We start from the raw sequence: 453632 nt of genomic DNA on the forward strand, positions 1-453632 counted from the left end.
CGACGTCGCCGTTCGCCACGGCGATCCCTACGAGGCCCAGCTCGCCGCATCGCGCTCGCTCGCGGCCGATCCTGATGTGCTGAAGCCGCTCGATATGTTCGCAGCGTCAGGCATTCCGACGCCGGTCGCGCTCAGCCGCGAGCTCCTGAATATCGTGCCAAAGCTGTCGCCGCCGGCGGAAGCGCCGACCAGCGGCACCGGCATTGTCGAACGGCTCCAGGCGGGCGCGTCGAAACTCGTCCGCATCGAGCGCACCGATGGCGTCGGCAACGACCGCGGCGCGATCGTGGCGCGGGTAACGGCCGCGGCGCTGCGCAACGATTTCGTGGAGGCGCGCCGCGAGCTGAAGATGCTGGCCGAGGCCGATCGGGCTCCGGCGCAGGCCTGGCTCGCCAAGTCCGATGCCCGCGATGCCGCGCTCGCAGCGTCCCGCAAATTCGCCGACGATGCCATGGCAGATCTCGCCAAGCCTGCTCAATAAGGTTCGCGCAACACCTTGCGCGTAATAGGATTGCCATGCTTCGCATCGCCCTCTTTCTCGTTCTGATCGCGTTGGCGGCGGCCGGCGCGGCCTGGGTCGCCGACCAGCCCGGCGATTTCGTCCTGACCTGGGGCGGTTTCCGCGTCTCAACGACGTTTCCCAGATTCGTGTTTTTGCTTGGAGTCTTTGCAGCGGCGGTCGTGCTCGTCTGGAGCATCCTGACGACGATCTGGCGCACGCCGGGGCGCCTGCGCCGTCGGCGTCACGAGAAGCGCCACGCGCGCGGCCGCCATGCCATTACCCACGGGCTGCTGGCGATCGGTCACGGTGACGCGGCGCTCGCCCGCCGCCACGCCGAGGCGGCGCGGCGGCATGCGCCGGACGATCCGCTCGCGCTTCTGCTGCACGCGCAGTCGGCCCAGCTCGAAGGCAATCGCGACGAGGCGCAGCGTGTGTTTCGTGCCATGGCCGAGCGCGACGATACGCGGCTGCTGGGCCTGCGCGGCCTCTTCATCGAAGCGCAGCGCGCCGACGATGCGGTCGGTGCGGTGATGATCGCGGAGGAAGCGATCAAGCTCTCGCCGTCCTCGACCTGGGCCTCGCATGCGGTGCTCGGCTTCCGCTGCGCGCGCGGCGACTGGAGCGGCGCGCTCGCGATCCTTGATTCCAACCTGTCCGCCGGACTGATCGACAAAGCCGCTTATCGCAGGCAGCGCGGCGTGCTGCTCACGGCACGTGCGCTGGAATTGGAGACCATGGACCGCGACGTCGCGCGCGAGAGCGTGATGGAGGCGGTCAAGCTCGCACCGACGCTGGTGCCGGCCGCGGTGCTCGCCGCCAAGTTCGAGAGCGAGGCGCATCAGGTGCGCCGCGCCATGAAGCTGGTGGAGGCGGCCTGGCTCGCCAATCCGCATCCCGATCTCGCCGACGCCTATGCGCATGTGAAGCTTGGCGATTCTGCGCGGCAACGCTTGCAGCGCGTCGAGACGCTCGCCGCCAAGACGCCTGCCGACAAGCCCGACCATATCGAGGGCCAGCTCGCGATCGCGCGCGCCGCGATCGACGCAGCCGAGTTCGCACGTGCGCGCGAGGCGCTCGCGCCTTACCTCAACGATCCGACCCAGCGCGTTGCGCTGTTGATGGCCGAGATCGAACGCTCCGAGCACGGTGACAGCGGCCGCGCCCGCGTCTGGACCTTACGCGCGGTGCGCGCCCGCCACGATCCGGCCTGGTCCGCGGACGGCTATGTCAGCGACCGCTGGCGGCCGGTCTCCCCGGTCACCGGTCGCCTCGACGCCTTCCAGTGGCAGACGCCGGTCGCCAGCCTGCCCTCCGACAAGGGTACGACGATCGAGTCCTCGGCCTTCGAGGAGGCCATGCTGGCGGCCCCGCCGCCGAAGCGGGTGACCGCTCCAAGCGAAAGCCTGATGGAACCGGCTCCGTCGTCGGCACCCGCCCCGGCCCCGGCCGCGCAGGACAATTCACCGCCCGAGTCAGCGCCCGAGGCCAAGACCTCTGAAAAGATACCTGAGGTGGCGCCCGAGCCCGAGCCGGTCAAGCCGCCGCCCGAGTCAGCCGAATCATCGCCGACGACGGCGACGCCATTGTTCCGGGCCCGGCCCGATCTCGGCAAGCCCGGCCCAATGCCGATTCCCGCTGTGATCCCGATCGTCCGTGCCCCCGATGACCCCGGAATCGACGACGAGGGTCCCAGCGACGAATTTACGGAACAAATCGGCACGCCCAAGGCCCAGGCCGGCGGCTGGCGCGGATTCTGGTCCCGCTGGGCATGAGTCGCATTTCGGTCCCGGCTTGTCCTTGCCAATTCCGGCCATGCCCGATATCAGGAGCGCGCGTATCGGGGTCGGCATTGCTTCGACCTCGTCAGGGTCCGCCGCAATAGCTCAGTTGGTAGAGCACGTCATTCGTAATGACGGGGTCGGGGGTTCGAGTCCCTCTTGCGGCACCAGCGCTTTTTCCGAGCAATTTTCACGTGATCACGGCGGTTCTGCTGCAGCGAACGCGTGCGGGCCCGCTTCTTGAGCGCGGTTAAGTCTCGGTGTGACCATCGTCACATAACTTCGCGACGGTCTCTCCTAGTGTCGCCCCACGCAAACACGGGGAGACGTCACATGCGCAAGATCATTCTGGTTACCGCCATGGTTCTGGTCTCGGCGTCGGCTCAGGCCGCCGGCTCGCGCAGCTTGACCCTGGCTTCGGCCGAGACTTCTGTGGCCGCGACCGCAAGCCCTGCAACGGCACCGCAAGAGACCCCGAAATACGTGGATCGGCCCGCCGCCGTCTCCACTACGCCTGCCGCCGCGTCGACGGCGACCGCGCCTGCAACGACATGCGCTTCCGGTAACGACGCCGCCAAGCCCGCACCGACAACTACCGCGAAGGCTGCCAGGCCCAGGCGCAGCCGCGTCTGGAGCGAGGGCCGCATCATCAGCGAGTTGCACCGCTACGGCATCTATTGGTAAGCGGTCGCTCGCCTTCCAAAAACGCAAATGGCCGGGGCGAACCCGGCCATGCGCAGTCAGGAGACGGATTGATCGGGTGCCTACTGCGAGACCGTCTGCACCACGCTCGAGATCGGACGCGCGCTGGACGTCGGCACCTTCAAATCCTTCAATAGCGCTTCGTCATATTCCGGCAGCGTCTGGAAGCTCGTCTTGGCCTTCATCTGCACGACCTTGTAGCCGCCGGCCTTCAGGCGCGCGAGCAGCGTCGGCAGCGCTTCGGCGGTGTGCTTCTGGAAGTCGTGCATCAGGATGATGCCCTTGCCGAGCTTGTCGAGCTTGGTCATCACGTTGCTGACGATCTTGTCCGGCGTGCTCTCCTTCCGGAAATCGAAGGAGTCGAGGTCGGTCGAGAACATCGCGACGTTGCGGGTGCCGAAATAGCTCACGATCGCCGGATTGTGCTGAAGCTGCGGGAAGCGGAAGAACGGCGCCGGGTTGGTGCCGAGCGCGAACCTCACTGCGCTAAAGCCCTTCTCGACCTCGTCCTTGGCCTGCTGTTCCGTCATCTTCTTGCTGTTGAGATTGACGTGCGACCAGGTGTGCGTGCCGACCGTGTGGCCCTGCGCCAGCACCTGGCGCAGGATCTCCGGATGATAGGTGGCGTGCTTGCCGACGGCGAAGAACAGGCCTTTGGTGCATTCGTCGGCGAGCGCCTTCAGCACGGCCGGCGTGTTGTTCGGCCAGGGACCGTCGTCGAAGGTCAGCACGACCTCCTTGTCGGTCAGGAAATCGAACTGCTTGAAGTGCTCGAAGCCGAAGCCGGGTCCGCCGGTGGTGTCGATCTCGACCACGCGGGCGACGCCAAGCGCGTTCGGATTGGTGCAGGTCGATTTCTGCTGAACCGGCATGGCCGGCGCAGGAGCGGGCGCTTGGGCAACGGCAAGTGTCGCCGGCTTGCCGGAGAGCGCCGCGGTGACCTCGACGTCGTCCTTGGCGGCCAGTTTCGCCGGTGCCGGCAACGGATCGGCAGCACGGGCGGCAATTGTCTTGGGCGCGGCCGGTTCGGCGCGCGAGGAATAAAAGAACCAACCTCCGGCGGCGATCACGACCGCCGCAACTACACTGGCCAGCATCAGGCCCAACGCATTACGCATCGCTACTCTTTCCAATTTCGCAACCAAACCAGCGGTTTCCTCCCCGCGCCGAGCCATTAATGCGAAGGAACAGTTAACGTGACACCAACGCGACGGCGGTTGCGGAGGAATTTCAGGTAGCTGCGCCAAAGTGACCGATGTCACTGTTAGAGGGGCTCTCGTGACCGTCATCACAGTGGAAACGACTTTGCTGGAGCATCATGGCTCCCGTTAACACCGCGCCGTCGATGGCGCCGCCAATGGGAGCCGCAAATGACCGCGTCCTTCTCCTCCAAGATCCGCGACGCCAGTCTGACGCTGGGCTTCGCCGCCTTCGTCGCGATCCTGTCCTCGGCCACCAGCTTCGCCTATACCGCCGAGGCGCGGCAGATGTGCACCGGCGACGCTTTCCGCCTGTGCTCGTCCGAAATCCCCAACATCCCGAAGATCACCGCGTGCATGATCAAGTACCGCGCCGATCTCAGCCCCGGCTGCCGCGCCGTGATGGACCTCGCCAAGGGCGCCTCGCGCAAGGTCGCCAACGCCCAGAACAACGTGCAGTAAGCGAAGCATGACCTGCGCAACGATCAGGCGGTCATCGCGCGTGGACCTCCCTTGCGAAGTGTCCCGGTGCAAGCCGTGGACCGCTCGTTGCCGCCTGCGGCCGATCAACAAAGCCGTTGCAGCGGTGGAACCGTCGCTTTAGCTTCGCCCGCCTATCGTCCGGGTATGGGGCAATTGCGAGATGACCAGATTTCTTATCATTATTCCATTGGCCCTGATCGCATCGAGCGTATCGGCGCAGCAGCAGCCGGGACACGATGCTTGCGCGCGCGATGTCTCGCGTCACTGCCGCGCCGTGATGAACAATGGCGATTCAGCCGTGCTCGCCTGCCTGAAACAGAACCGCACGCGCCTCAGCAAGGCCTGTGACAAGGTGCTGACCGACCACGGGCAGTAGTTGTTTCCTGTGATTCCGGGGCATCGCGCGCCGATGAGCCCGGAATCCATCGAGCCGCATATGCCTGGAGAGATGGATTCTCAGATGCGCAATTGCGCGTCATAGCTCGCGCCTGACGGCGCGCCCGGAATGACAGTGGAGCTACGTGCTGCTCCCCGCCGCGGTCGCGACCACCGGCAGCACCTCGGCACTCGCGCGGTCCGGCGTCTCTTCCTTCCAGCGCACCGAGCCGAACGGGCGCTCCAGCATGCGGCGGATCCGCACCGGCTCAGGGCCGATATGGAAATCGATTGCGCGCTGGTGCAGCGCGCGTTCGGACTGGGTCGATCGGTTGCGCTGGCGCAGATAGTCGAGCCAGGTCGGGCAGTGATAGCGCTCGGTCCACAATTCGGGATCGGCGATGTCGCGCGCGATCGACCAGCCATAGGCGCCGTTGCGTTGGCGACTGAGCTGCACGTCCTGCATCACGTTGTGGAAGGCGCGCGCGTTCTCCTGCGTGACGCGGTATTCGATCTCGACCACCAGCGGCCCGCTGCGCCCCGTGAGCGACAGCTTCACTTCCGGATCGGCCAGCACCTCGGCGTCCTCGTTGCGCGCGCCGACGCGCGGCATGGCCAGCCATAGTCCCAAGAGCGGCGAGATCAGCATCAGGCCGGCGGCCACCAGAAGCGCGATCTCGACGCCAGCATAGTCGGTGAGGTGCCCCCAGCCCCAGGCGCCAATCGCAATGCCACCCGAGATCGAGGCCTGGAACGCCGCGAGCGATCGTCCTGCGACCCAGCGCGGCGCCGAGAGCTGCACACCGATATTGAACAGCGCGACGGCGGCCATCCACACGGCTCCCGCGAGCACCAGCGCGGCCGCGGTCAGCACCGGTTCGGTGCTCGCGGCAAGCGCCGCCATCGCGAACGCCATCGAAATGGTGCAGGCGCGGATCGCCGCCTCGCCGCTCATGCGCTTGCGCAGTTCATGGATGTTGAGCGCCCCGACGACCGCGCCCATGCCGAAGGCGCCCAGCATGATGCCGTAGGTCTGGGCGCCGCCATGCAGGAGGTCGCGCGCGACCAGCGGCATCAGCGCCATCACCGCGCCGCCGATCAGGCCCATCACCAGGGTACGCAACAGCACGATCTTGATTGGCGGCGAATTGGTGATGTAGCGGAAGCCGGAGACCATGGCCCGGTTGAGCTTTTCTCGCGGCAGGCGCGAGGGTTCGGTGGTGCGCCGCCAGAGCAGCAGCACCACCAGCAGGGGCAAATAGAGGATGGCATTGCAGGCAAAGGCGGCGACCGCGCCGGCCGCGGCGACGATGACGCCGCCGATCGCGGGACCGAAGCTGCGCGCGATGTTGTAGCTGATGCCATTCAGCGCGACGGCTGATGGCAGCGCGTCGGGCGGCACCTGCTCGCTGACGGAGGATTGCCAGGCTGGACCGAACAGCGCATTGCCGCTTCCGACGATGAAGCAGAAGGCGAGCAACCATTCCGGGGTGATGAGCTTGAGCCCGGCCAGCACCGTGAGCGCGGTCGCACCGATCAGCGCGATTGACAGCGACACCAGGGTGACGATGCGGCGGTCGTACATGTCGGCGATGGCGCCGGCCGGCATCGAGATCAGCATGATCGGCAGCATCAGCGCGGTCTGCACCAGCGCCACCTTGTCGGCCGAGGCCGCCATCTGGGTCATGGCCCAGGCGGCGCCGACGCCCTGGATCAGAAGGCCGAGATTGGAGAGCAGGCTGGCGAGCCAGATGCGCCGGAATACGGTGTACCGCAGCGGTGCGGTGATGCCGTCGGCGGCAATTCTCTGACGTTTCGGCTGCTCGGTCATATCCCCTTCCATTTGAGCTGGCAGAAGTGGCCTCAGCGATTCCAGTCGGGTTCAGTGATGCCCGCGAAAGTCCTTCGCTGTCCAGTGTTTAGACGTCTATAAGCGGTGCAAAGGCTGAGTTCGCCGGGGAGGAACACGATGAAGCTATCGCGACGGACTATCGTGCAGGGCCTCGGCACCCTGCCCTTCGCGGCTGCGACCGTCCGGATCGATGCCGCGAACTCGCTGCGTCCATCACTGAGCTGAAGCGCCGCACGGGTGCGGCTCGCGTGGCGCTGGTCGGCAGCTCGCGCGGCGGCTATGCCACCCGCAACGTCATCGGAGCCGGCCGACGTCAAGCCGGGCGTGCCGACGGATTCGGCAGCAACCCTGCGCCTTCCGGTCGTAGAGGTCGGGCGTAACGTCGTGGCCCAGTTTGGCGAAGAACGAATAGTGGCACGGGCCCGGCCTGCTGCCGAGAACAGGATTGCGATTGCCGAGCTGACTTACTAGCTGTTTATCCACGCGATATATGCGGGGAGAGAGCCATGAACATCGCCAGCGTGCGTCGGCCCATCGTCCCTCCAGCCCCGCCGCGTGCGCCGGACGACATGTCGTTCCTTGGCAAGCTCGCGGTGATCCGGCGAAACATGATCGCGACCTGGGCGCAGCGTGCCTACGAGGAAGAGATCATCCCGGGTCGCTTTTTCTTCCGCAACAGCTTCATCCTGAACCGGCCGGACGTGATCCGGCATGTCCTGGTCAGCAACTACGAGAACTACACGCGCACGCCGGCGGGCATCCGCATGCTGCGTCCCGTGCTCGGTGATGGTCTTCTGATCGCGGAAGGTCATTCCTGGACGTTTCAGCGCCGCACGCTGGCGCCTGCGTTTACGCCTCGCGCCACCGCCAACCTCGTCCCGCATATGACTGCGGTGCTCGACGAGACCATCGCGAAGCTGGATGGGTGCGTGGGCGAAACCGTCGATCTGCGCGAGGTCATGCAGCGCATGACGCTCGAGATCGCCGGCCGCACGATGTTCTCGTTCGGCATGGACCGCCATGGTCCGACCTTGCGCAGCTTCATCATGGAATACGCCGAGCGTCTGGGACGGGCGTACTTCCTCGACATGGTGCTGCCCGTGTCCTGGCCGAGCCCGATGGATTTTGCCCGCGCCCGCTTCCGCAAGCGCTGGACCGAATTCGTTGCGATGCTGATCGCCGAACGGCGTGCGGCGGGGAAGAAGGACGGCGCGCCGCCGCGCGATCTGTTCGATCTCATGGACGAGGCGCGCGATCCCGAGACCGGCAAGGGCTTTTCCGACGCGCAGCTTGTCGATGAGGTCGCGACCATGATCCTGGCGGGTCACGAGACCACCGCGACCGCGCTGTTCTGGGCGCTCTATCTGCTCGCGCTCGATCCGGAGACGCAGGAGGACGTCGCCTCGGAAACCCGCGGCGAGCATCTCGACAGCATCGCCGACATCGACCGTCAGAAATTCACCCGCGCCGTGATCGAGGAGACCATGCGGCTCTATCCGCCGGCTTTCCTGATCGCGCGGGCGGCGCGGGACAAGGACGACGCGGCCGGCGTTGCGATCGGCAAGGGCGATATCATCATGATCGCACCGTGGCTGTTGCACCGGCACGAGAAGCTGTGGGATCAGCCGAACGCATTCGTCCCGAAGCGCTTCATGTCGACCGAGGCGCCCGATCGCTTCGCTTACTTGCCGTTTGGCGCGGGACCGCGCGTCTGCGTCGGCGCGCCCTTCGCCCAGGCGGAAGCCGTGCTGGCGCTGGCGAGGCTCATCGGCGCGTTCCGCGTCGAGCTCGTCGACGCCAATCCCGTCATTCCGCTCGGCGTCGTCACGACGCAGCCGGACCATTCACCCATGTTTCGCATCACGCGTCGGTGACAGGCGTTCGCCTGGCAGATGGCGTGATGCACCCTAGATAGAGCCCCGCCATGAGCGACATACAGGCCCAGTTATCCGTTCTGAAGCAGACCGCCGATCCCGCAGTCGTCGAGGCCATAGCGCGGCTGATCGCCGATGGTCATGATCGCGACCTCAACCGCATCAATGCGCTGGATTTTGCCGATCGTACCGGGCTCGATCAGGAGAAGGTCATTTCCGGATTCCTGCACGCCTCGCGGCTCGGCCTGTTCGACATGAGCTGGAACGTGCTGTGCCCCGGCTGCGGAGGAGTTTTGGGTGCGCATGCAACGCTGAAATCACTGAAGCACGACGACTACAACTGTGCGCTCTGTGCCGCCGGCTACGAAGCGTCCGTCGATGAGATGGTCGAGGTGGCTTTTACCGTCAGTCCCCGGGTCCGCCGCATCGGTGCTCACGATCCCGACACGTTGCCGATCTGGGAATATGTCCGGCAGATGTTTTGGAGTTCCGGAGTCGACATCAACGATGAATCTTTTTCGCGCCTGATCAACGACGTAACGCTCGAAGCACTCGAATTGCCGGCTGGCGAAAAGGCGATCCTCTCGCTGAACTTGCCCAGCCAGTTCATCATCGTCTTCGAGCCGGTCACCCATTCTGCCCACTTCCTGGACGTTCAGGGTGACCCGACGAGCGAACGTCAGCAGCTTTCGATCATATTCAACAAACTGGAGGCGCCCACGGGGACCACTGTGATGCGCCCCGGGCCGTTGCGCCTCACACTCGAGAATCAATCGGACAACCGGGTGTTGCCCTCGGTCTGGATTGCCGCCGACGCGTTGCATGAGATGATCGGCAAGCGCAAGCCGATCCTGACCGCCAAGCGGATGCTGTCCAATCAGACGTTCCGCGACGTCTTCAAGGCGGACAATCTCAATGTCGACCAGCGCTTGAAGATCACGTCGCTGACCTTCCTGTTCACCGACCTGAAGGGGTCGACGGCGCTGTACGAGCGGGTCGGCGATCTCAGTGCCTTTGACCTCGTGCGAGCGCACTTTCGTGCGCTGCTGGAGATCATTGCCGCCGAGAAGGGGGCAGTCGTGAAGACGATCGGCGATGCCGTCATGGCAACCTTCATCCGACCCGAGCACGCGATCACGGCGGGTCTGCGCATGCGTGCAGCCATGGATGAATTGAACAAACAACGCGGCGCCAACGATCTCGTTCTCAAGATCGGCATCCATGAGGGGCCGTGCCTTGCAGTGATGTTGAATGAGCGACAGGACTATTTCGGCCAGACCGTCAACATCGCCGCGCGCGTGCAGAGCCTGTCGACCGCGCAGGAGATCCACATCACCGGGCCGGTGCTGGATGCGCCGGCGGTTGCGGAAATCCTGGAGCAGCGCGCGATCAGGCCGATCCAGAAGCAGGCCGCGCTGCGCGGCATTGCCGACAAGATGGTGGTGTACGAGATACCGTGATGATGGCTGTTGTGAATGCCGCGATCTCGATCATGACGGGCGCGGCATCACGTCACCCCAACACGTCACCCCAACGTCGTCCTGGCTTTCGCCAGGACGACATCAGAGGAATCGGCTAGCCTCGCGTGCTGAAATGACAGCATTCAGATTGCAGAAACGTAATGCACGCGCGGAACTGACACACGTTGCGCCGATCGAGTTTCCCGCTCATATAATACTTGCAGAAGCCGCTTCCCGCGGCTTCGTCGATTTCGGTAGGACTCATGCTGGACGGCTTGCGCCAATTCATCGCTGAGATTGTTGCCCCTCATGCCCAGGACCGCGCCTTCGGCGACGGCGATTACCGGCTGGCGGCAACCGCGCTGCTGATCCACGTGATCTCGCTGGACGGTCAGCCGAGCGAGACCGAGCGGCGCAAGCTGCACGGCCTGATCGAAAGCCATTTCGGCCTGGATCGCGGCACCGCGGACCGCCTGATTGCGGACGCGACCCAGGTCGAAGGCGAGGCCGTCGACCTCTACCATTTCACCAGCGTCATCATGCGTTCGGTCGACGAAGAGGGACGCAAGCGCATCGTTCAGATGATGTGGGAGCTGGTCTACGCGGACGGCCAGGTGACCGAGTTCGAGGACAACGTCGTCTGGCGTGCATCCGACCTGCTCGGCATTTCTCAGCGCGACCGCATCGATCTGAAGCATGCCGTCGCCAACCGCCCCAGTGGTCAGGTCAAGCAGGGGGCCATCGGCGGCTGAGCCGGTTCGTCCCGCCGCTCGTCCGGGTGGTGATCATGACATGACGAAACTTTAATGTATCGGCGGTCGCCGCGGCCGACGAAAACCCATGGAAATCAGCGGGCTTTCCACTTTGCCCATCTTTCGCGCAACGCGCCATGCGGTGAGGCCGCTTGCATCGCGCACGCGGCCTATGCTCTCGTTTCGGCGTTGTCTTAGGATTTTCCTGCCTTCAAGAGCTTTCGATCGTGACCGACCGCGTGACGCTGATTACCGGTGCTTCGGCCGGCATAGGTACGGAGCTGGCGCGCGTGTTCGCCGCGAACGGACATCGCCTGGTGCTGACGGCACGCAGAGCCGATCGTCTGGAGGTGCTCGCGAACGAGCTCGCGGCCAAGGGTGGCAAGAAGCCGATCATTGTCGCCTGCGATCTGGAAGCGGCCGATGCAGGCGAGAAGATCGCGGCCGCCCTCGCGGTCGAAGATGTCGAAGTTGATCACCTCGTCAACAATGCCGGCTTCGGCGTGTTCGGCGATGCGATCGAGCGCGATCGCGCCGAACAGCTCGGCATCATCGACGTGAACATCCGTGCGCTGACGGATCTTTCGCTGCGCTTCGCCGACCAGCTCGTCAGAAACAAGGGCGGAATTCTCAATGTCGGCTCGGTCGCGGGCTTCCTGCCCGGCCCGGGCATGGCCGTGTACTACGCGTCCAAGGCCTATGTGATCTCCTTCACCGAAGCCTTGCGCTGCGAGCTCGGCAAGCGCGGCGTTCGTGTCACCGTGCTTTGCCCGGGTCCGGTGCCGACGGAGTTTCAGGCCCGCGCCGGCTTCGCTCCCGGCTTCGATTCCGCGATCCTCAACGTCTCCGCCGCCGATGTCGCGCTCGCCGCCTATCGCGGCCTGATGGCGAATAAGCGGGCGGTCCTGCCCGGTCTGGGCATCAAGATCGTGCCGTTCCTGCTGCGATTGTTCCCGCGCGGCTTCATCCTGGCCGCGGTCGGCCGGTTTCAGAGGCGCAAGCGCTAAGTCCGAACACGCGGTCCGTATTGGCCCGGAGCTTGCTTCATGAACCGCGTGTGCGCGAACTCACACGAAATTAACGATCGCTTAGTTATGCTGGCGGTCTGAATCGCTAGCACCCGCAGAGGCAATGTCGTTCCGGACGGACAGGCTTGGTGGCGCAGAGGTGGTGTCCTTCCGCAACAGAAGGGCGTCCGGCGCGGCCGCCTCCGATCGCGAGAGCCGGTTGCCAGTTCTGATCGTCCTGCACCAGGAGTCCTCGACCCCCGGCCGAGTCGGTAACGCGTTGCGCGCGCTTGGTCATCGCCTCGACATCCGCCGGCCTCGCTTTGGCGATCCCCTGCCCGCAACGCTCGACGCCCACGCCGGCGCGGTATTTTTCGGCGGGCCGATGAGCGCCAATGATTCCGACGACTACATTCGCCGCGAGATCGACTGGATCGAAATTCCATTGCGCGAACAGCGGCCGTTCCTCGGCATCTGCCTCGGCGCACAGATGCTCGCGATGCAGCTCGGCGCCCCCGTCGCGCCGCATCCAGACGCGCTGACGCAGATCGGTTACTATCCGATCCGCCCGACCGCAGCGGGACAGGCGCTCTGTCCGGACTGGCCGGCGCAGGTCTATCACTGGCATCGCGAGGGTTTTGAGCTGCCCGTTGGCGGCGAGCTGCTCGCCGAGGGTGACGATTTTCCGGTGCAGGCGTTCCGCACCGGCAATGCCTTCGGCGTCCAGTTTCATCCCGACGTGACCTACGCGATGATGCATTGCTGGACGACGCGCGGCTATGACGGTCTGAGCGCGCCGGGTGCGCGGCAGCGGCATCATCATTTCGCTGATCGCGCAGTCTACGACGTCGCGGAGCGCGCCTGGCTCGATCATTTCATCTCGGGCTGGCTGGCGCGCCGGCCGCTGCTTGCGCAAGCCGCCGAGTGATCGCGGCCAGCACCTTCGTCCTTAGCTCATCGCTGGATATGCTAGGCTCGCTCCCAATGAGCGCGTGCAAATGCGTGCCGATAAACAAAGGGAGAGCGCCTTGGCCTATGAACACATTCTCTATGAGGTGAGCGACAAGGTCGCGACCATCACGCTCAATCGCCCCGATCGCATGAATGCATGGACGCCGATCATGGAGCGCGACGTGCGTCACGCGATGGAATCGGCGGCCGGCGATGACAATGTTCGCGTCATCGTGCTGACCGGCGCAGGCCGGGCCTTCTGCGCCGGCGCCGATATGGACGCGCTGAAAGGGCTCGACCCCGATGACGTCAGGCGCGCATCGAACCTGCCGCCGTTCGACATGAACCGCCGCCCGGATTGGCAGACGCGCTATGGCTTCTATCCCTCGATCGGAAAGCCCATCATCGCCATGCTCAACGGCGCGACCGCCGGCATCGGACTCGTGCACGCGCTCTATTGCGACTTACGCTTTGCCGCCGACAACACCGTGTTCACCACCGCCTTCGCACGGCGCGGACTCATCGCCGAACATGGAATCTCCTGGATGCTGCCGCGCATCGTCGGTCATGCCAATGCGATGGATCTCTTGCTGTCGGCCCGGCGCGTTGGAAGCGACGAGGCGCTGCGGATCGGGCTGGTCAACCGGCTCTGCCCGCCCGAGAAGCTGCGCGAGGAGACCTATGCCTACGCCCGCGATCTTGCCGACTTCGTCTCGCCAAGCGCGATGGCCGTGATCAAGCGGCAGCTCTATGAGGTTCCATTCCAGACACTGGCCGAAGCCACCATCGAGGCCAACCGGGAGATGCTGATCGCGCTGAACGGCAGCGATTTCCGCGAGGGCGTGGCAAGCTTCATGGAGAAGCGGCCGCCGAGGTTCACGGGGAGGTAGGGGCTGAATTCGAATTACTGAGTCCGGCTTTGCCCTTTGGGCTACGCCGGACACCACGCTCCGCCCTTCGGGCCCTGGCGTGGCTGTGCCACGCGTAGCCCGAAGGGCGGAGCGTGGTGGAGCCAGGCGGGATCGAACCGCCGACCTCATCATTGCGAACGATGCGCTCTCCCAGCTGAGCTATGGCCCCATCGCTGGCCGCTCTGGTGAACGCGGCCGACAACCGGGCGCCATTTAAGTCCCCGCCAAGGTCAAGTCAAGGACGCGCGATTTAGCCCCTGCGGGCGCCGGGACTTCCCTTGTTTGGGTCGGGGGGAACCGGTATTTAGCAAAAGGCGTCAATCCCCACCGGAACCAGAGTTTTCACAGCCATGCGTGCCGTTCTCGACATCGTCATCATCGTGCTCGACCTCTACGTCTGGCTGCTGATCGCCGCCGCGATCCTGTCCTGGCTGATCGCCTTCAACGTCGTGAACACCCGCAATCAATTCGTCTCAGCCGTGGCGGAGTTCCTTTACCGCATTACCGAACCGGTGCTGGCGCCGATTCGCAACTTCATGCCCAACCTCGGCGGCATCGACATCTCGCCGATCATCTTGATTCTGATCATCATGTTCATAGAACGGGTGATCACGTACTACATCTACCCCAACGTACTCTAACGCGGCGCAGGCGGAGCCTTGGTAGCGGGCGAGCCCTGGCGCACCTCCGCCTCGGGCATCAGCATCGCCTTGCGGGTGACGCCGCGCGGCGGCCGCGACGATATCGACGGGATCGAGCAGCTCTCCGACGGCCGCAGCGTGCTCAAGGTGCGCGTGCGTGCCGTCGCCGATGGCGGCGAGGCCAATCGGGCGGTATTGGCGCTGCTGGCGAAATCGCTTCGCGTGCCCAAGGCCAGCGTGAAGCTGCTGTCCGGGCCGACGTCGCGCTTGAAGCAGATCGGGGTCGATGGCGATCCGGTGCAGCTTGGCGATACGCTGCGCCAGCTCGCCTCGGCTAAATCCAGGCAATCAGGGAACTGACATGACCGCCAAGATCATCGATGGAAAAGTCATTGCCGCGGAGCTTCGCGGCCGCGTCGCCGACGAGGTTGCCCGCGTCAAGCGCGAGCACAATCTGGTGCCGGGACTTGCGGTGGTCCTGGTCGGCAATGACCCCGCCAGCGAAGTCTATGTCCGCTCCAAGCACACCCAGACGCAAGCCGCCGGTATGGCCTCGTTCGAGCACAAGCTGCCGGCCGATGTCTCGCAGGCCGATCTGCTGGCGCTCGTCGCCAAACTCAATCGCGACCCCGCCGTGCACGGCATTCTGGTGCAGCTACCGCTGCCGAAGGGCCTCAACACCGAGGCCGTCATCAATGCCATCGACCCCGCCAAGGACGTCGATGGACTGCATCCGAACAATGCCGGCCGGCTTGCCGGCGGCTTCGAGGCGCTGTCGCCCTGCACGCCGCTCGGCTGCATCATCCTGACCAAGAGCGTGCACGCTTCGCTCGAGGGCCTGAACGCCATCGTCATCGGCCGTTCCAACCTGGTCGGCCGTCCGCTGGTGCAGTTGCTGCTGAATCAGAACGCCACGGTGACGATCGCGCATTCGCGCTCGCGCGACCTGCCCGGGCTCGTGAAACGCGCAGATCTCGTCTATGCCGCGGTGGGCCGCCCCGAAATGGTGCGCGGGGACTGGCTGAAGCCGGGTGCGACCGTGATCGACGTCGGCATCAACCGCCTCCCGAAGGATGACGGCAAGACCCGCCTCGTCGGTGATGTTGCCTATCAGGAAGCGCTCGCGGTTGCCGGCGCGATCACACCGGTGCCGGGCGGCGTCGGCCAGATGACGGTCGCCTGCCTTCTGGTGAACACGTTGCGCGCGGCCTGTGCGATCGCAGGCCTGCCGAAGCCGGCGGTTTGAAGCTGTCATTCCGGGGCGGTGCGAAGCACCGAACCCGGAATCCAAAAGTTACTGCACGAGATCCCGGGTTCGCACTTCGTGCGCCCCGGAATGACGGCTGGGCGTCACTTCTTCTTTTTTGCCCGATCCATGCCTTCGAGGATCAGCTTGTGGGCCTCATCCGGGCCACCCCAGCGCAGGATCTTCACCCACTTGCCCTTCTCGAGGTCCTTGTAGTGCTCGAAGAAGTGCTGGATCTGTTGCAGCGTGATGTCCGGTAGGTCGCTGTACGACTTCACCTTGTCGTAGCGTTGCGTCAGTTTTGACGACGGCACCGCCAGAATCTTCTCGTCGCCGCCGGCCTCGTCTTCCATGAACAGCACGCCGACCGGGCGCACGCTCATGACGGCGCCGGGGATGATGGCGCGGGTGTTGACGATCAGGACGTCGCAGGGGTCGCCGTCGTCGGACAGCGTGTGCGGGATGAAGCCATAGTTACCGGGGTAACGCATCGGCGTGTACAGGAAGCGGTCGACGACCAGCGTTCCGGCCTCCTTGTCCATCTCGTATTTGATCGGTTCACCGCCCACGGGCACTTCGATGATGACGTTGACTTCGTGTGGGGTGTTGGTCCCGATCGAGACCGCATCGATACGCATTCAAGGCTCCGTTATTGCCGAGGTGAAATCGCGCCCGGCAGCGATTTGGCACTGTCATACGCGGGCTTGGCCCGCCTATCCATCGAACTTTTGTGAAATTATGAATCCAGCGACTACCGGCTCAAAAGGCAGCGGTATCGACGGAGGGAAGCGCTGCCGGCTGGCGTTTCAGCAGCTCAATTGGTCCACGCGAAGGCAATCTTGTCGAGCGATTTCGGCCCGAAACGCTCCGAGGAACGCGCCACCATGCGGCCGCCCAGTGCCCGGTAGAACTCGGTTGCCGGATCATTATCCGAGAGCGCCCATACCACCATGCTCTTCAGCCCGCTCTGCATCAGGTCGCGGCGGGCGGCGGCGAACAGCCGCCGGCCGAAGCCGAGGCCCTGGAATTCCGGACGCAGATAGAGCTCGTAGATCTCGCCGTCGAAATGCAGGCTGCGGGCGCGGTTGCGCCCGTAATTGGCATAGCCCGCGATCCTGTCGCCGAACACCAGCACGCTGACGCGGCTACCTTTGCGAATCGCGCTGTCCCACCATTGCGGACCACGGCGGTTGATCAGCTTCTCCAGCTCGGCGCCGGGGATGATGCCCTGATAGGCCGAGCGCCAAGCCTCGTCGTGCGTGCACGCCACCGCAGTAGCGTCTGCAGCTTTGGCCGGCCGAACCTCGATCAGGGTTGTGCTCATGGATGCGATCAAATCAACTCGCCGCGCCGGCGGCAAGACCCATCGTTAATTATCGGTTAACCTGTGGACTTTCTGCATCAGTATTTTGCCCTTCTGCATCAGTATTTTGTCCTTGGTGTACCGAAAGAGAACAAAGCAACGCGTCGAACGGCAACGGCTTGTCATGCGTCGGTGCAAAACCACCTTGCAGCAGCGAGTGGACGGCTCAGGCAACGCAGAAAGTCCGCCCAGAATGATTCGTTCCTACTAGTCTGGCCACCGCCATCCCTCTCGCTTCCAGCGATTCCATGCGATTCTCTTTCGCGCTTGCCCTTTTGCCCGTGCTGGCTGCGCTCATTGCGCCGCCTTTGCGCGCGCAGGTCGTATTTGGCCCCGTGGGGGAGGAAGGCGAGCCGTTTCGCCGGCAGCAATGGCGCGTGCCGTCGCCGGACAGCGAGATTGCGGCGCATGCGCTGCTGTTTCGTCCGCATGGAGCCGGTCCCTATCGACTGGCCGTCATCGCCCATGCCTCGACGCAGAACGTGCTGCGTCGTGCGCAAATGCCGCAGCCGGAATACCGCGCGCTCGTCGCGTTCCTAACTGCGCGCGGCTTTGCCGTGCTGGTGCCGGAACGGCTCGGTCACGGCGCAACCGGCGGTCGCTATGTCGAGGATCAGGGCGGCTGTGATGAGGCGGATTATGCGCGCGCCGGCCGCGCCACCGCGGACGAGATATCGCTTGGGCTGGAATTCTTGCGAAAGCAGGATTTCGTCCGCAAGGATGGTGCGGTCGTGCTCGGCCATTCCGCCGGCGGCTGGGGCGCGCTCGCGCTCGCCAATGCCGATCCGAAGACCATTTCCGCGATCATCGTATTTGCGCCGGGACGCGGCGGTCATGCCAATGACGCCCCGGACAAGGTTTGCGCACCAAATACGCTGAAGCTTGCGGCGAGTGAATTCGGCAAGGTCGCCCGAGCGTCGGTCACCTGGTTCGTGGCGGCCAATGATACGTATTTCTCTCCGGTCTTCGCCAGGCAATTGGCAGATGCGTTTAGCCGCGGCGGTGGCAAAGTGGATTTTCAGGCGGTGCCCCCGGTCGGCAGTGAAGGCCACTGGATGATCGAGACGGAGGCGGGCGTCAAAGCTGCAGGCAAGGCACTTGAGCGCGCGCTGAACCTGCCAAGGCCAGTGGCGACCAAGAAGCCATGACACTGTATTTCCTGATCAAATATCTGCATGTGCTCGGCGCCATCGTCATCCTCGGCACCGGCGCCGGCATCGCCTTCTTCATGCTGATGGCGCATCGCACGCACGACGCGGAATTCATCGCGCGCACCGCCTCGGTGGTGGTGATCGCGGACGCCATCTTCACGTTTTCGGCGGTGATCATGCAGCCGGTCAGTGGCGGCCTCCTGATGGTGCTGTCGGCCACGTCGGTCGCGGAGCGCTGGCTGCTTGCCGCGATTGCGCTCTATGTCGTGGCAGGCCTGTTCTGGGTCCCCGTCGTGATCATGCAGATCGAGATGCGCGATCTCGCGCGCAAGGCATGCGAACAGCACGCCGCGCTTCCACAGCGCTACTTCGTGCTGTTCCGCCGCTGGTTCGCCTTCGGCTTTCCCGGCTTCGGTGCGACCATGCTGATCCTCTGGCTGATGGTCGCAAAGCCGTTTTGAGGGACACGATGAGTAAGGCCAACATTCTCCTGCTCGGCGCTTCCGGCCTGATCGGCCGCTTCGTCACCGACAATCTCCGCGCGCGCGGCTTTCGCGTGGTCGGTCTCGCACGAAGCCTGTCGCCGGCGCGGAAGATGAGCCCGCTGGACATCGAGCTGCCGATCCTCGCCCTCGAGGCGGCCGCGCTGACGCGTCTCTTGAAGGAGCATGCGGTCGATGTCGTCGTGAACTGCCTCGGTGTGCTCCAGGACGGACCCGGCGGCGACACACATGCCGTGCACCGCGATTTCGTCGCGCGCCTGCTGCAGGCGATCGGCGACAGTGACCGTGCGATCCGCCTCGTGCACATCTCGATTCCCGGCACGGCAGAGGCCGATCGCACCGCGTTCGCGACAACCAAGCGCGAGGCCGAGCGGCTGATTTCTGCCTCTAGCGTTGCCCATGCGATCCTGCGGCCCGGCTTTGTGGTTGCACCATCGGCTTATGGCGGCAGCGCGCTGCTGCGCGCACTCGCCGCCTTTCCCATTGACCTGCCCGACACGGAGATGGCGACGCCGTTCCAGCCTGTTGCGGTCGAGGATATCGCCGCCACCATCGCCTGGCTTGCCGCGCGCGACATCGGCGATGCATCGGTGAAAGCCGTGAGCTGGGACCTGATGCAACCCGAGCCGGTCACGATGGCCGGCGTCATCAAGCGTTTTCGTCTTGCGTTCGGCACGGCGGGCTGGCCGCATGTCGCGATGCCCTCGGTCCTGCTCGATCTCGGCGCCAGGCTCGGCGATCTCACGAGCCGGCTCGGTTGGACGCCGCCGATGCGGACGACCGCCATCGCCGAGCTGCGCCGCGGCGTCACCGGCGATTCATCGCCGTGGATCGCCGCGACCGGCATTGCGCCGAAGACCCTGACTGACGTGATCGGGCGGCATCCCGCCACCATCCAGGACAAATGGTTCGCGCGGCTGTTCCTGGCCAAGGCGCTGATCATCGCGAGCCTGGTCGCGTTCTGGATCGTTTCCGGCTTCATTGCGCTGTTTGTGTCCTATCGCGCTGCCGCCGGAATTTTGATCGCGCACAATTTTCCGCCGGCGCTGGTCGATCCGATCACGATCGGGACGAGCCTGATGGATATGAGTATCGGTCTGTTGATCGCCTTCCGGCGCACGTCGGCCCTTGGCCTCGTCGCCGGCCTCGTCGCCTCGCTCGGCTATATGGTGGGTGCAGCGATCCTCACGCCCGATCTCTGGATCGAACCGCTCGGCGCACTCGTGAAGACGGGCCCGGCCATCGTGCTGATGCTGGTCGCGCTCATGATGCTGGACAATCGATAGCGTTTTCGAGCGAAGTGACGACCGGTTCGCGTGAAGGAAACGCGTCAAGAAAGAGACTCTGATGCCCAAATGGCCCGACGACGACGTGATCCTGTTCGACGGCGTCTGCGTCTTCTGCTCGCGCTGGGTGCGCTTCGTCGCGCAGCGCGATACGGCGAAGCGTTTCCGCTTCACGCCTATCCAGTCGGACTACGGAACCAGGCTCGCGAAGACGTTCGGGATTGATCCCGAGGATCCCGACACCAATGCGGTCGTCCACGACGGCGAGGCGTTCTTAAAGTCGGACGCCGCGCTGACCGTGCTGTCGCATTTGCCGGGATGGGGCTGGGTGCGCGCACTATTCGCCGTGCCGAAGCCGCTGCGGGACCCCGTGTACAGCCTCATCGCGCGCAACCGCTATCGCATCTTCGGCAAGTACGATGCCTGCTTCGTGCCGGACGCGGACTTGCGGGCGCGGGTGATCGAGTAGCCGGTCATTGCGAGCGCAGCGAAGCAATCCAGACTGTCACCGCGGAAAGATTCTGGATTGCTTCGCTGCGCTCGCAATGACGGAGTCTGCTAATACGCCTTCACTATCGCCGCCAGCACTTCCCTCGCCGCGCGCTCCCCGCTGTCTCGTGCGCCATGCGCTGTCGAGAAGAAATTCGGCGATGTCGCCTCTCCCGCGAAGAACAGCCGGTCATCGACCGGCGCCGCCAGGACGGCGCGATCTCCCGCATGACCCGGCAGCGCGTGCGAATAGGAGCCGCGGGCGAAGGGATCGAGCGCCCAGCGAGACTCGCAGAGCGGTCTCAGCTTGCGCCTGATGTCGTTGCCGAGAAAGCCCGCGATCTCGTCGATGCTTTGCGTGGCGAACGCGCCGACACCGGCATCTTCCAGATCGCGCGCAAACCGGCCGCCGAAAAAGCCGTCGATGCAGGGCTGGCCGAACGGGCGTATGTGGTAGGTGCCCATTGCGGTGCGCATGGTCGCGCCGCGCAAGTTTCCCTCGATTGGGAAGGCTTCTGCATCCTCCAGCGCCAGCGTCACCTTGTCGTCGATGCCGAGCGGCAAGCCGCGTGCGGCGTCGACCTTGGCTGGCAGCGCCGGAGAAAAGCGGATCGCCTCCTCGGCAATCAGATTGGTCGGTACGGTGACGATGACTCTCCCGGCATCAAGCGTGCCGAGCGAGGTTTCGAGGCGGATGCGCTCGCCGGAATGGTCGATCAGCATGACGTTGCAGTTCAGCGCGACCGGGCAGGGCGCGCCATAGGCCGCGATCAGCGTCCCATATCCGGCGCGCACGCGCCAATTGAAATAGGTGTCCTCGTAGGCTTCCATGTCGAGGATCGAGACCTGATCGAGCTCGCACCCGTTCACATAGGTCGAGACCGCATCGATCATCGGATTCCAGCGATTGCCTGGCTCGAGATAACCGGCGGCAGGCGCATCCTCGCCCTTCTCAGCAACCTCGCAGATTCGTTCGTAGAACTCGTCAATCGCGCGCACAAAGTCCTTGCGCTCAGCCTCCGGAAACGCATCGCCGAAGGCGCGATCGCCCCAGGGCGGCAGGTCCGTGTTGATCTCGAAATCGAGTTGCCGGGCGATTGGGACGAAGGAATTCTTGTCCGCCGAATGCAGCCAGCCACAGCCGACGTCAAACGTCACCTCCGGCGATGCCTGCACGGTCCATGCGCGTCCGCCGATGCGGCCGCGCGCTTCGAGCACGATCAGCGACAGGCCGGAATCCTTCAGCGCCTGCGCTGCGCCGAGCCCGGCGGCGCCGGCGCCAATGATCGCGACGTCGACTGAGGAGGGGAGGGAACTCATGCGCTGGCTCTAGCACGTTCGCCGTGCGCGCTGAAGCCACCACAATGTGAGGCGTCATCACCCGCCTTGTGCGCAATTGCGCACTGGGGCGGGTGATCCAGTATTCCAGAGACGGTTGCGAGATGCGGAGAAGCCGCGGCGTACTGGATGCCCCGCTTTCGCGGGGCATGACGGCGAGTTACGCCACAGCTTCCTTCGCCTTCTCCGCGCGCTTGCGCTCGTTCGGATCGAGGTGCTTCTTGCGCAGGCGGATCGACTTCGGCGTGACCTCGACGAGCTCGTCGTCCTCGATATAGGCGAGCGCCTTTTCCAACGTCATCTTGATCGGCGGAGTCAGGCGCACCGCTTCGTCCTTGGACGTGGTGCGGATGTTGGTGAGCTGCTTGCCCTTGAGCACGTTGATCTCGAGATCGTTGTCGCGGGTGTGCTCGCCGACGATCATGCCGCGATAGACCTTCCAGCCCGGCTCGATCATCATCGGGCCGCGGTCTTCCAGCTTGAACATGGCATAGGCCACCGCCTCGCCCTGATCGTTGGAAATCAGCACACCGTTGCGACGGCCCTGGATCTCGCCCTTGTACGGCGCATAGCCATGGAACAGGCGGTTCATGATCGCGGTGCCGCGCGTGTCGGTGAGGAGTTCGCCCTGGTAGCCGATCAGGCCGCGGGTCGGAGCGTAGAACACCAGCCGCAGGCGGTTGCCGCCAGAGGGCTTCATCTCGATCAGCTCGGCCTTGCGCTCGCTCATCTTCTGCACGACGACGCCGGAATGCTCCTCGTCGACGTCGATCACGACTTCCTCGATCGGCTCCATGGTGGCGCCGGTGGCCTCGTCTTTCTGGTACACGACGCGCGGGCGCGACACCGAGAGCTCAAAGCCCTCGCGGCGCATGGTCTCGATCAGGATCGCGAGCTGCAATTCGCCGCGGCCCGACACTTCCATCGCGTCCTTATCGGCAGCTTCGACGACGCGCAACGCGACGTTGCCCTCGGCTTCGCGGAGCAGACGGTCGCGGATCATGCGGCTCGTCACCTTGTCGCCTTCGGTGCCGGCGAGCGGGGAATTGTTGACGATGAAAGACATCGACACGGTCGGCGGATCGATCGGCTGCGCCGGCAGCGGCACCTCGACGGTCGGATCGCAGAAGGTGTCGGCGACGGTGCCCTTGGTGAGGCCCGCGATGGCGACGATGTCGCCGGCTTCGGCCTCATCGAGCGGCGTGCGCTCGAGGCCGCGGAAAGCCAGGATCTTGGTGATGCGGCCCTGCTCGACCAGCTTGCCGTCGGCGTTCAGCACCTTGACCTGCTGGTTCGGCTTGAGCACGCCGGACGAGATGCGGCCGGTGATGATGCGGCCGAGATAGGGGTTGGCCTCCAGGATCGTGCCGATCATGCGGAACGGGCCCTCCTCGACCTTGGGCGGGGCGACATGGCGCAGGATCAGGTCGAACAGCGGCTCCATGCCCTTGTCCTTCGGACCCTCGGGGCTCTCGGCCATCCAGCCCTGCTTGGCCGACCCGTAGAGGATCGGGAAGTCGAGCTGCTCCTCGCTGGCATCGAGCGCCGCGAATAGGTCGAACACCTCGTTGATGACTTCGGTCGGGCGTGCGTCGGGGCGATCGACCTTGTTGATGACGACGATCGGCTTCAGCCCGACCTTGAGCGCCTTCGAGACCACGAATTTGGTCTGCGGCAGCGGGCCTTCAGCGGCGTCTACCAGCACCAGCGCGCCGTCCACCATGTTGAGGATACGCTCGACCTCGCCGCCGAAATCGGCGTGGCCAGGGGTGTCGACAATGTTGACGCGGGTATCCTTCCACTGCACCGAGGCCGCCTTGGCCAGAATGGTGATGCCACGCTCGCGCTCCAGATCGTTGGAATCCATGGCGCGCTCGGTCACTTTCTGGTTCTCGCGGAACGTGCCGGATTGCTGGAGGAGGCGGTCGACCAGGGTCGTCTTGCCGTGGTCGACGTGGGCGATAATGGCGACGTTGCGAAGGTTCATGAGTGAGCTTCTTTGCGGTCGAACAATGGGTTAAGCGCGATCTCGCCGGTCGAACCGGGACCTCTTTTCGAAACAACGCTGCAAGACAAGGAAACGGGCGCTTTCCGCCTAAAAAGGAAGCCCGGCCAGATCGACCGGGCACCCTACGCGTTTGCAGCGCAATATAGGCAAAAAACGTCAAAAAACAATGCGTTCTTTCGCGGTTGGTTGACTGAATTTTGTCCGGACATTCCCGGGCTTAGGGGGTGGTCGGGGGCTTTACCCGGCGTTCCGGCTTCAGGCCGGGCCGCGATCCGCCGCCTCGGCGGGATAGACGCCGCGACAGCACTTGGGTTGGCGCCTTGGGTTGGCGCCGGTTAGCGATGCGACGTCAGGCGGACGTTGGATCGAGCGTGGTCGACCACAGCGCAACGTCGGCGCGGTCGCGCAAGGTCACCGTCATCTGGCCCGAGCCGCCGTCGATCCTGACGTGACCGAAGAACTGCATGCCGGCGGATGGCGGCAGATTCTGATTGTCCTTTCCCGGCGCTTTGATGAAGCGCACATCCGGCCCGAACGTGTTGTCGAGCTGGTTCGGACCGAAGGTGCCGGCGTGCAACGGACCCGACACGAATTCCCAGAACGGCTCGAAATCCTGGAATTGCGCCTTGTTCGGATCGTAGTAGTGCGCGGCGGCATAGTGCACGTCCGCCGTCAGCCACACCGTGTTCCTGATCGGCGCCATCTTGATGAAGCGCAAGAGGTCGGCGATCTCGAGCTCGCGGCCGCGTGGCGGCCCGTCGCCTTGCGCGAAGGCTTCGGAGCCGCCCTTCGGCGTGTCTGATACGATCAGGCTGAGCGGCATGTCGGAAGCGATCACCTTCCAGGTTGCGCGCGAGTTCAAAAGACCGCGCTTGAGCCAGGCGATCTGGTCCGGGCCGAGGAAGTAGCTGGCCGGACCATAGCTCGTTTCGAGATTGGCTCCGTTCGCGCCGCGATAGCTGCGCTCGTCCAGCACGAACACGTCGAGATGCGGGCCGTAAGCGATCTGGCGATAGACCCGGCACGGCTCAACGATGCTCTCGCGCATCGGATACATCTCGTGGAAGGCCCGTGCGGCGCGGGCTGCAAGCAGCGAGATGTTGCGCTCCTTGTAGGCGGCCGGCAGCTCCTTCGACATCGACCAGTTGTTGGTCACCTCGTGATCGTCCCACTGCACGAAGATCGGCACCTCGGCATTGAAGGCGCGGACGTTGTCGTCGGTGAAATTGTATTTGTGCGCGGCGCGGTACTCGTCCAGTGTCTCCGCGACCTTGGCCTTCTCGGGGATCGCGACGTTCTTCCAGGTCTTGCCGTCGGCAAGCTTCACCTCGGAGACGATCGGGCCGTCGGCGTAGATGGTGTCGCCCGAATGCAGGAAGAAATCCGGACGGTGCTTGCGCATGGTCGAGAAGGTGAACATGCCGCCGTCATCGGGATTGATGCCCCAGCCCTGGCCGGCCACGTCGCCGCCCCAGACAAAGCTGACGTCGCGGCGGTCGGCGGGCGCAGTGCGGAAGCGACCGACGACCGGCTCGCCTTCGATCGCGGTGTGGGAGAGATCACGGAAGCGGACGCGATAGAAGATGTCCTGGCCCGCGGGAAGGTTTTCCAGAAGCATCTTTGCGGTGAAGTCACTTTCGGGCAGCGCCGCGATCGGCGGCAGCGCGCGGGAGTCCTTGAAGGATTCCGTCGTCGCCACCTCGACCAGCATCTGCGACGGGCGATCGGCGCGCGCCCAGACCACGCCGCCATCGACGGTGACGTCGCCGGACTGCACGCCATGAGTGATCGCCGGCCGGTCGGCCGCGCGCGACAGACGAGGCATCGCGATCGCGCCAAGTGCACCGGCGCTGGTGGACAGAAAACGGCGGCGGGAGAATTTGATTGTCATGGGATGGTCTCGAGATGGCTCGGGACGGCCGCAGAGGCGGCGCATCGACAGGAATTGCTATATTGGGACAATGTGACGCAGCAATAACGCGCGCAGCGTTCATGCGTTGCCGGCGGCCCGGAATTGCGCGCCGGCGCGCTGCAGGCTTTGCGGCAGGCTGAGCAGCAGCGCCTTGCGATCGGCGACGGCCGTATGGAATTGCTCGAGGGCGATGTTGAATGCCGTGAGCGCGCTTTCCTCGATCGCGCCATGGTCGAAACAACGCAGCGTATCGCGCAGGATGTCGTCGGCTTCGACCTGCATCTGGTCGAGCTCTTCGGTGGTCTCGCTCTTCCGCGCGGCGACAATCATGTCGAGCAGCCGCTCGCGCAGATGGCTGTTGCTGTCGCGCTCGTCCTTCTTCAGATAGCCGGCGAACCAGGCGCCGAGCGAGCCCATGGCGGAGAGTGCCATCAGGCTCCACCAGATGTAATCGCTGTACTTGTCGAGGAAGGTCTTTTCCTCGCCATCGACGAAAGCGGCGGCGCCTGGATGCACGGGAATCACGGCATCCTTGTCGGTGTCGGGCGTCTCGATCTTCGCGGCGAGCGGGAATTCCGCCACAAGCTGCTGGCGCACCGCGAAGAGCTGCCGGGTGAAGGCCGCGACGGTGGTCTCCGACAGGCCTTTGCGTGCCACGACGTGATGGGAAAAGCTGATCGTCTTGACCTCTTCGTCGGGACGGTCAGGCGAGCCGCCATAAGTCCCGGCAGGAATTTCAGCGGATTCATAGGCCGGGTGGTTCTGCGCGATCGCGTCGGCGGAATCGATGGCAAGGAAGGTCGGCGTGCCCCCCTCCTTGGTCGACGCCGCAATCGCGTCCGCCGTGACCTTGCTGTTGACCGGTCCGGCCGCGAGATAGACATCCGCCTTCTGGGCCCGGATCGCCTCGGCCGCCTCATTGGCGGGGAACTGCACGATCTCGACCTTGGCGGGATCGACGCTGTATTGCTGGAGGATCACCTTGAGCAAGTTGACGTTGGCCTGCGTGCGGCCGACGACGCCGACGCGATGGCCGGCAAGCTGCGCGATCTTGGTGATCTTGGCGCCCTTCTTCTTGCCCTTGCCCGCTACGGCCCACAGCACCACCACGTTCTTGCGCAGGGTCGCGACGGCTTGTGCGTTCTTCGGCACGTTGAGATCGCCGCGTACGATGGCGAGATCCACCTTGCCTGCGGCGAGCGCGTCGGCGCTCGCAGTCGCGCCTTCGGTCTGGATCGGGCGCAGCCGCACATAGCCCTTGCTCTGCGCGAACGCCTGCGTCAGCGTTTGTACGACCTTTAAATCATCGCTGTTGGCGGGACCGACCGCGATCCTCAGCATCACCGGCCGCATCGCGAAATAGTAGCCGCCCGCAAGTGCGCCAACGATCGCAAGCACCAGAGCCAAGGACACGAGCATCGTCTTCCGCGCCGCGGATCGCGGCGAAGATGGCGTGGGCGCTTCGGCAAGCTCGTGACCCCCGGTCATCGATCTCCCAAACAGGCGTTTCAGGCTCAGTTTCATCTTGGCCGGCAATTCAAGGCGGATAATTGTAGCAAATTTCCCGTCCGGCGCTGGTTACATCTCCGTCATGGTTAGCGGACGGACGAAGTCCCTATGAACCCGGGCGTCACCACGGTGTTAGGATAAAGTTCCCCTGAAGGACGGAGGCGATCATGACAGAGCGGCTGTCGGCAGATGTGCGCAAGCAGGCGTTGAGCGGGATACCCGGCTGGGCCGAGGTCGGGGGCCGCGAGGCGATCCAGAAGACGTTTGTCTTCAAGGATTTCAGCGAGGCCTTCGGCTTTATGACGCGCGCGGCGCTCGTCGCCGAGAAGATGGATCATCATCCTGAATGGCGCAACGTCTACAAGACGGTCGAGGTCGTGCTGTCGACCCACGACGCCGGCGGCGTCACGGCGCGCGACATTGATCTCGCCAAGGCGATGAACGCGATCGCCAAGCTTACACCTACCTGACGTCTTGCAGGGGGCGGTGGCATCCCCATCTTGTGATCAGCACCGGATGCGGCGATCCGCCGCGCCGGGCTGAACGGGGAGTTTGACCATGTCCGCCGAACAGAGTGTCGGCTTCGAGCCGGCCGATCGGCTCGCGGAAGATCGTGAAGGCGTGCGCCGCCGGTTCTGGCGCAAGCTGAAGCGTGTCGTCGCGCAGTTGCCGTTCGCGGAGGATCTGCTCGCCGCCTATTACTGCGCCTTCGACAGGCAGACGCCGCGCCACGTGCAGGCGTCGCTGCTCGGCGCGCTCGCCTATTTCATCCTGCCGTTCGACTTCGTCCCGGACGTGATGCCGATGCTCGGCTTCACCGATGACGCCGCCGTGCTCGCCACTGCGATCCGCCTGGTCGCCAGCCACATCACAAATGAGCATCGCGAAGCCGCCCACACCGCGCTGAAGCGCGGTGTGGCTGACGCAGAGGTGGAAGCCGAAGCTACGTCGTAGCGCGGCGCCACACGTTCCGCCGTCATTCCCCGCGAAAGCGGGGCATCCAGTACGCTGCAGCTTCTCCGTATACTCGCACTGTCTCTGGAATACTGGATCGCCCGCTCCAGTGCGCAATTGCGCACAAGGCGGGCGATGACAGTGAGTGTGTGGATGGCGCTCACCACGAGCGTCGTCATTGCGAGCCAACGGGTCCGCGCAAAGCGCGGCCCGATGACAGGCTCCGCGAAGCAATCCAGAGAATTTTTCGCGGCGGCAGCCTGGATTGCTTCGTCGCTTTCGCTCCTCGCAATGACGCCTTTTACTTCTTCTCCGGCCGCGCCTGCGCGCGGGCATTCTCTGCGTCCCAAGCCTGGAATTGCTTGAACAGCGTTTCCCTGTCGGCGTCGGACACTTTCGCTGCCGCGGGATTCTGCCTCAGGAACGCCTCGAAGCGCTGCCGCGTCACCGGCTCGATGCCGTGCCGGTCGAGCCATTGCTGCGCCACCGGCAACCTGTTCCAGCCGGCGAGCGGGGCTGCGAGCGAGACCTCCTTCCACTTGGGATGGAAGGGCGGGTTCTGCAGCGCCGGGAATTTGGTGAAGAACGCGTCCACGAACAGCGCCAGCTTGCGATAGCGCTCGGTGTTCGGCGCCCAGTTATAGGCCGCGAGCACCGCGGGCACCGCGATCGTGTCCACGGTTTCGCCGTCCTTGATCAGGTTCGGGTAGTCCTTGGACGTCAGCGTCGCCGGCAGATAGTCGCTCTGCAGCGGCTTTGAATAGTCCACGCTTGCGAGATGGAAGCGGCCGTCATTGCTGAAGGTCGAGACCGATTTGTACGGCTTGCCGCCGACCACGATGACGGCGTCGATCTGGCCGGCCTTCAGCTTCTCCATCGCGATCCGCTGCTCGACATAGACGAAATTCGCCTTGATTCCGAGCCGCTCGAACACGGTGAGGGCGGTGACGAAGGTGCCGCCATTGGGCAGGTCGACGCTCACCGTCTTGCCTTCGAGATCCTTCAGCGTCGCGATCGATTTCGGCGCGATCACCTGCATCTCTTCGTTGTAGAGCTTGGTCACATAGGTGAACTGCTTCTTGATGTCCTTGGCGAAGCCCTTGCGCTCGAGATAGTCGAGCGTGTCGGCGCGTACGATGCCGAGGTCGACGCCTTGCAGGAACAGGATGTCGGCAACGCTCTGCACCGAGCCACGGCCGACGATCGGCAGCACGCGGATCTTGTTGCCGTCGTCGAGCACCGAGGCGAGGTCGGCGCCGAACTGCACATAGGTGCCGCCGATCGTGCCGGTGATCAGCGTGACGGTGTTGGCGTTCAGCGCCTGCTTGGTCGAGGTCGACCCGAACTGGAAGATGGCCTTCAGGCTGTCCGAGACCTTGGCCGGATCATATTCGGTCTGCTCGGCGCGCGCCGCGAAGGCACAGACGGTCATGATGGCGGCTAGCGCCATTCTCGAAAAATAACGCATGATATCCTCTAAAGAGCTCTAGTTCTGAAGCTGGGTGAGGCGCTGCCGCGCCTCCGCCGATCCGAGGCCTGCGGCCTTCTCGTACCAGTCGCGCGCGGCCGTCGCGTCGCCGGCGATGGTCCGCGTATCGTTGGTGCCAAGCACGGCCGGGTCGTAGGTCTGCGCCAGCAGAAACGCCGCGGTCGCATCCTGAGCATTCGCCGCCCGTTCGAGCAGCAGGCGCGCGGAGACGATATCGCCGACCGTCAACAGGCTCTTCGCACGCGTCATCAGCCCGGCCAGCGTGTCGGCATCGAGTGTCTTGGCGGGGAGCGTCTTGGCAGGGAGTGTCTTGGCGGGCTGAGGAGGAGGCGCGGGCTGCGCCGCGACGGGCGCGGGCGCCTGGGACTGCAGCGCGTTCTGATAGGCGGTCGCGATCGCTTCGCGGCTCGGCGTTGACGGAGCGGGGAGATCCTGCGCGTCAGCGCTCGCCAGCTTGATGTCGCTCACGCGGGCCGGATCCTTGACGGCGGTCTGCTTTGCCGCCGGCAGATTGGCCGGAGTCTGGTCCGGCGCTGCAGCCACCGAGCCACCGGCATAGGCGGCAAGGAGGCCGCGAAGGTCGGACTGGAACACCGCGCCCAAAACTATCATGGCGGACGCCACCAGAACGGCGGCGAGGATGTGCGGGACGATCCTGCCTTTGGGTTGCAGCGCCAGCGGCGCGAATTCCCCCGGATCCGGTGCGCTGAGCGGATCGGACAGGAAAAGCGGAACCGGATCGTCCGGCGAAAGATCGGCTCGTGCGGCCCGCGCACGGATATAGGGCGCGGTCGGATATGATTGATCGGAGTCGAATTCGCTCGACTCGTTGGACTGACGGTACACCGTCGTCTCCATGGTGATGCTCCCCATTACTACGCAACGCAGGGGCATTCCCGGCTTCAGTCTTCTTGTTTTTGTCCAGAAGTGCCCCACAAACTGGAACCGGTAAATCGCCGTCTGAATCAGACCAAAAAACGACGACGGTTTGCGCGAATCGGGAGATATTTGGGTTTGATTTAGGCGGCGCGACGGAATGCACCGCAATTTTGACGGAATGGTTGACGGCGCTTAACCATGTGGTGGGCGGTTCCGCAGGAACCCTGGGTGTCCCCGCTGGCCACCACGCCATCCGCTGTCATGCCGTGGCTTGCCGCCTTCGCCGAACTTTCGGCGGCCGAGCACCCTTGCACATGTAGCGAGTGTATGTTGGCGGGCGACGTCGCCTGCATCCCTCAGGGATGCAGGATCACCTTGCCCATCGCCTGACGGCCGGCGAGCACCTTCAGCGCATCTGCGGTCTGCGCCAGCGGGAAGGTGCGGTCGACATGCGATGAAATCTTTCCTTCCGCCGTCCACTTCACGAGCTTCTCGAGATTGGCGCGGTTCTTCGCCGGGTTGAGCCGCGTCCAGGCGCCCCAGAACACGCCGCGGATGTCGCAGCCCTTCAAGAGCGCGAGGTTGAGCGGCATTTTCGGAATGTCGCCGGCGGCAAAGCCGATCACGAGGAAGCGGCCCTCCCACGCGATCGATCGCAACGCCTGCTCGGCATAGCTGCCACCCACGGGATCGAAGATGATGTCGACGCCCTTGCCGTCGGTGAGCTTGCGCAGGCCTTCCTTCAAATCTTCCTTGCCGTAGTTCAGCGTCAGCTCCGCGCCATGCGCCTTGGCAAAGGCGAGTTTCTCATCCGATGAGGCGCATGCGATCACCTTCAGGCCCATCAGCTTGCCGAGCTCGCATGCCGCAAGGCCGGTGCCGCCGGCCGCGCCAAGCACCGCGAGCGTTTCGCCCGGCTTCGGGCTCGCGCGGTCTTCCAGTGCATGCAGCGCCGTGCCGTAGATGATGATGATGCCCGCCGCGCGGTCGTAGTCGAGATTATCGGGGATCTTCACGATCGATGCGGCCGGCAGCGCGATCTTCTCGCGCGCGCCGTTGTGGCCACAGGACGCAACGACACGGTCGCCGACCTTCAGATCGGTGACGCCGGGACCGACGCTCTCGATCACGCCGGCGACTTCGGCGGCCGGCGAGAACGGGAAGGGGGGCTTGATCTGATACTTGCCCTGGATCATCAGGATGTCGAAGAAGTTCAGCGCCGCGGCCTTGATCGCGATCACCGCTTCGCCGGGACCTGCCACCGGATCCGGCACATCGGCCAAAACGAGATCGTCGGGTTGGCAATATTGCGTGCAGAGAATGGCTTTCATGGCGGCACCTCAGGCGTTTCGGGACGGAATTATAGTTTGCCCGTTTCTGCCGGATTTAGGCTCGGGCGACAATCCAGTTTCTGCACGCGAGGCTTTCGCCTAATTCCGTGGCGCGAACACTGGATTGCTTCGCTTCGCTCACAATGACGGTGCTACTTTCCACAGCAACAACGCGACTTGCTGATGGAGGATTCAAACGATGTTTGAAACAGGTCTGCTCAGAGACAAGCGCATCCTCGTCACCGGTGGCGGCTCGGGCCTCGGTGCCGCGATGGCGCGTCGCTTCCTCACCCTCGGTGCGGAGCTCGTGATTTGCGGCCGTAAGCTTGATCGGCTGGAGGCAACTGCAATGGAGATGCGCGCGCAGACCGGCGGCAAGGTCACGACTATCGCCTGCGACATCCGCGACGGCGCCGCCGTCGATGGCATGATGGACGCGATCTGGCGCGAGGCGCCGCTCGACATTCTCGTCAACAATGCGGCCGCGACCTTCATCGCGCAGAGCGAGCATCTGTCGTTCCGCGCCGCGGATGCGATCCTGGCGCCGACACTCCATGGCGCGATGTATTGCACGCTCGCGGCCGGCAGACGTTGGATCGAGGGCAAGCACAACGGCGTCGTGCTCTCGATCCTCTCGACCTCGACCATCACGGGCCGCGCCTTCACGGTGCCGTCCGCGATGGCGAAGTCGTCGGTGCTGGCGATGACCAAGAGCCTCGCGGTCGAATGGGGGCCAAAGGGCATCCGCACCGTCGCGATCGCGCCGGGGCCGTTCCCGACCGCCGGCGCGTCGGGGCAGCTCCGCCCGGAGGGGCGCGATGAGGGGTGGGCCTCGCGCAATCCGCTTGGCCGCACCGGCGAGCACAGCGAGCTTGCCGACCTCGCCAGCTTCCTGGTCTCGGATCGCGCGGGTTACATTAATGGCGAGATGGTGGTGATCGACGGCGGCGCGCATTTGCGGAGTTCCGGCGCCGAGGACCTGTTGCGCTGGACCGATTCTCAATGGGCCGAGCAGCGCGCCGCGCGCTCCCGCGACTAGCCGCGTCCCCGCTAACTGCCTTCCCAAATTGGACTTTCCCGGCTATCCCTGGCTGGGGACACGACTCACGCGGGCCATCTTCCAGTCACAATATTGAGGGAACCACTCGGGCCATGTGGCGGGTGCTTTTTTTAGCTTTGATGTTTGGCGTGGCGTGGGGAAACATCGATTCCGCGCGCGCGCAGACAGCGCAACCGGCGCCGAAGGCCGCGGCAAAACCGGCTGCTCCGGCAAAGACGCCTGCCAAGCCCGAGAGTAAATCGGGGGCTCCTCCCGCGGGGGTTGCCGGTGGTGCCGAGCCGACCCTGATCGGCCAGTTCGGGACCTGGGGCGCCTATTCGGCCACGCCCAACGGCAAGAAGGTCTGCTTTGCGCTGGCAAAGCCCTCATCGTCGAAGACCAACCCGCCGAATCGGCCGCGTGACCCGGCCTATGCCTTCGTCTCGACCCGGCCGGCGGAGAGGGTGAACAACGAAGTCTCGGTCATGATCGGCTACGCGCTGAAGCCAGGCTCGGAATCGACGGTCGAGGTCGGCGGCGCCTCTTACGCGATGTATACTCAGGGCGACGGCCTCTGGATCAAGAACGCGGCCGAGGAGGAGCGGATGGTCGAGGCCATGCGCCGCTCCGCCGATCTCGTGGTCAAGGGCGTCTCGGCCAAGGGCACGGAGACCACCGACACCTTCTCGCTCAAGGGCCTCGCCCAGGCGCTCGACAAGATCGCCCAGGATTGCAGGCGGTAGGGCTGCCGCCGGTAAGAGCGGTCGCAATCGGGAGTTCCGATTGCTATATTGGGGGCGTTCCACAATTTCGGTCGTCATGGCCGGCCTCGACCCGGCCGTCCACGCGTCACCGCGACTGAGGATAGACGTGGATGCCCGGGTCAAGCCCGGGCATGACGAGTTCAGATAGCAGCGATCTTAGGCCCATTGATGCAACCGACGACCGAGCCGCACAACGCAACACTGGTGGAGAAAACTCCGCTCGAAACCTATGTGCCGCCGGCCAAGCCGTCGCTCATCGGCCTGTCGCGCAGCGAGCTTGCCGACCGTCTTGGCGAGATCGGCGTAGCACCTGCCCAGCGCAAGATGCGCGTGCAGCAATTGTGGCACTGGATCTATTTCCGCGGTGCCGAGAATTTCGACGAGATGACGTCGATCTCGAAGACCATCCGCACCGAGCTCTCGCAGCGCTTCACAGTCGACCGGCCCGAAGTCGTGGCCGAGCAGATCTCGAATGACGGCACGCGCAAATGGCTGTTGCGGCTGCCGAGCGGCGACAATGTCGAGAAGGCGCATGAAGTCGAGTGCGTCTACATTCCGGAGACTGATCGCGGCACGCTGTGTGTCTCCTCCCAGGTCGGCTGCACGCTGAACTGCGCCTTCTGTCACACCGGCACGCAGCGCCTGGTGCGCAACCTCACCGCCGGCGAGATCGTCGGCCAGGTGATGGTGGCGCGTGATCGCTTGAATGATTGGGCCGATCGCGAGAACGGCAGCCGCCTCGTCACCAACATCGTGATGATGGGCATGGGCGAGCCGCTCTACAATTTCGACGCGGTGCGCGACGCGCTGCTCATCGTTGGCGACAATGAGGGGATCGGCATTTCCCGCCGGCGCATCACGCTGTCGACCTCGGGTGTGGTGCCGAACATCGTCCGCGCCGGCGACGAGATCGGCGTCATGCTCGCCATCTCGCTGCACGCGGTGCGTGACGAATTGCGCAACGAGCTCGTGCCGCTCAACCGCAAATATCCGATCGCCGAGTTGTTGCAGGCCTGCCGCGACTATCCGGGTGCCTCGAACGCGCGCCGCATCACGTTCGAATATGTGATGCTCAAGGGCGTCAACGATTCACTCGACGATGCGAAGCTGCTGGTGAAGCTGCTCAAGGGCATTCCCGCCAAGATCAACCTGATTCCGTTCAATCCCTGGCCCGGCACGGCCTATGAATGTTCGGACTGGGATCAGATCGAAAAATTCTCCGAGTACATCTTCAACGCTGGCTACTCCTCGCCGGTGCGCACGCCGCGCGGCCGCGACATCCTTGCGGCCTGCGGCCAGCTCAAGTCGGAGACCGAAAAGCTCTCGGCCCGCGAACGCCAGGCGCTGCGCGCCATGGCGATGACGGATTGACAATGCCCACGCTATCGCATCCTCGTCATTGCGAGCGAAGCGAAGCAATCCAGAGTCTTTCCGCGGAGGCAGTCCGGATTGCTTCGCTTCGTTCGCAATGACGATATCGGTGAATTTTCTCGTATGCCGCTAATCGGCCGCCTCGTCGTGATCTTCATCGGTTTTCTCGCCTCATGCCTGGTGGGTGGCATGATCGTGGTTGGGGCGCTGCTGTTTCCGGAATTCTCCGATCTCGGCGCCGGCCCGGTCGATGAAAGCACGATCGACATCCTGCTCGGGTTTGGTTTCATCTTCGTCTCGGGCTTCGCACTGGTGCCGGCAATGGTGATCGTGGCGATCACCGAGGCGCTCTACATCCGCAGCGTGCTGGCTTATGCCGTCGGCGGTGGCCTCGTTGGGCTGGCCTGCTATCTCGGCCTCGTGCCGTTCCATCCCGAAACGATGCAGTTCGAAGGCATCGTCCGGCGCCATCTGGAGATCATGACCGGCGCGGGCATTGTTGCGGGCGTCGTCTACTGGCTGATCGCCGGCCGCAACGCCGGCGCCTGGCGTCATCCGTCACCCCCGCGCAAGCCGCCCCCGCCGCTGCCGTCGCGTTCGCGGCCGGATGGGTCGTGACTGCTTGCGGCTGTTCCGGAATGACGCGCCGCATCTTCGCCGGGACGACAACGTCGAGGCATCGCGCTATGACAAAATCGGCGCTGCTTGTGTCGCTAGCCGCGACCGACTCCGGGGTTTCCATCTCCTGCTCCCTCCGCTAAACCGCGCGCCATGAACCGGACCGGACTTTTCATCGCCCTGACGCTGTGGCTCGTGATCGGCGTCGTCTTCGGCCTCTATCCCGAACTCGATCTCAAGCTCGCATCGCTGTTCTTCGATCCCGGCACAAAAAGCTTTCCGCTCAAGCTGAACGGCTGGGCCGCCTTTGCGCGCGATGCCGCGATGTGGGTTGCCTGGGCGTTCGCGCTGCCCTCGCTTGTCGCGCTCGTGGTCAAGCTGATCCGTCCCGACCGGCCGTTGATGGTCTCCGGGCGCGCGATGATCTTCCTGCTCGCGACGCTGACGCTGTCGGCCGGCATTCTCACCAATCTCACTTTCAAGACCTATTGGGGCCGGCCTCGCCCGGTCGTCGTGACCGAGTTCGCCGGAGACCAGCAGTTCGTGCCATGGTGGGATCCGCGCGGCGGCTGTGCGCGCAACTGCTCGTTCTTCTCCGGCGAGGGCGCGACCGCGTTCTGGACACTGGCGCCGGCCGCTCTCGCCCCGCCGGCATGGCGGCCGCTCGCCTATGCCGGGGCGGTGGTCTTCGGCGCCGTGACCAGCGGGCTCCGCATGGCCTTCGGCGGCCACTTCTTCACCGACGTCGCGATTGCCGGCCTCGTCACCTTCGTCGTGATCTGGTTTGCCTACGCCCTGATTTACCGCTGGCCGCGGACGCGGCTGTCGGACGAGGCCGTCGATGCCGCGCTGACCCGGCTGGCCTGGCCCGCCTACCGGCTTCGCCAGCGCCTGTTCGGCGGCAAAACCGGTCCCGCGCCGTCGCTCTGAGCCATTAAACGCGTGCCCCCGCGCGCGAAATTTGATATTCGCGCGGTCAAACCCCTCAGCGACATCAGCCCCTTTAAGACCGATTGGAAGCCCCATGACCACGATCCTGAAAAGCCTGCCCAAGGGAGAAAAAGTCGGCATCGCTTTCTCGGGCGGTCTCGACACCAGCGCGGCGCTGCTCTGGATGAAGCAGAAGGGCGCGCGCGTGTTCGCCTATACCGCCAATCTCGGCCAGCCCGACGAGGCCGACTACAACGAGATCCCGCGCAAGGCGATGGATTTCGGCGCCGAGAAGGCGCGGCTGGTCGATTGCCGCACCCAACTCGTCCATGAAGGCATTGCCGCGATCCAATCCGGCGCCTTCCACATCTCGACCGGCGGCATCACCTACTTCAACACCACGCCGCTCGGGCGCGCCGTGACGGGCACGATGCTGGTCGCCGCCATGAAGGAGGACGGCGTCAACATCTGGGGCGACGGCTCGACCTTCAAGGGCAACGACATCGAGCGCTTCTACCGCTACGGTCTGCTGACCAACCCGAATTTGCGCATCTACAAGCCCTGGCTCGACCAGCAGTTCATCGATGAACTCGGCGGCCGCGCCGAAATGTCGGCGTTCATGACCGCCCAGGGCTTCGCCTACAAGATGAGTGCCGAGAAGGCGTATTCGACCGACAGCAATCTGCTCGGCGCCACGCATGAGGCGAAGGATCTTGAAAGCCTCGACAGCGGCATCAAGATCGTCAACCCGATCATGGGCGTGCCGTTCTGGCGCGATGATTGTGCGGTCAAGGCCGAGAAGGTCGTCGTGCGCTTCGAAGAGGGCCAGCCGGTTGCGCTGAACGGCCAGACCTTTACCGATCCCGTCTCGCTGCTCCTCGAAGCCAACGCCATCGGTGGCCGCCATGGCCTCGGCATGAGCGATCAGATCGAGAATCGCATCATCGAGGCCAAGAGCCGCGGCATCTATGAGGCGCCGGGCATGGCGCTCCTGCACATCGCCTATGAGCGCCTCGTCACCGGCATCCATAACGAGGACACCATCGAGCAGTACCGCATCAGCGGCCTGCGCCTCGGCCGCCTGCTCTATCAGGGCCGCTGGTTCGATTCGCAGGCGCTGATGCTGCGCGAGACCGCGCAGCGCTGGGTTGCGCGCGCCGTCACCGGCGAGGTTACGCTCGAGCTGCGCCGCGGCAACGATTATTCGCTTCTGAACACGGAAAGTCCGAACCTCACCTATGCCCCGGAGCGGCTCAGCATGGAGAAGGTGGAAGACGCGGCGTTCACGCCGGCCGATCGCATCGGCCAGCTCACGATGCGCAATCTCGACATCGCGGACACGCGGACCAAGCTGAAGCTCTACACGGACACCGGCCTCTTGTCGGGCAGCGAGGACTCGGAGATCTTCAGGCTCGAGAGCGACAAGGGGTAATCGGCGGGAATTCGCAGGGACCCAATCGTCACCTGGATATAAGGCCTGCTACTTCTCAATATGGGCTGCTTACCTTAGGAGAGCGCGCTCTAGGCATACAGCAATGCGCACACCCCCTGTTGTCCTCAACAGGCATGCGACTAAGGTTGTAGTGTCCGAGACCTCTCGTATATGTTGTGGTCGCTGAGGTTGACGATGAGAGTTCTCTATGCCGGATATCGGGCGATTGATTTGTGGCGAGCCTCGATTAGAAGCGCACTCTTCCCGCTCCCTCGACCACCCCGAACCAAAACTGGTCCATGCGCACTCAGCTTCCTAATGATCACGTCGTCATGCGGCGAAAAGCTGTGATACTTAGAAAACGCTTCCGGCGGACACTCTTCCGCAGCAAGAATTAGTCCTGAGTCGTAGTCGTCGATGCTCTGAGCAGTCATGCTAGGGTGTTCCGGAAGGAGAGATATGCTTCTAGAGCGCGTTGCGGTTCGAGGGAGGCGTAGGCGGTGGGGATAAAATGAGACACCAAACCTAGATGGGCAACGAGGAGACAACTAATGCAGCGCATGAATTCTCAAGCAGAACGCGGGCAAAGAACGGTCCCAGTGCTGTAGCCTCGTCCGAGGCCACCTCGCCTAGAATTCTTATTGCCCTACTAGCAAACGACTCTACCGATTGCGACAATTGCTGAAGCGCTATCTTGGCGCGCCCCTCGACAATAGGCTCGCTAATCTGCTCGGTCGCGCTGTAGTCGGTAATCTTCGAGGGCTAATCTTGGCGTGCAATCGATTTGATGGCCAAGACAAAGTCGGAATTCCGGAAGTGAACAAATGCCTGTTGGACATGGCAACAGCGCACTATTGGCCGCTAATGGAAGAAGTAGCTCCGAAGCTTGGGGTTTATGAGCCGCTCGTGGAGCCAGCACGCGAGGTGATGGAAATTATCGTTGAGCACACTTCGAGATCGGTACGGGACGGTCGTCCCGTTGCGCCAGACCGGGCTCTAATTCACCGACAAATTGTTGGGCAATACACTAAGATCTTTGAGATACTTGAATATCTGGGCTTTCTCTCCAGGCGCGAGGCTTCCCGTGCTCTGAAATCTGGGGGACGGGGGCCGGTCTTTGCAATCAACCTTTGCAATCTGCTGGATAGCGTTCCTTCGAAACGTCTGACCTTCGAAATGATAGACCAGTGGATCGGAGCGCTGCCAGAGCCGGCCGAATTCCATGTTTCGGGCCAAGCATTCCATAGCGTGCAGCTTCCGCCGTTGCCGGTAGAGCACGGCCTCGCGATTTTAGATAAGTCAGTTACCGTGCTAGGAAAGTCAGCGGCTTATCCTTACGGATTTACTGACAACCTAATCGAACGCTTGACGGCGGCTGGCATTGCGACGGTCGGTCAGCTTGCGACAACAGATGATCAAACGCTCGATCAAATCGACTATATCGGCGACGTGACAATCAAGCGCATTCGCGAAGTAGTTTATCAAGCGATCTGGATGTAAGTCCCGTTTCATTCTGGCAGATGACCTTGACGAACAAAAATGGCCGGGATCGCTCCCGGCCATTTGCATTTGTGCGGTCCGCCTCAGCGCGGCGGCGCGGTGCCGGGCGGGGGCGGCGGCAGCGAGGCCTGGCCGCCGTTGAGCAGCGGCGTGATGCGGCGGATGGTGACGCGCCGGTTGATCCGGCTCGGTCCGTCCGTTTGCTCCTTCAGATACTGCTTGCCGTAGCCCTGCGACGTCAGGTTTTCCGCCGGCACATTGAACTGCTGGGTCAGCAATTCGGCCGCGGCCTGCGCACGGCGGTCCGACAATGACAGATTGTCGACGTCGTTGCCGACCGCGTCGGTGTGGCCCTCGATCAGGAACACCTCGCGCGGGTTGCGCTGGATCGCCCGGTTGAGACCGTCGGCGATCACTTGCAGCCGCGCAGCCTGGTCTGGTGGGATGGTCCACGATCCCGTCTCGAAATTGATCGTGTTGACGTCGATGCTCGGCATCTGCATGCGGACATTGGGGCTGTAGCGGATCTCGTCGAGCGAGTAGCGCCGTTCGATCCGTTGTACCGGCGGCGCCTCCATGGTCTCGTAGATCACGTCCGGCGACGCATCCGCGGAGTCGACAATGTAGCGGTCGTAGGGAATATTGATGACCGGCGGCGGCACGTCGACATAGAAGCCGCCGACTGCCCGCGGGTCGCGGTAGCTGTTGTCGATGATGACGATCTCGCGCCCGCCGGGGTCCCTGCGGATTCGCCGCAGCAACTGACCGTCAGCACCGACCACGGTGATCACCTCGCTGCCATCGGGACGGACCACGACGGTGCGGGTTTCACCGCCGACGGTGTCGGTGCGGATGTCGCGGGCCCCATAACGGAAGCGATAGAGATCGTTGCCGCGGACGTACTCCTGCCCGCTCGGGTCGCGGATGATAATCCGGTCCGGCTCGGTGTAGACGGTGCGGCCGCCTTCGACGACCTCGCGTCGCTGGTTGTGGAGGTCGGCGATGGTCGCGCCGATCACGGCTCCAGCCACTACGCCTGCACCGACAGCCAGCGGCGTCAGGTCACGCTGTGGCGGACGCGGCGGTGGCGGCAGCGGGGCTGCGACCGTAGGCGCGGCCCGGAAGGCCGGCGCAACCGTCGGCGGAGCGTATTGCGCCCTGTTGGGCGGTGGCGCAGCGGCTGGCGTGCCAGGGACGACAGTCGGCGCCGCGGCGCCGGCGGGAGGCGTGGGCCGGGCCGGGGCACCCGCCTGCGGCGGTGCAGCCGGAGTTCCAGCAGCGGGCGCGCCCGCGGGCGGCGTCCCGCCCTGACGTCCCGGCGCCGGCGTCACGGCGCCGCCGGGGGCCGGCGTTGCCGTCGGGGCTGGGGTTGCGCCGGGTGCGGGCGTTGGTGCCGGACCCGTACGTCCGGCCGGCGGCGTGGTCGTCGCGCCGCCAGGAGCGGGTGTAGCGGTTGGTACGGGCGTCGGGCTCGGCGTGGCCCGAGTCGTTGGCGCCGCGGGAGCAGGCGTCGCCGTCGGCGCCGGCGAGGCACCGGGAGCCGGCGATGGCGTTCCCGCGGCCGGTGGAGGTGCCCCGGGGCGTCCGGGCGGCGGTGCACCGGGGCGTCCAGCCGGCGGCGCGCCAGGCGTGCTGCCCGGAGCCGGCGTCGCCGTTGGCGCAGGTGCAGGTGTGGTTGTCGGGGCAGGCGCGGCCGGGCGCGCACCCGGCGCTGCGGGTGCAGGAGACGGCGTGGCTGTGGGCGCCGGCGCGGGACGTGTCTGAGGAGCCGCTGCGGGCGGCGTCGGAGCGGGACGCGCTGCGGGCGGTGCCGGAGGTGGCGGTGTCGGCGTCGGGCGAGCCGCGGGCGGCGCTGGCGGAGGTGGGGTCGGTGCGTGCTGCTGCGGAGCCGCAGCCGGCGGCGGCGACGGCTGCTTCGGGGCGGCAGGCGGTGCCGGCGGCTGAGGAGGAGGCGCCTGATGCGTCGCGGGCGGCGGCGGAGGTGGCGTCGGGCGTGACGGCGCGGCCGCGGGCGGTGGCGTGGGAGCGTGCGGCGGCGCAGCCGCAGGCGGCGGTGCGCTCGGACGCGTAGGAGCTGCTGGCGGTTGAGGCGGTGCGGTGGGGCGCGCAGCGGGCGGCGGTCCTTTCGGCTGCTCCTTCTCCTTCGGCGGCTGCTTCGGTTTTCCGTCAGGGCCCGTCTCTTGCGTCTGGGCTTGTGCAACCACGAGCGGCGGTGCGCTTTGCGCATGCGATGCGGAGCTTGCGAATTGCATCGCGGTCAGAGCCGTCGTGGCAAGCAGCACGAAGCGAAGATTGGTCATGTCGAGAAATTCCCCGGAAGGTTCTTTGACGAAGTTAGGTGATGAACAGCTACGCGTTGGGCCGCATTGTGGCGGGCGAAGATGTGGCGGCCCGATTTATTTCTACATGCAAATCATGTCACACGATCGACGTTCATTGCGCATTCAGACGCAGGTTGCAATCGCCTCATATGTGGTGGTCGCCTCATGTGTGGTCCCGCAGCTAACTTGCATCCGTCGCAGGATTCGGCGTGTGCGGTCCGTTCGGTCCGCGCGGTGGAATCTCTTCGGGAATGCGCGGCGGCAATTCATCCGGCCGCGGTGGTGCGTCGGGCTCGTGCACGGGCGGCACAATGTCGGGCTGCGGGTTGCCCGGCGGAATCCCCGGCGGCGGCTCCGACGGAGTGCCTGGTGTCGCTGGCGGAATCTCAGGCGGTTCGATTGGCATCGGTACATCGAATTCAGTTGTCCAGAGAACGACAACGATGATGCCGCGCCGATGTTCCTTCTCGCGTGGTGTGGGAACTCGTCTATTCCGGAGCGTGGCAGACAGCCTCAATGTTGTGGCCGTCGGGATCGCGCACGAAGGCGCCGTAGTAGTTCGGATGATAATGTGCGCGAATGCCGGGCGCTCCGTTGTCGCGGCCGCCTGCCGCCAGTGCCGCCTTGTAGAAGGCATCGACCGCGGCGCGGTCCTTGGCCAGGATCGCGACGTGCACCGGCTTGTTCAACGCGCCTTCGCCGCCGATCCAGAAATCCGGCTTACCGTCGGCGCCGAAACCTGCGGCCGGATCGTGGCCGGTCTGCTCCTGCGTCACTTCCATGATCAGGGTGTAGCCGAGCGGTGCCAGCGCCTTGACATAGAACGCCTTGGCGCGCTCGTAGTCGGAGACCGGGAAGCCCATGTGATCGATCATCGCAAGCTCCGTTGTTCGTCGGCGTCAGCGTGAGAGGAACGTGTTGCTCCGTGTCTTGCGCGTGATTGCAAAGCCGCGCGCGACCATCTCTGCAATACAATCCTCGCGCCATTCGTTTTGTGACAGATGTTCGATAACGACGGCGCGAGGCCACAATGAGGGCGGGGCATCCCTGAAGAAGCCGATCAGCACGCGGTCCTCAAAACCCTCGACGTCGATCTTCAGCGCATCGACCTTTGTCACGCCGGCCTCGTCGAGAATTCGTGTCAGGCGCAACGACGGGACCTTGATCGCATCGGCGCTGGCTGCCCCGGTCACGACATGGCTGGCGCCGAGATTGCCGCCGTCGGTCTCGATCATCAGCTCGCCGTCGCTGTCGCCGGCGGCGGCCTGCACCAGGCGTACCTGTGTTGCTCTCGATGCGGCGCAATTGAACGAGAGCCGTGCAAAGGTCGTTGGGTGCGGCTCGATCGCAACCACCTTGCCCTCAGGGCCAACCTGGCGCGCCATCACCAGCGCGAAGGTGCCGACATTGGCCCCGACGTCGACGAACACGCCGCCAGTCGGCGTGTGTTGGCGCAGAAAATCGAGCTCATCGAGATTGTAGTCGGGATTGAACAGCGCACCGCGCTCGGTCGCGCTGCCTTGGTGATAGAAGCGGAACGAGGCGCCCTGATAGCTGACGTCGACAGGACCGCCGCGCATCAGATTGACCAGCCGCGACAACCACGGACGGAATGCGCCGCGCTTCAGCCCTGACTGCTGGGCGAGGCGAATGATCGCGGCCTGCGCCGCATTCGGCGCAAACGCGCCGAATGGCGCGGGCGAAGGGTCGTTGTCGGGCGTCACGCAGGCGATCCTCGTTGCAAGCGGCGCATGCATAGCCGGTTTTGCCGCCGGCTCCAACGTCGGGCTACATGCGCGGCGTCAATTCATTCGGCGGCGCCGTCGCGCACCCGGCGCAGTCGCGCGGCCCGATGCAGCGCGCGCGACAGTTCCTCAATCGAATAGGGCTTTTGCACAAGGTCGAAGCCGGCGACCCCGTCCTGGGACAGCGCCTGGCTGTAGCCGGTGGTCAGCACGACCGGCACGCCGATGCCGCGATCATGGATCGCCTGGGCGAGATCGAGCCCGGTCATGCTGGGCATCACAACATCCGTGAACACGACATCGAAGCGATCGGCATCCACGACCAGCTCCGAGAGCGCGTCGGCGGCGTTGTCGACCAGCGTGATGCTGTAGCCGAGCTCGGTGAGGCCGTCGGCGGCAAAATTGCCAAGCTCGATGTTGTCCTCGACCACCAGCACCGAGATGCCGCTGCCGGTCTCCGCCGGCGCGGTGTTCGGCGCCTGTCGTTGCGGCAGCACCTCGGGCGGCACGCGCGGCAAATAGAGCGAGAAGGTGCTGCCCTGGCCGACTTCGCTCTCCACCGTGACTTCACCGCCGGATTGCCTCGCGAAGCCGAACACCTGCGACAGGCCGAGACCGGTGCCGTGGCCGACCTGCTTGGTGGTGAAGAACGGCTCGAAGATGCGTCCGATCTGGCCTGCGGGAATGCCGACGCCGGTGTCGCTGACCGCGATGCTGACAAAGCTTTGGCTGCCGGCGTGATGCGCCAGCGTGTTCGGAATGGTTGTCGCCGTCTGCACGGTAAAGGCGATCCGGCCCTTGCCCTGCATGGCATCGCGCGCATTGGTCGCCATGTTGATCAGCGCCGTCTCGAACTGGCCGGCATCGGCATTGACGAGGCAAGGCTCCGCCGGCAGCCGCATCGTGATCTCGATCGCCGGTCCGAGCAGCGTGGCGAGCATGTCGTGCAGCGACTGCATCCGCGCGCCGATGTCGAACACCTCGGGCTTCAGGGTCTGGCGCCGTGCGAACGCCAGTAGCTGCGAGGTCAGCTTGGCAGCGCGCGCGACCGCCTCCGCGATCGCGGTGATGTAGCGTTGGCGCCGTTCCTCCGTCAGTTGCGGCCTGTTCAACAGATCGACGGAGGCGCGGATCACGGTGAGGAGGTTGTTGAAGTCGTGCGCGACGCCGCCGGTGAGCTGTCCCAGCGCCTCCAGGCGCTGGCTGTGCTTGAGCGCCTCCTCAGCCTCCCGCCGCCGCGCCGCTTCGGCCTGCAGATGTTGGGTGCGCCGGAACGCCAGCGCGAGCAGCAGAAAAAGGAGTGCGGTTGCGGGAACGCCGAACACCAGATGCTGGCCCATGGTGGCAAACCAGCGCGCGCGGATCGCCGACGTCTCGAGTCCGGCGCTGACATAGATCGGATATTCCGCGACGTGCCGGTAGCCGATGCGGCGCTCGATTCCGTCCGAGGGCCAGGCGATGGTGATGAGGCCGTGCTCGGGGCTTGCTGCGATCTTCTGGCCGACCGGTCCGGCCGGGTCGAGCCGGACGTCGCGATCGAGCCGCGGGAAATGCGCCAGCACCACGCCGTCGGTGCGGCCCATCGCGAAGAAGCTGCCGGGATCGGAGCCGATCCGGGCGTAGAAACTCTCGAAATATTCCGGCAGGACGGACGCCTGGATCACGCCGATGAAGCGGCCGTCATCGGAATCGCGGCGGCGGCTCATCCCGAAGAAGCGCGCCCCCTGATAGGGCGCGCGCGGCGTTAGGGGCGTGCCGATGAAAGTGCCGATGTTCTGGTCGGCATGGGCATAGAAGTAATCGCGGTCGGCGAATGTGAGCTCGGGCGGCGGCGAGGCGAGGCTGTTGACCAGCGATCGTCCGTCCGCGTCGAAAATCCATGCCGATTTGAGCTGCGGCAGCAAATCCGTTAGCCGCTTCAGGCGCCGGTGTAGCGCCGGCTCGCGCGAGCGGATGACGTCGTCGGGAATGCCGCGCACCACCTCATTGAGCTCGGCGAGGCTGCGGTCGATGGTCTCGAACACCTTGAGCGCGTGCTCATGCGCGACATCGAGCGTGCGCTCGATCTCGCGGTCGGCGGTGTCCCTGGTCGAGGCGTAGGAGATCGCGGAAGCGATCACGAACAGCGCAATCGGCAGCGCCAGGGATGCCACCATCATCCACTGCAACAGCCTCAGCGAGTTGCGTTGCGCGCCCTGCACGGTCGCTCCGGTCCCTGACGGGTGAGCTTACTTGAATTTCCCGTGAGGAAGGAAGTGACTTGTGAATGGAACCTTTGGTTGTACTCCAAGGAGTCGCCCGCGGCGCGGGTCGCGGCAAATTCTATTCAAGTTGGCGGCGATCGCGGCATGCCCCGGCCGTCCCGGCGGGGCATCGAAGGATGGCTAGATCTGCCGTTCGACCATCTTGAGCTTCAGCTCGGCGATGGCTTCCGCCGGGTTGAGGCCCTTCGGGCAGGCTTTGGCGCAGTTCATGATGGTGTGGCAGCGGTAGAGCCGGAACGGGTCCTCGAGATCATCGAGCCGTTCGCCGGTCGCCTCGTCACGGGAATCGGAGACCCAGCGGTTAGCCTGGAGCAGCGCGGCGGGACCGAGATAGCGTTCGCTATTCCACCAGTAGCTGGGGCACGAGGTCGAGCAGCAGGCGCAGAGGATGCACTCGTAGAGGCCGTCGAGCTTCTCGCGGTCCTCGTGGCTCTGGCGCCATTCCTTCTGTGGCGTCGGCGAGGTCGTCTTCAGCCACGGCTCGATGGAGGCGTACTGCGCATAGAAATTGGTGAGGTCGGGGACGAGGTCCTTGACCACGGGCTGGTGCGGGAGCGGATTGATCTTCACCGCGCCGTCCTTCACGTCGTGCATCGACCGGGTGCAGGCGAGCGTGTTCTGGCCGTCGATGTTCATGGCGCAGGAGCCGCAGACGCCTTCGCGGCAGGAGCGGCGGAAGGTCAGCGACGGGTCGATGTGGTTCTTGATCCAGATCAGTCCGTCCAGCACCATCGGGCCGCAGTCGTTGGTGTCGACGTAATAGGTGTCGATGCTCGGATTCTTGCCGTCGTCCGGATTCCAGCGATAGACGCGGAATTCGCGCAGCTCCGTCGCGCCTGCGGGCTTCGGCCAGGTCTTGCCGCCGGTGATCTTCGAGTTCTTCGGAAGTGCGAATTCAACCATTTTCGATAAGGCCTTCGCTGTTCGATCAATACACGCGCGCCTTCGGCGCGATGTACTGCACGTCGTTGGTCATGGTGTAGTTGTGTACCGGACGGTACTCGATCTTGACCTTGCCGGCGTCGTCCAGCCAGGCCAGCGTGTGCTTCATCCAGTTCTTGTCGTCGCGTTCGGCGAAGTCTTCGCGGGCATGCGCGCCGCGGCTCTCGGTGCGGTTGGCGGCCGAGTTCATCGTCACCACCGCCTGCGAGATCAGATTGTCGAACTCGAGCGTCTCGACGAGGTCGGAATTCCACACCAGCGAGCGGTCGGAGACAGCAATGTCGGTGATGCCGCTGTGGACCTTCTGGATCAGGTTCTGGCCTTCGCTCAGCACTTCGCCGGTGCGGAACACGGCGCAGTTGTTCTGCATCACGTGCTGCATGCCCTCGCGCAGCTTCGCGGTCGGCGTGCCGCCGGAGGCATAGCGGTAATGGTCGAGGCGGCCGAGCGCCATCTCGGCCGAGTTCGCCGGCAGCTCAGGTTGCTTGGCGTTGGCCGTGAGCTTCTCGGCCAGGCGCAGCGCGGCGGCGCGGCCGAACACGACGAGGTCGATCAGCGAGTTGGAGCCGAGGCGATTGGCTCCGTGCACGGAGACGCAAGCGGCCTCGCCGATGGCCATCAGGCCCGGAATCACCGCGTTATCGTCGCCGTCCTTCTTGGTCAGCACCTCGCCGTGATAGTTCGTCGGAATGCCGCCCATGTTGTAGTGCACGGTCGGCACGATCGGGATCGGCTCGCGCGTCACGTCGACATTGGCGAAGATCTTCGCGGATTCGGAGATGCCCGGCAGCCGCTCGGCCAGCACTGCGGGATCGAGGTGGTCGAGATGCAGGAAGATGTGATCCTTCTTCTTGCCGACGCCGCGGCCTTCGCGGATCTCGATGGTCATTGCGCGCGAGACGACGTCGCGCGAGGCGAGGTCCTTGGCGGACGGCGCGTAGCGCTCCATGAAGCGCTCGCCCTCGGAGTTGACGAGATAGCCGCCTTCGCCGCGCGCCCCTTCGGTGACCAGACACCCCGAGCCGTAGATGCCGGTCGGATGGAACTGCACGAACTCCATGTCCTGGAGCGGCAGCCCTGCGCGCAGCACCATGCCGCCGCCATCACCCGTGCAAGTATGGGCCGAGGTGCAGGAGGCGTAGGCGCGGCCGTAGCCGCCGGTCGCGAGAATCGTGGTCTGGGCGCGGAAGCGGTGCAGCGTGCCGTCGTCGAGTTTGAGCGCGATCACGCCGCGGCAGGCACCCTGGTCGTCCATGATCAGGTCGATGGCGAAGAACTCGATGAAGAACTCGGCCGCATGGCGCAGCGACTGGCCGTACATCGTGTGCAGCATGGCGTGGCCGGTGCGGTCGGCGGCCGCGCAGGTGCGCTGCGCCTGGCCCTTGCCGTAATCCATGGTCATGCCGCCGAACGGACGCTGATAGATCTTGCCGTCCTCGGTGCGCGAGAACGGCACGCCCCAATGCTCGAGCTCGTAAACCGCCTCGGGCGCGTTGCGCACCATGTATTCGATCGCGTCCTGGTCCCCTAACCAGTCCGACCCCTTCACGGTGTCGTACATGTGCCAGCGCCAGTCGTCCTTGTGCATGTTGCCGAGCGAGGCCGAGATGCCGCCCTGCGCCGCGACCGTGTGCGAGCGCGTCGGGAACACCTTGGTGATGCAAGCCGTGCGCAGGCCCGCCTCGCTGCAGCCGACCACGGCACGCAGGCCGGCGCCGCCGGCGCCGACCACGACGACGTCATAGGTGTGGTCTTCGATCGGGTAGGCTTTTCCGTTGGTGGCGGGAGCGCCGTTGCCCTTGCCATTCGTCGCTGCGGCCATGGGTTACACTCCGGATGAAAGTTTCAGGATCGCGTAGATCGAGGCGAGCGCCACCGCGATCGAGAAGAAATTGTTGAGCATGATCGAAACGAGCTTCAGCTTCTCGTTATGGACGTAGTCCTCGATCACGACCTGCATCCCGATCTTCATGTGCCAGGCGCTGGCGATGATGAAGAGCAGCATGATCACCGCGATCGGCAGCGAGCCGAGGATCTGCGCCGCGCCGGCCTGGTTGCGGCCGAGCAGCATCATGACGACCACTAGCACCGGTATCATCAGCAGTGTCATCGCAACGCCGGTGATGCGCTGGTGCCAGAAATCCGACGTGCCCGAATGCGCGGCGCCGAGATTGCGGACGCGGCCGAGCGGGGTGCGCATGCTGCGCTTCGGCGTATCGGTCGCGCTCATCGTCCACCTCCGATCGCGTATGCGATGATCCAGATCAGCACGGTCAGTGCGATGCCGCCGATCAGCGCGCCCCAGGTCAGCGCTTCCCGCTCGTTGGCCTTGAAGCCGTAGCCGAGGTCCCACACGAAGTGCCGGATACCGCTAAGCATATGGTGCATCAGCGCCCAGGTGTAGCCGAACACGATCAGCCGTCCGATGATGCTGCCGGTAAAGGCCTGCACATTGGCATAGGCGGCAGGTCCCGAGGCTGCCGCGATCAGCCACCAGGCCAGCAGCAGGGTTCCCACATAAAGGGCGATGCCGGTGGCGCGGTGGATGATGGACAGCGCCATCGTCAGCGTCCAGCGGTAGGTTTGCATGTGCGGCGAGAGCGGTCGTTCGATCCGTGCGGTCATGGGCGGCTTTGATGTTTTATGGCGGCCCAGCAAGGGCGCGCGGGGATCGCGAAAGGTCGGCCCTATTTACGGAGTCGAATCTATCGACGCAATCACCAAATCGCCATAAACCGAACCTGGGTTCAGCACTACAGCGACGAGAAACAAGGCCGATCAGAGGCTTGGTATACCAGACGGTGTCCAGTCACTCGAAGAACGGAATCATGAATCAGTTTTTCTTTGGACGCCTCAATTGGCATTGAAAACACTATTGGAACGCCTCTAATCGACTGCGGTTGGCGACTGCTTTCTCAAGACGCCGGGTGTGGATTTCAGCTCGCCCGCTCGTTCACTTGCCCGGCCCGAGTCATTTTGATCGTCCTCTTTCTGGCAACGGATATGCACATTCCGCAATCCACCCAGCCGCAACGCTCAGCCGGCGCTCGGGTTGCTCGGTGATCACGTCCGGAATGACCACGGCGAAAGCACTAGAGCTCCACCAAACTGAACGGATGGTTCTTGCGCCAGCGTTCGGCCAGGAAGTCCACGAAAGCCCGAATCTTCGCAGATCCCCGCAGGGACGGCCCATAGAGCGCGTGGAGCGGCGCAGGGGCCGGCTCGTGATCCCCGAGGATGCGGCACAGTCGCCCCTCGGCCAGCTCTGCGTCCACCTGCCATGACGGCACGCGGACGATGCCCGCGCCATTCCGCGCGGCCGTGACCAGCGCGTCGAGACTGTTGACCCACAGCCGGCCGGATACGCGCACCCTGGATGCGCTCTTCCCGTCGCGACCAAAACGCCAGATGGCAACGCCCGGCGTGTCGGAAAACACGAGGCAGTCATGCTGGATGAGGTCCGAGGGCGCTTGCGGCGTGCCGCGCCGCGCCAAATAGTCGGGCGACGCGCAGTGGATCATTTGCACCTCGGCCAGCTTGCGCGTGACGAGCTGCGAATCCGGCAGGCGTCCGACCCGGAGCGCGAGATGGACATCTTCTTCCACGAGCTCGACGCGCCGATCGACCAGCAACAGCTCGACCGAGAGCGATGGATAGCGGCGTAGGAAATCGCCAAGCAGCGGCGAAATCAGCAGGCGTCCCATCAAGGTCGGGGCGCTGACGCGCAGGCGTCCCGAGGGCTCCCGTCGCGTGCCCGCCAGCGCTTCCTCGATCTCCCTGACGTCGCCGAGAATCGATCGGGCGCGTTCGTAGAGGATGCGTCCCTCTTCCGTGAGCACCATCTGCCGCGTCGTTCGTACCAATAGGCGCGTGCCGAAATGCTGTTCCAGCGCGGTGATCTGCCGGCTCACCGATGTCAGCGAACTCGGCAGCGACCTCGCGGCGGCGGACAAGCTGCCGGCGTCCACCACCTGAACGAAGGTCGCCATGGCCTCGAGCTGGTCCACCTTTATCCTTCCGCATTTCGCAAGCTAGCCCACCCAGCTTCGCGCATAGTCGCGCCATGTGAAAGGGTCTATGCAGGGCCACGACCGGAACCAAGTTTGGAAGCTCTGATGGCGGGACTTGATATTGCGGAGATCGGCGAGCTGGCGCTCCTGCTCATCGCGGTTGGCGCGCTCTGTGGCTTTCTTGCCGGCGTGTTCGGCATCGGCGGCGGCGCCATCCTGGTGCCGGTGTTCTACGAATGCTTCAGCATCGCCGGCGTGCCGCTGGAGGTGCGGATGCCGCTCTGCGTCGGCACCTCGCTTGCGGTGATCATCCCGACCTCGATCCGATCGTTCCAGGCGCACTACAAACGCGGTGCGGTCGACATGAGCATCCTGCGCGTGTGGTGGCTGCCGATCGTGATCGGCGTCGTCGCCGGCAGCGTGGTTGCGCGCTACGCGCCGGAACGCTTGTTCAAGATCGTGTTCGTTGCCGTCGCCTATTCCGCGGCCGCCCGCCTCATCCTCGCGCGCGAGAGCTGGAAGCTCGGCGATGACCTGCCGAAGGGGCCCTTGATGCGCGCCTACGGCTTCTGTGTCGGCATTCTCTCGACGCTGATGGGCATCGGCGGCGGCCTGTTCTCGAATCTGCTGATGACCTTCTATGGCCGCCCGATCCATCAGGCAGTGGCGACGTCATCGGCGCTCGCGGTGCTGATCTCGATCCCCGGCGCGCTCGGCTACATCTATGCCGGCTGGCCGGCGGCTGCGCGCTATCCGGCGGTCGCCGCGCTGCAATTCCCGGTCGCGCTCGGCTACGTCTCGCTGATCGGTGCCGTGGTGGTGATGCCGATGAGCCTTGTGACCGCACCGCTCGGCGTGAGGGCCGCGCATGCGATGTCGAAGCGCGCGCTCGAAGTCGCGTTCGGCTGTTATCTCTTCATTGTCGGAAGCAGGTTTGTGATGAGTCTCGTCGGCGGGCAATAATCGGCGAATTAATCTTTCAATCGCACTTCGCTGTGTCGCCACATACGAAGGTCGCCAATCCCTTCGATCCGATCGGTGTCGGCAAGTACCTTCAATCGTGCCGCGATCATTTCGTAACTGATCGACAATTCCAGTTCTTTACAGCGGTCCATCACAAGACCCACCATCATGGCGGTCTTTCGCCAAGTCGGCTTCATGGCCGAGAAAATGATCTCGTCGAACCGTTCCTCGGTGACGGATGCCGGGAGGCGTACATCATCCCATGTGAGCTCGCTGCTAGTTGTGGCCGGCTCCCAGTCAGGCTTTGGGGGCTCCAGATCCGGATACTGCTCGTAAATTGGCCGGAGTAATTCGTCCTCCAAAGCGCCGACGACGCCGTAGAGGCGGTCTTCCAGCTCGATCCGCTCGGTTTTGCCAAGCCCCGCGATGGCCATTCGGGCCCGATCCAATGCCGCGCAGGCATCAAGGAGATAATGGTTGATCCGGACAGCCTGCTCGAGTTTCATGCGTCCCCAGCCCCGGAGCTACTAAGCCCCTCACTTCTTGGCGTAGATATCCTTGTACGTATCCCGCAAAATATTCTTCTGCACCTTGCCCATGGTGTTGCGCGGCAGCTCGTCGACGACGAAGACGCGCTTGGGCATCTTGAACTTTGCCAGACGGCCGTCGAGCGCCTTCAGAACCGAGGCCTCGCTCACGTCTGCGCCCTTGTTGCAGACCAAGACGGCGGTCACGCCCTCGCCGAAATCCGCATGCGGCACGCCGATCACGGCGGACTCGATCACGCCGGGCATGGCGTCGATCTCGGTCTCGATCTCCTTCGGGTAGACATTGAAGCCGCCGGAGATCACGAGATCCTTACCGCGGCCGAGAATGTGGACGTAACCCTTATCGTCGATCTTGCCGAGATCGCCGGTGATGAAGAAGCCGTCGGGCCGGAATTCGGATTTAGTCTTCTCCGGCATGCGCCAATAGCCCTTGAACACGTTCGGGCCCTTCACCTCGATCATGCCGATCTCGTCGCGCGGCAGCTCCTTGCCGGTCTCGGGCTCGGTCACGCGCACGGCGACGCCGGGGAGGGGAAAGCCGACCGCGCCGGGCACACGCTCGCCGTCATAGGGATTCGACGTGTTCATGTTGGTCTCGGTCATGCCGTAGCGCTCGAGCACCGCATGGCCCGTGCGTGCCGACCATTCGCGATGGGTCTCGGCGAGCAGCGGCGCCGAGCCGGAGATGAACAGCCGCATGTGCCTGGTCGTCTCCCGCGACAGCGCGGGATTTTGCAGCAGGCGCGTATAGAAGGTCGGCACGCCCATCAGCACCGTGGCGCGCGCCATCAGCTTGATGATGAGGTCGGGGTCGAGCTTCGGCAGGAAGATCATCGACGCCCGCGCGAACAGCGTCACGTTGGTCGCCACGAACAGACCGTGGGTGTGATAGATCGGCAGCGCGTGGATCAGCGCGTCCTTGTCGGTGAAGCGCCAGTAGTCGACGAGGCTCAACGAGTTCGATGCGAGATTGTCGTGCGTGAGCATCGCGCCCTTGGAGCGGCCGGTGGTGCCGGACGTGTAGAGGATGGCGGCGAGGTCGTCGCTTGCGCGCGGCACTGTGGTGAACTCGCTACTGGCCTTGTCGGCGGCCTCGGTCAGCGAGCCATTGCCGTCCGGCCCCAGCGTGTCGACCTTGGCCTTCACCTTGGCGGCAACCGGGGCGAGGCCCTCGGCCTTGGAGGGATCGCAAACCACCAGCGCGGGCTCGGCATCGCCGATGAAATAGTCGAGCTCGTTCAGCGTGTAGGCGGTATTGAGCGGCAGGTAGACCGCGCCGGCTCGCACGGTTGCGAGATACAGCACGATGTTGGTGACGGATTTCTCGACCTGGACCGCGACGCGGTCACCGGGTTTCACGCCGCGCGCGACCAGCACGTTTGCCATTTGTCCAGCGCGTGCGATCAGATCGCCATAGCTGATACGGGTCCCATCACGCGTCTCGATCGCGAGGCGCTTGGGATCATCGAGGCCGTCGAACAGGCGGGAAAACAGGTTGGCGTTGGCTGCTTCGTTCATGCAAGATTTCCTCGACCGCAAGGCTTGTAAAACAAGGCCGGTCAAAACCGAGGGCTGGATTAGCAAAAACCGCCCCAATGAAGCAACGGAGACAGTTTGCATGACCAAAAACGGGAAACGCGTGGCCTGGGTCACCGGTGGCGGCAGCGGGATCGGGGAGGCCGGCGCGAAGGCGCTCGCGGCCGACGGCTGGACGGTGGTGGTCTCGGGCCGGCGCAAAGATGCCCTGGATGCCGTGGTTGCGAAGATCAGCAAGGCTGGCGGCACGGCCGAGGCTTTGGCGCTGGACGTGTCGGTCGCAGCCGATGCCCAGAAGGCGGCCGATCAAATCGTCGCAAAGCACGGCCGCATCGACCTTCTCGTGAACAATGCCGGCATCAACGTTCCCAAGCGGAGCTGGAAGGACATGGAACTGGAGGGCTGGGACAAGCTCGTCCAGGTCAATCTCAACGGCGTGCTGTATTGCATGCGCGCGGTGCTGCCGACGATGCGCAAGCAGCAGGACGGCTCGATCATCAACGTCTCGTCCTGGGCCGGCCGCCACGTCTCGAAGATGCCGGGCCCGGCCTACACCACCACCAAGCATGCAGTGCTGGCGCTGACCCATTCCTTCAACATGGACGAATGCGTCAACGGCCTGCGCGCCTGCTGCCTTATGCCGGGCGAGGTCGCTACCCCAATCCTGAAGCTGCGGCCCGTGGTGCCGAGCGAGGAGGAGCAGGGGAGGATGCTGCAATCCGAAGATCTCGGGCGCACCATCGCCTTCATCGCATCGATGCCGCCGCGCGTCTGCATCAACGAGGTGCTGATCAGCCCGACGCATAATCGCGGGTTCATCCAGACGCCGATGAGCAGGGATTAGCAGAACACGTTGTCCTGTAGGGTGGGCAAAGCGAAGCGTGCCCACAACGCGCGCCTCAATCGCGAATACATGGTGGGCACGGCGCTGTCGCGCCTTTGCCCACCCTACGACATCGAGGCGTGCAGCGCGCTACATCCTCCCTCGTCGTCCTGGCTTTCGCCAGGACGACAAATGAGCGCGTAGCGCGACCGCGCCACCACACGAAATCCCTCCTGCAAAGTTTCACGCATCACAATAAATTATTCCCCGAAACCGCTGCGCAAACCCTCCCGTAGTTCGGACCAACGACGGGCTGCCTCACCTCAAACGTCGCAGTCCGTCGTTGCCCAACTCATCCGCCGGCGACTGCCGGTCACAATCCAATCGGGAGACTCTCCATGTCGAAGCGCATTGCCTATCTCGCCGCCGCCGCCTTCAGCGCACTGGCCATCACGGCGACCGTCGTCGCACCCGTCCGCGCCGAGGAGAAGACCGTCATGGTCGGCGGCGCGGCGATGTTCCCCTCCAAGAACATCATCCAGAATGCGGTCAACTCGAAGGACCACACCACGCTGGTGGCGGCGGTGAAGGCGGCTGGTCTCGTGCAGACGCTGGAAGGCAAGGGCCCGTTCACGGTGTTCGCACCGACCAACACCGCCTTCGGCAAGCTGCCGGCCGGCACCGTCGATAGCCTGGTCAAGCCTGAGAACAAGGCGACTCTGACCAAGATCCTCACCTACCATGTCGTGCCCGGCAAGCTCGAGGCCTCCGCTCTCACCGACGGCAAGAAGCTGAAGACCGCCGAAGGCGAGGAGCTCACCGTCAAGAAGATGGACGGCAAGACCTGGATCGTCGATGCCAAGGGCGGTACCTCTATGGTGACGATCTCCAACGTCAACCAGTCGAACGGCGTCATCCATGTGGTCGACACCGTGCTGATGCCCGCGACGTAACACCGCGCAAGCCTGTTTCATCCCCGAAAAGACAGGGTGTGACGAATCGGCGAGCCGGGGCACCGGCTCGCTTTATTGTGACGACGATACCTCGCTTGCATCGATTCGATAGCAAGCGGGGCGTAACGAAAGCGCAAGACCGGCGTATATTTACCCACACACGACGCCCAGGACGGAACCATCATGTCGAGCCTCACCGTAACCGAAGCGCAGGCCAGGGCCACCCCGGCCAAAGTGATCCAGCCGGCCTGGGTCCGGGTCATGCACTGGATCAATGCTCTTGCCGTGATCCTGATGATCATGTCGGGCTGGCAGATCTACAACGCCTCGCCGCTGTTCAACTTCAGCTTCTCCCGCGACATCACGCTCGGCGGCTGGCTCGGTGGCGCGCTGCTCTGGCATTTCGCGGCGATGTGGCTGCTGATAGTCAACGGGCTCGCCTATCTCGTCACCGGTCTTGCCACCGGCCGCTTCCGGAAAAAATTGCTGCCGATCACGCCGGCGGGTGTGATCCATGACGTCAAGGCGGCGCTGACCTTCAAGCTCAGCCATGACGATCTCACCGTTTACAATTACGTGCAGCGCCTGCTCTATGCCGGCATCATCGTGGTCGGCATCCTCATCGTGCTGTCGGGCCTGTCGATCTGGAAGCCGGTGCAGCTCTACTATCTGGTGATGCTGTTCGGCGACTATCCGACCGCGCGCTACGTCCATTTCTTCTGCATGGCCGCGATCTGCGCCTTTCTCGTGATCCACGTTGCGCTGGCGCTGCTCGTGCCGAAGAGCCTGCGCGCCATGATCATCGGTCGATGAGAGGGAGCACAATCATGGCCAAGCGTTCATTCCTGATCCCCGGCGTCGACAAGCGGCTGCTGATCAAGGACTCCATCAAGGCGATGCCGGACTTCACCCGCCGCCGCTTCATCGCGGGCGGCGCCAGCCTCGGCGCGCTGACGCTGCTCACCGGCTGCGACGTCATCGACTCCTCCTCGGCCGAGACCATGCTGGCGAAGGTGTCGAAATTCAACGACGCCGTGCAGGCCTGGATGTTCAATCCCGACGCGCTGGCGCCGACCTTCCCCGAGAGCGCGATCACCAAACCTTTCCCCTTCAACGGCTATTATGATCTCGACGATGCGCCCGAGATCGACGCCGACGACTGGAAGCTCGAGGTGCGCGGCCTCGTCGACAACAAGAAGTCGTGGACGCTTCCTGATCTCTACAAGCTGCCGCAGGTCACGCAGATCACGCGTCACATCTGCGTGGAGGGCTGGAGCGCGATCGGAAGCTGGACCGGTACGCCCTTGCGTGACTTCCTCAAGCTGGTCGGCGCCGACACCCGCGCCAAATATGTCTGGTTCCAGTGCGCCGACAAGGACGGCTACAACTCGCCGCTCGACATGCGCAGCGCGCTGCATCCGCAGACGCAGATGACGTTCAAGTTCGCGAACGACATTTTGCCGCGCGCCTACGGCTTCCCGATGAAAATCCGCGTGCCGACAAAACTCGGCTTCAAGAACCCGAAATACGTCGTCTCGATGGAAGTCACCAACGACTACAAGGGCGGCTATTGGGAAGACCAGGGGTACAATTCGTTCAGCGGGAGTTAGCCTCCACATTTGTATGGTGGGTAAAGCGACTTGTCCGCCGTAGCTCGAAGAGCGAGAGCGGAAGCGTAACCCACCGCTTCGCCCTCCCGCGCGTCAAGAGACTGGTGGGTTACGCTGGCGCTAACCCGCCCTACGGCGCCGGGTGCTTCGGCCCCACCTTCCGCTGACACAGCGCCGCCAGAGCGCCGAGCGCGAGCAGCGCCGCAGACACGTTCAGCGCATAGGAGAGGCTGCCCAGCGCATCCGTGATCGCGCCGACCACGATTGGCCCCAGCGTCTGGCCGACGCCGAACGAGATCGTCATTGCCGCGATCGCGGTCGGCCAGGCCTCATGCGGATAGTTGAAGCGCACGAAGGCGGTGGTCGAGCCGACGACCGCGAAGAAGGCGACGCCGAACACGACCGCGGAGATCGTCAGCCACATCGTCGAATGTCCGAGAATCGGCAGGGCGGCGCCGAGCGCGTTGGTGCCGAGGATGATGGCGGTGGCAAGTCCGCCGCGATCGAGCGCAAGCACGCCGCGCCAGATCCACGGTGTCGCAAACGCGCTGACGCCAATCAGGCCCCAGAACGCGGCCTGTGCAGCGGCGCCGCCGCCGGCATCGCGCACATAGGCGATCATGAAGGTCATGTAGGCGATGTAGCCCGCGCCGAACAGGAAATAGCCGGCGAGATAGATCAGCACGGGAGGGATCGCGAAGGAGGCGTGGGTGCCTTCCGTGAAACGCGCGCGGCTCTCGATGCGGATCAGGAACAGCGGGATCGTCATCGCGGCGGAGAGCAGCGCCAGCGTCCACCACACGATCCACCACGAGCCCGGCCCGAAATACTGCAAGGCAAACGGCGCAATCAGCCCGGAGGCGAGGATGCCCACGCCAGGGCCGGCATAGAACAGGCTGAGCAGGAAATTCGCCCGCTGCGGATGGGCCTGCGCGATGATGGCGGCCAGCGCGCCGCCGGCGACGAAGCCGGCCGCGGCGCCCAGGCCCAGCACGAGTCGCGCAAGGCTCAGCGCGACGAAATTGCCGGTCAGCGCGCACACCGCGAGGGCGGCGACGCAGGCCACCGTTCCGCCGCGGATCGCGACCGACCAGCCGACCCGCCCGATCAGCCGGGAGGCCATCAGCGCGCCCGCAAGGTAGCCGACGGCGTTGATGGTGTTCATGAAGCCGGCCGCCGAGTAGGACCAGTTCAGGCTGTCCCGCATGTCCGGCAGCACCAGGGCATAGGCAAAACGGCCGATGCCGAGCCCGACCGTCGCCGCCAGCGACAGTGTCAGGATCAGCCGCGCGGGATGCGCGTCGGATTGGGGGCGGTCTGGGGCGTGCAAGGGGTACTCCGGGCGCGGGGAGTGTGGCAGGCGAGGGGTGGCTTGCACAGGTGCGCCCCGGCAATGGTGTCTTGCCAAGCGCGCAATGCCGCTCTAGCACTCCGGCCGAAATTCACGAGGCGCCGTCATGCCCGGCCTTGTGCCGGGCATCCACGCCTTCTGCGCCACCCAGGCGAGACGTGGATGGCCGGGACAAGCCCGGCCATGACGAAATGGAGGAAAAAACGTCATGGCGACCCACAAATTGCTGCTGCTCCCCGGCGACGGCATCGGCCCGGAAGTGATGGGCGAGGTGAAGCGGCTGATCGACTGGCTCAATTCGGCAGGCATTGCCAAATTCGAGACCGAGAGCGGGCTCGTCGGCGGCGCCGCCTATGACGCCCACAAGGTATCGATCTCGGAAGGCGACATGGCCAAGGCCAGGGATGCCGATGCCGTAATTTTCGGCGCGGTCGGCGGCCCCAAGTGGGATGCCGTGCCTTACGAGGTGCGCCCGGAAGCCGGCCTGTTGCGCCTCCGCAAGGATCTCGGCCTGTTCGCCAACCTCCGTCCCGCCGTGTGCTACCCGGCGCTGGCCGATGCCTCGAGCCTGAAGCGCGAGGCGGTCGAAGGCCTCGATATCGTCATCGTGCGCGAGCTCACCGGCGGCGTCTATTTCGGCGAGCCCAAGACCATCACCGATCTCGGCAACGGCCAGAAGCGCGCCATCGATACCCAGGTCTACGACACCTATGAGATCGAGCGCATCGCCCGCGTCGCCTTCGACCTTGCCAAGAAGCGCCGCAACAAGGTGACGTCGATGGAAAAGCGCAACGTCATGAAGTCGGGCGTGCTCTGGAACGAGGTGGTGACGCAGGTCCACAAGCGCGAATATGCAGACGTCACGCTCGAGCATCAGCTCGCCGATTCCGGCGGCATGATGCTGGTGAAGTGGCCGAAGCAGTTCGACGTCATCGTCACCGACAACCTGTTCGGCGACATGCTCTCCGACATCGCGGCGATGCTGACGGGCTCGCTCGGCATGTTGCCGTCGGCCTCGCTCGGCGAGGTCGACGTGAAGAGCAAGAAGCGCAAGGCGCTGTACGAGCCGGTGCACGGCTCGGCGCCCGACATCGCCGGCAGGGGCCTCGCCAATCCGATCGCGATGATCTCGTCCTTCGGCATGGCGCTGCGCTATTCCTTCGACATGGGCGCGCTCGCCGACAAGGTCGACCAGGCGATCGCCGCCGTGCTCGCGAGCGGCCTGCGCACCGCCGACATCAAGTCGGAAGGCACCACCGCCGCCTCGACCACGCAGATGGGCGAAGCGATCCTGAAGGAATTGCAGAAGCTGCACGCGTAAGCGGCAAGCGGCGCATCTGAGGGTGGATTAGCCCTGCGGCTGCGCGAAGCGCAATCCGTTCGGCGTAACCCACCACTTCTATCTCCGCGGAAGCCAAAGAGGTGAGTTACGCTGCGCTAGCCCACCCTACGGGATCTCCAAAATAAATGGCCGGGCTCTCGCCCGGCCTTTTCGATTCGGTCCGCTATATGCGCTTCAGTAAAGCGGGAAATTCCGCGGATAGCCGCCGACGTCGGACGGTGTAGACAGCGGCTGGCGATCGATCGGACGGTTGTTGTTCTCGCGCGCGAAAGTCGGGTACCCGTACGGCGACGGGAACGCATAGTCCATGAACTTGCGGTCGCCCGGATTGACCTCGGTGCCGCCATCGAGCCAGGAGCGCTTGCTCACATAGAGGCGGGTGCGCGGGCCCTGCTGATAGACCGCGTTGGGACCGCTCGCGCCGTCATAGCGCTGCTTCCTGGTCTCGGCCGAGGCCGGCGTCGTGAGCCCTGCGGCAATCACGGCGCCCGCCGCAAGCCAGATCGCCAATTTGTTCGCGGCAGAGAATTTCGAGCTCATCACGTCCCCTTCAGGCGGCAAGCCGCCAATCAATTTCACCCCATACTAGCCCGACAGGGGCGGCCACAACTAGGTCTATTGGGTCACACCAGAACGGAATAATCGTACGCGCAGTCAAAAGTTGCATGAAAGCCAGCGACTTGACCTTGATGCCGGTCAAAGCGTCCCGCGCAACTGCGCCTGCTCGGCTCCCAGCAGCCAATCCGGCGATCCGGTTGGGCCGCACGGACGGCGCCTGAGCTCGGCATGGGCGAACAATTCCGCCAGCTTCGGCTCATTGCCCGCGGTCAAAAGCGTCAGCCGGTTCAGCGTGCAGGCGATCGCCGCGCGCTGCGCGGGCGGGGTGTCGCCCTGGCAAGAGAACCCGGAGATATGGAGCGCCGGGTCGACGCTGCGCTTGAGAAAGCCCAGGCACGACCGGGTCTCCCTCGCCGTCCCGCCGGAGCGGAACAGCGCGACCGGTCCGAATTTCGTGTCGATCAGTCCGGCTTGCTCGAGCGGCACTGTTGCGCCCATCACGCTGGCCAGGATGGCGGAGGCCGGCTGGCCTGCGTCGAATTCGCCGCCGGGCCGGTAGATGTCGAGCTCGGCGACGATCCCATCGGCCTCGCCGGTCCAGCGCATGACGTCCCTGCGGCCGCCGCCGGGGTGTCGGAGAATGATGTAAGAGGCTGATTTTTCAGATGAATCAAGTCGGCTGAGAGCGAATGCCGGATGCGAGCGGTCGGCGACGCTCCAGCCCGGCTTCAGCGCGGGCTCATCGTTGCTCAGGTCCGGGAGCTGGCCGAGAGCCGCAACGCCGAGGATGGCAAGGAGCGCCAGCGCCCCCACATAGGCGAACAGGTGCGCCAGCGTGCCGACGACCTCGTCGGCAAAGCCGGCGAGCGCCAGAAGGATGCTGGTCCTGGTGGGAGTAGCGGCCGGGCCGACCGGGAACGCCTGCATTCACTGCCTTCAGATACGGTCGAACGTTGTCTTGAGGCCGGTTCTCGCATAGAAGCGCTGCTCTTCCTGCTTGCGCGTGATCTCGCAGGAGGGCCTTTTTCATCGGAGAGTGAACGATGGGTTACAAAGTCGCAGTCGTCGGAGCGACCGGCAACGTCGGACGGGAAATGCTCAACATTTTGGATGAGCGTAAATTCCCCGCGGACGAGGTCGTGGCGCTGGCGTCGCGCCGCAGCGTCGGCGTCGAAGTCTCCTATGGCGACCGCACCTTGAAGGTCAAAGCGCTCGAGCATTACGACTTCTCCGACATCGACATCTGCCTGATGTCGGCGGGCGGTTCGGTGTCGAAGGAATGGTCGCCGAAGATCGGTGCCGCCGGTGCGGTCGTGATCGACAATTCCTCGGCCTGGCGCATGGATCCGGACGTGCCGCTGATCGTGCCGGAAGTGAATGCGGACGCGACCAAGGACTTCTCGAAGAAGAACATCATCGCCAACCCGAACTGCTCGACGGCGCAGCTCGTCGTCGCGCTGAAGCCGCTGCACGACAAGGCGACGATCAAGCGCGTCGTCGTCTCGACCTATCAGTCGGTGTCGGGCGCCGGCAAGGATGCGATGGACGAGTTGTTCTCGCAGACCAAGGCCGTCTACACCAATGACGAGCTGATCGCGAAGAAATTCCCCAAACGCATCGCCTTCAATGTCATCCCCCACATCGACGTCTTCATGGAGGACGGCTACACCAAGGAAGAGTGGAAGATGATGGCGGAGACCAAGAAGATTCTTGATCCCAAGATCAAGCTCTCCGCGACCTGCGTGCGCGTGCCGGTGTTCGTCGGCCACTCCGAGGCCGTCAACATCGAGTTCGAGAACCCGATCACCGCGGATGAAGCGCGCGAGATCCTGCGCAAGGCGCCCGGCTGTCTCGTCATCGACAAGCAGGAGCCCGGCGGCTACGCCACGCCCTATGAGGCGGCTGGCGAAGACGCGACCTATATCAGCCGCATCCGCGAGGACGCGACCGTGGAGAACGGCCTCGTGCTGTGGTGCGTGTCGGACAATTTGCGCAAGGGCGCCGCGCTGAACGCCATCCAGATCGCCGAGGTCCTGATCAACCGCAAGCTGATCAGCGCCAAGAAGAAAGCGGCGTAGTTAGCGAATAGGGAGTGGCGAATAGCGAATGGATATCCTCTATTCGCTACTCGCCATTCGCTATTCGCTTTCTCGCACGCTGCGAAATTCCTTCGCCACCTTGTCCAGCACGAATAGCGATCCCTCGGCGACGCCGAAATAGGCGCCATGGAGCTGAGTGTGGCCGCTCTCCACGGCCTTGCGCACGAACGGGAAGGTCATGAGGTTTTCGAGGCTGCGGAATACTGCGGCCTTCTCGATGCGCTCGACGAATTGTGCCATCGTCTCGTGCTCGCGCTGCTCGACGACCTCGCCGGGCTTGATGAACATCTGCATCCAGCGCCCGATGAAATCGCCGGGGGTGAGCGGCTCGATCTTGTCGACGAAGGCGCGGATGCCGCCGCATTGCGCATGCCCGAGCACCACGATGTGTTTGACGCGCAGTACGGTGACCGCATATTCCAGCGCAGCCGAGACGCCGTGCGCGCCTTCATCGGGCTGATACACCGGCACCAGATTGGCGATGTTGCGGACGACGAACAGCTCGCCCGGGCCGACGTCGAAGATCACCTCAGGTGAGACGCGGGAATCGCAGCAGCCGATCACCATCACTTCCGGCGACTGCCCTTTCACTGACAGCTCGCGGTAGCGGTTCTGCTCGGCCGGCAGCCGTTGGGTGGCGAACGCCCTGTAGCCGTCCAGCAAGTGCTGAGGGAACGTGCTCATGACCCATGCCTAATCATATGCCGAAGGGGCGAACAAGCCTTTCGAATAGGCAGGCCAGATGCTATCGGCTTCGGTAACAGCCCGCTCGAGGAAACCGGAAGGAACGCTTGCATGACCCGCCCGCGCCGCAGCCATCTGTTCATGCCCGGTTCCAACCCCCGCGCCCTTGAAAAGGCGCGCAACCTGTCCGCCGACGGGCTGATCCTCGACCTCGAGGATTCCGTCGCCCCCGACGCCAAGGCGGTGGCGCGCGACCAGATCGCCGCCGCGATCGCGGCCAAGGGGTTCGGCAGGCGCGAGATTTTGATCCGGACCAACGGCCTCGACACACCCTGGTGGGCCGATGACATCGCGATGGCGGCCAAGGCGTCGCCGGACGGCATCCTGGTTCCAAAGGTCTCCAGCGTCGAGGACCTCGACACGATCGGCCGCCGGCTGGCCGAGTTCGGCGCCGCGCCGACGGTCAGGGTCTGGGCCATGATCGAGACCGCGCGCGCGGTGCTGCACGCCGAGGAGCTGTCTGCAGCCGGGCGCGATCCGAAGACGCGGCTGTCGGGCTTCGTGTTCGGGCCCAACGACATCTCGCGGGAGACGCGGATCCGGATGCTGCCGGGCCGCGCCGCGATGATCCCGATGATCACCCACTGCATCCTCGCGACGCGCGCCCATGGCCTCGAAATCCTCGACGGCCCCTATAGCGACATCAACAATTCCGATGGTTTCGCGACGGAATGCGCGCAAGGCCGCGATCTCGGCTTCGACGGCAAGACGCTGATCCATCCGTCGCAGATCGATGCCTGCAACGCGATCTTCACGCCGCCTGAAGAAGAAGTTGCGCGTGCCCGCAAGATCATTGCGGCGTTCGAATTGCCGGAGAATGTGTCACGCGGCGCGATCCGGCTCGATGGCCAGATGGTGGAACGCCTGCACGCCGACATGGCGCGGCGCACGATCGAGATCGCTGACGCGATCGCTGCGATGGGTAAGGGTTAAGGCGCGTACTGCATCGGCTAGTCGCGATACCGGCAGAACTCGTCCCCGTTTTCGTATTCGATACAGGTCTTCACGCGAGGACGAGGCCGGACTTCATAGTAACGGCCCTCGCTCCGGTCCACAGAGCCATATCTGCGGCCGCGATCCATGTCATCATCGTCTTGCCGCCAGTTTCGGCCGGTGGTCCGATGATCTTCATCCTGGTCCATCATGCGCCCCTGGCGCTGACGCATGCGGTCCATGTCCATACGGTCCTCACCACGCTGCCGCGCCGTCCAATCTCGATTGATCCGTGTGTCTTCGGCGTTGCGGCGGTCCCGGTCGCGAGATTGGTCTGACTGTTGCGGTGTACGTTCCGGCTGAGTTGGAGTGTCTTGGGCCTGCGACTGGCCCGACTGTTGCGCGGGGCGCTCGGGGCCGGCTTGGCTCGTGGATTGGTTCGTGTCTGACGTTGTCTGCTGAGCAGACGCGGTGACGGGAATGATCCCAGACATCAGGAACAGGATGGCTGCCAGGTCTGAACGACGCATGAGTTCACCTCGCGAGTTTGCTTTGTAACCGGATGGCTCAGCGTTCGTTCTTAATAATCTTCGCCTCATAATCTTCGCCTTCCGCGATACGCCGCAACGAGCCCGATTGAACGGTTGCGGGGGGCGTTTCGGCAAACGCCGATGCACGCGCGAGTGTACCATTCAACGGCGATGCTTAACCTAGGTGAAGTATCAGGATCGATAGCGGTGCTGTGTCAGGAACCTCAATGAGGAGAAATGCTTAAGGAAGAGGGGTCCTAACCATCTAGCGGGTCGTCTATGATCAGAAGCCCTGACAGGTCGCTGGACCGCTTCACCTGTTCGCGTGCGGCGGTGATGGTGGTCGAGGACGATTATTTCATCCGGGCAATGATTGCCGACGAGCTGCGCAGCTCTGGCTTCCAGGTTGTTGAATGTAGCACCGCCGATGAGGCCATGGACGTCCTGAATGCCGGCGCCGATGTCTCCATCGTCTTTAGCGACATTCGCATGCCGGGATCTATGGATGGGGCGACGCTTGCGTTGGTCCTGAGCGAGCGGTTTCCTGCTCTGACTGTCGTTCTCACCTCGAGTGAGCCGCCCAACGGTTTCGTTGCCAATCAGTTTGTTCCGAAGCCCTACGATCCCGTGCGGGTTATCCAGCTAATTGACGGGCTGTTAGGAACGTCGAGACTCCCCCACCGTTGAGGCTGATGGAACAAGCACCGCGACATGGGCAGCGGGGGACGGTTCTTCTGGCCGAGCATGACGTTCTGGTGCGCATGCCCATCGCGCAGTATCTGCGCGACTGCGGATACAAAGTTCTGGAAGCCGTAACCACCGAGGAAGCTATCGAAGCTCTTGAGGATCGTCGCTTCGACGTCGGCGCCGTCATCAGCAGTATCCAACTTGCCGGCGATGGGTTCGGCATTGCGACGTGGGTGAAGCAGCACAGCCCGCACACGACGATGCTGCTGACCGGCACCCCCAAGCGAGCTGTAGACGCGGCAGCCGAGCTGTGCAGCGATGATGCTTTGCCAACCCGGCTCGCTCCGCAACTGCTGCTGCAGCGCATTCTGCAGATGCTCGCAACGCGTAGGCCGCCCGCGCAGGAAGGGCGAACGGCGATGTTGTGACCGCGCCGCATCAATGCGGTGCGAGGTCTGCGCGATCGAGCGATTCCAGCGTCGAGGCGTTGCCGCAATAGCCGTGATAGTTCTCGGCGGCGGTGCCGCTATCAAGATCGCGGTCGCACTGCGCCTTGTGGCCGCAGAGCGCGCACACGCGTTCCATGTCACGCAGCAGCAACGGCTGGGCGCGCCCGAGACGCTCCGCGCTGATGCCGAGCTGCTCCAGCATCTTCGGCAGCTCGTCGGCGGCGTGCCGGCCATGACGGACCAGCTCCTCCAGATCGTCGGGCGAAATCCTGAGATCACCCGCGATCCGGTTGAAGTCGGAGCGGTCGAGCTGCCGCATCTCGTTCAGCTCGCGGTGATGCTTCAGCCAGCCGGCAAAGGACTCGATGAGATCCTGGACGATGGGATAAGGCCTGCTTGCGGTGCTCATGCAACGCTCCATTCGAGTCGTGGAATTCGCGCCGAATAGAGCAGAGCTGCAGGAAAGTGCGTTGCGCTGGATCAAATAGGACTCTCGTATCCCGGACGCGGGTGCGGCGCGCTTGGCGATGCGGAGCATCGTCCAAAGTGCCGCTCCGCAGAGCGGGGACCCATCGTCCCGCAATTATTGGGCGCCGGCTCAGCAGCGCATCACTCACGTGCTGCGCTGCGTCGGGGCACGAGATGGGAGCTAGCGAAACCGCTCCGCCGCCCACGCATACAGGCTGCCCGGAATCGGTGGCTGGCCGCCGCGGCCTTTTGGCGAGACGTGCAGGCCGATGATCTCGGGGTTGGTGACGAGGCCGAGATAGCTCATTGGTTCGAAGAACAGCTTTGGCTCGGCATGCACGGCGTAGAACGACTGCTTCGGCAGCGCGCAGTTCAACTCGCCGGTGCGGCGGGCGAGTGCGGTCAGCGCCGCCGGCCCAAAGATCGCGACGCGGATGTCGGAGAGGCGGTTCGAGCCGCCGCGCAGGCGACGCATCGCAAACGTGATGCGATGGCGCAGCGACAGCCAGTCCGGCGTCAGCTCCTCCTGCTCCATCAGCTCTTCGAAGGCGCGGACGATGCCATGCTCTGCCGGCAGGTAGATCACGGAGTTGCCGAGCTGGCGCGGCCGCTCCCAAGCGAAGTAAGGCTTTGCCGGATTGATCTCGACCGGTTTCAAGAGCAGCACGTCGGCGTCGAGCCAGAGGCCGAGGCCCTTGGCCATCAGCTTCATCCGAAAGAAGTCGCTGAACTGCAGCGTGGTCCAGTCGCGCCAGCTTCCATCCGGCTGCGGCGGCCGCAGCCTCTCGGAGAAGGCATGCGGCAGGATCGCCTCGGCATCGGCGTTGCCGACGCCCGCGGGCAGGCCGGGAATGGTGTCGAAACTGTAGACCGTGACCTTGTGACCGGCCGCGAGCTGCGAGCGCAGACAGGTCTGGCGTAGCGCATCCATCGGACCATGCCAGAAGGTGACGATTTCGGGCAGCATGAGGCGAAGCTATACGGGATAACGAGGGCAAAGAAAAAGCCCCGGCGCTGACAGCACCGGGGCTCGAACCGAAATGCCGATCTCAGGCCCAGGCGCGCTCGCGCTTGAGCTTGTCCTCGTAGGTGTCGATCGAGGCCTTCTTCTCCATCGTCAGGCCGATGTCGTCGAGGCCGTTGATCAGGCAGTGCTTGCGGAACGGGTCGATCTCGAACTTGACCTTGCCGCCGTCGGGACCGCGGATCTCCTGGTTCGGCAGGTCGATCGTCAGCGTCGCATTGGCGCCGCGCTCAGCGTCGTCGAACAGCTTGTCGAGGTCTTCTTGGCTGACGCGGATCGGCAGAATGCCGTTCTTGAAGCAGTTGTTGTAGAAGATGTCGCCGAACGAGGTCGAGATCACGCAGCGGATGCCGAAGTCGAGCAGTGCCCAGGGCGCATGTTCGCGGCTCGAGCCGCAGCCGAAATTGTCGCCGGCGACCAGCACCTTGGCATTGCGATAGGCCGGCTGGTTGAGCACGAAATCCGGATTCTCGCTGCCATCGTCCTTGTAGCGCTGCTCGGAGAAAAGCCCCTTGCCAAGGCCGGTGCGCTTGATGGTCTTCAGATACTGCTTCGGAATGATCATGTCGGTGTCGACATTGATGATCTTCAGCGGCGCCGCGACGCCTTCCAGCGTGGTGAACTTGTCCATGGTTGCGCTTCCCGGGGTGGGTCAGGGGAAAAGCTATTTATCGCGATCGGGGCGGAAATCCTAGGCCGAATTCGGCAGATCTAGTCTGCTTGGGCCTCAATCGCCGCCATATCGTCATCCGAGAGGCCGAAATGGTGGCCGATTTCGTGGATCAGCACGTGGCGGACGATATGGCCGATCGTCTCGTCGTGCTCGGCCCAGTAATCCAGGATGGGGCGGCGGTAGAGCCAGACCATGTTGGGCAGCCGCGCCACGTCGCCAAAACTCTGCTGCGGCAGGCCGACGCCCTGAAACAGGCCGAGCAGGTCGAACTCGCTCTCGCAGTCCATCTCATCGAGGACCTCGTCGGTCGGGAAGTCGTCGACCCGGATGATCACGCCTTCGCAGAGCTTGCGAAAGTGCGCCGGCAGGTGCTTGAAAATGTCGTGCGCCACCACCTCCATCTCGGCCAGCGAGGGCGCTTTCAGATCCGTCCACATGCGCTTCTCTTAGCGCGGGTTCCTTCGTGATGCATCCGGCTTTATAGGACTGGACGAAGAGTTGACGCCGTTCGCGAAAACGGAGAGCGTACGGCGCATCAAGGGGTTGTTTCAGGCGGGTGGTACGATGCGGGCGGGAACAGCGGTACTGGTTCTACTTTGCATGGGGTTGTTTTCGCAATTTTGCACCGGCGCGGAAGCCCAGACCGCCGGTCCCGAACTCCGGTTGGCCCAGGCGGCGCCGCCAGACGCTCCGCCGCCGCGCAGGCGGCCGCCGACCCGGCTGCGCGTGCAGCCTTACTACTACTATGGCGATGAGAATCGGGTCTATCCGCGCTACAATCCCGGTCCCGACGCGGTCCGCGAGTGCAACGCGACCTATGTCCAGGAGTATCGGCCGAGCGGCACCGTGATTGTGCCGCGTATGAGCTGCTACTGGCGCCGCGGCTGACGCGTTTAACGCCCGCGTAGCGCCGCCGATCAGTCCGGCAAAGCCGGACCTGTTTTTCCTTGCAGGCAGCCTGATGAAGCCCGCATGCTGAGGGCGGAGGTCGTCATGGCGAAATGGATTGCACTGGCCGTCGCTCTTGGGCTGGCCGCAGGCTTGCCAAGCCTCGCCGCTGCTCAGGCCGTGGCGAAGCCGGACGCCTCAGCGGGGGTCGCGTTCTTCGGTCCACGGTCGCACGCGCGACACCATGACGTTGCGCGGCGCTACGTGCCCTACGAACCCCACTACTACGCGCGACCCGTTTATTATCGGCCTTATCCTTACGCCGTGCCCTATCCTTTCGTGTTCGGCTTCGGGCCGTGGTGGTGATGTCGCCGCGCTAGCCGGCGGGCGCAAACCTTCGTGCGTCCCGGAATGACACGAGCAACGTCAGGACCGGTCGGCTACAGCCAATCCTTCAGCTTCCACGACGCCGGCTTCCAGCGCGTCAGGGTCTCGAGCTTCCATTGCCGGAACATCGCCGGCGGCCAGCGGCTGAGGCGCGAGGTCTCCTCGACCTCGGGCTTGGCGACGATGCGCAGCGGCGCGGCGCGCCGCCGATGCTGGCGGGTCGCCTCGCTGATCAGATCGACATATTCAGGCTTGTTGGCCATAGCGCGCGTCCTCGCGAAACCGTCGCGAGGACGAGAATGTCGGCATGCCGATTAACGGCGGCTTGCCACGATCACTCAAATTGCAGGGAGCGGCTCACCGCCAGTCCCTGACGTCGACGAAGTGACCCGCGATCGCCGCGGCTGCCGCCATCGCCGGCGACACCAGGTGCGTGCGGCCCTTGAAGCCTTGGCGCCCCTCGAAGTTGCGGTTCGAGGTCGAGGCGCAGCGCTCTTCAGGCTTCAGCTTGTCGGGGTTCATCGCAAGGCACATCGAGCAGCCCGGCTCGCGCCATTCGAAGCCAGCCTTGATGAAGACCTTGTCCAGACCCTCGGCTTCCGCCTGCTCCTTCACGATGCCGGAGCCCGGCACGACCATGGCGTTGACATGGGCCGAGACCTGCTTGCCTTCCGCGATCTTGGCGGCGGCGCGCAAGTCTTCGATGCGGCCGTTGGTGCAGGAGCCGATGAAGACGCGATCGAGCTTGATGTCGGTGATCTTGGTGCCTGCGGTGAGGCCCATATATTTCAGCGCGCGGTGCTTGGAGATGCGCTTGGCTTCATCCTCGATCTTGTCGGGATCGGGCACGAAGCCGGTCACCGAGATGACGTCCTCAGGGCTTGTGCCCCAGGTCACGATCGGCGGCAGTTTTGCTGCGTCGAGCCGGATCTCATGGTCGAAATGCGCGCCCGCGTCGGAGCGCAGCTTCTCCCAGTAGCGCATCGCTTCGTCCCAGGCCGCGCCCTTCGGCGCCTTGGGACGGTCGCGCAGGAAGTCGTAGGCCTTCTGGTCAGGCGCGACGAGGCCGGCGCGGGCGCCGCCTTCGATCGACATGTTGCAGACCGTCATACGGCCTTCCATCGACAGCGCGCGGATCGCATCGCCGGCATACTCCAGCACGTAGCCGGTGCCGCCCGCGGTGCCGATCTCGCCGATGATGGCCAGGATGATATCCTTGCCCGTCACGCCCTCCGGCAATTTGCCGTCGACGGTGACGCGCATGTTCTTCGCCTTCTTCTGGATCAGCGTCTGCGTCGCCAGCACGTGCTCGACCTCGGAGGTGCCGATGCCGTGCGCGAGCGCGCCGAACGCACCATGCGTCGAGGTGTGGCTGTCACCACAGACGATGGTGGTGCCGGGCAGCGTAAAGCCCTGCTCCGGGCCGATGACGTGGACGATGCCCTGACGCTTGTCGAACTCGTTGTAATATTCGATGCCGAATTCCTTGGCGTTCTCCGCCAGCGCCTTGATCTGCTCGATGCTCTCGGGGTCGGGGTTCGGCTTGGTGCGGTCGGTGGTCGGAACGTTGTGATCGACGACGGCGAGCGTCTTCTCGGGTGCGTGCACCTTGCGGCCCGTGGCGCGCAGGCCTTCGAACGCCTGCGGCGAGGTCACCTCGTGCACCAGGTGACGGTCGATGTAGAGCAGGCAGGTGCCGTCGTCGGCTTCGTGCACCAGATGGTCGTTCCAGATCTTGTCGTACAGTGTGGTCGGCTTGGACATGAGCGTCAGCTCCGGGAATATTGTGTAGCGGATATGCGCGGTCGCGCGGGGCAGCAAATCGTCAGCGCAGCCTTTACGCTGCGCGCTTAAGCTCTGACGTTGCCGAGGTCGCGAAGCGTCCGAAGAACCGGCCGGGCAGCCGCGAGCGATCATCGATGACGATGCGCCGGATGGGTGCGAGGCAGGTCGGATCTGGAAACATTCTAGAAGCTATATAGCATGCAGAGGTAAAAGCGCGAGAGTTTCAAGTTCGTCATTGCGAGCGCAGCGAAGCAATCCAGAAATGCACCCGCGGAGACAGCCTGGATTGCTTCGCTGCGCTCGCAATGACGACTGAGCGCAACAAAAAAGCGCGGGGTTCTTGCCCCGCGCTCTTCGTAAACATGCCTGTCTCCGAGTTTTACTCGCCGACGGCAGCCGCGCGGTCCTGCTTCTCGACGATACGCGCCGACTTGCCGCGGAGATTGCGGAGATAATAGAGCTTGGCGCGACGCACTTTGCCGCGACGCACGACCTTGATTGAGTCGATCATCGGGGAGAGCAGCGGGAACACGCGCTCAACGCCCTCGCCATAGGAGATCTTGCGTACGGTGAAGCTCTCGTTGAGGCCACCGCCGGAACGGCCGATGCAGACGCCCTCGTAGGCCTGCACGCGGGTGCGGTCGCCTTCGACGACCTTCACATTGACGATCACGGTGTCGCCGGGGGCGAATTCCGGAATGTCCTTGCCGGCGGAGAGCTTGTCGAATTGCTCTTTTTCGAGCTGCTTGATCAGGTTCATGGGTAAATCTCCATCGGCGCGCCCAGCCTTGAGAAACGGGGGCTGCGCGAAATTCGTCTATCCAGCCATTGCGGATTTGGCCGCTCCTATAAGGCAAGCCAAAGCGTTTGTCACCCGTCTGTCTTGTTTTTTGGCGTTTTTTGGCGTCCGGGCCGATTCGGCGCCTTGGCCCACAAATCCGGCCGCCGGGCCGCCGTCAGCGCCTCGGATTCCGCGCGCCGCCAGGCCGCGACCTTGGCATGGTCGCCGGAGGTCAGGATTTGAGGGATCGGAACCCCCTCGAAGAGCTGCGGACGGGTATATTGGGGGTACTCCAGCAGTCCATCGGAAAAGCTCTCATCGGTTCCGGAGGCCTCCTTGCCCATGACCCCCGGCAGGAGCCTGACGCAGGCGTCAATGAGCGCCAAAGCTGCGATTTCGCCGCCCGAGAGCACGTAATCGCCGATCGAGACCTCCTCGAGGCCCCTTCTGTCGATCACCCGTTGGTCGACGCCCTCGAACCGCCCGCAGACGATCAGCAGGCCGGGGCCTTGGGCCAGCTCAATGACGCGGGCCTGGGTCAACGGCCGACCCCTTGGGCTCATGAGCAACCGGGGCCGCTCCGGGCCTATCTCCGCGGCATCGATGGCGGCCGCCAGAATGTCGGCGCGCAGCACCATGCCCGGCCCGCCGCCGGCCGGGGTGTCGTCGACACTGCGGTGACGGTCGGTGGCGGAGGCCCGGATGTCGCGCGCCTCGAGCTCCCAGAGACCTGATGCCAGCGCTCGCCCGGCCAGGCTCACGCCAAGTGGCCCCGGAAACATGTCCGGAAACAGCGTCAGCACGGTCGTGCGCCAGGGTGAGGAGGTCGCCATGGCCGCTCGTTAGGGCATTGCGGCCGAGAGGTCGAGACCCCGTACAACCGCAGGCCCGTCAAAGCCGCCTGCGCCGCTCGCCTCAGGCGCCCGAACGATGCCCCTTGGGCTCGTCGGACAGATGCGATGCCAGCGCAAGTGCCAGCGGACATATCGCAAGTGCCGTTGCGGCGGTCGCCGCGGTCGCCGGCGCCGGGCCGACGGCGTCGCCCAGCAGGCCGTAGAGCACCGGCGCGATGGCACCCGATCCGATCGTGCCCGTGTAGAACAGCGCGAAGGCGCGCTCGGTGCGATGCGGCGGTGTGAGCTCGGGGACCGTCCCGTAGAGCACGGAGGATGTGCCGTTGAGCATCACGCCGAGCAGCGGCAGCAGGATGATGGCGGGCACGAGGGGCAACACAAGCACGGCCACGATCAGCGCCGCCGTTCCGCCTTCGGTGAGAAGCACGGTACGCAACGTGCCGACGCGTTCGCCGAGCCAGCCGCACGTGAATTTGCCGGCCGCGCCGCCGATGAAGACAAGCGCGAGAGCGAGACCGTTCGTCGGCAGGGATGCGCCCTTATCGCGCAGCAGGAAGGGAAGGAACGTGAGAAAGCCCATCCTGACCGCGCTGTCCAATATTCCGATCGCGAGCAGCCAATGGAAGCCGCCGCGGCCGGCGTGAGCCGCCCGCGATGGGCCGGCCGTCTTGCGTGTGGTCCCGGTCCCGACCGACGGCATCAGCAACGCGATGCCAGCGGCGACGAGCAGGCCTGCCATAGCCAGCAACAACAGCGCGTGCCGCCACGACATCACCACAAGCAACAGCGCGGTGAGTGCCGGGATCGCCGCTTTGCCGACATCGCCGCTAAAATTGTAGATGCCGAGCGGACCTCGCGCCGCCTTGCCGTAGGCGCGCGACACTGCAGCCGAGGCAAGCGGATGCTGAGTGCTCGAACCGGCTCCGGACACCAGGAGTGCCGCACCCAGCCCGATGACGCCGCCGGACAGCCCGGCGAAGACATAGCCGAGCGCCGCCAGCGCCGTGCCGAGAGCCAGAATGGTCCTCCCGTCGACCCGTTCGGCGATGCGGCCGGCGGGGATTTGGAGCCCAGCCATCGCGCCGGAATAGAGCCCGCGCATCACCGCCAGCAGCCCGTAGCTCAACGCGAACTCAGTCTGCCAGACCGGCAGCAGCACGTAGATCAGGTCGGTGTAGCCGTCGTGGATGGCGTGGTTGATGCCCGTCGCCGCGAGCGTGCGGGCGGCGCGGTTGCGTCCAGGCACTTCTGCTGCCAGGTCAGCCATGGGCATTTCCTGCGGGCGAAGACGATCGAGACAGAAAATCTGAGAAACGAAGTTTCGACATGCGGATCCGCGGATAGGGAAAGAGAAGCAATCCAAATGGCTTGCTTTCAATATGGACCGCTTTCAGCGCTCGTCACAAATCAGTAATAATCGGATCATGAGTTAGAAAATCTGGTGCATGCTCATGTTCGTCCCACGTCGCAGCCTGCCGCCCATGAACGCGGTCCGTGCCTTCGAGGCCGCCGCCCGGCTCGGCAGCTTCAAGGAAGCCGCCGTCGAGCTCAGTGTGACCCATGGTGCGGTCAGCCAGCAGGTTCGTCTCCTGGAGGAATGGCTGGGCGCGCCGGCGCTGTTCCGGCGATCGGTGCGGCGGGTGGTGCTCACGCCGGCCGGCGCGGCGCTCTTGTCCGAGTTCGGTCCCGCGCTCGATCGCATTTCGGCGGCCGTGCAGCAGCATCGCAAGCGGCGCGGTGAGCCGCCGGCGGCCGTGCTGCGCGTCAATGCGCTGGCGACGTTCAGCCTGCGTTGGCTGCTTCCGCGCATGAGCCGGTTTCGTGCCGAGCATCCCGATATCGAGGTCCGCCTGACCACGTCAAACGATCCGCTGGATGCGTTGCCCGAGTCGTTCGATGTGGTGATCCGCGGTGGTCCGGACAGTTTTCACGGCTTTGCATCGCGCTTCCTGCTGTCCGAACGCAGGTTGCCGGTGTGCAGTCCGTCACTGCTCGAGCAGCTTCCGCTGGCGGATGTCCCTGATCTCGCGCGCCACACCCTGCTGCACGTCTCGTCGATGCCGCGATTATGGCGCGACTGGTTGACCGATGCAGGCCAGCCGTCGCTCGAGCCCGCGGCGTCGCTGACGTTTGATCATTTCTATCTGACGATCCAGGCTGCGCTCGACGGCCTCGGGGTTGCCATGGGACCGACGGCGCTGATTGCCGACGATCTCGCGGCCGGGCGTCTGGTGACGCCGTTTCCCAGGATCAGCCTGCCGGCGCGCAGCTACTTTGCGTATTTCCCCGAAGGGCGCGACGACGATCCGCATCGCGCCGTGTTCTGCGACTGGCTCGAGCAGCAGGGGCGCCGCACGGGCTGAGGGCCGTTAGCGCTCCTCGCCCTCGATCTCCTGCGGCAGCGCGATCACGACGCGGCCGCCTGCAAGGTCGACCTCGGGCACCACCGCATTGGAAAACGGCAGCAGCAGCGTCGCGCCTTTGGGCGGCGCAATCTCGATGATGTCGCCGGCACCGAAATTATGGATCGCGACGACGCGGCCGAGCGCGTCGCCCGTCGTGGTGACGGCGGCGAGCCCGATCAGGTCGGTGTGGTAATATTCGTCTTCATCGGTCGCGGGCAGTTTTTCGCGCGCGACGTAGAGCTCGATGCCGTTGAGCCGCTCGGCCTCATCGCGGGTCGTGACGCCCTTGAACGTCGCGACCAGATGATCCTTGGCCTCGCGGGCCTGCGCCACCTCGAACTGGCGCTTGCCGTCCTTGGTGACAAGCGGACCATAGCGCCGCACGGCAAAGGGATCCTCGGTGAAGGTCCACAATTTGACCGCGCCGCGCACACCATGCGCGGCGCCGATCCGCGCGACGCAGACCAGCGCCGGCATGGGCTAGCCTTACGCCTTCGCGGCGGCTTCGGCCTGCGCCTTGCGCTCCTTGCGCGGCACGGCCTTCTGCGGGTTGTTACGCGCCTCGCGCTTCTTGACGCCGGCGGCGTCGAGGAAACGCATCACGCGGTCCGACGGCTGCGCGCCCTTGGCGAGCCAGGACTTCACCTTGTCCATGTCGAGCTTGAGGCGGGTCTCGTTGTCCTTCGGCAGCAGCGGGTTGAAATAGCCGAGACGCTCGATGAAACGGCCATCGCGCGGGAAGCGCGAGTCGGCGACGACGACGTGATAGACCGGGCGCTTCTTGGTGCCTGCGCGCGCGAGGCGGATAACGACGGACATGTTGGTCTCCTGAGTAGCTGTTAATTCAAAGTTCGGTACGTCATTGCGAGGAGCGAAGCGACGAAGCAATCCAGAGCGTTTCCGCGGAAGCGTTTCTGGATTGCTGCGCTTCGCTCGCAATGACGAGGCGAGAGAGTGACGTCACTTCTTCTTCCCCAGTCCGGGGAAGCCGCCGAGTCCGGGAAGGGTCGGCTTGTTGCTGAGGCCCGTGAGCCCCGGCACATTCGGTAGGCCCTGGCGCAGGCCCGCGGGCAAATCCTTCGGCAGGTTGGGCAAGCCCTGTCCACCGCCCGCGCCTTGCATCTTCTCCTGCAGCGCCTTCATCTCTTCAGGCGAGGGCATCTTCATGCCGCCGCCAAACCCCATCGCCTGCGCGATGCCGGCGAGCGGGCCGCGCTTGCCCGATCCCATGGCCTTCATCACGTCGGCCATGTTCCGGTGCATCTTGAGCAGCTTATTGACGTGCTCGACGCTCTGGCCGCTTCCGGCGGCGATGCGCTTCTTGCGGCTCGCCTTGAGAAGGTCGGGGTGCCGGCGCTCCTCGCGCGTCATGGAGTCGATGATTGCGACCTGGCGCTTCAAAATCCTGTCGTCGATGCCGGCGGCCGCGATCTGGTTCTTCATCTTGGAGATGCCGGGCATCATGCCCATCAGCCCGCTGATGCCGCCCATATTGGCCATCTGCAAAAGCTGCTCGCGCATGTCGTTGAGGTCGAACTGGCCCTTGCGCATCCGCTCGGCGGTGCGCGCGGCCTTCTCGGCGTCGATATTGGCGGCAGCCCGCTCGACCAGCGATACCACGTCGCCCATGCCGAGGATGCGCCCCGCAATACGGTCGGGATGGAAATCTTCCAGCGCATCGGTCTTTTCACCGGTGCCGATCAGCTTGATCGGCTTGCCGGTGACCGCGCGCATCGACAGCGCGGCGCCGCCGCGGCCGTCGCCGTCGACGCGAGTCAGCACGATGCCGGTCAGCCCGACGCGCTGATCGAACGAGCGGGCGAGATTCACGGCGTCCTGGCCGGTAAGGGAGTCCGCCACTAGCAGCACTTCATGCGGATCGGCGGCGGCTTTGATTGCCGCGGCCTCCGCCATCATCTCTTCGTCGAGCGTGGTGCGGCCGGCGGTGTCGAGCAGCACGATGTCGTAGCCGCCGAGCTTGCCCGCCTCGAGCGCGCGCTTGGCGATCTGCGGCGGCTGCTGTCCCGCGACGATCGGCAGCGTCGGAATGTCGAGATCGCGGCCGAGCACGGCGAGCTGCTCCATCGCCGCCGGGCGGTAGACGTCGAGCGAGGCCATCAGCACCTTGCGCTTGTCGCGCTGGACGAGGCGGCGGGCGAGCTTTGCGGTGGTGGTGGTTTTGCCGGAGCCCTGGAGGCCAACCATCATGATCGGCACCGGCGGCACCGAATTCACGTCGATGGTCTGGCCTTCCGCGCCGAGCGTGTTGATAAGCTCGTCATGGACGATCTTGACCACCATCTGGCCGGGCGTCACCGACTTCACGACGGTGGCGCCGATTGCCTGCTCGCGCACGCGTTCGGTGAAGCTGCGCACCACTTCGAGCGCGACGTCGGCTTCCAGCAGCGCGCGGCGCACCTCGCGCATCGCGGCGTCGACGTCCTTTTCGGTCAGCGCACCGCGCCCCGTCAGACGATCGAGGATGCCGCCAAGCCTTTCCGACAGATTGTCGAACAATGCCGTTGTCCCTTGTCCTGCTCGCGCAGGGTTGCCTCGTTCACCGCTGTCATGCCCCGGCTTGACCGGGGCATCCAGTACGCCGCGGCTTCTCGGTTCAAGCCGAGCTGCCTCCGGAATACTGGATCACCCGCATTCGCGGGTGATGACCCTCAATGTGCCTTGGCGCATTGCCCCAAGACGTTATTCCAAACACCTTTGCGCCCGAGGGCGCACAGCGCTGTCGGGCGTTGACCTCTGGCCTCCAGGACCAGTCGGCGGGTCGAAAAGAAAGCCTTTCCGAGAAAGTGCGCGGGGTTAAACGCCGCTCACGCCCAAAAGTCAAGGAAAGTTAGGGCGCCAAAGCGCATTTGGTAGGGTAACGCTCTGAAAATATAGTTCTTTTGGTGGCGGGTTCCAATTCCCGGAGCTCCGCCCATATAGCCGGTGATGACCTATCTCCGTTATCATCGCTAAAGCCCGCCCGTGCCGATCACCCGCCGCCGCCTGTTTGGACTGCTCGCCGGGGCCGGCGCACTGGTCGGCATTCCATCCCTTTGGATGTCTCGCATGAAAACCTATGACGGACCCGTCTCCGACCATTTCAATGGTCTGCATTTCTTTGATCCCGACGGCGTGCCGCCAAAGTCGCTTGCGGAGGTTTTCCGCTGGCAGTTCGGCGGCGGGCGCCAGCGCGCGACGTGGCCGGACTGGGCGCCGAGCCCCTACGCCGACACGCCGCCCGCGCGCGTCGACGGCGACAGGGTGCGGCTCTCCTTCGTCGGCCATGCGAGCTGGCTGATCCAGACCGGCGGCCTCAACATCCTCATCGATCCCGTCTGGTCGATGCGGGTCTCGCCGGTCGGCTTCGCCGGACCGAAGCGGCACAACGATCCCGGCATCGCCTTTGACAAGTTGCCGAAGATCGATGTCGTGCTGGTCTCGCACGGGCACTACGATCATCTCGACATCGCGACGCTGTCGCGGCTCGCCAAGAACTTTGCCCCGCGCGTGGTCACGCCGCTCGGCAATGACGTGACGATGCGCGGCGCCGATCCCACGATCAAGGTGGAAGGCTTCGACTGGCACGATCGCGTCGAGCTCGGCGGCGGCCTGACCGCGACGCTGGTGCCGACCCGGCACTGGTCGGCGCGCGGCATGTTCGACCGCAACAAGGCGCTGTGGGCGAGTTTTGTGCTGGAGACGCCAGCCGGCAAGATCTACGTTGTCTGTGATTCCGGTTACGGCGAGGGCCAGCACTTTCGTCGCGTCGCCGAGGCGCACGGGCCGTTACGTCTGGCGATCCTTCCCATCGGCGCCTATGAGCCGCGCTGGTTCATGCGCGACCAGCACATGAATCCGGAAGACGCGGTGAAAGCACTGCTGGACTGCGGCGCGCAAGCCGCGCTCGGCCATCATCACGGGACGTTCCAGCTCACCGACGAAGCGATCGACGCGCCGGCCAAGGCTTTGGTCGAGGCGCTCGATGCAGCGAAGATTCCGCAGGAGCGGTTCGTGGCGATGAAGCCGGGGCAGGTGGTGGAGATTTAACTCTCCACGTAAAGACTCGTCGTCCCGGACAAGCGCGCCTCAAGCGCGCGCAGATCCGGGACCCATAACCACAGGATTCTGTTTGGCGAAGTCTCGGGGTTATCTGCTTCGCGCCACAACCACTTCCTGTGGTTATGGGTCCCGGCCCCCGTGCGCAATTGCGCACTCGGCCGGGACGACACTGATATTGTTGCGGCAGTGTGCCTCTTGCGAGCGCTTTACTGCCCCGGCTTGATCGCCCAGCTCACATTCACCGTCACCGTCAGCGTTTCCTCGCCGGGCGCAACGGCGGCCGGCGCGGCGGCCATCGGCGCAGTGGCCATCCGGCCCTTGAACAGCGGCACCGGGCCGCCGCCTTCGGAGACGCTGAGCGGCGCGCCTAACGTGACGCCGGCGGCCTTGGCGTAGATCTCGGCCTTGCGGCGGGCATCGGCCACAGCCTGTTCGCGGGCACCGTCGAGCAGCTTCGAGGCCTGGGTCACCTCGAAGGAGATGTTGCCGATGTCATTGGCGCCGGCGCTGACCAGCGTGTCGATGATGCCAGCGACTTTCGTCACGTCGCGAATCTTGACGGTGACGCGATTGCTGGCGCGGAAGCCGACCACGGGCGAGGCGCCGCTGGATCGGTTCGGCGCATATTGCGGCTGCAGCGACAGCCGCGAGGTCCGATAGTCCTTCTCGTCAATGCCGGCGCCCTTCAGCGCCAGCAGCACCTTGCCCATCGCGGCGTTGTTGGCGTCGGCGGCCTCCTTCGCCGTCTTGGCGTCATTGGCGACGCCCGCGTCGAGCTGCGCGAGGTCAGGGGCCGCGGACACCGAGGCTTCGCCGCTGACCGAGATCACGGACGGGAAATCGTCGGCGCAGGCCGGCACGCTCAGTAGCGTGGTGGCGAGGACGGCGGCTAGAACGGATGTCAGCGCGGCGGGCTTTTTCATCGGTCTCACTTCAGTGGTACGTAGACATTGATCACGAGCTTGTCCTCCGCCGTCTTGAGGGGATCGGTGAGGTACTCCTCGATGAAGGTGTCCTTGGCTTCCAGCTTCTTGTCGTCGAGGTGATTGGTGATCGCCTCATAGGTGTTGTCCATGTTGTCGTAGGAACCGCGATGGACGAATTTCAGCGCCTTGCCCTCCGGCGATTTGCCGACGCTCATGTCCTTAGGCAGGTTCTTCGGATCCTGATCGACCGGGATCTCGGCGAGGAAGGTGAAGCCGGTGTCGTCGGTGGAGGTATAGACGATCATCGAATTGCCCGCCGGCTTGATGCCCTGCTTGTCGAGCAGCGCGGTCAGCGCCTTGAAGGCATCGATCAGGGTGTCGAAGGCCGAATCCCAATTGGCAGTGCCCTTGACCATCACGACCTTCTTCGCCTCGAGCGTGGTCTCTTGGCCGAAGGGGTCGGCGGTCTGCACCGGGGCCGGGGCGGCCGCGGCGGGCGGCGCCGTCGGGCTGGGCGCGGGTGAAGCGCCGGCGGCTGGCGACGACGGTGTTGCCATGGGTGCGGGCGAGGCGCTTACGGCCGGGGAGGGCGAAGCCGATGGCGCCGGTGACGGGCTCGCCGATGCGGCCGGTGCCGGGCTCGGGGTTTGTGCCAAGGAATCGGTCGAGGCGGCGGACAGGCCAAACGACATGGCCGCTGCCGGGATCAGCGCGGCTAGAGCGAGACGACAAAAGCGATTCATTTCATTCTCCCCAAGATCCGGCCAGCCAAGGCCTGACCCGCCAAGACCTTGCCCACCAAGGCCTTAACCCGGCTGTGCGCCATGCCGCGCGCCCCGGTTCGCGCGAAGGCCGCCGTTCTAACACGCGAGCGCCGAATTCGTCCCATGACAGATGCGTCATGGCAGATGCGCCTTGGCCATCCGCAGCAAATCACTGGCCAAGCCGCCAAGGATCGCCATATAAGGCGGGCGAAATTCGGGAATTTTCATGAGCGCGCTGGCCAACCACGCATTTGCCAAGATGAATGGCATCGGCAATGAGATCGTCGTTGTCGACATGCGCGATGCTGCGTCGGCGGTCACGCCGGATGATGCCCGCGCGGTGGCCTCGGGCAACGGCGGCGTGCCGTACGACCAGCTCATGGTGCTCCAGAAGCCGCGGCTCGATGGCACCGAAGCCTTTATCCGTATCTACAACAACGACGGCTCGGAAGCCGGCGCCTGCGGCAACGGCATGCGCTGCGTGGTGCGCCGGATTTTCGAGAAGACCGGGCAGACTACGGCGACGTTCGAGACCCGCGCCGGGCTGCTCAATTGCTGGCAGGGCCCGGCGCCCGATCTCTATACCGTCGACATGGGCGCGCCCAAGTTCGGCTGGCAGGACATTCCGCTCGCGGAAGAGTTTCGCGATACCCGCTACATCGAATTGCAGATCGGGCCGATCGATAACCCAATCCTGCATTCGCCGTCAGTGGTGAGCATGGGCAATCCGCACGCGATCTTCTGGGTCGACGACGTCGATGCCTATGATCTCGGGCGTTTTGGTCCGCTGCTGGAAAATCACCCGATCTTCCCCGAGCGCGCCAACATCACGCTCGCCCATATCGTCGATCGCGACCACATCACGATCCGCACCTGGGAGCGCGGCGCCGGCCTGACCAAGGCCTGCGGATCGGCGGCCTGTGCGACGGCGGTCGCCGCGGCACGGCTGAAGCGCACCGACCGCAGCGTCGAGATCACGCTGCCGGGCGGCAAGCTCGGCATCGAATGGCGCGAGCGCGACGACCACGTGCTGATGACGGGCACCGCGACCTTCGAATATGAGGGCACTTTCGATCCGGCGCTGTTCGCGCCGGTGACGTGATGGCCGTCGACGTCGTCACCTTCGGCTGCCGCCTCAATGCATTTGAGGCCGAGGTGATCCGCCGCGAGGCGGAAGGCGCGGGTCTTTCCGATACCATCGTCATCAATAGCTGCGCCGTGACCAACGAGGCGGTGGCGCAGGCGCGCCAGTCGATCCGCAAATTGAAGCGCGAGCGGCCACAAGCGCGGATTGTCGTCACCGGCTGCGCAGCGCAGACGCAGGTTGCGATGTTCGCCGACATGGCGGAGGTCGATCGCGTCGTCGGCAATGACGACAAGATGCGCGCGTCGGCCTGGCGCGAGACGCGCGATGCTTTCGACATCGGCGCCAGTGAAAAGATCGCCGTCAGCGACATCATGACGGTCAAGGAGATGGCGCCGCATCTCATCGACGGCTTTGCCGCCGGCCTGCCGCGCGTATTCGTGCAGGTGCAGAACGGCTGCGATCATCGCTGCACCTTCTGCATCATTCCCTATGGCCGCGGCAATTCGCGTTCGGTGCCGATGGGCGCCGTGGTCGAGCAGGTGCGGGCGCTGGTCACGCGCGGCCGCGCCGAGATCGTGCTGACCGGCGTCGATCTGACCAGCTATGGCGCCGACCTGCCGGGCGCGCCGAAGCTCGGCATGCTGACCAAGCAGATTTTGCGGCACGTGCCGGAGCTGAAACGGCTGCGGATCTCCTCGATCGACTCGATCGAGGCCGATGCCGATCTGCTCGATGCCATCGCCGATGACACGCGCCTCATGCCGCATCTGCATCTGTCGCTGCAATCCGGCGACGACATGATTTTGAAGCGCATGAAGCGGCGGCATTCGCGCGAACAGGCGATCAGGTTCTGCGAGCAGGTGCGCCGACTGCGGCCGGACATCGCGTTCGGCGCCGACATCATCGCAGGCTTTCCGACCGAGACGGAAGAGATGTTCTCGCGCTCGCTCGACCTCGTCGAAGAATGCGGTCTCACCTTCCTGCACGTCTTCCCCTATTCGCCGCGCCCCGGCACGCCCGCCGCGCGCATGCCGCAGGTCGCAGGCGCCGAGATCAAGGATCGCGCGCGGCGGCTGCGTGCCGCCGGCGAAGCGGCGCTGCGGCAGCGGCTGCAAGCCGAGCTCGGCGCGACGCGCGACGTGCTGATCGAGAGCGAGGGGCAGGGCCGCACGGAGCACTATCTGCCGGTGGCGGTTGCGGGTCAGCGGGTGGGCAGCGTCGTGCCGCTCAGGATCGCCGGCAGCGATGGCGAGCGGCTGACTATATAATCCGCTGTCGTCGCCCGGCTTGACCGGGCGATCCAGTACGCCGCGGCTTCTCCGCATCTCGTCACTGTCTCTGGAATACTGGATCACCCGCTTTCGCGGGTGATGACACCGTCAATTTGGTGACCGCCTGCCCCCCAACGTCGTCCTGGCGAAAGCCAGGACCGATACCGCGGAATCTATCCGTCACGTATGGCGGGAGTCCCGAACGACGAGTCTTCGCCAAACTACTCCCTGGGGTAATAGGTCCTGGCTTTCGCCAGGACGACGCCGTGAATTCGGCGATAGCGTGCGCGCCTTGCACACCCCTAAAACGCCCTTACCTGCCAGAACCGCAGCGTCCGGCGCGCGTTCTCCGGCGTCATGCGGGCGAAATGGCCCTGCGCTCTTGTGAGATCCGCCGGCTTCATCGCGCCGGTGGCGTAGCGGCTTTCGAGCACGGCGGCGGTGGTTTCCCAACTGAGTTGTGCTGCGCGGCACGGCACGAGCAGGCCGTCGTCGCGCAGGCTCTGCATCAGCGGGCGGATGACCTCGACGGTAGACTCGGCCAGCGCCGCCAGGGCCGCCACGGTCTCCTCATAGCGCCGCTGCGTGGCGAAGCCGAGCAGCGTCCCTTCGCTGAGCCGGCCGGTCGCCTTGAGGTTTGCGATGGCGCGCTTGGCACCTTCGAAGTCGCGGATGCCCGACATCTCGCGCTCGACGCCCAAGGTCACGGCTGCGATCGCGCTCTGGATCTCCTCGAACAGATGCGGCGGCGCGCGCGACAACAGCCGCGTGCGAACCGCATCGCTCGCCGAGCGCAGCAATTGGCGCCGCAGTTCCGAGGGCAGGTCGACGCGGACGCCGACGCTCACGGCCAGTTCCGGATCGGCCTCTGCCTGTCCGACGATGACGGAAAATCCGGCTCCCGAGACGCGCGCGCCGGGATTGGCGGCGAGCCTGCGACTCACGCTCGGATAGCGGCGCGCCAGCAGCGCGTCGGTGACGATCTCCTTCAGCCACCAGCGGCCGGCGACCGCGAGCAGATGCGGCTCGCCCTTGGTCGACGCGATCTTCACCAGCTCGGCATCGTCGAGACGTGCGGATTCCTGGAGCACGGGACCCGCGATGCGGATCTCGTCATTGCTGGCGAGGCGGCGGATGACGGATGGCGGTGCCTGCGCGATCGGCGCAAGCTGCGTGCTGATTTCGGCGAGCGCGATGCGCGCTGCCACATCGGCGATCGCGCGCAGCTCGATGGTGCCGATCAGGCGCTCGAGCACGTCGTCGAACAGCGCGATCTGTTCGTCGCTGAAACTGCCGGCGCAGGACAGGAACAGGTCGGTGACGCGCCGGGCAGTTTCCAGGCCCTTTTCCGCCGAGCCAAACCGAATTGCGGATTCGACCTCGTTGATGATCGATAGCTGGGCCTTGGGCATCACGCGCTGCTCGTCCTGAGCGGAATTACGGAAGCTTGTTCTGAGCAACCGCTATCATTAGCGGCGAGCGCTGAACGTTTCGTAAACCATGCGCCTGGGCGCAGCTATTCGCCATTCCATCCGCAGACGCGGAGCCGCTCGTGCATATGGGCGGGCGCCGGCGCCTCCACGCGGACCGGCTCCTTGTTCCGCGAGATCGGCACCACGATCTCGCGGGAATGCAGATGCAGGCGCGGCTCGCCGAAGCGCGGACCGTTGCCGTAAATGTTATCGCCGACGATCGGCCAGCCGCTCGCGGCCGAATGCACGCGCAATTGATGGGTGCGGCCGGTGACGGGTTCCATGGCGAGCCAGGTTAGGCCTGCGCCCCGGCCGATCACCTTCCAGGTCGTGACCGCTTTCTGTCCCTCGGGATCCGGCTTCTGCCACCAGCCACGCTCGGCATTGAGGCGGCCGAGCGGCATGTCGATGATGCCTTCGTCCTCGGCGGGGCCGCCCTCGACCACGGTCCAGTAGGTCTTGCCGATCTTGCCGTGCTTGAACAGCAATCCCAGCGAGGCCGTCGCCTTGCGATGGCGCCCGAGCACGAGACAACCGGAAGTGTCCTTGTCCAGCCGGTGGGCCAGCACCGGCGGCCGCGGCAGGCCGAAACGAAGCGCATCGAACGAGGCTTCCAGGTTCGCCCCGCCCTTGGGGCCGCGATGCACCGGCAGGCCCGCCGGCTTGTCGATGACCAGCATCAACCCGTCACGGTGCAGCACGCGCGCCAGGATTTCGTCGGCAGTCAATTCGGGAACATCGAGCAAGGATAAGGACTTTCGGTCAAGACTTTCGTTTGGGAGCCGGAACGGCTAACACGCCACCATGAACGATACCACCGATACCCCCAAGCTGAGCTGGTGGCGCCGCCTTTCCAACGGGCTGAAGCGCACCTCGTCCTCGCTCGGAACCGCGGTCGCCGATCTCGTCACCAAGCGCAAGCTCGACCGCGCCATGCTCGACGACATCGAGGACGTGCTGCTGCGTGCCGACCTCGGCACCGAGGTCGCGGTCCGGATCGCGGACGCCGTGGGCACCGGGCGCTATGACAAGGCGATCTCGGCAGACGAGGTGAAGGACGTCGTTGCCACCGAAGTCGAGAAGGTGTTGTCGCCGGTGGCGAAGGCGCTCGAGATCGATGCGGGCAAAAATCCCTTCGTCATTCTCGTCGTCGGCGTCAACGGCTCCGGCAAGACCACGACCATCGGCAAGCTCTCGGCGAAATTCGCCTCCGAAGGCCGCAAGGTGATGCTGGCCGCCGGCGACACGTTTCGTGCCGCCGCGATCGAGCAGCTCAAGGTTTGGGGCGAACGGACCAAGACGCCGGTCATCGCCGGCGCGCAAGGCTCGGATTCGGCGAGCCTCGCCTTCAACGCACTGACGGCGGCGAAGGAGCAGGGCATCGATGTGCTCCTGATCGATACCGCGGGACGGTTGCAGAACAAGTCCGAGCTGATGAACGAGCTCGAAAAGGTCGTGCGCGTGATCCGGAAAGTCGATGCCACTGCGCCGCACGCGGTGCTGCTGGTGCTGGACGCCACCGTCGGCCAGAATGCGCTGTCGCAGGTCGAGGCGTTCCATCGCACCGCCGGCGTCACCGGCCTCGTGATGACGAAACTCGACGGCACCGCGCGCGGCGGCATCCTGGTCGCGCTGGCCGAGAAATTCAAGCTGCCGGTGCATTTCATCGGCGTCGGCGAAGGCGTCGACGATCTCGCGCCATTCACCGCGCGCGATTTCGCCCGCGCCATTGCCGGAATCGAGTCATAGGTTTTCTCTCGTCATGCCCCGCGCAGGCGGGGCATCCAGTACGCCGCGCCGCTGAAGATGAGGCGCTAGGGATTACTGGATCCCCCGCCCCAGTGCGCAATTGCGCACAAGGCGGGGGATGACAGCAACAAAGGGCAAGTAATGGACAAGACCCAGCCGCATCCGCTGTTCAAGCTTGCGACCGAGCTCGGTCCGCTGCTCGTCTTCTTCTTCGTGAACGCGAAGTTCAACCTTTTCGCAGCGACCGGTGCCTTCATGATCGCGATCGTGGCGGCGATGATCGCGTCCTATGTCGTGACGCGCCATATACCGATCATGGCGATCGTGACCGGCGTCATCGTGCTGGTGTTCGGCACGCTGACTCTGGTGTTGCACGACGAGACCTTCATCAAGGTCAAGCCGACGATCATCTATGGCCTGTTCGCCGCGATCCTCGGCGGCGGCCTTCTGTTCGGCCGCTCCTTCATCGCCATCATGTTCGACCAGATGTTCAACCTGACCCCGCAGGGCTGGCGCATCCTCACCTTGCGCTGGGCGCTGTTCTTCGCCGGCCTGGCGGTTCTGAACGAGATCATCTGGCGCACGCAGAGCACGGATTTCTGGGTGAACTTCAAGGTGTTCGGCGTGACGCCGCTGACCATGATCTTCGCCATCGCCCAGATGCCGCTGACCAAGCGCTATCACCTCGCGCCGGTGTCGCTGGAAGCGAGCGAGGCCGAGGCGGGGGATGTGAGGAAGGGCTGACGTCTTTCTCAGTTCGTCATTGCGAGCGAAGCGAAGCAATCCAGAATGTCTCCGCGGAGGGATGCTGGATTGCTTCGTCGCTTCGCTCCTCGCAATGACGGTCTTGGCTAGCTTCCCGCCTTCAACGCCTTCTCGAGCTCCGGCAGCAGCACCGTCCGAAGATTCTCCGGCGTGATCGGGCCGACCAGCTTGTAGGCGATGGTGCCTTCACGCCCGACGACGAACGTCTCGGGCACGCCATAGACACCCCACTCGATCGCGGCGCGGCCGTTGGCATCTAGGCCGACGCGGCCGAACGGGTTGCCGTAGCGGCCGAGGAAGCGGCGCGCATTGTCGGGAGCGTCCTTGTAGTTGATGCCGACGAGCTGGAAGCGCTTGTCTTTGGCGAGCTCGGTCAGGAGCGGCGCCTCGTCGTGGCACGGCACGCACCAGGAGGCCCAGACGTTGACGAGACTGACCTTGCCCTTGAACGTCGCCGGGTCGAGTCCCGGCACCTGCGCGGCATTGTCCTGCAATCCGTCGAGCGGCGGCAGCGTGGTTTGCGGCGCCGGACGTCCGATCAGCGCGGATGGTATCCGCGAGGGATCGCCGCTGCCGAGCCGGAACCAGAACAGCAGCGCCAGGGCGAGGAAGACGAGCAGCGGCAGCACCATCAGGAAGGTACGGCGCGGCCGCGCGGTGGAGGTCGATGGCTCGCTCATGGCCTGTCCGTTGCGCTGCGCCCCGAGCGACGGGTGATGCCGCTGCGATCGAGCTCGCGCAGGCGCTGGGTCTGGTTGCGATGGTCGATGATCACCCAGCCGATCAGCATCGCGACCACGATGGCGGCTGCGGCATAGGATATCACGATGAAGGACGCGTAGGGGCCGAGCGACATCGTCATGCAGCCTTCTGGCTTGCCTGCATCATCTGCAGCGAGCGCACGCGCCGGCGCAAAATCTCGTTGCGCATCGCCGCCAGATGCAGCGTGACGAACAGCAGCGTGAAGGCGACCGCCATCACCAGCAGCGGAATGAGGAACGCGCGATCGAGCGTCGAGCCGCCCATGCGCATCACGGACGCGGGCTGATGCAGCGTATTCCACCAGTCGACCGAGAACTTGATGATGGGAAGGTTGATCGCGCCGACCAGCGTCAGCACGGCGGCGGCGCGCGCCGCGCGCGAGGGATCCTCGACCGCGCGCCACAGCGCCATCAGGCCGAGATACATCAGGAACAGGATCAGCACCGAGGTCAGCCGCGCGTCCCATTCCCAATAGGTGCCCCACATCGGCCGGCCCCACAGCGATCCGGTGACGAGCGCGAGGAAGGTGAAGGCGGCGCCGATGGGAGCTGCCGCTTTCGCGGCGACGTCGGCGAGCGGATGCCGCCACACCAGCGTGCCGAGCGAGGCCACGCTCATGACGCCCCACACGAACATCGACAGCCAGGCATTGGGCACGTGGATGAACATGATCTTCACGGTCGCGCCCTGCTGATAGTCGTCGGGCGCGAAGGCGGATTGATAGAGACCGAGCGTGAGCAGGACGACGGTTGCAGCCGCAAGCCATGGCAGCACGCGCGCTGTCAGCGCGAGGAACCGCGTCGGATTGGCGAGGTCGATCAGCGTCATGATGTCCTGATAATCACAGGTGGCCGCTCAGGCAATGAGCACGAAAGGGGGCAGCGAAAGTTGATCGGGGTCAAGATCAGTCGAGCCCAATCAATCGAGGCCATGTCTGAGGCTCGCGGCCGCGGCGAAGGGGCCGACCACGAGACTGACCAGCGACAGCGCGCAGAGGATCGAGAACGGCGCGCCGAACGACAGCGGCCCGGTGATGGCGGCTTGCGAGGCCGCGACCCCGAAGATCAGCACCGGGATCGAGAGCGGCAGCACCAGCACCGCCATGAGCAGCCCGCCGCGATGCAGCGTCACCGCCAGTGCGGCGCCGATCATGCCGGTGAAGGTCAGTGCCGGCGTGCCGGCGAGTAATGTCAGCGCCACTGCGCCGGTCGCGACCATGTCGAGGTTGAGCAGCAGCCCGAGCACGGGGGTTGCGACAATCAGCGGCAGGCCCGCCGCCAGCCAGTGCGCCAGTGCCTTGGTGGCGCAGGCGAGTTCCAGCGGCGTCCGGCTCATCGTGATCAGGTCCAGCGAGCCGTCCTCATGGTCGGCCATGAACAGCCGGTCCAGGGTGAGCAGGCTTGCCAGCAGCGCGCCGAGCCAGAGGATCGCCGGCCCGAGCCGCGACAACAGCGCCAGATCCGGCCCCACCGCGAACGGCATCAGCACCACGACGGTCAGGAAGAACAGCACGCCGATCAGCGCCCCGCCGCCGACGCGCAGTGCGATCCGGATGTCCCGGCGAATGAGGGCGGAGAGGGCGGTCATGGGGTGGCTCGTCCCGCGAAATAGCGCTGTGTCGCCGCCTCGAGCCCCACGCACACTGCGCTCCCTCCCCCCTTGCGGGGGAGGGCGGGGGAGGGGGGTAGCCCCGGGCAGGATGCTTCCGGTGTGGAGACCGCCAGCAACAGCGCGCCCACGTCCCGAGCTCTTACGCCGAGAGATTGTACCGTGCGGCACCCCCCTCCCTGACCCTCCCCCGCAAGGGGGGAGGGGGCGGTGAGAGCGGAGTCCCGCCGCCAGGAATGCCGCGGCAAGGAGCGTCGAGTGAACGCAAGTTGCACGCCCGAGAAAAGCTGAGGGTGGCTCGATCTCACGCCGCGTCTCCGATCCGCAGCTCCCGCGCGGCGATCCCGAGCGGGGCGTGGGTCGCCGCGATGATCAGGCCGCCGCAGGCGAGGTGGTCGCGCATCAGACCGCCGAACATGTCCTGGCCGGACGCATCCAGCGCCGTGGTCGGTTCGTCGAGCAGCCAGACCGGGCGGCGGACCGTGAGCAGCCGGGCCAGTGAGAGCCGGCGGCGCTGGCCGGCCGACAGGAACGCCGCAGGCAGATGGGTGGCGTGGTCGAGGCCGACGGTCGTGAGGCTGCGCGCGACGTCGAGCCGCTCTCCACCGAGGAAATCAGCCCAGAATGCCAGGTTTTCGTTGACGCTCAGCGCCGGCTTCAGGGCATCGCGATGACCGAGATAATGGCACTGCTCGGGGAGCGTCAGCTCGGCATCGCCGCCTTCCAGCGCGATCGTGCCGCCGGCCGGAACAAGCAGGCCCGCGATCAACCGCAGCAGCGATGTCTTGCCCGATCCGTTGCGGCCCACCACCGCCACCGCCTCGCCGGAAGCCGCCTCCAAATCGAGTCCGGCAAACACTTCGCGGCCGCCGCGCACGCATGTCAGTCCGCGTCCGGAGAGCCGCATCTCGCCGCTTGTCGAAGCCCTCAACGGAGCCCCCAGAACGGCCCGAGAGAAAACCCTAAGAAAATCTTGGGGTAGCACATCAGAATTTTTGGCTCGCGAATTGCTGCGGTACGATTGTGGCTGTGGCGGCGCGGTTAGAAAGCTTCTATAAGCCCGGAACTACTTGATGCAGCAACTCAACCTGCCCCTGCAAGCGACCCAGCCGGATTCGCTGACGGTGTTAAAATACCCTGATCGGGTATAACTAACAATTGGGATTTCCTACATGACCTCGCTCGACAGCTTCAAATGCAAAAAGACCCTCAAGGTCGGCGCCAAGACCTATGTGTATTACAGCCTGCCCACGGCCGAGAAGAATGGTCTGAAGGGAATTTCGAAACTTCCCTATTCGATGAAGGTCCTGCTCGAGAACCTGCTGCGCAACGAGGATGGCCGCTCGGTCAAGAAGGAGGACATCGTCGCGGTGTCCAAGTGGCTGCGCAAGAAGTCGCTGGAGCATGAGATTGCCTTCCGCCCGGCGCGCGTGCTGATGCAGGACTTCACCGGCGTGCCCGCTGTGGTCGACCTCGCCGCGATGCGCAACGCGATGCAGAAGCTCGGCGGCGATGCCGAGAAGATCAATCCGCTGGTGCCGGTGGATCTCGTCATCGACCATTCCGTCATCGTGAACTTCTTCGGCGACAACAAGGCCTTCGCCAAGAACGTGGTCGAGGAATACAAGCAGAACCAGGAGCGCTACGAGTTCCTGAAGTGGGGTCAGAAGGCGTTCTCGAACTTCTCCGTCGTGCCGCCCGGCACCGGCATCTGCCACCAGGTCAATCTCGAATACCTCGCCCAGACCGTCTGGACCAGGAAGGAGAAGATGACGGTCGGCAAGAAGACCGGCACCTTCGAGGTCGCCTATCCGGACTCGCTTGTCGGCACCGATTCCCACACCACCATGGTCAACGGTCTCGCCGTGCTCGGCTGGGGCGTCGGCGGCATCGAGGCGGAAGCCTGCATGCTCGGCCAGCCGCTGTCGATGCTGCTGCCGAACGTGGTCGGCTTCAAGCTGAAGGGCGCGCTGAAGGAAGGCGTCACCGCGACCGACCTCGTGCTGACCGTGACGCAGATGCTGCGCAAGCTCGGTGTGGTCGGCAAGTTCGTCGAGTTCTTCGGCCCCGGCCTCGACCATCTCTCGGTCGCCGACAAGGCGACCATCGCCAACATGGCTCCCGAATACGGCGCGACCTGCGGCTTCTTCCCGGTCGACGCCGCGGCGATCGATTACCTCAAGACCTCCGGCCGTGCCTCCGCGCGCGTCGCGCTGGTGCAAGCCTATGCCAAGGCGCAAGGGCTGTTCCGCACCGCCAAGTCGGCCGACCCGGTCTTCACGGAGACGCTGACCCTCGACCTCGGCGACGTTGTGCCGTCGATGGCCGGCCCGAAGCGTCCCGAAGGCCGCATTGCGCTGCCCTCCGTCTCCGAAGGCTTTTCGCTGGCGCTCAGCAATGAGTACAAGAAGGCCGAGGAGCCCGCGAAGCGCTTTGCCGTCGAAGGCAAGAATTTCGACATCGGCCATGGCGACGTCGTGATCGCTGCGATCACGTCCTGCACCAACACCTCCAACCCGAGCGTGCTGATCGGCGCTGGCCTGCTGGCGCGCAACGCGGCCAAGAAGGGCCTGAAGGCGAAGCCCTGGGTGAAGACCTCGCTTGCGCCGGGCAGCCAGGTCGTCGCCGAATATCTCGCCAATTCCGGGCTGCAGGCCGATCTCGACAAGGTCGGCTTCAACCTGGTCGGCTTCGGCTGCACCACCTGCATCGGCAATTCCGGTCCGCTGCCGGAAGAGATCTCGAAGTCGATCAACGACAACGGTATCGTTGCGGCCGCCGTGCTCTCGGGCAACCGCAACTTCGAAGGCCGCGTCTCGCCGGACGTGCAGGCGAACTATCTCGCCTCGCCCCCGCTCGTCGTCGCCCATGCGCTCGCGGGCAGCGTGACCAAGAACCTCGCCACCGAGCCGCTCGGCGAGGGCAAGGACGGCAAGCCGGTCTACCTCAAGGACATCTGGCCGACGACGAAGGAGATCAACGCCTTCATGAAGAAGTTCGTGACCGCGTCGATCTTCAAGAAGAAATATGCGGACGTGTTCAAAGGCGACACCAACTGGCGCAAGATCAAGACGGTCGAGAGCGAGACCTATCGCTGGAATATGAGTTCGACCTACGTGCAAAACCCGCCCTACTTCGAAGGCATGAAGAAGGAGCCGGATCCGGTCACCGATATCGTCGAGGCGCGCATCCTCGCGATGTTCGGCGACAAGATCACCACCGACCACATCTCGCCGGCCGGCTCGATCAAGCTCACCTCGCCCGCTGGCAAGTATCTCAGCGAGCACCAGGTGCGTCCGGCCGACTTCAACCAGTACGGCACGCGCCGCGGCAACCATGAAGTGATGATGCGCGGCACCTTCGCCAACATCCGCATCAAGAACTTCATGCTCAAGGGCGCCGACGGCAACATTCCGGAAGGCGGTCTCACCAAGCACTGGCCCGACGGCGAGCAGATGTCGATCTACGACGCCGCGATGAAGTACCAGCAGGAGAGCGTTCCGCTGGTCGTGTTCGCCGGTGCCGAATACGGCAACGGCTCCTCGCGCGACTGGGCCGCGAAGGGCACGCGCCTGCTCGGCGTGCGCGCCGTGATCTGCCAGAGCTTCGAGCGCATCCACCGCTCCAACCTGGTGGGCATGGGCGTGCTGCCGCTGACCTTCGAGGAAGGTACCTCCTGGCAGTCACTCGGTCTGAAGGGCGACGAGAAGGTCACGCTGCGCGGCCTCGTCGGCGACCTCAAGCCGCGCCAGAAGCTGACCGCGGAAATCGTCTCCGGCGACGGCTCGCTCCAGCGCGTCTCGCTGCTCTGTCGGATCGATACGCTGGACGAGCTGGACTACTATCGCAACGGCGGCATCCTGCACTATGTGCTGCGCAAACTCGCGGCGTAAACGCGGATTTGTGAACGGTGGCTCACTGCGAAGTGAGTAGAAGGTTAAACGAAGGCGGCCTATCAAAAGGCCGCCTTCGCGCGTTGCGGCACGCTTCAGATGGGCCCGCCCGGCGGAAATTTCCGCCTTGGTCGGATGAATGTGCCGCGCCCCGTAAGACTACGGTGACCATCAAGCGATATGATCTTTCCCCCACGAGCTAGGATGTGCGACGTTCGACATGACTGACATGATGGCGAGTAATCTGATTTCGCGCTGGTCCGGTGCATTCTGGTCGGGAGCGCTCAGCGTCTGTGCCATCATCGCCATCGTTCGTCCCGCCCACGCCGATCCCCGCGCCGTGGTCGAGCTCTTCACCTCGCAGGGCTGCTCCTCCTGTCCACCCGCCGACAAGATCATTGGCGAGCTGTCCAAGGATCCCTCGATCATCGCGCTCAGCATGCCGATCGACTATTGGGATTATCTCGGCTGGAAGGACACGCTGGCGGACTCGCGCTTCTCTGCGCGGCAACGCGCTTATTCGCGCATGCGCGGCGACCGCGAGGTCTATACGCCGCAAGTCGTGGTCAATGGCTCAACGCATGTCATCGGCAGCGATCGCGCCGGCATCGAAAGCGCGATCGGCAACACCATCAAGAATGAATCGGTGATGAGCGTGCCGGTGACGATGTCGCTCGCCGGCAAGCAGATCAGCGTGTCGGTGGCCGCGAGCCGGGAGCCGGCGGTCTCGCACGGCGAGGTCTGGATCTGCTCGATCGCGAAATCGGTGCCGATCTCGATCGGCCGCGGCGAAAACCGGGGACAGCAGATCACCTATCACAACGTCGTACGCAACGTGCTCAAGGTCGGCGATTGGAACGGCCGTCCGGAAAGCTGGACGGTGCCACTGGAGAATCTAACGCGCGAGGGCGTCGACGGCGCGGTGGTGTACGTCCAGGACGGCAGCCGCGAGAAGCCCGGCCCGATGCTGGGCGCGGCGTACACGTCGCTGCACTGAAGCTGCGCTCGAATTCCCCTCGCACCAGATCGATCTAACCGCTCATGGTGAGGAGCGCGCTCTGGCGCGTCTCGAACCATGCAGGCCCGGCTGCTGCATCTCGTCGAGACGCCTGCTACGCAGGCTCCTCAGGATGAGGTCAGAGTACGAAGGATGAGGGGAGAAGCATCAGGTCGGAAGATACACCCGACCTAAACAAAAAAGGACCAACTCGCGTTGGCCCTCCTTGTCGCGCGTACAGACCCGATCCTGACGACCCCGGGGGGCTGGGGGCTGAGGAATCCGGAACCGAAAGGACCGGGCCAACGCACATCAACCTTTTCGCAGTGCAGGGCGGCAGTCGCTAGGCGGAAAAGAGGCGAGACTATGATTTCCTGCTAACGATCCCGTGACGGTTTGCCGCTGAAAAGTTCCACCGCTGCGTGTGCTGATTCGCTCACGATCTGACGGGTTTGGCCGTCTGCCCCTTGCGGTGAGGGGCGGTTGGCGCAATCATGCAATTGTCATGATCCGCGGGGTCCTGCGATGGTTTCGCGGAGGCGGGCATGCTGTGCGACAGGAGGCGCTCCATGAGTCTGATGTCGGAGGATGTCGATCCGAGCGAGCAGCGCGCAGTGGCGCGTGTCGCCGCTGCGAACTCCCAGGGGAGCCGGGTGACGTTCAACCGGCTTGAACTGCATCGCATCCTCAATCTCTACGGCCGCATGGTCGCCGACGGCGAGTGGCGCGACTATGCCATCGACTTTCTCAAAGACCGCGCTGTGTTCTCGGTCTACCGCCGCGCCTCCGAAGTGCCGATCTATCGCATCGAGAAAGATCCGCGGCTGGCGCGCAAGCAGGGCATGTACAGCGTGATCTCGGCGACAGGCCTGATCCTGCGCCGTGGCCACGAACTCGAGCGCGTGCTGCTGGTGATCGATCGCAAGCTGGCGGTGGTCTGACAATCTCGCCTCGTCATGCCGGGCTCGCGACTTCGTCGGGCCCCGGAATGACGCGGCGTTGGATGTTCGTCTTACTTCCCCGGGACCGTGCTTGCGCCCTCGCCGAGGTCGCGCTGCATCATCACGGTGTCCAGCCAGCGGCCGAATTTCAGCCCGACGTTCGGATGCGTGCCGATCATCTTGAAGCCGCATCTGGTGTGGACGCCGATCGAGCCGGCATTGGCGGAATCGCCGATGACGGCGATCATCTGGCGGAAGCCACGCGCCTCGCATTCGGTGATCAGCCGCTCCAGCAGCAGCAGGCCGATGCCGCGGCGGTGGAAGGACGGATCGAGATAGATCGAGTTCTCGACCGTGAAGCGGTAAGCCGGCCGCGGCCGGTAGGCGCCGGCATAGGCATAGCCCGCCACGCGCCCGTCGAGCATGGCGACGAAGTACGGATAGCCCCCGTCGGTCAGCGCGCGATAGCGCCGCGTCATCTCGGCAAGGTCGGGCGGTTCCAGCTCGAACGTCGCGGTGCCCTCGCGGACGGCCTGCTGGTAGATGGCGGTGATGGCGGGAAGGTCGGCCTCGGTCGTAGGCCTGATCTCAGGTGCGGACATGCGGAGAGATTAGAGCCACCCTGCAGCCGCTGGAAGGGGGCAGCGGCCTCTCCCGGCGTCATTGCGAGCGCAGCGGAGCAATCCAGAAATGCATCCGCGGCATGACTCCGGATTGCGTCGTCGCGGAGCCTGTCATCCGGCCCGCCGAAGGCGGGACTGGGTGGCTCCTCACAATGACGGCGCTTGTGGGGAGAGCCGGGCCAAACAAAAACCCCGGCCTTGCGGCCGGGGTTGGTGTCGTTCGCTCGGGCCTGTCGCTCAGTCGCGCTGGCCGAGGAGCTGCAGCAGCAGCGTGAACAGGTTGATGAAGTTCAAGTATAGCGACAGCGCACCGGTGATCGCCGCACGCTCTGCGATGTCACCGCCGGCCGACGCATAGCCGTAGATGTAGTCGTTCTTCAGCCGCTGCGTATCCCAGGCGGTCAGGCCCGCGAACACCAGCACGCCCACCACGGATACGATGAACTGCAGCGCCGAGCTGGCGAGGAACAGGTTCACCAGGCTCGCGATGATGATGCCGATCAGGCCCATGAACAGGAACGAGCCCATTCCGCTCATGTCACGCTTGGTGGTGTAGCCATAGAGGCTCAGCGCGCCGAAGGTGGCCGCGGTGATGAAGAACACCCGCACGATCGAGGTGTGCGTGAACACCAGGAAGATCGAGGACAGCGAGATGCCCATCAGCGCCGAGAACACCCAGAACAGGATCTGGGCGGTCGATGGAGCAAGACGGTTGATGCCGGCCGAAATCACGAACACCATGGCAAGGGGCGCCAGCATGAACAGCCATTTCAGCGGGCTCACGAACATCGCATAGCCGAACGGCGTCAGGAACAGCTTACCGACACGGACGGCTTCCGGGGTCGGAACGTCCGTCACGGCGGCCATGTAGACACCGAGCGCAGCCAGGCCGGTGATGGCCAGGCCAATGCTCATGTAGTTGTAGATGCGCAGCATGTAGGCGCGCAGACCGGCGTCGACCGTCGCGGCGTCAACACGCCCGGCGGCCCTGCCGAAAGGAGAAGCGTAGTTACGGTCTAGGTCCGACATGGTCGAATTCCCGTTGGTTGTCCGGTCCGGCACGAGGGTTTCCATGCCGCCGGTTCGTCAAATTCTATCTCGGATACCGATGCCTGCCGACATTAAATTTGGCTAACAATCGGGGCTCCGAACCCGTTGGATATGTGGGAAACTAACACATTCGCTGCAACCGTCCACGCGCGGCTGAATGTCGCCCTCGGCGCGCAATCCCGACGAGCGGACGTGGTTAATCGCGGGATTCGCGCGATTTGGCGACCGCGCAGCCGCCCGCTACATTTTGTCACAAATTCCGCAACACCGTGGCGGGCTTTTTGTTCAACGCCAACAGCGTGCCGGCAAGCCCAAGTCCGACGGTAACAATGAGGGCGGCCGCGACCACAGCGGCGGCGCTGCCGGCCTGCCAGACGAAGCTCAGCGTCATCAGCCGCGTCACGATCATCCAGGCTGCGATGCTGCCGGCGATCACGCCGAACACTGCGGTGGCGAGCCCGATCAGCAGGTATTCGAGTGCATAGGCGCCGAGCAGTCGCAGCCGCGTCGCACCCAGCGTCTTCAGGATCACCGCATCGTAGACGCGGTGGCGGTGGCCGGCGGCGAGCGCCCCGCCCAGGACCAGGATCGCCGAGATCAGGGTCACGGCGCTGGCGCCGCGGATCGCCAGCGCGAGATTGGTCACGACCGAGCCGACCGTCTCCATCACCTCGCGCACGCGCACGCTCGTCACCATCGGATAGGCATCCGCAACCTGCTTGATGATCTTGCCGTCGCCGGTCGCGTCGCCTCCGGTTTCCGTCAGCGTTGCGATATGGGTATGCGGCGCGCCCTTGAAGGCGTTCGGCGAGAACACGAGAACGAAATTGATGCCGAGCCCCTGCCAGTCGATGTTGCGCAGATTGCTGATTCTGGCCGGGATGTCGCGGCCGAGCACGTTGACCACGACCTCATCGCCGATCTTCAAGGACAGCCCGTCGGCGATCTTCTTCTCCATCGAGACCAGCGGCGGTCCGGAATAGCCGGCGCCCCACCACTCGCCCTCGACCACCTTGGATCCCTTCGGCAGCTCGCCGGTATAGGTCAGGCCGCGGTCGCTTTGCAGCACCCATTCGGAATCGGTCGTGGGCTTCAGGTCCTCGGCGCGGACACCGCGCGCGGCGACGATGCGCCCGCGCAGCATCGGCACGTCCTCGATCCTCGCACCCGGCACGATCTGGTGGAGATAGTCGTCGAATTGCGCAGCCTGCGTGCTCGGGATGTCGATGAAGTAGAACGATGGCGCACGGTCAGGCAAAGCCGCCAGGAACTGCCGGCGCAGATTGCCGTCGATCTGGGTGATGGTGACGAGCACGGCGAGCCCGAGTCCCAGCGACAGCACCACGGAGGGCGTCAGCGCGCCCGGCCGGTGGATGTTGGCGATCGCAAGCCGCAGCATCGGCAGCCGCGTGCGCGGCAATCGCCGCGCGATCGCCATCAAGAGGGCGGCGATGCCGCGGAGCAGCGCGAACACGACAACGGAGGAGAGCACGAACACCGCGGCGATGCGCTTGTCGAAGGACAGGCCGATCACGACTGCGACGAGCAGGGCGATCACCGCGCTCATGAAGGCGAGATAGCGCCAGCGCGGCCGGTGCCATTCGGCGCTGATGGTGTCGCGGAACAGTGCCGCGACCGGCACGTCATGCACACGGCCGAGCGGCCACAGGCCGAAGGCGAGCGCGGTCAGGAGGCCATAGACGAACGACAGCGCCAGCTCGTCGGCATGCACGGACGGCACTACCGGCAGCGGCAGCAGCTTGCCGAACAGGCCGACGATGGCGAAGGGCATCGCAGCGCCCAGCGCAAGCCCGATCACCGAGCCGATCCCGGCGAGCAGGATCACCTGCACGAGATAGATGCCGAACACGTCGCGCCCCGTCGCGCCGATGGCCTTGAAGGCGGCGATCACCTCGAGCCTGCGGTCGATATGGCTCTTCACGGCATTGGCAACGCCGACGCCGCCGACCAGCAGCGCGGCAAGGCCCACCAGGGTGAGGAACTGCGTGAACCGGTTGATGTTGCGCTCGAGCTGCGGCGAGGCATTCGAGCGGCTGCGGATCTCCCAACCGGCTTGCGGCGCTGCGTTGCGCGCCTCGTCTATGAAGGCCTCGGTGGCGCGCTCGCTGTTGGCATTGTCAGGCAGCTTCACCCGATAGACCCAGCGCACCAGGCTGCCGGGCTGGATCAGGCCGGTGGCGCGCAAGGCCGCCTCGCTGATCAGGAAGCGCGGGCCGAAGCCGATGCCGCCGGCGAGCTTGTCGGGCTCGGCCTCGACCGTGCTGCGGATCTGGAAGGTCGATGCCCCAATGGTGACGCGGTCGCCGGTCTTCAGGGAGAGCCGCGCCAGCAGCGTCGGATCTGCGGCCGCGCCAAACGCGCCGTCGCGCTCCGCGAGCAGATCGGGCAGCGCCATTTGCGGCGCCAGCGTCAACTGGCCGAGCATAGGATAGGTGTCGTCGACCGCCTTCATCTCGACCAGCGCGAGCTTGCCGTCAGCCGAGCGCGCCATGCCGCGCAGGGTGGCCGCGATGGAGACGGTGCCGCGCGAGCGCAGGAAGGCGACCTCGTCTAGCTTGGCCTCGCGCTGAAACAGCACGAAGGAGGCGTCGCCGCCGAGCAGCGTGCGGCCCTCGCGGGCAAGACCGTCGCTGAGGCTTGCCGAAACCGAGCCGACGCCGGCGATCGCCATCACGCCGAGGGCGATGCAGGCAATAAAGACGTAGAAGCCGCGCAGGCCCCCGCGCAATTCGCGCAGCGCGTAGCGCAGCGACAGCGCGGCGCCGCTGCCCCGCGCAAACGATTCGGCTGTAGCGCTCATGCTTGCGAATGCTGCGTATCGATGCGCCCGGAGCGCAAACGGATCACGCGATCGCAGCGATGCGCGAGCGAGGAATCGTGCGTGACCAGCACCAGCGTCATGCCGCGCTCGGCATGCTTGGTGAAGAGCAGATCGACGATCTGCTTTCCGGTCGCCTCGTCGAGATTGCCGGTCGGCTCGTCGGCAACGAGGATCGCGGGATCGGGCGCCAGCGCCCGGGCGAGCGCGACGCGCTGCTGCTCGCCGCCCGAGAGCTGCGTCGGATAGTGATGCAGGCGGTCGCCGAGCCCGACCGATTGCAGCTCTTGTGCCGCGCGTGTCGCAGCATCCGGATTTCCGGCGAGCTCGAGCGGCACGGCGACGTTCTCCAGTGCGGTCATTGTCGGGATCAGGTGAAAGGATTGGAAGACGATGCCGACCTGGCGACCGCGGAAGCGGGCGAGCGCGTCTTCATCGAGGGCATTGAAAGGCGTGCCATTGACCACCACCTCTCCACTATCAGGTCGCTCCAACCCCGCCATCACCATCAGCAGCGTGGATTTGCCCGAGCCTGACGGGCCGATCAGGCCGATCGTCTCGCCCGAGGCGACTCGCAGGCTGATGTCCTTGAGGATGTGAACGCGTGCCGCGCCCGTACCCAATGAGAGATTGACGTTGGAGATGGCGATGGTGTCCGGCACGGTGCCGGTGAGCGAAGAGGATTCGATGCGACTGTCCATGGTCCGGTCATATGGCAACTCCGCGGGCGCGGTCGAGAGGCGTTACGGATTGTTCATGCACATAGCCGTGTTGATGTTCGCTTTGATGACGGCGGCGGCTCCGGCAGTGGCCGAGGGGCAGTCCGCGGCGAAGCCGATCAGGCTCGTCGTGCTCGGCGATTCCTTGAGTGCGGGGCTTGGCCTTCCAGGTCAGGAAGCGTTCCCGGCAAGGCTCCAAAAAGCCTTGCAAGACAAAGGCGTAGCCGTCGATATGACGAATGCCGGGGTGTCCGGCGATACCTCGTCGGGAGGGCGCGACCGGCTCGACTGGTCGGTGCCCGATGGAACCGAGGGCGTGATCGTCGAGCTCGGGGCAAACGACGCGCTGCGCGGCATAGACCCGGACCTGACACGGGCGGCGCTGAGCGATATCGTTGCGCGGTTGAAGGCGCGCAAGATCGCGGTGATGCTCTGCGGCATGCTGGCGCCGCCGAATTACGGCGCCGATTATGCCGCGCGCTTCAATTCGATTTATCCGGATCTGGCGAAAAAATTCGACGTGCCGCTCTATCCGTTCTTTCTCGACGGCGTCGCGGCCGACGCCAAGCTCAACCAGGCCGACGGCATTCATCCGACGGCGGCCGGCGTCGACATCATCGTCAACAACATCATGCCCACCATGGAGGCATTCCTTGGCACGATAAGCGAGCAACGCCGTTGAAAAGAAGGCAGCGTCAACCCTAATTCCCAGGGTTTTCCCGGGGTGGCGCGCAGCAAGCTTCGCAGAGTCACATAACTGCGATAGGAATCAGGTTACCGGTGATTCGTCGCCGGCTCTAATTCGGATATGGTCCTGCTCAGGGGCCGTACCCAAGCATCGGGAGATGAACGATGCCGCGTTTGTTCACGGGTCTGGAAATCCCGGCCGAGGTCGGCCAAACGCTTTCCAACTTGCGGGGTGGCCTTCCCGGCGCACGCTGGATCGATCCCGAAAATTATCACGTCACCTTGCGCTTCATCGGCGACATCGACGGCGCCTCCGCAAACGAGATCGCCTCGATGCTGTTTCGCGTCAACCGCAAGCCATTCGAGGTGAAGGTGCAGGGACTGACGAGCTTCGGCGGCCGCAAGCCGCGCGCGGTCGTCGCGGCCATCGAGCCGAGCAGGCCGTTAATCGAGCTGCAGGCCGAGCTCGAGCGGATGATGCAGCGGATCGGCCTCGATCCCGAGGGCCGCAAATTCATCCCGCATGTCACGCTGGCGCGGCTGCACGACGCCTCGAATCAGGATGTCGCCGACTATCTCTCGGTGCGCGGCTACTTCCCGAGCAAGGTCTTCACCGCCGAACGCTTCGTGCTGTTCTCCTCGCGCGCTTCGACCGGCGGCGGCCCGTATGTGGTCGAGGATTCCTACGACCTTTGCGCATAGGTCACTTCCCTCTCCCCGCAAGAACGGGGAGAGGAGAAAAAGCGCATACCTCTCGCACCAATTCTCGGCTTGCAATTTGCCGCCGTCTCTGGCCGTAAGGGGCCATGCTCTCCACCACAAATTCATCGTTCCACGCGGAATACCAGGCCGAGATCGCTTCCGGCGAGATCGAACCTGATGCGGCGCAGGCCGAGGTCGCCGAGGCCTATGCGGCACTCGACGCGCGGCTTGCGAACTACAAGCCGCCGCGCAAGCAGGGCCTGCTCGGCCGTCTCTTCAAAAACGGCGACAAGGACGAGGCGCCGCGCGGTCTCTACGTCCATGGCGAGGTCGGTCGCGGCAAGACCATGCTGATGGATCTGTTCTTCCAGCACGCCTCGGTCGAGCACAAGCGGCGCGCGCATTTCCACGAGTTCATGGCCGACGTGCATGAGCGCATCTACGACTATCGCCAGAGTATCGCGCGCGGCGAGATCGCGGATGCCGATGTCATCGCGCTGACGGCGAATGCGATCTTCGAGGAGAGCTGGCTGCTCTGCTTCGACGAATTCCACGTCACCGACATCGCGGATGCGATGATCCTCGGCCGCCTGTTCGCAAAGCTGTTCGAGCTCGGCACGGTCGTTGTCGCGACCTCCAACGTCGCGCCGGACGATCTCTACAAGGGTGGCTTGAACCGCGCGCTGTTCCTGCCGTTCATCGCGCAGATCACCGATCACATGGACGTGCTGCGGCTGGATGCGCGCACCGATTTCCGGCTGGAGAAGCTCCAGGGCGTGCCGATGTGGTTGACGCCGGCGGACGCCGACGCCGACGCGGCGCTGGATCGCGCCTGGATCAAATTGACCGGCGGCGCCAAATGCAAGTCGCACGATATTTCGATCAAAGGCCGCACCCTGCACGTGCCGTGCTCGGCGCACGGCGTGGCGCGGTTCTCGTTCGCGGATCTCTGCGAGAAGCCGCTCGGCGCGTCCGACTACCTAAGGCTCGCGCACGACTATCACACCATCCTGGTCGACCATATTCCAGTGATGGACTTTGCCCACCGCAACGCCGCCAAGCGTTTCATCACGCTGATCGATACGCTCTATGACAATGCCGTGAAGCTGATGGCCTCGGCCGAAGCCAATCCGGTGTCGCTCTATCTCGCAAGCGAAGGCAACGAGGCCAACGAGTTCAAGCGGACCTCATCGCGCCTGATCGAAATGAGTTCGGAATCCTATCTGGCGCTGCCTCACGGCCGCAAGGATTCCGCCGCCAGCGGCTCCACCAAGGGGCTGGTGGAGACTTAAGTCCTATCTCACCATCCACCGCCGTCATTCCGGGGCGCGACCAACGGGTCCGCGCGAAGCGCGGCCCGATGACAGGCTCCGAGCCCGAAATCCATAACCACTGTCGGGAGTATGGATTCCGGTCTCGTCGCTCGCGGCGCCCCCGGAATGACGGGTGCTGGCCGGAATCTCGGCAAGCCCGACAATTGAGCATCCGGCGACTTGAACGGGGGAGGCGAAAGGGATAACCACCCGTCTCAGTTTTCCCCCTCCTTCGGATGTCTAAAGGACAGGTTCACATGGCGCGCGACAAGATTGCTTTGATTGGCTCCGGTCAGATCGGCGGAACGTTGGCTCATCTCATCGGCCTGAAAGAGCTGGGCGACGTGGTGATGTTCGACATTGCCGAGGGCGTGCCGCAGGGCAAGGCGCTCGACATCGCACAGTCCTCGCCGGTCGACGGCTTCGACGCGCACTACACTGGCGCCAACTCCTACGAGGCGCTCGACAACGCCAAGGTCTGCATCGTCACCGCCGGCGTGCCGCGCAAGCCCGGCATGAGCCGCGACGACCTGCTCTCCATCAACCTCAAGGTCATGGAGCAGGTCGGCGCCGGCATCAAGAAGTACGCCCCCGACGCTTTCGTCATCTGCATCACCAACCCGCTCGACGCGATGGTGTGGGCGCTGCAGAAGGCCGCAGGCCTGCCGCACAAGAAGGTCGTCGGCATGGCCGGCGTGCTGGATTCGGCACGCTTCCGCTACTTCCTGGCGGATGAGTTCAACGTCTCGGTCGAGGACGTCACCGCCTTCGTGCTCGGCGGCCATGGTGACACCATGGTGCCGCTGGTGCGCTACTCCACCGTCGCCGGCATTCCGCTGCCCGACCTCGTCAAGATGGGCTGGACCTCGCAGACGCGCCTCGACGAGATCGTCGACCGCACGCGCAACGGCGGCGCTGAGATCGTCAACCTGCTCAAGACCGGCTCGGCCTTCTATGCGCCGGCGGCCTCGGCGATCGCGATGGCCGAAAGCTACCTGAAGGACAAGAAGCGCGTGCTGCCTTGCGCCGCCTACCTCAACGGCGAATACGGCGTGAAGGACATGTATGTCGGCGTGCCCGTCGTCATCGGCTCCAAGGGCGTCGAGCGCGTCGTCGAGATCGAGCTCGGCGGCAAGGACCGCGAGGCCTTCGACAAGTCGGTCGGCGCGGTGCAGGGTCTTGTCGACGCCTGCAAGAAGATCGCGCCCGATCTTCTCGGCCGCTAAACGCGACAATCCCCGCCGAAGATCGAAAAGCCGGTCTTCGGCGGTTTCATTTTCCGGGCCCCGGCGGCAGCCGCCGGCGGGTTCCGGATCCGGTAGTCCAGAGATCTCGAACGGATTGAAGAATCCGGGTTGCAGTTCCTGTGGTATATGGTATGCCAGCCACAAGACTGAGGTGGGCCCATGGGGTCACCGCCCGCGGGTTCAGGGAGCGACGATATGAATATTCATGAGTACCAGGCCAAAGCGCTGCTGAACGAGTTCGGCGTGCCGATCTCCAAGGGCGTACCGGTCCTGAAGGCCGCCGACGCGGAAGGCGCGGCCAAGACCCTGCCGGGCCCGGTCTGGGTGGTGAAGAGCCAGATCCACGCCGGCGGCCGCGGCAAGGGCAAGTTCAAGGAAGCCTCCGCCGGCGACAAGGGCGGCGTCCGCATCGCCAAGTCGACCGCCGAGGTCGCCGAGTTCGCCAAGCAGATGCTGGGCGCGACGCTCGTGACCGTGCAGACCGGCCCCGCCGGCAAGCAGGTCAACCGCCTCTACATCGAGGACGGCTCGGACATCGACAAGGAATTCTACCTCTCGATCCTGGTCGACCGTGAGACCTCGCGCGTTTCGTTCGTGGTGTCGACCGAGGGTGGCGTCAACATCGAGGACGTCGCGCACAATACGCCCGAGAAGATCGTCACCTTCTCGGTCGATCCGGCGACCGGCATCATGGGCCATCATGGCCGCACCGTTGCAAAGGCGCTGAAGCTGTCCGGCGATCTCGCCAAGCAGGCCGAGAAGCTCACCGCGCAGCTCTACGCGGCCTTCGTCGCCAAGGACATGTCGATGCTGGAGATCAACCCGCTGGTCGTGACCAAGCAGGGCCAGCTCCGCGTGCTCGACGCCAAGGTGTCGTTCGACGACAACGCGCTGTTCCGTCATCCCGAGGTGCTCGCGCTGCGCGACGAGACCGAGGAGGACGCCAAGGAAATCGAGGCCTCCAAATACGACCTCAACTACGTCGCGCTCGACGGCAACATCGGCTGCATGGTCAACGGCGCCGGCCTCGCCATGGCGACCATGGACATCATCAAGCTCTACGGCATGGCGCCGGCGAACTTCCTCGACGTCGGCGGCAGCGCCAGCAAGGAGAAGGTCGCGGCCGCCTTCAAGATCATCACCGCCGATCCGAACGTGAAGGGCATTCTGGTCAACATTTTCGGTGGTATCATGAAGTGCGACGTGATCGCCGAGGGCGTCACGGCCGCCGTGCGCGAGGTCGGCCTCAGCGTGCCGCTGGTGGTTCGTCTCGAAGGCACGAACGTCGAACTGGGCAAGAAGATCATCCGTGAATCCGGCCTGAACGTGGTGCCGGCCGACAATCTCGACGACGCCGCGCAGAAGATCGTGAAGGCCGTCAAGGGAGGCTAAGGCCATGACCCAAGACCATCTCGCCGCATCATCCCCGTTGCCGGAGCACGCACGCCTTGCCGCGTTCGCCGGCGAATGGAATGGCGAGGAGATGGTCTACCCGTCGCGCTGGACTGCCGGCGGGCCGGCTACCTCGCGCACCGTGGCGCGCATGGATCTCAACGGCTTCTATCTGATCCAGGACGGCGTCCAGATGCGCGACGGCAAGGAGATCTTCGCCACCCACGGCATCTTCACATACGACCGCGACGACCGGACCTACAAATTGTTCTGGTACGACTCGCTTGGCTACACGCCGCCCTCGCCCGCCTCCGGCGGGTGGGTCGGCAAGACCCTGACGCTGGTGCGCGGCTCGCTGCGCGGCAATGCGCGCCACGTCTACGAGATCATCGACGACAATTCCTACGCATTGAAGATCCAGTTCTCGCCGGACGCGGAAGGTTGGGCCGACGTGCTCACCGGCGTCTATCGTCGCATCCACTGACCTCTCACTGTTAGTTTCGCGAAAGCAGACCTCATGTCCATCCTGATCGACAAGAACACCAAGGTCATCTGCCAGGGCTTCACCGGCAAGAACGGCACCTTCCATTCCGAAGCTGCGCTCGCCTATGGCACCAAGATGGTCGGCGGCACCTCGCCTGGCAAAGGCGGCTCGACGCATCTGGGTCTGCCGGTGTTCGACACCGTGCGCGAGGCACGTGAGAAGACGGGCGCGGATGCGTCCGTGATCTACGTGCCGCCGCCGGGCGCAGCCGACGCGATCTGCGAAGCCATCGATGCCGAGATCCCCTTGATCGTATGCATCACCGAAGGCATTCCGGTCGTCGACATGGTGCGCGTGAAGCGCTCGCTCGCCGGTTCCAAGTCGCGCCTGATCGGGCCCAACTGCCCGGGTGTCATGACCGCCGGCGAGTGCAAGATCGGCATCATGCCGGCCAACATCTTCAAGACCGGCAGCGTCGGCATCGTCTCGCGCTCCGGCACGCTGACCTATGAGGCGGTGTTCCAGACCTCGCAGGAAGGCCTCGGCCAGACCACCGCAGTCGGCATCGGCGGCGACCCGGTCAAGGGCACCGAGTTCATCGACGTGCTGGAGATGCTGCTCGCCGACCCCAAGACCGAATCGATCATCATGATCGGCGAGATTGGCGGTTCCGCCGAGGAGGACGCCGCTCAGTTCATCAAGGACGAGGCTAAGCGCGGTCGCAAGAAGCCGATGGTCGGCTTCATTGCTGGTGTCACCGCACCTCCCGGCCGCCGTATGGGCCACGCCGGCGCGATCATCTCCGGCGGCAAGGGCGACGCCAATTCCAAGACCGAAGCAATGAAATCGGCCGGAATCACGGTCTCTCCGTCCCCCGCCCGCCTCGGTCATACGCTTGCCGAAAAGTTGAAAAGCTAATTCAGTTCTTCGTACTTTTCCGGGCGAAGTTTCGTAGCAAATAGGATAAACGGTGCCTGTCGCGTCGAGCCCCTGCCGGGGAGCTCGGCGCCAGCGCCGTTTGTTATGCGCGAACCGAAATCGCCAGGAACTCAAGTATGTCTCGCCAGGACGCGAACGCAGCCTTTGCCCTGTCATCATTTTTGCAGGGCACCAACGCCAGCTACATCGACGAAATCTACGCCCGCTACGAGAAGGACCCATCCTCGGTCGACGCCGAGTGGCAAGAGTTCTTCAAGAGCCTGAAGGACCAGCCCGACGACGTCCGCAAGAACGCCGAAGGCCCGTCCTGGGAGCGCGCCAACTGGCCGCTGACGCCGCAGGACGACCTCACTTCCGCGCTGGACGGCAACTGGGTGGAAGTCGAGAAGGCGGTCGGCGGCAAGATCGCCGCCAAGGCGCAGGCCAAGGGCGCGGACATCTCTTCAGCCGACGTGCTTCAGGCGACGCGCGACTCCGTCCGCGCCTTGATGCTGATCCGCGCCTATCGCATGCGCGGCCACTTCCACGCCAAGCTCGATCCGCTGGGCATCGAGGCGCCGCGCAACCGCGAAGAGCTCGACCCGCGCACCTACGGCTTCAGCGAAGCCGACTTCGACCGCAAGATCTTCCTCGATCACGTGCTCGGCCTCGAGTACGGCAGCTTGCGCGAGATCGTCGCGATCTGCGAGCGCACCTACTGCCAGACGCTCGGCGTCGAGTTCATGCATATCAGCAATGCCGCGCAGAAGGCCTGGATCCAGGAGCGCATCGAGGGGCCGGACAAGGAGATCTCGTTCACCCGCGAGGGTCGTCGCGCCATCCTGATGAAGCTGATCGAAACCGAAGGCTTCGAGAAATTCTGCGACACCAAGTTCACCGGCACCAAGCGTTTCGGCCTGGACGGCGGTGAGTCGCTGATCCCCGCGCTCGAGCAGATCATCAAGCGCGGCGGCAATCTCGGCGTGAAGGAGATCGTGCTGGGCATGCCGCATCGCGGCCGCCTCAACGTGCTCACCCAGGTGATGGCCAAGCCGCACCGCGCCCTGTTCCACGAGTTCAAGGGTGGTTCGGCCAACCCCGAAGACGTCGAAGGCTCCGGCGACGTCAAATATCACCTCGGTGCGTCCTCGGACCGCGAATTCGACGGCAACCGCATCCATCTGTCGCTGACTGCGAACCCCTCGCACCTCGAGATCGTCGACCCCGTCGTACTCGGCAAGGTCCGCGCCAAGCAGGACCAGCACGGCGATCCGCCGGACATGCGCATCTCGGTGATGCCGCTTCTGATGCACGGCGACGCGGCGTTCGCGGGCCAGGGCGTGGTCGCGGAGTGCTTCGGCCTGTCGGATCTGAAGGGCTACCGCACCGGCGGCTCCGTGCACTTCATCGTCAACAACCAGATCGGCTTCACCACCTATCCGCGTTACTCGCGCTCCTCGCCCTATCCGTCGGATGTGGCGAAGATGATCGACGCGCCGATCTTCCACGTGAACGGCGACGATCCGGAAGCCGTCGTGTTCGCAGCCAAGGTCGCGACCGAGTTCCGGCAGAAGTTCCACAAGCCCGTCGTCATCGACATGTTCTGTTACCGCAGGCATGGTCACAACGAGGGTGACGAGCCGGCCTTCACCCAGCCGGTAATGTACAAGAGGATCGCAGCGCATCCCTCGACGCTCGAGCTCTACGCCCGCCGCCTTATCAGCGAAGGCGTGATCACCGAGGGCGAGGTCGACAAGGCCAAGGCCGACTGGCGCGCGCGGCTCGATGCCGAGTTCGAGGCCGGCACCAGCTACAAGCCGAACAAGGCCGACTGGCTCGACGGCAAGTGGGCGGGCTTCAAGATCGCCGACCAGGAAGAGGATGCGCGTCGCGGCGTCACCGGCGTTGATCTGTCCGTCCTGAAGGACATCGGCCGCAAGATCACCAAGGTTCCCGACGGCTTCCGCGTTCACCGCACCATCCAGCGCTTTCTCGAGAACCGCTCGAAGGCGATCGACGGAGGCAACGGCATCGACTGGGCGACCGGCGAGGCCCTGGCCTTCTGCTCGCTGCTGCTGGAAAACCACCACGTGCGCTTGTCCGGACAGGACTCCGAGCGCGGCACTTTCTCGCAGCGCCATTCGGTCCTGATCGACCAGGAGGACGAGAGCCGCTACACGCCGTTCAACCATCTCGGCACTGACCAGGGCCATTACGAGGTCATCAACTCGCTGCTCTCGGAAGAGGCGGTGCTCGGCTTCGAATACGGCTATTCGCTGGCCGAGCCGAATACGCTGACGCTGTGGGAAGCGCAGTTCGGCGACTTCGCCAATGGCGCGCAGGTTGTGTTCGACCAGTTCATCTCCTCCGGCGAACGCAAATGGCTGCGCATGTCCGGCCTCGTCTGCATGCTGCCGCACGGCTATGAGGGCCAGGGCCCCGAGCACTCCTCGGCGCGTCTCGAGCGTTACTTGCAAATGTGCGCCGAAGACAACATGCAGGTGGTCTATCCGACGACGCCGGCGAACTACTTCCACGTGCTGCGGCGCCAGCTCCATCGCGAGATCCGCAAGCCCCTGATCCTGATGACGCCGAAGTCGCTGCTGCGTCACAAGCGTGCGACCTCGCGGCTCGAGGAACTCGCGAAGGGAACGAGCTTCCACCGCATCCTTTATGATGACGCCCAGATGCTGCCGAACGAGGCGATCAAGCTCGTTCCGGACGAGAAGATCCGCCGCATCGTGCTCTGCTCCGGCAAGGTCTATTACGACCTCTACGAGGAGCGCGAGAAGCGTGGCATCGACGACATCTACCTGATGCGCGTCGAGCAGCTTTACCCGGTGCCGCTGAAGGCGCTGGTGGTCGAGCTGTCGCGTTTCAAGAAGGCGGAAGTGATCTGGTGCCAGGAGGAGCCGCGCAACATGGGTGCGTGGCACTTCATCGAGCCTTATCTGGAATGGGTGCTGAACCAGGTGAACGGGGTGAGCCGGCGTCCGCGCTATGTCGGCCGCGCCGCCTCCGCCGCGACCGCCACTGGCCTGATGTCGAAGCATCAGGCGCAGTTGAAGGCGTTCCTGGATGAAGCATTGAGCTGAGCTTTTTCGAACTGAGTCATGCCCCGCGCAAGCGGGGCATCCAGTACGCCGTGGCGTCCGTCGTCGATGCGAACGTCCGGTTTGCTGGATCGCCCGCTTTTCGCGGGTGATGACATCTCAAATTCACGACCGCATTGGCGATCTCCTTAAGGAAAAGACCATGACTGAAATTCGTGTGCCGACGCTCGGCGAATCCGTCACCGAGGCCACCATCGGCCGCTGGTTCAAGAAGGCCGGCGATCCCGTCGCCGTCGACGAGCCCTTGGTGGAGCTCGAGACCGACAAGGTCACCATCGAAGTCCCCGCGCCGTCCGCCGGCACGCTGAGCGAGATCATCGCCGCTGATGGCGCTACCGTTGCGGTCGGCGCGCTGCTCGGACAAATCACCGACGGTGCCGGCGCCGCGAAGCCGGCAGCCGCGCCCGCCAAGCCCGCGGCTGCTGCGGCGGCCGCCGCGGCGGCGCCTGCTGCTGCGCCGGCCCCAAGCGCGCCCAAGGCGCCGCCGGCCGATGCCCCACTCGCGCCGTCCGTGCGCAAGCTCTCTGCCGAGACCGGTATCGACGCCTCGACCGTTCCGGGCTCCGGCAAGGACGGCCGCGTTACCAAGGGCGACATGCTTGCCGCAATCGAGCGTGCAGCTTCCGCGCCGACCCCGGTCAACCAGCCGGCCGCCGCCGTCCAGGTGCGCGCACCGTCGCCGGCCGATGACGCCGCCCGCGAAGAGCGCGTCAAGATGACCCGGCTGCGCCAGACCATCGCGCGCCGCCTGAAGGACGTGCAGAACACGGCCGCCATGCTCACGACCTTCAACGAGGTCGACATGACCAACGTCATGGCGCTGCGTGCACACTACAAGGACGCGTTCGAGAAGAAGCACGGTGCCAAGCTCGGCTTCATGGGCTTCTTCACCAAGGCCGTCGTGCAGGCCCTGAAGGACATTCCGGCCGTCAACGCCGAGATCGACGGAAGCGACCTGATCTACAAGAACTACTACCACATCGGCGTCGCCGTCGGCACCGACAAGGGTCTCGTCGTGCCCGTGGTGCGCGACTGCGACCACAAGTCGATCTCCGACATCGAGAAGAGCATCGCCGATTACGGCCGCCGCGCCCGCGACGGCCAGCTCAAGATCGACGAGATGCAGGGCGGCACCTTCACCATCACCAATGGTGGCATCTACGGTTCGCTGATGTCGACGCCGATCCTGAACGCACCGCAATCCGGCATCCTCGGCATGCACAAGATTCAGGAGCGGCCGATGGTCGTCGGCGGCAAGATCGAGGTCCGCCCGATGATGTATCTGGCGCTGTCCTACGATCACCGCGTGATCGACGGCAAGGAAGCCGTCACCTTCCTGGTTCGCGTCAAGGAGAGCCTGGAAGATCCGGCACGCCTGGTACTGGACCTCTGATTCCTGATGCCTTGAATGCGCCGTCGCCTGCGCAGGCGACGGCGTATGTGCAAAGATGGAGGCGAATGTGACGGATAAGGTTGCGATCATCACCGGCGGTAGCCGCGGCATCGGGCGGGCGACTGCGATCGCTGCGGCGGCGCGCGGCTTTCGCGTCGTCGTTGGCTATGCCAGCAATAAGCAGGCCGCGGACGAGGTCGTGGCCCGGATCGAGGCCAGCAACGGCAAGGCGATCGCGGTGAAATGCGATGTCGCCGAGGAAAGCGATATTCTCGCGCTGTTCAAGGCCGCCGATCAGTTCGGCACGTTGGGCGCCCTCGTCAACAATGGCGGTATTGTCGGCAAGAGTGGCGTGCGTGTCGACGAAATGTCGGCCGAGCGCATCCAACGTGTGATGGCGGTGAACGTCACCGGCTCGATCCTCTGCGCGCGCGAGGCGGTGAAGCGGATGTCGACCAAGCATGGTGGCAAGGGCGGCGTGATCGTCAACCTGTCGTCGGTCGCTGCCAAGCTCGGCTCGCCCAACACCTATGTCGACTATGCCGCCTCCAAGGGCGCGATCGATTCCTTCACCATCGGCCTCGGCTATGAGGTCGCCGGCGAAGGCATCCGCGTCGCGGGCATCCGCCCCGGTCTGATCGACACCGACATCCACGCCTCAGGCGGCGAGCCCGACCGCGCCCATCGTCTGGCCCATATGGTGCCGATGAAGCGCGTCGGCACCGCCGAGGAAATCGCCAACGCCATCGTCTGGCTGATGTCGGACGATGCCTCCTACGTCACCTCAGCCATTCTCGACGTGTCCGGCGGACGCTGACACGTCTTCTCACGCTTAACTTACGGGACTTCCTCTCATGGCTACCTACGATCTCGTCGTCATCGGCACCGGACCGGGCGGTTATGTCTGCGCGGTGCGCGCAAGCCAGCTCGGCATGAAAGTCGCCGTGGTGGAAAAGAACCCCACCCTCGGCGGCACCTGCCTCAATGTCGGCTGCATGCCCTCCAAGGCGCTGCTGCACGCCTCCGAGATGTTTGAGGAAGCCGGGCATTCCTTTGCCAAGATGGGCGTGTCGGTCCCGGCGCCGAAGCTCGACCTGCCGTCGATGATGAACTTCAAGCAGCAGGGCATCGACGGCAACGTCAAGGGCGTCGAATTCCTGATGAAGAAAAACAAGATCGACGTCTTGAAGGGCACCGGCAAGATCCTCGGCACCGGCAAGGTGGAAGTATCCGCCGACGGCAAGTCGCAGGTGATCGAGACCAAGAACATCGTCATCGCCACCGGGTCCGACATCGCGCGGCTGAAGGGCATCGAGATCGACGAGAAGCGCATCGTGTCGTCGACCGGCGCGCTGTCGCTGGAGAAGGTGCCGGGTAGGCTGCTGGTCATCGGCGCCGGCGTGATCGGGCTTGAGCTCGGCTCGGTGTGGCGCAGACTCGGGTCCGAAGTCATGGTCGTCGAATTCCTCGATCGCATCCTGCCCGGCATGGACGGCGAGGTCGCGAAGCAGTTTCAGCGCATGCTGGAGAAGCAGGGATTTGCATTCAAGCTCGGTTCGAAGGTCACCGGCGTCGAAGCGAACGGCAAGGCGCTGCTTGCGAAGATCGAGCCCGCTGCAGGCGGCGCGGCCGAGACCATCGAGGCCGATGTCGTTCTCGTCTGCATTGGCCGCGTGCCCTACACGGATGGGCTGGGCCTGAAGGAGGCCGGCGTCGCGCTCGACAATCGTGGCCGCGTGCAGATCGACCCGCATTTCGCCACCAGCCTCAAGGGCGTCTACGCCATCGGCGACGTTGTCGCCGGTCCGATGCTCGCGCACAAGGCCGAGGATGAAGGCGTTGCTGTCGCGGAGATACTCGCGGGCCAGGCCGGCCACGTGAACTACGACGTTATCCCGGGCGTCGTGTATACCACGCCGGAAGTGTCCGCCGTCGGCAAGACCGAGGAGGAGCTGAAGCAGGCGGGCGTCGCTTATACCGTCGGGAAGTTTCCCTTTACCGCCAACGGCCGCTCCAAGGTCAACCAGACCACGGACGGCTTTGTGAAGATTCTCGCAGATGCGAGGACCGATCGTGTGCTCGGCGTGCACATTGTCGGCCGCGAAGCCGGCGAAATGATCCATGAAGCGGCCGTTCTCATGGAGTTCGGCGGTAGCGCGGAAGATCTTGCCCGCACCTGCCATGCACATCCGACCCGGTCGGAAGCCATCAAGGAAGCCGCGCTTGCGGTCGGCAAGCGGGCCATCCATATGTAGGCAACGCCCCGAGCTGAATCGGGCGGGACAACACATGCTGCGCCGCCTCCTTCAACCGGTCTGGGTCCTGCTGGCGATCATCTTCCTGATCGAAGCCTGGCTATGGGACCATCTCGAGCCGATTGTTGCGCGGGTTGTCGCAGCCATCCCGCTCGCCCGGTTCAAGCAATGGCTGACGGAGCGCGTTGATGCGCTGTCGCCGGCCATGACGCTGATCGTGTTCGCCGTGCCGATCATTCCGCTGTTTCCGCTCAAGCTGGTCGGGCTGTGGCTGCTCACGCACGAATATTGGTTCAGTGCTGCCTTCACCATCCTGTTCGCGAAGATGCTCGGCGTCGGTGTCACGGCCTTCGTCTTCGATGTGACGCGCGACAAGCTTCTGGAGATGCCGTGGTTCGAGCGGCTCTATGAGCTCGTCTTGAAACTGCGCGCCAAGGCCGCCGAGCTCGTCAATCCGATCAAGCAGCGCATCAAGGACGTCATCACCGGCAACGGCGAAGGCTGGTCCTCCCGCACGCTCCGCCTGATCCAGCGTTTCCGCAAGAGCGTTCACGAAGCGCGCTGAGCGCAGCGACGATCAACATCGCGGTCATTGCCCGCCTTGTGCGCAATTGCGCACTGGGGCGGGCAATCCAGTATTCCAGAGGCAGCGAGGATTGAATCGAGAAGCCGCGGCGTACTGGATGCCCCGCCTTCGCGGGGCATGACATCGTCGATGTGACGGCTTTACGCGCCGCCTCAACCCATCAATGCAAATGCAACAGATGCGGCCACCACAGGCCGAGCCCGGTCATGACGAGGCCGGCGAGCGTCAGAATGCCGCTGACATAGGCGAGCGCGAGCATGCCGGTGATGATGGTGGCCGAGGCCAGCACGATGCCGATCTGGAAAGCGGCGGACGCAAGCTCGAAGTGGTGGTATTTCGCCGTGGCCTCGTCGCGCTCATGCTCGGCGTGCTTGGCCTTCTCGGCGAGCTGTTCGGTGCCTTCGCCGGTCTCGGGCTCGGAGCGGTAGCGCGCCGCAGTCTTCTGCCAGTCGTCGATCTGCTTCTGGATCGCGGCCTTGATGCCGTCGTCGGTCGCAGATCCCAGCGCGAGCTTGCCCTGCTCGGCCGCGGTCTGCACGACGGTGCGTCGAATGCTCTTGGCCTGGAAGAAGGCCCAGAGGTTGGCCGCTTCGACGTTCTTGCTGATCGCTTCGGTCTGCGCACCCTTGCCGAGCGTCTCCGAGATCGCCAGGAACAGCGCCAGCACGGCAATCAGCAGAGCGATCTTCCGGTTCTCGCCGGACGCGTGTTCGGCGTGCTCGGCATGCTCCATGCTTTCATGTGCGCTCATATTTCCCTCCTGGTGTCGCCCGCTACGATTGACCGAACAGCGAGAACCGCGCAAGGGGCAAGCGCGTTATGACAGCCTCGTGTCAGCTTTCATCGCCGCGGATGCGCGCTGGCATAGACTTCGAGCAGACGCTCGGAATCGATGCCGGTATAGACCTGCGTGGTCGAGAGCGAGGAATGGCCGAGCAATTCCTGGATTGCGCGCAGGTCACCGCCGCGTGACAGAAGATGCGTGGCGAAGGAATGTCTGAGTGCGTGCGGCGTCGCGCTGTCAGGCAGACCGAGCGCGCCGCGCAGCCGCTCCATCGCGAGCTGGATGATGCGTGGGCTCAGCGGGCCGCCGCGCGCGCCGACGAAGATCGGGCCTTCGGGGGGCAGCGGATGCGGGCACATCGCGACGTATTCGTCGATCAGCGCCAGCACGTTTTGTAGCACCGGCACCATGCGTGTCTTGTTGCCCTTGCCGGTGACGACCAGCACGTCGCCTTCGCCGGGCCGCGGTACCTCGCGGCGCTTCAGGCCCAGCGCCTCGGAGATGCGCAGGCCGGAGCCGTAGAGCAGCGCCATCACCGCGGCGTCGCGGACCAGGATCCAGGTCTCGCGCTCCTCGCCGGCGCGCTCGTCGGCATCCGCGAGGCGTTTTGCCGACGCCATCGGCAGCGGCTTGGGCAGGCTTTTCGCCACCTTCGGCGCACGGATCGCCGATAGTGCTCCGACCTTGCCCTTGCCTTCGCGCTCGAGGAAGCGGCCAAAGGAGCGCAGGCCCGCCAGCGCCCGCATCAGCGATCGGCCGGACACATCGTCAGCGCGGCGCATCGCCATAAAGGCGCGCACGTCGGTTGCCTCTAACGCGGCAAAGCGTGCCAGCGTCACGCGTTCGCCCCAATGGGTGCAGAGGAAATCCAGGCACTGACGCAAGTCGCGGGCATAGGCCTCCAGCGTCTTCGGCGATAGCCGCCGCTCGGCGCCGAGATGCGACAGCCAGCGGGTCATCTCCCGTGTGACCGTCGCATCGGCGCTCGGCAGCTCGATCTGTGGTGCGGCGGCTTTGCTCATGGCTCTGGACGTGATGATTCCGCACAGTATATCGCATCACACCCGTTTATCGTTCGCTAAGGACGCCCGGCGGCGCTAGCCTGACGATCCAGAGTTCCGATTCTCCACCCAAGATCTCCGTCCAAGATCTCCATTCAAGACCATTCATGGATCATTCGCCGCGCAACAGCACCGCCTCAGCCAGCGCGACCCGCATGGTCGACGTGCTGGTGCCAGTTGCGCTCGACCAGACCTATTCCTACCGCGTGCCGCGCGGCATGGAGCTGAAGGCGGGCGATCTCGTCGGCGTGCCGCTCGGCCCGCGCGAGGTGCTTGCGGTGGTCTGGGCGGAAAATGCCAATCCCGATCCGCGCCTGCACAACCGCCTGAAGGACGTCAGCGAGAAGCTCGATCTGCCGCCGCTCAGGAGCGAGTTGCGTTCGGTGGTCGACTGGGTCGCCAACTACACGCTGAGCCCGCGCGGCATGGTGCTGCGCATGTGCCTGCGCATGGGCGAGAACCTCGGACCTGAGCGCGTGCGTGCCGGCGTGCGCCTGATCGGCGACCCGCCGAAGCGGCTGACGCCGGCGCGGCGACGGGTGATCGAGGTGCTGTCGGACGGGCTGCTGCACGGCAAGTCCGAGGCCGCCAAGGAGGCGGGCGTCTCGGCCGGCGTGATCGACGGTCTGGTCGATGAAGGCACATTGGTGGTCGAGCCAATGCCGCCGCCTCCGCCGCCGCCTGCACCCGATCCGGCCTATGGCCGGCCGGATTTTTCGCCGCTGCAGCGTGCCGCAGTGGATGCGATGCGCGCACTCGCCGCGAACGGCACGTTTCATGTCGCGCTCATCGACGGCGTTACCGGCTCCGGCAAGACCGAGGTCTATTTCGAGGCGGTTGCGGAGACCATCCGGCGCGGCAAGCAATCGCTGATCTTGATGCCGGAGATCGCGCTGACCGGCCAGTTCCTCGATCGTTTTGCGCAGCGTTTTGGCGTGCGCCCGCTGGAATGGCATTCCGAGCTCACCCCCCGCACCCGCGCGCGCAACTGGGCGGCGATCTCCGAAGGAAGTGCGCCGGTGGTGGTCGGCGCGCGCTCGGCGCTGTTTCTCCCTTACGCCAATCTCGGGCTGATCGTGGTCGATGAAGAGCACGACCAGGCCTACAAGCAGGATGACGGCGTGCACTATCACGCTCGCGACATGGCGGTGGTACGGGCGCATATCGCAAAGATTCCGATCGTGCTGGCCTCCGCGACACCCTCGGTCGAGTCCGAGGTCAACGCCCGCAAGAATCGCTATCAGCGCGTCGCGCTGCCCTCGCGCTTCGGCGGCCAGCACATGCCGCACATCGAGGCGATCGATCTACGCCGCGAGCCGCCCGCGCGCGGCCGCTTCATCTCGCCGCGGCTCGCCGGCGAGATCAGGACCGCGATCGAGCGGCGCGAGCAGGCGCTTCTGTTCCTCAATCGCCGCGGTTATGCGCCGCTGACCCTGTGCCGCACCTGCGGCCACCGCTTCGCCTGCACCATCTGCGACGCCTGGCTGGTCGATCATCGCTTCCGCCAGCGGCTCGTCTGTCATCACTGCGGCTTCTCGATGCCGCGCCCGCATATCTGTCCGAACTGTTCGGCGGAAGAATCGCTGGTCGCAGTTGGGCCCGGCGTCGAGCGCTTGCAGGAGGAGGCGGCCGCGCTGTTCCCGGAGGCGCGCACCATGGTGCTGTCGAGCGATCTCATCACCTCGATCGAGACGATGCGATCCGAACTTGCCGAGATCGCGGAGGGGCGTGTCGACATCATCATCGGGACGCAGCTCGTCGCCAAGGGTCATAATTTCCCGCGGCTCAATCTGGTCGGCGTGGTCGATGCGGATCTGGGCCTCAGCAATGGCGATCCGCGCGCGGCGGAGCGCACCTGGCAATTGCTCAACCAGGTGATCGGCCGCGCCGGGCGCGAGCAGGGCCGCGGCGTCGGCTATCTCCAGACCCACCAGCCCGACCATCCCGTGATGAAGGCGCTGATCGCCTGCGACCGCGAGGCCTTCTACGATAGCGAGATCGAGCTGCGCGAGCGCACGCTCTATCCGCCGTTCGGACGGCTCGCGAGCCTGATCATTTCCGCAGGCGATCGCCCGAGCGCCGAAGGCTTTGGGCGCAGGCTGGTTGCGCTCGCGCCGCGCGACGAGCGCGTGCAGGTCTTGGGGCCTGCGGAAGCCCCGCTCGCCGTGATCAAGGGCCGCTACCGCTTCCGCATCCTGGTGAAGTCGGCGCGCGGTTTCGACCTGTCCGACTATTTGCGCAACTGGCTCGCCGTCAGCCCGAAGCCGAAGGGCAATTTGAAGCTCGAGGTCGACGTCGATCCGCAGAGCTTTTTGTAGAGACAGGCCCTATCCCCGTCATTGCGAGCGAAGCGAAGCAATCCAGAATCTTTCCGCGGTGACAGTCTGGATAGCCTCGTCGCTGCGTTCCTCGCAATGACGGGCGCAATAAAAAGCCCGCCGTCCCCCAAGGCGGCGGGCTTGTTCACGAGCGCATCAAGCGGCTCACGTCCTTGCGAACGGTGACGAGTGTTGCGCTTGTGATGAGAGGCGCTGGTCGTGCGCCTTTAGGAGACGACTTCAGCGGTGACGCGGCCGACGCCGGCACCCGTGAGGCCGATGGCGCGGGCGGCGCCCGTGGAGAGGTCGAGGACACGGCCGCGAATGAACGGGCCGCGGTCATTGATGGTGACGATGACGCTGCGGCCGCCATGGGTCACGCGCAGCTTGGTGCCGAACGGCAGCGAACGGTGCGCCGCGGTCATGGCGTTCTGGTTGAAGCGCTGGCCCGAGGCGGTCCGGCTGCCGGACTCGTTGCCGTAGAACGAAGCCATGCCGGCGAAGCTGTGCCCCGTGCCGGACGTCGGGTTCATCGACGCGTTGGCATTGCGCCACTCCGAATTGGTCTCGGCCTGAGCGTCGTGGCGATGATGGTGGTGGTAGCGGTGATGCCTGGATTTGGCGGATGCCTCGGTGGCAGTTCCACCGATGAGGAGAGTTGCGGCGACGAAAGCAATCGCCGTGTTCGGCCGGGTTACGTACCCCAGCGTCTTCAATGACAGCATTTAGTGATCCCTGCGCTAGTATTGCCACATATGTGGCCAGTGGAGCCCCCGTCACTCTGTGAGCGGTTTGGCGTTTCGTTTCGCAATGCGGCGTGAATTGGGCAGTAGTTCCGCTATACGTGCGATTGAAACATCTTGTTACTCGAACCGATATTCGAGGAATGTTCCGTAATCTTCGGCTTTAACGATTAATTAACCTCATCAATACTTACAAATACTGTAAAACGAAGTCATTGCTCCCGACGTTTAGAATTGGATAAGTATTCGGCGAGTGAAGCGAGGAACCGTAGATTCACGGCTCTGCGAGCCGTGTTCATGGCGGCTATGCGCTGAGGGCAGGAACGAAACGGGCTGTGGCTGCGCCAGGGCCGTCATCGATTCCGTGCTGTGGCAGGTCGGGGTCGCGGCATCGTGACGTGCGACGAACTGGCGAAGGAAGGCAGTGCCTTTAATTTGGCGTCATGTTGCACCTGCGCGCCTGCCATGCTAGCAAAGCCGCGATTTTACCGAACCCGGCACTTCCTGTGCCGGTCGAAAATCGAAGTCCCGCTTGAATTCCAAGGGCTTGGATCGCTAGGCGCCGCTTCGTGGCGACGGTTTTTCCCTTGCGAATTTGACAGCTAAAAGAGCGCGTCTGTGGCTGCAGAAGATACGTCCGTTTCAGGTGTGTCCGGCCGTTATGCAACGGCATTGTTTGAACTGGCTCGCGACCAGAACGTGGTCGATGAGGTCAAGGCCGATCTCGACAGGTTTGAGGCCTTGCTGAATGAGAGTGCTGATCTGAAGCGCCTCGTCCGCAGCCCGGTCTTCGCCGCCGAGGCCCAGTCCAAGGCGCTGTCGGCCGTGCTGGACAAGGCCGGGATCGCAGGCATTTCCGCCAATTTCCTCAAGGTGCTGACCGCCAACCGCCGCCTGTTCGCGGTGGCCGACGTCATTCGTGCCTATCGCGGCCTCGTCGCCAAGTTCAAAGGCGAGACGACGGCCGACGTCACCGTGGCGGAAGCTCTCTCGGACAAGAATCTCGACGCCCTCAAGGTTGCCCTGAAGTCGGTGACCGGCAAGGACGTCGCGCTGAACGTGAAAGTCGATCCATCGATCATCGGCGGCCTCGTGGTCAAGCTGGGCAGCCGCATGGTTGATGGTTCACTTCGCACCAAACTCAATTCGATCAAGCACGCGATGAAAGAGGCAGGCTGATGGACATCCGCGCCGCGGAAATTTCCGCGATCCTCAAGGACCAGATCAAAAATTTCGGCCAGGAAGCTGAAGTCTCCGAAGTCGGGCAGGTGCTGTCCGTTGGTGACGGTATCGCCCGCGTCTACGGTCTGGACAACGTCCAGGCCGGTGAAATGGTCGAGTTCGAGAACGGCACCCGCGGCATGGCGCTGAACCTCGAAACCGACAACGTCGGCGTCGTTATTTTCGGTGCCGACCGCGAGATCAAGGAAGGCCAGACCGTCAAGCGCACCCGCGCCATCGTGGACGCGCCGGTCGGCAAGGGCCTGCTCGGCCGCGTCGTCGACGCGCTCGGCAATCCGATCGACGGCAAGGGGCCGATCCAGGCCGACAAGCGTATGCGCGTCGACGTCAAGGCGCCCGGCATCATTCCGCGCAAGTCGGTGAGTGAGCCGATGGCGACCGGCCTCAAGGCGATCGACGCCTTGATCCCGATCGGCCGTGGCCAGCGCGAGCTGATCATCGGCGACCGTCAGACCGGCAAGACCGCGATCGCGCTCGACACTATCCTGAATCAGAAGCCGCTCAACGCGCAGCCCGACGAGAACATCAAGCTGTATTGCGTCTACGTCGCGATCGGCCAGAAGCGTTCGACCGTCGCCCAGTTCGTGAAGGTGCTGGAAGAGCAGGGCGCGCTGGAATACTCGATCGTCGTCGCTGCGACCGCTTCGGATCCGGCGCCGATGCAGTACATCGCCCCGTTCACCGGCTGCACCATGGGCGAGTACTTCCGCGACAACGGCATGCACGCGGTCATCATCTATGACGACTTGTCCAAGCAGGCCGTCGCCTACCGCCAGATGTCGCTGTTGCTGCGCCGTCCGCCGGGGCGCGAAGCCTATCCGGGCGACGTGTTCTATCTGCACTCCCGCCTGCTCGAGCGCGCCGCGAAGCTCAACAAGGACCAGGGTTCGGGCTCGCTGACGGCGCTGCCGGTCATCGAAACCCAGGCCAACGACGTGTCGGCCTACATCCCGACCAACGTCATCTCGATCACCGACGGCCAGATCTTCCTGGAGACCGATCTGTTCTTCCAGGGCATCCGTCCCGCCGTGAACGTCGGTCTGTCGGTGTCGCGCGTCGGCTCCTCGGCGCAGACCAAGGCCACCAAGAAGGTCGCCGGCAAGATCAAGGGCGAGCTCGCGCAGTACCGCGAAATGGCGGCCTTCGCGCAGTTCGGCTCCGACCTCGACGCCTCGACCCAGCGCCTGCTCAACCGCGGCTCGCGCCTGACCGAGCTTCTGAAGCAGCCGCAGTTCGCGCCGCTGAAGATGGAAGAGCAGGTCTGCGTGATCTGGGCCGGCACCAACGGCTATCTCGATCCGCTTCCGCTCAACAAGATCAAGGCGTTCGAGGACGGTCTGCTGTCGCTCCTGCGCGGCAAGAACGTCGATATCCTCAACGCGATCCGCGACAGCCGCGATCTGTCCGACGACACCGCTGCCAAGCTGAAGTCGGCGGTCGAGGGCTTCGCCAAGACCTTCGCTTAACAGGGCCGTCATGGCCGGGCGAAAGCGCGAAGCGCGTCTTCGCACTTGATGTCCCGGCCATCCACGCAGCACTGCGTGGAAGACGAGACGTGGATGCCCGGCACAAGGCCGGGCATGACGAATGGATAGGGTTGCGGTCGGGTCAAAAGACCAGATCGCCGGGGTGAACGAAGAATGGCGTCACTTAAAGACATGCGGGTCCGCATCGCCTCCACCAAGGCGACGCAAAAGATCACCAAGGCGATGCAGATGGTCGCGGCCTCGAAACTGCGCCGCGCGCAGAGCGCCGCCGAAGCTGCTCGTCCCTATGCCGACAAGATGAGCGCGGTGATCGGCAATATTGCGAGCGCGGCCGTGGGTTCGCCCGGCGCGCCGGCGCTTCTGGCCGGCACCGGCAGGGATCAGGTGCATCTGCTGCTGGTCTGCACCGGCGAGCGCGGCCTGTCCGGCGCCTTCAACTCCTCGATCGTTCGTCTGGCGCGCGAGCGCGCGCTGGCGCTGATGAACGAGGGCAAGGAGGTCAAATTCTTCTGCGTCGGCCGCAAGGGCTATGAGCAGCTCCGCCGCCAGTTCGAAAAGCAGATCGTCGAGCACATCGATCTGCGCAGCGTCCGCCAGCTCGGCTTCGTCAACGCCGAGGACATCGCCAAGAAGGTACTGGCCCGATTCGATGCCGGCGAGTTCGACGTCTGCACGCTGTTCTATTCGCGCTTCCGCTCGGTGATCGCGCAGATCCCGACCGCCCAGCAGATCATTCCGCTGGTCGTCGAGGAGGGCGCTGTCGCCAGCACGACGTCTTACGAATACGAGCCGGAGGAGGACGAGATCCTCACCCGCCTCTTGCCGCGCAACCTCGCGGTCCAGATCTTCCGCGCGCTGCTGGAGAACAATGCCTCGTTCTACGGTGCGCAGATGAGCGCGATGGACAACGCGACGCGCAACGCCGGTGAAATGATCCGCAAGCAGACGCTGGTCTACAACCGCACGCGTCAGGCCCAGATCACCAAGGAACTCATCGAAATCATCTCCGGCGCAGAAGCAGTCTGACCGGAAGCGAAATTCGGATCGAAGGAGACAGTAAATGGCTACAGCAGCCAACCAGATCGGTCGCGTTACCCAGGTCATGGGCGCCGTCGTCGACGTGCAGTTCGAAGGCCACCTGCCGGCCATTCTCAACTCGCTGGAGACCAAGAACGGCAACAACCGCCTGGTGCTGGAAGTCGCGCAGCACCTCGGCGAGTCGACCGTCCGCACGATCGCGATGGATGCCACCGAAGGTCTGGTGCGCGGCCAGGAAGTTACCGACACCGGCAAGCCGATCTCGGTTCCCGTGGGTGACGGCACGCTGGGCCGCATCATGAACGTCATCGGCGAGCCGATCGACGAAGCCGGTCCGATCAAGTCCGAAGGCCTGCGCGCCATCCACCAGGAAGCGCCGACCTATACCGACCAGTCGACCGAAGCCGAGATTCTCGTCACCGGCATCAAGGTCGTCGATCTTCTTGCTCCGTACGCGAAGGGTGGCAAGATCGGCCTGTTCGGCGGCGCCGGCGTCGGCAAGACCGTGCTGATCCAGGAGCTGATCAACAACGTCGCGAAGGCGCACGGTGGTTACTCCGTGTTCGCCGGCGTCGGCGAGCGTACCCGCGAGGGCAACGACCTCTATCACGAGTTCATCGAGTCCAAGGTCAACGCCGATCCGCACAATCCGGATCCGAGCGTGAAGTCGAAGTGCGCGCTGGTGTTCGGCCAGATGAACGAGCCGCCGGGCGCCCGCGCCCGCGTCGGCCTCACGGGTCTCACCGTCGCCGAGCACTTCCGCGACCAGGGCCAGGACGTGCTGTTCTTCGTCGACAACATCTTCCGCTTCACCCAGGCGGGCTCGGAAGTGTCGGCGCTGCTCGGCCGCATTCCTTCGGCGGTGGGTTACCAGCCGACGCTCGCCACCGACATGGGCGCGCTGCAGGAGCGCATCACCACCACCAACAAGGGCTCGATCACCTCGGTGCAGGCCATCTACGTGCCGGCCGACGACTTGACCGACCCGGCGCCCGCGACCTCGTTCGCGCACTTGGACGCCACCACCGTGCTGTCGCGCGCGATCTCGGAAAAGGGCATCTACCCCGCGGTGGACCCGCTCGACTCGACCTCGCGCATGCTCTCGCCGCTCGTCGTCGGTGAGGAGCACTACCAGACCGCCCGCATGGTTCAGCAGGTGCTCCAGCGCTACAAGTCGCTCCAGGACATCATCGCCATTCTCGGCATGGACGAGCTTTCGGAAGAGGACAAGCTGACGGTGGCCCGCGCCCGCAAGATCGAGCGCTTCCTGTCGCAGCCGTTCCACGTCGCCGAAATCTTCACCGGCTCGCCCGGCAAGTTCGTCGAGCTCGCGGACACCATCAAGGGCTTCCGCGGCCTCTGCGAAGGCAAGTATGACCATCTGCCGGAAGCTGCCTTCTACATGGTCGGCACCATCGAAGAGGCGGTCGAGAAGGGCAAGAAGCTGGCTGCGGAAGCGGCCTAAGGGCGAATGGCGAGCAGGGAGTAGCGAGTAGTCTCGCTGCTCCAGCTCCATTCGCTATTCGCTACTCACCATTCGCAGGTTTCTTATGGCCACCTTCCACTTCGATCTCGTCTCTCCGGAAAAGCTCGCATTCTCGGGCGAGGTCGATCAGGTCGACATCCCCGGCGTCGAGGGTGACTTTGGCGTGCTGGCGGGTCATGCGCCGGTCGTGGCTGCGATCCGTCCAGGCATTCTCACCGTGACCACCGGCGGCAAGCACGAGAAGATCATCGTGCTCGGCGGTCTCGCCGAAATCTCCGAGAACCGCCTGACCGTGCTCGCCGACGTCGCGACCTCGCTGGCCGAGCTCGACCGCGCCCAGTTCGCCGAGACCATCTCGGAGATGGAAGAGGGCCTGAAGGAGAAGGAGGGCTCCGAACTGGACCAGGCGATCGAACGCCTCGACCACTTCAAGAGCATCCAGCACGAGCTCAACACGACGGCTATGCACTAAGCCCCGGGGCACCGCGCTCCGGGGCCGAACAAGAGATTTCTGAACAGAATCAGCGCTCGTCACTACCGTGGCGGGCGCTGAAACTTTGTTGCACCCTGCCGGCCGGGCCTCGGCCTGAAGGCCGCCGACGAGCAGACCGCCGTCAATGCGGCACTGGCTGACTGCGCCAAGCGCGCCAGCGATTGCCACGTCATCGCGATCGGCCCCTTCATGATGGGGCCGACGAACTATCGGCTAGCGTTGTGACTCCGACCGTCCATTCCGTCATTCCGGGGCCCGAGCGGAGCGAGGGAGCCGGAATCCATCGGGCCGTAGAGTACGTGGATGAATGGATTTCTCTGATGCGCAATTGCGCATCATAGCTCGCGACTTCGTCGCGCCCCGGAATGACATCGAGTCAATCAGAAGTCCCCGCAAGCGGGGGAGGTGAAGTGGCACCGGCGGACTCGCCGGTCTTATCTTGCGAACGCTGCGAACTGCTCCGCGACCGCGCGATACACCTCGCGCCGGAACGGCACGACGAGATCGGCGACGCGATCCAGAGCCTCCCAGCGCCACGCGTCGAACTCGGCGGGCTGGCCGTTGCGCGGCGTCAGCGGATCGATCTCCTCCTCGCGTCCGGTGAAGCGCAACGCGAACCATTTCTGGCGCTGGCCACGGAATTTCGCCAGCCGGTGGGTGTGAGGCCCGTCATAGGGCGGGAATTCGTAGGTGAACCAATCGGTCTCGCCGAGATAGTCGGCGCTGGTAACGCTGGTCTCTTCCCAGAGCTCGCGCAGCGCCGCGTCGCGCAGGTTCTCGCCTTCGTCGACGCCGCCCTGCGGCATCTGCCAGTCAAGGCCGGGCAAGATGATCTCGGGGCCATCGCCCTTGAACCGATGGCCGATCAGCACGCGGCCATCGGCGTTGAAGAGGGCGATCCCGACGTTGGGACGGTAGGGCTTTTGATTGGTCACTTGCAGATCCCTTGTCGTCATTCCGGGGCGCGCGGAGCGCGAGCTCGGAATCCATAACCACAGGCGGTCGTTGGTTGAAACCTCGTGGTCGATACCTGCCGCACGACTTCGCCCTGGGGTTATGGATCCCCGTGCCAGTGCGCAATTGCGCACAAGGCGGGGATGACAAGCGAGAGCGCGGCGACCGGTAAGCCGATCACTCATCCGCCAGCGCGGAAAATTCCTTCACCACGCGCTCGTAGACCGGGCGCTTGAACGGGATGATCAGCCCGGGAAGGTTCTTCATCGGCTCCCAGCGCCAGGTCACGAACTCCGCCTTGTGGCCGCCACCGCCGGGATGTTCGACGTTGATCTCGCTGTCCTTGCCGGTGAAGCGCACCGCGTACCATTTCTGGCGCTGGCCGCGGTAGCGTCCCTTCCAGGCGCGGCCGGCGACCGTGCGCGGAATATCGTAGATCAGCCAGTCCGGAACCTCGCCGAGCCGCTCCACCGAGCGCACGCTGGTCTCCTCATAGAGCTCGCGCTTGGCGGCTTCCCAGGTGTCCTCGCCGGGATCGACGCCGCCTTGCGGCATCTGCCAGACATGTCCCTCGTCGACATGCTCGATGCCGCCTGCGCGGCGGCCGATGAAAACCAGCCCATTCTTGTTGATCAACATCACACCGACGCAGGTTCGGTAGGGCAGATCCTCGTAACGTGCCATTCCGCCAAACCTCTCGCATTCTGCCGGCAGGCATGCCGGACCGCCAAGACCCGCGCCGAACCAATTGATTGATTTAGCTGGATTTTGATTTCAGCATCGCGGTTGTCAATGGCACCAAAAGGATACCCCGGTCGCCCAGCGTCTTGATCCAGGCGCCGATCCGCTCGATCGAGACCGGAAGCGCCGAGGCGGTGCCGACGGCGATGCCGCGCTCGCGCGCGACCGATTCGAGCTTGTTCAGGGCGCGGTCGATCTCGGTCGGGGTCGGCACCGCGTCGAGGGCGATATCGCCCTTGCCGAACGGCATCGACTGGCCGGCTGCAGCCTGGGGCGCGATGCTGCGCGGCGAGGAGCCGTCGTCGAAGAACCCGAGCCCGCGCTTGGCCGCCTCGCGGATGATCGGCTGCATCGCCGCGTCCGTCGCGACGAATCGCGCGCCCATGAAATTGGTGATGCCGGCATAGCCCTGCATCCGGCTCAGATGCCAATACAGGCGGTCGAGATTCTGGTCCTGGCTAAGCGAAGTCAGCAGGGTCTGCGGCCCCGGGTCATTGTCGGGAAAGTCGTAGGGCTCCATCGGGATCTGCAGGAATATCTCGTGGCGCTGCGCGCGCGCGCGTTCGGCGAGCTTGCCGGGATCTGAACCATAGGGCGTGAAAGCCAACGTCACCGCCGACGGCAGCTTCATGATCGCATCGGTGGTCTTGGCCGCGCCGACGCCGAGGCCACCGATCACGATCGCGACCACCGGCATCTTGGCGGCCTTGGCGCGGTCGGCATCCGCCGCATAGACGTTGAACGGTTTCACTCCGTCAGCAACGACCGGAATCATGCCGTAGCGCGATTTCTCCAAGAGCTTCTGGTCGATCCCGGCCATGACGGGCGGCGGGGCGGACGCCGCGCCCTTGTCGCCCGCGTCGTCGCCACCGCCGATCACCACGTCGTGGCGTGTGCCGGTGGAGCCGTCGATCATGGTGACGGTCTTCTGCTCGCCCGGGGCCTGCTTCGGTGCCTCCTTGGTCTCGTGCTTGCTCTCGTGTTTGTTTTCTTGGCTAGCGGTGGCCGGCGCAGGCTTGTCGTCGCTGGCTTTCGGATCGCGGATCGCGATCCGCGTCATCGGCTCGCCGCCGAGCGGATCCTTGTTGAAGATGGCGAAGCCGGCAAAGGTCACCAGGAACAGGCCGAGCAGGACGGCCAAGGCCTGCATGAAGGTGAACGGCAGCCGCAGCCGGCGTTTCCGGCGCGGCGTATCCTGTCCGAGCGGGGCGCTCAGATCATCGGCCGTCTCAGTCATGCGCGATCCCGAATCACTCAAGCCGACGATACCACGCCGCGGTCAAGCGGCGGCAGGCCGGGATTGGCCGGGGGACGCGGTGAGGAAGTCCAAGCAAAAAGGGCAGCTCCAGGAGCCGCCCTTTTCGACAGTTATCGTGGTTGCCTTAGTTTGCCGGCTCAGTTCGCCGCTTTGGGCTTGTCGGCCGCGGCCTTGTCGCCGCCCGGAGCCGGCGCCGCCGAAGCGCTGTTCTTGATGCCGTGCAGGAGGTCGTCGGCCATCTTCAGCGCCTTGTCATCCTTGGCGTCCGGCGGGACGTAGGACTGCGAGCCGGTCTTCTCGTCGCCGTCGTTCTTCAGGTGCCCGCGCAGCGAGGCCTCGCCCTTGGTGTCGGTGCGCGACTTCAGCTCATCCGGCACGTCCTGCAGCACCTCGATGTCGGGCACGATGCCCTTGGCCTGGATCGACTTGCCCGACGGCGTGTAGTAGCGCGCCGTGGTCAGCCGCAGCGCGCCGTTGCCCGAGCCGAGCGGGATGATGGTCTGCACCGAGCCCTTGCCGAAGGAGCGCGTGCCTACGATGGTCGCGCGCTTGTGGTCCTGCAGCGCACCGGCGACGATTTCCGAGGCCGAGGCCGAGCCGCCGTTGATCAGCACGATCACCGGCTTGCCCTTGGTCAGGTCGCCCGCATGGGCGGTACGGCGCTGGGTCTCCTCGGCATTGCGGCCGCGGGTCGACACGATCTCGCCCTTCTCCAGGAAGGAGTCGGAGACGGTGACGGCTTCTTCCAAAAGGCCGCCCGGATTGTTGCGCAGGTCGATGATGAAGCCCTTCAGCTTGTCGCCGATCTGGTTGGAGAGGTTCGCAACCTCCTTCTTCAGACCTTCGGTGGTCTGCTCGTTGAAGGTGGTGATGCGGATATAGGCGATGTCGTCGGCCTCGACGCGCGCACGCACCGAGCGGACGCGAATGTTGTCGCGCACCAGCGTGACGTCGATCGGATTGTCCTGGCCCTTGCGGATGATCTTGAGCTTGATCTTGGTGTTGACGGGACCGCGCATCTTCTCGACCGCCTGGTTCAGGGTCAGTCCCTGTACCGCCTCGTCGTCGAGATTGGTGATGATGTCGTTGGCCATGATGCCGGCGCGCGAAGCCGGGGTGTCGTCGATCGGCGAGACCACCTTGATCAGGCCGTCCTCCATGGTGACCTCGATGCCGAGGCCGCCAAACTCGCCACGGGTCTGCACCTGCATGTCGCGGAAGCTCTTGGCGTCCATGTAGCTCGAATGCGGATCGAGGCCGGTGAGCATGCCGCTGATGGCGGACTCGATCAGCTTGGTGTCGTCGGGCTTCTCGACATAGTCGGAGCGCACGCGCTCGAAGACGTCACCGAACAAATTGAGCTGGCGATAGGTGTCCGCGGTTGCGGCCCGTGCGCTCGAGCCCATGAACACCGCGCGCGGCTGGGTCACGAACAGCGTCAGCGCCGCACCGGTGGCCGCGCTGAGAAGAATTACTGAAGTCTTGCGCATCATCCGCGAACCTTCTCGCCTTCATTTGCGGCCCACCATGGGCCTGGATCGATTGGAGTGCCGTCTTTGCGGAACTCGACATACAGCACAGGTTGACTCGCGTTAGTGGCGAGAATGGAGGCGACTTGGGATGTCGACCCCATGGTCGCGACCGGCTCCCCCGTGAGCACAAACTGTCCGATGTTGACCGAAATGCGCTCCATCCCGGCGATCAGGACATGATACCCGCCCCCGGCATTGAGGATCAAGAGTTGTCCATAGCTGCGGAAGGGGCCGGCATAGACCACCCAGCCGTCACACGGCGTCGTGACCTGGGAGCCGGGCCGGGTCGCCAACGAAATGCCCTTTTGCACGCCGCCGACACCGTCGGAACCGCCAAAGTCCCTGATCTTGTTACCGTTAACCGGTAAAGGCAGCAGGCCTTTGGCCGAAGCGAAGGCGATTGCCGGGCTCGTCCGGGAACGGTCCTTGAAAGCGGCCGGACCGGACTTGGCGCTGGCGGCCGCCGCGGCCTGCTTTGCGGCCTCAGCCGCCTTGGCGGCGCTTTGCAGGTCCTGCTCCATCTTGGCGATGAGGCCCTGGAGATCACCCACCTGCCTGGACAGTGCGATGGCGCGCGTCTTTTCGGCGTCGAAGTCCTTTTCCCGCGACGCCTGCTGGCGCTGCCGTTCGTCGACCAGGGCCGTGAGCCGGGTCTGGTCGTTGCGGATCTTGTCGCGGTCGACGGCGAGCTGATCGCGCTCGGTGGCGATGGCCTTGCGCAGATTGACGAGCTCGCCGAGTTCGCCTGCGAGTCTTTCGGCGCGGCCGCGCAATTCCGGCACCACCGCTCCGAGCAGCATGGCGGTGCGCAGTGATTGCAGCGCATCTTCGGGGCGGACCAAGAGCGCAGGCGGCGTGCGCCGGCCGGCGCGTTGCAGTGCGGCCAATACCTCGACGATGTCGGCGCGGCGCGAATCGAGCGAGGCGCGCATCTCCTGCTCGCGGCCGTTCAGGTTTTGCAACCGTGCCTCGGCCTCGTCGATCTTGGTCTCGATCGTGCGCACATTGGCGGCGGTATCGATCAACTGCTGATTGAGCTGCGTGCGATCCTGGCCAAGGGCGGTGATCTCGGCCTTGAGCTTGGCCTGAGCCTCCTCGGCACTTTTCTGCTGCGCGCGGGCGGCTTCCAGCTCCTGCTCGCGCTGCTTGATCGTGTCTGACGAGAGGGCCGCGGCCTGCGGTGCCGGCGTCGCCGTCTGGGCTTGCGCGAGGCTTGCGCCGGCGAAGCTCGCGATCAGCAACACAGTGAGGCTCGGCGCGCGCTGCATCAGTCTAGGAATCGTTTCGTCCGGGCGCGGATCACGCGCGGTGATAGGGATGGCCGGCCAGGATGGTTGCGGCCCGATAAAGCTGTTCCAGAATCATGATGCGGACCATTTGATGCGGCCAGGTCGCCGAGCCGAATGCGATCGCGAGCTTGGCCTTACGGCGCAATTCGGGCGAAAGTCCGTCCGCCCCTCCGATCACGAAGACAGTATGAGCGGCGCCCTCGTCGCGCCAGCGCCCGAGATTCCGCGCGAATACGGTGGACTCGAGATTTTGGCCGCGCTCGTCCAGCGCCACCAGGATCGACTTGTCCGGAATGTGCGCTGCGATCGCCGCGGCCTCTTCCGCCATTCGCGTCGCCGCATCGCGCGCGCGGCTTTCGGAAATTTCGTGGACGGTGAGCTCGCGAAAACCGAGCTTGCGGCCGACCTCGTCGAACCGCTCGAAATAGCGGTCCGCAAGTTCCCGCTCGGGGCCCTGCTTCAACCGGCCCACCGCAATGACAGCAACACGCATGACGTCTTCTAGCAGCCGCGTTTTCAGACCGCGCGCGCACCACGCGCGCGCACGACGCTAGCATGCGCGTCAGCCGATTCGAAATCGGCTCTTTAAGCCTCTAGATCGCCTTCGCCGCCCCAGGGCCCTGCGTGTACAATCTCTCGAGATTGTAGAACTCACGGACCTCGGGTCTGAACACGTGCACGATCACATCGCCGGAATCGATCAGCACCCAGTCGCAATTGGGCAAGCCCTCGACATGGATGTTCCTGATGCCGTTTTCCTTGAGGCCCTTCGTGACGTTGTCCGCGATCGCGCCAACGTGCCGGTTGACCCGGCCGGTGGTGACGATCATGTAGTCGGAGTACGTCGATTTGCCGCGAAGGTCGATGGTGACCGTCTCTTCCGCCTTCATATCCTCGAGGCGGGAGAGGATCAGGCTCAGCGTCTTGTCGGCGTCGGGTTGCGCCTTCAAGGCCGCAGCTTTGGTCGATGTTTTACGCGTCGGTTTCGCTACCTTGGGTAAAACAGACTTGGACAATACAGACGTGGCCAGGGACCATTCCTTTCACTGTATCGCGAACGCCGAATCCGACGCTCACCGGTTACACTACATCATGTGGGGTTAAGGGTTTCAATATGCCAGAGAGCCCTACCTGCACACTCCGTTCCAACTGTGTCTCACTTCGTACCTTTCCAGCTTCCGTCCGGGTTCCGCAGGCCGGTTGAGGACAGGCTCAGTTTCAACCCAGTGAGGAAGACCCAGGCCGGCGCCGGCCGATCTGCGAGCAATGCGGCCTCTGCCTCGGGCACGCGATAGCGCGCAAGCGCCTGGGCGGCGGGCGAAGCGAGGGCGCGAAAGCTCTGCGGCGGGCGATCGATGACTGCCATCGGCACCTGGGCGGCGATGCGCCGCCAGTCCTGCCAACGATGGAATTGAGCGAGATTGTCGGCGCCCATGATCCAGACGAAGCGCAAGCCGCTGAGGCGGCGGCGCAAGGTGTTGATCGTGTCGATAGTGTAGCGCGTACGGATGACGGTTTCGAGACAGCTCACCTCGATCCGCGGATCGCTCGCGACATCGCGTGCCGCCTGCATGCGCGCGCCGAGCTCATGCAGCGTGCCGTTCTCCTTGAGCGGATTGCCGGGCGTCACCAGCCACCACACGCGATCGAGCTGCAGGCGCTTGATCGCGAATTGGCTGATGGCGCGATGGGCCTGATGCGGCGGATTGAACGAGCCGCCGAGCAGGCCGATGCGCATGCCCTGCGTGTGGGGCGGGATCGCTTGCGCCAGGAAACGCGGCACGACGAATTTGTTGCTCAATGCCCGCGCCTCGCGACGTTACGGCCGCGTCTGCCCGGTGCCGTGGACCCGATATTTGAAGCTCGTCAACTGCTCGGCGCCGACCGGGCCGCGGGCGTGAAAGCGGCCGGTGGCGATGCCGATCTCTGCGCCGAAGCCGAACTCGCCGCCATCGGCAAACTGTGTCGAGGCGTTGTGCAGCACGATCGCGGAGTCGACCTCGCTCAAAAATTTCGTCGCGGCCGCCTCATCCTGGCCCACGATCGCATCGGTGTGATGCGAGCCGTGGTTCTGGATGTGCGCGATCGCGCCGTCGACGCCGTCGACCACTTTCGCTGCAATGATCGCGTCGAGATATTCGGTGTCCCAATCATCCTCGCTCGCAGGTTTTACGCGCGCGTCGATCTTTTGCACGGTATCGTCGCCGCGCACTTCGCAGCCGGCGTCGATCAGCATCTCCACCAGCGGCTTCAGGCTCTTTGCGGCGCCCGCGCGGTCGACCAGCAGCGTCTCGGCCGCGCCGCAGACGCCGGTGCGCCGCATCTTGGCGTTGAGCACGATCGACTTCGCCATGGCGAGATCGGCGCTGACGTCGATGTAGACGTGATTGACGCCTTCGAGATGCGCGAACACCGGCACGCGCGCTTCCGCTTCGACGCGCGCGACGAGGCTCTTTCCCCCGCGCGGCACGATCACGTCGATCGCACCGTTCAGTCCGGACAGCATCATGCCGACCGCCGCGCGGTCACGCGTCGGCACCAGCGTGATCGCGGCTTCCGGCAGACCCGCTTCGCGCAGGCCCTGCACCATGCATTCATGGATCGCGCGGCAGGAGCGGAAGCTGTCGGAACCGCCACGCAGGATCACAGCATTGCCCGACTTCAGGCACAGCACGCCGGCATCAGCGGCGACATTGGGCCGGCTCTCGAAGATCACACCGACGACGCCGAGCGGCACGCGCACACGCTCGATGGTCATGCCGTTCGGCCGCCGCCAGCTTTCGGTGACGACGCCGACCGGATCGGCGATGTCGCGCACGATGGCGATGCCGTCGGCCATGCCGTCGACGCGCGACTGCGTCAGCGTCAGGCGGTCGATGAAAGAGGAGGTCATATTGCCGGACGCGCGGGCCTCCGCGACGTCCTCGGCATTGGCGGCGAGAATGGCCGCCGCGTTGTTGCGGACCGCCCGTTCCATGGCTTCCAGCGCCCGGTTCTTCTGCTCCGGCGGCGCCAACGCCAGCACGCGCGCGGCCGCACGGGCTTTGGCGGCGAGATCGGACATCAGCGCCTGGAGATCGGCGTTGCCGTCGAGGGCTTTGAGGGGAGCGGCCATGGCGGTTCAACCTTCTGCTAAGGGCGTGTCCTAGCACGGAAATCCCGCGGCTGCGAAGCGCGAGGAGGGTATGGCTGGGCTCCGATTGGTGGGCCTGGGCTCGGCCAATGGCCCAGTTCTCGTCATGGCCGGGCATGACCCGGCCATCCATGCCTTCCTTGCGACGTCATGCCAGGGCGATGCGAAGCATCGAACCCGGAATCTCGAGCTTCCCCGAAGCGCAATTGCGCTCGGAGGTCTGGTCCTTCGGACCATCCCGGAATGACGGAGCTGCGGGCCTACCCGCCCACCACCAGGTCATCGCGGTGGATCATCTCCGAGCGGCCGCTGATGCCGAGGATCGTCATCACGTCCGGGGACGAGCGCCCCTTGATCCGTTCGGCATCTTCGGCGTCGTAGGCGATCAGGCCGCGGCCGACTTCGCTGGCGTCGGGGCCGCGCACGATCACCGCGTCGCCGCGGGCGAACTGGCCCTCGACCTTGATCACGCCGGCCGGCAGCAGGCTGGCGCCGGCGCGCAGCGCCGCGACCGCGCCGGCGTCGATGGTCAGCGTGCCCTTCGGCTCCAGCGAGCCCGCGATCCAGCGCTTGCGCGAGGTGATGGGGTTGGCTGGGGTCAGGAACCAGGTGCAGCGGCCGCCATCGGCGATCGCCTGCAACGGATGCTCGATCTTGCCCGAGGCGATCAGCATGTGCGTGCCGCCTGTGGTCGCGATCTTGGCCGCCTCGACCTTGGTCCGCATGCCACCGCGCGACAATTCCGATTCGGCGTCACCGGCCACCGCCTCGATCTCCGAGGAGATGCTCTCAACCACGGGGATGAGCTTTGCGTTCGAATTGTTCTTCGGCGGGGCATCGTAAAGCCCATCGATGTCGGAGAGCAGCACGAGCAGGTCCGCGCTTGCCATGGTGGCGACGCGCGCGGCGAGGCGGTCATTGTCGCCATAGCGGATCTCGTTGGTGGCGACCGTATCGTTCTCGTTGATCACGGGGATGGCGCGCCACTCCAGGAGCTTACCGATGGTGGAGCGTGCATTGAGATAGCGACGGCGCTCCTCGGTATCCTGCAGTGTCACCAGAATCTGGCCGGCACCGATGCCGTGCGCGCCGAGCACCTCGGACCAGATGCGGGCGAGCGCAATCTGGCCAACGGCGGCTGCCGCCTGGCTCTCCTCAAGCTTCAGCGGGCCGCGCGGCAGTTTCAGCCGGCTGCGGCCGAGCGCGATCGAGCCGGATGAGACGACGAGGACGTCGCGGCCCTCGTGGTGCAGCTTGGCCATGTCGTCGGCGAGCGCGGCCAGCCAGGTTGCGCGTACCTCGCCCCTGTCGGAATCGACCAGCAGCGCGGAGCCGACCTTGACGACGATGCGGCGGAATTGACTGAGTTGCGGGCTGGCCATGGCGCGTGCGACGAATAGCTCGGGAATGATAACGGCGGACCAAAAAGCCGGCGCCGATGAGGCCTGCTTTTGCAGCAGGACGATGGCCGGCGCAAGGCGGCCGGCACGGTCAACGGCACCATTGTCGGCCTTGCCGGGCGCCGGGCAGGCTCTAATGCCGCCAACCACAACGAGCCAAAAGGGGGAAACGAATGGATCGCCGCAAGTTCATGGCCGGATGTCTCGGACTGCCGCTGCTGGCGCAGGCGGGGGCCACGCAAGCCCAGGCCGGGCTGACCAAGATCATCTTCCCGTTCGCGGCAGGCGCGGGCGGCGACACGCTGTGCCGGCTGGTTGCGCAGGAAATGGCCCCAGTGCTGCAACGGACCATCGTGGTCGAGAACCGCACCGGCGGCGACGGCCTGATCGGCATCAAGGCGGTGAAGGGCGCGAGCGCCGACGGCAGCATGGTGCTGGTGACCACCGGCCCCACCATGTACCTGCTGCCGATGGTGGAGACGACGCCGAGCTTCGACACGGCGAGGGATTTCATGCCGGTGTCGCTGCTGGCCCGGTTCGAATTCGCGCTCGTGATCGGCCCGGCCATCGCCGCCAAGGATTTTGGGGAATTCGTCGCCTGGCTGAAGGCGCATCCCGACAAAGCGACATTTGGCGTGCCGAGCAACGGCACGATCCCGCATTTCATGGGCTCGAAGCTCGAGAAGGACCTCGGCATTCCCCTGAGCCGTGTGCCCTATCGCGGCAGCGCGCCGATTCTCAACGATCTCATCGGCGGCCATATGCCGTTCGGCATCACGACGCTGGCCGATGCCTTGCCGCAGCACCGCGCCAAGGGCGTGACGATCCTCGCTGTGTCGAGTGCGGCGCGGTCGCCGTTCGCGCCTGATGTCCCGACGCTGAAGGAGAGCGGCATCGATCTCGTCGCGGACGCCTGGTACGGCATGTGGCTTCCCGCTGGCAGCCCGCCGGAGTTCGCAAGCAAGCTCAGCGCAGCCGCGGGTGCCGCACTTGCCAAGCCCGAGGTGAAGGAGAGGCTCACTGCGATCGGTCTGATTCCGGTTGGCAGCACGGCGGACGGGTTGGCTCAAGAGCTCGCCGCGAATACCGCGTTCTGGCAACCGATCGTGAAGGCGACGGGATACAAGATCGAGAATTGAGGCGCTGCTCTTTCCCTCTCCCCGTTCTTACGGGGAGAGGGTCGGGGTGAGGGGCTGCTTCCGCAAACACAGTGAGAGTTGGATTCGCGGGGGCTCCCCCTCACCCGGATCGCATCTTTCGATGCGATCCGGCCTCTCCCCGCAAGCGGGGAGAGGCGAGGAAAGACTCACATCTTCGCGCGCTGCTCGATTCCGTCGCGGATCGCGGCGAGCTCTTTCTCGTCCCAGATGCCGATCAGAATGCCGCCCTTCACCTGGAGCTGGTTGTCGGCGTAGGCCGCGATCTTCTCGCGGGGGGTGGTGATGTGATCGTTGGGATGCAGCGCCCAGTCGAACAGCTCCGCCTGGAGCCGCGCGATGATGCCGGCGCATTCGCCATCGTCGCCGCGATCGACGAATTCCTGCGGGTCGGTTTCGAGGTCATACAGCATCGGGCGGAAGCCGGAGGCGTGGATGTATTTCCAGCGGCCGTCGAAGACCATGAACAGGCGGCAACGCTCGATCGGCTGGTTCAATTTCAGCCGCACATCCTGCATGGCATAGTCGTATTCGGAGAATGCCACCTTGCGCCAGTCTGACGGCCTCTCGCCGCGCAGCAGCGGCAGCAGCGAGCGCCCTTCCAGGATATGCGCCGGCACCTTGCCGCCGAAATAATCGACGAAGGTCGGTGCAAGGTCGATGGCCTCGACCAGCGCATCGCTGCGTGTGCCGCGCGTGGCGTCTGCCTCCTTCGACGGATCGATGATGATCAGCGGAATCTTCGCCGACTGTTCATGGAACAGGTCCTTCTCGCCCATCCAGTGATCGCCAAGATAATCGCCATGATCGGAGGTGAACACGATCATGGTCGTGTCCAGCAGGCCGTGCTCCTCCAGAAACTTCATCAGCACGCCCATCTGGTCGTCGATCTGGGTGATCATGCCCATATAGGTCGGGATCACCTTCTCGCGGGCGTCGTCGCGCGCCATGTTGCGGGAGTAGCGCATGTCCATGTAGGCGCCGAACACCGGATGCGGGTTCTGCCGCTCGCGTTCGGAGCGGATCACCGGAATCATGTCCGCCGTCGAATACATGCTGGCATAGGGTTCGGGCGCGATATAGGGCCAGTGCGGCTTGATGTAGGACAGATGCAGGCACCACGGCCGTCCGTCGGTCTCGGCCTCGCTGATGAAATCCATCGCGCGCCGCGTCATATAGGGCGTCTCGGAATGTTCCTCCGGCACGCGCGCGGCCTTGTCGGCGTGCACCAGCAGCCAGCCATTCTGCAAGGCGCCGTCATCACCCGCGCCGGAATTGGCCCAGTGCTCCCAGGGATTCGTCGCCTCAAATCCCTGCCGGCGCAGATATTCGTCGTATTTCGGTCTCGGGCGTCCCGTGGGGTGCAGGCCGTCGTCGCGCTCATAGGGCTCGAAGCCGCATTCGGCGACATGGACGCCGATGATCGACTCCGGGGGGATGCCGAGCATCTTCATGCCTTCGAGGTCGGGCGCCATGTGGGTCTTGCCGACCAGCACGTTGCGCACGCCGATCCTGTTGAGGTGGTCGCCGAGGGTGGGCTCACCGACGCGCAGCGGCCAGCCGTTCCAGTGCGAGCCGTGCGAGCGCATGTAGCGTCCGGTGTAGAACGACATCCGCGACGGGCCGCAGATCGGCGACTGCACATAGGCATTGGTGAAGAGCACGCCGCGCTTGGCCATGGCGTCGATGTTGGGCGTCTTCAGCGAGGGATGGCCGGTGCAGCCGAGATAGTCGTAGCGAAGCTGGTCGCACATGATCCAGAGAACGTTTTTCGCGCGCGCCATGCTTCGCCCCTGCTTTTCTTGATTGTTTGATGCTGCGCTATCGCGCCAGCGAAGACAAGCGGGCCGGACTCAACGCTCGACGTCGACCGACCACGGCTCCGCTTCGGCCGCGCTCTTGGCCTTGCTCGACACCGGGCTCTCGCCGATCACGTCGGCAAGTGCGCGCAGCGCTTCCTTGACACCCTGGCCGGTGGCGCCGGAGAGCAGCAGCGGCGTCTTCTTGGCGGCACGCTTCAAGCGGTCCTTCTGCTTCTTCAATTCGTCCGGCTCGACCGCGTCGATCTTGTTCAGCGCGACGATCTCGATCTTGTCGGTGAGCTGCCCGCCATAGGCCTCCAGCTCGGTTCGCACCGTCTTATAGGCCTTGCCGGCATGTTCGCAGGTCGCATCGACGAGATGCAGCAGAACGCGGCAGCGCTCGACATGGCCGAGGAAGCGGTCGCCGAGGCCGGCCCCTTCATGCGCACCCTCGATCAGACCGGGAATGTCCGCCAGCACGAATTCGCGGCCGTCGGCATTCACGACGCCGAGCTGCGGATGCAGCGTGGTGAAGGGATAGTCGGCGATCTTTGGTTTTGCCGCGCTGACCTTCGAGAGGAAGGTCGACTTGCCGGCATTGGGCAGGCCGACGAGGCCGGCGTCCGCAATCAGTTTCAGCCGTAGCCAGATCCAGCGCTCCTCGCCCACCTGGCCGGGGTTGGCGTTACGCGGGGCGCGGTTGGTCGACGATTTGAAATGCGCATTGCCGAAGCCGCCATTGCCGCCTTCGGCGAGCACGAATTTTTCGCCGACCTTTGTGAAGTCGTGGATCAGCGTCTCGCGGTCTTCGTCGAACACCTGTGTGCCCACCGGGACCTTCAGCACGATCGACTTGCCGTTGGCGCCGTGGCGGTCCGAGCCCATGCCGTTCTCGCCCTTCTGGGCCTTGAAATGCTGCTGGTAGCGGTAGTCGATCAGCGTGTTCAGCCCGTCGGCGACCTCGATGACGACATTGCCGCCGCGGCCGCCATTGCCGCCGGAGGGACCGCCGAATTCGATGAACTTTTCGCGGCGGAACGCCACGCAGCCGTTCCCGCCGTCACCGGAGCGGATATAGACCTTCGCTTCGTCGAGGAATTTCATGGATCATAGGTAGGCCAGCCGGACACGCCCGGCAACCCGAACTTGCCCGTGAATCGGCCGAAATTCCGCGATTTTCGTCCCGTGCTTAACCCGCCGGCCGGCGGCGGATCAGGAATTTCTGCGTGCCCTCCAGCACCAGCTCCTTGTGCTGGTTGAACACGGTGCTCGTCAGCGTCACCACACCGGTCGTGCGTCGCGGCACGAGTTCGGTGACCTCGAGCGCGGGATAGATGGTGTCGTCGGCGAACACGGGCTTGAGGAACCGGCTCGACTGCTCGAGGAAGCCGACGAGGGACTCCTCGACCATGAACGGAAACAGCCCCGCCCCTGGCGCGGTGTGGATCAGCGTCTGAAAGCCATGCGCGAGCAGATGCGGCATGCCGCGGGCGCGGCAATATTCGACATCGTAATGCACCGGGTGGGTGTCGCCGCTCGCGGTCTGGAACGCCGCAAACACCGCTGATGTCTGGGTGCGGCTCGGCAGCACGAAGCGCTCGCCAACCACGAAATCCTCAAACCAGCGTTGTGTGGGGATCATGCGGTGCTGGGTCGGGTCGAACTCGCTCATGTCTGGCGCTCTTTCGTCGGTGGACCACCCATCGCTACCGCGATGCGAAGGGTGCGACAATCCGTTCAATTCGTTCGCCGCGGGCTTGTCCCGTGCGCCTGCGCCATTAAAACAACCGCAAGCGAGTCCATTCGCCGCTTCCTGACGCGTCCTCCGCGTCATTGCGAGGAGCCCTTGCGACGAAGCAATCCAGTCTGTGTCCGCAGAGACAGACTGGATTGCTCCGCTTCGCGCGCAATGACGGCTTTCCACGAACGACAGCAATGCCCCTCTTCAAGAATCTCTCCGCCTACGACGACCGCTCCGCGCGCTTGGCCGGCATCGCGCTGATGCTGCTGTCGATCTTCCTGTTCTCGTTCGGCGACGCCATTGGCAAGTTCATCGTGGCGACCTATTCGGTGGGGCAGCTTCTGTTGCTGCGCGCCTGTGCGGCGCTCTTGGTGCTGTCGCCGCTGATCTGGCGGCAGCGTCATGATTTCCTGCGCCTGGAGCGGCCGTGGCTACAGCTCTTTCGCGTCACGCTGTCGACGCTGGAGGTGGCGGCGTTCTTCCTTGCCACCGTTTACCTGCCGCTCGCCGACGTCATCACCTATTATCTCGCAGGTCCCATCTTCGTCACAGCGATGTCGGCGCTCTTCCTGGGCGAGAAAGTCGGCTGGCGGCGCTGGACGGCGATCCTGGTCGGCTTCTGCGGCGTCTTGATCGCGCTGCGCCCCTCAGCGCAAACGATCAGCCTGCCGGCGCTGATCGCGCTCGGCGGCAGTCTGTCGTTCGCGACGTTGATGCTGATCACGCGCAGCCTGCGCAAGACGCCCGACATCGTGATGGCGTCCTCGCAATTTGTCGGCACGTTCCTGTTGGGCGCGGCGCTGTCCGCATTTCACTGGGTGCCGCCGACCAGGGGCAGCCTCGTCATCTTCGCGCTGGCGGGGTGTGTCTCGGTAACGGCGCTGTTCTGCGTCAACCGTTCGCTCAAGCTGGCGCCGGCCAGCGTCGTCGTGCCCTATCAATATTCGATGATCGTCTGGGCCGTGATCTTCGGCTTCGCCGTGTTCGGCGACGTGCCGCAGGTCGCCACCATCATCGGCGCCGCCATCATCATCGGCGCCGGCCTCTACATTTATTTGCGCGAGCGCGATTTGGGGCGGCAGGACGAGCAGGTGAATCCGCCGGTGTAAGGCCGCGCCAAATAATTCGGTCATCGTCCCGGGCAAGCGCAGCGCAGATCCGGGACCCATACCCACAGGGAGAAGTTTGGCGAAGACTCGGAGTGGGAGTCTTCGCGCCACAAGCAGTCGTGGTTGGGTCCCGGCCTTCGCCGGGACGACGCTAGTAAATGTGGCGGCGATTCTGCCTGCCTCATCCGTGATTGTCGCGTGGCCTGCGCCCTTACCTCACCCTTCTCGCGCTGCTCCAGCTCTTCAGCGAAGACCACACGCCGCGCGAGAGGCGGAAGCAGTCGACCGGCGTGGAGGAGCCCAGCGCCAGGAAGCGGTGCAGCTCGACGCCGCTCCACTGGAAGCCGCACTTCTCCAGCACGTTGCGCGAGGCCGGATTGGTGACGCGCGCGCCGGCATAGAGGTGGTCGTCATCGAACTCTTCGAAGAAGAAGTCGATCGCGCCGCGCGCCGCCTCGGTGGCAAAGCCCCGGCCCCAGTGCTCGACGCCGAGCCAGTAGCCGAGCTCGGCATTGTCTGATGTCGAGCAATCGATGCCGACCATGCCGACCGGCGTGGTGTCGTGCTCGATCAGGAACACGGTCTCGCTGCCGAGCTCGGCGGTGGCGCGGACGAACTCGACGGCATCGTCAGCCGAATAGGGATGCGGCAGGCGGCGGGTGTTCTCCGCGATGCGGCGGTCGTTGGCGAGCTGGGCAATGGTCCGGACGTCGGCGAGCGTCGGGCGGCGCAGCGTCAGCCGCTCGGTGGCGACGACGCTCGGTCTCGCCTCGCGCAAGGTCACGCTCGAAAAATCCTGCAACATCTTCGGCTCCGTCAAAGTCACTAAGTCAAAAGATAAGGGGAGGCCGGTTTCCCGCCTCCCCTGGAGCCTATTTGTGGACTCCGCCGGTTTGGTCAGGACCCGGCGGACTCCAATTTGATCCGCCGTCTATTCAGCCGCCTCTGCGATCGGAAGCACCGATACGAATGTGCGGCCGTTGGCTTTGGCCTGGAACGCAACACGACCTTCCACCTTGGCGAACAGAGTGTGGTCCGTGCCCATGCCGACATTAAGGCCGGGATGCCAGGTGGTGCCGCGCTGACGTGCGATGATGTTGCCGGGAATCACATGCTCCCCGCCGAACACCTTGATGCCAAGGCGCTTGCCCTTTGAATCGCGTCCGTTGCGCGATGAACCGCCTGCTTTTTTGTGAGCCATGGCTCGTCTCCGAAATCCTACGTATCTCTAGATCAATTCCTTGACGGAATCATTTCACAATTTCTCACGCATCAATTCGTGAATTGGCGTGATCACGATTGGTTATTCGGCGGCTTCCTTCGCCACCTTTTCCTTCTTCGGACGCGGGCCCTTGGTGGGCTTGGCGTTGTCCGTCAGGATCTCGGTGACGCGCAGCACCGTGATCTCGTCGCGGTAGCCGCGCTTGCGGCGCGAGTTCTTGCGGCGGCGCTTCTTGAACGCGATGACCTTCGGGCCACGCTTGTGGTCGAGCACCTCGGCCGCAACGGATGCACCGGCAACCGTCGGGACGCCCAGGACCGGCGTGTCGCCGCCGACCACCAGAACTTCATTCAACTGCACGATCGTGCCGACTTCACCGGCGATCTTGCCAACTTCCAAGACATCATCCGGAACGACACGGTACTGCTTGCCGCCGGTTTTGATGACTGCGAACATCGTTTTCTTCCTTCGTGTTCAATCCCGGCCTCGAGACGCGCATGCGTCCGGGTCGGCTTTTTGTCAGTCGCTATGGGTTTACGATTTTTGCGCGGTGGGGTTATCCCATTGAAAAAACCACGCAAAAGCAAGCGGCGCGAGAACTCCCGCGCCGGATGGCCGGACTTATAGCGGCTTAAGGACGCGAGTCAAGGAAAACCGGGCCGAAAACGGCCCGAATCTGAGGGATTTGGCCGTCTTTCACGGCTCCGGACCTGGCCAGGGATAATCGGCCTTCGCTGCAACCAACGGGTTCCCCCACCGTTGTCCCCGGTATTTCGAGCGGGCAAGGGCTCCCATGGCAACAGACGAGTTGGTCAAGACGACGGGCATCGCCAACCACGGCGCAAGCCGCTTGCCGTCGGTGGATGTCGACAGCTTCAACATCGAGATGAAGGACGAGGACGGCTTTCTCGGCGACCGCGCCAGCAAGGGCGCATTCCGCGAGATCCTCGACCGCTGGCGCAAGCCGCTGCGCAAGACCGGGGAGGACCCGTTCGGCAAGGAGCCGTCGGAGAACATCAGCAAGAAGACGCTGGATGAGATGCTGGTTGGGGACGACACCGAGGCGTCGGCCGTGGTGCACAGCGCGATCGAGGAATTTGCCCAGGAGCTCGCCCATGTCACGCGCCGGTTCCTCAAGTCGAAGGCATGGGCCAAGACGGAGCGGATCGTGGTCGGCGGCGGCTTTCGCGATTCCAGGCTCGGCGAACTCGCGATCGCGCGCACCGAGATCATCCTGATCTCCGAGGGCTTCAAGATCGACATGCGGCCGATCCGGCACCATCCGGACGAGGCCGGCCTGCTCGGCGCGCTGCATCTGGCGCCGTCCTGGATTTTCGAGGGTTACGACGCCATTCTCGCCGTCGATATCGGCGGCACCAATATCCGCTGCGGCGTGGTGGAAACCTCCTGGAAGAAGGCGAAGGACCTGTCGAAAGCTTCGGTCTGGAAGTCCGAGCTGTGGCGTCATGCCGACGATGAGGCCACCCGCGAAGGCACGGTGAAGGGGCTGACGAAGATGCTGAAGGGATTGATCGAAGAGGCCGACAGCGAGAGGCTGAAGCTTGCGCCGTTTATCGGCATCGCCTGTCCCGGTGTGATCAACGAGGACGGTTCCATCGAGAAGGGCGCGCAGAACCTGCCGGGCAACTGGCAGAGCAGCAAATTCAACCTGCCGGCGAGTCTGATCGAAGGCATTCCGCAGATCGGCGAGCACGACACCGCGATCCTGATGCACAATGACGGCGTGGTTCAGGGCCTTTCGGAAGTGCCGTTTATGCAGGATGTCGATCGCTGGGGCGTGCTCACCATCGGCACCGGACTTGGCAACGCGCGCTTCACCAACCGCCGCAAGGACGGCGGCAACGGCAAAGACCGGGACTCTACGGAGAACGGCAAGAAAAAGGGCAAAAACGACAACAAGAACGACAAGGAGTAACCTTGACTGGTTAGGTTAAGGGACGGATTGCGTTGCGAGGCAGCGGCCGCACGCTAGGGTCGAATCGTCGCTTCACCTGGCCGGCGAAGCCGCCCTTCCCGGCTAGCATTTCAATGAGCGGCACGGGACCGCCAGTGTTTACCGCGTCTGGCGGTCCCACCCGTTTTGGGGTCAGCGCCAGCCTATCCGCTGAAAGAATGCCGCGATCTCCGCCGCCGCGCGGTCCGGATTCTCGCGATGCGGGAAATGTCCGACGTCCGGAAACATCGCAAGGTCGAGATCGCCAAAGGTCTCGCCCAGCCGATCGGCCCAGGCATAGGGAAACAGTGGATCGTGCTCGGCCCAGCGGACGCAGGTCGGCACGGTGATCGGCGGCAGCGGCAGCGCCTCGCCCTTCATCATCTTGATTCGGGCTGCATGCGCGGCACGATAATGCGCAAAGCCACCGGCGAGATTGCCCTCCTTGAAGAAGTTGTCGGCGAAGGCGTCGAGGACGTCATCAAAGGCCTCCTTGCGGTGGGCCCAATCTTTGAGGAAGTGGCTGATGTAGAGACGGCAGGTCTCGCGGTTCGCGCCGACGAGCCGCGGCGCGATCTCCATCTGGTGGAAGGACTGGTACCAGATGTGGTTGAGCCGGTCAGGCGCTGCCATGCGCGGTCCGATGCCGGGGTAGACGAAATCGAAGAAGAACAGCCCGCTGAGCCGCTGCGGCGCCTGCCGCCCCAAGGGCTGCATCACGGCGCCGCCGACGTCATGACCGACGACGCCGAATCGGGTGATGCCGAGCCCATCCATCAGCGCTAGCATGTCGGTCGCGTGGCCATCCGGACCATACGGGCCATCCGGCTTGTCGCTGTCGCCGAAGCCGCGCAGATCCGGCGCAATCAGCATGAAGCGGTCTGCCAACCGCGTCATCACCGGCTCCCAGGTCAGCCAGAATTCCGGCCAACCATGCAGCAAAAGCAGTGGTTTGCCCCGGCCGGTGTGAACCAGGTGAAAGTTAGCGCCATTGGCCGTGATCGCGAGATGCTCCATGGCAGTTCCCCTGGGGATGACGGAGAGGGTGAGACGAGCGGCGGATTTTCGCCTTTCGCGCCTTGTCTGTCCCGCCATCCTCGCCTATTACACGCCCCGACCACGGGGGTTCCTGCCCCTCATCGGCACCCAAAGGAGAGGTGGCAGAGTGGTTGAATGCACCGCACTCGAAATGCGGCATAGGTGCAAGCCTATCGGGGGTTCGAATCCCTCCCTCTCCGCCATAAATCGCCCCGTGGACGGAGCCTCGGATATTCAGAGCCGAGAGTAGCCGCTGGACCGGCAAGCATCCGAAAGCAAAGCGCGCTGTTTCGGCCAGGACAGGTCCGATCGAGTCTTCGCGAGTGGTGATCTTCATCATAGATCGCAAAGGCCTCGTGCCGTTGCCACAAGTTGATCACGCAACAGTACCATCGCCTGTTGAACAGCAGCGGCCCCACAGAGACAGAACAGGCAGCGAAAGAAAATAACGGCGGATCCCCGAATCTAAAATCTGTCGGTAAGGGGAACGTCCGCCGCGGCGAGCGGTTGGGAGGACAGTGAGCGGTCGATGCGGAAACAAGCCAAACTAAAAAGAATGGCAAGTGAAAGCAAAGATCAGTTCACAAGCCCCGTCGGGTTACTTCGGTAACCGGCGGGGTCGTTGTTTCAAGGGGCAGTCTGCGAGGGGCAGTCTGCAGGGGCAATCTGAATGGGTGGCCGCGCGAGACCGCGATTGAGATTCCTGCCGAGGATGGGGAGGCAGGCGGTTGTCGCGCCTGGTCGAACGGGGACCTGAACGATTGGGAGATGCCCATGAGCGGAGCGAACCAAAAGCCTCCGATTTCCCAGCGGGATCCGGCGGAGGGATCTCGCGAAGTGATTGATCGCGAATTGGCGCGGCAAAAGACCGACGCAAACCAACAAAACGAAAATCGCAGCAATTCAGGCAAGACGACTGAACCAGGTCACCTTCCGCCGCAAAGGATCGAGAAAGAACAGCCGAAGAAAACAGGCCGGAGCAAGTCGGGCACGGCAAGAACCCAATGATCGGAAACACCTTGTTGAGGAAGCCGGGAACAACGAGAGTTCAGGACATCAGCCTGTACTGGATGATGTAGACCGCCGCTCCGGCGAAATATCCGAGCAGCGCGAGGCCGCTGATCTTTCGCAGATACCAGCCGAACCGGATCTTCTCTATTCCCATCGCCGCCACTCCGGCGGCCGAGCCGATGATCAGGATCGAGCCCCCGGTGCCGGCGCAGTAGGCGATGAACTCCCAGAGGAAGCTGTCGGCGGGAAACCGCGCCAGATCGTACATGCCCATCGCGGCGGCAACGAGCGGAACGTTGTCGACGATGGCGCTGAGAAGTCCAAGCAGGAGAACGATCACGTCCTGCCGGCCGACTGTCTCGTCCAACCAGCCCGCAAGAGCGGCTAGAATCTTCGAGTGCTCCAGCGTCGCGACGGCGAACAGGATCCCGACGAAGAATACGATGGAGCTCATGTCGATCTGCGTGAGCGCATGGGCGACGGTGACTCGATGTTTCGCATCCGGATCCTTCCGCTTGTGAACGAACTCGCCCACCAGCCAAAGCAGTCCCAGGCCGAACAGGATGCCCATGAACGGCGGCAGGTGCGTCACTTGCTTGAACGCCGGAACCAGCACCAGAACACCCAATCCCAAGCCGAACATCAGCTTGCGCTCGAACGCGGGGGTCTCCGAAGCGCCGAAGCCGCCGGCGGGGGCGAAGGGACGCCCCGCGAGCCAGCCTCCGGCGACGAGCAGCGGAACGATCAGGTTGACGAGCGAGGGCAGGAGCAGCGCCTGCACAATCCCGACGGCCGTGACCTGGCCGCCGATCCACAGCATCGTCGTGGTGACGTCTCCCATCGGCGACCAGGCGCCGCCGGCGTTCGCCGCGATCACGATCATGGACGCGAACAGCAGCCGATCCGATTCGGCGTCGATGATCTTCCGGATGAGCGAGACCATGACGATTGTCGTCGTGAGATTGTCGAGGATGGCGCTCAGGACGAACGTGACAGGGCAGATCAGCCATAGCAGCGCGGTCAGGCTGCGTGTCCGGATCCGCGAGGTGACGATCTCGAAGCCGTCGTGCGCGTCGATGACCTCGACGATCGTCATCGCGCCCATCAGGAAGAACACGATCTGCGCCGTCACGGCCACGGTTTCGTTCAGCTCATGGCCGACGCGTTCGTGATCTCCGGTCGAAACCGCGTAGATCGTCCACAGCAGACCGGCGCCAAGCAGCGCGGAAGCGGACTTGCTGACGCCGATCGGATGCTCGAAAGCAATGGCGGCGTATGCGAGGGCGAAAATGACGACGAGTGCGACGAGCAAGACAGATCCTCTTATTGTGCCGCCCCTCTATGCTTCATCGGAGCTCGTGCGGCCATGCGGCCAGTTGCAGCGGCCAAATAGTCGTCCAATAGTTAGCTCAGCTCATCAGGGAAGTTGACCTTCGACGGGAAGCGCCCGCCGCTACTCCTTCATCGCTTCGCCGGTAAACTCCCTCAGGCGGGCTTTCGCCAACGCGAGTCCCTTTTTCCCGAGCGGGGTGGCCCGGTAGAGCTTTCGGGCGGTGCGGCCAGCGCGCTGCTTGCGGGACTTCAGATATCCCCGCTGCTCCATCGCGTTCAGCAACGGGTACAGCGTGCCGGGACTGAGGCGGTACCCGTGCCCCGCGAGCTCATCGATGATCCACTGGCCATAGATCTCGTGTTCCGCAGCATGATGCAGAATGTGCAGTCGTATGAAGCCGCTCAGCAGATCCTTGAACCTCATGGTCCTCCTTTATCGGATTTCGTAATTGGAACGGCCCCGGCGGGCAGCCGTTAACGCCGCAGCTCTCCGGAGCGATCCAATGCGCCCGGGCGGCGCCGGACATGACAGCAGACAGGAGACCGTGCATGGCGAGCACCGCAGTCCGGGATCCCCGGCATCGGCCGGAAGGCGCAAGACGATGATCAATCCAGGTCGGCGCGGCCTTGTACTGCTCGGCGCATCGATGCACACCGTCATCGCGATGTATCGGCCCCACGCGGCGCGCGAGGATGCCGAGCTGTTCCCGAAGCTCAGGGATGTCGTGTCGTCGAACCAATACGATGCCATGGCGAAGGAGTTCGAGAGGAAGGAGCACGAACTGTTCGGGCAGGGCGACTTCGAGAAGATGGTGGCCCGCGTCGCTCGACTGGAGCAAGAGATGGGAATCCACGAGCTCGACCAGTTCACGCCCCGATGACCAGGCCCCGCGCCCCGTCAGGCTTCTCGTCGCCGGCCTTCGTTTTCGTGCTGACGACGGGTGTCGTCAATCTCTTCGGCGACATCACCTACGAAGGGGGCGCGAGCATCAACGGTCCGTTCATGGCCTCGCTGGGCGCAAGCGCCGCCATCGTCAGCATCACGGCGGGTCTCGGAGAGTTTCTCGGCTATGCGCTGCGCCTGCCGGCCGGATATGCCGCAGATCGAACCGGCAGATATTGGCTGATCACCTTCGTCGGCTATGTCATCAACCTGTTCGCCGTCCCAGCGATGGCGCTCGCCGGAAGCTGGCAGTTCGCGGCGGCTCTCGTCCTGGCCGAGCGCATCGGGCGCGCGCTGCGCAAGCCCACCGTCGAAGCGATGCTCTCCTACACCACCAACGAACTGGGAAAGGGATGGGTGTACGCGCTCAACACCGCGCTGGACGAGATCGGCGCGACTCTTGGCCCTCTCCTGATCGCGCTGGTATTGCTTTTGACGGGAGATTACCGGACCGGATACGCGCTCCTGCTGATTTCGGCGATGGCCGCGCTCATCGCGCTGGTGGTCGCGCGCGTGAACTTTCCGCTTCCATCCCGTCTCGAGCAGGGGCGCACGGCGCCTGCCGAAGATCTGACGCCGGCATACTGGCTCTATATGCTGGCCGGCGCCCTGTTTGCCGCCGGACTGATGAGCTTCGAGCTGATCTCCTATCATCTGTCCAAGTCGAAAGTCGCCTCGGAGCAGTGGATCCCGTTGATGCTCGCGATCTCGACAGGATTCGGCGTCCTTGCGAGCCTCGCCTTCGGGAAACTCTACGATCGCTTCGGTCTGCCCATCGTCATCACGGCGGTCTCCATCTCGGCAGCGTTCGCGCCATTCGTGTTTCTGGGGGGCTTTTACCTGGTGCTGTTCGGCATGCTGCTCTGGGGCATCGGCTACGCCACCCAGGATACCCTGCTCAAGGCGATCGTCGCCGAAGTTCTCCCGGAGGGGAAACGCAATTTCGCATTCGGGCTTTATTACGCCGGCTACGGCGTCGGCTGGCTCGTCGGCAGCGCTGCAACGGGAGTCCTCTACGAGCGCTACCGCATCACGATGATCGTGTTCTCGATCGCTGCCCAGCTCGCCTCCGTGCCGATATTCGTTTGGGCGAGGCGTCGGCAGGAAATTTCGCGGTAAGGATTGCGCGGGCCAATCCGAAAAGACAGCGGCGCGCCCGGAGGAACGGCGCATCGACCTGCTGGTTGGGTTCGCAAGAGTAAAGAATCCAAGGAGGTCATCATGGGTTCCTCCGCCGTCCCCGCATTCGAAAGCACGTTTCAGACCACCCATGTCTGGTTGAAGGAAATCGAGCAAGATGCCGGTTTCGATGCCCAACTTTCATGGCATGTGCTTGGAGTGATCCTGCGGGCCATCCGCGATCGCCTGCCGCTCGGCCTTGCCGCGCACTTGGGGTCCCAATTGCCGCTCCTCGTTCGCGGCATCTACTATGACCAGTTTCGCCCATCGGAACTGCCAGGGCATGCCCGCACACTCGATGAGTTCCTGAAGACGATGGAGCCCGAAATGCGGTTCACCAAGACAGTCGACTCGAAGGACGCGCTGCGCGCCGTCTTTCACGTTCTGTCGCGGCATCTGACTTCTGGCCAGGCGGCCAACGTGAGAGAAGCGCTGCCTGAAGAGGTGCGTGCGCTTTGGGATGATCCGGCGCCCGCCGGACGTGCCTAGTCGTCGTCGACAACGCCGCCTCGTCCGTCTCCCAGTCGGGACGAGACAGGTTCCTCCGATTGGCCGGGGCCGGATCAGGAGCAATCGTGTGTAGCGGGCATGCCGAAGAGGAACGAAGTCCGGCTCGCGCGTTGTTACGATATGGTTCGTGAAGGCCCAGCAGAGCCGCCTCCTCCGCCCAAAGAGCCCTATCCGGCGGAAAAGGCGCGAGGCGGAGAGATCATTCTTCGCACGCCAGCGAGACGCGCAATCTTCTTGGCCGGGTTGATTGGCGCCCTTGTGCTCGGGGTATTGATCCTCATTCTGGCGCGTTAGGTGCATCGCGGGTACCGGCGAAGGGGCGTCCCGCATAGATCTCTTGCGAATTATACATCCCCTTACATAGGTTAGTGTTGCTGTCGGAAATCCAGAAAATCGTCGCGCCAACCCGAGAAAAATAGCAACCGCGGTCGGTGATGTTGGTTGGGCCGCAAACAGGCCTCGAACCGATTTATGGGCCCCGATGATGGATGCGACCACGACATCGTGGAACGACGTGAACGAGAATCTCGGTGACCGCGGCTACTTTGTCGCGCCACTCGATGACCTCGTCACATGGGCTCGATCCGGGTCGCTGATGTGGATGACGTTCGGGCTGGCCTGTTGTGCCATCGAGCAGATGCAGGTTTCCATGCCTCGCTACGACGTCGAGCGCTTTGGATGCGCCCCTCGCGCGTCGCCAAGGCAGTCGGACTGCATGATCGTCTCGGGAACGCTCTGCAACAAGATGGCGCCTGCGCTTCGCAAGGTTTACGACCAAATGCCGGAGCCGCGATACGTCATTTCAATGGGCTCCTGCGCCAATGGCGGCGGCTACTACCACTATTCGTACTCTGTCGTGCGCGGATGCGACCGCATCGTTCCCGTCGACGTGTACGTGCCCGGCTGCCCTCCGACCGCAGAAGCTCTGCTTTACGGGATCATGCTGCTTCAGAAGAAGATCAGACGAACGGGCACGATAGTGCGATAGACCCCGCGGCCGTGTTGCGTGGCTCCAAATTTGGAGATCGTTTGCGCAGAGCCAGACGAGCCGTGGCTTTGATGGAGAGAGCCGAATGCCAAGATGTGAAACCTGCGGCAATGACTACGACAAAGCCTTTCAAGTCGTCATGAAGGGCGACAGCCACGTCTACGACAGCTTTGAATGCGCGATCCAGGCGCTGGCACCCCGATGCAAGACGTGTGGAACGCGTGTGCTTGGTCACGGGCTTGAGGCCGGCGGCAACATCTACTGCTGCAATCACTGCGCCGGCAGAGATGGTGTCACCGGGCTCACCGATCGCTCGTAGACCTTGGCCCGAGACCTTGGCCTAAGAACTTGGCCAGACCCCGGCCCAAGGCCTAACGCGCCTCGCGTTGCCGGGAGGTCGTCTTCAACGCCCGTCGCATCACATCCCACATCCGCGGGTCGTTCGATTGCGCCACGTTGAACCGCAGGAAGCTCGCTGCCGTCTGCGACACGCTGAAGACATTGCCCGGCGCAAGCACGACATCCTCCTGCAGCGCCGCGCGGGCAATTTGCGTCGCGTCCTGGCCGTCGGCGAGGCGGCACCAGAGGAAGAAGCCGCCGCGCGGTGTCAGCCAGGGCTCGATGCCCAAGGCCTGAAGTTTTCGCGCCACGTCACGCCTTGCACGTGCGAGCTTCTGCCTGAGCTCGTCCATGTGCTTGCGGTAGCCGCCGCCGGCCAAGACTCTTGCGATGATTTCGGTTGCGACCGGACTGGGGCCGCCGAAGCTGGTCGCGACCTGGAGGTCGACGAGATGCTCGATCCAGTCGGCGCGCGCGGCGATGTAGCCGCACCGCACCGAGGCGGAGAGCGTCTTGGAGAAACTGCCGATGCGGATCACGCGGCTGAGCCCGTCGAGCGCAGCGAGGCGCGGCGATCGCTCCGGCTCGAAATCGCCAAAAATGTCGTCCTCGATGATGGTCAGGTCGTGCGCTGCGGCTGCGGTCAGCAGCCGGTGCGCGGTCGGAAGCGAGAGCGTCGCGCCGGTTGGGTTGTGCAGCGCTGAATTGGTGATGTAGAGGCGCGGCCGCTCGGCGGCGAGGATGTCCTCGAAGCGCGCGACGTCCGGGCCCGACGGCGTGTAGGGCACGCCGACGATCTTGACCTGGTGCGCCCTGAGCAGCGCGCGAAAATTGAAGTAGCAGGGATCGTCGACCAGCACAGTGTCACCGGGCCGCAACAGGATGCGGCAGACGAGATCGGTTGCTTGCGTGCCCGAGCCCGTGAGCATGAGCTGGTCGACCGATGCCGCGATCGCGTCGTCGGCAAGGCGCGTGATCAGGAGCCGGCGCAGCGCCAGCGCGCCGTGCGTGCTGCCGTAATCGGTCAACAAGCCATCATCGGCGCGCGCGAGCGCGCGGACGGCGCGGCGCAAGGCGGTTTCCGGCATCCAGTCCGGCGGCAGCCAGCCGCAGCCCGGCTTCAGCGCGGCGGCATCGGCATCGAGCGATTGCCGCGAGACCCAGAACGGATCGACGGCCCGGTCGCGGCGCGGCTCGACCTCGCTCAGCGCCAGCGGCGGCATGACGGTCGGCGATACATAGAAGCCCGAACCGCGGCGGGCGCGGATCTGGCCCTCGGCCGCGAGGCGCTCATAGGCTTCGACCACGGTGGAGGGCGAGACGCGCATGCTCGCAGCAAGACTGCGGATCGAGGGCAGGCGGTCCCCGGCGGCAAGGGCGCGGCCTGCGATCTTGGCGCGGATCGCGTCCATCACCTCGGCGGTGCGCGTTCCGCGCCGGCCGCTCTTTCGCGTCGCGGCATCCAAAGTGTATGACCTTCCATATCGATACAGTTTTGCGGGATTGTACTGGATTGTCGCTGGCCTCGCCACCGGGGGCCGCCGAGAATGGCCTCCAGGAAATGCGAGGCGACATGCAATCTGCGGGCGGCGGCGGCTGGGGCAACGGACTTTTGGGCGTCATCATCTTCAGCGGTTCGCTGCCGGCGACGCGCGTCGCGGTCGGCGGCTTCTCCGCGCTGTTCCTGACCTCGGCGCGCGCGGTCATCGCCGCGCTGTTGGGTGCGGCTCTGCTAGGCCTGCTCAATCAGGCTCGGCCGCAGCGCAAGGATCTCGCCTCGCTTGTGGTCGTTTCGATCGGGGTTGTGGTCGGCTTCCCGCTGCTGACGGCGCTCGCGCTCCAGCACATCACCTCGGCGCATTCGATCGTGTTCATCGGCCTGTTGCCGCTGTCGACCGCAATCTTCGGCGTGCTGCGCGGCGGCGAGCGGCCGCAACCGCTGTTCTGGCTGTTCGCGATTCTCGGCAGCGTCACGGTCGCGGGCTTTGCCTTGTCGAATGACGGCTCGGCGTCGCTCAGCGGCGATCTTCTGATGGTGGCCGCGATCGTGCTGTGCGGGCTCGGCTATGCTGAAGGCGCCGCGCTGTCGCGCCGGCTTGGCGGCTGGCAGGTGATCTCCTGGGCGTTGCTGCTGGCGCTGCCGCTGATGGTGCCGGTCGCGATTCTGACCTGGCCGTCGACATGGACGGGCATCGGCGCGCCCGCCTGGATCGGGCTCACTTACGTCTCCGTCTTCAGCATGTTCGTCGGCTTCGTGTTCTGGTATCGCGGGCTCGCGATCGGCGGCATCGCGCGTATCGGTCAGCTTCAGCAGGTTCAGCCGTTCCTCGGCCTCGTGCTCGCCGGCGTGCTCCTGAACGAGCCCATCGCATGGAGCATGATCGCCGCGACCGCGCTCGTGGTCGTCTGCGTGGCCTGCGCGCGGCGATATGCGTGAGGCAGGCGCCTCTGTCTCTCCCCATCACTGAGGCAGGCGCCTCAGTCTCTCCCCATCACCACACGCGTCAGCGCGCTCCTTGCGAACTTCTTCAGGGGCATCGGCTTGCCGAACAGAAAGCCCTGCACCAGGTCGAAGCCGAGCTCGTTGGCGGCCATGAGGTCGGCACGGCTCTCGATCCCCTCGGCCACGGTGCGAGCGCCGTAACCCTTGGCGAGTTCGACGATGTCACGGCACACCGTCCGCTTCAGGCGGTCATTGCCGCAGCCGGTGACGAACTGCCGGTCGGCCTTCAGCTTGACGAAGGGGATCCTGTCCAGGCCCATCAGCGCCGGCCAATTGGCGCCGAGGTTGTCGATCGACAGGCCGATGTTGTGAAGACCGACCTCGCGCGCGACCTCGACCAGGACATCGAGATCGCGGATAGCCTCGTCGCTGTCGATCTCGACGGTCAGCCCGCCGAAGGCGGGATGGTTCGGCACGCGGCGGCAGAGATCGCGTACGGCTTGCGGCTCGGTCAGATACGAGGCGGGCAGGTTGATCGACAGATCGACCGTGCTCTGCTGCTCCATGAGATAGTACCAGTCCTGCATGGCGCGCTCGATCACGAACTCCGAGAGCTCGCGGAAATGCGGATCGTGTGGTTCGGGGATGAAATAGGCCGGCGGCACCACGCCCCAGGTCGGATGCCGCATCCGTACCAGCGCCTCGGCGCCGCAGCGGACCAGCGATCGCGCCTCGATCCTGGGCTGGTACCAGAGCTCGAGCCAGCCCGCATGCAGTGCTTCGCCGACATACACGGCCGGGCTCGGCGCCGGTTCCTCCGGCAGCAGCATCGCGATGCGTTCGCGCAGCGTTTCGGCGCCGAAGGGCGTCGTCAGCGACGGCAGCATCGCAAGGCCATATTCCTCGCCGACCTGCTGCACCGCCTTCAGGATGATCGACTCGCGAGCGCCGACGGCCAGCACCTTGCCGCCAAATGCCTCGCGCACCAGCGTCTCCAGAAACTTGCCCGGCTCGATGCCGTCGGCGGCAACGCCGAACAGGATCAGGTCCGGCAATTCGTTTGCGAGCACGACTTGCAGCTCGTCCGCGCTGGCGCATTCGCTGGTGATAAAGCCGAGGTCCTCGAGCACCTCGCTCAGGAAGGCGCGCAGATGGCGCTTGCCATCGGCCACGCAAGCCCGCGGCGTCACTTTCCGTCGTCCGAAGGTTACAGGCCTTCGCCCGGCGACTTCAACAAGCCCGTCGTCCATCTCACACCACTCCCGTTCCGTGACACTGTGTTAACGGCGCGGGCGGTTTCAAATATGGAGAGCTTCAGCATGATCACTGAATTATCCGGGTAACGTTAAAGCCGCCATCATGTGTAAAATTGTACGCATTTTCGCGGAGAAGATTTTACGATTGGAGGCGCGCTGAGCCGAACGGTGCGACAATTCAACGACAATTTTGTCGACCTGTCGCGCGCGCACGGAAGCACCCGGTGTCCTGCAATCGGACGCCGTCGACTGCGGCTCGCCCAAATCAATAACGGCGGTATCAGTTGCCGGTGGCTTTCTCGTGCTGAGCCATGCCGACCGCCTTGTAGTCATATGTCGGATAGAACTCGGTGCGATAAGGCCCCCATGCGCTGTCCTCGATGATGCGATTGACCTCGCGCAGCCTCGATGCCGGCAAACGTAGCGTGATCACCTGGCCGATGCCCATCATCACGTACCAGCTCACGACCTCCACGCCCGCCGGCGGGAAGGATTTGTAGTAGCCTTGCTTCTCGAGCTGCGCGTTCAGCTCGTTCAGCGGGCGCGACTGGTCGTGTTTGAAGAAGACGGTGAGCAGGACGGCGTTGTCGGCCGTCGGCGCCACGTTGCCTTGCGGCGGCGTCGTCTGCGCGATGGTCGTTGAATTCAGCGTCAGCGCGCCGGCCAGCAATGCGGCCGCCGTCAAGAGTCGTCTGCTCAGTCCCATCTGAGAACTCCTTCGTTTAAGTGATCCGTCACCCCCGCGCATTGGCGAAGCCAATGTCGCTGGAGGTACGAGCCGCGGTGCGCACCGCGAAGCGAGCCTCGAAGGGCGACGGCCCGGCTGCCGCAGGGCCGTTCATCCGTCGAGGCTCGCTATGCCCGCACCTCAGGATTGACGTGGCTGATGTCGTGCTTGTTCACATCCTCGCCGCAGCGTCAGCCTGTTCTGTATTCGCCCGAAATGTTCTTGCCGGTGTAGTCTGTCATCGCGGCCGTCGCGATCACGGAGATCACTGCGCAGAGCGCGATGTAGACCGCGATCGCTGTTGCCGACTGGAAGGCGCCGAACAACCATGCGGCGATCAGGGGCGCCGGGCCGCCGGCGATCACGGAAGCGAGCTGGTAGCCGAGCGAGGCGCCGCTGTAGCGCAGCCGTCCGGTGAAGCTTTCCGCGATCAGGGCGGCTTGCGGGCCATACATCATGTCATGCGGGATCAGCGACAGGAAGATGGCGAAGAAGATCACCGGATGCGAACCGGTATCGAGCATGCGGAAGTAGATGAAGCCGAACACGCCGGTCACGACCGCGCCGATGAGGTACATGTTCTTGCGTCCGATCCGGTCGGACAGGTGGCCGAACACGGGGATCGAGACGAAGGACAGCACGGAGGCCGCGAGCACTGCGGTGAGCAGGAAATCGCGCGAGACGTGCAGTGTGCCGATGCCGTAGGAGAAGACGAACGCGGTGAAGATGTAGAACGGCGCCTGCTCGGCCATGCGGGCAAAGGCAGAGAGCAGAATCTCCTTCGGATGCTCCTTGATCACCTGGAGCATCGGCGTGCGCTCGACTCTTTGCTCGGCGACCAGCCTCGAGAACACCGGTGTTTCGAAGATGCCGAGCCGGATGTAGAGGCCGACGCCCACGAGAATGAGGCTCAGCGCAAACGGGATACGCCAGCCCCAGGACAGGAACTGCTCGCCGGACATCTGGCTGAAGGCGAGCACGGCGAGATTTGCCAGGAACAGCCCGCAGGGCACGCCGAATTGCGGCCATGAGGCGATCAGTCCGCGCGAATGATCGTTGCGGGCCCATTCCATCGACATCAGCACCGAGCCGCCCCATTCGCCGCCGACGCCGACACCTTGAATGAAGCGCAGTATGGTCAGGATCACGGCGCCCCAGATCCCGATGCTCTCATAGGTCGGGACCAGCGCCACCGCGAAGGTCGCGATGCCCATCAGGAGCAGGGTGGCGATCAGCGTCGATTTGCGGCCGATGCGGTCGCCATAGTGACCGAAGATCGCAGCGCCCACGGGGCGCGCGACAAAGCCGACGGCATAGATCGCAAAGGCCTCAAGCGTTCCAACCCACGGATCGGAATGCGGAAAGAACAGTTTTGCGAAGACGAGCCCGGTGACGGTCGAATAGAGGAAGAAGTCGTACCATTCGATGGCCGTGCCGATGGTGGAGGCGATCACGGCGCGGCGCAATTGAATTTGGTGCTCGCTGTCTGACAGTGAGACCGGGTCGACATGGGACAGGGACATGGCGGGAGCCTTTCCTGGAGCGGCGCCCCCTACTGTGCATGGGGTTGTTTTGATGAAAAAACTTCCGACCCGGCACGACGGTTCCATGACGGTTGCCCCCACCTGCCTTAGGCACGGCCGGTCGCGGCAAATGTGAAGCACCTCACACGCGCATTGCTGCACCTGCGCTATAGATTTCGGTAGCCGGTGGTGGGCTGTCGAAGGATCGCAGCAATGACGACGCGGCGAATGATTGCGTGGTGGTTCTGGTTCGTGCTGTCAGGGCGATTTACCGATCGCTTCCTCAGTCTGCCGCGCGCCCCGCAGTAGCGCGTTGAACCGTCAGGTCTGACCGATCAATTTGCGGAAAGCCGCCGCACCGTCTTGCACCACGTCACGTCCCTTCCAGGCCAGATAGGTCAGCTTGCCGCTGAGCGAATCGTGGCTGCGCAGGCGGCGCGAACCGAGGATGTGGCCGACATTGGCGGGGAAGCGGCTCACCTCGGCGGACACCAGCGTCGCGATCGCATCCATCAACTGCTGCAGGCGGATACCCCACTCCGACGGCTCGATCCCGTCGATGCGGACCTTGAGCGCGTATTCGAGATCGTAGATCTGCGCGAGCAGGTCGCGGGCGACCAGCACGCGATTGTGCCTGAGTGCGATCCGCAGCGCGAGGCGCTTGTCGTCGAGCCGGTCGAGCACCATGGGAACCACGCAGGCATAGGGCGTGGCGGCGACATCGGTGACGCTCTTGCTCGCGGCGGCCTTGGTGGCGAGGCGTACCAGCTCCCATGACGTCTTCAGGCGCCGGGCCACCAGCGCCAGTGCAAAGGGCAGCGCTTCGGTGTGCGATTTCCCGAAGGCGTCGAGCTGCGCGGTGATCCTGGCGACCTGGCCATCGTCGAATTTCGAGATAGTTTGGGGCAGCTTCTCGTTGAATTTCGGCAGCGCGGCGCCGGCGCGCAGCACTTGCAGCATCTTTCTCACGTCGTCGAAGGCGGTGCGCGAGGCCGTGTATTGTGCGAGCTTGCTCCGTGCGAGTTCGGTGCCCTCCGCGGAGGCGAGGGTGTTCTCGAGGACCTTGACGACCTTGGTCTGGAAGGTGGCCGCGATCTTCAGCACCTCCTTCGGATTGTTGGCAGCAACCTGGTCGTTGATCGCCTTGGTATAATCGCGTGCCATGGTCGGCAGCAGGTCGCGGCAGATCCACTCCCAGATCGGGGTCAGCGTGTTGCGCGAGATTCGTCCCGCATTGGTGTGCTCGGGCGCGCCGTCCATGAGGAACAGTTCGAGCGGCGCGAAGAAATAGCGCGAGGGATTGGTGGCGCGTGCCTGGTTCGATCCCTTGCGGAACTCGGCGCGTAGCCGGGCCTGGATGTCGGCCGAGCCCGGCATGTCGATGCCGCACAGCTCCAACCGCTCAAGCTCGCTGAGCAGACACTCCCGCGACAGCGGCGTCAGCCTCTGCAAGAACTCCCACAGCCGATTAATCTCGTTCATGGCACGCAATCTTCCGCAGCGTTTCCTGCAGGCCGTGTGGCCCCCATGCGTGGAGGCATTCGCGCGCTCTCAACCGTGGCTAAGAGAAGCAAGTTGCCGTTAATTAATCCGTAAAGTCCGGGGTTGAGCGTGGGCCCGGCTGGATCGGCCGTTAAGGATACCCGCCCGATTGCCTAGCAATTGGGCAAATCCATCAACCATTGCATAGCCGGGGTCGGCGTCTCGCAAGCACAAATTGTGCCCGCGCCGGTGTTTCAGCACAAAGCTGCCAAAATTACCGTAGTCTTACGGAGCAAAAAGTTAACCACAGACCGCCCCCGGTTCCGCTAAACGATTCGTATGGGGCACGAGGATGATACGGCTGCCGATTCGCGGCCGTCGGGATGGTACGAAAGCGGCGCTTCTCCGCATGAAGAGCTCGATCTCGTCCGGCTGAACGCCGCCCGCGCCAAGGCCGCCGACGAGATGGCTGCCGCGATCGCCCGCGAACTCAACGGTCCCCTGACCGCACTCCTGCTCTACATGGGCGAGATCAAGCATCACAGCGATCAGCTCTCGCCGGCCTCCGGCGACCGTGCGTATTTGCAGCGGGTGGTGGAGAATGCGCTGACGCAGACCGAGCGCGTTTGCAGCCTGGTCAAGCAGCTAGCCGGTCCACTGAAGAATGCACTGCCCGTGCCGGCTGCGCCCGAGGATGTCGAGTCGAAGGCGAGCCGGTCGTCGCAGGCGTCCCGCAGCATTGCTGGACCCGCGTTCTCCGGCGTGTCGGGCCAGAAGCGTCTGACCAAGCGCGAGCGCGAGGTGCTGCGGCTGATCAGCGAAGGCTATTCGAACAAGCAGGGTGCGTTGCGGATGCAGATCAGCCCGCGCACGTTCGAGAGCCATCGGGCCGAGGCCATGCGCAAGCTCGGCGCGCGCAACACGGCGGATCTCGTCCGCGCCGCGCTGCTGCATTCGATCGATTGAGGCGGTTGTCTGCGCCGCCGGGCGCCGCGGCGGAAGGTCAGCCCGATGGCGCTCAGAAATAATCTTCGGCGAAAGGGCGCCCGCGCAGGCTGGGCCGCTGCGGCTTGGCCTCTTCCTTCGGCGCACTCGGGATGATGGTGATGATCCACCGCGGGGGCACGCTGGACTCCTGCTCCAGCACCGAACGCACGAAACCGGTCACCGTCGACCCGCCCGTTTTCACGGTCGCCGTCCGGCCGTTGAACTGCGCGATGCGGAAGCGACGGACCTCCTTCTGGTCCGCAGTCTCGTAGGTGAACATGGAAACCCTCCTGGTTTCCGCGACTATCGCCATCTATGATTAGCCAGGTATGAAAATCCCAAACCGTAGAAGTACGGCGGGTTTGCACGCTGGGTGGCTAGCCAGGCTGCTCCTGCGCCAGCGCGGCGGCGTAGGCTAGATCCATTTGCGCGATGAGATCGCCGAACCCATCGTCGCTGAGCGCCGCCGCGCTACGCTCCAGCGCCAGTGCCAGCGCCGCGAGGCGGAGATAGCCGAATGACCTCGCCGTGCTCTTCAGCGAATGCGCTTCGCGCTCGATCCTGGCACGGTGCGCAGCGGGCGCGAGCGTGCGGAACAGTTTTAGCCGCGCGGAAGTATCGCTCCAGAACACGGCGCGCACTTCGCGGGCGCCGTCCTCGCCGATCTCGCGCACGAGCGCATCGAACGCGGTCGGCTCGCGCAGAGGCTCGGTGTCGAGGTCGTGCGACGTGGTCGCGAATGTGGCTTCAAGCACGGTTTTGTCTGTTCCGGTCGCGGTTGGATGCGCGGCCCACAACGGGCGCGGCGCTTCCTGCTGTCTACGACACGGGAATTTCAGTTCCGGTAGCAACACAGTTGGTGTTTGCAGGCCATTGTTAGCCGCCAGTTTACCAAAGGCCGCTGGTGCCGATCATCTGCCCAGCAGTCTGTCGTACTGAGCCTTCACCGTGCCGTAGCACTCGCACGCCGTCTGGCGTAGCCCCTCCAGATTGAGGATCTGGATGTGTCCGCGGCTGTATTGGATGAAATTTGCGTGCTGCAAGCTGTTGGCGACAAGCGATACACTGTTGCGCCGCGCACCGATCATCTGCGCCAGCGCCTCCTGCGTCAGCAGCAGCCGGTGGTCTCCCGACAGATCGTGGGTGTGTAGCAGGCATCGCGACAGCCGCGCTTCGACGGGGTGAGCGGCGTTGCAGCCCGCGGTCTGCTGCACCTGGGCATAGACCGCCAGTCCATGGCGGGTCAGCAGCGACCGCAGGGTGCTGCTCTGGTCGGCCGCGGCGCGCAACCTGTCGAGATCCATCGTGGATGCGACGCCAGGCAGCAGGACTATCGCGGTGTTCAGCGCGTATGGCTCACCCATCGTCGACAGCGTTCCGAGCAGGCTGTCGCGCCCGATCATGGCGACCTGGACATGCTCTCCCTTGGCGAGCTTCACGACCAGCGAAATGACGCCGCGGTGAGGAAAGTAGGCGCGCCTGAGGACTTCGCCGGTCTCGACCAGAACGGCGTCGTGCGGCAGATCGACCGTGCGCAGGTGGGCACGGATCAATTCATAGTCGTCTGCCGACAGCGCGGAAAGGAAACCGTTGGATGGGCGCCCCATCGTTTCCAAAAGCTGCCTCCGTTTCTTCCGCCGAAGAATCCGTGACGCGAAGTCCCCGCCTTATTCCGCTGCACGTGCAAGTTCCACCATGGTCCGGCCGGGATATATTGGCAATTGGTACAAAGTGTCCGTGTATGCACAGGCTGTCGATTGATACGGCGTCGTTGCGCGTCCGCATGAGACCGGATGGTGTGTCATGCTCTTCGCTGCCCTGGTCCGTGATGCTCCCTTGGCCACGAAATGGCAATCGCAGGGTGTCATGTCCAGCGAGAGGTGGATATGCCGCAACGCAAAGCCAGCCTCATCTAGGACAGTTTCTCTCACCATTCGAATCCCTGACAAAACAGCCCACCGGCGGGGCAATCGGGTGCCGCAAGCCATTCGTCATATGGTTGCATGAATTAATAGATAACAACAAGGGTTGTGTACCTCATATGCCCGCTAAACGGCAGACAGCTTGTCGCATGTTCGGCGGGAAAAGCGTGGCGCCCCAATTGGCTTTCGCGCGTCGCTAGTTCCTGTGCGCATGCGCAGGAAAAAGCTGCAATGGCGCTTCATGCCAGCGAAACACAGCAAGCTCGCTACTCCGTGTGATGTCAGTCTTTGAACGATGCTCGAGATCCGCGCCGCCCGTTGCTTGCGCAAGCTCTTCGCGCCGGAAGCGTTGCTCACTGTCATCAACGAGTGCCTGATGCAATGTGACATCGGGGGCTCCATTGCGAGCACGCCTGCGTTAATGCGTCATTGCCGGTCGTGCGCTCGCGGTAAGCATTGGTTTACTGCCCCGGGCAGATAGCGCGGCGCCTCTTCGCCTGGAGCGTCTCTCGAATGCAACGCCGATTGCGCGCGATTTGAGTCAACTCGTGCGAGCAGCGCACATCGTCATTCACGACCGCTGCTTTCGCGCGCGCAGCATACAGTTGTTAGCGGCGCCTTTACCGAACCCGTCACCTCCGCAAAAGTCTGCCGCTGGCGGCTCGACAACGTCGCGCCGCGCAGGGGAAGGCAGGACTTGTATTCAATATCCGTATTAGCACGGAGGATGAAATTAACGGGACCGTGAAATGGGATGTCTAACGATCCAGGAGAGGGCTTCCGCCGATCCTTAAGCGCGGCTCGAGCATCGTCAGCGATACCCTCCGCTTGGAAGGTGCCGGTCTCGAAACGCCTAGCGGCGGACGGGATCAAGGGCCGACAAGCCGGCCACGAAAGTCCAGGTTAGTAAGGCGTACCTCATGGATGATCTGTTGCGGGAGTTTTTGACGGAGACCAGCGAGAGCCTGGACACCGTCGACAATCAATTGGTGAAGTTCGAGCAGGAGCCGAACAACGCCAAGATCCTGGATAACATCTTCCGCCTGGTCCACACCATCAAGGGGACGTGCGGATTTTTGGGACTGCCGCGGCTGGAAGCGCTGGCGCATGCCGGCGAGACCCTGATGGGCAAGTTCCGCGACGGCATGCCGGTGACGGGCCAAGCGGTGACGGTGATCCTGTCCTCGATCGACCGCATCAAGGAGATTTTGGCCGGGCTCGAGGCCACCGAGGCCGAGCCCGAGGGCAATGACCGCGACCTGATCGAGAAGCTGGAGGCGATGGTCGCGCAGGGCATGGCGGCGATGGCGGCGGGGAGTGCGCCCGTCACTGAGGCGCCGCCGCTGGCGCCGGACGCCCCGGCCGCCGCCGCGCCGGCGATGACCACCGGCGCGCTGGTCGCGCAGACGCTGGAGCGTCCGCTGCGCCCGGGCGAGGTGTCGCTGGACGAGCTCGAGCGCGCCTTCCGCGAGACCGCGATCGAAGTGCCGATGCCGGTCGCCAAGGCCGACGTCAAGGCCGACGTCAAGGCCGACGTTAAGGCCGACGTTAAGGCCGAGCCGGCGCCGGCCAACGCGACCGCCAAGGAGGTTGCCAAACCCGCCGCCAAGGCCGCGCCCAAGAGGTCGATGGCCGACGAGACCGCCGCCGAGGGCGACCGCGTCGCCAACCAGTCGATCCGCGTCAACGTGGACACGCTGGAGCATTTGATGACCATGGTCTCCGAGCTGGTGCTGACCCGCAACCAGCTCCTGGAGATCTCCCGCCGCAACGAGGACACCGAGTTCAAGGTGCCGTTGCAGCGGCTGTCCAACGTCACCGCCGAGCTGCAGGAGGGCGTCATGAAGACGCGGATGCAGCCGATCGGCAATGCCTGGCAGAAGCTGCCGCGCATCGTGCGCGATCTGTCGAGCGAGCTCGGCAAGCAGATCGAGCTCGAGATGCACGGCGCCGACACCGAGCTCGACCGCCAGGTGCTCGACCTGATCAAGGATCCGCTCACCCACATGGTGCGCAACTCCGCCGATCATGGCCTGGAGACCCCGGCCGAGCGCCTCGCGGCCGGCAAGGGCGAGCAGGGCACCATCCGCCTGTCGGCCTATCACGAGGGCGGCCACATCATCATCTGCATCGCCGACAACGGCAGAGGCCTCAACACCGAGAAGATCAAGGCCAAGGCGCTCGCTAGCGGTCTCGTCACCGAGGCCGAGCTCGAGAAGATGAGCGAAGCCCAGATCCACAAGTTCATCTTCGCGCCGGGCTTCTCCACCGCGGCCGCCATCACCTCGGTGTCGGGGCGCGGCGTCGGCATGGACGTGGTGCGCACCAATATCGACCAGATCGGCGGCACCATCGACATCAAGTCGGTCGCCGGCGAGGGCTCCTCGGTCACCATCAAGATCCCGCTGACCCTGGCGATCGTCTCGGCGCTGATCGTCGAGGCCGCCGGCGACCGCTTCGCCATCCCGCAACTGTCCGTGGTCGAGCTGGTGCGGGCCCGCGCCAACTCCGAGCACCGCATCGAGCGCATCAAGGACACCGCGGTCTTGCGCCTGCGCAACAAGCTGCTGCCGCTGATCCACCTCAAGAAGCTCCTGAAGATCGACGACGGCGCCGCTAGCGATCCCGAGAACGGCTTCATCGTGGTGACCCAGGTCGGCAGCCAGACCTTCGGCATCGTCGTCGACGGCGTGTTCCACACCGAGGAGATCGTGGTCAAGCCGATGTCGACCAAGCTGCGCCACATCGACATGTTCTCCGGCAACACCATTCTGGGCGATGGCGCCGTCATCATGATCATCGACCCCAACGGCATCGCCAAGGCGCTCGGCGCCGCCGGCGCCTCGGCCCACGACATGGCCGATGACGCCGCCGCCCATCACATCGGCACTGGCGAGCAGACCACCTCGCTGCTGGTGTTCCGCGCCGGCACCAGCCAGCCCAAGGCGGTGCCGCTCGGCCTCGTCACCCGCCTCGAGGAGCTGCCCGCCGACAAGATCGAGTTCAGTAACGGCCGCTACATGGTGCAGTACCGCGAGCAGCTCATGCCGCTGGTCGCGATGGAGGGCGTCAGCATCGCTTCGCAGGGCGCGCAGCCGATCCTGGTGTTCGCCGACGACGGCCGCTCGATGGGCCTCGTCGTCGACGAGATCATCGACATCGTCGAGGAACGGCTCAACATCGAGGTCGGCGGCACCGGCAGCGGCATTTTGGGCTCGGCCGTGATCAAGGGCCAGGCCACCGAGGTGATCGATGTCGGCCACTTCCTGCCGATGGCGTTCGCCGACTGGTTCACCCGCAAGGAGATGAAGCCGTCGATGGCCTCGCAGTCGGTGCTCTTGGTCGACGACTCAGCGTTCTTCCGCAACATGCTGGCCCCGGTGCTGAAAGCCGCCGGCTACCGGGTCCGCACCGCGGCCGGCGCGCAGGAGGCCCTCGCGACGCTGCGCGCGGGCCAGAGCTTCGACGTGGTGCTGACCGACATCGAGATGCCCGACATGAACGGGTTCGAGTTCGCCGAGGCGCTGCGCACCGACCACAATCTCGCCGCGATGCCGATCATCGGCCTGTCGGCGCTGGTCTCGCCGGCGGCGATCGAGCGCGGCCGCCAGGCCGGCTTCCACGACTATGTCGCCAAGTTCGACCGCCCCGGCCTGATCGCGGCGCTGAAGGAACAGACCGCCACCGCCGCCGGCGCCGCCGAGCTGAGCCGGGCGGCGGCGTAAAGCGGCAAGGAGATAGGCAAGATGAGCAGCAAGACCCAGTCCAGCGAAGGCGCCATGGTCGAGTACGTCACCGCGATGATCGGCGGCCAGCTCTTCGGCCTGCCGATCTCCCGCGTCCAGGACGTGTTCATGCCCGAACGCGTCACCCGCGTGCCGCTGGCCTCGCGCGAGATCGCCGGCGTGCTCAATCTGCGCGGCCGCATCGTCACCGTGATCGACATGCGCGCCCGGCTCGGGCTGCCCAAGGCCGACGACGGCAAGGTGCCGATGGCGGTCGGCGTCGACCTGCGCGGCGAATCCTATGGCCTCCTGATCGACCAGATCGGCGAGGTGCTGCGCCTGCTCGAGGACAGCAAAGAGGACAACCCCGTCAACCTCGACCCCCGCATGGCCAAGCTCGCCGGCGGCGTCCATCGCCTCGACGGACAGCTCATGGTCGTCCTCGACGTCGATCGCGTCCTCGAACTCGAAACCAAAGTGCAGATGGCTGCGTGAACCCCCAACACACATCGAAGCCGGAGAACCAAAATGAAGACATGTTTGGTCGTCGATGATTCCAGCGTCGTGCGCAAGATCGCGCGCCGGATCCTGGAAGGTCTGCAATTCGAAGTCACCGAGGCCGAGGACGGCGCGAAGGCGCTCGAGATCTGCAAGCAGAAGCTGCCCGATGCGGTGCTGCTCGACTGGAACATGCCGGTGATGGATGGCTTCGAGTTCATGGGCCACATGCGCCGCCTGCCCGGCGGCGACCAGCCCAAGGTGGTGTTCTGCACCACCGAGAACAACGTGGCCCACATCGCCCAGGCGCTCAGCGGCGGCGCCAATGAGTACATCATGAAGCCGTTCGACAAAGACATCATCGCCGACAAGTTCGCCGAAGTCGGCTTGATCCCGGTCGGACAAGCCTTTGCCTGAATATCTCCGGACCGAGTGTTCCCAGTAAAGCTTGCGAGAGGCTATCCGTGACCCCGACCGAGTATGAGTATCTGCGTAAGTTCCTGAGGGATCATTCCGGTCTCGACCTGTCCGCAGACAAGCAATATCTGATCGAAAGCCGCCTGCTGCCGCTCGCCCGCAAGGCCGGGCTCTCGGGCATCACCGAGCTCGTGCAGAAGCTGCAGGGCCTGGGATCGAGTGCGCTCGCGACCAGCGTGGTCGAAGCCATGACCACCAACGAGACCTTCTTCTTCCGCGACAAGGTGCCGTTCGACCATTTCCGCGACACCATCATGCCGGAAGTCCTCAAGGCGCGCGCCGGCCGCCGCAGCCTGCGCATCTGGTGCGCCGCCGGCTCGACCGGGCAGGAGCCCTATTCGCTGGCAATGTGCCTGAAGGAGATGGGCGCCGTGCTCACCGGCTGGCGCGTCGAGATCATTGCGACCGACCTGTCGCAGGAGGTGCTGGAGAAGGCCAAGGCCGGCATCTACAGCCAGTTCGAAGTGCAGCGCGGCCTGCCGATCCAGATGCTGGTCAAACATTTCAAGCAGATCGGCGAGACCTGGCAGATCAATCCCGAGCTGCGTGCGATGATCCAGCACCGGCAGCTCAACCTGCTGCACGATTTCGCGCAGCTCGGCACGTTCGACGTCATCTTCTGCCGCAACGTGCTGATCTATTTCGATCAGGACACCAAGATCAACATCTTCAACCGCCTCGCCCGCCAGATCGAAGCCGACGGCTTCCTGGTGCTGGGGGCCGCGGAAACCGTGGTCGGACTGACCGATGCCTTCAGGCCCATTGCGGAGCGCCGCGGTCTCTACAAGCCCAATGACGGCCGTGTGGCGGCCGGCAGGCCGGCGCTCGCCGGCGCAGCACCGCGCATGGCGGCGATAGCAGGATTGTAAGCATGGCCGAGGATGGAAAAGGTGCGGAGCGCGTCACGTTCAGTCGCGGCTATGATGTCTGCATCATGGCCATCGACGGCACTTGGCGCCGCGACTGCAAGCTCAACGCGATTTCCGACACCGACGCCATCCTCACGGTGGAAGGCTCGATCCAGGGGTTGAACCTGAAGGAGTTCTTCCTGCTGCTGTCGTCCACGGGGCTCGCCTATCGTCGCTGCGAGCTGGTGCGTGTTAACGGCGCCGAAATGGACATCCAGTTCCTGCGCGGCAAGAACAGGAAGAAGCGCGGCGCGGGCGGCGGCCACGATGCCGCGGCTTGATCCCGCGCGCGTCTCGTGTCTCCTTCCGGATCGTTGCTTCACATTTGCTAAAACATCCGAGTGAATTCTCTGCAGCGGCTTTACGCGGCCTAAGCGCGAGCCGTGTATCAGTTGCCGGTCTCAAATCGCAGGGTACGGAAATGCCAAGAAGCTCTCTCTCCCCCATCCCGTCGAATCTGCCCGATGTCGCCGAGCGGCGCGCGCTTCAGCTCCTGGTCGTCGACGACGATGCCACGCAGCGCAGCCTGATCACGGTCGCCGCTAAGCAGGCCGGCCATGAGGTCACGGTGGCGCCGTCGGTCGCGGAAGCGATCCAGAAACTCCGGTCCGCGCGCTTCGACTGCGTGACGCTCGATCTCGTGCTGGAGGATGGCGACGGCATCGATGTGCTGCGCGAGATGGCGGAGGCGAAGTTCTCAGGCTCGGTGATCGTCGTCAGCGGAATGGACGGCAAGCGTCGCAGCGCCGCCCGCAGCTTTGCCCGCTCCGTCGGAATCGAGCTGCAGAGCCTGCCGAAGCCGCTGGATCTGGCCGCGCTGCGCATCAGCCTCGCCAATCTCGGCAAGACCGCGATGGGGCTGCCGGCGATCCACACCTGGGGCGGCGTGGCCACTGACGCGATCGTGTCGCGCCACCGCGCCTGATACGCGGAACTTACTCTGCGGTCAGATGCGGCAGGTCCGTCGCGCTGACCGCGATCTCCGCCGGGCCGCCGGATTCCGACAGGCATTGCAGCGCTTCGCTGAGCTCCGCCCGGCAAGCATTGAGGGCCGCGCTCGCCGTGGCATAGCGCGGAGTGATGTCGTCCAGCACGAAAACGTCAGTGGAACCCGCCGCGTCGCGATTGTCGTCGTGAGACATCGCTGCGTCGATCAGGCGCATGCTGATCTCGATCCGCGCGATCAGAGAGCGAAGGTCCGCAGCGATCAACTGATAGCTGTCGGATGCGAGCATCGTGACGAGAGGCGTGCTAGCAGAATTTAGCATGGATATTCTCCATCCTCTGCAAATAGGCCCCTTGCCGCTACTTGTGCGTTAAGTCCATGTCCCGTACAAATACGGGTGAGCGGCGAATCCGCGCCGGACGCCATAAAACGGTGGCGCGGACGCGAGTCCTTTAATGCCAAATGGACGTGGCACATGGCCGAACAAACCTCTCGTGGCGAGATCTTCGTGGTCGACGACGACCCTGCCGTTCGCGACACCCTTTCGATGGTGCTGAAGGCGGCGGGCTATGAGGTGATCTGTTTTGCAGATGGCGCAGCATTGCTTTCCGTCGCGCGAAGCCGAACACCGGCTGCGATCCTGCTCGACGTGCACATTCCCGGAAAGTCCGGCCTCGATATCCTCAGGGAGCTGCATGGCGAGGATTATCCGGCGCCGATCTTCATGATCTCCGGTCAGGGCGACATCGCGATGGCCGTGAGCGCGATCAAGAACGGCGCGCTCGATTTCATCGAGAAGCCGTTTCGCGGCAGCGAGATCGTGAGCCGGCTGGAAGAGGCGATCGGCGCCTATGCACGGCGGCAGGCGCAGAACGCGTCGCCGAAATTCGGCTCGTTGCATTTCCCCGGACGCGAGCCGCTGACCCGCCGTGAACGCGAAGTGCTCGAGCAATTCGCCTCCGGTGCCTCCAACAAGGAAGCGGGCCGTACGCTCGGGATCAGCCCGCGGACCATCGAGGACCACCGCGCCAACATCATGAAGAAGCTCGGTGCCCGCAATGCCGCCGATCTGATCCGTATCGTGATGACCGCGGCCCAGCGCGCATCGTAGGTTCAATCGACGTCACCGCAGTATCCATGTTCGTCATTCCGGGGCGCGACGAAGTCGCGAACCCGGAATCCATTCATCCACGTACTCTGCGGCCGATGGATTCCGCGCTTCCTCGCTCCGCTCGGACCCCGAATGACGCATTGGACTGTCGGAGGCACAAATTAGAATTATCCCTCCAGCGCCTTGCGCAGGATTCGTGCGAGATCCGATTTGCGATAGGGCTTTGCCAGCAGCAGCACGCCTGAATCCAGCCGCCCGTGATGGATGATCGCGTTCTCGGTATAGCCCGACGTGTAGACCACCTTGAGGCCGGGCCGCGTCTTCTGCAATTCGTCGGCGAGCTGCCGCCCGTTCATCCTGCCCGGCATGATCACGTCGGTGAAGAGCAGGTCGAACGGCTTGCCGGCCGCGACGATCGCGAGCGCCTCCGCAGCGTTGGCCGCCTGCAGGGTGACGTAGCCGAGCGAATGGAGCTGCGTCAGCACGTAGTCGCGCACCAGCCGGTCGTCCTCGACCACGAGGATGGTCTCGCGCCCGCCCTCGATGGTCGCCGGCGTCACACCTTCGCCGACCGCCGTGGCGGTCTTGCCGGGCGGCAAGTACATCTTGATCGTGGTGCCGTGGCCCTCCTCGCTGTAAATCTTGATGTGGCCCGCGGACTGCTTGACGAAGCCGTAGACCATGGAGAGCCCGAGGCCGGTGCCCTTGCCGAGTCCCTTCGAGGTGAAGAAGGGATCGAAGACCCTCGCCAGCATGTTGGCGGGGATGCCGGTGCCGGTATCGCTGACCGCTATCAGCACGTAGTGGCCGGGCCGGACGTCGTTGACGCTGGCATAGACCTCATCGAGATAGGCGCCGCCCGTCTCGAGGATCAGCTTGCCGCCGCTTGGCATGGCGTCGCGGGCGTTGAGCGCGAGGTTGAGCAGCGCGGTGGTGAGCTGGTTGGGATCGACGATGGCCACGCAGCTCTCGTCCTCGAACACGGACTCGATCTGGATCTGCTCGCCCAGCGTCGGCCGCAACAGCTTCGCGGTGTCGATGACCAGCGCATTGACGTCGATCTCGCGCGGCTGCAACGGTTGTTTGCGCGCGAAGGCGAGCAGATGCTGGGTCAGCTCGGCGCCGCGGGCGGCGGCCTCGTCGATCATCCTGGTGATGGCCGCGAGCTGCGGCTCCTTCTCCACCGCCCCCGCCAGGATCTCGATCGTTCCGGTGATGACGGTGAGGATGTTGTTGAAGTCGTGCGCCACGCCGCCGGTGAGCTGGCCGACCGCCTCCATCTTCTCCGCATGGCGGATGCGCTCCTCGGCCGCGATCTTGTCGGTGAGGTCGCGGTAGAAGATGTTAAAGAGCAGACCCTCGCGGCGCTTCAGCGCCGTGACGCTCAGCTCGGCCTTGAACTCCCTGCCGTCGCGGCGCCGGCACACGAGCTCCCGGCGGCGGTTGAGCGTCTTGCCGTCGCCGGATTCCAGGAAGCGCTTCAGCCCGGCCCGGATCCTGTCGCGATCGCCCTCGGCGACGATCAGGTCGATCGTGCTCTTGCCGATCACCTCGTCGCGGCGCCAGCCGAAGAGCTGCTCGGCCTGCGAGTTCCAGTTCAGGATGTTGCTGGCCTCGTCGGTCTGGACGAAGGCGTCGAGCGCGGTCTCGACGATGTTGCGGGCGAGGCGTTCACTTTCGCGCAGGGATTCCTGCGCGAGCCGCGCCTCGGTCATGTCGCGCCCGACGAAGAAGAAGCGCCTCGCCTGTTCGGACCAGTTGCCGAGCCACGATAGCCAGACCTCGTGCCCGTCCTTGTGGAGGCAGCGGGTGTCGCCGAGTCTGGGGTGTTCGCCGCGCCGGAGTGCGCGCATCTCCTCGCGGGCTTGCTCCAGATGGTCGGGATGAATGAAGTCGACGCCGGTGCGACCGATCATCTCCTCGGGCCGATAGCCAAGGATGGCCTCGCTGCTCGGGCTGATCTGCGCCACCTCACCTTGCGAATTCATGATCATGATCAGGTCCTGCGAGGCATCGAAGATCTGCCGCCGTTCCTCGAGCTGCTGCTGGAGCGCCCGCTCGGTCCGCCGTGCCTCGGTGAGGCTGCGCGCGGAGCCGGAGGCTCCGATGATCTCGCCATCGGGCCCCCTGATCGGCGAAAGGCCGAGCGAGATCTCGACCGGCGTGCCGTCCTTGCGCAGGCGCACCGTCTCGAAGCGTTCGATCGGCTCGCCTCGCGCGATCCGCCGTAAAATGTCCTTGCCCTGCTCGCGGCGCTCGGGCGGCACGATGATCGAGGTGGATTTGCCGATCGCCTCGTCCGCCGAGTAGCCATAGAGGTGCTCGGCGGCAGGATTCCAGCCGGTGATGATGGCATCAAGCGATTGCATCACGATCGCATCGTCGGATGATTCGACAGCGGCGCTGAACAAGCGCTCGCGCGCTGCATGATGGCTCCGCGCGGCCTCGGTGCGGCGATGCTCTTGAACCTCGCGTTCGAGAGCGGCTGTTTTCGCCCGCGTCTCTTCCACCATCTGGGCAAAGGCCCGTGCCAGCACGCCCGTCTCGCCGCTGGCGTCGACGGGAATGTCCGCCGGCCGTCCGCTGCCGATCGCCTCCACCGCCGCGGTCAGGCGCCCGATCGGGCGAGTCAATGAACGCGCCAGGAACACGGCGAGCAAGGCCGCGGCGAGGACGGCAAGCACGCCGACCAGTGAGGACGTTTTTTGAATGGCCGCCGGCACGCGATCGAACACGGACGGAGGAACTGTCTGGATGATTGCGATCCATTCCTTGCCCGCAAGCAGCGTCGGCGCGATCGCGGCGCCGCTCGGCCGGCCTGACCCGTCGGTCATGAGCTGGGTGGATCCTTCCAGCGTGCCGGCCAGGGTTGCAAAATATGGAAAGTCATTGCGCCAGTCGGTGGGGTGGCCGCGCAATGAGCCGAATTCTCGTGCGCGATCGGGATGGACGAGATAGTCGCCGCGCAGATTCACGACGTAAATCTCTTCCCCCGAGCCCGCAGTCGCGCGGACTCGGTCGAGTGCCGGACGCATGTCGATATTGGCGATGATGATACCGAACGGCTTGCCGTCCGCCGTGAATAATGGCGTCGCGACCCGCAGATTCGGAATGTGAGAGGTCGTGGTGCCCCCCTGGCGGGTGGCGAGATCGATCGGCGAAACATAGATTTCGCCCGGCGCCAGTCGAATCGTTTCCTGAAAGTAGGTTCGCTCGCTCTTGCGCTGCAGTTCGTTGCTGGGGACGATTCGTGCCGCCCCGTTCGGGCCGGAGTGATCGACGCGGACCAGCTCGCGCTGATCGTCGTCGAGACCGATGATTCGAAACTGCCCATAGCTGGGTTTGGCCTCGATCTCGGCCGCGAGCCGCGCCGCGATGCGCTCGCGCCAGGTTTGCTCCGAAACGCCGTCAAGCGGGTCAATGCCTCCGCCGATGTGAGCGCGGATCAGGCCGTTGATGGCTGCGGCGGAGCGATAGCCGAGGAGATCGCCGCGAGCTCCCGCAACGTAGGATTCAAGATTGGTCGCCAACAGGCGCGACTGGACCTCGACGCGCTCCAGAACCCGTGGAATGACGGCTTGCGTAAGGTTGTGATAGCCGAGCCAGCCGACTGCGGCCACGGTCACTGCCACCAGCAGGATCATCGCGATGGCGAGCCGCGTTGCGAGCGTCATGGGGTCATTCGCACCGCTTGCCGAATGGCCGCGCCCGTTCTGACCTGGAACAGAACGAAGATCTTTGTCATCGGCAGCCGGTGCTGACATCGGAAGCCTCCAGCCGGACCGCCGTCAGGCAGCCTGTCCTTTCCAAGATGAGCCGGGTCGCGATCTGCACGGCCGGATCGTCATCCACGATCAGGAGGTTGGCCAAATTCCAGTCCTCCGAGCCCGATAGGAGGTCCAACTCGATGGTTGGAGTCGACGCATCAAGTGCGAAATTGTTGCGCGGATTCTGCCCGGCCCGCAAGCGCTTCGGCGGCCTTCCGCCCCGCGCGGCCCGATATTGCGTCGCAGCCTTGGTGTATACCTGCCTGCGTGCATACGGGCAGCCCGCTGCCGGCCGGCGCCCTAATCGCTGAGATATTCGGGATGGCGGGCGCGGATCTTGTCCAACTCGCTCAGCGTTCCCGACAGATGGGTGCGCAGATGCTGCTGTGCGGCGTCTGCATCGCCGGCCTCGATGGCCCGTGTGATCAGCTTGTGATGGCGCAGGATGTTCTGGGCCTTGCCGGGCGAGGGCAGATGCAGCCGACGCAGCCGATCGATATGTCCGCTGCGGCTGCGCACCAGGGTCCAGAGCTCCTGCTTGCCGGCGGCGGCATAGAGCTGGGCGTGGAAATCGTTGTCGGCGGCCATGAAGCTTTCGAAGTCGCCAGCCTTGGCGAATTGCTGCTGGAGCGCGATCGCGTGATCGAGGCGGATGATGAGGGATGAGTCGCGACTTGCCGCGAGCAGCCGCACGATCTCGAGCTCGAGGGCCTGACGCAGGAAATGTGCCTGCTGGGCGCGGCCGACATCGACGCGGCTGACGACGGTCGCGTGTTGCGGGAACACGTCGACCAGCCCTTCCTCCTCGAGGCGCATCAAGGCATCGCGAACCGGCGTCGAGCTGACGCCGAACTGTGCGGCCAGCTCAGCACGCGAGAGGGGTGAGCCCGGCGGCAGCTCAAGGGCGAGGATCGCATTGCGCAGCCGCTCGAACACCTGCGGCGCGGCCTGGCGGGCGCGGTCGAGCCGGGGACCGGGGCGGGAAGCCGCGCGGGGCGCGGTAGGGGACACTTCCATGACTGCTGTTCCGGCGCGCTTGCCTTTGCACTAATACATTAGTGCATCAGCGGGGTCAACGTACCTCACCGCTCTCCGGAGGAAACGATCAACAATGATGACGCAATTGAAGTCCGGCCTTGCCGCCGTCGCCCTGATCGCCGCGACTGTACTGTCGGCGACCACGGCAGAGGCGCAGCAGAAATCCGAGATCTCGCTGTCGCGACAGCCCGGCATCTTCTACATGCCGAGCCACATCATGGAGAAGCAGAAGCTCATCGAGGAGCACGCAGCCAGCCTCGGTGTGCCCGGTGTCACCACCAAATGGGTCACCTTCTCTGGCGGCGGCGCCCAGACCGATGCGCTGCTCGCGGGCGGCGTCGACATCCTCAACACCGGCACCGGCAATCTGCTCTTGCTGTGGGATCGCACGCGCGGCGGCGTCAAGGGTATCGTCGCGACCTCGGCGCAGCCGATGACACTGATCAGCCGCGATCCCAATATCAAGTCGATCAAGGATTTTGGCCCCGCTGACAAGATCGCGGTGCCGACCGTCAAGGTCTCCACGCAGGCCATCGTGCTGCAGATCGCCGCCGCAGAAATGTTCGGCGCCGACCAGTGGTCGAAGCTCGATGCCAACACCGTGCAGCTCGGTCATCCCGATGCCTATGCGGCGCTGTCCAATCCCAAGCACGAGGTGCGCAACCACTTCTCGATTCCGCCGTTCACCTTCCTCGAGCTGAAGAATGTGCCGGGAGCGCATGTCGTGCTGAACTCGCCGGACGTGATGGGCGGCCCGCTCAGCCAGGCGCAGTTTTTCACCTCGACGAAATTCGCCGACGCCAATCCCAAGATCATCCAGGCGGTGCGTGATGCGACCAAGGAAGCGCAGGACCTGATCCGCAGCGACACGAAGCAGGCCGTCGAGATCTACAAGGAGATCACCGGCGACAAGACCTCGGTCGAGGAGCTGCTCGACCTCCTGAAGCAGCCCGGCATGATGGAGTGGAACCTCGAGCCGCAGGGCACGATGAAGTTCGCCGCGCATTTGTATCGGACCGGCACGCTGAAGACGCAGCCCAAGGCATGGACGGACTACTACCTCCCCGTCGCGCACGACCTGAAGGGCAACTGATGGCGTTGCTCGATGTCAGCGGGGTGACGCTGCGCTACAAGACCGCGAGCGCTGTCGTCACCGCCACCGAAAAGGTCTCCTTCACCGTCGACAAGTCCGACCGCTTCGTGCTGCTCGGGCCCTCCGGTTGCGGCAAGTCGACGCTGCTGAAGGCGGCCGGCGCTATATGGTGCCGAGTGAAGGCCGGATGACGATCAACGATCGGCAGATCCACGGTCCCGGCGCCGACCGCATGATGATCTTCCAGGAATTCGACCAGCTCCTGCCCTGGAAGACCGTGCTCGCCAACGTGATGTTTCCCCTGCTCACCGCGCGGCGGCTGTCGCGCAAGGAGGCCGAGCAGCGAGCGCGGGCCTATATCGAGAAGGTCGGCCTCACCCGCGTGGTCGATGCCTATCCGCACACGCTCTCCGGCGGCATGAAGCAGCGCGTCGCGATCGCGCGCGGCATGGCGATGGAGCCCGACATTCTCCTGATGGACGAGCCGTTCGCGGCGCTCGACGCGCTGACGCGCCGCACCTGCCAGGACGAGCTGCTCCAGCTCTGGGGCGAGACCAAATTCACCGTGCTGTTCGTCACCCATTCGATCGCGGAGGCGATTCGGATCGGCAACCGTATTCTCTTGCTGTCGCCGCATCCGGGCCGCGTCAAGGCCGAGGTGGTCGATGTCGACCGGGTCTCGAATGACGATGGCGGCGCCGGACGGCTGGAGAAGGAGATTCATGATCTCCTGTTCTCGTCCGACGCGACGGCGCATTGAGGGAGCCTGTCATGGGCGAAGCGAGAATTTTGTTGCGAGCCGCGCCGACGGCTGCTGTCGCCAGCGCGGGCGAAGTCGAGCGCAAGTTGAGCGTCGTTGAGTTGTTGTGGAACGACGGTTTCGTCCGCAAGACCGTCATCATCCTGTTCCTGGCGGCGGCCTGGGAAGCTTATGGCGTCTATCTCGACAATCCGCTGCTGTTCCCGACGCTGCATGAGACGTTTGTCACCTTGTTCGAGCGCGTCAAGGACGGCACCATTCCCCTGCGCGCCTGGACCTCGCTGAAGGTGCTGTTCATGGGCTATTCCGCGGGCATCGCGCTTGCGGCGATCTTCACCGTGCTCGCGATCTCCACCCGTATCGGGACCGATTTCCTCGAAACCATCACGGCGATGTTCAACCCGCTGCCCGCGATCGCGCTATTGCCGTTGGCCCTGATCTGGTTCGGGCTCGGCAATGCCAGCCTTGTCTTCGTTCTGATCCATTCGGTGCTGTGGCCGGTCGCGCTCAATACCCACTCCGGCTTCAAGAGCGTGTCCAACACGCTGCGCATGGTCGGACGCAATTACGGTCTCCGCGGCCTGCCCTATGTCGCCAAGATCCTGATCCCGGCCGCCTTCGGCTCGATCCTCACCGGCCTGAAGATCGGCTGGGCGTTCGCCTGGCGCACCCTGATCGCGGCCGAGCTGGTGTTCGGCGTCTCGTCAGGGCAGGGCGGGCTCGGCTGGTTCATCTTCGAAAACCGCAACCTGCTCGACATACCTGCGGTCTTCGCAGGACTGTTGACCGTGATTATCATCGGGCTCTTTGTCGAGAACCTGATCTTCCGCGCGATCGAGCGGAATACCGTGCAGAAATGGGGCACCCAATCATGACCAATAAGAAAACGCCCGACCAACTCCGCAGCGCACGCTGGTTCGCACCTGACGACTTACGCTCCTTCGGCCACCGCTCCCGCGCCATGCAGATGGGCTACGCACCGGAGGAGTGGAAGGACCGTCCGATCATCGCGATCCTCAACACCTGGTCCGACGCGCAGCCCTGCCATATGCACTTCAAGTCGCGCGTCGACGACGTCAAGCGCGGCATCCTGATGGCCGGCGGGCTGCCGCTGGAGCTGCCGGCGCTGTCGCTGTCGGAATCGCTGCTCAAGCCGACCACCATGCTCTACCGCAACCTGCTGGCGATGGACGCGGAGGAGCTGTTGCGCAGTCACCCCGTCGACGGCGTGGTGCTGATGGGCGGCTGCGACAAGACCACGCCGGCGCTGCTGTTAGGCGCCACTTCGATGAACATTCCGGCGATCTACCTGCCGGCGGGCCCGATGCTGCGCGGCAACTGGAAGGGCAAGACGCTGGGCTCGGGCTCAGACGGCTGGAAGTACTGGGACGAGCGGCGGGCCGGAAAAATCTCCGACAAGGACTGGGTCGATATCGAAGCCGGCATCGCCCGCAGCTACGGCACCTGCATGACCATGGGCACGGCCTCGACCATGACGGCGATTGCGGAGGCGATCGGCATGACGCTGCCCGGCGCCTCCTCGATTCCCGCAGCCGATGCCAACCATATCCGCATGGCCAGCGAATGCGGCCGCCGCATCGTCGAGATGGTGTGGGAGGATCTGACGCCGAAGACGATCCAGACCCGCAAGGCGTTCGAGAATGCGATCGCGGTGGCGATGGCGATGGGCTGCTCGACCAATGCGATCATCCATTTGATCGCGCAGGCCCGCCGTGCCGGCCAGGACATCGGGCTCGACGATTTCGAGAAGGCGAGCCGCGAGGTGCCCGTGATCGCCAATGTCCGGCCCAGCGGCAATGCCTATCTGATGGAGGACTTCTTCTATGCCGGCGGCCTGCCGGCGCTGATGAGCCGGATCAAGCCGCATCTGCATCTCGACAGCATCACCGTCACGGGAAAGACGCTTGGCGAGAACATCGACGGCGCCGAGGTGCACAATGAGGATGTCATCCGCAGCGTCGACAATCCCATCTACAAGGAGGGCGCGCTCGCCGTGCTCAAGGGCAATCTCGCGCCCGACGGCTGCGTGATCAAGCCGAGCGCCTGCGCGCCGCGCTTCCTCAAGCACACGGGACCGGCGCTGGTGTTCGACGACTATCCGTCGATGAAGAAGGCGGTCGACGATCCCAACCTCGACGTCACCGAAGACCACATCCTCATCCTGCGCAATGCGGGGCCGCAGGGCGGCCCGGGCATGCCGGAATGGGGCATGCTGCCGATCCCGACGAAGCTGGTGAAGCAGGGCGTGCGCGACATGGTGCGCATTTCGGACGCGCGCATGAGCGGCACCAGCTACGGCGCCTGCATCTTGCATGTCGCGCCCGAATCTTATGTCGGTGGGCCGCTGGCGTTGGTGCAGAACGGCGACCGCATCACGCTCGATGTTGCTGCCCGCACCATCAATCTCGATGTTCCCGAGGCCGAGCTTGCCAAGCGCCGCGCCGCCTGGAAGCAGCCCGAGCGCCGCTTCGAGCGCGGCTATGGCTGGATGTTCTCAAAGCACATCATGCAGGCCAACGACGGCTGCGACTTCGACTTCCTGGAAACCGGATTCGGCGCGCCGATCGGCGAGCCGTCGATTTATTAAACACTCTGTCATTCCGGGGCGCCGCGAAAGCGGCGAGCCCGGAATCCATAACCACGATCGTGAGTATGGATTCTCAGGTGCGCAATTTCGCACCATAGCTCGCGCCAAGTGGAGCGCCCCGGAACGACGAAGAAGAGAGAGTACACTATGACAAAACTCAGCGACGCCACCCGCGACAAGCTCAAGACCGTCTCGACCGCCACCGTCGCCACCGCGCTGTTCAAGCGCGGCCTGCGCATCCAGATGATCCAGGATGTGCACCCCTTGAGTCCGGACCAGCCGACCATGGTCGGCGAAGCCTTCACGCTGCGCTACATGCCGGCGCGCGAGGACCTCAACACCATCGACGTGTTCCGCGACCGATCCCATCCGCAGCGCAAGGCGGTCGAGGATTGCCCGCCCGGCGCGGTGCTGGTGATGGACAGCCGCAAGGACGCGCGCGCGGCCTCCGCCGGCGCAATCCTGGTGACGCGGTTGATGAAGCGCGGCGTCGCTGGCGTCGTCACCGATGGCGGTTTTCGCGATTCCGCCGAGATTGCAAAGCTCGGTTTCCCCGCCTTCCATCACCGCCCCTCAGCGCCGACCAATCTGACGCTGCACCAGGCGATCGAGATCAACGTCCCGATCGGCTGCGGCGATGCCCCGGTGTTTCCCGGCGACGTCATTCTCGGCGATGCCGACGGCGTCATCGTCATCCCCGCCCATCTCGCCGACGAGATCGCCAACGAGACGTTTGAGATGACCGCGTTCGAGGATTTCGTCGCCGAGGAAGTCGGCAATGGCCGCGGTATCTTCGGCCTCTATCCGGCCACCGACCCGCAGACGATGACTGATTTCGCGGCGTGGCGGAAGAAGAACGGCCGCTAGGGTTGTCCGCGCCGGCATCATTCCGCATCGACAAGCGGGCCGGCCAGCCAAGTGCCGGTCCAAGCCAACCAGGGAGGAACTCAAATGAATCTAACACGACGCGATCTCTTGGCCGGTGCTGGGGCGGCAGCGGCTTCCACACTGCTTGCCCGCGCCGCCGGCGCGCAGTCTTTCCCGTTCACGCCGAACCAGCGCTATCCGGATCCCGCCGTCCAGATCCTCGATCCAAGCTTCGCAAAATATCGGCTGTATTCGAGCACGCTGGAGCAGGTCGCGACCGGCATGCGCTGGGCCGAAGGGCCGGCCTATTTCCCGGAGGGCGGCTATCTCCTGTTCTCCGACATCCCCAACAACCGGATCATGAAGTTCGACGAGAAGACCGGACAGACCAGCGTGTTCCGCAGCAACGCCAACTACGCCAATGGCAATGCGCGTGACCGCCAGGGGCGTCTCGTCACCTGCGAGCACTCCGTCACCCGCCGCATCACCCGCACCGAGAAGGACGGCAAGATCACGGTGCTGGCCGACAAGTTCGAGGGCAAGCGACTGAATGCGCCGAACGATATCGTTGTGAAGTCCGACGACAGCATCTGGTTCACCGATCCCACCTTCGGCATCAATGGCGAGTGGGAAGGCAAGAAGGAAAAGCCGGAGCAGGCCACCACCAACGTCTACCGCATCGCCAAGGACGGCAAGCTCAGCGCGGTGCTCACCGATCTCGTCAATCCGAACGGTCTCGCCTTCTCGCCGGACGAGAAGAAGCTCTATATCGTCGAATGGAAGGGTACGCCCAACCGCAGCATCTGGAGCTACAGCGTCGGCGACGATGGTAGCCTCAGCGGCAAGACCAAGCTGATCGACGCCGCCGACCAGGGCTCGCTCGACGGCTTCCGTGTCGATCGCGACGGCAATCTGTGGTGCGGCTGGGGCTCGAACGGCGCGCTGCAAGCCGAACCGAGCGATGTCGGCGGTCGCAGGGTGTTTCAGCTCAAGGGCAAGCCCGAAGATCTCGACGGCGTGATGGTGTTCAACCCCGAAGGCAAGCCGCTCGCCTTCATCAAGCTGCCCGAGCGTTGCGCCAACCTCTGCTTCGGCGGTCCGAAGAACAACCGCCTCTATATGGCAAGCTGCCATTCCGTCTATGCGCTCTATGTGGAAGCGCATGGGGCGGTGTGAGCTTTGCTATTGCGCGGTAGCTGGCGCCTCAATCACGATGTCGTCCCGGGGCGCGCAAAGCGCGAGCCCGGGACCCACGACCACAGGATTGGGTTGGCGAAGACTGGAGTTAGCAGCTCGCGCCGCAACCACTCCCTGGGGCTATGGGTCCCCGCCTTCGCGGGGACGACGAGATGAGTGCGTGGGAACGTCGGAGCCTCACATCACCGCCTCATCCGCCATCCCCGCCGCCCACAGCGCAAACGCATAGACGATCGCGACTTCGTCGAGGCGATCGAAACGGCCGGAGGCGCCGCCGTGGCCGGCGCCCATGTTGGTGCGCAGCAGGACCGGGCCGCCGCCGCTCATGGTGGCGCGCAGCCGGGCGATCCATTTGGCGGGCTCCCAGTAGGTGACGCGCGGATCCGTCAGCCCACCCATCGCCAGGATTGCCGGATAGTCTTTGGCCGAGACGTTGTCGTAAGGCGAGTAGGACAGGATGGTGCGAAAATCCTTTTCGCTCTCGATCGGGTTGCCCCATTCCGGCCATTCCGGCGGCGTCAGCGGAAGTGAGTCGTCGAGCATGGTGTTGAGCACGTCGACGAACGGTACTTCCGCGACGATACCGGCGAACAGCTCGCCGGCGCGGTTGGCGACCGCGCCCATCAGCATGCCGCCGGCCGAGCCGCCGTGGCCGACGATGCGCTTGGCGCTGGTGTATTTCGCATCGATCAGCGCGCGTGCGCTCGCAGCGAAATCGTCGAACGAGTTGGTCTTCTTTCCGCGCTTGCCGTCGAGATACCAGCCCCAGCCCTTGTCTGCGCCGCCGCGGATGTGAGCGATGGCGTAAACGAAGCCGCGATCGACAAGCGACAGGCGGTTGGCGCTGAAGGAGGCCGGCATCGCCATGCCGTAGGAGCCGTAGCCATAGAGCAAGAGCGGCGCCGCACCGTCGAGCTTCAGTCCGCGCCGATGCAGGATCGAGACTGGCACCTCGGCGCCGTCATGTGCCTTCGCCATGATGCGGGTGGTGACGTAGTCGGCGGCGTTGTGGCCGGACGGGATTTCCTGACGCTTGCGCAAGACGCGCGTGCGCTTGGCCATGTCGTAGTCATACACCTCCGACGGCGTCGTCATCGACGAATAGGAGAAACGCAAATTCGTCGTCTCGAATTCGTAGGAGCCCGTCGTGTCGAGCGAATACGCCGCCTCGTCGAAGGCGATCGCGTGCTCTTCGCTTGTCGCGAGGTCGCGGATGATGATCGCCGGCAGCGCGTTGGCGCGCTCCAGGCGCACCAGATGACCGGCATAGAGATCGATGTCGATGATGTAGATGCCGGGACGATAGGGAATCAAATCGCGCCAGTTCGCCCGCTCGGGCGAGGCCAGCGGCGCGGTGACGATCTTGAAGTCGATGGCATCATCCGCGTTGGTAAGGATGAAGAGCTCTTCGCCGCGGTCGGCGAGCGAATATTGCACCCCTTCTTGGCGCGCCGCGACCAGGCGTGGCGGCGCCTCGGGATTTGCGAGATCGATCAGCCGCTGCTCCGAGGTCTCGTGATCGCCGCCGGCAATCACACAGAAGCGGCCGCTGGTGCTCTCATGCAGATGGGTGAACCAGCCGGAATCCTGTTCCTCATAGACGAGGGTGTCGTCGGCCTGCTTGGTGCCGAGTCGGTGCCGCCACACCTGCATCGGGCGGTGATTGTCGTCGAGCTTCACATAGAAGAAGCTGTTGGCATCCTTGCTCCAGACGATGCCGCCGTCGGTCTCTTCGACAACGTCGTCAAAATCTCTACCTGTCGCCCAGTCGCGCACGCGGATCGAAAAATATTCGGAGCCCTTGGTATCGGCGCTCCAGGCCTGCAGCTTGTGATCCGGCGAATGCCGGCTGCCGCCGAACTTGAAGTATTTGTGGTCCTTGGCGAGGGCGTCACCGTCGAGCACGATATGGCTGTCGCCGCCGTCGCGCGGCATGCGGCCGAACAATTCATGCTGCCCGCCCTCGCGGAATTTGCGGAAATAGGCGAAGGAGCCGTCCGGCGAGGGGACGCTGGAATCGTCCTCTTTGATCCGGGAGCGCATCTCGCGCACCAGTGTCTTCTGCAGCGGTGCGGTGTGGCCGAGCAGGCTCTCGGTATAGCCGTTCTCATCAACGAGATATTTGCGGATGTCGCCATCCAGCACCGCAGGGTCGCGCAGCACCTCCTGCCAGTTCGCGTCCTTCAGCCAGGCGTAGTCGTCGGCGACGGTAATGCCATGCCGGGTGAAGGAGTGCGGTCGGCGCGGGGCTGTGGGTGCGGTCTGGGGCTTACTGGCGGTTCTGCTGGTGGTCTTGGGCAAATCGATCCTCGTTGCGAGTCCTTGGCGGATCTCGCACCTATATCAGATCGGAGAAGGGGGATTTAAAGAACCCAGCACTCCAATGTCGTCCCGGACAGCGCGTAGCGCTGTCCGGTAGCGGAGCGTAGATCCGGGACCCATAACCACAGGGCATAGTTTGGCGAAGACTCGGGGTTACCAGTTCGCGCCACAACCACTCCCTGTGGTTATGGGTCCCGGCCTTCGCCGGGACGACGGCGGAGTTTGTGGTTGCGCTTGCGCCTCCGTCTCCTCTTACGCCTCCACCTGCGCGCCGAGATACGCGACCGCCGCTTCGAGCCCGCCCCTGCCGTGCGGGATCTTCAGCGCGTTGAGGGCGATCTCGATCACGCCGAGCGTGCCGAGCAGCATCGGGGCATTGACATGGCCCATATGGGCGATGCGGAAGGCCTGGCCGGAGAGGTCGCCGATGCCGGTGCCGAGCACCACGCCGCATTTGTCCTTGCAATAGCGCTGCAGCAGCACCGGATCATGGCCGCCACCCATGGTCACCGTGGTCACGGTGTTGGACCGCTCGCTGGCTTCGGTGACGTTGAAGCCGAGCACCTGGCCTTCCGACCATGAGGCGACCGCACGGCGCGCGGCTTCGCCGAGCAGGCTGTGCCTGCGGAAGGCGTGCTCGAGCCCTTCCTCGTGGAGCAGGTCGATCGCCTGGCGCAGCGCGAACAACAGATGCACCGGCGCGGTGCCGGCATATTTGCGGTAGTGCTCGGTGCCCTCGCGCTCGCTCCAGCTCCAATAGGGCGTGCTCATATTGGCCTTCTTGTGCGCCTCCAGCGCGCGGTCGTTGGCGGCGACGAAGCCGAGGCCGGGCGGCGTCATCAAGCCCTTCTGCGAGCCGGACATCGCGACGTCGATGCCCCATTTGTCCATCTCGAACGGCATGCAGCCGAGCGAGGCGACGGTGTCGACCATGTACAGCGCCGGGTGACCGCTCGCCTTGATTGCCTTGCCGATCGCCTCGATGTCGTTTTGCACGCCGGAAGCCGTATCGACCTGGACGACGACGACCGCCTTGATCGTGTGCTCCTTGTCGCGCCGCAGGCGCTCCTCGACCTCGTGCGGTCGGACCGCGCGGCGCCAATCGCCCTTGAGCACCTCGACCTCGGCGCCCATCAGCGCAGCGGCATTGCCCCAGCCGACCGCGAAGCGGCCGCTTTCCAGCACCAGCACCTTGTCGCCGCGCGACAGCACGTTGCTGAGCGCCGCTTCCCAGGCGCCATGGCCGTTGGAGATGTAGATGTAGGACTTGCCCTTGGTTGCAAACAGCTTCGAGATGTCGCTGATCAGGCTCTCGGTCAGGTCCGTCATCTGCTTGGAGTAGATGTCGATCGCCGGACGGTGCATCGCCCGCAGCACCTCGTCGGGCATGGAAGTGGGCCCGGGGATGGCCAGAAATTCCCGGCCCGCGCGAACGGTCATTGTCGTTTGTCCTTGTTGCTTGAGAACAGGCTGATGGGTTGCTTACCCACGCTTTTACGCGCCGAAGGGAGTGAGGAAAAGCACGTAAAACGCAGGTCTGAAGTGGGTTATCTCCGCGTCTCGCGGCAGCCGGCGGCTTCCGCCTCCTCGACCGAGCAGAACCAGCGGGTGCCCTTGCTGATCTTCATCTTGATCTGCGTGTACCAGCGGCTGGTCGGGGTATGATAGATGCATTCGCCGGCGGTGTTGACGTTGCCCTTGATGGTGCAGTCGGGCGAGGGGGCCACGGGGCCGGATGCCGAGGCGAGCAGGATCGCGTGCGCGCCCTCGGGCGGCTTGGTGGCGCCCAAGATGGTGGTCTTCTTGTTGCGCACGCGCCAGTCCCAGGGCGCGATGAAGGCGCCCTGCCACATGCCGGCCTTGACCTCGCGCGCCGCCGCCTCGTCGGCATCATAGTCATGGGACATGCGGGGGTAGGCCAGCGCCCAGCCGCCGCGCACCAGCCATTTCTGAATGTCCTCGCCGCCGACCTCGCAGCGTGCCACCGTGCGGCCGCGCCGGTCGATCGATCTGGCATGGCAGACCCAGCTCTTGCCGTCGGTGAATTTGGCGAGCTCGTCGCGCGCCGCGACCCCACAGGTCCAGCGTTCGCCCTTGGTGTTGAGGCAGAGCTGGTCGACCGAGGGCGCATCGATGCCGCCGAGCCGGATCCGCGTGTTTCCGATCACGACAAAATCGCCGGCGCGGACTTTTGCGGTTCCGGTGATGTCGGCGGCCTGCGCCAGCGACGGGATGACGATCAGGGACAACGCAACCAGGAATTTTCGCAACATGCCGGCCCGCAAATTAAGGAAAATCTCGATAAGCCGCGCGATTGTGATCGGCTTTTGACTGCCCGGCCAGCGCCTGCCTGACAGATAGGCTTTCAACTTCCTGTCATCCCGGGGGCGAATAGCGAGTAGGGAATGGCGAATAGAGCATGGGCCGCCCCATTCGCTACTCGCCATTCACCATTCGCCGCCGTGCCACCGCCAGCCCCATCAGTACGAACGCCGAGGTCACCTCGGGGCCGCCGACCAGAATCCGCGTCGGCGTCTTCATCTTGTTCCATTCATAGGCGCGGAATGGACCGCGGCGGCCGCCTTCACCGATCTGGGCGATGATGACGTTCAGCGCCGGCGCAAAGGCGCGCGGGTCGGCGCCGAGATGGCCGAGCGCGATCAGCGCCAGCGCTGCGTCGAACACGTTCATCTCGGCAGCCATCAGCTCGCCCTGGACGTAGGAGAGCACGCGGGCGCGGATGAAATCGAAATCGCCGCCGGGATCGATCGCGGCCTGCGCCGCCAGCGGCAGCGACAGGAAGGCCGCATAGCAGCGGCCGAAATAGGCGCTGTAGAGCTCGGGCAGATAGTAAATGTGCGAGCGCGGATTGGCGAAGGCGCCGCTGGCAGCCAGCCGCTTCTGAAATCCGAGGATGCGATGCACGGTGGCAAGCCGCGCTGGTGTCTCCAGGATTTTCCAGCGCGCAAGGTTGCGAAAACTCACCTCGAGAATATCGAGATTGAGCGTCGGATCGAGATCGTTGCCGTAGGGCCGCTCGCCCGCGAGATTGTCGATCCAGGTCGCGACGCCGCCCTCATAGTCGATATTGTCGTTGAGCGGGACAGTGACGCGCTGCTCGTTGACGCCCGCGCGCACCTGGTAGCCGGCATAGAAATCCAAAAGCGGCTGGTCGAGGATCGGATCCGAACAGCCCGCTTGCGTCGCCGCGGAGATCGAGCAGGCCGTGGTGTCGCAGTCCGGCACGTAGATGCCGAAGCCGAGATCCTGCTTGATTTGCGCGAAGAAGCGGGAAAAGCGCGGATGCGGCGCCGGCGCCAGCGCGGTGATGACGTCGAAGCGCGCGCCGTCGGTGCCGCGCACCTCCTCGCGGCTGATGTTGATGCAGAAATCGACCATGTCGGCGATCGCGCGTTGCGCGCTCGCCTTGTCCTCCGGCGAGGCCAGGCCTGTCTCGACATAGCTCAGTAGCGCTTCGATGAAGAACGCGTCGTAATAGGCCGAGCGGTGGCGGATCTGCACCGGCTCCCACATCGGCTCGGCAATCCCGGTCCAGGGCGGATTGATGACCGCGCGCGCCTGCGAGCGCGCGATGAAGACGCGGGCGAGATTGAACAGCAGCGACGAATTCTTGTAGCCGCGGGAATTCAGGCCGGTCACTGCCATGATCAGTTCGCGCCCGCGGAAGTCGGGATCGCCGATCAAGTTGAAGGCGGCATAGGTCGGCAGGAATCCGTTCTGGCGGAACGAGCGCAACAGATGCTGCGCGCAGTCGCGGATCGCGCCGTCGATCTGTGATTGCTGTGGCATGGTGCCGGCGAACGGCACCGGCGGCGGCTTGGGGTGATCGAGCGCGATGCTGTCGAGGAGATCGGCGACGGGCTGGCCGACCGCCGCCCAATCGGGTTCGGCGTCGTCGCGGGCGCGGACCAGCGCTTCGCGGAGCCGGGTGAGGCGGGCCTGGTCGCATAGCTCGGGCAGCCCGGCACGGCGGAGCAGGATCCGCAGTGCGGGATTGCCGAGCGCGGTCTTGTAGAATTTTGCCAGATGCGGATCGCCGCTGGCCGGATCCGCCAGCACGGGATCGCAGACGTCATAAAGCGAGGGGCCGTCCTTCGGCGCCGTCAGCGCCCGGCAGGCGGCGCCGGCGAAATAATGAAAGCTCATGAAATTCCTGGTCGCGGGGCCTTGCCGGGGCTTTCGGCGCGCACGGTCCCAGTCGCGCGCCACCCCCCTGCAAGTCTTTGAAAAAGCTACCCGGATTCGCGGGAAAAACAAATGTGACGGAGGTCACGTAAAAACTTGGCAAGGCAATCGCATGACCGAGCCCCGGGAGGGGGCCGCAGGGTGAAAAAATCCGCCAAGCCGCCTTTGAGAATTAACTAATATCTTCAGTAGCTTAGATCAAATTTTGGGCAATCTATTGCCGGGGAGGCGATATCCGGTTAAGGGTTTGTTTGGTGCGGCGCCGCAAATTGCGCGCAATTCGGGGACACATCCCCGGCCAATCCCTCAAACCTAAAGACGCCATCGCGCTACTCAACCAGTGTGCGCGCGCTTGGACGGTCTTTGGCACTGACAGGAATGAACCGAGATGAATGTAAGGCAGCTCGACATTTCCCGACGGACGATTGCGGTTGTCGCGGCCCTCATCGGCACCGTGTCGCTCGCGATCGGCGCCCACGCTGCCCTCAACATGCGTTCCCTCGACGCCGCCAAGGCCGCAGTCTCGACCGAGCAGGTCACGGGCTCGCTCGGCCAGACCTCGCGCCTGGCCCTCATCATCGGCAATGGTCACTATCCCGACGCCAATGCGCCGCTGACGCAGTCGATCAACGACGCGCGCGCGCTGTCGTCGGCGCTGCGCAAGAACGGCTTTGACGTCGACATGGTGGAGGACGCCAGCAAGGACGACATGGTCCGCGCGGTCAATCGCCTGAAATCCAGGATCACGCGCGACAGCGTCGTCATGCTGTTCTTCGGCGGCTATGGCGTGCAGGCCGGCCGCGAGAGCTACATGCTGCCGGTCGATGCCGTGATCTGGAAGGAGAGCGACGTTCGCCGCAATGGTGTCTCCATCGACGGCGTGCTCGAGATGATGAAGGAGCAGGGCGCCAAGGCCAAGCTCGTCGTCGTCGACGCCTCCCGCCGCAACCCCTATGAGCGCCGCTTCCGCTCCTACTCGCATGGTCTTGCGCCGATCAGCGCGCCCGACAATGCGCTGATCCTCTCCTCCGCCTCGCCCGGCAAGGTCGCCGACGACGGCAAGGGCGAGCACAGCGTGCTGGTCAGCGAGCTCCTCAACAATCTCAACACGAAGGCCGGCGCCGAAGCAGTCTTCAACAAGACCCGCGTCGCCATCTCCCGCGCGTCCGAAGGCGACCAGGTTCCGACCGTCTCCTCCTCGCTGCTCGAAGATATCCAGCTCAACGAAGCAGGCGGCTAGTTTCTCTCTCAGCAGATTGCAGGGTGGGCAAAGGCGCCGTGCCCACAATCGCTCCTGCATCTAGGCCGTCATTGCTTCGCTGCGCTCGCAATGACGAATGTGGCCGCCTATTCCGTTTCTTTTCCTACTTCGCTGCTTCCGCGCTCGCCATCACGGGCCGCACGGGATCGCCTTCGCGCAAGAGCGCGCCGGCGCGGGCGACGACGATGTCGCCTTCGTTGAGGCCATCGCGGACCTCGATATTGCCGCCCGACATCAATCCGATCTCGACGCGCTTGGTCTCGACGCGGTTGCGCCGGATCACCTGCACCACGGTGCCGGCGGAGGAGTACTGCACGGCGGTCAGCGGCACCGCGATGTTGCAGCTCTGCCCGGTCTTGATCAGCGCCCGCCCGCTGGCGTTGAGCAGGAGCCGGCGCGGTGACGAGATCCCGATATACACCATGCCCTGCTGGATGTTCGGCTCGACGGTCGGCCCGATGCGGCGCACCTTGCCGTCGATATCGCCGGCGCCGGCGATGCGCACCGTGGCCGGCTGATTGACCGCGAGCTTCCTGACATCGCTGGTCGGCACCAGGGCGACGAGATCGTATTCGCTGCGCGCCACGATCGTGAACAGCGCCTCGCCTTTGGCCGAGGCGAGCGCGCCGATCTGCGCCGTCGATGTCGCGATCACCCCGGCGACCGGCGCGGTGACCTGAATCGTGCCGCCTTCAGGCGGCGCGAGACGCGCCATCACCTGGCCGGCCGTGATGGTGTCGCCGGCTTCCGCCAACACCTCCGTCACCTTCAACCCGGGACGTTCGGGCCGCACCGAGGTCTCCTCGCGCGCGACGATCGTGCCGGTGGCCTCGACGATGTCGGAGAAGCACGACTTGGCCACCTTCAGCACCGTGACGGCCGGCCCCTTGGGCGCATCGTCATCGGCGGCAGGCGCCGCCTGCGTGGACAGCGCCAACAGTCCGGCAAGGGCAACGAGTTGTCTGGAAAAGGAACGCGCAGGCAATGGACGCATAGATCATTCCGGTTGGGCGTTTGAGGCCCCATCGATAGCAGAAGCGCGCACGTCCGGCCATGGGCCGGCCCCCGACAATGCCGCGGCGACACAGGCAGCGCGGTGCCGCCCGTTGGATTAGTCGCCGGAATGAAGACGAGGTTCGCTGCTTCTTACCCTCCCCTGGAGGGTAACACCCGTTCCTCACGGCAGGCTCAAAAACTCCACCCAGTTCGGCTTCTTGCCGGTGGGATAGGACTTCAGCTTGCTCAGCGCGCCGCTGCTCTGGTCGATGGCATAGACCGTCATGCTGTCGGACAGTTCGCCGACGGCGGCGAGATAGTGGCCCGTGGGATCGATGTTGAAGCCCCGGGGCTGTTTCTCGGTCGGCACGCTGCCGATCGTGGTCAGCTTGCCGCTGGCCGGGTCGACCCTGTAGGCCGCGAGCGTATTTGTGGTGCGCTCGGAGGCGTAGAGGAAGCGGCCGTCGGGAGTGATGTGGATGTCGGCGGCCCAAGGTTTTTTATCAGATGCTTTGCCGGTAAAACCTTCGGGCAGTGCGGTGGTGCGCTGGATCTCGGTCCATGCGCCGCTCTTCGTCTCGTAAGCGAACGCCGCGACGTCGCCGTTCAGCTCGTGGACGAGATAGACGAACTTGCCGCTCGGATGAAACACGAAGTGCCGCGGTCCCGATTTTTCCGGCACCTTGATCGCCGGCGGATCGCTCGGCGCGAGCACGCCGGTCGTGGCGTCGAACGCGAAGCTCAGCACCTGGTCGGATCCGAGATTGGTCGCGAACACGAACCGGTTGTCGGGCGAGGGCAGGAAAGCATGCGCGTTCGGCCCGGTCGGGATCACCTGCTTGGACTCGCCGGCGACGCCGTTCGCAAGCAGCGGATTCAGCGCGACCTTGTTGCCTCCATAGGAGGCGCTGAACAGGAACTTGCCGCTCCGGTCGATTGCGATGTTGGCCATGCTGTCGGCGAGCGGTCCGTTACCGATGTGGCTGAGTTGGCCGGTCTTCGGATCGATCGCGAAGCTCACCGCCTGGAAAGGCTGCGAGCGCACGCCGGCGATCAGCACGCGATGGTCGGGCGTGATCGCGAGCGGCGTCGAGGACCCGGGCTTTTCGACGCCTTTGAAGGCGGCCGTTTGCACCGGCGTCATCTCGCCATTCTCGGCCACTTTGAACACGCTGATGTCATTGCTGTCGGCGTTGCCGACATAGGCGAAGGTTTCTGCCATGCTGGCGCCGGCTCCGGAAACGAGGATGAGGAAAGCGACGAGGATCGCGATTGCAGCGCGTGGCGGTGCGGATGCGATGCGGCGGGCAGGTCTGAATGTCGGTCTGAACATGGGCTCCTCCTGATCGAGCGTGCCGGATGCGGCGCTATCGTTTTGCGGCGAGGATAGCGGGCGCGACGCGGCCGCACCAAATTCCAATTGGAATTGATCGATGCTGAAATCGTATCGGTTGCAGTCGCAGACCGGTGGGCGCGTGATCGCTACCGCACCGCCGCTGCAAGACTATGCGAGGGCAAATGCGGGCCTGCGGTATGTTCGGGGGGCCCGAGCACGGCCCACACGGCGACCGCGACCAGCACCGAGGTCAGGATGGTCCAGGTGACGAGTTGCTTGCGCATCAGGTCAAAATCCGTCCGCCGAAGATGTGATGTGCGACAGGCGCGCGAACGATCGTGCACTGCAAACGGCGACGCTCCTATGAAATCGTTCACAAACCAAGGTGCCCAGGCAAATTGCGTACCAATGCCGCGCGACGAGGGTGTCGTGGCAAAGCGCCACAGCGGTCAAACCGGTCGCGCTGCGCCGCCGACCAACGAAAAGTAGCGCCGCGCTGCGCCTGCACGTCGTCGTGCCGAGCGTCGCGCGGGGAACGGCGGCAGCGCTCTGCCGTTACCCGATCCTGCGGGCCGAGGACATCGAAACGGAGGCTGGGAGATGTTTTGGATCTATTGGGACACCGCCTGGTCGCTGATCATCAGCGGCATCATGTTCGCCACCATCGTCAGCCATCCCGACGCCGAATTCGCCGAAGTGCGTGCGGCGAGACGGCAGATGTGAACACCGTGTGCCGAGGCTCAAGAAATTTGGCAGGTATTTCAAGCCTGCGTTGAAAGATCTGCGTCGCCGCCCAAACTCCGTCATTGCGAGCGCAGCGAAGCACTCCACCTCCTGGATTGCTTCGCTGCGCTCGCAATGACGACGCGGGCGATCTACGTCATGCTGCCCGGCATGAAGCAGCGGATCAGCGCGCGGCCGTTCACGTAGTAGGGCCAGACGATGGTTCGGCCGACACGGTTCGGCTCGGTGATCACGGTGTCGTCGGGCACCTGGATCCACTCACCTTGCAGCCGGACCCGGTAATGTCCGTCTTGCGTGTCCCAGTCGACGTCGTCGAGCGCGGTCCCGTCAGCGTCGGCGCAGCACGGGCCGCCGCCTTTGCTGTGCAGGCTCTCGAACCAGCCCTTGAGGGGAGAATTCGCGTAACGGCCGTCGTCGCGGGCCTCCGCGGTCGCGCCGATCAAGGCTGCAACCGCAATGAGAGGGATCATCCGAAAGGTCGTGATCGCCATGTCACCTCGCTCGCTATGCGCACACGCACAACTCCGCAGACGAAAGCCGTCTGCGATGCGCGTGATGCGCTCTGGCTGACGCCCGCCGGCCGATGTTCCGGCCGTCTCAGCGGAGCGATAACCGCAAGGCCCGGCGTTTGATCCTATTTTCGCAAAGCGATAAGCGGAGCACCGCCCTGACTGCGGCGGAGGAACCGGTCTCAGGCAGCCGCCGCCTGCTCCGAAAGCAATTGCTTCAGCTTTGAGGCCGGCACTGCCGGGCTGAACAGCCAGCACCGTCGCTCGCGCAATGTTGGCAAATGACTCCGTTGCGGACTTCGAGCCGAAGTACCACGTGCCCCGCCTGGCGTGGGGATCGCTGGCATGCCAATGTAGTGTCGTGCCGAACCTGCAGGAGTTCAACATGCGAACGAATATAGTGGGAGCACTTTGCGCCGTCGCGGTAATCGCGAGCGCAAACGCTGCTGTAAAGGAACAGCCGGTCACGTATACGGACGGCGAGACCACGATGAAAGGCTTCGTCGTCTACGATGACGCGATCCAAGCGAAACGGCCTGGGATCGTGATGGTGCATGAATGGTGGGGCATCACCGATCACATTCATAACGAGGCGCGAAAATTCGCGCAGCAGGGTTACGCTGCATTCATTGCGGATATGTACGGCGACGGCAAGACCGCCGACAACCCAAAGGACGCCGGCGCGCTCTCGGGATCAGTGACGAAGAACCCGAAGGTGATGGAGCAGCGCTTCAACGCCGCGTGGCAGCAACTCGCCAAGCAGCCCTCAGTCAATCCCCAACGGATCGGCGCCGTTGGTTACTGCTTCGGCGGCGCGGTGGTGCTGAACATGGCGCGCGCCGGCGCTGATCTCGCCGCCATCGCGGGCTTTCACGCATCACTTGGTCTCAACACCCCCGCACCGGCGCCGGGAGCCGTCAAAGCGAAAATCCTTATTCTGAACGGCGCGGACGATCCGTTCGCGAAGCGTGAGCAGTATGATGCGCTCAAGAAAGATTTCGACGCAGCGAAGGCCGATTATCGGATCATCGAGTATCCCGGTGCTGTGCACGCGTTCACGAACCCCGAAGCCACCGAACTCGGCAAGAAGTTCAACTTGCCGCTCAGATACGACGCCAAAGCTGATCAGGAAGCGAAGGCCGAAGCAGCCAAGTTCTTTGCCGCAAGCCTTCAAAAATAAGCAAGAAAGGTCCCACATCGTGACTCTTTCTCTCTGTGGCTGGTTTAGCCGCGGGATAAACAGGGCTGCAATGTCGCGCTAGCACTTTGTGGCGGACGAGATGGCGGAACGTGAGTCCGCTCTTGACCCAAAAGCTGACCCTGCATTGAGGTCGAGCCAATGTCGGCTTGTGACCCCAACTGAGACATTGCTGCTGATCGCGGCCGTCGCCACTCGGTCCTGGCTCTGAGTTGTCAAATATGGTTTGGTAGCCAACCGCACATTGCATGGAGCTGGCTATGACAGTTCATCGTGCTTTGTTGATGCTCTTCATCGCAGTTGCGTGTTGGTTCTTGGTGGCGATGCTTGGGGGACAGCTCGCCGCTCAGCACAGTCCGGAGGGCGTCCGCTGCAAACCTATTGCCGAGCGTACGGGCGAGCTTGGCTGCTGGATCATCATAGACAAACCGCTCGGACAGCTGGGAAAGTCCGAGATGTTTTGGCACCTCTATTCTTATCCGACGCGTTCAGACGCAGAACGCGCGAAAGGAGCAGGTGGAGAAGTGATCGAGTCCTTCGGCAAAGTCTGGTTGCTCAGCATCGAAGAAAAGGGCTGGCGAGCTGCCGGCGGTGATCGCATTGCCGAAATCGGCCCACTTCCGATAAATGCGAGGGAGGCGTACTCGGCGCAGTACATGGAGGCTATCTTTACGCCCGGTATGACCGCTCCTGCCCATATCCATTCGGGACCGGAGGCCTGGTACACGTTGAGCGGCGAAACGTGTTTGGAGACTCCGCTTGGGAAGCAGATCGGGCGCGCAGGGGGCGACTATGTGATCGTACCAGGCGGACCGCCAATGCACCTTACCGCGACGGGCACCGAGACGCGTCGCGCATTGGTATTGATTCTCCATCAAACGTCCATGCCGCCCACCACCCTTGTGCACGATTGGACGCCGACGGGACTTTGCAAGCAGTAAAGCCCTTTCGGAGTGTCCTGCGTGCGTGCAAGAGGGCTTATCAGTTGCGGTGATCGTCATTCGCGAAGAAAAGTGACTTCCGGTGTTGGCGGCCCTTAGCCGAACTGGGGCTGAGGCATCTGCAAAGTCGGCTATGAGAGGCAGAGCGGACGTGGGGCCGGAGACGCTTCGACGGCCGCTGACCCGGAGCAGGCCTTTTCACGCAGCCCGCCGACCGCCGGCTTTTGACCCCAGCCGGCCTTAGACTATTTTTTCGGAGTCGCGAACCGTTTCTCATTTTCCAAGCCTCTAAGTCTCTAGGGTCGTCAGAAACGACGCTACAAAGGCGCGAGGTTGCTATGCTGTACAAGAAGAACGTGGCTGGATGGGAAAGTTGGGTCCGGCTCTTGGCTGGGGCAATTATGATTGCTTGTGGGCTACTAGGTCTTAAAGGTATGCCCGTTGGATACCTGATCGCCGGTGTCGGGGTCCTGACCGCGCTTACAGGCGTTTTCGGATACTGCCCGGCGTGCGCAGTAGCAGGTCGAAAGCTGCGCGCCGAACCATGAGCACACCTTTTTCATCGCCGAGCATGATGGAAGCGGCAATAGGCGGGGACGCTGACGCCATCCTGACGCTGCTCAAAATGTCGCAGCCCGACATACGCCGGTACGCGCGAAGAACCTGCCGCACGACAAGCGATGTGGAAGACGCGGTTCAGGAAACGTTATGGATCGTGTACAGTCGCATTGGTCGTCTCCAACGTGCCGGAGCCTTTTCCCTCTGGCTCTTTCGGATAGTTCATCGAACCTGCTTAAGATTGGCAAAGCAGCATTTAGGCCTTCCTGATGACGTCTCTTCCTTGGAAAATGACCTGCAGCTTTCGAAGAGGCCAGAATCAGAACTTCGCATCGATATAGCTGCCGCGATCCAGTCGCTGCCGAGCCACTACCGGCAGGTGCTCATTTTTCGGGATGTGGACGAAATGACGATTAGCGAAATAGCGCAATCGCTGGAGCTAACCCGAGAAACTGTGAAGGCTCGACTGCATCGCGGTCGAGCGCTCGTGCGTGAATATATGATGCGCTGAGGAGTAAGAATGTTCGCCAGCAGTTCACTCACCGAGCACCTTATCCGAGGTCTTGTTGGTATTGGAGCTCTCTCGACGGCAGTGTGGGTCGGGACAGACGCAGGTTGGCCTGCAGTACTAGGTTCCGTCACTCTGGGGCTAGTATCATTGATATCTTTTCGAGGATGCCCGGTCTGCTGGTCTATAGGCTTGTTTTCGATGGCACGCCGGTCGTTGACCTCGCTGTAATCGGGTTCACTTCTGCTTTTGGCCCGACGCGGCTGTTCAGCACTGCAAGGACTAACGTCCGCTGTCCGGGGGCACAGCGGACCTATCGCGGACGGTGCCCCACTGCTGGGTGTGACCCAGAGGAGACATTTGCGGTCCGAGTGCCAGCTCTGCGTGCGGGCCCTTGCGACTCACCCGCTGGCCGTCGCCATGTTCCACTAGGCCTGCATCGGGCCTTGATCCGGCGCATTTTGCTGCGTCGTGGCGCGAATGCTGTTCGGCGGTGCCCACCAGGGCCACTGGGTGATGTCCGGCCTCCGCAACGGTCTGCCCTGCTTCAAGACCCGCCGCTAGCGCCCGCTACCCTAGGCGCCTAAACTGTCCTCTATCCATCCGGAGCTAAGCATGGCCACGGAGCGCCTAGAGCGACGGCTCACAGCCATCCTCGCCGCCGATGTCGCGGGCTACTCCAGGCTGACCAGCATGGACGAGGAGGGCACGCACCTTCAGCTGAAGGAACATCTGCGTGTCCTCGTCGATCCCAAGATCAGCGAATACCGTGGACACGTTGTCAAGAACACCGGCGACGGAATGTTGGCTGAGTTCAGCAGCGTCGTCGACGCCGTCCGTTGCGCCATCGACGTTCAGCGCGGCATGGCGCAACGCAATGCCAGCCTACCTCAGGAAAGGAGAATCGAGTTCCGCATTGGTATCAATGTTGGGGATGTCATCATCGATGGCGGTGACATTTTCGGTGATGGAGTGAACGTAGCGGTCCGTCTGGAAGGGATAGCGGAGCCGGGCGGCATCTGCGTTTCGGCCCGTGTTCAGGAGTACGTGCGGGGCCAATTCGAGATTCCCTTCGAGGACGTAGGCGAGCAGCGGCTCAAGAACATTGCTAGGCCAGTGCGTGCGTATGCGGTCAGGATTGGTACGCGGGCGTCGCTTGCCCCAAAGAGCGGCATGCCCGCCGTACCGAGCGCGCCACGTCTTTCTATGGTCGTATTGCCGTTTGCCAATCTCAGCAGCGATCCAGGGCAAGATTATTTCGTAGATGGCATCACCGAGGACCTTACCACAGAGCTATCGCGGCTAGCCGGCTCCTTCGTGATCGCACACAGCACCGCCTTTGCCTTCAAGGGCAAGTCGGTGGACGTAAAGCGCGTCGCGCGCGAACTCGGTGTTCGCTACGTGGTTGAAGGCAACGTCCGAAGGGCGGGTCAGCGCGTACGGGTTGGTATCCAGCTGATCAACGCCGAAACCGGTGCTCATCTGTGGGCTGATCGGTTCGATCGGGAAATCTCGGAGCTGTTCGAGCTACAGGATGCAATCACCATCGAGCTCGCGCACGCGCTCGACGTGCAGCTTATCGAAGCCGAGAGCCGTCGCAGCGAGCGTTCGACAGACCCAGATGCAGGCGACCTGGTAATGCGCGCTCGCGCGCGCCTCTACCATGGCGTGTCTCGCGCGAGCCTTGTCGCGGCTATTCAGTATTACAGAGAGGCGTTGCAACTTGCCCCCGACGACGTTTCGGCTTTGGCAGAGTTGGCGGATGTTCTCGCAAGCAACATCGCGAGCTTGTGGAGTGAAGCGCCCCACGAAGAGTTTCGTGAGGCTAAGGCCTTAGCTGTGCGGGCTCTGGAACTTGATCCGTCTGACGCGTACTGCCACCATGTCGTGGGCGTCGTGCTTTCTCTAAGTGGGCGTTTCCAGGAAGCCATAGACGAATTCGAAGCAGCGATCCGGCTCAATCCGAATTTGCACTTTGCGCACTCTGGCCTTGGTTTTGCGAAGACTCTCTCGGGTCTCGGTGAGGAGGCGCTGCAGCATTTCGCTCACTTCATCCGTCTCAGTCCGCGCGACCCGTTTTTGTTCAGAGGATACTACGGCATTGGCTTGGTTCAGTTTCTACTCGGTGACGATGTCCGAGCGATTGAAATGCTGCACAAGGCAACTGGCTTGAGCCCTCACTACTCGCTGGCTCACCTCTGTCTCGCGGCCGCTCACGGCATCCAGGGGCGCGTCGATGAGGCGAGCGCCGCACTTGCCAACTATCTGCGGACCAGCCCGTCCGCCAGGACGATCTCCGCAATACAATTGCTTCGACCATCGAAGAATCCGTCTTACCTTGCCCAGTGCGAAAGACTGTACGAAGGGCTGCGTAAGGCGGGGATGCCGGAGAGGTGAGCGCGTCCCTTGGGGAACAGCTGTTGAATCGTGCGGAAGCGTGCAAAATAATCACACAGGGTTTGCACGACGCAGGAGACGCCCGCTTATGGCCCGAAGCGGCCGGTGGGAGAGGGGCAGAGCATGTCCGCTCTGCCCGCCTAGTTCGGACGTCGACTTGCTCTGCTATTGCAAGCGCGTCGTCCACTTCAATGCCGAGGTAGCGCACGGTGCTCTCGATCTTGGTGTGCCCCAACAGAAGCTGAACGGCCCGCAGGTTGCCGGTACGGCGGTAGATCAAAGTAGCCTTGGTTCGTCGCAGCGAGTGCGTACCGAACATATGCGGGTCTAGTCCTATTCCCGCGAGCCAACCAGATAGTAGCCGGGCGTATTGCCGCGTGGTCAGCCCTCGATCCAGGTCCCCGGACTCCGCGGCGGCGGAAATGACCCATTGCCGACTTGGCTTGTGCGCCCATCAAGCCGGTCGCTGGCCCGAGCCAATTTTGAATGCGATAGGTAGGTTCAGCCCGTCGGCTGATCTGTAGACGCTGGCGCAACGTTCGAACGCGGTTCGGATCAGGTCTTGAGTCGCCTGATCTTGCTGCCTAATGACAGCGCCGGTCAGAACGAGACTGCCTAACCCGCCTCGCCAAAGGGTCTCCGTATCGGGAACGAAGTAGGTTGCAGTGTGTTCTGTGACCTTCACCTCCGTGAGGCCAGCTCCGTTTAGCAACCGGAGGAATTCGCCCGAGTTGGAATAGCGAAACACATCGTGGCCCTGTGGCACGTCCAGTGGGGCCGATACGCCAATCTCGGCAATGGCGTCACGGAAGATGCCTTGAATACGTTGGCGCGATGGTTCATCCCACCACGAAAATGCAATACGTCCGCCGGGCGATAAAGTTCGAACGCACTCTGCGACAGCAAGTTCTGGCCGGGGAAAATGTCCAAGACCGAAAGCGCAGACGACTGCGTCGAACGTATGATCAGGAAATGGGAGATGTTCTACGTCAGCCTCACGATATTCGATCGTGGGGTACAGCCGCTGCGCCAGTTCTATCATGCGCGGCGACAAATCAACGCCGACCGAGCGCGCGCCGCGATTTGCGGCTTCGGCTGTAAGGACACCCGGCCCGCTCGCGACATCCAGCAGACGCATGCCGGAGTGCAACCGCACGTCGTCGAAAAGAGGGGCGGTAGCTAGAGCGGTCACCGCCGCAAAAAATTCGTGATAGCTCTTTGCCAAAGCATCATGACCTTGGCGTTCGAAGGCCCGCAGTCGTTCCGCCTCGCTGCTCGACAGTTCTGCTGGAGACACAATCATTCCCCCCTAGACGCAAGACCGCTCAACAATAACAGCTCTCGGGGAACGGCAACATCCTAGATGTCCGGATGTGGCCCTTCTCCGAAGCATCGGCTCGCCCCGTCAAGGTCCAGATACTGGAGTACAGCGGACTCGATTTGCTCACGTTGAGTTCTTCGCATTCTGACCCATTTCGGACCTTGGCTGCTTTCGGGCTGCGACTCACGCGTCAGCTCGGGAGATCATTCTTCCGGCAGTCCTACCGGTCGGAGAATGTCGCAATAACGCGTTCGGTCGGCCGCGTAAATTAATGGGGACGCTCGCTCCACCCATGCTACTGAGTATTCGGGCTGGAGGTCCCGCGCCTTCGCCACGGCTTCTCGCGCCTCCTCCAGATGCCCCAGCATCGCGGCCGAGAGCGCCAGCCCGCGCCAAGAGCCCGTGACTTCGGGGTTCTGGCGCACCGCGCGGCGTCCCCAATCGAGGCCTGCCGCGTAGTCCCCGGCCATGAAGTGTGCGAAAGCTCGGATGCTGGCGAAGGCCGCAAAGTTCGGATCGTGTGGGCTGAGGCGCATCGCCCTTTCAAGGGAGCCGACAGCCTCAGCTCCCTTTGCACCGTAAGCCAGCACCAGCCCAAGAAAGGCGTGGCCCAACGCGAAGTTCGGATTCAAGTCGAGTGCCGCGCGCAGCTCCTCGACGGCTTCCTCGTGCTCGCGCCGGAGCATATGAGAGAACCCAAATGCGAGGCGTGCCCAAGGGTCGTTGCGGTCGATCGCCACTGCAGCGCGGGCCCGCTCAGTAGCCGGTGCCAGTACAGCAGCGAGCCCGCCCCCAAAAGCCTGCGCGTTCCAGAGGCTGAGCCATGCGTGAAGACCAAGCGCGCGTGCATAGGATGGGTCGAGCCGCAGCGCCGCCGATAAAAAATCGAGCGCCGTTTCATTGTCGCTCCGAGTCCATCGCCACATGAACGGCAGCGCGCGAATGACGCAGTCCCAAGCATCGAAGTGGCTTGGCGGCGTCTGTTGTAGGCGCGCGCTCTCGGCAGCGTAGAGCTGCGGCTCAACCGCAGTGACGATGCTTGCGGTGACCTCGTCCTGGAGAGCAAAGAGGTCTGGCAGTGCTCGTTCGTAGCGCTCTACCCAAATTTCGCGTCCGGTCCCCGCGTCGGCGAGCTGGACCCCGATCCGCACGCGTTCGCCGGCCCTTCGGACGCTGCCCTCAAGGACGTAGCGCACGCCAAGCTCGCGACCAATCTGCGTCACGCCGACTGTCCTGCCCTTGTAGGTGAACGCCGAACCCCGAGCAATGACGAAGAAGCCGCGCAGCCGCGCCAGTGCGGTTGTGATCTCCTCGGCAATTCCATCTGCAAAATACTCTTGGCTCGGATCCCCGCTCAGGTTTTGGAATGGCAGAACAGCAATTGATGGCTTGTCGGGGAGCGCCAGCGTAGGCAGTGGCTTGGCTTCCACGCCTTCCAACCGAACGCGGTACACACGCACCGGCCAAGCGATATTCTTTAGTCGATGCTCGCCTGTATCCTCGAATGCAAGGTCCAATTTGCTCCGCGCATCCTCCTGCACTCGAGCCGACACACAGATGCCGCCCGGGAGCGCGAGCGTCTCCAGCCGTGCGGCGATGTTCACGCCATCGCCATAGATGTCATTTTCTTCAATAATAACGTCGCCCACGTTGATGCCGACGCGAAACTCAATCCGCTTATCTTGAGGCACTTCGGAATTGCGCGCGGCCATACCGCGCTGAACTTCGACAGCACAACGCAACGCATCCACGACACTGCTGAACTGCGCCAGCATGCCATCGCCGGTGTTTTTAACAACCCGTCCGCGGTGTTCGACGATTTTGGGCTCGACGAGCGTGCGAAGATGGTCCTTCAACTGGACGTGTGTGGCCTCCTCGTCGACGCCCATGAGCCGGCTGTAGCCGGCGACATCAGCTGCGAGAATGGCGGAGAGCCGTCGCTCCAAGCGCTCGCCAGCCAAAGCACACCTCCGGGTACGCGTAGGCAGTTTACTCCTCCGGTTGCGGTCGCCAAGGGGGACTGACGGATTTGGACGCCCGCCGCATGCCGGTACCGCGAGGGCGGCCCTTTCCGCGACGGATTAATGACCATCCGCGGCAGCACCGCTATATGTCCGCTTCTGGGCCCAGACCAGACGAGCTGAAGGGACAGGCCGAAGTCTGCTTCCTAACACAGGATGCGGACACAGCTTATCGAGGCTTCGGGACGAGTACGCGCGCTAAGCCGCCGCAGCCTGCGCCGACAGTAACTGCTTCAATTTCGCTGCAGGCACCGCCGGGCTGAACAGCCAGCCCTGCATCTGGCTGCACCCGAGCTGTCGCAGCACTTCGCGCTGCGCCTCGGTCTCGACGCCTTCGGCCGTCGTCGCCATGTGCCGGGCCGCGGCCATGTGCACCACCGCCTGGACGATCGGGGAGGAATCCTCAGGCTCGCCGATGTCGCTGATGAAGCTGCGGTCGATCTTGATCTTGTCGAAGGGGAAGCGGTGCAGGTAGCTCAGTGACGAATAGCCGGTGCCGAAATCGTCGAGGGCAATGCGCACGCCGAGCTCGCGGAGCTGCTGCAGGATCGTCAGCGCCTCCTCGTCGTCGCGGATGAGAACGGTTTCGGTGATCTCGAGCTCGAGCCGTCCCGGCGCGAGGCCCGACTCCCCGATCGCGGCTGCGACCTTCAGTGCGAGCGTCTTGGATCGGAACTGCACCGGCGAGACGTTGACCGCGACGTGGATCTGGCCGGGCCAGGCGGCGGCTTCGGTGCAGGCCTGCTTCAGCACCCATTCGCCGATCTCGCCGATCAAGCCGGTGTCCTCGGCGACTGGAATGAACTCCGCCGGAGAGACCATGCCGCGCTCCGGATGGCGCCAGCGCAGCAGCGCTTCGCAGCCCGTCACCACATCGGCGGCGAGATCGACCAGCGGCTGGTAGTGCACCTCGAACTCGCCGCGCGCGAGCGCCTGCCTCAAGTCGAGCTCGAGCTGCCGCCGCTGCCTCGCCTTGGCATCGTATTCCGGCACGAAGAAGCGGAACGTGCGGCGGCCTTCGGTTTTCGCCGCATACATCGCGAGGTCGGCGCGCTTGAGCAGGTCGTCGAGATTGTCGCCGTGGTCGGGCGCGATCGCGATCCCGATGCTGGCGTCGGTCGGAATCTCCTGGCCTTTGCAGTCCACGGGCGTGCGCAGCGACTTCAGGATCTGCTCCGCCAGCGCGGTCAGCTCGGCCTGATCGTTGGTGCCGGCCTTGATAATGGCGAATTCGTCGCCCCCCAGCCGTGCGACGAGGTCGTTGCCGCTGACGCAGGCGCGCAGGCGGTTCGCGACCTGACGCAACAGCTCGTCGCCGACCTCGTGGCCGAGCGAGTCGTTGACGCCCTTGAATTCGTCGACGTCGATGTAGAGGATCGCGAACGGCTTGCCCGCGGCAAGCTCCGCCACGCGGCGCTCCAGATGCCCGCGCATCAGCACGCGGTTCGGCAGGTCGGTCAGCGCGTCGTAATGCGCCATATGCGCGATGCGCTCGTCGGCGCGGATGCGCTCGGTGACGTCGTCATGGGTCGCGAGCCAGCCGCCGGCGGCGCCGGGCTGATTCTTGATCTCGATCAGGCGGCCGTCGGCGGTTTCCACGATGGCGCTCTGGGTGCGCTCGACGTGATTCAAAATGCCGTCGCAATAGGAATCGACGTCGCCGTGGAACGAGCCGGTGTCGTAGCGATGCTGGATCACGTCGCGGAAATAAGCGCCCGGCTTCACGACGTCGGCCGACAGCCGGTACATCTCGATGTAACGCCGGTTGCAGACGATGAGCCGCTCGTCCTGATCGAACATCAGCAGGCCCTGCGTCATGGTGTTCATCGCGGTATCGAGCCGCTGCTTCTCCACCGATAGCCTGTTCGTCATCTGGCGGAAGATCAGGTACAGCGTGAGCACGAGAAGCCCGACGGACAGCACCGCGACGGTGACGAAGAATTTGGTCTGCGTGCGCCAGGTGGCGAGCGTGGCGTCCAGCGACTTGGTCGCGACCACGACCAGCGGCTCGCCGGTCAATAGACGCGAAGCGACGATGCGGTCCTTGCCGTCGATCGGGCTTGCGAGCTGCGTCGTGACGAAGGTGCGCTCGAATACGGCCATCTGCTCGGGCGGACCCTTGCGGTAGTTCTGCCCGATCATTGCATCGACATGCGGAATGCGCGCGAAGAGCTGGCCGTTCTGGTGGTGCATCGCGATCGAGGATTCCTCGCCGAGCCCGGTCGACGCGAAGAACGATTCGAGCTGCTCCGGCGTGATCGCACGCGAGACCAGGCCGAGGAATTCGTCGTGCGGGCCGGACACGCGCCGCGCGAATACGATCGCCGGCCCGTTGCCGAACCGTCCCGGCACCACCTCGACCTCCTCCTGCGAAGCGGGGTCATTCTTGAGTCGATTGAAATAGCCGCGATCGGCGATCGAGATCTCGGCGACCGGCCAGCGCTTCGACGAGTTGATCAGCACGCCGCTCGAATCGAACACGTTGGCGCCGGCGACGTCGGTCCAGCCGCTGGCCTTGCTGCGCAGCACCTCGTGTACGGCGAGCGTGCCCATCTCGCTGCGGAACACGTCCGCGGAATCGATGCCATGGCTTTCGAGTTCGGCGATGATGCTCTTCTGGAGCACCGCGAAATCCTCGAACTCGCGGTCGAAATGCCGGGCGAGCAGCCGCACCGCACTCTCGAGGTTGTCGCGGCCGCTTTCGATCGCGTTCTGGCGGAAGCGGTCGACGGTGAGCGCGGTCCCGATCGCGGTCGCCGCCATCAGCACGAAGCCACCGACGATCAGCCATGTCAGCGGCGCCCCGCGCCAACGGCGGAACACCGCGCGCATGCGCGCGGTCCATCGGATTGATGTGCCCATGCAGCCCTCCCCTGGGATGCAAGATGCAGCAAAACCGACAAGACCCCGTTACCAGTGACGGTTAGGAAAATATGAATCGGAGCGGAATCAGAGGGTTGGTTTCGCTGTCCGGCGGAACGCCAGTCCGTAGAGTGGATTACGCTTCGCCACCCCACCCTCGCGTCCTACTTTGCATGGGGTTGTTTTCGAGATTTTTTGGTGAGAGCGGGGTCGGCGCGGGGAGAGGCATTGCGAATCGCTGCTGAAGCGGAAGCCGGCCGGATAGTCCTGCTCCGGCTTCAACTCCGTCATCTGCTCGCCGCCCAGACCTGCCACTTGATGTCGTCGTCCGGCGTCCCCTTCTTGTACTCCTCGAGCTTGGTCGCTCCGTCGGGCGAGGTGAAGGCGAGCTCGGCGTCGTCGGTGAGGGTAAAGCCCGGCGGCGGGCCGGACGCGGAGAGCGCCGGCGGAACGGTGAGGCTCACGGCAAAAGCAAAGGCGATCGCTCGTCGGCGCGCAGGATGGCAAAGTGCGTTCACGGAAAAAATTCCTCAAATGAATGTGGCGGTGAGCTCGCTGGTTTCACATCGCCGGCACGCTCCCGGTTCACGCGCTACCCGGCGGTATCGAGGCGAAAAATCTTGCTGGCGCGCTCAAATCGGCGCAGGTTTATGCCTGTGGCTGATTTGCGACCAAGGCTGGGTTGTGTCGATGATAACGGCGTCAAAAGCGTTCATTGCGTTCTGCGTTCTGGCGGTGCTCGGAACCGCGCTCGTGATCGGTCCGGCCGAGCTGCGTCGCCTGTTGCCGGGCACCAGCGCCGCCAAGCCGGAAGCGAGGGCCGAGGTCGAGGTGGTCCTGCCCAAAGCCGAAGCGAAGCCGGAAACCAAGCCCGAGGCTAAACCCGAGCCGAAGCTTGCCGACGCCGCGCCATCCGCGCCCGCGCCCGCCGCGTCCAAGCCCCCCGGCGCCCTGGCTGAGACCCAGACCCAGGCAACGGCCGCGCTCACCGATCTCGCACCGGTCAAGGCACCGCCGGCCGCGGCCGAGGCCGGCCCTCGCTTCGACGTCGCGCGCATCGACGATCACGGCGAGGCGGCAGTGATCGCAGGCCAGGCCGCGCCGGGCGCAAAGGTCGAGCTGCTGCGCGATGGCCAGCCGCTCGACACCGTGGTTGCCGATGCTTCCGGCCAGTTCGTCATGACCCCGCCGCAGCTTCCCGCCGGTTCCTATGAGCTGACCCTGCGCGCCAAAGCGCCCGACGGCACCGTCACACAATCGGGCCGCAGCGTGCCGGTGACGATCGCCGAAGCCGCGCCGCCGCCGGCGCGCCTGGCATCCGCGCGTCCCGACGCAGCACCTGCCGGCAGGCCTGAGACCAAGCCGGATCAGAAGCAGGACATCGTTGCCGCCTTGCCCTCCGTCGCGCCGCGACTTGGCTCGACGCCGGATCGGCCGGTGGTCCACCAGAGAATGATGGGCGCGGTAAAGCCCAGGGTCATGGCCAGGGCCACGGCCGCGGACATCGTGGCCGGCGCGCCCTCGGAGCCCGGCACAAGCCGGGTGATCTCCCGTGGCGACAGCCTGTGGGCCATCAGTCGACTCGCTTACGGCGACGGCTCCCGCTACGCGCTGATCTTCAACGCCAACCGCGCCAAGATCCACAACCCCAATTTGATCTATCCCGGCCAGACTTTTGTCTTGCCGCAAAAGATGAAGTGACGTCAGCGCGTCTTGCGGCCGCGTTCTGCCGCGGAGCTGCGACGCATCTCCTCTCCCTCGCGCGTGCCATGATGCCACCGCCTTGGTTTGACAAAGCGACCGGACGCTCAACGTGCGCGTTGCGACGCTTTGACTCCCGCGCAGCCGGAACCTTTGGTTCCCCAGCGCGTCATTACGGGGCGATGCAGTGCGTGCTTGGCGCGGGAGGAGGGCCAAGTGGTCATGTCGAGATCACGCATGGGACTGGCGATGGCCGGCGCGACCCTGGTGATTCTGGCAGTGCTGCTGCCGAACACGGCGGAGGCACAGTTTGGTCTGCGCGGCGGACCGCTGGGCGTCGCTCGCTTCGCCGTCGGCCACGTGCTCGGCTTGTCGCGCCTGCGCCATGCCCGCATGGCGGTTCGGAGCGGCCGCGACCGTACCGCGGCGCTGAGGTCGCATGACCCGCGCGGCGCTGAGCCTGGCCAACCCGCCAACCCCTACGCCTTGCGGGCTGCGCTCACCGCGCAAGCGGCGCTGTCGGGCTGGCATGGCGGCCGCCGTCCGCAAGGCTGGTGGCGCCATCCCGACGGCAGCTACGGCTGGGCCGGCCCGGTGTTCTGGCCGTTCGCGCATGACGATATCACCACTGCGATCATCTTCGGCGACCAGACCAGCCTCTCGCTTTATGGCTATGGCGACATCTACGCCGCGATCTTCGCGCCTTATGCATCGGCCGAGCTCGTCGCATACACCGAGCCCCAGGGACGTCGTGCGCGCAAAGTCCCGACGGCGCAAAATATCTGCGATGCCAGCGACACCGGCGGTCTTCCGCTCGACCGCATCGTTGCCGCCGTGCAGCCGAACGAAGCGCAGCGCGCGGCGCTCGACGCGCTCGCGACCGCCTGGACCGCGGCGCGCGATACCATCCGCGCCGCCTGCCCGGTGCAGGCGCCCGCGAATGCGGCCGAGCGCCTCGGCCTGATGCAGACCCGCCTCGAGGCGATGATCAAGGCGACGGACGGCGCCGCGCCGGCGCTTGAAAAATTCTACGGTCTGCTCGGCGACGAGCAGAAGGCAAGGTTCAACGTGCTCGGCAAGGACAGCCGTGCTGCGGGCCGCGGCAAGGACATGCCGGCGGCTTGCCAGGCCGGCGCTGAGCCGCAATATGACGAGCAGGCGCAGCGCCAGTACGAGCAGCTCGTGAAGCAGCAATGGCCCGCGGAGGACATCGCCTCCACCTTGCGTCTCGATGACAACGGTCGCGCCCGGCTCGACGTACTCCAGGACACCGCGCTGCGGACCATGCAGACGTTGAGCGCATGCCCGCCGCCGGCCGCGCTCACGCCTCAAGCCCGCCTTATGGCGGTGAAGGCGCGCCTCGAAGCTATGCTGCAGGCGGTCAAAGGCGTGAGCGACGCGCTCGACGATTTCGAGGCGGATCTCAGCGACGAGCAGAAGGCGCAGTTCGAGGCGATGGGGCCGAAGCGCGGGGCGTAAGCGTTTTCGCTGTGCCGACTCTCGCTGCCTCTTGCGCGCTCAACTGTCATCGCCCGCGACCCGGCTACGCCAAGGCTTCGCCGGGGCTGCGGTCCAGGGGCGCCGAAGCTTTAGCGTAGGCGTCAAGCGGGCGATCCAGTGTTCCAGAGGCAGTGGTTATTCATCGAGAGGCCGCGGCGTACTGGATGCCCCGGTCAAGCCGGGGCATGACAGCGGAGGTATCTGGCGCGCGCCTGTGATCACATCCTCCGCCGCGCCGCGGACGCGTCCACCACGTTCTTGACTTCCTCGCGCCAGGACAAAATCTCCATCGCGAGCACGGGGTGGTTAAAACCCTTGAGCTGGAGATCCTCGAGCGCGCGCGCTTCGACCCAAGGTTCGACCATGCCGTAGACGCGGCGGCTCACTACGATCTGGCCGGCCTTGGCTTCGTCGCAGAGGCGCGAGGCGAGGTTGGTGACGCTGCCGATCGCGGCGTATTCCAGGCGCTGCTCGAAGCCGATCTGGCCGAGCGTGGCGTAGCCCATCGCGATGCCCAGGCCGAAGCCGAGCGAGTGGCCGCGGTTCTTCCACTTCTCGGTCAGGGCGCCGATCGCATCGCGCATCTCGACGGCCATCTTCACTGCGCGCTTGGTGTGGTCGGCGAATTGAATCGGAGCGTTGAACAGGATCATCACGCCGTCACCGGCAAAGCGATCGAGGGTGCCCTCGTAACGGAAGATCAGCTCGCCGAGCGCGGCGTGATACTCGCGCAGCACGTTCATCGCTTCTTCCGGCTCGGTTGCCTCGGTGAAGGAGGTGAAGCCGCGCAGATCGCAGAACACCACGGTCACCTCGCGGCGATGGCTGTCGAGCAACGCGTCGTGACCGTCTGAGGAGGCGATGAGCTGGGCGACCTGCGGGGCGAGGAAGCGTTCGAGGCGCTTGATGCGGCCGATCTCGCCGAGCTGCTTCTCGACGCGTTCCTCGAGCGAGCGGTTCCAGTTGCGAAGCTGCTCGGTCTGCTCCTGAAGCTTCGCCGCCTGCTGCTGCACGGTTTCGTGCGCAGCCGCAAGCTCGCGGCCCTTGTGATCGACTTCGGTGAACAGGCGCGCATTGCGCATCGCCAGCACGGCCTGGTTGGCAAAGGTCCGCATCAGGCCGGTAAGGCTGCCGGCGAACTCGCCGCGCGCGCGGCGCAGCACCACCAGCGAGCCGAGGATGCCCTGCTGGTCGATCAGCGGCGCCACCAGCACGGAATGGAAGCCGGCATTGATCGCGACGTCGCGCAGCGGCTGCTCGGCGGCGTGGTCGAGATCGGCCAGCGCGATCGGCTCGCCGCTTGCCGCGGCATCGCTCAGGATGTTCGCGCCTTCGTCGATGGTGACATGCGCGCCCTCGGCGGACTTGTCGATGCCGTCGGCCTCGATGAGGTCAAACTGCCGCTTGCTGGCATCATAGCCGTAGATCAGCACCGCATCGGCATGGGTAATCTCGAGTGCGCGCGCTGCGATGGTCGGCAGCACGGCATTGAGATCGAGCGAAGAGGCGACCGCGCGGCCGACCTCTTCCAGCACCTTAAGCTCGTTGATCGACCGCGCGAGGTCGCGCGTGCGCTCGTCGACCTTGGTCTCCAAGCCCGAATAGGTCTCCTGGAGCTGGCCGGCCATGCGGTTGAACTGGCCGGCAAGCTCCTCCAGCTCGTCGGAGGTGTGCACGTCGATGCGGTGGCTGAAATCGCCCTCGCCGAGCCGGTGCGCGCCGGCTCGCAGCGCGGCAATCGGGATGATCATGCGGCGCGCGAGCAGCGTGCCGGCGAGGATCGCGACCATCAGGCCCATGCCGATCAGGAGCGCGACGCGCACGAGCTGGTCGCGAATTGGCGTCAGCGCCTGCGCAGTCGGCTGCTCGAACAGCACGCTCCAGCCGAGCTTCGGTACGGCGCTTGCGGCGGTCAGCACGGCATGGCCGTTGAAGTCGGTGCCGGACGTATCGGGCTCGCGGCCGGGCGCGATCGCAGCCGCCACATGCGGCAGCTTCGACAGATCCTTGCCGACCTCGGGTCCCCTGGACGACGTCGCCAGCACGCGGCCGCGCGGATCGACCACATAGGCAAAGGCGGCCTTGCCGACCTGCGCGTCGGTGACGAAATCGGAGAGGAAGCCGAGATCGATCTCGGCGACCGTGACGCCGGCGTTGAAACCGGAATGCGCCACAGAGATCGACATGAACGGTGTCCGGCCATCGAAATGGGCCGGTGAATAACTTACGCCACGGGCAACCGTGTCGATGAAGCGCATGTCGCGTGAGAGATCGACATTGCCGCCGGTCGTGGTCGACTGGCGCGAGACGCGCAGCACCTCGCGGCCCTCGCCATTGAGCTGGAAGAGCTGGCTGACGACCGAGACTTGGTGCAGGAGCTGGGCGTAGTCGGCTCTGCGCTTGTCGATGGTGTCCTGGCTCGCGCGGGTGACCCAGCTAATCTGGCGCTCGAGCTCGGAGATCGACTGTTCGATCCGCCGCGACGCCGCTTGCGCCTTGTCCTCCAGCCCGTCGGTCAGCGACGTCTTGGTGGCGCGGTAGGAGATCCAGGTCTCCATCGCGCCGTTGACGGCGAGCACGAACACGACGAGGCCGACGAGGGAGACGACGTATTTCGCGAACAGGCCCTCGCGGAGAAACCCGACCTTGTCTTTCGCCCCTGCCATCCGGATCCTCACGCGCCGCGACCGACGCCGGCGCTATGGGCCGTAGAGGCCCTTTCGGCCTTCTACCACAGTTTGGGCCATGGGGGCCGGTGAGCACGCGTCGTGGTTACCCGCGGTGGACACCATGATCGCCGTCAGGGCGGTGGATTGTTGCAGCAAGTGAGGCGCGCTCTCTCGGGGGAAGCCGCGGAAGGGGCAGCATTGAAGGATGGCTGAAGGTCTCCGCGCCGGCCCCGCCAGTCACCGATTAAAGAGTTGCCGCAGCACGTCGTTCATTGGCTGACTGTCCTGCTGCGCGGCCGGCGGGTCCTCGTGGGCCGGCGGTGTGGGCGATGCCTGCGGCGCCGGCGTATTCGGGCTTGCCGGCAGGCCGCGGCTGGTCCGGCCGGTGCCGGTCCCGCTGGAGAGCCCCTGCTGGATCAGATTGCCGATCGCCTCGCCGAGCGGTCCTCCCAGCAGATTGTTCTGCCCCGGCTGTTGCGCCGGGGGATTGGGGTTGCCGGCCGAGTTGCCGCCGTTGGGCGCGGCGCCGCCGAGACCGAGGCTATCCAGGATGTTGCCGAGCCCGGCGCCGTCAGGGCCGAACAGGCCTTTGCCCATCTCACGCAGCTTAGCATAGGCGGCGTCGGGATTGTCGAGCACGCCGGCCATGTCCGGATAGATCCGCGGCTGCGACCACGAGCCCTGGATCATCACGGGGATGCCGAAGCCGACCGGCTCGGAGGTGCGGCCCTGGCCTTCGGTCGTCATCACCAGCTTCGGCTCGACGCGAAAGCCCATCATCTTGGTGTCGAGTGCGATGGTGCCGGCGCCGGTCACGCGCACCAGCGGTCCGATCAGGTTGAGATCGGTCGTCACCGCCTGGCCCTTGTCGACGCGGAACGAGGCGGAGAGCTGCGACAGGTCCGTGCTCAATTCCTGGCTGTCCTGCCAGCCGGACAGCGTGCCCGTCGTCAGCGAGCGGATCATCTGCGCGACGTTGATGCCGCGGATGGCGCCGTCCTGGAAGTTGGCGAACGCCGTGCCCTGCATGTTCGCCATCAGCGCGCGCTGGCTGGTGCCGGCGCTGCGCAGGGCGAGCTTGGCCTGCAGCTTGCCGTCGAGCCGATCGAAATCGGCAAGTCCCTTCAGCAGCGGCAGGGCGCGCACGCCGACGAGGTCGGAATGCATGGCAAAGCTCGGTGCGCCGCTGGTCGCATCCAGGATCACCTCACCCGAGATATGGCCGTCATAAGCGCCGAGATTGGCGGTGCCGGCTTTCAGCACGCCGCCCGCAAGCTTTGCGTCGAGCGCGAGCGGCGCGAGGCGCGCCTCGCCGATATTGGCCTCATTGGCCGAAATCCTGATCTGCGCATCGACATAGTTGAGCCCGGAGACGTCGATCGGCGCATCGCTCCAGGGCTGGCCGGCTGCGCCCTCGGGCGATTTCGACAGCGGTATGGAAAGCCGCTGGAAGTCGAGATCGACCTTCACCAAAGGCTTGCTCGCAATGTCGACCGAGGCCCAGCCGTTGAAGGCGCCGTCCCCGAGCGCGCCGCTCAGCCCGTTGATCATCACGATCGGCCCATTGAGCCGCATGTCGGCGTGGCCCTTCAGTTGCGAGGTCAGCACTTCGGGCATGTCGATGGCGAAATCCACCGGGATGGTCTGCCGCTCGATCGGCGCCGCCGGCGCGGTCGCCTTGATGTCGAACTTGATCGGGCGATTGCCGGCGCGCGCGGTGCCGGTGAAATCGACCTTGCGGTCGCGGCCGGCGATGGCATCGGCGTTGATGGCGCTGATGCGTCCCTCGACCCGGTCGCGGACACGCGAGAACGCAACTTCGCCATCGGTGATCTTGATGCGGTCGATGGCCGCGCCATCCATGTCCACCGCAACGGCGGCCGGCGTCGACGGCGGATTGGTATTCGGCAGGCGCTCGCGCAGCAGCGGCTGGTAGAGCACCGGATGGGTGATGATGAGCTCACTGATCTTCGGCCGGCCCGACCACACGCTGGACAGCGTCATGTCGGCTTGCACGCTGTCGACCGTCAGGCGCGTGATGCCGCTGCGGTCCTTCGGATCCTGAAGCGTGAGGTCGTTCAGCGTCACGTTCAGCGTGGGCCACAGGCTGACCTTGGTCGTGCCGTCGATCGACAGGCGATAACCTGTCGCGCTCTCGACGCGCGATGCAATCGTCGATGTCAGGAAGCCCGGGGGGATCCCGACCACGAGGAGAAGCGCGATCACGATGATGACGGCGGCAACCGCCGCCCCGGCGAATTTCACTGCTCTCATGTCGACTTTCCAACGATGGACAAGCGGCACCGAACCCGGTCGGTCGCCCGTCTGCGCGGGAGTTTATCCCGGGACGGGAAGCCGCTCCAAGCGGCCAAAAATAGTCAGGAGGTGCTGCAAAGTTATGTGACTTATGACACACTTATCCGGTGCGGCTTTGACGCGATTCTGATGTTGATGGTTCCAAGGGGTTTGCCAACGGATTGCCAAAGGAATTGATAGGCGAATTGATAAGGGAATTTTGAGATGAGCAAGCAGGCCGAATTTGCGGTCATTCTGAAGATGAACCCGATGTTCGCGGATCTCGGGGCCGACGAACTCCAGAGACTGTCCAACCTCTGCCACACTCAGCTCCTGGCGAACGGCGAGGTCCTGTTCCAGAAGGGCGATCCTGGCGATGCGCTGTTCGGCGTGCGCCGCGGGCAGATCCGCATCGAGACCGGCGCCGCCGACGGCAGCCGGCTTACGCTGAATTTCATGGGCCCCGGCGATCTGTTCGGCGAGGTCGCGGTGCTGGACGGCCAGAATCGCACGGCGGACGCGACGGCCGGCGAAGCCAGTGAGCTGTTCGTGCTGCGGCGCGAGGATTTTCTCGCCTTCCTCGAGCGCGAGCCGAAGGTCGCGATCAAGCTCATCGCGTTGCTCTGCCAGCGCATCCGCTGGCAGAGCGAGCGCATGGAGGAATCCATGCTGCAGCCGCTGCCGGTGCGGCTCGCGCGGCGGCTCTGCGCGCTCGCCGCCGATTTCGGCTCCGAGGTGCACATCTCGCAGGAGCAGCTCGGCATCTTCGTCGGCGCCGCACGCGAAAGCGTCAACCGCCAGCTTCAGGCCTGGCGCAAGGACGCGATCCTCGATCTCCAGCGTGGCCGCATTCTCCTGAAGAACATGACGAGGCTGACGTCGATCGCGCGGAATGAGTAGCCAGAGCGAGCCTGGTCCTCCATCTACTCCGCCGGATGCGCGACCTTCTTCGACGCGTGCGCTGCTTCCGCCGGCGCGGCGCCGGGGGGCGAAGCCGCGTGTTGATCCGCGGTCTCGGCATCCTCGCTGTGCACGATCAGCCGCTTGCCGAAGCGCCAGAACAGGACGCCGATGTCGTCCATCACCATGAACATCGCCGGCACGAACACCAGCGACAGGATGGTGGAGAACAAGAGGCCGCCGATCACCGCGAGCGCCATCGGCGAGCGGAATTCGCCGCCGGCGCCGACCGCGAGCGCGCTCGGCGTCATGCCGGCGACCATCGCGATCGTGGTCATCACGATCGGGCGGGCGCGCTTCATGCCGGCGTCGATCATCGCGTCTTCGCGCGTCTTGCCGGCGTGGATCGCCTCGATCGCGAACTCTACCAGCATGATCGCGTTCTTGGTCACGATGCCCATCAGCATCAGGATGCCGATCCAGACCGGCGTGGTGAGCTGCTTGCCGGTGACGAGCAGCGCGGCGATCGCGCCGCCGATCGACAGCGGCAGCGAGAACAGGATGGTTATCGGTTGCAGGAAGGTGCCGAACAGCAGCACCAGCACCGCATAGACCATCATCAGGCCCGCGGTGATCGCGGTGGCAAAGCCGTCGGACAGTTCGTTCAGGCTCTCGGCGTCGCCGGACGGTGAGACCTTCACGCCCTTCGGCAGGCTCTTCATCACCGGCAGCTCGTAGATCTTCTTGGTGGCATCGCCCAGCGCCGCAGAGCCGACGAGATCGGCGGCGACGGTCGCCTGGCGTTCACGGTCGTAGCGGTTGATGCTGGTCGGGCCTTGGTCGAGCTTGACGTCGGCGATGACCGAGAGCGGCACGCCGCCCTTTTCGCCGTGCTCGCCGAGCGGCACGCGGAGCTGTTCGAGCGTCTTGAGATTGCCGCGCGCGGCGTCCTCGAGCTGCACGCGGATCGGCACCAGGCGGTCGCCGACGTCGAACTTGGCGAGCGCGGGGCCGACGTCGCCGATGGTCGCGACGCGGATCGTCTGCGACAGGCTTTCGGTCGAGACGCCGAGGCGCGCGGCGAGGTCGGCGCGCGGCTCGATGCGCAGCTCCGGCCGCTCCAGCGCGGTCTCCGAGATCACGTTGGAGATGGTCGGAATCCGCTTTATCTGCGTCGCGAGCTCGCTTGCGACGTTGTTGACGATGTTGGCGTCGACGCCGGTCACGACCAGCGAGATTGCGCGCAGGCCGTTCTCGTCCAGGAACCAGAAGCGGATGTCGGGGATGTTCTCGAGCTCCTGGCTGATCGAGAATTCGAGCTCGCGCTGGGTGATGTCGCGTTCGGTCTTGGGCGTATAGTTGATGATCAGGGCGGCGCGGCGCACCTCCTGCGTCCCCGGCGGGACACGGCCGCCGTCGACGAAGATGCTCTTCACCTCCGGACGCTTGCGCAGGCGCGCGACGATGTCTTCGGTGACCTTCTCGGTGTAGGCGAGCTGGGTGCCGGGCGGCAATTCGATCGCGAGCAGCGAGCGCGCACTGTCCTGCGCGGGCAGGAAGCCCTGCGGCAGCAGCGTGATGCTCCAGATCGATGCGGCGAAGATGGCAAAGCCGATCACCACGGTGATGAAATAGTGCTTCACCGACCAGGCCACGATCTTGTGGTAGGTGCGCAGCACGCGGCCCGGCGGCGGCTCCGCGTGATTGTGGTGCTTGAGGAAGTAGGCCGCCAGCATCGGCGTGACGAAGCGCGCCGCCAGCAGCGAGAAGAACACCTGCACCGAGACGGTGATGCCGAATTGCTTGAAGAACTGGCCGGCGATGCCCGACATGAAGCTCGCCGGCGCGAAGATCGCGATGATGGTGAGCGAGATCGCGATCACCGCGAGGCCGATTTCATCAGCGGCTTCGAGTGCTGCACGATAAGGCGATTTGCCCATGTTCATGTGCCGCACGATGTTCTCGATCTCGACGATGGCATCGTCGACCAGAATACCCGTCGACAGCGTGATGGCGAGGAAGCTGACGAGGTTAAGCGAGAAACCGAGGATGTCCATCGCCCAGAACGCCGGGAAGATCGACAGCGGCAGCGAGATCGCGGCGATGATGGTGGCGCGCAGGTCGCGCAGGAACAACAGCACGATGATGACGGCGAGGATCGCGCCTTCGAACAGGGTCGAGATCGCCGCCTCGTAATTGCCCTTGGTGTATTCGACCGAGGTGTCGATCAGCTTGAGGTCGACGTCCGGATAGGCGGCCTTGAGCACGTCGATGCGCTTCTGCACGGCGGCGGCGACCACGACGTCGCTGGCGCCCTTGGAGCGCTTGATGCCGAGTGCCACGACCGGCTCGCCGTTGAAGCGGGCGAAGGTGCGGCGGTCGGCGATGGTGTCGGTGACGGTACCGAGATCGTCGAGCCGGACCTCGCCGCCGCCGAACAGCGGGATCATGGTGCCGGTGAGATCGCCCAGCGTCTTGGCGCCGGCAAGCGTGCGGATCGCCTGGTCATTCTTGCCGATCTCGGCCCGGCCGCCGGCGACGTCGACATTGGTGCCGCGCAAGCTCTGGCTGACATTGACGGCAGTCAGCCCCATCGCCTGCAGGCGGTCGGGATCGAGCGAGACCAGGATCTCGCGCTCGACACCGCCGATGCGCTCGACCTGGGCGACGCCGCGCACGCCCTGCAGCGCGCGCTTGACCACGTCGTCGACGAAATAGGAAAGCTGCTCCGGCGTCTTGCCGGGCGAGATCGCGGCGTAGGTGACGATCGGCAGGCCGATCACGTCGACGCGCTGGATCAGCGGCTCGGTGACGTTCTGCGGCAGGTTGGAGCGCACGCGCGTGACGGCGTCCTTGACGTCGTTGAGCGCGCGGTCGGTGTTGGTCTCGAGCGCGAACTGGATCGTGGTGACCGACAGGCCGTCGGTGATCGACGAGGTGATGTGCCGCACACCCTCGACGCCGGAGACCGCGTCTTCAACCGTCTTGGTGACCTGGGACTCAAGCTCGGCGGGCGCCGCGCCAAACTGCGATACCGCGACCGAGATCACGGGAATATCGGCCGAGGGCAGCCGCGTCACCGCAAGCTTGGTGAAGGAGACCCAGCCGAGGATCAGGAGGATGATCGAAAAGACGACCGACGGCAGCGGATTGCGGATCGACCATGCCGAAATATTGAGAGCCATCAGCGTACTCGCGATCGATCGATTTCATCGGCGAAGACAGTCTTGATCTGGTCGCCGTCATGCAGCGAAGAGCCGGCGTCGGCCACGACGATTTCGCCGACGTCGAGCCCTTCCAGGATTTCCGTCGAGCTGTCGGACGTCAGTCCGACCCGCACCTTGCGCGTCTCGACCGTATTGCCTTTGACCACCTGGACGGTGAGATGGTCAATGGCGGTCTTGGGAACCGCAACGCCGCAGCTTCGCTTGGCGTCGATCGAGGCGCGGGCGAACATGCCGACCTTCAGCGACGGATTGTTGGTGACGCTGATGCGGACGCGCCCGAGCTGGGTGGCGCGGTCGATTTCGGGCGACACCAGCCGGACCCGTCCGATCAGATCGGGCGCGTCGTCGCGGCTGATCCGCACGGTGGCGCCGGGGCTGAGCTTGGGCATGTGCACGGCCGGAACCTGCGCGTCGAGCTCGATCTCGCCGTTGACGGCGATGCGGAACATCGGACCCGCCTGCGGCGAGGCCGGCGCACCGACGATGGTGCGGACTTCGGTGACGAGACCCGGCGCCGGCGCCTTCAACGAGATCGGGCCTTGCTGACCTGGCCGTGCCGGCTGGCCCGGAATCTGCGGCGGCGCCGTCAGGCGCGCCAGCTCCTGGTTGTCGGTGACAACGGCGCCTTCCGTGACGAAGACATCGGTGACCCTGGATCCCTCCTGGTCGGCCACGACCACGGCTTCGCGTCGCGGCACGAAGAAGCCGGTCACCCGCACCAGATCGGAGAAGCAGGCGTTGGTCGCCTTCGTCACGACGACGAGCGCCTGGTTCGGCGTTTCCTTCACTTCGGGACGATGCCGATGCTCGAACAAGTAATAGCCGACGCCGAGCGCAATGATGAGCGCCACGGTTGCGGCAGGCTTGAGATATTCGGTGGCCTTCATCGCCGGATCATCCTGGCCTGGCTCACGGCCGTCCGCACGAGGCCTGCTGAGAGCGTTTCCCTGAAACAAAGCGGCGTCCCGCAAGGCTGCGGGACGCGCTCCGAAGGCGAGACTTTACACCACATCACGACGGATCACTTCGAGAATTGCGTCGTGGTCACTTCGATGCGGTGGTCTTGTTTTCCATGTTGACGACCTGCACGCGGCGGTTCACCTCCGCCATCGGCTGGCTCGGATCCTTCAGCTTGCTCTTGCCGTAGCCGACGGTGACGAGGTCGGCCGCGGGGATGCTGTACTTTTCCATGAGATAGCGCTTGATCGAATCCGCGCGGCGCTCCGACAGGTCCTGATTGTAGGCTTCGCCGCCGGCGGCGTCGGTGTGGCCGGCGACCACGAAGGTCGAGCCCTTCAGGTCCGGGCTGGTCAGCGCACGGCCGAGCGCCTGGACCGAGGACAGCGACTTGGCGCTGATATTGGCCGAGTTGTAGTCGAAGGTGATCTCGAGATCGATGTTCGGCTTGTCCTTGGCCACCGAGGCGATCTCCTCGCGCTCGGTGACCGAGAGCGAACGCGTAGCGCGTCCGCGGACGGACTGGAGCAGCTTGGTCTCCGCTGCGCTCGGCGCGGGATCGGCCTGCGGGCCGATCGAAAGGCCGCGGGTGAGGGGCTTCTTCGGCGGCGGCGCCAGGGCGCGAACGATCTCATCCTCGCTGACATTCTTGCTGTTGCCGTCATCGCCCGCGCGCACGGGTGATGGCGCCAGCGACAGGGCGGTGCCAATCGCGAAGATGGAAAGGATCGCGGTAAGTCCCTTTGCAGCCAATCTCATTGCCTGTCCCTCCTGCGCAGCCAGCGCGCGCGGTTCTAAAAAATTTGTGCAATAAGCCCCCAGAAGGCCGCTTGCGGCATCGTCAAATTAGTCGCCGGCGGGGCCGCAGGGTTCGAGGCGCGCCCCGCCTCAGCTCAAAAAAATATCAACGCACTCCGTAACTTGCGAATTCCTGAACGATGTTCGGGTCCATCGCCTTGGCATTGGCGATGTCCAGTGTACCCTCCTGCGCCGAGCCGTTGCGCTGCTTGGCGAGGCCCCGTCCATAGAGCGAGGAGGTCAGGCGCGGGTTGATCTTCAGCGCCGCGTCGAAATCGGCGATGGCATTCTTCACCGCGCCGGATTTCAGGTTGACGAGGCCCCGGCTGTCCAGCGCATCGACGAAATTCGGCCGCAGCCGCAGCGCCTCGTTGCAATCTTTCAGCGCGCCCTGGAGATCGCCGACTACGGTGCGGGTCCAGCAGCGGTTGTTCAGCGCCTCGACGTCCTTCGGATTGATCCGCAGCGTGCCGTCAAAATCCTTGATGGCGAGGTCGTAGGCGCCCTTGCTGGCATAGACTTGGCCGCGCCGGTACAGCGCGTTCACGTCATCGGGGTTGGCGGCGATCTTCGCTGTGAGGCCCTTGATCGTGGGATCGTCAGCCAGCAGGGCCTGACTCGGGCCGCTGTCGGTGCTGGTGCTCGGCGTGGCGACGGGATCGGCCGGCTTCACCGGCGGTGGCGGCGGCGGCAAGGCGGCCTCGACCTGCGGCTTCGCAGATGGGGCCGGGGCCGGCGCGACAGTCGCTTCCGCCGGCGGCTTTGGCGGAGGAGGCGGTGACGGCGGGGCGGGCGGCGCAGGCGGCGGATTGTTGGCGACCACGGCGGGTGGTGGAGCGGGAGGCGGCGGCGTTGTCGCCGCCGTCGGGCGCGATCCGCCGGCGCCTGGAATGAACGAGAAGTCCTCGGCCAATGAGGACGAGATCCAGGGCACCTGCTCGCCGCGCGAGGCGCGCGTGACGCCCATCTTGGTGCGGTTCAGCGTCTCCTCCGCCATCAGGTCGGGGACGCGGATTTCCTTGAGCAACTCCTGGACGAACAGGCTGTGGTCGCCGCCGGCGTCCGAGACCACCGAGGCCAGCGCCGCCGAATACATGACCAGCGTGCCGTTCGGCGCGATGACCGGCGTTAGCCCTGCCGAGAAGCTGCGGAACCGGCGCTCGAACGGATTGCGCCTGGAGGCATCGATCAGCGCGATCTTGACGCCGGCGCCACGGGTGTTGAGTTCGCCGAGGATGGTTTCGATGCTGAAGCCGTCGCGGCGCACGTCCGACTCGGTCCAGATCTGCGCATCGATCGGGATCATGTAGCTCTGGCGCGCCGACTGGATGCCGAAACCGCTGAAGAAGACCAGCGCCACCGCACCCGGCTTGATCTTGCCGTAGAGCTTGTCGAAGGCGCGGCGCATGGCATCGCCGGTCAGGTTCTCGCCGATCTCGACGGAAAAGCCGTCCCGTTTGAGTTCGTCGGCAACATCGCGTGCGTCGTTGATCGGTTCCTTCAGCGGGCTGTCCGCGTCCGGATATTTGGCGTTGCCGATGACCAGCGCAAAACGGTCACCGGCCGCCAGCGATGGCGCGGTCGGAAGCAGCGAGACGAGCAACGGCAGAAGAAAAAGGAAGCGAATTTTCATAATCAGCGCGGTCCAGCCAAAAGGGCGCCGTTCCCAGCTTGCGCCGCGGCGACCTTAACTTACGCTATTTGCATTATCAAACCGGGGGGAGGGGGCGTCAACCGCTTGGAGATTCGGCATTATCGCGACAATTGACCGCGATGCCGCTGCAAGTTGCGAAGGGAATAGATCGGCCGTCACGGCTTCGCTCGACGAAAGTTCGATTCAGGGCCCAAGCCTCTTGGGGGGCGATCCATGTTAGGCCGGCCATGGCGACGAAAGTGTGATTGGTCTCACATGATGGCGCGCGATGCGCCATAGTCCGGCAGCGTTTGACGTTTGCGACGGAGAATGGCTTGGTGCGCGGGATCGTCCCGAAAGGCTCCTTCAGAAAAAAGCAAAACCATGGGAAACGTCTACGAAATCTACGCCCTCCGCTATGCGACGATGTCGCCGCGCACCCCGCACATGAATTTCCTCGCGCCGGATCCGCACGATAGCGCGGCGCAGGACCTCGATTACTTCGTCTGGCTGATCCGCGGCGGCGGCCGCGATATTTTGGTCGATACCGGCTTCAATGCCGAGGAAGCGAGCTTGCGGGCGCGAAAACTGACACTCAATCCGGTCGATGCGCTTGAGCGTTTTGGCGTCTCCGCGTCAAGCATTCGCGACATCATCGTGACGCATCTGCATTACGACCACGCCGGCAATCTTGACCGCTTCCCGAATGCGCGCTTCCACCTCCAGGAGCGCGAGATGGCTTACGCGACGGGACGCTGCATGTGCAACGGACTATTGCGACATCCGTTCTCGGTCGAGCACGTCACGCTGATGGTGCGCCATGTCTATGGCGAGCGCGTCACCTTCTATTCTGGCGATGGCGAGATCGCGCCCGGCGTCACCGTGCACCGCGTCGGCGGCCATTCCGATGGCCTGCAGGTGGTGAAGGTCGAGACCGCGCGCGGACCGGTGGTGCTGGCGTCCGATGCTACGCATTACTACGCCAATCTCCAGCGCAGGAGCCCGTTCCCGATCGTCTACAATGTCGGTGACATGGCACAGGGCTGGGAGACGATCGAGCGTCTCGCCGGCCATCCCGACCGCTACATCCCCGGCCACGATCCGATCGTGACGGAGATTTATCCGCGCGCCAGCGACAAGGTCGACGTCTGGGCACTGCATCTGCCGCCGTCGACGTCGTTTGCGAAGTGACGGGCTAGCCGTCATTCCGGGCGCGCTGAAAGCGCGAACCCGGAATGACGGAGGAGGCTAATACGCCTCCTTGGCGTCCGCTTCTTCGCTGGTCTGGATCAGATCGAGGCTCTGCTCGAGCTTGCCGAGCAGCACTGATAATTGCTTGCGCTCTTGCCCCGAGAGGCAGGAGAGTATCTCGTCTTCCCGCCGCAAGAGTTGCGGGAACAGCTCCTCGTAGAGCGCGCGGCCCTTCTTCGTGAGCTGCAGGCGGAATTCGCGGCGATCGGCTGCGTTCTCGACCCGCTCGATCAGCTCGTCATGCAGGAGCGTGGTCACCGCGCGGCTGATGGTCGATTTGTGCGTGCGGGTGCATTGCGAGATGTACTGCGCGCTGCAGGCATCGTTGCGGAAGCCGAGCGTCGCCAGCACCCGCCAGGCCGGAATGTCGAGACCGTGGCGCTCCTGATATTCGACTGCGAGCGCGGCGCTCACTTCGGCAGCTAACCGGTTCAGGCGGAACGGCACGAACTTGAACAGGTCGAGCCGCGCCTTTGCCTTCGGCAATGTGTCGTCCGCTTCGCGTGTCTTCAGCGCGGTGTCTGTCGTCCTCGCCAAAATGCGCTCCGAATTCCAGTTGACGGCCGGCCGGCTCCGGTCCAAAATAGTTGCACGTGAGACTATCTAGCAGATCGGTCCTCTCCTGACCAGAGCCGAGGTTAGCGCATGGCGCAGGCAAAGACCCAGTTCGGCTACCGCCGCCATCCCGATCAGGACCGCCCCGGCCCGAACCCGGCCGAGCATGCGGTGGTCGTGGTCGGCGCCGGCCCGGTCGGACTGTCGCTGGCGATCGACCTCGCCCAGCGCGGCCAGCCTGTCGTCCTCCTGGATGATGCCGACCGCATCGGCGAGGGCTCGCGCGCGATCTGCTTCTCCAAGCGCTCGCTGGAATATTGGGACCGGCTCGGCGTCGGCGACCGCATGGTCGACAAGGGCGTGGTGTGGAGCGTCGGCCGCATCTTCCACGGCGAGTCCCAGCTCTACCAGTTCAACCTGCTGCCTGAGGACGGCCACAAGCGGCCGGCCTTCATCAACCTCCAGCAATATTACGCCGAGGCCTACCTGGTCGATCGCATCAATGATCTGCCGGGGATCGACCTGCGCTGGCGCAACAAGGTGACGGCGCTGGAGCAGCGCAACGACTCTGTGGTGCTGACCATCGAGACGCCCGAGGGCGCCTATCGCCTGCAGGCCCAATACGTCATCGCCTGCGATGGGGCGCGCTCCTCGATGCGACAGATGGTCGGTGCGGAATTCGCCGGCCAGGTGTTCGAGGATCAGTTCCTGATCGCCGACGTCAAGATGACCGCCGAATTCCCGACCGAGCGCTGGTTCTGGTTCGATCCGCCGTTCCATGCCGGGCGCTCGGCGCTGTTGCACCGCCAGCCCGACGACGTCTGGCGCATCGATCTCCAGCTCAGCCGCGATGCCGATCCTGTGTTCGAGAAGAAGCCGGAGAACGTGCGGCCGCGCATCGCGCGCATGCTCGGCCACGACAAGTTCGCGTTCGAATGGATCTCGCTCTACAAATTCCAGTGCCGCCGCATGGACCGCTTTCTCCATGGCCGCGTGGTCTTCGCCGGCGATTCGGCGCATCAGGTCTCGCCCTTTGGCGCACGCGGCGCCAACTCAGGTCTCGAGGACGCCGAAAATCTCTCCTGGAAGCTCGATCGCGTGCTGCGCGGGCGCTCGCCCGCGAGCCTGCTGGAGAGCTACCACGTCGAGCGCAGTCTCGCCGCCGACGAGAACATTCGCGAATCCACGCGCTCCACCGATTTCATGGCGCCGAATACGCCTCAAGAAGCGCGGCTGCGCCAGGCAGTGCTGTCGCTCGCCAAGGAGACCGAGTTCGGCAAGCGCATGGTCAATGGTGGCCGGCTGTCGGTGCCCTGCAGCTATGACTCGCCGCTGTCCTCGCCCGATGCCGATGCGTGGCGTGGCGGCCCGAAGCCCGGCTGTTCCATGCTGGATGCGCCGGTCGAAGTGCGCGCGGGCGAACAGACCTATCTCACGGAGGTGTTCCGCAAGGGAGGAACGGACTTCGCCCTGCTGTCGTTCAGCAATGGCGCAGCAATCGGGGCGCCCGGCGGCGTCAAGGACATCCGGATTGGCGGCGAGGGCGGTCTGGCCGATTCCGCCGGTCTCGCCGCGAAGCGCTACGACGCCGAACCTGGTACGGCCTATCTGCTCCGGCCCGACGGCTATGTCGCCGCGCGCTTCCGCCATCCGACAGGAGCCGCGATCGCGGCGGCGCTGTCGCGCGCCGAAGGTTTGAACTGAGGTCTCGCATGCCGCTTTCCACCAGCTCGAATTTCGCGCGGCCCGATGACGCCTTCCGCGCCATCGTCGAGGCACATCGCGGGCTCTCGGACGGACAGAGCGCGGATTTCGATGCGGCGTTGGTGCTGATCCTCGCCAACCATATCGGCGACATCGATGTACTGCGCGAGGCGATCGTGCTCGCCAAGCGGCGCATGATCGACGGCCAGCAGCAACAACAGCAACAACAATGACCCTGTGAATCAAGGATAAACTGATGGCGAAGAACTTCGCATCCACCGGCGACCTCTCCGAGAAGAAGATCACCTTCTCCGAGATCGGCACCGATCTCTATGCTTTCACCGCCGAGGGCGACCCAAACACGGCCGTCATCGTCGGCGACGACGGCTGCCTGGTGTTCGACGCGCAGGCGACGCCTGCGATGGCGAACAAGGTGATCGAGCGCGTCCGCGCCGTCACCGACAAGCCGATCAAGTATGTCGTGCTGTCGCACTATCACGCCGTGCGCGTGCTGGGCGCCTCTGCCTACAAGGCGCAAGGCATCGTCGCCTCGCAGGAGACCTATCGGCTGATCGAGGAGCGCGGCAAGCAGGATTGGGACTCCGAATACGGCCGCTTCCCGCGCCTGTTCCAGGACGCCGCGAGCATTCCCGGCCTGACCTGGCCGACGCTGACCTTCGAAGGCGAGATGTCGATTTATCTCGGCAAGCGCGAGGTGCGGCTGATGCAGCTCGGCGCGGGCCATACCTCGGGCGACATCGTCGCCTGGGTGCCGGATGCAGAAGTCATGTTCTCCGGCGATCTCATCGAATATCACTCGGCCTGCTATTGCGGCGATGCGCATTTGCGCGAATGGCCGCTGACGCTGAACGAAATCCGCAACTTCAATCCGAAGGCGATTGCGCCGGGCCGTGGCGATGCACTCAAGGGCACCACCACCGCGCGCGAGGCCATCGCGATGACGCGCGACTTCGTCTCGACGCTCTATGGCGCAGCCGAAATCTCCGTCGCCAAGGGCCGCACGCTGAAGGAGACGATGGCGGCGACCCGCGAGGTGATGGACCCGAAATTCTCGAGCTTTGCCATCTACGAGCACTGCCTGCCGTTCAACGTGTCGCGCGCCTTCGACGAGGCGTCGGGGATCGACGACCCCGTGATCTGGACCGACAAGCGCGACCAGGAGATGTGGGCCGCCCTGCAAGGAGGAGGATAGTCATGAACATCAACACCTCGCCGGATCAGATCGTTCGCAGCACGGGCCAGGTCACGCCGGGCTACATGTCCGGCTTCGGCAACAGCTTTGAGACCGAGGCGCTGCCAGGCGCGCTGCCGATGGGCCGCAACTCGCCGCAGCGTTGCGCCTACGGGCTCTATGCCGAGCAGCTTTCGGGCTCGCCGTTCACAGCGCCGCGCGGCACCAATGAGCGCTCCTGGCTCTATCGCATCCGTCCCTCGGTGAAGCATTCGGGCCGCTTCGAGAAGGTCGATGCCGGCCTGTGGCGCTCGGCGCCGTGCCATGAATACGATCTGCCGATCGCGCAGCTTCGCTGGGATCCGGCGCCGATCCCGAAGGAAGAGATCACCTTCCTTCAGGGCGTGCAGACCATGACGACGGCCGGCGACGTCAACACGCAAGGAGGCATGGCCGCGCACGTCTATCTCATCACCAAGTCGATGGTGGACCAGCACTTCTACAATGCCGATGGCGAGATGCTGTTCGTGCTACAGCAGGGCAATTTGCGCTTCGTCACCGAGTTCGGCCGCATCGACGCCGAGCCCGGCGAGATCGTGGTGATCCCGCGCGGCGTAAAATTCCGCGTGGAGATTTTGAATGGGCCGGCGCGCGGCTATCTCTGCGAAAACTATGGCGGCGCCTTCACGCTGCCGGAGCGCGGCCCGATCGGCGCCAATTGCCTTGCCAATGCGCGCGACTTCCTGACGCCGGTCGCAAGCTACGAGGACAAGGACACGCCGACCGAGCTCTTCGTGAAATGGGGCGGCTCGCTGTTCAAGACCACGCTGCCGCATTCGCCGATCGACGTCGTCGCCTGGCACGGCAATTACGCGCCGTACAAATACGATTTGCGCACCTTCTCGCCGGTCGGCGCGATCGCGTTCGATCATCCTGATCCGTCGATCTTCACGGTGCTGACCTCGCCGTCGGAGACGGCGGGCACTGCGAATATCGACTTCGTCATCTTCCCCGAGCGCTGGTTGGTCGCCGACAACACCTTCCGTCCGCCCTGGTACCACATGAACATCATGAGTGAGTTCATGGGCCTGATCTACGGCGTCTACGACGCCAAGCCGCAAGGTTTTGTCCCCGGCGGCATAAGCTTGCACAATTGCATGCTGCCGCACGGTCCCGATCGTGAGGCCTTCGACCACGCCAGCAACAGCGAATTGAAGCCGGTGAAGCTGACGGGCACCATGGCCTTCATGTTCGAGACCCGCTACCCGCAGCGCGTTACCGCGCACGCCGCGCAATCGTCGACGTTGCAGGACGATTACGCGGAGTGCTGGAAGGGACTTGAGAAGCGGTTCGATCCGAGCCGACGGTAGTGTTCCACCCTCTCCCCTTGTGGGAGAGGGTGGCTCGCCGCGTAGCGGCGAGACGGGTGAGGGGTCTGTCTCCGCGAGTGAACCTCTCTCATTCGGGCACGCGGATAGAGCCCCTCATCCGGCGCCGTAGCCGATGCAAAGCATCGGCGTTCTAAGGACGGCGGCCGAAGGCCGCCTACGCCACCTTCTCCCACAAGGGGAGAAGGAAGAAAGGACCAAGCCAAAAGTGACAACGCACCCCAACGATCCCAGCCTCCGCTCCTTCATCGACGTCGATCCCGCCTCCGACTTCCCGATCCAGAACCTGCCCTATGGCGTGTTCTCGACCGCGGCCTCTCCGTCGCCGCGCGTTGGTGTAGCGATCGGCAACTACGTGCTCGACCTCTGGGCGCTCGAGCAGGATTGCCGGCTCGATGTCGGCCCGCTCGGCGTGTTCTCCGCGCCCTCGCTCAATCCGTTCATGGCGCTCGGGCCAAAGGTCTGGGCCAAGACGCGGGCGCGGATCAGCGAGCTGCTGCGTCATGATCACCCCGAGCTGCGCGACAACGAGGACCTGCGCAAACAAGCGCTGGTGCCGATGCGCGATGTGCGGCTGCATTTGCCGTTCACCGTCTCCGGCTACACCGACTTCTATTCGTCGAAAGAGCACGCCACCAATGTCGGTGTGATGTTCCGCGGCAAGGACAACGCGCTGCAGCCGAACTGGCTCTACATGCCGATTGGCTACAACGGCCGCGCCTCCACCGTCGTGGTGTCCGGTACGCAAGTGAAGCGCCCGCGCGGGCAGTTGAAGCCGCCGACCGCCGAGGTGCCGAGCTTTGCGCCCTGCAAGCGGCTCGATTTCGAGCTGGAGATGGGCGTCGTGGTCGGCCAGCCCTCGCCGATCGGCGGCATGCTGACCGAGAGCCAGGCCGAGGAAATGATCTTCGGCTTCGTGCTGCTCAACGACTGGAGCGCGCGCGACATCCAGCACTGGGAATACGTGCCGCTCGGGCCGTTCCTGGCCAAGGCATTCGCGACCTCGATCAGCCCGTGGGTGGTGACGCGCGAGGCGCTGGAGCCATTCCGGCTCAACGGACCCGAGCAGAGCCCGGCGCCGCTGGATTATCTTAGGCAAGCTCGGCCGCAGAACTATGACCTCGAGCTCGACGTCTTCTTGCGCGCCGCCGGCGCGAACGCGCCCGCCAGCATCAGCCGCACCAATTTCAAATACATGTACTGGTCCTCGGTGCAGCAATTGATGCACCACGCCTCCAGCGGCTGCGCCATGAATGTCGGCGATCTCTTGGGGGCCGGCACGATCTCCGGTCCGGAGAAGAACCAGCGCGGCAGCCTTTTGGAGATTGGCTGGAACGGCACCGAACCGGTGGAATTGCCCGGCGGCGTCAAGCGCTCGTTCCTGGAAGACGGCGACAGCCTCGTCATGCGTGGCTGGTGCCAGGGTAACGGCTATCGCGTCGGGTTCGGCGAGGTCGAAGGGACGATCTTGCCGGCGGAGTGAGCTCAGTCGTTGCCACATCCTCCGTCATTGCGAGCGCAGCGAAGCAATCCAGAGTCTTTCCGCGGAGGGATTCTGGATTGCTTCGTCGCAAGAGCTCCTCGCAATGACGATATGGCGAAAGCCTACCGCTTCTCCGGCGGCACGTCGCGTATCCTGGCGCAGTGCGCCGCGACGTCATCCGGGCTGTACTTCAAATGCACCCGCTTGTCCGACGGCGCGTGCTTGGCCACGCACACGCCGGGCCGCCATTCCCGTGTCGGGCGGATCGGGCGCGGGGCAAAGCCGCCGCCGCAGTTCGGGCAGACATTGGACAGCTTTGTCTCGACGCAGTCCGCGCAGAACGTGCATTCATAGGAGCAGATCCGGGCGTCCGTCGCACTCGGCGGCAGGTCGCGGTCGCAATATTCGCAGTTCGGTCGAAGTTGCAGCGCCATCTCGTAACCTCGCTCTGAGGGGGCGCATCATTGCAGATCGCGGGCGCAGCGCGAATGTCGCATTTCCCTCGATTTCAGCCTGTGACCTGTTTCAGCGGCAGCCGCGTGCTCTCCTTGAGCCGGTCCAGGACGATGGAGGAGCGCACATGCGCCACGCTCTGGTGCGGCATCAGCACGTCGTTGACGAGATTGGAGAGTCCCTTGAGGTCGCGCAGCACCGCCTTGAGCACGTAGTCGGCGTCGCCGGTCAGCGAATAGGCCTCCTGGATCTCGTCGATGCGGCCAACGAGTGCGCGAAAGCGCTTGGAATTGTCGGGTGAGTGGGTGGCTAACGTCACCTGGATGAAGGCGATCACGCCGAAGCCGAGCGCCTCGCTGGAGAGGTCGGCGTGATAACCGGCGATCACCTTCTCCTCCTCCAGTCGCATCCGCCGCCGCGAGCATTGCGAGGCCGAAAGCCCCGCGAGCTCGGCGAGCTCCTGGTTGGTGAGACGGCCGTCATCCTGGAGCGCGCCCAGGATCCTGAGGTCGAATGCGTCAACAGAAATCATGCGATCTTTGCCAAATTCATGCACAAACCGTGCATGCTTTACCCAAATCCCATCCCGTTTGCACGCTCATTGTGTGCCAGATGAAGGATAGTTCTCGCCAGCAGCAATTTGGGAGAACCACCATGGGTCCGTTTCCGCACGATGCACCGCCGGCCACGATCAGCGCCGACAATCCGATGGGCACCGACGGGTTCGAGTTCGTCGAATATGCGCACCCCAATCCGCAAGAGCTGCACACCCTATTCAAGTTGATGGGCTTTGCCGTCGTCGCTCGTCACAAGGCCAAGAAGATCACGGTCTATCGTCAGGGCGACATCAACTATCTCGTCAACGAAGAGCCCGGCACCCACGGTTTCGACTTCGTCGCTGCGCACGGCCCCTGTGCACCGTCGATGGCGTTCCGCGTCGTCGATGCGCAAAAGGCCTATGACCGGGCGATTGCGCTCGGCGCGGAGCCGGCCGACGCCACGTCTGCGCAGAAGACGCTCGATGTGCCCGCGATCAAGGGGATCGGCGGCAGCCTGCTCTATTTCGTCGATTCCTATGGCGCCAAGGGCTCGGCCTATGATGCCGAGTTCGAATGGCTGGGCGCGCGCGATCCACGACCCCATGGTGCCGGTCTGTTCTATCTCGACCATCTCACCCATAACGTCCATCGCGGGCGCATGGACGTCTGGGCGGGCTTCTATGAAAAGCTCTTCAACTTCCGCCAGATCCGCTTCTTCGACATCGAGGGGCGCGCCTCCGGCCTGTTCTCGCGTGCGCTGACCAGCCCCGACGGCAAGATCCGGATTCCGATCAACGAGGACGCCGGCGATTCCGGACAGATCGAGGAATATCTGAAGACCTATCGCGGCGAGGGCATTCAGCACATTGCCTGCGGCTGCCGCGACATCCACGCCACCATCGAAGGCCTGCGCGAAGCCGGCCTGCCGTTCATGCCGTCGCCGCCCGACACCTATTTCGAGCGGATCGACAGCCGCCTGCCCAAGCACGGTGAGGACGTCGCACGGCTTAAGACCAACGGCATCCTGATCGACGGCGAGGGCGTGGTCGACGGCGGCCAGACCAAGGTGCTGCTGCAGATCTTCTCGGCCAACGCGATCGGCCCGATTTTCTTCGAATTCATCCAGCGCAAGGGCGATGATGGTTTTGGCGAGGGCAATTTCAAGGCCCTGTTCGAATCGATCGAGGAGGATCAGATACGGCGCGGGGTGTTGAAGGTGGACAACGCGGCGTAAGCTGCGCGCCTCGCACTTGGGCACACGGTTGGGTCAAAGCAGATGTCGTCCTGGCGAAAAGCCAGGACGACGTCGGAGGGTGAGGCGATAGCGGAGATCTACCGCCGCTAACGCCCCGTCTTCCACGCCTTCGTCACCGCACCGATCTCCGCGGCCTCGGGCTCGCGGATCGCGGACGGCGTGCGTGAGAAGCGCGGCGCGGGGGCGGGCTGTTTCACGCCGTGGCGCTCGACGAAGACGTTGCGCGCGACCATGTGCGGATGCTGGGTCGCTTCCGACATGGTCAGCACCGGCGCAAAGCAGATGTCGGTGCCTTCCATGATCTTGCACCAGTCCTCGCGCGTCTTGCTCTTGAAGACCGCCTTCAGCTTCTCCTTCAGCGCCGGCCACGCCTTGCGGTCCATCTGCGCGTCGAAATCGGCGTCGGTCAGGCCGGCATGCTGGCGCAAGAGCGCATAGAACTGCGGTTCGATCGAACCGATCGAGATGAAATGGCCGCAGGCGCATTCGTAGACGCCGTAGAAATGCGCGCCGCCGTCGAGGAAATTCTGGTTGCGGCCCTCGGCCCAGCGGCCCATCGCGGTCATGTCGAAGAAGAACGACATCAGCGACGCCCCGCCGTCGCACATCGCGGTATCGACCACCTGGCCCTTGCCGGACTTCTGCGCTTCCAGCAGCGCGGCGAGCACGCCGACGACGAGATAGAGCGCACCGCCGCCGAAATCGCCGACCAGGTTGAGCGGCGGCACCGGAGCCTCTTTGGTGCCGATCGCGGCGAGCGCGCCGGTGATCGAGATGTAGTTGATGTCATGACCGGCGGCGCAGGCAAGCGGGCCGTCCTGGCCCCACCCGGTCATGCGGCCGTAGACGAGCTTTGGATTGCGCGCGTGCACGATTTCGGGGCCGAGCCCGAGCCGCTCCATCACGCCGGGACGAAAGCCCTCGACCAGTGCGTCGGCGTTGGCGAGCAGATCGAGCACCTCTGCGATCGCCGCCTTGTCCTTGAGGTCGAGCTCGATCACCTTGCGGCCGCGGCCTGCCACCGACTTCATGCTCTTCTTCGCGCCGACACGGTCGACCGTGACGACGTCTGCACCCATGTCGGCCAGCATCATGCACGCGAACGGACCGGGGCCGATGCCGGCGAATTCGACGATGCGGAAGCCCGAAAGCGGGCCGGAGGCGCGGACGGAGGGAGCGGGAGCTGGTTTGTCGAGCACGTTCTTGTTTCCTCGGATCACAAGGGATGCGCGAGTTGCGGCAACCGCTTGAGACGTTCCTCTGTGGACGAGTTAATTGGCTGATTAACTTTTCCCGCCTTACACCGGACGAGGCAAGCGCTTTTCATGCATGGGCGCATAATAAAAGCGGCGCGCATTGCTGCACGCCGCGAAGGATTTGTGTTCAGTAGCTATCAGCCGGCAGCCGCCACCGCGCGCTGCGCCATCACCTTGATCAGGTTGGCGCGGTAATCCGACGAGCCGTGAATGTCAGAGAGCAGTCCGCTCGCCGAAATGCTGACGCTGTCGATCGCGGATGGCGACCAGTTCGCTTTCAGCGCGGCTTCGATGGCGGGAACCCGCATCACCCCGCTCTGCGAGGCACCGGTGGCAGCGACGCGGATCTCGCCCGATTTCGTTTGTACGACGAACACGGCGGTCAGCGCGAAGCGCGAGGCCGGATGCGGCATCTTGGCGTAGCCCGCCTTCTGCGGAACGGGGAACGACACGGCGGTGACGATCTCGCCGTCCTCGAGGGCGGTCGTGAACAGGCCCTTGAAGAAATCATCTGCCGCGATCGACCGCTTGTTGGTCTTGATCGTCGCGCCGAGCGCCAATGTCGCGGCCGGATAATCCGCGGCGGGATCGTTGTTGGCGAGCGAGCCGCCGATCGTGCCGCGATAGCGCACGGCGGGATCGCCGATCAGCGAGGCGAGATAGGCGAGCGCGGGGATCGCCTTCTTCGCGGCGTCGCTGGTCGCCACGTCATAGTGCGGCGTGGCCGCCTTGATGGTCAGCGTGTCGCCGGAAGCCTCGACGCCGATCAGCTCCTTGATCTTGCCAAGGTCGATCACATCGGAGGGCCCGGCGAGCCGCTGCTTCATCACCGGCAGCAGGGTCTGGCCGCCGGCGAGAAACTTCGAATCGCTGCCCTTGGCGAACAGGCTGGCCGCTTCGTCGACCGAGGAGGCGCGATGATAAGTGGTCTGGTACATCTTCGTTGCTCCTCTTAAGCCGCGTGGATCGTGCGCCACACCCGGTCAGGGGTTGCGGGCATTTCCAGATTGTTCTTGCCGATCGCATCCGTGATCGCGTTGATCACGGCCGCAGAGGCGCCGATCGCGCCGGCCTCACCGCAGCCCTTGATACCGAGCGGGTTGCCCGGGCAGAGCGTCGTGGTGTGGGAGAGCTTGAACGAGGGCAGGTCGTCGGCGCGCGGCATGGAGTAATCCATGAACGAGGCCGTCACCGGCTGGCCGCTGGCATCGTAGATCGCATGCTCGAGCAGCGCTTGCCCGATGCCTTGTGCGAGACCCCCATGGACCTGGCCTTCGACGATCATCGGGTTGATCAGCCGGCCGAAGTCGTCGGCCGCGACGAAGTTGACGAAGGAAGTCTTGCCGGTACCGGGATCGACTTCGAGCTCGCAGATATAGGCGCCGGCCGGGAAGGTGAAGTTGGTCGGGTCGTAGAAGGCGGTCTCCTTCAGGCCCGGCTCCATCCCGTCAGGCAGGTTGTGCGCGGTGTAGGCCGCGAGCGCGACCATCGGGAAGGCGATCGCCTTGTCGGTGCCGGTCACCTTGAACTCGCCGTTCTCGATGACGATGTCGGCTTCGGACGCTTCGAGCGCATGCGCGGCGATCTTCCTGGCCTTGGACTCGACCTTCTCCATCGCCTTCAGGATCGCGGTGAGACCGACGGCTGCGGAGCGCGAGCCGTAGGTGCCCATGCCGAACTGCACCTTGTCGGTGTCGCCATGGACGATCGAGACCTGGCTGATGGGAACGCCGAGGCGATCGGCGACGAGCTGGCAGAAAGTGGTCTCGTGGCCCTGGCCGTGGCTGTGCGAGCCGGTGAGGATCTCGATGGTGCCGACCGGATTGACACGCACCTCGGCCGATTCCCATAAGCCCACGCCGGCGCCCAGGCTGCCGACCGCCTTCGACGGCGCGATGCCGCAGGCCTCGATGTAGCAGGACACGCCGATGCCGCGCAGTTTGCCTTGCGCCTTCGCCTGCGCCTTGCGGGCCGGGAAGCCGGCGTAGTCGATCGCCTTCATCGCGGCGTCGAGCGAGGCGTTAAAGTCGCCGGTGTCATAGGCCATGATCACCGGCGTCTGGTGTGGGAATTGGGTGATGAAGTTCGTCCTGCGCAACGCGGCCGGATCGACGTTGAGCTGCCGCGCCGCCGTCTCCATCATCCGCTCGAGCAGATAGCTCGCCTCGGGCCGGCCCGCGCCGCGATAGGCGTCGACCGGCGTGGTGTTGGTGTAGACACCGATCACCTCGGCATGAATCGCCGGGATGTTGTACTGGCCCGACAACAACGTCGCATAGAGATAGGTCGGCACTGACGATGAGAACAGCGACATATAGGCGCCGAAATTGGCGTAGGTCTTCACCTTCAACCCGGTGATCTTGTTGTTGGCGTCGAACGCCATCTCGGCATGGGTGACATGGTCGCGGCCGTGCGCGTCGGTGAGGAAGGCCTCGGTGCGGTCGCCGGTCCATTTCACCGGACGGCCAACCTTCTTCGACGCCCACAGCGCCACCATTTCCTCCGGATAGATGAAGATCTTCGAGCCGAAGCCGCCGCCGACGTCGGGTGCGATCACGCGCAGCTTGTGCTCGGGGGCGATGTTGTAGAACGCCGACAGCACAAGGCGGGCGACGTGGGGATTCTGCGACGTCGTATAGAGCGTGAAATGCTCCTCTGCCGCATCATAATCGGCGATCGCCGCGCGCGGCTCCATCGCATTGGGCGCGAGGCGGTTGTTGGTGAGGTCGAGCTTCACCACATTGGCGGCCTTCGCGAAGGCGGTGTCCACCGCGCCCTCGTCGCCGAGCACCCAGTCATAGACCTGGTTGCCGGGGGCTTCGGGATGAAGCTGCGGCGCGCCGGCCTTGATCGCGGCGGTCACGTCGGCGACCGCCGGCAGCTCTTCATAGTCCACGACCACGGCCTCGGCGGCGTCGCGCGCGAGATTCTTGCTCTCGGCGATCACCACTGCCACGGCCTGACCGACGAAGCGCACCGTCTCCGGTGCCATCGCCGGCCATGCGCCCATCTTCATCGGGCTGCCATCCTTGGAGGTGATGGCCCAGCCGCAGATGAGGTTGCCGACCTTGTCGTCGACGATCTGCTTGCCGGTGAGCACTGCGACCACGCCCGGCATCTTCAGCGCGGCGGAGGAATCGATCCCCTTCACCTTGGCGTGCGCATGTGGGCTGCGGATGAAATGGGCAAAGGTCATGCCCGTCAGTTTGATGTCGTCGACGTACCGGCCCTTGCCGGTGATGAAACGCTTGTCTTCCTTGCGCACGACGCTTGCGCCGATGCCTTCAACACCCATGTCCTGTCCTCCCGACCGGAAATTGTTGTCCGCCCTTTTCATCGAAAGTGGCGGTGGTTTTTTCGTTTCGAGGCGGGCCGCCCTACTCGGCGGCCTGCGCAACCTTCATGCGGCCGGCCGCGTCCAGCACGGCTTTGACGATGTTGTGGTAGCCGGTGCAGCGGCAGATGTTGCCTTCAAGCTCGTGGCGGACGGTGGCTTCGTCGAGCTGGCCACCATAGCGCTGCACGATGTCGATTGCCGACATGATCATGCCCGGCGTGCAGTAGCCGCACTGCAGGCCGTGATTGTCGCGGAACGCGGCCTGCATCGGATGCAGCTCGTCGCCCTTGGCGATGCCCTCGATCGTGGTGACGTGGGCGCCGTCGGCTTGGCCCGCCAGCATGGTGCAGGATTTCACCGCCCGGCCGTCCACGTGCACGACGCAGGCACCGCACTGGCTGGTGTCGCAGCCGACATGGGTTCCGGTGAGATTGAGGTGATCGCGCAGGAGATGGACCAGCAGCGTGCGGTCCTCGACGTCGACAGCAACAGCCTTGCCGTTCACCGTCAGTTTGACTGTAGACACGTGAAGTCCTCCCGGAATGATTTTGATTGTTTCTAATTAGAGACAGCGACCCGGAACTTTGCAACTAGGATTTTGGTCGCCCGCGTCATGGAAAGGTCACCGATCAAGAAGACGGCGCAATGATTTGCGCTGCCCGTGCCGGCACTCCTAACGAGTGGGTCGGCGAGCTTGGGATGCCAGCGGTCACCGCATCCGTCGTCCGTTGGCCGACAAAGCCGAACGCCGCTCTAGTGTGCCAAATTTACCGCCCTTTATCGATTCTGCCCTAGTTTTACGCATCCGGTCAGGGGGCGGGGCGCCCCCGGATCGCGGCTGAATAGAAAATGGGGGTTGGAATGTCCGGGCGTATCGCGTCGCCGTCTAAGCGCACAATATTTCCGACCCTCAGGTTCCGCGCCAAAATCATCCTCGGCTTCGCCGCGGTACTGGTGATTTCCGCCGGCAGCATGGCCTTCTCTTATTTCGGCTTCGAGCGGGTGTCGTCCGGGGTCGGCTCCTACCGCACCAGCGTCACGGAGGCCGATCTCGCCCGCAATATCGATCGCGAGCTGCTCGCCTATCGTTCGGCGGTCCGCTATTTCGTCGTCACCGGCAAGGAAGACGACGCCAAGGCGGCGCTGGAGGCTGAAGCGAGCCTGAAGGGCGCCATCGACCGGGCGCTCAAGGGCGCCAAGAACGCGGCCCGGCAGGAGAGCCTCAACAAGCTCGCCAAGGAGTTCTCGAATTTCTCCGCAACTTTCGCCAAGGTCCTCCAGGCCAAGCGCGACAGCGCGCTCCTGGTGCAGAACCAGCTCACGCGCAACGCCAACCTCCTGAAGTACAAGCTCGACGACATCGGCAACAACGCCTCCGACGCCGAAGCGCAATCGATCGAGTTCGGGACCAAGCAGGTCAACGCCCAGTTCCAGACCGCCAGCGCGGCTGCGACCAACTTCGTGCTGACGTCCGACCAGGCGATCGCCACCAGCGCGCTGGCGCGGCTGAAATTCGTCGAGAATTCGCTGGGCGCGGTCTATTCCATGGACGACAAGATCGTCGCCGGCCTGAAGGACGCCAAGGCGTTGCTCGGCGCCTATCGCGAAGCGCTGGACAAGCTGATCGCGAACGCCAAGATGGTCGATGAGCTCGTCACCGAGATGAGCGGCTCCGCGGGTGCGATCCTGCAGGGCGCCACCGCCATGAAGGCGGACCTTGTCGCCGAGCAGCAGCGCCTGGATTCGGAGTCGGAAGCCACCATTGGGCAGACCGAGCATTTGATCCTGATGCTGGCCATTGGCGGCACCCTGCTCGGTGCGGTTCTCGCCTTCCTGCTCGGCACCGGCATTTCGCGTCCGATGATCGCGATGTGCAAGGCGATGCGGGAATTGGCGTCCGGCAATTTCGACGTCGTGCTGCCCGGCCTCGGCCGCAAGGACGAGATCGGCGAGATGGCCGGCGCGGTCGAGGAGTTCAAGATGCAGGCCGTGGCCAAGGCCGAGCGCGATGCCGCGGCCGGCGAAGCCCAGAACAGGGAGCAGGCGGCCGCCCGCCGGTCCGAGCTGATCCGCTTCGCCGATGATTTCGAGAGCGCAGTCGGCGCCATCGTCTCCAACGTCTCGGCCTCCGCCGTGCAGCTCGAATCGGCCGCCTCGACGCTGACCCGCACCGCCGAGACCACGCAGGCCTTGTCGAGCCAGGTCGCCGGTGTCTCCGAGCAGGCCTCGAGCAACATGCAGTCGGTCGCGACCGCGACCGAAGAGCTATCGGCCTCGGTCGAGGAGATCGGCCGCCAGGTCCGCGACTCCAGCCGCATCGCGGAAGCCGCGGTGGTGCAGGCCAAGGAGACCGACGGCCGCATCGGCAAGCTGTCGCATGCCGCACAGCAGATCGGCGAGGTGGTCAAGCTGATCACCGCAATCGCCGAGCAGACCAATCTTCTGGCGCTCAACGCCACCATCGAGGCGGCGCGCGCCGGCGAGGCCGGCCGCGGCTTTGCCGTGGTTGCGAGCGAAGTGAAGTCGCTGGCAAGCCAGACCGCGAAGGCCACCGACGAGATCTCCTCGCACATCGCAGGGATGCAGGGCGCGACCGCCGAATCGGTTGCCGCCATCAAGGAGATCGGCGCGACCATCGGCCAGATCTCGACGATCGCGACCTCCATCGCCAGCGCGGTGGAGCAGCAGGGCGCCGCGACGCAGGAGATTGCCCGCAGCGTCCAGAACGTGGCGCAAGGCACCCAGGCCGCCGCCACCGACATCGGCCAGGTCAACCGCGGCGCCGCCGAGACCGGCTCGGCTTCGGAAGAGGTGCTGAACTCGGCCAAGTCTCTCTCCACCGAGAGCACCCGCCTGCGCGCCGAGCTCGACCGCTTCATGGGGAATATCAGGGCGGCTTAGCGCTCGGACCGCGCGAAGTACTCCGCCATCGTCCTGGCGAAAGCCAGGACCGCCGCGCGAGCGCTTGCGCTCGTCGCGATTACCCCAGGAAGTAGTTGCGGCGCGAGCAGGTAACCCCGAGTCTTCGCCAAACTGCTCCCTATGGTTATGGGTCCTGGATCAGCGCTACGCTTGTCCAGGACGACTTGAGGATCCTGATCGGTCGCCGCGTCACCTAACCGCAAGTTGCGGTGCCGCAAATTTACCGCGGCTTATCCTTTGCTCCGTAACGTGCTGTCGAGTCGGCAAGCGGGCTGCTTGCCGGCTGCGCCTGGTTTTCCGCGAATGGAATGGGGTGGGGGAATGTCGGTCAAGTCAAAGTCGAGCACATCGAAGCTGCCAACGCTGCGCTTTCGCGCAAAGATCATCCTCGGGTTCGTGGCGGTGCTCGCCATCCTCGCCGTCAGCATGGCCTTCGCCTATTTCGGCTTCGAGCGGATCGCCGGCGCCGTGACCTCCTACCGTACCAGTGTATCGGAAGCCAACCTCGCACAGACCGTCGATCGCGAGCTGATCGCCTATCAGGGGCTGGCGCGGGCCTATACGCTGACCGGCGCAGCCGATGACGAGACCGCGGCAAAGGCGGCCGAAGACAATCTGAAGGCAGCGATCGCAAGGTCGATGGCGGCGACGACGACCGCCGCACGCCGCGAGCAGGTCGGCAAAGTCGAGGCCGAGTTCCAGCGCTTCACCAAGGTATTCGGCGAGATCATCACGCTGACGCGCGAGAACGGCAAGATCGCGGCGGATGAGCTCAACAGCGTCGGCAACAAGATCCGCTTCAAGTTCGACGATCTCGCCGATACCGCGGCGCTGGCGGGCCTGGGCTCGGTTCAGACCACGGCCAAGGACGTCACCTCGCAATATCTCGCCGTTTCCACCTCAGTCAGCGCCTTCGTCGCCAAGCCGGAGCCGAAGACGTCCGACGGCGTGACCGCGCGCATCAAGTTCCTGGAGACCCTGCTGGTCTCGATCTATGCCAACGATCAGAAGATCACCGACCGGGTCACCGAGATCGGCAACCTCCTGAAGCAATACCGCACCTCGTTCGCCAAGCTGTCGGAGAACGTGAAGGTCATCGTCAAGCTCAACGGCGAAATGACCAAGACCGCGGCATCCATCCTCAAGGCGTCGGGCGAATTGCGGGCGGACGTGACGGCGGACCAGCAGCGCATCGAAGCAAGCGCCAATGCGACCATCGGCGAGACCGAGCGGTTGATGTTGATGATGGCGCTGGGCGGATTGGCCATCGGCATCGTGCTGGCCTTGATGCTCGGCAACGGCATCTCGCGTCCGATGATCGCGATGTGCAAGGCGATGCGGGAATTGGCGTCCGGCAATTTCGACGTCGTGCTGCCGGGCCTCGGCCGCAAGGACGAGATCGGCGAGATGGCCGGCGCGGTCGAGGAGTTCAAGATGCAGGCCGTGGCCAAGGCCGAGCGCGATGCCGCGGCCGGCGAAGCCCAGAACAGGGAGCAGGCGGCCGCCCGCCGGTCCGAGCTGATCCGCTTCGCCGATGATTTCGAGAGCGCAGTCGGCGCCATCGTCTCCAACGTCTCGGCCTCCGCCGTGCAGCTCGAATCGGCCGCCTCGACGCTGACCCGCACCGCCGAGACCACGCAGGCCTTGTCGAGCCAGGTCGCCGGTGTCTCCGAGCAGGCCTCGAGCAACATGCAGTCGGTCGCGACCGCGACCGAAGAGCTATCGGCCTCGGTCGAGGAGATCGGCCGCCAGGTCCGCGACTCCAGCCGCATCGCGGAAGCCGCGGTGGTGCAGGCCAAGGAGACCGACGGCCGCATCGGCAAGCTGTCGCATGCCGCACAGCAGATCGGCGAGGTGGTCAAGCTGATCACCGCAATCGCCGAGCAGACCAATCTTCTGGCGCTCAACGCCACCATCGAGGCGGCGCGCGCCGGCGAGGCCGGCCGCGGCTTTGCCGTGGTTGCGAGCGAAGTGAAGTCGCTGGCAAGCCAGACCGCGAAGGCCACCGACGAGATCTCCTCGCACATCGCAGGGATGCAGGGCGCGACCGCCGAGTCGGTTGCCGCCATCAAGGAGATCGGCGCGACCATCGGTCAGATCTCGACGATCGCGACCTCCATCGCCAGCGCGGTGGAGCAGCAGGGCGCCGCGACGCAGGAGATTGCCCGCAGTGTCCAGAACGTGGCGCAAGGCACCCAGGCCGCCGCCACCGATATCGGCCAGGTCAACCGCGGCGCCGCCGAGACCGGCTCGGCTTCGGAGGAGGTGCTGAACTCGGCCAAGTCTCTCTCCACCGAGAGCACCCGCCTGCGCGCCGAACTCGACCGCTTCATGGGGAATATCCGGGCGGCGTAAGCGCTCGAACCGCGCCACTTGCTCCAATGTCGTGCCGGCCTGCGCCGGGACGACGGCGGAGTTAGATGCGCCGTCCGAGCCTCACTCCCTCCCGAACGCGCGCTTCAACTCCATCTTGGCGCGCTCCAGTCGCGTGCGCTGCGTCTTTGGCAGGGTCTTGCCGGCGCGGTTGATATAGAAGGTCAGCATCGACACCGCCGAGCGATAGGCGCCGGACTTGCGGCGCGAGCTGTGTTCGGCGGAACGCTTCAGTGACGCCGCGATCTTCTTCGGACTCGAGAGCTTGAACACGCCGCGCTTGAGATCGAGCGCGTCGCTTTCCTTCGTCACGCGCTGCGACCAGCGTTTTGGCGCGGCGCGCCTAGCCGTTTTGCGCGCGGTTGTGCCGCGCCTTGCGCTGCTCGTTTTCTTTCGGCGCACCGTCTTGCGCGCACCGCTTTTTCGCGAATGTGTCGTCTTTCTGACCTGAGCCATGCGTCAACTCCTTGCGGCTCCATCGGAAACGGACGGCCTTAGGCAGTGTTCCATGGGAACCTGCCCTTGCTGAAGACGTTGTCGCCGGTGGCAGGCGGAATGCCGCACCCCCATGATCGGACCGACCCCGTCCACAATCTCGTGCCGCGGGGCGGACCGCATCGGTCAGACGCAACAACACAATGGAATTGCAGCAGAGCCCAGCGCTGAATCTTGGTCCTGCGGCCTCGGTAGCAACCGCGTCCGATCGCATCGTCGAGACCAGCATACCTTCACGGCTCGACGCGCTGCCGTGGAGTGGTTTTCACACGCGCGTCGTGCTGGCGCTCGGCATCACCTGGATCCTCGACGGCCTCGAGGTGACGCTGGCAGGCGCGCTCTCCGGCGCGTTAAAGCAGAGCCCGACGCTGCTTTTCTCCAACCTCGATCTCGGCATCGCCAATTCCGCCTATCTCGCCGGCGCCGTTCTCGGCGCGCTCGGCTTCGGCTGGCTCACCGACCGCATCGGCCGCAAGAAACTGTTTTTCATCACGCTCGCGGTTTATCTCTCGGCAACCGCCGCAACCGCGGCCTCCTGGGACATCGCAAGCTACGCGCTGTTCCGCTTCCTCACCGGCGCCGGTATCGGTGGCGAATACACTGCGATCAACTCGACGATCCAGGAGCTGGTGCCGGCGCGCTATCGCGGCTGGACCGATCTCGTCATCAACGGCAGCTTCTGGATCGGCGCGGCGATGGGCGCGGTGGCGGCCATCGTGCTGCTCGATCCCGCTTTCATCGGTCCCGATCTCGGCTGGCGCTTCGCTTATCTGATCGGCGCGACCATCGGCCTTGTCGTGCTGTTGATGCGAATGTGGATCCCGGAGAGCCCGCGCTGGCTGATGATCCACGGCCGTCCCGACCAGGCCCATGCGATCGTCGACGAGATCGAAGGCTCGGTGGTCGGACATCGGCAGGATGACCGCGAAGATTTCGTCAAGGTTCGCCTGCGGATGCGCGACCACACGCCGATCGGTGAGGTCGTACACACGCTGTTTTCGGCGTATCGCCAGCGCGCGCTGGTCGGCCTCGTGCTGATGAGCGCGCAGGCCTTCTTCTACAACGCGATCTTCTTCACCTTCGCGCTGGTGTTGACCGACTTCTACGGCATCAGTGCCGATCATGTCGGCTGGTACATCCTGCCTTTCGCCGCGGGCAATTTCCTCGGCCCACTCCTACTTGGCCGCCTCTTCGATACGCTCGGCCGTCGCACCATGATCATGTTCACCTATGGCGTGTCCGGCCTGCTGCTCGCGCTGTCGGGTTATCTGTTCTCGATCGGCGCGCTCAGTGCGCAGGGCCAGACCATCGCCTGGATGGTGATCTTCTTCTTTGCCTCGCCGGCAGCGAGCGCGGCCTATCTCACCGTCAGCGAGACGTTTCCTCTCGAAGTCCGCGCGCTGGCGATTGCGGTGTTCTACGCGGTCGGCACCGGCATCGGCGGCGTGATCGGGCCGGCGCTGTTCGGCGCGTTGATCGACACCGGCTCGCGCACCAGCGTGTTCGCCGGCTATCTCTTGGGGGCGGTGCTGATGATCGCGGCCGCGATCGTGGCGTGGCGCTATGCCGTCTCCGCGGAGCGCAAATCGCTCGAACATATCGCGCGGCCGCTCGCCTTTATGGAGTAGACTATGAAATCAGACCTTGCGGAAATACCGTTGAGCGACGAACCAACCATACGCGATGACCGGGAAGTGCCGGAAACGGTGCCGGTGCCCCACGCGCTCGTGCCGCATCTCGGCGAGACCGCGATCCTGCTCGACATCGACGGCACGCTGCTCGACCTGATGCCGACGCCGCGCGAGGTCTGGGTACCGCCGGGCCTGTCCGATACGCTCAATCGCCTGGTGGAGCGCACGTCGGGCGCCTTGGCGCTGGTCAGCGGTCGCTCGCTCAACGACATCGACCTGATCTTCGCGCCCGATATCTATCGCGCTGTCGCCGGTCACGGCGCGGAAATGCGCCTGTCCGTGGACAGTGAAGCGGACGACGTGCACGCGCCGCCGCTGGACAAGGAATTGAAGCGCCGGCTGGCTGCGATCGCCAAGCTCAGCCCGGGCATTCTGCTCGAGGACAAGGGCTATTCGCTGGCACTGCACTACCGCCTCGCGCCGCATGCGGAGAAGGCGATCTATGAAGCGGTGTCGCTGATCCGCGCCGACCTGCCCAATGCGCCGATCGAGGTGCTGCCCGGCAAGTTCGTCTGCGAAATCAAGCATTCCGGCTTCACCAAGGCGAGCGGCGTGCGCGAGCTGATGAAGCACGAGCCTTTCAAGGGCCGCCGTCCGATCTTCATCGGGGACGACGTTACCGACGAAACCGTGTTCGCCATCATGCCCGACATGGATGGGCTCGCTTTCTCGGTGGGCCGCCGCGCCATCGGCGTGAGTGGTCACTTCGATGCACCGAGCGACGTGCGTGAGTTCCTCGCGCGTTTGCTCGATGATGCACGAGCCTGATCCGGCCCCGAAGCGCCGCGTCGCGGCGACAAACGCGGAACGCATTTGTGCGGAGATCGTGCTCAAACAACACCTGAGGCGACGTCGACGGTTCGTCGGGCGCTTTAGGTGAAAGCAAGGCAGCGCCACCGCAGAGCCACAATACCTCTCGCGGAGCGCTATGGCGCACGAAATTCATGCTGCGCAACACGACCGCAAAAACTGTCTTTGCAGGCAAATTTCCAGGTTCCGCCGGTAAAAACGGTTCCGTCGCCCGCGCCCGATTTTGGTTTCAATTCGTTGAAACGATGTTCCGGAACCATATTGATGAACATCAGTTAAACGAGGCGGAATGAACAGGAGGGGACGACCTGTGAATCTTGTCGTCGTTTCGAACCGCGTCGCGCGCGGCAAACCTAATGAACCCATGACGGGCGGTCTTGCGGCTGCCTTGCTTCCGGTGGTGGAGCATTCAGGCGCGATCTGGGTGGGTTCCTCGGGTCGCGTGCGCGACGGCCATCAGAAGGAACCGTTCGCCGAGATCGAGGCACTCGGCACGGGTGCCCTGGCGACGCTGGATCTGCCGGCGGCGCATTACGGCGGCTATTACGAAGGTTTCGCCAATTCGGCGCTGTGGCCGGCGCTGCACTCGCGCAGCGACCTGATCCGCGTCTCTCAAGGCGACTATCTCAGCTATCGCGAAGTCAACGCGTTCATGGCGCGCGCACTGCTGCGCTTCCGGAAAACGCGGACCGCGTTCTGGGTGCAGGACTATCATTTCCTCGCGCTCGGCGCGGAACTGCGCGAGCTCGGCGTCGACGATCCGATCGGCTTCTTCCTGCATACCCCGTGGCCGGTGGCCGCGGTAATGCAGGGCGTGCCGAATCATCGTGAGCTGATTACGGCAATGCTGGCCTATGATCTCCTCGGCTTCCAGACCGAGGTGGATCGCCAGAATTTCCTCGGCTATGTCGCCGGCGAGCTGGGCCTCACCGTCGAGGATGGAATCGCGCTCTCGCAGCATGGACGCACGCGCTGCGAGGTGTTCCCGATCGGCATCGATGCGGAGAAGTTCGCGCAGTATGCCGCAAAATCGGTCTCGCATCCTGACGTATCGCGATTGCGCCGCAGCCTCAACGGCGAGCGGCTCGCCATCGGCGTCGACCGGCTCGACTATTCCAAGGGCCTCGTCAACCGCATCAGCGCGTTTGACCGGCTCTGGAGCGAGCAGCCGCAACTCTTGCGCAGCATCTCGTTGCTGCAGATCGCCAATCCCTCGCGCGGCGGCATCGAAGCCTATGGCAATCTCCAGAACGAGGTCGCGCGCCTCGTCACCGACGTCAACGGCCGTCACGGCGAGGTCGACTGGACCCCGATCCGCTACTTGAACAAAGGCTTCAGTCAGGCCGTGCTCGCTGGCCTCTATCGCACCGCGCAGGTCGGTGTGGTGACACCGCTGCATGACGGCATGAACCTGGTTGCCAAGGAGTATGTTGCCGCCCAGAACCCGGCGGATCCCGGCGTGCTGGTGCTGTCGAAATTCGCCGGCGCCGCCAACGAGCTCGACACGGCGCTGCTGGTCAATCCGCATGACATCGACGGCATGGCGCGCGCGATCGCGATCGCGGCCGCGATGCCGCTCACCGAGCGCAAGATGCGCTGGGACGCGATGATGAAGAAGCTGCGCGGCCACACCATCCAGCAATGGTCCGCCGACTTCGTCGCCGAGCTCGAGAAGAGCCGCACCCAGAAAGCGGCCGTCGCGCCGCTCGCCGCCCAACCGCCGCAAGCGCTGCGCTGGCTGAAGTCGGCGATTTCGGGCGTGAGGTTGATCTAGCTCCCAGAACGGCGTGCTCTTACCCTCTCGTCTTGCGGGAGAGGGGGCCTCGCGAAGCGAGGCGGGTCTCCGGGCGTGAATCTCGCGCATCGCATGTGCTGAACTACCCCCTCATCCGATGCGCTGCGCGCGCCAACTTCTCCCACAAGGGAGAAGGGAAGAGAGTGTCTCAATAACAATACGACACGCCATCCAGGATTGCGCAGTTGTGCTTGTTCGGCGCGTTGGGATCGTCCAGCGGCACCGCGCCCTTGCCCTGGCCGACGAACACGCCGGGCCCGACATGCACTGAAGACTTGTTGCCGATGATGACGCTCTGATGCGGCGTCGAGCTCGAGCGCGTGCCGTCCGGCCAGATGATGGCATCGCCCGCAAGCACCCCGCGCCGGCCGTCGTCGCAGCTCACATCGACCCCCTGCCGTGTGCAGATCTGCGCCAGGGCAGGCGCGGCGAAGGTGACGGCAAAGGCTGAGAGCAGGCCCAGCGTGGCGATGGTTTTGCAGATGGTCATGGCGTCCCGAGGTGTGGTTGGCGGTCTGTCCGTGAATCGTCGTGCCAAACCCACCGCTGGTTCATGCGACGGACGACATAAAGTCGCCTCGCGGCGGCTGATATTCTTTTGAAATTACAATGGCTTACGGAAAATTCACCCGATTTTCCTGCAGTCCCTTGCAAAATCATCGCTGCCCCTTCAAGAGAGGGCGCTCCGGAGAGATGGCCGAGTGGCTTAAGGCGCACGCTTGGAAAGCGTGTGTGCGGGAAACCGTACCGTGGGTTCGAATCCCACTCTCTCCGCCAGCGCGTCATCGAATCCTCCGGCCGAATCGCTGGAGAATCATCATTGAGGTGTTTTCACACAGTCTGGACCCAAACGGGACATTGGAAGTGCCGGGGCTCCGCATTCTGGATGGGACAGAATCTTTGCCATCTCGACAGAAATGTTGCGCGGGATCGGCGCTCTCAGCGATTGGGGCGTATCCGGCCCTTTTCGTTGCCGTGAAAACTCCGAGAGACTAATTGCCTCCGCCCACCTGCCTCATTGGTCTTGGTAGGATGTGTGATTGGGAGGATTGTATGCATATAATCGGCCAGCGTTTCGCAAAAGGCGACGGCGTAAGAAGGAAGCCGGCGGCGCCTGTCCCATTGAATTGCAACTCTTTCTCGAATTGGCTTGCGGCCATGCGTTACGCGGACAATTCGCAAAGCGTATCGGTCCGTTCGCTGAAGGGAGGGGATAATCGCCACACCCTGCCCAACCTCCGCCATAGCGAGCAGCGTGTGCGGTGCACGACTCTCGAGCACAATATTGGGCTCGACGTCCGCGAGGCGGCACGCTGCGTCGAACAGCCTTCGGATGGAATAGCCGGGATCCAGTAGCAGCAACGGATAAGAGGCAAGGCGGGTGATGTCTATGAAACCTGCATGGCCTAGCTCTAGGGATGTCGCGCAAGCCGCCAAGGCCTCAGCTGGTGGCAGGACGCGGCTCTCGAAGCGGGGACCCCCTTGTTCAAGTCTGATGCCCACATGAACTTCCCCGCGTTCAAGCATCGCTGTCTGTTCAGCACCGAGTGCTTCAATCAGCTCTACATTTACGTTGGGAAAGCGCTCAGCGTATTGAGGAAGGAATCTCGCCAGCACACTCTCGATCGTGTGCGGTGGCGCGGCGATTTTCAGCACTCCCCTGTCTCCGCGCCGAAGGACCTCCGCGTGTTCGCGGATAGCTTCGAGATCGGTCATTACGCGGCGGCAATCCGCGAGAAGCTGCTTACCTTCTGCAGTTAATACGAGGCCCCGCCCGACACGGTCAAACAGCCTGAGCCCCAACTCCCGCTGAAGATCACCGATTTGTCGCGAAAGCGCGGGCTGTCCAATTCGCAGGCGCACTGCGGCTTTCGATACAGTGCCCAGTTCAGCGACTGCAACAAAGGTTGTTAGGCGCCTCAGATCCATGGTCCAAATTTATGCCTCGCCGGCATGGAATACGAGCACAATTATGCATTGGACGTGGATCCACTCTGGCGGCATGTTTGCCAACAAGCTTGGAATATCGCCTCCGGCATTTCCGGCGAGCGATGCGACCACGAAGATCCGAGCATAAAAGCGGGCTTCTGCTGCACGCCTCTATGAGCGCCTGAGTAGGGAGGATCAGCATGGAGAACAGTAAGAATAGCAGGAATTTCACCACCGAGGGGCGCAAGCCGATTCGACCCTATCTATCCCGTCGGACGGTCCTCGGTCTCGCCGGGGCATTCGGGGTCGCAACGCCGATCGCGATGGTCGGTGGGGCTCGTGCATTGACGGCAGTGAAGAGCGCATCTCTTCCTGATGAACTTCCTCTTTGCCGCACGGCTATGCCAGGGGAAAGGTTATCGGGACCGCAGCGAGCGCTCACACTTGCATGGAATGCGACGTCGATTTGCACGGCGGCGGCCCCTGTCGCAAAGGAACGGGGCATCTTCGCAAAACATAATCTCGACGTTGATTTCATCAATTTCGGTGGTTCGACCGAACAACTCCTCGAAGCGATCGCGACGGGCAAAGCGGATGCGGGCATTGGGATGGCTCTACGTTGGCTCAAGCCGCTAGAGCAGGGATTCGATGTTCGTATCACAGCCGGCGTGCACGGCGGCTGCATTCGGCTGCTCGGGTCCAAGGCTGCCAACATCACGAGCCTGGAATCGCTGCGCGGCAAGACTATTGCCATCAGTGACCAGGCAAGCCCGGCGAAGAACTTCTGCTCCATTGCGTTCGCCAAGATGGGGATTGATCCGGTCAGGGACGTCGACTGGCGCCAATATCCGGCCGATCTGCTTGCGCTTGCCGTTGAGAAGGGCGAGGCTCAGGCACTCACTGACAATGACCCGCGCACCTATCTTTGGCTCAAGGGTGGCAAGCTCAACGAGGTCATGACCAATCTCTCTGGGGAATTTGCCGATCGCATCTGCTGCGTGCTCGCTATCCGAGGAAGTCTGATCCGTAGCGAACCGGCCGCGGCAGGTGCATTGACACGATCAGTACTCGAGGCTGGCGACATGGTCGCTGACCGTCCCGCCGACGCCGCCGCGGCGTACTCGGCCTATGGGGGCAACGGCTCGCTGGACGATCTCGGCGCCATGCTCGCGAGCCACACTCATCACAATCATCCGATCGGGACGGAACTCAAGCGGCAGATCGTATTGTACGCGAGCGAGCTTAAAGAGGTGAACGTGTTCAAGCGAAGCATGGATCCGACGAAGTTCGCAGAACGGGTCTACGTCGACGTCCTAAGCTGAGCGGGCAACAGCCGTGGCGATCAATTCCACCATGGATCAAGTGAGCCGCCCCACAAGGATGGCTCTCGCCCAGCGCCAGAGTTCGATGCGGCGGGCATGGATCCTTGGAATGGCAGCGGCGGCATGGCTCGGAGTCGCCATGCTCACGGGCGTCTGGTCCGACCAGCCGGGAACGGATTGGAGTTACACGGGTGACCTTGCCGCTGCATTTGGTGCGCTCGGCGCTGTGCTCGCATTCGCCACCCTTGCCGGCCCTTGGCTTGGCTGCTTGCCGCGCATGCAGCGCCTCGCACCGTGGATGCTTGCTCTCGCACTGCTTCTCTGTGCTTGGGAGACGGTTACGGCGAAGCTTGGCCTCCTTCCGATGCCATTCTTCCCGCCACCTCAAGCTCTGTTGGAAGTCATAGTTGATGATCGCGTCCGCCTCGTCGAAGGTGTTCTCGCCTCGTTGCGCCTGTTGGCAGGGGGCTATTTTCTTGGCGCCGTGCTCGGTTTCGTCGTCGGCGTGGCCATTGGCTGGTCGAGCGCCGTCGGCTATTGGATCCACCCGGTCTTGCGGCTCGTCGGCCCGCTGCCTGCGACGGCCTGGCTACCGCTTGCGTTCTTTGTCTTCCCATCAAGCCACAGTGCGAGCACGTTTCTGATTGCGCTGGCGACTGGATTTCCGGTTACCGTCCTAACCTGGTCGGGGGTCGCAGGCGTGAGCAAGGCCCATTACGATACCGCACGCACGCTCGGCGCAAACCAAAGCTTCCTCATTCTCAAGGTGACCATTCCGGCGGCGATGCCACACGTATTCGTCGGCCTGTTCATGGGCCTCGGAAACTCATTCGCCGTCCTCGTTATTGCTGAGATGCTGGGCGTCAAGGCAGGTCTTGGTTGGTACCTTCAATGGGCGCAGGGGTGGGCTGCTTATGCCAACATGTACGCCGCACTGCTGATCATGGCGCTCATCTTCTCCAGCTTGATCACCCTGCTTTTCCGCCTGCGTGATCGGCTTCTGGCATGGCAGAAGGGGTTGGTGCGATGGTAGCCCACATGGCAGAGTCGGAACCTGCGCTTCAGGCCGGTATCCCATCGCAGCGGGGAGCCGCGCTCTCGATTCACGAGGTAAGCCATTGTTTCGAGTTGGAGGGACGTCCGCTGCCGGTACTCGAAAGTATCAGCTTGCGTCTCGAGCCTGGAGAGTTCGTCGCAATCCTGGGTCCGAGTGGCTGCGGCAAGTCGACTTTGTTGCGACTGGTTGCAGGGCTCGACTTCCCCACGATCGGCACACTATCCATGGACGGCCAGGCGATTGACGGGCCTGATGCATCCCGCATCATCGTTTTTCAGGACCCAACGCTCTATCCATGGCGCACAGTTTGGAGCAACGTTGCCCTTGGGCTGGAAGCGCGCGGGCTGCTTCGAAGCCATCGCGAACGCGTCGATGACGCGTTGCGACTGGTCGGCCTTGCTTGTTTTCCCACGGCTTATCCACGCCAGCTTTCCGGCGGAATGGCGCAGCGCGCGGCTCTGGCGCGGGCACTGGTCAACGACCCAAAGCTTCTCATTCTCGATGAGCCGCTGGGCCAACTCGATTCCTTGACGCGCATCACCATGCAGGAAGAGCTCGTGCGACTCTGGCAGCGGGCGGGCTTCACTGCGCTTCTGGTCACCCACGACGTGGAAGAGGCCATATTCCTTGCTACTCGGGTCATCGTGCTGAGTGACCGTCCCGCACGTATCAGGGCCGAAGTCGTGAATGCGCGGCCTTATCCGCGTCATCGCGGCGATCCGCATCTGGCAGAGCTTCGGCGTGAAATCATCGGCCATCTGGGGCTTGCCGAGACCTGGTGAGGGCTAAGGGAGCGTCGCTTTGACCGATCTACTCACGCGCATTGAAGATCAGCCGCCCGAGGTGCTGGATGTCATCGCCAGATCGATGAGCATCCGCGCAGCCGAGCCGGCCATGCAATCGATATGCGCACGCTATATGAGGGCAATCGGTGTCCCGGACGCCCACGTGCTCGAGGTCGGCTGCGGCAACGGTGCTGTCACGCAGCTCATCATGCAACACCTGCGCCCAACACGGCTCTTGGGTATCGATCCATCCTCGTTATTCATCAAGATGGCGAACGAAACATTCAACGGTGAGCCACGCGCGTCGTTCGAGCGCGGCGATGCCGCATCTACCGGGCAGCCGGACGCCAGTTTCGATATTGTCATTGCACATACCGTCTATTCCCATTTACTCGACCCCAAAGGTGCATTAGCCGAAGCCTGGCGGGTACTTAAGCCGGGTGGTCAGCTCGTTGTTTTTGACGGCGACTTCGCGACGCTTGGCGTCGCACTGTTCGATGGCGACCCGTTGCAATCGGCAGTGGCCGCGGTGCTGCGCAATATGGTACACGCACCTTACATTATGCGGCGGCTCCCTGTTCTCGCGGCCGCGGCGGGTTTCTGCGTGCAATCGCTGGATCCCCACGGTTACGTGCAGACGACGCACCCCGACTACCTGCTCACTTTGCTCTCGCGTGGAACCAGCGCGGCCGGCCGGGCTGGCGAGATTGGGCAAGCACTGGTGGATGGCTACGACCGGGAAGCGCAGCGGCGCGTTGCCACCGGCACCTTTTACGGATCCATGCTCTTCCTAAGCCTCACCGCGCGCAAGATTGACGATGCGCCATGACCGCTTGTGGCGGCACTTAGCCGACATCTCGAAGCCCCCGCCGTTGCGACGGCAATTGCCTTTCGCTAGTCGCTTGATGGCACTGTTGTCGACCACGGGCCATTTGGTAGGACAGGTTTTTGTCGAAGGCGAATCCCATTTTCCGGCGGTAGCTCAAACGGTGGGTTCGGGTCGAAGAAGGTCGAAAATACTTGATCTTTCAATGAGGATTGACTGACACTCTCTCCGCCAGGGGCGCGATTTCGTGCGTCAAACAACGGGAAATTGGTTTCTCTCGTCCTCGGCGTTCACGATTGCAATTGATGAACACGGTCATCCGGCCCAACCAGTGTTGCTCGGGACTGGATCTGAAGACCTTCAACTTCGCGCTCAAGCTTTGCGACACGATCTTCCAGCCTGAAATTGTAGTCGCCGCGCGGATCGTCCATGCTGAGGGCCTCGGCCCATTCATTCATGCTCTGCCAAAAGCGCTTGAACATCGTTGCGCACTCCTGCGTTTGATCATTGCGGTCATTCTGTCGTCAGTATCACGCGAGCCAGTTCCGACGGATTCTCGACGGCTGAAAAGTGACCGGTATTTTTCAGCGTCACGATTTGCGCGCCAGGGATCTGCGACCGTGTGCGTTCGCGCTCACTGGGCCGAGACCAATCGCTGTCGCCATAAATGAGCGTCACGGGGGCCGCGATCTGCCGATAGTAGTCGCGGGCTTTGCTCCAGGATCGCCAACCTGCCAGCACCTTGCGGGCGGCCCGCTTGTATCCCGAACGGTGGGCGACTTCGTCGAACTCGGCGAGCAGATCGGCCGGCAGTTTGCGGGGGTCGTGATATCCGCCGCCCATGATCTTGCCGAGGATGATCTTGTTTTCGAGCGACGCATTTACCGCGCCGAGAAGCGGGATCTGCAAACTTCCGATGATGAAATTCGCGAGCCAGTTGCCGCGCCTGATGCCGTCGCCGTAGCGGGTCTCGTAATCGTAGGGGTTGATCGCGTAGACCCGCTTCACCCGCTGCGGAAGCGATGCCGCCACCGTGAGCGCCAATGCGCCGCCGATCGACTCGCCGACAATTGTCACCGCCGAGAGATCCAGTTCCTCGATGAAGCGAATGACGGCCCGTCTGAAATAGGGTTCGTCGAAGCTCGCGCTCGGATCGATCGGTGAGTGTCCGTGGCCCGGCAGGTCAATGGCGTACACCGTGTGCGATCCGGCGAGGAGCGGCGCGAGACTGCGGAAATATTCGAGCTGCGTCCGGATGGTATGGATCAGCAGCAGCGGAGGCCCGCTGCCGATCTTTTGAAACCGGACACTCAGCGTGTCCGATATCTTGAGCAGATTTGGTTTGTCGCCAGTCACGCTGAGCATTCGATCTCTCCGTGCTTTGAGGGCGCTTTCAAGCGGGAGCGGCGTTGCGAACCTGTTCGGCCGCCGCATCCAGGATCGCCTGAGCCAGAGCGGGATCGTTGACGACGCGCGATAGCGTCACCGCGCCGACCATCGTCGAAAGAATGGCCATGGCCTTGCTGCTGGACGCCTCGCCGCCGGCGGGATCGAGGAAGCGGCCGAGCACGTCGAGATGCGCCTTGATTCCCCCCTCGAATGCCGCTTTCACATCCGGGCCCTGTCTCGCGGCATCCGCGCCGAGCGCCACGATCGGGCAGCCGTCCATCTTTTCTTCGCGATGGTCGCCACTGAGGTAGAACCCGATCACCGCGCCAAGCGGATCATCAGGCTTCTGCTCGGCCGCGTCCGACCACCGGCGGGAAGCACTCTCCAAGGCACGCTTGGACGCCTCTACCGCCAAATCCTCTTTTGACTCGAACTGCTTGTAGAAGGCGCCCTGGGTTAGCCCGGCGCCCTCCATCAGATCCTTGAGGCCGATGCCATCAAAGCCGCGCTCCCTGAAGAGGCGACTTGCCACATTGATCACGGTTTGCCGGTTCTCCGCGGCTTGAATGCGACTCACGCGCATCGTGGACCTCCATTTTGGATTTCGGTTGAAATCTATATCTCAAATAGAGTGCGAACGCAATCTATCAAGCGGCGCAGGACTGAATCTGGCGCCCCTCGGCCAAAGGGCCGGCTTTATGGAGATCACATTCCCGTCAGCACTCCAATTTAGATTGTGATCGACCTCTACATTAGCTATAGAGGTCGAACGAAATCTAAGTGGTCTGGGAGATGGCAATGAGAAAGAGCAGACTTTTGGTCGTGGCAGGCGTCCTGATCGCGGCGTCGGGAGCCGCTGTCTTCGCCACTCTTGCTATTCCCGCCCAAGAAGCTTCCGCCGCACGCGATCCGAGGCAGGAACCGCCGATGGTCAGCCTGGTGACGGCCGCGCGGGTGAGCGGATCCGAACGCGGTTTCACGGGCACCATAGGCGCGAGGGTGGAAAGCAACCTTGGCTTTCGCGTCGCCGGTAAGATCGTCGAACGACTTGTGAATGTCGGTGAGCAGGTCAAAGCCGGGCAGCCGCTGATGCGGATCGACGAAACCGATCTGCGTCTTGCGCTTACGGCGAAGCGCAACGCCGTCGCCGCAGCGCGCGCAACCGTCGTTCAGACGGATGCGGATGAGCGGCGATACGCCAACCTCGTCAATGATGGATGGACCTCCCGGCAGCGCTACGAGCAGGCGAAGGCCGCATCGGATACAGCCAAAGCGCAGCTCGCCGCCGCCGAAGCCGAAGCGGGGGTCGCCGAGAACCAGGCAACTTACTCCGTCCTGGTGGCGGATGCGGACGGCACCGTCATGCAAACGCTTGGCGAGCCCGGACAAGTCGTCTCCGCCGGCCAGATGGTCGTTCGGCTTGCGCAGTCCGGCCCTCGCGAAGCCGTGGTTGCGCTTCCCGAAACGATGCGACCGGCGATCGGCTCGCTCGCCGAGGCCAGCCTGTATGCGAGGCCAGCCTGTATGGAAGCGATGGACGCCGCTTTACGGCGCATCTTCGCCAGTTGTCGGATTCCGCCGATGCCCAGACCCGCACCTACGAGGCCCGCTATGTGCTCGACGGCGAGGCTGCCGCGGCACCGCTCGGCGCAACGGTCACGATTCGGCTTGCAAGCCAGGAGACGCAACCGGAAGTCCAGGTGCCGCTGGGAGCCGTGCTCGATGACGGCAGAAAGACCGGCGTTTGGGTTTTCGACAGCGCCACCTCGACCGTGCACTTCCGGCCGATCAAGCTGGTGCGCGTGACCAGCGAAACCGCCGTGATCTCCGGGCTGAGCTCGGGTGATTCCGTTGCTTCGCTCGGCGCTCATCTCCTGCAGGAAGGCGCACGCGTCAGGACCGCCTCTCAAGATAGGAGCAACTGATGAGCTTCAATCTTTCCGCGATCGCCGTTCGCGAACGGGCCGTCACGCTATTCTTCATCCTCCTGCTGGCGGCTGCAGGCGCCTACGCTTTCTTCATGCTCGGACGCGCCGAGGACCCCTCCTTCACCATCAAGACCCTGACGGTCACGACGGTATGGCCGGGCGCGACGGCGCGCGAGATGCAGGACCAGGTCGCCGAACCGTTGGAGAAGCGGCTTCAGGAACTGACCTGGTACGACCGGGTGGAGACGACCACACGGCCAGGCTATGCGTACATGACGGTTACGCTGAAGGACAGCACACCGCCATCGAGCGTGCAGGAGGAGTTCTACCAGGCCCGCAAGAAGCTCGGCGATGAAGCCCGCAAGTTGCCGTCCGGCGTGCTTGGACCCTTCGTCAACGACGAATATTCGGACGTGAGCTTCGCCCTTTACGCCCTCAAGGCGAAGGGCATGCCGTTGCGTGAGCTCGCCAGGAAGGCCGAGGTGATCCGCCAAGATCTCCTGCATGTGCCCGGCGTCAAGAAGATCAACATCCTCGGCGAACGTCCCGAGCAGATCTTCGTCGATTTTTCCTATACCAAACTGGCAACCCTCGGCGTATCGGCACAGGATATTATTGCCGCTTTGCAGCGGCAGAATACGGTCACACCCGCCGGTTCGATCGACACCAGGGGCCCGCAGGTCTTCATCCGGATCGACGGCGCTTATGACAGTGTCCAAACCATCGCTGACACGCCGATCGTTGCTGCCGGCCGGATGCTGAAGCTCTCCGACATCGCCGATGTCCGCCGTGGTTACGAGGATCCTCCCACCTACCTCATCCGACACCAGGGTGAGCCCGCCATCCTGCTCGGGGTCGTTATGCAGGAGGGCTGGAATGGTCTCGCACTCGGCAAGGCGCTGGAAGAGAAGTCCGCAGCTATCGCACAGACGCTGCCACTCGGCATGACGCTCGACAAGGTGACCGATCAGGCCGTCAATATCACCTCGGCAGTTGACGAATTCATGCTGAAGTTTGCGATGGCGCTCGGCGTGGTGTTGCTGGTGAGCCTACTCAGCCTCGGCTGGCGCGTCGGTATCGTCGTGGCCGCAGCGGTTCCTCTGACGCTTGCCGTCGTGTTCCTGATCATGCTGGAAACCGGCCGGTTCTTCGACCGCATCACGCTCGGCGCCCTCATCCTGGCGCTTGGTCTTCTCGTCGATGACGCCATCATCGCCATCGAGGTGATGGTGGTGAAAATGGAAGAGGGCATGGACCGCATGCTGGCGGCGGCCTATGCGTGGAGCCACACTGCGGCGCCGATGCTGTCCGGAACACTCGTGACGATCGCCGGCTTCCTGCCGGTGGGGTTCGCGCGCTCGACGGCCGGCGAATACGCCGGCAACATCTTCTGGGTCGTAGGGTTCGCCCTCATCGTCTCCTGGATCGTCGCGGTGGTCTTCACGCCGTACCTCGGCGTCAGGATGCTGCCCGCGATCAAGGCAGTCCAAGGCGGTCACCACGCGATCTACGACACACCCAACTATCGGCGCTTGCGCGGGCTCATCACTTTCGCGGTGCGCCACAAGTTCGTGACCTGCGCCATCGTCGCCGTCGCTTTCGCGCTTTCCGGTGTCGGCATGGGTGCCGTCAAACAGCAGTTCTTCCCGACCTCCGATCGTCCCGAAGTGCTGGTCGAGGTTCGCCTGCCGGAAGGCACCAGCATTGAGACGACGACAGCCACAGTCGAGAAGCTCGAACGCTGGCTGCACGACCAGCCCGAGGCCAAGATCGTCACCAGCTATATCGGTCAGGGCGCTCCCCGTTTCTTCTTCGCGATGGCGCCGGAGCTGCCCGATCCGGCCTTCGCCAAGATCGTCGTGCTGACACCGGACGCGGAAGCGCGCGAGGCTTTGAAGCACCGGCTCCGACAGGCGGTGTCGGAGGGGCTTGCACCTGAGGCCAATGTGCGAGTTACTCAGCTTGTGTTCGGACCCTATACGCCGTTCCCGGTCGAGTTTCGGGTCATGGGGCCTGATCCCGCGCAATTGTACGCCATCTCTGAAAAAGCCCTCGACGTTATGCGTGGCGTGCACGATGTGCGCCAAGCGAATCGCGATTGGGGCAATCGTACGCCTGTGCTCCGCTTTATCCCGGATCAGGATCGACTGAACCTCATCGGCCTCTCGCCTGCGGAAATGAGCCAGCAGCTCCAGCTTCTCCTCACCGGCATCGCCGTCACGCAGGTCCGCGAGGACATCCGCAACGTTCCGATCATGATGCGCAGTGGAGGCGGCGAGCGGTTGGACCCGACGCGTCTGGCGGACTTCTCGCTCATCAGCCGGACCGGCCGACAGATTCCGCTCGACCAGATCGGCCATTCGGAAATCCGTCTGGAAGAGCCGATCCTGAAACGCCGCGATCGCACGCCGGTCATCACGATTCGCTCGGACATCAACGAGGCGACCCAGCCTCCAGAGGTCTCCAAGCAGATCAAGACGGCCCTCCAGCCGCTGATCGCATCTCTACCGGCGGGCTATCGCATCGAGATGGGTGGCTCGATCGAGGAGGCCACCAAGGCCAATGACGCCTTGGCGACTGTCTTTCCCGCGATGATCGCCGCCACCCTGATCGTCATCATGCTTCAGGTGCGATCCTTCTCGATGATGGCCCTCGTCGTGCTGACCGCACCGCTTGGTCTCGTCGGCGTCGTGCCGGTGCTGCTCGCCTTCAACCAGCCCTTCGGTTTCAACGCCATTCTGGGTCTGATCGGACTGGCCGGCATCCTGATGCGCAATACGCTGATCCTGACCGAACAGATCAAGGAAAACCTCGCTGCCGGACTTGACGACTATCACGCCGTGATCGAGGCCACGGTGCAACGCACGCGGCCCGTGATCCTGACCGCACTTGCCGCCGTGCTGGCCTTCATTCCCCTCACGCACTCCGTGTTCTGGGGATCGATGGCCTACACGCTGATTGGCGGCACGGCGGTCGGCACGGTGCTGATTCTGCTGTTCCTGCCTGCGCTCTATGCTGCGTGGTTCCGGATCAAGCCGACGGCAGATCAGGTCCACCAGAATTCGACAGAGCAACCGGAATTACGGCCAGCATTGGCTGCCGAGTAGAGCTCGCTGAATTCGATGAACCGTCCGGTCCGAACGGAAAAGGTTTCCGACGAGGCGCGCGCGAGAATCCTGGAAGCGGCGGAGGAACAGTTTCGCCGCGTCGGTCACCACAGAACTTCGGTGGCCGACATCGCCGCAGGACTCGGCATGAGCCCGGCGAATATCTATCGGTTCTTTCCCTCCAGGGATGCAATCAACGAGGCCATCTGCGGGCGTGTTGTGAACGAGGTTGCTGACATCGCGTATGCGATCGTACGCACGAACGCGCCGGCCAAGGCGAAACTCGACCAAGTCCTGACCGCTGTTCACCACCGCGCCAAGATGATGCTGGTCGAGGCAAGGCCCATGCACGAGTTGATCGTCGCCGCCACGCAGCAGAACTGGCCGATCATCAAGGCGCATAGCGAACGGATGGTGACGATCTTAGAGGCGATCTTTACGGGAGGGCATCGAAGCCGGCGAGTTCAAGGTCGAAGATGCCGCGGAAGCCGCGCGAGCGGTCAAGTGCGCGTTCATCCCGTTCTTCCATCCGATTCTGATCGAGTACTGCGTTCAACACGGCGAAGACAACGAAGCAGGCCTGCGCAGCCATATTCGCTTCATCCTCAGAGCTCTCGGCAAGTCAGGCTAAAGCATGTCCGAGGTCAACAAGATCCTCAGGGCAGGAAGAACGGCATGAATGGCATTCCGCCGCCCCCCTTGTTGTCCGCGCTGGCCTCGGCCTTGGGCTTTGCGGGTCTTGCCGGAGCCTCCTCCCTATCCCTACTCCTGCGCTCGAGCCTGGCGGATGGGGCCTGACGTGCCTTGCGCCTCTCGCATTCGTCGTTGTCATTGACGAAGTAGCCGGCGGCACACGTGATCTTGACGCAGCGATCGCCGTCACGTTTGAGGCCGGATCCGCAAATCAACGGACAAACTCGCGCGGCTTTGAGCTTGATCGCGTCAAGCGCATCGGCGCTCGCGGCCTTGGCATCGAACTTGGTGCCGGCGTTCTGGTTGAACAGCTCAAGCGAGCGCCGGGACGCAGCGTCCCATTCCCCGTTGGCCGATCCTGTGAAGCAGCCAACCCGGCGCAACTCGGTCTGTAGCGATTTTGCAAGCTCGGGCGGCGCCGCTGGCGGCGCGGGCGCTTGCGGACTGGGCAGCGCGGCCACCTTGGCATCCGCATTTGTGTTCGGCTCTCCCGGCCGGTTTGACGCGGAGGGAGCAACCGGTGCGGTGTTCTTTGCGACAGCGGCGGCAATCTCGGCCGCGACACGCCTCTGTTCGGCCTGAGCCGCCTGTTGTTGCGCGGCCTCCTTGGCTGCCTCGGCGGCGGCCCGAGCTTCCTGCGCTGCTTTCAGCTCCGAGGCCGCCTTGGCGAGCTGCGTCTGCTGAGCGCCCTGGTTGACGAGCCGTGCCTGCTCTTGCTCGGCCTGACGCGCTTTTTCGTCTGCCGCCGCACGCTTCTCCTCCGCGTCAATCTTGGCGAGCTGAAGCTTTGCCAGATTTGCGTAGTAGCTGTCCGGATACTGGGCGATGAAGAAGTTCAATGCATCCTTGTTGCCGACCTGCAGCGCAAGCTCGTAGTCGTGCCGCATTTCCGACCGCGGCGTCGCCGCTGAGGCGGCTTCCTTGGCAGTTTCCTTGGCAGCTTCCTTGGCTGGTTCCTTGGCCGGCACCAGCGGCACATCGTCACCGCCAAGCGTGCCGTAAACGTACGGCTCCTGCCGATTGCCGGTTGCTTTCATGACGTCGTCGCGGACGAAACCGAATACCCTGCGCAAATCCAGGCCGGGTGTTCCGATATATTTGACCAGTGCGGCAGCGTAGGGACTGTTCTTGCTGTTGCCGTCCGACGCCGTCGAGCCGGCCTTGGCGGCGAAGGCCACCAGCGTATTCGCTGTCGCCGGCTCAATGCGGGCGAGGCCCCGGCTGATTGCCCGTGAGCCAACCGTTCGCTTCATCTTCTCGGAGAAAGGATTGTTGCGGCAAGCGTCGAGGATCACAAGCCGCAATTGCCTTGCCGGTTCAACGGCCAGCAGGACCCGATCGAGCGAAAACGCCTCGTCGTAGACATCTGTATCGCGCTCTAGCGTGGCATCGATCGGGATCAGGTAGTTCGTGCCCTCGATCTCGATGCCATGACCCGCGTAATAGACGACGGCTACATCCGCGTCGCGCGCCTGGTCGGCAAAATCGCGCAGCGCACGTCGCATCTCGGCCGCCTGAATGTCCAGACGGGTTTGCACAACGTCAAAACCCGCGTTCTTCAGTGTCGCCTCGACAATGACGGCGTCGTTGATCGGGTTTGAAAGCGGCGCCGCGTTCTTATACGCGGAATTGCCTATGACGAGGGCGACACGATTTGCAGCCCATGCCGGCTGACAGAGCAGCAGCATGGCGAGGAAAAAGGAAATTCGGCGCAGTTTCACAAAGCCGTGTGCAGCCATGGCAGTGCTACTGTTGAAATAGTGCCTCTAAATATACGTGCCGCCACGACAGAAACGGTTCAATGACAGCTTGATGATCCGCAGGATCCGGGGGAAATGGAACCGGGTCGGCAGGATGCGTGACCCCCGGGGATGGCGGGCCGATTGACCTCCTCGGAGGCATGGCGTCTAGTGACACCGATTTTGAGCGGCGAGGTCAGTGCTGTGACTGACGTGAAGCTCGGCCAGGTGAACTCCGCAACAGCCGGGAATGGGATCGCCAGTTGCGGCGTCAATCCCTGGCTGGACTGGACCGCGAGAGCAGCAATATTCATCACCTACGGCGGGTCCGCGCTTCTCGGTGCCGCAGGCATTCCTCACCTGCTTCCGCTGGACAGCGTCGCCAAGCTGCTGATGGTCGCGGCCGGCATTGCAAACGTCCTTTTTCTCGGCCTGGTTACAGTGACGGCCATGATCCGGCTGGTCCCGATCATGAAGTCGAAGGGCATTGAGACGCGCATCTCAGCCTTGCTGGGTACTTTCCTGAGTATCGCGCTCGCTTTTCTTCCGAAGGCAGAGCTCGGCCCAATCTGGTCGATCCTGTCCACAGCGTTGATCATGGTGGCGACGTCGCTGTCTATTGTGGTGCTTCGCTGGTTGGGCAAGTCCTTCAGCATTCTGCCGGAGGCAAGGCGCCTGGTGACGGAGGGACCTTACCGAATCGTCAGGCATCCCCTCTACCTCTGTGAGCTAACTGCTCTGGCCGGCGTGACACTCCAAGTGCTTTCACCGCTTGCTGTGCTCATCGCCGTTGCTGTCGTGACGATTCAATGCCGGCGAATGATCAACGAAGAGCGGATTCTTCGGTTGGCTTTTCCTGAATATGACGCCTACGCCGCAAGGACGCCTTTTCTGATCCCGGTCAGATTGATCCCTACAGGGATTGAGCGATTGGCTCGTCAGGCCGGGCGGAAGCGGTTGACCAAGGCCGTCGATCCGCAAGCCTGACGCCGCGCTTCAGCCTCATCCAAGCAATTTCCACCGCCCGTCTCCCGCGCGCTTCAGTGTGGGATCATCCACGCGCACATGCTCGGCCAAAAAATCGATGAACGCGCGCACGCGCGCGGGCAGCGGCGCGGTATGGCCGACATAGACGGCGTGGATGTCTTCGCGGTCGCCGGGGTTGTAGTTCTGCAGCACCGGCACGAGCCGGCCGGCTTCGATGTCCGGGCCGATGTGGAACAGGGCGAGGCGGGCAAGGCCGACGCCGCCGAGCGTGAGGCGGCGGGCGGCTTCGCCGTCGCTGGCGCGCGCGGCCGGCGGCGGCACGGCTTCCTCGGTGCGGTCGCCGCGCTTGAACGGCCAGCCGCGGATCGAGCGCGGAAAGGTCCAGCCGATGCCGCGATGTTCGGCGAGATCCGCCGGTGTCTTCGGCGTGCCGAAGCGCGCGAGATAGTTCGGCGCGCCGACGACGACCATGCGGCTGGTGCCGAGCTTGCGCGCGACCAGGCGCGAGGCCCGTAACGGTCCGACGCGGATGGCGACGTCGGCGCGCTCCTGCATCAGATCGATCAGCGTGTCGGTCAGCACGAGGTCCAACGTGACGTCCGGATGCTGTTCGAGGAAGCGCGGGATCAGCGGCATCACATGCAGCATGCCGAACGGAATATTGCTGTTGACCGTGAGCCGGCCGCGCGGCGCCGCGCCCGAGGCTGCCTCGCGCTCGGCCTCCTCCATCTCGCCGAGGATGTTTACGGCGCGCTGATAGAAGGCCTGGCCTTCTTCCGTCAGCGTGAGCTTCCGCGTGGTGCGGTTGATCAGCCGCGTGCCGAGCCGCGCCTCCAGCCTTGAGATCAGCTTGCTGACGCCGGACGGCGTCAGGCGCAGTTTTCGCGCGGCCTGGGTGAATCCGCCCAAGTCGACGACGCGAACGAAAACCTCCATCTCGGCGGAGCGGTTGGTGTCGAAGCGGGCCATGTTGAATTCACGTCATAAATGATTGGATTGCGGACATCCTAATGTTTTTGCTGCGCTGCGGCTATCTGCGTGTGTCGTCCCTCTCATTGGAAGTCACGCATGCCTCCCGCCGTCCTCGCGCTCACCGCCGGTGCCTTCGGCATCGGCACCACCGAGTTCATCATCATGGGCCTGTTGCTCCAGGTCGCCGCCGACATGCACGTCTCCGTGCCGGTCGCGGGCTTGCTCATCTCCGGCTATGCGCTCGGCGTGTTCGTCGGCGCGCCGGTCCTGACGCTGGCAACGCGGCGGATGCCGCGGAAAACCGTGCTGCTGGCGCTGATGGCGATCTTCACGCTCGGCAATGCGGCCTGCGCGCTGGCGCCGAACTATGCGCTGCTGATGGCCGCGCGGGTGCTGACCTCGCTCGCCCACGGCACCTTTTTCGGCGTCGGCTCGGTGGTGGCAACCAGCCTCGTTGCCGAGGACAAGCGCGCCTCCGCGATATCAACCATGTTCATCGGCCTGACGGTCGCAACCCTGCTCGGCGTGCCCTTCGGCGCCTGGTTCGGCCTGATGCTCGGCTGGCGCGCGGCGTTCTGGGCGGTGACCGCGATCGGCGTGATCGCGTTTGCGGTGGTCGCCGCGCTCGTGCCGGGCCATGTCGGCAGCGGCGACAAGCCCATCTCGCTCGCAGAGGAAGTGGCGGTGCTCGGCCGGCCGCAGGTGCTGCTCGGCCTTGCCATGACCGTGTTCGGCTTCGCCGGCCTGTTCGTCGTCTTCACCTACATCCAGCCGATCCTGACGCGCTTCACCGGCTTTCCGGAAGCCGCCGTATCGCCGATCCTCCTGGTGTTCGGCGTCGGGCTTGCCATTGGCAATGTCGCGGGAGGCAGGCTCGCCGACCGTGGGCTGGCGCGTGCCCTGATCGGCACGCTCGCCGCGCTCGCGATCGTGCTCGTGGGTCTCGCTGCGGTGCTGTCGATCAAGAGTCTTGCGATCGTGTTGATCCTGCTGCTCGGCATCGCCGCCTTCGCAACCGTGGCTCCGCTGCAGCTTCGCGTTCTCGAAGCCGCGGGCCCGAGTGGCCGCACGCTCGCCTCGAGCCTCAACATCGCCGCGTTCAATCTCGGCAACGCGCTCGGCGCCTGGGCCGGCGGCGCCACCATCGATCGCGGGCTCGGTCTCTCCGCGCTGCCGATGGTGGCCGCGGCAATCACGGCAGTGGGCCTCCTGCTCGCGCTGTGGAGCCTTCGGCTCGACCGCGCGCCGGACGCGGTCGTGGCGTGCCCTGCCGAGTAGAGCGAGGGCGCACGACGATCCCAGACAATTCGGCGCATTGGCGGGCCCCCGCCAAAGCGCCATGCAGAAACGCACCTGTACACGCCCTATCGCCCTCCGTAACCTCCGCTGCGCAATTTCAGGAGAAAGCGACGTGGCGAAGAAGACGGCGACCAGGAAGAAAACGGCTTCGAGGAAATCGGCGGCGAAGACCTCGCGCAAGAAGGCGACTGTCGGCAAAGCGGCTCCTGCAAGGCCGGCCAAGAAAGCCGCACCACGCAAACCGGCCGCGCCGCCCCGCCCGAAGGGGCCGGTCTGGCAATGGTCGGCGGTCGACACTGCGGCCGCGATCCGCACTGGGGCAATCTCCGCGGTCGAGACGGTCGAAGCCCATCTCGAGCGGATGCACGCAGTCAATCCCAGGCTCAACGCGGTGGTCGTCGATCTCTCGGAAGAGGCGCTCGCGGCGGCGCATGCGGCCGACAAGCAACGCGCCAAGGGCGGCGAGCTCGGCCTCCTGCACGGTGTGCCGATCACCATCAAGGAGAATGTTGACTATGAAGGCCGACCCAATTTCAACGGCGTGCCGGCCAACAAGGACCTCATCGCGCCATCGGATTCGCCGGTCGTCCGCAATCTGAAGAAAGCCGGCGCGATCGTCATCGGGCTGACCAACACGCCGGAATTTTCCTTCCGCGGCTTCACCGACAGTCCCCTGCACGGGCTGACGCTGAACCCCTGGGATCCGAACATCACCTGCGGCGGCTCCTCGGGCGGGGCGGGTTCGGCGGTCGCCGCCGGCATCGGCACCATCGCGCACGGCAACGACATCGGCGGCTCGCTGCGCTGGCCGGCGCATTGCAACGGCATCGCCACCATCAAGCCGACGCAGGGGCGCATCCCGGCCTTCAACCAGAGCGCAACGGCCGAGCGACCGATGCTGGCGCATCTGATGTCGGCGCAGGGCCCGCTCGCCCGCCACGTCGCCGACGTTCGTCTGGCGCTCGAAGTGATGAGCCAGCGTGATCCGCGCGATCCCTGGTGGGTGCCGGCGCCGCTGGTCGGGCCGAAGCCGAAGGGGCCGGTCAAGGTTGCGCTCGCCAAGATCCCCGAAGACATGGACGTCGATCCGCAGGTCGCGGCGGCGCTGCGCCAGGCCGCCGATCATCTTGATCGCTCCGGCTATCGCGTCAGCGAGGTCGAGGTACCCGACATCAACGGCGTCTGGCAGACCTGGTGCGACATCATCACCAACGAGACGGTGGTGATGCAGGAGGCCGCGATGCTCAAGGTCACTTCGGAGGACTTCCACAAGGCATGGGGCGGCATGAAGACCGAGGCCAGCGTGCTCGACCTGCCGGCCTGGATGCGCGCCACCGCCGCGCGCAACGGCCATATCCGCGCCTGGCAACTATTCTTCGAGGACTATCCGGTGGTGCTGGCGCCGACCACGGTGAAGCCGACGCCGGGGCCGCGCGAGGATACGGTCAGCGCCGAGCGCGTACGCGAGATCTTCTGGGGCGAGATCCGCTTTATCTCCGCGATCAACGTGCTGGGTCTGCCCGGCGCCGTGGTGCCGGTGGCGTTGCATGACGGCAAGCCGATCGGCGTGCAGCTCATCGCCGGACGCTACCGTGAGGACCTCGCGCTCGATGCCGCCGCCGCGATCGAGAAGCGCGCCGGAGTCCTCACCCGTCGGCTCTGGGAACAGATGGCCTGAGCTGACACAGGGGCTTCGTGGGTCGCGCGAAGCCCCTCTTGTATCCTCGGACCAAAGAGCATCACACTCTTGCCTCGAGCACTGCTCTCGCCGCCGCAACATACTCCCGCCAATGCACGTCAGCGTAACGTTCGGCCTGTTGCAGGCAGGTGAGATCGGGCGCATGTGCCGCTGCGATCATCCGCGCAAAGCGCTCTTCGGCCACCGTCGCGCCGTCGTCGGCGACCGTCGATGCAAAGGCCGGTGCTGCGCGAGGTGCCACGGCGAGCCCGGCCATTCCGGCCAGCAAGATGCGGCGTGACGTCTTCATGGCTGTCGTCCTCCGTTGTCCGGCCTGCACTCGGGCGGGCGGATGTGTCGCTGCGAGCACGGCAGGGTAGCCGTGCACGTTCGTACAGTCCATCGGTTGCGGATGCCGCTTGACCATCGTGACGATCACGTTCCATCTAGCAGCGGTTCCGTCATCACAGCGCTTCCCGCGTCGGATTGTCACGTGTTCATCCGCAGTCAAACGTTCCGCCCGGCTTTGGGGGCTCCCGCGGCGGGGCTGCTCTGTCTAATGATGTCGGCCGGCGCCGCCTTTGCCGCCGACACCGAAGATGACGCCGCCACCGAGCCGGCCGTTCCTAACATTTATCTCGATCTGCGCACGACCTATGCGACGATCCCGGCGGGAGCGCTCGGGCTCGGCTTCGGCAACACGTCGCTGTCGGCGGCGCTCGAGGCGTTGGCGGCGCGCGGCCGCACTGCGCTGCCGAACGGCCTGCCGGCCGCGAAATCGATTGCCGTCGATCTGCCGCTGACCGTCGACGTCAGCGATAGCGTGTCGCTCTACGGCGGCGTGTCCGGCTCAACGATCGATCTCGGCGGCGGCTGGTCATCATTCGACGTCACGAGCTGGAACATCGGCATGTACGCCGAGCTCTATCAGCAGAACGGCGGGCAGATCCCGACGATCAAGCTGCAATCCACCCTGACGCAGTCGGTGCCGAACGAGCCGGGCATGACGACATCGTTCAATAACATCCTGGAACTCGACTACGCGCTGGATGAGGACGAGACGAGGGGCTGGCTTGCCGGCGTGCAATACACCTACATCGACATCGCCAGCCAGTTCGCCAGCATAAGGCCGTACACGATCCTTTATGCCGGCGGCTATTATCAATGGCCGAGCAACTGGAAGTTCACGGGACGCCTCGGCGTGCAGTCATTCGGTGGCGCGCGGCTTCTCAATCAGACGCTGGCGCAGTCCTTCACCCAACCGATCCTGCGGCTCGACCTCGACCGCATGGATGACAACGACAACCGCCTGTTCGGCATCACCGCGCAGATTGCGTGGCTGCCGAAGCCGTCTTACCAGGTGACGCTGCGCACGCCGCTCTATGCCGTGCGCAACTGACTGCAGGCATGGCGGCTGGCTGCCTCCCGCGCCTGCAAACAAGGCAGCGGAGTGATCGCGCGAGCAGTTCTACTCCGGTACCGGGACGTCGAACGTGTTCAGCGTCACAGAGACCATGCAGTAGATGCCGACGAGATAGGACAGTTCGGCCGCGCCGTGCTCGCCGAACTCCTTCACCGCCGCGCGCCAGGTTAATTCCGGCAGCACGCCGCCGCTCACCAGCGCGGAGGCCATGTCGTAGGCGACCGCCTCCTGCTTGGTGAGGTCAACCGGCCGCTGCCCGGCGACGATGGTGCCCAGCTTCTCATCGGAGAGGCCGCGCTGCTCGGCAACAAGCACATGGGCATAAAGCTCGTAGCCGGAGCGGAAATGCGAACCGGTAACGAGGATCGCGACCTCGCGCACCGGAGCCGGCAACAGCGGGTTCGCCGCGACCGCCTTGACCAGCTCCCACACCGGCTTGCCGAAACGCGGCTCACGGATCCAGGGATTCCAGGGCCCGAGCAGCGCGCCATCCTCGCGCATGTTCACAAAGCCCTTGAAGTGGTCCTTGATGCCCGCTCGCATGTCGTCATAGAGCGGCTTCTGTTCGCTACTCAGCTCTTTCGGATCGAGAATGGGCAGGCGCACGGCGGGATCTCCTCGTTGAGAAGGAGCGAGGCTCGCCCGCGGGCGCGGTGAAGGCAAGTGAAGTTGCCGTGACATCGAGCTCCGGAGCGGTGACCGTCCGAGGGCGTCGGCTATGATGCCTCGGGGCTTCGTGCGCTCTGCGGATTGGCGACGTCATCGACGGCGAGCGTCAGCGGATCGCCTGTTGCCAGGAACGACGACAAGGCGGCCTCAACGGGCGCGGGGTCGAGACCGCGCGCGTTCAACCAGGCGGGTTCGTAATAGGTCTGGCGATAACGTTCGCCGGAATCGCAGATCAGCGTCACCAGCGATCCCGTCACATTCGTCTTTCGCATCTCCGATGCGAGCCGGCACAGCGCCAGGAAATTGGTGCCTGTGGATCCGCCGACAGCCCGCCGCAGCCGCCGCGACAGCACGTTCATCGCCGCGATCGTCGCCGCATCCGGGATCTTCATCATGCGGTCGACCACGCCCGGGACGAACGACGGCTCGCAACGCGGGCGGCCAACGCCTTCAATCAGGGAGGGGCGCTCGCAAACTTGCGTGCGGTCCTGCGTGCGGAAGCAATCGAAGAAGGCGGAATGCTCGACGTCGACGACGCAGAGCCGCGTCGGATACTGGCGATAGCGTAAGTATCGCCCAATCGTCGCGGAGGTGCCGCCGGTGCCCGCGCCCATCACGATCCAGTCCGGAATCGGTCGCGGCTCGCCCTTCAATTGCGTGAAAATGGATTCGGCGATGTTGTTGTTGCCGCGCCAATCGGTGGCGCGCTCGGCAAACGTGAACTGGTCCATGTAGTGGCCGTTCAGGCGCGCGGCGAGCGCGGCGGCTTCCGCATAGAGCGTGCGGCCATCATCGATCAGATGGCAGTTGCCGCCATAGTGCTCGATTGCGGCGATCTTCTCCGCCGAGGTCGTGCGCGGCATCACGGCGTAGAAGGGCACGCCGATCATCTGCGCGAAATAGGCCTCCGACACCGCGGTCGATCCCGATGAGGCTTCGATGACCGGCGTGCCCTCGCGGATATGCCCGTTGCACAGTGCATAGAGAAACAGCGAGCGGGCCAGACGATGCTTCAGGCTGCCGGTCGGGTGCGTGGATTCGTCCTTCAGATAGATGTCTATCCCGGCGAGCGCCGGCACGATCAGCCGGATCAGATGGGTGTCGGCGGTGCGGCACTGGTCCGCCTCGATCGCGGCAACCGCCTCATCCACCCAGCCTCGACGGTAGGCCGGTGCGATCGGATTTTGCTGGCGGAAGGGGAGTGGTTGCATCGGCATTGGCAGAATCTGTCATGATGCCTATCGCGCATCAATAGCTTCCGCTCAAAACTCCAGCGGCGCGTTGTCGACCACCTCCTTCATCACGAAGAAGGTGCGGGTCTGGCGGACGCCTGGCAGTGCGATGAGCTGCTCGCCGTGGATGCGGTTGAAATCCTCCATGTCGCCGACACGGATCTTAAGGAAGTAATCGAAATCGCCGGCGACGAGGTGACAGTCGAGCACGAATTTCAGCTTGGCGATCGCCTGCTCGAACGTCGCAAAACTCTCCGGCGTCGAGCGGTCGAGCACGACGCCGACCATGACCAGCGTGCCCTTGGCGACCTTCTTCGGCGCGACCATGGCGCGGACGGCGGCAATAAAACCGTCCTCGAACAGGCGCTGGGTGCGGCGGTGACAGGTCGCCGGGCTGATCGCGACAGTTTCGGCCAGCTCCGCGTTGCTCAGCCGGCCGTTATTCTGCAGCAATCGCAATATCTTGAGATCGATACGGTCGAGTCGGGCAGGCATGGAAGAAGCTTTCGTAAAATATCATTCTGACGAAAGAAATTAGAAGACTTGCCCACCAAGGCGCAAGGATTGCGTCAATCCTGCCTTGCTTTTGAGAGCACATTTGCGGGGCCAGATGCTAGTCGCTGCGGCCAGCTCAACGCCAATCGGGATGACTTTACGATGCTGGAAAAATTCGCGCGCTATCCGCTGACCTTCGGCCCGACACCCATAGAGAAGCTGGAGCGCTTGTCCAAGCATCTCGGCGGTCAGGTCGAGATCTATGCCAAGCGCGAGGACTGCAATTCCGGTCTTGCCTATGGCGGCAACAAGCTGCGCAAGCTCGAATACATCATCCCCGATGCGATCGCCTCCAACGCCGACACGCTGGTGTCGATCGGCGGCGTGCAGTCCAACCACACCCGCATGGTGGCCGCCGTGGCGGCCAAGGTCGGCATGAAGTGCCGCCTCGTGCAGGAAGCCTGGGTGCCGCACGAGGACGCGGTCTATGATCGCGTCGGCAACATCATGCTTTCGCGCATCATGGGCGCCGACGTGCGCCTGGTCGATGACGGCTTCGACATCGGCATCCGCAAGAGCTGGGAGCAGGCGATCGAGGAGGTGAAGGCGGCCGGCGGCAAGCCCTACGCGATTCCTGCCGGCGCCTCCGTGCACAAGTTCGGCGGGCTCGGCTATGTCGGCTTCGCCGAGGAGGTGCGCAAGCAGGAGCAGGAGCTCGGCTTCAAGTTCGACTACATCATCGTCTGCACCGTCACCGGCTCGACCCATGCCGGCATGCTGGTGGGCTTCGCCGCCGATGGTCGCGCGCGAAAAGTCATCGGCATCGATGCCTCCTTCACGCCGGCACAAACCAAGGCGCAGGTGCTCTCGATCGCGCAGAACACGGCGAAGCTCGTCGAGCTCGGCAAGGACCTCGTCGCGGATGACGTCGTGCTGATCGAGGATTACGCCTATCCCGCCTATGGCGTGCCGTCGGAGGAGACCAAGGAGGCGATCCGCCTCACCGCACGGCTCGAAGGCATGATCACCGATCCCGTCTACGAGGGCAAATCGATGCAGGGCCTGATCGATCTTGCGAAGAAGGGCTATTTCGAGAAGGGCGCAAAGATACTCTATGCGCACCTCGGCGGCGCCCCCGCGCTCAACGGCTACGCTTATGCGTTCCGGAACGGGTGAGGCTTGGGTGATGCGGGTGCGACTGGCGCCGCGTCACCCTGTCGTCCCGGCCTAGTGCGCAACTGCGCACGGGGGCCGGGACCCATAACCCCAGGGAGTAGTTTGGCGAAGAACGTCGTCGCGCGTGCCCTAAGATAGATCACGCGGTATGGATCCCGGATCTGCGCTCCGCTACGGGGACAGCGCTACGCGCTGTCCGACGTGTGTGGAGGGAGTAGGGCGCGCCAACTACGGTCCGCGCCGCCGTCTATCGCGTGGGATTGGCGGGCTGCGCCGCTGCCCTACCGAGTCCTGACCAGCCGCAGCAGCTCCTCCCCGTAGTGCTCGAGCTTCTTGTCGCCGATGCCAGGGACGTTGCGCAATTCGTCGAGCGTGGTCGGCCAGGCCCGCACGATGCCGTCGATGGTGGCATCGTGCAGCACCACATAGGCGGGCACGCCGCGCTCGCGCGCGACGTCCGAGCGCCAGGCGCGCAAGCGTGCGCGCAATTCGGGATCGACATCGCCCTGGGGTGCGTTTGCCGCAGGGGCGAGATCGCCGCGGCGGGATTTGGCGCGGCTGGCGCGGACGCGAGTGCCGGGCGCCTCCTCGCGCAGCCACACCTCGGCCTCGCCGCGCAGGACGCTGCGTGAGGAGTCCGTCAGCTTCAGCGCGCCAAAAGCCTCGCTGTCGCTCTGCAAATGCCCCATCGCCACCAGTTGCCGCAGCACGGTGCGCCACTGCTTCTCGTTGAGCTCGCGCCCGACGCCGAACACCGAGAGCTTGTCGTGGCCGAACTGATTCACCTTCTCGGTCAGCCGTCCCACCAGCACGTCGATCAGATGCATCGCGCCGAAACGCTGGCCGGTGCGGTAGACGCAGGACAGCAGTTTTTGCGCCAGCACCTTGCCGTCGCGCATTTTCGGTGGTGTCAGGCAGTTGTCGCAATTGCCGCAGCTCTCGGTCATCACGACCTCGCCGAAATAGGCGAGCAGCCGCCGGCGCCGGCAATGCGGCGTTTCGGCAAGGCCAACCAACGCGTCAAGCTTGCCGATCGAGACCCGCTTGAAATCGTCGGACGCGCCTGATTCGTCGATCATGCGGCGCTGCTGCACGATGTCCGAGAGGCCATAGGCCATCCAAGCGGCGGACGGCTTGCCGTCGCGGCCGGCGCGCCCGGTCTCCTGGTAATAGGCCTCGATGCTCTTGGGCAGATCGAGATGGGCGACGAAGCGCACATCGGGCTTGTCGATGCCCATGCCGAAGGCGATGGTTGCGACGATCACGATGCCGTCCTCGTTGAGGAAGCGGTCCTGGTTGCGCGAGCGCACGCTGCTGTCGAGACCGGCGTGGTAGGGCAGCGCCGGAATGCCGGCGTCTTCCAGCGCCGCGGCAACCTCCTCGACCCGATTGCGGGACAGGCAATAGACCACGCCGGCATCGCCCATATGGCGCTCGCGAATGAACTCCTTGAGCTGCGACACCGAATTGCGCTTGTCGACGATCTCGTAGCGGATGTTCGGCCGGTCGAAGCTGGAGACGAATTGCGGGCTGCCCACAAGCTGGAGCCGCTCGACGATCTCCTTGCGCGTCAACTCGTCCGCGGTCGCGGTCAGCGCGATGCGCGGCACGTCGGGAAAGCGCACAGCGATGACAGAGAGGGCGACATATTCGGGCCGGAAGTCATGCCCCCATTGCGAGACGCAATGCGCTTCGTCGATCGCAAACAGCGCCACCTTCGCTTGCGCCAGCAGCGACAGGCAGCGCGGCGTGACGAGGCGTTCCGGCGCGACATAGAGCAGGTCGAGATCGCCCGCGATCAGGCGGCGCTCGACTTCGGACGCCTCCTGCGGCGTCAGCGACGAGTTCAGCGCGGCGGCGTTGACGCCCGCTTCGATCAGGCCCGCGACCTGGTCGCGCATCAGTGCGATCAAAGGCGACACCACGATGCCGCAGCCTTCGCGCAGCAGCGAGGGGAGCTGATAGCACAGCGACTTGCCGCCGCCGGTCGGCATCAGGACCAGGCAATTGCCGCCATCGGTGACATGCCGGATGATCTCGCCCTGTGCGCCGCGGAAGCCGGGCAGGCCGAACACCGAATGCAGCACCGACAGTGCATCGCGGCCGTCGCCGGATGCGGGCAATGGGGCGATGGAGGGCGCGGACATTGGCGAGCAGGAGCAGGGTGGTGACGATTCCGTCTCCGCCAGTGGCATGGCCGCGCTGTCGTGACAAGGTTTTTGAGGCGGCCGCGACAGCTCTTTGCTTGCGGCGTGGACGGAGCGTTCCGAGTCCCGTCCGCAAAGTGCGGTCGGGCCCAGCCGTTCCCTCGTCAGTCCTTCAGGTCATACCGGTAGGATTTCGATACGATCTGCCAGCCGTCGCTGAGTTTCATTGCGACCAGATAGTCGGTGAAATAGCGCGGCGGCAACTGGCACCTGACCTTGATGAAGGCGGTCTTGTCATCCGAACGATCGATGGTGACGATGAAATCCTCGCGCGGCTTGCCTTCGGCCTTGGCGGAAGCCCGCTTGCGCACGCGGTCGAGCCAGTCCGGCACGGTGAGCACCTGAAGCTCGCCCTTCTCGACCCAGCGCAGGTCGGCGGAGGGATGGAAGATGGCGCCGAGCTTCTCGGCATCGCCTTCGTAAAGCCCGTCAAAATAGGTCTGCACGACGGCCTCGACACTCGCACGGTTCTGGCTCATGGCTCATCCTCCCGAATGTTTGCTCCGCGAGAATTTAGTCACGCCCGCCGAATTGCGCTATGGGTGTTATCGCCGCTTGCGCGAGAGCATTGTCATGACCGGATCAGAAAAGTCGAACGCCTCCATCCTTGCCGGCGAATGCTTCTGCCGCGCAGTCCGCTTTGAGGTGGCGGACGAATTCTCCTACGCGCTGAACTGCCACTGTTCGAACTGCCGCCGCACCACCGGCTCAGCCTTCAAGCCGTTCGCCGGGATCGAGCAGGCCAAGCTCCGTATCGTCGCGGGCGCGGACCAGCGCCTCATCTTCGGGGACGAGACCACCCATGATGCGCACTGCGCCCGCTGCTGCTCGCTGCTTTATTCCCGGGTTCGCGAAGGAAAATGGGTCCATGTCGCCCTGGGAACCCTGGTCGACGCTCCCTCGATCCGGCCGAGCGCCCATATTTTCGTCGGCTCCAAGGCGCCCTGGTACGAGATCACGGACAATCTGCCGCAATATCGCGGGCACATCGCGGATGGCTGAGGCGAGGCCACAGTTCACGTCGCGCCTGAGGAAACAGCCTACGTCGCGATCGCGCTCGCTGCGATGTTGACCGTCAGCGCCAGCAGCGCCGTGTTGTAGATGAAGGAGACGATGCCGTGCGCGGTGGCGGTGCGGCGGATGGTCTTGTCGGTGATGCCGACGTCGGAGACCTGCGCGGTCATGCCGATCACGAAGGAGAAATAGACGAAGTCCCAATAGTCGGCGTGATCTTCCCTCTCGCCGCTCGGGAATTGCAGGCCGCCCGGCGGGTGACGGTAGTAATCATGAGCGTAATGCAGCGCGAAGGTCGTGTGCACGGCGGCCCAGCTCAGCGCGATGGTGGTGATTGCGATGGTCAGCTCCGACACGCCACGATGCGGCGTGCCGAGCTCGGAGACGATCGCGGCGATGCTTGCAAACGCGCCGATCGCCGTCACCAGCAGGATCACGAAACGGCCGTCGTCCTGCATCGCGGCGGCCCGGCGGATGTGCTGGTGGTCGTTGTTCAGCATCATGCCGTAGACCAGCACGAGATAGGCCGCGATCAGCGCGTCCCAGCCGAGCAATAGCCGCGTCACCAGCCGCAGCGAGCCCGGCAACAGCAGGGCGACGATGATGCCGACGCCAAGCGCGATAAAAGTCCGCGGCCGTGCATAAAGCAGTCGCATCGGCCGCGACATCTGGCGGAAGCGGACGAGGACGGGATCTTCCTTGTCAGTGGCCATGACGGCTACGGCCTTTTCGGTAGACTCTCGTTGTCGCCGCAGCGGCGGACTACCCGACATTCAAGCTGTGCTTGAATGTCGACCTCTCCCCGCAAGCGGGGCGAAGTAAAGATCGTTCCTCTCGGTCAGTTCTTCCGCTCGGCGACGAAGTGCGCAGCGGCGCGGAGCACGTCGGCGCGGTCGCCGAAGATCGAGACGGCGGTGTCGGCCCGCGCGAGCAGATCGCGCACGCGCTGCTTGGCGCCTTCGATGCCGAGCTGAGTGACGAAGGTGGTCTTGCCGAGCGCTGCGTCCTGGCCCGAAGGCTTGCCGAGCGCCGCCGCATCGCCCTCGACGTCGAGCAGGTCGTCGGCGATCTGGAAGGCTTCACCGAGTGCATGGCCGTAATCATCGAGCGCCTGGTATTCCTTCTCCGACGCCTGGCCCAGGATCGCGCCGGCGATGCAGCCGTAGCGGAGGAGAGCGCCGGTCTTCATCTGCTGCAGACGCGCGACATCGACCGGCTCGCGGTCGCCGAACCGGCCTTCGCCGGCGAGATCGAGCATCTGGCCGCCGACCATGCCGCCGATGCCGGCGCAGCGCGCCAGCGCACGCGTCAGCAGCAGCCGCACTGTGGCGTCGCGATGGACCTCGTCGCGGGTGATGATGTCGAAGGCGAGCGTCAACAGGCCGTCGCCGGCGAGGATCGCGGTGGCATCGTCGGTCTTCTTGTGCAGGGTGGGCCGGCCGCGGCGCAGATCCGAATTGTCCATCGCCGGCAGATCGTCATGGATCAGCGAATAGCAGTGGATGCATTCCAGCGCGGCGCCGGCGAGCAGGGCGGCCTCGCGCGGCACGCCGAACACCGCGGCGCTCTCGACCACCAGGAACGGCCGCAGGCGCTTGCCGCCGTTGAGGCTCGAATAGCGCATTGCGTCCATCAGCCGCTTGGGCCGGGCAATTTCATCAGGCAGGATGTCGTCCGACAGCAGGCGCCCGAGCAGGGCCTCGGTGTCATCAGCGGTCTTGTCCAGACGTTTGGCGAAATCGGACGGGGACGTGCCGGTCATCAAGAAGGGCTCCAGAACTAAAAATCGGCGGGACAATCCTTTATGCGCTCGCCTCAGTCAATCGTTTGGAAGGCCTTAAAAGTGCTGGAAAAGGCCAGAATTATCACAGGCTTAATGGCCGAGCCCGTGGCCGCGTTTGATTTTGCGCCGGAAAGGTTGCTTTGCGCGTTCTCAAGACCCTGATCGTGGTGCTTGCGATCGCGCTGCTCGCGCCCTACGCAGTTGCGCCGTTCTACCGCGCCGGCCATCCCGTTTCGACGCTGATGGCCTGGCGGTCCCTGCGCGGCGCACCGATGCACCGGGAATGGATAGATCTTTCGGCGATGTCGCCTTACCTGCCGCGATCGGTGGTGGCGGCCGAGGACGCCCACTTCTGCAGGCACCGCGGCATCGACTGGGGCGCGCTGCGCGAGGCAATTGATGACGCGCAGGAGGACGGTACGCCGTTCCGGGGCGCCTCCACCATCACCCAGCAGGTGGCCAAGAACCTGTTCCTCTGGCAGGGGCGGGATTTCGTGCGCAAGGCGCTGGAGTTTCCGCTCGCGCTGTGGATCGACTTCGTCCTGCCCAAGTCGCGGATCCTGGAAATCTACCTCAACATCGCCGAGTTCGGCCCGCGGGGCCAGTTTGGGGTCGAGGCGGGCAGCGCCTATGCCTTCGGCAAATCGGCCGCGAACCTGTCTTCTCGGGAGGCGGCCCTACTGGCCTCGATTCTGCCGAATCCGGTCAAACGCAGTGCCAAAAGCCCCGGTCCGGGCATGCGGCGGCTGGCCGCAATCTATATGGCGCGGGGGCAGGCGAGCTCGCTTGCAACCTGCTGGCGGGAAAATCGCGGATTTTGAGCTCTTTTCGGGCATATTTTCCGGTCCAAAACCCTAGCTTTGCCGCCAGCCTTCCTCTATAAGCGCGGCCTTGATCGGCATTCAGCTCGCCTCGTATTGCGGGTGCTGAGCCGTCCCCTCGCGGACGATGCCCGGAAAACACCAATCCCTAGAGGATATTGATAATGGCCGTTCCGAGAAGAAAAACCTCGCCGTCGCGCCGTGGCATGCGCCGCTCGGCGGATGCTCTCAAGAAGCCGACCTATGTCGAGGACAAGGATTCCGGCGAGCTCCGCCGCCCGCACCATCTCGACCTCAAGACCGGCATGTACAAGGGCCGCCAGGTCTTGAAGAAGAAAGAGTCCTAAAGGCTGGCGTTTTCGGTTGGGCGCGGCGACGTGGCCCCTGATTTCGGCCTATCCAAGAGCTATGATGCATTAGGTGGTGACGGCGGCGGAGCAAATGCTTCGCCGCCGCATTGTCCTGTCCGGACGTCTTGATCGAGAAGGCATTTTGCCGATGGTCGGTTTCCCGCTGCTTCTGATTCCGCTCGCGGTCTACAACATCATCGCCTTCCTGATGCCGACCGTGTCGTTCACGGACGTGTTGTTCAAGGTGCCGATGGTGACGGGCGAGGCCTGGCCGGTCACGCTCGCCGACCTCCTGCTCGCCCTCGGCGTGGTGCTGTTGCTGCTCGAGGTGGTCAAGGGGGCGCGGCCGGGGGCCAAGTTCCTGATGGATCACCTGCTGTCGCTGATCGTGTTCGGCGCGGCTGCGGCCGAATTCGTGATGTGGCCGAAATTCGGCAACTCCACCTATTTCCTCCTGGTGCTGCTCGCGATGGCCGATTTTCTCGGCGGCATCGCCCAGCGCACGCGCCGCCGCATCACCTATGTTCCTGCCGAGGCCGTGACGACGCCGCGCAAGGCCAAGCGCCAGGCCGAGCCGCCGGCGTCGGCGGACGAGATCTTCCAGCCGAAGCACGAGCCGGCGCCTGCGCCGGTGCCGCCCGCGCCTTCGGCGCAATCGGTCGCCGAGTCCGTGCTGAAGGATCATCCCGCACCGAAGCCTGCCACGCAGTCGCCGGAAATCCCCTCGCCGGATTTACAGCCGGGCAACGGCACGCCGCCTTCCGACACGCCGCCGCGCTGATTTTCCCTCAAGCCACCTGCCGCGTGCGGGCGCCGACGCTGGGCAATGGGCACTTGCTGCCATAGGCCGTCCGCGCATCCTCGGGCGAGGCGCGGCGCAGCCGGCTGGTCTGGGGCAGGTGCTCGGCATTGGCGATGAGCTGGGTGACGAAGCTCGAATCCGGCCGCGGCAGCGGCACCTTGCGTGCCCACTGCAATGTCTGTGTCAACGGCACCAGGGCCGTGCCTGTGCCGCCTTCTGCCTCATCCGATCGATCAGTACTCAACATCGCAAATCACCGTTGATCTGGCGGAACTGTCGCGTTTCGGGACGCTGACGCCGCTGCGTGTCATGTACTCGCAAGGCCTATGCCGGCCGGACCGGTTTGGTTCCGACCCCGCCTTCGAACGTGGTTTCCAAATTGTTTATGAACTTTGCCTAGGGTCGAGAGCGAATCTGGCTCTATCCTGTGCCGGCTCAGGACTCCCCGCTGTCCCGAAACGAGGCGAATTTGACCCCTGCATTGCCGCAAGCCTCCGCAATCCTGGCCGGCCTCGGCCAGGCCGTGTTCGTCTGGGACCTCGCCAGCGATGCCATTGTCTGGAGTGAGCATGTCGATGCGGTCTTTCCCGGCATCCCCACTGAGCGGCTTGCCATCGGCGCCGAATTCGCCAAGCTGATCGAGCCCGCGCAATCGCTGCGCGCCGCTGCGCTGGCCCAGACTTCGGCCGTGCATGGTGCCGACGGCACGCCCTACCGCGTCGAATACGGCGTGCGCATGAGCGCCTCCGATCCCGTGGTCTGGATCGAGGAGACCGGTCGCTGGTTCGCCGGCCCCGACGGTCGCCCGGTGCGGGCTCAGGGCATCGTTTGCATCAACAATGAGCGCCACGCCCGCGACGAGGAACTGGCGAGGCTGGCCCGTCTCGATCCGCTGACCGGCGAGCTCAACCGTACCCATCTGATCGCGGCCCTGGCCGAGGCGATCGAGGAGGCGACCCGTTTCCGCTCGACCTCGGCCTTCATGCTGCTCGGCATCGATCATCTCGCCCGCGTCAATGACGCCTTCGGCTTCGACGTTGCCGATGCCGTGATCCTCGACGTCGCCAAGCGCATCCGCGCGCGCCTGCGCGGCGGCGACGTGCTCGGCCGCTTCTCCGGCAACAAGTTCGGCCTGATCCTGAAGAACTGCACCATCGACGACATGAACGTCGCCGCCGAGCGCTTTCTCGCCGGGATCCGCGACGAGGTTGTGCCGACAAGGTCCGGGCCGGTCTCCGTCACCGCCTCGATCGGCGCCGTCAGCGTGCCGCGCTATGCCCGCAGCACCGATGAGGCAATCAACCGCGCCCATGAAACGCTAGACGCCGCCAAGCGCCGCCGCGCCGGCTCCTTCGCTGCGTGGCGTCCGAACGCCGAGCGCGACGCACAGCGCCGCGTCAATATCCGCGTCACCGACGAGATCGTGACTGCGTTGAACGAACGCCGCATCCTGCTCGCCTACGAGCCGGTGGTGGCCGCAGGCACGCGCGAGGACGCATTCCACGAATGCCTGGTGCGGATGGACCAGGGCGACGGCCAGGTGCTGCTCGCGCCCGACATCGTGCCGGTGGCCGAACGGCTCGGCCTCATTCGCCTGGTCGATCACCGCGTCCTCGAGCTCGTGGTCGCCGAGCTCGCCGCTTCGCCCGATGTCCGGCTCAGCCTCAACATTTCGCCGGACACCACCATGGATCCGGACTGGTGGGCGGGAATCGAGTCGCTGATGCATGCCCATCCCGGCGTTGCCGAGCGGCTGATCGTCGAGATCACCGAGACGGTGGCCATCCAGGACATCGACGACGTCCGCGCCTTCGTCGGGCGCCTGAAGCATTTCGGCAGCCGCATCGCGATCGACGATTTCGGCGCCGGCTACACCTCGTTCCGCAATTTGCGCAAGCTCGGCGTCGACATGGTCAAGATCGACGGCGCCTTCGTGCAGAACATCACCCATTCCGCCGACGACCGCGCCTTCGTGCAGACCCTGATCGACCTCGCCCGCCGCCTCGACATCAAGACGGTCGCCGAATGGGTGCAGGACGAGGAGGCAGCAAGCATGCTGCGTGACTGGGGCTGCGACTACATCCAGGGCCGCCTGATCGGGCTGGCGTCAGCCGAGCGACCATGGGGCGCTCCGCCGAACAATGCAGTACCTGCGGCGGGGTAGGGATCGTGGGGGTGGGTTACCTGACCCACCCTCCAAATCTCCTCACGCCCCTTCGTCCAATGCCACCAGCTCGCGCTTCTTGCGCAGCGACGGCAGCAGCGGCGCGATCAGCAGCACCAGCGCGAGCGCAAGGCACGCTGCCGAGATCGGCCGCTGCACGAAGGTCCAGAGATCGCCCTGCGAGAGGATCAGCGACTTGCGCAAGTTGTTCTCCATCATCGGTCCCAGCACGAAGGCCAGCACCAGCGGCGCCGGCTCGAAGCCGAGCTTGCGCATGAAGTAGCCGATGGCGCCGAAGGCAATCATCACATAGACGTCGAACACGTTGTTGCTGGAGCAGTAGACGCCGAGGATCGTGAACAGGATGATCAGCGGGAACAGGATGTTGTAGGGCAGCTTCAGAAGCTGTACCCACATGCCGATCATCGGCAGGTTGAGCACCAGCAGCATCAGATTGCCGATATACATGCTGGCAACGATGCCCCAGAACAGACCTGGGTTTTGCGTGATGAGCAGTGGTCCCGGCTGCAGGCCGTGAATGACGAACGCCCCGAGCAGCAGCGCCATCACCACGTTCGGCGGGATGCCCAACGTCATCAGCGGAATGAACGCCCCGCCCGCGGCCGCATTGTTGGCGGACTCCGGACCTGCGACGCCCTCGATCGCGCCATGGCCAAAGCGCTCCGGCGATTTCGACAGCCGCTTCTCCAGTGCATAGGACGCAAACGACGCCACTACTGCGCCGCCGCCCGGCAAAATGCCGAGCAGGAAGCCAAGGAGCGTGCCGCGCGCGACGGGGCCGGCGCTGGCCTGCCAGTCGGCCCTGTCAGGCAAAAGCTGAGTGATCTTCGTGTTGATGATGTCGCGCTTGATGGCCTGCTCGGTGTTGAGCAGCACCTCGGCGACGCCGAACAGGCCCATCACGACGGGCACGAGACCGATGCCGTCGATTAGTTCCATGCGGCCGAAGGTGAGGCGCGGCTGCGCCGTGATACTGTCGAGCCCGATCAGCCCGAGCACGACGCCGATGCAAGCCATCAACAGCGCCTTCGGCATCGAGCCTTGCGTCAGGAAGGTGAGCACGACGAGGCCGAGAACCATCAGGCTGAAATACTCGGCGGGCCCGAATGCGATCGCGATGCTGGCGAGCTTTGGCGCCACGAGCATCAGGGCGACGAGCGCAAATGTGCCGGCGATGAAGGAGCCGAAGGCGGAGATGCCCAGCGCAGGGCCCGCGCGCCCCTGCTTCGCCATCTGGTGGCCGTCGATGCAGGTCACGACGGAAGCCGCTTCGCCGGGGATGTTGACCAGGATCGAGGTCGTCGAGCCGCCATACATCGAGCCGTAGTAGATGCCGGCCATCATGATGATGCCGGACTCCGGCGTGCCTGATAGCGTCACCGGCAACAGCAGCGACATCGCCGAGATCGGCCCGATGCCGGGCAATACGCCGACCAGCGTGCCGATGAAGACGCCGATGAAGCAGTAGAGAAGGTTGATTCCCGTCAGCGCGACGCCGAATCCGTGCGCGACATTGGCGAGCGTATCCATGCGGTCAACCGATCCCGAGCAAGCCCGAGGGCAGTTGGATCAACAGCAGGCGCTTGAGCACCCACCACATGCCGACCGGAACCAGCACGGCGATCGGAACTGCCAGCGTCCAGCGCACGGGATCGATCACGCGCAAGAGCAGCAGCATCAGCGGGATCGACGACAGCAGGAAACCGAGCGGCTCCAGTGCGAAGGAGAACGCGGCGAGGCAGGCGATCAGCAGAAGCGGCTTGGTCCAGCGCACATTCTCCCAGCGGGAGGCCAGCGTCGGCCCGCCCTCGGTGACCGCCGAGACGATGATCGCGCCTGCGAACACGCACATCAGAATCCCCGTATAGAACAGCACGTAGCCGGAGCCTGGATCGTTGATGGTGCCGAGCTTGAGCTTCAAACCCGACCAGATCACGAAGCCTCCGAGCGCGAACCCGATCAGCCCGCCCCAGAGTTCGGAATTGCTGAGACGGAGTTTGACGTTGGTGTCATTATTCATGCGCAGCGCTTTCGGATCGCCTTCGTTCTGAGGTGGCGGAGCGCAGCGCAGCCCTCGAAGGGGCGGCGGTACCCCGATCCATCCTTCGAGGCGAGCCGCAAGTGCGGCTCGCGCCTCAGGATGACGCCTTCACTTGCAGTCGCCACGGTCTTACTTCCTCGCAAGCCCGAGCGTGTCGATGACCTTGCGCTCGGACTCCGTGACCTCGACGACGAACTTCTTGTAGTCCTCAGTGTTCTTGTAGTTCGGCACCATGTCGTACTTGGCGAGGGTCGCCACCACTGCCGGGTCCTCTACCGCTTTCTTAAAGGCGTCGTGCAGCTTGGCGACGATTTTCGGGTCCATGCCCTTGGGCCCGGCGATGCCAAACGGGGAATCGTAGACCATGGGATAGCCGAGCTCCTTCAGGGTCGGCACGTCGGGATAGTTCGGCGAGCGCGAACCGGTCCATACCATCAACAGCCGGAGCTTGCCGGCGTCGACCAGCGGTCGCCATCCCGTGGAATCGGCCTGCAGCATGGTGTGCTGGCCGAGCACCGCGGCGTTGGTCTCCGCGCCGCCTTTGAAGGGGACCTGTGTGAGCTTGATTCCGGACATTGCGGCGATCTGCTCCATGCCGATATGCAGCGAGGTGCCGGTGCCCGGTGTCGCGTAGGTCACCTTGCCCGGATTGGCCTTGGCGAACTCCACCACGTCCTTCCAGCTCTTGAACTGCGAGTCCGTACTGGTGGTGACGCCGAAGGTGTAGCCGGTGAGATGAACGATGTAGCTAAAATCCTTCGCCGGATCCCATGACACTTCCTGCATCAGGGGTAGGCGGAAGACGGTGATCGGAATCTGGGAGATGGTGTAGCCGTCCGGCTTCGCGGCCGCTGCCATGGTCGCTGGTCCGACCGTCCCGCCGCCACCGGCCTTGTTGTCGATCACGATCGGCTGTCCCAATACTTTCGAGGCGCTGTCGGCGATCGCGCGCATCGAGATATCGGTCGATCCGCCGGCCGGCCATGGCACAATCAGCGTGATCGGTTTGCTGGGATAGTCCTGTGCACCGGCTGTGGTCGCGAGCAACGCGCCCATGACAGCATGTATGGCGGCAAATGCGATCGTCTTCAGCCCGTATCGCGACATCGAAACTCCTCCCTCGCAGCGGCCTCATTCGGACCGCCGTTTCTCGTTCTTGTGACGCGATTGTCCCTGAAATCACGAGAGAAGAAAAGCGCATTGCTCGGCGCGCGCGTGCGGTTGAGGTGGCAATCCCGCCAGAAATGCCGCGTGCGACAATTGGTCGTTCGGACGCGTGCCGAGACACGGAATTTGGCATGGGGCGCGATCGGCAGACGACGCGTTTACGCGCCTGCGAGGCAGGCAGACTTCAGGAGCGCCACCCCACGCCTGCTTTCCTCCGGGGCGCGCGAACCGCTTACGCGGCGCGCCGAACTGAATTCGTTCGTGACTACGCCACGCAGATGTTCGGCACCGCGACCTTCTGAAACAGATGCGGGCTCGCGACGGCGGATGCGGGGTAGACCGAAATCTTCGCGCGGAATTCCGGATGGGTGAAGGCCGCGCGGAAATGCGCGTTGGATTCCCAGACCGCGTAGTTGAGATAGGTCGGATTGTCGCCGACGGCGCGGTGAAGCTGGGTCGAGATGAAGCCCGGTTGCTGCTTCATGAAGGCGGCATCGTCCTGCCAGCTCTTCAGGAAGCTTTGTTCGTCGGCCGCATCGAGCGTGAACAGGTTGACCAGCACCACGGGGCCGGCGTCGAGTGCGAGCTGGCGGTCGATCGGGAAGGCCGGGTCGAGCGGGCGCATCTGGGGCATGACATTACTCCGTTTAATTTGGTATCATCATGTCATTTCGACAATGTGTGACATAGGTATTTGACATGATGATGTCAATACGGAAATATCGTAACAAATGAGCAAGACCAAGCGGACCCCGGCGGGCGAAGCCCTGACCGGCTTCATCCTCGACCTGTTCCGGGCCAACGGCCTGCTTCTGACCGCCGGCGACCGGCTGGTGGCTGGGCTCGGTCTCACCAGCGCGCGCTGGCAGATTCTGGGGGCAATCGTCGATGCCGAGCGGCCCGAGCCGGTCGCCTGGCTGGCGCGCAATCTCGGCGCCAACCGCCAGAACGTGCAGCGCATCGTCAACGATCTCGAGCGTGACGGTCTCGTCGCGTTCGAGACCAATCCGCATCACCGCCGGGCGCAGCTCGTGGTCCTCACCGACAAGGGCAGGCAGGTCTTCGATGCCGCCAGCCGCTTGCAGGTCCCGTGGGTCAACGGGCTGGCGAACGGATTGTCGGTCAGGGATATCGAAATGGCCCATCGCGTCGTGACCGCACTGCGAGCCGGTCTGAAAGACGCCGGTGAAGCGAACGAATGAGCGAGTGAGGCACCAGGGACACGAGGCGTACATCGTACGAGCCCATTTCGGACTCAAATCCGCCGCCGACTCAATCGAATGTATCAAAATGCGGTTGGGGGCGTGTCCTGAGTTGGGGAATTTGCCATGAGTGATGAAGATTTGCTCCGTCATGACAGACAGAAGCCTATTTCCTCTGCCGAAGACATCGTGCCTGATGAGTCTTTCGAACTCCTGTCAAGGCAGCTTTGCGAAGGCGCTAGCTTTTCGGACGATGAATCCCCGTCGAACGACGTTTTCTTGCTTCTTGAGGAGAATGCGCGGCTTCGTGCGCTTGCCATCAGTCTTTCCGGCCTGGTCGGAGACCTCTCCGAGCGGGAGTGGAGCAATGCGCTCGCATCGGCAGATCGTGCCACGCTCAATCGCCTGAGGTCGTCTCGGGCGTGACGATAGAAAGAGCGGCGAGGTGAAGCGGGGCGTCACGCCACGCGGCGGATCGTGCTCAGCCTCTCGATCACGCCGCGGACCTCCATGGCGGAACACGGCTTGCCGAAGTAATAGCCCTGCACCGCGGTGCAGCCGCATTCACGTACGAAGTCGAGCTGCTCGACCGTCTCGACGCCTTCCGCCGTGGTCTCGACGCCGAGCACGGCCCCTAAGCTGGCGATGGTGCGCACGATCGCGACGCTCTCCGGGCTTTCGCCGAGCGTGCCGACGAAGGAGCGGTCGATCTTGATGCGATCGAACGGAAACTTGCGCAGGTAACTCAGCGATGAGTAGCCGACGCCGAAATCGTCGAGGCTGACGCGCACTCCGAGCGTGCGGAGCTGGTGCAGGATCTCGATCGTCGCCTCGCTGTCGTCGAGCAGCGCCGTCTCGGTGACTTCGAGCTCGAGCCGCTGCGGCGGCAGTCCGGCCTCCGCGAGCGCGTTCGTGACCATCGCCACCAGCCCGCGCGAGCGGAATTGCACCGGCGAGAGGTTGACTGCGACGGTGACGTCCGGCCAGGACGCGGCAGTGGCGCAGGCCGTGCGCAGCGCCCATTCACCGATCGGGACGATCAGGCCATTGTCTTCCGCGATGGGAATGAACTCGGCCGGCGAGACCAGGCCGCGCGTCGGATGATTCCAGCGTAAGAGCGCCTCGAAGCCGGTGAGCTCGGACGTGTCGAGACGAACTTGCGGCTGGAACACCAGATGGAACTGGCGTTCCTCCAGCGCGCCACGTAAGTCGTGCTCCAGCAGGTGCCGGCTGCGCGCCTCCTCCTCCATCTCGGGTTCGAAGAGCTGATAGGCGCCGCGTCCCCTCGCCTTGGCCTGGTACAGCGCGAGGTCGGCGCATTTCATCAGCTCGTCCGCGTCGAGCCCGTGGTCGGGTGCGATCGCGATGCCGATCGACACGCCGATGTGGATCGACTGGCTGTCCAGCGGGGGCGGAGAGCCGATGATCTCGACCAGGCGACGCGCAAGCTGCTCGGCGGCTTGCGGCTGGGGTGCGCGTTGCAGCACCGCGAACTCGTCGCCGCCGAGGCGCGCGACCGTGTCGTGCTCGCCGACATTCTCCTTCAGCCGCGCTGCCACCCAGCGCAAGAGCCGGTCGCCGGCGGCGTGCCCGAGCCGGTCGTTGACCGTCTTGAAGTTGTCGAGGTCGAAGCACAGTACGGCCATGGCGCCGCCGGCGACCGCGACCTGGTTCAGTCCCTCGCTCATCTTCTCGCGGAACAGCGTTCGGTTAGGCAGGTCGGTGAGCGAATCGTGCCGCGCCATGTGCGCGACGCGGGCCTGCGCCTTGTGGCGCTCGGTGACGTCCTCATAGGTGACGACCCAGCCGCCGTGCGCCATGCGCTTGTGATTGAGCTTGATGATGCGGCCGTCGCTTAGGTGGCGGTGCAGCGTGTGCTCGCCCTCGCGCAGCCGCTCGACGTAATCGGCATAGAGCTGCACGCCCGTGGTGTTCGGATGGTTGCCGAGCGAGCAGCTATGCTCCATGATCTCGCGCATCGAGACGCCGGGCTTCACGATGTCGGGCGACAGGCTGTACATCTCGATGTAGCGGCGGTTGCAGACGATGACGCGCAGGCTCGCGTCGAGCATGCACAGGCCCTGGCTCATGTTGTTCAGCGCCGCGTCGAACCGGCGATACTGTTCGCTCAGCTCCTCCACCGCGCGCTCGCGCTCGGTGATGTCCTCGTAGGTGGCGACGAATCCGCCCTCGGGCAGCGCGCAATAGCGCACCGAGATGACGGTGTTGTTCGACATGCGTCGGCGCATTGGCGCGGAGTCGCCGCTCGCGATCCGAACGCGAGCGGCCTCGAGGACCTGCTGCGGGCTGTATTCGGAGGAGAACGCGCCGTTCGCGATCGATCGCTCGATTAGTTCGGCGAGATGTGTGCCGGGCTTGGTCTCCTCCGGCGACAGCATGTAGATCTTCCGGTAGGTGGTGTTGCAGACGCGCAGGCGCATGTCGCTGTCATAGAAGGCGAGCCCGTGCGCCATGTTCTCCAGCGCCGCATCGAGGATCAAATTCTGCTGTCGCAGTGCTTCCTCATACCGCAGCCGCTCGGTGACGTCCTCATGCACCGTCACCCAGCCGCCGTCGGGCAGGAAGCGGGACACCGCCTGCACCATGCGTCCGTCATAGCGCATCACGAGCAGCGATTTTGCGTTCCTGCTGCGGATGTCGTCAAGCCGAGCGTCGTGGAAGTCGTTTGCGGACATGTCCGGCAGATTGCCGCGCGAGATCCAGTGTTCGATCACCGTGCCGTGCGCGACGCCCGGCTTCACGACGTCGGCGTCGAGGTTGTAGAGGCGAAGGAATCGCTCGTTGCAGACGACGACGCGGCTGTCGGCATCGTACATGATGAGGCCGTGCGACATGTTGGCGAGCGCATGCTGGCTGCGCTCGGTCTGAATTTGCAGTTCCGCCTCGAGCCTCGCGTGTCGGGTGACATCGTCGCAGATCGTCATCCAGCCGCCGCCGGGAAGTGGCTTCAGATCGAGCGCCATGACGAGGCCGCCGGCAAGCCGCTGCTCGACGCGGAACGGCTTACCGGCCGCGATCTGCGCGATGCGCGAGGCGTACAGCGTATCGAGCTCGCCCTCCGGAAAATTGCCGCGCGTCGCGCTGTGCGCGAGCACCTCGCGGTAGCTCGTCCCTTGCCGGACGACGTCCGGCGACAGGTCGAACAGTTCGCGATAGCGGCAGTTGAGCAGCACGATCCGGTTGTCGGCGTCGTAGACGCAGACGCCTTGCTCCATGCGGTCGAGGGCAAGCTGGCTCAGTGCGAGCAGCGCCTCTGCGCCCTGCGCGCGGCGGACACCGAGCTCGTTGTTGCGGGTCGACGTCATGGGATCGGCGGCTTCTCGGCGGGCAATGCACTTAACGCGACGTAACTGGCACGCCAGGGTAGCGAACACCCGGGAAAATTCCCTTAAGCGCAGTAGTTTACGGAGGGTGACTGGGGACGCTGAGAATTGGCGGCCGCAGCCATTGGGCGCGCGAATGCGAAGCCGTACCTGCAATGCCACGCGCACCAGTCCATCACAGTCACCCTGAGGTATGAGCCTCGCGGCGCAAGATGAGGGGATGGAGGCACAACGTCCCCCAGCGTCGTGCTGGCTTTCGCCAGGACGACATTGTGGTGCTGTCGGGCTAGAGTACGGGGTCCATGCCCGTGGGCCGCAAAGATGAGGGAAAGATCTACTCGTCCTTCTTCGACATCCGCTCGAGGCGTTCCTGCATTTCCTTCATCTGCTGGCGCAGGTCGTCGATGTTGTTGTCCTTCGGCGGCTCGGCGTTCGCATCGGGCTCCGGCTCCGGATTTGCCGCAGGGCGCGCCGACGGTGCGAACGGCTTGAACATCGAAAAGGTCTGCTGAAACAGCTCCATGTTGCGGCGAACCTGTTCTTCCAACGGAGCAAAGGGAGTGCCGGAGAGCGTGTTGGCGAGTTGCTTGCGGAACTTCTCCTGCTCCTGGGTCAGCGTCGCGATCGACTGCTCGAGATATTTCGGCACCACCATCTGCATGCTGTCGCCATAAAAACGGATGAGCTGGCGCAGGAAGGTAGTCGGCAGCAGGTTCTGGCCGGCCTTGTTCTCCTGCTCGAAGATGATCTGGGCGAGCACGGAGCGGGTGATGTCGTCGCCGGTCTTGGCGTCATAGACCAGGAAATCCTCGCCATCCTTCACCATCGCGGCGAGATCTTCCAGCGTCACATAGGTACTCGTTCCGGTGTTATAGAGCCGGCGGTTCGCGTATTTCTTGATGGTGGTGGGTTGGTCTGATTTCGCCATGGGCTCTCACTTGCAAACGCTGAGAACGGGAACCCGACGGGCTATGCCGCAGGGCGGGAAGAGTACGCAACGCAACAAAATAAGCATTTTCAAAGGGCTCACGCTACCGTTTTGTGCGCCACGGTTAATTGCGAAGCAAAAAGCTGCTTGCGAAATCGCCAAGAACGCTGTTTTGAGTGCGCTGCAGTATGAATCTGCTTCCGGTCCGATTGACATGCCGCAACGACGTTAACAGGATGCCGATTGAGACTGGCGAGCCTTTTCCTATCGCCCGCCTGCCCCCATTTCAAAGAACCTCAAGCCCCAGGAGATGCCCATGTCAGACGATGTTGTCATCGTCAGCGCCGCCCGCACCCCGGTCGGAAGCTTCAACGGAGCGTTCGCGACCCTTCCCGCCCACGATCTCGGCGCCATCGCCATCAAGGCCGCGCTGGAGCGCGGCGGCATCGAGCCCGGCCGCGTCTCCGAAGTCATCATGGGTCAGATCCTGACCGCCGCTCAGGGCCAGAACCCGGCCCGCCAGGCAGCGATCTCCGCCGGCATTCCGGTGGAGAGCCCGGCCTGGGGCGTCAACCAGCTTTGCGGCTCGGGCCTGCGCTCGGTCGCGCTCGGTTACCAGGCGCTCGTCAACGGCGACTCCGAAGTCGTGGTCGCCGGCGGCCAGGAATCCATGAGCATGGCCCCGCACGCCCAGTACCTGCGCGGCGGCGTCAAGATGGGTGCGGTCGAATTCGTCGACACCATGATCAAGGACGGCCTGTGGGATGCGTTCAACGGCTACCACATGGGCAATACCGCAGAGAATGTCGCGCGCCAGTGGCAGATCACCCGCGCCCAGCAGGACGAGTTCGCGGTCGCCTCGCAGCAGAAGGCCGAGGCCGCACAGAAGGCCGGCAAGTTCAACGACGAGATCGTCCCCGTCACCATCAAGACCCGCAAGGGCGACGTCGTCGTCAGCGCCGACGAATATCCGCGTCACGGCGCGACGCTCGACGCGATGGCAAAGCTCAAGCCGGCCTTCGAGAAGGACGGCACGGTCACCGCGGGCTCGGCCTCCGGCATCAATGACGGCGCCGCCGCGGTGGTGCTGATGACGGCGAAGCAGGCTGCCAAGGAAGGCAAGAAGCCGCTCGCGCGCATCGTGTCCTGGGCGCAGGCCGGCGTCGATCCGAAGATCATGGGCTCGGGCCCGATCCCGGCCTCGCGCGCCGCGCTGAAGAAGGCCGGCTGGAGCGTCGGCGACCTCGACCTGATCGAGGCCAACGAGGCCTTCGCGGCGCAGGCCTGCGCCGTCAACAAGGATCTCGGCTGGGATACCTCCAAGGTCAACGTCAACGGCGGCGCGATTGCGATCGGCCATCCGATCGGCGCCTCCGGCGCGCGCGTGCTGGTGACGCTGTTGCACGAGATGCAGAAGCGCGATTCGAAGAAGGGTCTTGCGACGCTCTGCATCGGCGGTGGCATGGGCATCGCGATGTGCCTCGCGCGCGACTAACGAGGACCTTACGCGTAACTGACGCGCGTGCGCTGCAAACGTAGGCGCGTGCGTTGCACGCGACTAAAAAGGCGGCGGTTGCAAACCAAATATTCTTCGCAACGACGCGCGCCTCGATTAAAGACAAACGCCCGGCTCGACGCCGGGCGTTTTGTTCTTGATGTCCGTCAAACCTACCGCATAATCCGCAGTTAAAAACGATCACTCAGAAGCGTCCAAGAAGACATCCGAGACAAGTCCAAGGGAAGGAAATCGACATGGCACGTGTTGCACTGGTGACGGGCGGAACGCGCGGTATCGGAGCGGCGATCAGCAAGGCCCTTAAAGCGGCCGGCTACAACGTCGCGGCGAGCTATGCCGGTAATGATGCGGCCGCCGAGAAGTTCAAGGCCGAGACCGGTATCTCCGTCTACAAATGGGATGTCGCGTCGTTCGACGCGTGCGCGGCGGGCGTCAAGCAGGTCGAAGCCGATCTCGGTCCCGTCGACGTGCTCGTCAACAATGCCGGTATCACCCGCGACACAGCCTTCCACAAGATGACGCTCGAGCAGTGGAACGCCGTGATTAATACCAATCTTGGTTCGCTGTTCAACATGACGCGCCAGGTCATCGAAGGCATGCGTGCCCGCAAGTTCGGCCGCATCATCTCGATCTCGTCGATCAACGGTCAGAAGGGGCAGTTCGGCCAGGTCAACTATTCCGCGGCCAAGGCCGGCGACATCGGCTTCACCAAGGCGCTGGCGCTGGAGAATGCCAAGGGCGGCATCACCGTCAACGTCATCGCGCCGGGCTACATCAACACCGAGATGGTGCAGGCCGTGCCGAAGGACGTGCTGGAGAAGAACGTCATCCCGCAGATCCCTGTCAACCGCCTCGGCGAGCCCGAGGAGATCGCGCGCGCCGTGGTGTTCCTCGCCGCCGAAGAGGCCGGCTTCATCACCGGCTCGACGCTGACAATCAACGGCGGCCAGTATCACGCCTGATATAGCGCTGGGCGCAACAAGAGGGTAATGAAGGCGCCGTGCCCGGCCTCGTGCCGGGCATCCGCGTCCTCAGAGCCCTTTGATCGATGACATCCCGTACCGCTACGCTGATAGGATTGACCGCGATCCTGATGTGGTCGCTGCTGGCGGTGATGACGGTTGCGACCGGGACGATGCCGGCGTTCCAGCTCGCGGCGATGACCTTTGCGATCGGTGGTCTCGTCGGTCTGCTCACCTGGATCGGACGCAGCGACGCGGCGCTGAGCCTGCGCCAGCCGCCGGCCGTGTGGGTGGTCGGCATCGGCGGGTTGTTCGGCTATCACGCGCTTTATTTTCTCGCGCTCCGCTTCGCGCCGCCGGCCGAAGCCGGCCTGCTCAACTATCTCTGGCCGCTGCTGATCGTGCTGTTTTCGTCCTTCCTGCCGGGCGAACGTCTTGCCGTGCATCATGTCATTGGCGCGGTGCTCGGCCTCGTCGGCACCGTGCTGCTGTTCGCCGGCAACACGAGCGGTTTCGCGCAGGGCCAGTTGCCTGGGCTGATCGCGGCCTTCATCGCGGCCTTCGTCTGGGCGAGCTATTCAGTGATGTCGCGCCGGTTGAAGGCGGTGCCGACCGATGCTGTGGCCGGCTTCTGTCTCGCCACCGCGGCGCTCGCTGCGCTGATGCACCTTGCGCTCGAGGCCACGGTCTGGCCGGAGACGATGCTGCAATGGCTCTCCGTCTTCGCGCTCGGCGTCGGCCCGGTGGGCGCGGCGTTCTATGCCTGGGACATCGGCATGAAGCGCGGCGACATTCGCGTGCTGGGGGCCGCCTCCTACGCGACGCCGCTCTTGTCGACCGGCTTCCTCATTGCCGCCGGCTTTGCTAAGGCCAGCGCGAACATCGCCGTTGCCGCGATCCTGATCGCCGGCGGCGGCCTGATTGCGGCGAAGGACATGGTGTTGCGGAAGCGGTGAATGTCATTCCGGGCCGCGCCTTGCGCGGTCCCGTCGCATCGCCCCGGAATGACAATTTAGGGCTACGGCTCCCAGCCCGCTGGCGCGAGCTCGAACTTGGCGAACTCGAATGCCGGGGCGACGGTGCAGCCGACCAAGGTCCATTCGCCGGTGGTCTCCGCCATCTGCCAGGCCTGCGCCGGCACGATCGCCTGCGGCCGCTCGCCGCCGACCAGGTCGGTGCCGAGCCGCACGTCGTGCCGGGTGCAGCCTTCATGCGCGATACGCAGCATCAGCGGACTGCCGGCATAATAGTGCCAGATCTCGACGGCATCGATACGATGCCAGTGCGAGCGCTCGCCTCGCGCGAGCAGGAAATAGATCGAGGTCGAACGCGACCGCCCGTTGGCATCCGTGCCCTGATCGCGGAACGTCTCGCGATAGTGCCCACCTTCGGGATGAGGTCTGAGCTCAAGGCGCGCGATGATCTCGGCTGCGGTCGGCATCGATCCCCGTCAGGACTTGTTCTTGCGCTCGCGCAATTCGCCGAACACCGCGGCGGCATCCGCGCCCTTCATGTGTAGCTTGGCTGCGACCGACGGTTCATCAGCCCGCAGGAACACGTTTGCTCGCTTCTCATCACCAAGCAGTGAGGGAATCGTGGGCTTGTTCTCGGCGCGGAGCTTTGCAACCTCGGCCGCGCGCGCCTGGAGCGCCGGATTGTCGGGCTCGATGGTGAGGGCGAACTTGACGTTGGAGGCGGTGTATTCGTGGCCGCAATAGAGCTTGAAGTCGTCGGGCAGGGCGCGCAGCTTGAGCAGCGAATCCCACATCATCGGATAAGTGCCTTCGAACACGCGGCCGCAGCCGATCGAGAACAGCGTGTCGGCGGCGAACACCGTCTTCTCCGTATCGAACACGTAGGAGATATGGTCGAGCGTGTGGCCGGGCGTCTCCAGCACGCGCGCCAGCAAGTTGCCGATCTTGACGATGTCGGCATTGACGACGCGCAGGTCGACATCGGCGATTGCCGTCGTCTTGTCGTGCGGCGCGACGACGCGGCAGTTGTATTTCTGCTTGAGTTCGGCGACCCCGCCGACATGATCGCCATGGTGATGGGTGATCAGGATGTCGGTGAGTTGCCAGCCCTCGCGCTCCAGCGCCTTCAGGATGGGACCGGCCTCCGGCGCGTCGATCGACGCCGTCGCCTTGGTTTCCACATCGTGGATCAGATAGCCGAAATTGTCGTTTAAACAGCCAAAAGTACGAATCTCGGCGGCCATGACATCTCCATCGCGCTCAGCCCCGCCTGACAGATATGGCGTTAACGTTGCGCAGGCAATGCAATATTCGGCGCGCTCAGGTTGCCGCCCACGTGTTACATTGCCGTCATGAGCATCGACGTCGTTGATCTGCGCGAGTTCTACTCCCGCCGCCTCGGGATCGTGGCGCGGCAATTGATCAATCGCGGCATCAAGGAGCGCTGGCCCAATACCGAGGGGCAGCGGGTGCTCGGCATCGGCTACCCGACGCCTTATCTCGGATTGTTCCGTGAGGATGCGGAGCGTTGCATCGCCTTCATGCCGGCGGCCCAGGGCGTGCTGAAATGGCCCACCGGGCGGCCGGCGCTGGCCTCGCTGGTCGACGAATTCTCGCTGCCGTTGCCGGACGCCGCGGTCGACCGCATCCTCCTCGTCCATGCGCTGGAGATGTCGGACGACCCGGCCGCGCTGCTCCGCGAGGTGTGGCGGGTGCTGTCGCCGTCCGGCCGCGTGATTGCGGTCATCCCGAACCGGCGTGGGGTGTGGACCCGCACCGACAACACGCCGTTCGGCCACGGCCGGCCCTATTCGCGTTCGCAGATCACCGACCTGTTACGCCAGACCTGGTTCACGCCGACCGCCTGGGGCGAGGCGTTGTTCATGCCGCCCTATGCCGGCGGGTGGGTGCTGAAATCGGCGCATATGTGGGAGCGCGTCGGTGCGGCGCTGTCGCTGCCCTTTGCCGGCGTCCACATCGTCGAAGCTACCAAGCAGGTCTATCGCGCGATCCCTGCGAAGCGCGAGCGGGCGCGGCTGATTCCCGCCCTGACGAAGCCAGTGCTGGTGCCGTCCTCGACGACGGCGACGCGCAGCTAAAAGTCTCCCTGCGCGAGAGGCGATCGGCGCCGCGGTTCGCACCGATTCAGGCAAACTGATCGTGCTTCAAAAACACGATGTCCCGGCGAGGCCGGGACATCGTCGTTCGATTCATCCGAGGGAGATTGCCGCTTACTCGCCGGGGGCGAGATCGTCGCTCGATCCGGCCGGAGCAGTCTCGCGCTCGCGCTCCGGGCGCGGGCCATGCGGCCGGCGGCGCCGGCGCGGATAGCGCTCGCCGCCACCCTCGAAGCCGCTGCCCTGGCCGCCGTTCACCTGCGGCTGTGCGCCGGTGATGAAGGACGGCAGCCGGTCGACGCTGCCGGCATCCGATATCACCGGCTGCGGCTGGTTCTGCGGTTGCGGCTGCTGATATTGCGGCTGCGGACGATGCTCGCGTTCGCGGTGCTCGCGCGGCTGCTGCTGGTCGCGCTGATAGGGTTGCTGGTTGTCGCGCTGGCCGTCGCGGTCACGCTGCTGATAGGGCTGCTGCTGCGGCTGCGGAACGAAGCCCGGCTCCTGGCCGAAATTCGAGAAACTCTCGCCGTCGTCCTCGCTGTCCTCGCTGACGATCCCCTCGCCGCGCGGCTGCTGCTGGTTCTGGCGGAACTGCTCCTGGGCCGCCGCGATCATCCGGAAATAGTGCTCGGCGTGCTGGTAGTAATTCTCGGCCGCGACGGGGTCGCCGGAGGAACGCGCATCGCGCGCGAGTTGAAGGTATTTTTCGGCGATATGCGAAGCCGTGCCGCGGATCTTGATGTCGGGTCCGTTGGATTCGTAGACCCGGGTCATCGGGTTCTGGCCGCGCCGGTTATTGTTATTGTTATTGCGGTTGCGCATCCGCTGCTTGTTCTGACCGTTTCTCATGTCCTGCCTTTAATTCCAGCCCTAAAAGTTACACGCATTTACTGACTGCTGAGAGCGACCTAACGGCAACGGCTCACATTTCTCGTGCGCACCGCGCGCAAGAGCGGCCTAAGCCCTGCCAATGTTCGTCGACCGTCGCGCTCAACAAAGACGCGTTCCCCACCGCCAGCATCCATCGCCAGCGAACCCACTCATTTCGCCTGCCGAAACAAGCCCAGCTTTCTTGCGTAAATCTTCAAGCGCAATATCAGGCTTTCGTTCACGTTGCGGTCGGAAAGCTGCGCAGCTCCACGGGCCATCGCGCTTAACAGGACCTGCGGCTTGGAACCGTTAATCAGTAAAGCTCTCGCCCTGAGAGCCCGGCTTTCGCCCGTAAGTCTACGGGGCCGGTACCGATGTGTTGAACGGAACGTAGTCGTTCCCACGGGATATTCCAAGAGGTTTTTACAGTCCAATCGGGCTTTTATGGGGTCATTTTTCGGGCCGAAACCGCCCTTGGAACACCCGCCAGATCGGCCCTTGCTGGCCTGTCCATCGATAACGCGGCTGCTGCCATCAAGGTTTCAATGCCCTGAGCCTGACCCTGTCCCGCCTCGACGATCAGTGCCCCGCCGGGCGCGAGACGTTCCGCCGCTTGCGGGATCAAGGCGCGATAGGCGTCGAAGCCGTCATGGCCGCCGTCGAGCGCAAGGTGCGGGTCGTGGTCGCGGACCTCCGCGCTCAAATTCGCGATGTCCGCCGAAGCAATGTAGGGCGGGTTCGACACGATCAGGTCGAACGGACCCGAAAGGGCCGCCGCATAGTAGCACGCGACGAATCCGGTGCGGTCGGAAAGCCCGAGAGCCGCCGCATTCTCGCGCGCCGTGCCGAGCGCCGTCAGGCTGACATCGGTGCCGACGCCGAAGGCTTCGGGAATCTCGTGCAGCAATGAGAGCAGGATGGCGCCTGACCCGACGCCAATATCGGCGATCCGCGGGCGTCGTCCCGATGCCGGGAGCTCGCGAAAAATCTCCAGCGCCAGCTCGACGACGGTCTCTGTGTCCGGCCGCGGCACCAGCGTCGCCTCGGACAATCGAAACGGCAGGCCCCAGAATTCCCGCGTGCCGAGAATGCGTGCGACAGGCTCATGTGCGAGCCGGCGCTGCGCATATTGCTCGAGCCGTACGGCTTCCTCGGGCGTGAGCTGTCGCGCTGCCTGCGAGATCATGCCGGTCAGATCGAGGTTCAGTGCGGCGCCCACGAGCAGGCGCGCGTCGAGGCCTGCGTTCTCGATGCCGGCCGACTGCAGCCGTGCCGCCAGGATCCGCCGCGCGTTCTCGATACTGCTGCCGAATTCGGAATCTGTCGCCAATGAAGCTATCCTGCCTGGCATCGTGGATAGATCGGCGGCTGCGCTTGCGTCAACGGACATGATCGCGTTTGATCGCGCCGGCGGCGACGGCAAGACCCATGACGGCATATGACGCTCAGAATGTCTTCGCGAAAATCCTCCGCGGCGAGTTTCCCGGCTTCGAGGTCTTCTGGGACGAGCGCACCTTCGCCTTCCCTGCTGACGAATGAAGCAGCCGCCGAAAGGGACGTCGTCGCGTCGCGCGAGTTGAGGCAGAAGGCAGGGATGGCTCAATCGAAGCGGAAGAAGGAACGCCCGGTGTCTGTGTGGCCCTCAAAGGGCGGCGCGATGCGGGAGTCCGACTATGCGGCGCTTGCGCAGTTTCGCTACCAGCTCCGAACCTTCCTGGCATTCAGTGAAGCCGCGGCCAAGCGCGCCGGCCTGACACCGCAGCAGCACCAGGCGCTGTTGGCGATCAAGGGATTTGCTGGCCACGAGGCCGCAAGCGTCGGCGACCTCGCGCGCTTCCTCCTGATCCGGCACCACACGGCCGTGGAGCTGATGGATCGCATGACCAAGTTGAAGCTGATCGTACGGGAGGCCGATCCGCAGGATGCAAGGCGCGTGCTGGTCAAGCTGACGGCCAGGGGCGAGCAGAAGCTGCGCTCGCTCTCGCGGATTCATCTGGACGAGCTGCGTGCCGCAACGCCAGCCTTGAGCAGGATCCTGCGATCGTTCCGGGCCAAAGCGCGCTGAAGCCGGGCTCAGGCCGCGGCACCTTGCGCTGCGAGCTGGGCGGCCTGGTGCTCGGTGGTCAGTGCATCGATCAACTCGCCGAGCGCCTCGCCCGCGATCACCTGCGGTAGCTTGTAGAGCGTCAGGTTGATGCGGTGGTCGGTGACGCGTCCTTGCGGGAAATTATAGGTGCGGATGCGCTCACTGCGGTCACCGGAGCCGACCTTCTCCTTGCGGTCGGCCGAGCGCGCGGCCTCGAGCCGCTGGCGCTCGGCATCGTAGATGCGCGAGCGCAGGATGTTCATCGCAGAGGCGCGGTTCTTGTGCTGCGAGCGGCTGTCCTGCATCATCACCACGATCCCGGTCGGGATGTGGGTGATGCGGATCGCCGATTCGGTCTTGTTGACGTGCTGCCCGCCCGCGCCTTGCGCGCGCATGGTCTCGATCCGCAGGTCATCGTTCTTGATGTCGACGTCGACGTCCTCGACCTCCGGCAGCACCGCGACGGTGGCGGCGGAAGTGTGGATGCGCCCCTGCGTCTCGGTGTCGGGCACGCGCTGCACCCGATGCACGCCGGATTCGAATTTCAGCTTCGAGAACGCGCCGCGGCCCTGCACCTCGGCGATGATTTCCTTGTAGCCGCCGACGGTGCCTTCGCTGGCCGAGATCACCTCGACCTTCCAGCCCTGCAAACTGGCAAAGCGTTCGTACATCCGGAACAGGTCGCCGGCGAACAGCGAAGCCTCGTCGCCGCCGGTGCCGGCGCGAATTTCCAGCACCACGTTGCGATCATCCATGGCGTCCTTGGGCAGCAGCGCGACACGGATTTCTTGGACGAGCTCCTCGATTCTGCGATTGAGCTCGTCGCGCTCGGCTTCCGCCATGCCGCGCATCTCGGCGTCGGTTGCGGGATCGGCGATCAGCGCCTCGGTGTCGGCGAGCTCTTTCACGGCAGAACGATAGGCCTTCACCGCCTCGATCAGCGGGCTGATCTCGGCGAGCTCGCGCGTGATTTGCACATAGCGCTCGGAAGCGAGTTGGCCGAGCGATTCGGCTTCGAGCGAGGCGTGGTGCGCGAGCAGGACGTCCAGTTTGGCTTCGGGGAGTAACGACATCGGTTCAGTCTCAAAGAGCGGACGGAGGGCAAGGCGGAAGCGAAGCGAACCGGCCCGCTACAACGCCAGCCCCTCGGCTTCGGCGAACTCCGTCAGCTTCTGCCGGATCGAGACGCTGCCCGTAGGCGCGTCCAGCAAGGGGCCGAGCATCGCCTCGGCCTTCTTCGCATCGAGATCGATGATCATCGCCTTGACCGGACCGAGCGCCGTGGCCGAGAGCGACAGCGAGCGATAGCCCATCGCGATCAGTGCCAGAGCACCGATCGGCTTGGAGGCCATCTCGCCGCAGAGCGAGAGCGATTTCTGCGCCGCGTTCGACTTGCGCGCGATCTCGCGCAGCACGCGCAGGATCGGCGCCGACATGGTGTCGAAGCGTTCCGAGACCTTGGCGTTGCCGCGGTCGACCGCGAACAGGAACTGGAACAGGTCGTTGGAGCCGACCGAGATGAAGTCGACCTTCTTCAGGAGCTCGTCGAGCTGATAGAGCAGCGCCGGCACCTCGACCATGGTGCCGATGTCGATACGCTCCGGCAGCGTGTGGCCGTGCTGGCGCAAGTAAGTCAGCTCGCGCTCGACTAGTGCCTTGGCGGCGTCGAATTCGGCGACCTCGGAGATCATTGGGAACATGATCCGCAGCGCGCGGCCGCCGCCGGCGCGCAAGAGCGCGCGGATCTGGCCGCGCAGCAGCCCGGGGCGGTCCAGCCCGAGCCGGATCGCACGCCAGCCCAGCGCGGGATTTTCCTCGATCACGGTCTCCATATAGGGCAGCGCCTTGTCGCCGCCGATATCCAGCGTGCGGAAGGTGACGGGCTTGCTGCCTGCGGCATCGAGCACGGCGCGGTACAGCGCGAGCTGGTCGCTGGTGCGCGGCAGGCTCTGCCCCACCATGAATTGCAGCTCGGTGCGGAACAGTCCGATGCCGCCGCTGCCGGTGTCGTCGATATGGGGCAGGTCGATGGCGAGACCCGCATTGATCAACAGCTCGACCTTCTGGCCGTCCTTGGTCACGCAGGGCCTGTCGCGCAGCGCCAGATACTGCGCCTGCCGGCGGGCGCGGAAGCGCACGCGCTCAGCATAGGCGGCCTCGATCTCCTGCGAGGGGCGCACATAGATCGAGCCGGAGGTGCCGTCGACGATGATGGCGTCGCCGGGATCGGCGATGCCGGGCGCGTTCGGCACTTCACCGACTGCGGGAATGCCGAGCGCGCGCGCCACGATCGAGACGTGGGAATTGGCGGTGCCTTCCTCCAGCACGATGCCGCGCAAGCGCTTGCGGTCGTAGTCGAGCAGCGCCGCCGGGCCCATCGCGCGCGCGATGACGATGGCATTGTCGGGCAAGTGCTCGCGCGAGGGCGCGTGGTCCTGGCCGACGAGCTGCCGCATCAGGCGATAGCCGAGATCCTCCAGATCGTGCAGGCGGTCGCGCAAATAGGGATCGGTCGAGCGCAGCATGCGCGCGCGGGTGTCGGACTGCACGCGCTCGACCGCAGCCTCGGCGGTGAGACCCGTGGCGACCGCTTCGTGCAGCTTGTGCGACCAACCCTGGTCGTTGGCGAACATGCGGTAGGCTTCGAGCACGTCGCGGTGCTCGCCGCCGTCGGCGACGTCGCCGCGCTCCAGCATGCGATCGAGGTCGGAGCGCAGCTTGGCGAGCGCGCTGTCGAGCCGCTTGATCTCCTTCGGCAGATCCTCGGCGATGTAGTCCTTGATGACGACACGCGGCTCGTGCAGCACGACATGACCGAGCGCGATGCCGTCCGACAGGATGGCGCCGACCTTCTGGGTGGAATGGCGCGCCGCCGGCTCGAGGCCGGGCTGGGCCAGTGCGGACAGCTCGCCGGAGGCGATCAGCTCCGCCAGCACCATGGCGGTGGTCTGGAGTGCCTCCAGCTCCTCCTCGACATAGTTGCGCTTGGCGCGGTTCTGCACCACCAGCACGCCGAGCGTGTTGCCGGCGCGCAGGATCGGCACGCCGAGGAAGGAGTGATAGATTTCTTCGCCGGTCTCGGGGCGGAACGAGAAGGCGGGGTGGCTCTGCGCATCGCTCAGGTTGAGCGGCGTCGCTTCGCTGGCGACGAGGCCGACCAGGCCCTCATGGGCGCTCAGCACGGTGTGGTGCACCGCCTCGCGGTTGAGACCTTCGGTGGCGTAGAGCTCGAGCGTGTTGTCGATGCGCAGCACATAGACCGAGCACACCTCGGCCACCATGTTGGCGGCGATCAGCACCACGATCTTGTCCAGCCGCTCTTGGGCCGAGACCTGCTCCGCCATGGTTTCGCGGAGCCGTCTCAATAAGACGCGGGGACCTCCCGATGCGCTCCGCATGTGCCGTCAATCTCCTTCATCTACCAGGGCCCGGAGGCCCCTGGCGGCTCGCCCGAAAAATCCAGAAAAACAACAAACTTGCTCATCCGGTGCCGGCCCCAGCGTCGCTTGAGCCGAATCGGCACCGCCTCAACTGGGGCACAGTTTGTGGCAGCCCACCCTGTTCGCCGTATAGCGAATTGGGGCTTGTTTTGCCAAGCAAAACGCCTGCCAAACGCGAAGGTGTGTACACCTTCGCGTTTGCTGCGACCGCTAAGAGAAAATTCGTCTAGGCCTGATCGAGGCCGTAGAGCGTGTGCAGGGTGCGCACCGCGAGCTCGGTATAGGCGGCGTCGATCAAAACCGAGAATTTGATCTCGGAGGTTGTGATGGCGCGGATGTTGATATTCCGCCCGGCGAGGGCCGAGAACGCCTGAGCGGCGACGCCGGCATGGCTGCGCATGCCGCTGCCGATCACCGATATCTTGGCGACGTCGGTAGCGCTGTCGAGCCGGGCGTAGCCGATCTTGTCCTTGGCCGCGGTGATCGTGTCCTTGGCGCGGGCATAGTCGGCCGCCGGCACCGTGAAGGTGAGATCGGTGGTCTTGCCGTCTTCGGAGACGTTCTGCACGATCATGTCGACGTTGATGTTGGCATCCGCCAGCGGGCCGAAGATCGAAGCGGCCACGCCGGGCTTGTCCTCGATCTGGCGCACCGAGATCTGGGCCTCGTCCTTGGAAAAGGCGATGCCGGTGACGACGTGGCTTTCCATGATCTCCTCCTCGCTGCAGATCAGCGTGCCGGGCGGCTGGTTGGCATGCGGGTCGATATCCTCGGGCTTGTCGAAGCTCGAGCGGACGAAGATCGGCATGTTTTGGACCATGCCGAGTTCCACCGAACGAACCTGGAGCACCTTGGCGCCCTGAGAAGCCAGTTCCAGCATGTCTTCGAATGCGATCTTGTCGAGCGGGCGCGCCTTCGGCACGATCCGCGGGTCGGTGGTGTAGACGCCGTCGACATCCGTGTAGATGTCGCAGCGGTCCGCCTTGATGGCGGCGGCGATCGCGACCGCCGAGGTGTCCGAGCCGCCGCGGCCGAGCGTGGTGATGCGGCCCGTGTCGGGGTTGATGCCCTGGAAACCGGCGATGACCGCGACTTCCTTCCGCTCCTTGAAGCGGGTGATGATCTCGCCGCCGTCGATGCCCTCGATCCGGGCCGACGCATGGGCGTCGCTGGTCTTGATCGGGATCTGCCAGCCCTGCCAGGAGCGGGCCTGGATGCCCATGCCCTGGAGCACGATGGCCAGCAGGCCCGAGGTGACCTGCTCGCCCGAGGCGACCACGGCGTCGTATTCGCGCGCATCGTGTAGAGGCGAGGCCTCGGTGCACCAGGCCACGAGCTCGTTGGTTTTGCCGGACATCGCGGAGACGACCACGGCCACCTCGTGGCCGGCGTCGACCTCACGCTTCACGTGGCGTGCGACGTTGCGGATACGTTCGATGTTGGCGACGGACGTGCCGCCGAATTTCATCACGAGGCGGCTCATGACGACGCGTGCATTCCCTCATAAGGATAAGTATGGTGACCCGCGCGAGACGATGCCGCGGACACCCGACGCGCGTATACAGAGGGGCGGGGCCGGGGGCAAGCGGGTTCCTGCGGGGGCAGGCGGGGGTATGGGTTAACCGAGATCATGGCGCGGTACATCGACGAGATCCTGCAGCCCGGCGAGAAGGTGCTGTATTCGACCAATGCGCACTGGATCTTCTACTTTCCGGCCATCGTGGCCTGGATCGTCGCTTTGGCCTTGTTCGTGTTGTCCCGGCAGACCGTTGTCGAGGGCCTCGTGCTGCTGTGTCTCGTCGCCGCCGCCCTTGTGGCGCTGGCCGCCTTGTACTGGACGGTGAAAGGCTGGTTCCATCGCTTCACGACCGAGACCGACGTGACTAATTTGCGGGTCGTGCACAAGACCGGGTTCATCAAGCGCCGCACCTTCGAGATGGCATTGGACAAGGTCGAGAGCGTCGACGTCAACCAGTCTATTCTTGGACGTATTCTCAACTATGGCGACGTGACGATTCGCGGCGTCGGCGAGGGGATCGAGACGATCAAGACGGTCGACTCACCGCTCGCCTTTCGTAGTTCGATCACCACGCGGTAGGACCGCGCGTATTCATGAGCATGCAGCAAAATCCTTCCGCAACCGCATCTGGCCAGCCAGGCTCGACCGTCGACGCCGCAGAGATCGCGAAATTCTCGAAACTCTCGGCGGAGTGGTGGGACCCCAAGGGCAAGATGGCGCCGCTGCACCGGATCAATCCGCTGCGGCTCGGCTACATTCGTGACGCCGCCTGCCGCAAGTTCGAGCGCAACGTGCGCAGCCTCAACTGCCTCGCGGGCCTGCGCCTGCTCGACATCGGCTGCGGCGCCGGCCTGCTCTGCGAGCCCTTGTCACGGCTCGGCGCGCAGGTCATCGGCATCGACCCTTCGTCAAGCAACATCGCAGCCGCAAGGCTGCATGCCAACAAGGGGCATCTTGCCATCGACTATCGCTGCACCACGGTCGAGGAGATCGACCCGCGCGAGCGCTTCGACATCGTGCTGGCGATGGAGGTGGTCGAGCATGTCACCGACGTCGGCATGTTCCTCAATCGCTGCGCCGCGATGCTGAAGCCGAACGGACTGATGGTGGTTTCGACGTTGAACCGCAACTGGAAGAGTTTCGCGCTCGCCATCGTCGGCGCCGAATACGTCCTGCGCTGGCTGCCGCGCGGCACCCATGAGTGGAACAAGTTCGTCACCCCCGACGAGCTCGCAAAACACCTGCTCGACAACCGCCTCGTCATCACCGAGCAGACCGGCGTCGTCTACAGCCCGTTCGCCGATAAATGGACCCTCTCCTCCGACATGGACGTGAATTACATGGTGGTGGCGGAAGGGATGGTGTGATCGCTCTCCCTATCCCCTGAGCTGCCTGCAAGATGCCCACTGCAGCAACAACAAAAGCTGTCGTGCTGGCGAAAGCCAGAACCCATTACCCCAGGGAGAGGCTGTGGCGCGAGACCGGTAACCACGAGTCTTCGCCAAACGACCCCCTCGGGTAATGGGTCCTGGATCTGGCGCTTCGCTTGTCCAGGACGACACCGAGTTTGTGGCAGGAGCATCGCTCCTATGACGTGACCCCAATTGACCTCCTGAGTCGGTCTCGGCAGTTTGGGCTACGATTATTGCTTTCCCAGCCATTCCCCCATGTTCACCGTCACCAGCCTCTGGATTCCCTTCACCATCATTGCCGCGCTCGGGCAGGTTGCGCGCAATGCGATGCAGCGATCGCTCACGAAGCCGCTGGGCACCTGGGGCGCGACCAATATCCGCTTCCTGTTCGGCTTCCCGTTCTCAGTGCTGTTCTTGGGCCTGGTGCTGATCGCCTCCGGCGATCATCTCAGCATGCCGCCTGCCGTGTTCTGGCCGTGGCTGCTGCTCGGCGCGCTCAGCCAGATCGTCGCCACCGGGCTGATGCTGCTCGCCATGAACGACCGCTCTTTCGTGGTGACGACGGCTTACCTGAAGACCGAGGCGATCCAGACAGCGATCTTCGGCTTCATTTTCCTCGGCGATCACCTGACCTGGCTGAAGGTGCTTGCGATCGTGATCGCGACCGTCGGCGTCGTCATCACCGCCCTCAGGCCGGACGGCGGGAAGAGCTTTGCCGAGTTGAGGCCGACCATCACCGGCCTCGTCGCGGCCGCGGCGTTCGCCTTGTCCGCGGTCGGCTTCCGCGGTGCCATCATCACGGTGCCGAACGTGTCCTTCGTGACGGCCTCGTCATTCACGCTGGTGCTCGGCTTGTTCGTGCAGACGCTGGTGCTGACCATCTACCTGCTCTGGCGCGCGCCGAAGGTACTGCAGGCGATCCTCGGCCTGTGGAAGCCGTCGCTGCTCGCGGGCTTCATGGGCGCCTTCGCCTCGCAGTTCTGGTTCTTGTCCTTCGCGCTGACAGCCGCGGCCAATGTTCGCACGCTGGCGCTGATCGAGGTGCTGTTCGCGCAAGGCGTGGCGTATTACTCGTTCAATCAGCCGATCGCGCCGCGAGAGATTTTCGGGATCGTCCTGATCGTGATTGGTGTGGCGCTGCTGGTGGGTGTGTAAGTCTCTCAGCCGCCGTCATGCCCCATGACGAGAAGCGTGACCGTCAGTTCCGATCTTCCGGCAGCGTCGGCAGCGGCGAGACCTCGATGCCTTCGTCGATCAGCGACTTGGCCTCCTCGGGCGAAGCCTCGCCGTAGATCGGACGGTGCTCCTTGTCGCCATAGTGCATCGCGCGGGCTTCGTTGGCGAAGCGTTCGCCGACATTGTCGGCGTTCTTCACGATGTGATCGCGCAATTCCTTCAGCTTGGCGCGCAGCTCGCGCTCCTGCGCCATCATCAGCGAGGTCGGACCGGATTGCGCAGCCTCAGGCGTCGTCGTGCTGGCGGGCTCTGGCGGCGGCGTGGCGGGTCCACGGCCCTTCTTGCCGACGATGCGCGGCGCCATGATCGCCTTGTCGACCTTGGCTGAGCCGCAGATCGGGCAGGTCACGAGCTTGCGCCTGACCTGAGATTCATAGGCGGACGAGCTCTGGAACCAGCTTTCGAAGTCGTGGTGCTGGTTGCAGCGGAGCGCGTAGCGGATCATGCCGATCCCCGCACGAGGTGCAGATGGTCCGGTCCCGCCTTGGCATCGGCGACGCCGAAGCGGCGGCCGTGCTGGAGGGAGGGGATCGCCCTGCGTGCCGTCTCGACCTTGGCCGGATCGATCTTCGCCATGATGATGCCGGGCTCGACGTCACCCTCGGCGATAATCTCGCCCCAGGGGTCGATGATCAGCGAGTGGCCATAGGTCTCGCGTTTGTTCTCGTGCAGGCCGGCTTGCGCGGCGGCGAAGATGAAGCAGCCGGTCTCGATCGCGCGCGAGCGCAGCAGCACGTGCCAATGCGCCTCCCCGGTCTTGCGGGTGAAGGCGGACGGCACGGTGATGAACGACGCGCCGGCTTCCGCGAGCGCGCGATAGAGCGCCGGAAAGCGCACGTCGTAGCAGATCGTCAGCCCGACGCGACCCCAGGGCAGATCCGAGATCACCGCCGTCTCGCCCGGCTGATAGTTGGCCGATTCGCGATAGCTCTCGCCGTCGGGCAGCTCGATATCGAACATATGGATCTTGTCGTAGCTCGCGAGCACGTTGCCTTCGGGCCCGATCAGGAACGAGCGGTTCACTGCCTTCTCCGGTGAGAAGCGCAGCGTCAGCGAGCCGACATGCAGATGGATCCTCAGCTCTGCCGCGAGCGCCTGATAGGCCTTCAGCGAAATGTCGTCCTCTTCGCTCTGCAGGTGCTCGAACAGCGCCTTGCGGTTAAGCTGCATCATGTTGCTGACTTCGGGCGTCTGCACGTAATTCGCGCCGGCTGCCGCTGCCTGCCGGATCAGCTTGCTCGCCTGTTCGAGGCTCGGCTCAGGCAGAAGGCCGGTGCGCATCTGCACCATGGCGGCGGTGAAGCTGCGATCTTGAGCTTGATTCTGGCTCATGAAACCGTCCTGACGCTCTCGAGCATGGCGTCGAGCCTGCCTGCGCGGTCCAGCGCATAGAGTTCGTCGCAGCCGCCGACATGGGTCTTTCCGATCCAGATCTGCGGGAACGTCGCACCAGCACCCGCGCGGTCATACATCTCCTGGCGCCACGACGAATTCTTGGCGATATCGAATTCGATGAAGATCGCCTTCTTGCGGGTCAGCAGCGACTTGGCTGCGGAACAATAGCCGCAGCCCGGCCTCGTATAGATCTCGACAGCAGCAGTCATGTCGTCTGGCGCTCTCATGTCATGAATTTCATTGAATTATATGGGACGCGGCCCACTCTCGACAACCCGGGCGAAGACCAGCAGATCTACCTGGGCGGCTTTGGCGCGGAGCAGGGCGCGCGCGCAGGCATCGGCGGTCGCACCTGAGGTCAGAACATCGTCGACCAGGACGATGCGGCGGCCCTGGATCTCGGCCTGGAGGTCGGCAGATACCTGGAATGCGCCCTGCACATTGGTGGCGCGCTGGGCCCGCGACAGGCCGATCTGTTGCTCGGTCGCGCGCACCCGACGCAGCACGTCGCCCCTGACCTTCACGCCGCTCTGCCGCGCGATGATGCGCGCGAGCGCCCCGGACTGGTTGTAGCGGCGGCGCCAGGCTCGTTGCCAATGCAGAGGAACGGGCACGAGCATATCGGCGCCGGCGAGGAGCTCGCCGCCTGCGCGCGCCATCCAGCGGCCCATCGCGGGCGCGAGATCGGTGCGGTCCTGATATTTCAGTGCGTGCACCAGCGTGCGTGCGACGTCGTCATAGCGCACGGCCGCCCGCGCCCGCTGGTAGGCCGGTGGGCTCGCGATCGCCTCCATCGACAGCATGTCGGGGCCGGGATCGTAGACGAAGGGAATGCCGAGACGTGGACAGTAGGGCCGTTCAATGAACGACAGCCGCGACCAGCAGGCCGCGCACACGCCCTCACCATCGACCGGCTCGCGGCAGGACACGCACAGGGTCGGCAGCGCGATGTCGAGCGCAAGCCGTGCCGCGCGCGACAATGCGTGGCGGCCGGCCATCCACGCGGCCCGCAGAGGCGCGGAGATGGAACGGGAGGGGGCGCTTTCGGTTTCCATAGGCGCAAGGCTAGCTCCGCACGCACCGGATTGCCAGAACGACAGGGATCGGCGTAACCAGCGACATGGCTCAAAACCCGCAAAATCCACCCGCCTTGTTCGATCGCGCTTTGCTCCACGCGAGGCAACAGCGCGCGCGGGCGCAAGGGCCGGTCAGCTTCCTGCTCGACCGGGTGGATGAGGACATGTCCGACCGGCTGGCCGCGGTGATGCGCGAATTTCGCGCGGCGGCCGACCTCTGGACGCCCGGCGATGGTCTGATGGCCCTGCGTCCGCGGCTGCCTTCCATCGAGCGGATCGCACTCGATGCGACAGGCGCAGAGAAGCTGCCCTTCGCGCCCGAAAGTCTCGATCTCGTCGTCTCTGCGCTGGCGCTGCAATTCGTCAACGACCTTCCCGGCGTGCTTGCGCAGATCCGGCGTGCGCTGAAGCCGGACGGCTTGCTGCTGGCGGCGATGGTCGGCGGCGACAGTCTGACCGAGCTGCGCCAGGCCTTTGCCGCGGCGGAAGCCGAATGCGAGGGCGGCGTGTCGCCGCGCGTGGCGCCGTTCGCTGACTTACGCGACATCGGCGCGCTGCTGCAGCGGGCGGGCTTTGCGCTGCCGGTCACCGATGTCGATCGCGTCGTGGTGCGCTACGCCAACGCGTTCGCCTTGATGCAGGATCTGAGGCGCATGGGCGCGACCAACGTGCTGGTCGAACGGCGGCGCAAGCCGGCGCGACGCGCGACGCTGCTGCGTATGGCCGAGATCTACGCCGAGCGCTTCGCCGATGCGGACGGCCGTATCCGCGCGACGTTCGACATCATCTGGCTCTCCGGCTGGGCGCCGCACGCGAGCCAGCAGCAGCCGCTGAAGCCCGGCTCGGCGAAGACGAGCCTGGCGGAGGCGGTGAAGAAGGCAGGGAAGACTTGACCCTCATGGTGAGGAGGCGCGTGAGCGCCGTCTCGAACCATGCAGGCCCCACTCTCGCCGTGCGGCCATCCTTCGAGACGACCGCGGAGTCTGTCATCGGGCCGCGCGAGGCGCGGACCCGTTAGCGGTCTCCTCACATCAGCAAATCGATCAAATGCGGGATCAGCGGAATATCCGCCGGCGGCATCGGGTAGTCGCGCAGCTTGTTGGCGCGGACCCAGGCGAGGTTCTGGCCTTCGCGCGCCGTTACGAGACCGTCCCAGCGCCGGCAGATGTAGAGCGGCATCAGGAGGTGGAAGGTCTCGTAGGCGTAGCTCGCAAACGTCAGCGGCGCCAGGCACGGCTCGGCGACGGTGATGCCGAGCTCCTCGTGCAATTCGCGGATCAGGCTCTGCTCCGGCCGCTCGTCGGGCTCGAGCTTGCCGCCGGGGAATTCCCAGAGGCCGGCGAGCGCCTTGCCCTCGGGGCGCTGCGCGATCAGGACGCGCTTGTCGGCGTCTACAAGCGCGCAGGCCACCACCAGTGTCAGTTTGAGATCGGCCATGGGAGAAGACTCAGGACCGGTAATCCCCGTTGATCGCGACATACTCCTTGGTGAGGTCGCAGGTCATGACGCGGTCGCGGCCCTTGCCGAGGCCGAGCGAGACCTTGATCGCGATCTCCGGGGCCTTCATCGCCTCCGACACCTGCGCCTCGTCGTAATCGGGATCGCGCGCGCCGCTCTTGGCGACGCGGATGCCATTGAAGGAGATCGACAGCTTGTCGCGGTCGGCGGGCTCGCCGGCCTTGCCAACCGCCATCACCACGCGGCCCCAATTGGCGTCCTCGCCGGCGATCGCGGTCTTGACCAGCGGCGAGTTGGCGATCGACATTGCGATCTTGCGTGCGGAAGCCTTGGTCTTGGCGCCGTCCACCGTAATCTCGACCAGCTTGCGCGCGCCCTCGCCGTCGCGGGCGACCTGCTCGGCGAGATTGGCGAGCACGCCATGAAACGCCTTGATGAAGGCCTTTAGCCGTGGATCGCTGGCGCGGCTGATCTTCGGCGCGCCGTGCGCCGCCGCGGCACCCGTGGCGAACGCCAGCAGCGTGTCCGAGGTCGAGGTGTCGCCGTCGATCGTCACCGCATTAAAAGTGTCCTCGACGCCGCTCTTGAGCAGCGCCTGCAGCGCGGCCGGCGCGATCGGCGCGTCTGTGAAGACAAAGGACAGCATGGTCGCCATGTCAGGGGCGATCATGCCGGCGCCCTTGGCCATGCCGTTGATGGTGACCTTGGCCTTGCCGAGCTTCACGGTCGCGGTCGCGACCTTCGGGAAGGTGTCGGTGGTCATGATCGCCTTGGCCGCGCCCAGCCAGTCGGAGGGCTCGGCGGCCTCAGCGAGGCGTGCCAGCACCCCGTCGAACTTGGTCGCGTCGAGCGGCTCGCCGATCACCCCGGTCGAGGCCAGGAAAATCTCGCTCTCGCTGCAGCCGACCGCCTTGGCCGCGATCTTGGCCGTGAGCGCGGTGGACGCGCGGCCGGTCTTGCCGGTGAAAGCATTGGCATTGCCGGAATTGACCACCAGCGCGCGCGCCTTGCCGCCCTTGAGCTTGGCGCGGCACCATTCCACCGGTGCGGATGGGCATTTCGATTTGGTGAAGACGCCGGCGACCGCGGTGCCCTTGTCCATCACCGCGAGCAGCACGTCGGTGCGGTTCTTGTAGCGGATGCCGGCCTCGGCCGTCGCAAGACGGATGCCTGCGATCACGGGCATGTCGGGAACGTGCTTTGGGGCGAGCGGGGAGACGGAGGAGGACATCGCGGGGGCGCCTTGGTGGGTCTGGATAAGCAGATGCCCGGCACGAGGCCGGGCATCACGATGCTTAGATACTATCGGCGTCAGCGAAGTGACAGCGATTTCTCACTTCTTCGCCGGCGGCGCCATCTTGCTGTCGGAGGACTTGGCCGCGTCAGCCGGCTTGGCGTCCGACTTGGACGCGTCCGCAGCCGGCTGGTCCAGCCGCTCGACCTTGGCTTCGGCGCGGAGCTTGGCGACATAGTCGGCCTGGGCCTTGCGGGTGACGTAGTTCTCGATCTGGGGCTTGACCTGGTCGAAGTCCGGCGCCTTGCGATTGCGCTTCTCCTCGACCTTGATGACGTGCCAGCCGAACTGCGACTTCACTGGGTCGGAGATCTTGCCCGGCTCGAGCGCGAAGGCGACCGCCGAGAATTCCGGCACCATCTGCTCCTTGGTGAAGAAGCCGAGGTCGCCGCCGTCGGCGGAGCCCGGATCCTTGGACTTCTTCTTGGCGAGCTCGGCGAAATCGGCGCCCTTGTCGAGCTCGGCCTTCACCGCCTTGGCTTCGTCCTCGGTCTCGACCAGGATGTGGCGCGCGCGCACCTCCTGCTCGCCGGTGATCTGCTTGGAGGCCTCCTCATAGACCTTCTTCATGGCGTCGGGGGTGGTCGCGGCCTTGCCCTCGCCGGCGAGCAGGCTGTCCATCAGGAGGCGGTTGCGCGCGAACGCCAGGCGCTTCTTGAACTCATCGCTGTCGCCGATCTTCTTGTCCTCGGCGGCCTTGGCGACGATCTTCATGTCGATCAGGAAGGCGAGCACGTTCTCGTCCTTGGTCGCCGGGTCCATCTGGGCGAGGCTCGGCCCGAGTTCCTCCTCGGCCATGGCGACGTCGCTCTTCTTGATTTCAACGCCATTGACCTTCGCCAGTACCGGATCGTCGGCGGCCCGGAGCGGGCCCGCGAACGCCAGGGTCAACGCCAAGCACGCTACCAAGCCGAAGCAGCCGGCCAGGGCGGAGGCATGGCGGAAACGCTGGCCGGTGGTTACCGGGAACGAAGTGGTCATGGAAAATCCTTATGTTGAAGCAGGGGGCTGCTCGAGCGGGGCGGACACTCGCCCAATCAAGGGGGCTTGGCAACGCGAAAAGTCTGTCAAAATGATGAATTAGCTGAAAGCCGCCCGCCGTTGACAAGGCTCCGACCGGGCCATATCTCTGGCCGGTCGCGTCCATGGCGATGGCGTTTATTTTGCTGCGTTTTTGGCCGTTGAACCCAGACTTGCTCAATTCCCACCCATATGGCGGATGACCCCCGCAGGCCGGGCACTGGCTCCACGAGGCGTCACGGTGAGTTGATAGGCAATTGGGTGACAACCTCTTGGCTGCAACGCGGTTGAATCGCGAACACAGGAATTAGGCATGATCGGCGCGCTCGCCCGCAAGTTTTTCGGCTCCGCCAACGACCGGCGGGTGAAGGGATACCAATCCCGCGTCAACGCCATCAACGCGCTGGAACCTGAAGTCTCCAAACTCTCCGACGAGGCCCTGAAGGCGCGCACCGCCGAATTCAAGCAGCAGCTCGCCGACGGCAAGACGCTCGACGACATCCTGGTGCCGGCCTTCGCCACTGTGCGCGAGGCCGCCAAGCGCACGCTCGGCCAGCGCCATTTCGACGTCCAGCTCATCGGCGGCATGGTGCTGCACGAGGGCGACATCGCCGAGATGAAGACCGGTGAAGGCAAGACGCTGGTGGCAACGCTTGCGGTCTACCTCAACGCGCTCGCCGGCAAGGGCGTCCACGTCGTCACCGTCAACGACTACCTCGCCCGCCGCGACTCCGGCTGGATGGGCCAGATCTACTCTTTCCTCGGCCTCACCACCGGCGTGATCGTCCATGGTCTCGACGATGCCGAGCGCAAGGCGGCGTATGCCTGCGACATCACCTACGGCACCAACAACGAATACGGTTTCGACTATCTGCGCGACAACATGAAGTACCGGCTCGAGGACATGGTCCAGCGGCCGCACTTCTTCGCCATCGTCGACGAGGTCGACTCCATCCTGATCGACGAGGCGCGCACGCCGCTGATCATCTCCGGACCGCTCGACGACCGCTCGGACTTCTACAACACCATCGACACCTTCATGCCGCAGCTTACGAAGGTGACCGACTTCGAGGTCGACGAGAAGCAGCGCACGGTGACGCTGACCGAAGGCGGCATGGAGAAGCTGGAGACGATGCTGCGCGACGCCGGCCAGCTCAAGGGCGAATCGCTCTACGACGTCGAGAACGTCTCCGTCGTGCACCACGTCAACCAGGCGCTGCGCGCGCACTCGCTGTTCACCCGCGACAAGGACTACATCGTCCGCGACGGCGAGGTCGTGATCATCGACGAGTTCACCGGGCGCATGATGCCGGGCCGCCGCTATTCGGAAGGCCTGCACCAGGCGCTGGAGGCCAAGGAGCACGTCGCGGTTCAGCCCGAGAACCAGACGCTGGCCTCGATCACCTTCCAGAACTACTTCCGCATGTACGAGAAGCTGGCGGGCATGACCGGCACGGCGGCGACCGAAGCCGACGAATTGTTCGACATCTACAAGCTCGAGGTCGTGGAGATCCCGACCAACCTGCCGGTGGCGCGCCTCGACGAGGACGACGAGGTCTACCGCACCCAGAAGGAAAAATACGGCGCCATCCTCGCCGAGATCGAGCGGGCGAACGCGCGGCTGCAGCCGGTGCTGGTCGGCACGGCCTCGATCGAGAAGTCGGAAGTGCTCGCCGAATTCCTCAAAGCGAACGGCTACAAGCAGATCGATTTCGGCAAGGAGCATGCGCTCGACAAGCTCTATGCCGCGGCGCGCTCCGGCAAGCCGGCCAAGCTGTTCGCGGTGCTGAATGCGCGCTTCCACGAGCAGGAAGCCTACATCGTCGCGGAAGCCGGCGTGCCCGGCGCGATCACGATCGCGACCAACATGGCCGGCCGCGGTACCGACATCAAGCTCGGCGGTTCGCTCGAGATGCGCGTCCAGCAGGAGACCGCCGGAATTACGGACGAGGCCGAGAAGGCCAAAAAGATCGAGCAGATCAAGGCCGACATCGAGCACTTCCGCGAGATCGTGCTGAAGGCCGAAGAGACAGTCGAGATCGAGCCGGCGAAGGGCGCCAAGCCCGCCAAGACCGTGAACAAGCCGGGCGGCCTCTACATCATCGGCTCCGAGCGCCATGAATCCCGCCGCATCGACAACCAGCTCCGCGGCCGTTCCGGCCGCCAGGGCGACCCCGGCCGCTCGAAATTCTTCCTGTCGCTGGAAGACGATTTGATGCGCATCTTCGGCTCGGATCGCCTCGACAGCATGCTGCAGCGTCTCGGCCTCAAGGAAGGCGAGGCCATCATCCATCCCTGGATCAACAAGGCGCTGGAAAAGGCGCAGCAGAAGGTCGAGGCGCGCAACTTCGACATCCGCAAGAACCTCCTCAAGTTCGACAATGTCCAGAACGACCAGCGCAAGGTGATTTTCGATCAGCGCGTCGAGCTGATGAAGGACGAGAGCGTCGCCGAGACCGTCGCCGACATGCGCCACGCTTTCATCGAGGACCTCGTAACGAAACACGTGCCCGAGCATGCCTATGCCGAGCAGTGGGACGTCGCGGGCCTCAAGGAGGAGCTGAAGCGCGTGCTCGATCTCGATCTGCCGGTCGACGACTGGGCCAAGGAAGAGGGCATCGCCGACGAGGAGCTGCTCACCCGCATCGAAGACCGCGCCGACGAGCACATGGCGGCCAAGGTCGCGCAGTGGGGTCCCGACGTGATGCGTTACGTCGAGAAGACCATTCTCTTGCAGACGCTCGACCATCTCTGGCGCGAGCATCTGATCATGCTCGATCATCTGCGCCAGGTCATCGGCCTGCGCGGTTACGGCCAGCGCGATCCGCTGCAGGAGTACAAGACCGAGGCCTTCAACCTCTTCCAGGAGATGAGCGCCCACCTGCGCGAGGCCGTCACCGCGCAGCTCATGCGGGTCGAGATCATCCCGCCGGAGCAGGAAGCCCCCATCCTGCCCGCGATGGAAGCGCACAAGCTCAATCCCGACACCGGCGAAGACGAAATGGCCTTCGCCAACGTCACCCTGGCCCCGCAAGCAAACACCGTCTCCGCCGCCCAGCGCGACCCGAAGAACCCGGCATCCTGGGGCAAGATCGGCCGCAACGAGGACTGCCCGTGCGGCAGCGGCAAGAAGTACAAGCATTGCCACGGGCGGTATGCCTGACGTTCTTCGCCTCTCCCCGCCTGCGGGGAGAGGCCGGGATGCGCGCTGAAAGCGCGGATTCCGGGTGAGGGGGACTCTCCACGAATCCAATTCTCGCCGTCTCGGCGAAGGCGGCCTCGATCTCCGCTCCGCTCCCTCCCCCCTTGCGGGGGAGGGCCGGGGAGGGGGGTGCCACACGGCACACTCTCTCAATTGAGCATGTCCCGCGCGCACGATCTGCTCGACTACGGGATGGACCTTTTCCTGGGCCACCCCCTCCCTAGCCCTCCCCCGCAAGGGGGGAGGGAACGCAGCATGCGTGAGGCGATACATCGCATCTCACTCCCACCTTCATCTTCCAGACATCACATCGCGATCCCGCGGCGCGTTCGCGCCCGAGCTTTGCATCACTCTCTCGCCCCTCAAACGGAAGGGCGCAGGGAAGACCGGGCACCGACTGGCACCCATGGGCCCCTGTGCAAATGCTTGGGATAGACGCTCACAGGGGAAGCACAGGTACAGCCGAAATGCCCGGCCTTCCCTGCGCAGTGGTTGGAACGGCTTATGTCGCGCTCTCCCCGGGGAGCGATGCACTATTGCCCCCGTCGCCTCGCAGATTGCTGATGCGCGCACCCGGTCGGGCCGCAACATCACCGCAAGACTTGACGCACAGGCTCCGGGCGCCAGGACCACGCGATTTTGCCGTACGCGAGCAGCGCCTGTCGTAGCGCGCCGGCCAATCGCTCACGGGGATTGACCCGCCCTGCAATCACCGAACCGCCAACGCCGCCCGCGTCCACCGCAACCCACCCCACGAACCGTGACGATCGCGACCCGCCCCTTCCGGAGGGATGAGATGCCGTGGAGGATGCAGGTGTTTCGGGGTTCGGGTAAAGAGAATTATCTTTATCCGAAGGGATTGATTTTGGAGGAGGCGGGTGTTTTGCCCGACGGGTCAGGCAAGTACTACCTCGGCTCGGCGGTGTACGTCGTCGGCGTCATGAGAAGCTTGTCTTCAAGCGGCGGAGCTATTTCGAACATCTGCGCGCTGTTGCGGAAATGAAAGACCCGCCGGATCCGGTACACGTCGCTTCGTTCTGCAGCAACGTCGGCCTCTCGCCTGGTGAGCCAAAACGCTGTCCGTTCGTGCCCGCACGTCGTCTTGATCTCCAGTAGCCGCTCTTGGCCATTAGGCTCGAAGGATCGCACGTCGTAGCCATATCCGTCGCCGTCTAGGTCCGAGACCCATCGAACGTCGGCGGCAAGGTCGTCACGCCCAGCTCGCCGCAGGCGATCGCGTTCGAACTCCACGACGAATTTCTCGCCGGCCCTCCCCAACTCACGATTTCTGGCGTCTCGCTCAGCCGGATCGAACTTGCCGACCAAGCGGCGAATGGCTGGCGTCAGCATCTTATCCAGATCGGCGAAAGATGGCGGAGGAACGAAGATGGCTTCGTCATTGAGCTCCATCGGTTGAGTATCTGTGCTCGTGGGGTAGAGAAAGCCCGGCTCTCGCCCGACGTTGCGCTCAACTGCCGCCACCAAGGCGTCTTGATAGTGCGCCAAGGGCTTGTAGCCCTTGATCCATTGTGTCCCGAGCATATCCAGAACGGCGGAGATGTTCTGCAGCTTGCGCTCGATTGATCCTTCAGACCGGCGGACGGTCTTCATGAGCTGTCGCCGGTTCTCCGCCTTGCTGTAGCGGATGCCGGCTCTTTCTGAGGCCAACATCCCGAAATAGCTGTCGACAACAGCAGAGATCTCGCTCTCCGTCCAAGGTGTCCCAGCAATCGCTTCGGCGTGCTCACGGTCCAAGTCTCAACCTCTCAGACTCGGAGCGTATCGGGGGTTAAGCTGAGCGCAATGCAGGCGGATGCAGAGATGCCCCATTCCACACATGGGCCATTTGTATCGCCCGCCTACTTCACTGCCCCAAACCGGCTGTCGAACGAGTTCGACGACACCACCGGCGCGGCGCCGGCCATCTGCGCGTCCTTGCTGCCGGCATCAGCCGCAGCAGCCGACACCGATGGCTTGAGCGCGGGACGCGTCGCAGCAACCTTCGTCTCTGCCGGCTTCGCCGGCTCGGCGGGTTTTGCAGTTGCGGTCGCCTTGTCCTTGGACGCGTCGTGGTGGCCCGGCACGAATCGCGTTACTGCGGCCTTCAGTCTGGAGGTTGCCGTGGTAGGCGTTGTGGACGTGGTGGCCGGAGGGACAGACGCGGTGGCTTGCGGCGGCGATGTGGTGGCCGTCGTGTCGGCGGTGCCCATGCCCATCTTGCGGGCGAGGCCGGAGAAGAAGCCGCCGCTAGAGGATTTCTCAGCGGGCGCGGTTGAGGCCGGCGCGGCTGCGGCGACGCGGGTATTGGTGGCGGGCGCGGCGACTGCGACGACGGGCTCCTGGCTCGGCGAGGCGGCGACCGGCTCGAGGTTCGGCTTCGGCGGATTGACGGTGCCGGGGATCGTGCCCGGTGCTTTCGCCATCGCCAGCATCCGCAGGGTCGAGCCTTCGGCGCCCTCCGACAGGCCGGTCGAGCCTTCCGGAATCTTGGCGGCAAAGATCTTGTTCATGCCGCCGTCGATGCCGGTGTTCATGCGCGCAACCGGCGTGCCCTTGGCGACGAGCTTGTTGTACTCGGCCTGGTCGCGCTCTTCCTTTTGGCGCACGGCACTGGCGATGTCCTCGGGGATCACATAGGCCGGGCATTTGGCCGAGGCGTCGAACACCGGATCGCGCTTGGCGTCCGCTGGCCTCGCGGCATCGAAGACGTACTTCTTCTCGCAGAAATCGACCTTCGGCTCCTGCCGCGTCACCTCGAAATGATCATAGCCTTCCTTGATCATCTTCCAGAAGGCCATGTTCGGATTGTTGCGGTGCCGGGCCATGTTCACCGGCGTCATCTTGAACGGATAGGCCTGGAGCTGGAACGCCTTCTGGCCGCCGAAGAAGGATTCGCGCCCGAGCGAATAGATCTCCGCGATCTGCTCGTCGGTCATCGCGTAGCAGCCGCGCGAAGAACAGTCGCCGTGCACCATGAGCTGCGAGCCGGTGCGCCCCAATGCCTTGTCGAACGCGTTCGGATAGCCGGTGTTGAAGGAGAGGTAATAGGCCGACTGCGGATTCATCTGGCTGGGGTTGATCGAATAAAACCCTTCCGGCGCCTGGCGGTCGCCCTCGCGGACCTTCGGACCGAGATCACCCGACCAGCGGCAGATCGGATAGGTCTTGAGCAGCGCGAACTGGCCACTTCGGGTCTGCTTCCAGACCTCGAGCTCGGCCTCCTGCTTGAACAGGCGGATCAGGATCGGCGATTGCAGATCCATGTCCTTCTCGGCCATGGCGGCGACGAGCTTCGGCGGCACCGGCTGGTTGGCCTTGGCGTTGGTCGCGAGCGAGACCTGATCGGTATCGCAGCCGGCCAGCAGCACGCTGGCCGAGAGCGCAACCGACGCCAAGAGCGCGCGAGCAAGCGAGCTAGAAATCAAGACGGACCCCACACCGTGCCGGGCAAGGAGCGCAAACCCCGTTTCTTTGGAGCATGGCCTGACCGGACGTCCGGACCCGTTTTTGGCGGGCTTTTCTTCAGACCACGCTCCAGCGCTTATGCCCTGAAGCCATTGATTAAAATTCTAACCTCCGGAACCAAGGGTCGCAACCCGAGCGGGGATCACGAGCCCGTTGGCCGATAGGCATGGTCAACAGAGACTAAACTTGGACGCCAGTTGGGCCTTCCGGCCAAAACACCACTGAGATCGCCGATTTGGGCAAAAAAAGGGTTAATGCGGGGTTACCGGGGGCCTGCTTCACCTCTCCCTACGGGAGGGGTGACCCTGGGGCTGCACCTCAATATCCCATCGCGGTCTAAAAGGGGCCCGAATCAGCCCAGCTTCCGGCCAATATCGAGGAATTTCTGCCGGCGCTGCCTGCGGATCGCGTCGGCGTCGAAGTTGCGCAGCTCGTCAAAGGCCTTGGCGATGGCCTCGCCGGTGGTGGCGATCATGGCGGCGGGGTCGCGGTGGGCGCCGCCGACCGGCTCTTTCAGGATGGCGTCGATCACGCCGAAGCGGAGCATGTCCTGGGCGGTGATCTTCATGTTGTTGGCGGCCTCCTGCGCCTTGGTGCCGTCGCGCCAGAGGATGGAGGAGGCGGCCTCGGGCGAGATCACGCTGTAGATCGCGTGCTCCATCATCAACACCTTGTTGGCGGTGGTGATGGCGATCGCGCCGCCCGACATGCCCTCGCCGGTGATGATCGCGACGTTCGGCACGCCCAGCGACAGGCACGCATCGGTCGAGCGCGCGATCGCCTCGGCTTGTCCGCGTTCCTCCGCGCCGATGCCAGGATAGGCGCCGGCAGAATCGGCGAGCGACAGCACGGGCAGTCCGAACCGCTCGGCCATCTCCATCAGTCGCACGCATTTGCGGTAGCCCTCGGGGCGCGCCATGCCGAAATTGTGCTTGATGCGGCTCTCGGTGGAATCGCCCTTCTCCTGGCCCATCACGCAGATCGGCTCGCCGCGGAAGCGGCCGAAGCCTGCGACCAGCGCCTCGTCCTCGCCGAACTTGCGGTCGCCCGCAAGCGGGGTGAACTCGGAGATCAGGCCCTTGATGAAATCGGAGAAGTGCGGCCGCTGCGGATGGCGCGCGACCAGCGTCTTCTGCCATGGCGTCAGGTTCACATAGAGGTCGGCCAGCGCCTGCGCCGCCTTGTCCTCGATCCGTCCGATCTCCTCGGCGATGTCGGTGCCGGAGGCCGCAAGCGCGCGCAATTCGTCGACCTTGGAGTCGAGCTCGGCGACGGGCTTTTCGAAGTCGAGGTAGCTGCGCATCTGGTCTTGCATCAACTCAATATAAGGAGGACGGGGCGGAGCGGCGAAGCGGATTTCAGATCGCGGAAAGAAGTGTAGTTTCTTCAATGAGTTGGCTTGTGCGCTCTGAACGCCCGCCAAATCACGCGTGAGGCCACGGCTCTTTCTGCGGAGATGTGGCCGAAGTCAAGGCGGTTTCATCGTCCTCTCCGATGGAGCTCTCGTGTTCCGGACGCGCTACGTTCGGGGCACGGGACCCTACTTCTCCGCCAGCGGGTGCAGGTCGCGCACCAGGCTCTTCAGGCGCTCCTCGACCACATGGGTGTAGATCTGGGTGGTGGAGATGTCGGTGTGGCCGAGCAGGGTCTGCACGATGCGCAGGTCCGCGCCGTTATGCAGGAGGTGGCTGGCGAAGGCGTGGCGCAGCACGTGCGGGGAGACGAGGCGGGCCTGCAGGCCGGAGGCGACCGCAAGCTCCTTCAGGTCGCGGGCAAAATGCTGCCGCGTCAGATGCCCGCTCTCGCCGAAGGAGGGGAACAGCCATTTCGAGGCGGCGAGGCTGTTCTTCTTCTCGCCCTTGGCGGCCTCGGTGGCGGCGAGATAGTCGGCCATCGCCTGGCGCGAGGCGTCGTTGAGCGGCACCAGCCGTTCCTTGTTGCCCTTGCCGCGCACCACGATCATGCGGGCATCGCGCTTGGCCGCCGAGCGCGGCAGCGCCACCAGTTCGGAGACGCGCAAGCCGGTGGCGTAGAGCACCTCGAGCAGGCAATAGAGCCTCAAAGAGCGCAGCCGCTGTGACGCCGACGCATCCGCCGCCTCGCTCATTTCCTTGGCGCGGGAGAGCATGCGGTCGACATCCGCTATCGACAGCACCTTCGGCAGGCCGCGGCCGCGTTTCGGCCCGGACAGGATCGCCGCGGGATCATCGGTTCGGATGCGTTCGTTCAGCAGGAAGCGATAGAGATGCCGCATCGCCGACAGCCGCCGCGCGACGCTGGAGGATTTGAAGCCGCGGCCGTCGAGATCGGCGAGATAGTCGCGCAGGACTTGCGTCTCGGCATCGGTGAAGCTGTGGCCGACGCGGGCCAGAAACTCCGAGAAATCGGTGAGGTCGCGGCGGTAGGCATCGAGCGTATTGGCGCCGGCGCCCTGTTCCGCCGCGAGCATGTCGAGGAACAGGCCGATGAGCCTGGCATCGGAGGGCTTGTTGGTCGAAGGCTTGTCGGTAGAAGGCTTGGCGCGCATGCCCGCAAGCCTAGCTGCTATTTCTTGAGAAATTTGTCAGGCGGGATCGTCACCGTCATTTCCCGCGGCTTGGGCGTGACGAAGTTCGCCAGCGCGAAGATCACGCCATAGAGGATGCCGGCGATCACGGCGACGACCGTCAGGAACCGGAACAGGCTGGGCATCGAGCGAGGTCTCGCGGCGTGGCAAATTAACCAATGAAATCATCCAACATGTTCGCCGTTTCATAGCAAGAGTCCTCTGGCGAGGGCCGCTTGGGGGGTAGTATAGGTGGCCGGATGTCGCATCAGGCGGCAGATTGAGCGAGGGACATGTCCGACGCCGCGTTGCCAGCACTGGGTTCGCCTGAGGCCGAGATTCTGTCGGCGCTGGGAACACGCTCGCTCGTGCTGGTCGGCATGATGGGGGTCGGCAAATCCACCATCGGCCGGCGCCTGGCGGCGCGGCTCAAGCTGCCCTTCATCGACGCCGACACGGAGATCGAGGCAGCGGCCGGCATGACCATACCGGAGATTTTCGAGCGCCATGGCGAGCCGCATTTCCGCGACGGCGAGGCGCGTGTGATCGCGCGGCTGCTCGACGGCGGCCCCCTGGTGCTGGCCACCGGCGGCGGCGCCTTCATGCGCGAGGAGACGCGCACCCGCATCGCCGCCAAGGCGGTCTCGATCTGGCTCAAGGCGGACCATGACGTCATCATGCGCCGCGTGCGCCGCCGTGCCGACCGTCCGCTGCTGCAGACCGCCGACCCCGAGGGAACCGTCACCCGCCTGCTCACCGAGCGCGAGCCGGTCTACCGCAACGCCGATATCACCATCGCCTCGCGCGACGTGCCGCACGACAAGATCGTCGAGGAGTGCATCGAGACGCTGCGCGCCCATCTCGGCGGGCGGGCCCAGTTACCCCCTGATGTCGCGAGTGCCGCACGATGACCGCGCCGCTGAAACAGTCTGATCCCGTGTTCGTCGACGTCGCGCTCGGCGATCGCGCCTATGACATCGTCATCGGCCGTGACGTGCTTGCCTCGCTCGGCCCGCGGGTCGCGGCCTTGCGCCCCGGCGTGCGCACCGCTGTTGTGACCGATCGCATGGTCGCGAAATACTGGTTAGAGCCCACTGAGGCGTCGCTGGCCGCGGCCGGCATTCCGACATCGCGCATCGTTGTCGAGGAAGGCGAGATTTCCAAAACCTACGCCGGGCTCGAAAGGGTCAGCGAAGCGCTGATCGCGGCAAGAATCGAGCGCAACGATCTCGTCATCGCGCTCGGCGGCGGCGTGGTCGGCGATCTCGCCGGCTTTGCGGCCGCGATCCTGCGTCGCGGCGTCGATTTCGTGCAGGTGCCGACCTCGCTGCTCGCGCAGGTCGATTCCTCCGTCGGCGGCAAGACCGGCATCAACTCGCCGCAGGGCAAGAATCTGCTCGGCGCCTTCCACCAGCCGGTCCTGGTCATCGCCGACACCGCTGTGCTCGACACGCTGTCGCCGCGGCAGTTCCGCGCCGGCTATGCCGAGGTCGCCAAATACGGCGTGCTCGGCGATGAAGCCTTCTTCACCTGGCTGGAGAAGAACCACGCGGACATCTTCAAGGGCGGTTCGGCGCGCGAGCATGCGATCGCGACCTCCTGCCGCGCCAAGGCCGGCGTCGTGTCGCGCGACGAGCGCGAGACCGGAGAGCGCGCGCTGCTCAATCTCGGCCACACCTTTGGTCACGCGCTGGAAGCCGCGACCGGCTTTTCCGATCGTCTGTTCCACGGCGAGGGCGTTTCGATCGGCATGGTGCTGGCGGCGCAGTTCTCGGCGAGGCTCGGCATGATCGGCGAAGCGGATGCGGCACGCGTCGAGCGTCACCTGTCCGAAGCAGGCCTGCCGACGCGGCTGCAGGACATCGCGGGCTTTTCGCAGGAAGGGCTTGCCGATGCCGACGCGCTGATGGCGCTGATGGCGCAGGACAAGAAGGTCAAGCGCGGCAGGCTCACCTTCATCCTGCTGGAGGCGGTCGGACGCGCTGTCATCGCCAAGGATGTCGAGCCGGCGCTGGTGCACGATTTCCTCAAAGAGAAGCTCGCGCACAAGGCCTAAGGGCACGGCTGAACGGCTGTCGAGGAGTGCATGGACTGGCTCGGACTCTCCATCGTCGTCTTCTGCCTCCTGATCTCGGCGTTCTTCGCCGCGAGCGAGACCGCGCTGACCGGCGCCTCGCGCGCCAGCATGCTGCGGCTGACCAAACAGGGCAATCACGACGCCGTAATCGTCTCAAAGCTGATCGAGAACCGTGAGCGGCTGATCGGCGCGCTCCTGCTCGGCAACAACATTGCCAATATCGGCGCCTCCGCGATCGCGACCGGCATCTTCACCACCTGGTTCGGCGAGGTCGGCGTGCTCTACGCGACTGGCGTGATGACGGCGCTGGTCGTCGTCTTCGCCGAGGTGCTGCCCAAGACCATCGCCATCAACGCGCCGGACCGGCTTGCGCTGGCGGTGGCGCGGCCGATGCGGCTCACCGTGTTCATTCTGGGGCCGGTGCTCTCGGTGGTCGAGACCCTGGTGCGGATCTTGATGCGGCTGTTCGGCGTCACCATCGGCGAGCATCAGGCGATCCTGTCGCCGACCGAGCGCCTGCGCGGCGCGGTCGACCTCCTGCACCATGAGGGCAAGTTCGAGAAGCACGACCGCGACATGCTCGGCGGCCTCTTGGACCTGCGCGAGCTCCAGGTCTCCGACGTCATGATCCATCGCACCGAGATGATGATGATCAACGCCGACCTGCCGGCGGAGGAGCTGGTGCGGGAGGTTCTGGCGACCGAATACACCCGCATCCCGCTCTGGCGCGACAAGCCGGAGAACATCATCGGCGTGCTCCACGCCAAGGATCTTTTGCGCGCGATAAGGGCATCGGACGGCGACACCTCGCGCATCGATGTTTCCACCATCGCGCTGCCGCCCTGGTTCGTGCCGGAGATGCGCCCGGTCTCCGAGCAGCTCAAGGCCTTCCGCCGCCGCAAGACCCATTTCGCGCTCGTCGTCGACGAGTACGGCGAAGTCGAGGGCCTGGTGACGCTGGAAGACATTTTGGAGGAGATCGTCGGCGACATCTCCGACGAGCATGACGTCGTGGTGGCCGGCGTGCGCGCGCAGCCGGACGGCTCTGTCGTGGTCGACGGCTCGGTGCCGATTCGCGATCTCAACCGCGCGATGGACTGGCACCTGCCCGACGAGGAGGCGACGACGGTGGCCGGCCTCGTCATTCACGAGGCGCGCTCGATCCCCGACCGCGGCCAGAGCTTTACCTTCCACGGCTTCCGTTTCCGCGTGCTCCGCCGCGAGCGCAACCGCATCACCGCGCTCCGTATTTCCCCGGTGCCGCGCGAGGCTGAGATCGAGGAGGCCAAGCCGAGGCGGGCAGGGACGTCGTTCTGACGCTTGTAGGTGTCATGCCCCGCCGGAGCCTGTCATCGGGCTCGCCGAAGGCGAGACCCGGTGGCGGGGCATGACAGTGGAGTTGAATTTAACCTTCGCCGGGCGCCTGCGCGTGGATCGCCAATGCATGCACGCCGCCGGAAAGTTCCGCGGCCAGAGCTGTATTAATCATGCGATGGCGCTCGACCCGGCTCTTCCCTTTGAAGGCATCAGACACGATATAAACACGAAAGTGCGTTTCGCCGCTCGGTCGATGGCCGGCGTGGCCCTCATGCAAATGTGACTCGTCGAGGACTTGCAGGCTTTCCGGCGTGAAAGCTTCCTGCAACTTGTTGCTGATAGTGTCTTTGATAGCCATGTGAGCCATTAAGGTGCGCAATCGCACGTCGTCAATGCCCATAGGCTGCTCCTGGCGGCCGTTCTTGAAAACGCCGAAGCGACGCTTTCGGCTATGGGTTTTGTCCTAATTGCAATGTCAAGACTTGAAGGTTTTTGCATTGCGTAGTCAAAGTCAGCCATGCCGATCGATTCATCCAAATTCTTTGACTCCATTCGCGTCAAGCCGCGAGGCAAGCAGGAAGCGAAGCCGCGCGAGACCGTCGTCAATTGCGAGTGGACTGGCTGCCAGAACAAGGGCACGCACCGCGCGCCCAAGGGCCGCGAGAATTCGCGCGAGTACTGGCACTTCTGTCTCGACCACGTGCGCGAGTACAACCAATCCTACAATTTCTTCTCCGGCATGAATGCCGACGCGGTCGCGCGCTACCAGAAGGATGCGCTGACCGGCCACCGCCCGACCTGGAAGATGGGTGCCAATGGCGGCGTCAAAAAGGGGACGGAAGCCGAGATCGACGGCGCCTTCGATCCGTTCAGCATGTTCGCGGAGATCAACGGCCGCGCCAACTGGCGGCGTGGGCCGGAGGCCCAGCCCAAGGCCGAGACGCGCAAGGTGATGAATGCCGAGCGCAAGGCGCTCCAGGTGATGGGCCTCGGCCCCGACGCCACGCTCGCCGACGTCAAGACCAAGTACAAGGCACTGGTGAAGCAGCACCACCCAGACGCCAATGGCGGCGACCGCTCGACCGAAGACCGCCTGATCGAGATCATCAAGGCGTATAATTATCTAAAGACGGTGGTGAAGGAGGCGTAGGCCCCGGCTGCAGGCCACGCGCTCGCTGCATTCCCTTCTCCCCTTGTGGGCCTGTTGCGCTACTGGCTTTTGAGGCCGAGACAGGTCAGGGGAGAAGCTGGTTGCCGGGGTAGCGGGCCGACGAAGGGGTCGGCTGGTGCCCTCGGCGGGCGGCTCAGGCTGTGATCGCAGCCCATTTCCTCATGTTGAACGCGATGGAGGCGAGCAGGACTTGCCCGCTTGCTTTGGCAAGACCGACATAACGGATGCAGGTCAGTCGCATGCGGCGTTTGAGGGTGGCGAAGGTGGTCTCCACCGTTGCCCGTCGTCGGGCGATGAGAAGGTTGTAGCGTTTGAGCCTCGGCGGCAGCTCCGGGTGATGCCTGTTGGGACGACGTGCGATGCGGGGCTTTTTGCCTTCAGCTTTCAGCCGGGCCCGCCTGGCATGGGTGTCATAGGCGGCATCGGCCCACACCACGGCTTCGTCGCCGCGGATCAGATCGTCCGCAGGCGTCGTGTCGTTGATATTGGCGGGCGTGGTCAGCACCGACCGGATCAGGCCGGAGCCCTCATCGACACCCATGTGAGCCTTGTAACCGAAGGTCGAGCCGCTTTTGCCTTGCCGCTTGGCAAACCGGGCATCGGGATCCTTCGACGGCTGTTCTTGCGTCGGAGGCGCTGACACCGCCTGGATCAATGTCGCATCCAGCATCGTGCCGCGCTTCAGGATGACACCAGCATTCTCAAGCTGACGATCGAGCTCACCAAACAGCTTGTCCAGCAGCCCTTGCTCAACAAGCTGGTTCCGGAAGCGGTTCAGGACCGTGTGATCAGGCGTCGCATCTTCGAGACTGAGACCCACGAAGCGCTTGAACGACAAGCGGTCCCCCAGCGCCTCCTCGAGCTCGCGCTCCGAAAGACCATAGAGCGACTGCAACAGCAGCGCGCGAAACAGCACCAGCACCGGATAGCCCGGGCGGCCAGGGCTTCCTTCATCCCGCAAATGCGCCATCAGCTTCTCGAACCGGTACCATTTGACCAAGCTCGACAACCGATCCAGCGCCGCATTGGCACCGGCTCCCTTCGGCAGCCACGCCTCAATAAAACTCGGCTGCCCCGTCTGCTTCACCGCCATCGTCAGTCCTCCAGGGCTCTGCCCTACAGAATCACAGTCGTGGGATTACGCAACAGGCCCCTTGTGGGAGAAGGTGGCGCGCAGCGCCGCATGAGGGGTTGCTTCCGCGAATTCTGATGCAAGAGGGGCGCGCGCGGAGAGAACCCCTCACCCGTCTCGCCGCTACGCGGCGAGCCACCCTCTCCCACAAGGGGGGAGGGGGCAGCGCGTCGCATTTCATCCGATACCCAACGGAAGACTTCACTCCTTCGGCATCACTCCGACATACGACGAGCTCGGCCGGATCATCCGCCCGGTGCGCTGCTGCTCGCGGGCATGCGCGGTCCAGCCTGCGGCGCGGGCGACCGCGAAGATCGGCGTGAAGGCCTGGCGCGGGATGGCGAGCGCATCGAGTAGGATCGCGGTGAAGAACTCGACATTGGTCTCTAGCGGCCGGTCCGGATTCTTCTTGCGCAGCGCTTGCCGGATATAGGCCTCGACCTCGCCGGCGAAGGGCAGGCCGGCGCCGTCGGCTGAAAGCCGCTCGATCGCCGCCTTGAGCACGTCGGCGCGCGGATCGCGCACGCGGTAGACGCGATGGCCAAAGCCCATCAGCCGCTCGCCGCGCGCCAGCGCCGCATCGACCCAGGGCTTGATCCGTTCGCGCGATCCGATCGCATCGAGCATCTCCAGCACCGGCTCCGGCGCTCCGCCATGCAAGGGGCCGGTCAGCGCGCAATAGCCGGCGGTGACCGCGGCGAACAGGTCAGCCTGGGTCGAGGCCACCACGCGCGTGGTGAAGGTCGAGGCATTCATCCCGTGATCGCACACCGTGACGAGATAGGCATCCAGCGCCGCGACCTCGCGCGGCTCCGGCGAAGCGCCACGCAGCATCCGAAGCGTATCGGCGGCATGGCTTGCGTTCGGATCGGGTGCGACCGGATCGAGACCCTTGGCGCGCCGGACCAGCGCGCCTGATATCACCGGAAACGCGCCGACGATGGTCGCCTCGTGCGCGAGCCCGTTCTCGGCACGCAGGCCCGCGACCGCCGCGCGAAACCCGTCGATGATGCCCATGCCGCGTGTTGCGGGCAGCAGGTCCGGCAGGCGGGCGAAGGCGCGCTCGCGCGCCAGCCCGAGGCTTGCCCGCACATTGGCTTCGCTGAGCGTGCTGTTGCTGGCGCCGTTCCAGAGCCGGGCGGTGACGCCCTCAAAGCTCGATTTGGCGGCGAGAGTGCCGACATGCTCGCCGGCGATGATCAGCTCGCCGCGCTCGCCGTCGACATGGCTCAGCACGGTTTCGGCGGCCGGAACGCCGTCCAGTCCGATCTGGCTTTTGGTGAGGTGGATGTTCATGGCCCAATCTCCTTTCACGGAGGGAAAGATCGGGCCTCTCGACAGATTGATCAATCTTGATTACATAAATCAATATGAAAAATTCTCCGGAGCTGTACCTCTCGGCCCGGGAGGCCGCGGCCGAGCTCGCGGTCTCGCCGGCCACGCTCTACGCCTATGTCAGCCGCGGCCTGATCCGCTCCGAGCCGACGCCGGATTCGCGCAAGAATCGCTATCGCGCCGAGGATGTCCGCACCCTCAAGGAGCGTCGCGCCCCGTCGCCCGAGCCGCGCGGCTTGCGAAGCTTCGATGCCGATCTGCCGGTGATGGACTCGGAGATTTCGACCATCACCGAGGACGGCCCGATCTATCGCGGCGTGAACTGTGTCGACCTCGCCGAGAACGACACTCTGGAGCACGCGGCGACGCTGCTGTGGGACGTCTCCGGCGTTGATCCGTTTGCGCCCGAGAACTGCCCCGAGATTTCCGACGAGATGCGCATCATTGCGCAGGCCGCGCGCCGCGCCGCGCCGATCGATCGCGCCATCGCGGTGCTGGCGCTGGCAACGAGCGCCGACCCGCGCGCCTTCACCCGCGCCCCCGACGGCCGCGCCATGGTCGGCGCGCGCATCGTCCGGCTTTTGGTTGCGGCCATGCTCAATACCGAGCCCTCGGCCGAGCCGTTGCATCAGCAGATTGCGCGCGTGTGGGCGCCCGACAACAAGCATGCGCCCGATCTCATCCGCCGTACACTGGTGCTGCTCGCCGACCACGAGCTGAATGCATCGACCTTCACTGCGCGCTGCGCCGCGTCGACCGGCCTCAATCTCTACGACGCCGTTATCGCTGGTCTCGCCGCGCTGAAAGGGCCCAAGCACGGCGGCGCCGGCGTGCTGGCCTCGCAGCTCGTGAAGACGCTGGTCGACCGCGACGTCGAGCCGATGGTGCGCGAGCGCGTCGCGCTCGGCGAGCGTTTTCCGGGCTTCGGTCACGGCGTCTACAAGCGCGGCGATCCGCGGGCGCAGTCGCTGCTGAACGCCCTGGCGCGCGCCGGCGCGCCGCGCAAATTCACCCGCGAAGTACCGGAACGGATCGCGGAAGCGACCGGCGAGTTCGTCAATATCGACTATGTCCTCGCGGTGCTCGTGCATGCTCTTCGCCTGCCACCCGGCAGCGAACTCGCACTGTTCGCCATGGCGCGCAGCGTCGGCTGGATCGCGCATGCCAGCGAGCAATTGCAGTTCGGAAAGCTGATTCGTCCGCGGGCGCGTTATGTGGGTCCAGCGCCGGGGCGGAGGACGGGGGCTGCTGATGCGAAGAGCTGAGAGCACTCCTCACCTGATCGCTCCGCCGCGCCCATGATCTCCGTCGTCCTGGCGAAAGCCAGGACCCGTACCGCGGAATCTATCGATTGGGGACGCTAGGCGTACCGAACGCCAGGACGACGCCTATTGTGTGGCGGCCGCTTAACCCCGCGGCTTGGCCGCAGCGACGCCGTCGCCATGCCGGTGGCGGATGATCCAGAGCGCGAGGCCCACAATGATCGCGACGCCGACGACGCTGAGGATCCAGATGTGTTTGACGGGATGCCCGTGGTGCGGCAGGCCGGCATAGCTGTGCCAGGCCGAAATGGCCAGCACACCCGGCAGCACGTGCGCTGGCGCCCAGACCAGGATGGCGGGGATGTTGACGGAGTAGAAGCGTCCCGGCGCCATGCCCAGCGCGCCCGCGGTGACCGGGACGAAGGCGCGGATCGGCGGGACGAAACGGGCGAAGAACACGGCCCAGGTGCCGAAGCGGCGGAAGAAGCTCTCGCTCTCGGCGATCACGCGCGGATGGTTGGTCAGCGGCCAGGTGTCGAGGATCTCGCGTTGCCGCCTGTGCCCGATCCAGTAGGCCGAGCCGTCGCCCAGGATGGCGCCGAGGGCCGCCACCAGCAGCACCCATTGCAATTTGAGGTCCCCGCCCGGAACCAGGGCGCTCAGCGCCAGGATGATGGTCGAGCCGGGGACTACAGAGCCCGCCACCGGAACGGCTTCGAGGAGCGCTGCCAGGAACAGGGTCAGGTAGGCCAGCCAGGCGTGGGCCGAAACGAACGAAATGAATGGATCGAGGAAGGACGTCACGTCTTCTCTGTATTGGCCATGGGCTCGGGGGTTCAGATCCACATTAAGTGGGGCGAGGCGGCAAAAGTGCCATTCACGCAGGGAGGGCGCCTCGCCAGTGCGAAATTCGAGCATGATTCGCAGGGCAGCCTTCCCAAAATCGCGTTCCTTGCCTATCTAAATGAAAAGACAATGGAACTTTGATTTGCGCGCGGGCTTCTGCCGGCTCATTGTCTCTGATAGGTTCGCAACCGCACCCAGCCGCAGCCAACGTGCAAATAACTGGTCTCGGGACCGCCCGGGGCCTCGGAGGATTGATGACGACCGCCGCCCTGTCCAAAATTGAGGAAATTTCCGGTCAGCCCGACATGAAGGTGTCGGTCCGCCAGGTGTTCGGGATCGACAGCGATCTCGAAGTGCCGGCCTATTCCGAAGTCGATCCTCATGTTCCGGAAGTTGACTCCGACTATCGCTTCGACCGCGCCACCACGCTCGCCATTCTCGCCGGCTTTGCCAAGAACCGCCGCGTGATGGTGACCGGCTATCACGGCACCGGCAAATCCACCCACATCGAGCAGGTCGCCGCGCGGCTGAACTGGCCCTGCGTGCGCGTCAACCTCGACAGCCACATCAGCCGTATCGACCTCGTCGGCAAGGACTCGATCGTGGTTAAAGACGGCAAGCAGGTCACCGAATTCCGCGACGGCATCCTGCCGTGGGCGCTGCAGAACAACGTCGCGCTGGTGTTCGACGAATACGACGCCGGCCGCCCGGACGTGATGTTCGTGATCCAGCGCGTGCTGGAGGTCTCCGGCCGCCTGACGCTGCTGGACCAGAACAAGGTGATCAAGCCGCATCCGGCGTTCCGGCTTTTTGCAACCGCGAATACCGTTGGGCTCGGCGACACCTCCGGCCTCTATCACGGCACCCAGCAGATCAACCAGGGCCAGATGGACCGCTGGTCGATCGTGACCACGCTGAATTATCTCGGCCATGACGAGGAAGTGGAGATCGTGCTCGCCAAGGCGAGGCACTATCGCACCCAGGAAGGCCGCGACATCGTCAACAAGATGGTCCGCCTCGCCGACCTCACCCGCAACGCGTTCGCCAATGGCGATTTGTCGACGGTGATGAGCCCGCGCACGGTGATCACCTGGGCGGAGAACTCCGACATCTTCGGCGATATCGGCTTCGCCTTCCGCGTCACCTTCCTCAACAAGTGCGACGAGCTCGAGCGTCCGCTGGTCGCCGAGTTCTATCAGCGCTGCTTCAACGCGGAGCTGCCGGAATCGGCAGTCAACGTGGCGCTTAGCTGATCCCTCTCGTGATGTCGTCCCGGCGAAAGCCGGGACCCATGCCGCGAGGTCCCTCGATGAAGCGACGCTGTGAGTTTTTCCCGACGTAACGACGGCAGGTGGTTATGGGCCCCGGCCTGCGCCGGGGGCGACGGATAAGGCGACATGAGCACCTCCAACAGCAAATTCCGGACCGGCAACAAGGAAGCCCCAACCGAGCCGTTCAAGCGTTCGGTGGCGGCCTGCCTGAAGGCGATCGCCAAGACGCCGGAGCTCGACATCAGCTTCGCCGCTGAGCGCCCGGGGCTCGCGCCCGGCAAGGCGCGGCTGCCCGAGCCTGCGCGCAAGATGACCAAGCGGGATGCGGCGGTGGTGCGCGGCCATGCCGACTCCATCGCGCTGAAGATCGCCTGTCACGACCCCAAACTGCATCGCAAGCTGATGCCGGGCAATCCGCAGGCGCGCGGCGTGTTCGAGGCGGTGGAGCAGGCGCGGGTCGAGGCGATCGGCGCGCGCCGCATGGCGGGCGTTGCGAAAAACCTCACCGCGATGCTCGATGACCATTTCCATCGCGGCAAGTTCGACGAGATCACCGACCGCGCCGACGCGCCGCTCGCCGATGCGTTGGCGATGCTGGTGCGCGAGCGGCTGACCGGCATGGCGCCGCCGGCGGCCGCCAAGAAGATGGTCGATCTCTGGCGGCCTATTCTCGAAGACAAGATCGGCCGGCGGCTCGACCGGCTCGACGGCTTGGTCGAGAACCAGACCAAGTTCGGCGACGCCGTGCACGACTTGTTGTCGGCGCTCGATCTCGGCGACGAGCGCAACGCCGACACCGACGACAACGACGACCAGGACGACAACCGCGACGGCGACAACGACCAGTCCGGCGCCGAGGGCTCGCCCGATTCCGATGCCGCCCAGGAGATGAGCGCCGACCAGGCACAGGCGACGACGGAGGAGCTGAGCGAGAGCGCGATGGAAAGCGCGCAGGCCTCGACGTCCGATACGTTCGACGATGGCGAGCTCGGCGATGACGAGACGCCGGGCGAGGCGACGCGGCCGAACTCACGTGGGCAGAACGAGCCGCGCGGCCCGGAATACCACGCCTTCGCGCCCAAGTTCGACGAGGTGATCTCGGCCGAAGACCTCTGCGACCATGACGAGCTGGAGCGCCTTCGCGCCTATCTCGACAAGCAGCTCGCGCATCTGCAGGGCATCGTCGCCCGGCTCGCCAACCGGCTGCAGCGCCGGCTGATGGCGCAGCAGAACCGAGCCTGGGAGTTCGACCTCGAAGAGGGCATCCTGGACCCGGCGCGGCTGTCGCGCGTGGTGACCGATCCCTATCATCCGCTGTCCTTCATGCGCGAGAAGGAGGCGACCTTCCGCGACACCGTGGTGACGCTGCTGCTCGACAATTCCGGCTCGATGCGGGGACGTCCGATCACGGTGGCGGCGACCTGCGCCGACATCCTTGCCCGCACGCTGGAGCGTTGCGGCGTCAAGGTCGAGATTCTGGGCTTCACCACCCGCGCCTGGAAGGGCGGCCAGTCCCGCGAGGCCTGGCTTGCCGCCGGCAAGCCGGCCAATCCCGGACGCCTCAACGACCTCCGCCACATCATTTACAAGTCGGCCGACGCCCCCTGGCGTCGTGCGCGGAAGAATCTCGGCCTGATGATGCGCGAGGGTCTCTTGAAGGAGAACATCGACGGCGAGGCGCTGGACTGGGCGCACAAGCGCCTGCTGGCGAGGGCCGAGCAGCGCAAGATCCTGATGATGATCTCGGACGGTGCGCCGGTCGACGATTCCACGCTGTCGGTCAATCCCGGCAACTATCTCGAGCGGCATCTGCGCCACATCATCGAGGAGATCGAGACGCGCTCCCCGGTGGAGCTGATCGCGATCGGCATCGGCCATGACGTGACCCGCTACTACCGCCGCGCGGTGACGATCGTGGACGCGGAAGAACTCGGCGGCGCCATCACCGAAAAGCTCGCCGAGCTCTTCAGCGAGACGCATGCCGCGCCGGCGCAGGCCGCGCCGAGCCGCCCGCGCCGCAAACTGCATTCGTGAGCACGCTTTCATCCCGCCGCCGCTTCCTCGGCCACGCGGCGGCGGGATTTTCCGCTCTCGCAATCCCCACGCTTGCACGGGCACAGCCCTTGACCGAGCCGCCGCCCAAGGCGGCGCAAATCCCGGGACAGGTCGAGCACGCCGTCAAAGAGCCGGTCGCGATCGAGGTCAACGCACGGCAAATCCCGGCGTTCGAGCCGCGCGACCGTTCGCGCGTGCGCTTCGGCGCGCTGGACTATCGCAGCGGCCTGGTGCTGACCTCGCCCTATCGCGGCTTCGGCGGATTGTCCGGCTTTCGCTTCCTCGACACGAAGGGCGAGCGCTTCGTCGCGATCTCCGACCAGGGCGCCTGGTTCACCGGCCGCATCCGCTACGAAGGCCGCAGCATGGTCGCGCTCGACGAGGTCGAGGCCGCGCCGATGCTGGGCGCGGACGGGCGGCCGATCACCGACAAGCGGCTCTGGTACGACACCGAGTCGATCGCGCTCGACGGCTCCTTCGTCTATGTCGGGCTGGAGCGCGTCAACCAGCTCATGCGCTTCGATTTCTCCAAGGGTTTTACCCGCGCCCGCGGCGAGGTGGTCCCCTTGCCCCCTGCCGCGCGCAAACTGCCGTACAACAAGGGGCTTGAGGCACTGGTCGTCGTGCCAAAGGGCCTGCCGATCGCGGGCACGCTGATCGCGCTGTCCGAGCGCGGGCTGGATGCCGACGGCAATCTGATCGCGTTCCTCGTCGGCGGTCCCACGCCCGGCCAGTTCAGCGTGCGTCGCACCGACAAGTTCGACATCAGCGATGCTGTGCTGCTGCCCTCCGGCGAGCTCCTGATTCTCGAGCGCAAATTCTCCTGGTTCAGCGGCGTCAACATCCGCATCCGCGCCATCCCGTTGAAGGCGATCGCGCCGGGCGCGCTGGTCGACGGGCCCGCGCTCTTCAACGCCGATCTCGGCCACGAGATCGACAACATGGAAGGCATCGACGCCCACGTCACCCCCGAAGGCGAGACGGTGCTGACGCTCGTTTCCGACGACAATTTTTCCCTGCTCCAGCGCACGCTGCTGCTGCAGTTCACGCTGGTGGAGTAACTGTCGTCCCGGCCGCGCAAACTTCATCGTCCTGGCGAAAGCCAGGACCTCCGCGCGAGCGCTTGCGCTCGTCGCGATTACCCCAGGGAGTGGTTTGGCGAAGACTCGTGGTGCGGTACCCGACCGTCCACCATCGATAGACCTCGCGGTATGGGTCCTGGCCTTCGCCAGGACGACGGCGGAGAGCGTGGCCGCAGCTTGCGACCATGTGAGAGCGCAATGCGCCCCGGCGCGGGCGGGCATTCCTGCCGCGCTGGTGGTAATCCGGGTTCCGCTCATTACACTTCTCTCAATTGCCCCTCCACCCCTCGGAACACCCCGCATGAGCGCCCTGTTTTCCCCGATCAAGTTGCGCGGCCTGACGCTGAAGAACCGTCTGGTGGTGTCGCCGATGTGCCAGTATTCGGCCGACGACGGCGTCGCCACCGACTGGCACTTCAGCCACATCAACAATCTGTCGCTGTCGGGCGCCGCGATGTTCTGCATCGAGGCGACCCATGTCGAGGCGATCGGCCGCATCACGCCGGGCTGCCTCGGGCTCTACAGCGATGCCTGCGAGGCGGCGCTCAAGCAAATCCTCGCCTCCGTGCGAAAACACTCCTCCATCGCGATCGGGATGCAGCTTGCCCATGCCGGCCGCAAAGCCTCCAGCGCGCGGCCCTGGGACGGCGGCCAGCTCATTCCGCAAGGCCAGGGCGGCTGGCAGCCGGTGGCGCCAAGCGCGGTGCCGCACAAGGAGGGCGAGGCCGCGCCGCTGGCGCTGGATAGCGCCGGCCTGAAGCGCATCCGCGAAGCCTTCGTCGACAGCGCCAAGCGCGCCGACCGGCTCGGCATCGACGCGATCGAGCTGCACGGCGCGCACGGCTATCTCCTGCACCAATTCCTCTCGCCGATTTCCAACCGCCGCACCGACGACTATGGCGGGTCCTTGCAGAACCGCATGCGCTTCCCGCTCGAGGTGTTCGACGCGGTGCGCGCGGCCTTCCCGTCTGACAAGCCGGTCGGCATGCGGGTGTCGTCGACCGACTGGGTCGACGGCGGCTGGGACCTCGCGCAGACCATCGAATTCGCCAAGGCTTTGAAGAGCCGCGGCATCGACTGGATCGACGCCTCCTCCGGCGGCGTCTCCCCGCTGCAGAAGATTCCGCTCGGCCCCGGCTACCAGGTGCAGTTCGCAGAAAGCATCCGCCGCGAGACCGGCGTTCCCACCATCGCCGTCGGCATGATCACCGAAGCCAAACAGGCCGAGGAGATCGTCGCATCCGGCAAGGCCGACATGGTCGCGCTCGCCCGCGCCATGCTCTACGACCCCCGCTTCGGCTGGCACGCCGCCGCCGAACTCGGCGGCGAAGTCGAAGCCCCGCCGCAATACTGGCGCTCGCAGCCGTCAACGCAAAAGGCGCTGTTCGGCAAGACCACGTTCGGAGCGAGGTAGCGGGCGCGGATTGCGTTGGAGGCGATAGCAGCGCCGCAATCTCAACTGTCGTCCTGGCGAAAGCCAGGACCCATACCGCGAGGTCCATCAACGGCGCGCGGTAGGAGTTGTCGTCGAACAACAACTAAACAACTAAGGGTCATCGCCAAACTTCCCCCTGGGGTAATCGTGACGAGCGCAAGCGCTCGCGCGGAGGTCCTGGCTTTCGCCGGGACGACAGCAAGGGTGTAGCGCGATCTCATCTCTCGCCACCTCATCGGGATTACCCCATTCGGCCGATGATCGCCGGCATCATCGCGCGTTCCGCCTCACCCCTCCGTGACACCCGTTACCTTCCGCCGTAGCCAAAATTGGCCTAACCTTGCCTCAGTCGCGCAAAGCGAGGCTCGCCATGCGTTTTCGTGCCCGGAAGGCTGCCCACGTCTTTGAGCGCGTGGGCCTTGCGATGGCAGGGGCCGCGTGCGGACTGTTCGTCGGCGCCTATGTGGGCTCGGCGATCTCGCACCTCACCACGCAAGGCTTCCTGCTGGTGATGATGCTGCTCGGCGTCATCGGCTTCTATATCGGCATCGACACGCCGCAGCTTCCCTTCGACGAGGAGCACAGCCAGATCGACGCCGCGGAATTGCTGAGCTCGGCCGGCACGCTCTGCGCCACCTTCGCCGCATTCGCCTCCGTCGCCGTCATCGTGCTGCGGCTCGACCCCCACGACGCCTTGACCTGGCTCGTCCTCATCGCCTGGGTCGCCGGCGTCGCCATGCAGATCGTCGCGGGAGCAAAGGCGCGGATGCGGTAGGTGAGGGCGGGGGAGGGGCGGATGGAGCGCACCCTGCATTCGAAGCAATCGAAGTGATGAACCGACAGAGTGCACCGGTGCGTTCCCTCCCCCCTTGCGGGGGAGGGCCAGGGAGGGGGGTGCCACACGGCACACTCTTTCATGTTGCGCTAGAATTCTGTTGCCGCGATCGCGGCACGCGGCCATCACTAATTGCTGGGCCACCCCCCTCCCCAACCCTCCCCCGCAAGGGGGGAGGGAGCAGGGCGGCGTTCGCGGCGCGCGCCGGCTAGCGCATGACCATCCCTCAAAACACCACGCCCACCCGCGTGCCGCGCTTCCAGGCGATGCGGCAGCGCTTCTTGGTGTTGACGTGCAAGAGCTCGAAGCGGTCGGGGATCGCGACCTGGCCGCCGAGATCGACGCAGGCGCCGCCGGGCGAATAGTCGATCAGCGTGCAGTTGATTACCGGCGCGCGCGGGCCGGTGATGATCTTGGCCTGGCGGGACACCAGCCCGCTCGGCTTCACACGGGCATATCGGCGCGGATGCACTGGCACGTCTCCTCCAATTCCGCTGGTCGTGGCGGTGTTGGCCGATCATGCAAGGGAGATGATGCGATAGGGCTAAGGTTGAGGTGAGAATTTTAAGGAAAAGTGGCGGCGAATTGGGGGCGGTAGCGGCCTTCGCCGGGACGGCGGCTTTGATGTGGCGCGAGCCTGCCTCCATCACCGTCATTGCGAGCGCAGCGAAGCAATCCAGAATCTTTCCGCGGTGACAGTCTGGATTGCTTCGCTGCGCTCGCAATGACGAGGTCGATGTACCCGTCCGCACCCCCTCACGCCTTCTCCATCTCCCCCGCCACCTCCGCATGCGGGGGCGTCGGCATCGGCACCGTCACAAAATCCTTCGGCAAGTTCACCGGCCGGTAGCCCGGCTCCGCCTGCATCCGCTTCACCACGCTCTCATGCACATGCGCGCCGTCGGGGATGACGCGCGGCTCGCAATCGGGGATGTAGAAGCCAGCTACGGCCTTCCGCTCCGGCCACTCCTTGTACGTTGCGCGCTTCGGCACATACTCCAGCACGCGCCAGGCCGCCGTCATCGAATTGTGCAGCATGCCCGCGGCATCGGGCGCGACGTAGGTGAACGGGCTGTTCTTGCGCTGGATGCCCCAGGCGAGCTGGTTCACGGTGCGCGGGTTGAAGTTGAGGCCGGCTTTGTGCGCCTCATCGATCATCCACAGCAGCGGATATTTCGAGGCGCTGCTCTCGGCTTCCGCATAGCCGCCGCCGACGTCGCAATGCACGCCTGAGAACCACACCTGCAAGCTGTCCTGCGGCACCTTCTTGTCGTCGGGCACGAAGCGGTTGCTCCAGTAGTCCTGCGGCTCCTTCCACTGCTTCAGGCGAAACATGCAGCGCCGCTCGTCGATCGCGATCGCCTGGCGGAAGATCTGCACGCTCGGGTTCCGCAGCGTGAACGCCAGCTCCTCCAGGCTCGGCCAATAGAGCCGGTCGGCGCGCGGCACGATCACGCTCGCCACCGTGTCCCACACCCCGATGAAGTGGATCGTGGGCCAGCGCGAGGAGGTGATGCGCGCGAACTGCGCGGCGAGATCGAACTTGTCCTTCGGCAGCGGCCCGTCCTCGTCGCTTCCTGCGTCCGTGAGGTCGGCGACATCGTTGCCGCGCCCGCTTCCGGAATATTGCTTGTAGGAGATGAGGCCGCTGCCGGCGAGGTTGGCCTGCTCCGGTGAGATCAGGCCGACTTTGTGGATCAGCCCCGCCAGCACCCGCACGGTATAGGCGCCGCGGGAGAAGCCGAACAAATAGATCCTGTCGCCGGGCGCATAATGCTCGACCAGGAAGCGGTAGGCCGACAGCACGTTGTCATCGAGCCCGTAGCCGGTGGCGAGCCCCAGCACCAGATTGATGTTGGCCTTCCAGCGGTGCCACGTGGTCGGCTCCGTCACCGTGCCGACGCCGGGATCGTAGAACACGAGCTGCCGCGGCTGCGTCTTGTCGGTCTTGCGCAGGCAGCGATAGAGCTTGAGGACATTGGAGATGTTCTCGCTGATCTCGTTGCCGGTGCCGTCACAGCAGATGACGATGTTTTTCGGCTCGGTCTTCGCGTGTTCCACGGTATGCCCCTCCCGGAAATGCGACCGGACCGAGTATAGCGGAAGGGCTGTTGAAATTAACCTCTTGTTAACCATGCGGTCGCCTAATGTGGACGATGGGGGATCACCATGTCGGCCCATGTGACGCGACCGAAGTTGATGCCTGTTTTGGCCGATCCAGCCGTTCGATCGGTTGCCAGGCTGGCGGTTCGCGCCAAGGCCGTCCTACAGACCAAAACGGCTGTCCTACGGAGCAAAGCCATGTTCGGAAAGGACGACTTAGTGGACAATCTCACCCGCGACCTCGATCGCGTGCGCGGACGACGCGATGCGCTTGCATCCGAAGCCACCACCCTGACGGCGCAGATCGCCGAAATCGAAGCCCGCCTTTCTGAGGAGAAGAAACGGCGCGAGCGTGATCGCGTCCTGGGCGAAATCGAAGCGATAAAAACGCGAATCAAACAGGCCTCCAGCGCGTTCACACCTGTCGTCGATGGCCTCTCCAAGGCGATCGAATCGGCCGCGGCCGTCGTGCCCGAGGCGCGCGATCTCAATAGTTTCCTGGTGTCGGTGGCGAGCGAAATCGACAGCGTGCTCGATCCCCTGTTGCGCGGACTGGATCAGCGCGCCGATGCGGTGCGGCTAGGCCAGGCTGCACTGGACCTGCCGAGTTCGGCCACGGAAGCGCCGCCCGTCGAATCGCCAAAAGAGAGCATCGACAGCCTGCTTCGTTTCCCGGCATGGCTGTCTCGCGACAAGCAGGCGGAAAAGCCGGAACCAGCGGAGAGCTCGCGCAGCACGGCAGCGTGAAGGATCGGCGCTACTGCGCAGCGTAAGAAGCTTGTCTTCCAGAGCTGACGTTCGGAATTCACCGATTCCGTAGGAGCGTTGCTCCAGCCACAACAAAGCCGTCGTCCCGGCCCCCCGTGCGCAATTGCGCACTAGGCCGGGACGACGGCGGAGTTTGTTGCTGCAGCGAGTCTCTTACAAGCAGACCGCTAGTTCGCGGTGCGGCGCAAGAAGGCTGGGATATCGAGAATGCCTTCGTCCGCCACATTGCGCGGCGAAGAGCGCCCGTAAGGATCGAGCGGCCGCGGCGCCGCCTGGCGCGCATAGTCCGGATTCGGCCTTGCCGGTTGCCCAACAGGGCGGCCGGCCTCGGGGCGAAGCGGCGGGCTTTCCACTTGCGGGAGGGGTGCACCGCGCTCGATGCGATCGGCGATGCGGCGGCTGTCGCTCCGCAGCCTGCCGGCGAGCTGCGTGAGTGCGGTTTCCGCCGGTTGCGCCTCAAGCGCCGGGTCGAGATTATCGATACCGGTCGCCACCACCGAGACGCGGACGATCCCTTCGAGGCTTTCATCGAAGGACGCGCCGACGATGATGTTGGCGTCCGGATCAGCCTCGTCGCGAATGCGGGTCGCGGCTTCGTCGACTTCGAACAGCATGAGATCCTTGCCGCCGGTGATGGAGATGATGAGGCCGCTGGCGCGCTTGATCGAGGGGTTCTCGATCAATGGATTGGAAATGGCCGCCACCGCGGCGGCGAGCACGCGCTTCTCGCCGGACGCCTCGCCCCGTCCCATCATCGCCTTGCCCTTCTCCTTCATCACGGAGAGGACGTCGGCAAAATCGAGATTGATCAGACCTTCCTTGACGATGAGGTCGCTGATGCAGGCGACGCCCGAATACAGCACCTGATCGGCCAGGGCGAAGGCATCGGCGAACGTGGTCTTCTCGCTGGCCACGCGGAACAGGTTCTGGTTCGGGATGATCAAGAGGGTGTCGACCGTCTTCAGCAGCTCCTCGATGCCGGCTTCGGCAAAGCGCATGCGGCGCTGGCCCTCGAAGTAGAATGGCTTAGTGACGACGCCGATGGTGAGAATGCCAAGCTCGCGCGCCGTCCTGGCGACGATGGGTGCGGCCCCGGTGCCGGTCCCGCCACCCATGCCGGCCGTGACGAACACCATGTGGGCGCCGGTCAAATGATCGCGGATCGTATCGATGGCCTCTTCGGCTGCGGCGCGTCCCAATTCGGGCTGCGAGCCGGCGCCAAGGCCTGCGGTGACCTGGGTGCCGAGCTGGATGAGGCGCTTGGCCTTCGACATCGCCAGCGCCTGCGCGTCGGTATTGGCGACGACGAACTCGACCCCTTGCAGCCCGGCCGTGATCATGTTGTTGACCGCGTTGCCGCCGGCGCCGCCGACCCCGAACACGACAATGCGGGCCTTCATTTCACGAATATCGGTAATGCCAGTCATTATTCCCTCGCGTTGCTCCGGCAAGCCGGGGATGGAGAAAGTATCAAAGTGCTACCTGCAAGCCGCGCGGTCTGCTTCCACGATGGAAGCAGCCAGATGTCCCAATCGAAGCCCGGCTTGTCCCGCGATCGCGCCGCCAGGGCGACGACCGGTCCGTAAGTCCGCCACTTCATCTTCCAATCGTGCCGCCCACGCATTGACGGCCCTCGTCTCGGCAGCCGCCTGCATCAGCTCGACAGCCAGACGATCGGCGCGCTCCCGCTCGCGCTCGAAATCCGCCCGGTAGCCGGCGGCCCTAGCTTCGAGCCGCGCGATCTCCGCCTTGAACGCCTCGATCTTGAATGCCTCGATCTTTGCCATGGAGGCGGCGATGGGGTCCGTCCGCCGACCAATTCGCGGGCGGGGCCTGTAGCGGAGTTCGGAAAAATCGACGCTCACCAACGCCTTGCCGTCAGCCGAACGCAAGCGCGGCAACCGGCGTCGTCTCGCCAGCGAACGCGCGGCCTCGCGCGAGATGTCGAGGCGGGCACTTAAGGCGGCATACGTCAACGACTCAACAGACATCGGCTCTCCTCCGGGAGCGAACCGGGCGGGCATTTCGGGCTGATGATGGCTGGACGATGACAGCAGGCTAGGCTGCGTTGGTTAATGGACGGTTAACGCATGCGGGGCTTGCTTGGCGGTGCCGTCACAGCAGATGACGAGGCCATTTCGGCTCAGACTTGCGCTCGTGCTCGACGGTATGTCCCTCCGGGTGATGCTGCCGGGGCGCGAGCATGGCGGAAACTATGCACAATCGGAGACGCAATTGTCGCAGGAATGCCATCTTCCGACGGATGCGTGATCGATCAGATCACCGCTGGAAAACCTCAACCGTGCGTCCATCCGGATCTTTACAAGTGAACGATGGTCTATTCGATTTTCTCTCTATCGATGATACCTGTGCATATCGGAGCGGAAGCAAATTTCGCCAGCAACGATCGATGTCATCGACATCGACGTAAACAATCGATCCTTCTCCAACCGCACGAACGACATCGTTTTGACGCAGCACCAAGTGCTCCCCTAAAGCAACCAAAGTTTGACTGTCTCGTTTAATAGGTAGACCCAGAAGATCGCAGTAGAAGTGGCGAGATTCGCCTAGATTTCGAGCGAAGAGGCTTATGCCCGCAAACTTTGCATGCGGCCCGTTGACTGGAGTCAGCTCAAGATTCGATTGTGCGCCTTGGTTTTGGGAGGAAGATTGCTTCCTTACTTTCTTGACATAAAACGTCTGTCCTTTCTCGTCTCGTAGTCTCCACGAAGTCACGTTGAGCTTGTCTGATTTTGACACGACGCCTCCGTCGCCAAAGACGTCAGCTTTGATGCCAGTCGGCAAGGTTACAGTACGAACACCTCGAGTAAGAGCAGAAATGAAATGGTTCACGTTGACCTCCATCGCACTGGCAGGATTCGATGGAGCGTCCCCATGTGCGGACTTTTCCAAGTCTAGCGCTAGTTCGGCGAGAAAGGCGTTATCCTGCAAACGTGGCTTAATGTTCATAAGCCAGTCCGTTCCGTTTATACGCCCAATCCGGAATGCCTGATCGAACTTCGCTTAACAATTGACCAAATTCAAGAGTCCCCGTTCGTCGGAGTGCTACCCACAGTGCGTAAGAATAAGCCAGCGCTCCAACCAATGCGATCGGATTACCATGTGTATAGGAGCAAAGCGATTTATTATAAGTAAGAAGCAGGGTCGGGCCGTTTCCCGGTAGTTCGGGATCGGACAGATACGCTGCGCGAAGGATAGCCATTGTCGTCTTACCACTTCCTGCCGTGCCGAGAATTACTTGGTGGCCTTTGGCAGGTAGGCAGACGACTTCCCGCTGACGCTGGACAGGTATAGGAAGTGCCACCGAACCACTCGATCCAAATTTGTTGCATCAATCAGAAGTTTTTCTATCGATCGGCTACCTGTCTAGAGCGACCTTTGGTGGATTCGACAAAACAAAAACGGCCGGATCTTTCGATCCGGCCGTCACGCAAACTCTATTGGCTAAGACTTACGCCACGCGACGCAACTTAGCCCCCGCCCAAACTTTTAAAATTGCTTAGCTCGCCTGCTTCGCCGGCTCGCCGCCGACCTTCTTCTGGATCTGGCGCTTCAGCTCGAGCGCGCGCGGCGAGAGGTTGCCGGCGTTGGCCTTGAGCAGGAAGGCGTCGAGGCCGCCATTGTGGTCGACGCTCTTGATCGCGTTCGAGGAGACGCGCAGGCGCACGTTGCGGCCGAGTGCCTCGCTGATGAAGGTCACGTTGCACAGGTTCGGCAGGAAGCGGCGCTTGGTCTTGATGTTGGAGTGGCTGACCTTGTGGCCGACCTGGGGGCCCTTGGCCGTCAGTTCGCAGCGGCGAGACATGGCAAAAATCCTTATCCTTTCCCCCAAGCGTTGCGGCGGCCATTCGGGGCGCCACGGGGGTCGTAAATTCTCTGTCCTTGCAGGGAGCGGGCGGACGTATAGGGGGGAAGGGGCGGGTAGTCAAGGTTTTGGGGCGGGTTTTGGCCCACCCTCAGGTGTCATCGCCCGGCTTGACCGGGCGATCCAGTACACTGAGGCGCCTGCGGTTGAACAGAGGGGCCGCGGCGTACTGGATGCCCCGGTCAAGCCGGGGCATGACAGCGGAGGAAGCGGGCAGAGGGGTTGCCGCCCCTGAACACGCCCCGATCACAAAAACGGCAATGTTTAAAATGCCTTACCACCACATAAAGGGCGCATTCGCACCCGAATAGTCCGGTGAGTTCCCGGCTCGTCATTGCCTGCTGCGATTTTCCGCTTAAGTAACAGCCACTCGCATCCCGATTGGATCGCTTCGTGCCCATTTCCCCCCTTTTTCCGCACCGGCTGCGCATCGCCGGCAGGCTCGCTTTGGCCGCCCTTGGCGGGCTGGTGCTGGCGTGGGGGGCGGCGCCGGCAGCGGCGCAGGGCAAGCTCGAGGCGCAATATGAGGCCTCGCTGGCGGGCATTCCGGTCGGCCGGGGCGCTTGGAGCATCGACATTGGGGACGACGTGTTCTCCGCTGCGGCCTCGGGCGGCACCACGGGCATCCTGAAATCCTTTGCGGGCGGGTCCGGCACCGGCGCGAGCCAGGGGCGGGTGGTCAATGGCGCGCTGGTTGCGACCGGCTACCAGGCCTCCACCACCACCTCGAAGAAGAAAGAGGAGATCCGCATTGTCCTCGACAAGGGCAATGTGAAGGAGTTCGGCATCGTACCGGAGCCGCCGGTCGATCCCGACCGCATTCCGGTGACGGACGCGCATCGCCGCGGCGTCTGGGATCCGATGACGGCCTCGATGCTGCGCGTGCCCGGCACCGGCGATCCCTTGTCGCCGGACGCCTGCCACAACGGCGCGCCGGTGTTCGACGGCCGCATGCGCTACGATCTCAAGCTCGATTTCAAGCGCATCGAAACGGTCAAGGCCGAGAAGGGCTATCACGGCCCGGTCGTGGTCTGCGCGCTGTATTTCGTGCCGGTCGCCGGCTACATCCCCGATCGTCCCGTGATCAAATACCTCGCCGCCCAGCGCAACATCGAGATCGCCTTCGCCCCGGTCGCGGGAACGCGCATCCTAGTGCCGTTCTGGCTGAAAGTGCCGACGCCCTTGGGCCCGGCGATGCTGGAAGCGACCAGCTTCATCACGACGCCCCAGCCGCCGCGGGTTGCGAAGACGCAGTAAGCGTCGCGCGTGACGCCTAACCCTCCCCCACAACGGGAGGGTAAGAGCGCCCGGAATCCCATGCAAGAGCGTTTTGATCGCCGCTTCAACACGTTACGCGCCGTCACCCCGCCAACCGCTTCTGCTTTGCATGGGGTTGTTTTCGCGAAAATACGTTGAGGTAGCTCCGATGCTTTTCCCTCCCCCACAAGGGGGGAGGGAAAAGTGAGCCCGGAATCCATTTGACTCCGCCCCGATTCTGATTCGACTCCGCGCCGTCCCCAATTTTAAGGAACTCGCCCGCAACTGATCGCTTGTGCGCCAGGGCAAAACTCCATCTAGTGCGCACCCAAGAAGCGTCCCGCGACATGTTGCGTGAACGTAACAGGAAGCAAAGGGGAGTCAGCGATTCGGCCGCGATTCGTTCTAGAGTCGTTCCGAGGCTTAAGAAGAGCGGAAAAAGCGTCGCAAAGTGAGACAGTTGCGCGAAAGTTGGGGAGCATCACCGCCTTCTCCGCTGTCATGCCCCGGCTTGACCGGGGCATCCAGTACGCCGCGGCCTCTCGGCTTTAGCTGCGCCGCCTCTGGAATACTGGATCGCCCGGTCAAGCCGGGCGATGACAGTGATGCATGCGGTGAGCGCTTCGCGCCAGTACGACGGGTCCACCCTCAGCCGCCTCGCCGCCCCAAAACGGCACTGACATTCGCCCAAATCGCCACTACCTAATCTCCAGAATGGCCTTTCCTCCCTCTCCCTTTGCTTCCGAGCGCGCTCCCGGCGCTGGCGTCACTGCGGTGCTCGGGCCGACCAACACCGGCAAGACCCATCTCGCCATCGAGCGGATGCTCGCGCATTCCTCTGGCATGATCGGGCTGCCGCTGCGCCTGCTCGCGCGCGAGGTCTACAACAAGATCGCCGATCGCGCCGGCAGCGAGGCCGTCGCGCTTGTTACGGGCGAGGAGAAGATCAAGCCGAAGAACCCGCGCTACTGGGTCTCCACCGTCGAAGCGATGCCGAGGGATCTCGACGTGTCCTTCCTCGCCGTTGACGAGGTCCAGATCGGCGCCGATCTCGAGCGCGGCCACGTCTTCACCGACCGCATCCTCAACCGCCGCGGCCGTGACGAGACGCTGCTGCTTGGCGCCGCGACGATGCGCCCCATCATCGAGCGCCTTCTGCCCGGCGTCTCCATGATCACGCGGCCGCGGCTGTCGAGCCTGGAATTCGCCGGCGACCGCAAGATCACGCGCCAGCCGCGGCGCACCGCGATCGTCGCGTTCTCAGCCGACGAGGTCTACGCCATCGCCGAGCTGATCCGCCGCCAGCATGGCGGCGCGGCGGTGGTGCTCGGCTCGCTCTCGCCGCGGACCAGAAATGCGCAGGTGGCGATGTTCCAGAACGGCGACGTCGACTATCTCGTCGCCACCGACGCGATCGGCATGGGCCTCAACCTCGACGTCGACCACGTCGCCTTCGCCTCCGATCGCAAGTTCGACGGCTATCAGTTCCGCAGGCTGACGCCGGCCGAGTTCGCGCAGATCGCCGGTCGTGCCGGCCGCGCCACGCGGAACGGAACGTTCGGCACCACCGGCCGCTGCGCGCCGTTCGAGCCCGAGCTCGTCAATGCGCTGCAGAACCACACCTTCGACGCCGTGAAGATGCTGCAATGGCGCAACTCGAAGCTGGATTTCTCCTCGCTCGGGGCGCTGCAGGTGTCGCTCAACTTAGCCCCCGGCCACGAGGCGCTGACGCGCGCGCCGATCGCCGAGGACATGCGTGTGCTCGATCACGCCGCCCGCGACGCCGAGGTGCGCGATATCGCGCATGGCAAGGCCGCCGTGGAACGGCTGTGGGAGGCCTGCCAGGTCCCGGACTACCGAAAGCTGTCGCCGGCCGCCCATGCTGAGCTCGTGACCACGCTGTACGGCTTCCTGATGCAGAAAGGCCGCATTCCCGATGCCTGGTTCGCGGCCCAGGTCGACCAGGCCGACCGCATCGACGGCGACATCGACACGCTGTCGGCCCGGATCGCGCAGATCCGCACCTGGACCTTCGCCGCCAACCGGCCGGACTGGCTCGCGGACCCCGAACACTGGCAGGGGATCACGCGGGAGGTCGAAAATAAATTGTCGGATGCGCTCCATGAACGCTTGACTGAGCGTTTCGTTGATCGTCGGACCAGTGTATTGATGCGCCGCCTGCGGGAGAACACGAGCTTGAATACTGAAATCGGCAAGACCGGCGAAGTCATCGTCGAAGGCCACGTCATCGGCCGCCTCGATGGATTCACCTTTGCACCGGATGCGGCGGAAGCCGGCTCCGATGCGAAAGCCTTGCAGGCCGCAGCGCAAGCCGTGCTCGCCGGCGAGATCACGACGCGTGCGGAAAAGCTCTCCTCGGCGCCCGACGAGCAGTTCGTGCTGACCTCCGACGGGACCATCCGCTGGACCGGCGATGCCGTGGCGCGGCTCACTGCCGCAGATGAGGCGCTGCATCCGCGCCTGCGCATCATCTCCGACGAGCGGCTCACCGGCGCGCCCCGCGACAAGGTGCAGGCGCGGCTCGACCTCTGGCTCAAGACGCATATCGAAAAGCTGCTCGGGCCGATGTTCGAGCTGTCCAAGGCCGAGGACGTCACCGGCATTGCCCGCGGCATCGCCTATCAGCTCGTCGAGGCGCTCGGCGTGCTCGAACGTCCGAAGATCGCGAGTGAGCTGAAGGATCTCGACCAGCCCTCGCGTGCCACGTTGCGGAAATACGGCGTCCGCTTCGGCGCCTATCACATCTATTTCCCCGGCCTTTTGAAGCCTGCCGCGCGTGCGCTCGCCGCGCTGCTCTGGGCGCTGAAGCAGGACAATGTCGATCTCTCGGCGCTGTCCGGCGCGCAGCATCTGGCGAGCTCGGGCCGCACCTCGTTCCCGGTCGACAAGGCACTGCCGCGCGATGCCTATCGCGTGCTCGGCTACAAGCAGGCCGGCGAACGCGCCGTGCGCGTCGACATCCTGGAGCGGCTCGCCGACCTGATCCGTCCGGCGCTGGCCTGGCGCGAGAGCTCGCCCGGCGAAAAGCCCGCCGGCGCGTTCGACGGCCGCGGTTTTGTCGTGACGCAGGCGATGACCTCGCTCACCGGCTCGGCCGGCGAGGATTTCGCCTCGGTGCTGCGCGCGCTCGGCTATCGCATGGAGAAGCGTCCGCCGCTGCCGCCGAAGCCGCAGGTCGTCGAGACGGTCGCGGCGGAGACGCCGCCGGTCGAAGGCCGCGCGGAGACTTCGACTGAGACTGCGGCGGAGGCCGTCGCGGGTCTGCCGGAGGAACCGAGCACATCCACCGAGGCTGCACCCGAAGCGGCTGCCGAGCCGGTCACCGTCGAGGACGCGCCCGGGATGGAGCAGCATGACGAGGCGGTACACGAGGCCGCGCCCACGCTCGAGACTTCGGTTGACGCGCCCGTCACGCCGGAAGACGCTCCCGGCATCGCGCCGCCGGCGGAGGAAGCCGCTGCGCCCACCGAGGCTGCAGGCCTTGAAGCCGCTCCCGCCGAGACCGCTGCGACGGAAGCGGCCGTATCGGCCGATGCCGCTGCGCCCGTGGAGGCTGCGGCCACGCCCGCCGAGCCCGAGCTCGTCGAGGTCTGGCGGCCCGGTGGCCGGCACGAGGATCGCAAGCCGCGTCATGAGCGCCATCGCCACCAGCGTCATCAGCGCCCGCAGGCGGGCGCTCAAGCAGGCGCTGCGCCCGCGGAAGGCGAGGCGGCGCAGGCCGCCGATGGCGAGCAGCGCGGCGAGCGCCATCGTCATGGCGGTCGCAAGGATTTCCGCAAGGGACGCGAGCAGGGCGAGGGCGGCGATCGCCGCGAGCAGCGCGACGACAAGAACCGCCGCTTCGAGGGCAAGGATCGCGATCGAAGCAAGGGCAAGTTCGGCGACGGCGGCCGTGAGCATCGTGGCCGCGACCGCGACAAGGGCCGCGACCGCCGCGATCGCGAGTCCGGTCCCGCGCACCGCCCCTACGCCTCGAGCGCGAACCCGCGCGAGCGCGATCGTCCGATCGATCCGAACTCGCCCTTCGCCAAGCTCGCCGCGCTGAAAGAGCAGCTCGCCGGTCGGAAGGAGTAATCCCACGACGACCGAGCGCCAGCGTCTCGACAAATGGCTGTGGCATGCGCGGGTGGTGAAGGCGCGTACCTCGGCGGCCGAGCTCGTCGTCTCAGGCCACGTCCGCGTCAACGGCGTGCGCGAGACCTCGCCGGGGCACGCGATCAAGATCGGCGACGTCCTCACCATCGCGCTCGATCGCGCGGTGCGCGTGCTGAAGGTGACCGCGTTCAACGAGCGTCGCGGCGATGCGGCCTCGGCCCGCGTGCTCTACGAGGAGGTCGGCGATGCAAAGCGCAATTAATTGCGCATCGTATTCACTTCTTGGCCGATCAAGCGCGGAAAGCGGTCCTGATCGCCCCTGTCGATCTTGCAGCGCCGGGCCATCCGCGCTACGCAAGCCTCGACTTTTAAAAGAGCTTTTCGGAGCGTTGGATGACTTACGTCGTCACTGAGAACTGCATCAAGTGCAAGTACACCGACTGCGTCGAGGTCTGCCCTGTCGACTGCTTCTACGAGGGCGACAACATGCTCGTCATCCATCCTGACGAATGCATCGATTGTGGCGTGTGCGAGCCGGAATGCCCCGCCGACGCCATCAAGCCCGATACGGAACCGGGCTTGGAAAAGTGGCTCCAGGTCAACGCCGACTACGCCAAGAGCTGGCCGAACATCACGCAGAAGAAAGAATCACCCGCCGACGCGAAGGAATTCGACGGCATGGAGGGCAAGTTCGAGAAATATTTTTCTCCGAACCCCGGCTCCGGGGACTGATCCGCGCTCAAACTTAACCCTAATAGCGCCGAATACGCCGAAAACCAGCCCTAAAAGCCCCTAAATCATTGATTTTTGCGGGAAATGTGCTATATTGGGCACATTAAGCCGAACCCCGTCAGCCCCGATTGGCCCCTCTGGGTTCCCGTGAAACCAAATGTCGAACAGGGGCGTGGCAGTTTCCGCGCGCAGGCTGTGTCACAGAAAACGCGTAAAAAGAGTACTTCTGCGAGGGCTTCCCATAAGGAGGCCAAAAAAGTCGCCGCGGCCAGCCGTAGCGCATCCAAGGGCCGTGCCGCCACGAAGGCGTCGGCTGCAAAGTCCTCCAAGAACAAAAGAAGTGCAATGCCGAACAAGACTGCCAAAACTGCCGCGAAAGCGACCGTTTCGAAGCCTGCTGCCAAGCCTGCCAAGCCTGTTGCCGCCAAGCCTGCGCCGAAGACGCCCGTTGCTGCCGCCTCTGCCAAGGCCCCCGTCGCTGCCAAGCCGGCCGTGAAGCCCGCTGCTGCGCCGAAGGTCGAGGAGAAGAAGGTCGTGACCCAGCGCCAGGGCTTCAAGGCCAACGAATTCGTCGTCTATCCCGCTCACGGCGTCGGCCAGATCCTCGCCATTGAGGAGCAGGAGATCGCCGGTGCCAAGCTCGAGCTGTTCGTCATCAACTTCATCAAGGACAAGATGACGCTTCGCGTTCCGACCGCGAAGGTCGCCAACGTCGGCATGCGCAAGCTCTCCGAGCCCGCGCTGGTGAAGAAGGCGCTCGAGACCCTGAAGGGCCGCGCTCGCGTCAAGCGCACCATGTGGTCGCGCCGCGCCCAGGAGTACGAAGCGAAGATCAATTCGGGCGACATCGTCGCGATCGCGGAAGTCGTGCGCGATCTCTATCGCTCGGAGTCGCAGCCCGAGCAGTCCTACTCCGAACGCCAGCTCTACGAAGCGGCGCTCGATCGTTTGTCCCGCGAGATCGCGGTGGTGCAGCACTCGACCGAGACCGAAGCGGTCAAGGAGATCGAGGCCCAGCTCGCCAAGAGCCCGCGCCGCGCGTCCGCCAAGGCCGAAGCCGCCGACGGCGAAGCCGACACGGATGCCGAGGGCGACGCCGATGATGGCGATGGCGACGACACCACGGTCGCCGACGAGGCGGCGTAAGCTCTCACGTCGATCGCAACAGATCAAAAGCCCGGCCGTTCGGCCGGGCTTTTTGTGTCTGTAGCGAGAGTGGTGGTGCGAGGCTGATTCCACCAACCCGGTGTCGTCCCGGCGCAGGCCGGGGACCCATAACTCCAGGGAGGAGTTGTGGTGCACACTCGCAACCAAGAGTCTTCGTCAAACCCAATCCTGGGGTCATGGGTCCCGGGCTCGCGCTTTGCGCGCCCCCGGGACGACGAGCCTTACTTCACCGGCCGCTTCTCGAGCTTCCGCGCCAAGGTGCGCCGGTGCATGCCCAGCCGTCTTGCTGCTTCCGAGATATTGAAATCCGTCTCGATCAGCGTCTGATGGATGCGCTCCCATTCCAGCGTCTTGATCGAGGTCGGTCGCGTATCGAGCGCGACCTCGGCGTTGCCTTCGGCCTTGTGGAAGGCCGCCTCGATATCGTCGGTGTTGGAAGGCTTTGCCAGATAGTGACAGGCGCCCAGCTTGATGGCTTCGACCGCGGTGGCGATGCTGGCAAAGCCGGTCAGCACGACGATCAGCATCTCCGGATCGTGGCTGTGCAACAGCTCGACGCAGGCAAGGCCGGAGGCACCGCCGAGCTTGAGATCGACCACGGCGTAGCCGAAGGAGCGCTCCTCCAGAACCTTCCGGACCTCTTCGATCGATGCAGCCAGCACGACCTCATAGCCGCGCCGCTCGAAGGAGCGCTTGAGCGTGCGGGCAAAGCCGGCATCGTCCTCGACGACGATGAGCGAGCGGTCAGGCGTCAAAGCCGCCTCCGATTGCGAGCGTTGCAAGCGGCAGCGTGAGGCGGACGGTGGCACCGCGCTTCCTGTGGTTCTCGGCGGTCACGCTGCCTCCCAGCTTGCGCACGACGTTCACGACCAGGAACAGGCCGAGCCCGCCGCCGGCGCGCCCCTTGCTCGATTGGTAGGGCTTTCCGAGTTGCGCCAGCATTTCGGGCGCGAAGCCGGGGCCGCGGTCGCTGACCGACAGCACAAGCTTGTCGTCCTCGCGCTCGGCGAGCAGCTCGACCCAGTCGCGCGAGACCTCATAGGCGTTGTCTAGCACGTTGAAGATCACCTGCTTCAGCGCCACGTCGGAGACGATCGCGACGTCCTCGCCGAACGTGTTGACGAAATACAGCGTCCGCGCCGAGCGCGCATTGCGCCACTCCTCGACCATGTCGGTGAGGAACGCCGTCACCGTGGTCGGCGACGATCCTTCGCCGCGCGCCTCGCCTGCGGAGACCAGGATGCCGGTCACGATGGTCTTGCAGCGTTGCAGCGAGGTTTCCATCTCGGCGAGATCCTCGGCGAGCTCGCGATCGGCGGCGAGATCCGGCATGCGGCGCCAGTCGCTGAGGATGACCGAGAGCGAGGCGAGCGGCGTGCCGAGCTCGTGAGCGGCGCCGGAGGCGAGCAGGCCCATGCGGACGATGTGATCCTGCTCGGCCGCATGCTGGCGCAGCGCGGCCAGATGCGCGTCGCGCTCGCGCAGGTTCCTGTTGATGCGGGTCACGAACACGACCAGCAGCACGGCATTGAGGACGAAGCCGAGCAGCATGCCGGCAACAGTGAGGGTATAGGTCTCGCTGAGCGGATTGGGCGGCAGCTCGAGCGGCCGGTAGGCCACCGTCAGCCAGACGAAGCTCGCACAGGTCAGCGCGACCAGCGACCAGGTCGAGCGGGCATCGAGCAGCACCGCTCCCAGCGTCACCTGGAGCAGGAACAGCGAGGTGAAGGGATTGGTCGCGCCGCCGCTGAGGTAAAGCTGCGCGGTCAGCGCAGCGACGTCGAGCATAAGAGCAACCAGCAGCTCGTTGTTGGTAACCGCCGCGCGATGACGCACCCAGACAAGGCTCGAGACGTTGAGCAGGACCAGCGCACCGATCACCGCGCCCATCCGCTCCAGCGGCAAGGGAATGCCGAGCCCGAAATGCACGGCACCGATGGTCACGACCTGGCCGACCACCGCGGTCCAGCGGAGCTGGATCAGCAGCGCCATGTTCTTGCGGTTGGTCTCGTCGTCTGTCGGCGAGGCGCCGGTCAGCCCGCTGCGCGCGTCCGACTGCGGTTGCAGCGTGACGGCCAGCTCACCATGGGCAGGCGTCTGGGGAAGCGTCTTCCCGTCGTCAGGTTGGCTCGACGATCGTTCCAGCATCTGATCCCGTCCTGCGGGCGGAGGCATCAGGGCCGCCGGCCGGTTCGTGGACGAAGCGCGTGCGGCGGAACAGCCCGCCGCCGAATGTGACGTAAAATTTACCGGCCAGCATGAAGGCCAGGGCAAACCACGTCAGCGCGTAGATCAGGTGGTTATTGGGAAAGCGGATCACGGTCAATCCGCCGATTGGACCTCCGCCTGCGCGCGGCGCCGCATCAGCATCGATGAAGAAGGGGGCAACATCGTGCATGCCGCGAGCCGCTGCGATTGCAGCAACGTCCCGCGAATACCAGCGGTCGTGGACGGGATCGTTATTCCTCAGGAACCCGCCTTTCGGCTCCGTCATGCGTAACAAGCCGGTGATCTCGACGGTGCTTTCCGGATTGCCGTCCTGCCGCGTCGATGCGTCGCGCCGCTCGGCTGGCACGAAGCCGCGATTGATCAGGACCAGCGTGCCGTCCTCGCGCCGGAGCGGCGTGAGCACCCAATAGCCGGCGCCTTCCTCGGTGACGGCCTGAACCAGCGTTTCCCGGTCGTGCAGGAAGCGGCCTGTCACGGCGACGTGCCGGTATTCGTCATTTGCCGCGGAGACCGTGGGCCAGGCCGCAGGCGAAGGAATCGGCTGGGCCGCGGCGTGGACGCGCTGCTCGACGCGGTCGATCAGCGCCAGCTTCCAGGCGCGGCGCTCGATCTGCCAGACGCCGAGTGCGATCAGGAGCGCGAACGCGGCGAGCGCGGGGACCGTAAGCCACAAGGCGGGGCGCGCGGTCTTGCCGCGCGTCCCGTTTTCCATGTCGCTCACGGTCCCCGCCTTGCTCACTTCATCCCGCTCATCTCGTGGATCGGCATCATGTTGCTGTTGAGGTGGTTCATGACCCACAGCGAGCCGGACAGCGCGATCACGACCATGACGATGGTGAAGATCAGCGCCATCATGCTCCAGCCGTTCTCGGAGGTCGTGTTCATGTGCAGGAAGTAGATCATGTGCACGACGATCTGCACCACGGCGAAGGCCATGATGACCAGCGCGGTGATCTGCTTGCTGGGAAGCACGCCGCTCATCACCAGCCAGAACGGGATCGCGGTGAGCACGACCGAGAGCACGAAGCCGAGCAGATAGGTCGAGAGCGATCCGTGCGCGTGGTCGTCGTGGTGGTGATGGTCTGCAGCCGTGGCGTGGGTGTCGGTGGTCATCGCAGCACTCCCAGGAGATAGACGAAGGTGAAGACGCCGATCCAGACCACGTCGAGGAAGTGCCAGAACATCGACAGGCACATCAGGCGACGGCGGTTGGCCTCGATCAGGCCGAACTTCCAGACCTGCACCATCAAGGTCACCAGCCAGATCAGGCCGCAGGTGACGTGCAGGCCGTGGGTGCCGACCAGGGTGAAGAAGGCGGAGAGGAAGGCGCTGCGCTGGGGCGTCGCGCCCTCATGGATCATGTGGGCGAACTCGGTGAGCTCGATGCCGATGAAGGCGGCGCCGAACAGGCCGGTGATGGCGAGCCACATCTGCGTCTGGCCGATGCGGTTCTGCTGCATCGTCAGCATGGCAAAGCCATAGGTGATCGACGACAGCAGCAGCATCGAGGTGTTCACCGCGACCAGCGACAGGTCGAACAGGTCCTTCGGCGCCGGGCCGGCGGCGTAGTTGGCGCCGAGCACGCCGAAGGTGGCGAACAGGATCGCAAAGATGAGACAGTCGCTCATCAGATAGATCCAGAAGCCGAGCGCGGTGCTCCATCCTTCCGGATGCGGATGCTCGTCGGCGAGGTAGAACAGCGGCTCGCCCGTTTGGGTGGGTTTGACAGCGATCGTCATGACTTGGCTCCGGCGAGCAGTTGGGTGCGCGCGTCCTCGGTCCGGACGACCTCATCGGCCGGGATGTCGAAGTCGCGGTGATAGTTGAAGGTGTGACCGATGCCGACGGCGAGCATCGCGATGAAGCTCGCGGCGGCCAGCCACCACATGTACCAGATTAGACCGAATCCCATCGCAGTCGCAAAGCCGGCGAGGATGATGCCGGTGCCGGTGTTGCTCGGCATGTGGATCGGCTTGAAGCCGGTGAGCGGCCGCTGGTAGCCGCGCTTCTTCATGTCCCACCACGCGTCATTGTCGTGAACGACGGGCGTGAAGGCGAAGTTGTAGGCCGGCGGAGGCGAGGAGGTCGCCCATTCCAGCGTGCGCGCATCCCAGGGATCGCCGGTGACGTCCTTGAGCTGCTCTCGCCGGAGGAAGCTGACCGCGAACTGCACCAGCATGCAGATGATGCCGAGGAAGACGAGGCCGGCGCCGATCGCGGCGATGATGAACCAGATCTGCAGGGACGGATCGTCGAACACGCGCAGGCGCCGCGTCACGCCCATCAGGCCCAGCACGTAGAGCGGCATGAAGGCGAGGTAGAAGCCGGTGACCCAGAACCAGAACGACAGCTTGCCCCAGAACGGATCGAGCTTGAAGCCGAACGCCTTCGGGAACCAGTAGCCGATGCCGGCGAAGGCGCCGAACACCACGCCGCCGATGATCACGTTGTGGAAGTGCGCAATCAGGAACAGGCTGTTGTGCAGAACGAAGTCGGCCGGCGGCACTGCGAGCAGCACGCCGGTCATGCCGCCGATCACGAAGGTCAGCATGAAGGCGATCGTCCACATCATCGGCAGCTCGAAGCGGATGCGGCCGCGATACATCGTGAACAGCCAGTTGAACATCTTCGCTCCCGTCGGGATCGAGATGATCATCGTGGTGATGCCGAAGAAGGAGTTGACGCTGGCGCCCGACCCCATGGTGAAGAAGTGGTGCAGCCAGACCAGGTACGACAGGATGGTGATGACCACCGTGGCGTAGACCATCGAGGTGTAGCCGAACAGCCGCTTGCCCGAGAAGGTCGAGGTCACCTCGGAGAAGATACCGAACGCGGGGAGAACCAGGATGTAGACCTCGGGATGGCCCCAGATCCAGATCAGGTTCACGTACATCATCGGGCTGCCGCCGAAGTCGTTGGTGAAGAAGTTGGTGCCGACGTAGCGATCGAGCGAGAGCAGCGCGAGCACGACGGTCAGAACCGGGAACGAGGCGACGATCAGCACGTTCGTGCAGAGCGAGGTCCAGGTGAAGACAGGCATCCGCATCATGGTCATGCCCGGGGCCCGCAGCTTGACGATGGTGCAGATCAGGTTGATGCCGGATAAGGTCGTGCCGACGCCGGCGACCTGCAGCGCCCATATGTAGTAGTCGACGCCGACGTCAGGGCTGTAGCCGATGTTCGACAGCGGCGGATAAGCGAGCCAGCCGGTGCGGGCGAATTCGCCGATGAACAGCGAAGCCATCACCAGCACCGCGCCGCCGACCGTCATCCAGAAGCTGAAATTATTCAGGAACGGGAACGACACGTCGCGGGCGCCGATTTGCAGCGGGACGACGTAGTTCATCAGGCCGGTGACCAGCGGCATCGCCACGAAGAAGATCATGATCACGCCGTGGGCGGTGAAGACCTGGTCGTAATGGTGGGCGTTGAGATAGCCTTCCGAGCCGCCGAACGCGAGCGCCTGCTGGCCGCGCATCATGAGTGCGTCGGCAAAGCCGCGCAGCAGCATCACGATGCCGAGGATCATGTACATGATGCCGATGCGCTTGTGGTCGACGGTGGTGAACCACTCGCGCCAGAGATAGCCCCAGAGCCGGAAATAGGTGAGACCGCCGAGCAGCGTGATGCCGCCGAGCGCGACCACCACGAAGGTGCCGACGACGATCGGCTCGTGCAGCGGCAACGATTCGATGCTGAGCCGGCCGAAGATGAGCTTGATGAGATCAGGAGACATGCGAGCTCTCGTTAGGAGTCTGACTTCGGACGTTGTCCGAGGAAGAAGGACGAAGATTTGAGCGGCGTGAAGCTCGGGCGCTTCAGGCCGGCACCGAGCAGCGGCGTGGCGTCGCTCGGCGCCTTGATCGACGCGGTGGTCTGGCCCTGCGGCGCATCGGGCGTGCAGGTGCCGGCGACGAAGGTCGGCTCGCCGCCAAGCGCGGTGCCGCGGCGGGCGTATTTGTCGTAGGCGAGCGGCAGGGTGTTGTTCAGGCCCTCATGGCCGAGGCCGCCCTTGGCATCGATCGCCATCATCTCGCTCTGGCACATCTTGCCGGTCTCGACGCACATGTTGAGGATCAGGCGGTAGAGATCGGCATCGACACTGCCGTAACGCCGCACCGGCTCGTTCTGGCTCGGCTTCTCGAGCTGAAGATATTCCGCGCGACCGAGCGAACCGCCGGCCGACTTGGCGCTGGCGATCCAGGCGTCGAAGGCCTTGTCGTCGAGACCGTGGAAGGCGAAGTGCATGCCGGAAAAGCCGGCGCCGCTGTAGTTCGCCGAAAAGCCCTTATAGGTGCCGGCGTGGTTCACCACGGCGTGGAGCTTGGTCTCCATGCCTGGCATCGCGTAGATCTGGCCGGCGAGCGCGGGGATGTAGAACGAGTTCATCACCGAGGATGCAGTGATGCGGAAATTGATCGCGCGATCGACGGGAGCAGCCAGCTCGTTGACGGTGGCGACGCCGTAGTCCGGATAGATGAACAGCCATTTCCAGTCGAGCGCGACGACGTCGACCTCGAGCGGGGCCTTGGCCTGGTCCACGGCGCGCTCCGCGTTGATGCGGCCGAGCGTGCGATAGGGGTCGAGCAGGTGCGTGCCCATCCAGGTCAGCGCGCCGAGGCACACGATGATCAGAAGCGGCGCCGACCAGATCACTAGCTCGAGCTTGGTCGAGTGGTCCCAATCCGGCTCGTAGCGCGCCGACTTGTTGGACTGGCGGTAGCGCCAGGCGAACAGCACCGTCAGCGCCATGACGGGCAGAACGATCAGGAGCATCAGGACGGTGGAGATGATGACGAGGTCGCGCTGCTGGGCAGCGATATCGCCGGCTGGCGCCAGCACGATGTAGTTGCAGCCGCTGAGCGCAACTGCCAAAGGTAGTAGCGCCAGGATCTTGAGACGAGACACGGGCCGAGCCTTCTAGAATGAGTTTCCCTTGCGGGGCCAACGGGTAGCTGCGGCGCAACAATCCGGACATTGGACAATTTGTCCAATGTTGCGGTGCGGGAGGTTGGTTCAGAGAGGGGCAGGTTGCCCGGCGCCCGCCGGGTGGTCGGCTTTGATTTTCAGGACGTTAAGGGCGCACGATGGCGACGGCACACACCCCCGCAATGGCAGACCTCCACTCGGGCGAGCATGGCCACGACCAGGCCAGCCCCGGCGAGATCGCCATCGGCGTCATCATCGGCCGCACCTCGGAATTCTTCGACTTCTTCGTCTACGCGATCGCCTCGGTGATCGTGTTTCCCCGTCTGGTCTTCCCGTTCGCGAGCGAGCTGACCGGCACGCTTTATTCCTTCGCCATTTTCGCGCTCGCCTTCATGGCGCGGCCGCTCGGCACCGTCATATTCATGACGATCGACCGGCAATACGGCAAGACGGCCAAGCTGGTCACCGCGCTGTTCGTGCTCGGCACCGCCACCGTCGCGATCGCGTTCCTGCCCGGCTATCACGAGATCGGAGCCTCGGCGATCTGGCTCCTGGCGATGGCGCGCGCGGCCCAGGGTCTGGCGTGGGGTGGTGCGTGGGACGGCCTTGCCTCGCTGCTCGCGCTGAACGCGCCGGCATCGAAGCGCGGCTGGTACGCGATGGTGCCGCAGCTCGGGGCGCCGCTCGGGCTGATCGTGGCAAGCGCCCTGTTCGCCTATTTCGCCGGTAATCTGTCGGCGGACGATTTCTTCGACTGGGGCTGGCGCTATCCGTTCTTCGTCGCCTTCGCCATCAACGTCGTGGCGCTGTTCGCCCGCCTGCGCATGGTAGCGACGGAGGAGTATGCCTCGCTGTTCGAGACCCGCGAATTGCAGCCGGCCCGCATCTCCGACACCGTCGCGCGCGAAGGCCACAACATCATGCTCGGCGCATTCGCGCCGCTGGCGAGCTTCGCGCTGTTCCACATGGTCACGGTGTTTCCGCTGTCCTGGGTGTTTCTGTTCACGCGTGAAAGCCCGGTGCGCTTCTTGATCATCGAGATCGTCGCCGCCGTGTTCGGGGTCGCCGCGATCGTGGTCTCGGGCATCATCGCCGACCGGGTCGGCCGCAAGTCGCTGCTGATGGGTTCGGCGATCGCGATCGCGGTCTATAGCGGCTTCGCTCCGCAGCTTCTCGACGCCGGCGCCTTCGGCGAGACCATCTACATGGTGATCGGTTTCATCCTGCTCGGCCTGTCCTTCGGCCAGTCCTCGGGCGCGATCGCCTCGAATTTCAAGCAGATGTACCGCTACACGGCCTCGGCGCTCACCTCGGACATGGCTTGGCTGTTCGGCGCCGGCTTCGCCCCGCTCGCCGCCCTTCTGCTCGCCACCAATCTGGGCGTCATTGCTTCGGGCGCCTATCTGCTCTCGGGCGCGCTGTGGACCCTCGTCGCGCTGTGGCTCAGCGGCCAGCGCGAGGCGGGGGATATGGATGCGGGGCGCTAAGCAGTCTTTGGGCGGTTGGTTGGTGCGCAGGCGGCTGATCTTGCTCAGCCGTCGTTCCGACCTTCGCCGAGACGACGATTGAGTTTGTGGCGTCGTAGAGCGGGCAAAGGCGCGTAGCGCCGTGCCCACTATCTTCCCGTCATTGCGGTCAAAGTGGTGGGCACGCTTCGCTTCGCTCACCCTACGAGAAGCTGACGCGCGTCAATCCACCACGATCTTGACGCGGTCGCGCACCTTCACCTGCGCATGCGCATCGAGGCCGTTCAGCACGCGGAAGCGCTCGGTCGGGTGATCGACGCCCGCCATGCGATGAGAGAGCGATTCGACGGTGTCGCCAGGCTGCACGGTGATCACCTTGATGCGCAGGGGCCGCGCGGCCTGGATCTCCTCGAGCGTCAGGCGGCGGAATGAATTGACGGTCTCGCGCGCATTGCGCTCGCTCTCGGTCGTCTTCTGCCTTGTAGCGAAGATGAAGCGGTAGACGTCGCTGCCGAAGCGCAGTGCATAGACCTTGAACTGCCACTGGTCGCCCTTGGCGGTGGCGGACGCGGCCGGAAGGCCGTTGATGGTGATATCCTCGGTCGAGGCCTTCTCGACGCCTTCCATCCAGCCGGAGTTGAGATAATCGCCGAGCGACTGCTCGGCCGGAACGCGCACGACGTCGAAACGCATCGCCTGCGAGCCGCCTTCGCGCACGCCGATCACAGCCTGCGCAGTGTTGTCGAGCGTAAAATTGTCCGGCGCCTGGAAGGTGAAGCCGAGTTTTGGATGCAGGAAGCGGCGGCCGCGGACAAAGCCTTCGCTGGGATCCTCGCCATAGACGAGGTTGTCGATCGCGGCGAGGTAGCTCTCGCGGTCGCGCTCGCCGCCTTCGGGCGCGCCGTATTGCCGGGCGATCGTCTGCGCATTCTGCACCCGCTCCGGGGTGGCCGGATGCGACGAGGTGAAATCCTGCGCGCGCGGATCGAGCGAATTCTTGCCCGCCTTGAGCTCGGCATTGCGCTCCATCGCGGCGAGGAAGCGCGCCGCGCCATAGGGGTCGAAATGCGCGCGGGCGGAAATGCCCACCCCGATGCCGTCCGCCTCGATCTCCTGGTTGCGCGAGAAGCTCGCCATGGTGAGCTTGGTCTTGGCGAGCGCAAGCGCGGTGAGCTCGGGATCGTTGCTCATGTCGGTGACGACGCGGGTGACGATCGCGGCTTGGCGGGCCTGGTCCTCGCGCATCGCGGCGTGCTTCGACAGCACATGCGCCATCTCGTGGCTGAGCACAGAGGACAATTCAGAGGTGTCGCTGGCCAGCGCCAGCAGGCCGCGCGTGACGTAAAGCTGTCCGTTCGGCAAGGCGAACGCGTTCACCGCGCCGGAATTGAGGATGGTGACTTTGTAGCCCTGGTCGGGGCGATCGGAGGCCGCGACGAGCCGCTCGACGGTCTTGGTGACCAGCGACTCCAGCCGCGGATCGTCGTAGGTGCCGCCATAGCTCGCCAGGATGCGCTCGTGTTCCTTTTCGGTCGCCGGCGTTTGCGCGACGGCCGGCTTCGGCTTGGGCAACGCGACCGTCGGCGCCGGTGCGGCGGCCTGGAACCGCCCCATATCGCCGCAGCCGGCGAGGGTCGTGCCGAGCAAAAGGCATAGGGTAGCCGGCGCAGCCCGAAGGCGGCGGCCATCACCCTTTCCGTGCCGTTCTAGCACCCCATTCACGTCGCTTAACCCGTGCCTGGCCTTTACGGCCTTACCCCTGCCGGCGCGCTTGTGTCCAGCAACTCAACCTGTCCCACGAGGCGTACGTCAATCCGAGGCCCCGTATTCCCCTCGACCCAGCCTCGGACTCGAATCTGTCGATTCTCCAGAGACTTAAGAGCGATCCCGGCGCTCTCAAAGGCCGGTACGATGCGCCTTGAAATAGTCACGGCAAAGCCACGTGTCCAGTTCCGGGAGAAGTTGAGGTATGTCATTGCCCCAGCTTGCCGGACCGACCGGACTCTGCCCTCGACCACCATGAAGCGCCCAATCCCGGCCAAAATATCGTCCGGACTTTCCGCGTTTTTTATGGCCAACGGGGCAGCCCAGTTGCCCTTTTTTTGGCGCCGCGCCTCGGTTTTGGCGGCCATCAGGGTGGCCGCGCAGTCCTTGTCCGCGATCTCGGCCGAGACGACCGCCTGGCCTTGGGCGAGCAGGAGAGCCTGTGCCGACGTTGCGCTGTCCCGGATGAAGACAAGCGCGGGCTGCCGCCCGTAACGATCGGGCGTGTCGTCGCTGCCGTAAAGCGATACGTCGCGGCCGACGAGCAGCGCCGTCAGCGCCTGCTGCGTCGTGGCCGTCGGCTCGATGCCGGCGAGACGCACCTCGCGGCCATCATCGAGACGCAGGCTGCGTGCATCGGTGATCGCAGCGACGCGTCCCTCGCCTTGAGACTCGAATTGGCAAGCCGCCGCGAGCACGATGTCGTGCGATCCGATGAGGAGCGCTGCTGCGGCGATGAGAGTAAGCGGTCGCTTCACGTTGCCCGGAGAGGTTGCGTTGTATGTCTCTCTTAACTCAAAGCCGTAGGGAGGGCAAAGCGAAGCGTGCCCACCACTTTGCCGAGCGAAACGGACTGGTGGGCACGGCGTGCGAAGAGCGCACCTTTGCCCACGCTACAACTGTTGCGACTTTGCTCCGGCATCGCCTCATTCTCCGTCATTGCGAGCGAAGCGAAGCAATCCAGACTGTCTCCGCGGAAGGATTCTGGATTGCTTCGGTTCGCTCGCAATGACGAATGTGGAAACACATTCGCCGATCGCGCCATTCCGTTTTGCGGAAAACGCGCGTTGATCGCGTGGCTCGCATCGCGGCCCCGCTTGCTGCGCTCTCGCGCATGCGGCATGATTGCGGCAATACCGATAACCAAGAGCAATAACCAAGCCGCCGTCAGAGTAAGGCGATCAAGGGAGGATTTTGATGAAGCGAATTTTGTCCGGCATTTTTGCGGCCGCATTTGCCGTGAGCGCGAGCGCCGCGCAGGCCCAGGACAAGCCGCCGCTCAAGATCGGCGGCATCCTCGACATGTCAAGCCTGTATGCGGACATCACCGGTCCCGGCAGCGAGACCGCGGCCAAGATGGCGGTGGAAGATTTTGGCGGCGAGGTGCTGGGCCGCAAGATCCAGGTGCTGGCGGCCGACCATCTCAACAAGGCCGACCTTGCCGCCAACATCGCCCGCGACATGCTCGACAACCAGGGCGTCGAGATGATCTATGACGTCGCGGCCTCCGCAACCGCGCTCGCCGCCGGCGAGATCGCGAAAGCGCGCAACAAGATCATCATCTTCAACGGTCCCGGTTCGATCCGCCTTACCAACGAGGCCTGCGGCCCCTACACCGTGCATTATGTGTTCGACACGTACGCTCAGGCTAATGTGACGGGCCTCGCCGCCGTGAAATCGGGCCTCGATACGTGGTTCTTTCTCACCGCCGATTACGCCTTCGGCCAGGATCTGGAAAAGGACACCAGCAATGTCGTGACCAAGACCGGCGGCAAGGTGCTTGGCAATGTCCGCCATCCGCTCAACACGTCGGACTTCTCCTCCTTCCTGCTGCAGGCGCAGGCCTCCAAGGCCAAGGTGATCGGGCTGGCGAATGCCGGCGGCGATACGGTCAACGCCATCAAGCAGGCGGCCGAGTTCGGCATCACCAAGGGCGGTCAAAAGATCTCGCCGCTGCTCGCCTTCGTCACCGATATCGATTCCATCGGACTGGAGACGGCGCAGGGCCTGCTGCTGGCAGAGGCCTTCTATTGGGACCTCAACGACGACACGCGCGCGTTTTCGAAGCGCTTCCAGGAGCGTGTGAAGCGGCCGCCGACCTCGGCGCAGGCCGGCGTCTATTCGTCCGTCACGCATTACCTGAAAGCCGTGAAGGCGGCCGGCACGACGGACTCCGCGGCCGTCATGAAGGTGATGAAGGAGACGCCGATCAACGACTTCTTTGCCAAGAACGGCAAGATTCGCGAGGACGGCCGCATGACCCACGACATGTATCTGTTCGAGGTGAAGAAGCCGTCGGAATCCAAGGGCCGCTGGGACGACTACAAGCTGCTCGCTACCGTGCCCGGCAACGAGGCGTTCCAGTCGCTGGAGCAGTCGCGCTGCCCGCTGGTAAAGAAGTGACGCGAAGCATCATTCCGGGGCGCTCGCGCCAAGGGGCGCGCCCCGCAATGACGGAACCGGCACCGTCATTGCGAGGAGCGTAGCGACGAAGCAATCCAGAATCTTTCCGCGGATGCATATCTGGATTGCTTCGCCGCGCTCGCAATGACGGTGTGGACATGGTCCGATCAAACAACAACAAGGGAAACGTTCCATGAGCAACGACATGGTCCTGCAAAAGCTCGAAGGCGGACTGCTCACCATCACCATGAACCGCCCCGAGCGCAAAAACGCGCTCAACCCGGACATGGTGCGCGGCCTGGTCGAAGCCGCGCGGCGCGCGGCTGACGATCCGGAGGTGCGCGCGGTGCTGTTCAAGGGCGCCGGCGGCAGCTTCTGTGTCGGTGGCGACGTCAAGTCGATGGCGGAGGGACGCGCGCCGCTGCCGTTCGAGACCAAGCTCGCCAACCTGCGCCGCGGCATGGAAGTTTCGCGCATCCTGCATCAGATGCCAAAGCCCGTGGTGGCGCAGCTCGACGGTGCTGCGGCCGGCGCCGGTCTTTCGATGGCGCTGTCCTGCGATCTGCGCGTCGCCTCCGAGTCCTGCAAGATCACGACCGCCTTCGCCAAGGTCGGCTTCTCGGGCGACTACGGCGGCACCTATTTCCTGACCCAGCTTCTCGGCGGCGCGCGGGCCCGCGAGCTTTATCTGACGTCGCCGGTGCTGAGTGCCAGGGAGGCGCATGCGATCGGCCTGGTGACCAAGGTCGTGCCGGATGCCGAGATCGATGCCGCAGCGCACGAGCTCGCGCTGTCGCTGGCGCAGGGACCGTCGATCGCACTCGGCTACATCAAGCGCAATATCAACAATGCCGAGCATCTGGCGCTGGAGGATTGCTTCGACGGCGAGGCGATCCATCACACCCGCTGCGGCGACACTGAGGATCACAAGGAGGCCGCCAGGGCCTTCGTCGAGAAGCGCAAGCCTGCGTTCAAGGGCGCGTGACGATGGCGGCCTATATGCGGCTCCGGCAGATCTGCCTGGTCGCGCCGCAGCTCGGGCCGGTGATCTCCGATATCGCCGCGATCATGGGCCTCGCCGTCTGCTATCGCGATGGCAATGTCGCAAAATACGGCTTGGAGAATGCGTTGCTCCCGGTCGATACGATCCTGCTCGAGGTGGTGGCACCGTTCAGGGACGGCACCGCGGCCGGCCGCTTCATCGCGAAAACCGCCGGCCGCGGCGGCTACATGGCGATCTTCTGCTGCAACGATCCGGACGAGCGCGGCCGCAATGCGAATGCCATGGGCGTGCGCACGGCGAACGTGATCGATCACGCGCCCTATCATGGCGTGCAGCTCCACCCGCGCGACTGCCGCGCCGCCTTCATCGAGTTCAACCACACCGAAGGCAGCGACGACATCTTGGGTCCGTATCCGCCGGCGGGACCGGATTGGCAGAAGTTCATTCGCAAGGATGTGACGCGGGCGCTGACGGGCGTGGAGATGCAGAGCCCGGATCCGCAAAGTCTGGCCGAACATTGGGGCAAGATCGTCGGCGTCGCACCTGGCAAGGCTGAGGGGGGCGTAGATGAGTTGACGCTGCCCAATGCCAGCTTCCGTTTCGTGAGGGGCGCAGGCGAGATCATGAGCGCGCTGGAGTTTCGCGTCAGCGACGTCGCAAGCGTGCTTCATGCTGCCAAGACGAAGGGACACGCGGTGGCGGGCAATGAGTTTCTGCTGGGCGGGGTGACGTTCCGCGTCAGTTGATCCCTTGATCGTAACCCGTCACGCTGCGAGGATGCGAAACTTTGGCTGCCGCTTCAGACCTGAATTGAAAGAGCTACGTCGCGGCCTAAACTCCGTCATTGCGAGCGCAGCGTAGCAATCCAGACATGAATCCGCGGACAGATTCCTGGATTGCTTCGCTGCGCTCGCAATGACGATGTGGGAACGCGAGCCGCAAACAACTCGCATCTCAGGATGACGGATTGAGCTGAGTGCGGAAGGGCTCACAAAAACAAGAAGGGGAAATGCCACATGCCGCATCCGCTCGATAGCTTCTTCGCGCCGGCAAGCATCGCGCTGATCGGGGCTTCGCGCGATCATGAGAAGATACCGGGGCGGCTGCTCGCGATGCTGCGCAAGAACGAGTATCCCGGAAAGATCTATCCGGTGAACCCGAACTACGCCGAGATCGACGGGCTCGCCTGCTACAAATCGATCGCCGAGGTCGGTGCGCCGATCGATCTTGCAATCATCATCATTCCCGCCCGCGCAGTGCTCGCCGCGCTCGAGCAATGCGCTAGCGCCGGCGTGAAGAATGCGGTCATCATCTCCTCGGGCTTTGCCGAGGAGGGCGGCGACAGCGCCGCGATGCAGGACGCGATCGCGGCCTTGGCCAAGCGCACCGGCATGCGGATTTCCGGTCCGAACGCCGAGGGCTTTTTCAGCCAGGTGCAGCGGGTGGCGGCGACCTTCAGCCCGGCAGTCGACGTCAAGCCGGGCGTCGTTCCGCTCGTTGCCACGCAAAAGCGGATCGGCATCGTCGCACAGAGCGGCGGCGTCGGCTTTGCCTACTATCACCGCGCCAAGGCGCTCGGCGTTGCCGTAAGCTATGTCGTCAGCGCCGGCAACGAATCCGATCTCGGCGCCGGCGAGTTCCTGGACTACCTGGTGCAGGATGCCTCGACCGACGTGATCCTGCTGTTCATCGAGGGCATCCGCGACGTCGACAAATTCCTTGCCGCCGCGCGTCGCGCCGCGGAGATGAAAAAGCCGGTCATCGTCACCAAGGTCGGCCGCTCCGGCGCGGGGATGCGTGCGGCCGCCTCGCACACCGCCAGCATGGCCGGCTGGTCGGCGGCCTATGATGCGGTGTTCGCCAGATACGGTTTCATCGTCTCCAACGATCTCGACGAGGCCCTGACCATCGCGGCGGTGCTTGCAAGCAACCCGCTGCCGAAGGGCGATCGCGTCGCGGTCGTCACCGTCTCCGGCGGCGCCGGCATCTGGGGCGCGGATGCAGTGGCTTTGCACGGCTTGCAAGTGCCTGAGCTCTCCGAGTCCATCCAGGCCGGGATCAGGGCGCTGATGCCATCCTACGGCACTGCGCGCAACCCGATCGACGTCACCGCGCAGGGCGTGACTTCAGGCGGTCTTCAAAAGAGCGTCGATCTGCTCACGGCCTCAGCCGAGGTCGACGCGATCCTGGTCGTGCTGTCGCTGTCGAGCGAGGTGCGGATGCCGTTCAAGGAAGCTGAGCTGAAGCCCGTGCTAACCGCGCAGCACAAGCCGGTGGTGTTTTATTCATACACGCTGCCGTCGGACTTCGCCCGGCGCGAGCTTGCGAAATCCGGCGCGGTCGTGCTCTCCGGCCTCACCCATGTCGGGGTCGCGATGCGGCAACTCGTCGATCATGCCCGCTTCAGGCTGCCGAAGCCTGCGGATGAGATGCGGCTGCCGGCGCGCGATCTCTCCGTGCATTTGAAATCGCCGGTTCTGTCCGAAGCCGACAGCAAGGCGCTGCTCCGTGCCGCGGGAATTGAGCTGCCGGATGAGGTGCTGGTGAGCGACAAGGTTGCGCTCGACCAGGCGATCGCGCGCGTCGGCTTCCCGCTGGTGATGAAGATTCAGTCGCCTGATATCGCGCACAAGAGCGAGGTCGGCGGCGTGCGGGTCAACATCACGACCAAGGGCGAAGTATTCCTGGCGTTCGAGGCGCTGCTCGGCAATGCGCGCAAGCACCGACCCGAAGCCGAGATTCAGGGCGTGCTGGTCGGGCCGATGGCGAAGAAGGGTATCGAGATCATCGTCGGCACGATGACGGACAAGACGTTCGGTCCGATGGTGATGGTAGGGCTCGGCGGCATCACCACCGCGCTGTTCCGCGACATCGTCTATCGCCCGGCGCCGGTGAGCGCGGAGGAGGCCGGCGCGATGCTGGCGAGCCTGAAGGCCGCACCGCTCCTGAATGGCTTTCGCGGAGCGGCAAAGGCAGATGTCGCGGCACTGGCGCAGCTCATTGCCGACGTCTCCGTGCTCGCGGCGCGACATGCGAACGAGATAGCGGAGCTCGAGCTCAACCCGGTGCTCGTGCACGCCGAGGGGCAGGGCGTGACGATCGTCGATGCGCTGGTGGTGGGGTGGAAGTAGCTAGCCAAGCGCGTCGGGACGACACCGAATGTGACATCGGGGGCCCGCCTCACGCATTCCCGCGGTCCTCGCGGAACAGGTCGAGCTTTTGCTGCACGGGGCGGTCGGAGAAGCTGAACAGCACTGCGTCGGCGTCGGCCTCGTGCGTGACCCAGTGCCAGCTCGGCACGACGAACAGGTCGCGCGGGCCCCATTCGAACGTCGCCTCGCCGATGCGGGTGCGGCCGCGCCCTTCGATCGGACAGAACACGGTGGCATCGGTCGATCGGTAGCGCGCGGTCTTGAATCCCCTTGGCAGGAGCTGGATGAAGGTGCCGATGGTCGGCATCGCGAAATCGCCAGTCTCGGGATTGCTGAACTTCAGCTTCAGGCCGTGGCAGGCGTCCCACTCTTCGCGCGTCTTGGCCTTTTCCAGCGCGTCGCGAGTGTAGGCATAGGGATAGCTGAAGATCGGCGAGGTCTTCGAATTCCGCTTCAGGTCGACCGGCAGGAGATTGTGGCCATAGCGCGCAAAGCTGTCGCCGGCGGGTTTCGTGATCTTCTGCTGGTCTTCGTTCGAGCCTTCGGCAAAGGAGCAGTCGAAGAACTGCACCAGCGGGATGTCGAGGCCGTCGAGCCAGAACATCGGCTCGCTGGTCTCGTTGGAATGGTCGTGCCAGGTCATCGACGGCGTGATGATGAAGTCGCCGGGCTCCATCGCGGTGCGCTCTCCGTCGACTGCGGTGTGGGCGCCCTTGCCCTCGAGCACGAAGCGCAGCGCCGACTGGCTGTGGCGGTGGGCCGGCGCGACGTCGCCGGGCACCACCATCTGCACGCCGGCATAGAGCGACGTCGTGATCTTCGACTGGCCGCGCAGGCCGGGATTTTCCAGGACCAGCACGCGCCGCTCGGCTTCCTTCGCGGTGATCAGCTTGCCGGCCTCGGTCATGTAGTCGCGGATGACATCGAACTTCCAGAGGTGCGGCCGGCAGGCGCTCTTCGGCTCCGGCGTGATCAGGTCGCTCATCACAGTCCAGAGCGCGGTGAGATTTTCGCCGTCGATCTTCCGGTAAAACGCCTCGCGTTCCGGCGTCTTGGTCACGGCTTCCATGGCGCGCCTCCTGTCGTTCTTGTCTAGATTGACAGCATACTGACAATCTTTGTAGCGTCAATGGCGCCTATATAGCAGTGTCATTCCGGGTTCTCGCTTCGCGAGTCCCCGAATGATGAACGGGAAAATTCATGGGAGGGTTCCGATGAAGCTGCACGGCTATTTCCGCTCCAGCGCGGCCTATCGGGTGCGGATCGCGCTGAACCTGAAGGGGCTCGGAGCCGAGCATCTGCCGCATCATTTGCGCAAGGGCGAGCAATGCGCGCCCGCCTATCTCGCCGTCAACCCGCAGGGCCTGGTACCGGCGTTGGAGAACGATACGGGCGCGGTGCTGACCCAGTCGGTCGCCATCATCGAATGGCTAGAGGAGACCCATCCGAACCCGCCGCTGCTGCCGAAGGATCCGCTGCAACGCGCCAAGGTGCGGGCGTTCGCGCTGGCGATCGCCTGCGACACCCATCCGGTCCAGAACCTGAAGGTGCTGGTGCGGCTGCGCGAGCTCGGCCTGCCTGAGGAGAAGGTCCAGGAATGGGCCGCCTGGGTCAACCGCGAAGGGCTGTCGGCCTGCGAAACGCTGATCAAGGACGAGTCGGGTCCGTTCTGTTTCGGCAATGCGCCGACGCTCGCCGATCTCTGCCTCGTGCCGCAGCTCGGCAATGCGCGCCGCTTCGGCGTCGACGTCTCGGCCTATCCGCGCCTGCTCAAGGCGGAAGCCGCGGCGAAGGCGCTGCCGGCGTTCGCCAATGCCGCGCCGGAGAAGCAGCCCGATGCCGAGTAAGCCCGCCCCTCCGATCACGATGGACGCGGTCTATGCCGCGCCGGGCTATCTGTTCCGGCGCATGCAACAGATCGCGGTCTCGATATTCATGGAGGAGTGCCGAAGCTTTGACCTCACGCCGGTGCAATATGCGGCGCTGATCGCGATTCACACCCACCCCGGCATCGATGCGACGCGGCTGTCGGCGGTGATCGCCTTCGACCGCTCCACGCTCGGCAGCGTGATCGAGCGGCTTCAGGCCAAGGACTACATCGAGCGCAAGCCGGCGCCCGAGGACAAGCGGATCAAGCTGCTCTACCTGACCAAGCCCGGCGCCGCGATCCTGCGCGACATCATCCCCGCCGTCGAGCGCGCCCAGGCGCGCATGCTGGAGCCGCTGAAGCCCGCCGACCGCAAGGCGCTGATGGCGCTCCTGGTGCAGCTCGTCGATCTGAACAACGAGGCGTCACGCGTGCCGTTGCGGGCTGAGGATGCGCTTGAGCATTTGGGGAAGTCGGGGTGAGGGGACGCTGTCGCAACAATAATGGTCGTCATTCCCCGCGAAAGCGGGGAATCCAGTACGCCGCGGCTTTTCCGTATTCGTTACCGCCTCTGGAATACTGGATCGCCCGCCCCAGTGCGCAATTGCGCACAAGGCGGGCGATGACACTGAGAAAATTGATGAGGCCGCTACCTCACATCCTCAGCAACGCCTGCCGGTCGATCTTCCCCGTGCCCGTCTTCGGCAGTTCGTCGATGAAGATCACCTCGCGCGGATATTTGTACGGCAGCAGCTTGCCCTTGACGTAGTCCTGCAGCCTGCGTGTCGCCTCGCTCTGATCGGCGGCGCGGTTGTTCATCACCACCACCGCCTTCAGCGTCATGCGGCGGTCGGGCAGCTCAGTTGCGAACACCGCGCATTCGCGAATGTCGGGGTGATCGGCCAGGCACAGCTCGACCTCGAGCGGATAGACCCACTGGCCGGAGATCTTAACGAGGTCGTCGGCGCGGCCGCGGAAGAAGTGGAAGCCGTCGGAATCGCGCACGAAGCGGTCGCCGGTGTAGATCCAGCCGCCTTCGCGGATGGTCTCGGCGGATTTGTCCGGCCGGTTCCAGTACAGCGGCGTGTTGGAATCGCCGCGTACCCACAAGATGCCTTCCTCGTTGTCGCCGACGTCGTGGCCGTCCTTGTCCTTCAGCGCGACCTCGTAGCCGGGCACGCGCAAGCCCGCGGCGCCGAGCTTCTTCTGCCCCTCGCGGTTGGAGAGATAGATGTGCAGCACCTCGGTCGAGCCGAGCCCTTCGACGATCTCGAGGCCGGTGAGCTTCTTCCAGCCGTTGAAGACTTCGGCCGAGAGCACCTCGGCTGCGGAGAGCGCCATGCGCAGCGACGAAAAATTCGTTTTGTCTGCCTCCTCCGCCTTCGTCAGTGACGTGTAGAGCGTCGGCAGACCGAAAAATACCGTCGGCTTGTGTTGTTCGATCGCCGCGAAGATCGCCCCGGGCTTCGGCTGGCCGGGCAGGAGCAGCGTTGCCGCGCCGGCCGAGAACGGGAAGGTGATGGAGTTGCCGAAGCCGTAAGCGAAGAAGATCTTTGGTACCGAGAAGCAGATGTCGCCGGGCGTCAGTCTCAACACGTTCTGCGCAAAGGCGAGCTCGCTATAGGCCATGTCGTGCTGGAGATGCACGATGCCTTTGGGGCGACCGGTCGAACCGGACGAATACATCCAGAACGCCATCTCGTTGCGATGCGTTGCGGTTTCCGCGAGCTCGGCCGGGAACTGCGCGAGCCAGCCTGCAGCCGCGATTGCTTCCGGCGCGGCGTGGTCACGCACCTCGCCATTGACGACGATCAGCGTGCGCAGGGCGGTGTCCTTGCACGCCTCGGCGTTGAAGCGCGATGCGAATTCGGCGTCCGCCACCGCAATGCTCGCGCCGGAATCGGCGAGATAGAACTGCAGCAGGTCCGGCGGCGTCAGCGTGTTGATCAGCAGCGGCACGAAGCCGGCGCGCACCGCGCCGAAAAAGGCGGCCGGATAGGCCGGCGTGTCGTCGAGGAACATGAGCACGCGATCGCCGCGCTGCAGCCCCAGCGAGGCGAAGCCGTTGCCCCACTGGCCAGCTTCGGCACAGAGCTCGGCATAGGTGCGCGTGCCGGCCGGCCCGACCAGCGCGATGCTGTCGCCGCGTCCCTTGGCAAGATTATCGAACAACACGCGGCTCGCATTATAGGTTTGCGGAACGGCAAAGCCGATCTCGCGCGCGCCCGGACCGTCGGCGGGCACCTGGTCACGGATCTCGCTGCTCATGTCGCACCTCCGCCGTTCTTGGCGGCCTCATATTGCGTCATGAAGGCCGGCGACATCGCGCGAAGCCGGGCATCGTCGATGCGCCCGGACCGGGTGATGTAGCTGTAGGCAAAATCCATCAGGTCGAGATTCATATGGTCGGCGAAATGCTCGTACCAGCCGGCCGAGGTGCGGGCGGCATTGACCAGCTTCTGCACGACCGGCTTGCGTTCGGCCTGATAGCGATGCAGCGCGGTGGCCAGATGCGCATCCGATTCCAGCGCCTTCACCAGCGCAATGGCGTCCTCGATCGCGAGCCGCGTGCCGGAGCCGATCGAGAAATGCGCCGAGTGCAGGGCATCGCCGATCAGCACCATGTTCTTGAACGACCAGTGCTCGTTCCACACCCAGGGGAAATTGCGCCAGACCGACTTGTTGGAGACCAGGCAATGGCCGCCGAGCGTATCCGCAAAGACCTCCTCGCAGATCCCTTTGGATTGCTCGACATCCTTGTAGGCGAAACCGTAGGCCTGCCAAGTCGCATGGTCGCATTCGACCAGGAAAGTGCTCATGCTCGGCGAATAGCGATAGTGGTGGGCATTGAAGGCGCCGCGGTCGGTCTTCACGAAGGTCTGCGACAGCGTGTCGAAGCGCTTCGAGGTCCCGTACCAGACGAACTTGTTGGAGGAGTAGGACAGCGAGGTGCCGAAATCGCCCTCGAAGGCGCGACGCACCAGCGAGTTCAGGCCGTCGGCGGCCACGATCAGATCGTGGCCGTTGAGCTGGTCGATCGCATGAACTGGCGTGTCGAAGCGTGATGTAACGCCGACATCGAGCGCGCGCTGCTGCAGGAACTTCAACAGCTCGAGCCGCCCGATCGAGGAGAAGCCGACGCCGTCGATGGCGACGCTGTCGCCTTGCAGGTTCAGCGTGATGTTCTCCCAGCTCTCCATGTGCGGCGCGATTGCATCGACGGTCTCGGGGTCGTCGGCACGCAGGAATTCCAGCGCCTGTTCGGAGAACACGACGCCAAAGCCCCAGGTCGCGTCGGCCGGGTTCTGTTCGAACAGGTCGACCTGATCCTCGGGGTGACGCTTTTTCCAGAGATAGGCGAAGTAGAGCCCTCCGGGCCCTCCGCCGATCACGGCGATCCGCAACGTCTGCCTCCCTAATTGACAGTATACTTACTATCTCAGGGTAGACTAATGTGCTCCGGCCTCCCGCGCCAGAGGAATTATCGGCAAGGCATGGCGCCCGGAACACGATCCGGTCGCGCGTTTGACGCGATTTCCGAAACCGTCATCCGGCGAGCATAGCCAAACGGCGGTGGCTTGGCCACCCGGCCGTCAGACGCAGCGCTGCACCCGGATCCCTCACACGCCGCCAGATGTGGCTGCGCACGCTGTCCCGCGCGGTTCTATCGTGCCGCGAACGGCGCGAGCACCTCCTTGCACGCGGGCGACAGCCCTGCCGCATTGGATGCAAGGCACTGCGCGATGCGGCCGCCGCCCGGCGCGACGCCGGCACACAGCGTGCGGATGTCGCCGCCGCATGCCGACCGCACGATCAACAGCTCTTCGCGCGGCCGCAACGGCCGCAGCACGATCACGGTCGGCGCCGCGGCAGGCGTCGCCGCAGCGGCAGGAGCCGCCCCTGCCGACGCAGCCGCCGCGCCGCCGGATGCAGCGTTCATGGCCTTCGCGCAGGCCGGCGACACCTTGGCCTTGTTTTTCTCCAGGCATTCGAGCGCCGCCGCGCCGCCCGGCGGCACGCTGGCGCAGACCTTGGGATAGTCGGCACGGCAGGCGCTCTTGATTGCCGCGACCTGCGCACTGCTCGGTTGCGTTGGCGCGGCGGCTTTGGGAGCGGCTGCGGCGGCCGGCTTGGCCGCGGGTGCAGCGGGGGGCGCCGCCTCGGTCTTCGCTGGTTCGGACTTTGCCGGCTCAGATTTGGGCGGCGCAGCTTCGCTCTTGGGTTCAGTGTTCGGCGCGGCCGCGGGCTCGATCGCGCGCACCGCGCTCTGGCAGGCCGACGACAGGCTCGACATGTTCTTGCTGAGGCATTGCAGCGCTTCGGCGCCGCCCGGCGTGACGCTCGAGCAATGGGCCTGATAGTCGGCCCGGCATGCGGAGCGGATCGCGCTCTTCTGGGCATCCGTCGGCGCCTGCGCGAAGCTTGGTGCCGCAACTGCGAGGAGAGCCGTCGCCAGCAACGCACGGCGCGTTGCGAGATGCTTGCTTGTCTTGAACATCTGCAAAATCCTGCCCTGTCGGTGGAGCGCGCGGCGTTCTGCTCAAGGCTCCCAAAAATTAATGCGATCGCAATCGTCGCGAGTGATACCTCGCGAGCCGCATCATTGGCCGCTTTGACTTCTACCGCAAGTAGATTGTGCCCGCCGAAAGTGACGTGACGACGTCAGAGCTTGACCATGCGCTTGCCGCGGTTCTCACCCGCAAGCAATCCGATCAGCGCCATCGGCGTGTTCTCCAGCCCATCGATGATATCCTCCTGGACTTTCAGCCTGCCGGATTTGACCCAGGCCTGGAGATCGGCCAGCGCGCGGTCGCGCTGCTCCATGAAGTCCATCACGATGAAGCCTTGCATGACGAGCCGCTTCACCACGATCAACCCGGGCACGCCGCGCGGGCCGTGCGCGGAGGGCACGCCGTCATATTGCGAGATCGCTCCGCAGCAGGCGATGCGGCCGTAATTGTTCATCTGCGGCAGGCAGGCTTCGAGAATGTCGCCGCCGACATTGTCGAAATAGACGTCGATGCCTTTGGGGGCGGCGGCGCGCAGCGCCTTGAACACCGCGTCGTCCTTGTAGTCGACGGCGGCATCGAAGCCGAGCTCGGAGGTCAGCCAGTTGCACTTGTCGGTGCCGCCGGCGATGCCGATCACGCGGCAGCCCCTGATCTTGGCGATCTGGCCGACGATCGAGCCGACCGAGCCTGCAGCCGCCGAGACCACGATGGTCTCGCCTTCCTTTGGCTTGCCGATCTCGAGCAGGCCGAAATAGGCGGTGAGGCCGGCGATGCCGAACACACTGAGCAGATGCGTGAGCGGTTCGAGCTTCGGCATTTTCGTGAGATGCTTTGCCGGCACCGCAGCATAGTCCTGCCAGCCGGTGTCGCCGAACACGATGTCGCCCGGCGCGAGCCCCGGCGCCTTTGCACCCACGACCTCGGCGATGGCGCCGCCGGCCATGACGCTGTTCGCCTCGACCGCGGAGCGGTAGGTCGCGCCATGCATCCAGGCGCGGTTCGCGGCGTCGAGCGAGATGTATCGCACGCGCAGCAAGGCCTCGCCGTCCTTCGGCTCCGGCACCGCGCTCTCCACCATCTTGAAATGTTCGGGACCAAGCTTGCCGCTCGGCTTTTCCACCAGAAGTATCTGGCGATTGACGTTTGCGCTCATGGCGTTCCCTCTGTGATTGTCTGGCGATTATTGGTGCAGCCGCCGCAAAGAAAAGGTGCAGGCCGCATTCGTTGTGCGCTGCATGAAGGCTAGAGCGCGGACTTCCGTTTCGCAACGGGAACATTCATGCGCCGCGATGCACGCTAAGCGTGTTGCCTAGTTGTCGTATCTGCGACATCATGAAGCGCCGGTGTACGTAGGGGTAAGCAATGTCGAACAGGTTTACGCAATACATCCTGGCCGCGATGGTGCTGGGCATCGTGATGGGTTCGGCGATCTACAACTTCCTGCCCGATACGCGCGCCGATTGGGCCTCGTCGATCAACCTGATCGCCATGATGTTCCTGCGCCTGATCAAGATGATCATCGCGCCGCTGGTGTTCGCGACCCTGGTCGGCGGCATCGCCCATATGGGCTCAGGAGCCAAGCTCGGACGCATCTTCGCCAAGACCATGGGCTGGTTCGTCAGCGCCTCCTTCGTGTCGCTGATGCTGGGCCTCGTCATGGTCAACCTGCTCCAGCCGGGCGCGAACTTCCCCGGCACGCTGCCGGACAGGGCGCAGTCGACCGGTCTGCCGGTCTCGGCGTTCTCGATCGAGAAATTTCTGACCCATCTGATCCCGACCTCGATCGCTGACGCGATGGCGCAGAACGAGATTCTCCAGATCGTGATCTTCGCCGTGTTCTTCTCGGTGGCGATGGGTGCGATGCCCGAGCGCTCCAAGCCGATCCTCGCGCTGATCGACGATCTCGGCCACATCATGCTCAAGGTCACGAGCTACGTGATGCTGTTCGCGCCGCTCGCGGTCTGGGCTGCGATCACGGCGACGGTGGCCAAGAACGGCCTCCTGGTGCTCTGGAAGCTCGTCGTCTTCATGGGTGGCTTCTATCTCTCGTTGATGATCCTGTGGGCCATCCTGGTCATCGTGGGCTTCATCGTGATCGGGCCGCGCTACAGTCATCTGCTGAAGCTGATCCGCGAGCCGTTGATGATCGCCTTCTCGACCGCGAGCTCGGAAGCGGCTTACCCGAAGACGCTGGAAGGGCTCAACCGCTTCGGCGCTTCGTCGCGGATCTCGAGCTTCGTGTTGCCGCTCGGCTATTCCTTCAATCTCGACGGCACGATGATGTACTGCACCTTCGCCAGCATCTTCATCGCGCAGAGCTATCACATCGACATGCCGCTCGGCACGCAGCTCGCGATGCTGGCGACCTTGATGATCACCTCGAAGGGCGTAGCCGGCGTGCCGCGCGCTTCCCTCGTGGTGATCGCCTCGACGCTGGCGCAGTTCAACATCCCCGAGGCGGGCCTGTTGATGATCATGGGTATCGACACCTTCCTCGACATGGGCCGCAGCGCCACCAACGTGATCGGCAACACGCTCGCGACCTCGGTGGTGGCGAAGTGGGAGGGAGAACTCGGGCCCGAGCACGCGATGGAACCGGACGATGCCGTGCCGGGCGACATGGTGCCCGGCGAAGTGCCCGCGATGGCCGGCCATTGATGGGAGTGCGTCATGCGCCCTTCAATGGCGATTGCGGGTGGCGGTTTGTTGCTGGCGGCGTGTCTGCTGGCAACCGGCGCCTCGGGGCAGAGCGGCGGCAGCGAAGGGCTTAGCCCGACGCTGTCGGCCATCAAGAATGCGCATACCGTGCGGCTCGGCTACCGCGAGAGCTCGCCGCCGTTCTCCTTCCTCGACCAGGCCAACCGGCCGATCGGCTACAGCCTCGAGCTGTGCGAGGCCATCGTGGAGGAGATCGGCATCGAGGTCGACGATCCCAATCTCGGAATCGAGTACGTCAAGGTCACCTCCGACGACCGCATCGACGCCGTACTCCAGAACAAGATCGACCTGGAATGCGGCTCGACCACGGCCAATGCCGAGCGCGGCAGGCGCGTCGCCTTCTCGCCTTTGATGTTCGTCGCCGGCACCAAGCTGATGGTGCCGAAGGCCTCCAGCGTCGCCGCCGTCACCGACCTGAAGGGCAAGACCGTGGTGGTGACCAAGGGCACCACCAACGAGCAAGCCATGCATGCGGCCGACAAGAAGTTCTCGCTCGGGCTGAATATCATCACGGCAGACGATCACGAGCAGTCGTACCAGATGCTCGCCGAGGGCAAGGCGGACGCTTTCGCGACCGACGACATCCTGCTCTACGGCCTGATCGTGCGCCACAAGGCGCAGGACAAGTTCCGCGTCACCGGCGACTACCTGTCCTATGATCCCTACGGCATCATGTTTCGCAAGGGCGAGCCGCAGCTCTCCGCCGTGGTGGAGCGTACCTTCCGCAAGCTCGGCTCAAACCACGACCTGGTCCCGCTCTACAACAAATGGTTCACCGCACGGCTTCCCACCGGCGAGCGGCTGAACGTGCCGATCTCGCTGCAGCTCGAAGAGGCGTTCAAGGCGATGGACGACTCGCCGAGCGCGAATAATTAGCGGGATTTGCGCTGAGACGAACGGGCCGCAATCTCGCTGCTGTCCCTTCTCCCCTCACAAGGGGAGAGGGTGCAGCGCGCTTTGCTGCATCAATTCAATCACCGCTCTCCCCAAACACCCGATCCAGCGCCGCACCGTAGGTCGCCTGCACGAGGTCCGGATACAGCTTCGCCAGCGCTTCCATCATCACGCCGGAGTTGATCTCCAGCACCTGCCAGGCACCATCGGCGCGGACGACGTCGATCGATGCGAAGGCGATGCCGATGGCGCTTGCGGCGTCGATTGCGAGCTTCACGCAGGCTGAGCGAACGTCGCCGTCGCCGACCAGCACCGGCCGCGCGCCGATGTCGAGATTGTGCCGCCAGGTGAGGACGCGCCGCTCGCCCTGGGGCACGATCGCATCCAGCGCCTGTGCTTCGCGTTCGCCGAGACACCGGCCGTGTCCCGCCGCGTTCGCCAGTTCGCGCAATGTGTGCACGCCGTCGCCGACGACCGACGGACGCTCCTTGCGGTAGACGATCAGCGGCCTGTCATCGAGCAGGATGACGCGGACCTCCTCCTCGATTTCGACGTAGGGGGAGATCACGAGGCCGAGGCTGGACGAGAAGATCTCGCTGACGGCGCGATCGAGTTCGTCGGGGTTCGTTGCCTTGAACACGAGGCGTCCCGAGGTGCCCTCATTGGGCTTCACCACCACGCCTTGCGGGGTCTGCGCAAGCAGCGCGCGCATCGCCTCGCGCCAGGCGGCCCCGGCGACATGTTCGCCCATGCTGGGATTGAGGAAGAGGTGATGGGCAATGCAGGGCACGCTGCTAAGCGCCAGCACCTCAGCGGTCGCGGATTTGTCGTTGGCAAGGCGATGCGCGATGGCGCTGTTGAGGCCGATATCATAGCCGAAGGCGAAGTGGCGCCTCTCGCCTCGGCGCATCGCGATCAGCCATCCACCGGGGCGGACATCGACCGCGATGTCGTTAAGGGCGCAGTAGCGCCTGATCGCCTGGACGAAGATCCGCTCGCCGCCTGTCATGTCGCGTTCCACCTGCCGAACACCGCAAAAATGCGGGAAAGGGCGCCAAACGCGAGCGAAAATCAGAGCTATTCTTAATGAAATTCTCGCGAGCGAAATGGAAATTATCTGCTGCCCGGAAGGTCCTTTGAGCAAAGAAATTGCCGCAATGCACCTATCCAGAGGAAATCGTTAATTTTCCTGTCAAATCAACGGTCAATGCCGATTTGACCTGCGTCAATTGCAGCCGGAACGAGGTTGATTATTGGCCTCAATGGCGTAGATCACACACGCGAAATCCTCCGCCATGGCAAGTGGTGTTCGTCTCGTTGTCAGAGGCCGGGTAACGCTTTTGTCCAAAGCCGCAAATATTCGGAATATCGAAAAAATGAGCGCGTTTTACCGAGAGAAGGTTCTTTCCGTCCGCCACTGGACCGATACGCTGTTCAGCTTCCGTGCCACCCGCGATTCCGGCTTCCGCTTCCAGAACGGCCAGTTCGCGATGATCGGGCTTGAGGTCGATGGCCGCCCGCTGCTGCGCGCCTACAGCATGGCGAGCGCTAATCACGAAGAAGAGCTCGAGTTCTTCTCGATCAAGGTCCAGGACGGCCCGCTGACCTCGCGCCTGCAGAAGATCAAGGAAGGCGATACCATTCTGGTCGGCCGCAAGGCGACCGGCACGCTCGTTACCGACAACCTCATCCCCGGCAAGCGGCTCCTGCTGCTGTCGACCGGCACCGGGCTTGCGCCGTTCGCCAGCCTGATCAAGGACCCCGACGTTTACGACCAGTTCGAGACCATCGTGCTGGTGCATGGCTGCCGCCAGGTCTCCGAGCTGTCCTATGGCGAGCAGCTCGTCGCCAGCCTGCGTGACGACGAACTGTTCGGGCCGCTGCTCTCCGAGAAGCTCGTTTACTACCCGACCGTGACCCGCGAGCCGTTCCGCAATCGCGGCCGCATCACCGACCTCATCAACTCCGAGCAGCTCTTCAACGACATCGACCAGTCGCCGCTCGACATCGCCACCGACCGCATCATGATGTGCGGCAGCCCCGCGATGCTGGAGGAGCTGCGCAACATGTTCGAAGGCCGCAGCTTCGTCGAAGGCTCGGGCAGCGCGCCCGGTCATTTCGTGATCGAGAAGGCGTTCGTGGAGCGCTGATCGCCGCTGGCGATGATCTTCGATCCGTTGCAGTCGTCGATTTGAGGCGTTGCCACCCAAACGTCGTCGTCCCGGAAGCGCAGATCCGGGACCCATAGCCCCAGGGTGCAGTTTGGCGAAGACCAGTAACCACTAGTTTCGCGCCCCAACTTCTCCCTGGGGTTATGGGTCCCGGCCTTCGCCGGGAAGACGCTGGAGTCCGGGGACCGATTTCTCGGCGCATCTCGAGCACTCGCTTCACTCTCCGCCAATCTCCCGCACCCACCTCCATCCCTCGACTTTGTTTTTGGCGGCCTTCGCGCGGGCCTTGCTATAGGCTCGCTCCAAAGTCTGGAGGCGATGCCGCATGGTCGCTGACCTGTCGTCTGTTGCACCGCAAAAGACCCTGCCCATCGGATGGATTGATTTGCGCCGGCCACCGGCCGCGTCATATCCGTAGACGGGACAATGGCGTAGTGTGTCCCGCCATTCTGGATAAGAGGGTGTCGCCGTGCCCATCGATGACAAAATGCAGAGGTCGCCCAAGCCCGCGATGGACGAGGGGATTATGGAAACTCTGCTGCTTCCCTTCTCGCCGCGCTTCATCGTCCTGACGATCTGCGCGGTCGTCACCGCGCTCCTGATCGGCATCGGCCTCGCCGACCGCAAGATCTTCGACATCCTGCTGATACCAATCCTGATGTTCGGCGCGCTGACGCTGCTCGGCGTCCGCGATCTCATGCAGAAGAGCCACGCGGTCCTGCGCAACTATCCCATCTCGGCCCACATACGCTTCCTGCTCGAAGAGATACGTCCCGAGATGCGGCAGTATTTCTTCGAGAGCGAGAAGGATGGCATGCCGTTCTCGCGCGATACCCGTGCGGTGGTCTATCAGCGCGCCAAGATGGAGCTCGACAAGCGTCCGTTCGGTACCCAGGAGGACGTTTACCGCGAGGGCTATGAGTGGATGCATCACTCGGTCTCGCCGAAGGCGCGTGCGGAGGACAAATTCCGCATCACCATCGGCGGTCCCGATTGCAAGAAGCCCTATTCGGCGTCGGTCTTCAACATTTCCGCGATGAGCTTCGGCGCGCTCAGCCCGAACGCCGTACGTGCGCTGAACGCCGGCGCGAAGAAGGGCGGCTTCGCGCATGACACCGGGGAGGGCGGCTTCAGTCCCTATCACCGCGAGATGGGCGGCGACATCATCTGGGAGATCGGCTCGGGCTATTTCGGCTGCCGTCATTCCGACGGCAGCTTCGATCCGGAGGCGTTCGCGCGCGTGTCGAGCGAGGACCAGATCAAGATGGTCGAGCTCAAGATCAGCCAGGGCGCCAAGCCCGGCCATGGCGGTGTGCTGCCGGCGGCCAAGGTCTCGGAGGAGATTTCAAAGATCCGGGGCGTCAAGATGGGCGAGGACTGCATCTCGCCGGCCTCGCACCGCGCCTTCTCCACGCCGGTTGGCATGATGCAATTCATAGCGGAGATGCGCAGACTGTCCGGCGGCAAGCCGGCCGGCTTCAAGCTGTGCATCGGTCACCCCTGGGAGTTCCTGGCGATCTGCAAGGCGATGCTGGAGACCGGCATCTACCCCGACTTCATCGTCGTCGACGGCAATGAGGGCGGCACCGGTGCAGCGCCCCTGGAATTCATGGATCATCTCGGCATGCCGATGCGGGAGGGCGTCAATTTCGTCCACAACGCGCTGGTCGGCATCAATGCGCGCGACCGCATCAAGATCGGCGCGTCCGGCAAGATCGCCACCGCCTTCGACATGGCGCGAGCAATGGCGATCGGCGCCGACTGGTGCAATTCGGCGCGCGGCTTCATGTTCTCGCTCGGCTGCATCCAATCGCTGAGCTGCCATACCGACCGCTGCCCGACCGGCGTGGCGACGCAGGATCCGACGCGGGCGCGCGCGCTCTATGTGCCGCTCAAGATCGACCGCGTGCACAATTATCACCACGCGACGCTGCACTCGCTGGCCGAGCTGATCGCGGCCGCTGGTCTCGAGCATCCGCAGCAGCTCCGCCCGATCCACTTCACCCAGCGCAGCTCGACGACCGAGGTGAGGTCTTTCGCGCAGCTCTATCCGTCGCTGCGCCCGGGCGAACTGCTCGAAGGTACGGAAGATCCGCGCTTCCGCGACGCCTGGCGGATGGCACGGGCGGAGACCTTCCAACCGGTGCTATGAGGCGCCGGCCCACCGCAGGACAACGTGAGCTTTCGACCGGGTAAACTGGCCGCGAGCGGTGCGGAGGCTTAACGTTTAATTCAACTTTATATGTAGATTCGCCCCATGGACGAACGCCGCGACAAAACCAGGCATCGTGTGCTGAAGGCCGGAACGATCGAGTTCGGCGGCGGCGCGATCGACTGCACGGTGCGCAATCTGTCGGCGGCCGGCGCCGCGCTCGATGTCACGAGCCCGGTCGGCATCCCCGCGCATTTCACACTGGTCGTCCCGGCCGACGGCACGCACGTGCCCTGCCACGTCGTCTGGCGCAAGGAAAAGCGCATCGGCGTGAAGTTCGATTGAGGTTATTGGGATTTTGAGGGCTCGTCCCTCAAACTCAGTCGTCGTCCCGACGAAGGCCGGAACGACGAATGGAGAGTGAGGCAGCGCTTTACTCTACTCGTAGTGCGGACGGATCTCACCGCTCGCCACTCACGCCGCCGCCCGCGCGTCCCTCCGGCTCGCCAGAATCTTGTCGATCCTTCGGCCGTCGAGATCGACCACCTCGACATGCCAGTCGCCGAGGTCGAAGGCGTCGCCGACGTTCGGCAGCACGTTGAATTGTTGCAGCACGAGGCCTGCCACCGTGTTGTAGCGGTGCGGCGGCAGTTCGATGCCGAGGAGCTCCCCGAATTCGTCGACCGGCATCCAGCCGGAGATCAGGAGCGAGGAGTCCGGACGCTGGACGTAAGCCGGCTCCGGCGGGCCCTCCTCCGAATGAAAGGCGCCGACGATCGACTCCAGAATATCGGCTGCCGTCACCACGCCCTCGAAGGCACCGTACTCGTCATGCACGAGGCCGATATGCACCGGCGCCGCCTTCAGGATCGCGAGCACGTCGCGCGCGTCGGCGGAAGCCGGAATGATCGGCGTCTCGCGCACCAGCGCGCGCAAATCTGGCGTGCGCTCGCGCATATAGGCGACCAGCAAATCCTTGGCCTGGAGCACGCCGATCGGGTTGTCGCGGTCGCCGTCGGAGACGGGAAAGCGCGAATGCGGGCTTTTCGCGATGAACGCCTGGATCTCTTCCGGATCGTCGTTCAGATCGATCTCGTCGACCTCCGTGCGCGGCGTCATGACGGCGCCGACCGGCCGGTCGCCGAGCCGCATCACGCCGGCGATCATCTCCTTCTCGCCCGGCTCCAGCACGCCCGCGCTCTCGGCTTCGCTGACGAGGTGATGGATCTCGTCCTCCGATACCTTCTCCTCCGCCTTGCCGCCGCGGCCGAGCAGCGTGAGGATCAGCTTGCCGGAGAGATCGAGCAGGACGACAAGCGGCAGCGAGATCCTCGCCAACCAGTCCATGACGGGTGCGACCTTGACCGCGATGCTCTCGGGGTCGCGCAGCGCCACCTGTTTCGGCACAAGTTCGCCGACGATCAGGGTCGCATAGGTGATGAGGGTGACAACGATGCCGACGCCGACGATGTCGGCGATGCCGGGCGACAGGCCGAGCTCGACCAGCCATTGCGTCAGCCGCTGTCCGAGTGTTGCGCCCGAGAAGGCGCCGGACAGGACGCCCACCAGCGTGATGCCGATCTGCACCGTCGAGAGGAACTTGCCGGGATCGGCGGCCAGCGTCAGCGCCCGCTCGGCACCGCGCACGCCCTTGGCGGCTAGCAGCGAGAGCCGGGCAGGGCGGGACGAGACGACCGCCAACTCGGACATGGACAGCAGCCCGTTGATGACGATCAGGACGACGACGATGACGAGTTCGACAGAGAGCATAGTACGCAATGGGTTGGAATTCGGTCCGGCGCACGCCAGTCCGAACATCCAATATAGGCAATCACTGCGGGATTTGTCCGGTTCCGATCAAATTGCCGCACCCAGGCTATTGGACTGTTCCCGCCGATGCGGCCAGCGGCCGCTCAGAACTCCGCGTGCAGGCGGCCCGAGAAAATCGAGACCGGGCCACGGTCGGCGTTGTAGGCGGGATTGACGATGAGTTGGTAGTCGGCCGTCAGGGTGACGTTCTTGATCACCGAATAGGCGTAGTACGCTTCGAGGATGCGTTCGTGGCGGTAGTTGAGCTGTCCGTCGCCGATCAACAGACCCGTGCCGCCTGCGGCCAGGAAGTCGCGATGCGGGGCCGAGAGCCCATTGATGGCACCGCCGACGCCGACCGTGTCGTCCGGCCGTCCCCAGCGGCTGCCCTTGATCGAGACACCGCCGGAGAGGCTGCGATCGATGTCGGTGAAGGACAGGATCTGGTTCTGGCCGTCGTTCCAGCTTGCGCGGGCGAACAGTCCGACGTCCTTGACGATCTGCTGCTCGAGGTTGACGTAGAAGCCGTATTTGGGCCGGTTGCGCTGGGTCGCGGTGGCGATATCGTTGATGTCGAGCGCCGGATTGGCCGCGGCGAGGTCCAAAACTTCGCGATAGTTGGCGGTGTTGCCGCTGTTGGCAAAAACGCCGACGCGCAGCTTGCCGGGCTGTTCGAAGATCGCATGGCGCTCCTCGAACTCCACCACCGTGCCTCCCGTCTTGAAGGTGAGCACGTCGCTGTTGGGCGCGGCGGGCACCTGGAACAGGCCGGCGCGGATCGCCCAATCCTTGCGGTTGAGCTCGACCACGGCGCCGCGGGTATAACCGGGAAGATCGGCGGGGAAGTCATAGGCTCCCGACGCCCACATCGCCCAGTTCATGAAGTCGGCGCGAGGGTCCTTGGCGTATGAATTGCCGTCGAAGAAATCGCCGACGGCGAAGCGGCCGACGATCAGCGTGACGCGGTCGATGTCGCGCTTGCCCGCAAGCTGGTTCGGCGCGTCAGCGACCTCTTCCTGTTCGCCGCCGAGGCCGAAGGTCTGCTTCAAGTAGTAGCGTTGCGGCCGGATCTTCGGGAATGGCGCGCCAGCCTTCTGCGCTTCGCCGTTGGAGAAGCCGGCAAGGCCGAGCGTGCCGTTGAGGCCAAAACCCTGCGCCAGCTCTGGGTTGAAATAGAACTCGCCGCCGTCCCACAGCCGCGCGCCCAGGAAGGCCGTCGTCGTCCACGTCGCCTGCAATTGGCCGCTGCCGGGAAGGCTTTGCGGGCTGGCATAGGGTGAGTGGATCGGACCATAGCCCTGCGGCAGGAACGTCGTCTGCGCGTGGACATTCCAGACGCTGGATTCCGGCAGCTTCGTCTTGCCGTCGACGGATGGCATCCACGGCGTGTCGCCGAATTGATAGTTCAGGCCGAGCTTGAACAGGTGGATGCGCGGCTCGACGTTGAGGTTGCCGAAGCCGAAGCCACTCAGATCATAAGTACGACGAGACAAGTCGACATATTCGTACTCGGCCTTTGCGGTCCAGTTGCCGCTGACCGCGTATTCGAGACCAAGTCCGGCCGTCCACCCCGCCTGATAGTGTCCAGGGCGCGCGATGACGTTGCTGACAGGAGGATCGTTGATGTCGACATGGGTGTGTCCCCAGGCGAAGCCCCCGGTGACATAAGGCATCAAGCGGCCGAACGCGTAACCGATGCGGCCGCGCACAGTGCCGACATAGTCGATGGTGGTGTTAAAGGGTTGGGGGTCTCGCCCCTGCGCCGGCGTATCCAGCGGGCCGGGGAACGTGGCGTCCGCCTCGATGCCGAGAACGATATTGTTGGCGAGTTGGCGGTTATAGCCGAGCTGATAGCCGCCGCTCAGTCCCATCGCGCTGTGCGGCAGGATCAGACCCTGCTCCGGCAGCGGGTGGGTGCCGGGTCCGAAGCTCGCATCGCCATAGCCGAAGTGGCCGCCGACATAGAAGCCGGTCCAGTCGTAGAGGGTTTTGGCTGCTCGCGCTTTCAGCGGCAGATCAGCCGCAACACCAGCGGCAGGCAGGATCAGCACGCTGGAGGCGATGGTCGCGGCCGTCCGCAAGACCCGGTGTCGGTGACCTCTCAACGTCAAACGCACGTCCCCCAGACGCAAATGTGCCCCAACCGACGCGATATCACTGCCGATTCGCAGCGGTCCTGTCATCAGGTCTTGGTTGCTCAGCCGGCGAGATGATCCCGCCTCGACGCGATTTCTTCCCAAGTCCCTGCGCTTGTTGCGGACCTTATTGCGAATAATTCTTAATAGCAACTAGCGCGGAATGCCGCAGACGATGGTTCGCATCCCTGTGTGACGGGACTGCAACAAGTTCGCGAGGTCGAAAAATGGAAGACCCGCCCGGGGGGACAGCCGGGCGGGTCGGGAGGACGACACGGGGTGGATGAGGCGCCCGCGTCGAACGCAGGATCCACGTGAGATCGGCCTCAAGCCCTCAAATCAGTAGCAGGTGCGAACGCGGCCGACGTACTGGCCGTAGGCGTTGTACTGGGCGACCCAGCCGCAGCGGCGATAGCCGTAGTAATAGGGGTCATTGCTGGCGGCGATCGCGGAGCCGACGATGGCGGCGGTGGCGATACCGGCGCCGACACCCCAGCCCCAGCCGAGCGGCTTGGCTTCGGCCTGCGAGGTGGTGGACACGATGCTGCCGGCCACAGTGAGAGCAGCGAGCGTGACAGCGGCAATCCTGGTCTTGATCGACATTTGAAATCCATCCGGGTTGAGGCGGTCCGTCGTGGCCCGCGTGCCCAATTGGACGGAGGCTCGCCGCGCCGGGTTCGAAGCTGGCGGACGCGACCGGTGAGCCCACTACTTTCGCGAATGATTCCAGAAGGATGAGAGCTAGCCGAGCGGCCCCTTGGCGAGCCTGTTCACGTCGAAGTTATCGACCTCGGACAAGAGTTCGCAGAAGGCGCGGGCGCCCTCGTCGATCAGCAGTTCGCCCTTCTCGCGTGAGGCCAGTGTCGCGTTGCCGACGGCGCCGCTCGCGTTGAGATCCTGCGCCTGCCAGGCAAACGGCGCGGGCCGCTGCGTCGACAGCCAGCGATACTGCGTCTCCATCGCGATGCTGCTCGCGGGAAAATCCGCGATCGCATCCATGCACACCTGATCGGGATAGCGCGCCAGCATGATCGAGGTCTCGACCGCGCCGCCATGGATGCCGTGACGCACTTCCTGCGCCGGGAACAATTTGTCCGCGCCTGATAGCCGCGACCACGATGTCGTCACCACGAACAGCTTCTGATGCGCGCGAAGATCCTGCGCGACCAGCATCATTGCCGCGCTGTTGCCGCCATGGCTGGTGATGATGACGAGCTTCTTCACGCCGCGCCGCGCGACATCTTCGCCAAGTCCGGTCCAGGCCTTGAGCGCGACGTCGGTCGCCAGCGTCAACGTGCCCGGATAGTCGATATGTTCGGTGGAGATTCCGACCGGTTGTACGGGAAGAAAAGTGGCCGGAAGGTTCGCGGGCAACAGCTCGCGCACGCGCGCCAGATAAGCGTCCGCGATCAGCACGTCGGTCGCAAACGGCAAATGCGGGCCGTGCTGCTCGGTCGCCGCCAGCGGCAGCACCGCGATCCAGCGCGCAACCTCCGCCGGGCCAGCGTCGGCCCAGCGGATGTCGGTCCAGTCGCGGGGAGGCGTCATTGAGGTTTCTTTGCGCGAATTTGTCACGTAATTTGTACTACTCAAGGGGACGCGGGTCCGACAGCCAGCGTCCCCGAACTTCTTGCGGTTTTATCGCGTTGGTCTCACATGGGCTAGTCACTTGGGCTGGACGCAATCTGGGCTAGACGCGATCGACGGAGTGCAATCATGAGCCCCTCTCATCTGCGGCGAACGTTAACGGCGGGCTTGATCGCCGCGCTCGCGTCGGTCGTCCCGGCGCGCGCCGAGACCCTGGACAAGGTCTCCTTCGGCACCAACTGGGTTGCCGAGGCCGAGCATGGCGGCTTCTTCCAGGCGGTCGCCGACGGCACCTACAAGCGCTACGGGCTCGACGTCACCATCGTCCCGGGCGGGCCCAACGAGAACAACCGGATGCTGCTGATCGCCGGCAAGATCGATTTCTTCATGGCCGCGAACACGCTGATGTCGTTCGATGCCGTGACCAACAATGTCCCCGTGGTCACGATCGCCGCGATCTTCCAGAAGGATCCGCAGGTGATGCTGACGCAGCCGGATGCCAAGGTCGCAAAAATCGAGGACCTCAAGCCGCTGACGCTGTTCGTCTCCAAGGAGGGCATGACCAGCTACTTCCAGTGGCTGAAATCCGAATACGGCTTCAGCGAGAAGAACGTCCGACCCTACAATTTCAATCCGCAGCCCTTCATCGCGAACCCCAAGAGCGCGATGCAGGGCTACGTGACGTCCGAGCCCTTCGCGGTGGAGAAGGCGGCCGGCTTCAAGCCCAACGTGCTGCTGCTCGCCGATTACGGCTTCAACACCTATTCGACCCTGATCGAGACCCGCCGCGACATGGTCGAGAAGAAGCCTGATCTGGTGCAGCGCTTCGTCGATGCCTCCGTCGTCGGCTGGTACAATTACATCTACGGCGACAATTCCGCCGGCAATGCCATGATCAAGAAGCTCAATCCGGAGATGACGGACGAGCTGCTCGCCTACTCCGTCGCCAAGATGAAGGAATACGGCATCGTCGATTCCGGCGAGTCCCTGAAGAACGGAATCGGCGCGATGAGCGACGAACGCTACACCTCGTTCTTCGACAAGATGGTCAAGGCCGGCGTCGTGAAGCGCGATATCGACTATCGCAAATCCTACACGCTGCGTTTCGTCAACAAGGGCGTCGGCGTCGAGCTGCGCCCGAACAAGCCGTAACGCCAGGCCGATGTCAGACGTCAGAGCTTCGTCCGGGGCCGAGGCCGGCCTGACGGCGCTGGCCGTCAGCCTGCGCGGCGTGACGAAGACCTACGACAACGGCGTCATGGCGCTCGGCCCGCTCGATCTCGCCGTGCGCAAGGGCGAGTTTGTCTCGCTGCTCGGGCCGTCCGGCTGCGGCAAGTCGACCGCGCTGCGCCTGATCGCGGGGTTAGGTGCGCCTTCGTCCGGCACGGTGCGTGTGTCGCGCCATGAGGGCGCGGCGCAGCCCGGCCACGGCATCGGCTTCGTTTTCCAGGAGCCGACCCTGATGCCCTGGACCAGCGTGCGCGAGAACGTGCGACTGCCCTTGAAGCTCGCGCGCCTGCCGAAGGCCGAGGCCCGCGCACGTGTCGATGATGCGCTGGCGAGCGTCGGCCTTGCCGAATTTGCCGACGCCTTTCCGCGCGAGCTCTCCGGCGGCATGAAGATGCGGGTGTCGCTGGCGCGCGCGCTCGTCACCGATCCCGACATCCTCTTGATGGACGAGCCCTTCGCCGCGCTCGACGAGATCACGCGCTTTCGCCTCAACAACGACCTGCTCGCGCTGTGGCGGGGCCTGCGCAAGACCATCATCTTCGTCACCCATTCCGTGTTCGAATCCGTGTACCTGTCGCAGCGGGTGGTGGTGATGACGGCGCGCCCCGGCCGGATCCAGGCCGACATCCGCATCGAGACGGTCGAGCCGCGCGGTGAGGAGTTCCGCACCTCGGCCGCCTACGCTGATTACTGCCGCAAGGTGTCCGGCGCGCTCGCGCCGTCCTATTCGGGACAGTCGATGCTATGAGCGCGCAATCCTCCGCTTCAGCAAAGCCGTCCGGGGCGCAGCGTGCGGTGCGCTTCGTGCTTCCTGTGATCGTCTTTGCCGCCGGTCTTGCCGCCTGGGAGCTCGTGGTTCGCGTCAGGGAGATCCCGCCTTACGTGCTGCCGGCGCCCTCGGCCATCTTCGTGACGCTGATCAACGACTGGGCGGTGCTGTCACAATCGCTCGCCACCACGCTGCTGACCACGCTCGAAGGCTTTGTGGCCGCGAGCATCGGCGGCATCGCGCTCGCGCTGCTGTTCAACCAGTCGAAATGGGTCGAGTATTCGCTGTTCCCCTACGCCGTCGTGCTCCAGGTCACGCCGGTGATCGCGATTGCGCCGCTGCTCCTGATCTATCTGGAGCAGCAGACTGCGGTCGTCGTCTGCGCCTTCATCGTCGCCTTTTTCCCGGTGCTGTCCAACACCACGCTCGGGCTGAATTCGGTCGACCGCAATCTCGCCGGCCTGTTCCAGCTCTATGACGCGTCTGGATCCCAGACCCTGCGCTTCCTGAAATTGCCATCGGCGCTGCCCTATATTCTCGGCGGCCTGCGCATCGCCGGTGGGTTGTCGCTGATCGGCGCGGTCGTGGCCGAGATCGCGGCGGGCACCGCCGGCGCAGGCTCCGGGCTCGCCTACCGGATCGCCGAATCCGGCTATCGTCTGAACATACCCCGCATGTTCGCGGCGCTGCTTTTGCTGTCGCTTGCCGGGATTGTCATCTATGGGGTGCTGGCGCTAGTTTCGCACCTCGTTTTGCGGCGCTGGCATGAGAGCGCGCTTGGAAAGGAAAGCTGATGACCACCGGTTCGATTTCGTCCGAAAAGACCGACCTTCTGATCTATGGGCCGGTGCGGCCGATCCTCGACAACGGCTTCTCCGATCATTTCGTCGTGCACAAGGCCGAGACGCGCGCCGACCTGGAGCGGCTGACGCCGGCGGTTCGGGAAAAGATCCGCGGGATCGCGGTGACCTATCACACCGTGCGCGCCGACAAGGACTCGCTGTCACTTTTCCCGAAACTCGAGATCGTGGCGAGCTTCGGCGTCGGCTATGATCACGTCGATGCCAAATACGCGCGCGAGCACGATGTCATCGTCACCAATACGCCCGACGTGCTGACGGAAGAAGTCGCCGATGTCGCGATGGGCCTTCTGCTCGCCACCTTGCGCGAATTCATCAAGGCCGACCGCTATGTGCGCTCCGGGCTCTGGCTCACGCAGAACTATCCGCTGAGCGTCGGCTCGCTGCGCGACCGCAAGGTCGGCATCGTCGGCATGGGGCGGATCGGCCAGGCCATTGCGCGCCGGCTCGAGGCCTCGCTGGTGCCGGTGGTCTATCATTCGCGCAACCCCGCCAAGGACGTCTCTTACAAGCACTATCCCGACCTGATCGAGATGGCCAAGGCCGTGGACACGCTGATGGTCATCGTGCCCGGCGGCGCCAGCACCAACAAGATGATCAATGCCGAGGTGCTGAAGGCGCTGGGGCCGCGTGGCGTGCTGATCAACGTCGCGCGCGGCTCCGTGGTCGACGAGCCGGCGCTGATCCAGGCGCTGAAGTCCGGCACCATCCTCGCCGCCGGCCTCGACGTGTTCGCCGCCGAGCCCAACATGCCGGACGAGCTCAAGGCGATGCAGAACGTCGTGCTGCTGCCGCATATCGGCTCGGCCTCGGTGGTCACGCGCAACGCCATGGACCAGCTCGTGGTCGACAATCTCAAGAGCTGGTTCGCGGGCAAGGCGCCGTTGACGCCGGTGGCGGAAACTCCGGTGAAGGGGCGCTGATGAGGATTCTTCGGGGCTTCGCATTGGCGATCGCGGCATGCGTTGCCGCAGCGAGCCCTGCGCCGGCGCAGGATGCGACGACCCTGAAGAAAGAGATGGTCGGGCAGTGGGAGCTCTCGACCACCGAGCGCAGCAAGACCTGCGTCGTCACGCTCAGGGGTGATGCCGCAGGTCATGGCCTCAAGTTAGAGCTCGAGCCCGCCTGTAAGACCGCGCTGCCATTCACCAAGGACATCGTCGCTTGGAGCGTCAAGGGACTCGACATCGTTCGCTTGCAGGATGCGGCCGGCGAAGCCGTGATCGACTTCACCGAGGTCGAGGCCGGTATCTTCGAAGGCTTGCGGCAGGGCGAGGGCGTCTACATCCTGCAAGACCTCGCCGCCGCGCGTTCGATGGCCAAGTCGATGGACCAGATGATCGGCGACTGGTCCATGGTGCGCGGCAACGGCCAGCCGGTCTGCGGACTGACGCTGACCAACACCGAAGCGGGTCCGGACAATTTCCAGGTCTTCCTCAAGCCGAAATGCGATGCCGTCATTGCGCAGTTCAATCCGACGCAATGGCGGCTCGAGCGTGGCCAGATCATCCTGATGTCGAAGGCCGGCGAGACCTGGCAGTTCGAGGCCGATGACAACGCGCAATGGCGGCGCGTTCCCGACACTGCCGATCCCCTGATCATGCTGCGTCAATAGGCGCGCCGCCGCGCGCGATCCGCGCTCAAGACACCAGCTTAGGTGACCGGCTTGGGCGGCGGAGCGGTGCCCTGCGCCCATTTCTCCAGCTTGCCCAGCACGCCCCAGGCCGAGAGCGCCAGGAATATCGGCATGGCGAACTGGCCGAGACCCGGTACGGCCGACACGATCGTTCCGAACAGGCCCGCAAGACCTCCCGCATTGGGGCTCGCCGTCACCGCGGACAACAGCGCGGTGATGAGCGTGCCGCCGATGCCAAGCGCGGTCTTCCTGCCATCCAGCAGCTTGCCGATCGTCTCGCCGAGCGCGCCGTTGACCTGGCCGAGCACGGGCTTGCCGTTGCCGTTGAGCAATGTGCCGAGCACCTCCACGACCTGCTTCAACTGGTCGACCGGCGCGGCATTGGTCGGCGAGACTGTTCCGGGCATCGGGGCGGTCTTGTTGACGAGGGAGAAAAGACGTTCGAACACGCTGATCGGATCGTTGGTCACCGCTGTGGTGCCGCCCGGTGCCGTGCCTGCCGCCGGTGGCCGCATGACCTGCGCGAGGTCCTCCAGCCGCTTCAGGATCTGGGACAGGTCGACGGGCGGCGTCACCGTGATCGGTTGGGACGCCCGTGTGATGGCGGCAATGGTGGTTGCATCGAGCAGGCCCGAATCGTTGATGCCGTTCTGCTGCTGAAATCTCGAGACCGCTGCCTTGGTCTTCGGCCCGCTGATGCCGTCCTCGGCGAGCGGCGGATTGGCGCCGAGCCGGTTGAGCGCCTGCTGCATCAGAACAATCGTCGCCGCGGCCTCCTCGTCGGGCTCGGGATTGCCCGCGCCCGGCGGACTGCCGTCGAGGTTGATCGAGGAATCGAGCGTCATCATCGCATGCAGGATCACGGCCGTTCCGAGCTGCGAGTCCACGTGGCTCGGATCGAACACGTGGTCGCGGACGAACTTGCCGGCCCTCGCCTCGGGTGGACCGTAGAGCGTCGAGCCGCCGTAGAGATAGGGCGAGTTGACGCCCTTGGCGTGATAGCCGAAGCCGTTGAAGGCCTCGAGCCGGAATAAGGTTCGCGCGGCGCTCCAGTCCGTCGCGCCGACGAAGTCCTGGATTCTCAGCGCATCCACGGCGCCGTCGACGAACGAGCTGAACGGGCCGCGCCCCTTCGGTACGATGGTCGTCACGCGATTGAGCGACTGGCCGTTGCCGAGATAGGTGTCGAAATCGAAATTGGACTCGCGATAGTGGCAGAGGGCGACGAAATGCCAGGGCACACCGGTGCGTTGCTCGATCTGCTGATAGGTCTTCTTGCCGTTGATCGCCCGATGCGCCACCGCGTTCGCATCGTCAAGGCGTGAGGGCCGGATCTGGAGGTTGGCCCAATTCCTCTCATATTCGCTCTTCAGGCTCTGAAATGACACCATGTCCCGCTCCCGCGAAACTGTTAAAATTGTTCGGACTTTGTGCAAACTTGGTGAGAGCTCCGTGCCGTCCTCGCGGCAAGAGCTCTCGGCGTAATGGGCGCAATGTTGCAGGCTGCCGGCTCAGTCGCGTGTGAACTGGCTTACACGGCGGGTACGAAATCGCTGAGGTTGCCGCGGTCAAAGGCCGCAATCTTTCGCGCAGCCGGCGATACGACGACGCCGGAATCCCGGAACCCGCCGGACCCGTCATCCGTTAGCGACAGCGATGATCCCGCAGGAGGCCCCGCATGACCAAGCGCGTTCTTGCGATCGGCATCGAGCCGGGCAGCGTGGACTATAGTGCGCTGCCGCAGCTCACGCCTGAGCTCGTCCGTAACTACATCGAGGCGCAGCTCCTGCGGCTGCGCGGTCTCGGCTTCGAGGTCACGAGCTGCCTGATCGATCTCGACGTCACGGCGGAAGCCGCCGTTACGGCGGCGTTGCGCGACGAGAGCTTCGATTGCATCGTGATCGGCGCGGGCCTGCGAGAACCGAAGGAGCGCCTCCTGTTGTTCGAGAAGATCCTCAATCTCGTGCATCGTCTGGCGCCAAATGCCGCAATCTGCTTCAATACGACGCCGGCGGACACCACTGAGGCGGTGCAGCGTTGGCTGTCCCCATGACTCGAACGAGATTCGTTTAAAAATCGTCCCGGCGACTAGCGTCGGCCGATGATCGCGGATGCAAAGCGGCTCCGGCCTTCCGTTGTCTGATCTTCGCGCGGCGCGGCGGCGTCCACGCTGCGCCTGACCGCTGCAGTGAGCATCGCGTGGACGGGAAACAGCGCGATACAGGCGAGCCCGATGGCGATGTGGACCCAGCGGGCCGGCTCGCGGGTCTGTTCGCTCCCGTAGTAGAGAACGAGGCCTGTCACAGCCAGCAAGACGAGCGTGGCGAGCGTAGTGCCGCCGGTCCACCGCTTGCGCTGCCGTTTCCAGCCCGAACGCACATGTAGCGGTAGCAACGAGCCAATCACGATCAGCATCGCATAGGCCGAGATACCGTGCAGCGTCAGCAGCAGCCGCTCACTTTCACCGGGCTCGGCCTCGACAAGGTCGTGCAGGACGAACCAGGCGAGGCCGCTCAGTGCGACCACGCTGGTGGTAGTCCAGACAACGCTCTTCTGAACAAGGCCGAGGCGCATGGGTTCAGGCCGCGATCGATGGCAGGTTGCCGGCGGTGATGAAAGCCGTCGCGCCGAAGCGCGCGAAGCAGGGGTGCTGTGGCTCGCCGGTCTGAACCAGGATCTTGGTCAGCGCATCGGCGACGATGCAGCTCGGCGCGACCACCGAATAGGCTCGGCCGTCCGTTCCGGAGCTCGGCGACCGAGACGCCCCGTCTCGACCGATAGTAGCGGCGGCAGAGGAGGTTGCAACGGCACCGTTGCGTAAGTGTCCCGCCGGGATCAGGCCTACGTTCGGAACGTGCACGTGGATCGGCTGGTCGATCTCGCCCATCACGCGCAGATCGCCGCCGGCATTGACGGTCGCACTTCGGATGCCTGCCGACCGAAGCGAGGCGATGGCACGATCCACCGCATAGCCCTTGGCGATTCCGCCAAGATCGATTGCGACAGGTGTCGTCAGGCGCACGGATCGATCGGCCGAAAGGTGCACTGCGCCGAAGTCGCCCGCGGCAACATGATCGAGGTCGTCCGATGGCAGCAAGTCGCGTCGCATCAACTCGAAGCCGACTGCACAGTCGAACAGGCCGTTGCTTGCAGCATGAAGCGTCTGAGCATGACGCAGAACGCGTGCCGTCCAGGGGTGAATCGTCACAGGCAACCGGAACGCCTCCCGGTTGATGCGCCCGATGTCGCTCCTGCCATCGTGGAAACTCATCAAGCGCTGAACCAGCGATACCGCCTCGAAGGCGCCGGCAATCGCCTTTTCGGCGGCGGCCTGTGCGATGCCGTCGACCTCGATCTCCACGATCGTGCCCAGCAGCGGTCGCGCGCGCCTCATGGCCTACTGCCCCTTCAAACTCTGGAACTGCCCGACCAGGCGCCGCACGCCATCGGTGATATGCTTGGCCGACAGCGTCGCGCCGCTGATGTTCTTGATATCGACGTTTAGCTGCAGCGGCGAACTCGCGCTCTTGCCGACGAATTGCGACCGCCACGAGGCCTCCCGAACTTCATAGCCATAGGACTCGTTATATTCGAGGATCTCGATGCGCTTGACCGTGCCGGCGGCGGTGATGCCGACGGCGTATTTGATGTATTCGTGCTTGCCCAGCACGCGGTCGATGACGACGATCCCGCCCGAGGAGGCACGAAAAACGCCCGCCCTGCCGCCGGGCGAGAACGAGGCGCCGGGAAAGATCGCCTGCATCGCCTGCTGTTCGCTCATGTACACGTTGGCGCTTGCCGGCGCGATCACGACGATCGCCGCCGGCGCTGCGATGAGTGGTGTCCACTTCATCTTGCTGCCTCGAAATGCCGGAGTTCATTTCACGGCGAAAGGAACGCCGAGGCGGAACATCACCTCGTCGCGCGCATGCTCGTCGCCGTAGATGCGTCCGTGCTTCACGACCGACGCCTGATCCTCATTGTAGGTGATGACCATCGGAAGCTGATGGCGCCAGGCCAGCGTCCACCAGAATTCCTTCTGGCCATAGTGGATGACTGGTCCGGCAAAGAACGCCGAATGTTCGGGGTTATTAAACCAATAGCCAGTGAATTCGTTGTGAATGCGCGTCTCGAGGCCGATCATCCAGTTCGGCGCCACGAGGTAGGACGCACCGAACGTCACGTCGATCGGCGAAGCTCTTTCGATTGAACCGTCGGCATAGACCTCGCGCTCATGCTGGCCCATGATGTTGAGGGCGAGGATCAGGCGATCGTCGAGAAAATTCTTCTGCAGGATTACCCGCCATTCAAGCTCCTTCTCCTTCGGGCCGATCTCCGGCTCGATGTAAAGCGCAAGACCGATGGGATCGGTCACGGGGTTCAGAACCTGATAGATCGCCTCGAAGGAAACTGAGTCGAAACGCGTCTTCTCGTAACGCGAGTATTGATCGAAGGATGCGTCCAGGAATTGTGTTGCGCCCGGTCCGCCCGTTGTCCCATCGAATCCGTTGCGGTAGGCGTTAGCGTAACTCCAGTTGAAGTAGCCGGAAATCTGGAGCTGGTTGGTGAGGCCGTACTCGATCTCCTCCTTGTTCCGCATCAGGAAATACTGGCCCTGCGACTGGCCGGCTTGCATGAACGACTTGTGCTCGTATTCAAACGTGCCCTGCGGATGCAGATCGGCGGTGTAGATCCAGCCGAACGGCGATTCCCCTGCATTTGCCTGGCAAGCGGACAGCATCACAGTCGCCGCGCAGATCGGTCCCACTAAACGCTTCACTGTTGTCCCCTTCAGAGAAAGCCTCTGGCCCTCGGCTACAGTGACATACGAAGGCGTGACAATAGGTCTCAGTCCGGAATCGATCTAAGCGCGCACCGCACGTGGATCAGTTACGGCTCGACCTTGTCCTGCTAAGCGTCGGGAAAAATAGGCAAAAGGGCGATCAGTACGGCTTGCTGATCGTGCCGCATCGTCAATTCGGTTTTGAGAGATTCCAGTTTTGATTGATTCTAGACGCGGCGGTGGAGACCTCGCCGATCGCTTTGCGCCGTTCTCGACGGCTCATAGGGCGAAGTGAATATGTCGGCGCCGCCGGAAATGTAGACTTGCTTCCGATGGGCGTGTCCAGTCACGGTGTCTTCGTTCCGTCGCGGCCTCGCCGCGGACATCGAGAACAGTACCAATTCCCAGAAATCCGCGATTGCTGTGGCTGGAATTCGTAGCCCGCGCTATCACTTGCGGCATCAGATGGGGAGGATTGCGAAAATGCTTCGAGGTCTTGGAATTGCGGCATGTCTGACGGTTGCCATGGCGATGCCGGTTCATGAGGTGGCGGCGCAGGATGCCGTCGGTGGCGCCATCATCGGCGGCGTCGGCGGGGCGATCCTGGGAGGTGCGCTTGGTGGCGGCCGCGGAGCGGCAATCGGCGCCGTTGTCGGCGCCGGCACCGGTGCTGCGATCGCCTCCGAAGGCGAGCGGCGCCGCTCCGGCTATTATGCCTATCAGCGCGGCTGCTACATGCAGCGTCCGGACGGCTACTACGTGCGGATCGATTCGCGATATTGCTATTGAGAAGTTTTGCTTTGACCTGCCGCCGGCGTCACGCGCGTGATCGCCGGCGTAAGGCTTCGTCGCGCCGAGTTAGTCGAGGCGCGTTTCGACCCGTCTCTGCTGGCACGACGGCATGTCTATAGGAGCAGGCATCATCATTGGGCTCAATTTCTCGATCTGGTCGAGAAGCCAGTCGACCAGATAGCCCGGGCTCAGCAACGACAGGCCCGTGCTCCACATGCGCTCGATTATCTGATTCACCATCGATTCCCCTCCTTCGATGATGAATGAGTGTGACACACGTTCCCTGCGGCCCGAAGCGAAGAGTTAATAGTTGGTAAACGGGCGGCGGATGACCTAGATCAACCGCATCCCGCGCAGGCTCGCATGCCCGCTTCTACCGACGATGATGTGGTCGTGCACGGCGATGCCGAGCGGTTTGGCGATATCGATGATGGCCTTGGTCATCTGGATGTCGGCCTGGGAGGGCGAGGGATCGCCTGAGGGGTGGTTGTGCACGAGGATCAGGGCAGTTGCCGATAGTTCAAGCGCGCGCTTGACCACCTCGCGCGGATAGACCGGCGTGTGATCGACAGTACCGGTCTGCTGCACCTCGTCCGCGATGAGCTGGTTGCGCTTGTCGAGAAAGAGCAGTCGGAATTGCTCCTTGTCGGCAAACGCCATGCTGGAGCGGCAATAGTCGATCACCTCGTTCCAGGATGACAGCGCGTTGCGGCTGTTGACCTCGCCCTTGGTCACGCGGCTTGCGGCGGCCGCGATCAATTTGAGCTGGTTGACGACTGACTCGCCCACGCCGTCGACCTCGCGCAGCCGCGCGACGGGCGCATGAACGACCTCGGCAAACGAGCCAAAGGTCTTGATCAGCGTCTTCGCGAGCGGCTTGGTGTCGCGACGCGGCAGCGCCGGAAACAACGCCATCTCCAGCAGCTCGTAGTCGCTGAGCGCATCCGGACCGGCGCTATAGAAGCGCTCGCGCAGCCGCTCGCGATGGCCGTGATAGTGCGGCGTGTCCTCAGACTTGCTGTTGCCGGAGTCGGGTTTGGCGGGCATCGCGCGCCAGCATCGCCGCGGGTCACGTCTTTTGCAACCGTCAATTGCGCTGGCGCCGCTCTAGCGCCCCGGCTTCAATCCCGGCACCAGCGCCGCGAGCCGGTCCTTGATCGGGCGGCCGAACATCGATCCGCCCATGCCTGACGGCGATGGACCCGGCGGAGGTCCGCGGCGCCCGGCGGTCGCATCGGCGCGGCGGTCGACGCCGAGCGTCAGCGTCGCAACGTAGCGGTCGCGCTCCTCCTTCACCGCGCAGAAGGCGCGATGCTCGGGGTCGGAGCGTCCGATCACATAGTCATTGGCGTTGATGATCGTGCGCTGCCGGGCGCGGTCCTTGTAGGCGGGAACGTTGACGTAGATGAACTCGTTCAGTGCGTCGGGCAGGAAAGTCTGCCCGGTCAGCACCGTGCGGTCGTCCAAAAACACCTTGAAATGGATGTGCGTGGCACGGCCGTCATACCAGCCGGGATAGATGGTGTTGAACGCAACCCAGCCGGCCTCGTCGGTGACTTGCGTGCCGCGCAAAAACGTCTTGCTGGTCGCGTCGACGTTGTGGCCGTCACCCTGGCCGGGAAAGGCCGAATAGAGGCCTTTTGCATCGCAATGCCAGATGTCGACCCGGGCGTCCTTGATTGCCGTGCAGGGCCCGGCTTCGATCACGCGCAGCCTCAGTGTCAGCGGCACGCCGGGCCTGCCCTCCGTAATGTCGGACCGAACGAGTTTCGGGTCGGCATAGAACGGCCCTTCCTCCGCCTGGGGCGTCAGGATGCAGGCCGGCTCGATGTCGGCGGTGGCTGGAGCTGCTTGGGCACGGGTCTGCAGCAGGCCGGCGACGCTGGCGGACACGAATCCAAGGAAACCGCGACGCGTTGACTTGGCCAATCATCTCTCCTGTTAGCCCCGAGGAGAGATCGTCATCGGCAGGGGGGATGGCAAGATCAAGCTGCGACAATGGCGGCAATCAGATCGATTGTTTCTCGCTGTGTCGCTTCCGTGGAGGCACCGTGACAGCCACCACCCCGGCCACAATGAGCAGCATTCCGGCCAGACCAGACCAGGTAAAGCGCTCGCCAAGCAGGGCGATGCCGAGTGCCACCGCGAATCCCGCGCGCAGGTAGCTCCCGCTGGTCGTGCCGAGTGGGCCGAGCGTGTGGATCAGCCGGAAATAGATCACCATCGCAAGCGCGGTGCAGACGGCCGCAAGGGTGACGACCGCCGTGATCGCCTGTGCCGTCAGCGCCAGCCTCCATGGCTGCTCGAGGACGGCGGCCGCGGGCAGCATCAGGATCGCGGCGCAGCTCATGGCACCGGCGGCCGTGACGATTGCGGGAAGGTTCGAGAACCGCTGTCCCCATATCGGCGCGAGCGCGTAGCAAAGGCTCGCGCCGAGCACGGCCGCTTGCGCCAGCGGTGCCGCCGTGCCGATCCCGGAGAGCGCATCGATGCCCATTGTCACGGCCACGCCTGCGAGGCCAAGACCGACACCGATGACCTTTTGGCTGCTTATGGTCCGGCGCCCGCGTCCGGTGATCATCGCGATCGCGAGCACGAACATCGGCGGGGTTGCATTGAGCACGCCGGCCAGCCCGCTCGCGATATGCATCTCGCCCCAACTGATCAGGGTGAATGGCAGCGCGCTCTGCAGCAGCCCTTGCACGAAGAAAGCGAGCCAGACCGACCCTTGGCGGGGAAGGAAGTGTCCTTGCGCGGTGGCGATCAGGGTCAGGAGAATGGCTGCGATCGTCACGCGTACGGCAACCATTGTGAACGGCGGAATCGTCGGGATCGCCACCTTGATCAGCGTGAATGAGCTGCCCCAGATCAGCGAAAGGAGCAGTAACAGCCCGATCTCGCGCGCGAGTGTGGTTTGCCCTGACCTTGCCTGTGGCGCCTGCGTGCTCATGGGATCTGCTCCGGAACTTGTCGCCACCATGATCCCGAACGGCGGCGCAGGCTGGCCGAATTCGGACCTCATCGCCCGATCGAGTCCGGTTTCGGCTACTCGGCGGGATGGGTTGAGACTACCTTTCCGTCATGGCGAGAATTCCAGCCCATCGGCAAGTGCTGCCGCCGCATCTCGATTGGGAGACCTGCGATCGGGCGCGGCTGGCGCGTGCCCGCGCGTTCGACGGCCTGTTCTTCTCCGGCGTTCGCTCGACGCGGATCTATTGCCGGCCGGTCTGCCCGGTTCGCCCGGCGCGCTCCGAGAACGTCACCTTCTATGCGACCGCGGCCGCCGCCGAGCGGGCCGGTTTTCGCCCGTGCCTGCGCTGCCGGCCGGAAGCAGCGCCGGGGTCACCGGCGTGGATGGGGACAGCCACTACCGTTGCGCGCGGGATGCGCCTGATCAATGACGGTTTTCTGGATCGGGGGTCGATGGCGGAGCTCGCCGAAATCCTTGGAGTCGGGCCGCGCCATCTGCTGCGCCTGTTCATGCGCCACGCCGGCGCAAGCCCCAGCGAGATTGCCGCGACGCGGCGCGTGCAGGAAGCCAAGCGCCTGATCGATCAGACCGATATGACATTGGCGGAGATCGCCTTCGCGGCCGGATTCGGCAGCGTTCGTCGGTTTAACGATGCCTTTGCCGCAACCTACAAGCGGCCACCATCGTCATTCCGGCGCCGGCGATAGACGTCGCGATGGTGTGAGCGAGCCGCGCTAAAAAAATCAGCCGATCTGCTTCTCGCCGTGCCGTTCCGACAGCGTGAAGATCTCGACGCCCGTGGCGGTCACGCCGACGGAGTGCTCGAACTGCGCCGACAGCGAGCGGTCGCGGGTCACGGCGGTCCAGCCGTCGGAAAGGATCTTCACATGCGGCTTGCCGAGATTGATCATCGGCTCGATGGTGAAGAACATGCCGGGCTTGAGCTGGACGCCCTCGCCGGGTCGGCCGATATGGATGATGTTGGGCTCATCGTGGAACATGCGCCCGAGACCATGGCCGCAGAAATCACGCACCACGCTCATGCCCTGCGGTTCGACGAAGCTCTGGATGGCGTGGCCGATGTCGCCGGTGGTGGCGCCCGGCTTCACTGCGGCGATACCGCGCATCATCGCCTCGTAAGTCACCTCGATCAGCCGCTCGGCCTTGCGCGCGATCGGGCCGATCGCATACATCCGGCTGGAATCGCCATACCAGCCGTCGACGATGAAGGTGACGTCGATGTTGACGATGTCGCCTTCCTTCAGCGGCCGATCGCCGGGCATGCCGTGGCAGACCACGTGGTTGAGCGAGGTGCAGGTCGAATAGCGATAGCCACGATACATCAGCGTCGCCGGATAGGCGCCGTGGCCAAAGGCGAACTCGCGGACGTACTCGTCGATGCGCGAGGTCGGCACGCCCGGGCCGACGATGTCGGTGAGTTCGTCGAGACACTTGGCCACCAGCGCTCCCGCCTTCCGCATGCCGGCAAAGGCGCTCGGGCCATGCAGCTTGATCTGTCCGGTCTTGCGGAGCGAGGTATCGGTGGCTTCGACGTAGCTCATCTGGTTGCGATCTTTACGGGCTCGAGGCTGGTCGCGATGTCGGCGGAAGGGCTTGATTTCACGCCCTAATCTAATGATCGCCGGCCTTCATGCAAGCCAAGCTTGGCCGTCCTGCGTCTGAAAGGCGACTCAATTCGGGACTTCTACGGTGGTTTCCACCGGCAGAGCGCCGCCGCGGATGCGGATTTCGCGAACGGGGTAGGGAACCCGGATACCTTCGCGCTTGAAGGCCTCCCACAGCGCCAGCATGACGTCGCTCTTGACGTTGTCCATGCCGTCGGGATCGGCGAGCCAGAGGGTCAGCGAGAATTTCATCCCTGCCTCGGCAAACTCGGTCAGGATGCAGTTCGGCGGCTTGCCCTTCTGCGCGCGCGGGTGGGCGGCGGCGGTCTCGATCGCGAGCTTGCAGACGAGCCTCGGATCGGCGTCGTAGTTGGTGCCGAAGGTGATCTTCACCAGCGTGTTCTTGTCCGTATAGGTCCAGTTGACGACCTTCTGCGTCACCAAGTCCTCGTTCGGCACCAGGAATTCGCGGCCGTCGCCGGCGGCAACGGAAATATAGCGCGTCTTCATCGCGCTGATGCGGCCGGTATTGTCGCCGATGGTGACGAGATCGCCCGGCTTCACCGACTTGTCGGCGAGCAGGATGATCCCCGAGATGAAGTTGGCGACGATCTTCTGCAGGCCGATACCGATGCCGACGCCGACCGCGCCGGAAAACACCGCGAGTGCAGACAGATCGATGCCGACCGCGCCGAGCGCGATCACGATGGCGACGGTGAGAAGGCCGATCCGGATGATCTTGACCAGCAGCACCTGCACCGACGGCGTCAGGTCGGTCGTTGAGTTGATCCGGCTCTCGGCGAAATTGCTCGCGACGTTGGTGAGCCAGAGCGCGATGATCAGGAGCGCGCCCGCCTTGATCAGCAGCAGCGGCGTCAGCCGCAGGCCGCCGAGCACGATCGCGAAGGAGTCGAGCATCTCCACCGTCGCATCGAGCTGGCCGATGATGGAGAGGGCCGCGACGAACCACGCCGTGATCGACACCAGCTTGACGATGAAGGCGTTGCGCAGCACCGAGGTCACGAGCCGAATCGCGAGCCAGGCCAGCCCCAGCTTCGCGGCGACCATCAGCAGGTAGCTCCGGCTCGGCCAGGTCGCATGATACATCACCACGCGGGAGATGATCACGAGCAGGGTGAACACCGCCGTGGAGGCGCTGGAGACCATCACGCGGGCGAAGTGGCGAAGTGGCAGCGGCCAGCGGATCGCCAGGTTCGTCATGTCCACGCGGTTGCGAATGCCCGCTTCCGCCGCATAGGCGATGCCGGCCGCGGTCAGGATGAGACCGAACTGGAGGTAGAACCACGGCGACGAGATCTCGGCGCCGACGCTGCGCGCGGTCGTCTGCACGAACTCCGTGAGGTCTTTGAGGTCCATGTCCATTCGGGCGGTCTCGTCGGTGATCAGGGCGGGACGGATGATTCGAGGGCGCCGCAGAATCCCACAAAGGGAGCGGCCGAACCATCGATACACCGCCATGTGATGCGAGTTAAGGCCGCAAAATACGGGCAGATTGCCGCGAGCGGGAGAAAATGGGTTGGCGCGGGAATGCGACGACGATAAGGATCATGAGCACATGTTTTCGAGCTGGGCAAATCTGTCGGTCGTGGCACACCTCACCTCTCCCCGCTTGCGGGGAGAGGTCGAAATTCGAGCGCAGCTTGAATTTCGGGTGAGGGGGACTCTCCGCGAGTCTCTCAGTCACCGTCCCTGTGGAGACTCGCCCTCACGCCACCCTCTCAGGGCGAACTCTGCTCGTCCCGACCCCGCAAGCGGGCGAGGGAGTGGCCCGGCCAGTGCCCGTCTGAACTGAATCCCGTCGATCTTGGAGTAACCCGCAGCACCACATGGCTTCTCTCGACTCGGTCAGCATCGCCATTCTGCTCGGCGCCGTCCTGGTGATGGCCGGCATCCTCTCGAGCCTGCTCGCGCTACGCTTCGGCGCGCCGCTGCTGCTGGTCTTCCTTGCGATCGGCATGCTGGCGGGCGATTCCGGCCCCGGGCAGCTCCAGTTCGACGATGTGCGCACGACCTATCTGGTCGGCTCGGTGGCGCTCGCACTGATCCTGTTCGACGGCGGCTTGCGGACGCGGTTTGCGAGCATCCGGACCGTGCTCGCGCCGTCGGTGGTGCTTGCGACCGCCGGTGTGCTCCTCACCGCGCTGATCACTGCCCCCTTCGCCAAATTCGCGCTCGACCTGAACTGGTCCGAGGCGCTCCTGGTCGGCGCGGTCGTCGCCTCGACCGACGCCGCTGCGGTATTCCTCCTGGTGCACACCCAGGGCCTGCGCTTGCGTCCGCGCGTCGGTGCGACGCTGGAGGCGGAGTCAGGCACCAACGATCCCTTCGCGATCTTCCTCACGCTGATGCTGGTGGAATACATCTCGCTGGGGTCGGGCACGGCGGGCCATGTGCTGATCGAATTCATCCAGGAGGCGGTGCTGGGCGCCGTCATCGGCGTGATCGGCGGACGCCTGGTCGTCGTGGCGCTCAACAAGGTGGCGCTGCCGCAGGGCCTGCATGCGCCGTTCGTCACCACCGCGGCGCTCGTCATCTTCGGCGGCTCGCAGATCGTGCACGCCTCCGGCTTCCTCGCGGTCTATCTTGCCGGCATCATTATCGGCAACCGTCCGACGCGCGCCCACAATTCGGTGGTGACATTTCTCGACGCGGCGACCTGGCTCGCGCAAATCGTGATGTTCGTGCTGCTCGGCCTTCTGGTCTCCCCGCAGCGGCTCGGCGCCAGCGCATTGCCGGCCGTCGAAGTCGCCTTTGTGCTGATGCTGATCGCAAGACCGCTGGCGGTGTTCGTGTGCCTCGCCCCTTTCCGCTTCAACTGGCGCGAGAAGATCTTCATCGCCTGGACGGGCTTACGCGGTGCGGTCGCGATCTTCCTTGCATCTATCCCGATGCTGGTCGGATTGACGAAGGCTTATCTCTATTTCGACGTCGCCTTCGTCGTCGTCATCATCTCGCTTTTGCTGCAGGGCTGGACGCTGGCGCCCGCTGCGCGGAAGCTGCACGTGGCGCTGCCGCGCGCCGAGCGCGGGCCGCGCCGCGTCGAGCTGGACCTGCCCGGCCAGCTCGAGCAGCAGCTCGTCGGCTATTCCGTCCGTCCCAAGAGCCTGTATTTCCGCCGCGGTCTGATCCCGTCATGGTCCAAGCCGACGCTGGTGATCCGCAACGAGAGCATCCTGACGCCCAACGAGGCCGATCCGATCGCGCCGGGCGACTACATCTATCTGCTCGCTCCGCCGGAAAAGGCCGAGTCGCTCGACCGCTTCTTCGTCGACATGCAGCCGAGCTCGGCGCCCGATCCGCATCTGCTCGGCGACTTCATGGTCTCCGGCGAGCACACCCTCGCCGAGCTCGCCGAGATCTATGGCGTGAAGGTGAGCGAGGACGAGGGCAGGCTGACCCTGGCCGATTATTTCGACGTTCACCTCGATCGCGCACCGAAGGAGGGTGCGGAGCTCGCGCTCGGCGAGATCGTGCTGGTGGCCCGCTCGATCTCCGGTGGCCGCGTCAACGTCGTCGGCCTGCGCCTGCCGGAGGACGAGGAGAAGCCGGAGCCCGTGACGCGCGCGCAGGCCCTGCGGCGCAAGCTCGCCGATCTCTGGACCTCGGTGGCGGGGATTTAGGTGCCGCGCGTTCCGTATCGAGTTTGGCAGGACGGAACCAGCCCCACTCTCGTCATTGCGAGCGCAGCGAAGCAATCCAGAATCTTTCCGCGGTGAGAGTCTGGATTGCTTCGCTGCGCTCGCAATGACGGAGTTTGTTGAAGCGCCATACCATAAAACGGCGTCCTGAAGTTCGGGAGAGAGTGGCGCCCATTTCGTAGGGAACCTGCCACCAAAACGCCGCAAGCGCCGAAAGTTTCCGCTGTTCCCTTAGGGTTGCGGCCGGAACGCATGCCCGTTCTGCTCGTTCTTAGCGGCGTAACGGTCAACGTCTTTGACAGGAGCAGTCCATGCGAAAACTCATCTTGCCGGCCATCGTCGCGATCGGCTTAGGGGCGGCCGCGCCGGCGATGGCCTTCGATACGGGCGATCAGATCTCGATGCAGGCGGCGCTCGATGTCGCGACCGACATCGGCGTCATGACCGTCTCCCACACCCAGTTCCTCGGCGACGAATGGCGGATCGAGGGCCGCGATCGTACCGGCCGCTGGATGCAGGTCTTTGTCGACGCCAGCACCGGCGACGTGCGCAACGTCGAGCGTGGGTGGTAGGCCGGCGCGATCTGAAGATGACGCGATGAAATAGCGTCATCTTCACCGTCGTCCCGGGGCGCGCATAGCGCGAGCCCGGGACCCATAACCACAGGATCGAGTTTGGCGAAGACTCGTGGGTTGCCAGTCTCGCGCCACAACTCCTCCCTGCCAACGCCTCACGACAACACCTTCACCCCGCCGAACGACGTCACCCGGCCTTGCTTCAGCATCACGATTTGCGTGGCGAGCTGGCGCAACTCGGCGACGTCGTGGCTGACATAGACCATCGGCACATTGGCGTCGTCGCGCAGCCGCATCAAATAGGGCAGGATCTCCAGCTTGCGGCCTTCGTCCAGCGCGCCGAGCGGCTCGTCGAGCAGCAGCAGGCGCGGCTTGGACAGGAGCGCGCGTCCGAGCGCGACGCGCTGGCGTTCGCCGCCGGAGAGTTTCCCGGGGCGACGGTCGAGCAGCGCGCCGATGTCGAGCAGGTCGATGATACGCTTGTGCTGCACGGGATCGGGCGCGAGGCGATTCATCCGCCGGCCGTAATCGAGATTCTGCGCGACGTTGAGATGCGGAAACAGCCGCGCGTCCTGGAAAACGTAGCCGATGCGGCGGCGATAGGTCGGTACGTGGATGCCGGCCGCGGTGTCGTCGACGACATCGCCGTCAATCGCGATGGTTCCGTGGTCGGGACGCAAGAGGCCCGCGATCATGTTGACGAGCGAGCTCTTGCCGGCGCCCGACGCGCCGAACAGGCCGGTGACGCGGCCCTCGCTGGTGAAGGAGGCGTGCAGCGAGAACTCACCGAGTTGTTTTTCGACCTCGACATGCAGCATGTCAGTTTCCATGCAATCGCGCGGTCGCGCGGCGAGCGAACCACTCGGCGACGATCAGCGCGCCGAGCGCGAGCACGATCGAGATGATGACGAGCCGGCCCGCGGCAGCGTCGCCATCGGGCGTCTGGATCAGCGAATAGATCGCCGAGGAGATCGTCTGGGTCTCGCCGGGAATGTTGGAGACGAAAGTGATCGTCGCACCGAACTCGCCGATTGCCTTGGCAAAGCCGAGCACCATGCCAGCGAGCACGCCGGGCAGCGCCAGCGGCAGTGTCACCGTGAAGAAGATTTTCCAGGGCGCCGCGCCCAACGTCTCGGCGGCCTGCTCGAGCCGACGATCAATCGCCTCGATTGACAGCCGCATCGGCCGCACCAGAAGCGGAAACGACATCACGCCGCAGGCGAGTGCCGCGCCGGTCCAGCGGAAGGCGAAGACGATGCCGAGATGATCGGCGAGAAAGCCGCCGACGAGGCCGCGGCGGCCGAAGCTGAGAAGCAGGAGATAGCCGGTGACGACAGGCGGCAGCACCAAGGGCAGGTGCACCAGCGCGTCGACGAGCGACTTGCCCCAGAAGTCGCGGCGGGCGAGCAGCCATGCCAGGGCAACGCCGAACGGCGTCGCCACCAGCGTTGCGATGACGGCGACCCTGAGCGAGAGCAGGATCGCCGTCCATTCCGCAGGCGTGATCTCGGACATCAAATCGCAAACATCAAGTCGCAAAAATCAAGTTGTCGGGCTGATCAGGAACTTGAAGCCGTACTTCTCCAAAATCTGCTTGGCCACCGATGAGCGCAGGAAGGCGAGATAGCCGCTGGTCTCCGGCTTCGCTGCCGTGGTCGCCGCGACCGGATAGATGATCGCGGGATGCGAATCCGCCGGGAAGGTGCCGACGATCTTGACGCCGGGCTCGACCTTGGCGTCGGTCGAATAGACGATGCCGAGCGCAGCCTCGCCGCGGGCCACCAGCGTCAGTGCCGCGCGCACGCTCTCGGCCATGGCGAATTTCGCCTCCGCCGCCTGCCAAGCGTCGAGCTTCTCCAGCGCCGCCTTGGCATATTTGCCGACCGGCACCGCCTTCACGTCGCCGGTCGCGATCTTGCCGTCGCCGGCGAGCTTTGCGAGATCGAAGCCCTGGGCGATCGTCACGTGATCGATTTTGGAATCCTTCGGCGCGATCAGCACGATGTTGTTGCCGAGCAGGTTGACACGGGTCTGTTCGTTGATGGTCTTCTTAGCCGTCGCGTAGTCCATCCAGTCGGTATCGGCGGAGACGAACACGTCGGCCGGCGCGCCCTGCTCGATCTGCCTCGCGAGCACTGAGCTCGCGGCATAGCTGACGCTGAACTTGATGCCGGTCTTGGCGGTGTAGGCGGCGTCGATCTCGTCGAGCGCGTTCTTCATCGAGGCCGCGGCGAACACGGTGATGGTCTTGTCCTCGGCGGCGGCGGGCGAGAGGCTCGCGCCCGCGAGGATCACGAAGGCGGTGAAAAGTCCGGCAATGCGAAACATGGATAGCGCTCCGTGCAAGCTCGCGCGTGCAGGCGCACGCGCAAATCTGGCGTTGGTGGGTCAGGCACGATGGGCGGAAGCGCTGTTCCGCGGGGCCCCGTAGCGGCTTACGGCCGACGGGGATATCGCTGCTCGCGAAGATAGCAGGCTGAGGCTTCAGGTCAAAGGCGACGGTTTGTCTGGAGGCGGGTCTATTGCGCCGGCAGGATCGCGATCGAGACAGCGTTGTCCTTGGCGCCGCTGACCTGGAGCACCAAGGGCTGTGCGGCAAGCTCGTATTTCATGGTCTTGCGGATGCCGTCGCAAGCGGTCGCGCCGCTGAAGGCGACGGGCTTGAGCACGTGCCCGTCCTGTATCACGTCGACCCAGGCGCCGGCCGAGAGGCTGACGGTGTAGAGCCCAGCCTTGGGCGCGGCCTTGAAGCTCGCGAAGCCGGCAAAGGTACCCTCCTTAGGCGTGCGTTCGGGGGGCGTCGGCAGCTTGGCGTCCGCGGGCGTCACCAGTCCCAGCGTAATGGCCGATGACGGCAAGGTCGCCTGTTCGCTCCCCGTTGCGAGCTTCGCACGGTCCGGCGTCGTGAGCGCGGCGCGCTCGCGCGCGATCGGCCATTTGAACTTGTCGCAGCCGCTCGGCTCTTCGGCCGCGAGAACGGGGCCGGCACCGAGCAGCAGCAGCGCGAGGATCAGAGACGTGCGCATGTCAGTCGACCGCGATCATGACGTCGGAGGCCTTGATCACGACGATGACCTGGCCCTGCACCTTGATGCCGAGATCGTCGACCGCCTCGTTGGTGATCGCGGAGGTCACGATCGTGCCGTTGCCGATGTCGACACGGACGTGGGAGGTCGTTGCTCCCTTCGTGACCTCGACGACGGTGCCCTTGATCTGGTTGCGTGCACTGATGCGCATGGAGCTCTCGCGACGCTGGCGCGCGCGACAATGCCGCGCGTGGGAGATGAATCGGATCGGTGAGGGCGGGATACGCATCCCGGTAAAGCCGCCCGCTTACGGCCAAGGCGACGCCGCATCCTAGCGCATTCGCGCGGTGCAAGCCAGCTAGTGACTTGTCATCCGGCATAAGCGCATCGGTGCGATCTCGTCGTCGTTCCGGCTATCGCCAGGACGACGGCGGTGAGCGCTACGGCTTCGCATCCGGCGCATGCAGCACGGCTTTGCAGGCGGCCGGCATCTGCGCCAGTGTCATCGGCGGCTTGGGCTTGGGCGGGATCAGTGGCGGCTTCGGGTGCAGCACCGCATCGCTGAACCAGTAGGCGAGGTCGGAGGGCTTGCAGCCTTCGTCCTCGGACTGCGACTTCTGGCTCTCGCATTCACTGGCGCCCGGCGGGCAGCGCATGCGGATGTGGAAGTGATAGTCGTGGCCCCACCAGGGGCGGATCTTCGACAGCCAGGAGCGGTCGCCCTTGGCCTCGCGGCACAGCGCCTTCTTGATCGCGGCATTGACGAAGATGCGCTGCACCGCCGGCTCCTGCGCGGCGTCGCGCAGCACCAGCACGTGACCTGACGTGAACACTCTCGGATCGATATCGAGCCGGTCCTCGCGCACCATCATCACTGCCGACATCTCCTCGCGCTCCTCGCGCGAAAGACGATGGTCGGGCATCGGCGTCAGCCAGATGTCGGCGTCCAATCCGATCTGATGGCTGGCATGGCCCGACAATGCGGGGCCGCCGCGCGGCTGGCCGATGTCGCCCACCAGGATGCCCGGCCAGCCGGCGTCCTTGTGCGCCTTGGCCGCGAGCCGCTTGATCAGCGCGATCATGTCGGGGTGGCCCCAATTGCGATTGCGCGACAGCCGCATCACCTGCCAATTGTCGCCGTTGAGCGGCATCTGCGCGGCGCCGCCGATGCAGCCCTTGACGTAAGAGCCGATGACATGCGCCGGCCCCTTCGAGGGCAGGACTTGTCGCGCGAACAGCTCCTTGGCGCCGATCTTGGGATCGTTGGGATTGGCGAGCGGCGGCAGCGGATTTGGATTCACGCTGCCCTTGTCCTGGGCCAGCGCAGCGCCGGCGAGCAGGAGAGCCAACAGGAGCAGGAGAGGGGTGATGCGGCGGGGACTCATGCAGACGTTGTTATAGCCCAACACAACGTCAGGGTTAAGATTTAGGTCATGCCTGCCTCCGGCGGCCTCTTTATTAACGCAGCGATAACCGTGTGTCGGATTGACCAAAATTCGCGCGAAGCAATCCGGAATGGGCCTGCCCTGTGTGCAAATGGACACGTCGCCGGACTTGATTCATGAAGAGCGCGCGTTTTTTTGCGCCATTCCACTCTTCGATCGAGACTGTATGCCTCGGCTGCCGCGCCAGCTTGGACGGCGGCGCCTCGCAAACAGGCACAAAACTAAGATTCGCAACCTGTCGCAGCGGACGGCGCTGCAGGTCACGGCCCGAGATTACTGTTTTTTCAGACACTTGCCCGAAGACTTGCGGCCACTGGGTGCGAGTGGGACGTGTGACGTTGAGTTTGGGGTCTCGAAAAGCAAGAAAGCGAAAGCGGTTGGCCTGGAGCCGCGGGCGCTTGCGCATGCCTGGCTCTGCGGCCGCAGCTCCGCAAAGTTCGTCTGTCGAGATCGACGAACTCATGCGCAGCCGCGCCGAGGCGGAGGCTGCGATCGCGGACGCGCGCAAGTCGCATGAACGCCTTCGCCAGGCCATCGACATCCTGCCGCAGGGCATCGTCTTTCTCGATGCCGAAGGCCGCTATGTCCTCTGGAACAGGAAATACGCCGAGATCTATCGCAAGACCGCCGATCTGTTCGCGGAAGGCGCGCGCCTCGAAGATACCTTGCGCGTCGGCGTCGCGCGCGGCGACTATCCGGAGGCGATCGGCCACGAGGACGAGTGGATCTCCGAGCGGCTGCAGAAACTCTATCAACCGGGCGCACGCCATGAGCAGAAGCTAGCCGACGGCCGCGTCATCCTGATCGAGGAGCGGCTGACCGATGATGGCGGCGTCGTCGGCCTGCGCGTCGACATCACCGAATTGAAGCAGCGTGAGGCCTCGTTCCGCCTGCTGTTCGACGGCAATCCCGTCCCCATGATCGTGTGCGCGCTCGATGACGAATGCATTCTCGGCGTCAACGATGCCGCCATCGCTCACTACGGCTATAGCCGTACCGAGTTCGAGAAGCTGACGATCCGGTCGCTGCAGGCGTTCGACAGCGAACCGCCCTGGACCACCGACCGCTCCAGCGAGGAGCAGGCCGCGCGCACCTGGAAGCACGTCAAGGCCGATGGCGCCCTGATCGATCTTGCGATCTACTCCCGCGAGCTGACCTATGCCGGCCGGCCGGCGGTGCTGCTCGCGCTGATGGACATCACCGAACGCAAGCGCGCCGAGGCGCGGCTCGCCTTCATGGCCCAGCATGACGGGCTCACGGGCCTTCCGAACCGCAACCTGCTGCGCCAGCAGATGGACGAGATGCTTCTGCACACGCGCCGCAGCGCCGAGAAGGTCGCGGTGCTGATGCTCGGGCTCGACAATTTCAAGGCGGTCAACGACACGCTGGGACACGCGGTCGGCGACAAGCTGCTGCGCGGCGTAGCCAAGCGGCTGCGCTCGACCTTGCGCGAGGAGGATGCGCTGGCGCGGCTGAACTCGGACGAGTTCGCCATCGTGCAGAGCGGGCTCGCACGCCCCGAGGACGCGGTGATGCTGGCCAAGCGCCTCCTCGAAGCCGTCGCCGATCCCTATCTGCTTGACGGTCATTCCGTGGTGATCGGCGCCTCCATCGGTATCGCAATGGCGCCCGCCGACGGCGAGGATTCGGAGAAGCTGCTCAAGAGCGCCGACATGGCGCTGTCGCGCGCCAAGATCGATGCCCGCGGCACCTTCGCGTTCTTCGAGGCTGCCCTCGATGCCAGGGCCCAAAGCCGCCGCAAGATCGAGGTCGAGCTGCGCGACGCGATCCAGAACGACGTGCTGCGGCCCTATTACCAGCCATTGGTCGATCTCTCCAGCGGGCGCATCACCGGCTTCGAGGCGCTGGTGCGCTGGCCGCATCCCGAACGCGGCATGGTCTCGCCGGCCGAGTTCATTCCGGTCGCGGAGGAAACCGGCTTGATCAATCCGCTCGGCGGCTTGATGCTGCGCCGCGCCTGCCTCGATGCTGCGACCTGGCCGGATGACGTCCGCGTCGCCGTCAACCTGTCGCCGCTCCAGTTCCGCAGCGGCAATCTGCTTTCGATCGTGACCGACGCCCTGAAGCAGTCCGGCCTGCTGCCGCGCCGCCTCGAGCTCGAGATCACCGAGACGCTGCTGCTCGAGAAGAGCGCGCAGGTGCTGGCGACGCTGCACGCGCTGCGCGCGCTCGGCGTGCGCATCTCGATGGACGATTTCGGCACCGGCTATTCCAGCCTCAGTTATTTGCGCAGCTTTCCGTTCGACAAGATCAAGGTCGACCAGTCCTTCGTGCGCGACTTAGGGGCCAATCGCGAGGCGCAGGCGATCATTCGCTCGATCGTCAGCCTCGGCAAAGGTTTAGGGGTCACCATCACCGCCGAGGGCGTCGAGACCGAAGCCGAGTTGAGCTGCCTCAGGGCGGAAGGCTGTGACGAGGGTCAGGGCTTTCTGTTCAGCAAGGCCCGGCCCAATGCCGAGATCATCAGCCTGTTGGCCGCGCAGCGCGGAATCGATGCCGCTGGTGACGAGGACGCCGCGCTTGTGGCGTGACGGCGCACCGCACTCCGTCATTGCGAGCCAACGGGTCCGCGCGACGCGCGGCCCCGTTGGCTCGCAATGACGATGCGGAACGAGACAATCTCCCGCCGATAGCGGCATCTCGAAGGATGGCCTCAACGGGGCTGCCTGCGCTTGCGCTCTCGGCATGCACGGATTCAATCAAGACTCATCGCCTCATGACCCGGCGCCCGCGAGGATCACCTTGCCGACATCCTCGTAATGCGTGTCGCGGGCCTGGAGCTGCTGGGCGATCGCGTGCATGTCGCGAAACCGCCGCTCGAACGGATTGCTGCGGAATACGGCGGTCGCGCCCGCCATGTGATAGGCGGTGTCGACCACTTTTGCCGCCTGATGGATGGTCCAGGTCGCGGCCAGCCGGACCGCGGTGCGGTGCGCACTGCCGAACTCGCCGGTCGCGGCCAGGTCACGCCACATCGCGCTTGCCGTCGCGTAGAGATAGGCGCGGGCGGCGCGAAGATCGCCTTCGGTGCGGCCGATCAGGCCCTGGACAGCCTGGTTGTCGCGCATCGCGCTTGTGGCGAGCGACTGGTGTTTGCCGCGCGCCAGCGCAATTGCGGCATCCAGCGTGGCGCGCGCGACCCCGAGCGAGACCGCGGCGAAGCCGAGGCTGAAGGCCGAACCGGTCCCGAGCCTGTAGAGCGGGCCCGGCTCGCGCAGGGCCTGCGGTACATCACGAAACGTCGCGAAGCGCTCGGGGATGAAGAGGTCACGCACCTCGTACGAATCGGTGCCGGTGCCGGCGAGCCCGATCGCATTCCAGACGTCGTGGAGCGTCGCGCTCGCAACGGGAAACAGGATGGTGCGCACCTCCGGCGAGCCATCGGCATTCTTGCGCGGCGTGCCGTCGGCACCGAGGATGCGGACATGCGCGCCCAGCCAGCTCGCCTGCCGCGAGCCCGAGGCAAAATCCCAGCGCGCACTGACGCGATAGCCGCCCTCGACCGCGCGCGCCTCATGTGCGATCGCGCCCCAGGCGAGGATGCCGGGCGGTGTGTTGAAGATCTCGTGCGCGGTGTCATGGTCGAGGGACGCTGCAATCATCGCGCAGACGCTGCACTGGCCGAGGCACCAGGCTGTGGAGGCATCCGCCTTCGCGATCTCCTCCAGCATCTGCATGAAGGCTTCCGGCGCGGCTTCAGTGCCGCCGAGCTTCTGCGGCAGCAGCGCGCGATAGAGCCCGTTTTCGATCAGCGCGTCAGTGACGGCGGGCGTCAGCCGCCGCGTCCGCTCGATCTCGTCCGCCTCGCCCGCAATCAGCGGCGCGATCGCCCGCGCGCGCTCGACCAGACCAACCCCGTTCATTTCCGTGTTTCCTCGCCCATTCTATCGTGAGCGGTAGATGCGCGATGGTGGTCTATTTGACGGAGAGGATCAAGGCGGTGCCGCCGTCATTCCCCATTGCGCAAGTGCGCAATGGGGGCCCGCGACTTGTGCGCCGAGCCCGGAATCTGGTGCCGCGATCTCCTTGGCGTGGACTCGGCCATGCGCGACTGTCGCTTGCCCGCCGCTGCCACCGTTGCTAGGCGGCGCGAACGTAGCCGTAGCGCAGGTTCGACGGTTGCTTCGAGGCTTGTGTGTACTCGCTCTTGAGCGCCGCGAGGCGGTCCTCGGAAAAGGCCGGCATCCTGGTATTCTCGGCCGCCTTCAGCTTGATTTTGTAGAACCTGGTTGCGTTGCCCGCGAAGATCATCTGCTTGGTAGCGCTATTGGCGTCGCCAAGCGCCGCAAAACCGTGCTTCCTCTGCATATCCTCGGGGATTTCGAGCCGGCGCAGCGCCTCGATCTGCCACTGTGGCGAACCGTACCAGACCGAGTCGGTGCCCCACATGACGTGGTCGACACCCATCCCCTTGATCAGCGTGCCGACCAGCGCAGCGCAGAACTTCGGATGCGCCACGGCCGAGTTGGCAAAGGATGTGCCGAGCTCGGCATAGACGTTGGTGACGCCGAACTTCTGCGGGATTTCCGCGAGATCGGTGGCCCATTGGATACGGCCGGTCTGCTCGAAATCCGCCCAGGCCTGATCGGGTAGTTCGAGGAAAGGCCGCAGCGCCGAGTGATAGATCACGAAGTTCATCTGCGGCCAATCCTTCGCGGCCTTTCCGATGTCCCACGCCGTTGCATATTCCCATACGCCGGCGAACGACTTCTCATAATCGGGCGGCAGCAGCCCCTTGTGGATACACAGCGTGTTGATGCCGGCCTTCACTGCTTTCTCATAGAACGGATACATCACCTGCTCGTCGTCGAGCCGCCATGGGAACTTCGAGGGCGCCAGCGGATCGCCAATCGTGTAGGACTTCCAGGAATCCGGCTTGTAGACCTCGATCGCCTTGTCCACCTCATCCATCCAGCCGGGTTGCTTGGGCGTGATGACGCTGTGCGCGAGCAGGCGGCGCGAACCGGCGAAGTCGTTGATCAGTTCTCTTGCCTTGACGATCTGCTCGTTGGAGAGAAGCCACCAGCTCGGGTCGTCGAACGGCGCGCCGCTCAAGAGCGCCATGTTGGTGTCGCTGTCGTAATAGATCTCCTTCACGTAATTCTGGAACTTGTAGCGGGCGAGCGAGGAAACGCCTTCCTCTTTCATCTTGGGGTTCCAGTGCTGGCTCGCAAAGTCCGCCAGCCCCAGAAGCTCCTTGTGGTCGAAGTCGTCGCGCACGAAATGGGTCTGGACGTCAAAGATGAACTGGTCGGCGAGGCGTTGCGTCCGGGCCAGCATCAATTCGGGCTCACGGGCCTCGGCGGGTGCGACCTGGAAAACATTGCCGTAGATGTCGTTCATGGCGAGGAACGCCGCGGCCATGCCGCAGCTCGTGTGCAAGAACTGCCTGCGGCTCAAGCCGAGGTGCTTGCCGTTCACGTCGGCGAGCTCGTTGATCCGCGCCTCGACCCGTCTCTGGACCGCGCTCTGCGGGGGCGGGAGATACTCGCCGTTGGAGACAATCTGGGTCGGAATCGGCATTGCCGACGATGCTGCCTCCGCGCCCGCGACGAGACGCTGTTCTCGCTCACTAAGCCAGGTGCTCATTGTTCTCCTCCCGTTTGTTGGCCATCGACCGTGCTGGGCGGTGCTCGCATGAGGCTACGCGTTTGGCCAACTCCCAATCGGTTAGCTAGACCGACCAGGCGTACCTCTCCGGTTCACCACGCATGAAGCCATCACGCACGTCCCACTCCCAGGCGAATCTCTTCATCGCTTCATCTGCGAGAGCGGTAGGCATACTCGAAAACTACCTGAGCATTGGCGCGCCGTTGCTGATTCAAGGCTCAAACTTTTGTTGGCGCAAGCGATGTAATCCGACAGTCCCGCTGTCCCAACACGGCATCTTTCTTTCAGCTTATCGTTCTCAGGGCCGAAGTGTGAAAGGCTCGTTGTTCCAATGGACGGCCTGGGCTGGCGGCAGCGGGCATTCCGTTGACGGGACAACTCAGCAGGAGTTTGCTGACGGCGCGAACCCCTAGCATCAGCTCTATTTGCGAGGGTCATCATGTCAGAGCTCGAGCGCGCACACCAACACACACACGATCACCATCACGCCTGCGCCGACCTCTTCGGCTGCGGCGACGAGAAGGGAACGGGTATCATCCGCGAGGATATCAAGGACGCGGCCTTTGACAGTCGCGCCTCCGATCGCCTCCTCAATATGAACCACGTTGATCAGTGTACATTTGATGGCTATTTGTCAGCCCGTGGCCGCTGGCGCCGGAAGTTCTTGCAGGCGAGCAGCTTTATGGGTGTGCTGGCGGCTGTTGAGCCGTGGTTCACCAGTCTTGCGCAGGCGCAGCAGGAGCCCGGCGCTGGGCCTGTGCGCCGTTCCCAGCCTGAGGGTCGCGTGCACGTGATTCCTTCGACCAGGGAAACGGTTCGGCTCGGGGTCTTCGATGCCACCCTGCCGCCCATTCTCACCATCGAGTCGGGCGACATCATCAGCTTCCCCGATACTTGGTCGCACTTCCTGAATGAAATGCAGCCAGGAGTGTCGATTGATACCCTGGCGCAGATGCGCGCAAGTAATCCCGGCCGGGGGCCACATTCCATCATCGGACCGATTGCTGTGAACCGCGCCGAACCGGGCGACGTGCTGGAAATCCGGTACCAATCGATCCGTCCCTACGAATGGGGCGCGGTGTTCAATAACCCGGGATCGCTCGGCTCCGGGCTGCTGCCGCAGGACTATGCGCAGGGGCAGGTCAAGTACGTTGATCTCGACCTTGGCGCCATGAAGGGCAAGTTTTTGCCTAACATCAGCATTCCATTGAAGCCGTTCCAGGGCACCCTGGGCGTCGCGCCACCCGACGGCTATTTTCCACCCTTGAGTCCCGGCGTGACCAGCTCGGTGCCTCCAGGCCCGCACGCCGGCAATCTCGATCTCAGCGAGCTGTCCGAAGGCTCGACGCTCTACATCCCGGTGTGGAAGCCGGGAGCCCTCATCTACACGGGCGATAGCCACGCTGTGCAGGGGGACGGCGAGATTTCGCTCACTGCGCTGGAGACTCGGATGAAGGAGTTGCGCATCCAAATCATCCTCCACAAGCAGAAGAACCTGGCCTGGCCGGTGGCGGAGACGGACACACATTGGATCGTCATCGGGCTTGACAAGGACCTGAACGCAGCGATGACGCTTGCTGCGCGCAATGCGATCAAGTTTCTGGCGACGCGCGCGAAGATCAGTGAGCTGGACGCGTACGCCCTGTGCAGCATCGCCGCGAGCTTCCGCGTGACGCAGGTGGTCGACATCGTGCGCGGCGTTCACGCCCTGATCCCCAAGGCCATCTTCGCTCCCGATCTCAGGCGCGAAATGACGGTGGTATGAGTGGCTCACTCTACGGCGCAGCAACGGACCAACGGGGTCTGGCGCATAGCGCATGTTTATCCCGGAAAATACGACAGCGCTTCGGCATTCGCCGCTGTATGACGCGTTTGCCGCGTTCCGGAAATTGGAACGCCCTATGGTGTTACCCATACGCATTTTGCAATGGTGCCGCGTAACGCCTGAATCTAAGTCCTCAATGATCCTGCGAGACAAAAAGTCGCCTCGATCGCCCGTGTTTGGAGTTTATTTTTGAGATTGAGAGCTTCCGTGGCTGAACTGGATTTCGGAGCGCGTAGCGTCGGCGGATTTAAACAAAGTTTGAACCTGCCGCCCTATGCCATTCGAAATGCGCTGCGGCGGATGGTTCGCGGCGGGCCACAGTGACGCTTCCCAGCGGAGTTGGTAACCGACTTCTGGCTGCACTCCCGGCGGCCGACCTCGATCTGCTGGCACCCGAGCTGGAGATGGTCCCGCTCGATCGCGATGCGGTCGTCTCGCGCGCGGGTGACCAGACCGAGCACGTCTTCTTCCCTCATAGCGGCGCCATTTCGGTGATGGTCGACATGGCGAACGGGCAGACGGTCGCCAGCGCTGCAATAGGGCGCGAGGGAGCGGTCGGCACTCTGTCCGTGCTGGGGCCGTCCCACACGGCCGTTACCGCCGTCGTTCGTGCTGCGGGCACCGCTTCGCGGATTCCGGCATCGCGATTCCACACGGCCTTCAGCCGGAGCCCCGCGATCCGCCACGCAGTCCAGATTCACTTCAAGGCGATGCTGATACAGTTTCAAGTCGGCGGGGCCTGCAATGCGCTGCATCCGGTGCAAGCCCGCATGGCACGCTGGCTGCTCCAGCTTCGCGACCGCATCGACGACGACGTCCTCCCGCTTACCCAGGAGGCACTTTCGCAGATACTGGGTGTGCGACGAACGACGGTGACGCTCCTGATGCGCAATCTGCGCGCTTCCGGAGCGATCAGATCTGAACGGCGCGGCGAAATCGAGATCGACCCGTCGCGGCTCGCAGCGGCGGCGTGCGAATGCCGCGATACCATGCGTCTCGAAATCGAAGAGATATTCTCGATGAATGCAGCCGGATCTCGCGCTTTGGTTCTGCCGACGCAGTAAATGAATCGGGCGATGCTGGCCGTTTCGGCGCGCGATTTTGCTCCGGGCGCCGATCGAGGGCCAAGGCGTTCGGCCAGCCCTCGATATGCTCCCTCCGTCAAACCATTATCCTCGCGCTTACTCGCAGTCCTGCTCGGCCGCCGTCACCTTTTTCTCGGACGGTGCGGGCTCGGCCGCACCGGCCGTCGCCTTCTTTGATTGTTCGGTGGGCGCTGGACGGGTCTGCTCCGTCGTGCCTGCCGTCCGATCCGGCGCCTGCGCGGAGGGTGCAGGCTTGGCCGCCGTTGATTGCTCGGCAGCGGTGGGCTGGCTCTGCATCTGCCGCTGCGCGTCTTCCGACGACGTTGCGGTGTTCTCCGAGGCTTTGCTCATCGAAGATGTCGGCGGTTGCTGCTTGGAATCAGTTGCTGTGGAACCGGTGGTTTGTCCCGTGTAGCCCGGGACCTTCCCCGATCCTGCATCGCGGCTCGCCGTGTTGCAGGGACCGGCATAAACGGAGGTGGCGCTGAAGGCGAGCACCGCGCCCAAGATCATAAGTCTGTTAGCGATCATATCCCTTCTCCTTTGAGCTCTCAGGACGATTGAACAAAAGTAGGGGCCTTCTGTTCCGGGCGCGCGAAAGCAGCGCCAACACTGACGAGTGGCTGAGTTCAGCGAGGCTCAAGATCTCCACCAAGAGGCCGCCTCAGTCGGCGGCCTCTCCCTCTTCGTCATCATCCGTGCCCTTTTCGCCTTCCACCACAAGGCGAACGTCTTGGGCAAACTGCGGCCGGCTAAGTTGAATGGACACTGCGACTTTGATTGCTGCGACTTTGATTCAGGTCTTTCGCCATGGGCCATCTGAGCTGGAGGTCGTTAGGATCAATGTCCGCGGCGATAGAACGGTGACTAGCGCTGCGACATGTTCTCCTAAGCCAGGAACGCCCCTCGAGCGGCCGAGTTAAGCCGACAAAACTCCAAGGAGCGGGCCGGGTGGAATCGTTACGACAGGCCCAATTTGCGGCCCTTGATCTCATGCGTCGAGTACAGGGCCATGCCCTGGGAGCTATCGGATTTGATCCTGCCGAACTGAAGCATCGGATACTTGCCAGTGGAGATCATTGGCGGCTGCGCGACTATGGCGGCCGAGAGCCACCGCTGCTCATTGTCGCTGCTCCAATCAAGCGGCCCTATATTTGGGATCTCGGGCCAAACCTCAGCGTCATCCGGAACTGTTTGAACCATGACCTGCGCATATACCTCCTCGAATGGATTGCACCGACAGCATCAGGAGGACATGTCGGGCTCGATGAATGCGCAAGAGCCATATCCGAATGTGTGGCGAGGATCGCAACCGAGCCGAAATCGACAAAGCCCTTCCTGATCGGCCATTCGCTTGGCGGGACGTTAGCGGCAGTCTTCTGTGCATGCGAACCGCGAGCCGTGCGCGGTCTATTGCTTCTCGGTGCGCCGCTTTGCTTTCAACCGGCGACGAACAGATTTCGCGATGCGCTTGTTTCAATGATCCCGCCCGACCTGAGTGAAACGGACATCATCCCGGGCTCGCTGTTGTCGCATGCAAGCGCATTCGCCTCCCCCGATACGTTCGTATGGCATCGGTTGACGGATGCAGCAATGAGCCTTGGCGACTTGCGTGCGCTGGATGTCCATGCGCGGGTTGAGCGCTGGGCTCTGGACGAGACTCCGCTTCCGGGCAAGCTGGTCCATCAGATTGCTGAATGGCTGTATCGGGAAAACCGGTTCTGCCGCGGCGACCTCACCGTGCTGGGTCACACGATTGGTCCATCATGTCTCGATATCCCGATGCTCGCGGTGGTCAACACGGCAGACGACGTTGCACCGCTCGCCTCGATTGAACCTTTCCTCGATGCGTTGCCTGCCAAGGATGTCGCGCTCATCAAATACCCCGGCGAAATCGGCATTGCATTGCAGCACCTCGGAATTCTTTTGGGGCGGGAAGCTTCCGCGCGTATCTGGCCGAAGATCATTGGTTGGCTGGCGTCTCATCGCTGATAGGCCGGTTCTGCGGCAAAGCTCGCTGCAAAGCAGGACGGATGACCCGAAGTTCAATGCAGCCTCACCCCCTCCATCCGGCCTTACGCAGACCGTCGATGAGATGTGCGTGGTCCTCTGGCCGAAACCACGGAGCCCTGTTGCGGACATACATGTCGAATGCCCCCGGTGCACGCGACACGGCCTTTTCCAGCTCTTCCCTCGCTTCCGCCGTGCGGCCAAGCTGGCCCAGCGCCGCCGCGAACCAGCGGTAGATCATCGGAAAATCGGGATACGACCGGATCAGACGTTTTGCGGCCTCGATCGAAGCCGCGTATTCGCCGCAGAAATATAAGCCGCACGCAATGTGCAACAAGCGGACTGCCAGATAGGGGTCGCGGGGATCGAGCCTGATGCACGCCTTGAGAGCCGTGACCCCCTCCTCGGGCCGTTCAGCAAAGATCAGCGTCGCGCCTCGATGGCCATGCGCGATCGCCAGATTTGGACTCATGGAGAGAGCCCGCTCGATCTCCGCCAACGCATCGTCAGCCTCGCCGCGTGCTTGCAAGGCCCAGCCAAGGCACGAACGGGCTTCCGCATCGGCGCCATCGAGCGCGACCGCCCGGCGGGCCAAGGCCTCCGCCGAGCGTTGCGCGTCTCGCAGGCCTATCTTCTGGTAGAGCGCGGCCGCTTGCAGTTGATAGAGCGCGAGCGCGCTGTAGCTGCCGCCGAAGGTTGGGTCGAGATCGATCGCCTGTCTGAAGAATTGCTCTGCGATCTCATCGTCGTCTGCGGTCGCTTTGCTCAGATGCCACAGGCCGCGCTGATAGGCTGCCCAGGCATCAAGGCTCCCCGGCGGCCTGCGCATGGCGCGTCGGAGCTCGGCGTCTGCAATGGCGGGGGCGAGCGCAGTCGTCAGCGCCTCGGTAAGCTCATCCTGCACGGCGAAAACATCCGCGAGATCGCGGTCGTAGCGCTCGGCCCACACATGATTGCTGGTCGCCGCCTCTATGAGCTGCGCGGTCACGCGGATCCGACCGCCGGCCTTGCGCACGCTGCCTTCAAGCACGTAGCGGACGCCGAGCTCGCGCCCGACCTGTCTCACATCAACCGCTCGCCCCTTGTAGGTGAACGACGAGTTCCGAGCGATGACGAACAGTGAGGGATAGCGCGATAGCGCCGTGATCACATCTTCGGCTATACCGTCGGACACGAATTCCTGCTCGGGGTCGCCGCTCATATTGGTCAGCGGCAGCACGGCGACGGACGGTTTGTCAGGCAACGCGAGCGCGGGAATCTCGCGTTTGGGCGTCGCAGTCCGCGGGGCGGGGTCGATGATGATGCGGTAAACGTGGACAGGCCGGGCGATGTTTTTCAGAGTTTGCTCGCCCGCTTCCTCGACGTCGAAAGGTACCTTATCGCGCGCGTGATTGAAGACAGTCTGAGAGATACAGATGCCGCCGGGTTCGGCGATGCTCTCGAGCCGCGCCGCAATGTTGACGCCGTCTCCAAAGATGTCATGGGCTTCGACGATGATGTCGCCGATATTGAGCCCCACACGGAAGAGAATGCGCCTGTCTTCCGCATCGTCGCTGGTAAGCTCGTTGATGCGGGACTGGAACTGCATGGCAGCCCGCACCGCTTCGACCGCGCTTGGAAACTCCGCCAAAAACCCGTCGCCGGTGTTCTTCACGATGCGGCCGCCGTGCTGCGCAATCGCGGGCTCGACACCTCCGGCGAGGAGTGCCGTCAGCTTGGCGTGGGTCGCCTCTTCGTCATTGTGCATGAGCCGAGAATAGCCAGCCACGTCGGCGGCCAAGATCGCCGATAATCTACGCTCGACTCGAACCCGCTCTTGCACCATGGCCCGCACATGGCCCACCAACCCACCAATATTCTACGATGGATCGGACTGCGGCGCCAAACGGGCTCTCACGGTCATTGCAGCTAAGTTGAAACGCGTCAGCCGCACTGACCGAGGTTTGTCTGGGATATGGAAAGAGCGCCAGTGCGCACCGCCGTATATGCCTGCAGCATAATTTGGCGCGGCAAGGAGAGCCCCTTTGCGGAATGTCGCTCTTGCCGACTGCGCCGTTTCGGCGGGTTCGCAAAGCCCACCGGGCCCACGAGCCGCGAGGATGGGCATCCTGCCGGTGTTTTGCCCGACGTGTCAAATGGGGTTTCGCAAAATCGAAAAAACGTAATGCCGACAAGTCGCCGGCTACTGTGCATGGGGTTGTTTTCGAGATTCTTGCAGTCCGGTCGCGAAAATCTCGGACCGGACCTGATTCCGTCGCGCTTCAGGTGGCTTTCAGTCTTCGCCTCAGCTATCCACCTTCAGCGCGGCAATGAAGGCTTCCTGCGGGATGTCGACCTTGCCGAACTGCCGCATCTTCTTCTTGCCTTCCTTCTGCTTTTCCAGAAGCTTGCGCTTACGCGTGATGTCGCCGCCGTAGCACTTTGCGGTGACGTCCTTGCGCAGCGCGCGCACGGTCTCGCGGGCGATCACCTTGCCGCCGATCGCCGCCTGGATCGGGATCTGGAACATGTGCGGCGGGATCAGCTCCTTCATCTTCTCGACCATGGCGCGGCCGCGGCCTTCCGCGCGGGTGCGATGCACCAGCATGGAGAGCGCATCGACCGGCTCGCCGTTGACCAGGATCTGCATCTTGACGAGATCGGCCGGCTTGTAGTCGGTGAGATGATAGTCGAACGAGGCGTAGCCCTTGGAGACCGATTTCAGGCGGTCGTAGAAGTCGAACACGACCTCGTTGAGCGGCAAGTCGTATTTCACCATTGCGCGGGAGCCGACGTAAGTGAGCTCCTTCTGCGAGCCGCGGCGGTCCTGACACAGCTTCAGCACGCTGCCGAGATACTCGTCCGGGGTGAGGATCGTGGCCTCGATCCAGGGTTCGTCGATCTCCGCGATCTTGACCACGTCGGGCATGTCGACGGGATTGTGGATCTCGATCTCGGTGCCGTCGGTCAGCTTCATCTTGTAGATGACGCTCGGCGCGGTCGCGATCAGATTGAGATCGAACTCGCGCGACAGCCGCTCCTGGATGATCTCCAGATGCAGCAGCCCGAGGAAGCCGCAGCGGAAGCCGAAGCCCAGCGCGGCCGAGGTCTCCATCTCGAAGGAGAAGCTGGCGTCGTTGAGCCTGAGCTTGCCCATCGCGGCGCGCAGCGTCTCGAAGTCGTCAGCATCGACCGGGAACAGGCCGCAGAACACCACCGGGATCGCCGGCTTGAAGCCGGGCAGCATGTCGGCAACGGGCTTCCTGTCGTCCGTGATGGTGTCGCCGACGCGGGTGTCGGCGACCTCCTTGATCGCGGCGGTGATGAAGCCGATCTCGCCGGGGCCGAGCTCCTCGACCTGCTGCATCTTCGGCGTGAAGAAGCCGACGCGCTCGACGTCATAGGCCGCGCCGGTGCCCATCATGCGGACGCGCTGGCCCTTCTTCATCACGCCGTCGACGATGCGCACGAGCACGACGACGCCGAGATAGACGTCGTACCAGCTATCCACCAGCAGCGCCTTCAGCGTCGCGTCGCGGTCGCCCTTCGGCGGCGGCAGGCGGGTGACGATGGCTTCCAGCACATCAGGCACCCCGAGGCCGGTCTTGGCCGAGATCATCACCGCGTCGGACGCATCGATGCCGATGACGTCCTCGATCTGCTGCTTGATCTTCTCAGGCTCGGCGGCGGGCAGGTCGACCTTGTTCAGGACCGGAACGATCTCGTGGTTGTTGTCGAGCGCCTGGTAGACATTGGCGAGCGTCTGCGCCTCGACGCCCTGGCTGGCGTCGACCACCAGCAGGGAACCCTCGCAGGCCGCCAGCGACCGCGAGACCTCATAGGCGAAGTCGACATGGCCGGGCGTGTCCATCAGGTTGAAGATGTAATCCTTGCCGTCCTTGGCGCGGTACGAGAGCCGAACGGTCTGCGCCTTGATGGTGATGCCGCGTTCGCGCTCGATATCCATGGAATCGAGCACCTGCTCCTTGCCCGCCATTTCGCGGTCGGACAGGCCACCGGTCATCTGGATCAGGCGGTCGGCCAGCGTCGATTTGCCATGGTCGATATGGGCGACGATGGAGAAATTGCGGATGTTGGAAATGGGGACGGTCGTCATGGGCGCGGGATACCACTCACATCCCCGTGCGGCAACCATATTGCTGTATTTTCAGGGCCTTTCTTCACGCCAAGCTGATTCCACGAGGGCTCAAAACGCGCTACGCAACGGCCCATGTCGACGACCTCGATCCCATCTGCCAGAGCGCGCGCGAAGACCCGGGTGAGCTTTGGCCGCTTCAAAGCCTGGCTGGTTGCCTGCGCGACCCGCCCCGAGGCCAGCCTGTGGCTGGTGATCCAGCTTGCCATCCTGCATGCGGTGCTCTGGACCTTCATCCTGATCAATCTCAAGGCGGCACAGGACGTTCATATGGACGTCGCAGAAGCCTATGCCTGGGGCCAGAAATTCCTGTTCGGCTACGGCAAGCACCCGCCGCTGTCGGGCTGGATCGCCGGCCTCTGGTTCAAGGCGTTCCCGGCGACGGACTGGGCGACCTACGCGCTCGCGATGGCGACCGTCAGCGTCGGCATGGTGATCTGCTGGCTCGTCGCACTGCGCGTGGTGGACGCCAGGCGCGCGTTCCTGGTCGTGGTGATGGTCGCGCTCTATCCGATCTTCAATTTCAAGGGGTTCAAGTACAACGCGGACCTGCTGCAACTCGTCACCCTGCCGCTCGTCGTGCTCGCCTATCTCAACGCGTTCGAGAAGCGGAGCTGGCAGTCCGGATTCTTTCTCGGGCTTGCCGGTGCGCTGGCGCTGATGACCAAGTATTGGGTGCTGACCATGATCGGCGCCATCGGGCTTGCGGCGCTGCTCCATCCGGAGCGGCTGAAGTTCCTGCGTTCGCCGGCGCCCTGGGTTGCGATCGCGACGCTTCTCGTCGCGATGATCCCGCACATCATCTGGCTGGCGGAAGCGCATTTCGTCCCGCTGACCTATGCGGGGGATACCTATAGTCTCGAAGGACACGAGAGCTACGTGCGGCAGCTCGTGTTCGGCTACGTCCTGCACAACGTCGCGCTGCTGGCCTTGCCGGTCGCGCTGGCTGCGCTCGCCATCGCGCTGGTGCCGCCGTGGTTCACGCTGCTCCTGCGCGCGCCCTTGCGCATTGTCACACGGGCCTGGGCGCGCGGCGCCAATTCCGGCGTCGACCGTTCGCAGGCGCTGAATGTCTGGATCATCCAGATCATCGTCGCGCTCGGCCCGCCGCTCGGCGCGCTCGCCTTCAGCGTCTACCTGAAGACCGATTGGGGCATATCGCTGTTTTTCCTGGTGCCGCTGGCGCTGGTCGCCATCCCTGCGCTGCGGGTGCAGGGCGCAAGCCTGTTCAACATCGCCGCGATCTGGCTCGTGCTCAGCGTCGCGACGCTCGCCGCCTCGCCATGGATTGCAACGCGCGAGATGGCCGCCAATGCCGGCAACACGGCGACCTATGGCGCGCGCTCGGAGCTTGCGCGCGAATTGACGCACGCCTGGCATACCCGTTTCGCCTCGCGCTGGCCGGTGGTCGCCGGCACCATGGAAACCATCCAGCCGATGGTGTTCTACAGCCAGGATCATCCGAGCCCGTTCACGCCGAACGAAGCCTGGAGCTCGGGGCTGACCTCGCTGGAGGACGTCAAGAAGGAGGGCTTCATCGGCGTGTTCGATACGACCGATCCTCGCCTGCCTGCGTTCGAGAAATGGATGTCGGAAACCGCGCCGAATGCCGAGCGCATGGTGATGACGACACGGCGCTTCACCCACGGCAAGGCCGGCCCGGCAATGACCTGGAACGTCTACATCGCGCCGCCGGCGAAGTGACGCCTTCACCTCTCCCCGCAAGCGGGGCGAGGGCGCGCAGCCCAGCACGGGCTACGTCCCTTCCTCGTTGAACTTGCTCTCGACGAGTTCGGTAATCGCTGCGAGTGCAGCTTCAGCGTCGGTGCCGGCGGCCGCCACGGTGATGGTGGTGCCGGGGCCGGCAGCGAGCATCATCAGGCCCATGATCGAGGTGCCGCCGACGGTCTCGCCGCCGCGCGTCACCCACACCTGCGCGTCGAAGCGCTCGACGGTCTGAACGAATTTTGCGGAGGCGCGGGCGTGCAGGCCGCGCTTGTTGATGATCAGAAGCTCTTTGGAGATCGCTCCCGCGGGCACGCCTGTCCCGGCCTGGTTTCCGAGCGGCGCGTCGTCGCTCATTTGCCGGCGAGCACGCGGCTGGCGATGGTGACGTATTTGCGGCCCGCTTCCTGGGCCATCGCGATCGCGTCCGGCAACGAACGCTCCTCGCGAACCTTCGCGAGCTTCACCAGCATGGGAAGGTTGATGCCCGCGAGCACTTCGACCTTGGGCCGGCTCATGCAGGATATTGCCAAGTTGGAGGGCGTGCCGCCGAACATGTCGGTGAGGATCGCAACGCCGTCGCCGGAATCGACGCGGTTAACCGCCTCGATGATGTCGCTTCGACAGAGATCGGAATCATCCTCGGCGCCGATCGTGATCGCTTCGATTTGCTTTTGCGGACCCATGACATGTTCAAGCGCCGCCTTGAATTCGTCGGCAAGGCGCCCGTGGGTCACAAGTACTAGACCAATCATCGGAAAACTCCTCGCGGGCGCTCTTGGTGCGCCGCACGAACGCGCCACTTTGACCATCCAGAGCCCCTGCGCAAGAGGGGATGTTGCGTATCTCCCTGAATCTAGACGGATGGATGAGGGGAGCTGCGCCGGTCTATTCGGTCGCGATAGTGGGGTTCATATGGTTACCATTTCCCTTCAAACAATCGCCCGAAGGGTTAACGGAAGATGAACTTTTGGTAGTGGTCAAGGCTGCGACAACCAAAGGCAGCGGCGAATGGTCGCTGCCGACCGGGATTCGCGGTATTTCAACACCAAAAATGCGCGTTTTGAGCGCCTCGGGCGGTGGCAGGCGTTCGGCGTCCGGAGCGGCGAGATCGACCACGAGACCGACCGTCGCACGCTCCACGAAGTCGCAGCGGCGAATTCCGAGGCCACGGATCTCGATCAGGCCGGCCAACATGCGGGCAGGGCGGACCTCAATTTCGTTGCCGACTGTCGCCAGATGGACACGGTCATCGCCGACCAGAACGGCCGTTTCGACCACCCCGCTGCGCCCTGTCATGATCAAATCAAAGGCAAGCCGCGACTTGCCGGAGCCCGAAGGCCCGCGGATCAGCACCGCCAAATTTCCCACTTTGACCGCGGAGGCGTGAACGCTCGGGCCGTCTTCGCTCATAGCGCCGGCAACCTCACCACGAAGCGTGCGCCGGCAACCGTCGGGGCGCCGTCGGCGTCTGGCGGGCCTGCGCGGTTCTCCGCCCAGATGCGTCCGCCATGTGCATCGATGATCTGCTTGGAGATCGAAAGTCCGAGACCGGAGTTCTGGCCGAAGCCCTGATGCGGCCGGTCGGTGTAGAAGCGCTCGAAGATGCGCTCCAGCGCGTCCTCGCGGATGCCGGGGCCGTCGTCGTCGATCACGATCTCGATCTCGGCGCGCACGCGGCGGCAGGTGAGGCGCACCTTGCTGCCGCGCTCGGAGAAGGATTGCGCGTTGGAGAGCAGGTTGGAGACCACCTGTCCCAGCCGTGAATCATGACCGGGCACTGAAAAGTTGTCGGTCGGGCCACGGCCCTCGAAGCGCGCCTCGACCGCGACGTCGTGGCCGAGCTTGGTCTCGTTGGCGACCGAAACCAGCGTGCTCAAGAGGCGCCTGAGATCAACCGGAATCGCATCCTGCCGCTGCAGCTCGGCATCGAGCCGGCTTGCATCGGAAATGTCCGAGATCAGCCGGTCCAGCCGCTTGACGTCATGCTCGATCACCTCGAGCAGGCGTCCGCGGCTGTTCTCGTTGCGCGCCAGCGGCAGCGTCTCCACCGCGGAGCGCAGTGAGGTCAGCGGATTCTTCAGCTCATGGGCCACGTCGGCGGCGAACATCTCGATCGCCTCGATGCGGCTGTAGAGCGCATTCGTCATGTCGCGGAGCGCGCCGGAGAGATGGCCGATCTCGTCGCGGCGGCGGGTGAAGTCGGGAATCTCGACGCGGGTCTTGATGCGGCGGCGGACGCGCTCGGCGCTGTCGGCGAGCCGGCGCACGGGACCAGCGATCGTGCTTGCGAGCAGCAGCGACAGCATGATCATGACTGCGGCCGCGACGCCACCCACCTTCAGGATCGCGAGGCGTTCGGCGGTCACCATCTGGTCGATGTCGTCGCCCTGTGTCGACAGCATCAGCGCGCCGTGGATGGCGCGTGAGCGCAGCACGGGGACTGCGACCGAGACGATCACCTCGCCGCGCGAATTGACCCGCACCATCGAGCGCTTCTGGCCTTGGAGCGCATCGGCCACCTCCGAATAGCCATTGCCGTTCTCCGGCCCGAGCTCGCGGTAGAGCGGCAGGTCGCCGCGGTTCAGCCAGGTGCGCACCGCGACCATGCCGCGCTCGACGATGTTCGGCTTCTCGGCGGAGGGCGGCGGCAAATCGAGGCGCAGCACGTTCTCGAGGTTGCGGCTGTCGAGCAGCAGGCTGCCGTTCGGATCGTAGATGCGGGCGCGGGTCTTGGTCGGCGAGATCAGCGTGCGCAGCACCGGCGCCACGCGCTCCGGATTGATCGGGAAATCCAGCGGCGAATACTCGTCCGACCCACCATAGGTCTCGCCTGGCTTGAGGTCGAGCAGCCGGTCGGGATCGATGGTGATGGCGTTGGTCTGCACGGTGGCGGAGGCCGCGATTGCACCGGCGATGATTTCGGCCTGCACCAGGAGGCTCTGCGCGCGGGCGTCGATCAGGCCGGCGCGGAATTGCGAGAGATACAGGATGCTCGCGACCAGCGCGACGAGGCCCGCGAGGTTGAGCGAGACGATGCGGCGGGTCAGGCTCGAGAACGACAGAGCAAAGAAGAACTGCCCGGCGCGCTTGAGCCAGTTCAGCGGCCGCCAGCCTTGCGCGGGCGGCTTGTCCTCGACCGCACGATCCGGCACGCCGTGGATGGCGTCCTCGGCATTCACGCTCGAATGAGGCTGCGTTCGGTCAAGCAATGCTTACGCCCGCGTTAGGTCAGCTCGTGCGATTGGGGGCCCCGCATCCTAGAACCATATCGGTCCTGATGGAATCAGAACCGATACGGGCCCTGCAGCATTCATGAAGGCGTGCGCGCCTTTAGGCTTCCTTGAAACGGTAACCGACGCCGTACAGCGTCTCGATCATCTCGAACTCGTTGTCGACCACCTTGAACTTCTTGCGCAGCCGCTTGATGTGGCTGTCGATGGTGCGGTCGTCGACATAGACTTGATCGTCATAGGCGGCGTCCATCAGCGCGTTGCGGCTCTTCACCACGCCGGGCCGCGTTGCCAGGGCCTGGAGGATGAGGAATTCGGTCACCGTCAGCGTCACCGGCTCGTTCTTCCAGGTGCAGGTATGCCGCTCGGGATCCATGCGCAGCAGGCCGCGATCGAGTGCCTTGGCGTCGTTCTCCTTCGGCACGGCGGCCGGATCCTTCGGCGCTGAGCGGCGCAGCACCGCCTTGACGCGCTCGACCAGAAGCCGCTGCGAGAACGGTTTGCGGATGAAATCATCGGCGCCCATCTTGAGGCCGAACAATTCGTCGATCTCTTCATCCTTGGAGGTGAGGAAAATCACCGGCAGGTCGGACTTCTGCCGCAGCCGCCGCAGCGTCTCCATGCCGTCCATGCGCGGCATCTTGATGTCGAGGATGGCAAGATCCGGTTGAGTGGTGCGGAAACCATCGAGCGCGGAGGCACCGTCGGTGTAAGTCATGATGCGGTAGCCTTCGGCTTCCAGCGCGATCGAGACGGATGTGAGAATGTTGCGGTCGTCGTCGACCAAAGCGATTGTGGGCATGAGCCTCTGCTTTCTGCTTTCCGTTTTGGGTCGTGGCTTGAAACGGCGAGCAATCCAGTGATGCGCCGCATACATGGGTCCCGAACTCGGGGTTCGACAAGGTCAACGAGCAATGCAAGCTGGGCTGAAGTGTGACCAAGTTCCACGAAACACGGCAAATTTGCCGTGTTTCGACCCATAACCGGACCCTCGTTTACCCGAAAAAAGGCCTCCCTTGCAACCACCCGAGCCGAGAAAGCCGATGCAACCGACCCCCGATTTCGACCCCGCAAAGCTCGCCAAATCGCTGCTGCGGCGTTCCCGTCAGGGCGCCCTGGCAACGCTGATGGCCGGCAGCGGTGATCCCTATTGCTCGCTGGTCAATCTGGCGAGCCATCCTGATGGTGCTCCGATCCTGCTGATCTCGCGCCTCGCCGTTCACACCAGGAACATCCTCGCCGACGCCAGGGTCTCCCTGATGCTGGACGAGCGCGCCCCCGGCGATCCCCTGGAGGGGGCCCGGATCATGCTCTCGGGCCGAGCCGAACAGGTCGATGCCGAAAGGGAATTGCTGCAGCGGCGCTATCTCAATGCTCATCCGTCGGCGGAGGCCTTTGTTTCTTTTAACGATTTCTCCTTCTTTCGGATTCGACCCACGGGAACCCATCTGGTAGCGGGCTTCGGCCGTATCATCGATCTCAAGCCGGAGCAGTTCCTTACGGATCTCGCCGGGGCCGAGGACCTGCTGGACGCGGAAGAGGCGGCCGTCGCGCACATGAATGCCGATCACCGCGACACCATGAATCTCTACGCGACAAAGCTTCTCAATAGTGCCGCGGGAAACTGGCGCTGCAGCGGCTGCGATCCCGAAGGGCTCGATATGCAGACAGCGCAGACCGTGCTGCGGCTGGAGTTCCCGGAGCGTGTCACCAGCGGCGTCGCATTGCGCAAGATGCTGGTCAGGCTTGCGGGCGAAGCGCGGGCGAAGGCGGAGTAGCTGCGACAAATTGAACGCCCCGGCGCATCGCTGCGACCCAACACGGTGTCGGCCGGACGTGGCCGGCGGTCGCCAGCCGAGAGGTTTCATGACAGGTCGCCGTTTGACGCTGGTCGCCGGCTTGGCGCTCGCGCTCGCCGCATCGCTGGCAACGCCCGGCCTTGCCCAGAAGGGTGATCTCTCTGCTCAGAGCGCGCGGATCAACGCGCTCAGGAGCGCCGGCAAATATCCCGAGGCGCTGCCGCTGGCGCAGGCGATGGTGGCGAACCTCGAGAAGACAAATAACAGCCGCGACCTCGCGGCGGCGCTCAACAATCTCGCGCAGATATATGCAGACCAGGGCCGCGACGATCAGGCGGAGCCGCTCTACAAGCGCGCCATCGCGCTGATGGAGAAGGGCGCCGGTCTCGACAGCGTCGAGATCGCGCCAGTGCTCAACAACCTCGCCGCGCTTGACCAGCGGCAGAGCCGCTTTGTCGAGGCCGAACCGTTGTTCAAGCGCGCGCTCGCCATTCGCGAAAAGTCGCTGTCGCGCGAGCACCCTGATGTCGGCCAGTCCCTCAACAATCTCGCCACGTTCTATGTGAAGCAGGAGCGCCATGCGGACGCCGAGCCACTGTTCCGGCAGGCACTCGCGATCTACCAGAAGGTCGGCGGCCCCGAGCATCCGGCGGTCGCGACGCTCCTCAACAATCTCGGCCAGCTCGATCGCGACCTGAATCGCTATGCGGACGCCGAGGCGCCGATCAAGCGCTCGCTCGCGATTCGCGAAAAGGTGCTGGGGCCGGATCACCCCGACGTCGCGCGCTCCCTGAACAATCTTGCCGGACTCTACGAGCATCAGCGCCGCTACACTGAGGCCGAGCCGCTCTATCGGCGCGCGCTGGCGATCCGCGAGCGTGCGCTTGGGCCCGATCATCCTGACGTCGCGACCTCGACCGGAAATCTCGCCTATTTCCTGTACGTGTCCGGGAACACCGCCGACGCTTTGCCGTTCGCGGAAAAGACGCTTCGCAACAATCGCGCGCAGTTACGCGTCGTGCTGCCGATCCTGTTCGCCGCGCGAGAGCAATCTCTGTTGCCCGCGGACAAGTCCCTGGACGATGCGCTCGCCGCGATCCAGCGCGGCACGCAATCTTCCGCAGCCTTCGCCGTCAACAAGCTCGCGGTGCGCCTCGCCGCCGGCAGCGATCGGCTCGCCGAACTCGTGCGCAGCGATCAGGATCTTGCGGCTGAGGCCGAGACGCTCGACAAGGCCATCGTTGCCGCGGTGTCGAAACCCTCCACCCAGCGCGACGTCGCCGCCGAGCAGCGCAGCCGCGCGCGGCTCGTGGGAATCGCGAACGAGCGTTCAGGCTTACAGAAGACGCTCGCCGTCGAATTCCCCGACTACGCCTCGCTCTCCAATCCGCTGCCGCTGACGGCGAAGGATATTCAGGCATTGCTATCAGCCGACGAGGCGATGGTGCTCTATTCCGTCGTCGACGAGCGGAGCTATGTCATCGCGATCACGCGCGAGGACGTCGACTGGAAGGAAATTTCGCTCGGTGCCGATTCGCTGGCGCTGAAATTGTCCGCCTTCCGCCGAGGGCTCGATGTCGGCAAGGCACGCGATGCATCGGGCAAGTCGGGATTGTTCGACCTTGCGCTCGCCAACGAGCTCTATGTCGCACTGCTCGGTCCGGTCGAGGCGTTGACGAAGGACAAGCGCAGCCTGCTGGTGGTGCCCTCCGGCGCGTTGACCGCATTGCCGTTTCATTTGCTTGTCACGGAGAAGCCGCAAGCTGCCATTCCCGATAAGCTCGAAGGTTATCGCAGCGCCGCCTGGCTGTTGCGGCGTCAGGCGGTTTCTGTCCTGCCGTCGGTGGTCAGCCTAAAATCGCTGCGCGCCTTTGCACGCAACAATCAGGGTGCCAAGCCGATGACCGGCTTTGGCGATCCTGTGTTCAACCCTGCCGAAGCCGGGACGGCCGACCGTCGCGCAAGCGGAAAGGTTGCGGCGCGCAGTCTGGCGGCTGTCGCCTATACCGACTTCTGGCGCGGTGCGGGCGTCGATCGTGCACGGCTTTCGCAAGCGCTGCCGCGGCTTCCCGACACCGCGGACGAGCTCAATGCCGTGGCGAAGGATGTCGGTGCGACTGAAGCCGATATCCATCTCGGGCGCGATGCCAGCGAGACGACGCTCAAGCGCGCAGCGCTTGCTCAATACAGCATCATCTATTTTGCAACCCATGGCCTCGTCGCCGGCGACGTCAAGGGACTGGGCGAGCCTTCGCTCGCGCTCTCCATCCCCGACCAGCCTCCGAGCTCGACGACGGTCTGCTCACCGCGAGCGAAGTAGCTTCGCTCAAGCTCAATGCGGATTGGGTGGTGCTGTCGGCGTGCAATACGATTGCCGGCGACAGGCCGGGCGCCGAGGCGCTGTCGGGATTGGCGCGCTCGTTCTTCTACGCCGGGGCCCGCGCACTGCTGGTCTCGCATTGGGCGGTCGACTCGGAAGCTGCCACACGCTTGACCACGTCGACTTTCGATTTGCTCAAGAGCGAACCGGGAATGGGGCGCGCTGAAGCCTTGCGGCGCGCGATGCTGGCCTATCTCGACGACGGATCGTCACCGCGCAATGCATATCCCGCTATCTGGGCACCGTTCGCACTCATCGGCGAAGGTGCAGTACAGTAGATTGCCCCCATGATTGTGCGTCGCAAAAACACCGGATAACGCTGAATCGCGCGTTTGGTTGCGCGATCATCCGCGAATTTTTGATGCGCCTGCTCAGAGCTGACATGCGCGACGTTTGGCGCGGTCCTTGAATAAACCAATTCCTGCGGGATCAGCTTGGCAACGCCAGCGTTCATCATTATTAGGTCGCCCAGCCGAGGCCGGATGGCCTATTATTCACGGTGACCGCGATGGCGCCAAACTTGGTCGCGCTGAGTGTCGCGGGTTCTAGGAGGATTCTTCGTGCAAGAGACGGGCGTGCGCAACGGTGCCTTCGGCGCCGACAAATTCGGCTTAAAGAAGCTCAAGCAGGTGCATTGGAATCTTGGCGCGCCGCAGCTTTATCAATATTCGCTAGCTGCGGGCGAAGCGGTTCTGTCTGCAGACGGTGCGCTGTGCGCCGACACCGGCGAGTTCACCGGCCGCAGCCCGAAGGACAAGTTCACGGTGCGTGATGCCACCACCGACCAGAAGATGTGGTGGGCCGGCAATCAGTCGATCACCGCGGAGCAGTTCGAGGCGCTCTACCAGGACTTCCTGAAGCACGCCGAAGGCAAGACGCTGTTCGCGCAAGACCTCTATGGTGGCGCCGACCCGGCCTACCGCATCAAGACCCGCGTCTTCACCGAGCTCGCCTGGCACTCGCTGTTCATCCGCACGCTGCTGATCCGCCCCGAAGCCGTCGAGCTGTCGAGCTTCGTGCCCGAGCTCACCATCATCGACATGCCGAGCTTCCGCGCCGATCCGAAACGTCACGGCGTGCGTTCGGAGAACGTCGTCGCGATCGATTTCGCCCGCAAGATCGTGCTGATCGGCGGCTCCTACTATGCCGGCGAGATGAAGAAGTCGGTCTTCACCACGCTGAACTATTACCTGCCCGAGCGCGGCGTGATGCCGATGCACTGCTCGGCCAATGTCGGCGCCAATGGCGATGCCGCGATCTTCTTCGGCCTGTCCGGCACCGGCAAGACCACCCTGTCGGCCGATCCCAACCGCACGCTGATCGGCGACGACGAGCACGGCTGGGGCCCGAACGGCGTCTTCAACTTCGAGGGCGGCTGCTACGCCAAGTGCATCAAGCTGTCCAAGGAAGCCGAGCCTCAGATCTATGCCGCCTCGACGCGCTTCGGCGCGGTGCTTGAGAACTGCGTGCTCGACGAGGACACCCGCGTGGTGGATTTCGACGATGGCTCCAAGACCGAGAACACGCGCTCGGCCTATCCGCTCGACTTCATCCCGAACGCCTCGCGTACCGGCCGTGCGCCGCAGCCAAAGAACGTGGTGATGCTCGCCGCCGACGCCTTCGGCGTGCTGCCGCCGATCGCCAAGCTCTCGCCGGCGCAGGCGATGTACCACTTCCTCTCCGGCTACACCGCCAAGGTTGCCGGCACCGAGCGCGGTCTCGGCAACGAGCCGCAGCCGGAATTCTCGACCTGCTTCGGCTCGCCATTCCTGCCGCTCGACCCAAGCGTCTACGGCAACATGCTGCGCGGCCTGATCGCCCAGCACAATGTCGACTGCTGGCTGGTCAACACGGGGTGGACCGGCGGCAAGTATGGCGTCGGCTCGCGCATGCCGATCAAGGTGACGCGGGCGCTGCTGACCGCGGCGCTCGACGGTTCCTTGCGCAACGTCGAATTCCGCACCGACAAGTATTTCGGCTTCGCGGTCCCAACGGCGCTGCCGGGCGTGCCGAGCGAGATTCTCAATCCGGTCAACACCTGGAAGGACAAGGACGAGTTCGACAAGACCGCCCGCGCACTGGTCGGCATGTTCCAGAAGAACTTCGCCAAGTTCGAAGCCCAGGTCGACGCCGAGATCCGTGCGGCAGCTCCGGACGTGAAGCTCGCGGCGGAGTAACTTTGTTCAACGGAAATGCAAAGGGCGGCCGAGAGGCCGCCCTTTTTGTTTGGGCGACTGCTGTCCCTTCTCCCCTTGTGGGAGAAGGTGGCGCGAAGCGCCGGATGAGGGGTTCTCTCTGCACGTTCGATTGATAGAGGTTCATTCGCGGAGAGAACCCCTCACCCCGCTTCGCTTCGCGAAGCGACCCTCTCCCACAAGGGGAGAGGGTCAGAACCTACACCTTGAAATACGCGATCTGCGTCGTGGTCGCGAGCAGGCGGCCGTTCGGGGACCATAGCTCGCCGTTCTGATCGCCGTAGCTCTTGTGGAAGACCTTTGCATCGGCTGTCGCGAGGACGCGGGTGATGTCCTCGGCCAGAAGGCTCTCCGCATCCGTATGGAAATAGGTCGTCAGCGACACCGTACCGAACGGCACCAGCTCGCGCCGTGCGTGGAAGATGCGGCCGAAGAAGGCGTCCGACATCGACATCAGCGACAGCATGTCGAGCCTGCGCGGCGTGCGGTCGCCGATCCAGACCTTGGAATAAGTGCTTGCGAGCTCGGCTTGTGGCGGGCCGATCCGCATCTCGCCCTCGACGAAGCGGAATTCATACTGGTTGGCCCAGGATGCCGCGATCTTTGGAAAAGGCAGGGTCTGCTCGAACGGCTTTGCGTCCGGGCATTTCGCGACCGCATGCGACCAGGACGGCCGGCGCTCGGCAAACACGGCGGTCGCGAGGGTCGCGACCTCGCCGCCGCCTTGTGACAGTTCGACGCTCCAGTGCTGGCTCGAACGGTTGGCCTTCACCAGCCGCACGTCGAGATCGAATGGTCCCTTCGCGATCGGCGCGCAGTAATTGACGGTGAGCGCCAACGGATCGCCGGCGCGCTGTGGATGATCGATCAGCGCGCGCAGGATGGTCGCGGCGGTCGCGCCGCCGAATGGGCCGACAAAGGCCCAATAGTCGTCGCTGGTGTGCCCCTGCCATCGGCTGTCGCCGGCAGTAACGCGCGTCGCCTCGTCGAAGGGGTGCGGGAGTTTGGCGTGCATAGTCAGTCCTCGAAGCCCGCCCGACCGACATTGCGAGCGCAGCGAAGCAATTCAGAATCTTTCTGCGGAGGCAGTCCGGATTGCTTCGCTGCGCTCGCAAATGACGGTGTTTGAGGCAACGGCGTCAGCGTCGCCGACGCCGCCTTGTGGGGATGATGACGATCATATCATCATCCTCCGCGCCTGATGCAATAACCTCGCGGGTAACGCGGATTTTCGCGTCGTGGAAAATCAGACCGCGGCGTCGCGCAGGCCCGGCAGCACGGGCGTGGTCGGATGGACCGGCACGTTCCAGATCTCCTCGGCATATTCGCGGATGGTGCGGTCGGAGGAGAACCAGGTCATGCGCGCGACGTTGAGGATAGAGGCGCGCGTCCAGGCCGGCACCACCTGCCAGCGCGCGTCGATGCCGCGCTGTGCCTCGTAGTAGGAGTCGAAGTCGGCGCTGACCATGTAGTGGTCGAGATAGCGCAAAGCATGCGCGATGGATTCGAAACGTCCGGGATCGCCGGGCGAGAACTCGCCGGTCGCGATCGAGTTGATCGCGCGCAAAAGCTTTGGCGACCTGCGGATCACGTCGGAAGCATCGAGCCCCTGCTTGCGGCGGATCATCACGTCGCCGGCTTCCATGCCGAAGATCGCGATGTTCTCAGGCCCGACATGGTCGCGGATCTCGATGTTGGCGCCGTCGAGCGTGCCGATGGTGATGGCGCCGTTCAGCGCCAGCTTCATGTTGCCCGTGCCGGAGGCTTCCATGCCGGCGGTCGAGATCTGCTCGGACAAGTCGGCCGCCGGGATGATCACCTCGGCAAGGCTGACATTGTAATCCGGCAGGAAGGCGACCTTCAGCCTGCCCGCGATCGCGGGATCATTGTTGACGATGTCGGCGACGTCGTTGATCAGCTTGATGATCAGCTTGGCATAGCGGTAGCTCGCCGCCGCCTTGCCCGCGAAGATTTTGACCCGCGGCACCCAGTTGCCGTTGGGATCGTCTTTCATCGCCTGATACAGCGCGACCGTCTCGATGATGTTGAGGAGCTGGCGCTTGTATTCGTGAATGCGCTTGATCTGCACATCGAACAGCGCGCTCGGGTCGACCTTGATGCCGAGCCGCTCGCCGATCAGGCGCGCCAGGGCCGTCTTGTTGTGATGCTTGACGGCGCGGAATTTCTGCTGGAACGCGACGTCGCTGGCGCGCGCCTCGATCAGGCTGAGCTGGGTCGGATCGTCAAGCACCGCCTCGCCGCAGGTCTCGCGCAACAGGTCGGTCAGCTTCGGGTTCGCCAGCATCAGCCAGCGGCGGAAGGTGATGCCGTTGGTCTTGTTGGTGATGCGGCCGGGATAGAGATGGTTGAGATCGTGGAACACGGTCTCGCGCATCAGGTCCGAATGCATCGCCGAGACGCCGTTGATGCGGTGCGAGCCGACGAAGGCGAGCTGGCCCATGCGCACGCGGCGCCCGCTCCTCTCGTCGATCAGCGAGACCGAAGCACGGAAATCGATGTCGCCGGGACAGCGCGCTTCCGCAAGCGCCAGATGCTGGACGTTGATGCGGTAGATGATCTCGAGATGTCGCGGCAACAGGCGCTCGAACAGCTCGACCGGCCAGGTCTCCAGCGCCTCGGGCAGCAGCGTGTGGTTGGTGTATGACAGGGTCGCGACCGTGATCTTCCAGGCCTCGTCCCAGCGGAAATTGTGCTCGTCCACCAGGATGCGCATCAGCTCGGTGACGGCGAGGCTCGGATGGGTGTCGTTGAGCTGCACCGCGACCTTCATCGACAGGCTGCGCAACTGTCCGTCGGAGGTGAGGTGGCGCTTGACGAGATCCTGGAGCGACGCGGAGACGAAGAAATATTCCTGGCGCAACCGCAGCTCGCGGCCCGCGGGGCTCTCGTCGTTCGGATAGAGGAATTTGCAGATCGCTTCCGCGCGCGCCTGCTCGGAGCTTGCGCTGACATAGTCGCCGGAATTGAACACGTCGAGCTTCAGCGGATCGGGCGAGCGCGCCGACCACAGGCGCAGCGCATTGACGTGCTGGCCGCGCCAGCCGACGATCGGCGTGTCATAGGCGATCGCCTGCACCGTCTCGGCCGGATGCCAGATCGCGCGGTCGCGGCCCTTGTCGTCGACATGCTCGACGCCGCCGCCGAAATGGACGTGATAGATCACTTCCGGCCGCTGCAATTCCCAGGGGTTGCCGAAGCTGAGCCACTCGTCCGGATATTCCTGCTGCCAGCCCTGATTGATGATCTGACGGAACAGGCCGTAGTCATAGCGGATGCCATAGCCGATCGCGGGGATCGACAGCGTCGCCATGCTCTCCATGAAGCAGGCGGCGAGCCGGCCGAGGCCGCCATTGCCGAGCGCCGCATCCGGTTCGCATTTGCGCAAGTCGGGGAGCGAGACGCCGAGATCGCCGAGCGCGACCTCGAAGATGTTGAGCAGTCCCATGTTGTTCAGCGCGTCGGTGAAGAGGCGGCCGATCAGGAACTCGAGCGAGAGATAGTAGACGCGCTTGCGCCCCGCGTCGTAGCTGGCCTTCTCCGCGGTGAGCCAGCGATGCACGATGCGATCGCGCAACGCCAGCGCGGCGGCCTGGTACCAGTCGTGCCTGGTCGCCATGCCCGCGTCCTTGCCGACGGCAAGGCGCAGCTTCGCCAGGATCGCGCCCTTGATCTCCGCCAGCGCGAGTTCGTCGATGGGCTGGCCGGGTGCGGGAAAATTGGGCTGGAACGATGGATCTTGCAAAGCCGTCACTTCCTGGTCGACTACCGAACTCAAGCTTACGCGTCCTGCCCCGGCACCGGAACCGCTGCCGGCGCGGCCGTGCACTGCGCTGGCGTAATTTTATGCAAGGAATGGGCCGGTTTGGAAACCCGGGAGCCCACGGAGAAACCTGAATTCGGTGCTAGATTGCGCGCAAATTCGGCCATCAGTGTGGAGGAGGCGCCCCATGAGACTGCTGATCGAAATCGCCGCTGCAGCCTTGCTCGTCGTCTGCATCACCGCGTCCAGCGCCGCCTTCGCCGCCGGCAAACCGGGCCGCAGCGCCGATGCCTTAAGCTGCGCCGTCTCGCTCCCGCAAAACGCAACGCCAGCCGTGCGCTGTGCCGCCATCAAGCGTCAATGCGGCGGCAAGTTTTACGCGAGCGCATGTGGCGACAGGCTGATGTCTGCGGTGAGGTGAGGGTGATTGGTGTAACGAAGATGATGTCGTCCCCGCGAAGGCCGGGACCCATAACCACGGCTGTCAGAGAAGATGGGACAAGTCGCGCCAATCGGGATGATCCCCCTCGATCAAACGAATCTTCCAGTCGCGATGCCATTCATTCAACGCCTTCTCGCGTGCGATCGCTTCGGCTGGCGAGGCGTATGTCTCGACGTAGACGAGTCGCGTCACGCCGTACTTCTTGACAAACTTCGAGCCTCTTCCTGAACGATGCAACGCAAGCCGACCGCTAAGGTCGTGGCAAATGCCGATGTACAGTGTGCCGTAGCGTCGGCTCGCTAAAATGTAGGCGTAATACGGGGCATTCATTGCTGGGCGCCCATTTCCGAAACGTCTGAAAGCAGTGGTTATGGGTCCCGGCCTTCGCCGGGACGACATTGTAGAAGCATTGGAACGAATTAAGAACACTTTAGCAAGTCTTTGATATATCATTGTGATTCGGTGCGTTGCCGACACAATATCTAGGGTCTGCCAGACTTCGCGAGGACTACATGTCCACCATTGCCTTCCATCAATTCGCCCTCACCCGGATCGCCGATTTCGCGCGCTCGTTGTCGCGCCTGCATCAGGCAGCGCGGCGTTACGCGGTCGATGACGACCAGTTCGACCGCGAGTTCAACGCGGTGTGCCAGTCGATCTGGGGCTACACGGTCGACGATATCAGCGACGATCTGTTTTCGGTCGAGGATCACCTGTTCCTCGACACGCTGGATGAGGCGCATGCGCGCATCTTCGCGGCCGAGCAGGGCTATGACCTCGTCGACGACCAGGGCATGCTGACCGACTGGTGGGGCTTTTGCTGGATGATTCTGGCTGAGAGGCGCGGCCTGCTGACGCCGGAAAACCGCGCCGCCGCGCGTGCCGCGATCGAGGAGAAATATCTGGCGGCGCCGAACGTGATCGGGGTGATCATCGGGCGGTAACGCAAACATCCTTCGTCATTGCGAGCGAAGCGAAGCAATCCAGAGTGTCGCCGCGGGAGCATTTCTGGATTGCTTCGCTTTGCTCGCAATGACGGCTTGGTTACAGTTGGGTCCTACTCCAGCCCCGCGCGCTTCGCCGGCTTCTGCGTCTGCGGCACCGACACATCAGGCGGGGTCTCGCGGACAATCTCCGCAGCCGGTGCATCCGTCGACACCGTCTCCGCGCGCACCGGGGCGACCTTCATTTCGCCGAGGCGGGCGCGGACCTGGGCGGTGAGGCCGGGATAGGACGCGACCGGCGTGAAATCCGCGGTCTGGTCGTTGCCGACGCGGATACCGGTATAGGCGACGAGGCCGTCGGAGGTGGCGATCACGTCGCCGGCTTTCAGCGACGAGTCCAGCGCGAGATCAACCGGAGCGAGGCCGACCGGCTCGCGGCCGTTGCACGTGCAATCGGACCGCAGCGCCTTGCGGTAGGCGAACGCGTTCTCGCTGTCGGCGTAACGCTCGCCGGTCTGCGCATAGGCGCCGTCGATGCTGGAGCCGAAATAGACCTTTGTCGCGCTGGCGGGACAGAAGGCCTGACACATCTGTGCAGGCGAGGCGAGCCCGCGCATCAACGGAAAGTATTTTCCGTCGCAGGTGCGCACGCAAAAGGCCGGACCCGAGCCGCCGACGGCCGCCGTCCGAGTCGGCGGGACATCTTGCTGAACCGGCGCATTCTGCTGGCCGGTGAAGGGATCGGTGTAGGTGCTTGCCTGCTGCGACCGCTGCCGCTGCAATCCGCCGAAGAAGAAGTCGAACAGGCCCTCAGCCGAAGCCGGGGCCGATGCCGCGAGCATCGGAGTTGCAAGGAGGGCGGCTACCTGCATCGTGCGCCGCCGCCGGCGCGCATGGGACAACTCTGTACGCAATGCTCGCTCCACCCGACGCTACTGAACTGGCTGGGACCGAGGCCTCAGCACATGATTCACCATATTCCGGGATGGTAAATGAGCAGTTGCGCGGGGGCGGTTTCAAGACGAGGCGGTGACCTCTTTAAGGCCTGGCGCAGCTTCCGACGGATCGTTGCTTCCGGGTCACGGTTCCGCCAAAGGCTAGCCGAGCCACAACGGTGCTCAGCCGCCGAAGCTTGAGCGCAGGCGGCACGCCCCGGTATCACGGCGCAGGATGTTTCGTCGCGTTAGGCCTTCAAGAACTCCGAAGCCTTGTAGAGCGAGCGGAACGGCAGGCCGGCTTGGCCGAACGTATCGGTGGCGCCTTCCTCGCGGTCGACCATGGTGAGCACCAGCACCACATCGGCGCCGGCCTCGCGCACCGATTCCACCGCCTTCATCGCCGATGCGCCGGTCGTGGTGACGTCCTCGACGATCACGACGCGCTTGCCCTGAAGCGTCTCGCCCTTGGCGAGGCCCTCGATCGCCAGCTTGGCGCCGTGCTCCTTCGGCTTCTTGCGCACGAAGAAGGCCGCGATCGGATGCCCCTTGATCCAGGAGATCTGCGCCAGCGCGCCGGCAAGCGGCACCGCGCCCATCTCGAGGCCGCCGATGAAATCGAGCCGGTCGTCCTTCAGCGCTTCATAGGTCAGCTCGGCGAGCAGCGTCGCGCCCTCCGGGTCGAGCATGGTCGGCTTGAGATTGAAGTAGAAATCGCTCTTGCGGCCCGACGCGAGCGTCACCTCGCCGCGGCCGAAGGAGCGCCGGCGGATGATTTCGAACAGGCGGGCGCGGGAGGCAGATTTCGACACGTCGGTCCCTCGGGAGCGTTTTTGGAAGTGGCGGAATTTATCCCCCGCCGCGGTGACATTCCAGAGGGGGCGGGCCCGTCAAATCGCCCGTCAACAGGCGAGCGGCCGCGCCAGCGGCCGGTCCGCCATTCCGGCACGCCGGTTGTAGCAGTGCAACCTTCTGGAGTAGGTGAGGCCACGTCTCTTGGGGAAGGAAACAGAGAATGACCATCGAGCTCCACACCTGGAACACGCCGAACGGCCGGAAAATCTCGGTCGCGCTGGAGGAAATGGGGCTGCCCTACAAGGTGATCCCGGTGAACATCACCAAGGGTGAGCAGATGGCCCCAGGGTTCCTCAAGCTCAGCCCGAACAACAAGATCCCCGCGATCGTTGACCCCGAGGGTCCCGACGGCAAGCCCGTCAGCATATTCGAGTCCGGCGCGATCCTGCTCTATCTCGGCGAGAAGACCGGAAAATTCCTGCCGAAATCGCTGGCAGGCCGCATCCCTGTCTACGAATGGTTGATGTGGCAGATGGGCGGTTTCGGGCCGATGCCCGGCCAGGTGCACCATTTCATCGCGCTCGAGAACGAGCAGGACCGCGCCTACGGCTTGAAGCGCTTCATGGCGGAGACGCGTCGGCTCTATGGCGTGCTGGATCGTCGGCTCGAAGGCCGCGACTTTGTTGCGGGCGACCTCTCGGTCGCCGATTTCGCCATCCTCGGCTGGGCCTGGCGCCACCCGCGTCACAAGGTGGAGCTGGCAGATTTTCCCAACGTGAAGCGCTGGTACGAGGCCCTGATGGCGCGCCCGGCCGTGCAGCGGGGCATGGAGGCGAAGCTGGATTGAGGTCGTTAATCCCTCTCCCCTTACAAGGGGAGAGGGAAGCGGCTCACACCTTCCGCGCCTCGACCGCCATCCGCACCGCGAGCCCGGCCAGCACCGTGCCCATCAGCCAGCGCTGCACCAGCATCCAGCTTGGTCGGCTCGACAGGAACAGCGCGATCGAGCCCGCCGCGAGCGCGATCATGGCGTTGACGCTGACGCTGATCGCGATCTGGATCGCGCCCAACACCACCGATTGTGCCAGCACGCTGCCGGCGGCGGGATCGATGAACTGCGGCAGCAGCGCCAGATAGAGCATCGCGATCTTCGGGTTGAGCAGGTTGGTGACGAACCCCATCGCGAACAATTTGCGCGGGCTGTCGATGGCGAGCTTCCTGACCTGGAACGGCGAGCGGCCGCCCGGCTTCACCGCCTGCCAGGCCAGCCACAACAGATAACCGGCACCGGCAAAGCGTAGCGCGTCATAGGCAAAGGGAACGGCGAGCAGCAGTGCCGTGATGCCGAATGCCGCGCACAGCATGTAGAACACGAAGCCGAGCGCGACGCCGCCGAGCGAGACGATGCCCGCCCCAGGCCCTTGCGTGATCGAGCGCGAGATCAGGTAGATCATGTTCGGCCCCGGCGTCAGCACGAGACCGAGGCAGACGAGGGCGAAGCCGAGCAGGGCGGAGGCGTGGGGCATGGGTGAACCTGTGTGGGAGATCGCACCGTTCTAATATGCGCCGCGCCGCGCAGCCATCGCGCAATTGCACGGAGGACAATTCGACTCTCGCGTCCGGACGCGGCGCAGCGCTCTCGCGGGCTCCCTGCCCCCGTTCTTGCGGGGAGAGGCGAGGACAGATCAGTGCGCCTCGTCCCAGTTCGTCGCCGCACGTGCATCGACGTGCAGCGGCACCGAGAGCAGCACGGCGGGGAACGGTGCGTCCTGCATGACGTGCTGCACCACCGGAAGCGTCGCCTCGACTTCCGCGTCCGGCACCTCGAAGATCAGCTCGTCGTGCACCTGGAGCAGCATCTGCGCCGACAGCTTCTTCTCGGCCAGCGCGTCCTCGACGCGGTTCATGGCGCGGCGGATGATGTCGGCGGCGGTGCCCTGAAGCCGCGCGTTGATCGCAGCGCGTTCGTTGAACGCGCGCACCGAGGCGTTCGACGCCTTGATGTCGGGATAGTGGCACTTGCGGCCGAACAGCGTGGTGACATAGCCGTAGCTCCGGCAGAACTCCTTGGTCTCGTCCATATAGGCGCGGATGCCGGGGAAGCGCTCAAAATACTTCTTGATGTAGGCGGACGCTTCCTCGCGGGCGATGCCGAGCTGGTTGGCGAGGCCGAACGCCGAGATGCCGTAGATGATGCCGAAATTGATCGCCTTGGCGCGGCGGCGGATTTCGCTCGGCATGCCCTTGATCGGCACGCCGAACATTTCGGACGCGGTCATGGCGTGAATGTCGAGCCCGTCGCGGAACGCCTGCTTCAGGACCGGGATGTCGGCGATCTCGGCGAGCAGCCTGAGCTCGATCTGTGAATAGTCCGCGGACACCAGCTTGTGGCCGGGCGTCGCGATGAAGGCGCGGCGGATCTTGCGGCCATCCTCGGTGCGCACCGGAATGTTTTGCAGGTTCGGCTCGTTGGACGACAACCGGCCCGTCGTGGTCGCCGCCAGCGCGTAGGTCGTGTGCACGCGATGGGTCTGCGGATTGACGTAAGTCGGCAGCGCGTCGGTGTAGGTCGATTTCAGCTTCGAGACCTGACGCCACTCCAGAATCTTCTTGGGGAAGTCGTAGCCCTGCTCGGCGAGGTCGTCCAGCACCTGCGCCGTGGTCGACCACGCGCCGGTCTTGGTCTTGCTGCCGCCGGGCAATCCCATCTTGCCGAACAGGATGTCGCCGATCTGCTTGGGGCTGCCGACATTGACGGGCTCGCCCGCAATCTCCTGGATCTCGGCCTCGACCCGCGCCGCGGTCTGGGCGAACTCGCCTGACAGCCGTGACAGCACCTGACGGTCGATCGCGATGCCGCGCCGCTCCATGCGCGCGAGCACGGAGACCAGCGGCCGCTCCAGCATCTCGTAGACCGTGGTCATGTGCTCGGCGATGAGGCGCGGCTTCAAGACGCGCCACACCCGCAGGATCACATCGGCGGTTTCGGCCGACAGCGGTGTGGCCTTGTCGATCGGGACCTGGTCGAAGGTGAGCTTGTTCTTGCCGCTGCCGAGCAGGCCGTTCTCCGCCAGCATGGCGTGGCCGAACCAGCGTTCCGCGAGCGAGGCCAGCGCGTGCGAGCCGCGCCCGGCGTCGAGCACGTAGGAGATGAGCAGCGCGTCGTCATAGTTGCGCAGGCTGATGCCGTGCTGTGCCAGCGCGACAGCGGTGAATTTCACGTCGAAGCCGACCTTGAGGATGCCGATCGATTCCAGCACCGGCCGCAGCGCGTCGATGGCGTCGGCATGCTTGACCTGATCGGGTGCGAGGCCGGCATCGAACAGGCCGGCGCCGCCGCCGGACTGCTTGTGCGCCAGCGGCACGTAGCAGGCATCGTTCGGCGCCAGCGCCAGCGCGATGCCACAGAGATCAGCCTGCATCGGGTTGATGGAGTTCGCCTTGGTTTCGATCGCGACGTGGCCAACCTCGTGAATGCGTGCGACGAAAGCGTCGAGCTCGGCGCGCGTCTTGATCGTCTGGTATTTGCTACGGTCGACCGGGAGCTTTTTCAGCGCCTCCTCGCGCGCGGCCGCGAGCGAGATCGGCGCGCCCTTTAGGCTCGCGGCCTTGTCCTCCTTGCCGGCGGTTTTATTGCGTTCCTTGGCGCCCGGTGCAGCTTGCGCCGCTGTGCCGGGGCCTGGTGCCGGCACGACGTCCGAAGGCGGCAGCGGCGAGAACACGCTGGCACCGCTCTTGTATCCGGGATCGGCCTCTACATCGGCGGGGTCGATCTGCGAATAGTCGGCAACGCGTCGCGTCAGCGTGGAAAACTCCATCGCCTTCAGGAAGGCGATCAGCTTGCGCGCGTCGGGCTCGTGGACGACGAGGTCGTCGAGCGGCACGTCCAGCTTCACCTTGTCGTCGAGCAGCACGAGCTGGCGCGAGATCCGCGCTTTCTCCGCATTCTCGAGCAGCGCCTCGCGGCGCTTAGGTTGCTTGATCTCGCCGGCGCGGAACAGCAACTGCTCGAGGTCGCCATATTCGATGATCAGTTGTGCCGCGGTCTTGACACCGATGCCGGGCACGCCCGGCACGTTGTCGGTGGAGTCGCCGGCCAGCGCCTGCACCTCGACCACCTTCTCCGGCGGCACGCCGAATTTCTCGACCACCTCGGGGATGCCGATGCGGCGATCCTTCATGGTGTCGTACATGGTGACGCAATCGGTCACGAGCTGCATCAGATCCTTGTCCGAGGACACGATGGTTGCGGTCGCGCCGCGCTCGCAGGCCTCGCGCACATAGGTGGCGATCAGGTCGTCGGCCTCGAAGCCGGCCTGTTCCAGGCAGGGCAGGTCGAAGGCGCGCACCGCCTCGCGGATCAGCGCGAATTGCGGGATCAGATCGTCCGGCGCCGGCGGCCGGTGCGCCTTGTAGTCGGGATAGATCGTATTGCGGAAGGTGACCTCCGACTTGTCGAACACGATCGCCAGATGGGTCGGCCGGTTGTCGGGGGGCATGTCGCGCAGCAGCTTCCACAGCATGTTGCAGAAACCGAGCACGGCATTGACCTGCAAGCCATCGGATTTGCGGTTGAGCGGCGGCAGCGCGTGGTAGGCGCGGAAGATGTAGGAGGAACCGTCGACCAGGAAGACGTGGTCGCCCTTTCCGGCGGCCTTGGCCGCGACCGGTTTGGCAGCAGACTTGGCAGCAGCGGGCTTGGTGTCGGCGGCTGCCTTGGGCGCAGCAGCCTTGGTGTCAGCTTTGGCGGTGGTCTTCGGGGAGGTTTTGGGCATGGCCGCAATGTATGAATTTTTGCGGCATTTGACAGCCTTGGATGGGGGAATTTTGGGCTGATTCCCACACTTCACTGTCGTCCCGGACAAGCGCAGCGCCGGGCAGCGCGGAGAAGTTTGGCGAAGACTCGTGGTTGCCGTCTCCCGCCACAACCTCTCCCTGGGGGTATGGGTCCCCGAGTTCAGCGGCGCTCGGCCGCTTCAACCCCGTCATTGCGAGCGCAGCGAAGCAATCCAGAGTCTTTCCGCGGAGGGATTCTGGATTGCTTCGCTGCGCTCGCAATGACGGTGTGGAGAGAGCGTTACTCCGCCGCCTGCAACACCGCCGCGGCCTTCTTCGGCGCGATCCAGAACGCCTCGGGCCGCTCGAACAGGAATTTGGCATTGAGCCGCAGCGCGGCCTGCCAGATCGCGAGCGATCCGATCACGCCGAAGATGGTCACGATCAGCGACACCGTGCCGATGTCGGGAATGACGCCCGTGCGGAGCAGCAGCGTTCGGGTCGCGGCCATCGGCAGGAAGAAGGCGAGATAGATCACGATCGAATGCTCGCCGCAGAAGCGAAAGAAGTTCAGCCAGTGGGCGCGCGCGAGCAGCGTGCCGATCGTGATGATCGCACAGGCGCCGGAAAAGCCCAGCATCAGCGACACGATCTTCCATTCGCTCGCGCCGAGCGCGACGAGGCTTGCGTTGATGATCGCCCATGCTGCGAGCGCGGCGAGCGCAATCGCAGGGTGCCGCCGCGCGCGGTCCGACAGCGCGAAGACGTAATCGGCGAACAGATAGCCGGAGTAGAAATATACGAAGCGCGCGCAGAACTCGTCGATCACGGTCCAGCCGGTCGCGATGCGCGCCGTCTCCAGCGAGGCGGCAATGAGCCAAATCGCGAGCGGCGGGATTCGCCGTGTCAGTTTTGTGACGACAAAGAAGATCGGCAGCAGGTAGATGAACCAGAGCGTGCCGAACGGCTCGATGAAGGATTCGAGATAGAGCAGGCCGACGGCGGCGCGCCAGCTCGATGACGCGGCGAAGGCCGGTGCCTTGAAGGCGAACTGGATTGTCACCCAGACGACATAAAAATAAGCGAAATGCACGACCTTGCGGTCGAGATAGGTTCGCCAGTCCCGGCCGATCACGAGGGGAAGGAACAGGCCCGAAATCAGGAAGAAATCCGGCATCCGGAACGGCTTTGCGAAGGCCACCAGCACATGCATGAACCCGGTCTCGCCAGCGGCGAGCTCGACCCCCAGCACGGAATGCATCATCACCACCATGACGATGCAGATGCCCTTGGCGTAGTCGACCCAGTCGACGCGCGGGCCGGCCGGGCGCTTGGAGTCTCCGCTCGCGACCATTGTGCCTGATAGTGTCATGGTGTCCCTTTTCGAGGCGCCGGCGCCCCGGATCTGTCCGGGGCCGGGGCAGTGTGGGGCCTCAGCGGTTTCCGACTTCTTTATCGGTACAAATCGCGTGCCGGTTTCCGAACGCGGGCTCTTCCCTCCCCTCGGGAAAATGCTAAACCGCCCCGAATTGGGGTTTCGTTAACCAGGACAAACAGGGTCTTCTATGCGAATCGCGATGATCGGCACGGGTTACGTGGGATTGGTATCCGGGGCCTGCTTTGCGGATTTCGGTCACGACGTTACCTGCGTCGACAAGGATCAGGGCAAGATCGCAGCGCTCCACCGCGGCGAGATCCCGATCTACGAGCCCGGGCTCGACGAGCTGGTCGCAACCAATGTGAAAGCCAAGCGCCTGAGCTTCACCACCGACCTGTCCAAGCCGGTGGCGGAAGCCGACGCGGTCTTCATCGCGGTCGGCACGCCTTCGCGCCGCGGCGATGGTCATGCCGATCTGTCCTACGTCTACGCCGCCGCGCGCGAAATCGCGCAGTCGCTCTCGGGCTTCACCGTCGTGGTGACGAAATCGACCGTTCCGGTCGGCACCGGCGACGAGGTCGAGCGCATCATCCGCGAGACCAATCCGCAAGCCGACGTCGTGGTCGCCTCCAACCCCGAATTCCTGCGTGAGGGCGCGGCGATCCGCGATTTCAAGTTCCCCGATCGCGTCGTCGTCGGCACGTCGGACGAGCGCGGCCGCAAGTTGATGGGCGATATCTACCGGCCGCTGTCGCTGAACCAGGCACCCCTGATGTTCACGGAACGCCGCACCGCGGAGATGATCAAATACGCGGCGAACGCGTTCCTTGCCACCAAGATCACCTTCATCAACGAGATCGCCGATCTCTCGGAGAAGGTCGGCGCCAATGTGCAGGAGGTGGCCCGCGGCATCGGCCTCGACAACCGCATCGGCACCAAGTTCCTGCATGCGGGGCCCGGCTTCGGCGGCTCCTGCTTTCCGAAGGACACCAAGGCGCTGATCAAGATCGCGCAGGACTACGACGTGCAGCTTCGCATCGTGGAGTCCGTGCTGGCGGTCAACGAGAACCGCAAGCGCGCGATGGCGCGCAAGGTCAGCCACGCGCTCGGCGGCGCCCTGCGCGGCAAGACCATCGCCGTACTCGGCCTCACTTTCAAGCCCGACACCGACGATATGCGCGATGCGCCGTCGATTCCGCTGGTGACCGGTCTGCTCGACATGGGTGCGAAGGTCCGCGCCTTCGACCCGGTCGGCATGGAGCAGGCCAAGACTGAGCTCCCCAGCATCACCTATTGCGAGGATGCCTATTCCTGCGCGCAAGGCGCCGACGCGCTGGTCGTCGTCACCGAATGGGTGCAGTTCCGCGGACTCGACCTCGACCGGCTCAGAAGCGTCCTGGCGCGGCCCGTCGTCGTCGACTTGCGCAACATCTTCCGCCCCGAGGACATGGCCGCAGCCGGCTTCGTCTATGAGAGCGTCGGCCGGCCGCCGGTGCAGGGCTGACGCTACATCTTATTGTCATACCCCGCGAAGGCGGGGTATCCAGTAACCCGCGATCTTCGTAACAACTTGGATCCGAGCTTACTGGATCGCCCGCCTGCGCGGGCGATGACGGATAAATAGTTTGCCCCGCAGCTTCGACACGCCCCTTCCGATCGACGCCGTGCTCGACGATCTGTCGCGCACGCTGGATCGGCACAACGCCGCCGTTCTGGTGGCGCCGCCGGGGGCCGGCAAGACGACGCGGGTGCCGCTGGCGCTACTGGATGCGCCCTGGGCCAGGGACAAGAAGATCATCGTGCTGGAGCCGCGGCGCATCGCTACGCGCGCCAGCGCCGATCGCATGGCCAAGTCGCTCGGCCAGCGTGCCGGCGAGACCGTCGGCTACCGCGTCCGCTTCGGCTCGAAGATATCGCGGGCAACGCGCATCGAGGTGGTGACCGAAGGCATCTTCACCCGCCAGATCCTCGACGATCCCGAGCTCTCGGGCGTGGCCGCCATCCTGTTCGATGAATTCCACGAGCGGTCGCTTGACGCCGATCTGGGCCTCGCCCTGGCGCGCGACGCGCAACTCGGCCTGCGCGAGGATTTGCGCATCCTCGTGATGTCGGCAACACTCGACGGTGCACGTGTCGCAAGGCTGCTGGGCGAAGCGCCCGTCGTCGAAAGCGAGGGCCGCGCTTATCCCGTCGAGACGCGCTATCTCGGCCGTAAGGCCGATGCGCCGGTGGAGCGGCAGATGGCGGATGCGATCGCGTCCGCGCTGCGTGCAGACAGCGGCTCCGTGCTGGCGTTTCTGCCGGGCGCGGCCGAAATCCGCCGCACGCAGAATTTTCTCGCTGAGCGCGTGCAGGATGCCAGCACCGAGATCGTGCCGCTGTTTGGCGCGCTCGACGCCGCCGTGCAGGACCGCGCGATTGCGCCGGCGCCCAAGGGGATGCGCAAGGTGGTGCTTGCGACCTCGATCGCGGAGACCTCGTTGACCATCGAAGGCGTGCGCATCGTCGTCGATTCCGGGCTCGCCCGCGTGCCGCGTTACGAGCCGGATATCGGGCTGACGCGGCTCGAGACCGTGCGTGCCTCGCGCGCGGCGGTGGACCAGCGTCGCGGCCGTGCCGGCCGAACCGAGCCTGGCGTCTGCTACCGGCTCTGGGACGAGCCGCAGACGGCATCGCTTGCGCCCTACACCCAGCCGGAAATCCTCAGCGCCGATCTGTCGTCGCTGGTGCTCGACCTCGCGCAATGGGGCGTTGCCGATCCCGCCGCGCTGTCGTTCCTCGATCCGCCGCCGCAGCCGGCCTGGAAGGAAGCCAGGAGCTTGCTCGCTGAACTCAACGCGCTCGATGGCGATGGTCGCATCACCGCGGAAGGCAAGAGCCTGCGCGCGCTGGCGCTGCCGCCGCGGCTCGCGCGCATGATCGTGGATTCGCATCGCGCGGGCGCAGGCGAGGCGGCGGCCGAGATCGCCGCCATCCTCACCGAGCGCGGGCTCGGCGGCGATAGCGTCGATCTCGAGCACAGGCTCGATCAATTCCGTCGCGACCGTTCGCCGCGCGCGACCAGTGCCCGCGATCTGGCGCGGCGCTGGGCTTCGCAGGTGGCGGGTTCAGAGAAGGCCCCGCCGGAGCAGGATGACCTCTCCACAGGCCTGATGCTCGCCTATGCCTTTCCCGACCGGGTCGCGCGCAACCGCGGCAATGGCAGCTTCGTCCTCGCCAACGGCCGCGGCGCCGCGGTCGAGCAAACCTCCTCGCTCGCGCGCGCGCCCTACATCGCCGTCGGGGAAATGACGGGAACGGCGGCGAGCGGACGCATCCTGCTGGCGGCGCCGATCACACAGGATGACATCGAGCGGCATTTCGCCGAGCATGTCGAGGTCACTGATGAGATCTCGTTCGATCGCAGCGCTATGGCGCTGCGGGCACGGCGCAAGCGCGCGCTGCATGCGATCACGCTCTCGGAGGCGCCGCTTGCGCTCTCGCCATCGGAAGCGACCGCGCGCATCCTTGCCGACGGGCTGATCGCCGCCGGGCTCGAGCGGCTGCCGTGGTCGAAACAGGCCGGGCAATGGCGCGACCGCGTGATGTTCCTGCGCAAGGCTGAAGGCGAAAGCTGGCCCGACGTCTCGGACGACGGGCTGATAGCGCGGCGCGACGACTGGCTGGTGCCGGCGCTCTACGACAAGACCGCGCTCAAGGATGTGTCCGCCGGCGATCTCTCCGATGCACTGATGGCGCTGCTGCCCTGGGAATTGCGTGCGCGACTCGATCGCGAGGCGCCGACCCATTTCGAGGCGCCGACCGGCACCATGCTCGCGATCGACTATGAGGCCGAGCAGGGACCGACCATCGCGGTGCGGCTCCAGGAGTTGTTCGGGCTCAACACGCATCCTTCGATCGCGGCCGGCAAGGTGCCGCTGGTGCTGGAATTGCTGTCGCCGGCGCAGCGCCCGGTGCAAGTGACGCGCGACCTTCCCGGCTTCTGGCGCGGAAGCTACAGCGCGGTGCGCTCGGACTTGCGCGGGCGCTATCCGCGCCACCCCTGGCCGGACGATCCCGCAAGCGCGCTGCCGACCCGGCGGGCCAAGCCGCGCGGCACGTGATCATTTCGCGCCGCTTCTCGGCGCTAGCGGCGATCTCCAAAGAGTGCTTAGATTTGCGGACCGGATCACGGAAGCGCCAGTACCCAGGAGGCCGCTTTGGAGATCAAGAACGCCTCGCCATCGCTCTACAACGAAGATCTGGCACCGGCGCGGGTCCGCAATTGGGGCGCCTTCAGCATTTTCAACGTCTGGACGTCGGACGTTCACAGCCTCTGGGGCTATTACCTCGCCGCCAGCCTGTTTCTCCTCTGCGGCACATTCATCAACTTCATCCTGGCGATCGGACTAGGTTCGCTCGTCATCTTTTTCCTGATGAGCTTGATCGGCAATGCCGGCGTCCGAACCGGCGTGCCCTATCCGGTTCTGGCGCGCGCCTCCTTCGGTGTATGGGGCGCGAACCTCCCCGCTCTGGTGCGGGCGATCGTCGCGTGCTTCTGGTATGGCGCGCAGACTTCGGCCGCCTCGAATGCGATCGTCGCGCTGCTGACGCGCATGGATGCCTTCAAGTCGTTCCACGAATCCAGCCATGTGCTCGGACATTCCGGTCTCGAGGTCATCTGCTTCGTCGTGGTTTGGGCGTTGCAGCTTTTGATCATTCAGCACGGGATGGAGACCGTGCGCCGCTTTCAGGATTGGGCCGGACCTGCCGTTTGGTTGATGATGCTGATCCTTGCGATCTATCTTTGCGTCAAGGCCGGCGGCATCTCGGTGATCTCGCCGATCCCGCACGACGTGCTGTTGGAGAAGACCAAGGATGCCGGCGTACCCGGCGTGCCCGGCTCTCCAGCCGCGCTATTCGCTGTTGCTGCGACCTGGATCACCTACTTCGCCGCGCTCTACCTCAATTTCTGCGACTTCTCTCGCTACGCGCCGGATGCCGCCGCGTTGCGCAAGGGCAATATCTGGGGTCTGCCCGTCAACTTGATCCTGTTCTCGCTGGTCGCGGGCGTGACCACGATTGCGGCTTTCCACGTTTATCAGGAGGTGCTGCTGCATCCCGACCAGATCTCGGCGAAATTCGATAGCTGGTCCCTGGCACTGCTCGCGGCGATCACGTTCGCGGTGGCAACACTCGGCATCAATGTCGTCGCAAATTTCGTCTCGCCGGCGTTCGATTTCTCGAACGTTTTCCCCAAGTACATCGATTTCAAGAAAGGCGGCTATATCGCGGCTCTGATTGCGCTACTGCTTTATCCCTTCGCGCCTTGGGAAGGGAGCGCCGCTTCATTCGTCGGGGGGATCGGCGCGACGATGGGACCGATCTTCGGCGTCATGATGGTCGACTATTATCTCATCGCGAAGGGCAGGGTGAACGTGCCGGCCCTGTATCAGGAAAATGGCGAATACCATTTCCAGAACGGCTGGAACGTCAGCGCGTTCATCGCCGCCGCGATCGGTGCGCTGTTCTCGTCCATCTTGCCGAACTTCACGTCCATCCTGCCGTCCTGGT

Annotated in this window: 408 protein-coding genes, 4 tRNA genes and 10 pseudogenes (2 of these 422 only partly in view); 200 read left to right on the forward strand and 222 right to left on the reverse strand. The window is 64.4% G+C overall.

Translation table 11 applies throughout. From position 1 onward, the window contains the following. From MTX21_RS26355 to MTX21_RS26370, 4 genes are all read left to right on the forward strand, one after another. Positions 1-481, forward strand: partial view of a hypothetical protein gene (locus MTX21_RS26355; RefSeq protein WP_280967582.1) — the 3' portion only. It extends 743 nt beyond the left edge of the window; 481 of the gene's 1224 nt are visible here — the last part of the coding sequence; its start codon lies beyond the left edge, outside the window; it ends in the stop codon at positions 479-481. A gap of 35 nt (positions 482-516) precedes the next feature. Further along, positions 517-2274 (forward strand): heme biosynthesis HemY N-terminal domain-containing protein, encoded by a 1758-nt coding sequence (locus MTX21_RS26360; protein WP_280967583.1) that lies wholly within the window; start codon positions 517-519, stop codon positions 2272-2274. A 100-nt stretch (positions 2275-2374) separates the two neighbouring features. Then, a tRNA-Thr gene (locus MTX21_RS26365) sits at positions 2375-2450 on the forward strand. A 163-nt stretch (positions 2451-2613) separates the two neighbouring features. Further along, positions 2614-2964: a hypothetical protein gene (locus tag MTX21_RS26370; RefSeq protein WP_280967584.1), complete on the forward strand. Its 351-nt coding sequence runs from the start codon at positions 2614-2616 to the stop codon at positions 2962-2964. Between the two features lie 80 nt (positions 2965-3044). On the opposite strand, the gene MTX21_RS26375 is transcribed toward MTX21_RS26370, so the two are convergent. Next, entirely contained in the window at positions 3045-4100 is a 1056-nt protein-coding gene (locus MTX21_RS26375) for a polysaccharide deacetylase family protein (RefSeq protein ID WP_280967585.1), read from the reverse strand. 252 nt (positions 4101-4352) lie between these two features. Here MTX21_RS26375 and MTX21_RS26380 point away from each other — a divergent pair, with 252 nt between their 5' ends. Both MTX21_RS26380 and MTX21_RS26385 read left to right on the forward strand, forming a co-directional pair. Beyond that, positions 4353-4643: a hypothetical protein gene (locus MTX21_RS26380; protein WP_280967586.1), complete on the forward strand. Its 291-nt coding sequence runs from the start codon at positions 4353-4355 to the stop codon at positions 4641-4643. Between the two features lie 181 nt (positions 4644-4824). After that, a complete protein-coding gene (locus tag MTX21_RS26385) occupies positions 4825-5040 on the forward strand; it encodes a hypothetical protein (protein ID WP_280967587.1) in 216 nt (71 codons plus the stop codon). 141 nt (positions 5041-5181) lie between these two features. Here MTX21_RS26385 and MTX21_RS26390 read toward each other — a convergent pair whose 3' ends face one another. Next, entirely contained in the window at positions 5182-6870 is a 1689-nt protein-coding gene (locus tag MTX21_RS26390) for an MFS transporter (protein WP_280967588.1), read from the reverse strand. Between the two features lie 321 nt (positions 6871-7191). Here MTX21_RS26390 and MTX21_RS26395 point away from each other — a divergent pair. The 7 genes and pseudogenes from MTX21_RS26395 to MTX21_RS26425 form a co-directional block, all read left to right on the forward strand. After that, a pseudogene (locus MTX21_RS26395) lies at positions 7192-7362 on the forward strand (hydrolase); the annotation flags it as partial. A 35-nt stretch (positions 7363-7397) separates the two neighbouring features. Then, complete coding sequence (locus MTX21_RS26400) at positions 7398-8765, forward strand: cytochrome P450 (RefSeq protein ID WP_280967589.1); 1368 nt, start codon at positions 7398-7400, stop codon at positions 8763-8765. 50 nt (positions 8766-8815) lie between these two features. Further along, positions 8816-10225, forward strand: coding sequence for an adenylate/guanylate cyclase domain-containing protein (locus MTX21_RS26405; protein ID WP_280967590.1), 1410 nt, complete (start codon positions 8816-8818; stop codon positions 10223-10225). A 263-nt stretch (positions 10226-10488) separates the two neighbouring features. Then, positions 10489-10977, forward strand: a complete 489-nt coding sequence (locus MTX21_RS26410; RefSeq protein ID WP_280967591.1) for a TerB family tellurite resistance protein — start codon at positions 10489-10491, stop codon at positions 10975-10977. A 227-nt stretch (positions 10978-11204) separates the two neighbouring features. Further along, positions 11205-11984: an SDR family oxidoreductase gene (locus tag MTX21_RS26415; RefSeq protein WP_280967592.1), complete on the forward strand. Its 780-nt coding sequence runs from the start codon at positions 11205-11207 to the stop codon at positions 11982-11984. Positions 11985-12108: 124 nt separating this feature from the next. Beyond that, complete coding sequence (locus MTX21_RS26420) at positions 12109-12912, forward strand: glutamine amidotransferase (RefSeq protein WP_280967593.1); 804 nt, start codon at positions 12109-12111, stop codon at positions 12910-12912. 100 nt (positions 12913-13012) lie between these two features. After that, a complete protein-coding gene (locus MTX21_RS26425) occupies positions 13013-13825 on the forward strand; it encodes an enoyl-CoA hydratase (protein WP_280967594.1) in 813 nt (270 codons plus the stop codon). Positions 13826-13939: 114 nt separating this feature from the next. Here MTX21_RS26425 and MTX21_RS26430 read toward each other — a convergent pair. Then, a tRNA-Ala gene (locus MTX21_RS26430) sits at positions 13940-14015 on the reverse strand. A gap of 181 nt (positions 14016-14196) precedes the next feature. Here MTX21_RS26430 and MTX21_RS26435 point away from each other — a divergent pair. From MTX21_RS26435 to folD, 3 genes are read left to right on the forward strand one after another with little or no spacing between them, the layout of a single operon-like run. Then, entirely contained in the window at positions 14197-14487 is a 291-nt protein-coding gene (locus MTX21_RS26435; protein WP_280967595.1) for a YggT family protein, read from the forward strand. An 18-nt stretch (positions 14488-14505) separates the two neighbouring features. Next, positions 14506-14847, forward strand: a complete 342-nt coding sequence (locus MTX21_RS26440) for a DUF167 domain-containing protein (protein ID WP_280967596.1) — start codon at positions 14506-14508, stop codon at positions 14845-14847. 1 nt (position 14848) lies between these two features. Beyond that, positions 14849-15733, forward strand: coding sequence for a bifunctional methylenetetrahydrofolate dehydrogenase/methenyltetrahydrofolate cyclohydrolase FolD (folD, locus tag MTX21_RS26445; RefSeq protein ID WP_280967597.1), 885 nt, complete (start codon positions 14849-14851; stop codon positions 15731-15733). Between the two features lie 104 nt (positions 15734-15837). On the opposite strand, the gene ppa is transcribed toward folD, so the two are convergent. Further along, positions 15838-16371 (reverse strand): inorganic diphosphatase, encoded by a 534-nt coding sequence (gene ppa, locus MTX21_RS26450; RefSeq protein ID WP_280967598.1) that lies wholly within the window; start codon positions 16369-16371, stop codon positions 15838-15840. Positions 16372-16547: 176 nt separating this feature from the next. Then, positions 16548-17057, reverse strand: a complete 510-nt coding sequence (locus tag MTX21_RS26455) for a GNAT family N-acetyltransferase (RefSeq protein WP_280967599.1) — start codon at positions 17055-17057, stop codon at positions 16548-16550. Positions 17058-17344: 287 nt separating this feature from the next. Between MTX21_RS26455 and MTX21_RS26460 the strand changes: the two genes are divergently transcribed. The 4 genes from MTX21_RS26460 (at position 17345) to MTX21_RS26475 (ending at position 20505) form a co-directional block, all read left to right on the forward strand. Next, complete coding sequence (locus MTX21_RS26460) at positions 17345-18244, forward strand: alpha/beta fold hydrolase (RefSeq protein ID WP_280967600.1); 900 nt, start codon at positions 17345-17347, stop codon at positions 18242-18244. Next, positions 18241-18708 carry a DUF2269 domain-containing protein gene (locus MTX21_RS26465; protein ID WP_280967601.1) on the forward strand — a complete coding sequence of 156 codons (468 nt, stop codon included), beginning with the start codon at positions 18241-18243 and terminating at the stop codon, positions 18706-18708. The genes MTX21_RS26460 and MTX21_RS26465 overlap by 4 nt, the downstream gene beginning before the upstream one ends. A gap of 8 nt (positions 18709-18716) precedes the next feature. Continuing rightward, the gene (locus MTX21_RS26470; RefSeq protein WP_280967602.1) at positions 18717-20036 is read left to right on the forward strand and encodes an SDR family oxidoreductase; all 1320 of its coding nucleotides are present in this window, start codon (positions 18717-18719) and stop codon (positions 20034-20036) included. 61 nt (positions 20037-20097) lie between these two features. Next, the gene (locus MTX21_RS26475) at positions 20098-20505 is read left to right on the forward strand and encodes a thiol-disulfide oxidoreductase DCC family protein (RefSeq protein WP_280967603.1); all 408 of its coding nucleotides are present in this window, start codon (positions 20098-20100) and stop codon (positions 20503-20505) included. Between the two features lie 89 nt (positions 20506-20594). Here MTX21_RS26475 and MTX21_RS26480 read toward each other — a convergent pair whose 3' ends face one another. The 4 genes from MTX21_RS26480 to MTX21_RS26495 form a co-directional block, all read right to left on the reverse strand. Beyond that, positions 20595-21845: an NAD(P)/FAD-dependent oxidoreductase gene (locus MTX21_RS26480; RefSeq protein ID WP_280967604.1), complete on the reverse strand. Its 1251-nt coding sequence runs from the start codon at positions 21843-21845 to the stop codon at positions 20595-20597. 178 nt (positions 21846-22023) lie between these two features. Next, positions 22024-23850, reverse strand: a complete 1827-nt coding sequence (typA, locus tag MTX21_RS26485; protein WP_280967605.1) for a translational GTPase TypA — start codon at positions 23848-23850, stop codon at positions 22024-22026. Positions 23851-24220: 370 nt separating this feature from the next. Beyond that, positions 24221-25762, reverse strand: a complete 1542-nt coding sequence (locus MTX21_RS26490) for an alkaline phosphatase D family protein (RefSeq protein WP_280967606.1) — start codon at positions 25760-25762, stop codon at positions 24221-24223. 99 nt (positions 25763-25861) lie between these two features. Further along, positions 25862-27307, reverse strand: coding sequence for a TAXI family TRAP transporter solute-binding subunit (locus MTX21_RS26495; protein ID WP_280967607.1), 1446 nt, complete (start codon positions 27305-27307; stop codon positions 25862-25864). A gap of 152 nt (positions 27308-27459) precedes the next feature. Here MTX21_RS26495 and MTX21_RS26500 point away from each other — a divergent pair, with 152 nt between their 5' ends. After that, positions 27460-27762, forward strand: coding sequence for a 4a-hydroxytetrahydrobiopterin dehydratase (locus MTX21_RS26500; protein ID WP_280967608.1), 303 nt, complete (start codon positions 27460-27462; stop codon positions 27760-27762). Between the two features lie 88 nt (positions 27763-27850). Beyond that, positions 27851-28246 carry a YkvA family protein gene (locus MTX21_RS26505; RefSeq protein ID WP_280967609.1) on the forward strand — a complete coding sequence of 132 codons (396 nt, stop codon included), beginning with the start codon at positions 27851-27853 and terminating at the stop codon, positions 28244-28246. 301 nt (positions 28247-28547) lie between these two features. Here the strand turns inward: MTX21_RS26505 and MTX21_RS26510 are convergent, their stop codons facing one another. From MTX21_RS26510 to MTX21_RS26520, 3 genes are all read right to left on the reverse strand, one after another. Further along, positions 28548-29714: a TAXI family TRAP transporter solute-binding subunit gene (locus tag MTX21_RS26510; protein ID WP_280967610.1), complete on the reverse strand. Its 1167-nt coding sequence runs from the start codon at positions 29712-29714 to the stop codon at positions 28548-28550. Between the two features lie 18 nt (positions 29715-29732). Continuing rightward, a complete protein-coding gene (locus MTX21_RS26515) occupies positions 29733-30593 on the reverse strand; it encodes a hypothetical protein (protein WP_280967611.1) in 861 nt (286 codons plus the stop codon). Between the two features lie 377 nt (positions 30594-30970). Beyond that, positions 30971-31945, reverse strand: coding sequence for an NADPH:quinone oxidoreductase family protein (locus MTX21_RS26520; protein ID WP_280967612.1), 975 nt, complete (start codon positions 31943-31945; stop codon positions 30971-30973). A gap of 199 nt (positions 31946-32144) precedes the next feature. Here MTX21_RS26520 and MTX21_RS26525 point away from each other — a divergent pair, with 199 nt between their 5' ends. The 7 genes from MTX21_RS26525 (at position 32145) to MTX21_RS26555 (ending at position 39599) form a co-directional block, all read left to right on the forward strand. Next, on the forward strand, positions 32145-32984 hold the full coding sequence (locus tag MTX21_RS26525) for an SDR family oxidoreductase (protein WP_280967613.1): 840 nt from the start codon (positions 32145-32147) through the stop codon (positions 32982-32984). Between the two features lie 113 nt (positions 32985-33097). Beyond that, complete coding sequence (locus MTX21_RS26530) at positions 33098-33727, forward strand: invasion associated locus B family protein (RefSeq protein WP_280967614.1); 630 nt, start codon at positions 33098-33100, stop codon at positions 33725-33727. 189 nt (positions 33728-33916) lie between these two features. Continuing rightward, entirely contained in the window at positions 33917-35119 is a 1203-nt protein-coding gene (gene rlmN / locus MTX21_RS26535) for a 23S rRNA (adenine(2503)-C(2))-methyltransferase RlmN (protein WP_280967615.1), read from the forward strand. Positions 35120-35242: 123 nt separating this feature from the next. After that, positions 35243-35737 carry a hypothetical protein gene (locus MTX21_RS26540; protein WP_280967616.1) on the forward strand — a complete coding sequence of 165 codons (495 nt, stop codon included), beginning with the start codon at positions 35243-35245 and terminating at the stop codon, positions 35735-35737. Positions 35738-35890: 153 nt separating this feature from the next. Next, positions 35891-36667 (forward strand): phosphatase PAP2 family protein, encoded by a 777-nt coding sequence (locus MTX21_RS26545; protein WP_280967617.1) that lies wholly within the window; start codon positions 35891-35893, stop codon positions 36665-36667. A 94-nt stretch (positions 36668-36761) separates the two neighbouring features. Continuing rightward, positions 36762-38099 carry an argininosuccinate synthase gene (gene argG / locus MTX21_RS26550; RefSeq protein WP_280967618.1) on the forward strand — a complete coding sequence of 446 codons (1338 nt, stop codon included), beginning with the start codon at positions 36762-36764 and terminating at the stop codon, positions 38097-38099. A gap of 678 nt (positions 38100-38777) precedes the next feature. Further along, positions 38778-39599, forward strand: coding sequence for a hypothetical protein (locus tag MTX21_RS26555; protein ID WP_280967619.1), 822 nt, complete (start codon positions 38778-38780; stop codon positions 39597-39599). 83 nt (positions 39600-39682) lie between these two features. Here MTX21_RS26555 and MTX21_RS26560 read toward each other — a convergent pair whose 3' ends face one another. From MTX21_RS26560 to MTX21_RS26605, 10 genes are all read right to left on the reverse strand, one after another. Beyond that, positions 39683-41899 (reverse strand): OmpA family protein, encoded by a 2217-nt coding sequence (locus MTX21_RS26560; RefSeq protein ID WP_280967620.1) that lies wholly within the window; start codon positions 41897-41899, stop codon positions 39683-39685. A gap of 202 nt (positions 41900-42101) precedes the next feature. Further along, complete coding sequence (locus MTX21_RS26565; protein ID WP_280967621.1) at positions 42102-42326, reverse strand: hypothetical protein; 225 nt, start codon at positions 42324-42326, stop codon at positions 42102-42104. 82 nt (positions 42327-42408) lie between these two features. Further along, the gene (locus MTX21_RS26570; protein WP_280967622.1) at positions 42409-42795 is read right to left on the reverse strand and encodes a VOC family protein; all 387 of its coding nucleotides are present in this window, start codon (positions 42793-42795) and stop codon (positions 42409-42411) included. A gap of 24 nt (positions 42796-42819) precedes the next feature. Beyond that, positions 42820-43644, reverse strand: coding sequence for an FkbM family methyltransferase (locus MTX21_RS26575; RefSeq protein ID WP_280967623.1), 825 nt, complete (start codon positions 43642-43644; stop codon positions 42820-42822). A gap of 83 nt (positions 43645-43727) precedes the next feature. After that, entirely contained in the window at positions 43728-45866 is a 2139-nt protein-coding gene (locus MTX21_RS26580; protein WP_280967624.1) for a hybrid sensor histidine kinase/response regulator, read from the reverse strand. A 183-nt stretch (positions 45867-46049) separates the two neighbouring features. Further along, the gene (locus MTX21_RS26585; protein ID WP_280967625.1) at positions 46050-46832 is read right to left on the reverse strand and encodes a succinate dehydrogenase iron-sulfur subunit; all 783 of its coding nucleotides are present in this window, start codon (positions 46830-46832) and stop codon (positions 46050-46052) included. Between the two features lie 25 nt (positions 46833-46857). Beyond that, positions 46858-48693: a succinate dehydrogenase flavoprotein subunit gene (gene sdhA / locus MTX21_RS26590; RefSeq protein WP_280967626.1), complete on the reverse strand. Its 1836-nt coding sequence runs from the start codon at positions 48691-48693 to the stop codon at positions 46858-46860. Between the two features lie 3 nt (positions 48694-48696). Beyond that, the gene (gene sdhD / locus MTX21_RS26595) at positions 48697-49101 is read right to left on the reverse strand and encodes a succinate dehydrogenase, hydrophobic membrane anchor protein (RefSeq protein ID WP_280967627.1); all 405 of its coding nucleotides are present in this window, start codon (positions 49099-49101) and stop codon (positions 48697-48699) included. Continuing rightward, positions 49098-49496 carry a succinate dehydrogenase, cytochrome b556 subunit gene (sdhC, locus tag MTX21_RS26600; protein ID WP_280967628.1) on the reverse strand — a complete coding sequence of 133 codons (399 nt, stop codon included), beginning with the start codon at positions 49494-49496 and terminating at the stop codon, positions 49098-49100. The genes sdhD and sdhC overlap by 4 nt, the downstream gene beginning before the upstream one ends. A gap of 467 nt (positions 49497-49963) precedes the next feature. Beyond that, on the reverse strand, positions 49964-50878 hold the full coding sequence (locus tag MTX21_RS26605; protein WP_280967629.1) for a LysR family transcriptional regulator: 915 nt from the start codon (positions 50876-50878) through the stop codon (positions 49964-49966). 105 nt (positions 50879-50983) lie between these two features. Here MTX21_RS26605 and MTX21_RS26610 point away from each other — a divergent pair, with 105 nt between their 5' ends. Continuing rightward, the gene (locus MTX21_RS26610) at positions 50984-51844 is read left to right on the forward strand and encodes a sulfite exporter TauE/SafE family protein (protein WP_280971163.1); all 861 of its coding nucleotides are present in this window, start codon (positions 50984-50986) and stop codon (positions 51842-51844) included. An 8-nt stretch (positions 51845-51852) separates the two neighbouring features. Here the strand turns inward: MTX21_RS26610 and MTX21_RS26615 are convergent, their stop codons facing one another. After that, a complete protein-coding gene (locus MTX21_RS26615) occupies positions 51853-52350 on the reverse strand; it encodes a DUF3658 domain-containing protein (RefSeq protein ID WP_280967630.1) in 498 nt (165 codons plus the stop codon). 30 nt (positions 52351-52380) lie between these two features. Continuing rightward, a complete protein-coding gene (locus MTX21_RS26620; RefSeq protein WP_280967631.1) occupies positions 52381-53910 on the reverse strand; it encodes a malonyl-CoA synthase in 1530 nt (509 codons plus the stop codon). A 100-nt stretch (positions 53911-54010) separates the two neighbouring features. On the opposite strand from MTX21_RS26620, the gene MTX21_RS26625 reads away from it, so the two are divergent. The 4 genes from MTX21_RS26625 (at position 54011) to MTX21_RS26640 (ending at position 57314) form a co-directional block, all read left to right on the forward strand. After that, on the forward strand, positions 54011-54772 hold the full coding sequence (locus tag MTX21_RS26625) for an SDR family oxidoreductase (protein WP_280967632.1): 762 nt from the start codon (positions 54011-54013) through the stop codon (positions 54770-54772). Positions 54773-55149: 377 nt separating this feature from the next. Further along, positions 55150-55704: a fasciclin domain-containing protein gene (locus MTX21_RS26630; RefSeq protein WP_280967633.1), complete on the forward strand. Its 555-nt coding sequence runs from the start codon at positions 55150-55152 to the stop codon at positions 55702-55704. Between the two features lie 183 nt (positions 55705-55887). Then, positions 55888-56517, forward strand: a complete 630-nt coding sequence (locus MTX21_RS26635; protein WP_280967634.1) for a cytochrome b/b6 domain-containing protein — start codon at positions 55888-55890, stop codon at positions 56515-56517. Positions 56518-56531: 14 nt separating this feature from the next. Beyond that, entirely contained in the window at positions 56532-57314 is a 783-nt protein-coding gene (locus MTX21_RS26640; RefSeq protein ID WP_280967635.1) for a molybdopterin-binding protein, read from the forward strand. Between the two features lie 130 nt (positions 57315-57444). On the opposite strand, the gene MTX21_RS26645 is transcribed toward MTX21_RS26640, so the two are convergent. Further along, positions 57445-58644, reverse strand: a complete 1200-nt coding sequence (locus MTX21_RS26645; protein ID WP_280967636.1) for a YbfB/YjiJ family MFS transporter — start codon at positions 58642-58644, stop codon at positions 57445-57447. A 229-nt stretch (positions 58645-58873) separates the two neighbouring features. Here MTX21_RS26645 and leuB point away from each other — a divergent pair, with 229 nt between their 5' ends. Next, positions 58874-59986 (forward strand): 3-isopropylmalate dehydrogenase, encoded by a 1113-nt coding sequence (leuB, locus tag MTX21_RS26650; protein ID WP_280967637.1) that lies wholly within the window; start codon positions 58874-58876, stop codon positions 59984-59986. A gap of 195 nt (positions 59987-60181) precedes the next feature. On the opposite strand, the gene MTX21_RS26655 is transcribed toward leuB, so the two are convergent. Further along, on the reverse strand, positions 60182-60547 hold the full coding sequence (locus MTX21_RS26655) for a hypothetical protein (RefSeq protein WP_280967638.1): 366 nt from the start codon (positions 60545-60547) through the stop codon (positions 60182-60184). Between the two features lie 156 nt (positions 60548-60703). Continuing rightward, positions 60704-61492 (reverse strand): hypothetical protein, encoded by a 789-nt coding sequence (locus MTX21_RS26660; protein ID WP_280967639.1) that lies wholly within the window; start codon positions 61490-61492, stop codon positions 60704-60706. A 116-nt stretch (positions 61493-61608) separates the two neighbouring features. On the opposite strand from MTX21_RS26660, the gene MTX21_RS26665 reads away from it, so the two are divergent. Beyond that, the gene (locus MTX21_RS26665; protein ID WP_280967640.1) at positions 61609-62643 is read left to right on the forward strand and encodes an aspartate-semialdehyde dehydrogenase; all 1035 of its coding nucleotides are present in this window, start codon (positions 61609-61611) and stop codon (positions 62641-62643) included. Positions 62644-62703: 60 nt separating this feature from the next. Here MTX21_RS26665 and MTX21_RS26670 read toward each other — a convergent pair whose 3' ends face one another. Further along, positions 62704-63348, reverse strand: a complete 645-nt coding sequence (locus MTX21_RS26670) for a carbonic anhydrase (protein WP_280967641.1) — start codon at positions 63346-63348, stop codon at positions 62704-62706. Positions 63349-63459: 111 nt separating this feature from the next. On the opposite strand from MTX21_RS26670, the gene MTX21_RS26675 reads away from it, so the two are divergent. Continuing rightward, complete coding sequence (locus tag MTX21_RS26675; protein ID WP_280967642.1) at positions 63460-64341, forward strand: CoA ester lyase; 882 nt, start codon at positions 63460-63462, stop codon at positions 64339-64341. 17 nt (positions 64342-64358) lie between these two features. On the opposite strand, the gene MTX21_RS26680 is transcribed toward MTX21_RS26675, so the two are convergent. After that, positions 64359-64871: a hypothetical protein gene (locus MTX21_RS26680; RefSeq protein ID WP_280967643.1), complete on the reverse strand. Its 513-nt coding sequence runs from the start codon at positions 64869-64871 to the stop codon at positions 64359-64361. Positions 64872-65150: 279 nt separating this feature from the next. Between MTX21_RS26680 and MTX21_RS26685 the strand changes: the two genes are divergently transcribed. Then, entirely contained in the window at positions 65151-65558 is a 408-nt protein-coding gene (locus tag MTX21_RS26685) for a response regulator (protein ID WP_280967644.1), read from the forward strand. Positions 65559-65563: 5 nt separating this feature from the next. Then, complete coding sequence (locus MTX21_RS26690) at positions 65564-65986, forward strand: response regulator (protein WP_280967645.1); 423 nt, start codon at positions 65564-65566, stop codon at positions 65984-65986. Between the two features lie 10 nt (positions 65987-65996). On the opposite strand, the gene MTX21_RS26695 is transcribed toward MTX21_RS26690, so the two are convergent. The 4 genes from MTX21_RS26695 to MTX21_RS26710 form a co-directional block, all read right to left on the reverse strand. Further along, positions 65997-66416, reverse strand: coding sequence for a hypothetical protein (locus tag MTX21_RS26695; protein ID WP_280967646.1), 420 nt, complete (start codon positions 66414-66416; stop codon positions 65997-65999). Positions 66417-66656: 240 nt separating this feature from the next. After that, positions 66657-67442, reverse strand: a complete 786-nt coding sequence (locus MTX21_RS26700; protein WP_280967647.1) for a hypothetical protein — start codon at positions 67440-67442, stop codon at positions 66657-66659. An 82-nt stretch (positions 67443-67524) separates the two neighbouring features. Next, positions 67525-68130 (reverse strand): 3-isopropylmalate dehydratase small subunit, encoded by a 606-nt coding sequence (leuD, locus tag MTX21_RS26705; RefSeq protein ID WP_008539074.1) that lies wholly within the window; start codon positions 68128-68130, stop codon positions 67525-67527. A gap of 80 nt (positions 68131-68210) precedes the next feature. Then, entirely contained in the window at positions 68211-68609 is a 399-nt protein-coding gene (locus tag MTX21_RS26710) for a metallopeptidase family protein (protein ID WP_280967648.1), read from the reverse strand. A gap of 163 nt (positions 68610-68772) precedes the next feature. On the opposite strand from MTX21_RS26710, the gene MTX21_RS26715 reads away from it, so the two are divergent. Next, positions 68773-69060: a hypothetical protein gene (locus MTX21_RS26715; RefSeq protein ID WP_280967649.1), complete on the forward strand. Its 288-nt coding sequence runs from the start codon at positions 68773-68775 to the stop codon at positions 69058-69060. Between the two features lie 84 nt (positions 69061-69144). Next, positions 69145-69426 (forward strand): hypothetical protein, encoded by a 282-nt coding sequence (locus tag MTX21_RS26720; protein ID WP_280967650.1) that lies wholly within the window; start codon positions 69145-69147, stop codon positions 69424-69426. A 74-nt stretch (positions 69427-69500) separates the two neighbouring features. On the opposite strand, the gene MTX21_RS26725 is transcribed toward MTX21_RS26720, so the two are convergent. The 5 genes from MTX21_RS26725 to MTX21_RS26745 all read right to left on the reverse strand — a co-directional run bounded on the left by MTX21_RS26725 (position 69501) and on the right by MTX21_RS26745 (position 74134). Then, positions 69501-69710: a hypothetical protein gene (locus MTX21_RS26725; RefSeq protein ID WP_280967651.1), complete on the reverse strand. Its 210-nt coding sequence runs from the start codon at positions 69708-69710 to the stop codon at positions 69501-69503. Positions 69711-69804: 94 nt separating this feature from the next. Next, positions 69805-71211, reverse strand: coding sequence for a 3-isopropylmalate dehydratase large subunit (gene leuC, locus MTX21_RS26730; RefSeq protein ID WP_280967652.1), 1407 nt, complete (start codon positions 71209-71211; stop codon positions 69805-69807). 400 nt (positions 71212-71611) lie between these two features. Beyond that, complete coding sequence (gene rplS / locus MTX21_RS26735; protein WP_063707858.1) at positions 71612-71992, reverse strand: 50S ribosomal protein L19; 381 nt, start codon at positions 71990-71992, stop codon at positions 71612-71614. Positions 71993-72102: 110 nt separating this feature from the next. Further along, positions 72103-72846, reverse strand: a complete 744-nt coding sequence (gene trmD, locus MTX21_RS26740; protein WP_280967653.1) for a tRNA (guanosine(37)-N1)-methyltransferase TrmD — start codon at positions 72844-72846, stop codon at positions 72103-72105. 82 nt (positions 72847-72928) lie between these two features. After that, on the reverse strand, positions 72929-74134 hold the full coding sequence (locus MTX21_RS26745) for an MFS transporter (protein ID WP_280967654.1): 1206 nt from the start codon (positions 74132-74134) through the stop codon (positions 72929-72931). A 184-nt stretch (positions 74135-74318) separates the two neighbouring features. Between MTX21_RS26745 and MTX21_RS26750 the strand changes: the two genes are divergently transcribed. Next, on the forward strand, positions 74319-75230 hold the full coding sequence (locus MTX21_RS26750; protein WP_280971164.1) for a LysR substrate-binding domain-containing protein: 912 nt from the start codon (positions 74319-74321) through the stop codon (positions 75228-75230). A gap of 6 nt (positions 75231-75236) precedes the next feature. Here the strand turns inward: MTX21_RS26750 and rimM are convergent, their stop codons facing one another. The 3 genes from rimM to ffh all read right to left on the reverse strand — a co-directional run bounded on the left by rimM (position 75237) and on the right by ffh (position 77789). Next, positions 75237-75749, reverse strand: coding sequence for a ribosome maturation factor RimM (rimM, locus tag MTX21_RS26755; RefSeq protein WP_280967655.1), 513 nt, complete (start codon positions 75747-75749; stop codon positions 75237-75239). A 9-nt stretch (positions 75750-75758) separates the two neighbouring features. Beyond that, positions 75759-76091, reverse strand: a complete 333-nt coding sequence (gene rpsP / locus MTX21_RS26760; RefSeq protein ID WP_280967656.1) for a 30S ribosomal protein S16 — start codon at positions 76089-76091, stop codon at positions 75759-75761. A gap of 141 nt (positions 76092-76232) precedes the next feature. Beyond that, positions 76233-77789: a signal recognition particle protein gene (ffh, locus tag MTX21_RS26765; RefSeq protein WP_280967657.1), complete on the reverse strand. Its 1557-nt coding sequence runs from the start codon at positions 77787-77789 to the stop codon at positions 76233-76235. A 465-nt stretch (positions 77790-78254) separates the two neighbouring features. On the opposite strand from ffh, the gene MTX21_RS26770 reads away from it, so the two are divergent. Next, the gene (locus tag MTX21_RS26770) at positions 78255-79319 is read left to right on the forward strand and encodes an MBL fold metallo-hydrolase (RefSeq protein WP_280967658.1); all 1065 of its coding nucleotides are present in this window, start codon (positions 78255-78257) and stop codon (positions 79317-79319) included. A gap of 218 nt (positions 79320-79537) precedes the next feature. Here MTX21_RS26770 and MTX21_RS26775 read toward each other — a convergent pair whose 3' ends face one another. Together MTX21_RS26775 and MTX21_RS26780 are read right to left on the reverse strand one after the other, a co-directional pair. Next, positions 79538-80254: an SIMPL domain-containing protein gene (locus MTX21_RS26775; RefSeq protein WP_280967659.1), complete on the reverse strand. Its 717-nt coding sequence runs from the start codon at positions 80252-80254 to the stop codon at positions 79538-79540. A 5-nt stretch (positions 80255-80259) separates the two neighbouring features. Further along, positions 80260-81000 (reverse strand): GyrI-like domain-containing protein, encoded by a 741-nt coding sequence (locus tag MTX21_RS26780; RefSeq protein WP_280967660.1) that lies wholly within the window; start codon positions 80998-81000, stop codon positions 80260-80262. Between the two features lie 247 nt (positions 81001-81247). On the opposite strand from MTX21_RS26780, the gene dapF reads away from it, so the two are divergent. Further along, the gene (gene dapF / locus MTX21_RS26785; RefSeq protein WP_280967661.1) at positions 81248-82123 is read left to right on the forward strand and encodes a diaminopimelate epimerase; all 876 of its coding nucleotides are present in this window, start codon (positions 81248-81250) and stop codon (positions 82121-82123) included. Next, positions 82123-83376, forward strand: coding sequence for a tRNA (N(6)-L-threonylcarbamoyladenosine(37)-C(2))-methylthiotransferase MtaB (mtaB, locus tag MTX21_RS26790; protein ID WP_280967662.1), 1254 nt, complete (start codon positions 82123-82125; stop codon positions 83374-83376). The genes dapF and mtaB overlap by 1 nt, the downstream gene beginning before the upstream one ends. Before the next feature lie 305 nt (positions 83377-83681). Here mtaB and MTX21_RS26795 read toward each other — a convergent pair whose 3' ends face one another. Together MTX21_RS26795 and MTX21_RS26800 are read right to left on the reverse strand one after the other, a co-directional pair. Further along, positions 83682-84791, reverse strand: coding sequence for a DUF2336 domain-containing protein (locus MTX21_RS26795; RefSeq protein ID WP_280967663.1), 1110 nt, complete (start codon positions 84789-84791; stop codon positions 83682-83684). Between the two features lie 104 nt (positions 84792-84895). Further along, positions 84896-85597: an RNA pseudouridine synthase gene (locus MTX21_RS26800; RefSeq protein ID WP_280967664.1), complete on the reverse strand. Its 702-nt coding sequence runs from the start codon at positions 85595-85597 to the stop codon at positions 84896-84898. Positions 85598-85655: 58 nt separating this feature from the next. On the opposite strand from MTX21_RS26800, the gene ftsY reads away from it, so the two are divergent. Then, the gene (gene ftsY / locus MTX21_RS26805; protein WP_280967665.1) at positions 85656-86600 is read left to right on the forward strand and encodes a signal recognition particle-docking protein FtsY; all 945 of its coding nucleotides are present in this window, start codon (positions 85656-85658) and stop codon (positions 86598-86600) included. Positions 86601-86741: 141 nt separating this feature from the next. After that, positions 86742-87344 (forward strand): septation protein A, encoded by a 603-nt coding sequence (locus MTX21_RS26810; RefSeq protein ID WP_280967666.1) that lies wholly within the window; start codon positions 86742-86744, stop codon positions 87342-87344. A gap of 107 nt (positions 87345-87451) precedes the next feature. On the opposite strand, the gene MTX21_RS26815 is transcribed toward MTX21_RS26810, so the two are convergent. The 5 genes from MTX21_RS26815 to ccmA all read right to left on the reverse strand — a co-directional run bounded on the left by MTX21_RS26815 (position 87452) and on the right by ccmA (position 90642). Beyond that, positions 87452-88045 carry a DsbE family thiol:disulfide interchange protein gene (locus tag MTX21_RS26815; RefSeq protein ID WP_280967667.1) on the reverse strand — a complete coding sequence of 198 codons (594 nt, stop codon included), beginning with the start codon at positions 88043-88045 and terminating at the stop codon, positions 87452-87454. After that, the gene (ccmD, locus tag MTX21_RS26820; RefSeq protein WP_280967668.1) at positions 88042-88227 is read right to left on the reverse strand and encodes a heme exporter protein CcmD; all 186 of its coding nucleotides are present in this window, start codon (positions 88225-88227) and stop codon (positions 88042-88044) included. Before ccmD ends, MTX21_RS26815 begins: the two co-directional genes overlap by 4 nt. After that, complete coding sequence (locus MTX21_RS26825; protein ID WP_280967669.1) at positions 88224-88955, reverse strand: heme ABC transporter permease; 732 nt, start codon at positions 88953-88955, stop codon at positions 88224-88226. The genes ccmD and MTX21_RS26825 overlap by 4 nt, the downstream gene beginning before the upstream one ends. A 90-nt stretch (positions 88956-89045) precedes the next feature. After that, positions 89046-89714 (reverse strand): heme exporter protein CcmB, encoded by a 669-nt coding sequence (gene ccmB / locus MTX21_RS26830; RefSeq protein ID WP_280967670.1) that lies wholly within the window; start codon positions 89712-89714, stop codon positions 89046-89048. A 325-nt stretch (positions 89715-90039) separates the two neighbouring features. Beyond that, positions 90040-90642, reverse strand: a complete 603-nt coding sequence (gene ccmA / locus MTX21_RS26835; protein WP_280967671.1) for a heme ABC exporter ATP-binding protein CcmA — start codon at positions 90640-90642, stop codon at positions 90040-90042. Between the two features lie 265 nt (positions 90643-90907). Between ccmA and acnA the strand changes: the two genes are divergently transcribed. The 3 genes from acnA (at position 90908) to MTX21_RS26850 (ending at position 95566) form a co-directional block, all read left to right on the forward strand. Further along, positions 90908-93628 (forward strand): aconitate hydratase AcnA, encoded by a 2721-nt coding sequence (gene acnA, locus MTX21_RS26840; protein ID WP_280967672.1) that lies wholly within the window; start codon positions 90908-90910, stop codon positions 93626-93628. 220 nt (positions 93629-93848) lie between these two features. Next, entirely contained in the window at positions 93849-94625 is a 777-nt protein-coding gene (locus tag MTX21_RS26845) for a DUF1223 domain-containing protein (RefSeq protein WP_280967673.1), read from the forward strand. A 569-nt stretch (positions 94626-95194) separates the two neighbouring features. Then, a complete protein-coding gene (locus MTX21_RS26850) occupies positions 95195-95566 on the forward strand; it encodes a DUF2794 domain-containing protein (protein WP_280967674.1) in 372 nt (123 codons plus the stop codon). A 71-nt stretch (positions 95567-95637) separates the two neighbouring features. Here MTX21_RS26850 and MTX21_RS26855 read toward each other — a convergent pair whose 3' ends face one another. The 4 genes from MTX21_RS26855 to MTX21_RS26870 all read right to left on the reverse strand — a co-directional run bounded on the left by MTX21_RS26855 (position 95638) and on the right by MTX21_RS26870 (position 100779). After that, positions 95638-96168, reverse strand: coding sequence for a GNAT family N-acetyltransferase (locus MTX21_RS26855; protein WP_280967675.1), 531 nt, complete (start codon positions 96166-96168; stop codon positions 95638-95640). A 258-nt stretch (positions 96169-96426) separates the two neighbouring features. Continuing rightward, positions 96427-97218, reverse strand: a complete 792-nt coding sequence (locus MTX21_RS26860; RefSeq protein WP_279374020.1) for a Bax inhibitor-1/YccA family protein — start codon at positions 97216-97218, stop codon at positions 96427-96429. A gap of 271 nt (positions 97219-97489) precedes the next feature. Then, complete coding sequence (locus MTX21_RS26865) at positions 97490-100060, reverse strand: FtsX-like permease family protein (protein ID WP_280967676.1); 2571 nt, start codon at positions 100058-100060, stop codon at positions 97490-97492. Beyond that, a complete protein-coding gene (locus MTX21_RS26870; RefSeq protein ID WP_280967677.1) occupies positions 100057-100779 on the reverse strand; it encodes an ABC transporter ATP-binding protein in 723 nt (240 codons plus the stop codon). The genes MTX21_RS26865 and MTX21_RS26870 overlap by 4 nt, the downstream gene beginning before the upstream one ends. Before the next feature lie 55 nt (positions 100780-100834). Here MTX21_RS26870 and MTX21_RS26875 point away from each other — a divergent pair, with 55 nt between their 5' ends. The 12 genes from MTX21_RS26875 (at position 100835) to MTX21_RS26930 (ending at position 114866) form a co-directional block, all read left to right on the forward strand. Continuing rightward, entirely contained in the window at positions 100835-101479 is a 645-nt protein-coding gene (locus MTX21_RS26875; RefSeq protein WP_280971165.1) for an arylesterase, read from the forward strand. Positions 101480-101649: 170 nt separating this feature from the next. Then, on the forward strand, positions 101650-102186 hold the full coding sequence (thpR, locus tag MTX21_RS26880) for an RNA 2',3'-cyclic phosphodiesterase (RefSeq protein WP_280967678.1): 537 nt from the start codon (positions 101650-101652) through the stop codon (positions 102184-102186). A 104-nt stretch (positions 102187-102290) separates the two neighbouring features. Continuing rightward, on the forward strand, positions 102291-103478 hold the full coding sequence (gene zapE, locus MTX21_RS26885) for a cell division protein ZapE (RefSeq protein ID WP_280967679.1): 1188 nt from the start codon (positions 102291-102293) through the stop codon (positions 103476-103478). 278 nt (positions 103479-103756) lie between these two features. Then, the gene (mdh, locus tag MTX21_RS26890; protein WP_280967680.1) at positions 103757-104725 is read left to right on the forward strand and encodes a malate dehydrogenase; all 969 of its coding nucleotides are present in this window, start codon (positions 103757-103759) and stop codon (positions 104723-104725) included. A gap of 216 nt (positions 104726-104941) precedes the next feature. After that, complete coding sequence (gene sucC / locus MTX21_RS26895) at positions 104942-106138, forward strand: ADP-forming succinate--CoA ligase subunit beta (protein ID WP_280967681.1); 1197 nt, start codon at positions 104942-104944, stop codon at positions 106136-106138. Between the two features lie 4 nt (positions 106139-106142). After that, positions 106143-106622 carry a DUF1579 family protein gene (locus tag MTX21_RS26900; RefSeq protein ID WP_280967682.1) on the forward strand — a complete coding sequence of 160 codons (480 nt, stop codon included), beginning with the start codon at positions 106143-106145 and terminating at the stop codon, positions 106620-106622. A 33-nt stretch (positions 106623-106655) separates the two neighbouring features. After that, positions 106656-107540, forward strand: a complete 885-nt coding sequence (gene sucD, locus MTX21_RS26905; protein ID WP_280967683.1) for a succinate--CoA ligase subunit alpha — start codon at positions 106656-106658, stop codon at positions 107538-107540. A 137-nt stretch (positions 107541-107677) separates the two neighbouring features. After that, the gene (locus MTX21_RS26910) at positions 107678-110635 is read left to right on the forward strand and encodes a 2-oxoglutarate dehydrogenase E1 component (RefSeq protein WP_280967684.1); all 2958 of its coding nucleotides are present in this window, start codon (positions 107678-107680) and stop codon (positions 110633-110635) included. Between the two features lie 160 nt (positions 110636-110795). Next, entirely contained in the window at positions 110796-112046 is a 1251-nt protein-coding gene (gene odhB, locus MTX21_RS26915) for a 2-oxoglutarate dehydrogenase complex dihydrolipoyllysine-residue succinyltransferase (protein WP_280967685.1), read from the forward strand. Positions 112047-112113: 67 nt separating this feature from the next. Next, positions 112114-112863, forward strand: a complete 750-nt coding sequence (locus MTX21_RS26920; protein WP_280967686.1) for an SDR family oxidoreductase — start codon at positions 112114-112116, stop codon at positions 112861-112863. A 37-nt stretch (positions 112864-112900) separates the two neighbouring features. Continuing rightward, on the forward strand, positions 112901-114301 hold the full coding sequence (gene lpdA, locus MTX21_RS26925) for a dihydrolipoyl dehydrogenase (RefSeq protein ID WP_280967687.1): 1401 nt from the start codon (positions 112901-112903) through the stop codon (positions 114299-114301). A gap of 34 nt (positions 114302-114335) precedes the next feature. Next, the gene (locus tag MTX21_RS26930; RefSeq protein ID WP_280967688.1) at positions 114336-114866 is read left to right on the forward strand and encodes a hypothetical protein; all 531 of its coding nucleotides are present in this window, start codon (positions 114336-114338) and stop codon (positions 114864-114866) included. 181 nt (positions 114867-115047) lie between these two features. On the opposite strand, the gene MTX21_RS26935 is transcribed toward MTX21_RS26930, so the two are convergent. Together MTX21_RS26935 and MTX21_RS26940 are read right to left on the reverse strand one after the other, a co-directional pair. After that, entirely contained in the window at positions 115048-115638 is a 591-nt protein-coding gene (locus MTX21_RS26935) for a DUF4337 domain-containing protein (RefSeq protein ID WP_280967689.1), read from the reverse strand. Between the two features lie 89 nt (positions 115639-115727). After that, complete coding sequence (locus MTX21_RS26940; protein WP_280967690.1) at positions 115728-116693, reverse strand: tyrosine recombinase XerC; 966 nt, start codon at positions 116691-116693, stop codon at positions 115728-115730. A gap of 146 nt (positions 116694-116839) precedes the next feature. Here MTX21_RS26940 and MTX21_RS26945 point away from each other — a divergent pair, with 146 nt between their 5' ends. Then, positions 116840-119050, forward strand: a complete 2211-nt coding sequence (locus MTX21_RS26945; RefSeq protein WP_280967691.1) for a primosomal protein N' — start codon at positions 116840-116842, stop codon at positions 119048-119050. Between the two features lie 227 nt (positions 119051-119277). On the opposite strand, the gene MTX21_RS26950 is transcribed toward MTX21_RS26945, so the two are convergent. Beyond that, positions 119278-119775 (reverse strand): septal ring lytic transglycosylase RlpA family protein, encoded by a 498-nt coding sequence (locus MTX21_RS26950; RefSeq protein WP_280967692.1) that lies wholly within the window; start codon positions 119773-119775, stop codon positions 119278-119280. Between the two features lie 636 nt (positions 119776-120411). On the opposite strand from MTX21_RS26950, the gene MTX21_RS26955 reads away from it, so the two are divergent. The 5 genes from MTX21_RS26955 (at position 120412) to MTX21_RS26975 (ending at position 125518) form a co-directional block, all read left to right on the forward strand. Further along, the gene (locus MTX21_RS26955) at positions 120412-120972 is read left to right on the forward strand and encodes a F0F1 ATP synthase subunit delta (RefSeq protein ID WP_280967693.1); all 561 of its coding nucleotides are present in this window, start codon (positions 120412-120414) and stop codon (positions 120970-120972) included. Continuing rightward, the gene (gene atpA / locus MTX21_RS26960) at positions 120972-122501 is read left to right on the forward strand and encodes a F0F1 ATP synthase subunit alpha (protein ID WP_280967694.1); all 1530 of its coding nucleotides are present in this window, start codon (positions 120972-120974) and stop codon (positions 122499-122501) included. Before MTX21_RS26955 ends, atpA begins: the two co-directional genes overlap by 1 nt. 174 nt (positions 122502-122675) lie before the next feature. Next, entirely contained in the window at positions 122676-123548 is an 873-nt protein-coding gene (locus tag MTX21_RS26965) for a F0F1 ATP synthase subunit gamma (protein ID WP_280967695.1), read from the forward strand. Between the two features lie 34 nt (positions 123549-123582). Continuing rightward, positions 123583-125025 carry a F0F1 ATP synthase subunit beta gene (gene atpD, locus MTX21_RS26970; RefSeq protein WP_280967696.1) on the forward strand — a complete coding sequence of 481 codons (1443 nt, stop codon included), beginning with the start codon at positions 123583-123585 and terminating at the stop codon, positions 125023-125025. An 85-nt stretch (positions 125026-125110) separates the two neighbouring features. Beyond that, positions 125111-125518, forward strand: a complete 408-nt coding sequence (locus tag MTX21_RS26975; RefSeq protein WP_280967697.1) for a F0F1 ATP synthase subunit epsilon — start codon at positions 125111-125113, stop codon at positions 125516-125518. Positions 125519-125973: 455 nt separating this feature from the next. Here MTX21_RS26975 and MTX21_RS26980 read toward each other — a convergent pair whose 3' ends face one another. The 10 genes from MTX21_RS26980 to proB all read right to left on the reverse strand — a co-directional run bounded on the left by MTX21_RS26980 (position 125974) and on the right by proB (position 135828). Further along, a complete protein-coding gene (locus tag MTX21_RS26980; RefSeq protein ID WP_280967698.1) occupies positions 125974-126474 on the reverse strand; it encodes an RNA pyrophosphohydrolase in 501 nt (166 codons plus the stop codon). Positions 126475-126670: 196 nt separating this feature from the next. Next, positions 126671-127177: an RNA pyrophosphohydrolase gene (locus MTX21_RS26985; RefSeq protein ID WP_280967699.1), complete on the reverse strand. Its 507-nt coding sequence runs from the start codon at positions 127175-127177 to the stop codon at positions 126671-126673. A gap of 73 nt (positions 127178-127250) precedes the next feature. Next, positions 127251-128471 (reverse strand): divergent polysaccharide deacetylase family protein, encoded by a 1221-nt coding sequence (locus MTX21_RS26990; protein WP_280967700.1) that lies wholly within the window; start codon positions 128469-128471, stop codon positions 127251-127253. A gap of 158 nt (positions 128472-128629) precedes the next feature. After that, positions 128630-129985, reverse strand: coding sequence for a S41 family peptidase (locus tag MTX21_RS26995; protein WP_280967701.1), 1356 nt, complete (start codon positions 129983-129985; stop codon positions 128630-128632). Next, entirely contained in the window at positions 129982-131292 is a 1311-nt protein-coding gene (locus tag MTX21_RS27000; protein WP_280967702.1) for a peptidoglycan DD-metalloendopeptidase family protein, read from the reverse strand. Before MTX21_RS27000 ends, MTX21_RS26995 begins: the two co-directional genes overlap by 4 nt. A gap of 31 nt (positions 131293-131323) precedes the next feature. Further along, on the reverse strand, positions 131324-131806 hold the full coding sequence (gene rlmH / locus MTX21_RS27005) for a 23S rRNA (pseudouridine(1915)-N(3))-methyltransferase RlmH (protein WP_280967703.1): 483 nt from the start codon (positions 131804-131806) through the stop codon (positions 131324-131326). A gap of 100 nt (positions 131807-131906) precedes the next feature. After that, positions 131907-132263: a ribosome silencing factor gene (gene rsfS, locus MTX21_RS27010; protein ID WP_091893134.1), complete on the reverse strand. Its 357-nt coding sequence runs from the start codon at positions 132261-132263 to the stop codon at positions 131907-131909. Between the two features lie 206 nt (positions 132264-132469). Beyond that, positions 132470-133072 carry a nicotinate-nucleotide adenylyltransferase gene (locus tag MTX21_RS27015; protein WP_280971414.1) on the reverse strand — a complete coding sequence of 201 codons (603 nt, stop codon included), beginning with the start codon at positions 133070-133072 and terminating at the stop codon, positions 132470-132472. Between the two features lie 60 nt (positions 133073-133132). After that, positions 133133-134428 (reverse strand): glutamate-5-semialdehyde dehydrogenase, encoded by a 1296-nt coding sequence (locus MTX21_RS27020; RefSeq protein ID WP_280967704.1) that lies wholly within the window; start codon positions 134426-134428, stop codon positions 133133-133135. Positions 134429-134706: 278 nt separating this feature from the next. Next, positions 134707-135828 carry a glutamate 5-kinase gene (gene proB, locus MTX21_RS27025; protein WP_280971167.1) on the reverse strand — a complete coding sequence of 374 codons (1122 nt, stop codon included), beginning with the start codon at positions 135826-135828 and terminating at the stop codon, positions 134707-134709. 191 nt (positions 135829-136019) lie between these two features. Here proB and MTX21_RS27030 point away from each other — a divergent pair, with 191 nt between their 5' ends. Continuing rightward, entirely contained in the window at positions 136020-136985 is a 966-nt protein-coding gene (locus MTX21_RS27030) for a Bug family tripartite tricarboxylate transporter substrate binding protein (protein ID WP_280967705.1), read from the forward strand. A 167-nt stretch (positions 136986-137152) separates the two neighbouring features. Here the strand turns inward: MTX21_RS27030 and MTX21_RS27035 are convergent, their stop codons facing one another. The 3 genes from MTX21_RS27035 to MTX21_RS27045 all read right to left on the reverse strand — a co-directional run bounded on the left by MTX21_RS27035 (position 137153) and on the right by MTX21_RS27045 (position 140477). Then, entirely contained in the window at positions 137153-138787 is a 1635-nt protein-coding gene (locus MTX21_RS27035; protein WP_280967706.1) for an alkaline phosphatase family protein, read from the reverse strand. Positions 138788-138856: 69 nt separating this feature from the next. Then, entirely contained in the window at positions 138857-139909 is a 1053-nt protein-coding gene (obgE, locus tag MTX21_RS27040; protein WP_280967707.1) for a GTPase ObgE, read from the reverse strand. 85 nt (positions 139910-139994) lie between these two features. Then, entirely contained in the window at positions 139995-140477 is a 483-nt protein-coding gene (locus tag MTX21_RS27045) for a MaoC family dehydratase (protein WP_280967708.1), read from the reverse strand. A 263-nt stretch (positions 140478-140740) separates the two neighbouring features. Here MTX21_RS27045 and MTX21_RS27050 point away from each other — a divergent pair, with 263 nt between their 5' ends. Beyond that, positions 140741-141655 carry a DMT family transporter gene (locus MTX21_RS27050; RefSeq protein WP_280967709.1) on the forward strand — a complete coding sequence of 305 codons (915 nt, stop codon included), beginning with the start codon at positions 140741-140743 and terminating at the stop codon, positions 141653-141655. 211 nt (positions 141656-141866) lie between these two features. On the opposite strand, the gene MTX21_RS27055 is transcribed toward MTX21_RS27050, so the two are convergent. The 3 genes from MTX21_RS27055 to rplU all read right to left on the reverse strand — a co-directional run bounded on the left by MTX21_RS27055 (position 141867) and on the right by rplU (position 143333). After that, entirely contained in the window at positions 141867-142460 is a 594-nt protein-coding gene (locus MTX21_RS27055) for a GNAT family N-acetyltransferase (protein WP_280967710.1), read from the reverse strand. Between the two features lie 126 nt (positions 142461-142586). Beyond that, positions 142587-142856 carry a 50S ribosomal protein L27 gene (rpmA, locus tag MTX21_RS27060; RefSeq protein ID WP_027523579.1) on the reverse strand — a complete coding sequence of 90 codons (270 nt, stop codon included), beginning with the start codon at positions 142854-142856 and terminating at the stop codon, positions 142587-142589. 102 nt (positions 142857-142958) lie between these two features. Next, entirely contained in the window at positions 142959-143333 is a 375-nt protein-coding gene (gene rplU, locus MTX21_RS27065) for a 50S ribosomal protein L21 (RefSeq protein ID WP_027554524.1), read from the reverse strand. 337 nt (positions 143334-143670) lie between these two features. Here rplU and MTX21_RS27070 point away from each other — a divergent pair, with 337 nt between their 5' ends. Beyond that, the gene (locus tag MTX21_RS27070; protein WP_280967711.1) at positions 143671-144813 is read left to right on the forward strand and encodes an ROK family protein; all 1143 of its coding nucleotides are present in this window, start codon (positions 143671-143673) and stop codon (positions 144811-144813) included. A gap of 171 nt (positions 144814-144984) precedes the next feature. Here the strand turns inward: MTX21_RS27070 and MTX21_RS27075 are convergent, their stop codons facing one another. Then, a complete protein-coding gene (locus MTX21_RS27075) occupies positions 144985-145848 on the reverse strand; it encodes an alpha/beta hydrolase (protein WP_280967712.1) in 864 nt (287 codons plus the stop codon). Between the two features lie 134 nt (positions 145849-145982). Here MTX21_RS27075 and MTX21_RS27080 point away from each other — a divergent pair. Together MTX21_RS27080 and MTX21_RS27085 are read left to right on the forward strand one after the other, a co-directional pair. Continuing rightward, positions 145983-146072 (forward strand) — tRNA-Ser (locus MTX21_RS27080). 571 nt (positions 146073-146643) lie between these two features. Then, positions 146644-146877, forward strand: coding sequence for a hypothetical protein (locus MTX21_RS27085; RefSeq protein ID WP_280967713.1), 234 nt, complete (start codon positions 146644-146646; stop codon positions 146875-146877). Positions 146878-146917: 40 nt separating this feature from the next. Here MTX21_RS27085 and nhaD read toward each other — a convergent pair whose 3' ends face one another. Together nhaD and MTX21_RS27095 are read right to left on the reverse strand one after the other, a co-directional pair. Then, on the reverse strand, positions 146918-148192 hold the full coding sequence (nhaD, locus tag MTX21_RS27090) for a sodium:proton antiporter NhaD (RefSeq protein WP_280967714.1): 1275 nt from the start codon (positions 148190-148192) through the stop codon (positions 146918-146920). A gap of 141 nt (positions 148193-148333) precedes the next feature. Then, on the reverse strand, positions 148334-148636 hold the full coding sequence (locus MTX21_RS27095) for a PadR family transcriptional regulator (RefSeq protein WP_280967715.1): 303 nt from the start codon (positions 148634-148636) through the stop codon (positions 148334-148336). A gap of 79 nt (positions 148637-148715) precedes the next feature. Here MTX21_RS27095 and MTX21_RS27100 point away from each other — a divergent pair, with 79 nt between their 5' ends. From MTX21_RS27100 to MTX21_RS27120, 5 genes and pseudogenes are all read left to right on the forward strand, one after another. Next, a complete protein-coding gene (locus tag MTX21_RS27100) occupies positions 148716-149093 on the forward strand; it encodes a hypothetical protein (RefSeq protein ID WP_280967716.1) in 378 nt (125 codons plus the stop codon). Then, positions 149090-150274, forward strand: coding sequence for an MFS transporter (locus MTX21_RS27105; protein WP_280967717.1), 1185 nt, complete (start codon positions 149090-149092; stop codon positions 150272-150274). Before MTX21_RS27100 ends, MTX21_RS27105 begins: the two co-directional genes overlap by 4 nt. 102 nt (positions 150275-150376) lie before the next feature. Further along, the gene (locus tag MTX21_RS27110; protein WP_280967718.1) at positions 150377-150823 is read left to right on the forward strand and encodes a DUF2267 domain-containing protein; all 447 of its coding nucleotides are present in this window, start codon (positions 150377-150379) and stop codon (positions 150821-150823) included. Positions 150824-151349: 526 nt separating this feature from the next. Further along, positions 151350-151832 (forward strand): annotated as a pseudogene (locus MTX21_RS27115) (NADH-quinone oxidoreductase subunit B family protein); the annotation flags it as partial. Between the two features lie 85 nt (positions 151833-151917). Beyond that, positions 151918-152151 (forward strand): hypothetical protein, encoded by a 234-nt coding sequence (locus MTX21_RS27120; protein WP_280967719.1) that lies wholly within the window; start codon positions 151918-151920, stop codon positions 152149-152151. Positions 152152-152203: 52 nt separating this feature from the next. Here the strand turns inward: MTX21_RS27120 and MTX21_RS27125 are convergent, their stop codons facing one another. Then, positions 152204-153583: a PLP-dependent aminotransferase family protein gene (locus MTX21_RS27125; RefSeq protein ID WP_280971168.1), complete on the reverse strand. Its 1380-nt coding sequence runs from the start codon at positions 153581-153583 to the stop codon at positions 152204-152206. A gap of 161 nt (positions 153584-153744) precedes the next feature. On the opposite strand from MTX21_RS27125, the gene MTX21_RS27130 reads away from it, so the two are divergent. Further along, entirely contained in the window at positions 153745-154608 is an 864-nt protein-coding gene (locus MTX21_RS27130; RefSeq protein ID WP_280967720.1) for a DMT family transporter, read from the forward strand. A 41-nt stretch (positions 154609-154649) separates the two neighbouring features. On the opposite strand, the gene MTX21_RS27135 is transcribed toward MTX21_RS27130, so the two are convergent. The 4 genes from MTX21_RS27135 to MTX21_RS27150 all read right to left on the reverse strand — a co-directional run bounded on the left by MTX21_RS27135 (position 154650) and on the right by MTX21_RS27150 (position 159602). Next, complete coding sequence (locus MTX21_RS27135) at positions 154650-155864, reverse strand: EAL domain-containing response regulator (protein ID WP_280967721.1); 1215 nt, start codon at positions 155862-155864, stop codon at positions 154650-154652. Between the two features lie 286 nt (positions 155865-156150). After that, positions 156151-156576: a hypothetical protein gene (locus MTX21_RS27140; protein ID WP_280967722.1), complete on the reverse strand. Its 426-nt coding sequence runs from the start codon at positions 156574-156576 to the stop codon at positions 156151-156153. A gap of 212 nt (positions 156577-156788) precedes the next feature. Then, positions 156789-158120 (reverse strand): MFS transporter, encoded by a 1332-nt coding sequence (locus tag MTX21_RS27145; RefSeq protein WP_280967723.1) that lies wholly within the window; start codon positions 158118-158120, stop codon positions 156789-156791. A gap of 321 nt (positions 158121-158441) precedes the next feature. Further along, a complete protein-coding gene (locus tag MTX21_RS27150; RefSeq protein WP_280967724.1) occupies positions 158442-159602 on the reverse strand; it encodes a hypothetical protein in 1161 nt (386 codons plus the stop codon). A 339-nt stretch (positions 159603-159941) separates the two neighbouring features. On the opposite strand from MTX21_RS27150, the gene MTX21_RS27155 reads away from it, so the two are divergent. Continuing rightward, complete coding sequence (locus MTX21_RS27155) at positions 159942-160568, forward strand: helix-turn-helix transcriptional regulator (RefSeq protein ID WP_280967725.1); 627 nt, start codon at positions 159942-159944, stop codon at positions 160566-160568. Between the two features lie 52 nt (positions 160569-160620). Here the strand turns inward: MTX21_RS27155 and MTX21_RS27160 are convergent, their stop codons facing one another. The 3 genes from MTX21_RS27160 to MTX21_RS27170 form a co-directional block, all read right to left on the reverse strand. Next, positions 160621-160869 (reverse strand): hypothetical protein, encoded by a 249-nt coding sequence (locus MTX21_RS27160; protein WP_280967726.1) that lies wholly within the window; start codon positions 160867-160869, stop codon positions 160621-160623. A gap of 97 nt (positions 160870-160966) precedes the next feature. After that, on the reverse strand, positions 160967-161344 hold the full coding sequence (locus tag MTX21_RS27165) for an Hpt domain-containing protein (protein WP_280967727.1): 378 nt from the start codon (positions 161342-161344) through the stop codon (positions 160967-160969). A 156-nt stretch (positions 161345-161500) separates the two neighbouring features. Continuing rightward, on the reverse strand, positions 161501-162196 hold the full coding sequence (locus MTX21_RS27170; RefSeq protein ID WP_280971169.1) for a Crp/Fnr family transcriptional regulator: 696 nt from the start codon (positions 162194-162196) through the stop codon (positions 161501-161503). 1235 nt (positions 162197-163431) lie between these two features. Between MTX21_RS27170 and MTX21_RS27175 the strand changes: the two genes are divergently transcribed. The 6 genes from MTX21_RS27175 (at position 163432) to MTX21_RS27200 (ending at position 169044) form a co-directional block, all read left to right on the forward strand. Continuing rightward, on the forward strand, positions 163432-166236 hold the full coding sequence (locus MTX21_RS27175) for a hybrid sensor histidine kinase/response regulator (RefSeq protein WP_280967728.1): 2805 nt from the start codon (positions 163432-163434) through the stop codon (positions 166234-166236). A gap of 21 nt (positions 166237-166257) precedes the next feature. Beyond that, the gene (locus MTX21_RS27180; RefSeq protein WP_280967729.1) at positions 166258-166731 is read left to right on the forward strand and encodes a chemotaxis protein CheW; all 474 of its coding nucleotides are present in this window, start codon (positions 166258-166260) and stop codon (positions 166729-166731) included. Between the two features lie 33 nt (positions 166732-166764). Further along, the gene (locus MTX21_RS27185) at positions 166765-167151 is read left to right on the forward strand and encodes a response regulator (protein WP_280967730.1); all 387 of its coding nucleotides are present in this window, start codon (positions 166765-166767) and stop codon (positions 167149-167151) included. 47 nt (positions 167152-167198) lie between these two features. Continuing rightward, complete coding sequence (locus tag MTX21_RS27190; protein ID WP_280967731.1) at positions 167199-168080, forward strand: protein-glutamate O-methyltransferase CheR; 882 nt, start codon at positions 167199-167201, stop codon at positions 168078-168080. Between the two features lie 2 nt (positions 168081-168082). Further along, positions 168083-168400 (forward strand): PilZ domain-containing protein, encoded by a 318-nt coding sequence (locus tag MTX21_RS27195; RefSeq protein WP_280967732.1) that lies wholly within the window; start codon positions 168083-168085, stop codon positions 168398-168400. 140 nt (positions 168401-168540) lie between these two features. Continuing rightward, positions 168541-169044, forward strand: a complete 504-nt coding sequence (locus MTX21_RS27200; protein ID WP_280967733.1) for a response regulator — start codon at positions 168541-168543, stop codon at positions 169042-169044. A 10-nt stretch (positions 169045-169054) separates the two neighbouring features. On the opposite strand, the gene MTX21_RS27205 is transcribed toward MTX21_RS27200, so the two are convergent. Further along, a complete protein-coding gene (locus MTX21_RS27205; RefSeq protein ID WP_280967734.1) occupies positions 169055-169387 on the reverse strand; it encodes a hypothetical protein in 333 nt (110 codons plus the stop codon). A gap of 153 nt (positions 169388-169540) precedes the next feature. Between MTX21_RS27205 and MTX21_RS27210 the strand changes: the two genes are divergently transcribed. Beyond that, positions 169541-170176: a response regulator gene (locus tag MTX21_RS27210; protein ID WP_280967735.1), complete on the forward strand. Its 636-nt coding sequence runs from the start codon at positions 169541-169543 to the stop codon at positions 170174-170176. Positions 170177-170343: 167 nt separating this feature from the next. Here the strand turns inward: MTX21_RS27210 and MTX21_RS27215 are convergent, their stop codons facing one another. The 3 genes from MTX21_RS27215 to MTX21_RS27225 all read right to left on the reverse strand — a co-directional run bounded on the left by MTX21_RS27215 (position 170344) and on the right by MTX21_RS27225 (position 174960). Next, positions 170344-173940, reverse strand: a complete 3597-nt coding sequence (locus tag MTX21_RS27215; protein ID WP_280967736.1) for a PAS domain S-box protein — start codon at positions 173938-173940, stop codon at positions 170344-170346. Continuing rightward, on the reverse strand, positions 173918-174046 hold the full coding sequence (locus tag MTX21_RS27220; protein WP_280967737.1) for a hypothetical protein: 129 nt from the start codon (positions 174044-174046) through the stop codon (positions 173918-173920). The genes MTX21_RS27215 and MTX21_RS27220 overlap by 23 nt, the downstream gene beginning before the upstream one ends. Positions 174047-174243: 197 nt before the next feature. Then, the gene (locus MTX21_RS27225) at positions 174244-174960 is read right to left on the reverse strand and encodes a GntR family transcriptional regulator (protein WP_280967738.1); all 717 of its coding nucleotides are present in this window, start codon (positions 174958-174960) and stop codon (positions 174244-174246) included. Between the two features lie 94 nt (positions 174961-175054). Between MTX21_RS27225 and MTX21_RS27230 the strand changes: the two genes are divergently transcribed. The 6 genes and pseudogenes from MTX21_RS27230 (at position 175055) to MTX21_RS27255 (ending at position 181485) form a co-directional block, all read left to right on the forward strand. After that, on the forward strand, positions 175055-176074 hold the full coding sequence (locus MTX21_RS27230; protein ID WP_280967739.1) for an ABC transporter substrate-binding protein: 1020 nt from the start codon (positions 175055-175057) through the stop codon (positions 176072-176074). Further along, a pseudogene (locus tag MTX21_RS27235) lies at positions 176074-176834 on the forward strand (ABC transporter ATP-binding protein). The gene MTX21_RS27230 and the pseudogene MTX21_RS27235 overlap by 1 nt, the downstream one beginning before the upstream one ends. A gap of 11 nt (positions 176835-176845) precedes the next feature. Continuing rightward, complete coding sequence (locus MTX21_RS27240) at positions 176846-177709, forward strand: ABC transporter permease (RefSeq protein ID WP_280967740.1); 864 nt, start codon at positions 176846-176848, stop codon at positions 177707-177709. Then, complete coding sequence (gene araD / locus MTX21_RS27245; RefSeq protein ID WP_280967741.1) at positions 177706-179442, forward strand: L-arabinonate dehydratase; 1737 nt, start codon at positions 177706-177708, stop codon at positions 179440-179442. The genes MTX21_RS27240 and araD overlap by 4 nt, the downstream gene beginning before the upstream one ends. A 147-nt stretch (positions 179443-179589) precedes the next feature. Beyond that, positions 179590-180309, forward strand: a complete 720-nt coding sequence (locus tag MTX21_RS27250; RefSeq protein WP_280967742.1) for a ribonuclease activity regulator RraA — start codon at positions 179590-179592, stop codon at positions 180307-180309. An 84-nt stretch (positions 180310-180393) separates the two neighbouring features. Next, entirely contained in the window at positions 180394-181485 is a 1092-nt protein-coding gene (locus tag MTX21_RS27255; protein ID WP_280967743.1) for an SMP-30/gluconolactonase/LRE family protein, read from the forward strand. 198 nt (positions 181486-181683) lie between these two features. Here MTX21_RS27255 and MTX21_RS27260 read toward each other — a convergent pair whose 3' ends face one another. The 4 genes from MTX21_RS27260 to MTX21_RS27275 all read right to left on the reverse strand — a co-directional run bounded on the left by MTX21_RS27260 (position 181684) and on the right by MTX21_RS27275 (position 187995). Beyond that, entirely contained in the window at positions 181684-183807 is a 2124-nt protein-coding gene (locus MTX21_RS27260) for a S9 family peptidase (RefSeq protein WP_280967744.1), read from the reverse strand. Positions 183808-184080: 273 nt separating this feature from the next. Beyond that, a complete protein-coding gene (locus MTX21_RS27265) occupies positions 184081-185268 on the reverse strand; it encodes an aminotransferase class V-fold PLP-dependent enzyme (protein WP_280967745.1) in 1188 nt (395 codons plus the stop codon). Between the two features lie 107 nt (positions 185269-185375). Continuing rightward, positions 185376-186101, reverse strand: coding sequence for a thermonuclease family protein (locus tag MTX21_RS27270; RefSeq protein WP_280971170.1), 726 nt, complete (start codon positions 186099-186101; stop codon positions 185376-185378). Between the two features lie 163 nt (positions 186102-186264). Beyond that, positions 186265-187995 (reverse strand): hypothetical protein, encoded by a 1731-nt coding sequence (locus tag MTX21_RS27275; protein ID WP_280967746.1) that lies wholly within the window; start codon positions 187993-187995, stop codon positions 186265-186267. A 427-nt stretch (positions 187996-188422) separates the two neighbouring features. Here MTX21_RS27275 and MTX21_RS27280 point away from each other — a divergent pair, with 427 nt between their 5' ends. Next, entirely contained in the window at positions 188423-189274 is an 852-nt protein-coding gene (locus MTX21_RS27280; RefSeq protein WP_280967747.1) for a caspase family protein, read from the forward strand. 124 nt (positions 189275-189398) lie between these two features. Here the strand turns inward: MTX21_RS27280 and MTX21_RS27285 are convergent, their stop codons facing one another. The 3 genes from MTX21_RS27285 to MTX21_RS27295 form a co-directional block, all read right to left on the reverse strand. Continuing rightward, positions 189399-190289, reverse strand: a complete 891-nt coding sequence (locus MTX21_RS27285; protein WP_280967748.1) for an HlyD family efflux transporter periplasmic adaptor subunit — start codon at positions 190287-190289, stop codon at positions 189399-189401. A gap of 183 nt (positions 190290-190472) precedes the next feature. Continuing rightward, positions 190473-191624 (reverse strand): lactonase family protein, encoded by a 1152-nt coding sequence (locus tag MTX21_RS27290; protein WP_280967749.1) that lies wholly within the window; start codon positions 191622-191624, stop codon positions 190473-190475. A 149-nt stretch (positions 191625-191773) separates the two neighbouring features. Further along, on the reverse strand, positions 191774-191911 hold the full coding sequence (locus MTX21_RS27295) for a hypothetical protein (RefSeq protein ID WP_280967750.1): 138 nt from the start codon (positions 191909-191911) through the stop codon (positions 191774-191776). Between the two features lie 316 nt (positions 191912-192227). Between MTX21_RS27295 and MTX21_RS27300 the strand changes: the two genes are divergently transcribed. Then, positions 192228-192350 (forward strand): hypothetical protein, encoded by a 123-nt coding sequence (locus tag MTX21_RS27300; RefSeq protein WP_280967751.1) that lies wholly within the window; start codon positions 192228-192230, stop codon positions 192348-192350. Positions 192351-192502: 152 nt separating this feature from the next. On the opposite strand, the gene MTX21_RS27305 is transcribed toward MTX21_RS27300, so the two are convergent. Further along, positions 192503-192862 (reverse strand): hypothetical protein, encoded by a 360-nt coding sequence (locus MTX21_RS27305; RefSeq protein WP_280967752.1) that lies wholly within the window; start codon positions 192860-192862, stop codon positions 192503-192505. 508 nt (positions 192863-193370) lie between these two features. On the opposite strand from MTX21_RS27305, the gene MTX21_RS27310 reads away from it, so the two are divergent. The 5 genes from MTX21_RS27310 (at position 193371) to MTX21_RS27330 (ending at position 198482) form a co-directional block, all read left to right on the forward strand. Continuing rightward, positions 193371-194060 carry a dienelactone hydrolase family protein gene (locus MTX21_RS27310; protein WP_280967753.1) on the forward strand — a complete coding sequence of 230 codons (690 nt, stop codon included), beginning with the start codon at positions 193371-193373 and terminating at the stop codon, positions 194058-194060. Between the two features lie 278 nt (positions 194061-194338). Then, the gene (locus MTX21_RS27315; protein ID WP_280967754.1) at positions 194339-195019 is read left to right on the forward strand and encodes a hypothetical protein; all 681 of its coding nucleotides are present in this window, start codon (positions 194339-194341) and stop codon (positions 195017-195019) included. Positions 195020-195357: 338 nt separating this feature from the next. Continuing rightward, positions 195358-195567, forward strand: a complete 210-nt coding sequence (locus MTX21_RS27320) for a DUF2892 domain-containing protein (RefSeq protein ID WP_130220676.1) — start codon at positions 195358-195360, stop codon at positions 195565-195567. After that, positions 195564-196088: a sigma-70 family RNA polymerase sigma factor gene (locus MTX21_RS27325; protein WP_280967755.1), complete on the forward strand. Its 525-nt coding sequence runs from the start codon at positions 195564-195566 to the stop codon at positions 196086-196088. The genes MTX21_RS27320 and MTX21_RS27325 overlap by 4 nt, the downstream gene beginning before the upstream one ends. A 612-nt stretch (positions 196089-196700) precedes the next feature. Next, complete coding sequence (locus tag MTX21_RS27330; protein WP_280967756.1) at positions 196701-198482, forward strand: tetratricopeptide repeat protein; 1782 nt, start codon at positions 196701-196703, stop codon at positions 198480-198482. Positions 198483-198630: 148 nt separating this feature from the next. Here MTX21_RS27330 and MTX21_RS27335 read toward each other — a convergent pair. From MTX21_RS27335 to MTX21_RS27355, 5 genes and pseudogenes are all read right to left on the reverse strand, one after another. After that, positions 198631-198912, reverse strand: a pseudogene (locus MTX21_RS27335) (tyrosine-type recombinase/integrase); the annotation flags it as partial. 24 nt (positions 198913-198936) lie between these two features. Continuing rightward, complete coding sequence (locus MTX21_RS27340) at positions 198937-199779, reverse strand: class I SAM-dependent methyltransferase (protein ID WP_280967757.1); 843 nt, start codon at positions 199777-199779, stop codon at positions 198937-198939. 227 nt (positions 199780-200006) lie between these two features. After that, positions 200007-201764: an adenylate/guanylate cyclase domain-containing protein gene (locus MTX21_RS27345; protein WP_280967758.1), complete on the reverse strand. Its 1758-nt coding sequence runs from the start codon at positions 201762-201764 to the stop codon at positions 200007-200009. 258 nt (positions 201765-202022) lie between these two features. Beyond that, complete coding sequence (locus tag MTX21_RS27350; protein WP_280967759.1) at positions 202023-204686, reverse strand: EAL domain-containing protein; 2664 nt, start codon at positions 204684-204686, stop codon at positions 202023-202025. Between the two features lie 287 nt (positions 204687-204973). Next, positions 204974-205204 carry a hypothetical protein gene (locus tag MTX21_RS27355; protein WP_341511625.1) on the reverse strand — a complete coding sequence of 77 codons (231 nt, stop codon included), beginning with the start codon at positions 205202-205204 and terminating at the stop codon, positions 204974-204976. Between the two features lie 172 nt (positions 205205-205376). Here MTX21_RS27355 and MTX21_RS27360 point away from each other — a divergent pair, with 172 nt between their 5' ends. Both MTX21_RS27360 and MTX21_RS27365 read left to right on the forward strand, forming a co-directional pair. Further along, positions 205377-206387 (forward strand): LysM peptidoglycan-binding domain-containing protein, encoded by a 1011-nt coding sequence (locus tag MTX21_RS27360; RefSeq protein WP_280967760.1) that lies wholly within the window; start codon positions 205377-205379, stop codon positions 206385-206387. A gap of 222 nt (positions 206388-206609) precedes the next feature. Continuing rightward, positions 206610-207866, forward strand: a complete 1257-nt coding sequence (locus MTX21_RS27365) for a Spy/CpxP family protein refolding chaperone (protein ID WP_280967761.1) — start codon at positions 206610-206612, stop codon at positions 207864-207866. Between the two features lie 239 nt (positions 207867-208105). On the opposite strand, the gene MTX21_RS27370 is transcribed toward MTX21_RS27365, so the two are convergent. Together MTX21_RS27370 and MTX21_RS27375 are read right to left on the reverse strand one after the other, a co-directional pair. Beyond that, positions 208106-210553 (reverse strand): adenylate/guanylate cyclase domain-containing protein, encoded by a 2448-nt coding sequence (locus MTX21_RS27370; RefSeq protein WP_280967762.1) that lies wholly within the window; start codon positions 210551-210553, stop codon positions 208106-208108. A 240-nt stretch (positions 210554-210793) separates the two neighbouring features. Continuing rightward, positions 210794-212830 (reverse strand): AsmA family protein, encoded by a 2037-nt coding sequence (locus MTX21_RS27375; RefSeq protein ID WP_280967763.1) that lies wholly within the window; start codon positions 212828-212830, stop codon positions 210794-210796. A 246-nt stretch (positions 212831-213076) separates the two neighbouring features. On the opposite strand from MTX21_RS27375, the gene MTX21_RS27380 reads away from it, so the two are divergent. Then, complete coding sequence (locus tag MTX21_RS27380) at positions 213077-213751, forward strand: Crp/Fnr family transcriptional regulator (protein ID WP_280967764.1); 675 nt, start codon at positions 213077-213079, stop codon at positions 213749-213751. Between the two features lie 23 nt (positions 213752-213774). On the opposite strand, the gene MTX21_RS27385 is transcribed toward MTX21_RS27380, so the two are convergent. The 4 genes from MTX21_RS27385 to MTX21_RS27400 all read right to left on the reverse strand — a co-directional run bounded on the left by MTX21_RS27385 (position 213775) and on the right by MTX21_RS27400 (position 220366). Beyond that, entirely contained in the window at positions 213775-216936 is a 3162-nt protein-coding gene (locus MTX21_RS27385; RefSeq protein WP_280967765.1) for an efflux RND transporter permease subunit, read from the reverse strand. Continuing rightward, positions 216936-217865: an efflux RND transporter periplasmic adaptor subunit gene (locus MTX21_RS27390; protein ID WP_280967766.1), complete on the reverse strand. Its 930-nt coding sequence runs from the start codon at positions 217863-217865 to the stop codon at positions 216936-216938. Before MTX21_RS27390 ends, MTX21_RS27385 begins: the two co-directional genes overlap by 1 nt. Positions 217866-218022: 157 nt before the next feature. Continuing rightward, the gene (locus MTX21_RS27395; RefSeq protein WP_280967767.1) at positions 218023-218694 is read right to left on the reverse strand and encodes an OmpA family protein; all 672 of its coding nucleotides are present in this window, start codon (positions 218692-218694) and stop codon (positions 218023-218025) included. A 145-nt stretch (positions 218695-218839) separates the two neighbouring features. Next, positions 218840-220366, reverse strand: a complete 1527-nt coding sequence (locus MTX21_RS27400; protein ID WP_280967768.1) for a caspase family protein — start codon at positions 220364-220366, stop codon at positions 218840-218842. A 384-nt stretch (positions 220367-220750) separates the two neighbouring features. Between MTX21_RS27400 and MTX21_RS27405 the strand changes: the two genes are divergently transcribed. Beyond that, a complete protein-coding gene (locus tag MTX21_RS27405; protein ID WP_280967769.1) occupies positions 220751-221557 on the forward strand; it encodes an N-acyl homoserine lactonase family protein in 807 nt (268 codons plus the stop codon). A 57-nt stretch (positions 221558-221614) separates the two neighbouring features. Here MTX21_RS27405 and MTX21_RS27410 read toward each other — a convergent pair whose 3' ends face one another. Beyond that, entirely contained in the window at positions 221615-222154 is a 540-nt protein-coding gene (locus tag MTX21_RS27410) for a MarR family transcriptional regulator (protein WP_280967770.1), read from the reverse strand. 108 nt (positions 222155-222262) lie between these two features. Here MTX21_RS27410 and MTX21_RS27415 point away from each other — a divergent pair, with 108 nt between their 5' ends. The 5 genes from MTX21_RS27415 to fahA all read left to right on the forward strand — a co-directional run bounded on the left by MTX21_RS27415 (position 222263) and on the right by fahA (position 227939). After that, complete coding sequence (locus tag MTX21_RS27415) at positions 222263-223876, forward strand: FAD-dependent oxidoreductase (protein WP_280967771.1); 1614 nt, start codon at positions 222263-222265, stop codon at positions 223874-223876. Positions 223877-223884: 8 nt separating this feature from the next. After that, positions 223885-224109, forward strand: a complete 225-nt coding sequence (locus tag MTX21_RS27420) for a DUF2783 domain-containing protein (RefSeq protein WP_280967772.1) — start codon at positions 223885-223887, stop codon at positions 224107-224109. Positions 224110-224132: 23 nt separating this feature from the next. Continuing rightward, positions 224133-225089 (forward strand): MBL fold metallo-hydrolase, encoded by a 957-nt coding sequence (locus MTX21_RS27425; RefSeq protein WP_280967773.1) that lies wholly within the window; start codon positions 224133-224135, stop codon positions 225087-225089. A 2-nt stretch (positions 225090-225091) separates the two neighbouring features. Then, positions 225092-226438: a homogentisate 1,2-dioxygenase gene (hmgA, locus tag MTX21_RS27430; protein WP_280967774.1), complete on the forward strand. Its 1347-nt coding sequence runs from the start codon at positions 225092-225094 to the stop codon at positions 226436-226438. A 226-nt stretch (positions 226439-226664) separates the two neighbouring features. Further along, entirely contained in the window at positions 226665-227939 is a 1275-nt protein-coding gene (gene fahA, locus MTX21_RS27435) for a fumarylacetoacetase (protein ID WP_280967775.1), read from the forward strand. Between the two features lie 122 nt (positions 227940-228061). On the opposite strand, the gene MTX21_RS27440 is transcribed toward fahA, so the two are convergent. Further along, the gene (locus MTX21_RS27440; protein WP_280967776.1) at positions 228062-228373 is read right to left on the reverse strand and encodes a DUF1272 domain-containing protein; all 312 of its coding nucleotides are present in this window, start codon (positions 228371-228373) and stop codon (positions 228062-228064) included. Positions 228374-228447: 74 nt separating this feature from the next. After that, positions 228448-228924: an Lrp/AsnC family transcriptional regulator gene (locus MTX21_RS27445; RefSeq protein ID WP_280967777.1), complete on the reverse strand. Its 477-nt coding sequence runs from the start codon at positions 228922-228924 to the stop codon at positions 228448-228450. 122 nt (positions 228925-229046) lie between these two features. Between MTX21_RS27445 and hppD the strand changes: the two genes are divergently transcribed. Next, positions 229047-230165, forward strand: coding sequence for a 4-hydroxyphenylpyruvate dioxygenase (hppD, locus tag MTX21_RS27450; RefSeq protein ID WP_280967778.1), 1119 nt, complete (start codon positions 229047-229049; stop codon positions 230163-230165). Between the two features lie 107 nt (positions 230166-230272). Here hppD and MTX21_RS27455 read toward each other — a convergent pair whose 3' ends face one another. The 4 genes from MTX21_RS27455 to MTX21_RS27470 form a co-directional block, all read right to left on the reverse strand. After that, positions 230273-231385 (reverse strand): CaiB/BaiF CoA-transferase family protein, encoded by a 1113-nt coding sequence (locus tag MTX21_RS27455; RefSeq protein WP_280967779.1) that lies wholly within the window; start codon positions 231383-231385, stop codon positions 230273-230275. A gap of 194 nt (positions 231386-231579) precedes the next feature. Continuing rightward, positions 231580-232380, reverse strand: a complete 801-nt coding sequence (locus MTX21_RS27460; RefSeq protein WP_280967780.1) for a xanthine dehydrogenase family protein subunit M — start codon at positions 232378-232380, stop codon at positions 231580-231582. Positions 232381-232394: 14 nt separating this feature from the next. Then, positions 232395-234737 (reverse strand): xanthine dehydrogenase family protein molybdopterin-binding subunit, encoded by a 2343-nt coding sequence (locus tag MTX21_RS27465; RefSeq protein WP_280967781.1) that lies wholly within the window; start codon positions 234735-234737, stop codon positions 232395-232397. An 82-nt stretch (positions 234738-234819) separates the two neighbouring features. Next, positions 234820-235305: a (2Fe-2S)-binding protein gene (locus MTX21_RS27470; protein WP_280967782.1), complete on the reverse strand. Its 486-nt coding sequence runs from the start codon at positions 235303-235305 to the stop codon at positions 234820-234822. Positions 235306-235640: 335 nt separating this feature from the next. On the opposite strand from MTX21_RS27470, the gene MTX21_RS27475 reads away from it, so the two are divergent. Both MTX21_RS27475 and MTX21_RS27480 read left to right on the forward strand, forming a co-directional pair. Then, the gene (locus MTX21_RS27475) at positions 235641-237680 is read left to right on the forward strand and encodes a HAMP domain-containing methyl-accepting chemotaxis protein (RefSeq protein WP_280967783.1); all 2040 of its coding nucleotides are present in this window, start codon (positions 235641-235643) and stop codon (positions 237678-237680) included. A 342-nt stretch (positions 237681-238022) separates the two neighbouring features. After that, positions 238023-240056, forward strand: coding sequence for a HAMP domain-containing methyl-accepting chemotaxis protein (locus MTX21_RS27480; protein ID WP_280967784.1), 2034 nt, complete (start codon positions 238023-238025; stop codon positions 240054-240056). An 81-nt stretch (positions 240057-240137) separates the two neighbouring features. Here MTX21_RS27480 and MTX21_RS27485 read toward each other — a convergent pair whose 3' ends face one another. After that, complete coding sequence (locus MTX21_RS27485; protein ID WP_280967785.1) at positions 240138-240530, reverse strand: DUF3175 domain-containing protein; 393 nt, start codon at positions 240528-240530, stop codon at positions 240138-240140. Positions 240531-240712: 182 nt separating this feature from the next. Here MTX21_RS27485 and MTX21_RS27490 point away from each other — a divergent pair, with 182 nt between their 5' ends. The 4 genes from MTX21_RS27490 (at position 240713) to MTX21_RS27505 (ending at position 244844) form a co-directional block, all read left to right on the forward strand. Beyond that, positions 240713-242197: an MFS transporter gene (locus MTX21_RS27490; RefSeq protein WP_280967786.1), complete on the forward strand. Its 1485-nt coding sequence runs from the start codon at positions 240713-240715 to the stop codon at positions 242195-242197. 3 nt (positions 242198-242200) lie between these two features. After that, positions 242201-243028, forward strand: a complete 828-nt coding sequence (gene otsB, locus MTX21_RS27495; protein ID WP_280967787.1) for a trehalose-phosphatase — start codon at positions 242201-242203, stop codon at positions 243026-243028. A gap of 176 nt (positions 243029-243204) precedes the next feature. Then, a complete protein-coding gene (locus MTX21_RS27500; protein ID WP_280967788.1) occupies positions 243205-243363 on the forward strand; it encodes a hypothetical protein in 159 nt (52 codons plus the stop codon). Between the two features lie 17 nt (positions 243364-243380). Continuing rightward, complete coding sequence (locus MTX21_RS27505; RefSeq protein WP_280967789.1) at positions 243381-244844, forward strand: trehalose-6-phosphate synthase; 1464 nt, start codon at positions 243381-243383, stop codon at positions 244842-244844. Between the two features lie 169 nt (positions 244845-245013). On the opposite strand, the gene MTX21_RS27510 is transcribed toward MTX21_RS27505, so the two are convergent. Then, the gene (locus tag MTX21_RS27510) at positions 245014-245355 is read right to left on the reverse strand and encodes a hypothetical protein (RefSeq protein WP_280967790.1); all 342 of its coding nucleotides are present in this window, start codon (positions 245353-245355) and stop codon (positions 245014-245016) included. Between the two features lie 197 nt (positions 245356-245552). On the opposite strand from MTX21_RS27510, the gene MTX21_RS27515 reads away from it, so the two are divergent. Continuing rightward, a tRNA-Ser gene (locus MTX21_RS27515) sits at positions 245553-245642 on the forward strand. A 162-nt stretch (positions 245643-245804) separates the two neighbouring features. Here MTX21_RS27515 and MTX21_RS27520 read toward each other — a convergent pair. Beyond that, positions 245805-246581 (reverse strand): LysR family transcriptional regulator substrate-binding protein, encoded by a 777-nt coding sequence (locus MTX21_RS27520; RefSeq protein WP_280967791.1) that lies wholly within the window; start codon positions 246579-246581, stop codon positions 245805-245807. Between the two features lie 413 nt (positions 246582-246994). On the opposite strand from MTX21_RS27520, the gene MTX21_RS27525 reads away from it, so the two are divergent. The 4 genes from MTX21_RS27525 to MTX21_RS27540 are packed head-to-tail and all read left to right on the forward strand — an operon-like array spanning position 246995 to position 250787. Further along, entirely contained in the window at positions 246995-248116 is a 1122-nt protein-coding gene (locus tag MTX21_RS27525; protein ID WP_280967792.1) for an ABC transporter substrate-binding protein, read from the forward strand. 58 nt (positions 248117-248174) lie between these two features. Then, on the forward strand, positions 248175-249149 hold the full coding sequence (locus MTX21_RS27530) for an ABC transporter permease subunit (protein ID WP_280971171.1): 975 nt from the start codon (positions 248175-248177) through the stop codon (positions 249147-249149). A 5-nt stretch (positions 249150-249154) separates the two neighbouring features. Beyond that, positions 249155-249955 (forward strand): ABC transporter ATP-binding protein, encoded by an 801-nt coding sequence (locus MTX21_RS27535; protein ID WP_280967793.1) that lies wholly within the window; start codon positions 249155-249157, stop codon positions 249953-249955. Between the two features lie 19 nt (positions 249956-249974). Further along, positions 249975-250787: a methyltransferase domain-containing protein gene (locus MTX21_RS27540; protein WP_280967794.1), complete on the forward strand. Its 813-nt coding sequence runs from the start codon at positions 249975-249977 to the stop codon at positions 250785-250787. A gap of 287 nt (positions 250788-251074) precedes the next feature. Here the strand turns inward: MTX21_RS27540 and MTX21_RS27545 are convergent, their stop codons facing one another. The 3 genes from MTX21_RS27545 to MTX21_RS27555 are packed head-to-tail and all read right to left on the reverse strand — an operon-like array spanning position 251075 to position 252756. Next, positions 251075-251266, reverse strand: coding sequence for a hypothetical protein (locus tag MTX21_RS27545; protein ID WP_280967795.1), 192 nt, complete (start codon positions 251264-251266; stop codon positions 251075-251077). 31 nt (positions 251267-251297) lie between these two features. Then, positions 251298-252149: an alpha/beta hydrolase gene (locus tag MTX21_RS27550; protein WP_280967796.1), complete on the reverse strand. Its 852-nt coding sequence runs from the start codon at positions 252147-252149 to the stop codon at positions 251298-251300. Positions 252150-252177: 28 nt separating this feature from the next. Beyond that, positions 252178-252756, reverse strand: coding sequence for a TetR/AcrR family transcriptional regulator (locus tag MTX21_RS27555; RefSeq protein ID WP_280967797.1), 579 nt, complete (start codon positions 252754-252756; stop codon positions 252178-252180). Between the two features lie 215 nt (positions 252757-252971). On the opposite strand from MTX21_RS27555, the pseudogene MTX21_RS27560 reads away from it, so the two are divergent. The 4 genes and pseudogenes from MTX21_RS27560 (at position 252972) to MTX21_RS40115 (ending at position 257839) form a co-directional block, all read left to right on the forward strand. After that, positions 252972-254098: pseudogene (locus MTX21_RS27560) on the forward strand (efflux RND transporter periplasmic adaptor subunit). Next, complete coding sequence (locus MTX21_RS27565) at positions 254098-257208, forward strand: efflux RND transporter permease subunit (protein ID WP_280967798.1); 3111 nt, start codon at positions 254098-254100, stop codon at positions 257206-257208. The pseudogene MTX21_RS27560 and the gene MTX21_RS27565 overlap by 1 nt, the downstream one beginning before the upstream one ends. Before the next feature lie 15 nt (positions 257209-257223). Continuing rightward, positions 257224-257355, forward strand: a pseudogene (locus MTX21_RS40110) (TetR family transcriptional regulator); the annotation flags it as partial. 301 nt (positions 257356-257656) lie between these two features. Continuing rightward, positions 257657-257839, forward strand: coding sequence for a hypothetical protein (locus tag MTX21_RS40115; protein ID WP_341511631.1), 183 nt, complete (start codon positions 257657-257659; stop codon positions 257837-257839). Between the two features lie 25 nt (positions 257840-257864). Here MTX21_RS40115 and MTX21_RS27575 read toward each other — a convergent pair whose 3' ends face one another. Beyond that, positions 257865-259640, reverse strand: a complete 1776-nt coding sequence (locus tag MTX21_RS27575; protein ID WP_280967799.1) for a caspase family protein — start codon at positions 259638-259640, stop codon at positions 257865-257867. A gap of 171 nt (positions 259641-259811) precedes the next feature. Between MTX21_RS27575 and MTX21_RS27580 the strand changes: the two genes are divergently transcribed. After that, positions 259812-260627, forward strand: a complete 816-nt coding sequence (locus MTX21_RS27580; RefSeq protein WP_280967800.1) for an isoprenylcysteine carboxylmethyltransferase family protein — start codon at positions 259812-259814, stop codon at positions 260625-260627. Between the two features lie 15 nt (positions 260628-260642). On the opposite strand, the gene MTX21_RS27585 is transcribed toward MTX21_RS27580, so the two are convergent. Then, positions 260643-261596, reverse strand: coding sequence for a LysR family transcriptional regulator (locus MTX21_RS27585; RefSeq protein ID WP_280967801.1), 954 nt, complete (start codon positions 261594-261596; stop codon positions 260643-260645). 99 nt (positions 261597-261695) lie between these two features. Between MTX21_RS27585 and MTX21_RS27590 the strand changes: the two genes are divergently transcribed. Both MTX21_RS27590 and MTX21_RS27595 read left to right on the forward strand, forming a co-directional pair. Continuing rightward, positions 261696-262877: an MFS transporter gene (locus MTX21_RS27590; RefSeq protein WP_280967802.1), complete on the forward strand. Its 1182-nt coding sequence runs from the start codon at positions 261696-261698 to the stop codon at positions 262875-262877. Positions 262878-263010: 133 nt separating this feature from the next. After that, entirely contained in the window at positions 263011-264576 is a 1566-nt protein-coding gene (locus MTX21_RS27595) for an amidase family protein (RefSeq protein ID WP_280967803.1), read from the forward strand. Positions 264577-264637: 61 nt separating this feature from the next. On the opposite strand, the gene MTX21_RS27600 is transcribed toward MTX21_RS27595, so the two are convergent. Beyond that, positions 264638-264886, reverse strand: coding sequence for a hypothetical protein (locus tag MTX21_RS27600; RefSeq protein ID WP_280967804.1), 249 nt, complete (start codon positions 264884-264886; stop codon positions 264638-264640). Positions 264887-265102: 216 nt separating this feature from the next. On the opposite strand from MTX21_RS27600, the gene MTX21_RS27605 reads away from it, so the two are divergent. Next, complete coding sequence (locus MTX21_RS27605) at positions 265103-265975, forward strand: hypothetical protein (protein WP_280971172.1); 873 nt, start codon at positions 265103-265105, stop codon at positions 265973-265975. Positions 265976-266044: 69 nt separating this feature from the next. Here the strand turns inward: MTX21_RS27605 and MTX21_RS27610 are convergent, their stop codons facing one another. The 3 genes from MTX21_RS27610 to MTX21_RS27620 form a co-directional block, all read right to left on the reverse strand. Then, positions 266045-266605, reverse strand: a complete 561-nt coding sequence (locus MTX21_RS27610) for a carboxymuconolactone decarboxylase family protein (RefSeq protein WP_280967805.1) — start codon at positions 266603-266605, stop codon at positions 266045-266047. Positions 266606-266715: 110 nt separating this feature from the next. Beyond that, the gene (locus MTX21_RS27615) at positions 266716-267879 is read right to left on the reverse strand and encodes a PLP-dependent cysteine synthase family protein (protein WP_280971173.1); all 1164 of its coding nucleotides are present in this window, start codon (positions 267877-267879) and stop codon (positions 266716-266718) included. Positions 267880-267930: 51 nt separating this feature from the next. Then, a complete protein-coding gene (locus MTX21_RS27620) occupies positions 267931-268395 on the reverse strand; it encodes an Lrp/AsnC family transcriptional regulator (RefSeq protein ID WP_280967806.1) in 465 nt (154 codons plus the stop codon). Between the two features lie 162 nt (positions 268396-268557). Between MTX21_RS27620 and MTX21_RS27625 the strand changes: the two genes are divergently transcribed. Beyond that, positions 268558-269571, forward strand: a complete 1014-nt coding sequence (locus tag MTX21_RS27625) for a 1-aminocyclopropane-1-carboxylate deaminase (protein WP_280967807.1) — start codon at positions 268558-268560, stop codon at positions 269569-269571. 281 nt (positions 269572-269852) lie between these two features. Here the strand turns inward: MTX21_RS27625 and recQ are convergent, their stop codons facing one another. Continuing rightward, a complete protein-coding gene (gene recQ, locus MTX21_RS27630; protein ID WP_280967808.1) occupies positions 269853-271718 on the reverse strand; it encodes a DNA helicase RecQ in 1866 nt (621 codons plus the stop codon). Positions 271719-271882: 164 nt separating this feature from the next. Then, positions 271883-272257, reverse strand: coding sequence for a nuclear transport factor 2 family protein (locus MTX21_RS27635; protein ID WP_280967809.1), 375 nt, complete (start codon positions 272255-272257; stop codon positions 271883-271885). 94 nt (positions 272258-272351) lie between these two features. On the opposite strand from MTX21_RS27635, the gene MTX21_RS27640 reads away from it, so the two are divergent. Continuing rightward, a complete protein-coding gene (locus MTX21_RS27640) occupies positions 272352-272780 on the forward strand; it encodes a GFA family protein (protein ID WP_280967810.1) in 429 nt (142 codons plus the stop codon). Positions 272781-272818: 38 nt separating this feature from the next. On the opposite strand, the gene MTX21_RS27645 is transcribed toward MTX21_RS27640, so the two are convergent. Both MTX21_RS27645 and MTX21_RS27650 read right to left on the reverse strand, forming a co-directional pair. Next, on the reverse strand, positions 272819-273505 hold the full coding sequence (locus tag MTX21_RS27645; protein WP_280967811.1) for a DUF1345 domain-containing protein: 687 nt from the start codon (positions 273503-273505) through the stop codon (positions 272819-272821). Between the two features lie 125 nt (positions 273506-273630). After that, positions 273631-274554 carry a polyprenyl synthetase family protein gene (locus MTX21_RS27650; RefSeq protein WP_280967812.1) on the reverse strand — a complete coding sequence of 308 codons (924 nt, stop codon included), beginning with the start codon at positions 274552-274554 and terminating at the stop codon, positions 273631-273633. Positions 274555-274715: 161 nt separating this feature from the next. On the opposite strand from MTX21_RS27650, the gene mtgA reads away from it, so the two are divergent. The 3 genes from mtgA to MTX21_RS27665 all read left to right on the forward strand — a co-directional run bounded on the left by mtgA (position 274716) and on the right by MTX21_RS27665 (position 276527). Further along, positions 274716-275396, forward strand: a complete 681-nt coding sequence (gene mtgA / locus MTX21_RS27655) for a monofunctional biosynthetic peptidoglycan transglycosylase (protein WP_280967813.1) — start codon at positions 274716-274718, stop codon at positions 275394-275396. A gap of 164 nt (positions 275397-275560) precedes the next feature. Next, the gene (gene rpmF, locus MTX21_RS27660; protein WP_024509484.1) at positions 275561-275743 is read left to right on the forward strand and encodes a 50S ribosomal protein L32; all 183 of its coding nucleotides are present in this window, start codon (positions 275561-275563) and stop codon (positions 275741-275743) included. 151 nt (positions 275744-275894) lie between these two features. Then, positions 275895-276527 carry a hypothetical protein gene (locus MTX21_RS27665; protein ID WP_280967814.1) on the forward strand — a complete coding sequence of 211 codons (633 nt, stop codon included), beginning with the start codon at positions 275895-275897 and terminating at the stop codon, positions 276525-276527. Between the two features lie 7 nt (positions 276528-276534). On the opposite strand, the gene MTX21_RS27670 is transcribed toward MTX21_RS27665, so the two are convergent. Further along, complete coding sequence (locus MTX21_RS27670; RefSeq protein ID WP_280967815.1) at positions 276535-276795, reverse strand: hypothetical protein; 261 nt, start codon at positions 276793-276795, stop codon at positions 276535-276537. 222 nt (positions 276796-277017) lie between these two features. Here MTX21_RS27670 and MTX21_RS27675 point away from each other — a divergent pair, with 222 nt between their 5' ends. Beyond that, positions 277018-278712, forward strand: a complete 1695-nt coding sequence (locus MTX21_RS27675) for a bifunctional diguanylate cyclase/phosphodiesterase (protein WP_280967816.1) — start codon at positions 277018-277020, stop codon at positions 278710-278712. 42 nt (positions 278713-278754) lie between these two features. On the opposite strand, the gene MTX21_RS27680 is transcribed toward MTX21_RS27675, so the two are convergent. From MTX21_RS27680 to MTX21_RS27695, 4 genes are all read right to left on the reverse strand, one after another. Next, on the reverse strand, positions 278755-280263 hold the full coding sequence (locus MTX21_RS27680) for a tripartite tricarboxylate transporter permease (RefSeq protein WP_280967817.1): 1509 nt from the start codon (positions 280261-280263) through the stop codon (positions 278755-278757). A gap of 4 nt (positions 280264-280267) precedes the next feature. Then, positions 280268-280753, reverse strand: a complete 486-nt coding sequence (locus tag MTX21_RS27685; RefSeq protein WP_280967818.1) for a tripartite tricarboxylate transporter TctB family protein — start codon at positions 280751-280753, stop codon at positions 280268-280270. 150 nt (positions 280754-280903) lie between these two features. Beyond that, positions 280904-281881 carry a tripartite tricarboxylate transporter substrate binding protein gene (locus MTX21_RS27690; protein ID WP_280967819.1) on the reverse strand — a complete coding sequence of 326 codons (978 nt, stop codon included), beginning with the start codon at positions 281879-281881 and terminating at the stop codon, positions 280904-280906. A gap of 325 nt (positions 281882-282206) precedes the next feature. After that, positions 282207-282575, reverse strand: coding sequence for an antibiotic biosynthesis monooxygenase family protein (locus tag MTX21_RS27695; RefSeq protein WP_280967820.1), 369 nt, complete (start codon positions 282573-282575; stop codon positions 282207-282209). A 97-nt stretch (positions 282576-282672) separates the two neighbouring features. Between MTX21_RS27695 and MTX21_RS27700 the strand changes: the two genes are divergently transcribed. Both MTX21_RS27700 and MTX21_RS27705 read left to right on the forward strand, forming a co-directional pair. Further along, on the forward strand, positions 282673-283143 hold the full coding sequence (locus tag MTX21_RS27700; protein ID WP_280967821.1) for a MarR family transcriptional regulator: 471 nt from the start codon (positions 282673-282675) through the stop codon (positions 283141-283143). Positions 283144-283269: 126 nt separating this feature from the next. Continuing rightward, complete coding sequence (locus tag MTX21_RS27705) at positions 283270-283569, forward strand: hypothetical protein (RefSeq protein ID WP_280967822.1); 300 nt, start codon at positions 283270-283272, stop codon at positions 283567-283569. Positions 283570-283601: 32 nt separating this feature from the next. On the opposite strand, the gene MTX21_RS27710 is transcribed toward MTX21_RS27705, so the two are convergent. Together MTX21_RS27710 and phaR are read right to left on the reverse strand one after the other, a co-directional pair. Beyond that, on the reverse strand, positions 283602-286469 hold the full coding sequence (locus tag MTX21_RS27710; RefSeq protein WP_280967823.1) for a PAS-domain containing protein: 2868 nt from the start codon (positions 286467-286469) through the stop codon (positions 283602-283604). Positions 286470-286821: 352 nt separating this feature from the next. After that, entirely contained in the window at positions 286822-287415 is a 594-nt protein-coding gene (gene phaR, locus MTX21_RS27715; RefSeq protein ID WP_280967824.1) for a polyhydroxyalkanoate synthesis repressor PhaR, read from the reverse strand. A 316-nt stretch (positions 287416-287731) separates the two neighbouring features. Between phaR and MTX21_RS27720 the strand changes: the two genes are divergently transcribed. The 3 genes from MTX21_RS27720 to MTX21_RS27730 all read left to right on the forward strand — a co-directional run bounded on the left by MTX21_RS27720 (position 287732) and on the right by MTX21_RS27730 (position 290849). Continuing rightward, positions 287732-288910 (forward strand): acetyl-CoA C-acetyltransferase, encoded by a 1179-nt coding sequence (locus tag MTX21_RS27720; protein WP_280967825.1) that lies wholly within the window; start codon positions 287732-287734, stop codon positions 288908-288910. A gap of 257 nt (positions 288911-289167) precedes the next feature. Continuing rightward, a complete protein-coding gene (gene phbB / locus MTX21_RS27725) occupies positions 289168-289893 on the forward strand; it encodes an acetoacetyl-CoA reductase (protein ID WP_280967826.1) in 726 nt (241 codons plus the stop codon). 86 nt (positions 289894-289979) lie between these two features. Further along, complete coding sequence (locus tag MTX21_RS27730) at positions 289980-290849, forward strand: EamA family transporter (protein ID WP_280967827.1); 870 nt, start codon at positions 289980-289982, stop codon at positions 290847-290849. Positions 290850-290911: 62 nt separating this feature from the next. Here MTX21_RS27730 and MTX21_RS27735 read toward each other — a convergent pair whose 3' ends face one another. Continuing rightward, positions 290912-291334, reverse strand: a complete 423-nt coding sequence (locus MTX21_RS27735; protein WP_280967828.1) for a cupin domain-containing protein — start codon at positions 291332-291334, stop codon at positions 290912-290914. A gap of 9 nt (positions 291335-291343) precedes the next feature. Then, positions 291344-292111 carry a hydroxyacylglutathione hydrolase gene (gloB, locus tag MTX21_RS27740; RefSeq protein ID WP_280967829.1) on the reverse strand — a complete coding sequence of 256 codons (768 nt, stop codon included), beginning with the start codon at positions 292109-292111 and terminating at the stop codon, positions 291344-291346. A 108-nt stretch (positions 292112-292219) separates the two neighbouring features. Between gloB and MTX21_RS27745 the strand changes: the two genes are divergently transcribed. Next, complete coding sequence (locus MTX21_RS27745; RefSeq protein WP_280967830.1) at positions 292220-292966, forward strand: methyltransferase domain-containing protein; 747 nt, start codon at positions 292220-292222, stop codon at positions 292964-292966. 132 nt (positions 292967-293098) lie between these two features. Here the strand turns inward: MTX21_RS27745 and MTX21_RS27750 are convergent, their stop codons facing one another. Beyond that, complete coding sequence (locus tag MTX21_RS27750; RefSeq protein WP_280967831.1) at positions 293099-293833, reverse strand: DUF4167 domain-containing protein; 735 nt, start codon at positions 293831-293833, stop codon at positions 293099-293101. 463 nt (positions 293834-294296) lie between these two features. Then, on the reverse strand, positions 294297-295205 hold the full coding sequence (gene prmC / locus MTX21_RS27755; protein WP_280971174.1) for a peptide chain release factor N(5)-glutamine methyltransferase: 909 nt from the start codon (positions 295203-295205) through the stop codon (positions 294297-294299). 77 nt (positions 295206-295282) lie between these two features. Here prmC and MTX21_RS27760 point away from each other — a divergent pair. Next, positions 295283-295378: pseudogene (locus MTX21_RS27760) on the forward strand (HIT family protein); the annotation flags it as partial. Between the two features lie 70 nt (positions 295379-295448). After that, positions 295449-295919 (forward strand): helix-turn-helix domain-containing protein, encoded by a 471-nt coding sequence (locus tag MTX21_RS27765; RefSeq protein ID WP_280967832.1) that lies wholly within the window; start codon positions 295449-295451, stop codon positions 295917-295919. Between the two features lie 8 nt (positions 295920-295927). Here MTX21_RS27765 and prfA read toward each other — a convergent pair whose 3' ends face one another. The 3 genes from prfA to MTX21_RS27780 form a co-directional block, all read right to left on the reverse strand. Further along, positions 295928-297013, reverse strand: a complete 1086-nt coding sequence (gene prfA, locus MTX21_RS27770) for a peptide chain release factor 1 (protein ID WP_280967833.1) — start codon at positions 297011-297013, stop codon at positions 295928-295930. Between the two features lie 57 nt (positions 297014-297070). Continuing rightward, positions 297071-299338 (reverse strand): phosphoenolpyruvate--protein phosphotransferase, encoded by a 2268-nt coding sequence (ptsP, locus tag MTX21_RS27775; RefSeq protein WP_280967834.1) that lies wholly within the window; start codon positions 299336-299338, stop codon positions 297071-297073. 268 nt (positions 299339-299606) lie between these two features. Continuing rightward, positions 299607-300863 (reverse strand): aspartate kinase, encoded by a 1257-nt coding sequence (locus MTX21_RS27780; RefSeq protein WP_280967835.1) that lies wholly within the window; start codon positions 300861-300863, stop codon positions 299607-299609. A gap of 147 nt (positions 300864-301010) precedes the next feature. On the opposite strand from MTX21_RS27780, the gene MTX21_RS27785 reads away from it, so the two are divergent. The 3 genes from MTX21_RS27785 to MTX21_RS27795 all read left to right on the forward strand — a co-directional run bounded on the left by MTX21_RS27785 (position 301011) and on the right by MTX21_RS27795 (position 303466). Then, positions 301011-301478 (forward strand): PH domain-containing protein, encoded by a 468-nt coding sequence (locus MTX21_RS27785; RefSeq protein WP_280967836.1) that lies wholly within the window; start codon positions 301011-301013, stop codon positions 301476-301478. Between the two features lie 14 nt (positions 301479-301492). Then, a complete protein-coding gene (gene ubiG, locus MTX21_RS27790; RefSeq protein WP_280967837.1) occupies positions 301493-302266 on the forward strand; it encodes a bifunctional 2-polyprenyl-6-hydroxyphenol methylase/3-demethylubiquinol 3-O-methyltransferase UbiG in 774 nt (257 codons plus the stop codon). A gap of 300 nt (positions 302267-302566) precedes the next feature. After that, on the forward strand, positions 302567-303466 hold the full coding sequence (locus tag MTX21_RS27795; protein ID WP_280967838.1) for an EamA family transporter: 900 nt from the start codon (positions 302567-302569) through the stop codon (positions 303464-303466). Between the two features lie 43 nt (positions 303467-303509). Here the strand turns inward: MTX21_RS27795 and MTX21_RS27800 are convergent, their stop codons facing one another. The 4 genes from MTX21_RS27800 to MTX21_RS27815 are packed head-to-tail and all read right to left on the reverse strand — an operon-like array spanning position 303510 to position 305997. Next, positions 303510-303992 (reverse strand): DUF1178 family protein, encoded by a 483-nt coding sequence (locus MTX21_RS27800; protein WP_280967839.1) that lies wholly within the window; start codon positions 303990-303992, stop codon positions 303510-303512. After that, positions 303989-304879: a carbon-nitrogen hydrolase family protein gene (locus MTX21_RS27805; RefSeq protein WP_280967840.1), complete on the reverse strand. Its 891-nt coding sequence runs from the start codon at positions 304877-304879 to the stop codon at positions 303989-303991. The genes MTX21_RS27800 and MTX21_RS27805 overlap by 4 nt, the downstream gene beginning before the upstream one ends. Then, positions 304876-305151, reverse strand: coding sequence for a glutaredoxin 3 (grxC, locus tag MTX21_RS27810; RefSeq protein ID WP_280971175.1), 276 nt, complete (start codon positions 305149-305151; stop codon positions 304876-304878). The genes MTX21_RS27805 and grxC overlap by 4 nt, the downstream gene beginning before the upstream one ends. Positions 305152-305187: 36 nt before the next feature. Next, positions 305188-305997, reverse strand: coding sequence for a ComF family protein (locus tag MTX21_RS27815; protein ID WP_280967841.1), 810 nt, complete (start codon positions 305995-305997; stop codon positions 305188-305190). A gap of 65 nt (positions 305998-306062) precedes the next feature. Between MTX21_RS27815 and MTX21_RS27820 the strand changes: the two genes are divergently transcribed. Further along, positions 306063-306911, forward strand: a complete 849-nt coding sequence (locus MTX21_RS27820) for a methyltransferase domain-containing protein (protein ID WP_280967842.1) — start codon at positions 306063-306065, stop codon at positions 306909-306911. A 133-nt stretch (positions 306912-307044) separates the two neighbouring features. Here MTX21_RS27820 and MTX21_RS27825 read toward each other — a convergent pair whose 3' ends face one another. The 3 genes from MTX21_RS27825 to MTX21_RS27835 all read right to left on the reverse strand — a co-directional run bounded on the left by MTX21_RS27825 (position 307045) and on the right by MTX21_RS27835 (position 309751). Next, positions 307045-307455 carry a (deoxy)nucleoside triphosphate pyrophosphohydrolase gene (locus MTX21_RS27825; protein ID WP_280967843.1) on the reverse strand — a complete coding sequence of 137 codons (411 nt, stop codon included), beginning with the start codon at positions 307453-307455 and terminating at the stop codon, positions 307045-307047. 10 nt (positions 307456-307465) lie between these two features. After that, a complete protein-coding gene (gene argJ / locus MTX21_RS27830; protein ID WP_280967844.1) occupies positions 307466-308707 on the reverse strand; it encodes a bifunctional glutamate N-acetyltransferase/amino-acid acetyltransferase ArgJ in 1242 nt (413 codons plus the stop codon). A gap of 102 nt (positions 308708-308809) precedes the next feature. After that, positions 308810-309751, reverse strand: a complete 942-nt coding sequence (locus MTX21_RS27835) for a peptidylprolyl isomerase (protein ID WP_280967845.1) — start codon at positions 309749-309751, stop codon at positions 308810-308812. 352 nt (positions 309752-310103) lie between these two features. Here MTX21_RS27835 and secA point away from each other — a divergent pair, with 352 nt between their 5' ends. Continuing rightward, on the forward strand, positions 310104-312953 hold the full coding sequence (gene secA, locus MTX21_RS27840; protein WP_280967846.1) for a preprotein translocase subunit SecA: 2850 nt from the start codon (positions 310104-310106) through the stop codon (positions 312951-312953). A gap of 945 nt (positions 312954-313898) precedes the next feature. Here secA and MTX21_RS27845 read toward each other — a convergent pair. From MTX21_RS27845 to MTX21_RS27865, 5 genes are all read right to left on the reverse strand, one after another. After that, positions 313899-314747 carry a DUF3883 domain-containing protein gene (locus MTX21_RS27845; RefSeq protein WP_280967847.1) on the reverse strand — a complete coding sequence of 283 codons (849 nt, stop codon included), beginning with the start codon at positions 314745-314747 and terminating at the stop codon, positions 313899-313901. A gap of 104 nt (positions 314748-314851) precedes the next feature. After that, positions 314852-316417 (reverse strand): murein L,D-transpeptidase family protein, encoded by a 1566-nt coding sequence (locus MTX21_RS27850; protein WP_280967848.1) that lies wholly within the window; start codon positions 316415-316417, stop codon positions 314852-314854. Positions 316418-316809: 392 nt separating this feature from the next. Continuing rightward, a complete protein-coding gene (locus MTX21_RS27855) occupies positions 316810-317772 on the reverse strand; it encodes an acetyl-CoA carboxylase carboxyltransferase subunit alpha (RefSeq protein ID WP_280967849.1) in 963 nt (320 codons plus the stop codon). A 225-nt stretch (positions 317773-317997) separates the two neighbouring features. Beyond that, positions 317998-318984 (reverse strand): site-specific tyrosine recombinase XerD, encoded by a 987-nt coding sequence (xerD, locus tag MTX21_RS27860; RefSeq protein ID WP_280967850.1) that lies wholly within the window; start codon positions 318982-318984, stop codon positions 317998-318000. Positions 318985-319001: 17 nt separating this feature from the next. Then, positions 319002-319148, reverse strand: coding sequence for a histidine kinase (locus tag MTX21_RS27865; RefSeq protein ID WP_280967851.1), 147 nt, complete (start codon positions 319146-319148; stop codon positions 319002-319004). 147 nt (positions 319149-319295) lie between these two features. On the opposite strand from MTX21_RS27865, the gene MTX21_RS27870 reads away from it, so the two are divergent. The 3 genes from MTX21_RS27870 to MTX21_RS27880 are packed head-to-tail and all read left to right on the forward strand — an operon-like array spanning position 319296 to position 322396. Next, positions 319296-319913, forward strand: a complete 618-nt coding sequence (locus tag MTX21_RS27870; RefSeq protein WP_280967852.1) for a shikimate kinase — start codon at positions 319296-319298, stop codon at positions 319911-319913. Then, a complete protein-coding gene (aroB, locus tag MTX21_RS27875; RefSeq protein WP_280967853.1) occupies positions 319910-321058 on the forward strand; it encodes a 3-dehydroquinate synthase in 1149 nt (382 codons plus the stop codon). Before MTX21_RS27870 ends, aroB begins: the two co-directional genes overlap by 4 nt. Positions 321059-321088: 30 nt before the next feature. Beyond that, a complete protein-coding gene (locus MTX21_RS27880) occupies positions 321089-322396 on the forward strand; it encodes an HlyC/CorC family transporter (protein WP_280967854.1) in 1308 nt (435 codons plus the stop codon). Positions 322397-322484: 88 nt separating this feature from the next. Here MTX21_RS27880 and MTX21_RS27885 read toward each other — a convergent pair whose 3' ends face one another. Further along, positions 322485-322754 (reverse strand): BolA family protein, encoded by a 270-nt coding sequence (locus tag MTX21_RS27885; RefSeq protein ID WP_280971176.1) that lies wholly within the window; start codon positions 322752-322754, stop codon positions 322485-322487. Positions 322755-322913: 159 nt separating this feature from the next. Between MTX21_RS27885 and MTX21_RS27890 the strand changes: the two genes are divergently transcribed. After that, complete coding sequence (locus MTX21_RS27890; protein ID WP_280967855.1) at positions 322914-323546, forward strand: DnaJ domain-containing protein; 633 nt, start codon at positions 322914-322916, stop codon at positions 323544-323546. A gap of 154 nt (positions 323547-323700) precedes the next feature. Here MTX21_RS27890 and MTX21_RS27895 read toward each other — a convergent pair whose 3' ends face one another. Continuing rightward, positions 323701-324660, reverse strand: a complete 960-nt coding sequence (locus tag MTX21_RS27895; protein ID WP_280964961.1) for an IS5 family transposase — start codon at positions 324658-324660, stop codon at positions 323701-323703. A 240-nt stretch (positions 324661-324900) separates the two neighbouring features. Beyond that, the gene (locus tag MTX21_RS27900) at positions 324901-325995 is read right to left on the reverse strand and encodes a citrate synthase/methylcitrate synthase (RefSeq protein WP_280967856.1); all 1095 of its coding nucleotides are present in this window, start codon (positions 325993-325995) and stop codon (positions 324901-324903) included. A 74-nt stretch (positions 325996-326069) separates the two neighbouring features. Between MTX21_RS27900 and MTX21_RS27905 the strand changes: the two genes are divergently transcribed. Beyond that, on the forward strand, positions 326070-327299 hold the full coding sequence (locus MTX21_RS27905; RefSeq protein WP_280967857.1) for a citrate synthase family protein: 1230 nt from the start codon (positions 326070-326072) through the stop codon (positions 327297-327299). Positions 327300-327440: 141 nt separating this feature from the next. On the opposite strand, the gene MTX21_RS27910 is transcribed toward MTX21_RS27905, so the two are convergent. Further along, on the reverse strand, positions 327441-328100 hold the full coding sequence (locus MTX21_RS27910) for a DedA family protein (RefSeq protein ID WP_280971177.1): 660 nt from the start codon (positions 328098-328100) through the stop codon (positions 327441-327443). A gap of 296 nt (positions 328101-328396) precedes the next feature. Between MTX21_RS27910 and cobS the strand changes: the two genes are divergently transcribed. The 5 genes from cobS to MTX21_RS27935 all read left to right on the forward strand — a co-directional run bounded on the left by cobS (position 328397) and on the right by MTX21_RS27935 (position 334760). Further along, positions 328397-329395 (forward strand): cobaltochelatase subunit CobS, encoded by a 999-nt coding sequence (gene cobS / locus MTX21_RS27915; protein WP_280967858.1) that lies wholly within the window; start codon positions 328397-328399, stop codon positions 329393-329395. A 144-nt stretch (positions 329396-329539) separates the two neighbouring features. Beyond that, on the forward strand, positions 329540-331447 hold the full coding sequence (gene cobT / locus MTX21_RS27920; protein ID WP_280967859.1) for a cobaltochelatase subunit CobT: 1908 nt from the start codon (positions 329540-329542) through the stop codon (positions 331445-331447). Then, the gene (locus tag MTX21_RS27925) at positions 331444-332529 is read left to right on the forward strand and encodes an esterase-like activity of phytase family protein (RefSeq protein WP_280967860.1); all 1086 of its coding nucleotides are present in this window, start codon (positions 331444-331446) and stop codon (positions 332527-332529) included. Before cobT ends, MTX21_RS27925 begins: the two co-directional genes overlap by 4 nt. Positions 332530-332851: 322 nt before the next feature. After that, positions 332852-333964 (forward strand): NADH:flavin oxidoreductase/NADH oxidase, encoded by a 1113-nt coding sequence (locus MTX21_RS27930; protein ID WP_280967861.1) that lies wholly within the window; start codon positions 332852-332854, stop codon positions 333962-333964. Between the two features lie 391 nt (positions 333965-334355). Then, complete coding sequence (locus MTX21_RS27935) at positions 334356-334760, forward strand: hypothetical protein (RefSeq protein WP_280967862.1); 405 nt, start codon at positions 334356-334358, stop codon at positions 334758-334760. Between the two features lie 286 nt (positions 334761-335046). Here MTX21_RS27935 and MTX21_RS27940 read toward each other — a convergent pair whose 3' ends face one another. Together MTX21_RS27940 and MTX21_RS27945 are read right to left on the reverse strand one after the other, a co-directional pair. Continuing rightward, entirely contained in the window at positions 335047-335292 is a 246-nt protein-coding gene (locus MTX21_RS27940; RefSeq protein ID WP_280967863.1) for a PilZ domain-containing protein, read from the reverse strand. A 284-nt stretch (positions 335293-335576) separates the two neighbouring features. Beyond that, positions 335577-336881: a DUF2235 domain-containing protein gene (locus MTX21_RS27945; protein WP_280967864.1), complete on the reverse strand. Its 1305-nt coding sequence runs from the start codon at positions 336879-336881 to the stop codon at positions 335577-335579. A gap of 240 nt (positions 336882-337121) precedes the next feature. Between MTX21_RS27945 and MTX21_RS27950 the strand changes: the two genes are divergently transcribed. Continuing rightward, complete coding sequence (locus MTX21_RS27950) at positions 337122-337670, forward strand: hypothetical protein (protein WP_280967865.1); 549 nt, start codon at positions 337122-337124, stop codon at positions 337668-337670. A gap of 392 nt (positions 337671-338062) precedes the next feature. Here MTX21_RS27950 and ftsZ read toward each other — a convergent pair. The 4 genes and pseudogenes from ftsZ to rpmB all read right to left on the reverse strand — a co-directional run. Further along, a pseudogene (gene ftsZ, locus MTX21_RS27955) lies at positions 338063-339118 on the reverse strand (cell division protein FtsZ); the annotation flags it as partial. Between the two features lie 51 nt (positions 339119-339169). Then, positions 339170-339715 (reverse strand): hypothetical protein, encoded by a 546-nt coding sequence (locus tag MTX21_RS27960; protein ID WP_280967866.1) that lies wholly within the window; start codon positions 339713-339715, stop codon positions 339170-339172. A gap of 256 nt (positions 339716-339971) precedes the next feature. Then, entirely contained in the window at positions 339972-340661 is a 690-nt protein-coding gene (locus tag MTX21_RS27965) for a VOC family protein (protein WP_280967867.1), read from the reverse strand. Between the two features lie 550 nt (positions 340662-341211). Continuing rightward, the gene (gene rpmB, locus MTX21_RS27970) at positions 341212-341517 is read right to left on the reverse strand and encodes a 50S ribosomal protein L28 (protein WP_280967868.1); all 306 of its coding nucleotides are present in this window, start codon (positions 341515-341517) and stop codon (positions 341212-341214) included. A 507-nt stretch (positions 341518-342024) separates the two neighbouring features. Here rpmB and MTX21_RS27975 point away from each other — a divergent pair. The 5 genes and pseudogenes from MTX21_RS27975 (at position 342025) to MTX21_RS27995 (ending at position 348828) form a co-directional block, all read left to right on the forward strand. Further along, complete coding sequence (locus tag MTX21_RS27975; RefSeq protein ID WP_341512009.1) at positions 342025-342834, forward strand: DUF3108 domain-containing protein; 810 nt, start codon at positions 342025-342027, stop codon at positions 342832-342834. A gap of 714 nt (positions 342835-343548) precedes the next feature. Then, positions 343549-346929, forward strand: coding sequence for a helicase-related protein (locus MTX21_RS27980; RefSeq protein WP_280967870.1), 3381 nt, complete (start codon positions 343549-343551; stop codon positions 346927-346929). A gap of 13 nt (positions 346930-346942) precedes the next feature. Then, a pseudogene (locus MTX21_RS27985) lies at positions 346943-347212 on the forward strand (RNA-binding S4 domain-containing protein); the annotation flags it as partial. Between the two features lie 131 nt (positions 347213-347343). Beyond that, positions 347344-347682 (forward strand): ferredoxin FdxA, encoded by a 339-nt coding sequence (gene fdxA, locus MTX21_RS27990; RefSeq protein ID WP_018643465.1) that lies wholly within the window; start codon positions 347344-347346, stop codon positions 347680-347682. A gap of 345 nt (positions 347683-348027) precedes the next feature. Beyond that, entirely contained in the window at positions 348028-348828 is an 801-nt protein-coding gene (locus tag MTX21_RS27995) for a CarD family transcriptional regulator (protein ID WP_280967872.1), read from the forward strand. 242 nt (positions 348829-349070) lie between these two features. Here MTX21_RS27995 and MTX21_RS28000 read toward each other — a convergent pair whose 3' ends face one another. Genes MTX21_RS28000 through cyoA form a run of 7 tightly spaced genes read right to left on the reverse strand, consistent with a single transcriptional unit; the run spans position 349071 to position 355986 of the window. Continuing rightward, complete coding sequence (locus MTX21_RS28000; protein ID WP_280967873.1) at positions 349071-349604, reverse strand: response regulator transcription factor; 534 nt, start codon at positions 349602-349604, stop codon at positions 349071-349073. Then, the gene (locus MTX21_RS28005) at positions 349594-350997 is read right to left on the reverse strand and encodes an ATP-binding protein (protein WP_280967874.1); all 1404 of its coding nucleotides are present in this window, start codon (positions 350995-350997) and stop codon (positions 349594-349596) included. Before MTX21_RS28005 ends, MTX21_RS28000 begins: the two co-directional genes overlap by 11 nt. After that, positions 350969-351817 carry an SURF1 family protein gene (locus MTX21_RS28010; RefSeq protein ID WP_280967875.1) on the reverse strand — a complete coding sequence of 283 codons (849 nt, stop codon included), beginning with the start codon at positions 351815-351817 and terminating at the stop codon, positions 350969-350971. The genes MTX21_RS28005 and MTX21_RS28010 overlap by 29 nt, the downstream gene beginning before the upstream one ends. Beyond that, complete coding sequence (cyoD, locus tag MTX21_RS28015) at positions 351814-352191, reverse strand: cytochrome o ubiquinol oxidase subunit IV (RefSeq protein WP_280967876.1); 378 nt, start codon at positions 352189-352191, stop codon at positions 351814-351816. The genes MTX21_RS28010 and cyoD overlap by 4 nt, the downstream gene beginning before the upstream one ends. After that, entirely contained in the window at positions 352188-352817 is a 630-nt protein-coding gene (cyoC, locus tag MTX21_RS28020) for a cytochrome o ubiquinol oxidase subunit III (RefSeq protein ID WP_280967877.1), read from the reverse strand. The genes cyoD and cyoC overlap by 4 nt, the downstream gene beginning before the upstream one ends. Further along, on the reverse strand, positions 352814-354814 hold the full coding sequence (gene cyoB / locus MTX21_RS28025; protein ID WP_280967878.1) for a cytochrome o ubiquinol oxidase subunit I: 2001 nt from the start codon (positions 354812-354814) through the stop codon (positions 352814-352816). Before cyoB ends, cyoC begins: the two co-directional genes overlap by 4 nt. An 11-nt stretch (positions 354815-354825) precedes the next feature. Continuing rightward, on the reverse strand, positions 354826-355986 hold the full coding sequence (gene cyoA / locus MTX21_RS28030) for a ubiquinol oxidase subunit II (RefSeq protein WP_280967879.1): 1161 nt from the start codon (positions 355984-355986) through the stop codon (positions 354826-354828). A gap of 179 nt (positions 355987-356165) precedes the next feature. Here cyoA and MTX21_RS28035 point away from each other — a divergent pair, with 179 nt between their 5' ends. Further along, complete coding sequence (locus MTX21_RS28035; RefSeq protein ID WP_280967880.1) at positions 356166-357494, forward strand: MFS transporter; 1329 nt, start codon at positions 356166-356168, stop codon at positions 357492-357494. Positions 357495-357695: 201 nt separating this feature from the next. Here the strand turns inward: MTX21_RS28035 and MTX21_RS28040 are convergent, their stop codons facing one another. From MTX21_RS28040 to MTX21_RS28050, 3 genes are all read right to left on the reverse strand, one after another. Further along, positions 357696-359087, reverse strand: coding sequence for a M48 family metalloprotease (locus tag MTX21_RS28040; protein WP_280971178.1), 1392 nt, complete (start codon positions 359085-359087; stop codon positions 357696-357698). Positions 359088-359218: 131 nt separating this feature from the next. Then, the gene (locus MTX21_RS28045; RefSeq protein ID WP_280967881.1) at positions 359219-359995 is read right to left on the reverse strand and encodes a thermonuclease family protein; all 777 of its coding nucleotides are present in this window, start codon (positions 359993-359995) and stop codon (positions 359219-359221) included. Between the two features lie 32 nt (positions 359996-360027). Continuing rightward, entirely contained in the window at positions 360028-360384 is a 357-nt protein-coding gene (locus MTX21_RS28050) for a hypothetical protein (RefSeq protein ID WP_280967882.1), read from the reverse strand. Between the two features lie 50 nt (positions 360385-360434). On the opposite strand from MTX21_RS28050, the gene MTX21_RS28055 reads away from it, so the two are divergent. The 4 genes from MTX21_RS28055 to MTX21_RS28070 all read left to right on the forward strand — a co-directional run bounded on the left by MTX21_RS28055 (position 360435) and on the right by MTX21_RS28070 (position 365774). Then, a complete protein-coding gene (locus MTX21_RS28055; RefSeq protein ID WP_280967883.1) occupies positions 360435-361640 on the forward strand; it encodes an ABC transporter substrate-binding protein in 1206 nt (401 codons plus the stop codon). 193 nt (positions 361641-361833) lie between these two features. Continuing rightward, positions 361834-362625: an enoyl-CoA hydratase gene (locus MTX21_RS28060; protein WP_280967884.1), complete on the forward strand. Its 792-nt coding sequence runs from the start codon at positions 361834-361836 to the stop codon at positions 362623-362625. A 2-nt stretch (positions 362626-362627) separates the two neighbouring features. Beyond that, positions 362628-363389: a hypothetical protein gene (locus MTX21_RS28065; RefSeq protein WP_280967885.1), complete on the forward strand. Its 762-nt coding sequence runs from the start codon at positions 362628-362630 to the stop codon at positions 363387-363389. 270 nt (positions 363390-363659) lie between these two features. Continuing rightward, positions 363660-365774, forward strand: coding sequence for an acetate--CoA ligase family protein (locus tag MTX21_RS28070; RefSeq protein ID WP_280967886.1), 2115 nt, complete (start codon positions 363660-363662; stop codon positions 365772-365774). 49 nt (positions 365775-365823) lie between these two features. On the opposite strand, the gene gtdA is transcribed toward MTX21_RS28070, so the two are convergent. After that, complete coding sequence (gtdA, locus tag MTX21_RS28075) at positions 365824-366864, reverse strand: gentisate 1,2-dioxygenase (protein WP_280967887.1); 1041 nt, start codon at positions 366862-366864, stop codon at positions 365824-365826. Between the two features lie 145 nt (positions 366865-367009). On the opposite strand from gtdA, the gene maiA reads away from it, so the two are divergent. Together maiA and MTX21_RS28085 are read left to right on the forward strand one after the other, a co-directional pair. Beyond that, a complete protein-coding gene (gene maiA, locus MTX21_RS28080) occupies positions 367010-367642 on the forward strand; it encodes a maleylacetoacetate isomerase (RefSeq protein ID WP_280967888.1) in 633 nt (210 codons plus the stop codon). After that, on the forward strand, positions 367632-368144 hold the full coding sequence (locus MTX21_RS28085; protein WP_280967889.1) for a MarR family transcriptional regulator: 513 nt from the start codon (positions 367632-367634) through the stop codon (positions 368142-368144). Before maiA ends, MTX21_RS28085 begins: the two co-directional genes overlap by 11 nt. A 172-nt stretch (positions 368145-368316) precedes the next feature. Here the strand turns inward: MTX21_RS28085 and MTX21_RS28090 are convergent, their stop codons facing one another. The 4 genes from MTX21_RS28090 to MTX21_RS28105 form a co-directional block, all read right to left on the reverse strand. Beyond that, positions 368317-369930, reverse strand: a complete 1614-nt coding sequence (locus MTX21_RS28090) for a benzoate-CoA ligase family protein (protein WP_280967890.1) — start codon at positions 369928-369930, stop codon at positions 368317-368319. After that, the gene (locus tag MTX21_RS28095) at positions 369927-371066 is read right to left on the reverse strand and encodes an FAD-dependent monooxygenase (RefSeq protein WP_280967891.1); all 1140 of its coding nucleotides are present in this window, start codon (positions 371064-371066) and stop codon (positions 369927-369929) included. Before MTX21_RS28095 ends, MTX21_RS28090 begins: the two co-directional genes overlap by 4 nt. A gap of 260 nt (positions 371067-371326) precedes the next feature. Then, positions 371327-372160: a cysteine rich repeat-containing protein gene (locus MTX21_RS28100; RefSeq protein ID WP_280967892.1), complete on the reverse strand. Its 834-nt coding sequence runs from the start codon at positions 372158-372160 to the stop codon at positions 371327-371329. 164 nt (positions 372161-372324) lie between these two features. After that, positions 372325-373326 (reverse strand): NADP-dependent oxidoreductase, encoded by a 1002-nt coding sequence (locus MTX21_RS28105; RefSeq protein ID WP_280967893.1) that lies wholly within the window; start codon positions 373324-373326, stop codon positions 372325-372327. Positions 373327-373535: 209 nt separating this feature from the next. Between MTX21_RS28105 and MTX21_RS28110 the strand changes: the two genes are divergently transcribed. Both MTX21_RS28110 and MTX21_RS28115 read left to right on the forward strand, forming a co-directional pair. Then, on the forward strand, positions 373536-374831 hold the full coding sequence (locus MTX21_RS28110) for a dicarboxylate/amino acid:cation symporter (RefSeq protein ID WP_280967894.1): 1296 nt from the start codon (positions 373536-373538) through the stop codon (positions 374829-374831). 12 nt (positions 374832-374843) lie between these two features. Beyond that, on the forward strand, positions 374844-375767 hold the full coding sequence (locus tag MTX21_RS28115; RefSeq protein ID WP_280967895.1) for an amino acid ABC transporter substrate-binding protein: 924 nt from the start codon (positions 374844-374846) through the stop codon (positions 375765-375767). 94 nt (positions 375768-375861) lie between these two features. Here the strand turns inward: MTX21_RS28115 and MTX21_RS28120 are convergent, their stop codons facing one another. Beyond that, positions 375862-376794 (reverse strand): RimK-like protein, encoded by a 933-nt coding sequence (locus tag MTX21_RS28120; RefSeq protein WP_280967896.1) that lies wholly within the window; start codon positions 376792-376794, stop codon positions 375862-375864. Positions 376795-377161: 367 nt separating this feature from the next. On the opposite strand from MTX21_RS28120, the gene MTX21_RS28125 reads away from it, so the two are divergent. The 3 genes from MTX21_RS28125 (at position 377162) to MTX21_RS28135 (ending at position 380453) form a co-directional block, all read left to right on the forward strand. Further along, entirely contained in the window at positions 377162-377935 is a 774-nt protein-coding gene (locus MTX21_RS28125) for a ferredoxin--NADP reductase (protein ID WP_280967897.1), read from the forward strand. A 547-nt stretch (positions 377936-378482) separates the two neighbouring features. After that, positions 378483-380108 carry an FMN-binding glutamate synthase family protein gene (locus tag MTX21_RS28130; RefSeq protein WP_280967898.1) on the forward strand — a complete coding sequence of 542 codons (1626 nt, stop codon included), beginning with the start codon at positions 378483-378485 and terminating at the stop codon, positions 380106-380108. 105 nt (positions 380109-380213) lie between these two features. Then, positions 380214-380453 carry a PilZ domain-containing protein gene (locus MTX21_RS28135; RefSeq protein WP_280967899.1) on the forward strand — a complete coding sequence of 80 codons (240 nt, stop codon included), beginning with the start codon at positions 380214-380216 and terminating at the stop codon, positions 380451-380453. A gap of 129 nt (positions 380454-380582) precedes the next feature. On the opposite strand, the gene MTX21_RS28140 is transcribed toward MTX21_RS28135, so the two are convergent. From MTX21_RS28140 to MTX21_RS28155, 4 genes are all read right to left on the reverse strand, one after another. Next, positions 380583-381878, reverse strand: coding sequence for a hemolysin family protein (locus MTX21_RS28140; RefSeq protein WP_280967900.1), 1296 nt, complete (start codon positions 381876-381878; stop codon positions 380583-380585). 143 nt (positions 381879-382021) lie between these two features. After that, complete coding sequence (locus MTX21_RS28145; protein ID WP_280967901.1) at positions 382022-383998, reverse strand: carbohydrate porin; 1977 nt, start codon at positions 383996-383998, stop codon at positions 382022-382024. Positions 383999-384391: 393 nt separating this feature from the next. Next, complete coding sequence (locus MTX21_RS28150) at positions 384392-384655, reverse strand: hypothetical protein (RefSeq protein WP_280967902.1); 264 nt, start codon at positions 384653-384655, stop codon at positions 384392-384394. Between the two features lie 138 nt (positions 384656-384793). Further along, complete coding sequence (locus MTX21_RS28155) at positions 384794-385600, reverse strand: creatininase family protein (RefSeq protein WP_280967903.1); 807 nt, start codon at positions 385598-385600, stop codon at positions 384794-384796. Positions 385601-385768: 168 nt separating this feature from the next. Between MTX21_RS28155 and MTX21_RS28160 the strand changes: the two genes are divergently transcribed. Genes MTX21_RS28160 through MTX21_RS28180 form a run of 5 tightly spaced genes read left to right on the forward strand, consistent with a single transcriptional unit; the run spans position 385769 to position 390113 of the window. Continuing rightward, positions 385769-386791, forward strand: a complete 1023-nt coding sequence (locus MTX21_RS28160; RefSeq protein WP_280967904.1) for an ABC transporter substrate-binding protein — start codon at positions 385769-385771, stop codon at positions 386789-386791. A gap of 10 nt (positions 386792-386801) precedes the next feature. After that, positions 386802-387617, forward strand: coding sequence for an ABC transporter ATP-binding protein (locus tag MTX21_RS28165; protein WP_280967906.1), 816 nt, complete (start codon positions 386802-386804; stop codon positions 387615-387617). Then, positions 387614-388432 carry an ABC transporter permease gene (locus MTX21_RS28170; RefSeq protein ID WP_280967907.1) on the forward strand — a complete coding sequence of 273 codons (819 nt, stop codon included), beginning with the start codon at positions 387614-387616 and terminating at the stop codon, positions 388430-388432. Before MTX21_RS28165 ends, MTX21_RS28170 begins: the two co-directional genes overlap by 4 nt. Next, positions 388432-389421 (forward strand): 2-hydroxyacid dehydrogenase, encoded by a 990-nt coding sequence (locus tag MTX21_RS28175; protein ID WP_280967908.1) that lies wholly within the window; start codon positions 388432-388434, stop codon positions 389419-389421. Before MTX21_RS28170 ends, MTX21_RS28175 begins: the two co-directional genes overlap by 1 nt. Then, the gene (locus MTX21_RS28180; protein ID WP_280967909.1) at positions 389421-390113 is read left to right on the forward strand and encodes an AprI/Inh family metalloprotease inhibitor; all 693 of its coding nucleotides are present in this window, start codon (positions 389421-389423) and stop codon (positions 390111-390113) included. Before MTX21_RS28175 ends, MTX21_RS28180 begins: the two co-directional genes overlap by 1 nt. 38 nt (positions 390114-390151) lie before the next feature. On the opposite strand, the gene MTX21_RS28185 is transcribed toward MTX21_RS28180, so the two are convergent. Beyond that, positions 390152-391525, reverse strand: a complete 1374-nt coding sequence (locus MTX21_RS28185; RefSeq protein ID WP_280967910.1) for a peptidoglycan-binding protein — start codon at positions 391523-391525, stop codon at positions 390152-390154. Between the two features lie 287 nt (positions 391526-391812). On the opposite strand from MTX21_RS28185, the gene MTX21_RS28190 reads away from it, so the two are divergent. After that, a complete protein-coding gene (locus tag MTX21_RS28190; RefSeq protein ID WP_280967911.1) occupies positions 391813-392187 on the forward strand; it encodes a hypothetical protein in 375 nt (124 codons plus the stop codon). Between the two features lie 35 nt (positions 392188-392222). Here MTX21_RS28190 and MTX21_RS28195 read toward each other — a convergent pair whose 3' ends face one another. From MTX21_RS28195 to MTX21_RS28210, 4 genes are read right to left on the reverse strand one after another with little or no spacing between them, the layout of a single operon-like run. Then, positions 392223-392708: a hypothetical protein gene (locus MTX21_RS28195; RefSeq protein ID WP_280967912.1), complete on the reverse strand. Its 486-nt coding sequence runs from the start codon at positions 392706-392708 to the stop codon at positions 392223-392225. A 4-nt stretch (positions 392709-392712) separates the two neighbouring features. Further along, positions 392713-393528: an FAD:protein FMN transferase gene (locus MTX21_RS28200; RefSeq protein WP_280967913.1), complete on the reverse strand. Its 816-nt coding sequence runs from the start codon at positions 393526-393528 to the stop codon at positions 392713-392715. 3 nt (positions 393529-393531) lie between these two features. Beyond that, on the reverse strand, positions 393532-393987 hold the full coding sequence (locus tag MTX21_RS28205) for an FMN-binding protein (protein WP_280967914.1): 456 nt from the start codon (positions 393985-393987) through the stop codon (positions 393532-393534). A 24-nt stretch (positions 393988-394011) separates the two neighbouring features. Beyond that, positions 394012-394914: a DUF6662 family protein gene (locus MTX21_RS28210; protein WP_280967915.1), complete on the reverse strand. Its 903-nt coding sequence runs from the start codon at positions 394912-394914 to the stop codon at positions 394012-394014. A 486-nt stretch (positions 394915-395400) separates the two neighbouring features. Between MTX21_RS28210 and MTX21_RS28215 the strand changes: the two genes are divergently transcribed. Continuing rightward, positions 395401-395706, forward strand: coding sequence for a YMGG-like glycine zipper-containing protein (locus tag MTX21_RS28215; RefSeq protein ID WP_280967916.1), 306 nt, complete (start codon positions 395401-395403; stop codon positions 395704-395706). Between the two features lie 69 nt (positions 395707-395775). Here MTX21_RS28215 and MTX21_RS28220 read toward each other — a convergent pair whose 3' ends face one another. From MTX21_RS28220 to MTX21_RS28235, 4 genes are all read right to left on the reverse strand, one after another. Further along, positions 395776-395949 (reverse strand): hypothetical protein, encoded by a 174-nt coding sequence (locus MTX21_RS28220; RefSeq protein WP_280967917.1) that lies wholly within the window; start codon positions 395947-395949, stop codon positions 395776-395778. Between the two features lie 93 nt (positions 395950-396042). Further along, the gene (radC, locus tag MTX21_RS28225) at positions 396043-396756 is read right to left on the reverse strand and encodes a DNA repair protein RadC (protein WP_280967918.1); all 714 of its coding nucleotides are present in this window, start codon (positions 396754-396756) and stop codon (positions 396043-396045) included. Between the two features lie 60 nt (positions 396757-396816). After that, positions 396817-397638: an intradiol ring-cleavage dioxygenase gene (locus MTX21_RS28230; protein WP_280967919.1), complete on the reverse strand. Its 822-nt coding sequence runs from the start codon at positions 397636-397638 to the stop codon at positions 396817-396819. A 79-nt stretch (positions 397639-397717) separates the two neighbouring features. Continuing rightward, positions 397718-398659: an EamA family transporter gene (locus MTX21_RS28235; protein WP_280967920.1), complete on the reverse strand. Its 942-nt coding sequence runs from the start codon at positions 398657-398659 to the stop codon at positions 397718-397720. A gap of 131 nt (positions 398660-398790) precedes the next feature. Between MTX21_RS28235 and MTX21_RS28240 the strand changes: the two genes are divergently transcribed. Then, positions 398791-399387, forward strand: coding sequence for an Ada metal-binding domain-containing protein (locus MTX21_RS28240; RefSeq protein WP_280967921.1), 597 nt, complete (start codon positions 398791-398793; stop codon positions 399385-399387). Positions 399388-399423: 36 nt separating this feature from the next. Here the strand turns inward: MTX21_RS28240 and map are convergent, their stop codons facing one another. Together map and MTX21_RS28250 are read right to left on the reverse strand one after the other, a co-directional pair. Then, complete coding sequence (gene map, locus MTX21_RS28245) at positions 399424-400242, reverse strand: type I methionyl aminopeptidase (RefSeq protein WP_280967922.1); 819 nt, start codon at positions 400240-400242, stop codon at positions 399424-399426. 129 nt (positions 400243-400371) lie between these two features. Next, complete coding sequence (locus MTX21_RS28250) at positions 400372-401688, reverse strand: mechanosensitive ion channel domain-containing protein (protein WP_280967923.1); 1317 nt, start codon at positions 401686-401688, stop codon at positions 400372-400374. A 464-nt stretch (positions 401689-402152) separates the two neighbouring features. Here MTX21_RS28250 and MTX21_RS28255 point away from each other — a divergent pair, with 464 nt between their 5' ends. After that, a complete protein-coding gene (locus MTX21_RS28255) occupies positions 402153-403946 on the forward strand; it encodes a potassium/proton antiporter (RefSeq protein ID WP_280967924.1) in 1794 nt (597 codons plus the stop codon). 329 nt (positions 403947-404275) lie between these two features. After that, entirely contained in the window at positions 404276-404536 is a 261-nt protein-coding gene (locus MTX21_RS28260) for a hypothetical protein (RefSeq protein WP_280967925.1), read from the forward strand. Between the two features lie 158 nt (positions 404537-404694). Here MTX21_RS28260 and modC read toward each other — a convergent pair whose 3' ends face one another. The 7 genes from modC to MTX21_RS28295 form a co-directional block, all read right to left on the reverse strand. Continuing rightward, a complete protein-coding gene (modC, locus tag MTX21_RS28265; protein WP_280967926.1) occupies positions 404695-405357 on the reverse strand; it encodes a molybdenum ABC transporter ATP-binding protein in 663 nt (220 codons plus the stop codon). A 1-nt stretch (position 405358) separates the two neighbouring features. Continuing rightward, the gene (gene modB / locus MTX21_RS28270; protein WP_280967927.1) at positions 405359-406054 is read right to left on the reverse strand and encodes a molybdate ABC transporter permease subunit; all 696 of its coding nucleotides are present in this window, start codon (positions 406052-406054) and stop codon (positions 405359-405361) included. A 27-nt stretch (positions 406055-406081) separates the two neighbouring features. Further along, positions 406082-406867 (reverse strand): molybdate ABC transporter substrate-binding protein, encoded by a 786-nt coding sequence (gene modA / locus MTX21_RS28275; RefSeq protein ID WP_280967928.1) that lies wholly within the window; start codon positions 406865-406867, stop codon positions 406082-406084. A gap of 191 nt (positions 406868-407058) precedes the next feature. Continuing rightward, entirely contained in the window at positions 407059-407565 is a 507-nt protein-coding gene (locus tag MTX21_RS28280) for a hypothetical protein (RefSeq protein WP_280967929.1), read from the reverse strand. 1 nt (position 407566) lies between these two features. After that, positions 407567-407776 carry a TOBE domain-containing protein gene (locus MTX21_RS28285; protein ID WP_280967930.1) on the reverse strand — a complete coding sequence of 70 codons (210 nt, stop codon included), beginning with the start codon at positions 407774-407776 and terminating at the stop codon, positions 407567-407569. Between the two features lie 229 nt (positions 407777-408005). Beyond that, positions 408006-408950, reverse strand: a complete 945-nt coding sequence (mepA, locus tag MTX21_RS28290; RefSeq protein WP_280967931.1) for a penicillin-insensitive murein endopeptidase — start codon at positions 408948-408950, stop codon at positions 408006-408008. 73 nt (positions 408951-409023) lie between these two features. Next, the gene (locus MTX21_RS28295; protein ID WP_280967932.1) at positions 409024-409416 is read right to left on the reverse strand and encodes a hypothetical protein; all 393 of its coding nucleotides are present in this window, start codon (positions 409414-409416) and stop codon (positions 409024-409026) included. Between MTX21_RS28295 and MTX21_RS28300 the strand changes: the two genes are divergently transcribed. Further along, entirely contained in the window at positions 409415-411562 is a 2148-nt protein-coding gene (locus tag MTX21_RS28300) for an EAL domain-containing protein (protein WP_280967933.1), read from the forward strand. The genes MTX21_RS28295 and MTX21_RS28300 overlap by 2 nt on opposite strands. Positions 411563-411745: 183 nt before the next feature. Here the strand turns inward: MTX21_RS28300 and MTX21_RS28305 are convergent, their stop codons facing one another. Further along, entirely contained in the window at positions 411746-412894 is a 1149-nt protein-coding gene (locus MTX21_RS28305) for an acyl-CoA dehydrogenase family protein (RefSeq protein WP_280967935.1), read from the reverse strand. 217 nt (positions 412895-413111) lie between these two features. Then, positions 413112-414620, reverse strand: coding sequence for an amidohydrolase family protein (locus tag MTX21_RS28310; RefSeq protein ID WP_280967936.1), 1509 nt, complete (start codon positions 414618-414620; stop codon positions 413112-413114). A 460-nt stretch (positions 414621-415080) separates the two neighbouring features. Here MTX21_RS28310 and MTX21_RS28315 point away from each other — a divergent pair, with 460 nt between their 5' ends. Both MTX21_RS28315 and MTX21_RS28320 read left to right on the forward strand, forming a co-directional pair. Then, positions 415081-416406 (forward strand): acetamidase/formamidase family protein, encoded by a 1326-nt coding sequence (locus MTX21_RS28315; RefSeq protein WP_280967937.1) that lies wholly within the window; start codon positions 415081-415083, stop codon positions 416404-416406. Positions 416407-416870: 464 nt separating this feature from the next. Beyond that, positions 416871-417530, forward strand: coding sequence for a Crp/Fnr family transcriptional regulator (locus tag MTX21_RS28320; RefSeq protein ID WP_280971179.1), 660 nt, complete (start codon positions 416871-416873; stop codon positions 417528-417530). A gap of 117 nt (positions 417531-417647) precedes the next feature. Here MTX21_RS28320 and MTX21_RS28325 read toward each other — a convergent pair whose 3' ends face one another. Beyond that, positions 417648-418082 carry a hypothetical protein gene (locus MTX21_RS28325; RefSeq protein ID WP_280967938.1) on the reverse strand — a complete coding sequence of 145 codons (435 nt, stop codon included), beginning with the start codon at positions 418080-418082 and terminating at the stop codon, positions 417648-417650. A gap of 420 nt (positions 418083-418502) precedes the next feature. Here MTX21_RS28325 and MTX21_RS28330 point away from each other — a divergent pair, with 420 nt between their 5' ends. Further along, positions 418503-419543 (forward strand): alpha/beta fold hydrolase, encoded by a 1041-nt coding sequence (locus tag MTX21_RS28330; RefSeq protein WP_280967939.1) that lies wholly within the window; start codon positions 418503-418505, stop codon positions 419541-419543. A gap of 64 nt (positions 419544-419607) precedes the next feature. On the opposite strand, the gene MTX21_RS28335 is transcribed toward MTX21_RS28330, so the two are convergent. Together MTX21_RS28335 and lepA are read right to left on the reverse strand one after the other, a co-directional pair. Then, positions 419608-421341, reverse strand: coding sequence for an adenylate/guanylate cyclase domain-containing protein (locus MTX21_RS28335; protein WP_280967940.1), 1734 nt, complete (start codon positions 421339-421341; stop codon positions 419608-419610). Between the two features lie 504 nt (positions 421342-421845). Beyond that, positions 421846-423657 carry a translation elongation factor 4 gene (gene lepA, locus MTX21_RS28340; protein WP_280967941.1) on the reverse strand — a complete coding sequence of 604 codons (1812 nt, stop codon included), beginning with the start codon at positions 423655-423657 and terminating at the stop codon, positions 421846-421848. Between the two features lie 114 nt (positions 423658-423771). On the opposite strand from lepA, the gene MTX21_RS28345 reads away from it, so the two are divergent. Next, positions 423772-425400 carry a glycosyltransferase family 39 protein gene (locus MTX21_RS28345; RefSeq protein ID WP_280967942.1) on the forward strand — a complete coding sequence of 543 codons (1629 nt, stop codon included), beginning with the start codon at positions 423772-423774 and terminating at the stop codon, positions 425398-425400. A gap of 51 nt (positions 425401-425451) precedes the next feature. Here MTX21_RS28345 and MTX21_RS28350 read toward each other — a convergent pair whose 3' ends face one another. The 5 genes from MTX21_RS28350 to MTX21_RS28370 form a co-directional block, all read right to left on the reverse strand. Then, entirely contained in the window at positions 425452-425778 is a 327-nt protein-coding gene (locus tag MTX21_RS28350; protein ID WP_280967943.1) for an HPr family phosphocarrier protein, read from the reverse strand. Then, positions 425775-426176, reverse strand: a complete 402-nt coding sequence (locus tag MTX21_RS28355) for a PTS sugar transporter subunit IIA (RefSeq protein WP_024339151.1) — start codon at positions 426174-426176, stop codon at positions 425775-425777. The genes MTX21_RS28350 and MTX21_RS28355 overlap by 4 nt, the downstream gene beginning before the upstream one ends. 133 nt (positions 426177-426309) lie before the next feature. Beyond that, entirely contained in the window at positions 426310-426834 is a 525-nt protein-coding gene (locus MTX21_RS28360) for an HPr kinase/phosphatase C-terminal domain-containing protein (protein WP_280967944.1), read from the reverse strand. Beyond that, positions 426831-428633 (reverse strand): sensor histidine kinase, encoded by a 1803-nt coding sequence (locus MTX21_RS28365; protein WP_280967945.1) that lies wholly within the window; start codon positions 428631-428633, stop codon positions 426831-426833. Before MTX21_RS28365 ends, MTX21_RS28360 begins: the two co-directional genes overlap by 4 nt. Positions 428634-428754: 121 nt before the next feature. After that, positions 428755-429456, reverse strand: a complete 702-nt coding sequence (locus MTX21_RS28370; protein ID WP_280967946.1) for a response regulator transcription factor — start codon at positions 429454-429456, stop codon at positions 428755-428757. A gap of 241 nt (positions 429457-429697) precedes the next feature. Here MTX21_RS28370 and MTX21_RS28375 point away from each other — a divergent pair, with 241 nt between their 5' ends. From MTX21_RS28375 to MTX21_RS28385, 3 genes and pseudogenes are all read left to right on the forward strand, one after another. Continuing rightward, positions 429698-430432, forward strand: a complete 735-nt coding sequence (locus MTX21_RS28375) for a DUF2470 domain-containing protein (RefSeq protein WP_280967947.1) — start codon at positions 429698-429700, stop codon at positions 430430-430432. An 88-nt stretch (positions 430433-430520) separates the two neighbouring features. Beyond that, positions 430521-433111 (forward strand): annotated as a pseudogene (locus MTX21_RS28380) (CHAT domain-containing tetratricopeptide repeat protein). Between the two features lie 282 nt (positions 433112-433393). Continuing rightward, a complete protein-coding gene (locus MTX21_RS28385) occupies positions 433394-435010 on the forward strand; it encodes a phosphoenolpyruvate carboxykinase (RefSeq protein ID WP_280967948.1) in 1617 nt (538 codons plus the stop codon). 217 nt (positions 435011-435227) lie between these two features. On the opposite strand, the gene MTX21_RS28390 is transcribed toward MTX21_RS28385, so the two are convergent. Together MTX21_RS28390 and MTX21_RS28395 are read right to left on the reverse strand one after the other, a co-directional pair. Next, positions 435228-436043: a thioesterase family protein gene (locus MTX21_RS28390; protein ID WP_280967949.1), complete on the reverse strand. Its 816-nt coding sequence runs from the start codon at positions 436041-436043 to the stop codon at positions 435228-435230. A gap of 231 nt (positions 436044-436274) precedes the next feature. After that, positions 436275-438791, reverse strand: coding sequence for a glycogen/starch/alpha-glucan phosphorylase (locus MTX21_RS28395; protein WP_280971180.1), 2517 nt, complete (start codon positions 438789-438791; stop codon positions 436275-436277). Between the two features lie 205 nt (positions 438792-438996). On the opposite strand from MTX21_RS28395, the gene MTX21_RS28400 reads away from it, so the two are divergent. Next, positions 438997-439230: a hypothetical protein gene (locus MTX21_RS28400; protein ID WP_280967950.1), complete on the forward strand. Its 234-nt coding sequence runs from the start codon at positions 438997-438999 to the stop codon at positions 439228-439230. Between the two features lie 63 nt (positions 439231-439293). On the opposite strand, the gene MTX21_RS28405 is transcribed toward MTX21_RS28400, so the two are convergent. Beyond that, a complete protein-coding gene (locus tag MTX21_RS28405; RefSeq protein WP_280967951.1) occupies positions 439294-439581 on the reverse strand; it encodes a GIY-YIG nuclease family protein in 288 nt (95 codons plus the stop codon). A 182-nt stretch (positions 439582-439763) separates the two neighbouring features. On the opposite strand from MTX21_RS28405, the gene MTX21_RS28410 reads away from it, so the two are divergent. Then, the gene (locus MTX21_RS28410) at positions 439764-440195 is read left to right on the forward strand and encodes a hypothetical protein (RefSeq protein WP_280967952.1); all 432 of its coding nucleotides are present in this window, start codon (positions 439764-439766) and stop codon (positions 440193-440195) included. 113 nt (positions 440196-440308) lie between these two features. On the opposite strand, the gene MTX21_RS28415 is transcribed toward MTX21_RS28410, so the two are convergent. Next, positions 440309-441067: a DUF2865 domain-containing protein gene (locus tag MTX21_RS28415; protein WP_280967953.1), complete on the reverse strand. Its 759-nt coding sequence runs from the start codon at positions 441065-441067 to the stop codon at positions 440309-440311. Positions 441068-441378: 311 nt separating this feature from the next. Further along, on the reverse strand, positions 441379-441942 hold the full coding sequence (gene pyrE / locus MTX21_RS28420; RefSeq protein WP_280967954.1) for an orotate phosphoribosyltransferase: 564 nt from the start codon (positions 441940-441942) through the stop codon (positions 441379-441381). 203 nt (positions 441943-442145) lie between these two features. Here pyrE and MTX21_RS28425 point away from each other — a divergent pair, with 203 nt between their 5' ends. Beyond that, complete coding sequence (locus MTX21_RS28425) at positions 442146-442772, forward strand: glutathione S-transferase family protein (RefSeq protein WP_280967955.1); 627 nt, start codon at positions 442146-442148, stop codon at positions 442770-442772. A gap of 43 nt (positions 442773-442815) precedes the next feature. On the opposite strand, the gene MTX21_RS28430 is transcribed toward MTX21_RS28425, so the two are convergent. The 3 genes from MTX21_RS28430 to MTX21_RS28440 form a co-directional block, all read right to left on the reverse strand. Further along, the gene (locus MTX21_RS28430; RefSeq protein ID WP_280967956.1) at positions 442816-443451 is read right to left on the reverse strand and encodes a LysE family translocator; all 636 of its coding nucleotides are present in this window, start codon (positions 443449-443451) and stop codon (positions 442816-442818) included. A gap of 159 nt (positions 443452-443610) precedes the next feature. Continuing rightward, positions 443611-446700 (reverse strand): DNA polymerase I, encoded by a 3090-nt coding sequence (polA, locus tag MTX21_RS28435; RefSeq protein ID WP_280967957.1) that lies wholly within the window; start codon positions 446698-446700, stop codon positions 443611-443613. Positions 446701-447002: 302 nt separating this feature from the next. Beyond that, positions 447003-448073: an acyltransferase family protein gene (locus tag MTX21_RS28440; RefSeq protein ID WP_280967958.1), complete on the reverse strand. Its 1071-nt coding sequence runs from the start codon at positions 448071-448073 to the stop codon at positions 447003-447005. A 193-nt stretch (positions 448074-448266) separates the two neighbouring features. Here MTX21_RS28440 and MTX21_RS28445 point away from each other — a divergent pair, with 193 nt between their 5' ends. From MTX21_RS28445 to MTX21_RS28455, 3 genes are all read left to right on the forward strand, one after another. Continuing rightward, on the forward strand, positions 448267-449583 hold the full coding sequence (locus tag MTX21_RS28445) for a UDP-glucose/GDP-mannose dehydrogenase family protein (RefSeq protein WP_280967959.1): 1317 nt from the start codon (positions 448267-448269) through the stop codon (positions 449581-449583). 121 nt (positions 449584-449704) lie between these two features. Then, a complete protein-coding gene (hrpB, locus tag MTX21_RS28450; protein ID WP_280967960.1) occupies positions 449705-452182 on the forward strand; it encodes an ATP-dependent helicase HrpB in 2478 nt (825 codons plus the stop codon). Positions 452183-452278: 96 nt separating this feature from the next. Then, positions 452279-453632: the 5' portion of an NCS1 family nucleobase:cation symporter-1 gene (locus tag MTX21_RS28455; protein ID WP_280967961.1), read on the forward strand. Its footprint extends 98 nt past the window's final position; only the first 1354 of its 1452 coding nucleotides appear in the window; the start codon lies at positions 452279-452281; its stop codon lies off the right edge, out of view.

It is taken from the genome of Bradyrhizobium sp. ISRA430 (assembly GCF_029909975.1).
Lineage (GTDB): Bacteria > Pseudomonadota > Alphaproteobacteria > Rhizobiales > Xanthobacteraceae > Bradyrhizobium.

Bases quoted from the DNA above. Each gene is read 5' to 3' on its own strand.
- MTX21_RS26360 (WP_280967583.1), top strand. From the start codon at position 517: ATGCTTCGCATCGCCCTCTTTCTCGTTCTGATCGCGTTGGCGGCGGCC.
- MTX21_RS26370 (WP_280967584.1), top strand. From the start codon at position 2,614: ATGCGCAAGATCATTCTGGTTACCGCCATGGTTCTGGTCTCGGCGTCG.
- MTX21_RS26375 (WP_280967585.1), bottom strand. From the start codon at position 4,100: ATGCGTAATGCGTTGGGCCTGATGCTGGCCAGTGTAGTTGCGGCGGTC.
- MTX21_RS26380 (WP_280967586.1), top strand. From the start codon at position 4,353: ATGACCGCGTCCTTCTCCTCCAAGATCCGCGACGCCAGTCTGACGCTG.
- MTX21_RS26385 (WP_280967587.1), top strand. From the start codon at position 4,825: ATGACCAGATTTCTTATCATTATTCCATTGGCCCTGATCGCATCGAGC.
- MTX21_RS26390 (WP_280967588.1), bottom strand. From the start codon at position 6,870: ATGACCGAGCAGCCGAAACGTCAGAGAATTGCCGCCGACGGCATCACC.
- MTX21_RS26400 (WP_280967589.1), top strand. From the start codon at position 7,398: ATGAACATCGCCAGCGTGCGTCGGCCCATCGTCCCTCCAGCCCCGCCG.
- MTX21_RS26405 (WP_280967590.1), top strand. From the start codon at position 8,816: ATGAGCGACATACAGGCCCAGTTATCCGTTCTGAAGCAGACCGCCGAT.
- MTX21_RS26410 (WP_280967591.1), top strand. From the start codon at position 10,489: ATGCTGGACGGCTTGCGCCAATTCATCGCTGAGATTGTTGCCCCTCAT.
- MTX21_RS26420 (WP_280967593.1), top strand. From the start codon at position 12,109: ATGTCGTTCCGGACGGACAGGCTTGGTGGCGCAGAGGTGGTGTCCTTC.
- MTX21_RS26435 (WP_280967595.1), top strand. From the start codon at position 14,197: ATGCGTGCCGTTCTCGACATCGTCATCATCGTGCTCGACCTCTACGTC.
- folD (WP_280967597.1), top strand. From the start codon at position 14,849: ATGACCGCCAAGATCATCGATGGAAAAGTCATTGCCGCGGAGCTTCGC.
- ppa (WP_280967598.1), bottom strand. From the start codon at position 16,371: ATGCGTATCGATGCGGTCTCGATCGGGACCAACACCCCACACGAAGTC.
- MTX21_RS26455 (WP_280967599.1), bottom strand. From the start codon at position 17,057: ATGAGCACAACCCTGATCGAGGTTCGGCCGGCCAAAGCTGCAGACGCT.
- MTX21_RS26460 (WP_280967600.1), top strand. From the start codon at position 17,345: ATGCGATTCTCTTTCGCGCTTGCCCTTTTGCCCGTGCTGGCTGCGCTC.
- MTX21_RS26465 (WP_280967601.1), top strand. From the start codon at position 18,241: ATGACACTGTATTTCCTGATCAAATATCTGCATGTGCTCGGCGCCATC.
- MTX21_RS26470 (WP_280967602.1), top strand. From the start codon at position 18,717: ATGAGTAAGGCCAACATTCTCCTGCTCGGCGCTTCCGGCCTGATCGGC.
- MTX21_RS26475 (WP_280967603.1), top strand. From the start codon at position 20,098: ATGCCCAAATGGCCCGACGACGACGTGATCCTGTTCGACGGCGTCTGC.
- MTX21_RS26480 (WP_280967604.1), bottom strand. From the start codon at position 21,845: ATGAGTTCCCTCCCCTCCTCAGTCGACGTCGCGATCATTGGCGCCGGC.
- typA (WP_280967605.1), bottom strand. From the start codon at position 23,850: ATGAACCTTCGCAACGTCGCCATTATCGCCCACGTCGACCACGGCAAG.
- MTX21_RS26490 (WP_280967606.1), bottom strand. From the start codon at position 25,762: ATGACAATCAAATTCTCCCGCCGCCGTTTTCTGTCCACCAGCGCCGGT.
- MTX21_RS26495 (WP_280967607.1), bottom strand. From the start codon at position 27,307: ATGAAACTGAGCCTGAAACGCCTGTTTGGGAGATCGATGACCGGGGGT.
- MTX21_RS26500 (WP_280967608.1), top strand. From the start codon at position 27,460: ATGACAGAGCGGCTGTCGGCAGATGTGCGCAAGCAGGCGTTGAGCGGG.
- MTX21_RS26505 (WP_280967609.1), top strand. From the start codon at position 27,851: ATGTCCGCCGAACAGAGTGTCGGCTTCGAGCCGGCCGATCGGCTCGCG.
- MTX21_RS26510 (WP_280967610.1), bottom strand. From the start codon at position 29,714: ATGCGTTATTTTTCGAGAATGGCGCTAGCCGCCATCATGACCGTCTGT.
- MTX21_RS26515 (WP_280967611.1), bottom strand. From the start codon at position 30,593: ATGGAGACGACGGTGTACCGTCAGTCCAACGAGTCGAGCGAATTCGAC.
- MTX21_RS26520 (WP_280967612.1), bottom strand. From the start codon at position 31,945: ATGAAAGCCATTCTCTGCACGCAATATTGCCAACCCGACGATCTCGTT.
- MTX21_RS26525 (WP_280967613.1), top strand. From the start codon at position 32,145: ATGTTTGAAACAGGTCTGCTCAGAGACAAGCGCATCCTCGTCACCGGT.
- MTX21_RS26530 (WP_280967614.1), top strand. From the start codon at position 33,098: ATGTGGCGGGTGCTTTTTTTAGCTTTGATGTTTGGCGTGGCGTGGGGA.
- rlmN (WP_280967615.1), top strand. From the start codon at position 33,917: ATGCAACCGACGACCGAGCCGCACAACGCAACACTGGTGGAGAAAACT.
- MTX21_RS26540 (WP_280967616.1), top strand. From the start codon at position 35,243: ATGCCGCTAATCGGCCGCCTCGTCGTGATCTTCATCGGTTTTCTCGCC.
- MTX21_RS26545 (WP_280967617.1), top strand. From the start codon at position 35,891: ATGAACCGGACCGGACTTTTCATCGCCCTGACGCTGTGGCTCGTGATC.
- argG (WP_280967618.1), top strand. From the start codon at position 36,762: ATGACCACGATCCTGAAAAGCCTGCCCAAGGGAGAAAAAGTCGGCATC.
- MTX21_RS26560 (WP_280967620.1), bottom strand. From the start codon at position 41,899: ATGACCAATCTTCGCTTCGTGCTGCTTGCCACGACGGCTCTGACCGCG.
- MTX21_RS26565 (WP_280967621.1), bottom strand. From the start codon at position 42,326: ATGCCAATCGAACCGCCTGAGATTCCGCCAGCGACACCAGGCACTCCG.
- MTX21_RS26570 (WP_280967622.1), bottom strand. From the start codon at position 42,795: ATGATCGATCACATGGGCTTCCCGGTCTCCGACTACGAGCGCGCCAAG.
- MTX21_RS26585 (WP_280967625.1), bottom strand. From the start codon at position 46,832: ATGGTTGAATTCGCACTTCCGAAGAACTCGAAGATCACCGGCGGCAAG.
- sdhA (WP_280967626.1), bottom strand. From the start codon at position 48,693: ATGGCCGCAGCGACGAATGGCAAGGGCAACGGCGCTCCCGCCACCAAC.
- sdhD (WP_280967627.1), bottom strand. From the start codon at position 49,101: ATGAGCGCGACCGATACGCCGAAGCGCAGCATGCGCACCCCGCTCGGC.
- sdhC (WP_280967628.1), bottom strand. From the start codon at position 49,496: ATGACCGCACGGATCGAACGACCGCTCTCGCCGCACATGCAAACCTAC.
- MTX21_RS26615 (WP_280967630.1), bottom strand. From the start codon at position 52,350: ATGAAACTCGAGCAGGCTGTCCGGATCAACCATTATCTCCTTGATGCC.
- MTX21_RS26620 (WP_280967631.1), bottom strand. From the start codon at position 53,910: ATGAACGAAGCAGCCAACGCCAACCTGTTTTCCCGCCTGTTCGACGGC.
- MTX21_RS26625 (WP_280967632.1), top strand. From the start codon at position 54,011: ATGACCAAAAACGGGAAACGCGTGGCCTGGGTCACCGGTGGCGGCAGC.
- MTX21_RS26630 (WP_280967633.1), top strand. From the start codon at position 55,150: ATGTCGAAGCGCATTGCCTATCTCGCCGCCGCCGCCTTCAGCGCACTG.
- MTX21_RS26635 (WP_280967634.1), top strand. From the start codon at position 55,888: ATGTCGAGCCTCACCGTAACCGAAGCGCAGGCCAGGGCCACCCCGGCC.
- MTX21_RS26640 (WP_280967635.1), top strand. From the start codon at position 56,532: ATGGCCAAGCGTTCATTCCTGATCCCCGGCGTCGACAAGCGGCTGCTG.
- leuB (WP_280967637.1), top strand. From the start codon at position 58,874: ATGGCGACCCACAAATTGCTGCTGCTCCCCGGCGACGGCATCGGCCCG.
- MTX21_RS26655 (WP_280967638.1), bottom strand. From the start codon at position 60,547: ATGAGCTCGAAATTCTCTGCCGCGAACAAATTGGCGATCTGGCTTGCG.
- MTX21_RS26660 (WP_280967639.1), bottom strand. From the start codon at position 61,492: ATGCAGGCGTTCCCGGTCGGCCCGGCCGCTACTCCCACCAGGACCAGC.
- MTX21_RS26665 (WP_280967640.1), top strand. From the start codon at position 61,609: ATGGGTTACAAAGTCGCAGTCGTCGGAGCGACCGGCAACGTCGGACGG.
- MTX21_RS26670 (WP_280967641.1), bottom strand. From the start codon at position 63,348: ATGAGCACGTTCCCTCAGCACTTGCTGGACGGCTACAGGGCGTTCGCC.
- MTX21_RS26675 (WP_280967642.1), top strand. From the start codon at position 63,460: ATGACCCGCCCGCGCCGCAGCCATCTGTTCATGCCCGGTTCCAACCCC.
- MTX21_RS26680 (WP_280967643.1), bottom strand. From the start codon at position 64,871: ATGCGTCGTTCAGACCTGGCAGCCATCCTGTTCCTGATGTCTGGGATC.
- MTX21_RS26685 (WP_280967644.1), top strand. From the start codon at position 65,151: ATGATCAGAAGCCCTGACAGGTCGCTGGACCGCTTCACCTGTTCGCGT.
- MTX21_RS26690 (WP_280967645.1), top strand. From the start codon at position 65,564: ATGGAACAAGCACCGCGACATGGGCAGCGGGGGACGGTTCTTCTGGCC.
- MTX21_RS26695 (WP_280967646.1), bottom strand. From the start codon at position 66,416: ATGAGCACCGCAAGCAGGCCTTATCCCATCGTCCAGGATCTCATCGAG.
- MTX21_RS26700 (WP_280967647.1), bottom strand. From the start codon at position 67,442: ATGCTGCCCGAAATCGTCACCTTCTGGCATGGTCCGATGGATGCGCTA.
- leuD (WP_008539074.1), bottom strand. From the start codon at position 68,130: ATGGACAAGTTCACCACGCTGGAAGGCGTCGCGGCGCCGCTGAAGATC.
- MTX21_RS26710 (WP_280967648.1), bottom strand. From the start codon at position 68,609: ATGTGGACGGATCTGAAAGCGCCCTCGCTGGCCGAGATGGAGGTGGTG.
- MTX21_RS26715 (WP_280967649.1), top strand. From the start codon at position 68,773: ATGGGGTTGTTTTCGCAATTTTGCACCGGCGCGGAAGCCCAGACCGCC.
- MTX21_RS26720 (WP_280967650.1), top strand. From the start codon at position 69,145: ATGCTGAGGGCGGAGGTCGTCATGGCGAAATGGATTGCACTGGCCGTC.
- MTX21_RS26725 (WP_280967651.1), bottom strand. From the start codon at position 69,710: ATGGCCAACAAGCCTGAATATGTCGATCTGATCAGCGAGGCGACCCGC.
- leuC (WP_280967652.1), bottom strand. From the start codon at position 71,211: ATGTCCAAGCCGACCACACTGTACGACAAGATCTGGAACGACCATCTG.
- rplS (WP_063707858.1), bottom strand. From the start codon at position 71,992: ATGAACCTGATCAAGCAGCTCGAAAAAGAGCAATTCGACAAGCTCTCC.
- trmD (WP_280967653.1), bottom strand. From the start codon at position 72,846: ATGGCGACCTCCTCACCCTGGCGCACGACCGTGCTGACGCTGTTTCCG.
- MTX21_RS26745 (WP_280967654.1), bottom strand. From the start codon at position 74,134: ATGGCTGACCTGGCAGCAGAAGTGCCTGGACGCAACCGCGCCGCCCGC.
- MTX21_RS26750 (WP_280971164.1), top strand. From the start codon at position 74,319: ATGTTCGTCCCACGTCGCAGCCTGCCGCCCATGAACGCGGTCCGTGCC.
- rimM (WP_280967655.1), bottom strand. From the start codon at position 75,749: ATGCCGGCGCTGGTCTGCGTCGCGCGGATCGGCGCCGCGCATGGTGTG.
- rpsP (WP_280967656.1), bottom strand. From the start codon at position 76,091: ATGTCCGTCGTTATCCGCCTCGCGCGCGCAGGCACCAAGAAGCGCCCG.
- MTX21_RS26775 (WP_280967659.1), bottom strand. From the start codon at position 80,254: ATGAAAAAGCCCGCCGCGCTGACATCCGTTCTAGCCGCCGTCCTCGCC.
- MTX21_RS26780 (WP_280967660.1), bottom strand. From the start codon at position 81,000: ATGAATCGCTTTTGTCGTCTCGCTCTAGCCGCGCTGATCCCGGCAGCG.
- dapF (WP_280967661.1), top strand. From the start codon at position 81,248: ATGAGCGCGCTGGCCAACCACGCATTTGCCAAGATGAATGGCATCGGC.
- mtaB (WP_280967662.1), top strand. From the start codon at position 82,123: ATGGCCGTCGACGTCGTCACCTTCGGCTGCCGCCTCAATGCATTTGAG.
- MTX21_RS26795 (WP_280967663.1), bottom strand. From the start codon at position 84,791: ATGCCCAAGGCCCAGCTATCGATCATCAACGAGGTCGAATCCGCAATT.
- ftsY (WP_280967665.1), top strand. From the start codon at position 85,656: ATGAACGATACCACCGATACCCCCAAGCTGAGCTGGTGGCGCCGCCTT.
- MTX21_RS26810 (WP_280967666.1), top strand. From the start codon at position 86,742: ATGGACAAGACCCAGCCGCATCCGCTGTTCAAGCTTGCGACCGAGCTC.
- MTX21_RS26815 (WP_280967667.1), bottom strand. From the start codon at position 88,045: ATGAGCGAGCCATCGACCTCCACCGCGCGGCCGCGCCGTACCTTCCTG.
- ccmD (WP_280967668.1), bottom strand. From the start codon at position 88,227: ATGACGATGTCGCTCGGCCCCTACGCGTCCTTCATCGTGATATCCTAT.
- MTX21_RS26825 (WP_280967669.1), bottom strand. From the start codon at position 88,955: ATGACGCTGATCGACCTCGCCAATCCGACGCGGTTCCTCGCGCTGACA.
- ccmB (WP_280967670.1), bottom strand. From the start codon at position 89,714: ATGACCGCCCTCTCCGCCCTCATTCGCCGGGACATCCGGATCGCACTG.
- ccmA (WP_280967671.1), bottom strand. From the start codon at position 90,642: ATGCGGCTCTCCGGACGCGGACTGACATGCGTGCGCGGCGGCCGCGAA.
- acnA (WP_280967672.1), top strand. From the start codon at position 90,908: ATGACCTCGCTCGACAGCTTCAAATGCAAAAAGACCCTCAAGGTCGGC.
- MTX21_RS26845 (WP_280967673.1), top strand. From the start codon at position 93,849: ATGACTGACATGATGGCGAGTAATCTGATTTCGCGCTGGTCCGGTGCA.
- MTX21_RS26850 (WP_280967674.1), top strand. From the start codon at position 95,195: ATGAGTCTGATGTCGGAGGATGTCGATCCGAGCGAGCAGCGCGCAGTG.
- MTX21_RS26855 (WP_280967675.1), bottom strand. From the start codon at position 96,168: ATGTCCGCACCTGAGATCAGGCCTACGACCGAGGCCGACCTTCCCGCC.
- MTX21_RS26860 (WP_279374020.1), bottom strand. From the start codon at position 97,218: ATGTCGGACCTAGACCGTAACTACGCTTCTCCTTTCGGCAGGGCCGCC.
- MTX21_RS26865 (WP_280967676.1), bottom strand. From the start codon at position 100,060: ATGAGCGCTACAGCCGAATCGTTTGCGCGGGGCAGCGGCGCCGCGCTG.
- MTX21_RS26870 (WP_280967677.1), bottom strand. From the start codon at position 100,779: ATGGACAGTCGCATCGAATCCTCTTCGCTCACCGGCACCGTGCCGGAC.
- MTX21_RS26875 (WP_280971165.1), top strand. From the start codon at position 100,835: ATGCACATAGCCGTGTTGATGTTCGCTTTGATGACGGCGGCGGCTCCG.
- thpR (WP_280967678.1), top strand. From the start codon at position 101,650: ATGCCGCGTTTGTTCACGGGTCTGGAAATCCCGGCCGAGGTCGGCCAA.
- zapE (WP_280967679.1), top strand. From the start codon at position 102,291: ATGCTCTCCACCACAAATTCATCGTTCCACGCGGAATACCAGGCCGAG.
- mdh (WP_280967680.1), top strand. From the start codon at position 103,757: ATGGCGCGCGACAAGATTGCTTTGATTGGCTCCGGTCAGATCGGCGGA.
- sucC (WP_280967681.1), top strand. From the start codon at position 104,942: ATGAATATTCATGAGTACCAGGCCAAAGCGCTGCTGAACGAGTTCGGC.
- MTX21_RS26900 (WP_280967682.1), top strand. From the start codon at position 106,143: ATGACCCAAGACCATCTCGCCGCATCATCCCCGTTGCCGGAGCACGCA.
- sucD (WP_280967683.1), top strand. From the start codon at position 106,656: ATGTCCATCCTGATCGACAAGAACACCAAGGTCATCTGCCAGGGCTTC.
- MTX21_RS26910 (WP_280967684.1), top strand. From the start codon at position 107,678: ATGTCTCGCCAGGACGCGAACGCAGCCTTTGCCCTGTCATCATTTTTG.
- odhB (WP_280967685.1), top strand. From the start codon at position 110,796: ATGACTGAAATTCGTGTGCCGACGCTCGGCGAATCCGTCACCGAGGCC.
- lpdA (WP_280967687.1), top strand. From the start codon at position 112,901: ATGGCTACCTACGATCTCGTCGTCATCGGCACCGGACCGGGCGGTTAT.
- MTX21_RS26930 (WP_280967688.1), top strand. From the start codon at position 114,336: ATGCTGCGCCGCCTCCTTCAACCGGTCTGGGTCCTGCTGGCGATCATC.
- MTX21_RS26935 (WP_280967689.1), bottom strand. From the start codon at position 115,638: ATGAGCGCACATGAAAGCATGGAGCATGCCGAGCACGCCGAACACGCG.
- MTX21_RS26940 (WP_280967690.1), bottom strand. From the start codon at position 116,693: ATGAGCAAAGCCGCCGCACCACAGATCGAGCTGCCGAGCGCCGATGCG.
- MTX21_RS26945 (WP_280967691.1), top strand. From the start codon at position 116,840: ATGGATCATTCGCCGCGCAACAGCACCGCCTCAGCCAGCGCGACCCGC.
- MTX21_RS26950 (WP_280967692.1), bottom strand. From the start codon at position 119,775: ATGCTGTCATTGAAGACGCTGGGGTACGTAACCCGGCCGAACACGGCG.
- atpA (WP_280967694.1), top strand. From the start codon at position 120,972: ATGGACATCCGCGCCGCGGAAATTTCCGCGATCCTCAAGGACCAGATC.
- MTX21_RS26965 (WP_280967695.1), top strand. From the start codon at position 122,676: ATGGCGTCACTTAAAGACATGCGGGTCCGCATCGCCTCCACCAAGGCG.
- atpD (WP_280967696.1), top strand. From the start codon at position 123,583: ATGGCTACAGCAGCCAACCAGATCGGTCGCGTTACCCAGGTCATGGGC.
- MTX21_RS26975 (WP_280967697.1), top strand. From the start codon at position 125,111: ATGGCCACCTTCCACTTCGATCTCGTCTCTCCGGAAAAGCTCGCATTC.
- MTX21_RS26985 (WP_280967699.1), bottom strand. From the start codon at position 127,177: ATGGCACGTTACGAGGATCTGCCCTACCGAACCTGCGTCGGTGTGATG.
- MTX21_RS26990 (WP_280967700.1), bottom strand. From the start codon at position 128,471: ATGACTGAGACGGCCGATGATCTGAGCGCCCCGCTCGGACAGGATACG.
- MTX21_RS26995 (WP_280967701.1), bottom strand. From the start codon at position 129,985: ATGATGCGCAAGACTTCAGTAATTCTTCTCAGCGCGGCCACCGGTGCG.
- MTX21_RS27000 (WP_280967702.1), bottom strand. From the start codon at position 131,292: ATGCAGCGCGCGCCGAGCCTCACTGTGTTGCTGATCGCGAGCTTCGCC.
- rlmH (WP_280967703.1), bottom strand. From the start codon at position 131,806: ATGCGTGTTGCTGTCATTGCGGTGGGCCGGTTGAAGCAGGGCCCCGAG.
- MTX21_RS27020 (WP_280967704.1), bottom strand. From the start codon at position 134,428: ATGGCCGCTCCCCTCAAAGCCCTCGACGGCAACGCCGATCTCCAGGCG.
- proB (WP_280971167.1), bottom strand. From the start codon at position 135,828: ATGGCCAGCCCGCAACTCAGTCAATTCCGCCGCATCGTCGTCAAGGTC.
- MTX21_RS27030 (WP_280967705.1), top strand. From the start codon at position 136,020: ATGGATCGCCGCAAGTTCATGGCCGGATGTCTCGGACTGCCGCTGCTG.
- MTX21_RS27035 (WP_280967706.1), bottom strand. From the start codon at position 138,787: ATGGCGCGCGCGAAAAACGTTCTCTGGATCATGTGCGACCAGCTTCGC.
- obgE (WP_280967707.1), bottom strand. From the start codon at position 139,909: ATGAAATTCCTCGACGAAGCGAAGGTCTATATCCGCTCCGGTGACGGC.
- MTX21_RS27045 (WP_280967708.1), bottom strand. From the start codon at position 140,477: ATGAGCGAGTTCGACCCGACCCAGCACCGCATGATCCCCACACAACGC.
- MTX21_RS27050 (WP_280967709.1), top strand. From the start codon at position 140,741: ATGCCCCTCTTCAAGAATCTCTCCGCCTACGACGACCGCTCCGCGCGC.
- MTX21_RS27055 (WP_280967710.1), bottom strand. From the start codon at position 142,460: ATGTTGCAGGATTTTTCGAGCGTGACCTTGCGCGAGGCGAGACCGAGC.
- rpmA (WP_027523579.1), bottom strand. From the start codon at position 142,856: ATGGCTCACAAAAAAGCAGGCGGTTCATCGCGCAACGGACGCGATTCA.
- rplU (WP_027554524.1), bottom strand. From the start codon at position 143,333: ATGTTCGCAGTCATCAAAACCGGCGGCAAGCAGTACCGTGTCGTTCCG.
- MTX21_RS27070 (WP_280967711.1), top strand. From the start codon at position 143,671: ATGGCAACAGACGAGTTGGTCAAGACGACGGGCATCGCCAACCACGGC.
- MTX21_RS27075 (WP_280967712.1), bottom strand. From the start codon at position 145,848: ATGGAGCATCTCGCGATCACGGCCAATGGCGCTAACTTTCACCTGGTT.
- MTX21_RS27085 (WP_280967713.1), top strand. From the start codon at position 146,644: ATGAGCGGAGCGAACCAAAAGCCTCCGATTTCCCAGCGGGATCCGGCG.
- MTX21_RS27095 (WP_280967715.1), bottom strand. From the start codon at position 148,636: ATGAGGTTCAAGGATCTGCTGAGCGGCTTCATACGACTGCACATTCTG.
- MTX21_RS27100 (WP_280967716.1), top strand. From the start codon at position 148,716: ATGCGCCCGGGCGGCGCCGGACATGACAGCAGACAGGAGACCGTGCAT.
- MTX21_RS27105 (WP_280967717.1), top strand. From the start codon at position 149,090: ATGACCAGGCCCCGCGCCCCGTCAGGCTTCTCGTCGCCGGCCTTCGTT.
- MTX21_RS27110 (WP_280967718.1), top strand. From the start codon at position 150,377: ATGGGTTCCTCCGCCGTCCCCGCATTCGAAAGCACGTTTCAGACCACC.
- MTX21_RS27120 (WP_280967719.1), top strand. From the start codon at position 151,918: ATGCCAAGATGTGAAACCTGCGGCAATGACTACGACAAAGCCTTTCAA.
- MTX21_RS27125 (WP_280971168.1), bottom strand. From the start codon at position 153,583: ATGGACGCGATCCGCGCCAAGATCGCAGGCCGCGCCCTTGCCGCCGGG.
- MTX21_RS27130 (WP_280967720.1), top strand. From the start codon at position 153,745: ATGCAATCTGCGGGCGGCGGCGGCTGGGGCAACGGACTTTTGGGCGTC.
- MTX21_RS27135 (WP_280967721.1), bottom strand. From the start codon at position 155,864: ATGGACGACGGGCTTGTTGAAGTCGCCGGGCGAAGGCCTGTAACCTTC.
- MTX21_RS27140 (WP_280967722.1), bottom strand. From the start codon at position 156,576: ATGGGACTGAGCAGACGACTCTTGACGGCGGCCGCATTGCTGGCCGGC.
- MTX21_RS27145 (WP_280967723.1), bottom strand. From the start codon at position 158,120: ATGTCCCTGTCCCATGTCGACCCGGTCTCACTGTCAGACAGCGAGCAC.
- MTX21_RS27150 (WP_280967724.1), bottom strand. From the start codon at position 159,602: ATGAACGAGATTAATCGGCTGTGGGAGTTCTTGCAGAGGCTGACGCCG.
- MTX21_RS27155 (WP_280967725.1), top strand. From the start codon at position 159,942: ATGGGGCACGAGGATGATACGGCTGCCGATTCGCGGCCGTCGGGATGG.
- MTX21_RS27160 (WP_280967726.1), bottom strand. From the start codon at position 160,869: ATGTTCACCTACGAGACTGCGGACCAGAAGGAGGTCCGTCGCTTCCGC.
- MTX21_RS27170 (WP_280971169.1), bottom strand. From the start codon at position 162,196: ATGGGGCGCCCATCCAACGGTTTCCTTTCCGCGCTGTCGGCAGACGAC.
- MTX21_RS27175 (WP_280967728.1), top strand. From the start codon at position 163,432: ATGGATGATCTGTTGCGGGAGTTTTTGACGGAGACCAGCGAGAGCCTG.
- MTX21_RS27180 (WP_280967729.1), top strand. From the start codon at position 166,258: ATGAGCAGCAAGACCCAGTCCAGCGAAGGCGCCATGGTCGAGTACGTC.
- MTX21_RS27185 (WP_280967730.1), top strand. From the start codon at position 166,765: ATGAAGACATGTTTGGTCGTCGATGATTCCAGCGTCGTGCGCAAGATC.
- MTX21_RS27195 (WP_280967732.1), top strand. From the start codon at position 168,083: ATGGCCGAGGATGGAAAAGGTGCGGAGCGCGTCACGTTCAGTCGCGGC.
- MTX21_RS27200 (WP_280967733.1), top strand. From the start codon at position 168,541: ATGCCAAGAAGCTCTCTCTCCCCCATCCCGTCGAATCTGCCCGATGTC.
- MTX21_RS27205 (WP_280967734.1), bottom strand. From the start codon at position 169,387: ATGCTAAATTCTGCTAGCACGCCTCTCGTCACGATGCTCGCATCCGAC.
- MTX21_RS27210 (WP_280967735.1), top strand. From the start codon at position 169,541: ATGGCCGAACAAACCTCTCGTGGCGAGATCTTCGTGGTCGACGACGAC.
- MTX21_RS27215 (WP_280967736.1), bottom strand. From the start codon at position 173,940: ATGTCAGCACCGGCTGCCGATGACAAAGATCTTCGTTCTGTTCCAGGT.
- MTX21_RS27225 (WP_280967738.1), bottom strand. From the start codon at position 174,960: ATGGAAGTGTCCCCTACCGCGCCCCGCGCGGCTTCCCGCCCCGGTCCC.
- MTX21_RS27230 (WP_280967739.1), top strand. From the start codon at position 175,055: ATGATGACGCAATTGAAGTCCGGCCTTGCCGCCGTCGCCCTGATCGCC.
- MTX21_RS27240 (WP_280967740.1), top strand. From the start codon at position 176,846: ATGGGCGAAGCGAGAATTTTGTTGCGAGCCGCGCCGACGGCTGCTGTC.
- araD (WP_280967741.1), top strand. From the start codon at position 177,706: ATGACCAATAAGAAAACGCCCGACCAACTCCGCAGCGCACGCTGGTTC.
- MTX21_RS27250 (WP_280967742.1), top strand. From the start codon at position 179,590: ATGACAAAACTCAGCGACGCCACCCGCGACAAGCTCAAGACCGTCTCG.
- MTX21_RS27255 (WP_280967743.1), top strand. From the start codon at position 180,394: ATGAATCTAACACGACGCGATCTCTTGGCCGGTGCTGGGGCGGCAGCG.
- MTX21_RS27265 (WP_280967745.1), bottom strand. From the start codon at position 185,268: ATGACCGTTCGCGCGGGCCGGGAATTTCTGGCCATCCCCGGGCCCACT.
- MTX21_RS27270 (WP_280971170.1), bottom strand. From the start codon at position 186,101: ATGTTGCGAAAATTCCTGGTTGCGTTGTCCCTGATCGTCATCCCGTCG.
- MTX21_RS27275 (WP_280967746.1), bottom strand. From the start codon at position 187,995: ATGAGCTTTCATTATTTCGCCGGCGCCGCCTGCCGGGCGCTGACGGCG.
- MTX21_RS27280 (WP_280967747.1), top strand. From the start codon at position 188,423: ATGAATGTAAGGCAGCTCGACATTTCCCGACGGACGATTGCGGTTGTC.
- MTX21_RS27285 (WP_280967748.1), bottom strand. From the start codon at position 190,289: ATGCGTCCATTGCCTGCGCGTTCCTTTTCCAGACAACTCGTTGCCCTT.
- MTX21_RS27290 (WP_280967749.1), bottom strand. From the start codon at position 191,624: ATGTTCAGACCGACATTCAGACCTGCCCGCCGCATCGCATCCGCACCG.
- MTX21_RS27295 (WP_280967750.1), bottom strand. From the start codon at position 191,911: ATGCGCAAGCAACTCGTCACCTGGACCATCCTGACCTCGGTGCTGGTC.
- MTX21_RS27300 (WP_280967751.1), top strand. From the start codon at position 192,228: ATGTTTTGGATCTATTGGGACACCGCCTGGTCGCTGATCATCAGCGGC.
- MTX21_RS27305 (WP_280967752.1), bottom strand. From the start codon at position 192,862: ATGGCGATCACGACCTTTCGGATGATCCCTCTCATTGCGGTTGCAGCC.
- MTX21_RS27310 (WP_280967753.1), top strand. From the start codon at position 193,371: ATGAAAGGCTTCGTCGTCTACGATGACGCGATCCAAGCGAAACGGCCT.
- MTX21_RS27315 (WP_280967754.1), top strand. From the start codon at position 194,339: ATGACAGTTCATCGTGCTTTGTTGATGCTCTTCATCGCAGTTGCGTGT.
- MTX21_RS27320 (WP_130220676.1), top strand. From the start codon at position 195,358: ATGCTGTACAAGAAGAACGTGGCTGGATGGGAAAGTTGGGTCCGGCTC.
- MTX21_RS27325 (WP_280967755.1), top strand. From the start codon at position 195,564: ATGAGCACACCTTTTTCATCGCCGAGCATGATGGAAGCGGCAATAGGC.
- MTX21_RS27330 (WP_280967756.1), top strand. From the start codon at position 196,701: ATGGCCACGGAGCGCCTAGAGCGACGGCTCACAGCCATCCTCGCCGCC.
- MTX21_RS27350 (WP_280967759.1), bottom strand. From the start codon at position 204,686: ATGGGCACATCAATCCGATGGACCGCGCGCATGCGCGCGGTGTTCCGC.
- MTX21_RS27360 (WP_280967760.1), top strand. From the start codon at position 205,377: ATGATAACGGCGTCAAAAGCGTTCATTGCGTTCTGCGTTCTGGCGGTG.
- MTX21_RS27365 (WP_280967761.1), top strand. From the start codon at position 206,610: ATGTCGAGATCACGCATGGGACTGGCGATGGCCGGCGCGACCCTGGTG.
- MTX21_RS27370 (WP_280967762.1), bottom strand. From the start codon at position 210,553: ATGGCAGGGGCGAAAGACAAGGTCGGGTTTCTCCGCGAGGGCCTGTTC.
- MTX21_RS27375 (WP_280967763.1), bottom strand. From the start codon at position 212,830: ATGAGAGCAGTGAAATTCGCCGGGGCGGCGGTTGCCGCCGTCATCATC.
- MTX21_RS27380 (WP_280967764.1), top strand. From the start codon at position 213,077: ATGAGCAAGCAGGCCGAATTTGCGGTCATTCTGAAGATGAACCCGATG.
- MTX21_RS27385 (WP_280967765.1), bottom strand. From the start codon at position 216,936: ATGGCTCTCAATATTTCGGCATGGTCGATCCGCAATCCGCTGCCGTCG.
- MTX21_RS27390 (WP_280967766.1), bottom strand. From the start codon at position 217,865: ATGAAGGCCACCGAATATCTCAAGCCTGCCGCAACCGTGGCGCTCATC.
- MTX21_RS27395 (WP_280967767.1), bottom strand. From the start codon at position 218,694: ATGAGATTGGCTGCAAAGGGACTTACCGCGATCCTTTCCATCTTCGCG.
- MTX21_RS27400 (WP_280967768.1), bottom strand. From the start codon at position 220,366: ATGAAAATTCGCTTCCTTTTTCTTCTGCCGTTGCTCGTCTCGCTGCTT.
- MTX21_RS27405 (WP_280967769.1), top strand. From the start codon at position 220,751: ATGGGAAACGTCTACGAAATCTACGCCCTCCGCTATGCGACGATGTCG.
- MTX21_RS27415 (WP_280967771.1), top strand. From the start codon at position 222,263: ATGGCGCAGGCAAAGACCCAGTTCGGCTACCGCCGCCATCCCGATCAG.
- MTX21_RS27420 (WP_280967772.1), top strand. From the start codon at position 223,885: ATGCCGCTTTCCACCAGCTCGAATTTCGCGCGGCCCGATGACGCCTTC.
- MTX21_RS27425 (WP_280967773.1), top strand. From the start codon at position 224,133: ATGGCGAAGAACTTCGCATCCACCGGCGACCTCTCCGAGAAGAAGATC.
- hmgA (WP_280967774.1), top strand. From the start codon at position 225,092: ATGAACATCAACACCTCGCCGGATCAGATCGTTCGCAGCACGGGCCAG.
- MTX21_RS27440 (WP_280967776.1), bottom strand. From the start codon at position 228,373: ATGGCGCTGCAACTTCGACCGAACTGCGAATATTGCGACCGCGACCTG.
- MTX21_RS27445 (WP_280967777.1), bottom strand. From the start codon at position 228,924: ATGATTTCTGTTGACGCATTCGACCTCAGGATCCTGGGCGCGCTCCAG.
- hppD (WP_280967778.1), top strand. From the start codon at position 229,047: ATGGGTCCGTTTCCGCACGATGCACCGCCGGCCACGATCAGCGCCGAC.
- MTX21_RS27460 (WP_280967780.1), bottom strand. From the start codon at position 232,380: ATGTACCAGACCACTTATCATCGCGCCTCCTCGGTCGACGAAGCGGCC.
- MTX21_RS27465 (WP_280967781.1), bottom strand. From the start codon at position 234,737: ATGGGTGTTGAAGGCATCGGCGCAAGCGTCGTGCGCAAGGAAGACAAG.
- MTX21_RS27475 (WP_280967783.1), top strand. From the start codon at position 235,641: ATGTCCGGGCGTATCGCGTCGCCGTCTAAGCGCACAATATTTCCGACC.
- MTX21_RS27480 (WP_280967784.1), top strand. From the start codon at position 238,023: ATGTCGGTCAAGTCAAAGTCGAGCACATCGAAGCTGCCAACGCTGCGC.
- MTX21_RS27485 (WP_280967785.1), bottom strand. From the start codon at position 240,530: ATGGCTCAGGTCAGAAAGACGACACATTCGCGAAAAAGCGGTGCGCGC.
- MTX21_RS27490 (WP_280967786.1), top strand. From the start codon at position 240,713: ATGGAATTGCAGCAGAGCCCAGCGCTGAATCTTGGTCCTGCGGCCTCG.
- otsB (WP_280967787.1), top strand. From the start codon at position 242,201: ATGAAATCAGACCTTGCGGAAATACCGTTGAGCGACGAACCAACCATA.
- MTX21_RS27500 (WP_280967788.1), top strand. From the start codon at position 243,205: ATGCTGCGCAACACGACCGCAAAAACTGTCTTTGCAGGCAAATTTCCA.
- MTX21_RS27510 (WP_280967790.1), bottom strand. From the start codon at position 245,355: ATGACCATCTGCAAAACCATCGCCACGCTGGGCCTGCTCTCAGCCTTT.
- MTX21_RS27520 (WP_280967791.1), bottom strand. From the start codon at position 246,581: ATGACCGATCTCGAAGCTATCCGCGAACACGCGGAGGTCCTTCGGCGC.
- MTX21_RS27525 (WP_280967792.1), top strand. From the start codon at position 246,995: ATGGAGAACAGTAAGAATAGCAGGAATTTCACCACCGAGGGGCGCAAG.
- MTX21_RS27530 (WP_280971171.1), top strand. From the start codon at position 248,175: ATGGCTCTCGCCCAGCGCCAGAGTTCGATGCGGCGGGCATGGATCCTT.
- MTX21_RS27535 (WP_280967793.1), top strand. From the start codon at position 249,155: ATGGCAGAGTCGGAACCTGCGCTTCAGGCCGGTATCCCATCGCAGCGG.
- MTX21_RS27545 (WP_280967795.1), bottom strand. From the start codon at position 251,266: ATGTTCAAGCGCTTTTGGCAGAGCATGAATGAATGGGCCGAGGCCCTC.
- MTX21_RS27550 (WP_280967796.1), bottom strand. From the start codon at position 252,149: ATGCTCAGCGTGACTGGCGACAAACCAAATCTGCTCAAGATATCGGAC.
- MTX21_RS27555 (WP_280967797.1), bottom strand. From the start codon at position 252,756: ATGCGCGTGAGTCGCATTCAAGCCGCGGAGAACCGGCAAACCGTGATC.
- MTX21_RS27565 (WP_280967798.1), top strand. From the start codon at position 254,098: ATGAGCTTCAATCTTTCCGCGATCGCCGTTCGCGAACGGGCCGTCACG.
- MTX21_RS27575 (WP_280967799.1), bottom strand. From the start codon at position 259,640: ATGGCTGCACACGGCTTTGTGAAACTGCGCCGAATTTCCTTTTTCCTC.
- MTX21_RS27585 (WP_280967801.1), bottom strand. From the start codon at position 261,596: ATGGCCCGCTTCGACACCAACCGCTCCGCCGAGATGGAGGTTTTCGTT.
- MTX21_RS27590 (WP_280967802.1), top strand. From the start codon at position 261,696: ATGCCTCCCGCCGTCCTCGCGCTCACCGCCGGTGCCTTCGGCATCGGC.
- MTX21_RS27600 (WP_280967804.1), bottom strand. From the start codon at position 264,886: ATGAAGACGTCACGCCGCATCTTGCTGGCCGGAATGGCCGGGCTCGCC.
- MTX21_RS27615 (WP_280971173.1), bottom strand. From the start codon at position 267,879: ATGCAACCACTCCCCTTCCGCCAGCAAAATCCGATCGCACCGGCCTAC.
- MTX21_RS27620 (WP_280967806.1), bottom strand. From the start codon at position 268,395: ATGCCTGCCCGACTCGACCGTATCGATCTCAAGATATTGCGATTGCTG.
- MTX21_RS27625 (WP_280967807.1), top strand. From the start codon at position 268,558: ATGCTGGAAAAATTCGCGCGCTATCCGCTGACCTTCGGCCCGACACCC.
- recQ (WP_280967808.1), bottom strand. From the start codon at position 271,718: ATGTCCGCGCCCTCCATCGCCCCATTGCCCGCATCCGGCGACGGCCGC.
- MTX21_RS27635 (WP_280967809.1), bottom strand. From the start codon at position 272,257: ATGAGCCAGAACCGTGCGAGTGTCGAGGCCGTCGTGCAGACCTATTTT.
- MTX21_RS27640 (WP_280967810.1), top strand. From the start codon at position 272,352: ATGACCGGATCAGAAAAGTCGAACGCCTCCATCCTTGCCGGCGAATGC.
- MTX21_RS27645 (WP_280967811.1), bottom strand. From the start codon at position 273,505: ATGGCCACTGACAAGGAAGATCCCGTCCTCGTCCGCTTCCGCCAGATG.
- MTX21_RS27650 (WP_280967812.1), bottom strand. From the start codon at position 274,554: ATGACCGGCACGTCCCCGTCCGATTTCGCCAAACGTCTGGACAAGACC.
- rpmF (WP_024509484.1), top strand. From the start codon at position 275,561: ATGGCCGTTCCGAGAAGAAAAACCTCGCCGTCGCGCCGTGGCATGCGC.
- MTX21_RS27665 (WP_280967814.1), top strand. From the start codon at position 275,895: ATGGTCGGTTTCCCGCTGCTTCTGATTCCGCTCGCGGTCTACAACATC.
- MTX21_RS27670 (WP_280967815.1), bottom strand. From the start codon at position 276,795: ATGTTGAGTACTGATCGATCGGATGAGGCAGAAGGCGGCACAGGCACG.
- MTX21_RS27680 (WP_280967817.1), bottom strand. From the start codon at position 280,263: ATGGATACGCTCGCCAATGTCGCGCACGGATTCGGCGTCGCGCTGACG.
- MTX21_RS27685 (WP_280967818.1), bottom strand. From the start codon at position 280,753: ATGAATAATGACACCAACGTCAAACTCCGTCTCAGCAATTCCGAACTC.
- MTX21_RS27690 (WP_280967819.1), bottom strand. From the start codon at position 281,881: ATGTCGCGATACGGGCTGAAGACGATCGCATTTGCCGCCATACATGCT.
- MTX21_RS27695 (WP_280967820.1), bottom strand. From the start codon at position 282,575: ATGCCCCAGATGCGCCCGCTCGACCCGGCCTTCCCGATCGACCGCCAG.
- MTX21_RS27700 (WP_280967821.1), top strand. From the start codon at position 282,673: ATGAGCAAGACCAAGCGGACCCCGGCGGGCGAAGCCCTGACCGGCTTC.
- MTX21_RS27705 (WP_280967822.1), top strand. From the start codon at position 283,270: ATGAGTGATGAAGATTTGCTCCGTCATGACAGACAGAAGCCTATTTCC.
- MTX21_RS27710 (WP_280967823.1), bottom strand. From the start codon at position 286,469: ATGACGTCGACCCGCAACAACGAGCTCGGTGTCCGCCGCGCGCAGGGC.
- phaR (WP_280967824.1), bottom strand. From the start codon at position 287,415: ATGGCGAAATCAGACCAACCCACCACCATCAAGAAATACGCGAACCGC.
- MTX21_RS27720 (WP_280967825.1), top strand. From the start codon at position 287,732: ATGTCAGACGATGTTGTCATCGTCAGCGCCGCCCGCACCCCGGTCGGA.
- phbB (WP_280967826.1), top strand. From the start codon at position 289,168: ATGGCACGTGTTGCACTGGTGACGGGCGGAACGCGCGGTATCGGAGCG.
- MTX21_RS27730 (WP_280967827.1), top strand. From the start codon at position 289,980: ATGACATCCCGTACCGCTACGCTGATAGGATTGACCGCGATCCTGATG.
- MTX21_RS27735 (WP_280967828.1), bottom strand. From the start codon at position 291,334: ATGCCGACCGCAGCCGAGATCATCGCGCGCCTTGAGCTCAGACCTCAT.
- gloB (WP_280967829.1), bottom strand. From the start codon at position 292,111: ATGGCCGCCGAGATTCGTACTTTTGGCTGTTTAAACGACAATTTCGGC.
- MTX21_RS27745 (WP_280967830.1), top strand. From the start codon at position 292,220: ATGAGCATCGACGTCGTTGATCTGCGCGAGTTCTACTCCCGCCGCCTC.
- MTX21_RS27750 (WP_280967831.1), bottom strand. From the start codon at position 293,833: ATGAGAAACGGTCAGAACAAGCAGCGGATGCGCAACCGCAATAACAAT.
- prmC (WP_280971174.1), bottom strand. From the start codon at position 295,205: ATGCCAGGCAGGATAGCTTCATTGGCGACAGATTCCGAATTCGGCAGC.
- MTX21_RS27765 (WP_280967832.1), top strand. From the start codon at position 295,449: ATGGCTCAATCGAAGCGGAAGAAGGAACGCCCGGTGTCTGTGTGGCCC.
- prfA (WP_280967833.1), bottom strand. From the start codon at position 297,013: ATGTCGTTACTCCCCGAAGCCAAACTGGACGTCCTGCTCGCGCACCAC.
- ptsP (WP_280967834.1), bottom strand. From the start codon at position 299,338: ATGCGGAGCGCATCGGGAGGTCCCCGCGTCTTATTGAGACGGCTCCGC.
- MTX21_RS27780 (WP_280967835.1), bottom strand. From the start codon at position 300,863: ATGAGCCGCCTCGTGATGAAATTCGGCGGCACGTCCGTCGCCAACATC.
- MTX21_RS27785 (WP_280967836.1), top strand. From the start codon at position 301,011: ATGGCGCGGTACATCGACGAGATCCTGCAGCCCGGCGAGAAGGTGCTG.
- ubiG (WP_280967837.1), top strand. From the start codon at position 301,493: ATGAGCATGCAGCAAAATCCTTCCGCAACCGCATCTGGCCAGCCAGGC.
- MTX21_RS27795 (WP_280967838.1), top strand. From the start codon at position 302,567: ATGTTCACCGTCACCAGCCTCTGGATTCCCTTCACCATCATTGCCGCG.
- MTX21_RS27800 (WP_280967839.1), bottom strand. From the start codon at position 303,992: ATGATCCGCTACGCGCTCCGCTGCAACCAGCACCACGACTTCGAAAGC.
- MTX21_RS27805 (WP_280967840.1), bottom strand. From the start codon at position 304,879: ATGAGCCAGAATCAAGCTCAAGATCGCAGCTTCACCGCCGCCATGGTG.
- grxC (WP_280971175.1), bottom strand. From the start codon at position 305,151: ATGACTGCTGCTGTCGAGATCTATACGAGGCCGGGCTGCGGCTATTGT.
- MTX21_RS27815 (WP_280967841.1), bottom strand. From the start codon at position 305,997: ATGGAAACCGAAAGCGCCCCCTCCCGTTCCATCTCCGCGCCTCTGCGG.
- MTX21_RS27820 (WP_280967842.1), top strand. From the start codon at position 306,063: ATGGCTCAAAACCCGCAAAATCCACCCGCCTTGTTCGATCGCGCTTTG.
- MTX21_RS27825 (WP_280967843.1), bottom strand. From the start codon at position 307,455: ATGGCCGATCTCAAACTGACACTGGTGGTGGCCTGCGCGCTTGTAGAC.
- argJ (WP_280967844.1), bottom strand. From the start codon at position 308,707: ATGTCCTCCTCCGTCTCCCCGCTCGCCCCAAAGCACGTTCCCGACATG.
- MTX21_RS27835 (WP_280967845.1), bottom strand. From the start codon at position 309,751: ATGACCACTTCGTTCCCGGTAACCACCGGCCAGCGTTTCCGCCATGCC.
- secA (WP_280967846.1), top strand. From the start codon at position 310,104: ATGATCGGCGCGCTCGCCCGCAAGTTTTTCGGCTCCGCCAACGACCGG.
- MTX21_RS27855 (WP_280967849.1), bottom strand. From the start codon at position 317,772: ATGCAAGACCAGATGCGCAGCTACCTCGACTTCGAAAAGCCCGTCGCC.
- xerD (WP_280967850.1), bottom strand. From the start codon at position 318,984: ATGCGCGCCAAGCCTTCTACCGACAAGCCTTCGACCAACAAGCCCTCC.
- MTX21_RS27865 (WP_280967851.1), bottom strand. From the start codon at position 319,148: ATGCCCAGCCTGTTCCGGTTCCTGACGGTCGTCGCCGTGATCGCCGGC.
- MTX21_RS27870 (WP_280967852.1), top strand. From the start codon at position 319,296: ATGTCCGACGCCGCGTTGCCAGCACTGGGTTCGCCTGAGGCCGAGATT.
- aroB (WP_280967853.1), top strand. From the start codon at position 319,910: ATGACCGCGCCGCTGAAACAGTCTGATCCCGTGTTCGTCGACGTCGCG.
- MTX21_RS27880 (WP_280967854.1), top strand. From the start codon at position 321,089: ATGGACTGGCTCGGACTCTCCATCGTCGTCTTCTGCCTCCTGATCTCG.
- MTX21_RS27885 (WP_280971176.1), bottom strand. From the start codon at position 322,754: ATGGCTATCAAAGACACTATCAGCAACAAGTTGCAGGAAGCTTTCACG.
- MTX21_RS27890 (WP_280967855.1), top strand. From the start codon at position 322,914: ATGCCGATCGATTCATCCAAATTCTTTGACTCCATTCGCGTCAAGCCG.
- MTX21_RS27895 (WP_280964961.1), bottom strand. From the start codon at position 324,660: ATGGCGGTGAAGCAGACGGGGCAGCCGAGTTTTATTGAGGCGTGGCTG.
- MTX21_RS27900 (WP_280967856.1), bottom strand. From the start codon at position 325,995: ATGAACATCCACCTCACCAAAAGCCAGATCGGACTGGACGGCGTTCCG.
- MTX21_RS27905 (WP_280967857.1), top strand. From the start codon at position 326,070: ATGAAAAATTCTCCGGAGCTGTACCTCTCGGCCCGGGAGGCCGCGGCC.
- cobS (WP_280967858.1), top strand. From the start codon at position 328,397: ATGACGACCGCCGCCCTGTCCAAAATTGAGGAAATTTCCGGTCAGCCC.
- cobT (WP_280967859.1), top strand. From the start codon at position 329,540: ATGAGCACCTCCAACAGCAAATTCCGGACCGGCAACAAGGAAGCCCCA.
- MTX21_RS27930 (WP_280967861.1), top strand. From the start codon at position 332,852: ATGAGCGCCCTGTTTTCCCCGATCAAGTTGCGCGGCCTGACGCTGAAG.
- MTX21_RS27935 (WP_280967862.1), top strand. From the start codon at position 334,356: ATGCGTTTTCGTGCCCGGAAGGCTGCCCACGTCTTTGAGCGCGTGGGC.
- MTX21_RS27950 (WP_280967865.1), top strand. From the start codon at position 337,122: ATGTTCGGAAAGGACGACTTAGTGGACAATCTCACCCGCGACCTCGAT.
- MTX21_RS27960 (WP_280967866.1), bottom strand. From the start codon at position 339,715: ATGCCCGCCCGGTTCGCTCCCGGAGGAGAGCCGATGTCTGTTGAGTCG.
- MTX21_RS27965 (WP_280967867.1), bottom strand. From the start codon at position 340,661: ATGAACATTAAGCCACGTTTGCAGGATAACGCCTTTCTCGCCGAACTA.
- rpmB (WP_280967868.1), bottom strand. From the start codon at position 341,517: ATGTCTCGCCGCTGCGAACTGACGGCCAAGGGCCCCCAGGTCGGCCAC.
- MTX21_RS27980 (WP_280967870.1), top strand. From the start codon at position 343,549: ATGGCCTTTCCTCCCTCTCCCTTTGCTTCCGAGCGCGCTCCCGGCGCT.
- fdxA (WP_018643465.1), top strand. From the start codon at position 347,344: ATGACTTACGTCGTCACTGAGAACTGCATCAAGTGCAAGTACACCGAC.
- MTX21_RS27995 (WP_280967872.1), top strand. From the start codon at position 348,028: ATGCCGAACAAGACTGCCAAAACTGCCGCGAAAGCGACCGTTTCGAAG.
- MTX21_RS28005 (WP_280967874.1), bottom strand. From the start codon at position 350,997: ATGCTGGAACGATCGTCGAGCCAACCTGACGACGGGAAGACGCTTCCC.
- cyoD (WP_280967876.1), bottom strand. From the start codon at position 352,191: ATGACCACCGACACCCACGCCACGGCTGCAGACCATCACCACCACGAC.
- cyoC (WP_280967877.1), bottom strand. From the start codon at position 352,817: ATGACGATCGCTGTCAAACCCACCCAAACGGGCGAGCCGCTGTTCTAC.
- cyoB (WP_280967878.1), bottom strand. From the start codon at position 354,814: ATGTCTCCTGATCTCATCAAGCTCATCTTCGGCCGGCTCAGCATCGAA.
- MTX21_RS28035 (WP_280967880.1), top strand. From the start codon at position 356,166: ATGGCGACGGCACACACCCCCGCAATGGCAGACCTCCACTCGGGCGAG.
- MTX21_RS28040 (WP_280971178.1), bottom strand. From the start codon at position 359,087: ATGGGGCGGTTCCAGGCCGCCGCACCGGCGCCGACGGTCGCGTTGCCC.
- MTX21_RS28055 (WP_280967883.1), top strand. From the start codon at position 360,435: ATGAAGCGAATTTTGTCCGGCATTTTTGCGGCCGCATTTGCCGTGAGC.
- MTX21_RS28060 (WP_280967884.1), top strand. From the start codon at position 361,834: ATGAGCAACGACATGGTCCTGCAAAAGCTCGAAGGCGGACTGCTCACC.
- MTX21_RS28065 (WP_280967885.1), top strand. From the start codon at position 362,628: ATGGCGGCCTATATGCGGCTCCGGCAGATCTGCCTGGTCGCGCCGCAG.
- MTX21_RS28070 (WP_280967886.1), top strand. From the start codon at position 363,660: ATGCCGCATCCGCTCGATAGCTTCTTCGCGCCGGCAAGCATCGCGCTG.
- gtdA (WP_280967887.1), bottom strand. From the start codon at position 366,864: ATGGAAGCCGTGACCAAGACGCCGGAACGCGAGGCGTTTTACCGGAAG.
- maiA (WP_280967888.1), top strand. From the start codon at position 367,010: ATGAAGCTGCACGGCTATTTCCGCTCCAGCGCGGCCTATCGGGTGCGG.
- MTX21_RS28085 (WP_280967889.1), top strand. From the start codon at position 367,632: ATGCCGAGTAAGCCCGCCCCTCCGATCACGATGGACGCGGTCTATGCC.
- MTX21_RS28090 (WP_280967890.1), bottom strand. From the start codon at position 369,930: ATGAGCAGCGAGATCCGTGACCAGGTGCCCGCCGACGGTCCGGGCGCG.
- MTX21_RS28100 (WP_280967892.1), bottom strand. From the start codon at position 372,160: ATGTTCAAGACAAGCAAGCATCTCGCAACGCGCCGTGCGTTGCTGGCG.
- MTX21_RS28105 (WP_280967893.1), bottom strand. From the start codon at position 373,326: ATGAGCGCAAACGTCAATCGCCAGATACTTCTGGTGGAAAAGCCGAGC.
- MTX21_RS28110 (WP_280967894.1), top strand. From the start codon at position 373,536: ATGTCGAACAGGTTTACGCAATACATCCTGGCCGCGATGGTGCTGGGC.
- MTX21_RS28115 (WP_280967895.1), top strand. From the start codon at position 374,844: ATGCGCCCTTCAATGGCGATTGCGGGTGGCGGTTTGTTGCTGGCGGCG.
- MTX21_RS28120 (WP_280967896.1), bottom strand. From the start codon at position 376,794: ATGACAGGCGGCGAGCGGATCTTCGTCCAGGCGATCAGGCGCTACTGC.
- MTX21_RS28125 (WP_280967897.1), top strand. From the start codon at position 377,162: ATGAGCGCGTTTTACCGAGAGAAGGTTCTTTCCGTCCGCCACTGGACC.
- MTX21_RS28130 (WP_280967898.1), top strand. From the start codon at position 378,483: ATGGAAACTCTGCTGCTTCCCTTCTCGCCGCGCTTCATCGTCCTGACG.
- MTX21_RS28135 (WP_280967899.1), top strand. From the start codon at position 380,214: ATGGACGAACGCCGCGACAAAACCAGGCATCGTGTGCTGAAGGCCGGA.
- MTX21_RS28140 (WP_280967900.1), bottom strand. From the start codon at position 381,878: ATGCTCTCTGTCGAACTCGTCATCGTCGTCGTCCTGATCGTCATCAAC.
- MTX21_RS28150 (WP_280967902.1), bottom strand. From the start codon at position 384,655: ATGTCGATCAAGACCAGGATTGCCGCTGTCACGCTCGCTGCTCTCACT.
- MTX21_RS28155 (WP_280967903.1), bottom strand. From the start codon at position 385,600: ATGACGCCTCCCCGCGACTGGACCGACATCCGCTGGGCCGACGCTGGC.
- MTX21_RS28160 (WP_280967904.1), top strand. From the start codon at position 385,769: ATGAGCCCCTCTCATCTGCGGCGAACGTTAACGGCGGGCTTGATCGCC.
- MTX21_RS28165 (WP_280967906.1), top strand. From the start codon at position 386,802: ATGTCAGACGTCAGAGCTTCGTCCGGGGCCGAGGCCGGCCTGACGGCG.
- MTX21_RS28170 (WP_280967907.1), top strand. From the start codon at position 387,614: ATGAGCGCGCAATCCTCCGCTTCAGCAAAGCCGTCCGGGGCGCAGCGT.
- MTX21_RS28175 (WP_280967908.1), top strand. From the start codon at position 388,432: ATGACCACCGGTTCGATTTCGTCCGAAAAGACCGACCTTCTGATCTAT.
- MTX21_RS28180 (WP_280967909.1), top strand. From the start codon at position 389,421: ATGAGGATTCTTCGGGGCTTCGCATTGGCGATCGCGGCATGCGTTGCC.
- MTX21_RS28185 (WP_280967910.1), bottom strand. From the start codon at position 391,525: ATGGTGTCATTTCAGAGCCTGAAGAGCGAATATGAGAGGAATTGGGCC.
- MTX21_RS28190 (WP_280967911.1), top strand. From the start codon at position 391,813: ATGACCAAGCGCGTTCTTGCGATCGGCATCGAGCCGGGCAGCGTGGAC.
- MTX21_RS28195 (WP_280967912.1), bottom strand. From the start codon at position 392,708: ATGCGCCTCGGCCTTGTTCAGAAGAGCGTTGTCTGGACTACCACCAGC.
- MTX21_RS28200 (WP_280967913.1), bottom strand. From the start codon at position 393,528: ATGAGGCGCGCGCGACCGCTGCTGGGCACGATCGTGGAGATCGAGGTC.
- MTX21_RS28205 (WP_280967914.1), bottom strand. From the start codon at position 393,987: ATGAAGTGGACACCACTCATCGCAGCGCCGGCGGCGATCGTCGTGATC.
- MTX21_RS28215 (WP_280967916.1), top strand. From the start codon at position 395,401: ATGCTTCGAGGTCTTGGAATTGCGGCATGTCTGACGGTTGCCATGGCG.
- MTX21_RS28220 (WP_280967917.1), bottom strand. From the start codon at position 395,949: ATGGTGAATCAGATAATCGAGCGCATGTGGAGCACGGGCCTGTCGTTG.
- radC (WP_280967918.1), bottom strand. From the start codon at position 396,756: ATGCCCGCCAAACCCGACTCCGGCAACAGCAAGTCTGAGGACACGCCG.
- MTX21_RS28235 (WP_280967920.1), bottom strand. From the start codon at position 398,659: ATGAGCACGCAGGCGCCACAGGCAAGGTCAGGGCAAACCACACTCGCG.
- MTX21_RS28240 (WP_280967921.1), top strand. From the start codon at position 398,791: ATGGCGAGAATTCCAGCCCATCGGCAAGTGCTGCCGCCGCATCTCGAT.
- map (WP_280967922.1), bottom strand. From the start codon at position 400,242: ATGAGCTACGTCGAAGCCACCGATACCTCGCTCCGCAAGACCGGACAG.
- MTX21_RS28250 (WP_280967923.1), bottom strand. From the start codon at position 401,688: ATGGACATGGACCTCAAAGACCTCACGGAGTTCGTGCAGACGACCGCG.
- MTX21_RS28255 (WP_280967924.1), top strand. From the start codon at position 402,153: ATGGCTTCTCTCGACTCGGTCAGCATCGCCATTCTGCTCGGCGCCGTC.
- MTX21_RS28260 (WP_280967925.1), top strand. From the start codon at position 404,276: ATGCGAAAACTCATCTTGCCGGCCATCGTCGCGATCGGCTTAGGGGCG.
- modC (WP_280967926.1), bottom strand. From the start codon at position 405,357: ATGCTGCATGTCGAGGTCGAAAAACAACTCGGTGAGTTCTCGCTGCAC.
- modB (WP_280967927.1), bottom strand. From the start codon at position 406,054: ATGTCCGAGATCACGCCTGCGGAATGGACGGCGATCCTGCTCTCGCTC.
- modA (WP_280967928.1), bottom strand. From the start codon at position 406,867: ATGTTTCGCATTGCCGGACTTTTCACCGCCTTCGTGATCCTCGCGGGC.
- MTX21_RS28280 (WP_280967929.1), bottom strand. From the start codon at position 407,565: ATGCGCACGTCTCTGATCCTCGCGCTGCTGCTGCTCGGTGCCGGCCCC.
- MTX21_RS28285 (WP_280967930.1), bottom strand. From the start codon at position 407,776: ATGCGCATCAGTGCACGCAACCAGATCAAGGGCACCGTCGTCGAGGTC.
- mepA (WP_280967931.1), bottom strand. From the start codon at position 408,950: ATGAGTCCCCGCCGCATCACCCCTCTCCTGCTCCTGTTGGCTCTCCTG.
- MTX21_RS28300 (WP_280967933.1), top strand. From the start codon at position 409,415: ATGCCTGGCTCTGCGGCCGCAGCTCCGCAAAGTTCGTCTGTCGAGATC.
- MTX21_RS28295 (WP_280967932.1), bottom strand. From the start codon at position 409,416: ATGCGCAAGCGCCCGCGGCTCCAGGCCAACCGCTTTCGCTTTCTTGCT.
- MTX21_RS28305 (WP_280967935.1), bottom strand. From the start codon at position 412,894: ATGAACGGGGTTGGTCTGGTCGAGCGCGCGCGGGCGATCGCGCCGCTG.
- MTX21_RS28310 (WP_280967936.1), bottom strand. From the start codon at position 414,620: ATGAGCACCTGGCTTAGTGAGCGAGAACAGCGTCTCGTCGCGGGCGCG.
- MTX21_RS28315 (WP_280967937.1), top strand. From the start codon at position 415,081: ATGTCAGAGCTCGAGCGCGCACACCAACACACACACGATCACCATCAC.
- MTX21_RS28320 (WP_280971179.1), top strand. From the start codon at position 416,871: ATGGTCCCGCTCGATCGCGATGCGGTCGTCTCGCGCGCGGGTGACCAG.
- MTX21_RS28325 (WP_280967938.1), bottom strand. From the start codon at position 418,082: ATGATCGCTAACAGACTTATGATCTTGGGCGCGGTGCTCGCCTTCAGC.
- lepA (WP_280967941.1), bottom strand. From the start codon at position 423,657: ATGACGACCGTCCCCATTTCCAACATCCGCAATTTCTCCATCGTCGCC.
- MTX21_RS28345 (WP_280967942.1), top strand. From the start codon at position 423,772: ATGTCGACGACCTCGATCCCATCTGCCAGAGCGCGCGCGAAGACCCGG.
- MTX21_RS28350 (WP_280967943.1), bottom strand. From the start codon at position 425,778: ATGAGCGACGACGCGCCGCTCGGAAACCAGGCCGGGACAGGCGTGCCC.
- MTX21_RS28355 (WP_024339151.1), bottom strand. From the start codon at position 426,176: ATGATTGGTCTAGTACTTGTGACCCACGGGCGCCTTGCCGACGAATTC.
- MTX21_RS28360 (WP_280967944.1), bottom strand. From the start codon at position 426,834: ATGAGCGAAGACGGCCCGAGCGTTCACGCCTCCGCGGTCAAAGTGGGA.
- MTX21_RS28370 (WP_280967946.1), bottom strand. From the start codon at position 429,456: ATGCCCACAATCGCTTTGGTCGACGACGACCGCAACATTCTCACATCC.
- MTX21_RS28375 (WP_280967947.1), top strand. From the start codon at position 429,698: ATGCAACCGACCCCCGATTTCGACCCCGCAAAGCTCGCCAAATCGCTG.
- MTX21_RS28390 (WP_280967949.1), bottom strand. From the start codon at position 436,043: ATGCACGCCAAACTCCCGCACCCCTTCGACGAGGCGACGCGCGTTACT.
- MTX21_RS28400 (WP_280967950.1), top strand. From the start codon at position 438,997: ATGAGACTGCTGATCGAAATCGCCGCTGCAGCCTTGCTCGTCGTCTGC.
- MTX21_RS28405 (WP_280967951.1), bottom strand. From the start codon at position 439,581: ATGAATGCCCCGTATTACGCCTACATTTTAGCGAGCCGACGCTACGGC.
- MTX21_RS28410 (WP_280967952.1), top strand. From the start codon at position 439,764: ATGTCCACCATTGCCTTCCATCAATTCGCCCTCACCCGGATCGCCGAT.
- MTX21_RS28415 (WP_280967953.1), bottom strand. From the start codon at position 441,067: ATGCAGGTAGCCGCCCTCCTTGCAACTCCGATGCTCGCGGCATCGGCC.
- MTX21_RS28425 (WP_280967955.1), top strand. From the start codon at position 442,146: ATGACCATCGAGCTCCACACCTGGAACACGCCGAACGGCCGGAAAATC.
- MTX21_RS28430 (WP_280967956.1), bottom strand. From the start codon at position 443,451: ATGCCCCACGCCTCCGCCCTGCTCGGCTTCGCCCTCGTCTGCCTCGGT.
- polA (WP_280967957.1), bottom strand. From the start codon at position 446,700: ATGCCCAAAACCTCCCCGAAGACCACCGCCAAAGCTGACACCAAGGCT.
- MTX21_RS28440 (WP_280967958.1), bottom strand. From the start codon at position 448,073: ATGACACTATCAGGCACAATGGTCGCGAGCGGAGACTCCAAGCGCCCG.
- MTX21_RS28445 (WP_280967959.1), top strand. From the start codon at position 448,267: ATGCGAATCGCGATGATCGGCACGGGTTACGTGGGATTGGTATCCGGG.